Genomic DNA, 345629 nt, shown 5'->3' on the forward strand with positions numbered 1-345629 from the left:
GGTCCACTCCTTCAAGCAGCCGACCTCGACCGAGCTCGACCACGATTACCTGTGGCGCTGCTTCTGCAAGCTGCCGGAGCGCGGCCGCATCGGCATCTTCAACCGCTCCTACTACGAAGAGGTGCTGGTCGCCCGCGTCCACGAGGACGTGCTGGCGCGCCAGAAGCTGCCGCCCGCGCTGGTCACCCGGTCGATCTTCGAGGACCGTTACGAGGACATCGCGGCGCACGAGCGCTATCTCGCCCGCAACGGCACGCTGATCCTCAAGTTCTTCCTGCACGTCTCCAAGAAGGAGCAGAAGCGCCGCTTCCTGGAGCGCCTCGACGAGGCCGAGAAGAATTGGAAGTTCTCCGGCGCCGACCTGGCCGAGCGCGCGCACTGGAAGGACTACATGCGCGCCTACGAGGACATGATCCGGGCGACCGCCGCACCGCACGCCCCGTGGTTCGTCGTGCCCTCCGACAACAAGTGGTTCGCCCGCCTGGTCATCGTCGCCGCCATCGTCGACGCCATGGAGAGCCTGGATCTCGCCTTCCCGACCCTCTCCAAGGCCGAGCGGGCCGCCCTGCTCAAGGCCCGCGACGCCCTGACGAAGGAGAACCGCCGCGACTGATCTGGTCGCCGCCGGGCGGTCGCGCCCCGCCGGCCGGCTCGAACCCCGCTCCCCCGACGCGGCACAAAGCCTCGACGGGGCTTGATCAACCCGCCGATCGCGGACCACTATCGGGGCGTGGGTCCCGCGCCTCTCGCGGCTGTCTCACCGCCCCTGCACGTTCGCTCGGGAGAGTCCGATGCGTCGGCTTCTCGTGGTTCCTACCGGCTTCACCGCCCTCGTCCTCGCCGCACTCGCTCTCGCGGCGCTCGCTCTCGGCGGAAGCACGGCCTCCGCCCAGAGTCAGAAGGACTGGAACGCCTGTCGTAACGGCGAGCTCGATTCTCGCCTGGCCGGCTGCACCCGCATCATCGAGCGAAGCGGCAGCAAGATGGCGCCACGCGACCGCTCCGCCGCCTACAACAACCGCGCCTATGTCTACAACGAGAAGGGTCAGCACGAGCTGGCGATCCGCGATCTCGACGAGGCGCTGCGCCACGATCCGACCAACGCGACGGCGTTCAACAATCGCGGCTTCGCGTTCAGCGCCCAGGGCAACCCCGACCGCGCCCTGCGCGACTACGACGAGGCGCTGCGGCTCGACCCGAAATACGTGATCGCCTACGGCAATCGCGCCGCCGCCTGGCGCAAGAAGGCCGAGTACGACAAGGCCATCCGCGACTACGACGAGGCGATCCGGCTGAAGCCCGGCGCCGCCGAGTATTTCAACGCTCGCGGCAACGTCTTCTTCGACCAACGCAACTACGACCGCGCCATCCAGGACTACGACGAGGCGATCCGGCTTTCGCCCAAGACCGTCGTCTATGTCAGCAATCGCGGCAATGCCTACCGCAACAAGAACGATTACGACCGCGCTCTGCGCGACCTCGACGAGGCGCTGCGGTTGCAGCCCAACTACGTCACCGCGCTGATCAACCGCGGCCACACCTATTACAACAAGGGCGATCACGGCCGGGCCATCAGCGATTACGACGAGGCGGTGCGGCTGGAGCCGCGCGTCGCCGCCTACTACAGCTACCGGGGCAACGCCTATCGGGGCCGCGGCGACCTCGACCGGGCGCAGCGCGACTACGACGAGGCGATCCGGATCGACCCGCGCTATGCCTTCGCGTGGCAGAACCGCGCCCAGGTCGGCATCGCCCGCGGCGACTGGGAGCGCGCCCTCGCCGACCTCGACGAGGCCGTGAAGCTCAACCCGCGCGACACCAGCTCCCTCAATCTGCGCGGCTACGTCCACAATCAGCGCCGCGACTACGACCGCGCGATCCGCGATCTCGACGAGGCGATCCGGCTCAACGCCCGCTTCGCCGCAGCGCTGAGCAATCGCGGCACCTCCTGGCGCCTGAAGGGCGAACTCGACCGCGCCATCGTCGATCTCGGCGAAGCACTGCGCCTCGATTCGACGCTGGCGCCGGCCTACACCAGCCGCGGCCTCGCCTTCGAGGCGCGCGGCGATCTCTCGCGCGCCCGCGACGACTTCCGCGCCGCCCTGGCGTCCCCGACCAGCCGCAGCTATCTGGGCGGAGCCTGGGCGGTCGACACCGCCCGCGCCCATCTGGCGGCGATCGACGCCGGTGCACCGCGCCCCGACCCCGGAAGCCGTCCGGCTACGCCCCAATCCGGCGCGACACCGTCCGGCGCGGTGCCGTCCGCCACGGTGGCGCCGGCCGCGACGGTCGCCCCTGCGGCCACCCCGACCCCGTCCGTCACCCCGGCCACCAGCCCGGCGGTCCTGCCCCCGCCGCCGGCCGCCGAGCCGCCGGTGGGCCGCGGCACCCGGGTCGCCCTGGTGATCGGCAACGGCGCCTACCGTTACGCCACCACCCTCCCCAACCCGGGCAACGACGCCCGCGACATGGCGCGGTCGCTGCGCGGCCTCGGCTTCGACGTGGTCGAGGGCATCGATCTCGACAAGCACGGGATGGAGTCGCGCATTCGCGACTTCGGCCGCAAGCTCGACCGCGCCGACCTCGCCCTGTTCTTCTATGCCGGGCATGGCCTCCAGGTGGCCGACAAGAACTATCTGGTGCCGGTCGACGCTCGGCTGGAGCGGGCGGGCGACCTCACCCTCGACACCGTGACGGTGGACGACGTGCTCGCCCAGATGGAGAGCGAGCGCCGGGTCAATCTGGTCTTTCTCGACGCTTGCCGGGACAACCCGCTGGCGCGGTCGCTCGCCGCCGCGCTCGGCACCCGCTCGACCTCGGTCGGCACCGGGCTCGCCCCGATCCAGAGCGCGGTCGGCACCATGATCGTCTACGCCACCCAACCCAAGAACGTCGCGCTCGACGGCGAAGGCCGCAACAGCCCGTTCACCGCCGCTTTGCTCAAGCACATGGCCACGCCGGGCCTGGAGATCGGGGCGGTGATGAAGCGGGTGCGGGCCGACGTCTACCAGACGACGCGCCAGCGCCAGCTCCCGTGGGACCACTCCTCGCTGATCGGCGACGTGGTGCTGGCCCGGTGACACGCCCCGCGGCGGCAGCTGTTCCATAGACCGCAACCGGCGGCTGCGGCGATTCTGCCACGGCACGCTGAATTCCGAGCGGTTCCGGAGGGTTCCGGCGCCCTGTTGCTTGTTCGTCGCAGCGCCGCTCTGGTACGGTCCCCGCCTCCGGGGGAGATGGTCGGCTAGTTCGGCCCCGGACCCGCGGAGGTCGGGACGACGACGTCAGGACAGCGGCGCCGAACCACCGCGGCAGCCAGAACGATCGAAGCCGGGACGACGCCCATGACCCGAAGGCTGGCCCGCCTCGCAGTGACGGTCGCGCTCGGCGCCGCCGCCGGCGGCGTGCCGTGGGCCGCGCTGGCGCAGCCGCTGCCGACCGGCGGCACCCCGACCCACGGCGCGATCGGCATCTCGCAGCCCTCGCCTTCCAGCCTGCTGGTCACCCAGGGCGGACCGGCCGGCATCATCACCTGGTCGACCTTCTCGATCGGCACCGGCAACACCGTCCATTTCGACAACGGCAGCGGCGCCACCCTCAACCGGGTCACCGGCAACGTCCCGTCGACCATCAACGGCACCCTGACGGCGACCGGCAGCGTCTTCCTGGTCAACCAGGCCGGCATCGCGGTCGGCCAGACCGGCATCGTGCAGACTGGCGGCAGCTTCGTCGCCTCGACCCTCGACGTGAAGGACGCCGCCTTCCTGGCCGGCCGCAGCATGACGTTCGACGGCGCCAGCACGGCCGCGGTGGTCAATCTCGGGCGGATCGGCTCCGCCAAGGGCGACGTCGTGCTGATCGCCCGCACGGTGCAGAACGACGGCAGCATCACGGCCCCGGAAGGCACCGCCGCGATGGCGTCCGGCCGCGAGGTGGTGCTGAGCGACGGCGCCCTCGGCAACGGCAAGGTGCAGGTCAAGCTGCCGGGCGGCAACGGCCAGGTGGTCAACCGCGGCTCGATCCGGGCCGCCGACGTCGAGCTGCGCGCCAATGGCGGCAACGTGCTCGCGCTGGCCGGCAACACCGACGGCGTCATCAAGGCGACCGGCGTCGCCAACAAGGGCGGCCGCATCTTCCTCACCGCCGAGGGCGGCAGCGTGGTGGCGACCCAGCGCCTGGAGGCGCGGCGCCAGGCGACCGCCCCGGCGGAGCCCGACCGGCGGGGCCGCAAAGGGGGCGCGGCCAAGACCGTCACGGCCGGCGGCGACATCCTGATCGAGGCCGACGCGGTGACGATCGGCGGCGTGCTCGATGCCGCCGGGATCGACGGCACCGGCGGCCGCATCGTGGTCACGGGGCGCGACGTCACGGTGAAGTCCGGCGCTCTCCTGACGGCGAGCGGCACGACGGGCGGCCTGGTGCTGGTCGGCGGCGATCGCGGCGGCGGCCGGGCGCCCGGCGGCGCGCTGTTCGACCGGCCGATCCGCAACGCCGAGCGGGTGACGGTCGAGTCCGGCGCCGAGATCCGGGCGGATGGCAGCAGCGGCGCCGGCGGCAAGGTGGTGGTGTGGTCGGACGGCACCACGTCGTTCGCCGGCACGGTCAGCGCCAAGGGGCCGGGCGGCGGCGGCTTCGTCGAGACATCCGGCCGCGACCTCGTGATCACCGGCGGCCGCGTCGATGCCGGCCGCGGCGGCACCTGGCTGCTCGACCCCGACGACCTCGTCATCGACACGACGCTCGCCGGCATCATCTCGGCGAGCCTGAACGCCGGCACCAACGTGACCCAGGAGACGACCGCCTCCGGCACCGGCGGCCAGGGCGACATCACCATCCTGCCCGGCGTCACCATCGCCTGGAACACCGGCGCGACGCTGACGCTGAGCGCCTACCGGAACATCGTGTTCGAGACCAGCTACGCCAGCCCGTCCGGCCCGCAGATCATCAGCAGCGGGGGCGGCAGCATCGTGCTGCGCGCCGACAACACCGGCACCGGCATCGGCTCGGTCCGCTTCGACAACGAGTACGGGCCTTCGATCGTCCTCACCGGCGGCGGGGCGGTCTCGATCTACTACAATCCGTATGCCTACACGGCGCCCTCGCTCTACGGATACCTGATCCCGCAGGACTTCGGCAGCGCCGTCAGCACGCCGACCCCGGGTCAGCTCCGGCCCTACATGCTGGTGAACAGCGCCGCCGACCTCGCGCGCATCGGCGACAATCTCGGCGGCGCCTATGCGCTCGGCCGCGACATCGACGCCACCGGCTTCGCCGGCATCGACGGCCATTTCGACGGCATCCTGGACGGTCATGGCGGCCTCGTCCGGGCGGACGGCTCGAAGATCGTCCACACCATCTCGCATCTCGGCGTCGCCAGCCCCAATCCGTCGCGCGGCCTGTTCGACGTGATCGGCCCGGGCGCCGTGGTCCGCAACCTGATGCTCACCGGCCATGTCGAGGGCCAAGCGGCGGAAAGCGCGGTCGGCCTGCTGGCCGGCATCAACGAGGGGCGGATCGAGAACGTCCATGTCGCCGGCACCATGCTGATCGGCACCGGCAACGGCGTGTGGGCGGGCGGGCTGGTCGGCCGTAACGAGGGCACCATCGTCGGCTCGACCGCCGATGTCGCCATCACGAGCCTCGGCGAGCACACCGTCGGGGGGCTCGCCGGCTACAACCAGGGCCTCATCTCCGGCTCGTCGGCGCATGGCGACATCGTCGCCGGGCCGACCACCAGCTACGGAACCTATGGCGGCCTGGTCGGCCGCAACGCCGGCCTCATCGAGTTCGGCGTGGCGACCGGCTCGATCACCGCCGGCTCCCTGGCGACGGTCGGCGGCCTCGTCGGCGAGAACACCACCGGCTATTTCGGACCCGGCGGCGAGATCCGCTATTCGGTGGCGACCGGCGACGTCACCGGCGGGGCCGGCGCGGAGGTCGGCGGGTTGGTCGGCCGCAACCGCGGGACGCTGTTCGAGTCCGTCGCGGTCGGCCGCGTGACCGGCGGCGCCGGCAGCGCGGTCGGCGGCGCTGTCGGCCGCAACGACGGCCTGGTCGAGGAGGTGAGCGCGACCGGCGCGGTGACGACCGCCGGCCCGGGCGGCACCGGCGGCGGACTCGTCGGCACCAATACCGGAACGATCGCCCGCTCGTTCGCGACCGGCGCGGTTACGGGCGACGGCGGCACCCGCATCGGTGGCCTCGCCGGCCTCAACGCGACGACCGCCTACGGGCCGCCGGCCGAGATCCTCCAGTCCTACGCGACCGGCGCCGTGACCGGCACCGGCACCGCCGTGGCGGGCGGCCTGGTCGGCACCAATTCGGGCCTCGTGCGCGAGACCTATGCGATCGGCCGGGTGACCACCGGGGCGGGCGGCGCGGCCGGCGGCTTGATCGGCGTCAACGACCTGACGCCGGACCAGACCTTCCTGGGCGGCCCGGGTGTCGTCCAGTCGTCGTACTGGGACACGATGACGTCCGGCCGCACCACCAGCGCCGGCGGTGTCGGCCTGACCACCTTCCAGCTCGCCGGCGGCCTGCCGCCCGGCTTCGATCCGGGCGTCTGGAACACCTTGCCGGGACAGACCTATCCGTTCCTGTTCGGGCCGCCGATCCGGGTGCCGTCGTTCTACGATCCCGGCCCGCTGGTCACCCTGGTGTCGCTGACGCCGACCGGCCTCGGCGGCTTCGGCCCGCCCGACCCCAACCAGAGCAACATCACGCCGCCTCCCTCGGGCGACGGCACCGGCTCCGGCGGGCGTGGCGGCCAGGGCGGCCGCGGCGGCGCCGGCGGAGCCGCCGGCAATCCGGGCGCCGGCCCACCGCCGGGACCGGGCCTCGACCGCTCGCCCAGCGAGCAGCAGTTCAGCGGCGTGCCGCCGCTCGGCGAGACCCGCTTCGTGCCGGACGAGATCGTGCTCCAGATTCCGGCCCGGGTGTCGCGCGCCGAGGTGGAGGCGATCGCCCGCCGGCTCGGGGTCGAGATCCTCTCGGCCGAGCCGATCGCCCTGACCAATCGGGTCGTCTACCGCTTCCGCATGGGCGCCGGCCAGGACATCCGGGCACTGATCCTCACCCTGGAGCAGAACCGCATCGTCTCCTCGGCGCAGCCCAACTACACCTTCGGGCTCGCCCGCGGACCCGCCCGCGACATCGGCCGGCAGTTCGCCCAGCTCGCGCCGGACGCCACACCGGACCCTGCGCCGCCGCCCGCGAGCGCGGGAGCACCTGGAGCCAAAGCCACCGAGCCCGCCGCGGCCGGCGCCAGCGATCTCGCCAGCGACCTCGCCGCCCGCACCACCCTGCCGGCCGGCGACCCGGCCCAGTACGTCATCCAGAAGCTCCAGCTCGGCACCGTCCATCAGCGGGTGCGCGGCGCCAACGTCACGGTCGCGGTGATCGACTCCGAGATCGACGCCCGCCATCCCGACCTGCAAGGGGTGATCATCGATCGCTTCGACGCGACCGGCGACGCGCCGCGGCCGCACACCCACGGCACCGGCATGGCGGGCGCCATCGCGTCGCGCTTCCGCCTCCTCGGCGTCGCCCCCGGCGCCCGCCTCCTGGCGGTGCGGGCGTTCTCCGAGAAGGCGCCCAGCGCCGAGGCCACCACCACCCAGGTGCTGAAGGGGCTCGACTGGGTGATGGCGCGCCGGCCCCGCATCATCAACATGAGCTTCGCCGGCCCGCGCGACTTGATGACCGAACGCATCCTCGACGAAGCGTACCGCCAGGGCATCGTGCTGATCGCCGCGGCCGGCAATGCCGGGGCGAAGTCGCCGCCGCTGTTCCCGGCCGCCGATCCCAACGTGATCGCCGTCTCGGCCACCGACAACGACGACCGGCCGTTCGCCCAGGCCAACCGCGGCAAGCACATCGCCGTGGCGGCGCCCGGCGTCGACGTGCTGGTGCCCTCGCCCAACGGCGCCTACCAGCTCACCACCGGCACCTCGGTGGCGGCCGCCCATGTGAGCGGCGTCGTCGCCCTGCTGCTGGAGGCCCGGCCGAGCCTGACACCGGCGGATATCCGCGCCATCCTGACACGGACCGCCAAGCCCCTCGGTCCCGGCAAGGATCTCCAGACCGGCGCCGGGCTGGTGGACCCGATCCGCTCGCTCGCCGGGATCGCCTCGGCGACGGCCTCGCCGGTGGCGCCGGCGGCGGCGCCGCCGCGGCCGGGCGTGGTGCCGGCACAGCCGCTGCGCTAGCAGCGGCGACCGACGAGATGAGACGAGCACCGGCCGGAGAGCCGGGCCGAAACGAGACGACGAGGCGTAGGACGGACGGGGCGTAGGACAGGGTCGTGGACGGGCGTGGACGGAGTACGGAGCGGACCAGCGGGGCGGTGCCCGGACCAATGCCGGCGCACACGCGCCGGCTCGCGTGCGCCGTCGTCGCCACGGCTGTCGCCGCCCTGATGATGGGGGGCAGCCCCGCCGTCGCCCAGGTGGTGGAGCGCAACCTGCCGCCCGCCCCCGCCCGCAGCGGCGCGCCGCCGGTCGGCTTCATCACGCCGGACCTCCTCAAGGGCGAGGACGACACGCCGCTCGGCGCGACGCTGCGCGGGATCGTGCTGCTCGGTGCCAAGGACCAGCCGGCCGCGCAGGCGCGCTCCTCCGGCATCGACGACAGCCGCGTCGCCAGCACCGACCCGGCGGCGCTGCGCGGACGCCTCGCCCCGTTCGTCGGCCGGCCGCTCAGCCGCAAGCTCATCGCCGACATCCAGGCCGCCATCACCGGCGCCTACAAGGACGCCGGCCGGCCCTTCGTGTCGGTCACCATCCCGCCCCAGGAGATCACCGGCGGCGCCCTCCAGGTGCGCGTGATCGAGTATCGTACCGGGCGGGTGACGGTCGCCGGCGCGGCCCGCACCGGCACCGACCATGTGCGCACCCGAGTGCGGGTGACGCCCGGCGAGCCGATCGACGCGCGCCGGCTCGAGACCGATCTCGACTGGCTCAACCGCAACCCGTTCCGCCGGGTCGAGGCGGTGTTCGGCCCCGGCCGCGACCTCGCCGAAGCCGACCTGACGTTGCGCACCACCGAGCTGCGGCCCTGGCAGGTCTACACCGGCTACGCCAACACCGGCACCCTGCTCACCAGCCGCGACCGCTGGTTCGCGGGCACGTCCATGGTGCTGCCCGGCGAGGTGCTGGCCTCCTATCAGGCGACCGGCAGCTGCGACTACTGGATCGACAACGGCCACCCGATCAACAATCCGGACCTCGCGCTCTACCAGAGCCATGCGGGCCGGGTGATCGTGCCGCTGTGGCCGCGCGCCAGCCTGGAGCTGATCGGCAACGCCATCCAGACCAACGAGCACCCGAACCTCTGGCTGCGCTATCGCACCCGCACGACGGAGTTCTCGGCGCTCCATCGCAGCGCCCTCGGCGACCTGCTGCCGTGGGCGTTCGGCGACCTGCTGCTCGGCGTCGAGGCGAAGCGCCAGGAGCGCGCGCTGTTCTTCGTCGACACGGAGGTGGCGGACTTCGGCGTCGACCTGTTCCAGGTCGTCGGCGGCTTCGCCGGCCGCTTCACCGATCGTTTCGGCGTCAACGATCTCGACGTGCGGGTGAAGTACAACCCGGGCGGCATGCTGCCCGACAACGCCCCCGCGGCCTGGAGCCTCTACACCAATGGCCGCGTCGACAACGTCCACTACGCCTATGCGACGCTCGCCTATGTGCGCACGACCCCGCTGCCGAAGGGCTTCGTCCTCGGCAACGAGGTGTTCGCCCTAATCGCCGGCCAGCCGCTGCCCGACACCGAGCGCATCTCGCTCGGCGGCGCCTTCCAGGTGCGTGGCTACATGACCGAGGACCGCACCGTCGACCAGGCGGTGATCTCGCGCAACACGCTCTATCTGCCCGCCTTGGCGGTGGACAAGACGGCGCCCTGGCTGCAAGCCAAGGTCGTGCCCTATGTGTTCAGCGACGTCGGCTGGGGCCGCGACGTCTTTCTCGACCGCGACACCACGCTCGCCTCGGTGGGCGGCGGCCTCGACGCCCAGATCGGCACGCTGTGGCGCGCCAACCTGGCGGCCGGCTACGCCCTGCTCGACGGGCCGCAGACACCCGCCGGCACCTGGCGCATCCATGCCCGGGTGACCGCCACCTACTGACCCGAGGTCATCGCCTCATGTCGCGCCTGTTCCTGTCGCGCCTGTTCCTGAAACCGCTGGCCCGGCCCGGCCGCGCCCTGCCGACCGTCGCGGTCGCCGCCCTCCTCGCCGGCACGGCCGTGCCGGCCGACCCGGCGGCGGGCCAGTCGCCGACCCGCACCACCGCCACCTACGACGACTGGACGGTGCGCTGCGAGACTGCGCCGGCGACGCCGCCGGCCATGCCGCAGAGGATCTGCGAGATCTTCCAGACTCAGCAGCTCCAGGGCCAGGCCGCTCCGGCCTGGCAGGTCGCCATCGGGCGGGCCGCCAAGGCGGACCCGCTCCGCCTCGTGGTGCAGATGCCGGTGAACGTGTGGCTCGCCGTCGCCCCGCGCCTCGTCCTCGACGACAAGCAGCCGCCGCTCGCCCTCGGCTACAAGCGCTGCATGCCGGCCGGCTGCTTCGCCGACGCCGAGCTCGGCGACGACATGCTCCGCCGGCTGCGTGCCCGCACCGAGCCGGGCCGCATCGAGTACAAGGACGCGATCCAGCGCGACGTGGCGGTGCCGTTGTCCTTCAAGGGCTTCGCGGCCGCTCTCGACGCGCTGGCGAAGCAGTAGACCTCGTTTCACCTCTCCCCGCCCCGCGGGGTGAGGTGACGGCCCTTGCCCCGACGCCATTTCCCTGCCACATGGCCGACCATGACCCAGCCCGCCCGTGACCTGACGCCGGCCGACGCCGCGCCGGCCGCCGACCCGTCGGCCGCCCCGTCCGCCCTCGCCGCCTCGCCGCTGGCGACCGAGGTGGAGCGCCGGCGCACCTTCGCCATCATCTCCCACCCGGACGCCGGAAAGACCACGCTGACCGAGAAGCTGCTGCTGTTCGGCGGCGCCATCAACCTCGCCGGCGAGGTGAAGGCCAAGAAGAACCGGCGCGACACCCGCTCCGACTGGATGTCGATCGAGCGCGAGCGCGGCATCTCGGTGGTCACCTCGGTGATGACGTTCGACTACCGCGACCGGGTGTTCAACCTGCTCGACACGCCGGGCCACGAGGACTTCTCCGAGGACACCTATCGGACGCTGACGGCGGTCGATTCCGCCGTGATGGTCATCGATGCCGCCAAGGGCATCGAGGCGCGCACCCGCAAGCTGTTCGAGGTGTGCCGCCTGCGCGACATCCCGATCGTCACCTTCATCAACAAGATGGACCGGGAGAGCCGCGATCCCTTCGAGCTGCTCGACGAGATCGAGAAGACGCTGGCGCTCGACACCGCCCCGCTGACCTGGCCGCTCGGGCGCGGACGCGACTTCGTCGGCACCTTCGACATCGAGCGCGGCGGCGTGCGCCTGCTCGACAGCAAGGACGACGGGCACGATTCGGGCGGTCCGCCGATCCCCATGGAGGTGCCGGAGATCGCGGCGCTCAACCCCAATCTCGACGCCGGCGAGATCGCCCACGAGCTGGAGCTGGTCACCGAGGTGTGCCCGCGCTTCGACCTCGCGGCGTTCCGCGAGGGCCATCTGACGCCGGTGTTCTTCGGCAGCGCCCTGAAGAACTTCGGCGTGCGCGACCTGCTCGACGGCCTGCACCGTTTCGCGCCGTCGCCGCGGGCGCAGGATTCCGATGCCGGGCCGATCGACCCGGCCGATCCGCGGATGTCGGCCTTCGTCTTCAAGATCCAGGCCAACATGGACCCGAACCACCGGGATCGTATCGCGTTTGCAAGGCTTTGCTCGGGCAAGCTCACACGCGGCATGAAGGCCCGGCTGGTCCGCACCGGCAAGCCGATGACGCTCGCCACGCCGCACTTCTTCTTTGCGCAGGACCGCTCCATCGCCGACGAGGCGTTCGCGGGCGACGTGGTCGGCATCCCCAATCACGGCACGCTGCGCATCGGCGACACGCTGACCGAGGGGCGCGACATCACCTTCGTGGGGGTGCCGAGCTTCGCGCCGGAGATCCTGCGCCGCGTCCGCCTGTCGGACGCCATGAAAGCCAAGAAGCTCAAGCAGGCGCTCCAGGAGCTGGCCGAGGAAGGCGTCGTCCAGGTGTTCCGGCCGAGCGACGGCTCGCCCGCCCTGGTCGGGGTGGTCGGGCCGCTCCAGCTCGACGTGCTCAAGGCGCGGCTCGCCGCCGAGTACGGGCTGCCGGTCGAGTTCGACCTGGCCGAGTTCCAGCTCGCCCGCTGGATCGCCGCCGACGACAAGGCCAAGCTCGAGGAGTTCATCGCGGCCAACCGCTCGGGCATCGCCGAGGACCTCGACGGCGACCTCGTCTATCTCGCCCGCAACGAATTCTATCTCGGCTACACCCGCGAGCGGGCGCCCGGCATCGTCTTCACCGACGTCAAGGAGACCCAGAAGGGCAAGTGAGCGGCGCGCAACGCGCCGCCCGCTGCCCCTCTTCCTGCTCCGCCGCGGCGGCTACTCCACCGCGATGTCGGCCGCCTTGACGATGTCGGCCCACTGCTTGCGGTCCTTCTCCAGGAAGGCAGCGAACGCCTCGGCCGTCATGCCGGTGACCGGCTCGGAGCCGAGCACCGCCATCTTGGCGATCACGGCCGGGTCCTTCAGCACCTCCTGGAGCACCGCCGCGTAGGTGGCGAGCACGGCGGGCGGCAGCCCGGCGGGGCCGAACACCCCCTGCCAGGTCGGCATGTCGAAGCCGGTCAGCCCCTGCTCGTCGAGGGTCGGCACGTCGGGAAGCTGCGGCGCCCGCTTGAGCGACGCCACCGCGATCGCCCTGACGTTGCCCTGCTGGGCGAGCGGCCCGGCGGTCGAGATGTTGTCCATGGTCATGGCGATGTGGCCGCCGAGGAGATCGGTGATCACCGGGGTAGCGCCCCGGTAGGCGGCGTGCGGCACCTTGATGCCGAGCCGGTAGAACATCGTCTCGGCGATCAGGTGGTTGGAGGTGCCGACCCCGGCGGTGCCGTAGGTGGCGGCCGGCGTCTTCTCGAAATACGCCTTCAGCTCGGCGAGCGTCTTGGCCGGCACGTCCTTGTTGACGATGACCACGTTGGGCTGCGTGGCGGCGAGCGTGATCGGCGTGAAGTCGGACGGCTTGTAGGTCGTGCTCTTGGGCTTGAGCGCGAAGGTGATCGCCATCGAGCCGGCCGCCGCGATGCCGATCGTCTGGCCGTCGGCGGGCGCCTGGGCGAGCCGCGCCGCCATGATGTTTCCACCGGCGCCGGCGACGTTCTCGACCAGCACGGGCTGGCCCAGCCGCTGCGCCAGCGGCTCGGCGAGGAGCCGGCCGAGCGTGTCGGCCGAGCCACCGGGCGCGAAGCCGATCAGCAGGCGCACCGGCACGAGCGGCTTCCAGGTGTCGGCGGCCACCGCCGGCGTCAGGCTCGTCACCGCCACCGCCAGCATCGCGCCGAACGCGCGAACCATGTTGCTTCGAACCATCGGGCAAGTCTCCGAACAGGACAGAACGGGCGTCATTCCAAGAGATGTCATTCCAAGATCTGGGCGAGCAGACGCGCGACCAGGTGGGTGGAGAGCAGCACCGGCCGGCCGGCGGCCGCGGCAATCATCGTCCGCATGGCGGCGCCGTAGCCCATGCAGTGCATGAGCACGACATCGCAGTCGGCGAGGGCCGTGCCGGCGGCCGCGAAGGCGGCGGCGGCCCGCGCCGGATCGGGCTCATAGGGCGAGGCATGGACCAGCCGCACCGGGCAGGCGACGGGCACCGACAGATGCAGGGTGTCGACCTGGGCGGCGAGCGGCACCACGACGCCGACCCGGCGGCAGCGATGAGCGAGCGCCGCCAGGGTATGGTCGACCACCTGCTGGGGCTCGACCGTGAGGGTCGCGGTCGCCGGCAGCGCCGCGCCGGTGCACAGCGGCACCAGAAGGTCGTAGCCGGCGCCGTCGAGGCTCTCCACCAGGGTGGCGAGCCGCGCCTCGGTCGCCGCCTTGTCGAGCTCGACCGCGGTGCCGTCGGCGAGCCGGGTCGCGAACCGATAGGCGCCGGGGCGCGGCCCGAGCGCCGCGATCGCGGCGGCATCGAGCCCGTCCAGCACGCCGTACTCGTCGATGCGCACATGCGATCCGACCAGCGTCGCCATCTCGGGCACGACATCGCGCCGCGGCGCCTGGCCGATGGTGACGAAGGCGATGCGGCGTTGCCGGGGCTCGCTCACGACACCACCTCCCCGCCGTCCCGGCCGACCGTCTGGAGATGCGCCAGCGAGCCGTAGCGGCGTTGCAGCTCCCGCCACTCGTCCGCATCCACGAAGGCGAGCGTGCCGGCGCCGAACAGCTTGGCGATCTCGATGCAGAACCGCATCGCCACGTCGCAGTCGACCGCGCTGGTGACGCCGGTGGCGCAGCCCGGCACCGTGCTCTGCGCCGTGAGCGCGACGCCGACCACGGGGGCATCGGTGGCGATCGCCGGCTGCATCAGCGAGTTCACATGCCGAAGGCCGTTCTCGTAGGGGGTGATGTCCTGGGTGGTGAGCGGCAGCGTGACAGGCAGCTCGCCGCTGACCCAGGACAGCACATCGAGCATCGTGTCGGGGATCGGCAGCAGGAAGCCCTGCTTGGCCACCGGGGTGAGTGCGACGCCGCGGCGATTGACCAGCCGGTTGCCGCGGGTGGTGTCGACCGACAGGATCGCCGCCATGGCGGGATCGACCTCGTGGGCCATCATGGTGCGCATCGGGAACGGCGAGCGCATCATCGGCACCGGATGATGCGGGCGCGTCGCGGCACGCGGGCAAATGTGGGTGCGGATGCGCACGGTGCCGGGCAGGACGTCGCCCTGGCGCGCCATCGCCATCAGCTTCAAGGCGGTGGCGATCGCCACCACGGCGCCGTCGGCGTCCGACACCAGGCCGGTGACGGCGGGGCGCGCGCCGACGCCGCCGAGACGGCCGACGATGCCGAGCTGCGGTGCCGTGTCGTCGCGACCTCGGATGACGATCGAGAGGAAGTCGGTCGCCGCCCCGCCCTGCGCGAGCGGCGTCACCGCGACCTCGCAGTCGCCGGTGGCGCGCAGCACGGCGGCGACCGCCTCGCCGTCGATATCGGCAGCGGACAGAAGCTCGACGGCGTCGAGAACCTGCTTCATGCGATCATCTCCAGCGGCCCCGGTGCCAGCAGGCGCGGCGGCGCGGTGCCGACGAACAGCCGCGCCGGCTGCGGGCCGATCAGCGTCAGGGTGGCGCCGCGCACCGCGAGCCCGGTGCCTTCCGGAAGGCCGACAACCGGCATCGCGGGGTTGAGGGTGCAGAACTCGGCGAGGCGCTGCGCCCGCGTCTCGCCGCGATGGCCGGGCGGATGCGCATCGGTGTAGTGCGGGTTGATCTGGAAGCCGACCAGGCCGAGCCCCGAAAACCCCTCGGGATCGACGATCGGCATGTCGTTGGTGGTGGAGATCGTCGGGCACGCCAGATTGGCGCCGGCACTCCAGCCGAGATAGCGGCCGCCCGCCCGCACCCGACGGGCAATCGGATCGAGGAGGCCGCGGCGGCGCAGCTCGTGCAGCAGGCGGAAGGTGTTGCCGCCCCCCACCACGATCACGGCCGCGGCCGCGATCGTCGCGACAGGATCGTCGGCGCGGTGCAGCGGCACGAGATCGAGCCCGGTGTCGGCGAGCGCCGCAGCGACGAGCGCCGTGTAGGCGTCCCAGTCGCGCGTCACCCCGGCGAACGGCACGAAGGCGGCGGCGGACGCCGGCGGTAGGCCGGCGACGAGATCGCGGATCGCCGGCTGCGCATGCACCAGATAGCCGGCGTCGCTGGTCGAGTTGCTGAGCAGCAGGAGAGTCATGCGCCGCCCTCCCCGGCCGTGGCCGTCGTGGTCTTGGCCGTCGTGGTCTTGGCCATCGTGGTGTCGGCAGGCGCCGGCGGCGCCCCGACAGGCGGCGCCGTCCAGAACGGATCGCCGAGATCGCGCCCGAGCGCCCCCACCTGGTCCAGCACCAAGGCGCGCAGGGTGGCGACGCGCACCGCGTCGACCTGGAACGCCACGAAGGAGACGCACAGGCCGCGCAGGTCGCCGGTCTCCGGATCGCGCACCGCCGCCGCCACGGCGCCGATGCCCGGCATCGCCTCGTCGATGGCGACGCCGCAGCGATCGGCCCGCACCTCTGCGACACGGGCCGCGAGCGCGCCGACGGTCGTCGGGCAGTCCTTGCCTTCGGGCGGCAGCGGTGCCGCCGGATCGCGCCCGTAGAGCGCCGCGAACTCGGCGTCGCTCAGCCGCGACAGCAGCGCCCGCCCCATGGCGGTTCCCGACGCCTGCCGGCGCGAGCCCGGCGGCGACAGCACCTGCACCGGATGAGCGCCGTTGAGCCGCTGGAGCACCACGGTCTCACGGCGATTGAGGGTCGACAGATAGGCGGTGAGGCCGCTCGCCTCGGAGAGGCGCACCAGCACGGCCCGGCACGCCTCGTCGAGCGGTCGCGCCGCCAACCCGGTCCGCACCGCGCGCTGCACCAGGGCGCCGAGCCGGTAGCGCCGGGTGACGGCGTCCTGATCGAGCAGGCCGTAGTGCTGCATCTGGTTGAGCAGCCGCGACGCCGAGCTTTTCGGCAGGGCGAGCCGCTGCGCCACCTCGGTGAAGGACAGCTCGGTGGCGCCCTCGGCAAAGAGCGTCAGAACCCGCTGCACACCGTCCAGGATGCTCATATCAGTTCATAAATTCGGAACTACAGTTCGCTATTCACGAACACCGTAGGATTCGACGGTAGCGCTGTCAACGGTCGGCGAGTGCCGCCCCTCTCGGGCGGACGGCGACCGCGGGGCCAGGGGCTCCGGTCTCAGCGGAAATTCGGCGGCAGGGCGTTGTGGATCGCGGTCGCCGCCACGGCGCCGTGGCCGGTGGCGACGCTGATCTGGTGCAGGTCGGTGGTGACGTCACCGGCCGCGTAGAGCATGGGCACCGCGGTGCGCTGGCGGTGGTCCACCGTGAGGCAGCCGTCGCCCGCCGCCTCGGCCCCGAGGGCGAGCGCGAAGCCGGACCGCACCTCGGCCCCCATGGCGGGATAGAGCACATCGACCACGAGAGGCGCACCGTCGGCCGCGGTGGCGACGATCCCCTCGCCTTCCGGCCGGAGATCGGCCAGCGGCCCCCGCAGCACGGCGACGCCGGCCTCGGCGAGCGCCCTCGCCTCCTCGTCCGGCAGCGGTCCCGCGTCGAGCGGCAGCACCGTCACCAGTCGGGTCCAGGTGCGCAGGAAGCGCGCCTTGGCGGCGGCCCGCCGCAGCGGCCCGACCACCCCGATGTGGCGGTCCATCGCCTCGAAAGCGTCGCAGATCGGGCAGTAGCGCACCCGCGCGGCGGCGACCAGCGTCCGCAAGGCCGGCAGCTCCGGGCTCTCGTCGACGATGCCGGTGGCGATCAGGGCGGCGCGCGCCACGACCGCCCGACCCTCCGCGATCTCGGCCCGGAACAGCCCGTCGGTCCGCACCAGCGTTTCCACGCGGCCGCCGCGCAGCTCCGCCCCATAGCGGCCCGCCTGGTCACGCAGCCGCGCCAGCAGGGCCGGACCGGCGATGCCGGCAAAGCCCGGATAGTTGTGCGACTCGGGGATCAGGGCGGCGCGGCTCTCGCCGGAGTCGACCAGCACGACGCGGCGGCGGAAGCGTGCCAGATAGATGGCCGCCGTCAGCCCCGCCGGGCCACCGCCGACGATCACGCAGTCGGCCGTCTCCGCATCGTCCATCGTCGCCTCGCCGGGGTCCGGGCGCGGCCGGGCGCCGCCGGCCGGTCCTGGCCGACAACGTGCGAGGCGATGCGACGTTCGCGGCCGGCGTCACGATCCGTTCAGGGCAGCCGGCCCGACAGGCGGCGGACATTGTCCTCGACGCAGCGCCGCACCGGCACCAGCGCCTCGGAGGCCGCATCGTCGAAGCTGGCACCGCCGAGCAGCGCGCGCGCCGCGGCCATCTCGGCCTCGACGGTGGCCACCACCTTCTCGGTGACCATGCGCTGCGCCTCGCGCAGCGCCGCCGGGCCGCCTTCGGCGAGCCGGATGGTGCGTAGCGCGATGACGGCCTGAGCCCGGATGCCGAGCCCGGCGAGTTCGAGGAAGCGATCGAGGGGGGTGGTCATGACACGCCTCCGGCGCCGCGGGCCGAGGCACGGGCCGGGGTCGCGGCCAGTCACCAGACTGACGCAAAACCTGTAAGGTCTGGTAAAAAGCGCCGCCGGAAATGCAGAAATAGCCGATCATCGCGCATGGCTGTGACGTCATTTCCGCACGTCGCCGCGGTCTCGCCGCGGCGACGACAGGGTGGCCGGCGCCCGGCTTCAGTACACCACGACGCTGCGGATCGACTCGCCCGCATGCATGAGATCGAAGCCGCGGTTGATCTCGCCGAGCGGCAGCGTGTGGGTGATCATCGGATCGATCTCGATCTTGCCCTGCATGTACCAGTCGACGATGCGCGGCACGTCGGTGCGGCCGCGGGCGCCGCCGAAGGCCGAGCCTTTCCACACCCGCCCGGTGACGAGCTGGAACGGCCGCGTCTGGATCTCGGCGCCGGCCGGCGCCACCCCGATGACGACCGACTGGCCCCAGCCGCGGTGGCACGCCTCCAGCGCCTGGCGCATCACCGTGACGTTGCCGGTGCAATCGAAGGTGTAGTCGGCGCCGCCGATCTGATCGGCGCCACGCTTGGTGAGATCGACGAGATACGGCACGAGATCGCCGCCGACCTCCTTCGGGTTGACGAAATGCGTCATGCCGAAGCGCTCGCCCCACGCCTTCTTGGCCGGGTTGAGATCGACCCCGATGATCATGTCGGCACCGACGAGACGCAGCCCCTGGATGACGTTGAGGCCGATGCCGCCGAGCCCGAACACGATGGCGGTCGCGCCCGGCTCCACCTTGGCGGTGTTGACGACGGCGCCGATGCCGGTGGTCACCCCGCAGCCGATGTAGCAGACCTTGTCGAACGGGGCGTCCTCGCGGATCTTCGCCACCGCGATCTCGGGCAGCACCGTGAAATTGGCGAAGGTCGAGCAGCCCATGTAGTGGAACAGCGGCCGGCCCTCGATCGAGAAGCGCGACGAGCCGTCCGGCATCAGCCCCTGCCCCTGGGTCGAGCGGATCGCCGTGCACAGGTTGGTCTTGCGCGACAGGCAGGACGGGCATTGCCGGCATTCCGGCGTGTAGAGCGGGATGACGTGGTCGCCCGGCTTCACCGACGTGACGCCCGGTCCGACCTCCCGCACGATGCCGGCGCCCTCGTGGCCGAGGATCGCCGGGAAGATCCCCTCCGGGTCGGCGCCCGACAGCGTGAACTCGTCGGTGTGGCAGATCCCGGTGGCCTTGATCTCGACCAGCACCTCGCCGGCCCGCGGGCCTTCAAGCTGCACCGTCGTGACCGTCAGGGGCTTGCCCGCCTCGAACGCCACCGCGGCTTTCACGTCCATCCGGTCTCTCCGTCCTTGTTGGGTGAAAGATTCGTTAATCGGGACTGTACGAAGTTTAGCCGTTCGAGCACGAGAGTTTGAACGGTCTGGGCTAGAACGGCGACTACCGTCGTGCATCATCGCTGGCCGCCCTCGAACCCCGATTTCATGCCGCTCGACCTCCCCACCCTCTTTGCGGTCACCGCCTTCGCCACGGCGATCAGCGGCCTGATGCTGCTGTTCGCCTGGCTTCAGGACCGCAGCCTGGCGACCCTGGCGTGGTGGGGCACGGGGCTCTTGGTGCTCGACGTCGGCGGCGTTCTGGTCGTGCTGCGCGGCATCGCCCCCGACTGGGCCTCGGTCGGCCTCGGCAATGCCGTGTGGCTGTTCGCCTATGGGCTGATGTGGTGCGGCGCGCGCAGCTTCGAGGGGCGGCGGCCGCATCTCGCGGTGCCGCTCGGCGCCGCGCTGGCGTGGATCATGGCGTGCGGCTTCGATGCGGTCTGAACCGACGGGGCATTGCGCATCCGGGTGTTCTCGCTGGCGATGTTCGTGTTCACCCTGCTGATCGCCTCCGAGTACTGGCGCGCCCGCAACCCCGAGCTGATGTCGCGCTGGCCCACCATCGTGATCCTGGTCGCCTACGGGGTCGCCTTCCTGGCCCGCATCCCGATCGCCGAGCGGCTGGTGCTGCCGGTGCAGCCCGATCCGATCGCCGACCTGGTGGTGCCGGTCGGCGCCGCCGCGCTGGTGCTGCATGTCTTCTGCCTGGCCTTTCTGGTGATGGCGATGGCCAAGGAGCGGCTGGAGCTGGAGCATCGGCGCAACGCGCTGGTCGACCCGCTGACCGGGGTCGCCAACCGGCGCGCCTTCTTCGAGCGCGGCGAGCGCATGCTGCGCCGGCTGCTGGCCGAGGGCGGCACCGCGGCGCTGCTGATGCTCGACCTCGACCAGTTCAAGCGCATCAACGACACCTTCGGGCACCAGACCGGGGACCGCGTGCTGTGCGCCTTCTGCGAGACGGCGGTGCGGGTGCTGCGCTCGACCGACCTGCTCGGGCGCACCGGCGGCGAGGAGTTCGCCTGCCTGCTGCCCGGCGCCACCCTGACCGAGGCGTTCGCCGTGGCGGAGCGCATCCGCACCGAGTTCGAGCGCTGCCGGCTGGCGCCGCTCGGGGCGGTCGGGCCGGCCTCGACGGTCAGCGTCGGGGTCGCCGTCACGTCCGATGCAGCCATCGATCTGGCGGCGCTGGTCGCGACCGCCGACAAGGCGCTGTACCGGGCCAAGGCGAACGGCCGCAACCGGGTCGAGACCGTCGGAGCCCTGATGGCGGGGGCACTGGCCGCAGCCGGGAGCGAGAGCGCAGGCACGGGGGCCACGCCGGCGGTGCCGGCCACTGCGGGCCCGGTGGCCACCCCCGCGGGAGCCGCGACCGGGGTGGCGGCTCCCGGAGTGATCGCGACAGGAGTGGCCGGGACAGGAGTGGCCGGGACAGGAGTGGCCGGGACAGCCACGACGGCTGCCGAGACGGGCCGCCGGGAGGCACGGCGTCCGACCCCCGAGACCGCACCGACCCCCGCCCTGGTGGCCCGCGCCGCCAGCCTGGCGCCTGCCCACGATCGGCCCGAGCCGGGCTGACCAATGCGGGCCCGCATCTTGACGTTTTCCGGGCCGGGTCGAGGCCGCGGCCTGCTCGCGTCCTCCGGCTTTCGTACCGAGTTGATGCCGTCCCCGCGCCTGCGCTCCCCTTCGCCATGCCGCAGTCGCTTTTCGGCGCCGATCGGCTATAAGACGGTCTCGGCGCCGCCCACCGGCGCCCGACGCGCTCGTAGCTCAGCCGGATAGAGCATCAGACTTCGAATCTGAGGGTCGGGAGTTCGAATCTCTCCGAGCGCGCCAGCCATCTCCGTGAAAAGCTATTGAAATACTTTATCTTTTCAGGAGTGAGAGCGACGCCGAAAATTGACTATCGAGAGAACGCAACGGGATCATCGTCGACCTACGGGGACTTTACGGGACCCTGAGTCCCGGAAAAAATCCCGGAACGTTCGACCGTCAAGCACAATGACCGACACCCGCGCCGCCATGACCCTCGGCAACATGCGCAGCCTCGGCGTGCGCTCGCTCGACGTGCATTGCCATGCCTGCGATCGCCGCGTGATCGTCCCGGCCGGTCGATGGAGCGACGAGGTGGAGATTCGCCGCCTGCGCTTCACCTGCCTCGCGTGCGGCGCGCGAGGTCGGCCGATCGATGTCCGCCCAGACTGGACGGAGATGCCGGTCCCGGGGAGCCGTCAGGGGTCGCGGGCGAGGGAGTGATCGAGCAGGCGGCGCACGGCCTCGGCGCGGCCCGGGGCAATGGCGCGCTCAGGATCAGCCGTGATCGGCAATGTCGCGCTCGATGGCGATCCTGATGCGCTCGGACAGCGACACCCCGGCCCGCGCTGCGGACCTCTCCGCCGCTGTTCGGACGGGCGCCGGCAGCCGCACCCCGATCGCCGGGGTCTGCCCGGTCGCCGGACGGCCGCCGCGATTTTTCTTGGGCTCGTCGCTAGTTTTTGTTTGACACTTTCTCATGAGTTCGTGTATAACAAAAACATCGAGAGTGATCAAGCCCGCGCCTCGGGGCCACGCTGAAGGCAGGAGAACCACGATGACCGCTACCTACACCGTCACCACCACCTTTGGATCGTTCCGCTTCTCGGCCGACCTCACCCAGGCTTCGGCACCGATTTACGACGAGGATGGCACCGCCACCCCGTATAGGACGGCTGACGCACGCCACTCGGCCGACCACGCCGCCGTTCTTCTGCTCGGCTACTATGGGCGCGACTACTGGCTGTCGCCCGACGTCATCCTCTCCGAGGACGAGGACGGCAACCAGCTGTTCGACGGACTGCGTGAGCGGCCCTATCTGTTTTCGCTCATCGTCTCTGTCGAGGCCGATCCGGGCGAGCGCGACTGATCAGTATCGAGTAGGTGCCCGGGGCAATGACAGCGCCCCGGGCGTCCCGCCTCAGAGCGGGGCGCCCACCACGCAGCGTCAGGAGCGTCGAATGCCTCGCTGGACCGCCGTCATCATCTACCGATCCCAGGCCGGCATCGTCGATGTCGTGCATGACATCGACGAAATTTGCGATCTGGACAACCTGGTGGAGCGTGGTCCGGACTGGGACACGATCGAGTCGATCACGATCCGCCGCACGGGCGGAGATCGGCTGACCCTGGAGGAGGCGTCCAGCCGATGACCTCCGCCAGATACGTCGAGCACGTCACCATGACGACGGGCGATGTGCGGCGGACTCTGCGGTCGGAGGTCGCCGACCGTGATGTCGCCGTCTGCTCGGCGTTGCTGCGGCGCGTGCTGTCCCGGACGGTCTCGGCATCCACGGTGCCGATACCGCGCCGCCCGGGCTACTCGCTCGGGGGCCGAGCCGCTGGTGGCTGCATGGCAGCCACCGTTTGGGCGGACGGGCCGCCGTCGGTGGTGATCGCCACCATCGGCATCGCCACACGCTCGCTCTGTGGCGCGCGGCTCTGGCGCGATCTGCACCGCTATGGATCGGGGCCGGTCGTCACCGATCCAGCGTGGTGCCCGCCAGAGCCGTGGCTCGCGGTGGCGCTGGAGCGCGGTATCGTCGCCCATGTGGACGCGACCGACTGGCTCGGCGACTTCGAGCGCTGCTTGGCCTGGGCATTTCTGGAGCTGCGGTCATGAGCGAGGCGATCTGGTACGCCATGTACGACGAGGACGGCTCGCCGCCGAAGTGCGACCGGCTGACCAGGATGCCGCGGGTCGAGCAGCTCGGCATGGCCCTCGATCTCGCGATCGCCCTCTACACCGGAGCGGTGTCATACCGCCCAATTGGTCAGATTTCAGCGACGGGCGAGACGTACTGGTATTGGCCCGACCGCCGCCGCAAATACGATGGCTGGTGGCTCCTGCCGGCGCGGACGGTCACGCTGGCACGCCGGGCGACCAGATACGCCGAGGCCCGCGCCATGGAGCCCCCGCCGATCGGGCCGGCGCGGGCGGGAGACCTGCGGGCCTATCTGGCCAGCCTCCCGGGGGCTCCGCCCTCGGCCGCCGAGAGACCCGAGATGGACGTGCGCTCCCGGGTCATCGTCCACCTGGAGCGACTGCGTCGCGCCGCCCACCGTGCGCGGCGCCGCGTCGAGCGGCACGGCTACATCCCGGAGTATATGCCGGCGCCCCGGACGATCGAATGGCCGGCCGACCCCTGGCGCGGCCGGCCGAAATGGCGGCGCGCGACTTGGCGCTAGTTTTTGTTTGACACTTTCTCATGATTTCTGTATAACAAAAACATCGAGAGTGACCAAACCCGCGCCTCGGGGCACATCAGGGGCGCCAACCAGAGATCTAGGGGCGAGACAATGACCTATTACATCCACTACAGCACGGCCAGTCACGACTGGCACGACGAGTACTCCTCACTTGAGGAGGCCCGCCGCGCCTTCGCAGGGGCGTACGAAGCCTATAAACGTCAGCTTGCATACATATCAGACTCCGACGACAGACACGGAGAAGTAATCGAAGACGCCCGTTCCATTAAGGAATGGGCGAAAGCCAAAAACGTCGATCTTTACGACGACGGCGCTCCCGGCACGTACTGACGCCCGCCTGGTCAGCAGGCACCCGGGGCGCAACGCCCCGGGCATCTCAATGAGTCAGTGCCTCAGGGATCTCAGGAGCGGAGACCACGATGATGACCTACACGATCACCAGCGACGACACCGGGCGCAGTTTTTCGTACCCGTCTGAGGACGCCTACAATCGGGCGATCGAGTGGTACAATCGCACAGGGAAGGCCGCCATCTCCTATTGCGAGGCGCGCGGCATCGACCTGCGCGATCATGAGCAGCCTGGCAGGCTGGTCGACGATTGGGCGGACATCGCCATGGAGCTTTGGGCGCGCGAGGAGCGCTAACTACCATGCAATGGCAAGCTTACAACACCGTGTATACGATCTATCCTTCTTCGCGGCCTGACGGAAAAATCGAGTGTTGGGGCGCTCCTCCTCTGTCAGGGTATCCGTCTCAGTTGTTCGCGGTGTGCGACGATACACCGGACAACCGAGACGGCCTTTACAACATCAGCTATGTGACGACCCCCCGGCTGAGGCGAGCAGCGCTCGCCAAGCTGCCCGGCTACGAGCCGCCCGAGTGGATCACCGACACACGAGTGTCGATCTGGATCTACACGAATAAGAGAGAGAGGATCGCGGTCTTCGAGACCACTGACTTCCAGGAGGCCGTTCGATTAGCAATCGGCCGTCGAATGCTCGCACGCGGCAATCTGACACTGATCCGCGTCAAGGATATGGTCGATCTTGCCGACGACGTCGATCCGCGACCTGAATACTGGCGTATTATTCAGCCGCGCATTGAATACGCATTCAATTCCGCAACCCCAATTGAAATCATGGGGCAAATAACACAGTACTGCCCTTATAGTTTCCGAAAGGAAGTATGGGAGAAGGTTCATCAAATGGATATGAACGAACAGTTGGACGCAATCAGGACGCTGAGATCCACATTCGATGTGGATCGAACTTCTGAATTCGAGCCTATTCGGTTCCGATGATGAGTTCCGCGCCGCAGTGGCGGCCGATCACAATCAGCAACCGCGCCGCCAAGGAGATGGATCGCGTCGGCGGCGCGGAATTGATTCTCCCGTGGCCGGACGGGCTGCCGCCCGGCCCGCCTCCCCGGCCGCGCCGAGACGCCTCGGCGGCCGAGCACGCGGCCGCCAAGCAAATCGTCCGCGCTGCGTGCCGAGCCCGTGGCCTCGTGCCCGTGCGCAGCTTCGCGGCGCTGGAGCGCCGCCCTCACGACTTTGCCCGACCAGAGACTATCGAGCAGCACCTCGTGGTGCTGATCATCGGCGCCCGGTGGGTGCACGCCACGGGCGGCCCAAAGCCTGGCGTTTGCTGGGCGCGGGTCGATCAGATCGAGCGCGTGTAGCTACGGCCACCACCCGAGGCGGCTTCCGGCCGCCGCGAGCTGCGCCAGGGCATCGATGGTCCGCTTGCCCTGGCCGCGGACCGAGCGATAGCGCCGCGTCGCAGGCACGTAGCATTTCCTCGACTTGTCGTAGCGCATCGCGTCCGGATGCTGCCGGATAAACGACCTGATGTCGCCGGACGCCTGCGACATCGAGATGCCGAAGCGCTCGACGAGATCCGCGCGCACCACGCGGCCGCGCGCGAGCAACAACAGATCGATGAAATCGAGGCGCGCTTCCTCGGCCCACGTCATGGCGGCAATCCGTCTTGTTTCTGCGACCATTTTTTAGCGCCACCGCGGGGCGCCGATCAAGCCACTCCCCTCACCTCTCCCGCAGGTCATCGACCGCCCGGCGCGTCTCGCGGACCTCGTCGATGGCGCGATCAATCCGCGCCTCGATCCGGTCGGTCGCCCGACTGAGCTTGTCGCTCATGTCGCCGTGGTGGCGGCCGAGCGCCTGGAACAGCCGCTCCGTCGCGCGGCCGTGCTCGGCCAGCGCCGCCTCGATCCGGTCGAGCCGCTCCGGTGCGGCTCGCTCCGCCGCAAATCGCTCGGCCAACTCGCAACCGATGGCGTCACGCGCCTCGGCCGACAGCTTGGGCGCACGCTGCTGCCGCGCCTCGGCCTGGGCACGCCGATAGCCGATCCACGCCAGGATTATGGCGCCGAGCGACCCGCCGCCCATGATGGTGCCGATCCAGCTCAGCGCCTCGCTGGCCGTCAGCCCGCCGATCTGGTCCGCCATCGCGCGAGAGCCCCCGACCGATAGGAGTCGCCAGCACCTCGCACCACGGAGGCGGCCTCGAACGCCGCGAAGACGGGGTAGAACGCGATGGCGCTGGGCAGCGCCTCGGGATCGGCGCCGAGCCACAGCAGCCCGGCGAGGCCGAGCCACCAGCCGAGCCCCCACGCCGCGCCGCCGGCCCGCAGCAACGGCGAGCGCCGCCATCGACCGTTGATCCACAGGGCCGCGGCGCGCATGGCGCCGATCGCGATGGAGAGGCCGGCCCACGCCGCCTCAGGCGCGAGCGTCACCAACGCTCGGAAGCCGGAGAGGTGCAGCGTCTCGCCCGGCAGCGCCACCGCGATGCCCCAGGCGATCATCAGGGCGGCCAGCATCCATTCGGTGAGCCGCGCCTGCGCGGCGCCCGCGCGATCCGGCACGGCCGCCTCCCTCACTGGTCCGCCCGCGTCAGCACGCCCTGGCGGAACAGCACGACGAGCCGCAGCACGCCGGTGGCGGCGCGGAACACCAGCCACAGCCCGGCCGCGATGGCGAGCAGCCACCAGTGGGAGACGCACCACTGCACGACGCCGATCGCCGTGGTGGCGATCGAGCCGATCGCGGCCGCGGTGTCCTGCACGCCCTGGAGCGTCTCGCGGGCTTGATCGAGCACGCCGGACTCCGCGATGCCGCCGACCACGCCGCCGAGCCCCAGCGCCCGGCCGAGCCACCCGATCTGGTCGAGCGCCTGCACCTGAGTCGAGCCCTGCTGTCGCAGATCCCGGGCGGTGGCGGCGGCGCGGCTCGCCGCGATCTCGCGCGGCCCGGACTTGGCGAGCGCGGCCCGCAGCTCGTCGTCCACATGGTCGCCGGCCGGCAGCCCGCGCTCGGCCCGGAACGTCCTGATCGCCGCCGCGGTGTTGGGGCCGGCGAGACCGTCCGGCCGGCCGACCATCGTCCAGCCGCGCGCAGCCAGCATCACCTGGAGATCGTAGAGCGCCGGGTCGCCCAGCGGCGCGAGCCCGGGCCGCGCCACGGGAGCCGGCGGCGCCGCCACCGGCGGGTCCCGACCGACCAGCGCGCCGAGCAGCGTCCGCCACAGGCCCGGCCGGTCCGGCAGGGCGATCGGCGTGGGGACGGTGGTGACGGCGGGGCCGGCCGTCCGCATCGCACCAGCGGGCTTTGCCGGCCCGGCAGGGGCTATCCGGCGCCCAGCCTCAGGCGTGCGGAACAGCCAGGCGTCGGCCGACCCGGCGCGGAACATCTCGTGCGCCGCCCGCCATTGCTCGTCGGTCAACTGGCCCCCCCTGCCCGCCTCGCGCCGGGCGATCGCCTTGAGCAGTGGGATCGCCTGATCGGGATCGTCGACCATCTCGCGCGTGAGGATCGCATCCGGATCGTAGCCCGGCACACCGAAGCCGTTGGCGCCGGTCCACTTGGTGCCGGCAGCGCCGATCGTCATGCCGACATATCTGCGGGCGAGCAGGTCGAAGTTCGCCGCCGCGCCGTTCACCGGCGACGGAAAATGAGCGATCTGGTGCCCGCCGCCGATCAGGCCGTAGCCGAGCTGGCCGAAGCGCGCTGCTTCGCGACTCGGGTACTGAGCGCCGGGGTTGCAGTAGCGGATCGATGCCGGGCGTCCGTCGGCCGGCACGTCCCGATGCAGCGTCGCAGTGGACGGGTCGGTGGAGCGGCCGACGTCGGACAGCGCGCCGACAGGAGCGGCCGGAATCCCGACCGCGCTCGGCTCGTCGCTCGGCCACCGCGCCGCCAGGAACCGGCTCTTGGCGATCTTGGTGAGGTTGATCGCGTCGTCCTGATTGCCGCCGCGGACGAGATAGTGTGTCTTCGTCTCGCTCTCGTAGAGCGCGACGTGGCCCCCTTCGCCGCGCGTGAACACCATGACGCAACCGAGCCGCGGTTCTGTCTTGCGCCCCCATGCCGCCCAGTTGCGCGCCCAGAGATAGCCGTCCGGCGGGCGGTGGCCGGCTAGCGCCATGACGTAGGCGACGGTCTGGCCGCACCACGCGATGGAGTCGTGAGTGTAGGTCCTGGAGTAGCTGGACAGCTCCGGGAACCTCCGGGCGATTTCGGCCGACCAACCGACGATCACCGGGTTGTCGGCGCCGCCCGGAACCTCACGGGTGCCGTCCAGGGCTCGCATCGCGGCGAGCCAATCCGGGATCTTGTCGGCCATGCTCGTGCTCCATGTCCCGGCGCGCGGCCGGCTGTGGTCCTGATCAGATTGTGCGGGGTTGGTTGCAGCGCCCTACTCCGCTGCGCCGACCGCCGCGAAGGCGGCGTCGATCTCGGCCGCGGTCGTGATCGAGCCGGCCGCGATGCCTGCGAGCACCGCAGCCTCAGCCGCGTAGCAGGCGCGCACATGTGCGCGCGCCGCCGTCGCGAGCGCAGAGAAGTCCGCATTGCTGACCGCACGGAATGCGCCATCGGCGAACTTCCAGCCGTCGCCGTCGTCGCGGACCCCGAGTGAGATTGCCTGCAACTCGGCCAGATACTTGGTCTGGCTGGTCGCGTCGGTGTGGATCGGCCAGCCGCTCCACGTCGTCCCACCCGTCTCGCGCCGCCATCGTGCGTCGGCCGCGTAGGCGGCGAGGTCGACATGCGGCCCCCGCAGCCCGTAGACGACCAGCACGTCGCTCAGATCCTGCTCTGTCGCGATCCGCGTGGCTACGCCGCCGGCATCGCGCCAAGCCGCATAGTCAGCGTCATTCGTCGGCACGTAGGCGCCGCGGGCGCTCGACCACACGCGCGTCTCGTCACCGGCGACGATCCAGTAGTGGTCCTGCGGGGTCCAGATCATGAGTACTGTCCATATGGAGAGACGCCGAAATTGGTGCCACTGCCGGCAGCATCGCCGGGGAAGTAATTGGCGCCACCGCCAATGGTCGAAATCTGGCCACCAAATTGAGCCACGTAGCGCACGCCCGTCGCCCCACCAAAAAACGTGATCACGCCGGCATCGATGATCCCGGTTCCCTTTTGCGCAAGCGCAAAGCAACCAAGGAAGCTTGGAGTGCCGGTGAGCGTGATCGTGCGGTCGCCGAGGTATATCAACCCGCCATCTGCGACGGCGTGGTAGAGCGCGCCTCCTGAGATCGAGTATGGCTGCCCTGCCGTACCTTGCACCCGCGCACCGAACTGCGCACCGATGTGATGACCGGCGCTCGCGCCAAAGTCGAGCTTGTGGAACGACACCGTAGTCATGGCCCCGATGGCGGTGATCGATCCGGCGCCGGCCACGGGACAGAGAAGCTTCATTCCACGCAGGAACCAGGCGCCGACCACCGAGTCGGCGCGGAAGCACCACGCAGTCGATCCCGTGATCGTCACATTGGCCGGTGTCGTCTCATCCCCGATGATCGTCACCGATGAAGCGCCGAGGATGCTCTTGAGATTGACCGACTCCGTGTGCGAGCCTGTCACTTGGATGATCACTGCCTGACCCGCGCAATCGAGCATGGCTGCGGTATCAACAGCTTTCTGGATCGTCCGGAACGCGCCGCCGGTCGTGTTGGTGAGCCCCGTGTTGGTGTCGCTCCCGTCGGTCCTGACATAGTAGGTGCGAGTCGACGTTAGCAGCTCGCGCGGCGCGGCGGCGGCGGGCAGCTTGGCCGTGTTGGCAACGGGGTCGATCGTCAACCACGGGATGTCGTCGGCACCGTCGTGATAGTTGATCTGATGCGCCGTCGCAGAGACGATCTTGCGCCACAGCGCGCCCGCCGCGACACTCTGTGGCCGCGACGCGCCGGACGGCAACAGACCAGCGTCGATCCGCGACAGGATCGCGCGTTGCAGCTCCTGCGTCTCCGCCGCCTCATAACGGATCGGGCTGGTCGGCAGGATCGCGTATGCCACGCCGCTCCGGCTTTGCCCTGCCCACGGCAGATAGAGACGCAACGACGTATGCGACAACACCTCCTCGACCGCGCCGAGGAGCCCATCGAGGCTGACCATGTCGCCGACCTCGATCGTCGACGCCCACAGCGTGCCGAGGCCCGTGACGGTGTCGCTCCCCGCCGTGACCGAAATCGTGCCGGTGGTGTAGGGCTCGCCGAGCGCCATGTGTCAGGTCTCCGATTGGTCGATCGTGCGGGTGGCGCCATCCGGGCGCGCGGGCCACGCCGCGATCATCTCGCCGGCCGTCTGGTGACGACCGAGATCACGCAGCGCCGCGCGGTATGTTAGCCATGCCGAGCGTGTGTCCTCAGCCATGGGGCGATCAGGCACGACCATCACGTCGGTCGCATCCAGTTCGGCGTTGCGCGCCGTCCTGACGTACATCAGCCGTCGCAGCCCGGCCTGCGGATCGGGCGACGGCTCCAGCACAGCCACCGGGATGCGCGGCGGGCCGATCGCGACCGACTCGGCCGATAGCGCGACGACACGCATCCCGATCCACTCATCGCCGGGGCCCAATGCCGCGACGGCGGCGCCGTCCAGCGCCTGGGCGGCGCCGCCATCAATTACCTGGATGATTACCCCATCTAACGGATTGAAATGAATATACCGCATCATCGTCACCGTTTGAACGCTGCGAGCGACACTGTGTTCGGCGTTTCGGTCAGCCCACCCCAATCACCAGCCTGAAATTGCAGGGTGATCTGTATTGTGTCAGTGCCGCCGGACGCGGTGTGATGGTAGGTCGAGTCAATCGTGTAGCGCGGGCCCCAAGTTCCAGGAGCAACGGCGATCCCGCCCGACGCATTGACGAGGGTGCCAGCTATCCATAGCCTGACAGATATTGCTATTGTATTTGTATTAACATTTCCGAACCTATACGACGCGGCCCAAAAGATCGGTATAATCTCTCCAGCCGGCGCGGACACTTGAATTTGCACACTAATCGCCGTAGTCCAGTTTGGGTTAATTGCTATACCGCCACCACCAATACCTGGAGACTCAATAGCTCTGTATACTCCTACCGCGCCGCCCTTGATATTGATCGTATCAACCGTAAGCGCCTTGATGTTGGCGCTCTGCGTGATGATCTCGTTCGCCCCGACCTTCTCGGCGGTGATGGATCCGGCCGCGATGTGCCCGGCCTTGACTGATCCGGCCTTGAGCGTCCCGTTGAAAGCGAAGGTCGGGACACCGTCCTCGACCACGGCGACGAAGGCCGGCACCGCCGCCTCGGGGCCATTGCTGCCGAGCGCGATGGTGAAGGTGTCGACCGTGAACGCGACGCCGGCCGTGGTGCCGTCGTCGAACAGGTAGAGCGACTGAACGCGCCGGCCGGCGTCGACCTTGACGCCCCAGATCGCGCCGAGCTTGCCATCGACGTCGGCCACCGCGGCCTGCACCTGCTGGACCGACGCCTCCAGAGTGCCGAAGCGCGCCGTCACCGTCGTGCTCAGCGAGGCCAGCGCCGCAGTGTTGCTCGTCGCCACGGTCTGCACTGTCGAGATGCCGGCCCACGCCTGTTCCGACTGCGATTGCAGATCGCTCTTGATCTGCTGGCGATCACGCCACGTCGCCGCGTCGACCTCGGCCGCCAGCGCCGCGACACGCTGGATCAGCGTCTCGATGGCCCGTTGCGACGCGCCGACCCGCTCGGTCACGTAGCGCCGCAGCCCCTCCTCCATGTTCTCCGGCGCGACCGTCGCGGCGAATGTCGTGAACATCGTGAACACGGTCGGCCCGGGCGATCCAGCGGTGCCGATCGCGTAGGCCAGCACCTTGACCTGTGCGCCAGGCTCGTGGCGGATCTGGTAGCTCCCCGACGTGACGAGCCCGTCCGACACCTCCTCCCAGGTCGCGCCGTCGTCATAGGAGAGCATGACGACATAGCTCGCCGCGCCGCGCGCCGTGCCGCAAGCCCACTCCATTGCGAGGTTGGCCGCCTTCGCGATGCACCGCGCCCGCACCCATGGCACGGTCGGATAGGCGGGATCGGCGGCGTCGCCGATCGACGGCACCACGGGCTCCGGCGGCAGCGGCTCGGCGAGCGCGGTCCACACCTCCGGCGCGTCGTGGCGGCACTCGATCTCGATCGCGTCCAGACCGCTCGGCCGCACCGAGCGCACCAGATAGGACCGCTGGAGCACGGCGAGCGGCCCGACCCGGACCGTCGTCATGTCCTCGTTGTCGTGGGCCAGCACATCACTGAACGACTGGCCGTGGAATGCCTCGACCGCCGCGACGTCGGCGGCATCGAGCGCGATGACGTTCGGCGCCTCCGGATCGGGCTGCGTGACCTTGACCGGCCCCCAATCGCGTCCGCGCCGGTCCCGCAGATAGGCGTAGGTGTCGGCGCCGACCTCCATGGCGGTATCGAGCGCGAGATCGAGCCCGTCGCGGGCCATCACGCCGCCGGTGCGAGCGCTCTCCAGGAACCAGACGTCCGCGACGATCGGATCGCCGCGGCCGACGAGACGTCCTTGCCGATCGGTGGTGAACGTGCGGCTCTGCCGGCGGTAGAAGGCTGCGGCCGCCCGATAGGTCGCGTAGCGGGCGGCATGGCTCCACGATGCGATGCCCTCCGCCTTGATGCGCTGGGGCGTCTGGGTCGCGGCGCCGATCGTCCGTCGCACCTCGCGACGACGGCGCGGGTCGGCATCCGGATGATACTCGACGATGACATCGGCCGGTCCATCGTCCCGCGCAATCTGAAACTCGGCCATCGAGGTGCCGCGCTTGATCTGCCGTCGCGTAAAGACGTGTTTGCGCACCACCTTGGGCTCGTCACGGACCAGCGACCAGATGGACGCGATGACGACAGGCTCGGCACGCAGCGGGCCGAGCACCACGCTGGCCACTTCCTGCACGGGTACCGGACCGCGGATCACACCGTCGAACGTGTCGTCCTCGACGAGCGAAGCGGCGCGCGCCGCGATGGTGGTGACGTCGACGCGATAGTCCGGTAGACCCTCTCCATAGTCTGCCGTCATCACGTCCAGATAGGCCCACACCGCCTTGCGGGTCGGCTGCTCCGTCCACGTCTCTGTGTCGCTGTCCCAGACCCGCAGGATGCGCGTCGCCTTGACCCAGACGTCGGCGAACGCGGTGACGCCGAGCGCCTTTCCGGAGCGGATGCGCAGCGCGATCTCGGTGACGTGGGGACGGACGATCGTCTCTGGAAAGTGAGATCGCAGCCCGGACCAGACGACCGTGTTGACCAGGATATCCCTGTATGGCTGCGCATTTTGCGCGCGCACCAGATAACGGCCAGGAGCGACATCGAATGAGCGCGTGAACCTCTGGGCTCGGCTCCAGTAATGCGTGCCGCCATTGACGTGCAGCGTCGCCCACGGGCCGGTCGGGACGTCGTCCTGATCACACGGCGCGATCTGAAACACCACGCTCCAATTGCCCGGGTAGTTCGGCTCGCTGGTTCCGGTATTGGCTACCCCCATGGGCAGTTCGTAATCGAGCTGAATCTTGCTCGTCGTGCGGCCCGGCTCGCACGACGCGAACGGGCCGGACCATGACGGATTCTCTCCGGGCCGCGGGAGCTCGATGCCGACGACGCTGGGGTGGCTGTAGACCGAGCCCGGCACCAGCGTCGACGTGCCGCCCGGCGGAATGATCTCGACCGCCGTCAGCCCCACATTGGTGCCGCCCTCTCCAGAGACGAATCCGAGGCTGTCGCCACGCCCGCCACCGCCGCCACCGCCCGGCACGGTGTTGAACGGCGGCTGCACGCCGCCGGCCTTGGTCCACAGGACCGACTTTCCGACGTGGATTTCCTCCACGTCGTAACGGCCGACGCCGAGCGTCATCTTCTTGTAGAGGATCTGATCCTCGCCGTCGAACTGCGTGTAATCGGGCTGTGTGAGATCGGGCTGCGACCAGAAGCGGCCGTACCCAACCGGGATGCGGTCTCCCTGCCGCGGCAGGTTGCCACCACCCGAGACGCCGTAGACCGGCCGCGTGTCGCTGTCCTGGCTGTTGGCCTTGGCCCTGGTGGCGAGCGAGATCGCGTAGGCGCCGCCAACGACAAGTCCGGCCTGTAGCATGTAGTTGGCAGCGAGAAATGCGTTCCCGGACAGCAGGAGCCCTGTCGCCGATGATGCGCCGGCAAGGAGAGCGGGCGCGGCGTACGGAGCAATCGCGGCGAGCGCCAACATCGCGACGGCCGAGCCGATCTGCTTCGCCGTGCTCTGCCCTCCGGCTCCGCCACCGCCGAGGGGAATATAGGTGATCAAGACGATCTCGTCGGGCCGGACCAGCGTGGTCGCCCACGCCGCCCGCAACACCACGGTGTGATCCTCCGGCGCGACCGGCTCGCCGGGCCGATGCACCGACACCATGTGGGGCCGGCGGGGATCGGCGCAGCGGGCCATCACGGCCGCGAGGGTGCGCCGGCGGCGCGAGAGCCGGATCGGCTCGCCGACGGGGGTGCCCATCACGGTGCGGGCGATCACGGTCGCGCCAGGGCGCCGCGCCTTGCGGGCGCGGGTGGGCTGCTCAGGTGTGGTCATGATGTCTCAGTCGATCGGGACGAACCAGGTCGGCACCCAGCCGCGCGCCGCGAGCTGGGGCAGCGTGTCGAGGACGACGCCGTGAGGGTCGGCGCTATGGAGGCAGCCGCCGCCATCGAGGTCGAGCCACACCCCGGCATGGATCAGCATGTCGCGCGGTGCGGCGGCGCGGCGCATCAGCGCCACGGCGCCGTGCACGGGCGTCGCCGCCGGGCGCCACCGGCGCCGCTCGTCGTGCTCGGCGAACAGCCTGGCGCGCGCCTGGCGCCCCTCTGCCCCCGGTGGTGGCGCCACGTCGACGACAGCCGGCAGCACGCGGCCGAACAGATCGCGCTGCACGTCGCACACCAGTCGCCAGCAGTGGCGACCGTCGCGAGCCCAGGGTTGATTGATCAGCCCTGAGACGTAAGCTGCGATGGCTGGCTCATGCATATTGGACATCCACCAATGACCAACAAACTGGAGCAGTTGGAACAGCAGGTGCTCGTTGGAAAGGCGCTCGGGCTCATGACCGCGACAGCACTCGTCGAACTTGCCGTCGCTCACATCGCCATGATTGGCGGAGATCAGGAGACCGCCCTCCGACAGACAATCGCAATTGTGCAGAAGACTATTGACGACTTCCGGATAACCGTAAAAACCACAAAAGGTGATGCGGCGTCTGCAATCTCTGACATCAGGGAACGCGAACAGTTGATACTATCTGGATTTGAGGCTGATGTTCGTAGGCGTATAGGACTTCCACAAAACTAGCGTAGAACACGCGATCGACGACAACTTCTGTAACTTCAATATTTACACTTACTTTGGAATACGCACATTCAACCGCAAGCTCTACTTCGCACATTGGTATGTTACTCATTCTGGAGCGCCGGATAGAAGATGGAGTCGTACGTGGCGCGCGGGAACGCCCGGGTGGCCGTCTGCGGCCACGCCACCGTGACCTGCGCCTCCGTGGCGGTGAGCGAGGCGACGCGCAGCTCCAGTCCGGTGATCAGCTCGCCGGGCCGGCTGAGATCCGCCGTCGTGTAGGACCGATAGGTCACGGAGATCGGCGACGTCGCGGCCGTGGCCGCCTCCAGATACGGCAACAGGTGCTGCGACAGCAGATCGATCCCCAGCCGCATCGGGCTCGGCCCACCGTCGTCGACGCCGGGCGGCACCACCGACACGGCGATCGCCGTCCAGGTTACAGGATCGGCGCCCGCCGCGGGCGGAAGATCGACGTCATCCGACACGTTGCAGGCAATGCGTACCGGCTGATCGAACGTGACGTGATCCAGCTCGATCGTCTCGATGATCGTCTCTCCGGCCGGATTGGCGGCCCATGCCTCGCGCATCGCCTCGGTGACAGACACGATCAGCCTCCCAGCACACAGAGCGTGAACGACACGAGATAGTCCGAGCCGATCTCGTCGACCGTCCAACGCCCGCCCTTGATCCAGCAGCGCCGCCACCGATAGCCGACGCCCGGTACCGGGACCTGCATGCGGAAATGACCCGTGCTGCGCCCCAGCGTGCCGACCGCGAAGGCGCGGAAGACCCCGACCTGGGCATCCGTCATCACGATGGCGTAGTCGATGGTCGCCACCACGGTGGCGGCGCGCGCCCGCATGACGTCCGGGCCGTCCTCGACCTCGGTGACGGCCGGCGGCTGGTGACTCTCCGGCCACCGCCTCGGCCGCATGCGCGCCTTGACCGGCAGCCCGGCCGGCCAATCGGGAATTGCCATGCCGTCCCCCTAGCCGATCAGGCTCGGCCGCAGGCCCGCCGCGCGGCCGGTGGCGCTGCGCCCCGAGGAGATCCGCGATGCCAACGCGCGGTCCACCATCGCCTCGATGTCGATCGTGAGACCACCGTCGCGGCCGGGAGAGGCCGAAACCTGGGCGCCCGGCGCGCTGTTGTTGACGGTGACGTTGTACTGCGGGCGCGGGTGCGCGCCCGCCACGGCCGGGAGCTGGAACGCCGGCATGCCGCCGACCGGCCCGCCGGCCGCGAAGCGGGCGACGCCGCCGCTGTTGATCGCCTCCAGCAGCGGCCCGAAGCGCCGGGCCGACGCGGCGCGCACCACATACTCGCCGCGCGAGAGACGCGCCGGGATCGAGTCGGACGTCGACGTGCCAGGCCCGTCGACCCAGCCGCCGGACGCCTTTCCCGTCAGCCCGAATACCCCGGACGACGCAAAGAGCCCCTTGAACACATCGGCGAGCGGGCCTGTCACACTCGATCGGATGGCGATCTTCAACAAGTCGCTCAAGATCGACTGCGTCATGATCCGGAAAGCGTCGGCGGCACTGCGGGTGCCGAGCGCCATCGCGGCCAGCTCGTCCGTGACAGTGCCGAGTCCGGAGGCCGCAAAGCGGTTGAGGGCGTCCGCCACATTGGCGCTCTCGCGGGCGAACGTGGCGAGCGGCGAGCGCGCCTCCTCGATCCGCTGCGCCACGCGGCCATAGGCATCGGCCATCGCCTCGATCTTGGCGCGCTGCTCCGCCGTCACCTCGGCGCTCTCACGGCCGGCCGCCGTGTTGGCCTGCTTGGCGATTGTCTCCAGCTCGGCCACCAGCTTGGCCCGTTCGCGCGCCGCCGTGGTGAGATCGATGGCGCCCGCCTCGGCCTCCATGGCGGCGATGCGCTTCTCGGTCTGGTCGAGGGCGCGGTCGAGGGCGTCACGCGCCGGTGCCGTGGTCTGGTCTGACGCCTTGCGGGTGGGTGCAGCGCCCTCGCCGCGAGAGCCCCATGTGCCGAACCGCGCCGCGAACGAGTCACGCGGCGCATGTTCTGCCGCCTGCTTCTCCAGCGCCGCGATCTCGGCCTTGAGCTTGTCGCGCAACGCTTCGCGGCTGCGCTGCTCGAACCCGAAGAACGCCGGACCGCTGTCGAGCAACGTCTGCACGTTGGCGAGCTGTGCCTTCTTGGCATCGATTTTCGACTGCGGCGTGACGCCGAACTTGTTGGCGACGGCCACCGCCTCGCCGATCCAACGGACGATGTCGGCCCACAGGTCGCGGATGGCCAACGCCTTCTCGGCGAGGCCGTCCCATGACGGCTTCAGCTCCTTGTCGAGACGCTGATACGCCCGCTGCAAGTTCTCGTCGACCTCCTTGGCGCGACGCACCAGCGCGTCGGAGAACTCGATCTTGGACATGTCGTCGAGATTGCGCAGCATCGCCTCGGCCGATGTCTTGCCGAGGCGGATGTTGTCGACGAACTTCGTGCCGAACATGCGCTCGCCGAGATCGAGCGCCGCCGCCTGCTGGCCGAGACGGTTCAGCTCCTCCATGGCGACCAGCACGGCGCGGACCTTCTCGTCCTGCGACTGGGCATCACGGAACAGCACCAGCCCTTCGAGCCGCGTTCCGGCCGACTTGGCGATCGCCTCGTTGTAGACCCGCAGCGCCTTCTCGACATCGGTGATGCGCTCGCCCGCGGTCTCCCACTCGGCGACGTCGATCGGAGACTTCTCGCGAGTTGCGCGGAAGGCCGTATTGAGCGCGTCGTCCAGATCGTCGACGTCGACGCGCAGTCCCTGCGCCTCTGACCGCCACTGCTGGAGAAAGGTCGGAGCCACGCCGAGCGACGACGCCCGCTCCGCCACCTCGATCATGTCGGCAATCTGTCGCCGCACCGCGCCGACGACAGATCCGACCAGCTCGAACGCCACCACCATGCCGGCGACGGCACCCGCCGTCTTGAGCAGCATGCGGGCCGAAGCTCGTGACCACGACAATGCGACGCTGCTGGCCGCATCTTCCCCGGCCGCCATCAGGTGCGAGTTGGCGTCCGCGAACTTCCGCCCGATCGTCTGGAGCGTGTCGGAGACACGCTCTTGCGCCTGCTTGGTGTTGCGCTCGAACTCCTCCATGGAGAGCGAGAGCGGGATGCGCAGCGCCGGAACACCCATGGTCAGCCATCACAGGACGGAGAGAGTTGAGAGACGAGCGCGAGATGTTCCGACGCCATCTCGTCGAACTCGTCGGCGGTCGGTGGCGGCGGCGTTGCTTCGCCGCCGTGCGCTGCGTTGTAGCCGGACAGACACCACGCCAGCTCGATCAGTGTCATATCGTCGACGGCGCGGGGCGGGAAGCCGAGAGCGGCGCCGAGCCCGTAGAGTCCGGAGCGGCGGAGGCGTCCGTCATCGTGGTGAATGTCGGGTCCACGGCCTCCGCCGCCGCCGGTTTTCCCGGCTGATCATCCGGCACGCCGATCAGGACCGCCTCGATGACGGCCCGGGCGACCGCGACACTTTCGGCGAGCGGACTCCCGTCGACATGCCGCTTGACCACCTGCATCGCGCGCTCGGGGGTCATGCCGCCGCCGATCAGGCCGAGCCGGATCGGCTCTCGGACGTCGTGCAGGCACCAGGTGCCGGCGAGCAGCCGCCCGAAGACAGCCGCAATGCCGACGCCGCAGGCATCCTCCAGGGACAGGATGTGCTTGACCTGAGCGAGGCAGAATTGATCCTCGCCGTGAGACCAGACGATGGTAACGGTTCCGTGCGGCATCAGCTCAGCGCCTCCCCGACCGCCGCTCGGATCGCCGCATCGATCTCGTCCTTCTTCTCCCGATACGTCGGGAAGAAGAACGGCTGCGCGGCGACGTGCGCGTTGCCGAACTCGGTGCCCAGCGCATAATCGTACGCAACACCGGAGCCGCCACGAACCTCCCCGGTGGTCGCTTCACCGCCGGCCGTGACCACCAGCTCCAGGGTGTTGCGACCGCGGCGCACCTGCACCGAATCGCGCAATCGCCCGGTCTTCACCGGAGCGGCCTCCTTGATCTCGGATGCCAAGCCGTCGGCCTGATCCTTGATCGCCTGGGCCACCTTGCGCTTCACGGCGAACGGCAGATCGCGGAAGTAGCGCCGCAGCTCGTCGTCGGCCGGCATCACGGCGCTCCCGTCGTCCAGGAGACCGGCCCGTCGCTCTGGAGCTGGAGCGAGACCTGCACCTTGCCGTCGCCCTGGTTGCCGGTCAGCTCGAACGAGGTCAGCAGATAGGACCCGGCGAAGTATCCGGGCGCGGTGAGGCCGAGGACGATGCGCACGTTCTTCGGCGCGCCCGAGAGGAACCAGTCACGCCAGAACGCGAACGTCTCTTCGGCCATCACTCCGGAGCCCGAGACCGTCGACGACAGCGCTTGCGCGACCCGCTCCGTCCACGACGGCGCGTCGGGATTGTCACAGTCGGGGACGTTGCTGTCCGACGTGCTCGCCGAGAAGCTGATGCCCTTGCTGGTGAGGCCGCAGACCTTCGACGTGAAATCCTCCGGCGACGCGCCGTCGCCCGGCCAGATCGAGAGCTTGGTCCACCGCTGCGTGGTCGGCTTCGCCATGTGACACTCCTCCTAGACCGGCTCGGTGCGAGCCGTGAAGATGAGAACGGCATGCTGCGTGAGGCCGTCCGGCTCGGTGATGTAACGGGCCTGTTCGATCTCGATCGAGACGAGACGATGGCCGGTGATGGCGAGATCGGCGCCGTGGAGCGCCGCGCGGATCGCGGCTCCGATCCGCTTGGCTTCGACGGTCGTCGGCTTCGCCGACCAGACGTCGAGCTGCACGGTGATTTCGGCGCCGTCGTACTCGTCGGCGGTCTCCGGCAGCGCCTGCACAACGCCGAACGAGACATAGGGCTTGACCGCCTCGGGAGGCGGCCGATCGTAGATGCGGCCGGAGACGATCGCAGCCACGGCGGCATCTCCCTTGAGCGCAGCGATGATCGCGGCCTGAAGCGGCAACGTGGCGTCGGCCGTCATGCGGGGACTCCGGATTCCGCCAGCATCTCGATGTAGCGACCACGGGCACCGCCCACCGCGGCGATCGACCGGATGTTGTATGTCTCGCCACTCCGGACATCCCGCGCTCGCCAGGCGGATGTCACGGCGGCGGTCTGAACCGAGCGCCGGACCATGATGGTGACGGGGGCGGTCCCGGCGAGCCGCGCCGCCATCACGGTTTCGCCGCCGAGCCGCGGGGTGACGGAGGCGGCGACGACGAAGCCTTCGACCCATTCGGCCTCGACGCCCCCATACTCGTCGCTCGTCTCCATGCGACGATCGAAAGCGATTCGTCTGTCGAGCGAGCCGGCACCCGTGCGGCTGATCGGCATCTCATCACCTCGTCAGCCGAAGACGCGGAAGGGCAGGATCAAGGTGTCGACATCGGCCGGCAGCACCGCAGCCGGCGCGGTCACCACCGTCTCCCGGTGCTCGTACAGCGTGCCGAGCTGGAGCAGCACCCACTCCTTGATCGCGGCTGGTAGGCTGTCTTCGCCTCCGGCAATCGCATAACCGGCAGTGTACCTGATCCGCACCGACTCGTAGTCGCCGCGCGCGGAGGGCCACGATCCGCCGTAGATAGGTGTGACGAAGCTTCTATCGGCCGGCCGGAGGAACACCCGGTAGTGGACGAACTCGGCCAGCGTACGGGTGATCCCATCGAATCCGTCGTACTCGATCGAGGCAATCGCCGTGCATGGCGGATACGGTAGCTCGATCTTGCCGCACGGAAAGTGCGGAAACCGTAGCTCCCATGTGGCGGGCCGCAACGCGCGGCCGAGCACGCCGCCGAGCGCCGGATCGAGCTTGGTCGCGACAGCCGCCACTAAGCCGGTGATCAGCACGTCGTCGTCGCTGTGGTCGACGCGCAGGTGCCGCTTCGCGTCGTCGAGAGAGACGAGCGGCACCGTCGGCGCCGTGATGAGTACCGGGGTCATGATCAGTCGTCGACCAGGATGTGGAACGTGCCCGTCTTGGCATTGCCGCCCTGGGCGATCACGATCTTCACACGATCGCTGGCGAGCGCGATCTTGTCCGCCACCGCGGCGCCGCCGGCGGCATAGAGCAGCGCCGCCCCCACCTGCGAATGAGTCGGCTGCCGCGGTGCGCGGACCGCCGACGCATTCACGTTGCTCTCGCTCCACAGGCCGACGCCGGTCGCCTCGCCCGTGATGGCGAAGTCCACGCCATCGGCGAAGTCGCCCTTGACGTACTCGATCTGCTCGATCCTGCCGGCGATCCGCGGCGAGTAGGCCGTGGCGGAGCCATCGGCCGCGGTGGTGACGGTGACCTTGTATCGTCGCATGGTGATCTCCTCAGAGCATGGTCAGCACGCTCAGTGCTTATTGCCGCGCTTCCCGCGCGTGGGTTGGTCGGCCTGCTGGGTCTGGGTGTGCTCCGCGCTGGCGGCGCCAGCGGCCTCGGACTTGTTGGCAGGCGGGGGCTCGGACTTGTTGCTCGGCGCCGGCGCCGCCTTCTCGGCGACCTCGATCACCCTCGCGAGGCCGCGCGACGCGAGCTTAGCGCCCTCGCCGTCTTCGATCTCGAATTCCTCCCCGGCCGCGATGACGTCAGGCCGGACGGCACTGATGTGGAGCTGATCCACGGCTCGCATCTTCATCGTTCTCTCCCTGGTGGCGGGCCGCCCGCGTGCGGGCGGCCCTGATGCGGACGCCGTCACGCCGCCAGGGCGGTCGCGAACGTGCCCTTGATGAAGGCTTCGGGCCGATACACCGCGAGAGCGAGCCGTTGTTCAGCCAGGATCGTCACGAGGTTCTTGCGGAAGTTGTCCGAGTCCTCGGTGCTGATCTCGACCGTGGCGTCGGCACGGTCGAAGATCTGGGCGCCGAGCTGGAAGGCGCCGACCAGGAAACGATCGAGCGTCATCGCCTGCGTCTCGACCACCGGCAGCCGCCACAGCCGCGGCTCGACGCCGCCTTGCGGATTCGCGAACAGATAGGCGCCCTCGTCCGTCTTGGTCAGCTCGATGTCCGCCCAATCGGACGGGTGCATCACGATGCCGCTGGCCGGATACTCGGACAACATGGCCTGGAGCATCGCGAGACGGATCACGTCGATCTTGGTGAGATTGCCGGCCGCGGTCGGGACGATCGGGGCGGCGTAGGCGGTCGCCTGCGTGTAGATGCCGTTCAGGTCCGTCCCGGTGCCGCCACCATTGAGAAGCTGGTTCTCCTCGACATACATCAGGCCGTAGCGCAGCCGCCCGTCGATGTAGCTCTGGAGCTGGGGCACGTCGTCGAGGATCTGCCGGGTCGCCAGAACCCAATGCGCGATGGTGGTGACCGCCGTGGTGGCGATGTCGAACTTGATCTCGGACTGCGGCTTCGTCGGCGCGCTCGTCTCCGACACCGTGGCAGCGGCATTCGTGAACCCGGTCTCCTTCACGTACTGGATCGCGTTCGAGCTGGTGCGGCCGGGCGTGATCAGATCGCGGATCGTCATGCGCCGCTGCGGCAGGCCGAGAATCGCCGCCTGCCGCTGCGGGACGATGAGGTCGCCGGCGGACCCATCGGCATCGGTGGTGAGCGACGAGATGATCGCCTTGACCGCGATGTTGACCTTGCCACGCCGCGAGATGAGCGACTTGATCTCGTCCTCCCGCCCCTGCGTGGCGCGCTGGCCGAGCGTCATCGGGCGATCGTCATCGTGCGCACCGCGCCGGGCCATCTTCTGTTCGATCTCGGTGAGACGCGCGCTGATCTCGTTGTACTTGATCAGCGCATCGTCGGCCGCCTTCTTGGTCTCGTCCGTGACCTTGCCGAGGTTCTTGATCTCGGCCTGGGTGGCCTCGGCCTGCTTCTTCACGTCGTCGGCCGCGGCCTTGAGCTCGCGCGCCAGGTTCTCGATCTGCTTCAGATCGTTGTCCGGATCAGCCATGATGATGATGTCCTCAGGTGGTGGAAAACGCCTTCGCCGCGGCACGAAGCCGGGCCAAGGTCTCGCTCGCCGCGCCCTCGGACTCGCTCCGGAGCAGATGCGACAGGCCGCGATTGGCGATCGCCGCGGCCTGCGTCTTCGAGAATCCTGCCTCGCGCAGGAAACGCTCGAACTCTGGAAGCGACGGCAAGGTGCCGTCGACAAGGGCCTGCTTCACGGCATCGATCCGCGCACGGCGGTTCGCCGGGAACGACACGATCGACACTTCCAGCAGGTCCAGCTTGACGAGCTTGCGCGGCTCGCCGTTCTGCGCCGGCTCGGTGTCGATCTCGCGATAGCCGATCGACAGCCCCTGAACTGCGCCAGCCTTGAGCATGATGGCCGCCTCGTCGGCGCGGCGCACGCCCTTGAGAAGCACGCCACGACCCCACAAGCCCTTCGAGTCCTCGGCGAGATCGTCCCATACTCCGACCGGCTCGTCGGGATTGTGCTGCCACAGCATGAGCGGCTTGGTGCCTTCGCGCCTGTGGCGCGCCAGGCTTTCGACGAAAGCACCGGGCAGCACGACCTCGTTGTAGCTGTCGCGCACGCCGTAGACGCTGGCATATCCCTCGAACGTGCCAGCGATCTCGTCGACCGCCTTCACCTGGAGAGCGAAGTCCTTGGTCTTCATGCTGCTCATGGCGCGGGCTCCAGAATCGGGTCGCCCGGCGCCGGCTGCACCCGGGCTGCCGGGACCTTGCCGAGCATGTCGAGCGGGACAAGATTGGACTGGACGGTGAGGACGTCGCCGCCGGGCATCGGCGGGCGGTTATCGAGGGAGCGCCCCTCGTTGCGGGTGAGATAACCGTTCTGCGCCAGCGACGAGAGAAGCGCAGCGCGCCCCGTGCTGTCGGCCCGCAGCAGACCCTCGACGTTGAACTCGGCAAACACGGTCCGCCGTTCGCCCGCCGCGATCAGGCGCTTCTTGATCGCCTGCTCGATCCTCGTAAGGTAGGGGCGCAGGCCGAGCGTGAGCCAGCCGAGCATGATCTGCTCGATCCCGCTGCCCCACATCGTCTGGCCCTCGGCGGCGTGGCCGATCAGGATCGGCGGCACCCGGTGCCAGCGGCAGATCTCTTCCACGGAAAATTTCCAGCTCATCAGCATCTCGGCATCTCGCGGCGGCAACGACACGGCCTTGACGTCGAACCCGCCCTCCAGGATGCCAGCCGCGGCTCCTTCGGCGCCGAGATACGGATCGATGAAGGTCTTCCGGAAATCGCTGCGCTGATCGGGCTTGAGGATGACCCCGCCCGGCGAGGTGAAGAATACCGAGGACTTCATGCCTTGCCGGAACAACGTTCCGGCCGACGCCGCCACGCCCTCGGCGATGCCGAGCGACTGGCGCGCGCAGGCGACCGGCGACAGGCCGAGTGGGCCACCGGCCCCAAAGCCGCGGACGTGGAAGACCGCATCCTCGGTCAGATCGTAGCGTCGGCCCCGATAGGCGAAGCGATAGCGGATCGCACCATCCCGATCGACCCGAACGTCCATGTCGCCGGGCGCGGCCGAGAGCGGCGTCAACGCGACCAGCCTCCCGCCCGCGAACTCCTTGAGCGCGAATGCGTTACCGAACGTGCAGAGCGAAAGGACCACGCCCTCCCAAAATTCCGCCGCGGTCTGATCTGCGTTCGGACTGTCGTGGATCAGCGCGTACAGGGCGTGATCGCTGTCCGGCGCCTTGCTGCCGTCCGCGTTGCGCCGGTACACGGCGAGCGGCAGCGTCGCGACCGTCTCGGCGATCAGCCGGACGCAGGCCCACCAGGCCGCGAGCTGCATGGCGCCGTCCGGCCCCACGTCGCGGCCCGCCCAGGTGTCGGACTTACCGCGACGGCCGTTGTCCGGGTCCTGCACCTTGAGCGCAGGTCGGCGCCACCACTGCATCAACCCCCAGCTCATGCCATCACCGCGTTGCGGAGGAAGTCGTCCAGATCGACTTCCGGCACATCGTGTGCCGCGAGGCCGAGCGCCATCACGAGCGCCACGATGCCGTCGATGCGGATCGACGAGGCGTCCTTGTCCGGCTTGATGTTGTCGGCCGCGTCGGTGGCGACCGCCGCCGCCTTGGCGTGACGCCACAGCACGGGATGGCCGCCGTGATGGAAGCCGTTCTTCAGCACCAGTTGCTCCAGCACCTTCGCGGGTGCCGACATGGAGGCGAAGCCCTGGCCGAACAGCACGACGGGCAAGCCCTCTTGCGTGAGCTTGACGCTCGTCTCGACCGCGTTCCAGCGGTCGATTGCGAGTCCGCCCTGGTGCGGCTCGCGATTGGCCGCGCCGGTGAAGGCGATCTTGTACCGCTCGGCGTCCTCCAGGATCTGGCGGCGGATGAACTCGTAATCCACGACGTTGCCGGGCGTGGTGAGCAGCGCGCCGTCCTGCACCCATCGATCGTAGGGCAGGCGATCACGCCGCGCGTGCGCCTTGACGAGCTGTTGCGGCTTCCAGAAGCGCGGCAACACGACCGGCGCCTCAAGACCTGGCTGCGCCGGAAACCACCACACGAGGCCAGACAGATCGTTGACGGCGGAGAGATCGAGGCCGCCGAAGCAGCGTTTGCCGACCAGCATCTCGGGCAGATTCTGCCACGGCGTCGGTCCGACGCAGTGCGCCCAGCCGAAGCGATTTCCGTCGTCGTCCACCGCGTCGTCCGGCAGCCACTTCACGGACTGATCGGTCCACATGTTGAGGCGGTAGCGTTTGAAATCGTTCTCCAGACGCGGGAGCTGACGCGCGCGATTGAAGTCGGCCATGAACGTCTCGATCTTGACGCTCTTGCCCCAGTTCGGGTTGGCCTTGCGCCACGTCTCCTCGCGCGTCCAATCGTCGTCCTCGCCGGGCGCGTAGACCACCACCATGGTCTCCGGATCGTCGACGTCGCCGGACAAGATCGCCTGGCACTCCTGCCACACCTCTTCGCCGTGGGTGCCTTTCTGGCCGGCCGTGCTGATCAGGAATTCGAGCGGCTGACGGCGCGCCGCGGCCGAGTCGTGCACGAAGGTGTAGAGATCACCGCCCGGCCACTCGTGGATCTCGTCACCGACGAGCCCGCTCATGTTGAGGCCGTGCTTGCCCTGCGGCTTGCCGGAGAGCGGCCGGAACGAGGCGTTGAGCGGCGGGCAATAGATCGACTCCTTGAGACAGATCAGGCCGGCACCGTCAGGAGGCGCGGCCGTCAGCGCATGCGCGCGCTCGACCATGGTCGACGCCTTGCGGAACACGATCGCGGCCTGATCCTTCTCGCTCGCGATCGAGAACACCTGACCTCCCATCTCGCCGTCACCGAGCAGCATCAGCAACGCGATCCCTGCCGCGAGTTCCGTCTTGCCGTTCTTGCGCGCGATCCAGATGAACACGCGGCGAAATCGTCGCGTGCCGTCGGCGCGCTTCCAGCCGAATGCCGGGCGCACGATGTCATGTTCTTCCCACGGCTCCAGGACGAAGGGCCGGCCGGCCCATTCGCCCTCGGTGAACACGAGGTGATCAGGGAAGAACCGGGCGGCCGCATCGGCCGCCGCCTCGTCGTACCAGTACGGGCCGTCGCGCCAAACCGCGCCGTCCCACGTCGCTTTCGGCCACCGCGCCAGAGCAGCGGGGCGCGGTGGCTCCGCTCTCGTGCGCACCGCCATGTGATCAGTTCAGGTCGCGGCGCAAAAAGCCGATCGGAGCGGCCGGCTGCGCCGGAGGCGTGGGAGACGCGGCCGGATCGTCGGGCCGCCGCTCGCCCGACGGAGTGCCTAGCTTGGCCATCGCATCGAACAGATCGCCGCTGACGCCCGTCTGCGCGCGCGCCGCGAAGATGCGCTGCCGCTCGGCGGGGTTCAGGCCGAACCGATCCTCGGCGGCGAGAAGCTGCCGCTCCACGCGATCGGCGATGCCGAATGCCGGATGCGCGCGCCGCAGCTTCCCATGCTGCGACTCCGTCCAATAGACCTCGCCGTCCTTGGCGAGCATGCGCTGCATCTTGAGCCACTTCGCGAAGTTGGCGCAGTACCGCGCGAACGTCATCGCGTCGGCGGCTGTGAGCAGCTTCGCGGCGTAGAGCGCCGGCGCGAGCCGCGCCCAGATCTTCCGCCCGTCCTCCTTGAGCCATGCCGGTGCAGCCGGCATTCCCGTCGGCGCGACGATCGCAGCCGTCGACGATGGTGCACGCGGCTTGCGCGCGCTGCGCACCGCCTGCTTCTGCTGCTTCACGCCCGCCGGCTCTGGTCGTCGACCACGCATCCGATGTGCCTGTCCAAAAAAAAGATTCCCGATTTCTCAGCATTTCCGCGCGGAGTTACCCAGCCGGTCCGGGACCGAGGCGCGTGGACTTTCGACCCCCCCTACCCCCCGAGGGTCGGGTCCAGGTCTCGCGTCAGCGCGGCCGCCTCGCGGCTGTCGAGCCGGAGGGCCGATGCCGGCAGCGAGCCGGCGCGCCACCTCACCTCGAGCTGTTGCTTGACGACGTCGTGGTGCCACCGGCAAGCCGGCTGCCAGTTGTCTCGATCCCACATGAGCGACTGATCACCACCGTGCGGGACGACGTGATCAGTCACGGTCGCCGGCTCGACCCGACCCACCGCGCTGCAGCCGAGGCAGAGCGGGTGCGCTCGCCTGTACGCTCCGCTCGCTGCATCCCACCTCGCTGAGTATCCACGCTCGCGCGCGCTGCCGCGGCGGGCGTCATGGATCTTGCGCTGGTCTGACGGCGATCGCGCCGAGCGTGGGCGATAGAGTGGCGGCTTGCTGGGCATCCTGCCCTATAGACGCGACAGCCCCGGCCGCATCGCTGCGTCGGGGCTGTCTACTTCACTTTGCCATCAGCGGCTTGTGAGTCTCGTCTATTCACGCAGGCTCAGCACTCCGGGTGGCTACCGGGTGGCTGTTGGGGTGGCTGGCCGATCAGAGCTTGGCGACCTGTGCGATCGGCAGGTCGATCGGGATAGTCCTGCCAAGCAGGGCAACAGCAACAGTGATTCTCTCGTCACCGTCAATCTGCTCAATCGGCAAGTCGAGCCCCCTTTCCACCGTCACGTCATGCCCGGTCAAGCTACCGGACGTCACACGCACGGTCTCTCCGGGAGAGAAGACCATGCGCGCCGGCATGTGACCAGGCACGGCGCCGTCGACCTCACATCCCTTGAGGCGGGCGATCTCCGCATCGCTGATCATGACCGGCAGGTTGTCACGACACAGCATGCCGGTGAGCCCGCCGAGACGGAAGATGTCGTGCCAACCGTCGCTCAGCTCGACATGCACGAGGAAGTACCGCGGCCACAGCGGCGCGATCTGTGGCCGCAGAATCTCGATACCCGAGCGCCGCTGTGCCTGGCTCAGCTTCTTCCGCGGCAGCGGGCGCAGCTCGCGTATCGACGGATAGTAGTGCTCGATGCCCCGGAGTTCCAGCCACTCACGCACCTGCCGATCGCTGCGGCCGACGGAGCGCACGAAATACCACTGCCGGCCGAGCCCGCTGCCGATGCGCCGGAGCGCCGCGGCCATCACGGCATCCCACGGCCGCACCACGGGCTCCACCCGCTCGCCGATCCGCCATCCGTCACTCGCCGCCAACATCGCTCGCCTCCGCCTTCGCCGCCACGGCCTCGCCGCCGTCGTCCACCGCATCGAGCGGGCCGGTCGGCGGCGAGCGGGCCGGCGGCCACTCGCTCGGCACGCGCGCCCCGACGATCCACTTCGGCCCCTCGATCGGACCGCGCGGCGTGTTGAGCACCACGGTCTCGCCGGGCACCCGCTCACGCTGCGGCACCAGCCGCACGCCGAGCGGCGCCAGCCACTCGGACCAGCGATGGAACCGCGCCGAGCGCTCATCGACGATCGGCCACGACGAGACGAGCTCGTCGGCGAAGCGGGCGAGCGCGAGCACGCGATCGTCCGGGAGTGGCCGCATGAAGGCGCCCTCGCCCTCGCCGTCCGGCCGCCGGCCGGCGCGCGGCATTGCGCCACGACGGATCTCCGCGAGCACGGCGCGGCCCCGCCACTGCGCCGAGTCGAGCGCCACCCATTGCGGCGCCGGCTCGTCGGCAGGCGCGAACCGGGCGTGTTCGGCGAACAGCCTGGGGTCGCGCAAGAACCGCGCGGGATCGAGCACGGATCGCTTCGCGTTGCGGCGGCGCTGTTCGGCGAGGCCGCGCGCGCCACGCAGCGCCTGCGCCCGCTCGGCGGCGCTCAAGCCACTCCACAGCGCCTCGACCAGCGCCGGGCGATTGCTGCTCTCCGGATAGACCCGTCGAAACTCTTCAAGGCCGCTGGTGTCTGGCACAGCCTCGCGATCTGGTTCCTCTCGCCCACCCTGCGGCATCGCCGCGAGGGAGGGGGCTTTGGGGGTAGGAGATGGATTCTTGGACGGACTCTTATGAGAGTCGCACGAGTGAGACTCACCGAGTCTCACGGGTGAGACTCGCTCAGTCTCAATTTGAGACTCGACCACAGTCTCAAATTGAGACTCGGGCTGTGCGGCACCCTCGTCCGCCTCGGTGGACCGCTCGTCGGCGCCGCCGCGCAACACGATCTCGCGCTCGTTCTCGCCCGCTGCATCACGCAGCCTGATCACGCGCCGGCCGGTCTCCCGGTCCTGCACCAGCTCGTATTCCACCCTGGCATCGAGATTGAGCCGGATTTCGTACTCCCGCTCGCCCCGCTCGCCGTGGCGCAGGAACCGGGTGAGCAGGCCCACCCGCTCCAGCTCGTCCAGCCGGCGGAACACGGTGGCGCGCGACTGCCGCGAGATTTCGGCGATGTCGTCCGGATCGGCGTGGCGGCAAATGCCGCGCTCGTTCGCGCGGTCGGCGATCACCAGCAGCACGACTTGCGCCGACGGCCCGTCGGGCCGCTGCTGCATGGCCCAGTTCATCGCGACGATGCTCACGGCGTCACCACCTCACCCGCCGCCTGCGGGGCTTCGCCCTCGCACGGTGGCGTGCGGCCGGAGCCGTCATCGGCACGCACACCACCGCGGCCGCCGCGGCGGAACTCCACCCATGGCCGCACGCCCGGCTCGTGTCGCGTCACTCTGACGAGCCCGCAGGCCCAGCACGCCCGCTCCGTCGCGTACTCGGTGCGGTAGGGGTCGGACCAGGTGTGCCGAAGCCGTGTCATGCTTGATCGCCCGCCGACGTCCCACGAACCCACGGCGTGATCACGAGCGTGACCGGGTCAATCGTGTAGACCGGCTTGTCGGCGCGCCGGAACACGCGAATCTCGTGGGCGATGCCGCGCGAGCGGTGCCAGCCCGCCATCTCCGCCACATACAGCGTGTCGGCCGCCGCCATCATGGTCTCGTCGAACGGCAGCCAGATCTCGTGATCCACCGGGCTGATGCCGCCATGCACGGCGATCGGATGCGTGTGCGCGATCGGCGAATAGACCCGCAGCCCCTGCTGGATCAGCCGGGCCGCGAGCGCGCTCGCATCCTCGAATGCACGCTCGATGCCGTGCGGATAGTGCGTGTAGGGCGTCGCCAGATAGATCAGCCCCGGCGCGGTTCGCGCGGCCGCGGCGGGAATGGGCGAGGCGGCGCCGGGCCGATCGTCCGTGCCGAGGCCGCGCAGCTCGGCCGCGATCAGGATCGCGAGCCGCGCCCCCGCGTGCCAGAGATGCGACCGACCGGACGCCGCGTCGACGCCGTCACGCAGCCACCACGCCGCGAGGTGGCGCTGCAGCGCCGACCAGTCGTCCGACCAAGCGCGACCGCGTCGCCAGTCGTCGCCGCCCGGACCGTCGTGCTTCTGTGCGCCATGGCCGAACATGCTGACGATGGCGCGGAACGCATCGAGCGGCGCGATATGCCACGGGTCTTTCATCACCTCATCACCTCCGGCATCTCGTTGTGCTCGCGGCCGTCGAGCCGCCGGCCGGCGCGCGCCTTGCCGACACGGACCATCCATTCGAGGCCGGGGGCGTCGGCAGCGTTCCACCGCGACGGATCGGGTGATGTTCCGTCTGGTAAGAGCGGCGTGCCTGCTACAGAGGACATCCACTCGCCCCACTGCTTGAAGAAAAACGGGACACCCGCAGCCGCACACTGATCACGAAGGTCGCGCGCCCAATCGGGATGCATCGGCCGCGCTTGCGGGCCGCTTTCGCCGCCGACGATGACCCAGTCGAGACCGGACCCGCTCACGGGCGCCCCGTCGGTTGATGGACTCCGTCCGATCGCGTGGTCGAGCCGATCGTCACGATCGGCGATGGCATTGAGACCGCCGACAGACCGCAAATTGATCGGCCCGAGCAACGGTTCGCACGACACAAAACGCACGGCCGCCGGCGTCGCCAGCAGATGCGGGATACGCTCGTCGGCGCACCGCTGATCCTCGGCGGAAATGCCGAGCCAGATGCGCGTCGGCGGCGAGGCCGCATCGTAGTGGAACGCACTCCATGCCCAATCGCAGCGACGGCGGGCGACGACACGCCAGAACTCATCGCTGTTCAACAGCTCACGCATCCTGGCCGCACGCTTGGTGAGGATCTGGATCGTGTGGCCATGCTCTACCGTCGCGGACACTGCCATTGCGTACAGCGTCGCGATCTCATCGAGCGTCAGTGCTGCATGGAACCAGTCGGCGGTGCTGGACGCGAAGATCAGCGCTGGCTTGCGCCACCGCATCGGCAGGTCGAGCCGATCCCACTGCACCGCGACACGGCCGGTCCATCGAGCGCCGGCTGGCGTGCGCTCCGCGATGCCGTGGCCCCACATGCCGGGCTCGCTGAATCTCCCGGCCATCCGCTCGGCATAGCAGTTGCGGCAACCTTCCGAGACGCGCGTGCATCCGCGGATCGGATTCCAGTCGCTGCGGCCGGTCCACTCGATCTTGCTCGCCATCTCACGTCTCCGTGGTTTCGGACGGCGCCGGTCGCCGCAGGAAGGCGGGAATATCGAGCCCATCGTCCTCGGGCTCCGCATGCCGGGCCGACCGCTGCGACACGGCCGGCCCCTCCCGAGGCATGCGACTCACGTCGCTCTGGCTCACCTCATGCGAGGACTCCACGGTGGGTGATCCGGCCGACTGGTCGTCCGCCCCGGCCGGGTAGGCGGTTTCGGTGCCGGCGATCTCGCCGGTGTCGATGTCGGCATCTTGCGCCGGCGGCTCGGCCTCGTTGCCCCACGCATCCCACCCCGGGCGCGGCGGCCCGCGGCGGTTCAGCTCGATCTTGGCGAGGCTCGGGTAATAAGCCTCGACCAGCGCCAGAAACTGTTCGGGCTTGGCCGAATGCGCACCGACCGGCGCTTCGATCAGGCTGTCCCACTGCGTGCCCGGAGCCGGTGCCGGCGGGGCGCCGCGGGTGCCGACCAGCAGCAGCTCGTGCCTGTTGCGGTTCCAGTAGCCGGTGCCGACGCGATCCTTGGCCCAGACGAAATGACTCACGTAGCGGAAGCCCCATGCCGCCATCACGCGCAGCGCGTCGGGAAGCATCGGCACAGTCGCCCACAGGAACAGAGCGCAGTCGTCGGCCGCGATGGCGCCCACGTCGCGCGCCGCGATCTCGTCGGTCGAGCTGGTCGGGTAATGGTTGTCGGCGGCCCGATCGAGCCCAGTTTCGCGCGATCGCACGGCAAACCGCCACTCCGGATCGGCGAGAATCACGCCGTAACGACGCTGCGGCAGCGCGCATTGCCGTGCGCCGAGATCGGCCTCACGGGCGGCGCGCGCGGCCTTCTTCAGCTCGATCTTGGCCGAAACCTTCTCGCCCGCCGCAGCCCTATCGATCAGCTCCGCGGCGCGGGCCGCGTCCGTCTTCCGCAGCTTCGCCAAGGCGTCCAGCTCTTCCCCTTTGTCGAGCGAGGTCCGCGCCACCTTGGCGAGCGCGGCCCCGCCCAGGGCTTCCCCCCGGGTGCAGTCCCTTCGGATAGTCGACGAGGCTTGACCCGTCGCCGAGGCCGCAACTTCGTCGTAGCGAGCAGCCGGTTCGGAAGTTGGTTGCTCAACTTGAGCAACCAACTCTGCCTTGGTGCGACCGTTCCCGGCTGCGTGCCGCTTCGTCTCCGGGTGCAGCTCCTGCCAGATCGCCTTGCGGCGGGTGTTGTACGACGCCCGCTCGGCGGCCGAGAGGTCGTTACGTGCAAGGTTCTCGTCGATCAGCATCAGCTCGGCGCGCAGATCGTCGACCTCGACCACGACAGCCGGAATCGTCGTGCGCCCGAGCTTGCGAAACGCCTTCACGCGATGCATCCCGGCGATCACCTCATAGGCGTCGCAGGTCTGGCCGGCGCGCGAGCGTTTGGCGGGCCGCACGGTGATCGGCTGCATCAGGCCGTTCTCGGCGATGCTGGCCGCCAGCACATCCACCGAGGCCGAGTCTACCGGCCGCGCCGCCAGACTGGGATAGCAGAGATGAAGGTCGATCTCCGGCATCACGCCTCTCCGGTGAAAGGCGTGCCGCGCGGCGCCAGGCTGGCACCGAGCACCTTGCACATGGTGAGCTGCCGGCCGCCGAACCAGGCGTTCCAGGCATGCACGGCCGCCTCGGCGAGGTCGTATTCGCTGGTCGCCCGCTTCGCCGAGAGAAAGTGCGAGTGCAGCGCGCCCCGCGGATCGCCGACCAGGAGCCCGTTGTTGCGGATCGACGGCCCCCAGAACTCGCGGGCCTTGGCATTCTGATAGCGCAGCGTGACGAGCGCGACGGCGAACACGCCGCCAGCCCGGTACCGTCCGGTGCGCTGACCGATGCCCTGATCGAGGCAGGACTGATAGTCGATCGCCCACGGCTTCCAGCGCATCGCGAAATCGCGCTTCACGTCGAGATCGCGGGTGTCGCGCGGGCGCTGCGACGGCGCGATGCGCCGCCGCCCGATCATCAGCATCGGAACGGACCGGAGCAGAAGCGCGGCCGTCGCCGGCCGAAGGCCGCCTTCCGCGCTGTCGTGCAGCCCGAGCGACCGGCTGACCTGTGTCAACGAGCGCTGGCCGCCCGGCTGATCGAACCGGCAGTAACAGGCATCGACCTCGTCCCGCGACCGACAGTCGTACACTTCGATGCGGAACGCCTGCGCCTGCTGCGCCAGCGTGATGGCGTTGAGCCGGTGCTGGCCGTTGACCAAGAAATAGCGGCCATCGCAACGGGCGAACGCAATCTGCGTGTTCTGCATGAAGGTGCCGTGCTCCATCGCCGCGGCGAGAAGCAGGGCACGGTCGTCGTTCAGGGCGCGCTGCCCGTCGTAGGGGCATTCCGCGAGCAACCGCGCCGCCAGGTCCTGATCGATCCGAAGCGACGCGCCGGACACCAGAACCTGATCGAAAGACGGCGAGCTGATGATCTGCACCACGTTCATTGCTCTCTCCCGACTTGCCATTCCACGGGCATCAGCGTGTGCTCCCGAGCCGGACGACGTTCCCGCCGTCGTCGCGGTCGCCGGCCGGCGCGTCGTCCGGGACATCGCACGAACGCGGGAGGGGCCATGGCATCATGCCGACCGCATGGTCCTTGGCGCCGAGCGACCACAGCCGTGGCTTGCCGGCATCGGGGTGAGGTTGCACGGCGGCGATCAGCCGCTCGACGACGGCGTGCTTGGTCATGTCCCAGCCGCACCGTGGGCCGACCACGATCTGCCGTTTCAGATTCTCGCACCACGATCTGATCAGCGCGGGCGTCGCCGTCGCGAACGCCTCCGCGAGATGCCGCAGCCCCTCACGGCCGAGACCGAATGGCGCGAGGTAGCGCGCCAGGATGCGTTCGCGCTCGAACTGGCCCGGCAGCTCGATCGCGATCTGAATGTCGAACCGCCGCCACACGGATTCGTCGATCGACTGCGCGCTGTTGGTCGCCGCGATGATGAACGACGGATAGGCATCGAGCCGCGCCAGGAGCGTGTTGATCATCGCATTGTGGTCGTGCTCGGCCGCCTCGTTGACGCCGGACCGCATCCGCTTCTGCGCCACCGTGTCGAACTCGTCGAAGAACAGCAGCACGGGCGTCTCGATCGCCTCGGCCTGATCGAACACATACTTGATGTTGCTGGTGCCGGTGCCGAGATAGCGACCGTACACGTCGTCAGGCCGCACGATCGCCATCGGCAGGCCGAGCCGCGCCGCGAGATGGTGCGCCAGCGTGGTCTTGCCGGTGCCGGCGCCACCGGCGAACAGCGCACGCCGCCGGGGCTTGACGCCGACCGCCATCAGCTCCGGCTCAGTCCAAATCTCCTCCAGCCATTCGAGCAGCGCCTGGCGAACGGGGCGCGCCAGGATCGGCTCGATGGCCTCGTCCGGCTGCACGATCTCGGCGAACGCACGGGCCATGGATCAGTCCTCGCTCGGACCCATGCCGTCGCCGCCGTCCTCGACACGCCAGCCGCGATCCCAGTGAGGGCGGTTCGGGTGGCCGTAGGGGAACGGATTCTGGATGATCGGCACGTCCGCGCGGCGAGCGATCCGCCCGAGCGACTCGGCCTCGTCCGCGCTCACCACCGGGACGGACTCTTTCGGCGCCGTCGGCTTCTTTCGCCCGTCGGCGGCGACCGGCTCGACCGGCTTCTCCACGACCTCGGTGACCGCGACGTTGCCGTCCTTGTCGCGGCTCAGGCGGACCGGCGAGCCGCCGGCCTCGATCGTGATCGATCCGTTCGCCGGCACCAGCGCCTTCGCGGCCTCGATCACCGCTTCCTTGACGGCGATGTCCACGCTCATCAGACCGACCGCGCGGAACAGCGGCGGCTCGCTCGCCATGCCCATGGCGTGCATGTACAGGTCGCGCAGGGTCTCGCTCTCCTGCCGCTCAGACGGCTTGAGCTTGCGCTGCTTGACCACGTAGCGCACCGCCGACGGCACGAACCCCTGCGCCTTCGCCTCCGCGCAGATCGCCGCGATGTTGTCGCTGTGCTGCTTCTTCTGCGCCTCCTCGTTCTCGATCCGCTCCACGAAATTGCGCAGCGTCTCGCCCGCGAGCGTGTTCCGACCCACCTGATTCATGATGCTTCCTCCCGCTGGCGCGCGTGGGCGCGCGATCTCCTCACACCAAGCCCTTCTCCACCGCGAGGCGTCGCGGCATCGTCACCACCACGGCGCCGGCGCCGCGGTGCTCGTACTCGATCGCCGATTTCGGCAGCCACACCCAGCCGCGGCCGGGCGCCGCCGGGTCGGTCACCGCGATGGCGAGCGGCTTGTCCATGCGCAGCACGAGTGCGAGATCGACCAGATCGGCCCGCACCGAATCGTTGCCGCGCACAGGCTCGTCGCCGTGGCGGCCGCGCGGCGCCTCGCGCTCGCGCATGAAATCGAAGGTGTCGCGCTCGCGCATGTGATCAGACTCCGGAGACGTGCCGGACGAGAGCGTCGTCGGAGCGGGGCGCCACGACACGGCACTGGGCGCCCCGCCCCTGCGGGGCCGACCGGATCGGAATGGCCGGCCCCCTCCACCCCTGCGGCGCCGACAGCGCCGTCTCGGGGCGATCGCCACCTGGCGCCGTCACGCAGGCGCGGTCGGCCAGGCGGATGCGGATCAGCGTGTAGGCCGCGGCGAGCGCGACCATCGCGGACGTGATCAGGACGACGCGGCCGTACGGGCTCATCGGCGCGCCCTCCCGGTCGATTTCGTGCCCCGGGGCCGGAGCCCCGGGGCGGCCGGCGTCCGCCCGCCGGCGAGCCTACTCCCGCGCGGTCTCACACCTTCCGCGGCCGATGGTCCGTTGGCCGCGATGATCTCGCGCGGTTTCGCTCGGGATTGGAATCGATGATGCGCCGCGACGATGCGCTCGACCTCGCGCCAGAAGCGCGGGCCGAGCGGCCGGTCGGCGCCGTGCCGCGCGACGAGCGGCGACAGCCGCCGGGCGAGACCGATGGTCTCGGCGAGCGAGCCCACGGCGTGCGCCATCACCCAGCCGCGATTCATGACGCGCACCGACCAGGTGCGGCGGCCGCGCTCGCGCTCGATCACCACCGCGCCGAGCCCATACATGCCGTCGACGATCGATGTGACATCGGGCGGCAGGGGGATCACGACACGCCTCCCGTCCGGGCGTGCAGCGCCCGCAACAGGATGGCGACCTCCATCGCCTGATGCCGGGCATCGGCGAGCGCATCGTGGGCCGGCGTGGTGCGCGGCAGGGGCGCCACCAGATCGCCGGCGAGCGCCTTGAGGGTGCGGACGCATCGCGGCGCCCGATACGACCACGGCACCTCGATCGCGAGGCGCCGCATGGCGCTCTCCAGGATCACGAGGTCGAACTGCGGCGCGTTGGCCCACACCCAATCGGGCGCGCACCGGCGCACGAAATCGACCAGGCCCGCGAGCGCCAGCCGGAGCGGCGTCGTCCCGCCGAATGCCTCGGCACGCTGCTCCTCCGGCTGTGTCAGCCACCATCGCAACGTGTCGGAATCGATCGACCCCTCGGCGATGGCGCTGGCCGGGGCGACCGCGGCGTAGTAGGCCGAGCCGATGATCGACTCGTCCGCGACCGCGAACGGCACGAAGTAGCAGGCGCCGACCGACAGGATCGCGGCGTCCGGCGCGGTGCCCAGGGTCTCGATGTCGATCATCAGGTGCAGGGACGGCACGATCATTCCTCGCCCTCCTCCAGGCGGCGCAGCCGCTGCTTCGCCTCGATCTCCGCTTGCCGAGCGAGCGCGATGCGCTGCTCACGGCGCAGCGCCGCCCACCACTTCGGCGGCGCCGGGGCCTCGGCCATGGCGGCGCCGAGGAAGGCGTGGCCGTGCTCGCTCCACAGCAGCGCCAGATAGGAGGGCAGCGACATTTGGGTGGCGCCGGACAGCCACAGCTCGGCGCACCGCTTGCTCACGCCGCACACGGCGGCCAGATGGTCGGCGGTCTTCGCCGGCCAAATCCGCCGCGCCGTCAACAGGATCTCGTCCGCCTGCCGAATCGCCGTGGGGTGATTACCGAATCGCTCTTCGGTGCCGGTACCGAATCCCTCTTCGGTGCGCCGCTTTGACGTTTTCGGCTGCCCGCGCGATGGTTTTCGGGTGCCGCTCATGGCGCAGCCTCCGTGCTGGTGGCGGGGAGATCGGCGGGAGGGTGGGGGACGTCGGGGGGCCACGCGGTTTCGGCCGGCCAGTGAGCCGCGAACCAGCGAAGAGCCCGCTCGAAGCGCCGGACCTGGATGTCACCGCCGGCCGCGATAGCGCCGAGCTTCTTCGTGTCGCCGAAAACTCGCCAGCTCACGGTCGACAGCTCGATGCCGTGCGCTGCCCCGTAGGTCCTGGCGAGCAACAGCAGTTGATCGATACCGCTCATGATCACGTCCGAATCGGAAACGCGCACCACGATCGGTAAGTTTACTTTTCCGGTCAACAGTTATCTTACTGTTTCCCCTGTTGCTCGCGGCCGGTCACCTTACCGGGGCATGGACGACATCACGGACATAGTCGAGCGCATCAATCGTCGACTCGCCTCAGTCGGTCTGAAGGCCGCAACGGCCTCCCGACGAGCCGGGCTCAGCGACAGCGCGATCTACAATCTCCGGCGTGGCGCGGCGGGCAAGATCACCGTCAAAGGCGCCACAGCGGCAACCTTCGTGGCTCTCGCCCGCGTCCTTGAGACGACACCTCAGTGGCTGATGACCGGCGACGGCCCCGAGACGATCGGTGAGAGCGAATTGCCGGCGCCGCCCGACCGCCTCCTTGTGCCGATCAAGGGTTACGTCGGGGCGGGCGCGGAGACCCACTATTACGCTGTCGCGCAGGGCGATCTCGATGAGGTCGAGGCTCCCGACGGGAGCACGCCGGACACAGTCGCGGTCGAAATTCGCGGAGAGAGCTTGGGATCGCTGTTCGACAGGTGGCTGATCTTCTACGACGACGTCCGTCGCCCCGTCACCGACGACCTGATCGGAAAACTGTGTGTGGTCGGCCTTGCCGACGACCGAATTCTCGTGAAGCGCATTCGGCGAGGAAGGAACGGGCTTTTCGACCTTGAGTCGAACCGTGACGACGATACGATCAAGAATGTGAAAGTCGAGTGGGCCGCCAAAGTACGACTTATGACGCCAAAGTAATTCAGAGGTGTAAAATGCGAGCCTGGGTCCTCATCGTTCTCGGGGTAGGCTTGGCAGGATGCGGAACGCCATCCCAGACGGCAGTTTCCAATGCACGCCCATCCGTTTTCGTGAAAGGCGCCGCACCGGATAGAATAAAGCCTGAAGTTGTAAATTGGATGGTGACCCAGAAATACAGGATCACCAAAGACACTCCTTATGAACTGTCCTTCGACAAGCCGGTTGAAAACATGGCTGTGCAAGTGCTGCTTGGCAGCAAATACGACTCGCAGCCGAACGCACGGGTTTCCTACTCGTTCGCGCCGGTGGACGGAGGGACCAAGATCTTCGCCGATATGGCCGTGATCACCAATCCTGGCTCCGCTTTCGAACGTCGCACGGACGTAGATGGCGGCCACGATTCCGTCGCCGTGCAGAGTCTCCTTGACCGGATCAAGGAGGACCTGGAGCGCCCGGCGGGCGCCAAAAAGAAGTAATTTTACCCATTTAGATTGACGCGGTAAATTTACTGTTCTATCGTCTCCTCATCGAAACCGAGGGGACACCGATGACCACCACCCAGACCAAGCCGACCCCGAGCTACACGAGCCAGCCGCTCACCATTCAGCAGGCCCTGGCCCAGCTCATCCGCGATCTCCAGCAGCCGAAAAAATAAGGGAGGGGCGAAAGCCCCTCTTCCTGCTGGAGAGAGCAACCATGCGGCAGGGTGGTTCAGAGAGCGCCGATGATGCGCCCGCCTCACCCGCGGCGGGCGAACGTCGCTCCGGTCATCGGCAGGACGTGAGCCAGCAGCCGCTGGCGGAGCGTGAGCGCGAAGCCGGCCCGCTCGTCGCGGCCGAGGGAGCGGGCCGCCGCGTTGAACGCGAGTGCCTGAGCGCCGCACATCGGCGGCGGCGCCTCGGCGGCGGCGCGGATCAGCCGCGCCCGCAACCCCGGCAGGCCCGCGTCGGGCGTGGTGGCGATCTCGGCCGCGATGTCGTGATAGGGCCGCCGCAGATCGCGGTGCCGGCGCGCCGCGCCGGCGAAATCGAAGGCGAGATTGGCGGCGCTCACCAGCGCCACCGCGATGCTGATGCCCGTCGCGAGACCGCTGCGCGTCGCCAGTGCGGCGACCGCGCCGGTGCTCAGGAAGATGGTGAGCGCCAGCCCCGCCCGGTGCATGGCGTCGCAGGCGGCTTCGCGGCTGCGATGATAGATCGCCCCGAGGGTGGCGCCGAACAGCAGATCGTCGCGCTCCGTCACTTCGGCTTCGGCGGGGGCGGGCTCGGCGGCGGTGCCTTCGGGGGCGTCGGCGCCGGCGGCGGCCAGCCGTTCTTCCTGCCCCCGTCGTCCGCTTTCGGCGGCAGCGATCCTGTCGACCATTTGGTTTCTCCTGACGGCATCGTGGATCTCCTGCGGTTGGTGCGTGGGAGGTTCGCGGCCCGGCTCGAATCGCAGTCGAGCCGGGCACCCAATCTCGCGCCGCACGGGTGCGCGCGCCACCCCTCCCCCTCCCCGCGTCCACAGCCCGGAGATGCCGCATGACCGACCACAGCACCCCGAATTCGATCCTCCAGGCCGCCATGACGGCGGGCCGCTGCATGGCCTCGCCTGTCGCGCTGCCCGAGGCGCTGGCCGACGCCTGCCTGATCCTCGGCGATCTCGACAGCGCACTGCGCCGTCGCCACCCCGGCGGCCCCGACCGCGCCGCCACGCTCGACGCGACGACGCGCGCGCTGTGGCGCCGCGCCCGGGTGTTCCTCGGCGTCCACATGCCGGGGCTGCTGCACCGGCCCGATGTCGACGAGGCTGCCGATCTCGACCGCATCGCCACCGCCGAGGGGACGTTCTGATGAGCACGACCACACACACGCCGGGGCCGTGGACTGTCGAAGATCCGCTCGGCCCCGAATCCCTCTGGATCGTTGAGGCCGGCAAGGAGCCTCACGAGTGGCGCTGCATCGCGATGGTGTGTCGAGACGATCTCGATGACCATGACGATTTTGATGTCCCGATCGGCGCCGGCGAGCAGCAGGCCAACGCCCGCCTGATCGCCGCGGCGCCGGAGACTGCTGCCGAGCGCGACCGGCTGCGGGAGTTGAATGCCGAGCTGGTCGCAGCATTGAAGCGCGCCCGGTACGAACTCGTTGTGCTCGACGAATGCTCGTCCATCACGATCGAAGAAATCGACAGGGTCATCGCTAAGGCGGAGGGCCGGTGAGATGAGCGCCACCGCCACCACCGCCGCACCGGCTCGCAGCCGCAGGCTCCGGGCCGGCGAGTACGAGGCCGCCCTGCGCGCCGCCCCGCGCATCTATGTCCAGACCGCGTGGGGCTGGCAGACCGTGCGGGCCGATGCCGATGAGGTGCGCACCATCCTGGCCCTCACGCCCGCCGGAGACGTGACCATCGAGCAGGCGGGAGCCGACGGCGTGCTGCTGGTGCAGCACGCGCGCGGCTTCGCCCGACCCGGCGAGGCGCCGGCCGAGGCGTGCGGCGGCGCCCTTCTCGCCGCGGCGCCGGAGCTCTACGCCGCCTGCCGGCCGCATCTCGACCGCGCCGATCGCGCATTGATCGACGAGCACATCGCCATCGCGACGCGCTGCGGGGATCGGCGCCTCGCCGATGTGCTGCGCAGCCTCCTGCGCCGGCACGACATCGCCGCCGCGGCGGCCGGCCGGGCGGAGGGCCGGCCATGACCGATCCCACCACGGAAGGCCGGCGGCGGCTCGCCCGCCGCGCCGCCACCCTGCCGCCGCCCGGCAGCCCGGCCGCGCACCTCGTGCGCACCCTGTCGCCGGCGGCGCGCCATGTGCTGGTGGCGCTCCTCGGCGGCCCGCTGGTGCGCCAGCCGCGCGGCTGGTGCGGACGCGGGCGCTACGCCCCCGTCTGCCTGCCCGCCACCCTGGACGGGCTGGTGCGCCAGGCCCTGGTGATCACGGCGCTCGGCGGGGAGATGCAGGCGCGGCTGACGCCCCACGGCCGCGAGGTGGCCGCGGCCATCGCGGCCGACATGCACGAGGCGCTGACCGCGGCCGGCGAGATCGGCCGTCTCTGGCTCGCCAACCGCCAGGCGAGCGCCGCCGCCGATGCGGCCGCGGCGCGCCGCCGGCTCGTCGCCGCGGAGTAGCGCCATGCCCGTGATCGAGCCGACCGATCGCCCGCTGCCGCGTCACCTGGAGCGCACGCTGGTGCTGCTGCTGGCCGGCCCCGTCGAGTTCGGCGGCGGCTGCTGGCACCAGGAGCAGGCCGACCCGGATCGCGCGCCGATCCTGGTCATCGCGCGCAACCAGACCATGGCCTGGCTCTACGCCGCCCGCCTGATCGCGCCGCTGGAGCCGCGGCGCAGCCTGCCCCGCTGCGGGCTCACACCGCGCGGCCGGCACCTCGCCGCCGCTCTGGCCGAGCACTACGCCGCCCATAACGCCGCCTTCCTGGCCGCGCAGCTCGCCGCCGGTGTGGCGGCGGCCGGCGGCTCGGCCACCGGCCGCACGACGGAGGCGTGAGCATGCACCCGCCGGCCGACATCGATGTTGCATTTGCGGCGTTCGCCGCCGCCCAGGGCGACGCCTGGCACCAGGCGCCGCCGCACATCCAGGATCTCGTGCGCTCGTCGTGGATCGCCGGCGCGTGGGCGCTGCTGTACGCCGTCGCCGGCTCTCTCGACCCCGAGACGGTCGCGGCGATCGGCCGCGACATCGAGCACCACATCGCCCGTCATCCCCGGAGGACTCTCCAGTGACCATCGATCCCGATACACTGATGGCCGCCCTCGCCGGCTACGTCCTGGCGCTGACCATCGCCGTCGCGGCGCTGGCCGTCGCCACCGAGCGGGCTATCGGTCGCGAGGGCGCCGAGACGCTGCGGCGGATCGCCGTGGTGCGGACCCGTCTCGGCGCCCTCGTCGCGGTCGCCACCGACGCGCGGAGGGCCGCGCGATGACGACCCAAACCGAGCTGCACAACACCCTGGTCGGCCCCCTCGTCCGGGCCATCGTCCGGCCACCGCTCGAGCACGGCGGCACCATGTTGGACGTCCTCGTGATCCTGGAGAGCGTGATCGTCGGCGTGATGCTCGCCGGCGTGCGCCCCGGCGGCGACGAGATCACCATCGATGCGCTGGCGACGAACGCCAAGCGGCGGCTGGCCGCGCTGCGCCTCGGCGACACGCCGCCGGCCGGCACGAGCTGAGGGCGCCGATGTACGCCGCCCCCGAGATGCCTGCCGTCGTGCTGCCGGAGCGCGTGCGGGCCGCCTTCGCGGCGCGGTCCCACCTCACGCTGCCGCAGCTCGCGGCCGTCGCCGAGGTCGACGCCAAGACGCTCCGCATGGACTGCGCCGCCGGGCTGATCGACAGCCTCCGCAAGGGGCGCGGCGGGCAGAGGGTGCACCGGGTCTTCACGCTGGCGATGGTCGAGGACTACTATCGCCGGCGGCTCATGCGGGGCACACCATGTCTGTCTACCGGCACAGGAATTCGCCCTACTGGCAATTCGACTTCCAGCGCGGCGGTTATCGATTTTCCGGCTCGACCGCGGTCCCCGTCGGCCGCCCCAAGGCCGAGGCCCGCGCGGCCGAAGCGCAAGAGATCGAAGCCGCCGAGCGGCTGGTCCGCGAAATCCGCGATGCCGGCCGAAAGCCGCTGACCCTCGGGGCCGCCTGCGACCGCTGGTGGGACGAGGTCGGCCAGCACCTGGCCGAACACAAGACGGTCTCGACCGCGCTCGAATTCCTCAAGGCGCAGATCGGCGCCGACAGGCCACTGCACGCCCTCACCGACGACGACGTGCTGCGCGCCATCGCGGCGCGCCGCCGCCACGTCAAGCCGGCCGGCCGCGACGACAAGGGCAAGCAGCTCTACCGCGAGATCTCCGCCCGCACCGTGAACAACACGGTGCCCATTCTGCTCCGCCGCGTCGTCCGCCGAGCGCGCGACCTGTGGGACGCCGTGGTCATCCGCGAGCCGAAATGGGGGCAGCTCCTGCTGGACGAGACGAGGCGCAGGACACCCGAGATCACGATCGAGCAGGAAGAGGCGATCGACGCCGCCGAGCGCAGCGACTACCGGGACATCCGCCACTTCGCCACCATCACGGGCCTGCGGCTGCGGGAGGCGCTGCTACGGTGGGCGGACGTCGATTTCGAGGCGGGCGTCGTCCACATCGTGGCCAAGGGCGGGGAGCCCCGCACCGTTCCGCTCTCCCGCACCGCCTACGCCATCCTGTGGCGGCAGCGCGGCCGGCATGACGAGTGGGTGTTCACCTTCGTGGCGGCGCGAACCAAGATCGACCCGAGGACGCGCCGCGAGTACATCCGCGGCCAGCGCTACCCCATCACGGCGGCCGGGCTCACGTCCAATCGCAAGCGCCACTGGCCGGTCAAGGCCCGCTGGCACGATCTGCGCCACACCGCGGCGCGGCGCACGCTGCGCACCACGGGGAACCTCAAGATCGTGCAGAGGATGCTGGGCCACAGCGACATCAAGACGACCGCCGACGTCTATGCCGACGTCCTGATCGACGACGTCCGCGCCGCGATGAACGCCACCGAAACCGCGGTGGAGTCCCGGAAAAAGGCCCTGAACCGCGCCGATAAGTCGGCCAAATCGTTGTCCACACGAGGAAAACGGAAATAGGCCCGGCAGACTTCGAATCTGAGGGTCGGGAGTTCGAATCTCTCCGAGCGCGCCAATAAATTCAACGACTTACAGCATCCGCTCCGTTCGAGCTTTTGGGCCTAGCTACCAATCAGCAACCATCGAGCGTGATCTGGTTCGGCGGTCCTCCCATGCCGACAAAAGCCCCCCTGCGCGTGCGCATAGTCAACCCGCATTCTCGTCGGCCCGCATTGTCGGCTCGAATATTCTATAAATAATGAACCTAAAATACTAGCAGTGAATATTTTTCAGAAAATACCCCCCTGTTCGAGAGCTCTGCCCCTCTCGCGAACCTACAAAAGGCCTATTTCCGAGTGTGTAGCCGGTCCAGAAATTGAGATCAACTTAAATCGCCGGTAGTTTCCCCGCCATAAAAAGCCGATTTATTATTCCTGTCCACCGCACTCCCAATCGGATGTTGTCCATCATTGAGTGACAAGTTCGGATGGCTTGCCGTCGATATCCGCGACTTGCTGAAACCGCTCCTCCGACTCACGCAGCGCAAATCGGCTGAAGATACCTGTGGAACTGATCGTAATTTTACTCCTTCGGGCCTAGAGTTGAGCGGGATTCGGTTAGGTAGTCCACCCGCGGTAACCGTTCACGCCGACTCTGCCTCCGATTAGACTGGGCAAAAGAGCAAAATGGCCAGACTTGAGGACCTGAAACCCAACGCTGCCATTCGCGGACTGCTGCCGACTGGCTTGGTCACGGTTGTTAACGTACAGTGGTTCGGCTCGGAAGCCATCGAGCTGACCTACAAGGACGGCGCGGGCCGCGTCGCAAACGAGCTGCTCTACCGACACGACGAATCTCGGCTTGAGATCGCCGAGGAAGGGCGCCCCTGGAGCTTCGACGGCGACGGCCATCTGTTTCGCCTAGTCTCCGAGGCCCAACGTATCCACCTCGCGCACCTGTTCGATCCTGTGCTGGCCGTCCACACGTCGATCGTGCAGCCGCTGCCGCACCAAATCACCGCCGTATACGAGTGCATGCTGCCGCGCCAGCCGCTCCGCTTCCTGCTCGCGGACGATCCAGGCGCTGGCAAAACCATCATGGCGGGCCTGCTGATCAAGGAGCTGATCGCTCGCGGCGACCTGCAGCGATGCCTCGTCGTCTGCCCAGGCAGTCTTGCCGAACAGTGGCAGGACGAGCTGTTTCGGCGGTTCAATCTCCCGTTCGACATCCTGACGAACGACAAGCTGGAGTCTGCGCGAACCGGCAACTGGTTTCTCGAAACCAACCTCGTCATCGCGCGGCTCGACAAGCTCTCGCGCAACGAAGACGTCCAACGAAAGCTGCAGGCCCCGGACTGCCGCTGGGACCTCGTCGTGTGCGACGAGGCGCACAAGCTCTCCGCGACCTTTTTCGGTGGCGAGATCAAGTACACGAAGCGGTACAGGCTCGCCCAGCTCCTGTCGACCCTGACCCGCCATTTCCTGCTCATGACCGCCACGCCTCACAACGGTAAGGAGGAGGATTTCCAGCTCTTCATGGCGCTGCTCGACGGCGACCGGTTCGAGGGGCGGTTCCGCGACGGCGTCCACACCGCCGACGTTTCCGATTTGATGCGCCGGATGGTCAAGGAGAACCTGCTGAAGTTCGATGCGACTCCCCTGTTTCCGGAACGCATCGCCTACACGGTTCCCTACAAGCTCTCCGACGCCGAGGCGGAACTCTACAAGGCCGTCACCGAGTACGTCCGGGAGGAGTTCAACCGGGCCGAAGCCCTGGACAACGACAAGCGAGCGGGCACGGTCGGTTTCGCCCTCACGGTGCTGCAACGCCGGCTCGCGTCGTCGCCGGAAGCGATCTACCAGTCGCTTCGACGTCGCCGTGAACGACTGGAGAGCCGTCTTCGCGAACTCGAAATCCTCCAGCGCGGCGGACAGGTGAGCGGGACAATTGTCGCGCAAGGGCCGTTGCTTGACCCCGAAGACGTCGAGGATCTGGACGAGGCCCCCGACGCCGAGGTCGAAGCCGCCGAGGAGCAGGTTCTCGATCAAGCCACCGCGGCCCGAACAATCGAAGAGCTGCGTTTAGAAATCGAAACGCTGAAGCGACTCGAAGGGCTCGCTCTTGCGATCCGACGCAGTGGCGAAGACAAGAAGTGGCGCGAACTGGCGACGCTGCTCGGGGAAATTTTCACATCGGCGTCGATCGCCAATGCATTTGCCGAGGACGGCGCATCCTACGATGCCGGTGTCCAGCAGCTTCCGAAGCCGAAGCCCTCACCGCACCAGAAGCTGGTGATCTTCACCGAACATCGCGACACGTTGAATTACCTTCAAGGCCGTATCACCACCTTGCTCGGCCATCAGCGAGCGGTGGTCGCCATTCACGGCGGCATGGGGCGCGAAGAACGCATGAACGCCCAGGAGGCGTTCAAGCACGATCCGGAGGTGCAAGTGCTGCTGGCGACCGACGCCGCAGGCGAAGGCATAAACCTCCAGCGCGCCCACCTCATGGTCAACTACGACCTCCCCTGGAATCCGAATCGGCTCGAGCAGCGGTTCGGCCGGATCCACCGCATCGGCCAGACCGAGGTGTGTCATCTCTGGAATCTGGTGGCGGACGAGACGCGCGAAGGCGACGTTTACCGCAAGCTCCTCGAAAAACTAGAGCAGGCGCGCCTGGCACTCGGCGGCCAGGTGTTCGATGTGCTCGGCAAGCTGCAGTTCGAAGGGCGACCGCTGCGCGAGCTGCTGATCGATGCCATTCGTTACGGCGAACAGCCCGAGGTCCGCGCCCGGCTCACGCGGGTCCTGGAGAACGCCTTCGACAAGGGCCAGCTGCAGGACCTGCTGGAAGATCACGCGCTCGCCAAGGACACGATGGACGTCACTCGGGTCCAGCGCATTCGAGAGGACATGGAGCGCGCCGAGGCCCGCCGCCTTCAGCCTCACTACATCGAGTCGTTCTTTCTCGAAGGATTTCAGCGACTCGGAGGCACTATCAAGCTGCGTGAGGTTCGGCGCTACGAGATCAATCACGTTCCAGCCCCGGTCCGGAACCGTGACCGCCTGATCGGGTTCGGCGAACCGGTCCAACCGCGTTACGAGCGCGTGGCTTTCGAGAAAGACCTCGTAAATCCTGTCGGCTCGCCTCCGGCTGCATTCGTCTGCCCTGGGCACCCGCTGCTGAGTGCCGTCATCGATCTGACCTTGGAACGCCACCGCGATCTTTTGCGACGTGGGGCCGTCCTTGTCGATGATAGCGACCAGGGAAATCAGCCCCGTGTTCTCTTCTTCCTCGAACACGCGATTCAGGATGCGAGCCTCACGAAAACCGGCGATCGTCGAGTCGTTTCGAAGCGCCTGCTGTTTGTCGAGATCGACAGCGACGGTGGTTCTCGGCACCTGAACTATGCCCCGTACCTCGATTACCGCCCGTTGAGAGACGACGAGCCGCAGCTTCCTGCTATCCTCGCTCGGCCCGAGTGCGCATGGATCGACCGCGATCTCGAAGCCAAGGCTCAGTCGCACGCCATCGCCAAGGTCGTGCCGGAGCATCTCGCCGAAATCCGCGATTACAAGATCGGCCTTCTCAACAAGACAGAGGCTGCGGTCAAAGACAGGCTGACGAAGGAGATCAACTATTGGGATTTCCGGGCCGAGCAGCTCAAGGACCAGGAGCGTGCGGGAAAGGCGAATGCCCGCCTCAACTCCGGCGAGGCCCGTAAGCGCGCGGACGAGCTGCAGGCTCGACTGCAGAAACGGATGGAGGAGATCAAGCAGGAACGCCAGATCGCCCCGCTGCCGCCGGTCGTACTGGGCGGGGTCCTGGTCCTGCCGGCGGGCCTTCTGACTGCGATGTCAGGCCGGACGGCGCCAGTCGAGCGAGCGACGGTCGACACACAAGCGGCAGCCGCTCGGGCGCGAAGCATTGTCATGGAGATCGAACGTCAGCTCGGCTACGAGCCGATCGACCGAGAGCTGGACAAGCTCGGCTACGACATCGAGAGCCGGATTCCCGGCACCGGCAGGCTTCGTTTCATCGAAGTAAAAGGCAGGGTGTCAGGGGCCGATACGGTCACGGTCACAAAGAACGAGATACTGTACTCCTTGAACAAGCCGGATGACTTTATTCTGGCGATCGTGGAGTTCCTCGACGGCGGATCGCACCGCGCCCACTACGTGCGCCAACCGTTCAGCCGCGAGCCTGATTTCGGTGTCACCAGCGTGAACTACGCCATGAGCGACTTGATCGAGCGCGGAGAGCATCCGCGATGAGTACCGAAAGTCTGCGACGCTACATCCTCCAGTTCCGCGAGTGGCTCGATGCATGTGCCCGGACCGTTCTCCGGGGCGAGCGGAGCGTGGTGGAGTCGTGGTCCGACGACGCGGATGCGGCGGAGCGACTTCTCGACGAGAAACCAGAGCTGCCGATCGCGTTCCTCGGGCCGTCGCAACAGGGCAAGTCCAGCCTGATCAATGCCATTCTCGGCGAGAGCATTTTGCCGGTCGGAGCCGCCATCGGCGCATGCACATGCGTCATCACATCCGTGCGCTACGAGGAGGGCAATCAATACCGAGCCGAGATCGATTTCATCTCCAAGACTGACTGGGCGAACGAGCTGCGGGTTCTCCACGAGGTCGCGAGCAGTGTCGGCACGATCGATGACGATGCCGACGACGAGGAGGAGCGACAGGCGACTATCGCGGCGGCCCGCGAGAAGTTCGAGGCGGTGTACCGCAACACGGACATCGGCCGCATTCCGGAGATTTTAGACGATCCGAATCTGTGCCTGCCCGAAGATGTGGCGAACGCAATGGCTGCTGGGCGGGCGCTTGTCCTGCAGCACGACAAGGCCCTGCCGCTCCGCAATGCGATCCGCAAGTATCTCGTCGGCAGGGACCAGCAGCGCGACGATGCTCAACTCTGGCCGGTGATCAGCCGGGTCAAAGTGGACGGTCCTTTCGAGGTTCTGTCGAACGGCGCTGTGCTCGTCGACCTTCCGGGGTTGAACGATCCGAATCCGGCCCGTGAGCAGGTTACCAAGCGCTACCTCGAAGACGCTCGATACCTCTGGCTGATCTGCAACAGTCAGACGGGGATCGATCGCACTTTCACCCGTCTTCTCCGCGACGGTGGGCTTCTGTTCAGGCTCTTCCTCGAAGGCCGGCTCGATGTCTTCTCGGTGGTGACTACTCGCTTCGATGACATCAATATCGCAGCCGTTCTGGAGCAAATGCGGCTCGACCCCGACGACTTCGACGGAGATGTCACGCCTGTTCTCTCGTTCCGAAAGCAGGAGATCGTCACGCATGTCGCCGCAGCTCTGGCGGACATCGCGACCGATGTCATGGCCAGAGCCGAAACGAGAGAGAACCAGTCGGCGTTCCTCGATGCCGTGCGGAGCGTGCCGGTCTTCCCCGTCGCCACCGCGGCCTATCTGCACGACATCGGGAAGATGCCCTTGTATCAGGGAATAAAGCTCCCTTCGGCCGAGACGGGCCTGCCGCGATTGCTGGACCATCTCCACTCGATCACACTCGAAAAGAGCCGTCAGTCCAGAATACAGGGCTCTTCTCGTCGACTGCGGCATTTGCAGGGGCAAGCGAGTCGTTTTTTTTTAGGCAGAGTCCGCCAAATCGAGCTGGATGACGATGCGGCAAGAGAGCGGTGGCTCGACTTCGCGCGAGCCGCCCAGGACTCCATCAGTGCCGGTCGAGATGCGCTGGCGAAAGTGAGGACCTGGGCAGAGGTGTCGCTCGGCGAAAGGCGCACGTCGTTCGATCGGAGGCTGGCCGAACTCGAGCCGCGCGCCGACCGGAACCTGGAAGCGACCTTGTCCTCCTGGCAGGAGATCAACTGGCGCACGCTGAGGTCTATCGTCGAGCACGACGGCGTGTGGGTCCGGACGTCTCCCCGCAAGGAGTTCGACCTGAACCGGGACCTGGCGCACACCTATCTCGGCCTCATTCCGGGCCTGTGGGACGATTTCTTCGGTGCTCAGATGGGCGGCCTCGTCGACGAGGTCGTACGGCGGAGTCTCGACGAATTGCGTCTGACCGTCGGTCGTCTCGACGGCGCGATGCGGATGCTCAACAACCAGCCGGGCGGAATGCGAGAGGTCATGGAGACCAGCCTCGCGACGGCGCAGCAGAGCTTCGACCTCAGAGCAGGCGAAGCGCGAGCGGACCTTGCCGCGCACATCCAGCGCACCCGGCAAGGCCTCGTGACCGGCATGGTCACGACCGCCGGCAAGTTCATGCACGAGGCTTATGGAAATGCGGCCGATGTTCCGGGCGGAACAGGCGTCAAGCGCCGGATGCTCGATGCGCTGGTCCCCTATGCCCGGACTCGTGCCCCGACACTGTTCATCGCCATCCGACGCGACCTCGCGGATGGCGTGAATGTCCTCGAGTCCTCGATGAAGCCCCGGCTCGGCCGCATCATCGACTACGCGCTCGGCGTTCTCGATCAGATCGAGCAGAACGTCTCGACGCGCCATGCGGGTGGATCGGAACAAATCTCCGCGCTGAAGGCCGCACTCGATGCCCTTCCCAAGCTCGATTCGGCTTTCGACGGCGTCGGGCTCGACAAGCAGCCGACGTCACCTCGGCCTGCGGCGCTTCAAGTGGGCGGATAAGCCAACGGAGCGAAACGAGAGAAGGCGGCGCGCGGAGCGGGAATGGACGGGTTGCTGATTCGAGAGCCTTGGATCGGGCTCATTCTGAGCGGTCGGAAGACCTGGGAGATGCGGACGACCGGATGCCGGAAGCGGGGCCGGATCGCGCTCATCCGGGCCGGGAGCGGCCTCGTGGTCGGGGTTGCGGAGATCGTTGGCTCGCTCGATCCACTCGACGCCCTCGATGCCTACGCGGCCGGAGAGCCGTATCATGCCATCGGGCCAGCCGAGCAGCGGGCGGCGTTCGAGGGGAACTGGCGGACACCGTGGGTTCTGCGGAACGCCCTGGCGCTGAAGCGGCCGGTGCCCTACCGCCACCCGAGCGGCGCCGTGACATGGGTGACGCTCGACACGATGGTCGCCAGCGCTATCGAGGAACAGTTGACTCCCCTTTCCCAGGGCGGCGGACCCGCTTCCGCGCTGGCGCCCTCATCGGTGACACCCGCCGACTTCTCGGCCGTCGTGCCGGGGCGGAGCACCCATTCGGCGGCTTTCACCGTGGCGCCTGCACCCGCGGTAGGCCGGCCACCGGCGGCAACGCTTCCGGATCCGGCTCCATCGCCCCCTCCCGCGGCGCCAGCCGAGCTGGTAAGCCCCAAGGGCGGGCCGAGCCGGACCGTGCGGCTCACCGGTGGAAACATCCGCAACGGGCACATCTACGTGCCGCTCGACTTCTTTCCCGGTGATACGGTCGGCGGCTCCAACAAGGACGAGGCGGCGCCGCGGCGGCTGACCGTCTCGTTCGAGCCGGGGCAAACCGTGGACACCGACATCGACAGCACGAAACGCATCCTGAGGACGCGCGCGCCGGTGCGAGACTTTTTCGCCCGCGCGGGGCTCACCGAAGGCGATGCCGTCCTGATCGAGCGGACTGCCCCCTACTCCTACCGTTTCTCGAAAGCATGACCATGTCCGAGCAAGCCGTCGTCGCCAGAAAAAAGCTCATCGAGGTCGCGTTGCCGCTGGAGGCGATCAATGCGGCTTCGGCGCGGGAAAAATCGATCCGGCACGGCCACCCGTCCACCCTGCATCTGTGGTGGGCGCGCCGACCGCTGGCGGCGGCGCGGGCGGTGATCTTCGCCCAGATGGTCGACGACCCCTCGACTTATGTCGAAACGCTGCTGGGCGTTCCGGAGACCCGGCGGGCCGCCGAGCGGGAATGCAAGAAGCGCCGGGAGCTGTGGCTGACGCGCAAGGCGGAGCACGACTCCGGCAAGGCGGAAGTGCCGGAGCCGGGTCCCGAACCGACCCTGGAGGACTGCGCAGCCGACATCGAGCGCCAGCGGCTGTTCCGGATCATCGAGGACCTGGTCAAGTGGGAGAACACCACCAACGAGGCGGTGCTCGACAAGGCTCGGGCGGAAATCTGGCAGAGTTGGCGCCGCGCCTGCGCCGACAATGCCGGACACCCGCGCGCTACGGAGCTGTTCGACCGCGCCAAGCTGCCCGCCTTCCACGACCCGTTCGCCGGTGGCGGCGCGCTGCCGCTGGAGGCGCAGCGGCTCGGGCTGGAGGCCTATGCCACCGACCTCAACCCGGTGGCGGTGCTGATCAACAAGGCGATGATCGAGATCCCGCCGAAATTCGCCGGCCGGCCGCCGGTGAACCCGGAGGCACGGGCCAAGGCGGATCTCGTCGGCCGCACATGGAAGGGCGCCGAAGGGCTCGCCGAGGACGTACGCTACTACGGAAAATGGATGCGCGACGAGGCCGAGAAGCGCATCGGCCATCTCTACCCGAAGATCGCCGTCACGGCCGAGATGACGAAGGATCGGCCGGATCTGAAGCCCTATGTCGGGCAGGAGCTGACCGTCATCGCATGGCTGTGGGCGCGCACCGTGAAGAGCCCGAACCCGGCCTTTGCGAACGTAGACGTCCCGCTCGCCTCGACCTTCATGCTTTCGACAAAGGCCGGCAAAGAAACCTATGTCGAGCCAGTTATCGAGGGTGCGCCGGTGCAGGACCTAGCCGCGAGCGAGAGCGATCTGGTCGGGCGGTCACAGCTTCTGGCGCGCGCGACGGGCTACCGGTTCGCCGTCAAGGTGGGCAAGCCGAGGGACGCGGAGCCAGTGAAGAACGGCACCAAACTGGCGCGTGGGGCCAACTTTCGGTGCATCATGTCGGGTACGCCGATTGCGCCAGACTACATCAAGGCCGAAGGCCGGGCTCGGCGCATGGGCGCGCGGTTGATGGCGATCGTCGCCGAGGGCGAACGCGGACGGGTCTATCTGGCGCCGACAGCGGAGCACGAGGCGGCGGCGCACAAGGCAACGCCGGAGTGGGAACCCGAGCAGGCTTTGCCGGACGACCCACGAAATTTCTGGACCGTGCAGTACGGCCTGACCACCTATGGCAACCTGTTCACACCACGCCAACTAGTGGCATTGACGACCTTCTCCGATCTGGTCGGCGAGGCGATATCGCGCATCCACGCCGACGCGGTCGCCACCTGCGTATCCGGCGACCGTGAGCCTCTCCAAGATGGTGGCAACGGCGCAACCGCCTACGCGGAAGGCGTGGCTGCGATTCTCGGCCTTGCAATCAGTCGTTTCGCCGACCGCAACAACTCGCTCTGCACATGGGACTCAGGCCCTATCGGCACACGAGCATCAACTGGCGGGTCTGCTCGCACTGCAAGTCTTCGAAATCTTTTTGCCCGGCAGGCAATTCCGATGGCCTGGGATTTTGGTGAAGCAAATCCTTTCAGTGAATCCGGTGGCGGCTACAATAGCGCCCTCGATTGGATCGAGCCTGCTATTCGATTCTTGGTCGGTTCAGCGCAAGGGCGCGCTGCAGCCAACAATGCATCAACTCAAACGGTGACCGTCGACAAAGTGGTTTCCACCGATCCGCCGTATTACGACAACATCGGGTATGCTGACCTTTCAGACTTCTTTTACGTCTGGCTGCGTCGCTCACTGCGCCCGGTGTTTCCCGACTTGTTCGCTACGCTCGCGGTGCCCAAGACCGAGGAATTGGTCGCGACCCCGTATCGTCACGGCGGCAAGGAGCAGGCGGAGGCGTTCTTCCTCGATGGCATGACCCGAGCAATGCGACGGTTGGCCGAACAGGGACATCCAGGTTTTCCCGTCACCATCTATTACGCTTTCAAGCAATCCGAAAAGGAGAGCGCAGACGGCATGTCGAGCACGGGGTGGGAGACCTTCCTCGACGCCGTGATCCGTGCCGGCTTCGGACTCGGCGGCACGTGGCCGATGCGTACGGAGCTGAGCAATCGCATGATCGGGTCAGGCACCAACGCCCTCGCCTCCAGCATCGTGCTGGTGTGTCGCAGGCGGCCCGCCGATGCATCGATCGCCACACGTCGCGATTTCGTCGCAGCGCTCAAAGCAGAGCTGCCAGCGGCACTCGCTCAGCTCCAGCGCGGCAATATCGCGCCGGTCGATCTGGCGCAGGCGGCTATTGGGCCGGGCATGGCGGTCTACACGCGCTACGCCAAGGTGCTCGACGCCGAGGGCAAGCCGGTCTCGGTGCGCGAGGCTCTGGCGCTGATCAACGCCACCCTCGACGAGGTGCTGGCCGAGCAGGAAGGTGACTTCGACGCTGACAGCCGCTGGGCGCTGGCATGGTTCGACCAGCATGGCTTTTCGGAAGGCGAGTTCGGCGTCGCCGAGATTCTCAGTAAAGCCAAGAACACCGGCATCGACGGGCTCGCACAGGCCGGCATACTCGTTTCAAGCCGCGGCAAGGTCCGATTGCTCAAGCCTGAGGAGCTTCCAGAGGACTGGGATCCGGCCGGCGACACTCGCGTGAGCGCCTGGGAGATCGTTCACCATCTCGTCCGCACCCTCGCGAGTGGCGAGGCCGCAGCCGCGGCGCTAGTGCAAAAGCTCGGCAGCAAGGCCGAGATCGCCCGCGAGCTGGCCTATCGGCTCTACAACACCGCCAACAACAAGAAGCGCGCGGCCGAGGCGCTCGCTTACAACGGCCTCGTCCAGAGCTTTCCGGAGATCATGCGGCTCGCCCGCGAGAACGCAGCGGCGTCCGGGACCCCGGTAGACCCGGCGCAGCCCGACATGTTCGTGTGAGGTGAACCATGGCCATCACCAACCAGGAACGGGTCGCCAAGGGACTGGAACTGCTGAAAGCCGGTCTCGCGCCCTTCGTCGAGCGGGAGATCCATGCCGCCGTGAAGGCTGGCGCCGTCAACATGGAGACGGTGCGACGGTTCTCCGAAGACCCGAACCTCGCCAAGAAACCGGTGGCGCAATGGGACGTTGCCGGGCTTCTCAAGCTGATGTGGGAGACCTGGAACGAGGTGTTTCGGAAGACGCTCGGCTATTCCGACCGCAGTCTCGTCAGTGAGATTCGCGGCCATCGGAACAGCTGGGCGCACCAGAACGCCTTTTCGAGCGACGACACCGACCGCGCCCTCGATTCGATCCAACGCCTGTTAACGGCCGTCTCCGCCACACAAGCCGACGAGGTCGCGCGGATGAAGATGGAGCTGCGGCGGCTCATCTTCGAGGAGCAGTCCCGCAGCGAGCGGCGCAAGAGCGCCGGCACGGCCATCGAGAGCCAGGTGACCGGGGCACTGAAGCCGTGGCGCGAGGTGGTGAACCCGCATCGCGACGTGGCGAGCGGCCGCTATCAGCAGGCGGAGTTCGCGGCCGACCTCTGGCAGGTGCATCTCGGCGAAGGGTCGGACGAGTATCGCAATCCGGTCGAGTTCTTCCGCCGCACCTACCTGACCCAGAGCCTGAAGCACTTGCTGGTCGGCGCCATGCGGCGCATCGCGGGAACCGGTGGCGACCCGGTGGTGCAGCTGCAGACCAATTTCGGCGGCGGCAAGACCCACTCGATGCTGGCGCTCTACCACCTGTTCTCCGGCACGGCGGCCGGTGAGATGCTCGGCATCGACGCCCTGATGGCCGACAGCGGCGTCGCCACGCTGCCCGGCAAGATCACTCGCGTCGTGCTGGTCGGCAACAAGATCTCGCCCGGCAATCCGTCCGTGAAGAGCGACGGAACCGTGGTGAAGACCCTCTGGGGCGAGCTGGCATGGCAGCTCGGCGGCCGGGCCGCCCTCGACAGGATCCGCCAGGACGACGAGCGGGCGACCAGCCCCGGCGACACGCTCCGGACCCTGATGAACGAGTACGGGCCGTGCCTGATCCTGATCGACGAGTGGGTAGCCTACGCCCGCCAGCTCCACGACGAGGGCGACCTGCCGGGCGGCAGCTTCGAAACCCATTTCAGCTTCGCGCAGGCGCTGACCGAATCCGCCAAGCTCGCGAAGAGCTGCCTCCTGGTCATCAGCTTGCCCTCGTCCGACACACCGACCTCGCCGCACGCTCAGAGCGACGACGAGGAAGTCGGCGGCATCCGCGGGCGCGCCGCGCTCGCACGGCTGAAGAACGTCATCGGCCGCGTCGAATCCTCGTGGGCTCCGGCGAGCACCGAGGAAGGCTTCGAGATCGTCCGGCGGCGGCTGTTCGAACCACTGATCGACCGGGAGCAGTTCACGGGCCGCGACAACGTCGCCCGTGCCTTCGCTGATTTCTACCGGACGCATCACCAGGAGTTTCCGCCCGAGTGTCGCGACTCCGACTACGAGGGGCGGCTGAAGGCGGCGTATCCGATCCATCCCGAGGTGTTCGATCGGCTCTACACGGACTGGTCGACGCTGGTGAAGTTCCAACGGACCCGCGGCGTGCTGCGCCTGATGGCGGCCGTGATCCACAGCCTGTGGGAGAAGGGCGACCGCAATCCACTGATCATGCCGGCGAACATTCCGATCGATGATCCGCGCGTCCGTGACGAACTGACCCGCTATCTGTCCGACCAATGGAAGCCGATCATCGAGAAGGACATCGACGGCCCGAACGCATTGCCCTTGCGGATCGACGGAGACGTTCCGAACCTCGGAAAGTTCGCAGCGACCCGCCGTGTCGCCCGCACACTCTATCTCGGCTCGGCGCCGACATCATCGGCCGCCAATCGCGGCATCGAGGACCGCCGGATCAAGCTCGGCTGCGTGATGCCGGGCGAGCAGCCGGCCGTGTTCGGCGACGCGCTGAGGCGATTGAGCTCCGCGGCGACCTATCTCTATCAGGACGGGCCACGCTACTGGTACTCGACGCAGCCGACCGTCACGAAGATCGCCGAGGACCGGGCCGAGCAGTACAAGCGCAACCCGGACCCGGTGATTGCGGAAATCGAGAACCGGCTCCGCGCTGACTTGCGCGCGACCGGCGAGTTCCGCCGCATCCATACGGCGCCGCCGTCCGGGGCGGACGTGCCCGACGATATGGAGGCCCGTCTGGTGGTGCTGGCGATCGACTATCCCTACAGCAAGGACCCCAACAACAAGGCTCAGGCCGCGGCTGCGGCGATCCTCCAGAGCCGCGGGAACGCACCTCGTCTGTTCCAGAACACGCTGGTGTTCCTGGCGGTGGACCAGGCCCGACTACAGGATTTCGACGAGGCGATCCGGCGCTATCTCGCATGGACGTCGATCCTCGACGAAAAGGAGGGGTTGAACCTCGACCCGCACCAGGTTCGTCAAGCGGAGACGCAGCAGAAATCGGCCGCCGGTGCAGTGGAGGCGCGCCTCCCCGAGGCCTACCAGTGGCTGCTGGTGCCGGTGCAGACGTCACCGCAAACGCCGCTGCAGTGGCAAGCCTTTCGGCTGAACGGGCAGGATCGCCTCGCAGTCCGGGTCGGCAAGAAGCTGCGCTCCGAGGATCTGCTGGCGCCCTCGTTCGCGGGCACCCGGCTGCGCATGGAGCTGGACAAGATTCCGCTCTGGCGCGGCGACCACGTCCCGATCCGCCAGCTCGCCGACGACTTCGCCCGGTACGTCTACCTGCCTCGCCTCAGCGGCCCCGAGGTGCTGGCCGACGCGGCGCGGGACGGCGTGGCGCTGCTGTCGTGGGAGAACGACACGTTCGCCTATGCGGACGCCTACGACGACGCGACCGGGCGCTACCGCGGTCTCCGGTCCGCCCAGCGGCTCGACTTGATCCACCATACCGGGGAAGGCTTCCTGGTTAAGCCGGGAGCCGCCAGGAGGCAGCTGGAGGCCGACAGGGCAGCGTCGGCGGCCGCGGCGGCCGCAGGTGCCGGAGTCGCGTCAGAAACGACCACGGCGCCCCCTGGAGGCCTGAGCGAGGCTGCAACCGGTGTCCTCACCGCGGGCAACGGCGTACCCGCGCCGAGCACGAAGCCGAAGCGCTACTTCGGTACGGTGACGCTCGACGCGACCCGCGTCGGCCGTGATGCCGGCAAGATCGCCGACGAGGTCATCGCCCACCTGTCCGGCCTGATGGGCGCCGAGGTGAAGGTGACCCTCGAAATCGAGGCGACCGTGCCGGACGGCGTGCCGGACAACGTGGTGCGGATCGTGACCGAGAACGGCCGGACGCTGAAGTTCATCAGCCAGGGATTCGAAAGGTCCTAACGCAAGTCGGCTCGGTTCACCAGAAGACCGTCGTTGTCCCGCTGTCCCAGGCCCCAGGGTGTGGGACGCTGGGACAGCGTGGGATGGGCGATCAGTGTCGAGGGTCGTCGAAGGCTTCGGCACTTTCGAAGTTGCCGGGCAAATCGGAGGCGCTGGGCACCTCGAAGAAGCCCTGTTCTTTGGCTTTCTCCAAGACCCGGTGCACGCTTGACTTGCTCCGCCCTGTCGCGTCCGCGATGGCTCGAACGCTTTTCCCTTCCTGCCTCATTGCGATGATCGTATCGTTTTCTTCGTCCTCATCGAGGTCGGAATCCGTCCAGACCGCCCTCCCGTCGATCACCTTCAATTTGGCCTCGAACGGATTGGCGTCGTCCCCGAAGACGCCCCGCGCCTTCGTGAGGTGCACTTCGAACCGGGCGCCGTCGCGAGGATCGTAGCCTTCGGGCCGCTTCAGTTGGATCACGGTGTCGAGGACATCCTCCCGTTTCGATGTTCCTCTCGCATTCCCGCTCCGGCCCGCATGGTGCACGACCAGAACGCTCACGCCCTTCCGGCGGAGCCTGAGGAGCCACTCCTGCATCGCGATCCAAGACTCTGCGTCGTTCTCAGCCCCGCCGTTCACAAGGGTCGAGAGGTTGTCGATAACCAAGAACTTCGCATCGCCGAGGTTGTCCTCGATCGCGGCTTGGTGTTTCGGATTCGCGAGATTGAGTGACACTCCAAGCGCCTGTCGATCCATTGAAAGCAGACGAAAGAAGTCCTTCTCGGGCCAGACATCTGATGCCTGGTCCATAGCGAGGATCCGTTCTTGGAGGGCCTCTTGCGGCATCTCGCCGTCGACGTAGAGGACGGGCCGCGCTGCGTCCGCCTTCCAGCGGAGAAATTCGCCACCGCAGCTCACGGCGAAGGCGATGTTCATCGCGACGAACGTTTTTCCGATACCCCGCCCAGCGAACAGCATAGCCAGTCCGCGGACCGGGATGATCGGCTTCAGAACATATTCCCGCGGCGGCAGGTCCAGTCGCGCGAAGTCCTCGATGTCGATCGTGTCGAGTACCATGCTCGGCGTCTCTTCGGGCTCGGGATCATAAACGTGATGCTCGGCAGGGTGCGGAAAAGCGTCATCAAAGCGATTCCGGAGTTCTTCCAGCCCGCGATCGATCAGGATTGCGTTTGCGTCCGGCTTCATCACTTGCTCCAATTATCGTTCGCAGCCGCGAGCATCACCACCTCGACCCGCACTCCGCGTAGCTTCAGTTTCTCCGAGAGACGTTGGGCATTGGTCACACCTGGCTTGTCGGCGTCGGCTATGATGGTGACCACGTCGATGTACTCGGGGATCGCATCCGCAAGCGCAGGCAGCCTTCCAGCCGCACCTGCGGCCCATGCCCCCAGTCCCGTCGCGTAGTGGACGGAAAGCGCGTCCTCGATTCCCTCGGTCACCGCCAACCCGAGAAGATCGGTGGGTGGCGCGAGGACTATGGGCCGACCGGCGCTGGGGCCGAGCATCAGCTTGTCCCTTTCAGTTCCGGCCTTCGCGGTGCCTTGGGAATTCAGCAACGTCAGGTGGATCCCCGAGAGCGTGAGGCCGGTGACCTCCAGTCGGCCGGGCTCGGATTCGTTCGGAATGCCGAAAGGCGCGATCATCGCTGGATGATGCCGGGCCGATCGCGGTGCCAGAAACCTCAGGGTTTCCGGAATGCATCCTCCGTAGCCCCTTGCGGAGCGAAGATATCGCTCAGCGAGGGTCCCGCGGATGGGAGTGCTCCGAGCCCAAAGGAAACGGGCCAGATCGATTCGATCCTCCTGGGAGCGGCTTTCGTCCTTTCGTGTACTCCGGACCGGGACTTGCGCCCGCGGAGCTGCGGGCCGTCGCGGTGAGCGGCCCCGGGCGGCAGGCCGAAGGCCCAGCAACCCGCGAACGTAGTCCTTGCAGGCGATCGGATCGTCGCCTGCGAACGAGTGGACCAGGAAGCCATCCGGCGCGTCGGGATCGACCCGCACGCTCAGAGAACGGTCCTTGCGGGAATGGCCGGGGCCGGGGCGGAAACGGAGTCTCTGCCAATGATGTCCCCGCCCAGCACGTGGGCGACGACATGGATCGGCGGAAGCGATGTTCCGGGGCCAGTGTGCCTTGGAAGGCGCTCACGCATGAGCGTCCCCGGCGTCCGAGGTGGACAGCCTTCGGCTGCCGTCGAGCCACTGCTCGACATCGGCAGACCGATAGAGAACGCGGCGTCCTGCCTTGAGGTAGGCAGGACCGCTTCCTTCGACGCGCCACCTCTCCAGGGTGCGCGTCGATATGGCGAGCAGCTCCGCAAGGCGCGATTGGGGGATTAGAGATTCTGGCTTCATTCGGGTCCTCCCGCTCCGGGATGGAGCGTTGGGCCCTGCTTGCGCCTTCAGACCGGTAAGGTCGGCCGGTAAGGCCGGTAATTCAATTCCGGCCTCGGCCTCTCGACATGCGCTCGGGAACGCGACGGGGGTGGTTGTAGAGAGGCGACACCTTCTCGCGTAGCGTGCTCTCGGATGGTGAAAGACCTTGCTCCGCGAACCAATCCAACGCAAGGCGTTCACAGTCGCTCTGTTTTTCTGGCAAGCCATCGAGATCGGCTGTAATAGCTAAATAAACATACATGGCCTCCCAATCATATTTCGGATGGGGGCCAGGCTTGGCAGGCCGCTTGCTCGGCTCATCAGCCTGAAGTTCAGGGAAGGCTCTGAGCAGATCTGCGCCCGACACCGAGATCGGGTGCCAAAAATATGGAGAACGAATATCGTCTCTTGAATAGACGGTCGGTTGTCTTTCGGCAGCTTCGACCTCTTCCGGAATTTGATCGTAGTACATGGAAAGAGCAGAGTGATTCCAGACGACCTCGTCAAATCGCCACGCGTTTGCTGGCACCGGCATGTCATAGTGTTTGTCGGTCTGACTAGGGTCAAAATGTGCGGGATCCGAAGGGCGGCACGGCTTGGCATAGATGAAGTAGAAGTCTCTGTTCTTACGTCCACCCAAACTTGCTCGCGAAGCTAACCGACCGCCGTGAAGTGCTCGAACCAGGTCTCCGGCCCTGTTATTGGTTGACACCTCCTCGGGGGTTAAGTGTTTCCTTGCTGCTGCAAAATTACTCTCCGAAATCGGCGGCTCTTTTCTAAGAAGCCAGATGGCAGCTTGTAAAAGCGAGAACCTCTCCGGAATGCTGATGCCGGTCATTGTTGTTTTCCTTTGAGGGCGACCCCGAGATTTGCGCCTACTAAGCCGCCTGCAGTCCGCAGCGGATCACTTGCGAGATGGGCGTATCGCTGCGTCGTCTGAGGGTTTCGATGTCCCAGTAACTTTCCGATGATCAATAAGGATGCGCCTTCAGCAGCTGCGATGCTCGCAAAGGTGTGCCGCAGATCATGGATGCGCACGTTCTTCAAGCTCGCCCGCTTAAGAACGGACCGCCACGCCGTCTTAAGCTCGACGAGCGGCCTGTCCTGCTTTCGGCCGGGTATTACCCACGAGTTTTCGGATTCGCGCGGAAGAGATTGCAGAAGATCTAGCGCCAGATCGTTGAGCGGAATCGATTTTCGTCCTGTTTTGCTATCGGGAAGGAACAACATGCCTCGTTCGAAGTCGACGTACTCCCATTTAAGGGTAAGAATTTCACCCCGTCGCGCGCCAGTCAGCAGCAAGAGGCGGATCGCAGCCAATGTGTAAGGCGAGACCTTCGATTCACTCTCGATCGCTTCCATCGCCTCGCCGAGCCGAGAAATCTCTTCGCTCGTGAGATACCGCTCGCGGGACGATTCCGGGAACTTCTCCACGCCTCGGCAAGGATTGCTGCCCTTCGCGACGGTGTCCCGCTTCTCCGCAAAGGAGAACAGCGCCGAGAGAACCGCGAGGGCGCGATTGGCCTGATAGGGCGTGTCCTCAAGGTCGCCATGCCAATCCGCGATCTCCGCGTGCGTCACGTCGGTGATGCAACGTTCTCCGAGGACCGGCAGAACAAGACGGTTGAGGCAGTCCCGGTAGTGGGCCGCAGTGCTCGATTTCCTCTTGCGATCGACATGTTCTTCCAGGAAGGATTGCGCGACCTCTCGCACCGTGGGCGCTATCACCGCCTTTCGCTTTACGGCAGGATCGCCACCTCCAGCGACCTCGCCCATCAGCGAAAGGGCCTCCTTGCGTGCAGTATCCGGGGTCAGGGGGCGCCGTGCTTGCCGATCGTGAACCAGCGTTGCCGGCCTCGGACTCGGGTCTTCAGGACGTACACCTTGTCGCGCTTCTGGCAGCGGACACCGAAGCCGGCCAGATCCCGGTCCCAGATCGTCGAACCCGGTGACATCGTGTCGACGACGCGTTTGGTGATGCGGACAGCCTCGGGCATGCGCTCCTCCCTAGCAACCATATAGCAACCGAGCTACCGGGAGTTCAAGCGTGTCGGCGGGAGGCAGTGTCGGGATTCGTCAACGATTTCTGCAGCGATGACAGGCAGCGCGAACTGGTGTCGGTTGATACGTTGAGACTTCGAATCTGAGGGTCGGGAGTTCGAATCTCTCCGAGCGCGCCAATAGGCCCCCTTAAATTCAATGACTTGCAAGAGCGCTCGGTCCGCTGGTCCGATCGCATTTTTTCCACGTAAGCACCACGTAAGCAGCAGAGCCGCCGAAGCCGTGTCCGCCGTGAAACCGGGGGCGATTCCACGGGCGCCGGGCCCCCGAGGCTGTCGCGGTCGGCGTGAAGTGCGGGCCATGCGCATTCGCATGGGTCGGGGCATGCTCTTCCATTCTCCCCTCTTTACAGAAGAAAAAGGCCATCCAACCCGTCCAGTCCGTGAGGAATTCAATAGGCAACAACTTGCAGGCGTCCGGCGCGCCGTCCATGCCGTCCGGTGCCGTCCAAGTGCGACACAGCATGGAACGTCGCAGGCAGAGGGCACGGCGCAGCGTCGCCGGTCGGCGCTCGCCGTCGACTTTGATCACGTGACGGCGTCGAAGTCGGACAGAGGCGCGGGAGCACCAAATACTGGGCTCGGCCGTCAAGCGAACCGATACGGCGGCAGCAGGATCGTGATGGTGCGGGATCCCGAGTGCCGGCGCTCGACGATGCAGCCCTTGGCGCGCAGCAGCGGCGCCGCGCGTGCCACGCGGCTGCCGAGCTGGGCGGCGTTCTGCGGCCAGTGCCGCGACCTTCGGGCGAACTCGGGGACCATCGCGTTGACGGCGTCGAGCAGCTCGGTCGCGGTGCCTTCGAACTTGTCGTCGGGCCCGGTGGTGAGGAGCTTCCAGATGGCGACCGCCACGGCATCGGCCTCGAACGTCGCCTCCGACACGTCGTGGCGGTTCTCGGCGTAGGCGGAGAGGAAGGCGTCTCGGTCCCAGCCGAGCCCCGGCGCGGCGGCCGTGACCCACTTCACGAAGTCCGCCATGCGCGGCGGATGGTCGAGCCGGACCCGGTCGACGTCTGCGAGCGCCCGCGAGACCGCGCCAAACAGCGCGCCGAGAATGCGGGGGCGCGCCCGCTCGAACGCGGTCAGCAGCTCGTCCTCAGACCGGCGCTCGGGCATCATCCGCAGATGAATGGTCACCGAGCGATCGGCCAGGTCGGCGCGGTCGGTGAGCGACGAGATGCCATTGATGATGATCGGCCGCGCCGCCTCGAAGATCATCTCGTCGCGATCGGTATGGAGCATCCTCGTGCTGAACCCGGATCCGGTCGCGAGGCGGCAGAGCGCGTCGGCGAGCCACACCGGCACGGCGCTCAGATTGTCGAAGGCGAGCACCCAGGAGTTGCCGGCCGACACCACGAGGCCGCGGTCGTCCCTCGGCACCGCGCGGATCGGCGCCGCGCTCGGATCGACCAGCGACCGCATCATCCGCGAGAACACCGATTTGCCGGAGCCGGCCTCGCCGGCGACCGCCAGCACCGGGAACGGACCGCGGTGGCGGAGCGCCGCGACCAGCCACCCCACCACCAGCATGAAGTCCTCGTCCGACCGGACGTTCACGAACTGCCGGAGTTCCTCGATCAAGCCGCCCGCTTCCGGCTCCGGCAGCGGGCGCATCGAGGGCGAGCGCATCAACTTCACTGGCGGCTTCTCGACCACCTTGAAGCCGGTGGCCGTGATCTCGACCGCGCGCCAGCTCGGGTCGCCGAGGTCGACGTAGATCGTCGCCGCCAGCGTAGCCGATGCGCGTGTAGCATTCGTGCATCGGCCCGTCGTTGACGGCGCGCGCCTCGAGGATGCGAATGCTGTCCTCGAGCGCCTGCCCGCCGATCGCGCCGCCGGTCTCCTCGTAGAAGCGGCCGCTCAGCCACATCCTGAACTCGCGGCCCCTCACCGGCCAGTGCTCCCTGTGGCCGCCGACCGGGAAGCTCGAAGGCGGTGCGGTTCGCGTCGTGCCAGAGCGCGACGCACTCGGTCAGACCGATCAACAGATCACGCTGCGGCGTCCGCCGCCGACCGCCGGCCGCCTTGTCCTCCTCGGGGGCGTTTTCGTTCCGCGAGGCCGGCGCGGAGGCGGTTGCGTCTGCGAATTCTTCGGGCATCACGGTCCTGGCGATCAATTCGGCTGCTCGGTTCGTGGTCCAGCCCTCGGCGAGCGCGTCCGCCGCATCCCAGCCGCTCCTGACGCCCGCCGGCGGCATGGCGACTGCGACCGAGCTTGCGCCGGCTTCCCGCACCAGCCCGGCGACCGTGCGCGCATAGGCGAAGCCCGCGGCATCGGAATCCGGCCAGATCACGACATCCCGTCCGCACAGCGCCGACCAGTCATTCTTGCCGGCGGACTTGGAACCGTTCGGCGAGGTGATCACGACCGCCGACGGCAACAGCGCCCTCGCCGCGTCGCAGGCCTTCTCGCCCTCAGTGATCACGACCGGCGCCGCCGGCCTTTCGGCGAGTTGCCGAAGCCCGTACAGCGGCCGCGGCGGCAGCCACGATTCCCAGCGCCATTCCGCCTTCGCCTCGCCGGTGGTCCGCCGCATGAACACCAGCGGTCGAAAAACCTTCTCGCCGCCGGCCACATCGAACCGCAGCACGTGTCCGAGGACGCCGCCGGCCGCGTCGGTATACGTCCACGTCGCGGTCGGGCGGCCCAGCTTGAAATGTGCGGCCGACGGCCGGGGCGCGTCAGCGGGCACCGGCACCACCGGAACCCAGCCGGCCTTTTCGCCGGAGGTCGGAGGCGAGTGGCGGCTCGTCACCGACGCCCCGGAGATCGACGAGAAGGGGGCGCGACTATTCATAGGGGTCCCGCCCCAGCATCTCGGCGATCTTCAGCGCCGCCGCGCTCTGCGTCAGGCCGAACAGGTACGCGGCGAGCGCGACGAGATCGGCGCCGGCGTCGCCGGTGGCGAAGTCCGACCACCGGCCGGTCGCGAGGTTGACCTTGAACGATCCCGCGCGACCGTCGGCACGTGTCGGATTGAGCGAGACCCACTCGTCACCTGCGCGGCTCCCGTCCGGCAACCACCGCGGCACGAGCACGTCGGCGTAGAGCCGCGCCTCGGCCGCGATGCCGGCGAAGGCGATCCGGCGACCGCCGCCGGACGACGTCATGGGATATGCTCCCCCGGATCCCGCGACCCGGATCTCGATCGGCTCTGCTCTTTCGCCAGTACCGAAAGAAGCGCGCGGGCGAGACTGATCAGCAGGGCCGATCGCGCATCGATGACCCCGAGATCCGACCGTCCCAGAACGCGCCAAATATGCGTGGCGAGGGTATCGATGCCGGGGCACAAGGGCGCCGCCCCCGGGCTGTCCCACATCCCGGTCCGCGGATCGAAGTCGACGAGCCAATGACCCTGGCCGGGCTCAATCATGCTATCCGTGAAACCGGGTCCGATCGGCACTTCGAACCGAATTCGGCCGTCTTCCAGCCGCTCGTTGAACGGCCACAATGCTCTTGCCATCTCGCCGCCGATCGGCCGCGTCGCGCGCGCGAACAAGCGCGCCGTCGTCCCCGTGACCTCGAACGGCCCGCGGCGCAGCTCGCGAATCCAGGCGGCGGGCATCGGCCTCGGTCGTCGAGGACACGGTGTTGAGCTGCTGGAAGGTCACGAGGGCGCGACGCTGATAGCGGACCGCGCGGCCGATCTTGACGTAGGGCGGGCCGCCCCCGCGCACCCGCCAGGCCTGCAGGGTCCGCACCGAGACGCCGAGCAACGTCGCCGCCTGGTTCTCGTTGTACGCGGAGTCGGGATCGGCGCTCATGGGGCTCGGCGCGATGGCAGCCGGGGCCGGGCCAACAAGGGGATGTCGTGTGGTGTCGATCATCGTATGCTCGCTCTTCACTGGGTTGCGACGGCGTGGATTCCGTCACGAAGCAGAGCGAGTCGCTTGGTCCAAAAAGGACCAAACCGGGTCAAGCCAAGTCAAATTGGGGACGAAAGCCGACTTACGTTTGATGTGTCGAGCGAATATTTTTGACGGCTCTCCGGCGCCGATACTTCCAAATGTATCGCTTGATCGTGCTTTCGCTCACCGCGCCAAATCCCATATGCATCACACGCGGCTGCAACTCTCGGCACAGCTGTTTGAGGGACAGCTCGGCCGGGATTCCGTCCGGGTACACCGCCATTGCCGCGCGATGCACCTTGCACTCACTCCTCGTCAAACCGCTCAGGCCCGAGAACGACGTGGGCGGCGCGGTCTCCGGAGCGACCACGTGACCGGCTTCCGCCGTGACCGCGCTTGCGCCCGCACCCACGGCCGATCTGATCGTCAGCCCTTCCCACACATGACGAAAAGAGCCGTCCGGTTCGAGTTCGTACAAACCGTTGTCGTCGAGGTCGATCCACTTCCGCGCATCGAGCGATCGCGGCTCGATCTGCTGCAGCGTTCCGGTGGCTCGGAAAACCCCATCGAGCACAAGCCGACCGTCGCGTAACGGAGCGAAGAACTGCTGGTGGCGAGGCCGTGCTGCCGCAGCTCGTCTGGCGGCATTGCAGCCTACCAGGACCCGCCGGAGCATCATGCTTTGATCGAGATGGCGACGGCACAGTTCGAACAGGACGGCATTCCGGTCGGCGAGCTCTCGCTCGCCAACGGTATGTTCCATGCGACGGCGAACATCCTGCAGGCGGTTTTCGCGGCGCCGGCTCGCGTTGCCGTCGAGGATCCGTGCTTTCTGAAATGGCCGTACGACTGGTGCCGGTTTCATCACCGGACAAACCGTTGAAGAGATCGCGGCGAGCCTTGCAGCTGCCATCAGAAGCGCCGCCTTCGCCAGCGGCGCTTCGCTGCCGACGATACGGAGCCTCGCCGATCGTCTGGGCGTCAGCCGAAACAATTGTTGGCAGCGTGAGAGGCTTGTGATTCACGGCTCTCGGGGAGGAGCCGTTATGAGTCGAGACTTCTTCTGGCTGACCGAGGCGCAGTTTGATCGTATCCGGCCGCATCTTCCGACCGACACGCGTGGCAAGGCGCGGGTGGATGACCGCCGCGTGATCAGTGGCATCGTCCACGTGCTGAAGTCCGGTGGCCGGTGGGTCGACGCTCCGGCCGTCTACGGCCCCCGAAAGACGCTCTACAACCGCTTCGTCCGGTGGGCCGAGAAAGGCGTTTGGGAGAAACTCTTCCGCTCACTGGCCAGCGCAGGCGGCCCACCCGAGCAGGTCCTGATCGACAGTTCCGCCATCAAGGCACACCGCTCGGCCGCCGGCGGGAAAGGGGGGCGCAGACCCAGGCGATCGGCCGTTCGCGCGGCGGCCGCACGACCAAGATCCACGCACTGACGGACCGAGATTGCCGGCCCATTGCCTTCCTGCTCACCGGCGGCAATGTCGCCGATTGCACGGCCGGACACGACCTCCTGAAGCAATTGCCGGACGCTCGCATCCTGCACGCCGACAAGGGCTACGACTCGAACGCCATCCGACGGCAGGTCGAGGCCAACGGCACCATGCCCAACATCCCACCCAAGGTGAACCGACGCTGGAAGAGCACGTTCTCGCGCGTCCTCTACCGCAACCGAAACGCCATCGAGCGCATGTTCTGCCGGCTGAAGGACTTCCGCCGCATCGCCACACGATACGACCGCCTCGCCGTCAACTTCCTCGCGGCGGTCCACATCGCCGCGACCGTCTGCTACCGGTTATGAGCCCGAACCCTAGGTAGGGAACTCATACAGGGCATTGATTCAGAGGTGATCTCTGGCCTCTGATTGGGTTCTCCCGAATCAGGAGGCCGAGATGGCGCGGTTGTTCTGGCTGTCGGACGAGGCGTGGGCGCTGATCGAACCACGGTTGCCACGGGGTAGACCCGGCAAGCCTCGGGTCGACGACCGGCGGGTGATCAGCGGGATCCTCCACGTGCTGAAGGTTGGATGTCGCTGGCGTGACGTCCCGGCGGAATACGGCCCCGCCACGACCATCTACAACCGCTACAACAGATGGTCTCGGCGCGGCGTATGGCAGCAGCTGTTCGAGCAAATCGCAGCTTCCGGAGAACCGCCCACCGAACTGATGATCGACAGCTCCCACGTGAAAGCGCACCGCTCGGCGGCCGGCGGAAAAGGGGGGAGTGGAATCAGGCGATCGGGCGCTCCCGGGGCGGTCGTACGAGCAAGATCCATTGCTTGGCCGATGATCGCGGCAGACCGATCGCGTTTGCGCTGACCCCGGGCAACCTCGCCGACATCACGATGGCGGTGCCCCTCATCAGTCGCGTCGTGCCGTTCAAACGCTTGATCGCGGACAAGGCCTACGATGCCGATCGGCTGCGCTGCTGGTTGAAGGCTCGCCGCACGACATCGGTCATTCCCTCGACAGCGTCGAGGGCCGTCCCTTATCCGCTCAGCCGCGTTGCTTACAAGCGCAGGAACATGATCGAGAGGCTGTTCTGTCGTCTGAAGAACTGGCGTCGAATCGCGACCCGCTACGATCGCCTCGCCCGCAACTATCTTGCTGCTCTGGCACTGGTCGCAGTTGCAACCGAGTGGACCTGAATGAGTCCCCTACCTAGCCCGGGGCGCCGTCGATCAGATGGAAGAACGACCCGGTGACGGAGCCGCGGCGGGCGCCGCTCTCCGGCACGGCGCGGCCGCCGGCGTCGGTGCAGTCGGCGAGCGGCGCGTCCGGGCACGCCAGCGTGACGGAATAGTGGAACTCGTGGCCCCACAGCACGGCCCCTGCCGGCCCCAGCACGCAGGCGTCGCGCAGGCGGGCGCGGCGATAGCCGAGATGCAGCTTGCGCGCCGCGAACGAGGTTTCGAGCCCGAGCAGGCCCGCCATGGCGTGGCGGGTGCCGGCGGCGTCGACGAGCCCGGCCCCGAGCACCATGAAGCCACCGCACTCGCCGTGGACCGGCACGCCGCGCGCCGCCGCGGCCCGCAGCCCAGTCAGGAACCGCTCGGCCGCCGCGAGCCGGCCGGCATGCAGCTCCGGATAGCCGCCCGGCAGCCACACCACGTCGGCCGCCGCATCGGGCGCCTCGTCGGCGAGCGGCGAGAACGGCACGATGTCGGCGCCGGCGGCCCGCCAGGCGCGCACGAGATGCGGATACAGGAACGAGAAGGCGGCATCCTGCGCCACCGCGATCCGCTGCCCAGGAGCCTGCAAGCGCGGTGGCCGAAAGCGCGGCGCCGCCGTCTCGCTCTCGCCGCCGAGCACGGCGGCGGGCCGGGCGAGACGCATCAGGGCGTCGAGATCGACGTCGGCCGCGACCGCGTCGGCGATGCGGTCGAGACGGGCGTCGAGATCCGCGGTCTCGGCCGCCTGGACGAGACCGAGATGGCGTTCCGGCAGCGTCAAGCGCGCATCGCGGCCGAGGGTGCCGACCACAGGCAGCCCGATGGCCGCGAGTGCCGGCGCGATCAGGTCGCGGTGCCGCTCGCCGGCGACGCGGTTGAGGATGACGCCGGCGACCGTCACGTCGCTGCGGTAGCGGGCGCAGCCGAGCGCGACCGCCGCCGCCGTCTCGGCCTGGCCGACGACATCGAGCACCAGCACCACCGGCCAGCCGGTGAGCGCCGCCACCTCGGCGGTGGCGCCCCGCCCGCTGCGGCCGGCGTGCCCGGCGCCGTCGAACAGCCCCATCACGCCCTCGGCCACCGCGACGTCGGCGCCGGCACCCGCCGCAACGAGATCGGCCAGCAGCACGCGATCCATCGCGAAGGTATCGAGATTGAAGCTCGGCCGCCCGGCGGCGGCGGCGTGATGCGCCGGGTCGATATAGTCGGGGCCGCACTTGTAGGGCTGCACCGTGGCGCCGCGCCGGGCCAGCGCGCGCAGGAGGCCGAGCGTCACCGTGGTCTTGCCGCTGCCCGAGGCGGGCGCCGCGACGACGAAGCCCGGCGTGCTCATTCGCCGCGCCCGCGGAAGCGACGCTGATAGCCCGGGTCGTAGAGCGCGCTGTCGCGAAAATCGTCGGCCGCGAGCGCGGCGCCGACCAGGATCAGCGCGGTGCGCTCCATCGGGGCCTCGCGGGCGAGCGCCGCGATGGTGGCGAGCGTGCCGCGGACGATGCGCTGCTCCGGCCAGCTCGCCCGGTACACGATGGCGGCCGGGCAGTCGGCGCCGTAATGCGGCGTCAGCTCGGCGACGAGCTGGTCGAGCACATGGATCGACAGGTGGATGGCGAGGGTCGCCCGCGTCGCCGCGAATGCCGCGAGGCTTTCGCCCTCCGGCATCGCCGAGGCGCGCCCCGAGGTGCGGGTCAGCACCACCGACTGCGCCACCTCGGGCAGCGTCAGCTCGCGGCCGAGCGCCGCCGCCGCCGCCGCGAAGGACGGCACGCCGGGCGTGATCGTGTAGGGAATGCCGAGCCGGTCGAGCCGGCGCAGCTGCTCGCCGAGGGCGCTCCAGATCGACAGGTCACCGGAGTGGAGGCGTGCCACATCGTGACCCGCCGCGGTGGCCCGCGAAAACTCCGCCGCGATCTCGTCGAGCGACAGCGGCGCGGTGTCGACGATGCGGGCGCCCGGCGGGCAGTGGTCGAGCAGCGCGGCCGGCACCAGCGAGCCGGCGTAGAGGCACACCGGGCAGCGTGCCAACAGATCGCGGCCCCGCACCGTGATCAGATCCGGGGCGCCGGGTCCGGCGCCGATGAAATGCACCGTCATGGCTCACGCCCCCTCATGTGTTCCTTCCGACGGCGAGCGCGCAGGTGGCGTTGCCGTGGGCGACGCGCGGGCCGGCGAGCCGAGCGCCCGGCCCGGCCGCGACCAGCGCGGCCGCCTCGGCGACCGACGGCACGCCGACCGCCGCCGCGACCCGCGCCGAGCGGGTGAGTGTCTGGTCGGCGACCGCGGCGAGATCGGTGATCGCGCAAGCGATCGGCGGCACGCCGAGACGCGCTGCCGCTTCGCGAAAGCCCGCCTCCTCCGCCTTGAAGTCTGCGGTGGCCAGCGCGGCGATCGGGGCGGCCGCCGCGCCGCCGAAGACGGCGCGAGCAGCCGCGACGGCGGCGACGATGTCGGCGGCGGTGGCGCCGCGGCGGAATCCGACGCCGGCCACCATCACGGCTTCACCGCCCGCCACTGGGTGACCGGCATGGCCGACCGCCAGCCCGTCATGGTGCCCACCGGCTCGGCGCGGGCGATCTGAACGCGCACCAGCTCGCCGCCATGCTTTGCATGCAGAGCGAACAGCCGCGCCTCGGTCTCCAGCGCCACCGCGTTGACCACCAGCCGGCCGCCCGGCTTCAGCGCCGTCCACACCGCCTCGAACACGCCCTCGTCCGAGAAGCCGCCGCCGACGAACACCGCATCGGGGGCCGGCAGGTCGGCGAGCGCCGCCGGCGCCTGCCCCTCGACGATGTGCAGATCCGGGGTGCCGAGAAACGCCGCGTTGCGGGCCGCCCGGGCGGCGCGGTCGGGCCGCGCCTCGATGCCGACCGCCCGCATGGCCGGATGCCGCAACAGCCACTCGATGGCGACCGAGCCGGCGCCGAGCCCGACGTCCCACAGAAGCTCGCCCTGGCGCGGCGCCAGCGCCGCCAGCGTGACGGCGCGGATATCGCGCTTGGTGAGCTGGCCGTCGTGCTCGAACAGGGCATCGTCCAGCCCCGGCGCCAGCGGCACCACGGCGGCGTCCGGCGCCGCCACCACGTCGAGGCCGATCAGGTTGAGCGGATCGATGCCGACGAGATCGAAGCTCTCGGCGGTCGTGTGGCGCACCCGTTCGCGCGGGCCGCCGAGCGCCTCCAGCACGCTGATCCGGCTGTCGCCCATCCGCCGTGCGACCAGCAGCGCCGCGAGCTTCTCGGGCGTCGTCTGGTCCCACGACAGCGCCAGAATGCGGGCGCCCGGCTGGAGATGGCGGACGATGCTCTCCAGCGGCCGGCCATGCAGCGTCACGGCCGTCAGATCGGGCAGCGACCAGCACAGCCGCGACGCCGCCAGGCTGAACGAGGACGGCTGCGGCAGGCTCAGAATCTCGTCCGGCGGCACGACCGCGGCGAGCTGGCGGCCGACGCCGTAGTTGAAGGGATCGCCGGTCGCCAGGACGACGACGGGGCGGCCGCGATGCGCCGCGATCTCGGGGAACGCCGCCGTCAGCGGTCGCGGCCAGGCGAGCGTGCGGCCGCGCACGAGGTCGCGCGCCAGCGCCAGATGGCGCTCGCCGCCGACCACCAGCTCCGCGGTCGAGATCAGGGTGCGGGCCGCCGCCGTCAGGCTGTCGAGGCCGTCCTCGCCGATGCCCACGATGGCGAGCCAGCGCGACGTTGCCACGGGGACCTCCGGCACAGGCAGGCTCGATACGGCGGTCGGCATGGCGAGATCCTCGTCTGGCGGCGCCGGCGCGCCGCCGCGATCGCGATTCGTGGTCCGACGGAGCCGCACGACCGCGCGCGCCGAGTGATACGGGCGGCCGGCCGCGACCGTCAATCGACATGCGACCAGATTCGCCGGTGCGATGATGCCGGGACCAGAGCCGTCCAACGCGCCGTGTGCTCGCGGGCGTCGCCGCGATTGACAATCCCGTGGCCGCCTCCCTACCCTCGCCGCGACGGTTCCCTCACGGGATCAAAAGGGAACACGGTGACGGCCGTCCGGCCGAACCCCGTGGCTGCCCCCGCAACTGTGAGCGGCGAGTCCTCCGTCATCACGCCACTGGGATCTCGCACCCGGGAAGGCGACGGAGGACGACGACCCGCGAGCCAGGAGACCTGCCGTCAGCCGTGGTCACACGCGGAACCGCCGGTCGGGGTGTGCCGGGGGTGGACGAGCCGGACGTGCAGCCAGCGCGGACGGTCGCCCGTCGCGGTGACGTGCCACGCTCACCGCGAGGACCCTCCGGTGCTCATTCCCTTCATGCGTCCCGCCGCGCGCGGGATCGCCGGCGCACGTCTGCCCACGACGTCGCCCGGCACCACTCCCCCGTGTCCCGACAGCCCACCGCGGCCGCCGACGATCGATCCGCTCGTGCTCTATGCGGTCGGCATTGATGCGTCCGACTACGTGTCGCGCATCGTCCCGCTGGTGCAGCGGATGGTGCCGGAAATCGGCGATCTTCTCGACATCGGCGCCGGTGCCGGCCAGCTCGGCCGCGCGCTGCGCCGGCCCGGCGCGGCGTGGACCGCGGTCGAGCCCGCCGCCGCCATGCGGTCGCGCCTCGCGGGGCTCGGCGATGCTCGGCCGCGCGTCGTGCCGCACGGCTGGGAGAGCGCGTCCCTCGCGGCGAAGTCCCACGATACCGTGCTGGCCGCCAACACGTCGGCCCCGTTCCAGGCCCCGGCCGCGTTCCTGGACCGCTGCCGGAGCTGGGCACGACGCCATGTGGTGTGGATCGTGCCGGCTCAGCACGGGCCGCGCGGCACCTGCCTGTCGGGCTGCCTGCCGCCCGAATGGCACGGCGAGGACGAGCGCCCCGGCGTCGACGTCGTGCTGTCGCGGCTCGATCCGGCGCAGCAGCCCGACGCCGTCGTCATCACGCCGTGGACCTTCGTGCTGCCGGTCGGCGGCATCGAATCGCTCGCCGAGCATCTCGCCGAGCGGCTCGCCTGGGCGCCGCACGATCCGCGCCGACGGGCGCTGCGCGCCCATCTCGTCGCCCAGTGCCGGCACGACGCGCGCGGCAGCCGCCTCGAGGTCGCCAAGGCGGCCGCCGTGCTGGTGTGGAGGCTGGCATGACGCCCCCCCGCATCGCCACCACTCGCCTTGCCGCGGTCGCGATCGGCGCCGCCGTCCTGGCCGACGCCGCCGCCGCCCAGTCCGTCACCCTCGACGAGTTGGTGGTCACCGCGACCGGGCGGCCGGAGCCGCGCAGCCGCATTCCGGAGACCGTTCAGGTGATCGACCAGGAGCGCATCCGGCACTCGTCGGCCCGCTCGGTCACCGAGCTGCTGGCCGAGAACGCCGTCGGCTTCTTCAGCGACTGGTCGCCGGCGCAGACCTCGATCAACATCCGCGGCGCCGCCAGCGACGGCCAGGGCCGCGACTTCAAGGGCCAGGTGCTGGTGCTGATCAACGGCCGCCGCGCCGGCACCGCCAATCTCTCCAAGCTGTCGGCCGCCGACGTCGAGCGCATCGAGGTGGTGCGCGGCCCCGCCTCGGTGATCTACGGGAGCCAGAACATCGGCGGCGTGATCAACCTCATCATGAAGACGGGCCGCACCGCGCCCGGCACCGTGGTGGAAACCAGCGCCGGCTCGTTCGGCCAGCTCCGCGGCAAGGCGCAGAGCGGCGGTGTGCGCGACGCCTACGACTGGTATGTCGGCGTCTCGGGCGGCAAGAGCGACAATGTCACGGTCGGCGGCGGCACCAAGGCGCTGAACACCGCATGGACGCGCGGCGGCGCCAGCGCCGCCTTCGGGCTCCAGATCGATCCCAACCAGCGCATCGATCTCGCCGTGCGCACCGACGGCGTCTACGACGCCGGCTTTCGCGGCTCGACCGCCAACATCTACTCGCGCGACGACCGCTTCAACCGCTCGGTCGACCTCGTCTACGACGGCAAGATCCCGGACGGCTGGGCGAGCCTGATGGTGCAGACCTATGCGGTGACCGACGTCGACGTGTTCAAATGGGCCTCGCCGGTCATCGCCAGCGGCAACCGGCCGGTCGCCGGCACCCTGTCGGACCGCAACGAACGCACCCTCGACATCGTCGGCACCCGCGTGCAGCCGCGCTTCAAGCCATGGACCGGCAACGAGCTGCTGCTCGGCCTCGACGGCGAGACGAGCTGGCTGCGCTCCGATCGCACGCGGGTCTACATGCCGGGCAGCCCGATCGCCTCGCAGGGACAGGTGGCGCCCTACGACGCCAACCAGACCGAAGCCGTATATGCCTTCTATGCGGAGGATGCCCAGACGCTCATCGACGACCGCGTGACGGTGCGCGGCGGCGTGCGGCGGACCCAGGGCGAGACGAGCTTCGACCCGACCCCCAATCTGGCGCGGCAGCGCACCGGCAGCCAGTCCTACGCGGCGACCACCTGGTCGGCCGGCGCCACCTGGGCGATGCTGGACGGGTGGTCGTGGCGGCTCGGCGCCTCGACCGGGTTCCGCGCGCCGACCGCCTCGGAGCTCGCCGCCGACTTCACCGCGGTGGGGGGCGGCCGCATCTTCGGCAATGCCGGTCTGCAACCGGAGACCGCGCAACAGATCGAGGTCGGCACCACCTTCAGCGGATCGGCCTGGCGGATCGATGTCGCGCTGTTCCAGAACCTGATCAGCGACCGCATCGTCACCCGAGCCCGGACCGGCGTGCCGAACACCTCCGACTACGTCAACAATCCGGCCGACATCGTGGTGCGCGGAGTCGAGATGCAAGCCAATGCCGACATGCTGGCCGTGCTGGCACGGCCGGCGGGGCCGTGGCGATGGACCCTCTGGGCCAACGGCGCCTACAACTTCGACATGCGCGACGAGGGGGCGCCGGCCGCCGCCGGCACCGACCGCGCCACCCGCATGTACCAGTACCAGGCGGCGATCGGCACCCGCTTCGGCCAGAACGGGGGAGCCTGGCGCGACTGGTCCATCCAGGTCGCCGGCGTGCTGCACGGACCGATGTGGTACGCCTCCGAGGAGTATCTGCTGATCCCCGGCCAGGTGCGCAACACCACGGTGTACCGCAAGGACCCGTACTGGGTGTGGAACCTGCGCGGCGAGATCGCCTTGACCGAGCAGGTCAAGCTGTTCGCCACCATCAACAACCTGTTCGACGTCAACGCCCACCCGATCTTCCTGGCGCTCGATCAGGTGCCCTGCCTGGCCGATCCGCGCTTCCAGAACGGCGGCTGCGGCACCTCGATGCCGGGCCGCGAGATGCTGGTCGGGCTGCGGGCGCAGTTCTGATGAGAAGCGGACGCCGGCTCGCCCGGACGGCACTGCCGGCGCTCGTCGCCGGCATGCTCGGCCTTGCGGGAGCTGCGGCCGCGGCCGAGCCGATCGTGCTCGTCGACGCGCTCGATCGCACCGTGGTGCTGCCACGGCCAGCCATGCGCATCGTGCCGATCTTCGCCTCCAACACCGAGATCGTCGCGGCGCTCGGCCTCGCCGATCGTGTCGTCGGCATCGAGGCGTACACGCGCCATCCGCCCGAGGTGCTGGACCGGCCACTGGTCGGCGGCCGCCTCGGCGTCTCGGTGGATGCGGTCGTGGCGCAGCGGCCCGACCTCGTGGTGGTGACGCCGGCCCGCCAGGCGGCGCACCAGCTCGTCGACCCGATGGAGCGGATCGGCGTGCCGGTGCTGGTGCTCACCCATCGCACCGTCGCCGAGGTGATGGCGAACATCCGGCTGGTCGGACGCGCCGCCGGCGTGGCGGAGCGGGGCGAGGCGGTCGCGGCGCGGCTCGAAGCTCGGGTGGCGGCGGTCGCCGGACGGGTCGCGGCGCGCGTAAGGCCGCGCGTCGTGATGATCACCGGGCGGGTCGGCAACGGCCTCGTGCTGGTGGCGCGGCCGCGGACCTACACGGCGGACGCCATCGTGGCGGCCGGCGGACGGCTCGCCCTCGACGAGGGCCTGTCGCTCGCTCAGGTGTCGCCCGAGGCGGTGCTACGTGCCGACCCCGACGTGCTGCTGCTCGCCGGCCGCCCCGAGGATCTGTCGGAGCTGACACGGCAACCCGGCTGGCGCGACCTGCGGGCCGTCACGGCGGGCCGCGCCGTCGCGGTGCCGCGCGCCGAGGTCCTGATCCCGGGACCGCGTACCGTCGACGGCATCGAGCGGCTCGCCGGCCTGCTGCACCCCGGCTGCGACCGCGAGGACGCCCGATGAGCGCGCCGCGACGGCCCTGGCTGGCGCTGCTCGCCGGACTCGCGGCCGGCCTCGGGCTCGCCGTCGCGGCCGGCCACGACTGGGCCGGCCCCGCCGATCTCCTGCGCGCGGCGACCGGGCACGACGACCTGCGCAGCCGGCTGCTGATCGACTGGCGGCTGCCGCGGGTGCTGGCGGCGGCCTGCGTCGGCGCCCTGCTCGGGCTCGGCGGCGCGGTGTTCCAGGGCGTGTTCCGCAATCCGCTCGCCGAGCCCTACCTGCTCGGCTCCGCCGGCGGCGCCGCACTCGGCGCCAGCGTCGCGCTCCTGGTGCCGCTCGGCCTGCCGCAGGCACCGCTGCTCGCCATGCTGGCCTTCCTCGGCGCCTGGGGGGCGACCTTCGTGGTGATGGCGATCGCCCGCCTCGCCGGCACCGTCGATGCCGCCGGGCTGCTGCTCGCAGGCGTCGCGGTCGCGGCGGTGCTCGGGGCGCTGCGCTCGTTCCTGATGCTGGCGCTGTCGGACGATACCGTGAACCTCCAGGTGGTGCTGAGCTGGAGCCTCGGCGGCGTACAGACGCCGCGCTGGCCGTCCCTCGCGGGTCTCGCGCTCGCGACCCTCGCGGGTCTCGCCGCCACCCTGCGACTCGCCCGCGGGCTCGACCTGCTCGGCCTCGGCGACACCATGGCGGCCGGCTTCGGCCAGGATGTCCGCGGCTTCGTCGATCGCGCCGTGCTGGTCGGTGCCGCCGTGGTGGCGCTGGCGGTGGCCTTCGGCGGGCTCGTCGCCTTCGTGGGGCTCGCGGCGCCCCATGTGGCGCGCTGGCTGGTCGGGCCGCTGCACCGCGCGCTGCTGCCGGCCGCAGCCCTGGTAGGCGCCATCCTGGTGACGGCGGCGGACGCCCTCGCCCGCTCGGTCCTGCCGCCCGCCGAGATTCCGCTCGGCCTCGTCACCGCGGTCGCCGGCGGGCCGTTCTTCATCGTGCTCCTCGCCCGGCAGCTCCGCCCATGACGCACCGGAGCGCGGCGATCACGATCGGCCTCTCGGCGCAGGGCCTCGGGGTCCGGCGCGGCGGCACGACCATCCTGTCCGACATCACCCTGAGCCTGCCGGCCACCGGCAGCGTCGCGCTGATCGGCCCCAACGGCGCCGGCAAGTCGACCCTGCTGCGGGCGCTCGCCGGCCTGCTGACGCCGGACCACGGCACGGTGCGGCTCGGCGACCGGCCGGTCGCGGCGCTGCCGGCGGCCGAGCGGGCCGCGACCATCGGCTTCCTGCCCCAGCACTTCGCGCCGCATTGGGACCTGCGGGTCGCCGATCTCGTCCGCCTCGGCGTCGAGCGCGGCGGCACGGCGTCACCGGATGGGGTGGCAGCGGTGCTGGCGACGCACGGCCTCGGCCCTCTGGCGCAGCGCCGGTGGTCGGCGCTGTCGGGCGGCGAGCGCGCCCGCGTGCTGCTCGCCATGGTGCTCGCGGTCGATCCGCCGGTGCTGATCGCCGACGAGCCCGGCGCCAGTCTCGACGTCCGTCACCGGATCGGCGTGGTCGACGGACTCGCCCGCCGCGGCCGCGACCGGCTGTGCATCGTCGCCATGCACGATCTCGATCTCGCCTTCCGCGCCTTCGACCGGGTGGTGCTGCTCGCCGGCGGTCGCCTGGCCGCGGCTGGCACGGCCGCCGACCTGTTCCACGACCGCCGCCTCGACCGCGCCTTCGGGGTCGACTTCATGCGGCTCGAAACCCCGCACGGCCGCCTCCTGCAAGCCGTCGCCAGGCCGGACGCGGACGACATCGGTTCCGGGCGGAACTGATTATTTGAGCCGCAGCGGGCAGCCCGCCACCATCAGCCACGCCTCGGTGGCGGCCGCCGCGGTGCGCTGCCCCAGGAAGCCGGCGAGATCGCGGAAGCGTCGCAACGCCGCGTCGGCCGGCACCGGGCTCCAGCCGATCTCGTCGCCGATCACCACCACGGGCCACGGCGCCGCGCGGAAGCGGGCCAGCTCGTCGCTCCAGCCATCCAGGATGGCCGCGTCGCTGCCTTCGAAGCGGTCACCGAGCCACAGGCCGAGGCTGTCGAGGACGACCCCGGAGGGCGGCGGATCGAGCGCCGCCAGCGCCTCCGACACCGTCGGCGGCGCCTCCAGGGTGCGCCACGCCGGCCGCTCGGCCTGGTGGCGGCGCACCCGCTCGGCCATCTCGGCGTCGTCCGGATCGCGTCGATAGGTGGCGACGTAAACGACATCGTCCCCCCAGCGCGTCGCGATGTCGACGGCCCGGCGGCTCTTGCCACTGCGCACCGGGCCGGTGAGGAAGATCAGGTCGCTCATCGATCGCTTGTCCCTGCCGGCCGCTCTTCGATCACGATTCGCCGCGCCGTGCGAGCGCCGGCCGGACGGCGGGGCAACCGGAAGCGCCGCGTCTGGACGCCGCCATCCCACACGACCGGCCGCTCCAGCCATTTCTGGATGAAGGCCCACGCACCGCGATAGCCGTTGTGCGGCAGCGTGCAGGCCGAGCAGTCCTTGCGGCGCACCCCGTTGCGGTCGGTGAACACCACATAGGGCCCGGGACAGTGATAGGCGATCAGCGGGCAGTAGCAGAACAGGCAGTTGAAGGCGCCGCGCACGCCGGCATGGCACGGCAGGAACGGACAGGCCGTGTTGGTGAAGCCCTTGTAGGCGTCGTTGCTGGTGGTGTCCTTTGGTTCCATCGCGACTCTCGCGCAACGCGGCGCACGACGGCGATCGAGGCGCCGTCGCACCGGCACGTTCGGGCGATCGCGGCGACGAGCGTCGCACGATCGCGTCACCCATGACGGCGGTTCAGACGAGGATGGTTCGAGCGAAGCCGATCGCGACCAAAGCCGATCGCGACGACGCGGCCATTGCGCCATCGATCGGATTCGGTCAGCGTGCGATGATCATGACTCTCCCCTTTCGACCCGCCGTCGAACGGAATGGACCAGCGTCTCCGGCCGGTCTCCTGGCTCACGGACCCTGGCCGCCGATCACCTTCCCGGGCGCGCGCCCAGTGGCTTCCGATCGGCGACGGTCCGTCCACAGTTGCGGGGGCAGCCGCGGCTTGGGGGACATGCTCGCAAGGCGAGCCGTCGCTGGACCGCGTTCCCGTTTCACCTCTCGACGAGAGGCACCGAAGACGTGATCACATCAGCATGAACATGCGCATGACGCAAGCGCACCGGCGGCGATGCGGCACGCCGCGCGCCACGACGACGCGGGTACCGGCGAGGCGGCGATGCGCCCGCCGGCCCTCTGCCCCGGCTGCGGACACATGACGGCCGGCGCTCCCCTCTCCGAGATCGACGTGCTGGTGGCCGGCGGTGCCGCGGCGGGCCTGTGCGCCGCCATCGCGGCCCGGCGCGCCGGCGCCACGGTGCATCTCGTCGAGAGCGCACCGCGGGCGCTCCGCGGCGGCAACACGCGCCACGCGCGGAATTTCCGCATCGCCCACGACAGGCCGGCGCCGTGGGTGCCCGACGCCTATCCGGCGGATGCGTTCCTGGCGGATCTGCGGCGCGTGACCGAGCACGCGACCGACGACCCGGTGGCGCGGCGGCTGATCGATGGTTCCGCCGACCTGCCGGATTTCCTGATCGACAACGGCGTCGCGTTGCAGCCGACGAGCCGCGGCGTGCTGCCCTACTCGCGCCGCACCGCCTTCCTGCTCGGCGGCGGCAAGGCGATGATCAACGCGCTGTTTGCGACAGCGGTGCAGCTCGGAGTCGGGGTGTCGTACGACACGGCGCTGGCCGGTCTCCATGTGGAGCCCGGCCACTGCACTGTCGAGCTGCGACGCGACGGCAGTCTCACCCCCATCACGGCGCGCGCCGTGGTGGTGGCGACCGGCGGCGACCAGGCCGACCGCACGGCGCTGCGCCGGCAGCTCGGCGACGCGGCCGACACCGTGGTGGTGCGCGGCACCCCCCATGCGGACGGGAGCGGCCTGCGGCTCCTTCTCGCCGCCGGCGCCGCCGCAGTCGGCACGCCCGGGCTCGGCCATCTGGTGCCGGTCGATGCCCGCGGGCCGGCCGTCGACGGCGGCATCGTCACCCGCATTACCGGCATTCCGTACGGCATCGTGGTCGACCAGCACGGCCGCCGTGTCGCCGACGAGCGCGCCGATCTTCGCCGCACCCACTATGCCCAGTGGGGGCCGCGCATCGCCGGCTGCCCGGGGGGCCGTGCGGCGCTCGTCCTCGACCACGACGGCCTGAGCCGCGCCGCCCCGACGGCCCTGCCGCCCGTCACGGCGCCGACGCTAGCTGGGCTCGCAACGGCGCTGGCGATCGATCCGGCGGGTCTCGATGCGACCGTGCGGGACGTCGACGCGACCGCCGAGGCGCGCGGCGGGCGGCCGATCCGCGTGCCACCGTTCGCCGGGTATCCGCTCGTGGCCGGCGTCACCTTCCTGCATCACGGGGTCGCGGTCGATGCGGCCATGCGGGTACGGCTGCGCACCGGCGGCGTCGCCGACCGGCTGCTGGCGGCGGGCGGGATCATGGCCGCGACGGTGCTGCGGCGCGGCTATCTGGCCGGTCTCGGGGTGACGCTCGCGGCGGTGTCGGGTCGCATCGCCGGCGAGGAGGCCGCCCGTGTCGCGGCCCGCTGACACGCCCATCGACGCGGCCACCGAGGCCGAGCGTCTGCTGCGCATCTGCGCCGCCTGCATGTATTGCGACGGCTATTGCGCCGTGTTCCCGGCAATCGCCGGCAAGCACGGCTTTCCGCTCGCCGAGATCGACCACCTCGCCCATCTCTGCCACAACTGCCGCGGCTGCTGGTACGCTTGCCAGTACGCGCCGCCGCATCCGTTCGCCGTCAACCTGCCGCGGACGCTCGCCGCGGTGCGCCAGGAGAGCTTCGCGCGTCATGTCCGGCCGCGGTGGCTCGCCGGCGCCTTTGCCCGCACCGGATGGATCGTCGCCGTGGTGGTCGGAGCCGTGACCCTCGCGGCGCTGGCGCTGGTGCTCATCGCAGTGCCGCCGGAGATCCTGCTCGGCGTCCACACCAGCGGCGGCGCGTTCTACCGCGTGGTGCCGTGGGGCATCATGACGGCGGCGGCCGGCCTCTCGTTCGCCTGGGCGGTCGTGGCGGTCGCGGCCGCGACGGTCGCGTTCTGGCGCACCATCGGGCCGCGGGCACCGCTGCGGATCGTGCTGCGGGCGCTGCCGGCGGCGCTCGCCGACGTCGTCACGCTGAGGAATCTCGGCGGCGGCGGGCACGGCTGCAACGACACCGGCGAAAAGCTCTCGGGCGAGCGTCGCGCCAGCCACCATGTGCTGGTGGCCGGCTTCGCCCTGACGATTCTCTCGACGGTGTCGGCCGCGCTCCTCCATCACGTCACCGGGGCGCCGGCGCCCTACCCGGTCGTCAGCCTGCCGGTCCTCGCCGGCACCCTCGGCGGCGTGCTGATGCTCGCCGGGGTCGCCGGCCTCGCGGCGGTCGAGACACGGGCCGACCGCGAACCCGCGGCCCCCGCCGAGACCCGCATGAACATCGGGCTGCTGGCCCTGCTGGCGGCGACCGCGGCGAGCGGGCTCGCGGTGCTGGGGCTGCGGGCGACCGCCGCCATGGGGCTGGCGCTGACGCTGCATCTCGGCGTCGTGGTCGGCACCTTCCTGGTGCTGCCGGCCACCAAGATGCTGCATGCGCCGTTCCGCGCGGCGGCGCTGCTGCGCGCCGCCATCGATCGCCTCATCGCGCCGCCGCGGCGCAGCGGCGGGGAATGAGATCGATCGCGGCGGCGAGCCGCGACCATTCGGCCTCCGCGCCCGGCAGGCCGACCCGGATGCGGTCGGGCGCCCCGGCGAAGCCGCGCACCAGAATTCCGGCGCGAGCGAAGTGGTCGACGAGATCGATGCCCGCAGGCCCCTCGGCCAGCACGAACAGGTCGGTGCCGCCGCACGGCGCGATGCCGCCGGCCGCCAGCAGCGCGTCGAGCCGTCGCCGGTCGGCGGCGAGCCGCGCCCGCATGGCGGCGATCCAGCCCGCATCGGTGAGCGCCGCGGTGGCGATCACGCAAGCCGGCCCGGCCACCGGCCAGTCGCCCAGGCGCTGCCGCCACGCCGGCGCGTCCGCTGCGGCCACCGCCACGACGCCGACCCGCAGGCCGGCGAGCCCGAAGAACTTGCCGAGCGAGCGCAGCACCACGAGGCCCGGCGGCAGGGCCGGGAGGGCGAGCAGCGACACCTCCGGCGCCACATCGGCGAACGCCTCGTCGACGACGAGGCGGCGGCCGGCGGCGCCCCACCGTTCCGCGAAGGCGAGGAGATCGGCCCGCGCCACCACACGGCCGTCCGGGTTGTTGGGATTGGCGAGCACGACGACGTCGAGGTCGTCGGCATCCGGCGGCGGCAGACCTGAGAGCGGCCGCACCACGGCGCCGCTGCCCTCCCACGCCGCCGCGTGCGACGGATAGGTCGGACCGAGCAGGCCGACCCGCGACCGTGCCGGCACCAGCCACGGCATCATCCGGATGGCGATCTCGCTGCCCGGCACCGGCACCAGCACCATGCCGGCCGGGCAGCCATAGGCGCTCCGCGCCGCCGCTTCGAGGGCCGCGAGATCACGCCCGAGCGGCAGCCGCTGCCAGACCTCGGGCGGGATCGGCGGCAGCGGATAGGCGTGCGGGCTGATGCCGGTCGACAAGTCGAGCCACGGCGTCGGCGCCTGCGGATAGAGGCGCGCCGCGGCGTCGATCCGCCCGCCGTGCTGACGCAGAAGCTCGCTGCCACCCGCCTCCGTCATCGTGATCCGACTCCCTCCGCGCCTTCTCCCATCGCCCAGAACGCATCGAGCGTGGCGGAGCGCAAGGCCCAGCGGCGGCCGTCGTGACGAAGATCGACCATTGCGAGCGGGGCGGCATCGATCCGCCAGAACGCGGCGGCCGGCGCCGCCAGCACATGGACGACGGCGGCCCGCAGCACCGCCGGATGGGTGACCGCGATCAGCCGGCGATTCGGCGGCCTGCCGTCCAGCCAGGCGCCGACCCGCGCCAGCAGGGCCGCCACCGATTCGCCGCCATGCGGCGCGGCGGCCGGATCGGCCCGCCACGACGCCAGCGCGTCCGGCTCCGCCGCGACGATCTCGGCGAGCGCGCGGCCCCGCCAGCGGCCGTGGTCGAGGTCGTCGAGCGCCGCGACCGGCTCGGCCGCGAGGCCGAGCGCCGCCGCGGTCTCGCCGGCACGCCGCTCCCGCCCGGCGAGTGCGGCATCGACCCGCGGCAGGCGGGCCGCGAGCCCGGGCAGCGCTGCCACGGTCGCCGCGTCGAGGGGCTCGTCCTCCGGGAACCGGCCCGCCCGCGTGGCGGAGGTGGCAGCGCAAGCGAGCAGCAGCAGGCGCATCGTCATGCTGCCGACAGCAGGGCCGAATGCGGCATGCCTGAACGTCGGAGTGGCAGTGTCATGGTTCGTTGACTTCCCCGGGTGTCGGCGCCATCATCCGGCGACTGTCGGAGACGGGAAGCCGGTGCAAGTCCGGCACGGTCGCGCCACTGTGTGCGGTCCTCGCGCGAGGATCGCAAGTCAGACCCCGGCTCCACGTCCTGCGGATCTCGATCCGCGGGGACTCCGGCCCTCGGCGGTCCGCATCGGCGGGCCGCACGCGAGCCGGCCGCACTCGAACGGGACGCGCAATCCCAGAGGAGACCTCATGTCCGACATCGCGACTCTGCCCGGCCTCGCCGGATCGTCCGAGCTTCCGGTCGTTCCGGTTCGCGAGATTCTGCCCTGGGCCGCCTTCGCGGCGCTGGTCGGCCTCGCCGCCGTCTGGTTCGTGGGCGCCGAGCAGGGCGCCGCCGCCATCTTCGACGGCACCACGGTGCACGAGTTCGTCCACGACGCCCGGCATCTGCTCGGCTTCCCCTGCCACTGAGCCGATAGCGGCCCATCATGGCTCGGACCCTGCTGGTCCGGGGGATGCTGTCCGGCATCCTCGCGGGACTGCTCGCCTTCGTGGTCGCCTGGCTGATCGGCGAGCCGCCGCTCGAGCTCGCCATCGCGTTCGAGGAGCATGCCGGCCACGCCGCCGGTGAGGCTCCCTCACCCGAGATCGTCAGCCGTGCCGTGCAGAGCACGCTCGGTCTTCTGACCGGCCTCGTGGTGCTGGGCGGGGCGACCGGCGGCGCCTTCGGGCTCGCCTTCGCGTACGCCCAGGGACGGATCGGCCGCGTCGAGCCGCGCACCACGGCGCTCGTGCTGGCGCTCGCCGGCTTCGTGGTGCTGGTGCTGATGCCGCAGCTCAAGTATCCGGCCAATCCGCCCGGCGCCGCCAGCGCCGAGACGCTGACCACACGCTCGTGGCTGTTCGTCGCCATGATGGGCTTCTCGGTGCTGACCGCCGTCGCGGCGCTCGGCCTCGGCCGCCGCCTGCACGCGCGGCTCGGCGCCTGGAACGCCGCCCTGGCGGGCATCGTCGCCTATCTGGTCGCCATGGCGGTAGTGATGGCGGTGCTGCCCTCGGTCGACGAGGTGCCGGAGACCTTCCCGGCCGCCGTGCTGTGGCAGTTCCGCGCCGCCTCGCTCGGCACCCAGCTCGCGCTGTGGACGATGCTCGGCCTGGTGTTCGGGGCGCTTACCGAGCGCAGCTTGCGGGCACGCCCGGGAGGAGCCACCGCACGGCCGGGCGGCGCCGCGCCGTGACCCGGCCCGCCACCCGCCCAAGGCGCGGTCTCGCCGCGGCAGCGGCCGGGCTCGCGCTCCTTCTCACGGCGGCACCGGCGGCGGCCCACCGCGCCGGCGCCGGCCGCACCGACGGCATCCCGATCGACAGCCTCTCGCACGGCCAGATGCTGGTGATTGAGCAGAACCGCGCCGCCATTCTGGACCTCGCGGCCCGCACCGCCCGCACCGACGAGACCTTCCGCCGGCTGCTGAACTACACCAAGATCCAGCACGCCTTCTGCCTGTTCGGGCTGATGCCGGGCACGCTGACCGACGAGGAGAGCCCGTTCAACGGCTGCGCTCACGCGTATCTCGCCGGCACCCGCGCGCTGCTGAACCACATGCGCGACCGCCCGGGCGCCGATCCGGCGGCGCGCGCGCTCGCCGACAAGGTCGATCACGCGCTGCTGCTCGAAGGCACGCTGGCGCTGTGCGTCTACAGCGGCGAGCCCTACAACACCGCCGACGTGATTCTCCCCGAGTGGTCGGCGATCCCGACCCACCGGCCGACCGCCGCGGCCCTCGGCGGCGTCCTCGTCGTCACCGCCGGCGGCACCACGCTACTGTTCCGGCCGCGGCGGCGCCAGACGACGCCGTAGATCAGCGCGCGATCTCCAGCAGCCGCTCGATGTCCAGGTGGGCGGCGAAATGGGCCGCGAGCGCGTCGAGCGTCGCCTCCACGGTCGCCTCGTAGGCGAGCGTGCGGTCCGCGGCGCCGGCCGGAGGTGCGCCGAGGCGCGCCAGCCAGGCGGCCCGCTGGCGGTCGTCGGCGAACAGGCCGTGCACATAGGAGCCGGCGATGCGCCCATCGGCCGAGACGGCACCGTCCCGGCGGCCCTGCGGGCCGCTCCGGGCGTCGTCGAGTCGCACCAGCGGGCGCGCCGTGTCGGGTCCGTCGGTGGTCCCCATGTGCATCTCGTAGCCGGCGAGCGGCACCCCGTCGGCGACCGACTCGCCGGTGACGGCGACCAGCGCCTTGTCGCCGCGAAGCACCGTCGCGACGTCGAGGAGCCCCAGCCCCTCGACGGTGGCGGGCGGCCCCTCGATGCCGTCCGGATCGGCGACCGAGCGCCCGAGCATCTGGTAGCCGCCGCACAAGCCGAGCACGCGGCCACCGCGGCGCGCGTGGGCGACGATGTCGGCGGCCCAGCCGCAGGCGCGCAGCGCGGCCAGATCCGCGATGGTGGTCTTCGACCCCGGCAGGATCACGAGATCGACGTCGACCGGCAGCGGCGCGCCGTTCTTCAGGAGCACGAGATCGACGGCGGGATCGAGGCGCAGCGGATCGAGGTCGTCGAAATTGGCGATGTGGGGCAGCACCGGCACGGCGACGCGAATGCGGCGGCGCGCTCCATCGCCGTCACCATCGGCGGCGGTGGCCGCAGCCGCCGGGCCCGCATCGAGCCCGAAAATGTCCTCGGCGGGAAGCCGGTGCGCATCGCGGAACCACGGCACCAGGCCGAGCGGCGCCCAGCCGGTGCGGGCGGCGACGAAGTCCATGCCGGTCGCGAACAGCGTCGGGTCGCCGCGCATCTTGTTGACGACGAAGCCGCGAATCAGCCGCGCGTCGTCGGCATCGATCGCCGCCGCGGTGCCGATCAGGCTGGCGATGACGCCGCCGCGGTCGATGTCGCCGATCAGCACCACCGGCACGTCGGCGGCGCGGGCGAAGCCCATGTTGGCGATATCGTTGGCCCGCAGGTTGACCTCGGAGGCCGACCCCGCCCCTTCCACCAGCACGATGTCGGCCTCGCCGCGCATGCGCGAGAAGCTGTCGAGCACCGCCGGCATCAGCATCGCCTTGCGCGACTGATAATCCTTCGCCCGCGCATTGCCGACGACCCGCCCCTGCACCACGATCTGGGCGCCCACCTCGCTCTGCGGCTTGAGCAGCACCGGATTCATGTGGACGCTCGGCGGCACGCGGGCGGCGCGCGCCTGGAGCGCCTGAGCGCGGCCGATCTCGCCGCCGTCGGCGGTGACGGCGGCGTTGTTCGACATGTTCTGCGGCTTGAACGGCCGCACCACCAGGCCGCGCCCGGTGAGCAGACGGGCGAGGCCGGCGACGATCAGCGACTTGCCGACGTCGGAGCCGGTGCCCTGGAACATCAGCGCGCGTGGCATGTCACATGAGCCATGACACAGCAGAGCCTCTCCCACCCTCTGCCCTTGTGGGAGAGGGGAAGAGGCTACGGTGCGGCCGAGCAAGCGACGTGATCAATACTCGATCCCCGCCTGCGTCTTCACGCCGGCCGCGAAGTGGTGCTTCACCAGCGTCATCTCGGTGACGAGATCGGCCGCCTCGGTCAACGCCGGCTTGGCGTTGCGGCCGGTGACGACGACGTGGAGATCCGGACGACGCTCCGACAGCCGCGCCACCACCTCGTCGAGCGGCAGATAGTCGTAGCGCAGCGCGATGTTCAGCTCGTCGAGAATCAGGAGCCCGATCGACGCATCGTCCATCAGGCCGACGGCGATCTCCCAGGCGCGGCGGCAGGCGGCGATGTCGCGCGCCTTGTCCTGCGTCTCCCAGGTGAAGCCCTCGCCCGCCGTGTGCCAGACCACGCGATCCCCGAAGCTCTCCAGCGCGGCCTGCTCGCCGGTCGGCCGGCTCTTGATGAACTGCACCACGCCGACCCGCCGGCCATGGCCGAGCGCCCGCAGGGCGAGCCCGAACGCGGCCGTCGACTTGCCCTTGCCGGGGCCGGTGTGAACGAGCAGCAGGCCCTTCTCGATGGTCTTGGCCGCCACCTCCGCATCCTGCACGGCCTTGCGCTTCTGCATCTTGTCGCGGTGACGGGCCGCCGCGTCGGGGGGCACGTCGGGCGTTTCCTCGGGGGTCTCGTGGGTCATGGTGTCCTCGGTCTGTCGGTCCGGACAGGATCACACCGGACCCCGATGGGCAACCGCGCCGGCCGTCACCGATCGCGCCCTCCGCGTCGCGTGTCGGGACGGCACCCGATTGACAGTCCCGCCGATCCGCCCCACAGATCCGGCACCGACGGTGTCCCGGCCGAGGCCGGGACGTGTCCGTCCATGGATACCGTCCGGCGGTGCCGGGCGTTTCTGCGGGCGGAACACGAGGGAATGCCGGGCACGGCCGACCGGAAACGGGCGGTCGCGATGCCGGAGCTGCCCCCGCAACTGTGAGCGGCGAGCCTGCGCCGAAGCCACTGGGGTCCGAACCATGTGTTCGTCCTGGGAAGGCGGCGAAGGCGACGACCCGCGAGCCAGGAAACCTGCCGTCGCCTGCTGAGTCGCCGTTCCGGGCGGGGTGCCCCGGAGGGTCTGTCGGCCGATCGGAGTGCAGGTCCGCTCGCCGCTCGCATCGGAGGCCACCGCCTCCGTACGATGACGGGCATGGCATGAACGACCCCCCCTTCCCCGCCGCCACAGGTGCGACTCGGCTGGATGCGCCTCCTCCGGATGTGCCCGCGACGCTGTTCGTCTGCGTCACCTGTCGGCTCGCCCCCGACGAGACGGAGCCGCGCGCCGGCCGCCGGATGCACGACGCCATGGTCGCGGCGCGGCAGCGCCATCCCGACGCCGCTCGCCTCGCCGTCGTTCCGGTCGAGTGCCTGTCGAACTGCAATCGCGCCTGCACGGTCGCCTTCGCGAGCCCCGGCCGCTGGACCTATGTGCACGGCGATCTCGCGCCGGAAGCAGCCGACGACGTCGTGGCCGGGGCCGTCCTCTACGCCGGTACGGCCGACGGGCTGGTGCCGTGGCGCCAGCGTCCCGAGCGCCTGCGCAAGGGCGTGATCTCCCGCGTGCCGCCGCTGCCGGAGCACGGCACTTCTCCCTCTCCCCGCCCGCGGGGAGAGGGTCGGGGTGAGGGGCAGCCTGGCGCGACCGTTTCGCCCCCTCACCCTGCCCCCGTACTTTCGGCGCGTGGCCCGACCTCTCCCCGCCCGCGGGGAGAGGAAGCGACCTGAGAGGACCCGATGTCGCTGGAAAAAATCCCCGTCACCATCGTCACCGGCTTCCTGGGTGCCGGCAAGACCAGCCTGGTCCGCCACCTGATGGAGAACCCGCAGGGCCGCCGCCTCGCCGTGCTGGTCAACGAGTTCGGCGACGTCGGCATCGACGGCGAGATCCTCAAGGGCTGTGCCGATCCGACCTGCCCGGCCGACGCCATCGTCGAGCTGACCAACGGCTGCCTGTGCTGCACGGTCGCCGACGAGTTCGTGCCGACCATCACGGCGCTGCTCGCCCGCCCGACGCCGCCCGACCACATCCTGATCGAGACCTCCGGCCTGGCGCTGCCGAAGCCGCTGCTCAAGGCGTTCGACTGGCCGGACCTGCGCACCCGCATCACCGTCGACGGCGTCATCGCGGTCGCCGATGCCGAGGCGGTGGCGGACGGCCGCTTCGCGCCCGATCCGGCGGCGGTCGCCGACCAGCGCCGCGCCGACGAGAGCATCGATCACGACACCCCGCTCGGTGAGGTGTTCGAGGATCAGGTCGCCTGCGCCGACATCGTCATCCTCAACAAGACCGATCTCGTCGACGCGCCGGCGCTCGTCAAGGCGCGCGACACCGTGCAGGCCGAGCTGCCGCGGAGAATCCCGGTGGTCGAGGCGCGCGAGGGCCGCGTCGATCCGCGCGTCGTGCTCGGACTCGGCGCCGCCGCCGAGACCGATCTGGAGGCACGGAAGACTCATCACGAGGACCACGAGGCGCACGACCACGACGACTTCGAGACCGTGGTGGTGACGCTGCCCGAGCACGCCTCGGCGGACGCCGTGGTGGCCCGGGTCGAGGCGGTCGCCCGCCAGCACGGCGTGCTGCGCGCCAAGGGCTACGTGGCGATCACCGGCAAGCCGATGCGGCTCCTCGTGCAGGGCGTCGGCACTCGCGTGCGGGCGCAGTTCGACCGGCCGTGGCCGGCCGAAACGCCGCGCCTCTCCCGCCTCGTCGTCATCGGCGAGAAGGGCTTCGATCAGGCCGCGGTCACCGCCGCGTTGCAGAGCCCCGCCTGATGCACATCCTGCTCCGCGAGAAGCACGGCCTGGAAGAAGCGGCGGCCGCCGAGGATCTCGGCCAGTCGCCCGCCGATCTCGTCGTGCTGTCGTTCGCGGACAGCGATCTCGGCGCCTTCGCGGCGGGCTGGCGCGCCGGGCGCGACGCGCTGCCGAGCCTGCGGCTCGCCAATCTGGCGCGACTCCAGCATCCGCTGTCGGTCGATCTCTACATCGAGAAGACGCTGTCGGGCGCCCGCGGCATCCTGATCCGTCTGCTCGGCGGGCTCGACTACTGGCGCTACGGCGTCGAGCAGGTGCGGGCGCTCGCCGCCGCGAAGAGCATCGCGCTGGCAATCGTGCCGGGCGACGGGCGCGACGACCCGCGGCTCGACGCGGCGTCCAACGTGCCGGCCTCGACGCTGCGCCGGCTGCGCGCGCTCTGCGACATGGGCGGCCCGCGCGCCGCGCAAGGCGCGCTCGCCCAGCTCGCCCTGGCCTCCGGCCTCTCCGCCGTGCCGCTGCTCGGCGTCAAGGCGCTGCCGCGCCACGGCTTCTTTCCCGGCGATCCCGCCGCCTGCCCGGTCGCGTCGCCCGCTCCGGGCGACGCCCCGCGGGCGCTCGTCGTGTTCTACCGGGCGCTGGTGGCCGCCGACGACACCGCGCCGGTGGCGGCGCTGGCCGAGGCGCTGGCGGCACGCGGCCTGGTGCCGGTGCCGGTGTTCGTCGGCAGCCTGAAGGAGCCCGACACCCGCGCCTGGCTGCGCGATCAGCTCGGCCGCATCGCCCCCGACGTGATCGTCAACGCCACCGCCTTCTCGGCGCGCGATGCCGACGGCGGCCCGTTCGACGAGGCCGACGCGCCGGTGCTTCAGGTGGCGCTGGCCGGCTCGTCGGAAGCCGCCTGGACGGCGGCCGAGCGCGGCCTGTCGCCGTCCGATCTCGCCATCCATGTGGTGCTGCCGGAGATCGACGGCCGGCTGTTCGCCGGCGCCGTCTCGTTCAAGACGCCGGAGCCGCCCGACCCCGATCTCGGCTTCGCCCGGGTGATCCATGGTCCGCAACCGGAGCGCGTCGCCGCGGCGGCCGAGCGGGCGGCGGCATGGGCGCGGTTGCGGCGCACGCCGCGGGCGGCCCGCCGGCTCGCTCTGGTGCTGTCGGCCTATCCGGGCCGCGACGACCAGATCGCCCACGCGGTCGGGCTCGACGCGCCGGCGAGCGCCGTCGCGGTGCTGCGTCTCCTGTCCGACGCCGGCTACGCGGTCGCCGACGCGCCCGCCGACCGCGGCGCGCTGGTCGGCGGCCTGCTGGCCGAGACCGCGACGTGGCCGCTCGCCGACTACGTGGTGGCGCTCGCCGACCTTCCGGCGCCGTTGCGCGACGAGCTGTTCGCCCAATGGGGGGCGCCGGAGAGCGATCCGGCGGTGCGCGACGGCGTCGTCCGGTTCCGCGCCATCCGTTGCGGCGACGTGATCGTGGCGGCGCAGCCCGAGCGCGGCGCCCGCGCCGACCGCGCCGCCGAGTATCACGATGCCCGCCGGCCGCCACGGCACGGCTTCGTCGCCTTCCATCTGTGGCTGCGCCGGGCGGTCGGCATCGATGCCCTCGTCCATCTCGGCGCCCACGGCACGCTCGAATGGCTGCCCGGAAAGTCGGTGGCGCTGTCGGGGGCCTGCTGGCCCGACGCGCTGCTCGGTCCGATCCCGGTCGCCTACCCGTTCATCGTCAACGATCCCGGCGAGGCGGCGACCGCCAAGCGCCGGCTCGGCGCTGTCACCATCGGCCACATGACGCCGCCGCAGCGGCGCGGGCCTCTGCCGCCGGGGCTGCACACGGTGGAACGGCTGCTCGACGAGTACTCCAACGCCGACGGCCTCGACCCGCGCCGGCGCGAGCGGCTCGCCCGTGACATCGTGGCGGCCGCGCATGACAGCGGGCTCGACCGCGACTGCGGCGTCACCGACGACATGGCGCCGCGCGACGCCGTGGTGAAGCTCGACGCCTTCGTGTGCGACGTGAAGGCGACGCTGTTCTCCGACGGCCTGCACGTCTTCGGCCAGCCCCCTGCGCTCCCCGACGACCGCGAAAACCTCGATCTCGACGGGATGGATTTCGACGCCTGCGCGGCGGCGGAGCGCGACGGCCTGCTCGCCGCCCTCGACGGCCGCATGGTGGCACCCGGGCCGGCCGGCTCGCCCTGGCGCGGCCGCCGGGACGTGCTGCCGACCGGCCGCAACCTATTCGCGGTCGATCCGCGGGCGGTGCCGAGCCGCGCCGCCACCGTGCAGGGCGAGCGCCTCGCCGACGCGCTGCTGACCCGCCATCTCCAGGATCACGGCGACTATCCGAAAAGCCTGGTGGTCGACCTGTGGGGCTCGGCCACCATGCGCACCGCCGGCGAGGAGTTCGCCATGGCGCTGCGGCTTCTCGGCGTTGTGCCGGTATGGGACGACACGTCGGACCGGGTGCGCGGCTTCGAGGTGCTGACGCTCGCCCAGCTCGGCCGGCCGCGCATCGACGTGACGCTGCGCATCTCCGGCCTGTTCCGCGACGTGTTCCCGACCTTGCCGGTGCTGTTCGAGCAGGCGGTGGCGGCGCTCGCCGGACGCGACGAGCCGGCCGACGAGAACCCCTATGTCGGGCGCGACGCCGGCCCGCGGGTCTTCGGGCCGGCACCCGGCGGCTACGGGGTCGGGGTCGCCGAGGCAGTCGATGCGCTCACCCCCGAGACGGTGGCGGCCGCCGCCGAGGCGTGGCTCGCCGGCAGCGCCTATGCGTACGGGGCGGCCGACGACGGCACTCCGGCGCGCGCCGCCCTGGAGGCCCGCACCGCCACGGCCGACGCCTTCGTGCACACCCAGGATCTGCCCGAGACCGACCTCTTGATGGCGCCCGACTACGCCGCCCACGAGGCGGGCTTCGCGGCGGCGGCCCGGGCGCTCGGCGGGCGACCGGCGCTCTATCACGCCGACTCGGCGCGCGCCGACGATCCGCGCATGCGCACGCTGCCCGAGGAGATCGCCCGCGTGGTACGGGGGCGCGCCGCCAATCCGCTGTGGGTCGCCGGCCAGATGCGCCACGGCTTCCGCGGCGCCGCCGAGATCGCCTGGACGCTCGACCAGATGGCGCTGTTCGCGCACCTCGCCGGCGCCGTCGAGAGCCATCACTTCGACCTGTATTTCGATGCCACCCTGGGCGACGACACGGTGCGCGACTTTCTCGACCACGCCAATCCGCACGCCGCGGAGGCGATGCGCCGGCGCTTCCGCCAGCTCGTCGAAGCCGGCTACTGGACGACGCGCCGCAACAGCGCCATCGAGGCAATCGCGCCGACGGAAACCACCGCATGACCACGACGAGCCCGCATGTCTACGAGAAGGACGGCGCCGCCATCTACCGGCGCTCCTTCGCCATCATCCGGGCCGAGGCCGACCTCGCCCGCTTCGCGCCCGAGGAGGAGACCGTCGCGGTGCGGGTGATCCATGCCTGCGGCATGGTCGAGATCGCGCCCGACATCGTGTTCTCGCCCGGCGCTGCCGCCGCCGGCCGGGCGGCGCTCGCGGCCGGCGCGCCGATCCTGTGCGACGCCCAGATGGTCGCGCACGGGGTGACGCGCGCCCGCCTGCCGGCGCGGAACGAGGTGATCTGCACGCTGTCCGATCCGGCCGTCCCGGCGCTCGCGGAAAAACTCGGGACGACCCGCACGGCGGCCGCCATGGCCCTGTGGCGCGACACGCTCGGCGGCGCCGTGGTGGCGATCGGCAACGCGCCGACCGCGCTGTTCCGCCTGCTGGAGATGCTCGACGAGGGTGCGCCCAAGCCTGCCATGGTGATCGGCATGCCGGTCGGCTTCGTCGGCGCCGCCGAATCCAAGGAGGCACTGCTGGCCGACGGCCGCGTGCCCTGCGTGATCGTGCGCGGCCGCAAAGGCGGCAGCGCCATGACGGCCGCCGCCGTCAATGCGCTCGCGAGCGACCGGGAATGAGTGGCTTCCTTTTCCCATCCATCGTCATGCGCGGGCTCGACCCGCTCGCCGCAGTCCGGTTTCCCTCTCCCCGTGAGCGGGGAGAGGGTGGCTCGCCGCCACGCGGCGCGCCGGGTGAGAGGCCGCCGCGCCACGAATCCTGCCGACACCCCCCCTCCCCCGGCGCCGGCGGCGCCGACCTCTCCCCGCCCGCGGGGAGAGGTTCAATCCCCCGCCGACCCGCCCCGCCGGCGGGGAGAGGTCGCGGCGAGCGCCCTGCCCTCGACCGGAGCCGCCCATGACGGCGCCCGGCAGCGTCTTCGGCGTCGGGCTCGGCCCGGGCGATCCGGAGCTGATCAGCCTCAAGGCGGCGCGGCTGATCGCGGCCGCGTCCGTCGTCGCCTATTTCTGCAAGGCCGGGCGCACCAGCAACGCCCGCACCATCGCGGCCGGTCTCCTGCCGGCCGGCGTCGCCGAGATCGCCATGGCGTATCCGGTGACGACCGAGATCGACGTCGCCGATCCCGCCTACAACACGGCGCTCGCCGCCTTCTACGACGCCTGCGTCGCCCGCCTCGCGGCCGAGACCGCAGCGGGCCGCGACGTCGTCGTGCTGTGCGAGGGCGACCCCTTCCTCTACGGCTCGTTCATGCATCTCTACACCCGCCTGCGCGACCGGGTGCGGGTCGCGGTGGTGCCCGGCATCCCCGGCATGGCGGGCTGCTGGACCGCCGCCGGCACGCCGATCACCTGGGGCGACGACGTGCTCACCGTCCTGCCCGCCACCCTCGACGAGGCGACGCTGACCCGCCGCATGGGCGACACCGACGCCCTCGTGGTGATGAAGCTCGGCCGCAATCTGCCGAAGGTGCGCCGGGCGCTCGCGGCCGCCGGCCTCGTCGACCGCGCCGTCTATGTCGAGCGCGGCACCATGGCGGGCGAGCGCGTCGTCCGTCTCGCCGACAAGGACGACGACACGGCGCCCTACTTCGCCATCGTGCTGGTGCCCGGCCAGGGGCGGCGGCCATGACGGCGCCCGCCGACACCGGATGGCTGGTGATCGCCGGGCTCGGACCCGGAGCGGCGCGCCTCGTCACCCCGGAGGTGAGCGACACCCTCGCCGCCGCGACCGACTTGGTCGGCTACGGCCCCTATGTGGCGCGGGTGCCGGCGCGCGAGAACGTCGTCCGCCACGGCTCCGACAATCGCGAGGAGATCGACCGCGCCCGCCTGGCGCTGCGCCTCGCCGCGGAGGGGCGCCGCGTCGCGGTGGTCTCGTCGGGTGATCCCGGGGTGTTCGCCATGGCGGCCGCGGTGTTCGAGGCGATGGAAACCGGCGATCCCACCTGGCGCGGCCTCGACGTGCGGGTGCTGCCCGGCGTCACCGCCATGACGGCGGCGGCGGCCCGCGCCGGCGCCCCGCTCGGCCACGACTTCTGCGCCGTCAATCTCTCCGACAACCTCAAGCCCTGGGATCTGGTCGAGCGCCGGCTGACGCTCGCCGCCGAGGCCGATTTCGTCATCGCGCTGTACAATCCGGTGTCGAAGGCGCGCCCCTGGCAGCTCGGCCGCGCGCTGGAGCTGCTGCGCACCGTGCGGGCTGCCGACGCGCCGGTCGTGTTCGCCACCGCGGTGAGCGAGGCGCACGAGCGCGTCGACACCGTGCGGCTCGCCGACGCCGACCCGACCCGCGCCGACATGCGCACGCTGGTGATCGTCGGCTCGTCGCAGACCCGGCTGATCGTCCGCCCTGGCGGCCGCGCCGCCTTCGTCTACACGCCGCGCTCGGCGCCCTCGGCGGGGACCTCGTGACCGAGCCAGCGCATCACCGCCGCGACCGTCTCGACTGCGGGACGCGGCTGAATCCGGGGCCGCCGCACCATGACGACGGGCAGCCCGAGCGCGCGCGCCGCCGCGATCTTGGCCACCGCCGCGGTGCCGCCGGCGTTCTTGGCCACCACCACCTCGCTGCCGTGCCGCTCCAGCATCGCCTGGTCGCCGGCGACGTCGAACGGCCCGCGGGCGACGATCACCCGAACATGCGGCAGCGGCAGCTCCCCTCTCGGCGGATCGACCAGACGCACCAGGTAGTCGTGCTGCGGCCGTCGCGCGAACACGTCGAGGTGCAGGCGGCCGATGCCGAGAAACACCTTGCGGGGCGTCTCGCCGAGCGCGTCGGCCGCCTCGTCGAGGGTGTCGACGTCGATCCACAGGTCGCCGTCCACCGGCCGCCACGGCGCCCGCTCCAGCGCGAGCAGCGGCGTCCCGGTCGCCGCGCAGGCCGCCACCGCGTTGCGGCTCATCTGCGCCGCGAACGGATGGGTGGCGTCGACCACCCGGTCGATCCGCTCGGCGCGCAGATAGGCCACGAGGCCGTCGCGGCCGCCGAAGCCGCCGACCCGATACGGGATCGGCGGCGGCGCCGGGTTTTCGGTGCGCCCCGCATAGGACAGCACCGCATCGATGCCGGCGAACCGTGCCACCACCTCGGCGAGCCGGCGCGCCTCGCTGGTTCCTCCGAGGATCAGCACGCGCAGGCGTTTCCCGTTGCCGGCCATCATCTAGCTCCGCACCACCGGCGTCCGCGCCAACAGGCCGCCCGCCCGGTCGAACACCGCGACGTCGACCCCCACCGGCGAGCCTTGCAAGACCCGCGCCGCCGTCGCGACGGCACGGTCCGCCACCACGGCGGCAATATCGAGTCCGGCGGCCCGCGTCTGCTCCAGCGCGTCGAGCGCCGTGTTGGCGACAGCGATCCGCTCGGCGAGCGCGGGCGGCGCGCCGGCCTCGGCGGCGAGCCGCGCCAGATGCCCGAGATCGACCGCCCCGGCGCGCGAGTGCAGGTCCAGGAGCCCCTGGGACAGCTTCGTCATCTTGGCGAATCCGCCCGCCACGGTGACGCGGTCGACCGGATGCACCCGCAGATACTTCAGCAGGCCGCCGACGAAGTCGCCCATGTCGATCAGGGCGATCTCGGGCAGACGGTCGAGCGCCGCGATGGCGGCCTCCGAGGTCGACCCGGTGGCGCCCGCCACATGGTCGAGCCCGGCCGCGCGGGCGACGTCGATGCCGCGGTGGATCGAGTGAATCCACGCGGCGCACGAGAACGGCATGACGATGCCGGTGGTGCCGAGGATCGACAGGCCGCCGACGATGCCGAGCCGCGGATTGAGGGTCTTGCGCGCCAGCGCGTCGCCACCCGGGACCGCGATCTCCACCGTGACGTCACCGGCCGCGCCGGTGGCGGCGCAGACCTCGGCGACGGCGGCGCGGATCATCGCCCGCGGCACCGGGTTGATGGCCGGCTCGCCGGGCGGCAGCGGCAGGCCGGCCCGGGTGACGGTGCCGACCCCCTCGCCGGCCCGGAACATCACGCCGGCGCCCGCCGCCGCCGGGCGGACGGTGGCGACGATCAGCGCGCCGTGGGTGACGTCGGGATCGTCGCCGGCATCCTTGATCACCCCGGCCCGGGCGAAGCCGTCGCCGCGCTCGGCCGTCGCCAGCGCGAAAGCCGGACGGCCGCCGCCCGGCAGCGTCACCGCCACCGGGTCGGGGAAGCGACCCGTCACCAGCGCCTCGAACGCCGCCCGCGTCGCGGCGGTCGCGCAGGTGCCGGTGGTCCAGCCGCGCCGCAGCGGGGAATTCTCCGTCATGGCCGGCACTATAGGGGCGCGCCGCCGGCAAGTCAGGACATCCGCCATGGCTGACGCACCCGATACCGCTCCCGCCGCGACCGGACACATCACGCTCGTCGGTGCCGGGCCGGGCGACGCCGACCTCCTGACGCTGCGGGCGATCGACCGCCTGCGCGCCGCCGACGTGGTGCTCTACGACGATCTCGCCAGCGGCGCCGCCCTCGCCCATGTGCGCGACGACGCCGAGCAGATCGCGGTCGGCAAGCGCAGCGGCCAGCACGCCCCCAAGCAGGCCGAGGTGAGCCGCCTGATGGTCGCCTACGCCGCCATGGGCCAGCGGGTGGTGCGGCTGAAGTCCGGCGACCCGGCGATCTTCGCCCGCGCCGACGAGGAGATCACGGCGGCGCGCGCCGCCGGCATCCCGGTCGAGATCGTGCCCGGCGTCACCACCGCGACGGCGGCGGCCGCGCTGGTCGGCAGCGCGCTGACCAAGCGGCTGGTCGCCCGCCGGGTCCAGTTCGTCACCGCCCACGAGGTGACCGGCGGCTTACCCGACGACCTCGACCTCGCCGCCCTCGCCGACGCCGCCGCCACCACCTGCGTGTTCATGGGCAAGGCGACCTTCCCGGCGCTCGCCGAGAAGCTGTTCGCCCGCGGGCTGTCGCCGGAGACGCCGGCCGTGGTGGTGGAGAATCTGGGTGTCGCCGCCCCCGGCGTCATCGTCGGCACGGTGGCGACCGTGGCGGCCCGCCTGCGCGACGCGCCGCCCCCCGGACCGTGCATGATCCTCTATGGCGCGGCGCTCGCCGACGCCACGGCGCCGGCGCTGCCGGTCGCTCCGGCGGCGACCTGAGACGCGGTGGACGGAACGGAGCCCTCGCCCGGTCCGGCGATCCGCGGACCGCCGGCCGTCTCGATGGACCTCAGGCGGTCAGCGCCCGCGCCCGCCCCCAGATGGCGATCACCACGACACCAAGGAGCGCGATCGCGGCCGAGACCCCGAAGGTGAGCACCCACGACTTGGTCTGGTCGATGATGATGCCGACCGTCAGCGGCGCGAAGATGCCGGAGGTGTTGGCGATGAAGTGCACGAAGCCCATCACGCCACCGAGCCGTACCGCCGGGATGGTGTCGGAGATCATCAGGAAGTACTGGCTGCCGGTGAGATAGAGCAGGAACACCACCGCCGACATCAGCGCGACGGCGGCGGTGACGCTGGTGACCAGCCCGATGCACCCCATCAGCACCGCCGTGAAGAACAGGCCGACGATGATGACGCCGCGCCGCGCCGCCGCCGGCTTGCCGGTCTTGGCGGCGATCCAGTCGGTGAGGAAGCCACCGAGCATGAATCCGACCATGCCCAGCAGCCAGGGCAGCGTCCCGACCACGGCCACGTCCTTGATGTGGACGCCGCGCGCATCGACCAGGTAGACCGGGAACCACGACAGGAAGGTGTACAGCACCCAGGCGTAGCCGAAGAACGCGAAGGCGGTCGACAGCACGTGCGGGCGGCCGATGTAGTACCAGATCGAGTGCGCGGTGGCGGCCGTTTCGCTGGCGCCGGTGGCGCCGATCGCCGCCGCCTGCGCCCGCATCTCTTCCCGCTCCTCCGCGGTCGCCCACGGATGCTGGTCGGGACCGTCGCGCATCAACACCCAATAGCCGACCGTCATGATCAGGCCGAGCACGCCGAGCACGAGGAAGGGGGTGCGCCAGTCGCCGCTGAAGGCGATCAGGCCGGCGACCAGCGGCGTGCCGATGGCGCCGCCGAGCGGCGTCGACCCCTGGGAGATGCCGACCGCGGCGCCCATCTGGCGCTGCGGGAACCAGTTCCGCATGGTCTTCACCGTCACGGCGCCCTGTGGACCCTCGCCGAAGCCGAAGAAGAAGCGGATGATCAGGAAGGTGATGTAGCCGGTGCCGGCCGCCGTCAGCGCCGTGAACAGGCTCCACCAGCCGACCGCGGCCCCCATCACGACGCGCGGCCCGTACTTGTCGGAGAGCCAGCCGCCGATGAAGCAGAACGGCGCATAGCCGACGAAGAAAATGCTGGAGATCAGGCCGAACTCGGTCTTGGTCAGGCCGAACTCCTGGATGATGGTCGAGCCGGCGACGCCCAGCGCCGCCCGGTCGGCATAGTTGAGCACCAGGAGCAGCGACGTGATTCCGAGAATCATCCACCGGATCGGAATCCGTCGCCTCCCCTCACGCACACCCGACGCGACCTTCGCGTCCAGCTCCTGTGTCATCGCGTTCTCCTGATCAGCCCTTCGCGGCCGCTTGCGGTGCTTCGGACGCCGCCCGGCACACGGCCGGGTCGGCTCGGGTCGGACCCGCCGTGCTCGGTGCGATCCCGTTCTGGGGGTGACCGCGCCCCGGCAGGCTGTCCCGCAGGCAGCGGCGGGCGACGCTCAGAGCGTCCTCGCCGCCGAACGAACCCGGCTTGGTGATGAACCACAGGCCGTCCCACGGTCCGCCGTGCACGCGCATCAGCGGCACACCGGGGCCGAGCTCGCGGGGGGTGAGGCGCAGCCCGTGCGCCTCGATACGTGCCAGCAGCGCGTCGGCGGTCGACCCGCCCGACACGACGACGCCGGCCACACCGGGCAGCAGCGATTCCGCCAGCGCCGCCACCGCCTGCTCCATCGCCCGCGCGGCGTTCCCGCTGGGCGGGCTGGAGAGCCGGCGACCCGATTCGCCGAGGGTGTCGGGCCGGGTGCAGAGGACGACATCCTCGCCGCGGTCGAGCGCCGCCCGCGCCTGCGGGCCGACATCGGGCGCACCGACGGTGAGGCAGACCGCGCCCTCGCGGGCGAGCGCGAGCACCTGGGTGCGGGTCGCCTCGCTGAGCGAGCCGGCGATCACCAGCAGCGGGTCTCGCCGAGGTGCCGGCAGCAGGCGAGCGACGGCCTCCCCGAGCCCGTAGGTCCCGAAGAAGACCCGAATGCCCGCCGCATGGGCGGCGCCGACCGCGCGCACGAGATCGTCCGGGGTCTCGGCGTCGGCGACGGTGATCGCGTCGCGCCAGCCGTGGCGGAGCGGGCCGGCCGCCCGCAGGGTCGCGAGATCGAGCAGACGAACCGGCCGGCCGCACCCGGTGAAGAACGCGGCGACCTCGTCGGTCTCCAGCGTGGCGCCCGGGTCGAGGTCCGGCAGCGCCTCGGCCAGCGGCCGGCCGCCGGCCCGCTGGCGCCCGCCGACCGTGGTCCGCCCCGCCTCGGGCGAGGCCGTCGCCACCAGCGCCTCGGCGGCACCGAGCGCCGCCATCAGGGCTGCGGCCTCGGCCGCGATCGGGCCGCGCAGCAGGCTGTCGAGCTTCTTGACGACGATGTCGGGCGCTCCCGCGCGCCGGCCGGCCATCCCGTCGCACAGGCGCGTCACCGCCTCGCGCAGGATGGCTTCGGCCTCCTCCGGCGCCCGGTTGCGAGTGTCGGTCGACACGACGAGGACGTCCGCCGCGTCGCCGGCCACCGCGTCGAGCTGCGACGATCGCACCATCAGGGTGTCGAGCCCGTGGCGGGCGAACTCGGCGCCGACGCTGTTGCCGCCGGAGAGATCGTCGGCGAACATGACGACGCGCGGGGTCATGATCGGCGCGCCCCGGTGGAGGCCGCCCGCTCGGCCCGCTTGGCGGCGAGTTCGGCGGCGAGCAGCACGGCGCGCGCCATCACGTCGGCGCGGGCGCTCCCCTTCCAGGCGATGTCGTAGGCGGTGCCGTGCCCGGCGGTGGTGCGGATGATCGGCGTGCCGGCGATCACGGTCACGTAGCCGTAGCGCTTGAGCGGGATCACCCCCTGGTCGTGATACATGCCGATCAGGCCGTCATAGGCCCCCTGGTCGGCCTGGTGATAGACGCTGTCGGCGGGACCCGGGCCGTCGATGCGCAGACCTTCGCCACGCAGGCGCTCGACCACGGGGATGACGTGCTCGATCTCCTCGCGGCCGAACAGCCCACCGTCGCCGGCGTGCGGATTGAGCCCGGCGACGACCAGCCGCGGCTTCTCGATGCCCCACAGGTCGCGCAGCGCCGCCACCGCTTTGCGGATCACCAGCTCCATCCGCTCGCGGGTGACGAGCGCGATCGCCTGGGCCAGCGACACGTGCGACGACACCAGGAATACCCGCATCTTGCCGCCGGTCAGTATGGTGAACGGGTCCGACGATCCGGTCTCCTCGGCGAAGATCTCGGTCTGGCCCGGATAGAGCTGGCCGGCGGCGTGCATGGCCTCCTTGTTGGTCGGCGCCGAGGCGACCGCGGCGATCTCGCCCGCCATCGCGAGCCGGGCGGCCCGGCGGATGTACTCCACGAAGGCGCGCCCGCAGGCGGCGCTGATCTGGCCCGGCACGACGTCGGCACGCGCGATGTTGGCGAGGTCCAGCACCTCGATGGTGCCGTCACGGAAGCCCGCCTCGGCCACCGAGCCGACCGGCGCGATGGTGGACGAGGACCCGGCGACGGCAGCCGCCTCGCGCAAGATCGCGGCATCGCCCACGACGATCGGCCGGCAGGCGGCCCGCACCTCCGGCCGGTCGAGCGCCTTGACCACGATCTCGGGACCGATGCCGGCCGGGTCCCCCATGGTGATGCCGATGACCGGCTTCGTCGCTGTCGTCATGATCCGACCCTCGCGCCCGCCGGGCGCCGCCTGTGTGAATGGAACTGAGCTTTTCGACGGTCCGCCGCGGTGCGGCGCCGGAGTCGCCGCCCGGCCGGCCACGCGCCCACCCGCCGAGATCGCGATCGGATCGTGAACGACCGACAGAGACGCGCCGCGCGGAGCGGGCATGGCTCCTGCCGGCGGCTCGGCGCGAGGGCTGCCGTCTCTCCCACGAGGTGCTGTTCCGACCCCATCAAAGCACCACTTCCTGGTTGTTATTGTTCGTTTGTGTTTGTTTATGTTCTAAGATGTACATAAATGTCCGATCTGGCGTCAACTGGGTTTTTTCCGGATGCTCGAAGGGCCACCGGCGACACGATCCGCCGTCGCGGCCGGCCGACGCCCCATTCGTCCGGGTGCCGGGCGACACCGGCTCGCGCTCGGCCTGCCGGCGTGGAGCAGGTTCCGCAGCGGTCTTTCGCGGCCGCCAACGCCGTGCAACATCGTCCGCTTGGTCGACTCGGAGGACGACAGGGTGCTGCGCGACGAACGGATGAACCGGATTCTCGGGGCTCTGAAAGGCGGGCAGACGCGCAGGACCAGCGAGCTCGCAGCCGCCTTCGGGGTCTCCGAGATGACCCTGCGGCGCGACCTCGACTATCTCGATGCCGCCGGCCTGATCCGCCGGCTACGGGGCGGCGCCGTCGGCCTCGAGGGCGGCGATCCCGGATTCGGGCGGCGGGCGCAGCAGAACACCGGGGAGAAGCGCCGGATCGGCCGTGCCGCAGCCGCACTGGTCCAGCCCGGTGCGTCGATCTACCTGGACGCCGGGACGACGGCGCTGGAGGTCGGCCGCGCCCTGGTGGAGCGGGCCCGGACGGACCCCACCTTCACGGCGCGGATCACCACGCCGGCCGTCAATATCGGGGCCGAGCTGGCCGGGATCGACACCCTCAAGGTTCACCAGCTCGGCGGCCAGATCGATCCGACCACGATGGCGGTCACCGGGGCGACGCTGGTGCACGACCTCGGCCAGATGAACTTCGACCTCTTCTTCATGGGGATCACCGGCATCGACCCGGACCGGGGGCTGACCAACAGCAGCCCGTTCGGGGTCGAGGCCAAGCGCACCGCCCTCGCCCGCACCCGCGAGACCTGGGTGGTGGCGGACCACGGCAAGTGGCGGCAGATCAGCGCCTATCAGGTCGCCGCGCTGGGCGATGTCGCCGGGCTGATCGTCGATGTCGATCCGGCCGATCCGCTGCTCGGCGAGATGGCGGCCGCGCTGCCCGCGGTGCGGCCGGCCTGACGAAGCGCAACTCCGCCGTGGCGACGGCGCGGCCTGGTTTTTCGTGTTGACACCATTGGGGTCGCCACCCATAAGAACGGCCCCGGCAGTCGCGTCCGGCCACGATCGGTTTTCGATCGTCCGGTCTTCGTTCACCACGGAGCGCGACCGCGGAGCGGGGGAGTGTCCCGAGCGGCAAAGGGGGCGGACTGTAAATCCGCTGGCTATGCCTTCGTAGGTTCGAGTCCTACCTCCCCCACCATCCCTCCTCCCACCACTCGCCGTTCCCACGATCTCCGGGCCGCCCATGGCGCCACCGGCTCGACCGACGTCGCGGCGCAGCCGGCGCCGGCGCGCAGCCGTGATGCGGGAGCGGAGCGGCCGTAGGGCCGCAACGCCGCCGTGACGGCCGGATCAGCAGCGATGGCGCTCGTGATCGCGCGCGTCGTGCTGCTCGTGCGTGTGGAGCTCGTCCGGCTCGATCAGGCCGAAGGCGCACAGGGTCTCCCTGGCCTCGTCGGAGATTGCGCGCGGCGAGCGGCGGAACGTGTCCAGGATGGCCAGGACGGCAGTCGGCGGCTCGTCGCAGCGGGCGTGACAGTGGCGGTCGTTGGTGACGGGGGTCATGCGTGTCTCTCTGCTCTTTGCGTGCGATCTGGCACTCGAAAGGCGCGAGGAGTTACCACCAATCGGCAAAACGTCAAGTCAACGACTGTTACGTTCCGCCGGCCCGACTGGATCAGCCATTCTTCCGCCGCACCGCGTCTCGTCGTTACATGCGGGAGAGACAGACCTGCTCTGTCGAGATCTGTGAACTTACCTGTCATGAGGATGGACGCTCGGCGGTGTCTCGCCCTCGATACACTACTTTTGTTGGGGGAGATCGGAGATCGGCCCGCGACCCGCCGTCGGGGAGGCGCCCGGGCCGAGATCGCCGCGCGGGTGATCGATGCCGCATTTTCTGCGGCGGGCGGTGTCCTCCTCGCCCGAAAATGTCTAGGACAGGCTCGCCCCGCGCCGCCGTGCCGGGCTCTCCTGCCGATCGAGATCCTGCCATGCCCGACCACGACCGCCCGAAGAAGCCCTTCCAGCCCGGCGCCAAGCGCCCGCCCCGCGCCGGCCGCCCGGGCGGTCCCGACAAGGCGCCGTGGCGGCGCCCCGCGGCCGGCGGCAAGCCGGGTGGCGGCAAGCCGGGCGGCCGCCGGCCGTTCCGGCCCGAGCCGCGCGACCGTGACGGCCCGGCGATTCTCTACGGCTGGCACACCGTGAAGGCCGCGCTGGAAAACCCGGACCGCCGCTTCCACCGCCTGCTCGCCACCGAGAACGCGGCGCGCCGTCTCGCCGACGACGGCGTCCCGCTGCCGATCCAGCCCGACATGGTGCGCCCGGAGACGATCGCCGCCATCGTCGGCCCGGAGGCGGTGCATCAGGGCCTCTTGGCCGAGGCCGACCCGCTCGACTCCCCCGACCTCGCCACCCTGGCGCCCGAGGGCGTCGTGCTGGTGCTCGACCAGATCACCGATCCGCACAATGTCGGCGCCATCCTGCGCAGCGCCGCCGCCTTCGCGGTCGCCGCCGTGGTCACCACCGCCCGTCACAGCCCGGAGGCAACCGGGGTGCTCGCCAAGGCGGCCTCCGGCGCCGTCGATCTCGTGCCGATGGTGACGGTCGGCAACCTCGCCCGGGCCCTGACCACCCTGAAGGACAACGGCTGGATGACGGTCGGGCTGGACAGCGCCGGCGACGCCGACCTTGCGGCGACGCCACTGCGCGGCCCGCTCGCCCTGGTGGTCGGGGCCGAGGGCAAGGGCCTGCGCCAGCTCACCCGCACCACCTGCGACGCGGTCGCCCGCATCGACCTGCCGGGCCGCATCACCAGCCTCAACGTGTCGAACGCGACCGCGCTGGCCCTCTACGTGGCGACCACCCGGCTGGCCGGAGCCTGATCGGTCGCTGGGGCGACATCGCTCACGGTGAAGAAGTCGATGGGGCCGAGCCCGAACAACGCGAGCTTCGCCCGCACGCGCAGCGGCACCACCTCGGGCCGGAACGCCGGCCGACCGGCGAACAGCGCCGACCGCCGCGGATTCACGTAGATCACCCGGATGTCGCGCGGCTCCGCCCTGGCGGCCGCCTCGATCTGCTCGGCGACCCGGTCGAGCACGGCGGCCGTGAACGGGTTGTAGAAGAACAGCACGAGATCGCCGGATGGCAGCGTGTAGTCGGCCGCGTTGACGTTCACCACCGTGATGGTTCGGCAGGCCAGCCGGTCCATTGGATAGGCCGCGACGTTGTCGCAGGCCTCGGCATGCAGCGTCTGCGAGAACTCGACACCGACGCAGGCGGCGAACGGCAGCCGGGCCGCCGTCAGAACCGCCCGCCCCCGCCCGGCGCCGTAGTCCACGAAGGTGAAGCGCGTCGGATCGATCCGCAAGGCGGCGAGCGCCCACAGCAGCGGCAGGCGGGGAAACGCCTCGTAGCGGCGATCCTGGAACTGCCCGGGGGAGCCGACGACGTCGTCGGGCGTCACCGTGCGGCTCTGCCCAGTCGGCCAGCGCTCCATCGCATCGCACGCCCGATCGTAGGCGGCGTAGTGGAGCAGCACCTTGGTCTGGCGAGAATAGTAGCCCACGCCGCAGCCCCGCCGGTGTGACGACGCCGTCAGCGCGACGGGACGGTCGGGCCGGGCTGGTCGACGCTGGCGACCCGCCGAACGTCGATCACCTTGGCGCCCACCTTGGCGCCCGGCCCGAGATAGCCGTAGCGTCGCGGCGGATAAGCATAGGGCCGCCGATACGGCCCGACGGGCGCGTAGACCGGACCATAGGTGTAGGGATAGCGGTGCGCATAGGCGTCGCCGCCCTCCGAGAAGGTCGGCACCGCATAGACGCCGGCGCCGCGGTAGACCGGCCCCTGGTTGACCACGTAGATCGGCGGGCGCGCGCCCGCAGGATCGAGCACATAGCCGATCGGCGGCGCCACAGCCCCGTAGACGATCACCGGCCCGGGGCCGCAACAGCCCTGCTGCGCCATCGCGGCCGGAGCGGACAGTCCCATGGCCGCCATCACGCCGGCCCAGAGAAGACCAGCCCGAACGACGCCGGCTCGAGCGACGGCGGTCCCCATCCCGTGATGCCCCCCCTGATGCCCCGCATCCCGCATCGGTCGTTCCTCTCGCCTATCCGCTCGCCGCCGGATCGCGACTCGTCCGATCCGCCGGATGACGCCAGTTTAGGACCCGCGGCACGCCGCGGACAGTCACGGTCTCGTCGGTTGCGGACGCCGCACCCTCACCAGCGACCACGGCCGCCCGGCGCCACCACCACCCCGGGCATGTCGTACGAGTAGTCCGGAGGCATGATGGTGGCCGGCAGCGGCTGCGACTCCGCATGCCACGACTCGTGGAACGGCTCGGCCGGCCGCGGCGGCAGCCGCGCCGCAGGATCGTATTCGAGGCGCCCGAGGCGCGGCTTCTCGGCCGAGGTCGGATAGAAGTGCTCGGGCCGGTAGCCCCATCGATAGTTGCGCCGAGCACCGGGGCCGGGCCCCAGCCACAGCGGCTTGATGACGGTCGGCGCAATCCAGCCGGGCCGGTACAGCCCCCAGTCGCTCTCGACCACCGCGTAGGACGCCTCGCGGCCGTTGATGAACACCGGCACGTCGCGGCGACCCGGGATGACGATCACCGGACCGTTGTCCTGGGCCCGCGCCGGCTCGCCCGGGGCCACCGCCAGCCCCGCCGCCGTGATCGCCATCAGCCCCAAGAGTCTCGTGCGTCCGGCCATGCCGCCTCCCCGGGTCGGTCCCGGCGCGGCCGCGCCGCGCTCGTCTCGTCCCGAGCACAACCCAAGAGGATCAAGAATCCGCTGGCTGCGAGCGGCCGGACCGGCGATTTCCCCCGGTAACCCTAACGAATCCCGGATGAGCACGGCGCCGCGCCCCGTTCGACTTTCGGCCAGCGCGGAAATCCGGACGAGACTCGCGGGAACCGCCGCCTTACACCTGTCGTGGAACCCGGGGGCGCGCGTCGTCCGACCCACCGGAAGCGATCAGAACAGCGACGCCACCCCATTCCGAGGAACACCATGGTGGGCCAGACCCGGATTTCGGCGCGCGGCGCCGGCATGACCAAGGACGAGAAGTTCGTCATCTTCGCCTCGTCGCTCGGCACCGTGTTCGAGTGGTACGACTTCTATCTGTACGCCACGCTGGCGCCGTTCTTCGCGGCGCTGTTCTTCCCGCCCGGCAACGACACCGCCGCCCTGCTGTCGGCCTTCGCGACCTATGCGGCCGGCTTCCTGGTGCGGCCGTTCGGGGCGCTGGTGTTCGGCCGCATCGGCGACCTGGTCGGCCGCAAGTACACGTTCCTGGTCACCATCGTCGTGATGGGCGGCGCCACCTTCATGGTCGGCCTGCTGCCGACCTTCGAGACCATCGGCTGGGCGGCGCCGCTGCTCCTCGTGGTGCTGCGGCTGGTGCAGGGGCTGGCGCTGGGCGGCGAGTATGGCGGCGCGGCCACTTACGTGGCCGAGCACGCCCGGCCGCGCAATCGCGGCTTCGCCACCAGCTTCATCCAGACCACCGCGACGCTCGGCTTCTTCCTCGCCCTCATGGTGATCGGCGGCTGCCGCCTCGTGATGGACGCCGAGAGCTTCGCCACCTGGGGCTGGCGCATCCCCTTCATCGTTTCGCTGGTGCTGCTCGTGCTGTCGATCTGGATTCGCCTGCGGCTGGACGAGACGCCGATCTTCCAGCGCATGAAGGAGCAGGGCAAAGGCTCCAAGGCGCCGCTGACCGAGAGCTTCTTCCGCTATCCCAACAACAAGTACGTGCTGCTGGCGCTGCTCGGCGCCACCGCGGGCCAGGGCGTGGTCTGGTACACGGGCCAGTTCTACGCGCTGTTCTTCTTGCAGATCACGCTCCAGCTCGACTACGTGCTGGCCTATCTGCTGGTCGGCGTCTCGCTGATGGTGGGGACGCCGCTGTTCATCGCCTTCGGCTGGCTGTCGGACCGCATCGGCCGGCTCAAGATCATCATGCTCGGCTGCCTCTTGGCGGCGCTCACCTACATCCCGCTGTTCCAGGCCCTCACTCAGGCGGTCAATCCGGACCTCGTCGCCTTCCAGGAACGCGCCGCGGTGACCATCGCGGCCGACCAGTCGACGTGCCGGGTCCATGTGTTCGTCGGGCCATGGTCGAGCTTCTCGGACTGCGACCGCGCCCAGGACTTCGTCACCAAGCTCGGCGTCTCGTTCCGCCGCGTCGACACCCCGGGCGGGCCGGTCACCCTGACGATCGGCGACACTCGGGTGGACGGTTGGAGCCAGGCGCGCTGGCAGGCCGCCTTCGAGGGCGCCGGCTATCCCACCTACGCGGACCCCGGCAAGGTGAGCTGGCTGAAGGCCGAGCTGGTGCTGCTGGTGATGGTGCTCTACGTCACCATGGTGTACGGCCCGATGGCGGCGTTCCTGGTGGAGCTGTTCCCCACCCGCATCCGCTACACCTCGATGTCGCTGCCCTATCACATCGGCAACGGCTGGTTCGGCGGCATGCTGCCGTTGCTGACCACCGCCATCGTGGCGGCGACCGGCGACATCTATGCGGGCCTCTGGTACCCGATCGGCGTCGCCCTGACGACGCTGGTGATCGGCACCGTCTTCCTGCGCGAGACCAAGGACATCGACATCGCCACCGGCTCCGGGGTCGACAGCTCGCGGCGGGGGTGAGGCAGGCCGCCGCTCGCCCCAGCGGCGCCCTCCCCTTCATTGAATAGCCTCGGTGCGGCTGCTAGACGGGGCGGCCCTGGAGCCATTGGCCGCCGCATGCCCGACACGTTCGCCTTGAAGACCCCGCTCGCCGCCGTGGCGCCCCCCAGGCCGGAGCGCAAGCCGCTGACCCGGCTGCCGCTCCTCCTGGCGATCCTGGCGGCGCTGACGGCCCTGCGGCTGATCGGGCTGCGGCTGTCGATCGTCGATCTCTTCTACGACGAGGCGCAGTACTGGTCGTGGGCCCAGAACCTCGCCTTCGGCTACTACTCGAAGCCGCCGCTCCTCGCCTGGATCATCTTCGGGGCCGAGCGGGTCTGCGGCAGTGCCGAATGGTGCGTGCGCGCCGCCTCGCCGGTGTTCTACTTCGGCACCAGCCTCGTGGTGTACGCCATCGGCCGCGCCGCCTATGAGGAGCGAGTCGGCTTCTGGGCCGCCCTGATGACGGCGCTGACCACCGGCGCCGCCTTCTCGTCGCGCATCATCTCGACCGACGTGCCGCTGCTGTTCTGCTGGGCCGTCGCGCTCTATGGCTTCGTCAAGCTGCTGGAGGCGCCGCGCTGGCGCCACGCGATCCTGCTCGGCGTCGCCGCCGGGCTCGGGCTGCTCGCCAAATACGCCATGGTGTTCTTCGTGCCGGGCGTGGTGATCGCCGCCGTGGCGAGCCCGCGGGCGCGGGCGCTGCTGCGCGGCCCGCATCTGTGGGTGGCGCTCCTGATCGCCGCCGTGGTGGTGTCGCCCAATATCGCCTGGAACGCCTCGACCGGCTTCATCACCTTCAAGCACACCGGCAGCCTGGTGACCGGCGAGGAGACGCAGTGGAGCGCGCTGCGGGCACTGGAGTTCCTGGCGGCGCAGTTCGGCGTGTTCGGGCCGGTGATCTTCGCCGTGATGATCGTCGTCACGGTGCGGCTCCTGCGCGGGCGCCTGGGCGAGATGGACCGGGTGATGATCGGCTTCTGCCTGGTGCCGATCGCGGTGATCACGGCGTTCGCGTTCACCGCCAAGGCGCACGCCAACTGGGCCGCGGTCGCCTTCGTGTCGGGCGTGGTGGTGGCCGCTGCGACCTTGGTGCGGGAGCGCGCCCGCGGCTGGATCGCCGCCAGCCTGGTGATCGGCGTGGTGGCGCAGGCCGGGCTCCTGATCGGCGACACCATTGCGGACCGGGTGGCGGTGCCGGGCCTGCGCAACCCCAACCCCTATGCCCGCACGCTCGGTTGGCGCGACTTCGCCGAGAAGGCCGCCGCCACCGCCCGGGCCGCCGGCGCGCGCGCCATCGTCAGCGATTCGCGCGGCGAGCTCGGCGCCCTGCTCTACTATCTGCGCGACACCGGCATCCCGGTGCTGTCGTGGCGCACCGAGGAGATCCCGTCCTTCGACCTCGGCAGCCCCTACACGGCGCAGACGCTCGGCCCGGTGCTGCTGGTGACCGTCTGCCCCGACCCGCGGCGCATCGCGGCGCATGTCGAGCGGGTCGAGCCGCTCGGGCTGGTCGCCACCGGCCAGGGCACCGGCGGGCCGCGCGGCTTCCGCGCCTTCAGGCTGAACGGGCCACGCGATCCCCTCGGCCCGCTGGCGAACTGTCCGGACCTGTGAGCGGCGTCGGCTGGCCGGGCCGCATCACGACAACGTAGAGAACCCACACGGTCAGCGCGGTCAGCACGCCGGACAACAGCACGTCGGAGGCGAAGTGGCCGCCCATGGCGATGCGCACGCCGCCGACCACCACGGCCCAGGCGAGCACGACCGCGATGCCGAGCGGACGCAGCGACGCCGGCAGCAGCAGGGCGGCGGCGAGCAGCCAGGTGGCGCTCGACATCTCCCCCGACGCGAACGAGCAGTTCGAATCGCAGCCTCCGAACGGGCTCCACCACGGCACGAAATCGAGGGTGCCGCCGAACGGCGTGACCTCGATGGGGCGCGGCCGGCCGCCATGCGGCTTGAGGATGCCGTTGACGATGAGGCCGGGCGCCACCGCGAGCGTCGTCAGCACGAACAGGGCGGCGCGCAGCGACAGTGCCGCGGGCAGCCGCAGCGCAGCGATACGCGGCGCCGCGAGGCGGACGATCAGGACCACGCCGGCCGCGATCGCCACCAGGCGCACGATCATGTCGTTGACGTCACGCACCGTCTGCAAGGTCGGATCGTAGGCATAGGGCCAGACGCGACGGGCGGGGTCGTAGACCAGGGCGGTGATGGCGAGATCGAGCTGCGGGACCAGACCGAACACCAGGCCGGCCGCGGCACCGACCGCGAGGATGGCGAGAAGCGCAAGCCGGGCCGAGCGACCCGGCGGATACGGCTGACCGAGCGCCGTCACGGGCACCCGGGGTGAGAAGTCGGTCTGGCGGGCCATCGTCACTCCGGCAAGTCGTCACTCCGGCGGGTCCGTGCGGGCCGGGCCGCGGGGGCGGTCCCAGGGGCAAGCCACGCACGACATCGCCGGCGGATCGGCCGGACCGACTTAAAGCAAGTCCCGCCCGCCGGCGGAAGGGGCCGGCGGCGGCATCTCGCGCGGGCGCCTCAGAGACCGCCCGCCGGGGTGAGCACCGTGAAGCCCTGCGCCTCGAACACGGCCCGGGCGGCCGGCTGCTTCAGGTAGGCCAGGAAACGGGCCGCACCGTCACCCTTGGCGGCGGCCGTGACGGCGAACGGGTAGACGATCGGCGGATGCGAATCGGCCGGGAAGGTCGCCACCACCTTGACGCGCGGCTCCACCTTGGCGTCGGTCTCGTAGACGATGCCGAGCGCCGCCTCGCCGCGCGCCACCAGCACCAGGGCGGCCCGCACGCTCTCGGCCTGGGCGAGCCGCGGCTCGGTCTCGGCCCACAGGCCGAGCTTCTCCAGCGCCGTCTTGGCGTACTTGCCGACCGGCACCGAGGCGACCGCCCCGGTGGCGAGCCGCCCGTCGCCGAGCGCGGCTCGCAGGCCCTCCGCGGTGAGCGGCACCGTGGCGACCTTGGTGTCGGCAGGGGCGACCAGCACCAGCCGGTTGCCCAAGAGGTTCACCCGGGTCGCCGGGTCGATCAGCTTGCGGGCCTCGGCCCAGTCCATCCAGTCGAGATCGGCGGAGACGAACAGCTCGGCCGGCGCCCCCTGCTCCATCTGGCGGGCGAGCGTCGAGGACGCCGCGAACGAGAAGCGCACCGGCACGGTGGTCTGTGCCGTGAAGCTCTTGGCGATGTCGGACAGCGCGTTCTGGAGCGAGGCGGCGGCGAACACGGTGACGGGCGCGGCCTCGCCGGCCGGGGCTCCGGGCGCGCCTGACGCCGGGGCGGGCGCCGGCTGCGCCATCGCCGGGATGGCGAGCGCGGCCGCCGTGAGGGTGACCGCCAGGGCGCGAAGGGCGGAGTGGATCATGGGGCCTTCTCCATTGTCGCAGGGGCGCCGGCCGGCCACCGGGCAGGCGATGCGGCGGGCCACGGCGACGCCCGAGCGCCTGCCTTGCTGTATCGTCATCGATATAGCTTTGCGGCCAGCGGCGGGTCAAGCGCACAGGGGCGCGCCACCTCGCCCACGGCGTGGCGTCGGCGCCGGCCGTTTGATATAGAGCAGGTTGCGCCGATGGCGCCGTCGCCGGGTTAGCTCAGCCGGTAGAGCACCTGATTTGTAATCAGGGGGTCGGGGGTTCGAATCCCTCACCCGGCACCACGCCCGCGTCTGCACCACGCCCGCGTCGGTACGGTCGCCCATCACCTCGCAACCGCCCGCCCCCGCCCGTTTCGCTGGCCACGGCCCGTGGATTTCGCTACCTCTCGGCGCCCGCCGCGGCGGGTGCCCTCGGCCGCCGAGACGTCCCGCGCCGCCCTTTCCGGACCAGCCTCTCCCATGACCACCAACACCTACGTCCTGTCGCTCTCTTGCGCCGACACCACCGGGATCGTCGCCGCGGTGACCGGCTATCTCTCCGGGCTCGGCATCTTCATCACCGAATCGGCGAATTTCGGCGACCCCGAGACCGGCGGCTTCTTCCAGCGCACCGTGTTCCGCACCACCCCCGGCCAGCCCTCCATCGCCGAGATCGAGGCGGGCTTCCGCGACATCGCCCACCGGTTCGGCATGCGCTACCGCTTCCACGACACCGCCGTGAAGCCGCGCGTGCTGATCATGGTGTCGAAGTTCGACCACTGCCTGAACGATCTCTTGTACCGCTATCGCACCGGCAGCCTGCCTATCGACATCCCGGCCGTGGTGTCGAACCATCCCGACCTCGCCCGCGTGGTCGAGTGGCACGGCATCCCGTATCACTTCCTGCCGGTCACCAAGGACACCAAGGCCGAGCAGGAGGCCGCCGTGCTGGAGATGGTCGAGCGCCTGCGCATCGACCTCGTGGTGCTGGCCCGCTACATGCAGGTGCTGTCGGACCACATGTGCAAGGCGCTGTCGTGGCGCTGCATCAACATCCACCACTCGTTCCTGCCGAGCTTCAAGGGCGCCCGCCCCTATCACCAGGCGCATGCGCGCGGCGTGAAGATCATCGGCGCCACCGCCCACTACGTGACCGCCGACCTCGACGAAGGCCCGATCATCGAGCAGGGCGTCGAGCGCATCGACCACACCTTCACGCCCGAGGACTTCGTCAGCATCGGCCGCGACATCGAGAGCGTGGTGCTGGCCCGCGCGGTGCAGTTCCACGTCGAGCACCGGGTGATCCCCAACGGCAGCAAGACGGTGGTGTTCAGGCGCTGACGCGCTCGTCGCTGACGCGGCGCACCGTTCAGCCGAAGATGTCGGTGGTCATGCCGCGATACCAGCCGACCGCCTCGCGGGCCTGCTTCTCACGCAGCTCCGGCGTCTCGTCGCGCTGCGACGTGTAGGGATCGAGCATGACGATCTTGCCGTCGCGCGGCTCGTAGCGGGCACCGTTCTTGATGGCGTCGTCGGGCGCGATGGTGCTCCAGCAGTGATTGGTGAAGCGCACCGGCAGCAGCCGCCCGCCGACCAGGTCGTGGCGGACGATCATCGCGGTGTTCTTGGCCTCGTTGTTGGCCGCGAAGCCCGACTTCGGGAAGTCGCCGCCGATCGCCGCGTCGCCGATGACGTGGATGTTCGGATCGATCCGTGACGCCATGGTGCCGGCATCGACCGGGCACCACCCGGTCTCGTCGGTGAGGCCGGCGTCGCGGCCGAGGCGGCCGGCGACCTGCGGCGGGATGACGTTGACGAGCGCCGCCTTGTGGGTCTCGAGGTCGGTCGTCACCGTCATGGCCTTGGAATCGATCGCCTTGATGCCGCCGTGCATCTGCGGGTCCTGCCACTCGATCACGCCGGGGTAGTGCCGCGCCCATCCGTCCTCGAACAGCGGCTGCATGGCGAAGTGATCCTTGGCGTCGAGGATGACGATGCGGGCGCCCTGCACGCCGCGCCGCTTCAGCGCCAGCGCCATCATGGAGGCGCGCTCGTAGGGCGCCGGCGGGCAGCGATAGGGCGCCGGCGGCGCCACGACGACGATCAGGCCGCCATCCGGCACCGCGTCGAGCTGGCGCTTCAGGAGCCGGAACTGGGCGCCGCCCGTCCAGGCATGCGGCATGGTCTCGGCCGCCGCTTCCGACCAGCCGGGCAGCGCGGTCCAGCGGAAGTCGATGCCGGGCGACAGGATCAGCCGGTCGTACGGGATGCGCGATCCGTCAGCGAGCCGCACCATGCGGGCGGAGCGCTCGATCTCGGTCACCCGCTCGAACACCAGCCGGACACCGCGGCCGGCGAGATTGTCGTAGCCGTATTCGAGCTGCTCGAACGGCTTGAGGCCGCCGAGGAACAGGTTCGAGGTGAACGGAGTGACGTAGGTGCGGTTGGCCTCGATCAGCGTGACGTCGAGATCGGCGCCGCCGGCGACCAGATACTTGGCCGCGGTGGCGCCGCCCGCGCCGCCGCCGACCACCACGACGCGCGGCCGCACCTGAGCCAGCGCCGGACTGGCGAGCGCCGAGGATGCGTGCGCGGGCCCCGGCGAGGTGGACACCGTGACGGCGGTGCCGGCGAGAGCGCCGGCCAGACCGCGCAGGACGTCGCGCCGATCGATCGCGTCACGCACGGCGTCGTCCGCTTCGGAGGTGCTTCGCGTCACGACGTGTTCCCCGGTCCGGCATCGTCGCCGGGCGGGTGCCCGGCGACACATCTGAACGCACGACTGCTTCGCTTCGATGATGGATGCGCGAGCCGTGCCGCGCATCACGATCGCGCCTCGTGTCAGGCAAAGATGTCCGCCACGATGCCCTTGTACCAGCCCATGTTCTCCTCGCTGGTCTGGCGCCGCACGTCCTTGTCCTCGCCGGTCTTGGAGACGAAGCCCTCGACCTCGGCGATGGCCCCGTCCTTGGGCTCGTAGCGGCCGCCGATCTTGACGGTGTCGTCGACCGCGATGACCGACCAGCAGGTGTTGGCGTAGCGGGCCGGGAAGACGCGGGAGCCGGTGAGCTCGCCACGCACCGCCAGCGCCACCACCTTGGCCTGGCTGTTGGCCGAGAATGCCGACTTCGGCATGGCGCCCGCGATCGCCGCGTCACCGAGCACGAAGATGTTGGGGTCCTGCGCCGACTTCATGGTGGCGGGATCGATCGGGCAATAGCCGGTGCCGTTGGCGAGCCCCGCGTCGCGGGCGATCTTGCCGGCCATCTGCTTGGGGATGACGTTGACGAGATCGGCCTTGATGGTCTCGAGGTCGGTGACGACGGTGCCGGTCTTGGGATCGACGCTCTTCAGGCCGCCGTGCATCTTCGGGTCCATCCACTCGACCATGCCCGGATAGTGCGCCTGCCAGCCCTCCTGGAACAGCGCCATCTTGGAGAAGCGGTCCTTGGGATCGACCACCACGATGCGCGACTTGCTGTGGCCCTTCTTCTTGAGGACGGCCGCCATGCAGGACACCCGCTCGTAGGGACCGGGCGGGCAGCGATAGGGATTCGGCGGCGCCACCATCACGATGGTCGCGCCGTCCTGGAGCGCGTCGAGCCGCGTCTTGAGAAGCTGCGTCTGCGGCCCCGGCTTCCAGGCGTGCGGCATCACCTCGGCCGCCTCCTCGGACCACCCCGGCACCGAGTCGAATGCGAGATCGATGCCGGGCGCCACCACCAGCCGATCGTAGTCCAGGGTCGATCCGTCGGCGAGCCGCACCTGCTTCTTGTCACGATCGATGGCGCTCGCGGCCTGGCGCACATGCTTCACGCCATAGGCATCGAGCTTGTAGTCGTGGGCGATCGAGTCCCAGCTTCGGAAATCACCGAGATAAAGGTTCGAGTGGAAGCAGGTGACGAACTTGGCGAGCGGCTCCACCAGCGTCACGTCGATGGCGCCGTTGGAATCCTTCGCGACGTACTTGGCCACGGTGGCGCCGGCCGGGCCGCCGCCGATGACCACGAGGCGCGGCTTGGCCTGGCCGCGCAGCACCGCCGGAAACGCGACGGCAGCGACGCCGGCGAGCGACGCGACGGAGAAAACACGACGGGTGACGGCAATCATGAGGTCCTCCCTGGACGCGCTGCGGACCGCGCCATCGCCCGAACGGTCGGGACATCACGGGTCCGTCGTCTCTGTGATCCGCTATCGGTGATCGAACTCTGCATTGATCATCATAACCATCGCCCAAGGCCGAACCACTCGTTTCGCGCGGCCCCGGACCAAATCGGGAGGTCCCCCCTCCCCGAATGTCACGGCCTCGACCGCGACACGACGACGCCACCGAATACGAGGCACCACACCGCCACCGACCCCGATCCGGCGCGGGCGCTCGGACCGGCGGCGGCGCGACGCCTCAGTCGGTGCGCGGCTTGAGGCTGCCGAAATAGGCCGCCAGCGCCGCGATCTCCTCGTCCGAGAACTTCACCGCGATGCTGCGCATCACCTGGTTCTCACGCTTCTTGTCGCGATACTCGCTCAGGATCTCGACGAAGCTCTCCTCCGGCCAGCCGACGATTGGCGGGATGCCGTCGTAACGCCCGCTGATCTGATGGCAGGTCACGCATTCCGACGACAGATACTGGCCGAGCTCGCGATCGCCTTTCACCGCCCCGGCGGCGCGGTCCGCCGCCACCACCGCCACCGGGCTCGCCGCCGCCGCGATCACGGCGACGGCCGTGACGGCGGCGAGCACGACGGACCCGGAGGCGGCAGCCACGGGGGCGGTGACCACGCGGGCGGAGAAGGCGAGCCGCGTCATTCGACCCGGGGTCCCTTGCCGTCCTCGGGAGTGACGTCGATGGATCGGGCCCGCCCGAGCACCGTCGGGGTTCCGGCCGCGCAGTTCGTCATGCACGGGTCCTTCTTCCAGAAGCTCTTCTCGGACACCTCGCGGTCGTCATCGAAGAAGTTCGCCTCGTTGGAGAGCCTGACGGTCGGAAAGGTCTTGTCCGACAGCTCCAGATCCTGATCCGTGATCACGTCGTTCAGATAGAGCACGTAGGCGACGATCGCATAGAGGTCGTCGCCCGACAACGATTGTGCGTTGCCGAACGGCATGGCGCGCCGCACGTAGTCGATCACGGTGGAGGCATACGGCCAGTAGGAGCCGATGGTCTTGACCGGGTCGTGGCTGGCCAGCGTGCCGGCGCCGCCGGCGAGCACCGGCCAGCGGCCGGCACTCTCGCCGAATTCGCCGTGACAGGAGGCGCACTGCTCGACGAACAGCGCCTCACCCTTGCGGGCCGTGCCCTTGCCGGGCGGCAGCCCCTGCCCGTCCGGCCGCACGTCGATGTCCCAGCCGGCGATCTCCTCCGGCTTGGCCTCGCGGCCGATGCCGTACTTCACCTTGGTGGCGGCCGGTGCGGCGGCCGGGCTCGCGGTTGTCTCCTTGGCGGCCGGCTTGCCGGGCGCCTCCTTGGCCGGCGGCTTGCCGCTCTGCGCCGAGGCGATCGTCACCACGGCCAGCGATCCGCCACCGATCAGGGCGACGGCCAGCAGGACGGCCAGCTCACGAAATCTCGACATTTTCCACCTCGCCCTCGGGCGACACGCGCCAGGTCTGGATGCCGTTGTTGTGGTAGACGGAGTTGACGCCGCGCACCTTGCGCAGCTCGCTCTTGGTCGGCTGCACGTAGCCGGTCTCGTCCATGGCGCGGGACTGGAGGAACAGCTCCCGGCCGTCCCAGTCGAATTCGGCGTAGAAGCGCACCAGCGACTTGTCGAGCACCGGCCCGTCGATGCGCGCGGTGCGCCAGTTGCGCCCGCCATCGAGCGACACGTCCACGCGGGCGACCTTGCCACGGCCCGACCAGGCGAGGCCGGACAGGATCGTGAAGCCCTTCTTGTGGCGGAGCGGCGCCTGCGGGCTCGGATTGGTGATCACCGACTTGGCGTCCATCACATAGGTGAAGCGGCGCGCCTTGCCGTTCTCCAGGAGGTCGGTGTACTTCGACGTCTCCTCGCGGTGGTGCCAGGGCTGATCGCCGATCTCGATGCGGCGCAGCCACTTGACCCACATGTTGGCCTCCCAGCCGGGCACGCAGATGCGGACCGGATAGCCGTTCTCGGGACGCAGACGCTCGCCGTTCATGCGGAACGCGATCAGGCAGTCGTCGAGCGCCTTCTGGAGCGGCAGCGAGCGCGTCATCGCGGCCGAGTCGGCGCCCTCCAGCAGCAGCCACTTGGCGTTGGGCTTGAGGCCCGCCTCGTCCAGCAGCACCTTCAGCGGCACGCCCGTGTACATGACGTTGTGGATCATGCCGTGGGTGAACTGACAGGCGTTCATCTGGGCGCCGCGCCACTCCATGCCGGAGTTGGCGGCGCATTCGGCGAAATAGATGCGGTTGGTGCGCGGCAGCCGCTCCAGGTCCTGGAGCGTGAACATCAGCGGCTTGTCGACGAGCCCATGCAGCATCAGCCGATAGTCGTTGGGATCGAGCTCGGCGATGCCGGAGTGGTGACGCTCGAAACACAGGCCGTTCGGCGTGATGATGCCATCCAGCTCGTGCAGCGGCGTGAACGACACCGAGCTCTCGCGCGAGGCGGTGAGCCATTCGACGTCGCGGCGGACCACATGCGCCTCGTGCTTCGACGGCTTGCCGTAGGGCCGCACCGCGACGCCGTCGCCCAGCACCTTCGACCAGTCCGCCACGTTGGGCGGCAAGTTCGCCGGGTTCCCACCTTCGGCCGCCCGCGCCACCTCGGTCGCGCCGGTCGCCCCGGCCACCGCGGCGCCGCCGAGCGCCAGCCCGCTGCCGAGGAGCGAGCGCCGTGATAGTCCGGCGTCGCGATCTCCGTTCTTTTTCAGCATTCCCGCTCTCCGGTCTCCAGTATGCATTTGTACGAGACGCTGGTCTCACCTCTCCCCGCGTGCGGGGAGAGGTCGGGGTTCGCGCCGGAGGCGCGCAGTCCCGGTGAGGGGGCGTCCCCGCGAGTCACTGCTTTGGGGATNCCCCCCCCCCCCCCCCCCCCCCCCCCCCCCCCCCCCCCCCCCCCCCCCCCTCCCCGCGAGTCACTGCTTTGGGGATACGCCCCCTCACCCCGACCCTCTCCCCGCACGCGGAGAGAGAGCGCAGCGCCGTGCCTCGAGGTACCGGAGTCTCAGGCCCCTACGATCTTCACGGTGGAGGCGCCGGTCGGCGCCACGGTCTTCTTGCGGCCCAGATGCGCGAACACGACGTCCCAGATCGCCGGCCCTTCGGTGCCCTCGTTGACGCTCGCCCAGCCGGCCACGGTGTAGTCCTTGTCGGCCGCCAGCGGCTGGCCCGTGCGGGTGAGCGTGAGATCGCCGATACGGCTGCCGATCGGCTTGCCGACGTCGATCGTGTAGGCGAGGCCACCGACCCGCACCATGTCACCCCCTTGCTGGAGATAGGGGTCGGGATTGAAGATGTTGTCGGCGACGTCCTCCAGGATCTCCTTGAGGCGCGCGCCCGTCATGGCCATGCGGTAGGCCGCCGGATAGGTCATCGCGGTCGCGTTGTAGACGTCCTCGCGGGTGATCGCCTGCCCCGGCAGCAGCGACGGACCCCAGCGGAAGCCCGGCGACAGCGCGATCTCGGCGTCGCGCTCGGCGATCAGCGCCTCGCAGATGACATCGTCGAGGGTGCCGTTGAAGTTGCCGCGGCGATAGAGCGTCGTCTCGGTGCGACCGACCTCCTCGGCCAGCATCTTGGCGTGCGGCGCGCGGTGCCTGGCGATGGTCGCCGCCATCGCGGCGTCGGGCTTGATCACGTCGGCGAGCACCGGGATCAGCCGGTAGCGGAAGTCCCGCACGGTCCCGTCCCGCACGTCGAGGTCGAGGCGCGACACGAACTTGCCGTGGCTGCCGGACGCGACCAGCAGCGTCTTGCCGATCTTCAGCGGCTCCGGCAGCGCATCGTGGGTGTGGCCGGTGAGAATCACGTCGAGGCCGCTCACCCGTCCGGCGAGCTTACGGTCGACGTCGAAGCCGTTGTGCGACAAGAGCACGACGAGCTGGGCGCCGCCGGCCCGCAGCTTGTCGACCTCGGCTTGCAGCTCCTTCTCGCGGATGCCGAACGACCAGTTCGGAATCATCCAGCGCGGGTTGGCGATCGGCGTGTAGGGCAGCGCCTGCCCGACGATGCCGATCTTGACGCCGCCGCGCTCGACCACCGTCGAGCCCTTGAACACCTCGTCCTGGAACTCGCTCTCGCGCACGTTCTGGCACAGGAACGGGAAGCCGAGGCTGTCGACGATCTCCTTGACGCGCGCCTCGCCGAGCGTGAACTCCCAGTGGGCCGTCATGGCGTCCGGCTTCAGCAGCGCCATGCAGTCGACCATGTCCTGGCCCTTGGTGGCGAGCGACGTCCACGAGTTCTGCCAGGTGTCGCCGCCGTCGAGCAGCACGACGCGGTCGCCCCGCTCGGCGCGGATCGCCTGCACGATGGTGGCGACGCGATCGAGCCCGCCGACACGCCCGTAGGTCTTGGCCAGCGCCTCGAAGTCGACATCGGCGAGCGCATAGGCGAGTGGGCTGCCGGCGGGAATCTTGTAGGATTCGAGCAGTGCCTTGCCGGTGACGTGAGGCGGCACACCCTTCGCCTCGCCCACCCCGAGATTGACGGTCGGCTCACGGAACCACACCGGCATGAGCTGCGCATGAATGTCGGTGACATGCACCAGCGTGACATTGCCGACCGGCTGGAACGCCAGCAGGTCCGCCTCGCTCACCCGCTGCTGGGCGAAGGCCCGCGTCCAGCCGCCCGGATCGAGGCCGGCAGCGGCGAGCGCAGCAGCCGTGGCCGCTCCGAATTGCAGCAGATCTCGTCGCGTCGCGTTTCGTCCCGTCGGCATGGGCGCGCGTCCTCCTTCGCCGGAGGCAGCCCCCCGGCGTCGCGTGTTCTGATTGTCGAATAGACCCGGTGAGGCGGGCGCGCCGTCAGCTCACCGTGATCTGGTCCTCGCCGACGATCTTGCTGCCGTCGTCGTCGATCCAGGTGAGAACGACCTTGCCGCTCTCCTCGGCCCGGAACTTGAACTGCATGTAGGGATTGGCCGAGACGGCGGGCTCCAGATCGCAGGCGAAGACCACCTTACCGTTCACCTCGCAGGTGAACTTGTTGATGATCTTGCGCGGAATGAGGTTGCCGTCCTTATCCTTGCGCTGACCCGACTCCATGATGTGGGAGACGAGCGCCTTGACCTCGACGAGGTCGCCCTTCTTGGCGTCCTTCTTGTCGAGACGGATGCGCGGCCGCGGCGCGGGAGTCGACATGGGATTCTCCTGAGGATTCGTCTGTCGGGTCCGGATCAGCCGCCGCAGCCGCCGATGGTGACCTTCACCTGCCGCGTGTCCATGAACAGCGAGCCGTCGTTCATCTTGGCGACGGCGATCACGTTCTGGGTCTCGGCGAGACGGATGCGGGTGGCCGCCTCGGCGACACCGGAGCGCGGCGAGAAGTGGAAGGTGGCGACGCCCGCCCGCGGATTCCCGTCGGCGACGATCAGCACGTCGGTGACGTGCGAGGCGTCCGTCATCGGGCTCTCCACCGAGAAGGCGAGCGGCACGGTGTTGCCGTTCTCGGCGATGTCGGGCAGATCGAGCCGGACCTTGCCCTTGGTCGGCGTCTTGCCGCCGGTGAACGCCTTGATCAGATCGTCCGAGTCGTTCTTGGCGAAGGCCGGCCGGGCGCTGCCGAAGGCCAGAACCGCCACCGCTCCGGCGGAGAGCGCGAGCGCCTCGCGTCGGCTCACAGTCATCGTCATCAGAAACCTCTCCTCCTGGACGGCGGTACGAAACAACCGCCGCGCTTGGGCTGTTCGAGAATGATCCGGCAAAGAGGGGAGCGTACCCCCGCGAGCGTCCTCCACATACATTCATTATTTTGAAAATCAGTAGCGAGTCCGCGCCTTCGACGCAATAGGCGAATGGGCGAAGAACAGTGCGTTTCTTGCTGCGATGCAGCAGAACGCGACCAAAACATCCTGTTCGGCGCTCCGAAACAGAAAATTGCTTTTCATTCGCCTTCGAGAATATAAGCTGGTCGAAGGTGGTCGTCAGCGTCAAGACCGGCACGAGCCGGCAGCCGCGCGATTGCTCGGTCGGAGGAAACATGATCCCAGGATGGAAGGCGCTGGCGCTCGCCGTGACGACGGCGGCGTCGATGACGATCTCGTCGCTCGTGAGCGCAGCGTTGACGAGCGCCGTGGCACAGCCCGCCGCGGCGCCCTCCGCCGGCGCACAGCCCGCCGGCGACGAGGACGCCGACAAGCTGCTCGAGAAGTACCGGGCGATGATCTCGGACCCGATGTCGAATCCCGGCTATCTGGCGGTCGACAGCGGCGAGGCGCTGTGGACGACGGCGCGCGGGCCGAAGAACGCGACGCTGGAGACCTGCGATCTCGGCAAGGGACCCGGCAAGCTCGACGGCGCCTATGCGGAGATGCCGCGCTGGTTCGCCGACGCCGGCCGGGTGATGGACGCCGAATCGCGGCTCCTGTGGTGCATGGAAACCATCCAGGGGCTCGACACCACGGCGCTGCGCAAGAAGCCGTTCGCCTCCTCGGGCGGCAACCCGGCGACCGAGATCGAGGCGCTGGTGGCGTTCGTCGCCAACAAGTCGAACGGCTTCAAGTACGCCGCCAAGATGGAGCATCCCAAGGAGCGCGAGGCGGTGGCGCTCGGCGAGGCGCTGTTCTACCGGCGCTCCAGCCTCAACGACTTCTCGTGCCAGACCTGCCACGGCCAGGAGGGCCAGCGCATCCGCCTCCAGAACCTGCCGTTCTTCGACACCGCCAAGGCCGCCCAGGCGACCATGGGGTCGTGGCCGACATACCGGGTATCGCAGGCGTCGCTGCGCACCATGCAGCACCGGATCTGGGATTGCTACTGGCAGATGCGCATGCCGGACGTCGGCTACGCCTCCGAGGTCACCGTGGCGCTCGCCGCCTACCTGACCAAGAAGGCCGAGGGCGGCGCCATCGAAGTGCCTTCCATCAAGCGCTGAGGACCCCCGATGCTCCGGATTCTGTGCGCGGCGACTGCCGCCTCCCTGCTGCTGTCGGCGCCGCTGGGCGCCACCGAGCCGAAGACCAGCGAGCCGAAGACCGACGCACGCGCCGAGGTGGCGCCCGGCATCAGCCGCGAGCGGCTGGAGCAGGCCGTCGCGGCGGCATGGAAGAACCTGCCACCCGACATGCAGGCGCGCGTCGTCCAGGACGAGACGATGCAGCTTTGTTCTCAGTATCGCAACAGCCCGCCGCCGGCCGTCGCCGATGCCATTCTGGCTCGCGAGAAGAAGAACGTGGCCTTTCCGGCCGATGGCAAGCTGATGGGCGACTGGAAGGCGGGTGAGAAGCTGGCACTGTCAGGCTTCGGCGGCCGCATGGGCGACAATCCCAAGCTCCCCAATGGCGGCAACTGCTACGCCTGCCACCAGCTCGCCCCGGCCGAGATCAGCTACGGCACCCTCGGTCCCAGCCTCACCGGCTACGGCAAGATCAAGGGCAACACGCCGGAGGCTCAGAAGGAGGTCTACGAGCGCGTCTACAATGCCCAGGCGGTGTTCGCCTGCTCGAACATGCCGCGCTTCGGGCACAACAAGTTCCTCACGGTTGAGCAGATCAAGGACGCGGTGGCGTTCCTGCTCGACCCGGCCTCACCCGTGAACAAATAACCCGTGAACAAATAAGACGGCGCGCCACGCCAACCTGGCGTAACGCCACCTCGTAGTCCGGGGTCGAGCCCGCGAGACCCCGGGGGCCTTCGCGATAATCCGCACGAACGCCCCCGGACGTCGCTGCGCTCCGTCCGGGCTACGATCGGCGCGGAGCGCGCCGCTCACGCTCCCTGGGCGCGCAGATAGTCGCGCAGCGTGCCCTTCTCGTACGCCTTCTCGGCGACGAAACGGAACAGGGCGACGAAGTGCTTCGGCTCCAGATAGCCCTGCGCCCGCGCCACCTCGCGGTCGCGCGGCTTCTTGGCCTTCATCGCCTCGGCGTCCTCGCCGAAGAACTGGAACGTCGGGGTGAAGCGCACGCCGTACTTCTCGGCAAGCCGCCGCTCGGTCAGCTTTTCGCCATCGAAGTCGACCACCGTGCGGTCGCCGGCGACATTGAGCTGCACCACCTCGAATCGCTCGCGGATGTAAGATGCGATCGTCGGATCGCCGAGGTTCTTGACGTGGGTTTCGTGGCAATAGGGGCAACCGCGCAGCTCCCACATCACGGCCAGGCGCTTGCCGTTCTGGGCCGCCAGCGAGACGTCGTCGGCGAGTTCGAGCAGGCTCTGGAGGAACCACTCGACATGCGGCAGTCCGTCCTCGCCGAGCTTCAGCCCTTCGGCGCGTGTGACACCCGAGACGGCCATCGCGGCCGGGGGCAGCGAGGCCGCAACCGCCGCGGTGATCAGCTTGCGACGTGACAGCATGGACGTTTCCCTCATGGTGTTTTCAGGAGACCTAGAGCATTTTCCGGCGAAGTGGAATCCGGTTCGCCGTCGAAAATGCGATCAAACAAGGACTTCCAGAGCGGGGGCCGATCCTGTTGGATCGGTTTCCGCTCTGGGCCGGGCGCACGGAGCCCGCAAGGCGCGACGCAGCACGGCGATGCTGGGCGGCGTGATGCTGGTCGCCGCGGCGCTCGTGCTCGCAGCAGCGCCGCTTCCGGCGCAGACCCGCACGGATGCCACCGACGCGACGGTGCTCGCGGATCGGCGACTCGCGGCCGGCTATCTGCGCACCGGCAATGCGGAGCTCGCCGCGCTGGCGCTGGAGCGTCTGGTCAAGGCACTCCCCGACGGGCCGCTGCGAGCACGCGCCGGCGCGGCGCTCGCGGCCGTCGACGCCGGTGACCTCACGGCGGCTGCCGACGAGACCGAGCGGCTCGCCGACGACATGGCCAAGGCCCGCCGCACCGCCGGCCGCCGGGTGTTCGCCGACTGCGTGCGCGACTTGTCCGCCGTCTATGCGGTGCTCGATGCCAGCCGAACCCAGGCACCCGATCTCACTCGGCCGGAGGTGCGGGCCGACATCGTCAAGGCTGCGGCGGCGACCGACGCCGCCTTCGCGTTGTGCGACGGCGAGGCGCCGGCCGACATCAAGGCCGATCCCGACTTCCGCCGTCTGGTCGACGGCAGCCGCGCGTCGCTCGCGCGCCTGCCCGACGCGGTCGCCACCACCGACCGCGACATGCTGCATCGCTTTCTCATCGAGCTGCGCGCCTTCGAGCAGCTCCTGCGCTTCCGCTTCGGGTGACGGCAGCGGCCGCGGCGGCTCGCTCATCCGATCCGCCCCAGCGCCGGAACGGCGTCGAGCAGCCAGCCGGCGATGTCGGCCATCGAGCCGGTGAAGATCAGCACGCCGGTGACGATCAGCAATACGCCGATCACCTTCTCGATGGTGCCGAGATGACGACGGAAGCGGCTCAGGAAGCCGAGAAACGGCCGCACGAACACCGCCGCGAGCAGGAAGGGCACACCGATGCCGGCCGCATAGGCGGCGAGCAGCGCGGCCCCCTGCCCGGCGGAATCCTCGGCCCCGGCGATCAGCAGGATGGAGGCCAGCACCGGGCCGACACAGGGCGTCCATCCGAACGCGAAGGCAAGCCCCAGCACATAGGCACCGACGAGGCTCACCGAGCGGCCGCCGAGCCCGAAGCGCGCCTCGCGATAGAGCAGCGGGATGCGCACGAGCCCGACGAAGTGCAGCCCGAGCACCGCGATGATCACGCCCGCTATTCGCGACAGCAGCGTCAGATGGTCCACCAGCAGGCTGCCGATGAGCGACGCGCTGGCGCCGAGCGCCACGAACACGGTGCCGAAGCCGGCCACGAAGGCGGCGGCCCGCACCAGCGCGCGGGCCGTCGTCCCGCGCGACGGCGTGTCGGCGGTCAGCTCGTCGAGCGACGAGCCGGCCAGCCAGGTCAGGTAGGGCGGCACCAGCGGCAGCACGCAGGGGCTCAAGAACGACAGGAGCCCGGCCAGCGCGGCCGCCGCCAGCCCGACATCGAGCGTCATCCGGCATTTCCTCCCGGCAGCGGCGGTGGCACGCCGCAGCCACATGTTATATTGGCTGCCGCCATGGTGGCGCAGCCGCCGCCACGATTGCAAACATAAACGGTTGCATACATATCCAATCGTGCATTCATGTCGTCGCGTCCGGCACGACGACGAGACCCGCCCGATGAGTCGCCCCGCATGACGCACCAGCCTCACCGCCGAACCGTCCTCGCCGTCCTGTGCGGCGCCGTCGTGAGGGGTGCGGTCGCGACAGGTGCCGTCGTGACGGGCGCCAGCGCGGCGGCGGCTGCGCCGGCCTCGGGTGCAGGCGGGCGGGTGCAGCTTCTCTATGTGCGCGAGGCCGGCTGCCCCTATTGCCGCGAGTGGGACCTCAAGATCGGCACGATCTATCACAAGACACCGGAGGCGCGGCGGGCGCCCCTGCGCGAGATCGAGAAGCGCGACGTGCCGGCCGCCGGGCTGCGGCTCGCACGGCCGGTCCGTTACACGCCGACCTTCGTGCTGCTGCTGGACGGCGCCGAGCTCGGCCGGATCGAGGGCTATCCGGGCGAGGATTTCTTCTGGGGCCGCCTGGACCGGCTCCTGGAGCAGCTTCCCGCCGACGTGACGCCGTGAGCGTCAGCCGGCCCGGCCTGACCCGGGCGAGGCCCCGGCGGCAGCGGCCACTTCGGCCGGCACCGCCGGCTCGCGGTCCATCAGCCAGTCGGTGACGCCGGCCGCGACCCAGATGCAGGCGAGCGTGACCCAGGCGGTGAGCGCGAAGATAGCGCCGCCCGACACCCCGGCGCCGACCGCGCAGCCCCCCGCCAGCATGCCGCCGAACCCCATCAGCACCGCGCCGACGATGTAGCGCCGCATCGAGTGGCCGTCGCGGAAGCCGAGGAGCTGGAACTCGCGGAACATGAGCGCGGCGGCGAGCGACCCGAGGAACACGCCCGGCACCAGGCCGATGTCGAAGTTCCACACCATGCGCGACTGGTCGAGCACGAACATCAGGGTGTCGGCGGACGGCCCCGTGAAGGTGATGCTGGTGATGCGGGTGGGCGCGAAGCTCGCCTGCGAGATCACGTAGGTGAGCAGCCAGCCGACCGCCACCATGCCGCCCACCCCGGAGGCCGTGAACCAGGTGCCGGCCGGCAGCCGGCTCCGGACCGCGTAGAAATACGCCGCGGCGCACCATACCAGGCCGATCGCGAGGGCGTGACCGTGGCCGACCCCGAGCACCACCAGGAGATCGCGGGCGCCGGCTCCATCGATCGTCCACCAACCCGTGATGGTCTCGCGCAGCGGCGCCAGCGCGCCGCGATAGGCCGACTGGGCCGCCACCGCCATCACCAGCCCGGAGAGCAGCGCCCGCAGGTTTCCGGTGGCGGAGAGCACCAGCAGCCGGCTGGCGCAGCCGCGCGTCATGATCATCCCGGCGCCGAACATCAGGCCGCCGATGATCGCCCCCGACAGGCTGCCGCGCTGGGCGAGCTGACGGGCCTCGGAGACGTCGAGCAGATCGAGCAGGATGAAGGCTTGCGTCCACACCACGGCGGTCGCGAAGGCCATCAGCCAGACCGCGACCTTCTGACCGACATGGCCATGGAAGAACTCGATCGACGCGGCCCGCAGGCAGAAGCGGCTGCGCTGGGCCGCGAAGCCGAACGCCGCGCCGACCGCGATGCCGCCGAGGGTCAGCACCGGCCCTTCGCCCAGCCGGTCGATGATCACCGTGGCATCCACGCGCCCTCTCCTCTTCGATCGAAGCCGCCGACCAACACATTCTAATATGACCAATAACGACACAGCACCTTGATCGAGCGCAACGAGGAGGCGGCGGTGTCGCACCGCCCTACCGGCGATCACGCGGCGCAGCCGCCGGCCCCGCTGGCGGGCGGCTCGGGAGTGGCTTCGTTCGCCCTCGTCACCATCGCCATCCGGTTGGTTCCGATCTTGAAAACGGCTGAAAGCGTGCGATGGTACCGCCCATCGTCGACCTTTCATTTGCCTGGCGGGACCGATCCGGTCCGTGCTTTCGTGATTTGCTGGAGTACGCCCATGACCTCCGACGACAAGCCGTCCGACAAGTCCTTCGACGACAAGGGCCTGCAACTCTTCGTCACCACCCGCGACAGCCGTGCCAAGGAGGTCGCCGCCGATGCGGTCGACGCAGAGCTCAAGGCGATGCTCGAGGTCGAATGGGCCCGCGTCAACGGCCTCGACATCGACAAGGTGCGAGCCTCGGCAACCGGAACCGACTCGACCTGCTCCCAGCAGCTCGCCTCCTCGCCGACCTTCTCGTCGACCCAGACCAAGCCGCCCCAGGGCGTCGGCATCGACGTCACCACCGATCAGACCACCGATGCCGGAAAGACCATCACGGTGACCGACGACATCAAGAACGACGATCCGGGCACCGGCGGCGTGATCGACATCCCGATCTGATCGGTCACGCGCCCGTCCGCGTCCGAGTCAGTCCTGGTGCCGGTCCCCATGTCCTGTTCCGCTGCCGGCCCGTCGGCCGGGAAACGTGTGCTGATCCTGTCCAAGGACGACGACTTCCATGCCGTCGCCATTCAGGGTCTGCTCCAGAAGCGCGGCGTCGACGCCGACATCGTCGACACGGCGCTGTTCCCCGGACGGCTGCGCGCCTCGCTGGCGGTGACCGACCACGACGGCAGCGGCGCGGTCGATGTCCGGCTCGGCGACCGGCCGCTCGGCGACTATCACGCGATCTGGTGGCGCCGCCCGCTTCATCCGGCCGTCGATCCGCGGATCAGGAACGCCGAGGAGCGCCGCTTTGCGGCGCGCGAGTGTCGCGAGGCGCTGTGGGGCCTCCTGGCTGCGGCCGGACGGCCGATCTACAACGATCCGGAGGCCGAGCAGCGCGCGGCCTACAAGCCCTATCAGCTCGCCGTCGCGGCCGCGATCGGGCTCGATGTGCCGCCGACGCTGATCGGCAACGATGCCGAGGAGGTCCGCGCCTTCGCGGAGCGTCACGACGCGGTCATCTACAAGGCGTTCTCCGGCACCGATCTGATGATGACCGACACGCGGCCGCTGCGGCCCGAGGACCTGGCGGACCTGTGGCGGCTCGACTTCGCGCCGGTGATCTTCCAGCGCTATATCCCGCGCGGCCGCGAGTACCGGGTGATGCTGATCGGCGACGACGCTTTCGTCACCGAGGTGACGATCCGCAATCCCAAGGCCCATTACGACTGGCGGCTCGATCAGGACTACGGGCTCGTCCAGGCGACACTGCCGGCCGGGTTGATCGAGAAGCTGCTCGTCCTGCGCCGGCGGCTCGGGCTCGCCAGCGGCGCCGTCGATCTGCGCGAGGACCCGGACGGCCGCATCTTCTTCCTGGAGATCAACCCGTCCGGCCAGTTCCTCTTCTTGGACGTGATCGCCGGCACCCGGACGGGTGAGCGCTACTGCGATCTCCTGCTGTCGTGAGGCCCGGGCTGGCGGCTCGGCCCCAACACCGCTCAGGCGACCTCGCGCTGCGGCGCCGCCGCGGCGGTGATCGCTGCCGCGGCGCCGGCCCGCAATGCGGTGATGGCCGCCGCGTAATCCTTCCCCCCGAACACCGCGCTCCCGGCCACGAAGGTGTCGGCGCCGGCCGCCGCCGCCGCACCGATGGTGGCCGGCGTGATGCCGCCATCCACTTCGAGCCGGATGGGACGGCCGGTCATGTCGATCATCCGCCGCACGGTGCGGATCTTGTCGACCACCGAGCCGATGAAGCTCTGCCCCGCGAAGCCGGGATTGACCGTCATCAGCAGCACCAGATCGACCTCGGATAGCACGCAGTCGAGCGCCGCCGCGGGTGTCGCCGGATTGAGGACGACGCCGGTCTGCTTGCCCTTCGACCGGATCAGTTGAAGCGTGCGATCGAGATGCGGGCACGCCTCCACATGCACGGCGATCAGGTCGGCACCGGCGGCCGCGAAGCCCTCCACCAAGGCGTCGACCGGCTGCACCATCAGGTGCACGTCGATCGGCAGCCGCGTGTGCGGCCGCACCGCCTTCAGCACCATCGGGCCGAAGGTGAGGTTCGGCACGAAGTGATTGTCCATCACGTCGAAATGAATCCAGTCGGCGCCGGCCTGCTCGACCGCGGCGATCTCGGCGCCCAGCCTGGCGAAGTCGGCCGACAGGATCGAGGGCGCGATGACGATCGGGTTCATGCCGCCGCTCCCACGGTCTCGCGCACCACCTCGGCCACCGCAGCGGCCGTGAAGCCGAACAGCTTCAACAGATCCTTCTCGGGCGCCGACTCGCCGAAGCGATCGAGGCCGATTACCCGGCCGCTCGGCCCGGCGAGGCCGCGCCAGCCGCGCGTGGTGCCCGCCTCGATCACCACCACGGGCCGGTCGGCCGGCACCAGGGCGGCGCGCGCCGCCGCCGGCTGCGCCTCGAACCGCTCGACGCAGGGCATCGAGACGACCCGCACCGGCACCCCCTCGGCGGCGAGCGCGGCGGCCGCCTCGGTGGCGATCCGCACCTCCGAGCCGGTGGCGACCAGCGTCGCGACCGCATCGGCCGGCCCGACCAGCACGCGAGCGCCGGTGACGGGGAGATCCGCCAGGCCCTCGGCCGGCTGCGGCGGCAGAGCCTGCCGGGTGAGGATCAGCGCCGTCGGCCCGTCGCGGCGCGCCAGCGCCGCCTGCCAGGCGACCGCCGTCTCGGCGGCATCGGCCGGGCGCCAGACGTCGAGGCCGGGGATCAGCCGCAGGCTCTCCACATGCTCGATCGGCTGGTGGGTCGGGCCGTCCTCGCCGACCGCGATGGAGTCGTGGGTGAACACGTAGACCACCCGCAGCCCCATCAGGGCCGACATCCGCACCGCGTTGCGGGCGTAGTCGGAGAACACCAGGAAGGTGGCGACGAAGGGCACGAAGCCGCCGTGCAGCGCCAGCCCGTTGGCGATGGCGCTCATGCCGAACTCGCGCACCCCGAAGAAGATCTGGTTTCCGGCCGGATCGCGGGTCACCGGCGTCGAGCCGGGGTGGATCGTGAGGTTCGAGTGGGCGAGATCGGCGGAGCCGCCGATCAGCTCGGGCAGCGCCTTGGCGAACGCGGCGAGCGCGATCTGCCCGGCCTTGCGGGTGGCGACGCTGCCGGCCGCCGTCTCGGCGGCGAGCGCGGCGTCGGCAGCGGCCGCGAAGCCCTCCGGCAGATCACCGGCCAGCCGCCGTTCGAATTCGGCGGCGAGCTCCGGAAATGCCGCCGCATAGGCGGCGAAGCGGGTGGCCCAGTCGGCCGACAGCGCCTTGCCGCGCGGGCGGCAGTCCCACGCGGCATAGACGTCGGCGGGAACATGGAACGGCGGATGGGTCCAGCCCATGGCGGCGCGGGCGCGGGCGATCTCCTCGGCCCCGAGCGGCGCCCCATGGGTGTCCTGGTGGCCCTGCTTGGTCGGCGCGCCGCGCCCGATGGTGGTGCGGCAGCAGATCAGGGTCGGCCGATCGGTCGCCGCGAGCGCCAGCGCGACCGCGGCCGCGATGGCGGCAGGATCGTGGCCGTCGACCCCGGTCAGCACCTGCCAGCCATAGGCGCGGAAGCGCGCCGGCGTGTCGTCGGCGAACCACTCCTCGACCTTGCCGTCGATGGAGATGCCGTTGTCGTCCCAGAACGCGATCAGCTTGCCGAGGCCGAGCCGGCCGGCGAGCGACGCGGCCTCGTGGCTGATGCCCTCCATCAGGCAGCCGTCACCCATGAACACGAAGGTGCGATGGTCCACGATGGTGTGGCCGGGGCGGTTGAACTGGGCCGCCAGCGTCTTCTCGGCGAGCGCCATGCCGACCGCATTGGCGAGGCCCTGGCCGAGCGGCCCGGTGGTGGTCTCCACCCCCGGCGTCATGCCGTATTCCGGATGGCCGGGCGTCTTGGAATGGAGCTGACGGAAGCGCTTCAGCTCCGCGATCGGCAGGTCGTAGCCGGTGAGGTGCAGAAGCCCGTAGAGCAGCATCGAGGCGTGGCCGTTGGACAGCACGAAGCGGTCGCGGTCGGGCCAGCGCGGATCGGCCGGGTCGTGGCGCAGCACGCTGCGCCACAGCACCGCGGCGATCTCGGCCATGCCCATGGGGGCGCCCGGATGGCCCGACTTCGCCGCCTCGACGGCGTCCATGGCGAGCGCCCGCAGCGCCGCCGTCACCGGCCAGGCGAGCCCGCCCTGCTGATCCTGGCGCTCCATCGTCGCCGACATGGTCATGGTCGTCTCTCCCGATGTGTCTCGTGTCCGGCGGTCGTTCCGGGACGGCGCGCAGCGCCGAACCCGGACTCCAACCGCACCTTCGGAATTCGTCGCCGGATTGCGGGTCGCGCCTTCGGCCCACCCCGGAACGACCGAGCTCGATGTCACGCCATGGCGCGCCGCTTGCGCTCGACGATCTTCAGGATCATCGGCGTCAGGATGAGCTGCATGGCGAGATCCATCTTGTTGCCCGGGATGACGATGGAGTTGGCGCGGCTCATCCAGCTCCCCTGCAACATCGACAGCAGATACGAGAAGTCGATGCCACGCGGATTGCGGAAGCGGATCACCACGATCGACTCGTCGGGCGTCGGAATCCAGCGGGCCACGAACGGGTTCGAGGTGTCGACCGTCGGGGCGCGCTGGAAGTTGATGTCGGTCTCGGTGAACTGCGGGCAGATGTAGTGCACGTAGTCCGGCATCCGCCGCAGGATGGTGTCGGTGACGGTCTCGGTGGAGTAGCCGCGGGTGGCGCGGTCACGGTGCAGCTTCTGAATCCATTCGAGATTGATCACCGGCACCACGCCGATCTTGAGGTCCACATGGCGGGCAACGTTGACCTTGTCGGTGACGACGGCGCCGTGCAGGCCCTCGTAGAACAGAAGCTCGGTGTCGGGCTCGACATCCTCCCATGGAGTGAAGCAGCCGGGCTCGGCGCCGTAGAGCTTGGCCTCCTCGGCATCGTGAACGTAGTGGCGCAGGCGGCCGCGGCCGCAGCGGCCATAGCTCTCGAACAGCGCTTCCAGCTCCTCGAACAGGTTGGTCTCGGGGCTGAAGTGGCTGTAGTGGGCGTTGCCGGTCCGGGCCTCTTCCGCCATCCGCTCGCGCATCTCGACCCGGTTGTAGCGATGGAAGGCGTCGCCCTCCACATAGGCGGCGCGCACGCCCTCGCGCCGGAAGATCTGCTCGAAGGTGCGCTTCACCGAGGTGGTGCCGGCCCCCGAGGAGCCGGTGACGGCGATGATCGGATGCTTGATGGACATGGCTGACTTCCAGAAATGACTTGTCGAAAACGAACCTGTGGGATGCGGAACCGTCTTCCCTGTGCGGCCACCACTCAGGCGGTGAGCAGGCCGCGCCGGCCGAACAGCGGCGCGCGCTCGGCGATCTCGCCGGGTCCCGTCAGATAGTTGGAGACACGCTCGACCTTCTCGCGCGAGCCGAAGATCAGCGGCACCCGCTGGTGCAGCCTCTCGGGAACCAGATCCAGGATCGGGGTGCGCCCGTCGGTGGCCGCCGCGCCCGACTGCTCCATCAGCAGCGCGATCGGAAACGCCTCGTAGATGAGCCGCAGCCGCCCCTGCGTGTAGCCGGCGCGGGTGTCGGCCGGATACAGGTAGATGCCGCCGCGGATGATGATGCGATGCGCCTCCGCCACCATCGAGGCGATCCAGCGCATGTTGTAGTCGGCCTCGCGCGGCCCGTCCTTGCCCTGCAAGAGATCGTCGATGTAGAGGCGCAGCCGGTCGTCCCAGTGCCGGTGGTTCGACATGTTGATGGCGAACTCGCGAGCGACGGTCGGGATCGTCACGCGCTCCTTGACCAGCCGGTAGGTGCCGGCGGCGCGGTCGAGCACGAAATGCATGGTGCCCTCGCCGACGCTCAGCACGAACGCCGTGTGGGGGCCGTACACCGCATAGCCGGCGGCGAGCTGGGCGCGGCCGGGCTGGAAGTACGCCGCCTCGGAAACCGGGTCGACGCCCTCGGGGGCCGGCAGCACCGAGAAGATGGTGCCGATGGTGACGTCGGTGTCGATGTTGGAGGAGCCGTCGAGCGGATCGATGGCGACGATCAGCGGCGCGCCCGGCGTCACCGGCACCGGCAGCTCGGCCTCCTCGGACGCATAGGCGGCGACCGGCTTGCCGGCGAGGCTGCCGAGCAGCATTTCGTCGGCGCGGACATCGAGCTCCTTCTGATCGTCCCAGCCGTCGGCGCCGACGCCGCGGCTCGCCGCCAGCTCACCCGCCAGCGGACCGTCGGCGACTAGCGCCGCGATCGCCGCGGTGCCGCTCGCCAGGGCCGTCACGGTCGCCCGCACCGCTTGGCGCAGAGGGTCCGTTCCGGCCCACCGCCCAAGGTACTCGTCGAGTGTCTCCGACATGATCTTCCCCGTCCCTCTCCGGCCGCCGCCTCGCGGCCGCCGGCCTGGTGTCTGGTGTCGCGGGCCGCGCTCAATCGCCGAACACGCGGCTCGCCCGGATCTCCGCCGCCGTGATGGTGCGCAGCGCGTCGCGATCGACCGGCGCATCGGCCTCGAACAGCCGCATCGCCTGGCGCAGCCGGGCGCGGTCGAAGGCGTTGCGCATCGAGCGTGCGTTGGCGAAGGACGGGCGGCGCCGGCGCGCCGTCACGTAGTCGCACAGCGCCGCCCGCGCCGTCTCGTCGAAGCGATAGCCTTCGGCCGCGGCGAGCGCCTCGGTGATCGCCACCAGCTCGGCGTCGTCGTAGTCCGGGAAATCGATATGATGCGTGATGCGCGAACGGAAGCCCGGATTGGCCGAAAAGAACGTCTCCATGCGGTCGCCGTAGCCGGCCAGGATCACCACCAGGTCATCGCGCTGGTTCTCCATCACCTGGAGCAGGATCTCGATGGCCTCCTGGCCGTAGTCCTTCTCGTTCTCGGGGCGGTAGAGATAGTACGCCTCGTCGATGAACAGGACGCCGCCCATGGCGCGCTTGAGGACCTCCTTGGTCTTCGGCGCCGTATGGCCGATGTACTGGCCGACGAGGTCGTCGCGGGTGACCGAGACGAGATGCCCCTTCCGCACGTAGCCGAGCCGATGGAGGATCGACGCCATCCGCAGCGCCACCGTGGTCTTGCCGGTGCCCGGATTGCCGGTGAACGCCATGTGCAGCGTCGGCGGGCTCGACGACAGGCCGTGCAGCCGGCGTGCCTTGTCGACCAAGAGATAGGCGGCGATCTCGCGGATGCGCTGCTTCACCGGCTTCAGCCCGATCAGCGCGGCGTCCAGCTCGGCCAGCACCGCGTCGATCTGAGTGTCGCGGTACAGCGCCTTGAGGTCGACGCGCGCCTCGTCCGGCGGCGCGGTGGCATCCGCGACCGGCACCGCCTGCCCCGTCTCGATCGTGGCGATGGTCATGGCCGTACCCTGTCCTGCACTATCCTGTCGTCCGAGGCCCCAGCCCCGATTTCCGCTCATGCCCGCGCAGGCGGGCATCCAGAAGCGTCGAGCCGTGCCGCCCCTGGGTCCCCGCGGTCGCGGGGACGAGCGGGAGGTGCGTCGGCGGTCGGAGCCGCAGGCTCAGGCCCGCACCATCGAATAGCGCTGGCTGCGCCCGTTGCCCTCGCTGCGCTCCAGCCGGTAACGCGCCTCCTGCTTGGGCCGATGCACCAGGAAGGCGAGCCGCACCGTCTCCCAGCCGCGAGTCGAGTCGAAGGCCGAGAGGCGGATGTAGCTGTCCGGATGCGCTTCGCGACACGCCTTCAGCTCGCCCATCACGCCGGCGGCGTCGCGCAGATCGAACATCGGGATGCCCCACATGTCCCAGTAGGTGTTGCGCGGATGCGGGTCGTCGGTGAACTCCAGGCTCACGGCCCAGCCGTTCCCGAGAGCATACTCGATCTGGGCGGCGATCTGCTGGTCGGTGAGGTCGGGGAGGAACGAGAAGGCCCCTTGGGTGATCTTCGACATCGGGTGTCTCCTTGTCGCGTCGGCGACGCTGTCTTTCCGGCGTCATTCCGGGGCGTGCCGCAGGCGCGAACCAGGAATCCAGCCGATAATTCCGTACTCGCCTCTGGAGTCCGGGTCCGGCGCGGCACGCCGGACCGGACCAACGCCCTCACGCCACCGAGGCGGTCGGCACGAAGTCCGAGGTGTCGGTCGAGGTGTAGTCGAAGGTCACCGAGCCCCAGGTGTGCAGCGCCGCTTCCAGCGGCTTGCACCACTTGGCGGCGTCGCGGAGGATCTCCGGCCCCTCGGCCATGATGTCCCGCCCCTCGTTGCGGGCCAGCACCATCGCCTCCAGGGCGACGCGGTTGGCGACGGCGCCCGCCTCGATCCCCATCGGATGCCCGATGGTGCCGCCGCCGAACTGGAGCACCACGTCGTCGCCGAACAGGTTGAGGAGCTGGTGCATCTGCCCCGCATGGATGCCGCCCGAGGCGACCGGCATGACGCGGCGGATGTCGACCCAGTCCTGCTCGAAGAACAGCCCGCGCGGCAGGTCGACCGCGTTGAAGCGCTCGCGGCAGACATTGTAGTACCCCTGCACCGTCATCGGGTCGCCCTCCAGCTTGCCGACCGCGGTGCCGCAATGCAGGTGGTCGACGCCGGCGAGCCGCAGCCACTTGGCGATCACCCGGAACGAGATCCCGTGCGTCTTCTGCCGCGTGTAGGTGCCGTGGCCGGCGCGGTGCATGTGCAGGATCATGTCGTTCTGCCGCGCCCACTCGGAGATCGACTGAATGGCCGTCCAACCGATGATGAGGTCGACCATGACGATCACCGAGCCGAGCTCCTTGGCGAGCTCGCCGCGCCGGTACATCTCCTCCATGGTGCCGGCCGTGATGTTGAGATAGTGGCCCTTGACCTCGCCGGTGCGGGCCGACGCCTGGTTCACCGCCTCCATGCAGTAGAGGAAGCGGTCGCGCCAGTGCATGAAGGGCTGCGAGTTGATGTTCTCGTCGTCCTTGGTGAAGTCGAGGCCGCCGCGCAGCGCCTCGTAGACGACGCGGCCGTAGTTCTTGCCGGAGAGGCCGAGCTTCGGCTTCACGGTGGCGCCGAGCAGCGGCCGGCCGAAGCAGTTCAGGCGCTCGCGCTCGACCACGATGCCGGTCGGCGGACCCTTGAACGTCTTCACGTAAGCCTGCGGCAGCCGCATGTCTTCCAGGCGCGCCGCCTTGAGCGGCTTGAACGAGAACACGTTGCCGATGATCGAGGCGGTCAGGTTGGCGATCGAGCCTTCCTCGAACAGGATGATGTCGTAGGCGACCCACGCGAAATACTGCCCGGGCTGGCCCGGCACCGGCTCGACCCGGTACGCCTTGCCGCGATAGCTGTCGCAGGCGGTGAGCCGGTCGGTCCACACCACCGTCCAGGTCGCCGTCGAGCTTTCGCCCGCCACCGCGGCCGCGGCCTCGATCGGATCGACGCCCTCCTGCGGGGTGATGCGGAACACCGCCAGCACGTCGGTGTCCTTGGGCTGGTAGTCGGCATCCCAGTAGCCCATCTGCGCATATTTGAGCACGCCGGCGGCGTAGCGCTTCTTGACGTCCGTGATGGCGGTGGCGGCGGGGGGCGGCGGGGCGAGCGACGAGACGCTGGTCATCGAAAAATGCTCCTCGGTGGGTCGCGCGGACATTGCGCGCACGCCTCGCATCAGTAAATTTGAATGTCCTGAAGGCTGTTTTCACTTTTAGTGAACCCGATGCGAAATCTCACCCTGAAGCACTTGCGCCTGCTGGAGAGCGCCGCCCGGCTCGGCAGCTTCACGGCCGCCGCCGAGGCGAACCACATCACGCCGCCGGCCGTCACCATGCAGATGCGCCAGCTCGAGCAGGAGGTCGGCCTGCCGCTGTTCGATCGCGACGCCCGCGGGCTGACGCCGACGGCGGCCGGCCACGAGCTGCTGCTCGCCGCCCGCCGGATCGAGGGGGTCTTGACCGAATGCCGCGAGGCGCTGGCGGCGCTCCAGGATCTGGGCGCCGGCAAGGTCACGGTCGGGGTGGTGTCCACCGCCAAGTATTTCGCGCCGCGCATGCTCGCCGCCTATGCGCGGCGATTTCCGGCGGTCGAGCTCCAGCTGGTGGTCGGCAATCGGCGCGACATCGTGGCCCAGTTCGAGGCCGGGCAGTTCGACGTCTGCGTCATGGGCCGACCACCGGAGACCTGCGACGTCGAGAGCGAGCGCATCGGCCCGCATCCCCATGGGGTGATCGCGCCGCCCGATCACCCGCTCGCCGGCCGCGCCGGCCTGTCGCCGCAGGCGATCGCCGGCGAGACCGTCCTGGTGCGCGAGGTCGGCTCCGGCACCCGCACCCTGATGGAATCGTTCTTCGCCCGCGCCGGCATCGCACCGACCATCGGCATGGAGATCGGCTCCAACGAGACCATCAAGCAGGCCGTGATGGCGGGCCTCGGCCTCGCCTTCATCTCGGCCCACACCATCGCGGCGGAGCTGGCCGACGGCCGGCTGGTGATGCTCGACATCGAGGGGCTGCCGGTCGAGCGGGCCTGGTTCGTGGTGCGGCTGGCGTCGCGCCGGCTGATGCCGGCGGCTCGCAGCCTGCGCGACTTCCTGGTCGCCGAGGGCGGCGCCTTCCTGCCGACTTTGCCGCCCGGGACTGCTCCGGCTCGCGCGGGCACGGCTGCGCTGATCTCGGTCTAGCCGCGGCGGAACGATGACGCCGGCCGGGTGTTGCCGGTCGGCAACTTTTGCGATTCGGTGACATGTCGCTCACATCTCTCTGCGCCCCCAAGACCATCCGCACCAAGGCCGGCCAGGCAGCACCCTCCATCGGTGATCCGGGCAGCGGCACGCCCCGTGGCGCGCCCCGCTTCGGCCCGGTGATCGAGACGTCCGGCACCCGCTTCCGCCTGTGGGCACCGAAATGGACCCCCGAGCAGAACCCGATCGTCGTCGAGCTGACCGACGGTGGCCGCCGCATCGCCATGACGCCCGGCCCGGACGGCTGGCACGAGGCCGTGGTGGCGGACGTCGGCGTCGGCAGCCGCTATCGCTTCGTGCTGCCGGACGGCCTCGCGGTGCCGGACCCGGGATCGCGATTCCAGCCCGACGACGTGCATGGGCCGAGCGAGGTGATCGATCCGAGCTCCCATGTCTGGCGGCACGCCGACTGGCGCGGCCGCCCCTGGCACCAGGCGGTCATCTACGAGCTGCATGTCGGCACCTTCACGGCCGAGGGCACCTTTCGGGCCGCCATCGACAAGCTCGATCATCTCGTGGCGCTCGGCGTCACCGCCATCGAGCTGATGCCGATCGCCGACTTCCCGGGTCGCCGCAACTGGGGCTACGACGGCGTGCTGCCGTTCGCCCCCGATTCCAGCTATGGCCGGCCCGAGGACCTCAAGGCCCTCGTCGACGCCGCTCACGGCCACGGCGTGATGGTGCTGCTCGACGTCGTCTACAATCATTTCGGGCCGGACGGGAACTACCTGCCCACCTACGCGCCGGTGTTCACCGACCATCACCACACACCCTGGGGTGCCGCCGTGAACTTCGACGCCGCGGGCGCCGACATGGTGCGCACCCTGGTGGTCGAGAACGCCGTCTACTGGATCGACGAGTTCCGCTTCGACGGGCTGCGCCTCGACGCCGTCCACTCGATCCTCGACGATAGCGACGAGCACATCCTGCACGCCCTCGCCCGCGCGGTGCGCGAGGCCGCCCCCGACCGGCACATCCACCTGATCCTGGAGAACGAGGAGAACGAGGCGCACCTGCTGACGCGCGATCCGGACGGGACGGCGCGGCTCTACACGGCGCAGTGGAATGACGATGTCCATCATGTGCTGCATTGCGCCGCCACCGGCGAGAGCGGCGGCTATTACGCCGATTACGCCGCCGACACCGAAAAGCTCGGCCGGGCACTTGCCGAAGGTTTCGTGTTCCAGGGCGAGACGATGCCGTATCGCGGCTCGCCGCGCGGCGAGCCGGCGACCGACCTGCCGAGCAGCGCCTTCGTGAGCTTCATCCAGAACCACGACCAGATCGGCAACCGCGCCTTCGGCGATCGCCTCGACGCGGTGGCGCCGGAGGCCGCGGTGCGGGCGATCGCGGCCGTCTATCTGCTGCTGCCGCAGATCCCGATGCTGTTCATGGGCGAGGAATGGGCGGCGGCGCAGCCCTTCCCGTTCTTCTGCGACTTCGGCCCGGAGCTGTCGGCCGCCGTGCGCGACGGCCGCGCCGCCGAGTTCGCCCGCTTCCCGGAGTTCCAGGACCCGGCGTCGCGCGCCCGCATTCCCGATCCGACCGTGCCGGAGACGTTCCAGTGCGCCAAGCTCGACTGGAGCGCCGCCCGGCACGGCGCGCACGCGGCGCGGCTCGCCTTCTACCGCGATCTTCTGGCGGTGCGGCATCGCGAGATCGTGCCGCGCCTGCGCGACGCGGTCGCGGCCGGGCGCTACGCCGTGCTGGGCCATCAGGCCGTGCGGGTCGATTGGCGTCTCGCCGACGGTGCAGGGCTGTCGCTGCTGGCCAACCTGTCGGCGGAGCCGCTCGACGGGGTCGCCGCCGCGCCGGGCCGGCCGATCTGGACCGAAGGCGCCGTGCAGGTCACCGGGCTCGGCCCCTGGACGGTGGCCTGGAGCCTCTACGACGCCATCGTGCGGTAGCATTCGCCCGCCCTGTCGGTTTTTTCCGCGGGAGGGCGCCCGCGATGGAACGATGGGCCGCTCGGGGGGTTGTGGCCACGCTTTCCTCTTCGGTCGTGGCCGCCTGGACGTTCTTGTCGGCGGACTGCGGAGCTGATGATCCGCCCACCGGGTCCGCACCTCACGGCCTGATCCGCGTTCCACCGGCTCCGCGTTCGCGGCCGGCGGAACGGCCCGAGACCCCGAACCGACGGACCCCCGATGACGACAGCCTCGCGCACGCCGCGGCGCGCCCGCGCCCTCCCGACCCTCCACCGCAACCTGCTGGCGGCTCCGGTCTGCATCGAGGCGCCGGGCGACGCCTTCACGGTCGGCCTCGAGGAGGAGTTCTTCCTCACCGATGCACGCAGCCTGGCGCTGCCGGTCCGGGTGCCGTGCGCGCTGTTCCGGCAAGCCGACGCCGCCACCGGCGGCCGCGCCAAGCGCGAGTTCCTGCAAGGGCAGATCGAGGTGGTCAGCGGGGTGCATTCCGACCTCGCGACGGCGCGCCGCGAGCTGGCGGAGCTGCGCGAGATCATCGCCGAGACGGCGGCCGAGCACGGGCTCGCCCCGGTGGCCGCCGGCACCCATCCGACCGCCGACTGGCGCCGCGACGCCGAGCAGACCGAGGGGCCACGCTACGACCGCGTGATGGATCAGCTCCAGATGATCGGCGAGCGCGATCTGATGTGCGGGTTGCATGTGCATGTGGCCGTGCCCGACCCCTGCCGTCGCGTCGAGCTGATGGGCCGCATGATTCCTTACGTGCCGCTGCTGCTCGGCCTGTCCACCTCGTCGCCGTTCTGGAGCGGCCGCCGCACCGGGCTCAAGGGCTATCGGCTCGCCGCCTATGCGGAGCTGCCGCGCACCGGCCTGCCGGTCCGCTTCACCGACGACGCCGAATACCGCGTCTATGTCGAGGCGATGACGCGCGCCGGCGCCATTCCGGACGCGAGCTATCTGTGGTGGATGCTGCGGCCCTCGCTGGCGCATCCGACGCTCGAGCTGCGCGCCCCCGACTGCTGCACCCGGCTCGACGACGCGATCGCCATCGCGGCGCTCTATCGCGTGCTGGTCCGCCATCTCTATCGCACCGCACCGGCCGCCGACGCCGACAGCGCGACGCTCGCCACCGCCTTCGCGGCCGAGAATCTGTGGCGGGTGCAGCGCTACGGCGTGCAGGCGAGCTTCGTGACCCGCGACGGGCCGGAGCCGATGGCCGCGGTGCTGGAGCGGGTGCTGCGCGAGACCGCCGCGGACGCCGAGGCGCTCGGTTGCACGGCCGAGCTGGCGCATTGCCGAACCATCGCGAGCGAGGGCACCTCGGCCGACGCCCAGCTCGCCGTCTACGAGCGCAGCGAGGAGACCGCCGGCCATCGCGAGGCCTTGCGCGCGGTCATCCGCTGGCTGATCCGCGAGACCCGGGACTCGGGCCGAACGGCGGGAGCAGGAGTGCCCACCGGGGCGCCCTGCCCGGCGGTCACCGCGCCGGCGCTCGCCGATCCGCCGATCGCCGGGCCGGACTGGGCCTGACGGCGGCGCATCCGCGGCCGCGTTGCCGAATCTGGATAGACGGATAGAACCTGGAGCAACGCCCCTCGCCGGGGCGCTTCAGGACCGCCCATGAGCTTCGCCGCCCTGTCGAACTTCGACCCGCCGCAGTTCGTCAACACCATCGTGAGCTTGGCGACCGCCTTCGTGCTCGGCACCGCCATCGGGGCCGAGCGCCAGTGGCGGCAGCGCACCGCCGGGCTGCGCACCGCCGCGCTGGTGGCGGTCGGCGCCGCCGCCTTCGTGGACATCGGCATGCGGCTCGGCGGCAACGCCGCGGCATCCCATGTGCTCGCCTATGTGGTGTCGGGCGTCGGCTTTCTCGGCGCCGGCGTGATCATGAAGGAGGGGCTGAACATCCGCGGCCTCAATACCGCGGCGACCCTGTGGGGCGCGGCGGCGACGGGCGGCGCGGCCGGCGCCGACCTGATCGTCGAGGCGGTGGTGATCGCGGTGTTCGTGCTCGGCGCCAACACGGCCCTGCGGCCGCTGGTCGACGTGATCAACCGCCAGCCGCTGGACGAGGCGACCACCGAGGCCACCTACGACATCCGCGTGACGGTGACGCCCGACGATCTGCCGGAGGTGCGCTCCGCCCTGCTCGATCAGCTCGAGGCGAAGGCCTATGCGGTGCGCCAGACCAGCGTGCAGGAGCAAGCGGAAGACATGCTGGAGCTGGCCGTGACGCTCGCCGGCTCGTCGGCGCGCTCGGCCGATCTCGATGCGGTGATCGCCTCAGTCGAGGCACTGCCCGGCGTCGACCACGCCTCGTGGGCGATGCGCACGGCCGACTGACGGCGAACTCATCACCCGGAAACAGACAAGCGAACCTGTGCCGCTCCGAGGCTCAAGGCCCGCGCCAAGAGCCGCGCGAAGGAGCGGCCGACGAGACCGTCGACCGCTCCGCCACGGGGGGCGCGGCAAACAAGAGGAAAACACGGGGAACAAACACGGGAACGGGCGAAGGATGCGCTCCCGGTGCCGCGTCCCGGGTGTCGCTGCGCTCCCACCCGGGTTGCGGCGTCAGGACGGTGGCGCGGACCACGACCTCGGGCCGGCTTACTGCCCAGCCGCCATCACCGGCATGTCGGCGTCGATCGGGCCGCGGGCGATCACCGGGCGCGGATCGTCGTTCAGCACCTCGCTGAGATCGATCGCACCGGCGCCCTCGAAGGCGGCCTTGATGGTGGCGGCATCCGCCTGGGCACAGCTCCACGTTTCGGTGGCCACCGGCACCGTCGTCATCCAGCGCTGCTCGATGAGCTGGCGGACGTCGAGGCTCTCGGCGCTCGCCGCACCGATGCCGGCGATCGCGAACAGCAGGGTCAGGGTCGTCTTCATGTCCACCTCCCAGAGGCGAACCAGCCGCGGCTTCGGTGGGGCGACGGAGCGCCGGTCACACGGTCGTGGCGACTGATCCAGAGTGGGCTCGCGCCGGCTCGGCAGCGGTGGACGACGGCGTGCCCCCCCTCACGACCCAACCGGCTCACGATACAACCGGCGAGACCGATGCGAGTTCCACGCCCCGGGGGGCTTTTTGAGCGCGCCCGGCGAGGCTGGCATGGGGCTCAGGCGGTCGCCTGCCCGCCGGAGACGTCGAACACCGCGCCGGTGCTGTAGGAGCAGGCGTCGGAGCACAGCCACGCGACCAGCTCGGCGAATTCCGCCACGGTGCCGAGCCGCTTCATCGGGCTGCGGGCCGCCACGGCCGCGATCGCGGCCGGCGGCAGCACACGGAGGAACTCGGTGTCGATGGCGGCCGGCGTCACGCAGTTGACGCGAATGTCCGTCTCGGCCAGCTCACGGCCGAGCGACTTGGTGAAGGCGACGATGCCGGCGGTGGCGGCCGCATAGGCGGCGAGCCCGGCCTTGCCCTCCTTGGCGGCGAGCGACGCCACGGTGACGATGCGGCCGCGCCCGGCCTGCCGCATCAGCGGCACCACCTGGCGGCAGACCTGGAACACGCCCGTGAGGGTGACATCGAGCACCGTCCGCCACTCCGCCTCGGCCACCGCCTCCATGGGCTGGCGGCTGCCGGCGTAGCCGGCCGCCGTCACCAGGATGTCGATGCCGCCGCCGGCGGCGGCCTCGGCGACGGCCGCGGCGATCTGGTCGGCCCGGGTCACGTCGACCGCGTGGGACGCGATGCCGGCGAGCGGCACCGGATCGAGATCCCACACCGTGACGGCGGCGCCGGCGTCGCGCAGCCGCTCGGCGACGCCCCGCCCGAGGCCGCGTGACCCGCCGGTGATCACGGCCCGGCGGCCGGAGAAATCAAAGGCGATCATGGCCCTCCTCTCCGGCGATGGCGCGCAGGCGGGTGCGGCCCGCCGCGTCGTCCCGGCTCTCAGGCCGCGCCGGCGTCGCGCGTCGGCGCCCGCTCCGCCTCGGCCGCGTAGCGAGCCGCCGCGTCGCTCAGGATGCGGGCGACCTGACGAGGCCCGAGCGTGTCGGCGAGGCTGCGGGTGGCGACGTCGAGCAGCACCACGGCGCCGTCGCCGGCCCCATGCTCGGCCGCCTCGGCGCGCAGCCGGGCGACCCCGTCACGCCAATAGGCGTCGGCCCGGGCCCGCTCGGCCGCCAGGATGTCGGCGATCGGCGCCCCGCCCTCGCTCGTCGCCAATGCGAGCGGCGCGGCGGAAGGCGCCGGCGACGACGACGCGGCACGCGACGTGACGGCGTCACGCTTCGGGGTTCCCCGGGGCGGCGCCCACGGCTTCTCCGGACGCCCCTCGCGGGCCGCCTGCGCGGCGGCACGGCTGCGGCGAATGTCGGCGGCGAGGCCGTAGAGGCCGACCGCGAGGGCGAGCGCCGCGGCCGCCAGCACCAGGACGTTGCCGCCGTCCCCACGCACCAGCATGAGGCCCTGAATGGCCACCAACGCGCCGCCCAATGCGGTCGCACTCACTGTGAAGAAAAACGACACCAAGCGGATCATCTGGTCGTCCCATGTCGCCGCGCCGGCGGACACCGACAGGCCGGCGGGCCGCCGATCCTCGCGCTGTGGGCGGCGTCCTTGTCAAGCTGGGAAAGACCCGCAAGCCCGCGGAGCAGTAGGCCGGCGCGGCCCCGGCACCGCCCCACTGCTGCCGTCTTGCCGGTGCGTCTGGGGCCGTCGAGGGGGTCCCATGTCACGTCCCATGTCACGCCACACGCTCACGCTGCCGCTGCTCCTCCTGCTCGCCGCGACGACGCTCACCATGGCCCAGTCGGGCAGCGGCGCCCGCCCCGGCGACAGCCGCGGCGACACCGGGCTGCCCGGCGTGTTCGAGCGCTCGCCCGCCGACCCGCGGACCCAGACCCGTCCGGGCGAGGACCCAGTGCGCCAGTCGGCGCCGGCCTGGGATGCCAACCGCGACGGCGTGTTCACCTGCGAGGAGTGGAAGCAGTATGCCGGCCGGCTGTTCGCGGCGGCCGATCGCAATCGCGACGGCCAGCTCGACGCCGGCGAGTTCGAGGCGCTGCGCCGCTCCGACCCGGCGCTCGGCCGCGCCGAGCTCGGCTATTTCGACGACAACCGCGACGGCCGCGTCGCCCGTGCCGAGTTCGTCGAGCGCAAGAGCCCGCTGTTCGCCCGCTTCGACCGCAATGGCGACTGCCGGGTGACGGCCGAGGAGATGCAGGGCAAGGGCGACGGCGGCATGCGGCCGTCGTTCACGCCGGGGGGCGGCGTCGGCGGCGCCGTGCGGTTCTGAGCGGGGAGCTCTGCACCCCTGTCGGTTGCCGGCCGGCGGCACCTCTGCGATACGGGGCCGGCATCGCTCGGTCCCCGCGTCCTCTGCGGCCCACCCCTCCGACGAGACACGTCCCATGAGCGCCCTGTTCACTCCCATCGAGATCGCCGGCACGACCTTCGACAACCGCATCGCGGTGGCGCCCATGTGCCAGTACAGCGGCCACGACGGCTGCGCCTCCGACTGGCACCTGACACATCTCGGCATGCTGGCGAACTCCGGCGCCGGCCTGGTGGTGGTCGAGGCCACCCATGTGGAGCGGCGGGGTCGCATCACCCATGGCTGCCTCGGTCTCTACTCCGATGCGTGCGAGGACGCCCTCGCCCGCGTGGTCGCCCATTGCCGGCGCATCGGCACCGCCCGGCTCGGCGTGCAGCTCGCCCATGCGGGCCGCAAGGCGTCGTCGCAGCGTCCGTGGGAGGGCGGCCGCGCGCTCGCCGCGGATCAGGACCCGTGGCCCACCGAGGCGGCGTCGGCGCTGCCGTTCGGCGACGGCTGGCACACCCCGCGCGAGATGACGGAGGCCGACATGGAGCGGGTGATCGCGGCCTTCGCCCAGGCGGCGACCCGCGCGGTGCGCATCGGCTTCGACGCCATCGAGCTGCACGCCGCCCACGGCTATCTCATTCACTCCTTCCTGTCGGCCGTCTCCAATCAGCGCCGCGATGCCTATGGCGGCTCGCGCGAGAACCGCATGCGCTTTCCGCTCGCGGTCGCCCAGGCGGTGCGCGCCGCGGTACCGCGCACGGTGGCGCTCGGCGCCCGCATCACCGGCAGCGACTGGCTGGACGACGGCATCGACGCCCAGGAGGCGATCGTGTTCGCCCGCGCCCTGAAGGACACCGGCTACGACTATGTCGACGTCTCCTCGGGCGGGCTCACCGCAACGGCCCGCAACCCGACGACACCGGGCTACAACGTGCCGCTGGCCGAGGCGGTGCGCCACGCCACCGGCCTCGTCACCCGGGCGGTCGGGCTGATCGTCGATCCGAAGCAGGCCGATGCCATCGTGGCCGACGGGCAGGCCGACATGGTGGCGCTCGCCCGCGCCATGCTGGACGATCCGCACTGGGGCTGGCACGCCGCCCGCGCGCTCGGCGCCGAGGTGCGGCGACCGCCGCAATATCTGCGCGCCGGCCCGGGACTGTGGGCCCCGGCGGGACGCGGCGCCTGAGCCGCACAGGTTGCCCCATCCCGACGGGCCGGCCCGACGAGGACAGCCGTGCCGGACACCGCTATCGTGCCTGCATGGACCATGACGGCACCCCCACCGGCTCCACCCCGGACCATGCGACCGCTGCGACCCGCCGTCGCCTGCTCGCCACCGGGCTGGCGTCCCTCGCCGGCCTGACGGTCGCCGCTCCGGCGGCAACGCAGCCGCGCCGCGCCGCCGCCGACCTCGTCTCCGCCTACGGCCTCGATGCCGGCGCCCTCGGCCTGCGGCCCGGCAGCCCCGACGACCAGACCGCGGCTCTGCAACGTGCCCTCGATCGCGCCGCCGCGGCGGGCGCCCCGCTGGCGCTGCCGCCGGGCGTCTACCGGATCGGCCATGTCCGGCTGCCCGACGGTGCCCGCCTGGTGGGCGCGCCGGGCGCCTGCCGCCTCGTCTTCACCGGCGGGCCGTCGCTGCTCTCGGCCGGCAATCTGCGCCGCGTCTCGCTCGACGGGCTGGTGCTCGACGGCGGCGGCCGGTCCCTGCCGGCCGGGCGCGCCCTCCTCCACTGCGAGACGGTGGAGCAGCTCACGGTGACCGGCTGCACCATCGCCGACTCCGGCGGTCTCGGCCTCTACGCCTACGCGACGGCGGGCAGCATCGCCGACACCCGCATCACCGGCACCGCCACCGTGGCGCTGGTGACCCGCAATGCGCGTGGCATGATCATCACCCGCAACGTGATCGACCGCGCCGGCGACAACGGCATCCAGGTGCTGCGCTTCGAGCCCGGCGAGGACGGCACGCTCGTCACCGACAACCGCATCACCGGGGTGCGCAACCGCTCCGGCGGCACCGGCCAGTATGGCAACGCCATCAACATCTACCGTGCCAACGGTGTGATCGTGCGCGGCAACCGCATTGCCGACTGCACGTTCTCGGGGGTGCGCGGCAACTCCGCCTCCAACCTCCAGATCGTCGGCAACACGGTGACCGAGGTGGGCGAGACGGCGCTCTACTCCGAATTCGAGTTCGAGGCCGCGGTGGTCGCCAACAACATCGTCGACGGCGCCCAGACCGGCATCTCGATCGCCAACTTCGCCACCGGCGGGCGCGTCGCCGTGGTGCAGGGCAACATCCTGCGCAACCTGACGCCGCGCGAGTCCAATCCCGATCCCGAGTTCCTGCTCGGCGGCGGCATGTATGTGGAGGCCGACACGGCGGCGACCGGCAACGTGGTGGAGCGCGCGACCGCGGTCGGCATCCAGATCGGCTGGGGCCGCTATCTGCGCGACGTCGCGGTGACCGGCAATGTGGTGCGCGACTGCGGCATGGGCATCGGCGTCACGGTGGTGCCGGGCGCCCGCAGCACGCTGATCGGCGGCAACGTGATCACCGGCAGCCTGCGCGGCGCCATCGTGGGTCTCGATCACAAGACTCCGGTGACGGGCGACCTCGCCACCGGCGGCGCCGAGCGCTATCCGCATCTCTCGATAAGTGGAAATAAGATCTCTTGAGACACCGCGGCGGCTGTCGTCCGGCAACACACGGGCCCGCTACCGGGCCAAAATATAATTGAGAAAACTGCGCTGTAGCGTTGCGGGACAAGATTCCGCGTTCGGCGTTGAATTATCGCTGGCACAATCCCCGGTGTGTCTGTTAGACTAAAGTCCAAGCTGCGGTCGATATCGCCTCGGCCGGCAGTCTTCCGAAAAACAGGCACATCTGCGGGGGGTCTCGGCGTCGCAAATGCGGCGCGCGAGACCGAACGTGCACCGACCCGGAAGCTCGCTTCCGCGGCGGCGCCTTCACCCGCACCTGCGCCCCGACTGGCGGTGAAGGGAGGAAGGCCATGATGAACGACGGTGTGCGTGAGTCTGGTGTGCGTGAGTCTCGCAGGTTGGAGAGGGAAACCGGAGTCAGCCCGTATGGCCGCCAGCACTGTCCGCGCTGTGCGTACCTGCTGGTGGCTCCGGACGAATCTCATCACGTCGCGGATCGGGTCGTCCGCCACCTGTGGACCTGCGAGGCGTGCGGAACCGGGTTCAGCACCTGGGTGAAGTTCAAGTCCGGAATGGGCGAGCTCCACCGCGCCGCGGCGGCCTGACCACCCCCGAGCCTGGCGTGCCAGGCTGGTCGTCGGCCGGCGCGGATTGCGGCTCGCTGGATCTTGTCTTTCGGCGGAGACCGCACAGTCTTCGGCGGAAGACCGCACACGGCGGAAGACCGCACACAGCGGAAGACGTCGCTCGGCGGAAAGCTCCGCTGGGCGGATGATCGCGTGCGGCGGACGGCTCCGGTCGTGGCGGCGAGCTTTCCTCGCGGGGGAAGGCTTTGCCTGACGGAGAGTATTGCCGGCGAAGGTCTTGGTCGCGACGGAGAGCTTTGCGTCGCGGAGAGCTTCGCGTCGCGGAGAGCTTCGCGTCGCGGAGAGTTGGCTCGCGGGGAAAGCTTCGCTCCGCGGAGCCCACCTCCCGCCGGACACGAGGCGCCCGCTCTCGTCCGCGGTGTCCCGACCGCGCGATCTGGTTCCGCCCGATCTCTTGTCGCCCGATCTCGTGCCGCGCGATCTGGTCCCGCCCCATCTGGTTCCGCGCGATCTCCTGCCGTCCGACCTCGTCCCGCCCGATCTGGTCCCGCCCGATCTGGTCCCGCCCGATCTCGTCTCCCGCATTCCCGCCTCGATCGTGGCCACGCATCATCGCCGCACGGCGGCCGCACGGCGGCCGCATGCGCCGCCTGGCGCCGCAGGCGGTGGGTGCAGTGGGCACGATGGTGGGCACCCGCCATCGGGGCGCGCCCGCAAGGCGTCATCCCCCGAGCCCACGCGCCGGGCGTGCCGGCCGTGCACCATGGCACCCCGGTTACGGTGTGCGAGACAATCACCCCACGTGCCGCTCCCGCTCGTCGGCCCACTGCCCACCGCCGGACCGACCGAATCCGCCTGTCGGCAAGTCGGCCGCCATATTGCCGAACACCGAGAAACCCGGCTAACTCCTGACCGTTCCAGCCCGGCCGCCGTGTCCGATCGACCGGCGGCCGCACCCGACCCCGCATCAGACCAGGACGGCCGATGTTCTCGCACCTGATGACCTCCCGACGGTTCGCGCCCCTGTTCTGGTGCCAGTTCTTCAGCGCCTTCAACGACAACTTCCTGAAGAACTCGCTCGTCTTCCTGATCCTCTACCGGATGACTGGCTCGGGCTCCGAGGCGCTGATCACGCTGGCGGGCGCCACCCTGATCCTGCCGTTCTTCCTGCTGTCGTCGATCGGCGGCGAGATCGCCGACCGCTACGACAAGGCGATCGTGGCGCGCTGGCTCAAGCTGATCGAGATCCCGGTGGCGCTGTTCGCGGTGCTCGGCTTCTGGCTGCACTCGATTGCGCTGCTGTTCGTGGCGCTGTTCCTGATCGGGGTCATCGCGGCGCTGTTCGGCCCCATCAAGTACGGCATCCTGCCCGACCATCTCCAGCAGTCGGAGCTGCCCGCCGGCAACGCGCTGGTCGAGGGCGCGACCTTCCTGGCCATCCTGCTCGGCACCATCGTGGGCGGCCTCGCCGCCAAGGACGGCGGCGACCCGGCCTCCTTCGCGGGGCTGATGATGGTGGTGGCGCTCTTGTGCTGGCTCTCGGCCCTGCTGATCCCGCGGACCGGCCAGGGCGCCCCGAACCTGCGCCTCGATCCCAACATCGTGCGCTCGACCGCGCGCCTCCTCGGCGAGCTGAAGGCCGACCGCCGCCTGTGGTGGTCGGCCCTGGTGGTGAGCTGGTTCTGGCTCACCGGCGCCATCGCGCTGTCGCTGATGCCGCCGCTGATCAAGTCGACGCTCGGCGCCGCCGAGGAGGTGATCACCCTCTATCTCGCGGTGTTCTCGATCGGCATCGCGGCCGGCTCGGCGCTCGCCGCCTGGCTCGCCTCCGGCCGCATCGTGCTGCTGCCCACCGTGCTCGGCGCCGGCCTGCTCGGCATTCTCTGCATCGATCTCGGCTGGTGGATGTCGGGCGTCGCCAGCCCGGTAACGGGCCGCGGCATCTCCGAGGTGCTCGGCTCCGCCCGCGGCCTGCATGTCGGCTTCGACCTGTTCGGCATGGCGGTCGCCGGCGGCCTGTTCATCGTGCCGGCCTTCTCGGCCATGCAGGCCTGGGCCGGCCCCGACCACCGCGCCCGGGTGATCGCCGCCAACAACGTGCTCAACGCCGCCTTCATGGTGGCGGCCGGCCTGTTCGTCGCGGTGCTCCAGCTCGCCGGCCTGACGCCGGCCGTGCTGTTCATGCTGCTCGGGCTCGCCAACCTGGTGGTCGGCTGGGTGATCTTCAAGACGCTGCCGACCAACCCGGTGCGCGACTTCCTCTCCACCGTGGCGCGCGCCATCTTTCGCGCCGAGGTGCGCGGCCTCGAGAACGTCGAGAAGGCCGGGCCGAACGCCATCATGGCGCTCAACCATGTGAGCTTCCTGGATGCGCCGTTCGCGCTGTCGATCCTGCCCAAGGACCCGGTCTTCGCCATCGACTGCCACATCGCCGAGCGCTGGTGGGTGAAGCCGTTCCTGCGCTTCACCCGGGCGATGCCGATCGACCCGACCAACCCGTGGGGCACCCGCCAGCTCATCCGCGCCGTGCAGGACGGCGAGAGCCTGATCATCTTCCCGGAGGGCCGCATCACCGTCACCGGCAGCCTGATGAAGATCTACGACGGCGCCGGGCTGATCGCCGACAAGTCCGGCGCCATGGTGCTGCCGGTGCGCATCAAGGGGCTGGAGCAGACGCCGTTCTCGCGGCTCAAGAGCCATCAGGTGCGCCGCCGCCTGTTCCCCAAGATCTCGCTCGAGATCCTGGAGCCGGTGCGCATCACGGTCGATCCCGAGCTGCGCGGCAAGAAGCGGCGCGTCGCCGCCGGCGCCGCGCTCTACCGGGTGATGTCGGACCTGATCTACCGCACTCAGCCTTTGGACAGCACCATCCCGCAGGCCATGATCAAGGCCGGCGACACCCACGGGATGAACCGCATCGCGCTCCAGGACCCGGTGTCGGGCTCCCTCACCTATCGCAAGATGCTGATCGGCGCCGCCGTGCTCGGCCGCAAGCTGGCGCCGCTCGCCGAGGTCGGCGAGACCATCGGGGTGCTGCTGCCGAACTCGAACGGCGTGGCCGTCACGCTGATCGGCCTGATGTGGGCCGGCCGGGTGCCGGCGATGCTCAACTTCTCGGCCGGCCCGACCAATGTGCGGGCCGCCTGCAAGGCCGCCAAGCTGACCACGGTGGTGACGTCGCGGGCCTTTGTCGAGAAGGGGCGGCTGGACAACCTGATCGCGGCGCTGGCGCCCGACTATCGCATCGTCTACCTGGAGGACGTCCGCCAGACCGTGACCAAGCGCGACAAGATCCGCGGCCTGCTGGAATTCCGCAAGCCGCTGGTGCCGCGTGCCCCCACCGATCCGGCGGCCGTGCTGTTCACCTCCGGCTCGGAGGGCGTGCCGAAGGGTGTCGTGCTGGCCCACAGCAACATCCTGGCGAATGCCGCCCAGGCCAAGGCGGTGGTCGACTTCGGCTATGGCGACAAGGTCTTCAACGTGCTGCCGGTGTTCCACGCCTTCGGCCTGACGATCGGCTTCATCCTGCCGATGGTGCACGGCGTGACGATCTACATGTATCCGTCGCCGCTGCACTACCGGCTGGTGCCGGAGCTGATCTACGCCACCAACGCCACCGTGCTGTTCGGCACCGACACCTTCCTCAACGGCTATGCCCGCACCGCCAATGCCTACGACCTGCGCTCGCTGCGCTACGTGATGGCGGGCGCCGAGCCAGTGAAGGACTCCACCCGGCGCACCTACAACGAGAAGTTCGGGCTGCGCGTGCTGGAGGGCTACGGGGTCACCGAGGCGGCGCCCGCCATCGCGCTCAACACCCCGATGTTCAACAGGTTCGGCTCGGTCGGCCGTCTGTTCCCCGGCATGGAGGCGCGGCTCGATCCGGTTCCCGGCGTCAGCGAGGGCGGGCGGCTGTTCATCCGCGGCCCCAACGTCATGATCGGCTACATGCGGGTGGAAAATCCGGGCGTGATCGAGCGGCCGCCGGAAGGCTGGCACGACACCGGCGACATCGTCACCATCGATGCCGACGGCTTCATCTTCATCAAGGGCCGGGCCAAGCGGTTCGCCAAGGTGGGCGGCGAGATGATCTCGCTGGCGGCGACCGAGACGCTCGCCTTCGACCTGTGGCCGGATGCCATGCACGCGGTCGCCACCATTCCGGACGCCCGCAAGGGCGAGCGGCTGATCATGGTGACGACGCAGCGCGACGCCGGCCGTTCCGACTTCGCGGCTTTCGTGCGCTCGCGCGGCCTGTCCGAGATGCTGATCCCGGCCGAGTTCGTGGTGGTCGAGAAGCTGCCGCTGCTCGGCTCCGGCAAGGTCGACAACCTGGCGGTCGGCCAGCTCGTGCGCGAGCGCTACAAGCTCGAGGGCGCGGCATAGCTCCTCCGGCCGGGCCGGACGACGGCGGCACGATCGCCGCGATCAGCGGTTGGGCAGCGCCGCGCCGGCCTCTTCGGGCAGCCCTGCCGGTCCCGGCGCGGCGGCCTTGCGCCGCAGCCGGTCGCGCCAGGCCGCCATGGTGGCCCGCACGCTCCCGCGGCGGCGCACCAGCGTGTCGCCGGCCCAGGCGAGCCACGGTGCGGTCGCCCACTGCCATTCGCCGAGGAACTCGATCTCGCGGGCGCCGCTCTGCTTCTTGAACTCGTAGACGCCGGGATTGAGCCACGGGTCGATGCCGCCGAGATCGTAATGCGCGACGCCGGCGGCCCGGCACTGCGCCAAGAGCTCCCACAGCACCAGATAGGAGGCGCGCTGGCGCCGGCCCTCCTGGCTGGTCGCCGCCACGTAGTCGCAGGCGCGATCGCCGAGCGTCAGGGCGCCCCGCACCGCCACCAGCCGGCCGTCGCGATCGCGGCATTGCAGGAAGACGAGCCGGGCGGCGGCCGAGTCGAAGAGATGCGCGAGACGATCGCGCGAGAACAGCTCCGGCAGCCTCTTGCGCCCCTCCATCTCGGCGAACACGTCGCGGATCTCGTCGACGTCGGGATGGCTCGTCCGCTCGATGCGTAGCAGCTCGCCGCGGGCATGGCGCAGGCCGCGCCGCCAGTTGCGATGCATGGCGTCGTGCAAGGCTTCGGGGTCCTGGGTCAGGTCGAGCGCCATGCTGAGGCCGGAGCCCAGCGGGTGCGCCGGCGGCCGCCAGCCGCCATGGCGCAGCAGCAGCGCATCATGCGGGTGGCGCGGCCGCTCGCAGCGGACCCGCACATAGAGGCCGTGCAGCCCCTGCGTCTCCCGCACGGCCGCCGGCAGCGCCCGCCATGCCGCGATGTCGCCGAGGGGTCCGCCGGCGCACCAGCCGAAGCCGAGACGGCCGGGCGCGCGCCGCATCAGCACCAGGGCCAGGGCCCGCACGGCGCCGCCGTCCGCTGCCGGCGCCACGTAGTGCAGCGGCTCCCAGCCGAGACTGCGGTGATAGCGCCCCCACTCGTAGCTCTGGAACGGCGAGGCGTCGGCGAGGCGGCCGAGCTCGGTGTTCCACGACAGCCGCGCCTCCTCGTCGCTCATCAGCCGCCACGGGCTCGGCTCGTCGTCCGGCATCGGCTTCGCGGACATCGGCGTCGCAGGCATCACCCCTCCGTCCGGTCGTCGGCGCCTTGGGGCCGGTCGCGACACGTTCGCGGGCCGACGCCCGCCCCGGTCGGCGGACGATCTCCACGATGGTCCCGTCGGGCAGGCAGGTTCGAGGGTCGGCGACGACGACGTGAGATCGAAAACCAAGCGGCGCGCTCGCGTCAATGGACGCAAATGTCGCGCGTCCTCAGCTCCGCGAGCCGAGCAGCGCGGCGCGGCATACGGCGGTAATATGAAACACCACGCATCGCCGGCGCGCGATCGAACTGATCACGTCGACACGTCGACCGACACGCCGGGCCTGCCCCGACGCGCCGCGGGAGCGCGGGCTTTCGCCCGCGCCCGCCGTCACAAGACCGCTCAGAACGTCGCGCCCGCCCGCACCATGAAGGTGCGCCCCGCCAGCGGATAGGCGTTGTAGCGACCGAGTGCCGCGGTGGACGCCACCGCGTAGTCGAAATACTCCTGATCGAACAGGTTCTGCACCGCGACCGACCAGAAATAACGGTCGAAGCGGCCGCCGAGCCGGACATCCACCAGCGTCACGGCCGGAACCAGCGGCTGCCGGTTGGCCTGGTCGTTGTCCATCCGCCGCGAACCGACGAAGCGGACGTCGCCGGTGAACACCAGGCGCTCGTCGAGGATGTTCCACACCACGCCGGCACTCGCCGTGTTGCGCGCCACCAGCGGCACGTCGTTGCCGGCGAACGGCCCTTCGCGGAACACCGAGCGGGTGTAGGCGACGCCGCCCTTGAGGAGAATCGTGTCGGTGACGCGCGCCGACATCATCGCCTCGCTGCCGTAGCGCCGGGTCGGATCGAGATTGACGTTGGCGAACAGGTCGGGCCGGTAATGGATCTCGTTGTCGAGATACATGTCGTACAGGCTCCACTGCATGTCGAAGATGCCGACATGCGCCCGCACGCCCGCCTCGATGTCACGCGACGTCTGGGTCCGCAGATCGAAGTCGGCGGTGCCCGGCCGCACCGCGATGCGCTCGTCCACATTGGGCACGCGGAAGCTCTGCGCCGCGCGTCCGAACAGCGTGATCATGTCGCCGAGCCGCTGCTCCAGGCCGATGTGCCAGGCGGTGTTGTAGGAGGCGTCGTCATAGGGCCGCGCCTGGGTGATGAAGCACCCATAGGGCGAGCACGGCGCCGACGGATCGATCGCGTCGCTCGCCCGCACCGAGGTGCGCTGGACGCGCCCGCCGACCGACACCTCGGTGCCGGGCCGCACCGTCACGGTGTTCATCGCATAGCCGGCGAGCGTCGTCTGGGCGAGATCGTATTGGCGGTAGGCCGGACTGCCGTTGTACCAGCTCCGCGGCGACTCGTAGGACGAGTCGTAGAAGTCGAAGCCGCTCATCGAGCGCCACGGCATGCCGAACAGGTCGAGCTCGGCCTTCAGGCGCGGCGTGAACGAGACGGTGGTCAGCGTCGTCTCGGTGTAGCTCTGCGGCACCGGGCAGCCCTTGTCGACCTCGCCGGTGATGAAGTCGAAGCAATAGCCGAAGAAGCCGTACTGCTGGGCGCGCCGGCGCACCCCGCCGTCGACGATCAGCTCGGTGCCGGGCCGCAGCGCGTAGAGGAAGCCGCCGGTGGCGGTGACCTGCTGCTGCTTGGCGAAGTCGTAGGGCGTGCTGGCACCGCGGCGGTCGGTGATCAGCTCGTTGATGCCGCGCGCCGGATCGACACTGCGGTCCCCCGGCAGGCCGAGCTGCTGGTCGCTCACCGCGGTGTTGAAATAGATCTCGCCCCAGTCCTTCGTGTAGCGATAATCGGCGACGCCGTTGTACTGGCGGTACTTGCTGTTGTCGCGGTAGCCGTCCGCCTGGACACCGTTGCCGAACAGCGCGAGGGCGTGCGCATCCCGCGTCATCGTCGCCGAGACACGGCCCTCGCTCTGGTTGAACGAGCCGTAGGCGCCCTCGACCCGCAGGCTGGGCGGCGCCTTGGCGCCGGACTTGGTCACGATGTTGATGACGCCGCCGACCGCGCCGTCGCCATACAGCACGCCGCCCGAGCTGCCGCGCGTCACCTCGATGCGCTCGATGCTGTTGAGCGGGATCGAACCCCAGTCGACGCCCTGGAGATCCGGCACGTCGACACGGCGGCCGTTGATCAGCACCAGCGTGTTGGAAATGCCGGTGGCGCCGAAACCGCGGATGTCGACGGTCGAGCGCGCCCCGTTGGCGCCCCCGTACATGTTCGAGACCTGCACGCCGGTCTGGCGCGACAGGATGCCCGGCACGGTCTGCTCGGGCGAGCGGGCGATCTCCTCGGCGGTGATCACCGTGGTGGAGGCGCCGGTGATGCCGGCATCGAGGCGGGTGGCGGTGACGTAGAGATCGGGCAGCGCCGTGTCGGCCGTCTGGGCGTGGGCCGTGGTGGCGAGCAGGAGCGAGAGGGCGGCCGCCGATGCGGCGCGGCGGTCGAATCTAGCGAGGCAGGACATGCCGAGGTTCCTTCGCGGGATGCGGATCATGCGGATGGTCGGGCATGAGCCGGCGCGAAGGACCGATCGGGCGGCGGCGCCGTCCGTCGGTACGTCGAAGGTCACACAAGAACGTCATCGAGTCCCCGCGCCGGTCACGATGTCACCGCTGCGAAGACCGCTCCGTATGGGGCTTCCCGCCCATCGGTTGGGTGACGGTGTCGGCAGGTCTCCTGGCTCGCGGGTCTCCGCCGCATCCGGCCTTCCCGGTTTCCCAGTGGCCGTCTCGGATGCGGCTCGCCGCTCACAGTTGCGGGTCCAGCCACGGCTTCACGGCTTTGCGGCCGTGTTCCGTGTTCCCTCTCTCGTCCCCGCGGTCGCCCGCGGAGAACCGACACGCGCACACTTTCGGGCGCACACCCCCGCAGGTCAATCGTGCAGGACCCGACCCGATCGCATTAGCTCGCGAGGTGTTGCACGCCGCCCACACCCCGCGGGTAATGGTGAGCGGGTCGGTCGCGAGCGGGTCAGTCGTCTGTGGGGTCCGCCGTGGTCTCGGCGAGCAGCCAGCCCAGATAGCTCTGGTCGACGCTCTCGATCGGCAGCACCAGAATGGCCGGCGTCGTGTAGGGATGCCGCTCCTTGACGGCGGCCCGCACATCCTCGGCGAGCGAGGCGCGGGTCTTGACGATCATCACGACCTCCTCGGCCCGCTCGATCGCCCCCTCCCAGCGATAGACCGACACCATCCCGGGGAAAATGTTGACGCACGCGGCGAGGCGGCGCTCGACGAGGAGCCGCCCCGCCTCCTCCGCCTCGACAAGCCCCGGGAAGGTCGTATAGACGAAGACCGCGCGTTCCATCGCCACTCCTTGTCGTCGGCAGCGGCGCCGACACGGCACGAACCGATTCACGAGTCGCCGCACGAGGCGCCGAATGAGCCGCCTGCCCGCCGACATCGAGCGGATCGCCTTCGTGGCCAGCCCGACCCGGGAGGCCGAGGCGGCGCTGGAGACGCTCACCCGCCGCTACGGCAATGTCGAGCCCGCCGACGCCGACGTGATCGTCGCCCTCGGCGGCGACGGCCTGATGCTAAAGACCCTGCACGTCCTGATGGGCTCCGGCAAGCCGATCTACGGCATGCATCGCGGCACCATCGGGTTCCTGATGAACGACTATCGGGAGGACGGGCTGAAGGAGCGGCTGCACGCCGCCGAGGCGACCATCATCCACCCGCTGGTGATGCGCACCGTCGACGCCGACGGCCAGGGGCACGAGCACCGCGCCATCAACGAGGTGTCGCTGTTCCGCCAGGCCTGGCAGGCGGCGCGCCTGAACGTGCTGGTCGACGGCAAGCAGCGCCTGCGCGAGCTGACCGCGGACGGCATCATGGTGGCGACCCCGGCGGGCTCCACCGCCTACAACCTGTCGGTCGGCGGCCCGATCATCCCGATCGGCTCGCCCCTGCTGGCGCTGACACCGATCAGCCCGTTCCGGCCGCGGCGCTGGCGCGGCGCGCTCTTGCCCGACACCGCGGTGGTCACCATCGAGGTGCTGGAGGCCGACAAGCGGCCGGTGGCGGCGGTCGCCGATCACGACGAGGTGCGCTTCGTCCAGCACGTCGATGTCCGCATGGATCACGCCATCGACCTGCTGATGCTGTTCGACCCCGGCCACAGTCTCGACGAGCGGATTCTGCGCGAGCAGTTCACCCACTGATCTTGTTTTCGGGTGATCAGTCGGCCGTCGTTCCGGGGCGCGGCACCCGGATCGGCGCTTCGCGTCGTCCGGGCGCAGGCTCCGTCGCGAACCCGGAAACCAGCGACACACGTCATCCCACGGCAAACTCTGGACTCTCGGCTGGATTCCGGATCGCCGCTTCACGGCTTCCGCAATGACACCCGAATGGATCAGCCGGATCTCGCATGAGCCGCGGCCCCGTCCGGCCACAGGGTTAACCTCAACCCTTCCTTAAAGCTTCCCCGGCCAGTATCCGGCATGGTCCGGTCCCTGTTCGGCGTGCGTCCCCTGTCATGATCCGCATCGATTTCAACCGGCTGCGGTTTCTTCTCGTCGACGACAACGCGCACATGCGCCGCATCCTGCGCACGCTGCTGCACGGCTTCGGGTCGCGCGAGGTGTACGAAGCCGAGGACGGCGCCGCCGGGCTCGAAGCCTTCACGCACAACATTCCCGACATCGTCATCACCGACTGGGCGATGCCGATCTTCGACGGGCTCGAATTGACCCAGATGATCCGGCAGCCGGGCGCCAACGCCAATCCGTTCGTGCCGATCATCATGCTGACCGGCCACTCGGAGAAGAAGCGCGTGATGGCGGCGCGCGACTGCGGCGTCACCGAGTTCCTGGTCAAGCCGATCTCGGCCAACGCGCTCTATCAGCGCATCCTGACCGTGGTGGTGAATCCGCGGCCCTTCATCAAGACCAAGACGTTCTTCGGTCCCGACCGACGCCGTCTGGTCAACCCGAACTATGTCGGGGTCGAGCGCCGCAAGGGCACCGCCAAGGCGGAGATCATTCCGCAGCAGGCGCTGTTCGAGCGCGTCAAGATCACCGAGTGAGCGGAGGCCGACGATGACGTCCGGCCGGAAAGACGGTCCGCGCAAGCCCGGCAAGCGCGCCTTGCCCAAGGTCACGCGCTTCCGCGATCACGAAGTGATCGTGCCGCCCGACCCGCTGCGCGACGCCTGGCACAGAACCGGCGCCGACGACCACGATCCCCCTGGCAACGACCCGGTCGCCGCGGCCGAACGCGCCCTCGCGGCCCTCTCGGGCGAGTTCGCCGGCTGGATGGACAGCGAGTGCGAGCGCCTCGACGCCGCCCGCCGCGCCGTGCAGGCGCGCGGCTTCGACGCCGAGACCCGCCAGGCGCTCCATCACGCCGCCCACGACATCAAGGGACAGGCCGCGACCTTCGGGTTCCCGGACGCCGCCGCGGCGGCGGCCAGCCTGTGCCGGCTGATCGAGCGCACCGCCGACGCCCGCCGCATCCCGCTGGTGCTGGTCGACCAGCATGTCGACGCCGTGCGGGCGATCGTGCGCGAGCGCGACTCGATCGGCGCCGCCGCGCTGGCGGCCGAGCTGACCACCCGGCTGCGCGAGGCCACCGACGCGGTCCTGCGCGACGAGCCCGGCGGCCTCGGCGACGACGACAGCATCGTCAGCCCGCCGACGGTGCCGCGGTCGGACCCGCGCTGAGCCGACCGCGCTCGATCCGCTCGCCCGTCACGTCGCCGCGAGACGCGGCACCTCGGGCCAGTCCGGCTCGTCGTGCGGCAGCACCCAGGGCTCGCGCAGCGCCGCCGCGGTCCATGCCTGCCAGGCCGGCAGCGCCATCATGGCATCCATGTAGCGGCGCGCCTCCGGACCGACCTCGACCGCATAGGTGTGGAAGCGCGACACCACCGGCGCATACATCGCGTCGGCGGCGCCGAAGCGGCCGAACAGGAACGGCCCGCCGGCCGCCTCGCCGAAGCGCGCCCGGCAGGTGCGCCAGATCGCCTCGATGCGAACGATGTCACGCCGCACCTCGTCGCCGAGCGGGCGCGCCGCCGGCGGCCGCGCCATGTTCATCGGCAGCGCCCGGCGCAGCGCCGCAAAGCCCGCATGCATCTCGGTGGCGACCGCGCGGGCGTGGGCGCGCTCGGCCCGGCCGGCCGGCCACAGCTCGGCCTCCGGATGGGTCTCGGCGACGTATTCGAGAATGGCGAGCGACTCCCAGATGCGCACCTCGCCGTCGATCAGCACCGGCACCTTGCCGGTGCCGGAATGCTGGCCCACCCGCGCCTTGAAGTCCGGATCGTCGAGCGACACCACGGTCTCCTCGAACGGGATACCGGCCACCGTCATGGCGATCCACGGGCGGAACGACCACGACGAGTAGTTCTTGTTGCCGATTACGAGATGCAGTCCCATCGGGCTCCTCCGGCGCGGCGACGCAGGGCGCGTCCGCCGCCCCATTCAGCCCCGGGAAGACGGCGGACCGCAACCCGGACGACGCCGTAGCGGCACCGCCCCGGCACCGGCACGAAGACGCGCCGCGACGGCCGGCCACGGCACCACCACGACGACCAGGCCGAGCAGGATCAGGACCATACCGGCGCCGCGCAGCGGCCCGAACCGCTCGCCGAACACCAGCGCCACGGCGACGACGCCGGTGCACGGCGACAGCAGCGCGAACGGCGCCACCGCGGCGCTCGGATAGCGCTGCATCAGCCGGCCCCAGATCGCGAAGGCGACCGTGGTGGCGAGCGTGGCGAGGAACACGACGGCGACGAGGCTCGCGGCCGAGCTGCGCGCCACCGCGGCGATCAGCGACGGGTCGGGATCGAGGGCGAGCGACACCAGCCAGGCGGGGATCGGCGGCACCAGGCTGCACCAGATCATCAGCGGCACCATGGCGACACCGGCGGGCGTCTGCCGCAGCAGGATCGAGCCGATCGCCCAACTCATCGCCGCCAGCATGGCGAGGCCGAGCGCCAGCGGCGGCAGATCGGCACCGACCGTCAGCGCGATCAGCATCAGCCCCGCGAAGGCGACGAGCAGCCCCACCGCCTGCCGCGGTGTCGGCCGCTCGCGCAGCACCACGGCGGCGATCAGCACCGCGAAGAAGGCATGCATCTGGGTCGTCACCGAGGCCAGCCCGGGCGGCAGGCCGGCGGCGAGCGCCAGGAACAGCAGCAGGAACTGGCCGGTGAACAGCGTCGCCCCGATCGCCAGGATCGACCGCCACGGCAGCTTCGGGCGCGGCACGAACAGGACCGGAAGCGAGGCCAGCAGGAAGCGCAGCACCGCCATCTGGGAGGCCGTGAAGCTCTCCAGCGCGAACGGATAGGCCACGTAGGTCAGGCCCCAAATCACGTTGGCGAGCACCGCCAGCGCCATGTCGTGCGGTCGCATACGCTCCCGGCCCCCTCGCCGCCGCGACAGCCGGTCCCGGGGATCGAGGTCGGCGCGGCGTCCGGCGCTTCTACGCCGGCGGGTCCGACGGCACGACGGCCGCAACCGGAAGGGCTGCCCTGCGGTCCCGGGTGGTCGTGTGACGGCCGGCTGTCGTCCGGCCGCTCGTCCTTCAGCCGCGGGGCTCGACCGGGCCGCCCGCCTTCTTCCAGGCGCCGAAGCCGCCACCGATATGCGCCACGGGGGCGAGCCCCATGCGCTTGGCCGTGAAGGTGGCGAGCGCCGAGCGGGCGCCGGCGGCGCAGAAGAACACGAACTTCTTGTCCTGGGCGAACACCGGCTTGTGGTAGGGACTCGCCGGATCGATCCAGAACTCCAGCATGCCGCGCGGGCAGTGGAAGGCGCCGGGCACGCGGCCGTCGCGATCGAGCTCGCGGATGTCGCGGATGTCGACGAGGACGGTGTCGTCGCGGCCGACGAGCGCGATCGCCTGCGCGGGCGTCAGGGTCTCGATCTCGCGTTCGGCCTCGGCTACCAGATCGGCGGCGCGCACCGTGATGGTCTGCGGCATGACGGTCCCTCTTCCCGCAGCCGGCCCGCCCGGCGGCGGGCGGCGGATGCGGACCTGTGACGACGCCCCGATAGTCGGGTCGGCCAGGAGGATTTGGCAATGCCGTTGTTCGACCCGCTCGACCTCGCGGCCATCACGGTGTTCGGGCTCGCCTGGGCCTCCTATGCGATCGCCATGGAATGGACGCGGATCGGCCGCCTCAACCTCAACGCCCGAATGGACGATGTGCGGGCCGAATGGATGCGGCGGATGCTGAGCCGGGAGGTGCGCATCGTCGACGCCCAGATCATGGCGGCGCTCCAGAACGGCGCCGCCTTCTTCGCCTCGACGTCGCTGATCGCGGTCGGCGGCGCGCTGTCGCTCCTGCGCTCCACCGCCGAGGTGGTGTCGGTGCTGTCGTCGCTGCCCGTGGCGCTGCCCACCGCCCGCGAGCTGTGGGAGGCGAAGGCGATCGGTCTCGTCGTCATCTTCGTCTACACGTTCTACAAGTTCGCGTGGTCGTACCGGCTGTTCAACTACGTCGCCATCATGCTGGGCGCGACGCCGCCACCGGCCGAGCGCGACACCGAGGCGGCGCGGCGGCACGTCGCCCGCACCACCCGGCTGTTCCAATCCGCCGGGCGCCATTTCAACCGCGGCCAGCGGGCGCTGTTCTTTGCCCTTGCCTATCTGGGCTGGTTCGTCGGCCCGTGGGTGCTGATCGGCGCCACGGTGGCGGTCGTCCTCGTCGTCTGGCACCGGCAGTTCGCCTCCGAGTCGCTGCGCGCCGTGCGCGACGAGCCGCCCGAGGACACAGCCGCGCCTGATCAGCCTCCCTCCGGCCCCGGGAACAGCGCCGACGATCTCCCGGTGAGCCGGTAGACCAGGAGGCCGACCCATTCGCGCATCGCGGTGTCGGTGCGGCGCAGGCCGTCGCCGATGGTCGGGAACGGCCGCCAGAGGTCGACGCGGCCGCGCGTGCGGACGTCGACCGGATACGCCTCGACCGGGAAGCCGGCCCGCCGGAACACGCCGATGGCGCGCGGCATGTGATAGGCCGAGGTGACCAACAGCCAGCGTTCGCCGGGCTTCGGATCGGTGAGCGTCTTCGAATAGACGGCGTTCTCGACGGTGTTGCGCGAGCGATCCTCGGCGACGAGCTGCGCCGCCGGCACGCCGAGCTCGGCCAGGAGACGCAGCGCCACCGCCGACTCGTTGCCGTCGGGCAGGAGAAAGCCGGGATCGCCGCCCGAATGGACGAGGCGGGCGGACGGATGGCGGCGGGCGAGCGTGGCGGCGGCGGTCAGCCGCTCGGCCGCCTCGTTCAGCACCACGATGCCGCGCGCCTCGGCGACGTCGGGGGTGACGGCACCACCCAGAACGACGATCCCGGCCACCGGCCGCCCATCGTCGGGGATCGGCGGGAAACGGTCCTCCAGCGGAACGAGCAGGGCGTTGCCGAGGGGCGACCAGCCGAGCAGCGCGACCAGCACGACACTGGCGACGACGAGCCGCAGGCCCGCGCGCCGCCAGCGGGTGGCGAGCAGCACGATGCCGAGGAGCCCCAGGACGACCAGGAGATTGGACGGCAGGGCGAAGAAGCCGAGCAGCTTCGAGACCGGGAAGAACATGCCCCGGTGAAGCCCGCCGGCCGGCCGCCGTCAAGCCGGCGCCGGTTGCCGCCGGCTGGCCCGGAGTTTTCTCCCGCGCGGCATCAGCCGCGCTTCGACCGCCACCCGGCGTAGCGGGCCTTGGCCTCGTCGTTCGGCGGATAGAGGCCGGGCAGCGGCACGCCGCGCTCCACCTCGGTGAACACCCAGCTTTCGTACAGCTCGTGCTCGGCGCCCTCGTGGGCGACGTACTCGACCAGATCCTTCGGGATCACCACGGCGCCGTCCTCGTCCGCCACGATGACGTCGTCCGGGAACACGGCGACGCCGCCGCAGCCGATCGGCTCCTGCCAGTTGACGAAGGTCAAGCCGTTGACCGAGGCCGGCGCCGCGACGCCGGCGCACCACACCGACAGGCCGCTGGCGAGCACGCCGGTGCGGTCGCGCATCACCCCGTCGGTGATCAGCGCGGTGACGTTCCGCTTCTTCATGCGGGCGCACAGGATGTCGCCGAAGATGCCGGCCGAGGTGATGCCCATGGCGTCGGCAACCACCATGCAGCCCTCGGGCATCGCCTCGATGGCGCCGCGGGTGGAGATCGGCTTCGACCAGCTCTCGGGCGTCGCCAGGTCCTCGCGGGCCGGCACGAAGCGCAGCGTGAAGGCCGGGCCGACCAGCCGCTCGGCGCCGGGCACCAGCGGCTTCGGGCCGCTCATCCAGCAGCGCCGGATGCCCTTCTTGAGCAGCATGGTGGTGACGGTGGCGGTCGTCACCTTCCTGAGGAGATCGTAGAGCGCCGCGGACATGGAGCGTTCCTCGCGAGGTTGGAGTCGATCCGCGGCGCGGGCGCCGCCCGCGTCCCCGGACTGCGCCGAGACATCTACGCAGGCGCCAAGCCCAGCCGCTCGTCGCGCCGGCGCAGCCAGACCATGAAGGGGATCGAGAGCAGCACCATCCAAGCCTTGCCGACCACCTGGCCAGCCAGGAAGTCGAGCGACCCGAAGGCGAGCCAGAGGAAGAGCAGCGAATCGACCACCAGGCCGACCAGGCCGGAGGCCACCACGGCGGTCACCATGCGACGGCGAGCCAGCGGCGTGTAGACGGCGAGATCGGCCATCTCGGAGACCAGGAAGGCGGCCGCCGAGGCGATGACCAGGGCGGGCGGTGCCAGGAAGGCCGAGATCAGCGCCCCGACCAGCACGGCGGCGGCGGCGACCAGCACGCCGAGCCGGCGCTGCACCAGGTCGCGCAGCACCAGCGCCACCCCGACCATCAGCACGCCGGACGGGGCGGACAGGCCGGACCACCCGGGCAGGGCCGGCAGCACCGGGACCAAGCAGGGGCCGCGCGGCACGCAGGCGGTGCCGGCATGCTGGATCAGCCAGTTGGCGGCCGGAATGGTGAGCGCAAACAGGACCAGGAACACCAGTCCTTCGGCCAGGCGGCGGGCATCGGGGGCGTGCATCATCGAGAAGCGGACATCCAGCGCGAGTAACCATCGGCCCGCAACCGGCAGGCCGGACAGGTGCCGCAGCCATAGCCCCAGGGGTGGCGCTGCGAGCGGTCGCCCAGATAGCAGGTGTGGGTGTCTTCGAGAAGCAGCTCCACGAGCGGATCCCCCCCGATCTCCGCGGCCAGCGCGAAGGTCGCGGCCTTGTCGATCCACATCAGGGGCGTGTGCAGCACGAAGCGCCGGGCCATGCCGAGATTGAGGGCGACCTGCATGGCCTTGATGGTGTCGTCGCGGCAATCCGGATAGCCCGAATAGTCGGTCTCGCACATGCCGGCGACGAGGTGGCGGGCGCCGCGCCGGGAGGCGAGCGCCCCCGCGAAGGCGAGGAACACCAGGTTGCGACCGGGCACGAAGGTGGTCGGCAGGCCGTCGGCGGCGATCTCGATCGCCGTCTCGCGGGTCAGCGCCGTGTCGGCGATCGCCCCCAGCCCGTCGAGCGGCACCATGTGGTCGTCGCCGAGCCGTGTCGCCCAGGCCGGATCGAGCGCCGCCATCTTGGCCCGCACCACCGGCCGCACGTCGAGTTCGACGGCGTGGCGCTGGCCGTACGAGAAGCCGACCGTCTCCACACGTGGAAAGCGCGCCAGCGCCCAGGCGAGGCAGACGGTCGAGTCCTGCCCGCCCGAGAACAGCACCAGGGCGGCCCCGTCCGTCGTCTCGGTCATCCCCCCACCTCGCCCGGCCGAGGCGATCCGTCAATCCCAGCCGTCAATCCCAGGCGGGCGCGCCGCTCCAGTCGACGATGCGGCCGTTCGGCCGCGCCAGCCCCCGGATGGCGACCATCTCGGCCTCGTCGAGCACGAAGTCGAAGACCGCGAGGTTCTCGGTCAGGCGGTCGAGCCGGGCCGTGCGCGGCACCACCACCCCGCCCTCCTGGATGATGTAGCGCAGGCTGATCTGGGCAGGCGACTTGCCGTGGGCGACGGCGATTTCGCGGATCACCGGCTCCGACAGCACGGCGCCGCGCCCCATCGGGCTGTAGGCGACGACCGCCATGCCGTGCCGCCGGCAGGCGGCCACCACCTTGGTCTGGTCGAGATGCGGATGCCACTCGATCTGGTTCACGGCCAGGAGCTCGGTCGTGTGCTTCATCGCCTCGTCGAGCAGCGCCACCGTGAAGTTCGACACGCCGATATGCCGGGCGAAGCCGGCCCGCTTCATCTTGCACAGCGCCCCGATGGTCTCGGCGAGCGGGATGCGTGGGTTCGGCCAGTGGATCAGCAACAGGTCGACCTCGGACAGGCGCAGCCGGGCGAGGCTCGCCTTGGTGGCGCGCTCCAGCTCGCGCGGCGCCAGATGCTCGGTCCACACCTTGGTGGTGACGAACACCTCGGCCCGGCGCAGCCCCGAGGCACGGACGCCGTCGCCGACGTCGCGCTCGTTGTCGTAGATCTCGGCGGTGTCGATCAGCTTGTAGCCGGCCCGCAGCGCCTGCTCGACGGTGCGGGCGCAGCTTCGTCCCTTCAGCTCCCAGGTGCCGAGCCCGATCATCGGGAGGGTGGCGCCGTTGGCGGTGACGAACTCCATGCGGTCTCTCTCCCCGGCTCCGCGGCTGCCGATCTAACTCTCAGACGTCCCAGCGGGGCGCGTGCGGCGGGCTCACCACCCGGCCGCCCGGCCGGCGCAGGGCGGCGATCTCGGCCATCTCGGTCTCGCTCAGGACGAAATCGAACACCGCGAGGTTCTCGGCCAGCCTGTCGCGGTTGGCGGTGCGCGGGATCGCCACCAGGCCCTGCTGCACCAGCCAGCGCAGCGCCACCTGCGAGGCGCTGCGGCCATGCGCGGCGCCGATCCGCCGCAGCGTGTCGTCGGCCGGCACGGCGCCGCGCGCCAGCGGACAATAGGCGGTGACCGACAGGCCGTGCCGGAGGCAGGTCTCGATCAGCCGGCGCTGATCGATGAACGGATGAACCTCGATCTGATTGGTGACCAGCGGCACGGTGGCGAGCCGCACCGCCTCCTCGACCAGCGCGATGGTGAAGTTGGCGACCCCGATATGGCGGGCGCGTCCGTCGGCGGCGGTCCGGCACAGCGCCGCCACGGTGTCGGCGAGCGGCACCGCCGGATTCGGCCAGTGGATCAGCAGCAGATCCACGGAGGACAGGCCGAGCCGGGCCAGGCTCTCCTCGAAGGAGCGCTCCACGTCGGCCGGGGCGAGATGGGTGTGCCAGATCTTGGTAGTGACGAAAACCTCCTCGCGTCGCACCCCGGCGGCGCGGAGCCCCTGCCCCACCTCGGCCTCGTTGCCATACATCTGGGCGGTGTCGAGATGGCGATAGCCGAGCCGCAGGGCGGCCTCGACCAGGCCGACGCAAGCGTCGCCCTTCAGCGTCATGGTGCCGAGCCCGAGAGCCGGGATGCGCGCACCGTTGGCCTCGACCACCTGCATGTCCGTCGCCCCCGCCGGTCCGATCGTCCGCCGCGGCTAATCCCTGGACGAGGCCCGGGATGAGCGCCGGCAGCGGTGCCGGCCGCCGGTGGCCGGTCCGCCAGAGGGTGAGCGGATCGCCGCCGGGACGCAAGAACTTACACGGGACGCGAGGGGGGGGGCGGCCAAGGGGGGCGACCCGGCGAACCGCACGGAGACGACGCCCGGGCGGGCCGCGGTCAGCCGGTCGCCCCGAACAGCTCGCGCCCGATCAGGATGCGACGGATCTCCGAGGTGCCGGCCCCGATCTCGTACAGCTTGGCGTCGCGCAGCAGCCGCCCCGCCGGCATGTCGTTGACGTAGCCGGTGCCGCCCAGGCACTGCACCGCTTCGAGCGCCGCGGCGGTCGCCCGCTCGGCCGCGAACAGGATGGCGCCGGCCGCATCCTCGCGGCGCAACCGCCCCGCGTCGCAGGCGCGCGCCACCGCGTACACATAGGCGCGCGCCGCGTTGAGCCCGACATACATGTCGGCCAGCTTGGCCTGGACGAGCTGGAAGGTGCCGATCGGCTGGCCGAACTGCTCGCGCTGGTGCACGTAGGGCACCACCACGTCGAGGCATGCCTGCATGATGCCGAGCGGCCCGGCGGCCAGCACGGCGCGTTCGTAGTCGAGCCCCGACATCAGCACCCCGACGCCGCCGCCGATGGGCCCGAGCACGTTGTCCTCGGGCACCTCGCAGTCCTCGAACACCAGCTCGCCGGTGTCGGAGCCGCGCATGCCGAGCTTGTCGAGCTTGGGCGAGGCGGAGAAGCCCGGCATGCCGCGCTCGATCACGAAGGCAGTGATGCCGCGCGGCCCCGCCGTGGTGTCGGTCTTGGCGTAGACGACGAGGACATCGGCCACCGGGCCATTGGTGATCCACATCTTGCGGCCGTCGAGGACGAAGCGGTCGCCGCGCCGCGTCGCCCGGGTGCGCATCGAGACGACGTCGGAGCCCGCCCCGGCCTCCGACATGGCGAGCGCCCCGACCGCGCTGCCGTCGATCAGGCCGGGCAGGAAACGACGCTTCTGGGCCTCGGTGCCATGCCGGCGGATCTGGTTCACGCAGAGGTTCGAGTGCGCCCCGTAGGACAGGCCGACGGCCGCCGAGGCGCGCGAGATCTCCTCCATGGCGACGCAGTGGGCGAGATAGCCCAGGCCGGCGCCGCCATGCTCCTCCTCGACCGTGATGCCGAGCAGGCCGAGGCTGCCGAGTGCCGGCCACAGGTCGCGGGGAAACTGATTCTCTCGGTCGATCGCCGCGGCGCGCGGGGCGATCCGCGCGTCGGCGAAGCGTCGCACCAGGTCGCGCAACGCATCGATGTCGTCGCCGAGCGCAAAGTCGAATCCGGACCAGGCCGTCGCGGTCATTGGGGTCGCCATTCCGTGGTCGTTGCGGGAACGCACGGGTCACGGGTACCGCGATGCTCCGGCGCGCCCGAAGTGTAACGCGCAGGCGACGGGTTTGTCAGGCGGGGCGATGGGCGCGGATCGACGCGGACGGCACGGACGGCGCGTCACGGCTCCAGCGCGGAGGCGACCTCGTCGGCCGCATGGGTGACCACGTCGGTCGGGCGGGCGGCACCGCGCCGGATGCTGTCCAGGAACGACGACGCCGGCATCGGCCGGGCGAACAGGAAGCCCTGCATCTCGTCACAACCGGCGAGACGCAGCAGGAGGCGCTGCTCCTCGGTCTCGACACCCTCGGCGAGCACGCTGAGCCCGAGCGCGCGGCCGAGCGCCACGATGGCCTGCAAGATGACGCCGCCATTGGCGGAGCGCCCGAGCGGCGACACGAATTCCTTGTCGATCTTCAGCTTGTCGATCGGCAGCCGGCGCAGATAGCTCAGGCTCGAATAGCCGGAGCCGAAATCGTCGAGGGCGATCTTGACGCCGAGCGCGCGCAGCTCCTTGAGCCGCAGCTTGGCCTCCTCGGGATTGTCGATGAGGACGCCTTCGGTGATCTCGAGGACGACCCGCGACGGCTCGATGCCGCTGTCGGCGAGCGCCGAGGCGACGGCGCGGACGAGGCCGCGGTCGCGCACCTGGATCGGCGACAGATTGATGGCGATGAACAGGTCCGGCCAGTCGCGCGCGTCGGCCAGCGCCCGCCGCAGCACGAACTCGCCCAGCTCGATCATCAGCCCGGCCTGCTCCGCCACCGCCACGAACACGCCCGGCGGGATGTTGCCCCGGGCGTGATGATGCCAGCGCACCAGCGCCTCGGCGCCGACCATGCGCAGACCGTCGCCGGCGACGATCGGCTGGTAGGCGACCGTGAGGGCGCCGCGGGCCAGCGCCAGGCGAAGCTCCTGCTCGATGAAGCGCCGCTCATTGATCTCGTCCTCCAGCCCGTGGTGGAAGGCGAGGACATGGCCGCGCCCCGCCTTCTTGGCGGCCCGGGCGGCGAGGTCGGCGCGGCGGATCAGCTCGTGGGCGCTCGTCCCGTCGCGCGGTGCCAGCGCCAAGCCGATGCTGGCGGTGACGTGCACGACCTGGCCACGGACATGGAACGGCGCCGCTAGGCCGAGAGCGCAGCCATGGGCGATGTCGAGCGCGTCTCCGGACGACCGTACGGTGGTGACGGCGGCGAACTCGTCGCCGTCGATCCGGCCGATGGAGGCGCTGTCGGGCAACGCGGCGCGCAGGCGCTCCGACACCTCGGCGATCACCCGGTCGCCGATGTCGTGCCCGAGCACCTCGTTGACCTCCTTGAAGGCGTCGAGATCGATGCAGGCGAACACCAGGATCTCGTCGGGGCGTCGCTCCTTCAGCGCGAGGCCGAGCACCGCGATGATCTTGCGCCGATTCGGCATGCCGGTGAGCGGGTCCTCCTGGGCGATCCGACGCAGCTCGCACTCGATCTGCTCCAGCCCGCTGGCAGCGCGGCGGATCTGGACGAAGGACAGGGCCGCGAAGCCCAGGAAGGCGGCTCCCCCGACGGACGGGAGCAGCCACAGCCAGGGCGGAACTCCCTCGTTGGCCGGCAGCTCCCAGCCGAACCAACCGACGATGCGGCCGCGCGAATCGGTCTGGGTATGGACCGGCCCGTCGCCGCTCTCCGACTCCACGTCGAAGCGGAGATTGCGGACCCCGGCCATGTCGCCCAGGGCCTTGAGCAAGGGCGGATCGATCGGCCGCACCAGCACCAGAGTGAGCCCCGACGCCGCACCGGCGGCAGGCCGCTTCGCGGTGCCCGCCACCTGAGCGACCGCCACCACGGCGGGCTCGCGCTCCAGCGGCACCACGTCGGTCTGCACCTGGACGGCGCGGTCGAGCAGCGCCGCTTCCGAGCGCGTCGTCCCGCGGCCGGGCGCCCCATCGGCCCGCACGCTGGAGACGAAGCCCGCGACGGCCGCCGGGATCTGCCGTTCCGCCGCCGGATAGGAGGCGGCCAGCGATCCATCGGGGCGGATCAGGTAGGCGGCACGGTGGTGGAAGCGCGGCAGGCCGGTCGGCGCCAGGTAGGTGTCGACGTCGAGCGACAGCACGTCGGAGCCCTGCACGGCGATCGCCTGGGCACGGCTGAGCGCCGCGTTGCCGAGAACGGAGCGATACTCGACGAACGCCCGACCGATCGCGGCACGCATCCGCTCCACCGCCACGTCCTTGTCGGGGTGAGCGACCAGAAAGACGACGGCGGCGACGCAGACGAGCCCGCACGCGAGAGCACCGGCGAGCGCCAGGAGCGACCGCGACACGGGTCGCGTGGCGAGTCTCCAGGTCGATGTCTGTCCCGGGCTTGGGCCTGGGTGAGAGACGGTCTGGTCCGATCGGTCCGCCGACTCCCGTCCGCTGTCCACAGCGGGGTCCATGAAACCACCTTCCGGTGCACGATGGGCCGTTGTAGCAGGATCAGAGTTAAGAGTTGGTCAGCATACAAGGCCGTACGCACGCACGACGCACTCTCCGGCGGCTGTTACCGCTCTCTCGGTCAATGCAGGCCGAACCAGATCGTTGCAATCCCGAGAAACGAGAAGAACCCGACCACGTCCGTGATGGTGGTGACGAAGACACCCGACGACACGGCGGGATCGAGCCTGAAGCGATCGACCACCAGCGGAACGAGTATACCTCCGAGCGCTGCTGCCACCAGGTTGCACACCATGGCGAGCCCGATCACCAGTCCGAGATCCGGCGCGCGGAACCAGGCCGCCGCCGCCACCCCGGTGATCACCGCGAAGGCGGCGCCGTTGAGGAGGCCGACCAGCAGCTCGCGCAAGACGATGCGCGCCATGTTGCCGTCGTGTAGCTCGCGGGTGGCGAGCGCCCGCACCGCCACCGTCATGGTCTGAGTCGCCGCATTGCCGCCCTGGCTGGCGACGATCGGGGCCAGCACCGCGAGCGCCACCATCTTCTGAAGCTCGCCCTCGAACAGGCCGAGCACCGCCGAGGCCAGAAACGCGGTGGCGAGATTGACCAGCAGCCAATTGAAGCGGCCGCGGGCGATGGTCCACACCGAGTCCGACAGCTCCTCGTCGCCGGCGACGCCGCCCAGCGCCTTGATGTCCTTCTCGGCCTCCTCCTCGATCACGTCGACGACGTCGTCGACCGTGACGACGCCGGCGAGGCGGTCCTGATCGTCGACGACCGGCAGCGCGATCAGGTTGTAGCGCTCGAACAGCCGCGCCACCTCCTCCTGATCGGCGGTCGCCCGCACCCGGCGGCGTCCGGCATCCATCAGCTCGGCGACGCGGGTCGGCCGGCGGGTGCGCAGGAGCACGTCGAGCGCCACCGCGCCGAGGAAGCGGTAGTCGGCATCGACCACGTAGATCTCGAAGAAGCGCTCGGGCAGCTCCTCGTTCTCGCGCAGATAGTCGATGGTGTGGCCGACCGTCCAGGACGGCGGCACCGCCACGTACTCGGACTGCATCCGGCGCCCGGCCGAGTCCTCCGGGTACTGGAGGCTGCGGGTGAGCGCGACGCGATCCAGCGAGGGAAGCTGCTCCAGGATCTCGGCCTGCTCGTCGGCCGGCAGATCCTCCAGAATGTAGACGGCATCGTCGGAATCGAGCTCGCGAACGCCGTCCGCCACCGCCTGCGGCGGCAGCTCGTCGAGGATCTCCTCGCGCACGGTATCGTCGACCTCGACCAGCGCGGTGAAATCGAAGTCGGCCCCCATCAGGCGAATCAGGCGAGGCCGTAGCTCCGGGTCCAGCGCCTCGATGAGGTCGCCGACATCGGCCTCGTGCAAGTCTCCGACGAGCGACCGCAGCGCGTCGGCATCGGCCGATTCGATCGCGGCGCCGACCTGCTCGACGAATGTCTCGCGGATGGCGCCGTCGTCGTCGCGCAGCGGATCGGCGGTCGCGGCGTCGGCCGCGGAGTCGGCATGGTTCAGCATCATGGATCTCGCGATCGGCCGCGCGGTGGCGCCGCACCGACCGATGGTCCGGTTTTTCGGCGCGCCGTCCAGAGGTGGCGCAGCGAGGACGACGACATTATGACGGAGCAAGGACGCGACGGGACCCCACAGCGGGACCGCTCGGTGGCGGATGTGCGATCATGTCGCCGTCGAGAGAGCCGGACGCCGCGCCGTGTCGGTGAGGACGAGCATGACGACATGTGGATGATTCGCCGCTTCACGACGGTTCGCCGCCTCACGATGGTTCTCCCGTCGACGGTTCTCCTGTCGGCCCTCCTCGTCGGGACGCCGCTCGTGGCCGGGCCGGCGGCAGCGACCGGGTCGGCCTGCCCGGGCGGCCAGGCGGACGCGCTCGGCACCGCCCGCGTCATCACCATCGACCCGGCCGAGACGCCGCGGCTCGGCCGCAAGCACTTCCCGACGACGCTGCCGCTCGCCGACATGGAGGTGCTGCTCACCTTCGACGACGGCCCGCTGGCCGGCCGCACCGACCGGGTGCTCGATGCGCTGGCGCGCGAATGCGTGCGGGCCACCTTCTTCGTCGTCGGCCGCCAGGCGCAGGCGCACCCCGCCCTGCTCCGCCGTATCGTCGCCGAGGGCCACACGGTGGCGCACCATACCTACGCCCACCCGCTGCTCGACCGCATGACCCCGGCCGCTGCCGAGCGCGAGATCGATCACGGCTTTGCGGCGGTGGACACCATCCTGTACGGCACCGCCGGAGCGCGGCCCGTGGTGCCGTTCTTCCGGTTCCCCGGCTTCGCCGCCACCCCGGCGCTGCTGGCGCGGCTGGAGCAGCGCGGCATCGCGGTGTTCGGGGCGGACCTGTGGGCGAGCGACTGGAACGACATGACGCCGGGCCGCCAGCTCGACCTGGTGATGGCCCGGCTGGAGGCGTCGCGCGGCGGTATCCTGCTGTTCCACGATACCCGGCTGCAAACCGTGCAGATGCTGCCGGCCTTTCTCAGAGCTTTGAAATCACGAGGATTTCAGGTCGTCCACGGGGTGCCGCCGCGGTCCCGCACGGCGGCCGCCCGCCGCTGATGCACGAAGACCACGCGGCCACGATTTCATCACCTGTACACGATATTTTACCCTTTGGCCGGTTACCAATCCCGTGTGGCTGCGGGTAAGAAACGTCTGCATTCCGACTGATCGGGGGAAGGGCTGGACATGCGCCTCTCGCGTGCGCTGGTGGCGTCGTTGCTGGCGGGGTCGCTCGCCTGGGCGGGCTCGCTCGCCATGACGGGATCGGCCGCCGTGGCAGGAGACGCGGGGGCAGCGCGGGCCGGCGCAGCGAATGCGAGCGCCGCAACGGCCGCCTGTCCCGGCAATCCGAACGCGCTCGGCACCAGCCGCACCCTGGTGATCGATCCCTCCGAGCACGTCCGGCTCGGCATGATGCAGTATCGCGAGACGCTGCCGCTCGGCCCCAAGGAGGTGGTGATCACCTTCGACGACGGGCCACTGCCGCCCTACACCAACCGGGCGCTCGACATTCTCGCCTCCGAATGCGTGAAGGTGACCTACTTCCTGGTCGGCCGCATGGCCCGCGCCTATCCCGAGGTGGTGCGCAAGATCCAGGATGCCGGCCACACCATCGGCACCCACAGCTTCAGCCACCCGCTGAGCTTCCACAAGATGCCGATCGCCCAGGCCGAGCAGGAGATCGAGGGCGGCATCGCGGCGGTCGGGGCGGCGCTCGGCGACCGCGCCGCGGTGGCACCGTTCTTCCGCATCCCCGGGCTCCTGCGGCGCGACGAGGTGGAGCGGCTGCTGACCTCGCGCGGGCTGATGACCTGGAGCGCCGACTTCCCGGCCGACGACTGGAAGCATATCCCGGCCAGCGAGGTGATGGCCCGCGCGCTCCAGCGCATCGAGGCGCGTGGCCGCGGCATGCTGCTGCTGCACGACATCCAGCCCGCCACCGTGCTGGCGCTGCCCGGCCTGCTGCACGAGCTGAAGGCGCGCGGCTACAAGATCGTCCACGTCGTGCCGGCGAGCGCCACCCTGGCGAAGACGGCCACCTTGCCGGAGGAGTGGCTGGTCCGCCGCGGCAGCGGGGCTGGTGGGGGGGCCGGCTGGCCGACCCCGCGGGTCACCATCGAGACGCTGCTGGCCGATCCCATCCTGCCGACCTACGACCCCAAGAATCTCGGCGTCATCGATGCGCTCGGCCCCGCCCCCCTGGTGGCGCGATCGCGCCTGCGCAGCTACCGCTCGCCCGCCAACACGGTGCCGCTGCCGCCGGAGTCGCCGTGGCCGCGCCATCAGGCCGAAGAGACGGTGGGGCGTGCCGTCGACATGCCGGTGGTGCTCCCCACGCCCGCCATGGGCAGCTTCGGCCGCGACAACGATTTTGCCCCGGCGAGCCCGGTGCTCGGCACCGCCGGACGGGTCACCGAGCTGCCGCCGCTGCCGACGTTCGCGCCGCCCGAGCGCTCCGCCGGCCCGCGCGTCGCGGCGCTGAAGAACGCCGCGCCGACCGCCTCCCGCCCGGTGACAGGTGCGGCCACCACTGGTGCGGCCCCCGCCGGCGCCCCGGTGGCGCTGACCCCGCCGGCTCCGCCGCCCCCTGTCACGGCGCCGTCCGGCATCGACCACACCGGCGCCATCACCCGCCCCGGGCTGCTCGGCCGCTGGCCGTTCTCCACCTCCAGCCTGCCGCGGCTCGGCACGCCGTAGCGATGGCTCCGCGAAGCCGGTGATCCGGAGGGCGCCGCGGCGCCCTCTTTTTTGCGCGCGCGACACGGCGGCCCGCAACGCCGTTCATCTTCCACTTAGCAACACTTTTAACATTACGTGACGGCGACTGCGCATAGCTGCCGGATTCTCGCCCCTAAACGACCATCCGCCCTCGACGATATCGCTCGCGGCGATCGCATTCACTTGCGATCGTCTCGTGAACAACAATCGCTCGACGACGAAACAGCGAGAATCCTGGAGACCATGACAAGGCCAAACCTGTCTGTTCTTGCGTTCCTCACGTCTCCCCCACTTCGGCCGGCGCCCGCTGGGTGGCACCGCGCGCCCGCTCCCGCCTTCCCGACCTGAGCCTCCAGCTCCGAGGACCCCCATGATCCGATTGCTGAGCGCCGCGCTCGCCGCGGCCATCGTGCTCGTCTTGCCGCTGTCCGCCACGGCCCGTCCCCACGGCGGCAAGGCCGAGTATTCCCGCCACCACGCCGCCACGACGGCCGGCACACGCCACACGGTTCGGACCACGACCCGCCGGCATGCGGCCGCACGCCATTATCGGACCGAGCGGGCCGGACTGCGCGCCCACCGGCGGCAGGTCCACACGGCCGTCCGCGGCAGCCGCCAGGTGCGGGCCTCCCGGCCCGCACTGCGCGCCGCCCGCCACGTCAATGCCCACCGCAGCGGTCTTTCGCGCAACCATGCTCACCGCAGTTACGCCCATCGCAGCTACGCCTACGCGCCGGCCGCAATCCCGGGCAGCCCGGAGATGGCGGGCGGCTGGACGACGCCGGCCGTACAGGCTGCGCCGCTGCGCGCCGCACCGGCCGCGCCCCGGGTCGGTGGTCTCGTGGCGCCGCTCGCCCACAAGGCCGCCGAGATCTCCGCCGCCTGCGGCGCCCGGGTGATCAGCGCGGTCCGCCACACAAGGGTGGCCGGCACCGGACGGATGTCGCTGCACGCCTCCGGCCAGGCGGTCGACATGCGCGGCAACCCGGGCTGCATCTACCGGATGCTGAGCGGCTGGCCGGGCGGCTACTCGACCGACTATGGCCGCGCGCGTCATGTCCACATCAGCTGGGGCGGACGCGAGCAGGGCCTGCGCTTCGCCCATGGTGGCGGCCGCACCCGCCACGCCCACGGGCTCGGCCGCATCCACTACGGGAACCGCCATGCTGGGCGTTACGGGGCCGGCCGTTACGGGGCGGAGCGTTACCGAGCCGGACGCTTCGCGGCGGGGCGCTACGCCGGCCGGCGCGGCTGATCGCGCTCCCGCATCCCCATCGCATCGACACCGTCCGGCCGACTTGGCCGGACGGTTCTGCCCGTGCCAACCCTGTGACTTTAGAGCGACAGTGGCGCAAAATTTTCATTAAACACTACCATGAAACCATTTTGTCTATAAAGGCCCATCATGTGGCCGCAGATGGTGATGCCAGCTGCCCCGACGCGGGGGAGCCACGGTGCCGGACGCAAGAAATCATCAGCTCGACGGGCTACGCGGCTACGCGGCCACCGCCGTCGTCGTCTATCACGCCATCCTGGGCACCGATCCGGCGCTGACCGCACGGGTGCTGCCACCCCCGGTGCACCATCTCGACAGCGGCTCCGACCTGCTGATCAAGGCCGCCATCGCGATCGCCAACGGCGAGGCGGCGGTGACCCTCTTCTTCGTGCTGTCGGGCGCGGTGCTGTTCGCCAGCCTGCAACGCCAGCCGGCTCCGCTTCCCTTCGTGGTGCGGCGGCTGTTCCGCATCTACCCGGCCCTACTCGCCGCGATCGCGCTCGGCGCCGTGATCCTCGTGGCCCAGGGCCGCCCGCCCAGCCCGACCCAGATTGCTGCGGATATCGCCCTGTTCGACTTCCGCATCATCGGGGCGGCCTGGACCCTCCAGGTCGAGGTGCTGGCGATCCCGTTCATCCTGGCGAGCTTCTGGGCCGGCCGGCGCTTCGGGGCGGCGGGGATCGCTGCGGTGTTCGTCGTCGCCTTCCTGATCGTCAAGATACCGGCGCTCACGCCGATCGTCGTGATGATCAAGCCGCAGCTCCTGCCGTTCACGCTGGGCTTCCTGGTGGCGAGCCCGCTCGGGGCCTCGCTCGGCCGGCGCCTGTCGGCCCCGTGGTTCGCCGCCGCGCTCGTCGCCGTGCTGCTGGCGCGCCACGTGATCCCGAGCCCCAACGTGGCGCTCTACACCTTGCAGCTTTCCGCCGGACTCCTGGTCTGCGCGCTCTATCACGGCCGCGCCGGCTGGTTCGGCGAAGCGCTGGCGCGTCCGACGTCGCGCCTCCTCGGTCGCATCAGCTACAGCCTCTACCTGCTCAACGTGCCGCTGCTGCTCGCCTTCGAGCCATGGCTGCGCGGCAGCCCCCCGCTGCTGGTCGGGCTGCCGCTCGGCCTTCTGATCGTCGCCCTGACGATTCCGATGGCAATCGCCGCCGAGCGCTGGATCGAGCGCCCGGGCATCCGGCTCGGCGCCCGGATCGCGGCCGCCCGGCCGTTCTCGCGCGGCGCCGACGAGCCGTCGGGCGCCGCCATGGCGGACGCCCCGCTGGCGACCCGGACGAGCCGGTGACGCGGGCGCCCGGATCACGCCGAGAACAGCTTAACGACTAAATGCTTGGCGCCCGTCGTTTCGACGGCAGGTGAGCGGCCGCGACGGCGGCCCACTTTGCCGGAAATGCTCTGGCGGAAAGGTGCGGGCGTTCGGGGTGCCTCGAACCATCGCGGTGTTTTCGATGCCGCCCGCACCCGGTCCGGCTGCGACAAGGCGGTTTGACATCGGCCGAGCGCGAACCAAGATGAACCCCGACCGACGAGCCCGCCCGGCGGGCTCGTCGCAACGAAAGACGCGCCGATGCCCGAACAGGTGGACTCCGCTGTTTTCACCGTCACGGCGACGTGGGATGCCGAGGCGGGGGTGTTCTACTCGCAGTCGAACATTCCGGGGCTGCACATCGAGGCGGCGAGCTTCGACGAGTTCGTGGCCCTCGTGCGCGACCTCGCGCCGGAGATGATCGCCGACAATCTGCCGAGGGTCGCAGGCCCGATCTCGGTGCGGATCGAGGCGAGGCGCGACCTGGTGCTGCCGGCCGCCTGATGTCCAAGGATTTCTATCCGGACCTCGTCCGCATTCTGCGGGCCGCCGGCTGGCGGCAGGTGCCCGGCGGCAAGGGCTCGCATGAGAAATGGCATCACGAGGATACCGGCCGAACCTTGATCGTCCCCCGCACCAAGAGCCCCACACCGCGAACGAGATTCTGAAGGACGCCGGCCTGCCGAAGGCGTTCGGACGCCAGCTCGCATCCAGAAGCAAGGTGTTCGGCGCAGTCGCGTGACTGCGATCATGCAACGCCGGCCGAGGTCGCGGGACCATACCCGCAGCAGATCGACCTGACACTCTGAAATAAGAGAACACTTGGAAATGGTGCGGTCGAGAGGACTCGAACCTCCACGGGTCGCCCCACTAGCACCTCAAGCTAGCGCGTCTACCAGTTCCGCCACGACCGCATCAAAGATCGAGCCCGGCCGGGTCCGGCGCGGGCATCGAGGCGACGGGCGACGGTGTAACAAATCGATGATGCGGCGACAAGACCGACGGACGGGTCTCGCACGGGTTTTCCGACAGGTCGACGACGGCGCCGCGGCGGCGCTGCGTAATGGCCGCAGGCCCGCGGGCAGCAAGCCCTGCGGCGCCCCGATCCGATCGGCACCGGACTGCGCGGCGCGGCCGCAGCCGTGCCGGCACGCCGTCGAAACGCTCCGGGCCGCGCGGTCCGATTCCGGCCGATCCGGCGTGGCGATTCGATCTCAGCGGTACTCGGGCGAGCGCGGCAGCATGCGGCGCACCTCGACCCCGATGCGGCTGCCGCTCACCACCACGGCGCCTTCGGCCACCGGGTGGTTGTTGACGAGGATCTTCACCGAATCGTTCTCGCGGCTGTCCAGCTCGATGATGGCGCCGCGGCCGAGGCGCAGGACCTGATGCACGGGCATCACGGTCGATCCGAGAACGACGGCGATGTCGAGCGAAACACTGTCGAGCGTGGCCACCGAGCACTTCCCCTGGACGCCGTCCGTTTGCGGATCAGCACAGCATGGCTATGGTTACGAGGTGATTAACGAGCCAGCGTCCACGGCCCCGCCGGCCGACCTCCCGCCCCGCGCCGCGCCGCTGCCGCCGCCCGACTGGCATGTCGGCGACGCGCCGGTCGCCTATGCGGACGCCCTCGCCGTCATGGAGGCGCGGGTCGCCGCCATCGCGGCCGGCACCGCCCCCGAGCTGGTGTGGCTTCTGGAGCATCCGCCGCTCTACACGGCCGGCACCAGCGCCCGCCCCGAGGACCTGGTCGACGCCCGCTTTCCGGTGCACCAGACCGGGCGCGGCGGCCAGTTCACCTATCACGGCCCCGGCCAGAGGGTCGCCTATGTGATGCTCGACCTGCGCCGTCGGCGGCCCGACGTGCGCTGGTTCGTGGCGGCGCTGGAGGACTGGATCATCGGCACCTTCGCCCGCCTCAACGTTCGCGGCGAGCGCCGCGACGGCCGCGTCGGCGTGTGGGTGCGGCGGCCGGAGCGCGGCGACGGTCGCGAGGACAAGATCGCCGCCATCGGGGTGCGGCTGAAGCGCTGGGTCAGCCTGCACGGCATCAGCCTCAACGTCGATCCCGAGCTCGGCCACTTCTCCGGCATCGTGCCGTGCGGCATCGCCGATCCCCGCTACGGCGTCACCAGCCTGTGGGACCTCGGCCACCTGGTGCCGATGCCCGAGGTCGATTCGCTGCTGAAGGCGGAGTTCGAGGCGGTGTTCGGGCCGGTGCGGCCCCGGTCCGGCCCGCCGCCGGAGCTGGGTCGCGGCTGAGCGGCGTTCCGGGGGGCATGCCTCACGCCGTGCCGAGCACCGAGAACACCTCGCCGGGGCGGCGCTGCTCCAGCAGCCGGCTGCTCGCGGCCTCGATGGCGATGTCGTCGACCCGCGCCCGCCAGGGACCGCGACGGCAGGCGGTGACGAAGTCCTCGACCAGCGCCTCCGGCCCGGCCGCCACGATCTCGACGGCACCGCCGATGCGGTTGCGCACCCAACCGTCGAGGCCGCGCCGGCGCGCCTCCGCCTCGGCCCAGGCGCGATAGCCGACGCCCTGCACCCGGCCGCGCACCAGGAGATGCCGCACCACCATGGCGGGATCGCTCATGCGAGCTCACCGAGCTCGCGGCGTCGCGCCCCGGCGAAGCCGCCGGGCGCCAACCGCGCGAGCGCCCGCACATGCGGCTCCGGCAGGCCGACCTCGCGGGCCGCCGCGACGACGAGCGCCAGATAGCCGGGGCGCGGCCGTCCGCGCCGACGCGAGCGCGCCACATAGGCGAGCGCCCGCACCCGGACGCGGCCGGTCCGCACGGTGACGGGCGCGGCGCGGTACAGCCCGACATCGAGCCGCTCATAGGCGTTGAGGGCGGCGCGGTCGCGCGGCGTCAGCCGCCACAGCACGCCCGGCAGCCGGGCGCCGGCGGCCGGCACGATGGTGATGTAACCGTCGTCGTTGACGATCGCCCGGAAGCCGTCGAGCACGGCGGGGCCGATCTCGCGGGCGAACGGGCAGCGCCGGCGCATCAGCGGCCGGCTCATGTTCGAACCGTAGGCGAAGTAGAGCGTCATTCCAGCGGGCTCGCGCGATCTCTCGGGACCACCGGCCGGCAGGTCGCGCATGCGATGGCGCCGCCCCTGCCGCCGCCACGGCACGCCGCGCTCCAGCCGACGCGGTCGTGCCCGGGCGCCTCTTCTATCACAGCATGCGCTGGAAGTCGGCCTTGGAGATCGCCTTGCAGGACTTGACGAAGCGGATCACGCGATTGGCGGTCTCGCTGGTCAGCCCGATATAGCGCTCGAACGCTTTCTTGGTCTCCGCCTCGGAGGCGACGCCGCCGATGCCGGCGAGCACTCGCTTCGCATCCGGCCAGCCGAGCGAAATCGACTTGCAGAGAATGAGAAGCCCGTCGGTCGCGCCCTGGCGCACCACGTTCTTCACGGTGGCCACCGGGAGCTTGCTGAGCGCCGCGATCGCCTCGATGGTCTCGGTCCGCTTGCCGGCCTGCGCCAGCTCACCGATGCGCGACTTCAATCGCGCGGCATCGAATTGCATGACGGTGCCGGACGCCGAATGACCGTCCATCTGGGCGCGCTCGCGTGCCACCTCGGTGGCGATGTCGGCGAGCGTGCGGGTGATCATCACCCGCTTGTCCGGATCGGCGTTCCTGAGAAGCCGGTTCTTGACCACCTCGGTGGCCTTGCGCAGCAGGTGCTGGAACACGTCGGGCGGCACGTCGCTACGACTGATCACCTGCTCGGCGAGCGGGCCGTTCGCCTGCGCCTTCTCGGCCACCTTCATGAAGGTGGGCCTGGAGAAGCGGGCGCCGTGATTGCCGGTGACCTTGAGGGTGACCTCGTCGTCGCCGCGGTCGACCAGCACCTCGGTGATGCGCTCGCCGATGCTCTCGCGCCCCGCGATGGCGGCGAGATGCGCCTGGCTCTTGGTCCTCGCCAGCTCGACCAGAAAATCCTCGCTGAGGATCTTGGAGCGCTCGATCACCGGGCCGGAGATCGCGATGTCGTCGTCGTCGGCCAGGCGGTGGACGGTGCGCACCGGCGCGTTCTCGATCGGCGCGAGCTGCTTGCTCAGGCGAACGAGCGCACTCCGCTCGATCTTGTCGACGAGGTGCAGCATGACGTCGTCGAACACGGCGACATGCTCGTCGCCGTAATGGTCGATGTTGGTCAGGAAGAGATCGCTGACCCGGCGCAGGATATCGGCACGCTGCACGGACGATCCCGCACTCAGCGTCCGCTCCAGCTCGTCGATCAGCGAGGCCGTTCCCGTCATGACCTTTCACGTCACCCCATACCACTCCGGCCACTACATCGCCGAGAGCTGAACCACGGGTTAATTTCAGGCGACGGAAGACCGCGACTCGACCGTTTTCCGGAAATCGCAAAACAACTCTGCGCGAACTACGTAGACAGTCACACGCAGCGATTCAGCGAGGATCAACCACGATGGAAACGTCGCCCACGGCGCTCGCTCGTTCTCCTCGCAGACACTGACGATCCCACCCGATCGATTTATGGGCTTAGTCCATTCGTCTCACACGTGATCATTCCATCGAGATCATTCGACCGAGGTTCGGAGCCCCTTCGGCCACACCGGCAGTCGCCCGCCGCTCGTCGGTTGCCGCCGCTCACGACTCGACGGGCGTTCCACCGTTCGGATGCAGCACCTGCCCGGTGATGTAGGCGGACTCGCGGCTCGCCAGGAACACGTAGCAGGGTGCCACCTCGTTGGGCTGGCCGACGCGGCCGAGCGGCACCGACTCGCCGTGCTTGGCCACCTTCTCGGGCTCGAACGAGGCCGGGATCAGCGGTGTCCAGATCGGCCCCGGCGCCACCGCGTTCACCCGGATGTCCTTGTCGGCGAGGAGCTGCGCCATCGAGCGGGTGAACGACACGATGGCGCCCTTGGTGGCGGCGTAGTCGATCAGCGTGGTGTGCCCCTTGTAGGCGGTGACCGAGGTGGAGTTCACGATCGCGGCCCCGGGGCCGAGATGCTTGAGCGCTTCCTTGGTCAGGAAGAACATCCCGAACATGTTGGTGCGGAAGGTGCGCTCGATCTGATCCGGCTCGATCGCGGTGAAGTCCTTGGTCTCGTGCTGCTCGGCCGCGTTGTTGACCAGGATGTCGAGACGGCCGAGACGCTGCACCGTCTCGTCGACCGCCGAACGGCAGAAGGCCGGGTCGCCGACATCGCCCGCGATGGCGATGCAGCGCCGCCCCTCGGCCTCGACGATGCGCATCGTCTCGGCCGCGTCGGTGTGCTCGTCGAGATAGAGGATCGCGACGTCCGCGCCTTCGCGCGCCATGGCGGCCGCGACGGCGCGGCCGATGCCGCTGTCGCCGCCGGAGATCAGCGCCACCTTGCCGGCGAGCTTGCCGACGCCGGGGAACAGCGGCTCGTAGGCCGGCCGCGGCGCCATCTCGGTCTCGCGGCCGGGCTGACGGTCCTGCTTCTGGGCGGGCTGCTGCGGGCTCATGGCGATCTCCGGGGACGACGGGCTCCCGGGGCGAACGCGCGGGTCGCGGCCGCAGTTCCGAGGCGCTCACCCGGCCGGAGATACCCCGCCCCGCGTCCCGGGCGCCGGCGGGGCCGGCACCTTGCGCAGCACCGTGAAGCCGCTCGACCACGGCACATGCGAGACCACGTAGCCGCAGGCCGCATCGGCGAAATAGGTGGTCTCGTCCCAGCGGCGGCCGAACACCTCCTCGATCGCCTGGACGACGCCGCGGGTGCCGTTGCCGCCGGGCTCCGCCTTGCCGGAGAGCGTGCGCCGCCAGCCCTTCCCCATGTGGGTGTCGTGGAACAGCATGACGCCGGGGGTCGCGAGCCGCGGCATCCAGGCGGCCAGCTCGGCGCGGGTGTGCTCGTACTCGTGCGAGGTGTCGATGAAGATCACCTCCGGGCTCGGCGGGAGGCCGCGCGATGCACAAAACTGCTCGAACGGTGCGCGTGCGAAGGCGACGTCGTCGGCCTGCACGAAGGTCCAGCGCGCCCGCAGCGCCGCCGGCAGGTCGACGACGGAGCAGTCGGCGATGTCGACCGAGAGCACATGCGCGCCGGTCACCTCGGCGGCGGCGAGCAGCGCCCGGGTGGAGACGCCGCCGCGGGTGCCCAGCTCGACGATCAGCCGTGGCGAGGCCGCCACCGCCTCGAAGAAGATGGTGCCGAGATGATCGTGAATGTCGGAGTTGGCGGTGGCGAAGCGTCCCAGCGCGCCCGCCAGGCCGGGATGCGGCATGCTGGCATACCAGCGCGCCGGCGCGAGCCGCCTCATGGCGCGGGCGAGCTTCTGGCCGGTGCGACGGACACGGTGCGGGACAGGGCGATCGGACATCGGGATGGCGGCTCCGGCGGGCTCGTTCGAGTCGGGCTGCAACTCCTCCCGTCGCAGTCGGGCGGGATCATGGCGGCGGCTGGCCACCGTTCAAATCCCGCCAAATCCCGTCCAACCACATCCCCTCGCGACGCCTCGGCGACGCGATGGGAGGTGGACGTTACGTGACGTGACGCAGCCTCAGCGCCGCGGCCCGGCGACGATGTGGTGGTCGTGCAGCCAGGCGACCTCGTGGTCGACGTAACCGATCTCGTGCAGGATCTCGTCGGTGTGCTCGCCCAGCACCGAGGCGCGCCGCGGCGGCTCGCGCTCGAACGCCCCGAACGTGAACGGCGAGCCGGGCACCAGATACTCGCCGATCCCCGGCTGCTCCAGGCGCGAGAACATCGGGTTCTCGGTCGAGCAGTCGGGGTCCTCCTCGGTCACCTGGCGGAAGGAGCGGAACACCGACCAGGTGACGCCGTGCTCGTCGAGCGCCGCGGCGAAATCCTCGACAGCGCGCTCGCGGAACCACGGCGCCAACAGCTCGGTGATCTCCTTGCGGGCCTTGAATCGATCGCCCTCGCGAGACAGCCGCAGGCCGAGCCGCACGCCGAGATCGTCGAGCTCCTCGTGCAGCCCGGTGGTGGCGCGCAGGCCGTCCCACTGCCGGTTGGTCAGCGCCACGATCATCACGCGGCGGCCGTCGGCTGTCTCGAAGTCCTGGCCATACGCGCCGTAGAGGGCGTTGCCGTAGCGCGGCCGGTCGAAGCCGTTGACCTGCACCTCGCCGATGATGCCGAGATGGCCGAGGGTGGCGAGCGCGACATCCTTAAGCGCCAGCTCGACGAGCTGGCCCTGGCCGGTGTTGCGACGGTGGCGCTCCGCCGCCATCAGGGCGAGCGCCACCTTCTGGCCGGTGATCAGATCCCAGGCCGGCAGCACATGGCAGACGGGGTCTTGAGATCCCTCCGGGCCGGTCGCCGACGGAAACCCGATCGCCGGATTGACCGTGTAGTCCACCGCCGGGCCGCCATGGCGGTCGCCGAGCAGCGACACCATGATCAGGTCCTCGCGATGCTTCTTGAGCGAGTCGTAGTCCATCCAGCCGCGGACGCGGAGATTGGTCAGGAACATGCCGCGGTCCGGCCCCGGCGCGCAGATCAGTCGGGTGACGATCTCCTGGCCGCGCGGTGTCGACATGTCGACGGCGAGCGACCGCTTGCCCTTGTTGAGCCCGGCCCAGAACAGGCTGCGATTGTCCTTGGTCACCGGCCAGCGGTTATAGTCGAGCCCGCCGCGGATGCGGTCGAAGCGGATGACGTCGGCGCCGAGCTGGGCGAGCGTCATTCCGGCGAACGGCACAGCGACGAAGGCCGAGCCTTCGACCACCCGCATTCCTTGCAGCACTTTCACCATCACCGTCCTCCCTACGCGACGCTCGTCACCGGCCGATACTCACGCCCGCTGGTCATCGTCCGGCCTGCCCCGGCCACCCGCCCGCGGTCTTGCATGTGGCAAAGCCCGTCAGTCCGTCACCAGCCCGGCCAGGCGGGCGCGCTCCACGATGGTGCGCGACAGCCGGATCGAGGCGATGTCGATCATGCGGCCGTCGAGGCTGATGGCACCGTGCCCGGCGGCGCCCGCCTCGGCGCAGGCGGCGAGCACGCGCTGTGCCCAAGCCAGCTCGGCCGGCGGCGGCACGAAGGTCTCGTTGACCGGCGCGATCTGGCTCGGATGGATGCACCACTTGCCGTCGAACCCCATGGCGCGGCCGATGGCACACGCCTTGCGGAAGCCCTCCGGATTGCGGATGCCGGCGAACGGGCTGTCGATGGCGCGCTTGTCGAAGGCGCGCGCCGCGGTGACGATCGCATGCATGATGTGGTGCCAGCGATGCCCCGGATAGAGCGCGTCGTGCTCGTCGGGCTCGCCGATGGACGCCATCGGCATGCGCACCGAGGCGGCGTAGTCGCCGGCGCCGTAGATCAGCGCCTCCAGCCGCGGCGACGCGGCGGCGATCTCGCGGATGTTGACGCAGCCGGCCGCCGTCTCGATCAGCGCCTCGATGCCGATCGGCCGGGTGATCCCCATGGCGGCCTCGATCTGGCCGAGCAGCGTCGCGACGAAATGGATGTCCGAGGCGGTCCCGACCTTCGGCACCACCACGAGGTCGACGCGGTCGCCCGCCTCCTCCACCACCTCGATGAGATCCCGATAGGCGAAGGAGGTGTCGAGGCCGTTCATGCGGAAGATGCGGAGCTTGCGGCCGAAGTCGAGTTCCCTGAAGGCGCGCGCGACGTTGCCGCGCGCCGCCTCCTTCTCGGCCGGCGCGACCGCGTCCTCGAGGTCGATGCACACGGCGTCGGCGGGCGCGGCGGCGGCCTTCTGGATCATGCTCCAGTTGGAGGCCGGCACGATGAGGATGGAGCGTTCGAGGCGGTCGGTCATGAGAGTCTGATGAGATCCGATGAGCGCGAAGGGGCGCGGCGCCGGAGATCCCTCTCCCCGCGCGCGGGGAGAGGGTGGCTCGCCTCGAAGAGGCGAGTCGGGTGAGGGGGCCTCTCGTGGATACGGATACGTGCCGCCCCGCCCCCCCCCCACTCGTGGATACGGATACGTCCCCTCACCCGACAGTCTCGCTGATCGCGAGAATGTCGACCTCTCCCCGCGCGCGGGGAGAGGTGAGGAGGCGGTGCGGTGTCAGCGGGATGAGTCATTCGCCGCCCATGTCACGGTCGCCTGCATGCCGACATGGCCGTCGCCGTTCACCGTGAAGAGGTCGTGGCCGCCGTCGTCGCGGGCGACACCCATCAGCCGCACCTGGTCGAAGCCGAACAGCGGCCGCACGGCGCGGAACGAGTAGCGGGCGGGCGGACGGTCCGGCACCCGGCGGCGGGCGAATTCGAGCAGCAGCAGGGCTTGCAGCGGCCCGTGCACCACGAGGCCGGGGTACTTCTCCACGTCGGTCGCATAGGGCAGATCGTAGTGGATGCGGTGGCCGTTGAAGGTCAGCGCCGAGAAGCGGAACAGCAGCACCGGATCGACGGCGACCGGCTCGCTCCAGGCCGGATCGGCCGGCGCCGCGGTCGGTGGCGGCGGCGAGAAGGATTTCGGCATCGGCAGATAGACGATGTCCTGCTCCTCCTCGACCGCGAGGCCGCGGCCCGAGCGGATCTCGTGGCGGAGCGTCACGAACACCATCCGGCCGGTCTTGCCCTCCTTCTCGGCGATCTTCAGGATCTCCGAGCGCTTGTGGAGGACGTCGCCGATCCGCAGCCGATCATGGAAGACGTGGCGCCCGCTCGCCCACATGCGCCGCTCCAGCGCGATCGGCGGCAAGAAGCCGCCACGGCGGGGATGGCCGTCGGAGCCGATCTCCGACATCGGCACGATCGGCAGGAAGTAGAGCCAGTACCACAGCTCGGGCAGCGGATCGCCGATCGAGAAGGCGGCGTCCGCCTGATCGAGCGTCGCCGCCAGCGCGCGCGCCGGCGTCGGATAGGCCTGGTCGCTGACCTCCTGGGTGCGCCCCACCCAAGACTGCAAATCAACGTGCTGCAAGTCGACGGGCTGCTGATCGACGTCGCTCATCGTGCGTCTCCTCCGCCGTATCCGTCCCGACAGGACCGGCGCTCGGCGACGACGCGCACGCAACGCCACACGATCCGGACCATCACCTCACGGGCTCTGCCTAGCGGGCTCGACCGCGCCGGGCTGAACCGACCATGGTCCGCCGGCCACCGACGACCCGGCATTCGAAATCAGATCCTCCGGTGACGACCGGAGACAACAGGATCGAGAGTACAGTTTCCGCGAAGCCCGCCCGCCCTGGCAATACGGCATCGCACCGCGGCCGGCGTCCAGGCGGGACGCCGGCGACGACAGGTGTCAGGCGAACTCCAGGATGACGGCATCGACCGGCAGGCTGTCGCCCTTCTTGGCGTGAACCTTGGCGACCACCCCGTCGCGCTCGGCGCGCAGGACGTTCTCCATCTTCATCGCCTCGATCACCGCGAGCGTCTCGCCCGCCTTGATCTCCTGGCCCTGGCTGACCTCGACCGAGAGCACCAGGCCCGGCATCGGGCACAGCACCTTCTTGCCGGTGTCGAGCTTGGCCTTGGCGGGCATCAGGCGGATCGCGAAGGCTTCCCACGGCTTGTAGACGTAGACCTTCACCTCGATGCCGTGGTGCGACATCAGGTGCCCGTTCGGAATGTCGTGCACCTGCACGGCCACCGGATCGTCGTCGATGACGCCGAGCCACACGGGATCACCGGGCTTCCACGCCGATTCGGTGTAGCGCTTGGGGCCGCGCTTGCCGTTCTCGATGAAGTGGACGTCGATGCCGTTGCCCTCGCGCTCGACCTCCAGCTCGATCTCCTCGCTACCGACCAGCACGATGCGCCGCCGGTCGCCCGGCACGTGCGGGTGCTGCATCTGGCCGCTGATCCGGCGCTTGCGCTCGGTGGTCTGGAACTCCATCACGGCCGCCACCGCGGCGATGATCTTGCTGCGGTCGCCGCCCGCCGGCAGCGGGTGGAAGCCGTCCGGCCACTCCTCGGCGATGAAGCGGGTCGACAGCCGGCCCTCGATCCAGCGCGGATGCTGCATCAGGGTCGAGAGGAACGGAATGTTGTGGCGGATGCCCTCGACATAGAAGCAGTCGAGCGCCCGCGCCTGGGCGTCGATCGCCTTGGTGCGGGTGTCGGCGTGGGTGATCAGCTTGGCGATCAGAGGATCGTAATAGAGCGAGATCTCGCCGCCCTCGTAGACGCCGGTGTCGACCCGCACGGTGACCTGGTCGAAGCCGCGCCCGTCCCGCTCGACCGGGGCACGGAAGCGCACCAGGCGACCGATCGAGGGCAGGAAGTTGCGGGACGGGTCCTCGGCATAGACGCGCGATTCCACCGCCCAGCCCTTGATCTTCACGTCCGCCTGGGTCATCGCCAGCGGCTCGCCGGCGGCGACCCGGATCATCTGCTCGACGAGATCGATGCCGGTGATCAGCTCGGTGACCGGGTGCTCGACCTGGAGCCGCGTGTTCATCTCCAGGAAGTAGAAGCTCTTGTCCTGGCCGGCGACGAACTCGACGGTGCCGGCGGAGTCGTAGCCGACCGCCTTGGCGAGCGCGACCGCCTGGGCGCCCATCCGCTCGCGCGTCGCGGCGTCGAGCAGCGGCGACGGCGCCTCCTCGATCACCTTCTGGTTGCGGCGCTGGATCGAGCACTCGCGTTCGCCGAGGTGGATGACGTTGCCGTGCTTGTCGCCGAGCACCTGGATCTCGACATGGCGCGGGTCGACGATGAACTTCTCGATGAAGACGCGATCGTCGCCGAAGGCCGACTTGGCCTCGGAGCGGGCGCGTTGCCAGCCCTCCAGCACCTCGGCCTTGTCGTAGGCGATGCGCATGCCCTTGCCGCCGCCGCCGGCCGATGCCTTGAGCATCACCGGATAGCCGATCTCCTCGGCGATCCGCACGGCATGCTGGTCGTCCTCGATGATGCCGAGGAAGCCGGGCACGGTGGAGACGCCGGCCGACGCCGCCGCCTTCTTGCTCTCGATCTTGTCGCCCATGGCGGCGATCGCCTTGGGGTTCGGCCCGATGAAGACGATGCCGGCCTGGGCGAGCGCGGTCGGGAAGGCTTCACGCTCGGAGAGGAAGCCGTAGCCGGGATGCACCGCCTCGGCGCCGGTGCGGCGGCACGCCTCGACGATCTTCTCGATGATCAGGTAGCTCTGCGCAGCCGGGGCCGGCCCGATATGAACGGCGGTGTCGGCCATCTCGACATGGAGCGCGTCCTTGTCGGCATCCGAATAGACGGCGACGGTCTCGATCCCCATTCGTCGGGCTGTCTTGATGATCCGGCAGGCGATCTCCCCGCGATTGGCGATCAGGATCCGCTTGAACATTGCGACGCTGTCCGTATTGAAAAAACGAGTGGTAAAACGGGCGCTCACGTTCTAGCCGCACCGCAAAAAAGTCAACGCCTATCCTCCGGCCGCGACGACGGCGACGGCCCAGCCGGCGAGCCCCGCGGCCGCACAGGCGAGCCCGAGCACTGCGATCTCGATCGCGAACCGCCGGCCGCCCGCGGCGGCGCCGATCGCCACCTTGGCCACCGTGTTGCTGGCCACCGCGGCCAGGATGGCGTGGCCGGCGGCGGCCGGGCTCAGCGTCGCCGGGGCGAGTTGGGCCATCGACACCGTGATGGCGTCGACATCGGCGAGCCCGACCGCGGCGGCCCCGACCACGGCCCCCCACTCGCCGAGCCGATCGCCGAGAAACCGCCCCAGCACCACGATGCCGGCCAGGAACACGGCGAAGCCGACCACCGAGGCGAGGTCGAACGGATTGCGGAAGGCCAGCGGCGCCGCCGCCGCATCGGCCGGCCGGCCGGCGACCCGCAGGGCCGCATAGCCGAGCGCGGCCGCGACGGCGCCGGCGAGCGCCGGCGCCAGCGCCGGCAGCAGCACCGGATTGACGGCCGCCGCGATGACCAGCACCCGCACGAAGGAGATCGCAGTCGCCACCGCGACGCCCGCCGCCAGTAGCTGGGGACTGCCCTCCCCGGCCGCGGCGCGCCGGGCGTTGGTCGCAGTCACCGCGGTCGACGACACGAGGCCGCCGGCGGCCGCCGCCAGCAGCACGCCGCGGGCCGGCCCGAGCCGGCCGACCGCCAGGTAGCCGACGAACGACACGGCCGCGAGCACGATGGCGGTCAGCCAGATTTGGCGCGGATTGACACCTCCGTACGGGCCGACGGCGGTGTCGGGCGCGATCGGCAGCACGATGCAGGTCATCGCCAGCAGCACAAGGGCGGAGCGCAGCTCGGCCGCCGTGACCTTGGCGACGAAGCCGTGCAGCGCCTCGCGCATCGCCAGCAGCGCCGCCACCGCCACCGCCACGGCGGCCGCGGCCTGGCGGTCGCCGACGAGCGCGTAGGCTCCGAGCGCGAAGGTGACCAGGCCGGTCACCATGGTGGTGGCCGAGAAGGCGTTGTCGGCCCGATTCTCGGCGTGACAGAACAGCGCGAAGGCGCCGGCGAAGCCGAGGAACACGAGCCCGATCACCACGGCGGCGGCGGCCGGCTCGGCCGACAGCGCCCGGCCCAGCGCCCCGGCGACGGCGCCGAGGATCGCCACCACCGTGAAGGTGCGAATGCCGGCGGTGCGCGAGCCCGGCACGTCGTCGCGCAGGCGCCAACCGCGCTCCAGGCCGATCATCAGGCCGATGCCGAGCGCGAGGGCGAAGCGTGCCAGAAGGTCGTCGATAGCCATGGGGCTCACTACGGGAGTTCGTCTGCGTGGGCTCGTCCGGCGGTGGTGTCCGGCGGTCGCGGCCGGTGGCCACCTTTCGTCGCCCCGGCGGTCCTCCGCAAGCCCTGGCAGGCGGTGGTGCGGCGCCCGGCCGAAACGACGACGGGCGCGGCCATCGGCCGCGCCCGCGACGAGAAAGATTGAACCGCCGAAATTCAGCGCCGCGGCGGGCTGAACAGCTTCGAGAAGCCCGAGAAGGCGTCGCCGTTCCAGGCGGTGAGCCGCTGAGCCAGCATGCCGAGCTCGGTCGACTGCGCGGTCAGCGCCTCGAACTGCTTGCGGGCATGGCTGGTCGACAGCTCGACCAGATCGGACGGCGACTTCACTGCGGACAGCTGCTCGGCGTAGTCGAGGGCCGCGTTGAGGTTGGCCTTCATGAACTCGAACATGCGTTGGCGATACTCCTCGGCCGCCGTGGCGGCAGCCGACAGGTCGGCGGGCGACGCCCCGCCGCCGTCCCGCTGCACCAGGCCGGCGAACTCCGCCGGCGTCTTCAGGGTCGCGAGACTGGCGGCGTAATCGAGCGCCGCGTTCACGTTGCCCCGCATGTAATCGAAGACCTTGGCGCGATAGTCCTCGGCCACCTGGGTCGCGGCGGAAACGTCCTGGCCCATCTTGTCCATCGCATCCTCGGTCTGAATGATCGCCTGTCCAACGTTTTTCTTGAGATCCGCGATCGCCTGATCGGCGGCGGCGCTCGGGTCACTCTGGTCGTGCATGCCGACATTCCCTTCGAGCAAAGAAGACACACGAAGACGTCGTTCAGCCCGGACACTCGGCGGTCCGGTTTCGGTTCGAGGCCGGTTCCTGCGGGGCCGGTCTTGGTTTTCCGGCAGTGTACCGGCTTCCCTGACACGGGAAAGACAGAAATAGCTCGCCTGCATGTCGGTGCTCGCCGGCCACCGGCGGGGCCTGGAAAGTCTTTCCCTTCCGGCAGCCGCCCCCTATAAGACGATCGCCGGACGTGACCCGCGCCGACCCATGGCTGCGGACCGACCCGGTGGACGTTCATGAAACCCACCGTCTACGTCATCAACGGCCCGAACCTGAACCTGCTCGGCACGCGCGAGCCGGAGCAGTACGGCCGTGCCACGCTGGCCGACGTCGAGGAGCTGTGCCGGTCCGCCGCCGAGGCGCACGGATTCGGCCTGGTGTTTCGGCAGTCCAACTACGAGGGGGAGCTGGTCTCCTGGGTCCAGGAGGCCGGAGCGGCGCGAGCCGCCGGCATCGTGCTGAACGCCGCCGCCTATACCCATACCTCGATCGCCCTTCTCGACGCGGTCGCCGCCGTGGCGGTGCCGGTGATCGAGGTTCACATCACTAATGTCCATGCCCGCGAGCCCTTCCGCCACGTCTCCTACGTGGCACGAGCGGCCAAAGGCGTGATCTGCGGGCTCGGCCCGCAGGGATACGCGCTCGCCATCGCCGGCCTCGCGGGCTTGGTGACCCAGAGGGAGCTCAAGTCGTGACAGCCGATCGGGACGCGCCGTCGCCGGCGCCCGGCCTCACCGCCACCAACGAGGAGATCGTCCGCACGCTGGCGCGCCTGCTCGGCGAGACCGGCCTGACCGAGATCGAGATCGAGCACGCCGGCCTGCGGGTGCGGGTAGCGCGGCAGAGCGTCGCGGTCGCCACCGTGGCGCCGGCGGCTGCGCCCGTCCCCGCCGCGGTGCCGGGCGTCTACGCGGTCGCCGACGGGCCGATGGACCCGTCCAAGCACCCAGGCGTCGTCACCTCGCCGATGGTCGGCACCGCCTACCGATCGCCCGAGCCGGAGGCCCGGCCCTTCGTCGAGGTCGGCACCGCCGTGAAGGCCGGCGAGACCGTGCTGATCATCGAGGCGATGAAGACCATGAACCAAATCCCGGCGCCGCGCTCCGGCACCGTGACCCAGATCCTCGTCGAGGACGGCCAGCCGGTCGAGTTCGGCGAGCCCCTCATGATCATCGAATGACGCGGACCACGGGAACGCGATGTTCGAGAAAATCCTGATCGCCAATCGCGGGGAGATCGCGCTCCGCATCCTGCGGGCCTGCAAGGATCTGGGCATCCAGACGGTCGCGGTGCATTCGACCGCCGACGCCGATGCCATGCATGTCCGCCTCGCCGACGAGAGCGTCTGCATCGGCCCGCCGCCCGCCAAGGACAGCTATCTCAACATCCCGGCGCTGCTCGCCGCCTGCGAGATCACGGGTGCCGACGCGGTGCATCCGGGCTACGGCTTCCTCTCCGAGAACGCCCGCTTCGCCGAGATTCTCGAGGAGCACGGGCTGCACTTCATCGGCCCGAAGCCCGCCCATATCCGCCTGATGGGCGACAAGATCGAGGCCAAGCGCACGGCGCGGCGCCTCGGCATTCCCTGCGTGCCGGGCTCCGAAGGCGCCCTCGGATCGGACGACGAGGCGAAGGCCATCGCTCGCGACATCGGCTATCCGGTGCTGGTGAAGGCGGCGGCGGGCGGCGGCGGCCGCGGCATGAAGGTGGCGCGCAGCGAGGCGGATCTCCGCATCGCGCTGGCGACCGCCAGGGCCGAATCGAAGGCGGCCTTCGGCGACGACTCCCTCTACATGGAGAAGTACCTGGAGCAGCCGCGCCACATCGAGTTCCAGGTGCTCGGCGACGGCGAGGGCCACGCCATCCATCTCGGCGAGCGCGACTGCTCGCTCCAGCGCCGTCACCAGAAGATCTGGGAGGAGAGCCCCTCCCCGGCCCTCAACGCCGATGCCCGCGGCCGAATCGGCGACGTCGTCGCCAAGGCGATGCAGGATCTCGGCTATCTGGGCGTCGGCACGATCGAGTTCCTGTACGAGGACGGGCAGTTCTACTTCATCGAGATGAACACCCGCATCCAGGTCGAGCACCCGGTGACCGAGATGATCACCGACATCGACCTGATTCTGGAGCAGATCCGGGTGGCCAACGGGTCCGGCCTGACGATCCGGCAGGAGGACGTGACCTATCACGGCCACGCCATCGAGTGCCGCATCAATGCCGAGAATCCGGTGTCGTTCCGGCCGTCGCCCGGCAAGATCCGCCACTACCATCCGCCCGGCGGCATGGGGGTGCGCATCGATTCGGCGGCCTATCGGGGCTACGTGATTCCGCCCTATTACGACTCGCTGATCGGCAAGCTGATCGTGCACGGCAAGACCCGCGCCGAATGCCTGATGCGGCTGCGCCGCGCCATCGACGAGTTCGTGGTCGACGGCGTCGAGACCACCTTGCCGCTGTTCCGCGCCCTGGTGCGCGACAAGGACATCCTCGACGGCAGCTATCACATCCACTGGCTGGAGCAGTTCCTGGCCCGGGGCGGCGGCGTCGACGGCTGATACGAGATCCGGCTGATCCATTCCGTGGTCATTCCGGAAGCCGCGAAGCGGCTATCCGGAATCTAGCCGAGAGTTCCGAGTTTGCCGCTGGATTCCGGGCTCACCGCTGCGCGGCGCCCCGGAATGACGGCGCACCGATCACCCGAACACAGTATGACGCCGCGGAGCCGAAAGGCAGGCGTCGAGCACAGACATCGGCGGCAGGCGTCCGTCTGCCCGGTCGGCCCTTCGCCATGCGGCCGCGCAAGACGGGCCGTAGCCGATTGCGATACGATGGCGTCGGCTTCGCCCCGAGGTTGGGCGACGACCGACCAGTCCGGGGGCGACCATGAGCGACGACGGATTCCGCAACGTCTTTCTCACCGCGAGCGACGGCCTGCGGCTGCATCTGCGCGAGTACGGCGAGCGCGGCGGCGCCGGCCTGCCGGTGGTGTGCCTGCCCGGGCTGACCCGCACGGCGGCCGACTTTCATGTGCTGGCCAGCGCCCTCGCCCACGATCCAGCGCGGCCGCGCCGGGTGCTCGCCCTCGACTATCGCGGCCGCGGCCTCTCCGCCTGGGACCCCGATCCGAGCCGCTACACGGTCGCGGTCGAGCTCGCCGACGTGCTCGGCGTGATGGCGGCGTGCCAAGCGATGCCGGCCGTGCTGATCGGCACCTCGCGGGGCGGCCTGATCAGCCTGGCGATGGCCTCGGTGAAGCCCGAGGCGATCGCCGGCGTGGTGCTCAACGACATCGGCCCGGTGATCGAGGCGGACGGCATCGCCCGGATCAAGACCTATGTGGGCCGCGCCGGCCAGCCGGCCGACTTCGCCCAGGGGGCCGCGGCGCTGCGCCGGCTGTTCGCCGACCAGTTTCCCGACTGGTCCGACGAGGATTGGCGCGACATGGCGTACCGCGCGTGGCGGCTGGAGAACGGCCAGCTTCTGCCGACCTACGATCAGGCGATCGCCGAGGCGCTACGCGCCTTCGACCTGTCGAAGCCGCTGCCCGAGCTGTGGCCGCAGTTCGATGCGCTCGCCGGCGTGCCGGTGATGGTGATCCGCGGCGGCCTGTCGGACCTCCTGTCCGCCCGGACGGTGGAAGCCATGAAGGCTCGCCGCCCCGACCTCGAGGTGATCGAGGTGCCGCGCCAGGGCCATGCCCCCGATCTCGCCGGCGCCGACGTCATCCCCCGCATCGCCGCCTTCGTGGACCGCTGCGTCCGGCGGCCGGATTGATCAGCCGTAGCCCGGACCGTGGGCCGGAGCCGTAGCCCTGGTTGAGCGAAGCGAAACCCGGGACAGCCACGTCGATCGCATCGCCCAGAAACGAAAACCCCCGGCGTTTCCGCCGGGGGCTTCGACCACGAATGTGGTGTCAGACGATCAGCCGATCACGGAACGATGTCGCGGTGGACACGGAACGTGACGGACAGGGCGTCTTGGTTCTCGATCGCGTACAGGGCATTCGGACGCGGCGCGCCGGCGAGCGAGGTGTAGTTGGCCACCCCCCCGAACGCCGTCTCGAGGCGGTGATAGAGAACGTCCACGCCCATGTAGAAGTCGGGGCGGATGTTCCACTGGGTGCGCGAGCCGATGTACCAGAACGAGAAGTCCGGATCGCAGTTGGTCGCGTTCGAGATGGTGTTGGGACCACCCGAGATGCTGGCGCACTGCGCCAGAGCGGCCGCCTGGCTGTGCTCGATGTTGAACCAGCCGCCGTAGAGCGAGGTCTTCAGGGCCGGGGTCCAAACGTGCTCGTACGACGCATTCACGCCGAGCACCTTGGTCAGCTCGAGCGAGCCGTTGTTGATGTAGATGCCGTCCGTCAGCCAGCCCACGCCGAGCGAGTTGCCGCCGCCGAACATCGCCAGCGAGCCAGCGCCCGCCGGGGTGTAGATGGCGTAACGGGTCGCACCCTCGGTGTAGTTGACCTGGAACTGGAAGCTGTCGCCGCGCGAGATGAAGTCGGTCTTCACCCGAGCGCCGACGCCGACCGCGAAGCCGAGCGCGCTGTCACCCGAGCCGCACAGCATCGAGCCGGTGATGGTCCCGTTGCCGTTCGCAGGCGTGCAGGTGTTCTGCGCCGCGTTGGTGAAGTTGTAGGCTGCCGAGGCGTCATGCAGGGCGCCCATCACCTGGAAGGAGCCCCAGGCCTGGTCGACGCGGATGTTCGCCACGACGTCCGGCCACTTCACCGTGCCGTAGTCGTTGTTGACCGGCCCACCGACGGTGAACTGGTTGCTCTGGATGGTGTTGACGATCGCCATGCGGCGCGGCTCTTCGAGCGCGATGGTCGCCGACACGCCGTTGCCGAGCTGAGCCGTGTAGGCGGCCAGCAGCACGCCCGCGTCGCCGGTGTCCGACGAAGCGATGCCGTAGTACGACACGGCCGGGATCGACCACAGGTCGTAGAACGACTGCGCCTTGCCGAAGGTGAAGCCGGCGAACTGGATGAAGCCGCGGGTCGCATAGAGCGAGGCCGCATTGCCGCCGAACGACGAGCCGCCGGGCGAGTCGTGGTTGAAGCCCAGGAGCACGTAGGTGCGCAGCGTGCCCCACTCGGTCTGCGACCGGGTGTCGACCGTCCACACGGCGCGGGTGCGCATCACGGTGTCGTTGGCGAAGCCGGTCAAGTTCGACTGCTGGGCCGAGGCCGAGCCGAACATCACGCCGGTGCTGGGGCCCGAGCCGGTGTTGTAGTAGTACTGGGCGCGGACGTAGCCGCCCATCTTCATGCAGATGTCCGTGCCGGGGATGTAGTAGAACCCGGCGCCGTACAGCGAGCAGACCTTCACGTACTCGACCGGCTTGGCCTTGACGGGAAGATCGGCCGCCTGCGCACCAACAACCGCAACGAGACCTGCCGCGGAGCCGAGGAGAAGGCTTTTCACCATCTTCATCTGAAACCTCCAATCGTTTGCCTTGGGAGGGTTCCGTCTCCGGCGGGTGCTCACACCCTGGAAGGTCCCCTTAATCCCCGATCCACCCAGCGTTCCGTACCGCGCCTTGTCACCGATGCGGTCTGGAACTCCAGACGGGGCGACCCCGGGAATGCCCCCCTTCGTCGCGAGGTCAGATTAGCGAACGGCCTTTCGCAGGCAATAAAGAAGCGCCCGCGAACCGGCCCTAAGCGCTTGAATCCGGGGCTGTGTTGCCCAAACGACACGAATCCACCCGCGCTCCGGGTGTTGGAGCGGCGCCGAATACGTATTTGGACGCAAGCGCTTGGGCGATTGTGACGAGATCTGGCCGGAAGACTCGCGGCAGAGCTGCCACGGTGGCCTCGAAACCCCATGAGGTACGTGCACGACCTCGAATCGAGGTTTTCGTCGCCCCCGCGCGGCGCCGCGGGACTCGGGCCGAGACAGGCCCGGCCGCGGCGTCTGCCGGTAAGCTCTCTCCGCAATGAGAAAATTTTGACCGGAACGATGTTCGGGGACTGCGAGCCCGCGAGTCGGCGACCGCACGTCCGAGTCCGGACGGCCGAGGGTCGAGCCGCCGTCGCCCCTGCGCGAGTGCTGCCGGGGTCGACGGGAGGCGCCGAACATGGGGCCGAGGACTCGGAGAGGCTGACGGATATGGAGCGGGCGGAAACGGGGCTGGCGGAGACGGAGGGATTCGAACCCTCGATACGGCTTTAAGGCCGTATAACGGTTTAGCAAACCGCCGCCTTCAGCCACTCGGCCACGTCTCCGGTGGGGATTTCGTAGACGGTCCGGCCGCCACGGTCAATTCCGGGGGCGGCCCGTGGCGCCCGATGGTCCCGCTCAGCGGCCGAGCCAGGCGCGGGCGGCGCGCTGTGCGGCGGCGATCTCGGCCTCGGTCATCAGGGTGGCGATCTCGCGGCGCAGCCGGATCGCCTCCTTGTCGCCACTCATGGCGGCGAGGTTGAACCACTTGTGGGCCGAGACGTAATCGGGCTCCATGGCCGAGCCGGTCGAGTACATCATGCCGAGCTGGAAGAACATGGCGGCGCTGGTGCTGGCCTCGCCGAGAGCCGCCGTCTCCATCGCGGTGTCGTAGCGTCCCATCTCTGGCCTCCCTCGGCCCGGCCGCATGCGCGGCACATTGGTTTTCGCGGCATCGGACCGTCGTGTCCGAATGCCCCGATGGTCGGGGAGGCGACTGAAAACGGCCTTAAGGGGCGCGATGAATCGGCCGTAAACGCGAACGCGGCGCGATCGGGATCGGCGCGCGCCACCAATGCGGAAAGGCCCGTGGTTCGGGCATTTCCGTCAATTCTTCGGAATTCGTTTCACCACGTCGATCAACGCCGCGTTCACCACGCGCACAACGGGTGCGGCGGCACGGCGCACGACGGCGCCTTCAGCCGCGCGCCCGCTGGCCGAACAGCACCGCCTGCACGGCCGGGTCCCGCATGTCGACGCCGGCGACGTCGTCGGCCCGCACCGCGAGGCCGCGCTGCACGGCCGGCCGCGCCAGCAGCGTCTCCAGCCAGCGCCGCACATGGGGGAACTCGGCGAGGTCCTGGCCGTGCCGCTCGTGCCGGCTCGCCCAGCCGACGCAGGCGATGTCGGCGATGGAGTAGCGGCCGGCCAGGAACGGCCGATCGGCGAGGCGGCGGTTCATCACGCCGTACAGACGGTGGCACTCGTTGGTGTAACGGTCGATGCCGTAGGGCACCGGCTCGGGCGCGTAATGGCGGAAGTGGTGCGCCTGCCCGGCCATCGGGCCGAGGCCGCCCATCTGCCACATCAGCCACTGCTCGACCTCGACACGGCCGCGCTCGTCGGCCGGATAGAGCTTGCCGGTCTTGCGGCCGAGATACTGGAGAATGGCGCCCGACTCGAACACCGAGATCGGCCGGCCGCCGGGACCGTCGGGATCGACGATGGCCGGCATCCGGTTGTTGGGCGAGATGGCGAGGAACGACGGCTCGAATTGCGCCCCGCGGGTGATGTCGATCGGCCGCACCACATAGGGCAGCCGGCACTCCTCCAGCATGATGGAGATCTTCCAGCCGTTCGGGGTCGGCCAGTAGAACAGCTCGATCGGGGCGCGCCGCGCCGCCGTCGTGCGGGCCGAAGCGCGCGGCGCCTTCCCGGCCGCGGACGTCTTCTTCGCCGCGCGCGGCGCCGCCCCACCGCCCCTCGTCTTCGAGGCGGCGCGGGACGTCGTCGGGGACTCGCCGTCACGAGCCGACTTGCCGCCACGAGCCGACTTGCCGCCACGAGCCGACTTGCCGCCAGGAGCCGACTTGCCGCCAGGAGCCTTGGCCGGGCGGGTGCGGGACGACGACGGACGCTTCGGGGTGCGGGCCATGGCGTGCTCCTGATCGGGCGGAACGGCGGTGGGTCGTCCACCACATGTCGATGCGGCGCGCAATCCGCAAGACGGCGCACGGGGCGGTGTCCACCGCGCCGGAAAATGCTCTAAGCTCGTCCTTCCAGCTCACCGGAGGGGACGGCATGACCAAGCACCTGGCACTGGCGGTGACGATCGCGTGGCTGGCGGCGGGCGCAGCGCCCGCGATGGCCGAGACCAAGGCGGCGACCACCGCCGGCGAAGGCAAGAAGGTCTCGGCGCAGCAGCAACGCATGAAGGACTGCGCCGCCAAGTGGAAGGACGAGAAGAAGGCCAAGAACGTGAAGGGGCGCGACGCCTATCGCAGCTTCATGAGCGGCTGCCTGAAAGGCTGAACGCACGGCCGCCGGGTGGATCGAAAGACGGGAGGAGAGTGGATCGTCCTGCGCGTCGCGGCGTCTCGCGATCCGTGCATCACGGCGGAGCGCTGTCCACCGACGGCCACGGCGGCTGGGCGGGTCACGGACAGGAAGGGGGGCGTCGGCGAGAAGTCCGATCGGTCGCACTCCCTGGCGGCATCGCCGCCCGAGACGGAGGGCATGACCCGTGTGCTGTCCATCGGACCGCCCGCTGCGGGGCTGACGGGATGGACGCTCGACTCGGTCTCGCCGACGCCCTCTTTCGTCGGTCGTGGCCGGCAGCGCTCCGGGATCGACTGTCGATCGCGTGGCTGACGCCGGCCTCTCGACGAAGTCACGGCTGGCTCGGAGCCGGCAGCTCCGAGACGCCGCTCTCACTTCTTCTTCGCGGCGGTCGTCTTCTTGGCAGTGGTCTTCTTCGCGGTCGTCTTCTTGGCGGCCGGCTTGGTCGCCGTCTTGGCCGGCGCCTTCTTCGCCGCAGTCGTCGCTTTCTTCGGCATGCTGCCCTCCTAGCCGTGGTGGGATGGCTGTCAGATGCGTGCCCGCGCGAATCGAGGACACGACATCTCGATTACTACAGCACAACAAGGAAATCAGCGACTCCACCGCGCGTTCCAAGTCGTGCGCACGTCGTCGCGCGCACGCGAGGGGCGGTCACGACGCGCCGTCGTGGCTGATGCGGAGCGCCGCGCGGCGTCGCGACAGGGCGCCTCGATGCCGAAGCGGACATCTGAGAACACCGATGAAATGGGCACTTCTGCGATGTCGCTGGAGATTCGAGCCGGCCCCCGTGCGGCGACCACGGCGACCGCGCGGTGTCGCGGATCGGCAAGTGGACGCGGCTTTCGCGTCCGAAAAAAAATCTGCGGATTGCTCTGCGCGACGCGCTCACCGCGGCCTTCGCGACGAGGCGGCGCCGTCGACTCGCGATCCGAGGTGATTCGACGAAGGCGCAGAAACGCCCGCCCGACGGGCGTGAACGTACCGTCGGCCGAACCCCGACGGCGATGCGGCGGCCGGCGCCGGCCGCCGGACGGGATCAGTCGTCGAGACCGAGCTTGGTCTTCAGCAGCGCGTTGACGGCCTGCGGATTGGCCTTGCCGCCGGACGCCTTCATCACCTGGCCGACGAACCAGCCGATCATGGTGGGCTTCGCCTTCACCTGGGCGACCTTGTCGGGATTGCTGGCGACGATGTCGTCGACCACCGCCTCGATGGCGCCGAGATCGGTGACCTGCTTCATGCCACGCGCCGCGACGATCGCGCGCGGGTCACCGCCCTCGGCCCACACGATCTCGAACAGATCCTTGGCGATCTTGCCCGAGATGGTGCCGTCGGCGATGAGGTCGAGGATGCCGCCGAGCTGGGCCGCCGAGACCGGCGACGTGGCGATGTCCCGCCCCTCCTTGTTGAGGCGCCCGAACAGCTCGTTGATCACCCAGTTGGCGGCCGTCTTGGGGTCGCGCCGTGCGCCTCCCTCGCCCACCACCACGCTCTCGAAGAAGTCGGCGCTCTCGCGCTCGGCGACCAGCACGTCCGCGTCGTAGGCGGAGAGGCCGTACGCGGCCACGAAGCGCGCCTTCTTGGCGTCCGGCAGCTCGGGCAGCGCCGCCGCCAGCGCATCGACGTAAGCCTGGTCGAAGGTGAGCGGCAGCAGGTCGGGGTCCGGGAAGTAACGGTAGTCGTGCGCCTCCTCCTTGTTGCGCATCGACCGCGTCTCGCCGCGCGCCGGATCGAACAGCCGGGTCTCCTGCTCGATCGCGCCGCCATCCTCGATGATGCCGATCTGGCGGCGCGCCTCGACCTCGATAGCCTGGCCGATGAAGCGCAGCGAGTTGACGTTCTTGATCTCGCAGCGGGTGCCCAGCGGCTCGCCGGGGCGACGCACCGAGACGTTGACGTCGGCCCGCAGGCTGCCCTCCTCCATGTTGCCGTCGCAGGTGCCGAGATAGCGCATGATGGTGCGCAGCTTGGCGACGAACGCCTTGGCCTCCTCGGCCGAGCGGATGTCGGGCCGCGAGACGATCTCCATCAGGGCGACGCCGGAGCGGTTGAGATCGACGAACGACATGGTCGGGTGCTGGTCGTGCAGCGACTTGCCGGCGTCCTGCTCCAGGTGCAGCCGCTCGATGCCGACCCGGACGGTCTCGCCGTCCGGCATGTCGACCACGACCTCGCCCTCGCCCACGATCGGCGACTTGTACTGGCTGATCTGGTAGCCCTGCGGCAGGTCCGGATAGAAATAGTTCTTCCGATCGAAGACCGACTTCAGATTGATCTTCGCCTTCAGGCCGAGGCCGGTGCGGATCGCCTGGCGGACGCACTCCTCGTTGATCACCGGCAGCATGCCCGGCATCGCGGCATCGACCAGCGAGACGTGGCTGTTGGGCGCACCGCCGAAGGCCGCCGAGGCGCCGGAGAACAGCTTGGCCTTGGAGGTGACCTGGGCATGCACCTCCATGCCGACGATCACCTCGAAGTCCCCGGTGGCGCCCTGGATCAGCTTCGCCGTCTTCATCGGTGCGTTCATGGCATCCATCCGCCCTTGGTCGTCCGTCGGCCCGCCGCCGCATCGACGCGGCGGACGCGGGCCGCCGGCGCCCGCCCTCGCGGCCGTCTCTCGCTTCCGGGTTACAGAGTGTCGGGGCGGTCTTCAAGCAGGCGGCAGCGCCGGCCCGCCGCGCAGGCCCGGCATGCCGGTGGCGGCCGAACCGCGGCCGCCCAGCCGCGGGCGCCGCCGTCGGCAGGCAAGACGCACGACGTCTCGTCCTCAGAGGTCGAGGACGGCGCCGGACCCGGGCGCCGTGACGGCCAGCGTCGCGGCCGGCTCGGACAGCGGCACGCCGGGATCGCGGAACCGATTGGTGATGGGATAGCGGCGGTCGCGCCCGAAGTTCTTGAGCGTCACCTTGACGCCGGGCGCCGCCTGCCGGCGCTTGTACTCGGCGAGATTGAGCATGCGTTCGACCCGCATCACCATCTCGCGGTCGAAGCCGGCCGCGACGATCTCGGCGATCGGCTCCTCGCGCTCGACCAGGCGCTCCAGCACGGCGTCGAGCTGATCGTAGGGCGGCAGCGAATCCTGGTCGGTCTGGTTCTCGCGCAGCTCGGCGGTCGGGGCGCGGGTGAGGATGTTCTCCGGGATCAGCGGCCCGTCGGGGCCGAGCGCCCCCTCCGGCTTCCAGCGGTTGCGCAGCCAGGAGAGCCGATACACCTCGGTCTTGTAGAGATCCTTCACCGGGTTGAAGCCGCCGTTCATGTCGCCGTAGAGCGTGGCGTAGCCGACCGACATCTCCGACTTGTTGCCGGTGGTCACCACCATCAGGCCGAACTTGTTGGACACCGCCATCAGGATGACGCCGCGGGCGCGCGCCTGGAGGTTCTCCTCGGTGACGTCGCGCGGCCGGTTGCCGACCAGCGGGGCGATCGACTGCTCCAGCCCCTCGACCGCGGGCGCGATGGGCAGGATGTCGTAGGCGACCCCCAGCGCCTCGGCGAGACGTGCCGCATCGGTGCGCGACGCCTCCGAGGTGTAGAGGTAAGGCAGCATCACGCAGCGCACCCGCTGGGCCCCGAGCGCGTCCACCGCCATGGCGGCGCACAGGGCCGAGTCGACGCCGCCCGAGAGGCCGAGCACCACGCCCGGAAAGCGGTTCTTATCGACATAGTCGCGCAGCCCGAGCACGCACGCCTCGTAGTCGGCCTGATCCCCTTCCGGGATCGCCGCCACCGGCCCGCCGGTGCAGCGCCAGCCGTCGGCGCCACGCTCCCACACGGTCGTCACCACGCATTCGCGGAACGCGGGAAGCTGGAAGGCGAGCGAGCGGTCGGCGTTCAGCGCGAAGGAGGCGCCGTCGAACACCAGCTCGTCCTGGCCGCACACCTGGTTCACGTAGATCAGCGGCAGGCCGCTCTCGGTGATGCGGGCGACCGCCACGTTGAGGCGCTGGTCGCCCTTGCCGCGGCTGTAGGGCGAGCCGTTGGGGACGACGAGGATCTCGGCGCCGGTCTCCACCAGGCACTCGACCACGTCCTCGTAGGCGCCCCACTCGGTCCAGATGTCCTCGCAGATCGGCACGCCGAGGCGCACGCCCCGCACGCTCACCGGGCCGCCGAGCGGCCCGGGCGCGAAGACACGACGCTCGTCGAAGACGCCGTAATTGGGCAGGTTGACCTTGAGCCGCACGGCCGCGATGCGGCCGCCCTCGAGCAGGCAGTAGCCGTTGTAGAGCTTGCCGTCCTCGGCCCACGGCGTGCCGACCAGCACGGCCGGGCCGCCATCGGCGGTATCGCGGGCGAGCGCCTCGACGGTCGCCCGGCACGCCGCCTGGAAGGCCGGCTTCAGCACCAGGTCCTCGGGCGGATAGCCGGAGATGAACAGCTCCGGCAGAGCGACGAGGTCGGCTCCCTGGGCCGCCGCCTCGCGGCGGGCGCGACGCACCTTCTCGGCGTTGCCGTCGAGATCCCCGACGGTCGGGTTGAGCTGGGCGGCCGCGATGGCGAGACGATCGGCGGGACGGTCGTTCATATGATGCTGATCCAAGGCGTGGTCCGCCCCTGCTCTAGAGCATTTTCCAGCGAAGGGGGACCCGGTTCGCCGTCGAAAATGCGATGATGGAAAGACCTCTGGAGGGGAAAGCCGATCCCGTCGATCGGCTTCGGCTCCAGAGCGTTTTCCGATCAAGTGGAAATCGGTTTCACCGCGAGACGTGCGGCGGCGCGGTGGTTCGAGCCGCGAGGGAATCCCGGAGTGGGCCGGATGGTTCCACCGAACGAGACGCAGCGCCGAGGTTGCGGCCGCTCAGCCGACACGCACGAGCTGCTTGCCGAGATTCTCGCCCGTGAACAGGCGCATCAGCGCCGCCGGCATGTGCTCGATCCCGTCCATCACATCCTCGCGGTACTGCAAGCGGCCGTCGTGGTGCCAGGCGGCGAGCCGCTCCAGCGCCTCCAGGCGCCGGTGCCACCAGTCGTACACCAGAAAGCCCGTCATGGTGGCGCGGCTGGCGATCAGACGACCGAGATGGCGCTCGCCGATCTCGGGCGCCTCGTGGGCGGCCGCGAGCGCGATCCGCCCGGTGACCACGACGCGCGCCCCGACGGCGAGGCGGCGCATCACGGCGTCGTGGATCGGCCCCGCGGTGTTGTCGAAGAACACGTCGACCCCGTCCGGACAGGTCTCCTTGAGGGCGCCCCGCAGATCGGCCGTGGCGCGGTGATCGATGCCGGCGTCGTAGCCGAGGGAGCGGCACCAGGCGAGCTTCTCGGCGCTGCCCGCGATGGCGACGGCGCGGCAGCCCATCAGCTTGGCGATCTGACCGACGAGCTGGCCGACCGCTCCGGCGGCGGCCGACACCACCACGGTGTCGCCGGGCCGCGGCCGGCCGACGTCGAGCAGCCCGAAATAGGCGGTGAGCCCCGGCATGCCGAGCCAGGACAGCGCGCTCTCGATCGGCGCGACGCCCGGGTCGATGCGATGGACCGCGTCGGGTCCGACGCCGCCCGGCGTGAGCACGGCGAATTCCTGCCAGCCGAACCCCATCGTCTCGGCGATGTCGCCGGGCTTCCACGCCGGATGGTTCGACGCGACCACCTCGCCGACGCCGCCGCCGCGCATCACGTCGCCGAGGGCGGTGCCGGCCGCGTAGCCGGCGCTGCGGCTCATCCGGGCGCGCATGTAGGGATCGACCGAGAGGAAGCGCGCCCGCACCAGGATCTGGCCCGGCCCGGGCGCGGGAGCCGGCGCGGTGTCGAGCGCGAAGCAGGAGGGATCAGGCAGGCCGTCCGGACGGCGAACGAGGAGCCAGCGGCGATTTGGGGGAAACGGCATCGGGGGTCCTGGGCGGGGATTCAGGGAGGGAGGCTCCGGGGGCGGGCGTCGGCGCAGCGTAGCCCGGAGCCAGCGTAGCCCGGATGGAGCGCAGCGACATCCGGGGTCGGTGCGCCGCAGTCCCCGGGTTTCGCTGGCGCTCACCCCGGGCTACGGGCTGCGGATCGCGGCGACTGTCCGCCGTGCCCAGCAAGCGTGACCACCCGGGCCAACTCCGACAGGAACCGCGATCTCGGTGCCGGCATCCGATGGTGGGCGGTGACGGGCTCGAACCGCCGACCTACACGGTGTAAACGTGCCGCTCTACCAGCTGAGCTAACCGCCCTCGCGGACTCCTTAGCGCCTCGGGCGCGGCTGGTGCAAGCCGCGCGGGGCCGCTGCGAACCGCCCCCTCCCCCGGCCCGGACGGCGCGTCCTGATTCGCCGCTGGCCTGCGGCCGCCGGGCGCCCCCGACGCGACGTCGTGCTCATCCTACCATCGTGTCGTGGCCCTGCGGCGCGCGCCGCCGCAACCCTTCGGCGCATCCCGGTCGCGACCACGCAAGAGACTCGAAAATATGTCACCCGGCGAGCACACCCGGCCACGATCCGGCCGCGGCCGAGAGCTCGCCCGCACAGGCACGTTGAGCCGCACAGATCCGCCCTGCCACCTTGTTGCCCGAATTCGACCGAGGGAGGACCAACAGGAAATGCGGGCATCGTTGCTGGCCGGAGTGTCGTTGTTCAGTGTGGTGGTCGCCGGGACCCTCCCGGCGGGAGCGGCCGATCTGCCGGCCCGGCTGCCGGTCGCGGCGGCGCCGGCACTGTGGAGCTGGACCGGACTCTATGTCGGCACCCACGCCGGCAATGCCTGGAATCGGACCGCCTGGCTGAGCGGCACCGACGAGTTCGCCGCGCTGACGCGCTTCAGCGGCACCGGCACGGCGGGCGGCGCCTTCGGGGGCGCGCAGATCGGCTACAATCATCAGATCGGGGCCTGGGTGCTCGGCGGCGAGCTGGAGGGCAGCCTCGCCGATCTCGACGGCAACGCCCGCTGCGCCGAGGCGCGAGCGGTCTGCAACACCCGCATCGACGCGATGGGCACCCTGACGGGGCGCATCGGCCGGACCTTCGACAACGTGCTGCTCTACGCCCGCGCCGGCGGAGCCTACGCCCATGTCGAGCACATCGTGACGGCCTACGACGCCGACAATCCAGCAAAGGGCGACGCGCACCGGCTCGGCTGGACGGTCGGCGGCGGCGTCGAGTACGCGGTGTCGCCGATGTGGTCGGCCAAGCTCGAATACGACTATCTGCGGTTCGGCGCCGACCAGGTGACCGTCTCGGAGCCGGGCGGGAGCGCCGGCGTCGACACCCGCCACGAGATTCACCGCGTGAAGGTCGGCCTCAACCGGCGGCTCGGCTGGGGGCTGCCCGGCCTCCCGGCTACCGGAAGCGCCGCCGGCTTCCCGGTGAAGGCAGCGCCGCCCGCCGTGCCGGCCTGGACCATCGAGGTCGGCAGCCGCGTCTGGTACTCCGAAGGGCGCTACCAGAAGGACCTGATGGACAACGTCAATCCGAGCCGCCTCAACTCTCGCCTCAGCTACAACGACATGACCGGCATCGCCGGCGAGACCTTCGGCCGCTTCGATCACCGGAGCGGGCTGTTCGTGAAGGGCAACTTCGGCGCCGGCGCGCTCACCGGCGGCACCCTGCACGACGAGGACTTCCCGAGCGAGGTGCTCTATTCCAACACCGTCTCGCAGATGAAGGACGGCCGGATGCGCTATGCCGGCGCCGATGTCGGGTGGAACGTCTTGGCCGGCCCGTCCGGCAAGCTCGGCGCCTATGTGGGCTACCGCTACTTCCACGAGCGCGGCAACGGCTTCGGCTGTGCCCAGATCGCCGGAGACGTGACCTGCGCCCCGGCGGTCCCGACCACCTTCCTGGGCCTGAGCGAGACCGAGACCTGGCGCGGCGTGGCGGTCGGCCTCAACTCGCAGCTCCAGCTCACCGACCGGGTGCGGCTCGAGGTCGACGGCGCCGTCGTGCCCTATGCCAGCCGCAACGGCTACGACAACCACTGGTACCGCGCCGACATCAATCCGCAGATCGAGAGCGGCCACGGCTGGGGCGCCCAGGTCGAGGCGATCCTGTCCTACGCGGTGACCCCGCAGTGGAGCGTCGGCATCGGCGGCCGCTACTGGTACTACACGACGACCGACGCCCGCACTCAGTTCCCGGGCGAGGCGACCGACTCGCCGATGAAGTACACGGCCGAGCGGTGGGGCGGATTCTTGCAGGCGTCCTACACGTTCGACAGCACCGGCGGCGCGGCGGCGCTGCCGGCCGCCCCGGCGGGCGTCCTCAAGGCGCCGGCGGCCGCCACGGCGGGGTGGAGCTGGACCGGCCTTTATGTCGGTGCCCATGCGGGCGCCGCCTGGGGCCGCACCGAGTGGACGACGGCGACCGGCACCGGCCGCGAGATGTGGAACGACGTCGACGGCGTCGTGGCCGGCGGCCAGATCGGCGCCGACTATCAGATCGGCGCGTGGGTGGTGGGCGTCGAGGGGAGCTGGAGCTGGAGCGACCTCGACGGCAACGCGCCCTGCGGCCAAGGCCAGACCTACACCTGCCACGTCCGCGCCGACGGGCTGGGCCTGCTCACCGGCCGGCTCGGCTGGGCGTTCGGCAACGTGCTGCTCTACAGCAAGGCCGGCGTCGCCTGGCTGCGGACCAGCCACGAGATGCTCTACAATCAGATCCCCAACATCTACACGGCGGACACCACCCGCACCGGATGGACGATCGGCTCCGGCCTCGAATTCGGGCTGGCGCCGAACTGGACCGCCAAGGTCGAATACAACTGGTCCGACTTCGGCAGCCGGTCGGTGGCGATGACCGACCAGTTCGGCGGCGTCATCCCGGTCGACCTGAAGCAGACCGTGCAGGACGTGCGGCTCGGCGTGAACTACCGCTTCGGGCAGACCGGCACGGTCGTTCCGACCCGCGCGGCGCGGCCTTTCGCCGGACTGATCGGCGGCCCGGCGGTGAACTGGACCGGGCTCTACGCCGGCCTCCATCTCGGCGCCGGCCGGTCGAACGAGGACTGGAGCAATCCGTTCGGCCCGCAGGTGTTCGGCGACGACATCGGCAGCGGCGGCTGGCTGGCCGGCGGCCAGGTCGGCTACAACCTTCAGATCGGATCGCTGGTGCTGGGCGCCGAGGCGGATGTGAGCGCCGCCCATCTCGACGGCACCAACACCTGCTTCGTCGGCCTCTCGCCCGTGATTGGCGGGGTCGACTGCCGCAGCCAGGTCGACGCGCTCGCGACCATCACGGGCCGGGCCGGCTGGGCGTTCGACCGCAGCCTCGTCTACGCCAAGGGCGGCGCCGCCTGGGCCCGCGAGACGCGCGAGCTGAACCTCGTCGGTGTCGGTGGCACCGTGCACGAGGCGACCAGCGACCGTTGGGGCTGGACGATCGGGGGCGGCATCGAGCACGCCGTGCTGCCGAGCGTTTCGGTGAAGCTCGAATACAACTACGTGGCGCTCGGCGACGACGCCGTCGGGTTCGGCCTGCCGCCGGGCTTCGCGGTCGTCGACAACCGGACGGTGAGCCAGGACGTCCACGTCGCCAAGCTCGGCGTGAACTACCGATTCACGACGCCGGTGCTCGTGCAGGCGAAGTACTGATCCTGTTTCCGGGTGATCAGCTCGCCGTCGTTCCGGGGCGCGGGAATCCGCGAACCCGGAACCCAGCGAAACACGTCGTCCCGCGGCGAACTCTGGACTCTCGGCTGGATTCCGGACAGCCGCTTCGCGGCCTCCGGAATGACCACCGACTTGATCAGCCGGATCCCGGATGAGAGCCCGATCCTGCTGAGCAGCAGCGGCGCGCGAGAAGCGGCACGACGACAACGCGGCGCAACGACAATGCGCCGACAAAGACAAAGCGGCGCCCCAGGGGGCGCCGCTCGCGTCTTCGGTTCGGCGTCGCCGCCGCTGTCCGTCCGGACGGCGGCGTGTCAGTGCGCCGTCAGGGCGGAGGCCTCGTCGTCGGCCGCGGCATCGGAGGCGGCCGCCGCCGGCTGGGCCTTGTCGTCCCACTCGATCGGGTCGGGCACCCGGGTCAGCGCCCGCGCCAGCACCTCGTCCATCCGGGTCACCGGCACGATCTCGAGCCCGCTCTTCACGTTCTCGGGGATCTCGACGAGGTCCTTGGCGTTCTCCTCCGGGATCAGCACCGTCTTGATGCCGCCCCTGAGCGCCGCCAGCAGCTTCTCCTTGAGGCCGCCGATCGGCAGCACGCGGCCGCGCAACGTGATCTCGCCCGTCATCGCGACGTCGCGGCGAACCGGGATGCCGGTCATCACCGAGATGATGGCCGTCACCATAGCGACGCCGGCCGACGGCCCATCCTTCGGGGTCGCCCCCTCCGGCACGTGGACGTGGATGTCGCGCTTCTCGAACAGCGGCGGCTCGATGCCGAAGGCGATGGCCCGCGAGCGGACATAGGACGCCGCCGCCGAGATCGACTCCTTCATCACGTCGCGCAGGTTGCCGGTCACGGTCATCTTGCCGCGGCCGGGCATCATCAGGCCCTCGATGGTGAGGAGCTCGCCGCCGGCGTCGGTCCAGGCGAGGCCGGTGACGACGCCGACCTGATCCTCCTCCTCGATCTCGCCGTGGCGATGCTTCGGCACCCCGAGATAATCGCCGAGGGTCGCGGTGGTGACCTCGACCGACTTCTTCTTCGAGGTCATCAGCTCCTTGACGGCCTTGCGGGCCAGCGTCGACAGCTCGCGCTCCAGGTTACGCACGCCCGCCTCGCGGGTGTAGCGGCGGATCAGGAGCAGCAGCGCCTCGTCGTCGATCGACCACTCCTTGGCGTCGAGGCCGTGCTTCGACAACGCGCTCGGGATCAGATGCCGCCGCGCGATCTGCACCTTCTCGTCCTCGGTGTAGCCGGCGATGCGGATGATCTCCATGCGGTCCATCAGCGGCGCCGGGATGTTCAGCGTGTTCGCCGTGGTGATGAACATCACGTTGGAGAGATCGTAGTCCACCTCGAGATAGTGGTCGTTGAAGGTCGAGTTCTGCTCGGGATCGAGCACCTCGAGCAGCGCCGACGACGGATCGCCCCGGAAATCCGAGCCCATCTTGTCCACCTCGTCGAGGAGGAACAGCGGGTTCGACGACTTCGCCTTGCGCATCGACTGGATGACCTTGCCGGGCATCGAGCCGATATAGGTGCGGCGGTGACCGCGGATCTCGGCTTCGTCACGCACGCCGCCGAGCGACACGCGGACGAACTCGCGCCCGGTCGCCTTGGCGATCGACTTGCCGAGCGAGGTCTTGCCGACGCCGGGCGGGCCGACGAGGCACAGGATCGGGCCTGTCAACTTGTTGGCGCGGCTCTGCACCGCGAGATACTCGACGATGCGCTCCTTGACCTTGTCGAGGCCGTAGTGATCGGCGTCGAGGGTCTCCTGGGCGAGGCCGAGATCCTTGCGGACCTTGCTCTTCTTGTTCCACGGAATCGACAGGAGCCAGTCGAGATAGTTGCGCACCACCGTCGCCTCGGCGGACATCGGCGACATCTGGCGCAGCTTCTTCAGCTCGTGCTGCGCCTTCTCGCGCGCTTCCTTGGAGAGCTTGGTCTTCTTGATCTTGTCTTCGAGCTCCTGGAGCTCGTCGCGGCCGTCCTCGTCGCCCAGCTCCTTCTGGATCGCCTTCATCTGCTCGTTCAGGTAGTACTCGCGCTGGGTCTTCTCCATCTGCCGCTTGACGCGGGTCCGGATGCGCTTTTCCACCTGGAGAACGGAGATCTCGCTCTCCATCAGGCTGAGCACCTTCTCCAGGCGCTCGGTGACGACGGTGGTCTCCAGGATGTTCTGCTTGTCCGGGATCTTCACCGCGAGGTGCGAGGCGACGGTATCGGCGAGCTTGGCGTAGTCGTCGATCTGCTGGACGACGCCGACCACCTCGGGCGACACCTTCTTGTTGAGCTTCACGTAGCCCTCGAACTCGGTCACCACCGAGCGGGCCAGCGCCTCCGCCTCGACCTTCTCGCCGACCCGGTCGGCCAGCACGTCGGCCTCGGCCTCGTAGTAGTCGCTGCGATCGGTATAGCGCACCACATGGGCGCGCTCGGTGCCCTCCACCAGCACCTTGACGGTGCCGTCCGGCAGCTTGAGGAGCTGGAGCACGCTGGCGAGCGTGCCGACCTCGTAGATGGCGTCGGCGGCGGGATCGTCGTCGGAGGCGTTCTTCTGGGTGGCGAGCAGGATGTACGAATCGGACCGCATCACCTCCTCGAGGGCACGGATCGATTTCTCGCGCCCCACGAACAGCGGCACGATCATGTGCGGGAACACCACGATGTCGCGCAGCGGCAGCACCGGATAGGCCCGGACCTCTCCGGGCTGGGGCAGCACGCGCGGCTTGGCAGGTGTGGTCATGGTCCGATCCTTGTTGTTTTGGATACCCCTCCGTCGCGACCCGATGGCGGCATCGTGACGGAGTGTCGTGGACCGGGAAGGGAGCGCAGAGACAAGGAACTCGGACCTGCGCGCCGCGGCGGGGACGAGACCCCTGCCCGGACATGCTCGAACGCCTTCACTCGACTTTTCGGACGTCCGCCGATCTTAGGTGGCGACCCGTCGGTGGCGTGTCAAGGAACCCGCAATGTCGGCTCCCGCATGCCCCGCCCGAGATCGCCTCGCCCGAATTCGGCCTGTCGCCGGCCCGCGGACGACCCCTGGGCCGGCGGCAGCGGCCGGCGCCACGCCGGCGGGCGCGGCGCCCGCTGCCGTGGCACCCGCTGTCAGGCGCTCGCGCCGGCATCGCCGGCGGCACGGTCGGCGTAGATGTAGAGCGGCCGCGCCGTGCCCTCGACGACCTCGCGGGAGATCACCACCTCCTCGACGCCCTCCAGGCCCGGCAGATCGAACATGGTGTCGAGCAGGATGCTCTCCATGATCGAGCGCAGGCCACGAGCGCCGGTCTTGCGCTCGATCGCCTTGCGGGCGATGGCGCCGAGCGCCTCCTCGGCGAGCGTGAGGTCGATGTTCTCCATCTCGAACAGCCGCTGGTACTGCTTCACCAGCGCATTCTTGGGTTCGAGCAGGATGCGCTTGAGCGCGGTCTCGTCCAGATCCTCGAGGGTCGCGACCACCGGCAGGCGGCCGACGAACTCGGGGATCAGCCCGTACTTCAGCAGGTCTTCCGGCTCGACGTCGCGGAAGATCTCACCGGCCTTGCGGTCCTCCGGTGCCATCACCTTGGCGGCGAAGCCGATCGAGGTGGAGCGCCCGCGGCCCGAGATGATCTTCTCGAGACCCGAGAAGGCGCCGCCGCAGACGAACAGGATGTTGGTGGTGTCGACCTGCAAGAACTCCTGCTGCGGGTGCTTGCGGCCGCCCTGCGGCGGCACCGAGGCGACGGTGCCCTCCATGATCTTGAGCAGCGCCTGCTGCACGCCCTCGCCCGAGACATCCCGGGTGATCGACGGGTTGTCGGACTTGCGGCTGATCTTGTCGATCTCGTCGATGTAGACGATGCCGCGCTGCGCCCGCTCGACATTGTAGTCGGCCGCCTGGAGCAGCTTCAGGATGATGTTCTCGACATCCTCGCCGACATAGCCGGCCTCGGTGAGGGTCGTCGCGTCCGCCATGGTGAACGGCACGTCCAGGATGCGGGCGAGCGTCTGCGCGAGCAGCGTCTTGCCCGAGCCGGTCGGCCCGATCAGCAGGATGTTGGACTTCGACAGCTCGACGTCGTTGTGCTTGGTCTGGTGGTTCAGCCGCTTGTAGTGGTTGTGAACCGCGACCGACAGCACCTTCTTGGCGTGATCCTGGCCGATCACGTAGTCGTCGAGCACCTTGCGGATCTCGCGCGGCGTCGGAATGCCGTCACGCGACTTCACCAGCGAGGACTTGTTCTCCTCGCGGATGATGTCCATGCACAGCTCGACACACTCGTCGCAGATGAAGACGGTGGGCCCCGCGATCAGCTTGCGAACTTCGTGCTGGCTCTTGCCGCAGAACGAGCAGTACAGCGTATTCTTCGAGTCGCTCCCGCCAACCTTGCTCATTCTTCACTCTCCACAGGTCCGCGGCCGCCGCGAAGGGGGTGCGCCGGCGCGCGCGTGTAACGTTGAGGACCCGTCGTGCCTGGAACCTAGCAAAACCGTCACCTTCCGCCAGTGGATCGAGCGACCGTCGTGCCCATACACCTAACGAAGCACGCTACCGCTCGGACAATCAAGATTCCTTTAATGATACGAAGCCGACGGTCCGAGGCTTGTTCCGCCGCTCGCTCATTCGCCATGCAAGACATATTCCAGTTTCGCATGACTCTCCGACGTCGACCGTGGCCCCCAATCGTGGCGAAAACGAAGCGTTTCCGCCGGCCTATCGGGCCAGCCCGGCCGTGCTGCATCGCAGCGTGCCGCAGGATGCCGCCGCGGCCCGCCGCCGCCGGCGAACGCGGCGACGGCTGTCGCGGCGACGTCGTCAGGTCTTCTCCGGCTCCTCGGGGCGACGCTCGATCACCGTGTCGATCAGCCCGAACTCCTTGGCGGCCTCGGCGGTGAAGAACTGGTCTCGCTCCAGCGCCTCCTCGATCTTCTTGATCGGCTGGCCGGTGTGCTTGACGTAGATCTCGTTCAGCCGCTTGCGGAGGTTCAGGATCTCCTGGGCGTGGATCATGATGTCGGACGCCTGGCCCTGGAAGCCGCCGGACGGCTGATGGACCATGATGCGGGCGTTCGGCAGGGCGAAGCGCATGTCCTTGCGGCCGGCGGCGAGCAGCAGCGAGCCCATCGAGGCGGCTTGGCCGGTGCACAGCGTCGACACCGCCGGACGGATGAACTGCATGGTGTCGTAGATCGCGAGACCCGACGTCACCACGCCACCCGGCGAGTTGATGTACATCGCGATCTCTTTCTTCGGGTTCTCGGCCTCCAGGAAGAGGAGCTGGGCAACGATCAGCGTCGCCATGCCGTCCTCGACCACGCCGGTCACGAAGATGATGCGCTCCTTGAGGAGCCGCGAATAGATGTCGTAGGCGCGCTCGCCCCGGTTGGTCTGCTCGACCACCATGGGGACGAGATAGTTCATGTAGGTGTCGACGGGATCTCGCATGTGCTCAACCTTGCCAGTGATTCGGGCCGGCGCGTCGGCGTCGCCGCCGCCCGAGAGACCGCACGTCGTGTGCGACGCACGGATCACAGATATACCCTGATGCGCCGCCGGCAAGCCTCCGCACACAGCCGCAGGTGACGAGAGCGGGCCGCCCGCTCCTCGGCCCGCCACGGCGATGCCCGGAGCGCCGCCGGCCGGCACTGATCGCGGTTTCGGGTGCCCTCGCCTTCGGATGCCTCGGCTTCGGGAGCTCCGCCCCGGAGGCTCCACCTCACGGAGGGGCCACGCCTGCCGCCACCGCAACGGACACGCTGCGGCGGCACCCGGACCGGAACGGCGATGCGCCAGGATCTCCAGAGGCCCAGGACGCGCCTGCGCGGACCGGCGAGGCGGCGCCCCGCCGGTCCTCGGGCCGGCCGGCTTACGCCGCGTCGGCGGCCGTCTCGTCGTCCTTGAACAGCTCGTCCTTGGGGACGGTGCGCTCGGTCACGGTGGCGAGCTCGAGGATGTAGTCCACGACCTTCTCCTCGAACAGCGGCGCCCGCACCGAGGCGACGGCGGCCGGCGTCTTGCGGTAGAAGTCCCACACCTCCTGCTCGCGGCCCGGATACTGGCGGGCGCGCTCCACGATCGCGCGGGAGACCTCCTCGTCGGTGACCTTGATGGCGTTCTTCTCGCCGATCTCGGCGAGCACCAGGCCGAGCCGCACCCGCCGATCGGCGATGCCGCGATACTCCTCCTTGGCCTTCTCCTCGTCGGTGCCCTCGTCCGCGAAGCTGCGGTTCTGGGCCTTGAGGTCGGAGACCACAGTCTCCCACACCGACTTGAACTCCTCCTCGACGAGCGTCGGGGGCGGATCGAACTTGTGCAGGGCGTCGAGGCGGTCGAGCAGCTGGCGCTTGAGCTTCTGGCGGCTCTGCGCCGCGTAGTCGGCCTTCATGCGCTCGCGGATCGCCTCCTCCAGCTTGGCCAGCGATTCGAGGCCGAGCTTCTTGGCGAAGTCGTCGTCCAGCGCAACCTCGCCGGGCGCCTCGACCGACTTCACCGTGACCTCGAACGCGGCGGTCTTCCCGGCCAGGTTCGCGGCCATGTAGGTCTCGGGGAAGGTCACCGTCACGGTGCGGGTCTCGCCCGCCTTGGCGCCGACGAGCTGATCCTCGAAGCCCGGGATGAAGGTGCCGGAGCCGAGCTGGAGCGGCACGTCCTCGGCGGTGCCGCCCTCGAACGCCTCGCCGTCGATGCGGCCGACGAACGACACCACCAGGCGGTCGCCGGTCTCGGCGGCGGCGTCCTCGGCCTTGGGGGCGAAGGGGCGATTCTGATCGGCGAGCCGCTTGGTCGCCTCGCGCACCTCGTCGTCGGCGACCTCGGCGACCAGCCGCTCCAAGGTGATTCCCTTGAAGTCGGCCAGCTCGATCGCCGGCACCACCTCGAGCGACACCGTGTAGGAGAGGTCGGCCTTGCCCTCGACCACCCCTTCGAGCTCGGTCTTGTCCTCGGGCATCTTCACCTGCGGGTCCATGGCGAGCTTGAACCCGTTGTCGGTGACGATCTTGGCGTTGGTCTCGCGGACCAGCTCCTCGATCGCCTCGGCCATCACGGCGCGGCCGTAGAGCTTGCGCAGATGGGCGACCGGCACCTTGCCGGGGCGGAAGCCGTTGATACGAACCTGGTCCTTCAGGCGGGACAGCCGATCGCTCAGCCGGGTTTCCAGGTCGGCGGCCGGAACGACCACCCGAAATTCGCGCTTCAGCCCGTCGGCCGTGGTTTGGGTCACATCCATGTCAGTCTCGTGTGGTGGTCTCTGGGGCGGTCGCGCCACGCGCGGCGTCCGGTCGGTCGGCGGCGACGAGCCCCGGCGTGGTGCGGGCGGAGGGACTTGAACCCCCACGACTTTCGTCACTGGAACCTAAATCCAGCGCGTCTACCAGTTCCGCCACGCCCGCCAGGGGCCGCTCGGCCAGCCGATCCTCCGAGCGGGCGGGCTTATATCACGGTAGACTGCTTACGCATCACAAAAAATGGGCATGGGACGGGCACGGGCGCATCGGAGGACAGGCCGCAGGGGCCGGGCGGGCGCGACGCGAGGCGGACGGCCCGGTGGGCGACGGCGCCGACGGGGCGCCAGCCACGGCCGGATCAGTTGGCGGAGCCGTTGCCGCCCCCCTCGCCCGCCATCAGGCTGCGGATCGTCTCGGCGATGGCCGACGGGCGGTAGGGCTTCTTGAGGAACACGCTGCCGGGCACCTGGGAGGCGCGCTCGACCGTGTAGCCGGTGGCGTAGATGACGGGCAGCTCCGGCTTCTGCTCGCGCACGGTGGCGGCGAGGCGCCAGCCATCCATCTCGCCGGGCAGGCGGATGTCGGTGAACAGCACGTCGACCGGCTGGCCGCTCTGGATGATCGACAGCGCCGCCTCGGCGGTATCGGCCTCCAGCACCGCGAAGCCCTGGTCGGTCAGCTCCTGGGAGATCATGTCGAGGACGAGCGGCTCGTCCTCGACGATGAGGACCGTCACGCCGCTCTGCTGGGCTTGGGGCTCGCTCATGGACACGCCGCGGCCTTGGTGAGCAGTCCGGGCGCGAAGCTGCGCGAGAAGCTGGGAGTCGCCGCGATCTGGGCGCGGGGCAGATAGAGCTTCACGGTGGTGCCATGCCCGGCGGTGCTGTCGAGCACGGCGGTGCCGTGCGACTGCACCGCGAAGCCGTAGGCCTGGCTCAGGCCGAGCCCGGAGCCGACGCCGAGCGGCTTGGTGGTGAAGAACGGCTCGAATGCCCGGCTCGCCACCTCCTCGCTCATGCCGATGCCGGTATCGGCGACGGCGATCTCGATGAAGTCCGCCGCCGCCAGGCCGAGCTGCGCCACCAGCGGGTCGGCGGCCGCGACATTGCGCGTGGTGATCACCAGGTTCCCCCCCTCGGGCATGGCGTCGCGGGCATTCACGGCGAGATTGAGAATGGCGCTTTCGAGGGCGTCAGCGTCGACGCGGGTCGGCCACAGGTCGAAGGTGAGGTTGCTCACCACCCGGATGTTGCCGCCCAGTGTCCGCCGCAGCGTGTCGGCGAGGTGCTCCAGCACATCATTGACGTTCATGACATTGGGCGCAAGCGGCTGGCGGCACCCGAAGGCGAGCAGCCGATGGGTGAGAACGCCGGCGCGCTCGGCCCCCAGCGCAGCCCCGCGAATCGCCCGGGCGAGCTGGCGGCACCCCTCCTGGGGCAGCAGCCGGCGGGCGCGCTCCAGGTTGCCGATCACGGCGGTCATGAGGTTGTTGAAGTCGTGGGCGATGCCGGCGGTGAGCTGGCCGATCGCCTCCATCTTCTGGGCCTGGCGCAGCATCTCCTCGGCGCGGCGGCGCTCCTCGCGCTCGCGCTCCAGCGCCTTGAGGGCGAGGTCGCGCTCGCGGATCTGCTGGCGGAGCGCCTCGACGGCGCGGCGCAGCTCGCCGGCGGAGGGCAGTGCCAGCGCCTTGGGCAGCAGCAGCCAGAGCGCGATGGCGGTGGCGAGCGCCGTGACGGCGGTGACCGCCTTGACGATGCCTTCGGCCCCGAAGTCGGCGCGCCAGATGGTCCAGATGTCGAGCAGATGGGCGGCCCCGCAGGCCGCCAGGAACACCACGAAGGCCCAGGCGACCCAGCCGAAGGCGAGATCGGAGCGCCGCGATACGAACACCGCGAGGACGATCGGAATGGACAGGAACGACACCGCGATGATCACGTCGGAGGCGACGTGCAGCGAGATCAGGTCGGACCGCCACCCGAGGCAGGCGCCGAGCGGCATCGCCTCCTTCGTCTCCAGCAGAGATTGCAGGTTGGTCATCCACCGCCTCCCGAAACCAAGCTCGTCCCCGACCGCGCGTCGCCCCAGACGACGGCCGGACATGCCCCGGTCACGAGGGTCCCCACACCTCGTGGCCCGGAATCCACCGACCAATTATGGCAAGGTTGAGCCAACGGTCCGTGTCGACACTGAATTCCGCTCCGGAGCGGGACCCGATGCGATCCGGTCCCGCCGCTCGGACGGCGTCTCGCGCCGACCGACGTCGCTCATCGGATCACCCGATCGTGGGCCGACTCGGCGACCGCCGGCGGCTCGATCAAACGCGCAAGAAGACTTGGCATCACCTCGGACAGATCCTCTGCGATCAGACCCGGACCGACCAGTCGGGCCGCTTCGCCGTGAAGCCAGGCGGCCGTCGCGGCGGCCGTGAAGGCACCCAGTCCCTGCGCCAGGAGGCCGGCGACTAATCCGGTGAGGACGTCTCCGGCTCCCGCAGTCGCGAGATGGGCCGGTGCATTGGCATTGATCGCGGCGCATCCGTCAAGGTCCGCGATCGTCGTATCCGCCCCTTTCAACAGCACGACGGCGCCGGTGCGGCGGGCCGCGGCCCGCACCCGATCGAGTTTCGAGGAAGCTTCATGAATCTCTGGTAACTTATCGAAAAGACGACTGAACTCGCCGTCGTGTGGCGTCAGGACGGTGGTCCCCGGAGGGCGCGCCCGCAGAGCCGTGAAAAATGCCTCCGGATCGTCCACGAAGCTGGTCAGGGCGTCGGCATCGAGCACGACGGCGCGGCAGCCGGCGAGCGCGCTGCCCACCAGATCGCGAGTCGCGGCGCCCACACCCAGACCCGGCCCAAGCGCGACGGCGTTGAAGCGCCGGTCCTCCAGCAGTGTCGCGAGCCCTTCGGCCGCGTCGGTCTGCCGCACCATCACGGCGACGTTGGCGGCGGCGTTCACGGCGACGGCGTCGGCTGGCGACGCCAGGGTGACGAGCCCCGCCCCCACCCGCAGCGCCGCACGGGCCGCGAGTCGCGCCGCCCCGGTGGTGTGGCCACCACCCGACACCACGACGACGTGGCCGCGGTCGTACTTGTGCCCGGCGAGCGAGGGCACCGGCAGGCTCGCTCGCACCAGCTCCGGCCCGACCAGGATGCAGCGCGGCTGCACCGTGGCCAGCACCGCGTCTGGAATGCCGATGTCCGCGATCGTCAGCCGGCCGCGGCGGAGCCGCCCCGGCAGCAGCCAATGGCCGGGCTTGGCGCGGAAGAAGGTGACGCTCTCGTCGGCCTCGATCGCGGCGCCCATCACGGCCCCGGTGGTGCCGTTGACGCCGCTCGGCAGATCGACCGCGACGACGGCGGCGCCGTCGGCTCGCGCGGCGTTCACGGCACCGATCAGAGCGCGCGGCAGCCCATCGACGGGGCGATCGAGCCCGGCCCCGAACAGCGCATCGACGATCACATGGGGGCGCGCGGCGGCGAGTGCCTCCGGCGTCGCCGGCCGCGTCGGCCCGGTCCAGCGGCGCGCCGCCTCGGCGGCGTCGCCCTTCAGCCGCTCGGGCGCGCCGGCGAGCAGGAGGGTGACCCGGAAGCCGACGGCCGCGAGGCGCCGCGCCGCCACGAAGCCGTCACCGCCATTGTTGCCCGGCCCCGCCAGGACGACCACCCGCGAGCCCGGCGGATGGCGCCGCATCACGGCCTCGGCGACCGCGCGGCCGGCGTTTTCCATCAAGACGATGCCGGGCGTTCCTGAATCGATGGTCGAGCGATCCGCGCGGCCCATCTCGGCGGTGGTCAGAAGCTCCGGCGGCGCCGATCCCAGGGCAGCAGATCGCAGAAGAGCGGAGCGCATGGAGCGAGCCTCGTGACGCAGCGCTGACGTGGGCGCATGATAGCGAGGCGGCTCGGCCGCGTCACCGCGACCTACCATGGCACCGTCGCGGCGGCCCGCCGCACGCCGGCCCCACTGCGCCCCGCCGATACCCGGACGGCCACGTCGTGGCCCACTGCCGAGAAAAACGCCACCGCTTCGACCGCCATGGCGCGGCCACTACCTCCTTACCGCATTCCACGGTGCGAAACGCCCTCATCCCGACTTTGCGATCCGTCGTTGCTGTCATTATAAGCAAATCGCTCACGTATTAGGCGACGCGGCGCCGGTGCCCACGGCCACTGCCTCGACCGATGGCGTTAACGACTTGGGATGGCGCGACGTTTCGGTCGGCGCCACGGTTGGCATGGACCCTGCTAACGGGTGAGCGGGCCGGCTGGCATCGGCCTCTGCGGGCCGGGGGAGACGAGGTGAGATGAAGAAGATCGAGGCGATCATTAAGCCCTTCAAGCTCGACGAGGTGAAGGAGGGGCTGCAAGAGGTCGGTCTGCAAGGCATCACCGTGACCGAGGCCAAGGGCTTCGGCCGGCAGAAAGGTCACACCGAGCTCTATCGCGGCGCCGAATACGTCGTCGACTTCCTGCCCAAGGTGAAGATCGAGGTGGTCCTCGCCGACGACATGGTCGAGAAGGCGATCGACGCGATCCGTCGCGCCGCGCAGACCGGCCGGATCGGCGACGGCAAGATCTTCGTCTCCAATGTCGAGGAGGTCATCCGGATTCGCACCGGCGAGACCGGCCTGGACGCCATCTGACCCGCACCCTCCGCTCCGCGCCCGGGGCCGGCCGAGCCCCCCGCCCGCCGAAAACCCTGAACCGCGACGATCTCTCAACGCAAAGGACGATATTCGATGACGACGGCCAAGGACGTGCTGAAGCTGATCAAGGACAACGACGTAAAGTACTGTGATCTGCGCTTCACCGACCCGCGCGGCAAGTGGCAGCACGTCACCATGGACATTTCCCAGATCGAGGAGGAGACCTTCTCGGAGGGCGTGATGTTCGACGGCTCGTCGATCGCCGGCTGGAAGGCGATCCACGAGTCCGACATGTGCCTGATGCCGGACCCGACCACCGCCACCATCGACCCGTTCTTCGCCGAGACCACCCTGGTGCTGGTCTGCGACGTGCTCGAGCCGACCACCGGCGAGCCCTACAACCGTGACCCGCGCGGCATGGCCAAGAAGGCCGAGGCGCTGGTGAAGTCGATGGGCATCGGCGACACCATCTATTTCGGCCCCGAGGCCGAGTTCTTCGTATTCGACGACGTCAAGTTCCAGGCCGACCCCTACGCCTGCGGCTTCAAGCTCGACTCGATCGAGCTGCCGATCAACGGCGCCACCGACTACGAGGGCGGCAATCTCGGCCACCGCATCGGCTTCAAGAAGGGTTACTTCCCGGTGCCGCCGCAGGACTCGGCGCAGGACATGCGCTCCGAGATGCTGGCCGCCATGGCCAAGATGGGCGTGAAGGTCGAGAAGCATCACCACGAGGTGGCCTCGGCCCAGCACGAGCTCGGCATCAAGTTCGCGCCCATGACCTACATGGCCGACATGCTGATGACCTACAAGTACTGCATCCACATGGTCGCCAACATCTACGGCAAGACCGCCACCTTCATGCCGAAGCCGATCTATGGCGACAACGGCTCGGGGATGCACTGCCACCAGTCGATCTGGAAGGACGGCAAGCCGCTGTTCGCCGGCAACAAGTACGCCGACCTGTCGGAGACCTGCCTGTCCTACATCGCCGGCATCATCAAGCACGCCAAGGCCATCAACGCCTTCACCAACCCGACCACCAACTCCTACAAGCGGCTGGTGCCGGGCTTCGAGGCGCCGGTGCTGCTCGCCTACTCGGCGCGCAACCGCTCGGCCTCGTGCCGCATCCCCTACACCACCAACCCGAAGGCCAAGCGCGTCGAGGTCCGCTTCCCCGATCCGCTGGCCAACCCCTATCTCGCCTTCGCGGCCATGCTGATGGCCGGCCTCGACGGCGTGAAGAACAAGCTCGATCCCGGCCCGGCGATGGACAAGGACCTCTACGACCTGCCGAAGGCCGAGCTGAAGCAGATCCCGACCGTGTGCGGCTCGCTGCGCGAGGCCCTCGAGGCGCTCGACAAGGACCGCGCCTTCCTCAAGGCCGGCGGCGTCTTCGACGACGACTTCATCGACGCCTATATCGAGCTGAAGATGGGCGAGGTGATCAAGTTCGAGCACACCCCGCACCCGGTCGAGTTCGAGATGTACTATTCGGGCTGAGCCTCCTCGCCCTCCGCCGCGACCCGCCGGGTCGCGGCCCCCTCGTGGGCGCCCTCCGGGGCGCCCTTTTTCTTGGTCGCCACAGGCTTGGCGCCCTCGCCCGGATACGGCCCGGCGGCCGCTCAGGCGGGCGGCCCGGCGCCGCGGCCGGTCCGCTCGCGCCACCAGCCGTGCAGGCCGGGGATGTCGCCGGAGCACAGCAGCGGCATCGCCGCCGCGATGTCGGCCAGGTCCCAGTCCCACCACGCCAGCTCCAGCAGGAGCGCGATCTCGTCATCGGAGAAGCGCCGCCGGATCGGCCGCGCCGGGTTGCCGCCGACGATGGTGTAGGGAGCGACGTCGCGGGTGACGACGGCCCGGCTCGCCACCACGGCGCCGTCGCCGATGCGCACGCCGGGCATCACCATTGCCTCGGCCCCGATCCACACGTCGTTGCCGACCACCGTGTCGCCGGCCCGCACGAACCCGCAGGTGGCCGCCGCGAAGGCCGGCTCATCCGCCATGTAGAAGAACGGAAAGGTCGAGACCCAGTCGATGCGATGCCCCTGGTTGCCCGCCATGATGAAGCTCGCGCCGCTGCCGATGGAGCAGAAGCTGCCGATGACCAGCCGGTCGACGTCGTCGCAGTCCGGCATCAGGTAGCGGGCGCAATCGTCGAACGGGTGGCCGTGGTACCAGCCGGAATAGTAGCTGTAGCGCCCGACCGAGATGTTCGGGTTGGTGACCTGCTCGGCCAGCCGGCGCCCCTTGAACGGGCTTTCGAAAGCGTTCGTCATGCGTCCTTCGTCACGGGTCCTGGGATGATCGACGGTGCGCACCTTAAGCGAAGGCCGATCCAATCGGATCGGATTCCGCTCTGCAGGCCTCCGGGCGCAAGTCGTCTCTATCCTGCGAGATAGCGCGTCGCCGACAAGGCGTCGGCGCGCAGCAGCGCGGCCTGTTCCCGCTCGCCCAGGCGGTCGAGTTCGGCGGCGGCCCGCTCGCGCTGCTCGATCTCGCTCGCGAGAACGTCGCGCACCTGCTGGTCGCTCAGCCGACGCCGTTCGACGTCCGCCGACCGGCTACCGAAGTCATGGCGGACCAGCGACGCCTGCTCCGGGCGGGCGGGCACCGCCTCGGCATTGTCGAGGGCGGCGATTAGCGAGCGAACCAGGGCCGCCTCGCGCCTCCCGCCGCGCTTCATCGCGGCGCACAGGTCGGCGCGCAGGCGCGTCTTCATGCGAGTCCCACCGTCCATTGACACTCTCCCGCCTTCCGGTCTCGGGTCCGCAGCCCGCAGGGCAACGGCCTATTGATCTCCATAGTTCCCTATTGTATGGATTAAAAGAGACTTTTAGGGAGCATTGCGGACGATGTCGGGTACTCTGGTCACGGTCGAGCAGGCGGCCGAGCAGCTGAAGCTGCACCCCAAGACCGTGATCCGCTACATCCGGCAGGGGCGCCTGCCGGCGACACGGATCGGAAAAGCCTATCGGATCGAGCGCGCCAGGCTCGACGAGTTCGCCGGCGTGACGAGCGGCCACACCGATGCGGGCCGCGCGGTGCGCACGACCTGCATTGTCGATATCCCGCACACGACGCGCGAGGATGCGGCGAGGATCACGACTGTCCTGAACGCCGCCGCCATGACGGGCGACGCCGCGACGTCGCCGTTGCAGATCGACACCGCCTTCGACCCGCTCGCCGGGAGCCTCAAGGTCGTGCTGATCGGCAGCCCGTCGGACGCGGCCCGGCTGCTCGACATGCTGCATCTGCTCTTGGACTCGCGGCCATGACCGACGCGGTGTTCCGAAGCGAGGCGTCGTCGCGGCAGATCGCGGCGCAGTATCGGCAGGTCCTGGACCACTGGCCGGTACCGAAATCCGAGCTGCACCTCCCGACGCGCCAAGGGTCGACCTTCGTGCTGGCCTGCGGCGACGAGGCCGCTCCGCCCATCGTGCTGCTCCACGGGGCGCAGGCCAACTCGGCCGCCTGGATGCCGGACGTCGCCCTGTGGTCGTCGCGGTTCCGGCTCCTCGCGGTCGACATGATCGGCGAAGCGGGGCTGAGCGCGCCGGTGCGGCCGGCCCTCGCCGGCGACGCGCATGCGTTGTGGCTCGACGACGTGTTCGACGGGCTCGGGCTGCGCAGCGCCGGGCTGGTCGGCACCTCGCTCGGCGGCTGGCTGGCGCTCGACTATGCCGCCCGAAGACCCGAGAGAGTGCGCGCGCTCGCCCTGATCTGCCCGGCCGGCATCGGCCGACAGAAGAACCTCCTGCTCAAGGCGGCGCCGCTCCTGCTGTTCGGCGCATGGGGACGGCGTCGCATCCGCCAGATGGTGTTCGGTCCCGCGCCGATCGACATCCCGGCCGACCTCCGGCCGATGACCGATCTCATGGAAGCGATCGGGCGGGCGATCAGGCCGCGGGTGGTGACGATCCCGCGCCTGTCCGACGACGAGCTGAGCCGGCTCGCCATGCCGATCCTCGCCATCGTCGGCGGGCGCGACGTACTACTCGACTCGCGCGACACGCGGGCGAGGCTGGAACGCGCGGCGCCCCACGCGCAGGTCCGCTTCATCGCAGACGGCCACCACTTCCTGCCCAATCAGGCATCGCCCATCATGGAGTTCCTGGAACGGCACCTGCTGCCGAACTCGTCCGCGCCTTGAGAGCGGTCCGGGACGGCCCGTCCTGCGACGACGGACCGTCATCGCGTTGCGGCATTGTCTCGGTAGTCTGGACGATCCACCCTGCTCCGCCGCAAGACCGAGAGATGCCATGCCCCTCACCCGCGCCCAGGCTTTCGAAGCCTCCGACGACCTCGGCCGCAGCCCGGCCGACCGGCCGACCCTCGGCGACGTGATCGCCGCCCGCTACGATCGGCGCGACATCATGCGGGGCGCGCTCGGGGTCGCCGCCATCATGGCGCTCCCGCGCATGGCCGGCTCGGCCGCCGCACAGCCCGCAGCCTCGGTCGCCGGCACGGCGCGCTCGCGCTTCGACTTCGCCGAGGTGGCGGCCGGCGTCGACGAGACCCACCACGTCGCCGAGGGCTACGACGCCGACGTGCTGATCCGCTGGGGCGATCCGGTACTGCCCGGCGCGCCGCCCTTCGATCCGGCTCGCCAGACCGCCGCGGCGCAGCGGCTCCAGTTCGGCTACAACAACGACTATCTCGGCTACCTGCCGATGCCGGGCGCCGAGAACCCGGCCCGCCACGGCCTGCTCGTCGTCAATCACGAGTACACCAACGAGGAGCTGATGTTCCCCGGCCTCGGCCGGCAGGATCTGCGCGCCGTCGGCTTCAAGGCCATGACGCCGGAGCTGACCGCGATCGAGATGGCGGCGCATGGCGGCTCGGTGCTGGAGGTGCGCCGCGGCGACGACGGCAAATGGCGTGTCGTCGCCGGGTCCCGCTACGCCCGTCGCATCGATGCCGAGACGCCGATGGAGATCACCGGCCCGGCGGCCGGCCATCCGCGCCTGAAGACCGCCGCCGATCCGAGCGGCCGCCGCGTCCTCGGCATGCTCAACAACTGTGCCGGCGGCCTCACGCCGTGGGGCACGTGGCTCACCTGCGAGGAGAATTTTCACGGCTACTTCGGGGGTGTCCTGCCGGAAGGCCATCCAGAGGCCAAGAACCACGCCCGCGCCGGGGTGCCGGGCGGCTGGTTCGGCTGGAGCCGTTTCCACGACCGCTTCGACGTCGGCCGCGAGCCCAACGAGACCAACCGCTTCGGCTGGGTGGTGGAGATCGACCCGTTCGATCCGGCTTCGACGCCGAAGAAGCGCACCGCGCTCGGCCGCTTCAAGCACGAGGGCGCCTTCCCGCTGGTCAATCGCGACGGCCGCGTCGTGGTCTACAGCGGCGACGACGAGCGCTTCGAGTACATCTACCGCTTCGTCACGGCCCGGCCTTATGTGCCGGGCGACCCTGCCGCCAACCGGGACCTGCTCGACGACGGCGTGCTGTCGGTCGCCCGCTACGACGCCGACGGCACTGTCACATGGCTGCCGCTCGTCCACGGCCACGGGCCGCTCACCGCCGAGAACGGCTTCGCCAGCCAGGCCGACGTGGTGATCGAGGCGCGCCGCGCCGCCGATCTGCTCGGCGCCACCCGGATGGACCGGCCCGAGGACATCGAGGCCGACCCGAAATCCGGCAAGGTGTTCGTGATGCTCACCAACAATACCCGCCGCAAGGCAGACGACACCGACGCCGCCAATCCGCGCGGCCCCAATCCGTTCGGCCATATCGTCGAGATGACGGCGCCCGGCGGCGACCATGCGGCCGACCGCTTCGGCTGGGATGTCCTGGTCAAATGCGGCGACCCGGCGATCGCCGCGGTGGGCGCCAGCTTCAACCCGGCAACCTCGAAGGACGGCTGGTTCGGCATGCCGGACAACTGCGCGGTCGACCATCACGGCCGGCTGTGGATCACCACCGACGGCAACTCGGGCGCGCGCACCGGGCGGGCCGATGGGGTGTGGGGGCTGGAGACCGAGGGGCCGCTGCGGGCGACCGGCAAGCTGTTCTTCCGCTGCCCGGTCGGCGCCGAGATGTGCGGGCCGATGTTCACGCCGGACGACGAGACCCTGTTCGTCGCCGTGCAGCATCCCGGCGAGGCCGACGAGAGCGACTCCAACGCCCCGCCCGCCACCTTCGAGAACCCGGCGACGCGCTGGCCCGACTTCCGGCCCGACATGCCGCCGCGCCCTTCCGTGGTGGCGATCACCCGCCGCGGCGGCGGCCGCATCGGCAGCTAGAGCGGTGGTCGTTTCGATTTGGGTGCCGGCGCTCCCTCGCCCCGCGCAGCGGGGAGAGGTGAGGCGTCCAGCGTCCACGGATAAAGTCGCGGGATCAGCAGCGTCAGCCCGGTCGCCACCGTCACGGCGACCGCGGCGCCGATCCCGAACGCCGTCCAGCTCTCCGGCCTGAGGGTGGCGAGCGCCACGATGAGGACGAACAGCGGCAGATCGAGGAAATGCGTGAAGGCCGGCACCGCCGCCTCGCGCGCCCGCTCCAGCTCGGCGGTCGGATGGCCGCTCTCCAGCGCCGCCCGGCTGAGCCGCCGCAGCCGCATGAAGTAGAGCCGCGTCACCGTGTTGCCCTCGATGAACTCGAAGGCGAACAGGGCCACCATGCCGGCGATCCACGGCACCCGGAAGGCGTCGAGCCCGCCATACACCGTCGCGATCAGAGCGCCGCCCGAGGCCATCAGCAGCAGCGCCCCCGGCACCACCAGGCCGTCGTAGAACACCGCGATGCTGCGCACCGCCTCGGCGAACGGCTCCAGCCGGCGGAGCTGCCGCGCCCGCAGATCCGACATCCAGACGCCGACCAGGCCGGCGCCGATCAGCACGGCGCCGAGGATGTGGAAGAACCGCAACAGGCCGTAGTCCATGGCGTTCCCCGAGGTCGTCGCGCGCGCTCCGACTGCGTCCATGGGAAACATACTGTCTTTTTGACATCTTGCTGTCAATTCTCCAAGACCGCCTGCGTCCCGGCGACCGGGCGACCGCGCAAACGCACGAACGCCGGCCCCTGCGCAGGCCGGCGTTCGCGTGACGTCCGGAGGTCCGCGGCGGCGTCGGAACCGCGGTCAGGCCGGCGTCGGTTTGAGGGTCTCGTGTCCCCGGCACTCGTCCGGATACGCCCGCCACAGGATGGCGGCCTGCGCCTCCTCCCAGGCGGTGGCGTCGGGGTGCGAGGTGCCGATGCCGGCCACCACCACCGGCGTCTCGGGCGTCGTCTCGGCGGCGGCCCGCCCGGCCTGGCCCGGCAGCGCCCGCGCCACCCGGTTGCGGCCGAGCGCCTTGGCCCGGTACAGCGCCGCATCGGCCTCCATCAGCAGGGCCGAGATGTCGCTCGTGCCGTCGCCGGCCGCGGCACCGACCGACACGGTGGCGCCGAGCGCCCGGCCGCCGACCACCCGTCCGGCCTCCTCGAAGGCGGCGCGCACGCGCTCCGCCGCGATCGCGGCCTCGTCGACGCCGCCCGGCAGCAGCACGACGAACTCCTCGCCGCCGAACCGTGCGATCAGGTCGGTCGCCCGCAGATTGCCGCTGATCACCGTGGCGAACAGCTTCAGCACCTCGTCGCCGACGAAATGGCCGTGACGGTCGTTGATCGACTTGAAGTGGTCGAGGTCGAACACCAGGGCGCCGATCGACTCGCCCTTACGGCGCTGAGCGGCGGCGAGCTGCGGGGCCCCCTCGAAGAAGGCGCGGCGATTGAACAGGCCGGTCAGCGGATCGGTGGAGGCGGCGGTGCGCTGGAGCCGGAGAGCCTGATCGCGGCTCAGCGTCATCACGATGAAGGCGGTGCCGACCACATAGAGGATCGCCTCCAGCGCGAACACCGCGAACCAGCCGGTGGCGAGGCTGACGATGCCGTCCTCGTCCGGCATCAGGCCGGCGAGCGGCACCGGGGCCAGGAACACGAGCCCGTGCAGCACCGGGACGAACAGCGCCGGCCAGCGCTGGATCAGCGCCTTGCGCCGCTCGCGCCACAGCTCGAAGGCGGTGAGGAACGTGTAGACCGAGATGATGACCGAGGAGGCGATCACCCGGTGGGCGGGCGCCGCCATCACCTCAGGCACGCCCTGGGCGAGCAGCCACGCCACCGCACCGGCCGACATCGCGACCCACAGCACCCGCCGGCCATGGAACACCCGGGCGGCGTTCCAGATCAGCCCGCAGGCGAGATAGAGCAGCGCGTTGGCGAAGCCGGAGGGGATCGGCAGGCCGGTGCCTTCGAGGCTCCACAGCGCCACCGAGAAACCGCCGAGCAGATAGGCGGAGCCCCACCAAGCGAGCGCCCGGATGCGCTCCTGACGCCACACGCTGAGCAGCACGAGCCCGAGCAGCGAGCTGACGCAGGTGGCGATCACGAACAGTGTCGAGACATCGAGGGCGATGGTCCCCACCGGATGAGGCGTGATCATGGGCGGCTCCGACGATCCGAAGAACGATCGGAGTGTAGTGCGCACCCCCCGCCCCCGACGAGCGGAGGTTGCCGGAAGGCTTTGCGAGAACCTGAATCCCGGCGCGGAGTTTTCCGGACGAACTCTTCACAAGATGGGACGAATGTCGGAGAAATCTGATGGCAAACCCGTGGCGGCCACGAAAGCTCCGGTGCCTCAACGGGTCCCGACGAGGTCTCCGGGTTTCGGACAAGACTGGCGAGAATTGCGACGAAGACGATCCATCGAAAGCCGACGATTCCGCGCGCACACGCGAGAGATGCGTGGCAGCCGCACGCAGCCGCGCCGATCGGCGGACGGTCGCGGTGTCGGGGTCAGTCGGGCTCGCGCATCGCGGCGCCGGCGGACCGCTTGAGCGTGTCGAGATCGGCCAGCAGGCGACCGACGCCCTCGGCCGGCAGCGCCCCGCACATCTCGTGAATCCAACGCTCGTGGGCACTCGCCATCAGGCGGAACATGGTGGCGCCCGCACGAGTGAGACGCACCGTGGTGGCACGCCGATCGGCCGGGTCGGCCGCGCGCACCACCAGGCCCTCGTCCACCAGGCGGTCGATCAGCCCGGTGATGTTGCCGTTGGTGACCATCATGCGCCGCGACAGGTCGCCGAGCCGCAGCCCGTCGGGCTCGCGGTGGAGCTGTGCCATCACGTCGAAGCGCGGCAGGGTGACGCCGAACTCGGTGCGCAGGCGGCGGCGGATCTCGGCGCTGATCAGGTTGGCGCAGGACAGCAGGCGGAGCCACAGCCGCAGCTCCATCTTGCTGCCGGCGGGCTCGTCGCGGACGAGCGCCTCGACGTCCTCGGTCCCCGGATCGCTCATGAGCCGGCGATATCACAGCTCATCGAATTTTCATACCTAAACCTTTTTGGCCGGTCGATGCGTGAGGTCCAATCCAGCGGGATCGTCCCCTCCGTCCCTGGGGACCGGATGCGCCTGCCGTGCCCCTGTAAGCTCGTGCGCTCCCACAGATTCGCGCAGGCTCGGTGAGACCCCCCCACGCGAACGAGTCTCTATCGATTTAGATATATACCTTTCAAGCTTGAAGAAACAGAGTTGCCGTGCCACTCTCGGCCTTCGAGATCACCCCCGCGGGGGGCCGCGCCGGTGGTGCGGCCCCCGACCCCCGGGTCCCGACGCGCGTCGAGACCGCCGAAGAGGTGCAGCATGTCGGATCATCCCCCGGTCCGTCTCGGTTCCTCCCGTCTCGGTCCCTCGGCGCATGTCGACACCTTCACCCGCGACCGGCTGCCACCGCCGGATCAGTGGCCGCTGCTCGCGTTCGAGCCGCTCGGCTATCCGGAGCGCATCAACGCCGCCGTCGAGCTGACCGACCGCATGGTCGAGCGCGGCTTCGGAGATTACGTGGCGCTGATCGGCCATGGTCGCCGCCGCACCTACAAGGAGCTGGCCGACTGGACCAACCGGCTCGCCCACGCGCTGGTCGATCACTACGGCATCAAACCCGGCAACCGCATCCTGATCCGCTCGGCCAACAATCCGGCGATGATCGCCTGCTGGCTCGCCGCCACCAAGGTGGGCGCCGTGGTGGTCAACACCATGCCGATGCTACGCGCCGGCGAGCTGTCGAAGATCGTCGACAAGGCCGAGATCGGCGTTGCGCTGTGCGACACCCGTATCCTCGACGAGCTGGTCGCCTGCGCCAAGGACAGCCGCTTCCTGAAGACCGTGGTGGGCTTCGACGGCACCGCCAACCACGATGCCGAGCTCGACCGCATCGCGCTCGACAAGCCGGTGCGCTACGACGCCGTGCCGACCGGCCGCGACGACGTCGCCCTGCTCGGCGTCACCTCCGGCACCACCGGGGTGCCGAAGGTGACCATGCATTTCCATCGCGACATCCTGGCGATCGCCGACACCTATGCGAAGCATGTGCTCGGCGTGCAGCCGACCGACGTGTTCGTCGGGTCGCCGCCGATCGCCTTCACGTTCGGGCTCGGCGGCCTCGCGGTGTTCCCGCTGCGCTTCGGCGCCACCGCGGCGCTGATCGAGACGGCGACGCCGCCCGCCCTCGTGGGCCTGATCGAGACCTATCGGGCCACCATCTGCTTCACGGCGCCGACCGCCTACCGGGCCATGCTGGCCGCCGTCGACGATCCCGCCCGCCTGGCGTCGCTGCGCCTCGCAGTTTCGGCGGGCGAAACGCTGCCGGCCCCCGTGTACGAGGCGTGGACGGCGCGCACCGGCACACCGATCCTCGACGGCATCGGCTCGACCGAGATGCTGCACGTGTTCATCTCCAACACGCCCGACGACCACCGCCCCGGCTCGACCGGCCGCCCGGTGCCGGGCTACGAGGCGAAGGTGGTGGACGAGCACATGAACGAGGTGCCGCGCGGCACCATCGGCCGCCTCGCGGTGCGCGGCCCCACCGGCTGCCGCTACATGGACGACCCGCGCCAGCGCGACTATGTCCGTGACGGCTGGAACCTGACCGGCGACGCCTTCGTGCAGGACGAGGACGGCCGTTTCCGTTTCGCCGCCCGCAACGACGACATGATCGTCTCGGCCGGCTACAACATCGCCGGTCCCGAGGTGGAGGCGGCGCTGCTGAGCCATCCCGCCGTCGCCGAATGCGCCGTGATCGGCGCGCCCGACGAGGAGCGCGGCCAGATCGTCGAAGCCTATGTGGTGCTGGCCACCGGCCATGTGGCCGACCCGGCCCTGGTGCTGACGCTCCAGAACCACGTCAAGGCGGTGATCGCGCCCTACAAGTATCCGCGCTCGGTGCGCTTCGTGGACGGCCTGCCGAAGACCGCGACCGGCAAGGTGCAGCGCTTCCAGCTCCGCGCTGCCCGCCGAGGGTGATGGCCAAGGGTGATCGCCGCGGCGTCCGTCAGTCCGGCAGCACCGCGGTCGCCTGGATCTCGACCTTGGCGCCCTCCTCCACCAGCGCCGCGACCTGCATGGCCGTCATCGCCGGAAACCAGCGGCCGATCACGTCCCGATACGCGGCACCGATCTCTTTGGAGCGGGCCAGATACTCGTCCTTGTCGACGAAGTACCAGGTCATCGACACGATGTGGGCGGGCTCCGCGCCGGCCTCGCGCAGCACCGCGACGATGTTGATGAGGCACTGCCGGACCTGATCGACGAGATCGTCGGACGCGAAGGTCTGCGCCGGCGTCCAGCCGACCTGGCCGGCGACGAAGATGGTGCGGCCGCGCGCCACCACGCCGTTGGCGTATCCGAGCGGCTTCGTCCAACCCTCAGGGTGCAAGATCGTGTGCATCGGCGGTCTCCAGATGTGCCGCCAGCGCGGCGCGCAGATCGTCGGGCCAAGGAACGGCCCGCTGGGTGTCGAGCGAGATGGCGACGATCACCTGCCGGGCGGTCCACACCGGACGCCCGCGGGTGGTGACGCGATAGTGGAGCTCGAGCGAGCTGCGGCCGAGCCGCGCCACGCGCACCGCGAAATCGAGGCGGTCGCCGTGCCGACTCGGAGCCGTGAAGTCGACGTCCAGCTTGACGGTCGGCACCCCGATCCGTCGCTCGCCCATCATGGTCGGCCACGGCGAGCCGAGAGCCGCGAAGATCTCCTCCATCACCTCGACCATGATGTCGAAATAGGACGGGAAGTACGCGATGCCGGCCGGATCGCAGTGCCCGAAGCCGAGAGTTCGGCTCACCTTGAATGTCACCTGTTCGTCCTCACGTTTCACGTCGCGCGCCGACACCGCGCTCGTCGACCGCCGCCCCGTCATGCCTGGCCCGCCTGCATCACGGCGCGGCCGACGATCAGCTTCTGCACCTCGGTGGCGCCCTCGTAGATGCGCAGCGCCCGGATCTCCCGGTAGAGCCGCTCGACCGTCTCGCCGCAGCGCACGCCGCGGCCGCCGAACATCTGCACCGCGCGGTCGATCACCTGGTGGGCCGTCTCGGTCGCCGTCATCTTGGCCATGGCGGCCTCTCGGGTGGTCGGCAGGCCCTGGACGTCGCGCCGCCATGCCGCCCGATAGGTCAGGAGCGCGGCGGCATCGAGCCCGGTCGCCATGTCGCCGAGCGCCGCCTGGGTGAGCTGGAGATCGCCGAGCGTGCCGCCGAACAGGCGGCGCGTGCCGGCGTGCGCCACCGCCTCGTCGAAGGCTCGGCGACCGAAGCCGAGCGCCGCGGCCGCCACCGAGGCGCGGAAGATGTCGAGGGTCCGCATGGCGAGCTTGAAGCCCTCGCCCGGCGCACCGAGCCGGCGCGCCGCCGGAATGCGGCAGCCATCGAAACGAATGGTCGCCAAAGGATGCGGCGCCATCACGTCGATGCGCTCGGCGATCGCGAAGCCGGGATCGTCCGGGAACACCACGAAGGCCGAGAGGCCGCGGGTGCCAGGCGCCTCGCCGGTGCGGGCGAACACCACGTAGACGCCGGCGATGCCGCCGTTGGAGATCCAGGTCTTGTCGCCGTCGAGCACATAGGAATTGCCGTCGCGGCGCGCCGTGCAGGCGATCGCCGCGACATCGGAGCCGGCGTCGCGCTCCGACAGCGCGAAGGCGGCGAGCCAGTCGCCGGCGCGCACCTTGGGCAGCACCGCCGCCTTGAGGGCGTCGTCGCCGGCAAGCGCGACGGCACCGCTGCCGAGCCCCTGCATCGCGAAGGCGAAGTCGGCGAGGCCGTCGTGCCAGGCCAGCGTCTCGCGGGCGAGGCACAGGAGCCGCGACTGGATGGCGCCGCCATCCTGATGCGGCTGCGGCACCGCGGCATCGAGAAGCCCGGCGGCGCCGAGCCGCGCCGCCAGCGTTCGGCAGGTGCCGTCGACATCGGCGTGATCGAGGCCGGCGAGCCCGCCGTCCGCCACGAAGCCGTCGAGCCGCTCCGCATAGGCACGATGCTCCGGCCCGAAGAACGGCCAGTCGAGATGCGAGCGGGTCGGCCCCCTTGCGGGCGCCGGAGACGGGACGGCCGCCACGGTCAGTCCCCCTCGAAGGCCGGCTTGCGCTTGGCCGCGAACGCCTCGAAGGCGCGGCGAAAATCCTGCGTCGCCATGCACACCGCCTGGGCCTGCGCCTCCGCCTCGATCAGCTCGTCGAGCCCCATGGCCCATTCCTGGTTCAGCATGGTCTTGGTCATGCCGTGGGCGAACCACGGCCCGTCGGCGAGCGAGCGGGCGAGCGCCATCGCCTCGCGTTCGATGTCGGCGGCCGGATGCAGCGCGTTGTAGAAGCCGAAGGCGTGACCTTCGGCGGCGCTCATGCTGCGGCCGGTGTACAGCAGCTCGGCGGCGCGACCCTGGCCGATGATGCGCGGCAGGATTCCGCACGCCCCCATGTCGGCGCCGGCGAGGCCGACGCGGCTGAACAGGAAGGCGGTCTTGGCCTCCGGCGTCGCCAGCCGCAGGTCGGACGCCATCGCCAGAATGGCGCCGGCCCCGGCGCAGACGCCGTCGACCGCGGCGATGATCGGCTGCGGGCAGCGCCGCATTGCCTTCACCACGTCGCCGGTCATCCGGGTGAAGGCGAGCAGCTCCGGCATCGCCATCCGGGTCAGCGGCTCGATGATCTCGAACACGTCGCCGCCCGACGAGAAGTTGCCGCCCGCCCCGGTCAGCACCACGGCGCGGACGTCGGCGGCGTAGACGAGATCACGGAACAGGTCGCGCAGCTCGGCGTAGCTCTCGAAGGTCAGCGGGTTCTTGCGCTCCGGCCGGTTCAGCCGGAGCGTGGCGACGCGCCCGTCCGGGCTGGTCTCCATCAGAAAATGGCGCGGCCGATGATCCTTGAACGGACGCCTGGCATAGGGCTCCGCCCGGCCGGCGGGCGCGATGGGCGCGGTGGGCGCGGTGGGCGCGTCGCTCATGACAGAACCTCCCCGCCGGCTACCACGACGGCCTGACCGTTGATCGACGACGCGCCCGGCGAAGCGATCCAGAGGACCGCGTCGGCGACCTCGTCGGGGGTGACCAGGCGCCCCTGCGGATTGGCCGCCGTCAGCGTGGCGCGCGCCGCCTCCGCGCTGCGGCCGGTCCTGGCGACGAACTCGGCGATGGAGGCGTCGAGCAGCGGCGTGTCGGTGAAGCCGGGACACACCGCGTTGACGGTCACGCCGGTCGTCGCCAGCTCCAGCGCCAGCGCCCGCGTCATCCCGACGACGCCGTGCTTGGCGGCGCAGTAGGCGGCGACGTAGCGGTAGCCAGTGACGCCGGCGGTCGATGCGATGCTGATCACCCGCGCCCCGGCGCCGCGGGCGCGCAGGTCCGGCAGCACCGCGCGGGTGACCAGGAACACGGCGGTGAGATCGACGGCGATCACCCGGTCCCAGGTCTCGGTGGTCGTCTTGGCGAAGGGGGCGCTCTCGACCGCGCCCGCATTGTTGACCAGGATGTCGACCGGGCCGAGCGCGGCGCGCGCCGCCGCGAGGCCGCGCGCGATCGCGTCCTCGTCGGTGACGTCGAAGCCGGGCACGACAAACGTCGTGCTGTCGCCGAGCGCCGCGGCGACCTCGCGCAACGGCGCTTCGCGTCGGCCCGCCAGCGTCACCCGCGCACCGGCGGCGGCGAGCCGGCGCGCCACCGCGGTGCCGATGCCGCTGCCCGCCCCGGTGACGAGCGCATGGCGGCCGGCGAGCGATGTGTCGTGGCTCATGACGGCACCCTCACGTCGGCGACGCGGCCGCCACCGCGGCACGTTCGAGATTGGCTTCGTACTGGCCCTTGGCGGAGCGGTACTGCTTTGGCCACGGGACGTCACGCAGGCCGATCTTCGCCGCCTCGTGCAGCGTCCAGTGCGGATCGGCGAGATGCGGGCGGGCGATGGCGCACAGATCGGCGCGGCCGGCCGCGATGATCGAGTTGGCGTGGTCGGCCTCGGAGATCGCCCCCACCGCGATGGTCGGGATGCCGACCTCGTTGCGGATCTTGTCGGAGAACGGTGTCTGGAACAGACGGCCGTAGACCGGCCTCTCCTCCTTCCACACCTGGCCGGACGAGCAGTCGATCAGGTCGGCACCGGCCTCCTTGAACAGCGCCGCGAACACGGCGGCGTCCTCCGGCGTGTTGCCGCCCTCGGCCCAGTCGTGACAGGAGAGCCGGACCGACATCGGCCGCTCGGCCGGCCACACGGCGCGTAGCGCGCGGAACACCGCGAGCGGAAAGCGGGCGCGGTTCTGGTGGCTGCCGCCATAGGCGTCGCTACGCCGGTTGGTGAGCGGCGACAGGAAGCTTGACAAGAGATAGCCGTGGGCGGCGTGCAGCTCCAGCCAGTCGACCCCGGCGGCGGCAGCGCGCTCGGCCGCGGCGACGAAGTCGGCCGTCACCCGCGCCATGTCGGCCTCGGTCATCGCCCGCGGCGCCACGCTGTGCGGCAGGTAGGGCAGCGGCGAGGCGGAGATCAGCGGCCAGGCGCCCTCCGCCAGGGGCTCGTCGATGCCCTCCCAGGCGAGGCGGGTCGCGCCCTTGCGGCCGGCATGGCCGAGCTGGATGCCGACCTTGGCGTCGGTGTTGTGATGGACGAAGTCGACGAGGCGGCGCCAGCCCGCCGCCTGGGCGTCGTTCCACAGGCCGAGGCAGCCGGGCGTGATGCGGGCGTCCGGCGACACGCAGGTCATCTCGGCGAAGACGAGGCCGGCGCCGCCCATGGCGCGGGCGCCGAGATGAACGAGGTGGAAGTCGCCGATCTCGCCATCCTCGGCCGAGTACATCGCCATCGGCGAGACGACGATGCGGTTCGGCAGCGTCAGGCCCCGCACCCGGAACGGGGTAAGCATCGGCGGCGGCACCCGGGCGTTGGAGCCGGCCGGCACGCCGGCGCGGCGCGCGAACCAGCGCTCGTAGCCTTCCAGCCACGTCCTGTCGCGCAGCCGCAGGTTCTCGTGGCTGATGCGCTGCGAGCGTGTCAGCATCGAGTACATGAACTGCTCGGGCTCCAGGCTGTCGGCATAGCGCCGCCCCACCACCTCGAACCACTCCATGGCGTTGCGGGCGGCGTTCTGGATGCGGGCGACGTCGACCCGGCGGACCTCCTCGTAGGCGGCGAGCACGGCCGGGATCGCGGCCGCGTCATGGCCGTGCGCCTCGAACTGGCGGGCCAGCTCGATCGCATCGTCGAAGGCGAGCTTGGTGCCGGAGCCGATGGCGAAATGCGCCGTATGGGCGGCGTCGCCCATCAGCACCACATGGGAGCGGCCATTATGGTGGCTCCAGCGCTCGCAGATCAGCCGCGTGAAGTTGAGCCAGGCGGACCCGCGCAGATGGCGCGCATTGGTCATCAGCGGGGCGCCGTCGAGCACCTCGGCGAACAGTTTCTCACAGAACGCGATCGAGCCCGGCTGATCGAGGGCGCCGAGGCCGTGCGCCGCGTACGCTTCCTCGGTGGTCTCGACGATGAAGGTCGAGGTCTCGGCGTCGAACTTGTAGATGTGGGCCTGGAACCAGCCGTGCTCGGTCTTGCGGAAATCGAACGTGAAAGCGTCGTAGAGCTTGCGGGTGCCGAGCCAGATGTAGCGGTTGGGCCGCACCAGCAGGTCGGGCCGGAAAACCTCGGGATAGCGGTTGCGGATCTTCGAGTTGAGGCCGTCGGAGGCGATGATCAGATCGGCGTCGGGAAACTCCAGGTCGCTCTCCACCTCGCGCTCGAAAACGAGCTCGACCCTGAGCGCCTCGCAGCGGCGTTGCAGGATGTTGAGCAGCTTCTTGCGACCGATGCCGACGAAGCCGTGGCCGGTGGTGCGCTGGCGCGTGCCCTTGAACCAGACCTCGATGTCGTCCCAGTGATTGAAGGCGTCCTCGACCTCGGCAGCGGTCTCGGGGTCCCACTGCCGCATCGCCACCATGGTGGCGTCGGAGAACACCACGCCCCAGCCGAAGGTGTCGTAGGGGCGGTTGCGCTCGACCACCGTGATGGAATGCTGCGGATGCAGCTTCTTCATCAGCAGCGCCGCATAGAGCCCCGCCGGGCCGCCGCCGATGCAGACGATGCGCATGTCGCGTCTCCCTGGCGGAGTCCTCCCGCGCGCCCGCCCGCGGCGGGGCAGGATCGCGGGCCATTAGTTTAGATATAAAATAAAAGGACATGAAGCATTCTGTCAAGGTGACGAACCCTCGACGCCCTCGCGGCGATCTGGCGCTGGTGCTGCGATATCGCGGCGCGCGCGGCCTGTTCGACCATCGACGCGCTCGACTCTCCCATCGCGACAATCGTAGGCTGCGCAGGCGCCTGGACCCGGCTCGTCGGCCGGCGCGTCGCACGGCCGAGCCGGTGCCGGGACAACGACCGTCGGGTCGGCGTTGCGGCGCCACGCTGCGACGCCGCCAATCGTTGACAACTAAATTATTCAGAGTTCAATCTTATTCAAGGGGGCGTGGCGCACCGCTCCGTCCCCCAGGGAGCGAGGACAGCGACCGGAACCGATGTCTCGCGCACCCGCCCGCGCCGACCGCGCTCTCGCCGCACTCGATACGCCGCCATCCAAGACCCGCCGTCGCCCAGCATGCGCCGTAGCCCCAGGACCCGCCGTCGCCCCAAGGAGGGAAGCCCGATGTCGCCGACCAGGAAGTGCCTTCTCGCCACCGCTTCGGCCGTGGTGATGTCCGTCGCTGCCGCCACCGTAACTCCGGCGGCCGCCGATCCGGTGAAGATCGGCTTCGTCTCCACCCTGTCGGGCCCGTCGGCGCCGCTCGGCATCCACATGCGCGACGGCTTCATGCTGGCCGTCAAGGAGCTGGGCGGCAAGCTCGGCGGCCAGCCCACCGAGGTGATCGTCGTCGACGACGAGCTGAAGCCCGACGTCGCCGTCACCAAGGTGCGGGCGCTGCTCGACCGCGACAAGGTCGACCTCGTCGCCGGGGTGGTGTTCTCCAACGTCATGATGGCGATCGCCAAGCCGGTGCTCGACTCGCAGACCTTCCTGATCTCCGGCAATGCCGGCCCCTCGCCGCTCGCCGGCAAGGGCTGCTCGCCGTTCTACTTCTCGACCTCCTACCAGAACGACCAGAACCACGAGGTGATGGGCAAGTACGCGCAGGACCGCGGCTTCAAGCGCGTCGTGCTGATGACCCCGAACTACCAGGCCGGCAAGGACTCGATGGCCGGCTTCAAGCGCCACTTCAAGGGTGAGGTGGTGGACGAGATCTTCACCCAGCTCGGCCAGCTCGACTTCTCGGCCGAGCTCGCCAAGATCGCGGCCGCCAATCCGGACGCGCTGTTCACCTTCATGCCGGGCGGCATGGGCGTGAACCTGACCAAGCAGTTCGCCCAGGCCGGGCTCGCCGGTAAGATCCCGTTCCTCTCCGCCTTCACGGTGGACGAGACGACGCTGCCGGCCACCCAGGATGCCGCCGTCGGACTGCTGTCGGGGGCCGAGTGGGCGCCGAGCATCGACACGGCGGAGAACAAGGCGTTCGTCACCGCCTACGAGAAGGAGTACGGCGTGGTGCCGTCGCTCTATGCGGCGCAGGGCTACGACGCCGCCAAGCTGATCGATGGTGCGCTGAAGACCACCGGCGGCAAGGTGGCCGACAAGCAGGCGTTCCGGCAGGCGCTCGCCGCCGCCCCCTTCAAGTCGGTGCGCGGCGACTTCAAGATCGGTCGCAACGGCTTCCCGATCCAGGACTTCTATGTGGTCAAGGCGGTCAAGCGGCCGGACGGCAAGTTCGCCACCGAGGTGGTGGAGAAGGTGTTCGACGATGCCGCCGACGCCTACGCGGCCGAGTGCGTGATGAAGTGACACCGACCTGACCCGCGGGGGCGGCGCGCCGCCGCCTCCGCTCCTCGCCCTCCGCCCGTCCGGCTGCGCCCGGCCTCTCGCGCTCGGCCTCTCGCGGTCGCCGTCCGGCCGTCGGTGCGGCCTCCCTCGGCGCGACGCGCGTGTCCGGCGCCGGCCCCGACAAGCCCCCCCCGCCCCGTCTCCCATCCGTAGCAGTCGCGACCCAGACGGATCTTGCCAGCAGCCGCTTCCGGGCATAAATATGACTGACCAGTCAGTCATTGGATTGCCCGCATGGCACCGCCCCGACCCGCCGCATCCCGGCGCCGCGCGACCCCGCCGCCCGAGCCGCCGTCCCGCCCCGGCGGCTCGCCCCCGGACGCCGCACAGGACAGCCGCGCCGCGCCGCCGGCGAAGCGTTCACGCCGCGCCGACAAGACGGCGGCACGGCGCGACGCCATCCTCAAGGCCGCCCTCGACGAGTTCACAGAGCGCGGCTTTGCGTCGGCACGGCTCGACGATGTGGCGCGGCGGGCCGGCATCGCCAAGGGCACCATCTATCTCTACTTCCGCGACAAGGAGGCGCTGTTCCAGGAGCTGATCACGTCGATGCTCGGGCCCCTGATCGCCGACCTCAAGGCGCTGCCGAGCCACGACGTCCCGGTCCGCACGGCGCTGGAGCACCTGCTCGGCCTGTTCGCCAAGGAGATCTACGGGACGCCGCGCCGCCACGTGCTGCGGCTGGTGATGGCGGAGGGTCCGCGGTTCCCGCGGCTCGCCGAGTTTCACTTCCGCCACGTCGCCGGTCCCGCCATGGAGGCGATCCGGACGTTGCTGGCACGCGCGGTCGAGCGCGGCGAGATCCGGCACCGCGCCCTCGTCGACGTTCCCCAGCTCGTGGTCGCGCCCGGCCTGCTGGCGGTGGTATGGGCCAGCCTGTTCGAGCGCCACATGCCGCTCGATGTCGAGGCGATGATGCGCACCCATCTCGACCTCCTGTTCGACCGGGACGCGACGCCATGACGACGCATCGCCCGTGGCTCCCGCCTGTTCTCCTCGTCGTCGTGATCGCGCTCGCCGGCTGCCAGCCGACCACCCCGACCTATCAGGGCTGGGTCGAGGCCAACCTGATCTTCGTCGGCCCCGACGAGGCGGGCCGCGTCGAGACGCTGTCGGTCCGCGAGGGTGACCGGGTCGCCGCCAGCGCACCGCTGTTCACCGTCGACGACGCCCTGCAACGCGCCGAGCTGAACATGTACGAGGCGCAGCTCGAGAACGCCCAGACGGCCTACGAGCGCGCCCGCACCCTGCTGAAGACCCAGGCCGGCACCCAGAAGACCTTCGACGAGGCGGAGGCGGCGTTGCGCACCGCACGCGCCCGGCTCGTCACCGCCCAGACGCATCTCGCCCGTCGGGTGCTGGTGAGCCCGGTCGCCGGCACCGTGCAGCAGATCTACTTCCGCCCCGGCGAGATGGTGGCGGCCGGCAAGCCAGTGCTCGCCATCCTGCCGCCGGGCAATCTCAAGATCCGCTTCTTCGTGCCGCAGGAGACGTTGCCCCGCCTCGCCTTTGGCGACACCGTGCGGGTCTCCTGCGACGGCTGCGCCGCCGACCTCACCGCCCGCGTGAGCTTCATCGCCCGCACGGCCGAGTTCACGCCGCCGGTGATCTACAGCCTCCAGGAGCGCGACAAGCTGGTGTTCATGATCGAGGCGCTGCCCGACAGGCCGGAGGCGCTGCGGGTCGGCCAGCCGATCGACGTCGCCCTCGGGGCGCGTCCGGCCGCCGCCACAGCGGCCCGATGAGCACCGCCGACCCGCGCGCCGAGCCGGACGGCGCTCGCGGCGGCGCCGAGATCGCCATCGCGGTCGAGGGGCTGACCAAGTCGTTCGGCGCCAATGTGGTGGTGCGCGATCTCACCATGCAGGTGCGGCGCGGCGCCATCTACGGCTTCCTCGGTCCCAACGGCTCGGGCAAGACCACCACCATCCGCATGCTGTGCGGGCTGCTGACGCCCGATGCCGGCCGCGGCACCTGCCTGGGCTACGACATCCGCACCGAGGGCGAGAAGATCCGCCGCCACGTCGGCTACATGACGCAGCACTTCAGCCTCTACAAGGACCTGTCGGTGCGCGAGAACCTGGAGTTCGTGGCGCGCGTCTACGGCCTGCCGTCGCCGCGCCGCGCCGCCCGCGCCGCCATCGAGCGACTCGGGCTCGGCGATCGCGCCGAGCAGCTCGCCGGGGCGCTGTCGGGCGGCTGGAAGCAGCGCCTGGCGCTCGGCGCCTGCACGCTACCCAATCCCAAGCTGCTGCTCCTCGACGAGCCGACCGCCGGCGTCGACCCGAAGGCGCGGCGCGAGTTCTGGAACGAGATCCACACGCTCGCCGCCCAGGGTCTGACCGTGCTGGTCTCCACCCACTACATGGACGAGGCGGAGCGCTGTCACGAGATCGCCTACATCGCATACGGCACGCTGCTGGCACAGGGCACCGTTCCGGAGGTGATCGCCGCCTCCCATCTCACCACCTGGACGGTCTCCGGCCCCAATCTCGCGGGCCTCGCCGAGACGCTGGCACGGCGCGACGGCATCACCATGGTGGCGCCGTTCGGCACCTCGCTGCACGTCTCCGGCCCCGACCGCGAGAAGGTGGACGCCGCCATCGCGGAGCTGCGCGCCGATCCGGTGCTGACCTGGGAGCCCTCGGAGCCCTCGCTCGAAGACGTGTTCATCGACCTGATGAGCCGCGGCCAGGGAGGCCGGTCATGAGGGGCGACGGGATGGTGATGGTCCTGCGCCGGGTCGGCGCCATGCTGATCAAGGAGGTGTTGCAGCTCCGGCGCGACCGCGTCTCGCTCGCCACCATGATCACCATTCCGCTGATGCAGCTCCTGCTGTTCGGCTACGCCATCAACACCCAGCCACGCAACCTGCCGACCGCGGTACTGCTCCAGGAATCGAGCGACATAGGCCGCTCGATCCTGCGCGCCATGGAGAACACCCGTTATTTCAAGATCGTCCGCGAGGCCCGCGACGAGCAGGAGTTCGACCATCTGCTGCAATCGGGCGCCGTGCTGTTCGGGATCGAGATCCCGGCGAACTTCGAGCGGGACCTGCGCCGCGGTGATCGCCCCGCCCTGCTGGTGGCGGCCGATGCCACCGATCCGGTCGCCGCCGGCTCGGCGCTCGCGGCACTGACCACGCTGACCCGCACGGCGCTGCTATGGGACCGCTCGATTCCCGAGAGCACGCCGCCGCCCTTCGAGGTCCGCACCCACGCCCGCTACAATCCCGCCGCGGTGAGCCAGCTCAACATCGTGCCGGGCCTGCTCGGCACCATCCTGACGCTGACCATGCTGATCTACACGGCGCTCGCCGTGACCCGCGAGACCGAGCGCGGCACCATGGAGGCGCTGCTCGCCATGCCGATCACGCCGGTCGAGATCATGCTGGGCAAGATCGCACCATACGTGGTGATCGGCTTCCTTCAGGCGACCCTGATCATCGGGGCCGGCGTCTTGCTGTTCGCGGTGCCGATCTTCGGCGATCTGGTGCTGCTCGCCACGCTGACCACCCTGTTCATCGCCACCAACCTGTCGGTCGGCTACACCTTCTCGACGCTCGCCCAGAACCAGCTCCAGGCGATGCAGATGTCGATGATGTTCTTCCTGCCGAACCTGCTGCTGTCCGGCTTCCTGTTCCCGTATGCCGGCATGCCGGACTGGGCCCAGGTGGTGGGCGAGGCCCTGCCCCTCACCCACTATCTGCGCATCGTCCGCTCGATCATGCTGAAGGGCTCGACCCTTGCGGACCTGCACTACGATGCGATCGCCCTCGTGGTGCTGATGCTGCTCGCCATGACGATCGCGGTGCGCCGCTTCCGCCGCACGCTGGACTGACGGGCGCGCGAGGCGGCCGACGCCGCTCCGCGCTCGCCCATCCCGATCTCAGTAGCGCACCTTGTCGGGGCTCGCGGCCCACAGCCGAAACGCTTCGGCGGCCTCGTCGGCGGCCAGGCGGCGCAGCGGCAGGGCGCGGGCCTCGAGGGGCCGTGCCACCTCGTCGTAGATCGCCGCGTCGTCGAAGCCGATCGCCGCCGCATCGGCGCGGCCATTGCCGTACACCACCTCGCGCACCCGTGCCCACCATACTGCGGCGAGGCACATCGGGCACGGCTCGCAGCTCGTGTAGACGACGCTGCCGGAGAGATCGTGCGAGCCGATGGTGCGGCAGGCGTCGCGGATCGCCACCACCTCGGCATGGGCGGTCGGATCGCGGTCCGGCACCACGCGATTGGCACCCTCGCCGATGATGCGCCCGTCGCGCACCACCACGGCGCCGAACGGGCCGCCGCCGGTCTCCACCGACTCGCAGGACAGCGCGATGGCGCGCCGCATGAACTCGATCTCCGACACGGGGTCCTCCCTCTTGCTCCACTTCCCACGATCTCACCGTCGCCTGCCCGGCGCCCGGCCGCGCCCGGCCCGGCCCGCGGCCGCCACCGCGCCGTGCGTCGCCCGCCCCGCCACCTCGGCCGCCAGCGCCGTCACGGCGCGGATCAGCCGCCGCTCCGGGGTCGGCCGCCAGCAGGCCGCGAAACGCAGGTCGGCGAACGAGGCGCCGGTCTCGACCACCTCGAGGTCGCCGTCGGCGATCTCGCGCCACACCGCGGCCGGCGGCACGCCGGCGACCGCCAGCCCGTCGATCGCCATGCGGACGATCGGGGCGAGCGTCGAGCTGGCATGCAGCCGCAGGTCCGGCACCTCGGCGAAGGCCTGGCGCACCGCCGCATGCGCCTCGCCGCGACGCGCGAAGGTGATGACGTGGTGGGCCGCCACCTGCTCCAGCGTCACCCGCCGGCCGCCGAGGCCGAGGCGCGGGCTGGCGACGAGCCCCATCGGAAACCGGCACAGCTCGCGCACCTCGAGATCCGCATGGGCGAGCGGCAGCAGCAGGATCGCCAAGTCGATCTCGTTGGCATGCAGCTTGTCCTCGATGGGCGGCGAGGCGCCGGCGTCGATCTCCAGGACGAGGTTCGGATAGCGCTCGTCGAGCAGCCGCATGAAGTCCTGAAGCCAAGTGTGCACGATGGTCTCGACGACACCGAGCCGGAGCACGCCGTGGATCGTCTCGGGCGCCGCGACCGCGTGATGGAGCTTGTCGTGGAGGGTCAGCAGGCGCTCGACATGGGCGAGCAGCTCGCGCCCGCGCTCCGTGCAGGCGACGCTGCGGCGGGTCCGCTCGATCAGCGTGACGCCGAGCTCGGCCTCGAGCTGAACGACGCGCTGCGATACCGCCGGCTGGGTGATGTTCAGGCGGGCCGCCGCCTTGTGGAAGCCGCCGAGCGTTGCCACCCAGTAGAAGGCTTGCAGCAAGCGGACGTCGAGCACGCCTCACCTCCTGTCCATCGCCGTGGCCCCGGTCTCTGTCGCGGACATCGCGTCGTGGTAGGTGCCGTCGAGCCGGCCCTTTTGATAAGCTTCGACGTTCAATCCCGATCACGAATGATAATTTGACCGCATCAGTGCGGGGATGTCCAGTGCTTCGGCGGAAGCACGGGCGCGTCACGCGCGACCGGCTCCCGCGTGAAGGAGCTGTCCATGACCAAGACGACGACAATCGCCGCTCTGCTGGCCGCCACCCTGGTGGCCGGCCCCGGCGCCGCGCAGTCCCAGACCACCCTGCGACTGAGCGAGCCGGCCGGCCCCGGCAGCCCGGAAGCCGTGGCGCTGGCCGAATTCAAGGCCGAGGTAGAGGGGCGCTCGGCCGGCCGCCTGCGCATCGCATTGCGGCTCGGCGACGGGCTGGCCGGCCCGGCCCTGCCGGTGGAAGGGCTGAAGGCCGGCACCATCGATCTGTACACCGGACCGTTGGACGCGATCCGCCATGTGGCACCGCGCGAGTTCGGTGCGCTGTCGCTGCCCTGGCTGATGGTTTCGGCCGATCAGCTCCGCGCCTATCTGGCCGGGCCGGTGTTCCGCCGCGCCGAGGACGCGCTGCTCCAGCGGCACGGCGTGCGCTTCGTCTCGACCGCGTTCACCGGGGTTCGCACCAACGACCGGATCGTCGCGTCGACCCGCCCGCTGCGCTCCGCCGCCGATCTCGTCGGGCTGCGCATCCGGGTCCGGCCGGACGATCTCGCCGACCGCTCGTGGCGCTCGCTCGGCGCACAGCCGGTCGCGCTCGGCTGGAACGAGGCCTTCGTGGCGCTGCGCCGTGGCCTCGTGGAAGCGACGGTGCTGCCGCTCGGCGAGGTGCCGACCGCCCATTTCGCCGCCGTGGCGCCCCATGTGGCGGTGGTCGGCACGGCGCCGCGTCTGTGGCCGATGCTGATCGCTGAGCGGGCCTGGCAGATGCTCGGGCCGGACGACCGCGCCCTTCTGGCCGAAGCCGCCGACAGCGCGGGACGGACCTATGCGCGGATCACCGCCGAGGCGGCGCGCCACGACCTCGCCGAGATGACGGCGCGCCACGGCGTCGTGATGTCGTGGATCGAGGTGGCGCCGCTGCGGCACCGGCTCGCGCCGCTGTGGCGCGATCTCGTCGTCCGCGGACTGCTGGCCGACGAGGCGTTCGCGACCGTCACCGCACACACGACCGACGCGCCGGTCGCGGTTCCGGTTGCGGTTCCGGGCCGTCAGAGCATGCGGCGCAGCTCGACGATCGACGGCGACCGCTTGGCCTTCAGGTAGCGCACGGTGCGTTCGGTCGTGTCGCCCGACAGGGTGATGAAGCGCTCGAACGCCGCCTTGTAGTCCACCCGGGCGTTGCGGGTCATCAGCACCGTGAAGACGAGCTTGGCGTCCGGCCAGCCGAGGCCGGCCGCCTTGCACAGCACCAGCGCACCATCCTCGAAGCCGAGCCGCACCAGGTTGCGCACCGCCTCGGCGGGCACGCGGGCGAGCGCGGCGAGATTGTCGACCGTGGCGTCGAGCTTGCCGCCGCGGGCGGCGTCGACGAGCTGGGCGCGGGCCGCCCCGAGATCGGCGTCGCGCGGCTTCTCGGGCGGGCGGGTACGGGCCGGGCCGCGGGTCTTGGGCTCCGTGGCCGGCTCCGCCGGCGTCAGCAGGCACTGCGCCATGCGGCGGCGCACATCCGGATCGGGGTCGCGCAGGAGCTGCTGGCGCACCGGCTCGGCCACTAGGCGAACCAGGGCGGCGAACAGATCGGCCGGCACCTCCTTGCGGTGCACGATGGTCTTGGCCAGCTCCTCGTCCTTGCGGGCGCGGCCGGCGAGCCGCTGGAAGCCGCCGCGGGAGATCTGGGCGCCGTCGTTGGCGGTGACGCGATGCGCCACCGCATCGTCGCCGCGGTCGACCAGCACGTCGGTCACCTTCTCGGGCACCATGATGCGGCCGGCCAGCGCCAGGAGATGCGCCTGGCTCTTGGAGCGCGCGATCCGCACCAGGAAGTCCTCGGCGAGGATCGGCGAGCGCTCCAGCACCGGCCCCGACACCGCGATGTCGTCGTCGTCGGCCAGCCGGTGAATCACCCCGACGGGGCCGCGCGACACCGGCGCGATGCGGGCGCTGAGCTCCACCATCGCCTCGTCGGTGGTGTTGTCGAGAAGATGCTGCATCACCTGATCGAACAGGTCGAGCTGCTGCTCCGTGTAGGCATGCACGCCGCGCAGGAACAGCTCGGCCACCCGCAGCACGTCGTCGCCGCGCTCGGCGCTGCGCAGCGCCGCCGGATCGGGAAGCTGGCTCTCGTCGAGCGGCCCGTCCGTGAAGGCGACGCCGACGCGATGGCGCTCGCGCCAGGCGATCGCGCAGTCGCGGGTGTCCCCGTCGAACGACAGGCTGAAGCTCGGTGGAAGCGTCTCGATGTCGGAGACCAGCACACAGGCACCGCCGCGCGAGACATTGAGGACCGCGCAGTCGCGCAACAGCCCTTCCCCGGTGATCTGACCCATCTTGAGGGTGAGATAACGCGGATACTGCCGGTTCTGCGCCATCGAACAATACTCCCGCCGGGACCCCCACGCGATCCCCACGCGAGCACGTTGCCAGTCTCGCGATTCCATCCGGTAAAATGAAAACGAACGATTTGTCTCAATCCGACGATCCGGGGGCCTCCGGCGCCGAAGGGTTCGTTCCGCCTCCCGATGCGGGAGCGGCCCCCCGTCCCTACATTGAGGGACCTGCGCCACGCCGGCGCCCCCGAGCAGGAGACCCGAGCCGATGGAGACCAAGACCTACCCGGTGACCCGCACCGACGAGGAATGGCGCCGCCTGCTGACCCCCGAGCAGTACGCCGTGATGCGGCGGCACGGCACCGAGGCGCCGGGAAGCTGCGCGCTGCTGCACGAGAAGCGCCCCGGCGCCTTCGCCTGCGCGGGTTGCGGCCAGCGGCTGTTCGTCGGCAAGACCAAGTTCGAGAGCGGCACCGGCTGGCCGAGCTTCGGCGAGCCGGAGGCGGGTGCGGTCGAGACCTCGACCGACCGCAGCTACGGCATGGTGCGCACCGAGGTGCATTGCAGCCGCTGCGGCAGCCATCTGGGCCACGTCTTCCCGGACGGCCCGCCGCCCACCGGCCTGCGCTACTGCATCAACGGGGTCGCCCTGACATTCGAGCCGGGATGAGGCCCGGCGCGCCCCGGGAGGCATGGTGCCCCGAGGCCGCGTGGCGCGACCCCCGTGCGGGGCCTTTCCTCGCCCCCCAAAAAGAGTGCGGCCGACCGTTGGGGGACGGTCGGCCGCGCGCAAGCCCGGTCTGGGACGGGGAGGGGTGGGGACGTGACCGGGTTCGCGAAACTCCTGAAGCTTTGTCGCGGTCCGCCGCCGTAAGGTTCAACGGCAGCGATGAAGGGCCTCTCAGCGGGGGGCGGCGGTCGACACGGCCGGACGGCCGTCGCCGAGCGACACCCAGAGGTTCGGGTCGGACTGCGACTGCCGCTTGACGAAGCGATAGCCGGTCTCGGTCCAGCCCAGGATCTCGTCGACCTGGTTGTCGAGCACGAACTCGCCCCGGTCGGTCTTGACGGTGAGCACCGCGTGCCCCTCGTCCTTGCGGTCGCGCACCACCGTGATCAGCAGCGCCTCACGCGGCCACCCGGCCGAGATCAGCATGCGCCGCTTGAGCAGCACGTAGTCCTCGCAGTCGCCGTAACCGTCGTCCGGATAGGACCACTTCTCGACGGCCCCCCAGTGATCGAGATCGGTCAGCGGCTTGATGGTCTCGTTGACCCAGCGGTTGACCCGCACCAGATCGCGCCAGGCGCGCGGCGACAGCACGACGTCGCGCGGCGTCGACGGGCTGGTGGCACATTCCCGCGGCTGGTCGGCGCAGAAGCTCACCCAGCCGATCGGCGGGCGGGCGGTGTCCTGGACAGCGGCGTAGATCGGACGCTCGAGGGCGGCAGCCGAACCGGCCAGAGCGCCGAAGGCGGCGACGGTCCACAGGGCCGTCAGAGCTCGTCTCGAACGACGCTTCATGGTGTCGATCCCCTCCCGTCCTCACAGGATCGACCTTCGCATACAACCTTTGCGCCGCCGCTAAATCGCCAGGAGAAATTAAAACCAATACGCAAGCGATACTTTACGTTGCTCGATTTTGTTTTGAGATGACATTGAATAAAAACGTAGAATACTCGATTTGATTCAATTTTTATCCAACTGAAAAAAGCCCAGCGATATCAACATCTCGAAGGCCATGGCAGCGGACCGACCGGCCGCGTCGCGGCGCCGCTGCAGACGGTGCGGCCACGGCCTGAGGCCGGCGGCCGGGCGCCGCGGGCGGCATCTTTCATTTACCAGAGGATACGGTCGGTATCGCGAGCGGGCGGCGGTGCGCCGCTCGGCGGCGCCTCACGGCGCGGCGCGCGTCTCCTCCAGCCGATCGAGGGCGGCCTCGATCGGCCCGAGCAGCGGCGCGAACGCCCGCATGTCCGCCTCGCCGAAGCGGCCCACCTCGGTCGAGCAGACGATCAGCACGTTGTGCAGCACGCCGCCGACGAAGAACGGCAGCGCGAAATAGGAGCGGATGCCCTTGGGGATGAACAGCACCCAGTCGATCGGCTTGATGCTGCGCGAGGTGTCCTCGACGATCAGGTGATCGAGCCCGAAGCGGACGATGTTCTCGGCGATCGAGCCCTCGTAGGGGAACGCCTCGGCGGTCGGCATCGCCTGGGAGGAGCGCGCCACGCCGGTGACCACCACCCGGTTCTCGGCGATGAAGATACGGGAGCGCATCACCGCGTCGGCCGCCATGCCGGGCGGCTGATGGGCCAGGATGGCGCGCAGCATCGCCGGAATGTCCTCGGCCGTCGCCAGCGCCGCGACGGCCGCCGCCGGCGGCTCGCCGAGGGTGACCTTGCGGCTCGCCTCCGCGGACGAATCGCCGGCGTCCGTCGTCTCCGGCACCAGTGCCACCCACAGCAGGTTCTCGGTGCGGTCCGGCAGCGCCCGGATACGGGCCGTGCACAGCCGCACCTCGCCGTCGGCGGACGGCACCGCGAGAAGCCCGCTCCAGCGGCCGCGGAACACCAGCGCCTCGAACAGCTCGGCCGCGCCGACCCCGGAGGACGTGCGCAGGAGATCGTCGAGCGACAGCCCGCCCGGGCGGTCCAGCGCCGCACCGAGCAGGGCGCGGGCCGCCGGATTGGCGGCAACGGGCCGCCGGCTGCGCGCGCTCATCAGAATCACCGGATCGTCGATCGCGGCGATCATGTCGTCGAGGCGGCTCGCGGAAGACGCCCCGAGCACGATGTCGACGAGCCCCGAGCAGTCCGCCAGCAGGCCGACGCACCACATCGCCCGGCCCGGGTCCGGCATCGCCACGATGGCGACCCAGCGTCCGGGGCCGTCGCTCTCCCGCACCCGCACCACGGTGGCGGCCGGATGCAGGGCGCGGATTCGCTCCACGCAGGCGAAGAAGCGGCCCTGATCCTCCGGCAGCACCATGGCGCGCGCATGCGCCGGGTTCTTGAGGATCAGCGCGACCTCGTCGCCACCGCTGCCGCACGGCTCGCCGGTCAGACAGGTCAGCTCGTTCTTGCGCACGTCGAGCTGCCAGGGCAGCACCGGCGCGTCGCCCAGGCAGGTCGCCCATACGCCGAGCAGATCGGACAGCCCATGCGGGTCGGGGACAATCGCAGCAGTCACGTCGATGGGGTCCTTCCAGCGGTGGTGGGCGCAAGATGTCGCCGTGCAGCGGTGGCAGCGATCGCCAAGATAGCAGCTCCGCCGGGCCACCGCCTCGCCCATCACCCCGCCCCTCATCTCATCTCGCCTCAGGCCCGCACCGGCACGCGCTCGTCCCGTGCCGGCGCCACCGCCGGCAGCCAATGCGCCGTGAGCGCCGCCCTGTCGAGATCCTGTCCGATGAAGATCAGGAACGGCGCGCCCTCGTAGACGGACGGCAGAGGCGCCAGCTCGCGGCGGGCGCCGACGCATTGCAGCGCCTCCGGCCCCGGCCCGTCGACGAGATCGACGATGCCCTTGATGCGGAAGGCGCGCCCCGGCGACCCTGCGAGCCGCTCGAACAACGCATCGCGTGACAGCCCCGGCGGCTGCGGCAGGCGGATCGCCACGAAGCCGTCGGCCCGGTGATCGTGGCGGGCGTGGCCCGCGGCGCCCTCCCCGTCCCCGCCGTCGCGGTGCGAGCCCGGATGGTGCTCGCGCGCGGTGTGGTCGTGGTGATCGTGCTCGTGATGGTGCTCGTGATGGTGGTCCGCAGCGCCGGCGTGGTGCGCGCCGCCGCAGCAGGCCAGCGCGGGGGCCACGTGGGCGGCGACGTCGGCGGCGGGATCGGCCACCGGAGCGGCGTCGGGAAGGTCGTCGACATCGCCGAGCAGCAAGGCCGGATGGATGCGGGCGAAGCAGGTCTCCAGGATCGGGGCGCGATCGTTGAGAGCGCGCAGATGCCCGCGCACCGCCGCCAAGGCGGCGGCGTCGACCAGATCGCACTTGTTGAGGACGAGCACGTCGCCGCCGCGGATCTGCTCGCGCGCCACCGCCGAGGTGGCGAGCGCGGCGAGCACGTTGTCGGCGTCCACCACGGTGACCATCACGTCGAGCCGCACCAGGTCCGACAGCGTCGCCAGCTCGTCGACGAGGTTCATCGGATTGGCGAGCCCGGTGGTCTCCAGCACGATGCGCTCGGGATGATAGCGATCGATCAGCCGCTGTGCGCCCTTGGCGAGGGAGCCGGCCAGCGTGCAGCAGATGCAGCCTTCGTCGAGGCTCTCGACCGAGTCGCTCTCCTCGACCAGATGAGCATCGACGCTCTCGGCGCCGATCTCGTTCTGGATCACCGCGACGAACTGATCGTGGTTACGGTGATGCTCGATGACCTGGTTGACGAGCGTCGTCTTGCCCGAGCCGAGGAAGCCGCACAGCACGATCAGGCTCGGCCGGCGGTCCGCCGCCTCTGGATGGGCACCCTCCGCCAGCAGCGCGTCGAGCGCGTGGGTGCGCCACCACAGCGCCGCCGCGACGGTGGCGGGCGGCGGGGCGCCGGTCGCGGCCGTCCAGGTCTCGGTCGCGGTCGCTCCATCGAGGCGGAGATGATCCAGGTCGAGCGTCCCCACCTCACCCCAGGCGATCGTGCGCAGCAGACGGCGGTTGTCGTCGCACCGGCGCGCATGCCAACCACCGTCGGCCTCCCGCACGATCTCGTCGGCCGGGGCACTGTCGGCGTGCAGGAGCCGCGGCGGCTCGCCGACGCACGCCGTCACCGCGCAGGCGAGCACATCGAGCAGATCCTCGGCGAGCGCGCGCGCCGGCACATCCTGCTCGACGCCGCCGGGTGGCACCACGACGGCGCCGTCGGCCGCACGCAGGCCGGCGACCGAGACGACGCGATGGTGCTCGCAGGTCTCCAGCGTCAGCGACAGTACGTCCTTGTGCCGCCCGAAGCCGACCGTGAGCACGCCGATGGCGAACGGCCCGATCAGCTCGGGATGGGCCGGAAAATTGCGCACCCGGGCCCGGAACTCGGGCGCGGCGATCAGCACGGCCGCAGCGGGCGACAGGCTCTCGAACAGCGGCTCGCCGACGAGCGGGAAGTAGTGCAGCCCGAAGCGCGCGAAACCGATCTCGCCGTCGGCATCGCAGCCGTCGGGAACGATCCCGTAGATCCCGGGCCGCCCGGTCAGACGCAGCGTCGCGGCACCGATGGGCTCCGGGCAGACCGCGAAGCCGCGCCAGCCGACCAGGCGCTTGAAGCGGGTGTCCATGCAGGCCCGCACCAGCGCGTTCTGGACCAGCCGCAGAAGGTCGGCCGCCTGCGGAACGAGACGGCTGGGTGGAAAGATATGATCGGTCTGCATGGCGGGGCTCCGGCGGACATCCACGCCGGTGACCGCCGCCCTTCGGACGGCGGCCCCGGAACGTCGATCAGATTGAGGCCGCCGCGCACGGCGGCCTCAACGGCAGGTCGGCGCGATCAGAACTCGATCGTGTCGCCGTTGCCGAGATAGTCCGGCGTCTTCGAGCGGAAGCGTGCCGTTCCCTTGACGACCGGATAGCCGCGCTCGACGAACTTATGAGCCGTGATGACGCCGGTGCAGTGATTGCAGCCGATCTTCTCGAACTCGTACTGTCGCAGCGCGATCACCAGATCGTCGTATTTCGGGTCCCAGTCCTCGAACGGCGAGATGTGGAGCCCGCCATAGATGCCGTAGAACTTGTCGTTGTCGTATTTCAGGTTGTTCCGCATGTAGGCGGTGCACTGGAGAATCCCCTGGTGATTGCACCCGGAGATCGAGACCAGGCCCTTGTCCTTGATGTTGAACGCGAGCGAGGTCTCGCCGAACACGCGGTTGATGATCGGCACGTCGTACTTGATGACGACCATGCCGGGGATCACCTTCTCGATCGGCTTGTCCTGGATGACCAGCTTGCCCTTGTGGCCGGAGGCCCCGATGTATTGCAGGCCCTCCTTGTAGTAGCCGCTGTGGACGTAGATCGGGATGCGGTTGTCGTACTTCAGCGTGACCGGCAGGCCCCAGAAGTGATCCCAGTGCTCGTGCGACAGGAACAGCGCCTCGATGTCGTGCGCCGCCAGCATCTGGTCGATCTTCTCGCGCTTGAACGCCTTGTCCATCCAGTCGAAGGACCAGCCGCTGTCGAGCAGGTACTTGTGGATGGTGCCGTCGAGGGCTTCGACCTCGATCAGGCACGAGAAGCCGCCGGGATTTTCCGGGTGGACGCCGAGCTTGGTTTGCAGGGCCCAAGCCTCGTCGAGATCGCCCGGGATCATCTTGCGGATCGACTCGAGGCCGGACTCGAACGATCCCTTGGCGATGCCCTTGCCGTTGCCGAAGGGCGGCCAGCCGATGGTGTACTGGTTCACCAGCAGGCCACCGGCCGCCATGATGTCGCCCATCAGCATGCCGTTGTCGAACCAGCTCGTCTCCGAGATGTTGGTGACGCGGACGCGACGGACGGCACCGAACTCCTCGCGGTTGCCGCGTGGCGCCTTGGCGAAGCGCCGATAAGCGGCGGGCGTGTAGGAGTAGAGGCCCATGGCGCCGATCGCCCCGACCCCGACGCCGGTCGCCGCGCCCATCACGAAGTCACGACGTGACGTGGTCTTCTCTTCACTCATGATGACCTCCTCAGGTCGAGCCTTCGATGATGGTGACCATCTGGCCGAGCCAGGGCAGCACGGCGACCACCAGCACATAGATGGCGACGCCGCCGACCACGCCGACCGCGAGGCCGACGCCGAGCGCGGGCGACCACTTCACGTCGCGGGCGACGATCTCCTGATGGCTCGCGGCCAGCTCTTCGGTGGTCTTCGGCACCGCCTTCCAGCCCGGCCACCCGTCCATGAACCACATGTTGATCAGCATGATGTTGATCAGCCAGATGGTCGGGATCATCGGGAACTGCTGCGGGTGCGAGAAGCCCTTCTGGACGCCGAGGAAGAGGTGCGCCGTCTTGTAGTAGACGACGTAGAGCACGATCGCCGCCGCGATGGTGATGAAGGTGCGCAGCAGCACGTTGACGGGCCGGCTGAACCGGGTCGGCCAGTTGCCGCAGTAGAAGTTCAGGAACAGCATCGGCACCAGCCAGAAGATGGCCATTTCGCCGACATGCAGCCAACGCCAGTCGGGTGCCATCAGCCGCTTGGTGCCGCGGATGGTCTCACCCCACACGAGGTCCTGCGTGTAGTAGAGGAAGAAGCACAGCGCGACCGCGATCGCGATGATGCCGAAGAAGGCGGTGAGGCGGCGCAGCCAATCGGTCTGGATCAGGTTGAACGGGTAGCGTTCCCAGATCGTCTCGTAGAGCCACACCGTCACGGTGCAGCACATGATCCAGCCGATGTGGAAGTTGCCCGACACGGTGTTGGCGAAGGTCTCCCAATAGCCGGGCGTGATCGCCGTGTACTGCTGCCACGGGTAGAACAGGATCGCCATGTGGGAGTGCATCGTCAGGAAGTAGACGATGGTGCTGAACAGGAACGTCACCAGCATGATGGTGACGCCCCGGGTCGGCTGCGGCAGCTTCCCCCACGGGGCGTTCTCGACCGCCACCACCCAGGCCGGCGACAGCCACGAGGCGATCACCGCGAACATCATGATGGCTTCGGTCGCGTATTCGAGCGCGTAGAAGCGGGTGATGCCCATCGCCTCGAGCCGATCCGGGCTCATGTAGGAGATCCCGTAATCGCCGAGGATTCTCATGAAGAATCCCTCGATGATCAGCAGCATCACGGCGACGCTGAAGGCGGTGAGCACCAGCCCCTTGACCACCGGATGGGTGCGGCCGATCCAGCCGCGCCGGAACGGCCAGAAGTCGAAGATGTAGGCCACCCAGATCAGGATGATCAGCAGCCAGCGGCAGTACATGTAGCCGACATAGGGCGTGTACAGCCGCATGATCCCGCGCGGGTCCTGGAAGATCCACCAGGTGGCGTAGAACAGGATCGCCAGAAGCAGGGTGTTGGCGAGCGCGGGCCACGGCCCGCTCCATCGTTTGACGAGTTTACGAGACTCCAGGTAACCGGGAGCCGTGCCGTCGGTTTCCATATGGTTCCCCCATGTGGAGATGGCAGAAGGGTACCGGGGCGACCGCCAAGTCAGGCCCCGGTACCCGGTCCTTTCTGGGCCCGGCCGCAGCGCGGATCGGGCCGTTCGTCGGCCGCCACGGATCGGCGACCAGGGTCCCGCCGAGGCTGCATCGCCGTGGGGCTCCGCCGGCCGCCCTCGGGGGCGCGACCGGCCGGGCGACACGGCGCCGCCGGGCGTGGATGGATGCGGGGGTCTTCGCGAGGGTCGGCGAGCTTGCGCGAGCGCGGCGGCACGGGCCGCCGGACATCTCGGCGCGGGCGGCGCGGACGGCACGGGGGTCGGACGACGGCCTCATGTCGCCCCTCCCCGGTCGGCCGGCGTGGCGCTCGGCGTGAGGTGAACCAGGCTCGCCCAGGCGTGGATGCAGCGCTCCACCAGCCGGCCGACCCGGCGGCGATCACCGCGCCGGAGCGCCTGGAGCACATCCACATGCTGGGTGAAGAAGGCTTCGACGGCGCGCTGCTCCGGCGCCGGCTCCGGGCTCGACACCAGCGCCTCGTCGGTCGCGACCGCGACCAGCACCTGGTGCAGATAGCTGTTGCCGGCCAGGCGGGCGAGCTCGATGTAGAACTCGACCAGGCGGCGGCCCGCCGCGCCGGCATCGCGGTCGAGCAGCGCGCGGCTGAGATCCGAGGTGATCTCCTCCAGGCGCTCCACATAGGCGTCGTCGAAGCGGCCGGCGACCAGGTGGGCCACCTCTGGTCCAACCAACTGGAGCGCCAGCAGGGCCTGCTCCGGGCTTGGAGCGGCGCGAGTCGCAGCCCCCGCGCGCGTCGCCTCATAGGCGCCACGGCGGGGCCGGACATCCACCAGGCCACGGTCGCGCAATCGAGCCAGCGCTTCGCGAATCGTGTTGCGGCTGCATCCGAGCTGCGCGGCGAGCTGGCGCTCGCCGGGCAGCCGCCCAGCCTTCAGCCGGAGCTGCTCGATCAACTGCTGGGCGACGGCATCGACTCGGTGCGGGCTGTCGCTCTCTGGTCCAACCAGACTAGACATGACAGCATCATGATACGCCGGAACTGGCGCCAATCAAGCCAATCCGGACAACCAGACTCTCTATCTGGTTGGACCAGTTATGGGCTGATCGAGCGCCTGAGCGACTCGGCCGCTGCTGATTTGTCCAATGGGGATGAGGGGATGGCGGCTCGGCCGGGTGTTCCGGGCCGGCGGGCGGCCGCCATGCAAAACCCGCAGAGCAGCGCGTCAGGACCGCGTGGCAGGGCCGCGCGGCCGGGCCACAGGGGAGCCCAGTCTCGCCTCTCGCGGAGTCGAGCGCAGACGTCTGCGCCTCGGCGGGCCGGTCAGGGCCGCAGGCCGTCCTCGATGAAGTCGGGGTGTTGCAGCCGGGTGAACTCGATCGCGAAGCCTTCGTCGAGGTGGCGCACCACCCGGCCCTGGATCTTGCCCACCGTCACCAAGGCGCCGACCGCCGGACGCTGGTCGGTGGCGACCGCGACGCCCGACAGCGAGGCGTCGATGATTCGGCAGCTCACATTGAGGCCGTTCGGCATCACCACCTGGGTCACCGGGGTCTTCGGCACGAAGCGGCCGTGGCGGCGATCCTCCGGCAGATCGAGGATGTGGCGGTTGGCGAGCCAGGTGAGCTGGGCGGCGAGCTTGTCGCGCTTGCGCGCGGTCGCCGAGAACGTCATCGCGAAGCCGGTCGCGAACACGCGGGTGACCACCCCTTCGAGGCGCCCTACATGGTCCACATAGGCCACCACCCGCTCGCCCACATGGCCGCTGACCGGGGCGATCATGGCGAGGCCGCCCGGCGACATGTCGACCACCTGGCAGGGATACTCCCGCCGGTCGGTCAGCATGTAGCGCCCGAGCAGGTTGACGGTGACGCGCTGGAACCGCCGGCGCTCGTCCGCCAGGGCCAGCAGGCTCGGCCTGCGCTCCGCCAATGCCATTGTCTCACTCCACAGGTCCGATCCGACGACCTTATGGCGGGAGCGTTAACGCGCGCTTGCGACCGAACCGGGCCGGCGGTTGTGGAGGAGCGATCATCAACCCCGGCGTCCGCCTTCCAGCACCACCAAATGGGGGCGCCGGACCTCCGGCCGCACGGCGGGAATCAGGCTCGGCGCCAGCGTGGGCGCCAGGTTGCGGAACGTGTCGAAGCGCAGGCTGCGCACCGGCTCGATGCCGAGCCAGTACGGCACCTGGAGCGGCGCCAGCACCCCGAGCAGGCGGGCGTGCAGCGAGGCCCGGTGAGCGAGCGGCAGGAGAACGACCTCGAGCGGCAGCGGCGGCTCGTGCTGCGTCAGCCCATGGGCACCGATCACCAGCCCGGCCGCCTCGTCGGCGACCTCGGCGATCAGCGAGCCGATCAGCGGATGGCTCACCGGCTCCCACAGCCCGGTGAAGGCCGATCCCTTCAGCTCGCGACCGAACAGGCCGCACAGCCGGGTGCCGGCGAGTCGCACCGGGTGGCCGGCATTGCGGTCGAAGGTGAGAATGAAGCTGTCGCCCAGCACCTTGCGGAGCGCCGCCGGATCGATCTCGTCGCGCTCGGGCGCGCGCCGGACGCCGCGCAGCGTCGTCCAGTATCGAAACAGCTCGCGACTGGCCGCGTGCTTCATGGGGCTCGGTCCGCCTCCGCACCTGTGCTGGCCGGACGACTCTGTCCGGATTCGGAACGGCGGGCGCTGTTCGCCGCCATCGTAGCCGCCACCGAGCAGCCTGCGTGCCGTCATAGCCCGTCGCGGTGGCCAGACGGGTCCTTTACCGTCGATCAAGGTTAACGGCCCCTCCCCCCGATCCCTCGAAGGGCGCGATATCGGTCGCGCCGAACGGGCGGAACGTGGCCGAATTCAAGGAATTGACCGCGCTTCCTGCCAATCCACACGACCAAGTCGCCGAAACCCGATGTGCAGCGCGCTTGCGGGCCGCCCATGCACGTCCTATCAGAGCGGGCCACCCAGGGACTCCATGTCGCGACGCGCCGAGCCGATTCTCAACCTGCCGACCGTGATCGCCGGCATGATCGCGGTGTTCGGCCTCGTCCATGTGGTCCGCGAGCTGGTGCTGACACCGGCCGGGAAGCTCGACTTCCTGCTGCTGTTCGCCTTCATCCCGGCCCGCTACGGCGGCCTGCCGGCGATCGAGGCGGCATTGCCGGGTGGCCTGCCGGCCGACCTGTGGACCTTCGTGACCTACGCCTTCATCCACGGCGACCTCACCCATCTCGGAGTCAACGTGCTGTGGCTCTTGCCGTTCGGCAGCGCGGTGGCGCGTCGGTTCGGCACCGGACGATTCCTCGCCTTCTTCGCTGCCACCGCGGCGGCCGGCGCGGCCCTACATCTCGTCACCCACGGGCCCGAGCTGTTGCCGATGATCGGCGCCTCGGCGGCCATCTCGGGCTTCATGGCGGCGGCGATTCGCTTCGTATTCCAGGTCGGCGGCCCGCTCGGGGTGTTCCGCAACACCGATGCCACCGCCTACCTGGTTCCCGCGGCGCCACTCCTCGATGCCCTGCGCGATCCGCGCATCCTGGCCTTCCTGCTGGTCTGGTTCGGCCTGAACATCCTGTTCGGGATCGGCTCGGTCGGCATGCTGGGCGTCGACCAGCCGGTCGCCTGGCAGGCCCATATCGGCGGCTTCCTGGCCGGCCTGCTGCTGTTTCCGCTGTTCGACCCGGTGCGGTTCGACGGCGGCATGCGCTGATCGCCGCGCGTCGGCCCGCCTCCTCCGCCCCCCCACCGCTGTCGCCCGTGTGGACGACTTGCCGCACCCTGCGAAACGGCCGATGATCCGGCATCGGCCGCACGCGGCGCGGAACCGGACGACAGCCTCTCGACTTGTCGCTCGGTCCCCCACCGACGGCCGGTCAACAGCAAGTGCGCCGGCCCGTAGGGCGGGCGACAAGGGAGGCTGACGTGACCGTCAAGACGATTCTCGCCCGCAAGGGCAGCTCCGTCGTCACCATCGATCCGACCGCGACCGTGGCGATCGCCGCCAAGACGCTCACCGAGCGTGGCATCGGCGCGCTGGTGGTGACCGGCGCCGAGGGCCGCACCATCGGCATCGTGTCGGAGCGCGACATCGTCCGGGCTCTGGGCCAGCGCGGCGTCGCCGTTCTGGACACGTCGGTCGCCGACATCATGACCCGCAGGGTCGTCACCTGCGGCCAGCAGGACACCATCGGCGAGCTGATGCAGCAGATGACCGACGGCAAGTTCCGCCACGTCCCGGTGGTGGAGCAGGATCGCCTGATCGGCATCGTGTCGATCGGCGACGTGGTCAAGTCGCGGCTGGAGCAGATGGAGCAGGAATCCAACGCCCTGCGCGACTATATCCGCACCGCGTGATCCCACCGCGTGAGGGATGGCTTCGCCGGCGCCTCCGTGTGCCGGGACCGCCCGCAACGAAAAGGCGCCGCCCGCGGGCGGCGCCTCGACCACGATCTCCAGGGCTGCGGCCTCGGGCCGCCCGTGAGGCGGGGTCAGGCCGCCCGCACGGTGCGCAGGAACTCCTCCAGCTCCAGCCTGAGATGCTCGCTCTCGCGCGACAGCGAGTTGGCCGCGGTCAGCACCTGGGTGGACGACGAGCCGGTCTCGCTGGCGCCGCGGCTGACGTCGACGATGTTGTTGGCGACCTCGGTGGTGCCGCGCGCCGCCTGCTGGACGTTGCGGGCGATCTCCGACGTGGCGGCCCCCTGCTGCTCGACCGAGGTGGCGATGTCGGCGGCGATCTCCGAGACGCGCGTGATGGTGCGGCCGATCTCCTTGATGGCGGCGACCGAGTCGGCAGTGGCGGCCTGCATGCCGGTGATCTGGGCCGAGATCTCGTCGGTCGCCTTGGCGGTCTGGGCGGCCAGCGCCTTCACCTCCTGGGCCACCACGGCGAAGCCCTTGCCGGCCTCGCCGGCGCGCGCGGCCTCGATGGTCGCGTTGAGCGCCAGCAGGTTGGTCTGCTCGGCGATGGCGGTGATGAACTTGACGACGTCGCCGATGCGGCTGGCGAGCTTCGACAGCTCGTTGATCCGGGTGTCGGTGCGCTCGGCCTGCTCGACCGCCTGGGCCGCGATGCTGCTCGACTCCTGCACCTGGCGGGCGATCTCGGCCACCGAGGCGGCCAGCTCCTCGGCCGACGAGGCGACCGTCTGAACGTTGGACGACGCCTGGGTGGAAGCGCTGGCGACGGTGTTGGACAGACGCTGAGTGGTCTCCGCTGTCGCGGTCAGCCGACGCGCCTCGGTCTCGAGCTGCGTCGCCGCCGACGACACCATGCCGACGATGTTGCCGACCGCCGATTCGAAGCCGTCGGCCAGCCGCGCCATCTCGGTCTTGCGCTCGGCCGCGGCCTCGCGGGCGGCGGCCTCGCGCTCCTGCGCGTCGCGCTCGGCCTTCTCGACCGCCACCACCTTGAACCGCTCCACCGCCTTGGCCATCTCGCCGATCTCGTCACGGCGACCGAGTCCCGGCAGGGCGACCTCCATATGGCCGTCGGCGAGCTCGCGCATCGCCTTGGTCATCGCCTTCAGGGGGCGTGACAGGCTGGAGCCGATCAGAAAGCCGATGCCGGCGACCGCCACGAACGCCACCGCGATGGCGATCAGGATCTCGCGCCGCGTCTCCTCGCGCGCCTCGGCGGTCCTGGCGAGCGCCGCGTCGCGCAGCGTCTCGACCGCCTCCTTGATCTGCTGGACCGCGGGAGCGACGATCCCGTACTCGACCTTGGTCAGGGTCGAGGCCAGCTCGACCGCCTCGGCCGCCTTGACCCACTCGTTGAAGTCGCGCTGATAGACCGTGAGCCGGTCGATCATCTGCTTCTTGGTCGCGCCGGGCAGGCTGGCGGTCTGGAAGGCGCTGACGAACTCTCCGAGCGCCTTCTTGAAGTTGGCCTGCGACAGGCCGTCCTGACGCAGCATGTATTCGCGCTCGTAACGGCGCACCGGATGGATGCCGGCGACCAGCCTGGCGTCGTCGAACTTGTCGAGCTCGCTCTCGATCTGCCGCACGCTGGTGCGCAGGGCACCTTCCAGTCCGCTGTCGCCGCTCAGGCCCATCACCCGCTTGGCCTCGACCGTCTTGCCGAAATAGCCGGCGTAACGGTCCATGCCCTCGCGGGCCTTGCCGGCCTTCTCGGCCAGCTCGGCCTGCCCCATCTGGGCCAGTCGCGTCTGGAGATCCCTGGTGCCGGCCACCATCTTGGCGAACGCCTGGGCTTGGTCGCGCAGCCGCGCCTCGTCGCCAGTCAGCATGAACTCCTTCTCGGCGTCGCGCGCCTGGAACAGCGAGCCGGCCACCTCGCCGGCGAGGGCCGCGGCCGCATTGGCCTGGTCGGCCGCCGCCTCGTGCTCCGCCTGGGTCCGAGCCCCGAGTATGTAAAAGCCCCCGACGAAGCACAACCCGAGCAAACCTATGGCCCCGATCGCCGCAATTTTCAGTTGCAGGCTGACGCGAAAGGTACGTACCGACATGGTTGGGGTCCCGGCCATTCCAATTGCCACGCCAATAGACGCGCACGCTGCGGTTAAGAACAGATTTCCGGCTAGACAGTTGGATGCAATAAAGCAGGTATGGACGATACTGACCTTACTATGATCACTATAATACCATTATAGCTAGATTTTGCGCCGATTTTTCGCCCGAAGGAATTTCCGAGTGATTGCGGGCCGTCCGCCGTGGGCTGGCGGCGCGCCGACGGATGTCGCCAGAACGTCGGGCCTCTGCCATCATCGGGCTCGATGAACCGGGTCCCACTTCGCCGGAAAATGCTCTAGCTTCGCGCACGACTCGTTCGGGAGACCCTCGCTTGCGCCGTGCCGGATCGCCGACCGCCCTCACCCGCCGGACACTCCTGACCGCCGGCACCGCGACCCTCGTGGCCGGCTTCGCGCCGGCTCCCGCCGCGGCCCAGAGTGCCGCGACCTCGTTCGACCAATGGCGCGCGTCCTTCAAGGCACGGGCGTTGCGCCGCGGCATCTCGGAGGCGACCTACGACCGGGTGATGAACGGGCTGAAGCCCGACACCGGCGTCTACGCCCTGCAACGCGCCCAGCCCGAGTTTCAGGAGGCGCTGTGGCAGTATCTGAACCGTCGTGTCTCCGACTGGCGGATCATCACCGGACAGCAGCGCGCCGCCGAGCAGAAGGCCCTGCTCGACCGCATCGAGCGCGACTACGGGGTCGACCGCTTCATCGTGATGGCGGTGTGGGGCATCGAGTCGAGCTACGGCGAGGTCATCGACAATCCGAAATACATGCGCCCCGTGCTGCCGGCCCTCGCGGCCCTCGCCTGGGGCGAGCCGCGGCGCCGCGCCTACTGGGAGCAGGAGCTGCTCAACGCCCTCGTCATCATCGATCGCGGCTGGGGCGACCCGCGGCAAATGATCGGGTCGTGGGCCGGCGCCATGGGCCACACCCAGTGGATGCCGGAGGTGTGGCTGAACATGGGCGTCGACTTCGACCGCGATGGCCGCATCTCGCCGTTCGGGCGCCCCGACGACGCGCTGGCCGGTGCCGCGCGCTATCTGTTGCAGCGTGGCCGCTATCAGCAAGGAGAGAGCTGGGGCTGCGAGGTGCGTCTGCCGGCCGGCTTCAACGCGCGGCTCGCCGACGGCAAGACCTATCGGTCCTACGCCCAATGGTCGGAGCTCGGCGTCACCCGCGCCGACGGGGCTGCCTTCGCGTCGCCGGCCCACCAGGTGCGGCTCACCGTGCCGGTGGCGGGCGGCCCGGCCTTCGCGATCGGGCGGAACTTCCAGTCGATCTACTCGTACAATCCGGCCTTCTCGTACGCGCTCGCCATCGTCCACCTGGCCGACCGCCTGCGCGGGAACGGTCCGTTCGTGCAGCGCTTCCCCGGCAGCGAGCGCACCCCGACGCTCGGCGAGGTGCAGGAGATCCAGCGGCGGCTGACGGCGCTCGGCTTCGACACCGACGGCACCGACGGCCGGGTCGGCCGCGACACCATGCGGGCGGTCGCCGCCTTCCAGCGCAAGGCCGGCTTGGAGGTCGACGGCTATGCGGGCCTGAAGGTGCTGGCCCGCTTGCGCCAGGGCGGCTGAGGCCGCCCGGCCCCCAGACCCGGGCCGGTGCGCCGGGCGTGTCGCTTTTTGTTTCGCCACTCTTGAGCACTATCGGCCTTGGGCTAAAATAGTCGGGCTGGGGAGGTCGCCATGGACTTGGTCGCCACCACCTTGGTTTCCGACAATGCGGTGCACGCGCGCTACGCAGACCGGCTCGACATGGGCACGGCGACGCTGTGGTTCGAGTTTCACGTTCCGCTCGCCGATCTCGATCTGCCGGGACGATGGCCGTCGGCGCCGGCCGAGGCTCGTTTCATCAACCAGGCCAAGATTGCGGCGCTGCGCCATCTCTACAGGACCATCGGCTCCGAGCTGGCCCGCTTGCAGGGCCAGTTGCAAGACCCGTCGCAGGACCAGACGCAGCCCACCGCTTGACGGCGCCGCCGCACCGCCCGGCGGCCATGACGCCGTGTTCACCATGGCCCCGAACGCGCGCGCAAGCCGCCCGCCCCGTCGCTATGATGAGGGCGCCGCGGCCACGTCGCGCGCGACCCTCGTCCGCTGCCCTTGCTCCGGAGCCGATCCCGATGCCCCGACCCGTTCCGGTGATCGTCCGCTCGATCGGCTTCTTCGCCGTCATGCTCGCCGTCGTGATGGCGCCGCTTCCGGTCGCCGTCACCGCCGCGGTGCCGGCCGCCGCGGCGCCTGCGCCCGCAATGCCCGACCGGGGCGATCCCACAGCCGACGAGACCTCGGCCTATGTGGCGGCCATCGGGGCCGCCGAGACCCACAACCGCGCCGCGATCGCGGCCCTCACGGCTGGAGATCGGGACGGCGCGCGCGCCGCGATCGCCGCCTTCGACGAGGCGTTCGGTCGACTGCTGGAGCGGTTCGGAACGCGGGTCGGCCGAGTCCGCGCGGAGCCGGACGCGGGCCTCTCGGACGGCGTCACCATCATGGTGGACGTGCCGATGCGGGTCATCGCGGCCCGGATGATGATCGACTTCGGCCGTCCCGACATCGCCGCCACGTCGCTGCGGGCGGTGTGCCGCCATCTCGTCGCGCTACACCCTGCGCCGGCAGCGGGAGCCGCGACATCGTGCGACACCGCTCCGCCTTGAGGAACTCGCCTCGAAGGACCCGCCTTGAACGTCTCGCCCGACCGAACCGCCCGCGCGGCTCGTCACGGCCGGAACCGCCGGTCAGCTGCGCTCGCGCCGGCGCCGGAATGCTTTCAGCAGGATGATGTTGCGGCCGCTCGCCGGCGAGACCTGCTTGGCCTCGCTGCGCCAACCCGGCACCGTCGAGCCGTCGCCGCGCTGCCGCCGCCGATTGCCGGGAAGCGGTCCATCGGGGAATCGGCGCTTGAGCCGCCGGACGATCTCGTCCGCCACCATGTCGAGCACGCGACGGGCCATGTCGCTGGTCGCACGGGAGCGAGGGCGTCCCGACGGCGCGTCGGAATCGTCGCCCGAATGGGGCGCTACTCCCATGGAGCGCCGGCTGGGTTCAGTGTCTCCCGCCGCGCTCCGATCCTCGGAATCCGTCATTCCGAGCCTCCTGAAACTCCGGGCGGCCGTGGCCACCCGGATTGCCGCATCAATCGGCCGACAAAAATGCCGGCCACTCCGACGATCGTGAAACGATAACGAGTCGACGATCGTTCGGGACCAATATACCACTGCGGCCTCGCGTCGCTGTGCGATGCAGCGTTGCAGCGATCGCACGGCTGGATTTGCGCCGCTCAAGATGTCGGGCGAACCCGCCGCACGCGAGACTCGGGCTCGCGCTCGCCGATCGCCGTCACGTCGCCCGTCAACGCCCGGGCGATCTCGGACACGTCCACCACCGCGGCAGCCGCCAGGGTCGGGTCCAGCCCATCGATCCGGGACCATGATCCCGATCGACGATCCACCGTGATGCAGTCGAATCGGTGCGAGCCGAGCAGCACCTCGGCATCGTCCAGCGTCGCCGCCCCGATGGCGGCGAAACCGAACAGATCGGCGATCCTGCACAGGATGGCGCGGCGGGCGACGTCGTCGTCGATGACCAGAATGGTCTTGCGCGTCGCCGGCGGAAGCCCGTCGCCCCGCTGGCGCGATGGCATTCGCAAGATGAATACTCCTGATCGGTCCGAAGACCTACGTGGCGAAGTATTGCGGCCGAGTTGCAAACAAATTGTGCACGGAACGACGAGAACCCGCCGCCAAACCAGGGCTAGCCCGGCCGGGTCCCGCTTGGCGGCAAGTCCCGCGTGGCGGCAGGTCAGTCGCCCGCACAGAAGCGGGCACAGCCGTGCTTGGCGCGCCAGCGCGGCCCGGGTCCGCGCATGTAGTGCAGCTCCGGCCGATAGGGATCGATCAGGTCGACGGCCAATCGCCGCGCCACGTCGAGGCATTGCGCGACGACGCCGCGCACCCGTTCGGTCGAGGTCGGAAGCCGTGCGCTCCCCGATGTCGTCGGGCGTCGCGCCAGCAGGCCGCGGCCCCATCGGGCGCCAGCCGGGCGATCATCGCCGGCCGCCATTGTCGCGGCACCTGCTCGCCTCAGGATCGGCATGTCGTCGGTCCCCTCGCGGCCTGCGTCATCCACTTCAGCGTGCAAGTGGATCATCCCGGCCGCCGCGCGAGAATTGGGACGAGCCCGCTTCGTACTAGTGCGAATCCGGGATTGCCCGGGTGATCCTCCCCGTCACGGCCGGCCGGGCAGCGGCGGCGCCGTCGCTCCCTTGGCGGGCCCTGCGGACTGCTGGTCGGCCACCCGGTCGTAGCAGGCGAGCCGCTCGTCGCCATCGATCAGGCTGCGGCACGCCTCGAAGGCGGGCGGGGTCGCCGCCCCCACCAGCAGCAGCAGCCCGGTCGCCATCGCCAAGACGCTCGCGAGCGCCCAGCGCACCGTCACCGCGGCACCGAGATCGTGCAGCGTGCGGCCGTCGAGCATCGACCGCGGTTCGGCAAATTGTTCGAATGTCCGTCTCATCTGCGCCACCATCTGCGCCACCTGTCCGCCGCCCCGCGGCGGCTCGGTGTCGAGATGACGCTCTCTCGATAGGAATTCGAGACGGCCACCCCCTGCTCCACATAGCGGCCCCATAGGCACCCGTCGGGCGGGCGCACCGCGTGACCGCATCACTTATGGAATTCCTACGGACGCAGCCGCCGGCCCGTCTCGAAAACCTATGGGCCGGATGTCAGGTCTCGGCAGCCCCGGGTCCGCACGCCCGGACCGCGCCGGGCCGCTCGCCCGGCGTTTCGTGCTGGCCCGTCCGGTTCGTCCCGGCGGCAAGGAGACCCCATGCTGGACATCACGATGCTGACGATCGGCCTCGGCTTTCTCGTCCTGTCGATCGGCTACGCCACCTTCTGCGAGCGCCTCTGAGGACACCCATGATCATCGACTACACGCTCGGCGCGCTCGTGGCCGCCGGCCTCCTTCTCTACCTGGGCTACGCCCTGCTGAAGCCCGAGCGGTTCTGAGAGCGGCACCATGACCCTCATCGGCTGGATTCAGATTCTCACCTTCTGCGTCATCATCACGGCGTTGGTCCCGACGCTCGGCTGGTACATGACGCGCGTCTTCAACAACGAATGGACACCGCTCTCGCCGGTGCTGCGCCCGATCGAGATCGCGCTGTACCGCATGGGCGGCGTCGACGAGCGGCGCGAGCAGGATTGGCTGACCTACACGATCGCCATGCTGCTGTTCCACATCGCCGGCTTCGTGCTGCTCTACGGGCTGCTGCGGCTGCAAGGCGTCCTGCCGTTCAACCCGCAGGAGATGGGCGCGGTGGCGCCCGATCTCGCCTTCAACACCGCGGCGAGCTTCCTCACCAACACCAACTGGCAGAACTACGGCGGCGAGAGCACCCTCTCCTATCTCAGCCAGATGGCCGGCCTGACGGTGCAGAATTTCGTCTCGGCGGCGACCGGCATCGCCATCGCGGTGGCGCTGATCCGCGGCTTCGCCCGCGCCTCGGCCCGCTCGGTCGGCAACTTCTGGGTCGATCTCGTCCGCGCGACGCTCTACGTGCTGCTGCCGATCTGCATCGTCGGCACCGTGGCGCTGATCGCGCTCGGGGTGCCGCAGAATCTCGACCCCTATGTCGAGGCGACGACGCTCGAAGGCGCCAAGCAGGTGATCGCCCAGGGGCCGGTCGCCTCGCAGATGATGATCAAGCATCTCGGCACCAACGGCGGCGGCTTCTTCAACGCCAATGCGTCGCATCCGTTCGAGAGCCCGAGCACCTACACCAACCTGATCCACATGGTGTCGATCTTCGTGATCGGTGCGGCGCTCACCAACGTGTTCGGCCGCATGGTCGGCGATCAGCGCCAGGGCTGGGCCATCTACGCCGCCATGGGACTCTTGTTCCTGGCCGGCGTCACCATCGTGTACTGGGCCGAGGCGGCCGGCACCGGCATTCTCGACGGGCTCGGCGTCGCCGGCGGCAACATGGAGGGCAAGGAGGTCCGCTTCGGCCTCGCCATGACGGCGCTGTTCGCGGTGGTCACCACCGCGGCCTCGTGCGGCGCCGTCAACGCCATGCACGACTCGCTGACCCCGCTCGGCGGGCTGATCCCGCTGTTCAACATGCAGCTCGGCGAGATCATCATCGGCGGCGTCGGCGCCGGCCTCTACGGCATGCTGCTGTTCGTCGTCATCGCCATCTTCGTGGCCGGGCTGATGGTCGGCCGCACGCCCGAGTATGTCGGCAAGAAGATCGAGGCCCGCGAGGTCAAGATGGCGATGCTGGCCATCCTGTGCCTGCCACTGTCGATCCTCGGCTTCACGGCGCTCGCGGTGGCGATCCCCTCCGCGGTGGCCTCGATGGGCAATGCCGGCCCGCACGGCTTCAGCGAGGTGCTGTACGCCTACTCGTCGCAGACCGCCAACAACGGCTCGGCGTTCGGCGGGCTCACCGGCAACACGATGTTCTACAACGTCACCGGCGGCCTCGCGATGCTGATCGGCCGCTTCCTCGTCATCGTTCCGGCGATGGCGATCGCCGGCTCGCTCGCAGCCAAGAAGACGGTACCGAAATCCTCCGGCACCTTCCCCACCACCGGCGGCCTGTTCATCGGCCTCCTCGTCGGCGTCATCCTGATCGTCGGCGGCCTCACCTTCTTCCCGGCCCTGGCGCTCGGCCCGATCGTCGAGCAGCTCGCCATGCGGGCCGGCGAGCTGTTCTGATCGCCTACCCCCGGAGCAATCCCCATGGACTCCTCGACCCTCCGCAAGCGCGTCCCTGCTTCGACGCTGCTCGACTGGAAGACCGTAGCGCCGGCCATCGGCGCCTCGGTCCGCAAGCTCGATCCCCGCGCCCTGATCACCAATCCGGTGATGTTCGTGGTCTGGATCGTCGCCGTTCTGGCCTCGCTGCTGCTGGTGCGTGACCTCGTGGCCGGCGCCGCCGGCATCGGATTCACGCTTCAGATCGTGCTGTGGCTATGGTTCACGGTGCTGTTCGCCAACTTCGCCGAGGCGATCGCCGAGCGCCGCGGCAAGGCGCAGGCCGACTCGCTGCGCGAGACCCGCACCCGCACCAAGGCAAAGCGCCTCCTGGTGCCCGGCAACACCGAGCTGTTCGAGATGGTGTGGGCCGAGGAGCTGTCGCCCGGCGATCTCGTCGTGGTCGAGGCCGGCGACCTGATTCCCGGCGACGGCGAGGTGGTGGAGGGCATGGCCTCGGTCAACGAGGCGGCCATCACGGGCGAATCCGCGCCGGTGATCCGCGAGTCGGGCGGCGACCGCTCCGCCGTCACCGGCGGCACCACGGTGATCTCCGACCGCATCGTGGTGAAGATCACGGCCGCCAAGGGCTCCTCGTTCCTCGATCGGATGATCGCGCTGATCGAGGGCGCGGCGCGCCAGAAGACCCCGAACGAGATCGCCCTCAACATCCTGCTGGCCGGGCTGTCGCTGATCTTCGTGTTCGCGGTCGCCACCATCCCGAGCTTCGTCGCCTATGCGGGCGGCACCGTGCCGTTCGTGGTGCTGGCGGCGCTGTTCGTCACCCTCATTCCCACCACCATCGGGGCGCTCCTGTCGGCGATCGGCATCGCCGGCATGGACCGGCTGGTGCGCTTCAACGTGCTCGCCATGTCGGGCCACGCCGTCGAGGCGGCGGGCGACGTCGACACGCTGCTGCTCGACAAGACCGGCACCATCACGCTCGGCAACCGCCAGGCGACCGCCTTCCGGCCGCTGCGCGGGGTCTCCGAGCAGGAGCTGGCCGATGCGGCACAGCTCGCCTCGCTGGCCGACGAGACGCCCGAAGGCCGATCCATCGTGGTGCTGGCCAAGGAGAAGTACGGCATCCGCGGGCGCGATCTCGCCGAGCTGCGCGGCCGCTCCATCCCGTTCTCGGCTAACACCCGGATGAGCGGCATGGAGGTCGGCGCCTCGTGGGTCCGCAAGGGCGCCGTCGACTCGGTCATCGCGTTCCTCGACAGCCCGCCGGTCGACACCGGCGGCAACGTCGCCCAGGCGCTGCGGCCGCGGCTAGGCGCCGATGCGGTGCGCGAGATCAATGCGATCGCCGAGGAGATCGCCAAGGCGGGCGGCACCCCGCTCGCGGTCGCCAAGGACGGCCGCCTGCTCGGCGTCATCCAGCTCAAGGACATCGTCAAGGGCGGCATCCGCGAGCGCTTCGCCGAGCTGCGCCGCATGGGCATCCGCACCGTGATGATCACCGGCGACAACCCGATGACGGCGGCCGCCATCGCGGCGGAGGCCGGTGTCGACGACTTCCTGGCGCAGGCGACGCCCGAGGACAAGCTGCGGCTGATCCGCGAGGAGCAAGCCAAGGGCAAGCTCGTCGCCATGTGCGGCGACGGCACCAACGACGCCCCCGCCCTCGCCCAGGCCGATGTCGGCGTCGCCATGAACACCGGCACCCAGGCGGCCCGCGAGGCCGGCAACATGGTGGACCTCGATTCCAACCCGACCAAGCTGATCGAGGTGGTGGAGATCGGCAAGCAGCTCCTGATGACCCGCGGCGCGCTGACTACCTTCTCGATCGCCAACGACGTGGCCAAGTACTTCGCCATCCTGCCGGCGATCTTCGTGGCCGTGTATCCGCAACTCGGCGTCCTCAACATCATGGGGCTCGCCAGCCCACAGAGCGCCATCCTGTCGGCCATCGTGTTCAACGCCCTGATCATCGTGGCGCTGATCCCGCTGGCGCTGAAGGGCGTGCGCTATCGGGCGATCGGCGCCGGCCCGCTGCTGCGTCGCAACCTGCTGGTCTACGGCCTCGGCGGCGTCGTCACCCCGTTCATCGGCATCAAGGCGATCGACATGGCGATCGTCGCACTCGGTCTCGCCTGAGGAGGCACACTCATGCTGCGCGAACTCCGCCCGGCCCTGATCCTCGCCGTCTCGCTCACCGTCATCACCGGCCTCGCCTATCCGCTGGCGATGACCGGCTTCGCCGGCGCCGTGTTTCCCGACCAGGCGCACGGCAGCCTCGTCGTCCGCGACGGTGTGGTCGTTGGCGCCGCCAATGTCGGCCAGGCGTTCACCAGCGACCGCTACTTCCGCGGCCGCCCGTCGGCCACCACCGGGGCCGACCCCGCCGACGCGAGCAAGACGGTGCCGAGCCCCTACAACGCCGCCAACTCGATGGGCTCCAATCTCGGGCCGACCAGCAAGGCGCTCTCCGAGCGCATCGCCGCCGATGTCGAGGCGCTGCGCCGGGAGAACCCCGGCATGCCGGTGCCGATCGATCTCGTCACCGCCTCGGGAAGCGGGCTCGATCCGCACATCTCGCCGGCCGCGGCGCTGTTCCAGGTGCCGCGCGTGGCGACCGCCCGCGGCCTGCCCGAGCACCGTGTCCGCGCGATCGTCGAGGCGGCCGTCGAGGAGCCGCTGTTCGGGGTGTTCGGCGAGCCGCGGGTGAACGTGCTGGCCCTCAACCTGGCGCTCGACCAGGCCGTGAGCGGGGCCGCGGTGCGGTGACGGGTGCGGGTCGCGTTGCTATGATGCCGTCATGACGCTCCGCCTGTGCGACCGCTCATGACCGACCACCACCGCGACCCGCAACGGCCGTCGCCGGACGCTCTGCTGGAGGCCGCTCGCCGCGAGGACGAGCGGTCCGGCAAGTTGAAGATCTTCGTCGGCGCCGCCCCCGGCGTCGGCAAGACCTACGAGATGCTGCAAGCTGCCCGCGCCAAGCTGCGCGACGGCGTCGACGTGGTGATCGGCGTCGTCGAGACCCACGGCCGCCCAGAGACCGAGGCGCTGCTCGACGGCCTGCCGGTGATCCCGCGCAAGCTCGTCTCCTATCGGGGCCACGAGCTCGCCGAGATGGATCTCGACGCCATCCTGGCACGCCGGCCCAAGCTCGCGCTGGTCGACGAGCTGGCGCACACCAATGCGCCGGGCAGCCGCCATCCCAAGCGCCACCTCGACGTCGAGGAGCTGCTGGACGCCGGCATCGACGTCTACACCACGGTGAACATCCAGCACATCGAAAGCCTGAACGACGTGGTGGCGCAGATCACCGGGGTGCGGGTGCGCGAGACCGTGCCGGACGCCGTGTTCGACAGCGCCGACGCCGTCGAGCTGATCGACCTCACGCCCGACGATCTCATCCAGCGGCTGCGCGAGGGCAAGGTCTACGTCCCCAAGACAGCCGAGCGCGCGCTGGCGCACTTCTTCTCGCCCGCCAAGCTCACCGCACTCCGCGAGCTGGCGCTGCGCCGCACCGCCGAGCGGGTCGACGACCAGCTCCTCACCCAGATGCAGGCGCGCGCCATTCCGGGGCCATGGGCGGCCGGTGAGCGGGTGCTGGTCTGCGTCAGCGAGGACCCGCGCGCCGCCGGCCTGGTGCGCTACGCCAAGCGCCTCTCCGACCGGCTGCGCGGCCCCTTCACGGCGATCTATGTCGAGGGCCGCGAGACCCGCCGGCTCGACGAGGTGGCGCGCGACCGCATCGCCGATACCCTGCGGCTGGCGACCGCACTCGGCGGCGAGGCGCTGACCGTCCCGGAAGGCGACACCCGCACGGCCGACGACATCGTCCGCTACGCCCAGGCCAACAACATCACCCAGATCGTGGTCGGCAAGTCGAGCCGCTCGCGCTGGTTCGAGGCCCTGCACGGCTCGGTGGTGCACGATCTGGTGCGGCGCGCCGGCAACATCAGCGTCCACGTCATCGCCGGCGACGACCTGGCCGGCGATCCGGTGCCGAAGAAGACGGTGGCGTCGGCGCGCCGCCGCGCCGATCTCGATCCGCTGCACTACGTCGTCGCGCTCGCGGCGGTCGGCCTGGCATTGGCGATCGGCAAGCTGATCCATCCGTTCTTCGGGGTCGAGAACATCGACCTCGTGTTCCTCACCGCGGTGGTCGGCGTCGCGGTTCGTTACGGCCTGCTGCCGTCGCTGCTGGCCAGCCTCACCGCCTCGCTCGCCTACAATTTCTTCTTCCTGCCGCCGCTCCACACCTTCACGATCGCCGACCCGACCAACATCGCGGCGTTCTTCTTCTTCACCGGGCTCGCCATCCTGGTGTCCAACGTCGCCGCCCGCGTCCGCGTGCAGGCGATCGCCGCCAAGGACCGGGCCCGCGACACCGCCCAGCTCTACAGCTTCAGCCGCAAGCTCGCCGGCGTCGGCACCTTGGACGACGTGCTGTGGGCGACCGCCTATCAGATCGCGCTGATGCTGAAGGTGCGGGTGGTGGTGCTGCTGCCCGAGAACGGCTCCATCGCCGTCAAGGCCGGCTATCCCCCCGAGGACACGCTGGACGACAAGGATCTGGCCGCCGCCACCTGGGCCTGGCAGAACGACCGGCCGGCCGGGCGCGGTGCCGACACCCTGCCGGGCGCCACCCGCCTATTCCTGCCCATGCGCACCGGCCGCGGGCCGATCGGCGTGGTCGGCATCGACGGCGACAAGCCCGGCCCCCTGCTCACGCCCGACGAGCGCCGCCTGCTGGATGCGCTGATCGATCAGGGCGCGCTCGCTATCGAGCGGGTCAACCTGGTGGAGGACATGGACCGGGTGAAGCGCACCATCGAGGCCGATCGGCTGCGCTCGGCCCTGCTCACCTCGATCTCGCACGACCTCAAGACGCCGCTCGCCGCGGTGCTGGGTGCCGCCGGCACGCTGCGCGACCTCGGCGGCGCGCTCGCCGACGCCCAGAAGGCCGACCTGCTCGCCACCATCGTGGACGAGTCCGAACGTCTCAACCGCTTCATCGCCAACCTGCTCGACATGACCCGGCTCGAATCCGGCGCCATCGCCCCCAACGCGACACTGCACGATCTCGGCGAGATCGTCGGCAGCGCGCTGCGCCGCGCCGCCAAGATCCTCGCCGACCATCGCATCGAGGTGGCGCTCGCCCCCGACCTGCCGATGCTGGCGCTCGATCCGGTGCTGTTCGAGCAGGTGCTGTTCAACCTGCTCGACAACGCCGCCAAATACGCGCCGGACGGCACCACGGTCCACATCGTGGCCGGGCGTGAGAACGGACGGGTCCGGCTCCAGGTGATCGACGAAGGCCCCGGCATCCCGCCGGCCGACATCGAGCGCGTCTTCGACAAGTTCTACCGGGCCCGCAAGGGCGACCATGTCCGCGCCGGCACCGGCCTCGGCCTCGCCATCGCGCGCGGCTTCGTCGAGGCGATGGACGGCACCATCACGGCCGGCAACCGGAGCGATCGCTCCGGCGCCGTGCTCACGGTCTTGCTGCCGGTGCCCGCCCCGGCCCGACTGGACAGCGCCGCATGAGCACGCCCCTGAAGGTTCTGGTGATCGACGACGAGCCGCCGATCCGCAAGCTCCTGCGGATGGGCCTCGGCACCCAAGGCTACGACGTCATCGAGGCGCCGGACGGCGTCACCGCACTGGAGCGCCTCGCCGAGCGGCCCGGCCTGGTGATCCTCGATCTCGGGCTGCCCGATGTCGCCGGCCTCGACCTCCTGCGCACCATAAGGTCGCGCGCGCCGGCCGTGCCGGTGGTGGTGCTGTCGAGCCGCGACGACGAGGCCGGCAAGGTCCAGGCGCTCGATCTCGGCGCCGACGACTACGTCACCAAGCCGTTCGGCATGGAGGAGCTGCTGGCGCGACTGCGCACCGCACTGCGTCACCAGCTCCAGGTGCAGGGCGAGCGGCCGGTGTTCCGGCTCGGCGATCTCAGCGTCGATCTCGTCCGCCGGCTGGTCAAGATCGGCGACCGCGACGTCAAGCTGTCGCCCAAGGAGTACGAGCTCTTGCGCCTCCTGGTGCAGCACGCCGGCAAGGTGCTCACTCACAAGTTCCTGCTCGGCCATCTGTGGGACGACTACACCGACGCCCAGTATCTGCGCGTCTATGTGCGGCAGCTTCGTCAGAAGATCGAGGCGGACCCGGAGCGGCCGCGCTACGTGCTGACCGAGACCGGCGTCGGCTATCGGCTGCGCGCCCCCGATCCCGAGGAGACGCGGCCGGCCGAGCGCGGCTGACATCGGCGCAACCGTTCAGTCGCGCTGCGGCGCCTCCTCGCCGACCAGCCGGCGCGACCAGTCCTCGACCTGACGGCTGGCGAGCCGCTTGGCCGCGGTCTGCCGCCACGGCTCGGACAGATGCGCGATCTCGCTCATGGCGCGGAGCTGATCGATCGCCAGCGTGTCCACGTAGAGCACGCGCCACAGTCGCGTCAGGGTCCATTCGGGCGACAGCCGGTCGACCAGGACGAGCGCATCGCCGGCCGCCACCGGCCCTTCCTCGAGCACACGGTAGTACCAGCCGGTGCGGCCGCTCCGCTGCACCCGCAACGCCATGTCGGAAACGCCGAAGCGGAGATTCAGCTTCCAGCACGGCCGGCGGCCCTGACTCACTTGCACCAGCGCACCACCCAGCCGGAAGGTGTCGCCGACCGCGACGTCGGCTTCGGTGAGGCCGGCGGTGGAGAGGTTCTCGCCGAAGGCACCGGGCCGCTCCAGCACCGCCGCCGTGCCGATCTCGTCGCGCCAGCCCGCGTAGTGCTCGAACGGATAGTGATGCACCGCCTTCTCGGGGCCGCCGTGATGCTTCAGGTCGCCTTGCGCATCGCCCGTGAAGCCCTCGCGCCCGAGCCACATGCGGCCGGAGACCGGCCGCTTGTCGATGCCGCTCGGCACCGCACGCGGCCCGAGTGCCGCAAGGGAGCCGACGAGCAGATGGTCGACGACGATCATGATCGATGCCTGACGGTGCGTGCTGCATGAGGACCGGCCGGTGTCGGCGGCACGATCCGGACGACATCATGTAAACGGAAACTGCTCGGCCATCCACGCATGCCAGCGCGGCGACTCGCGGGCCTCCACGGCGGCGGACTCACGGCCGTAAAAATAGAGGCTGAGGGCGATATGGGACTTGCCGGCGTAGCTGAACGCGCCCATCAGCGCGATGCCGGGAGCCGGCGTGTCGAGGCGCAGCATCAGCGCCTGATGATCGCCGATGCGATACTCCTCCTCCACCGTGCCGGCGAGCTGCGGCGCGCCGTCGACGGCGGTGTCGCGCCGCTCGCCCGGTCGCGCGCCGTCGAGCCCGAGCCGCCGCGTCAGCTCGGCCCAGGCCGCAGCCGGGTCACCGCCGAAGCCGCCCATCGGCCGGCTCGACGCGGCCGGCTCGCCCGCGAAGTGGCGGAGATAGAGGCGCAGGATGGCGAAGAACGCCGGCCAGCCGGTCTCGAAGCTCTCCATCTCCTTGTCCCAGTCGTCGCGGTCGGTGAACAGGCTGTGCACCATCCGCACCCGACAGGTGCCGCCGGACGCCGCCTCGATGACGATCTCGGTGGCGAGCGGCGGCGCCTCCCCGCTCCATCCCAGCTCCTCGTAGCCGAAGCGGTGCGGCGGCTGCCAGACCGTCACGACGCCATGCGAGGTGGCGCCGCCCCCGAGCTGGAACTCCAGCCTGCCGCCGACCTTCTCCTCGATGATGGTGGGGACGAACCATGCGGCGTTGCCGGGGCCGGTGGCCATCGCCTGCCAAATCTGCTCCGGCGTGCCGGGCAGCTCGATCTCCATCTCGACGGCCCGACGGGTGGCGGCAGTCTTCTTCAGTGGCATGTCGCGTCCTCTCGCTCCTTCGAAGGTGTCGGATGCGCCACCAGCAGCACACGGTGCCGCCGTCCCCCTGGCGCGACCTCGTCGTGATACTTCGCCGCCAGCGCGGCGATGGCAGCAGTCAGCTCGTGCGTGAAGTCGGCGCGCTCCGCAGCCGAGCGAAACCGGATCTCGGTATCGAGCGTGAGCGTCGCCAGCCGCTTGTGCTCGCGGCAGGCCCGCCGCCACAGCGCACCCAGCTCGCGCACTACGCGGGCCGCGACCGCGATGGCGTAGCTCGCCGACATCCGATCGCGCGAACGGTCCGGATCGCAGGCGACCGGCCCCAGGGCGGCGGGCGACACCACGTAGCTGGCCGCCGTCGCCACCAGCCGCCGTTCGGTGAGGCCGCCCCAGCGGCGTTCCTCCGCCACCGCGACCAGGCCGTGCGCCTCCAGGGCGCGCAGATGGTAATTCACCTTCTGGCGCGGCATCCCGAGCCGCGCCGCCAGCGCCGCCGCGGAGGCGGGTCGCGACAGCTCGGCCAGCAGCCGCGCCTTGACGGGATCGAGCGCCGCCGCAGCGGCCTCCGGCTCGACGATGACCTCGACGTCCTGCATGACCGCAGGCTCCCATTGACAAAATTTTCTGTCAATGCAGCCTCGGATACCTCCTGCTCGAGCGCGGCAGGCGGATGGCCGTGGGTCGTAGGTCGTAGGTCGTGTGCCGAGATCAGGCGAAGCGCTTGGCGCCGCCGACGCACAGCACCACGACGACGGTCGCGGCGATCATCGTGGAGGCGATCGGCTCGCCCAGCAGCACCCCCGCCAGGATCAGGCCCAAGAAGGGCTGGAGGAGCTGCAATTGGCCGACACCGGCAATGCCCCCGAGGGCGAGCCCGCGATACCAGAAGATGAACCCGACCAGCATGCTGAAGACCGACACATAACCGAGGCCGACCCATGCCGGCACACTGATCGTGCTCCAACGGGTGGGAGCGGTGCAGAGGGCGACGACGGCCATCACGGGTAGCGACCCGAGCAGCGCCCACGAGATCACCTGCCAGCCACCCAGCCGGCGCGACAGCCGCGCCCCCTCCGCATAGCCCAAGCCGCACAGGAGGACGGCGGCCACCATCAGGCCGTCGCCGACCACGGAACTGCCTTCGCTCTGCGACAGCGCGAACCCCGCTACCGTGGCGGCCCCGACGCCGGAGAAGAGCCAGAAGGCGGGCCTCGGCCGCTCGCCCGCGCGCAGAACGCCGAAGCCGGCGGTCGCCAGCGGCAGAAGCCCGATGAAGACGATCGAATGCGCCGCCGTGATGTGCAACAGCGCGAGCCCCGTCAGCAGCGGAAAGCCGACCACGACCCCGAGCGCGACGACCGCCAGCGACGCGATGTCCGACTTCGCCGGGCTCGCCTGCCGAAGCGCGAGAAGACAGGCGCCCCCCAGCACGGCGGCGACGGCGGCGCGCGCCGAGGTGACGAACAGCGGCGACAGCTCCGCGACCGACACCCGCGTCGCCGGGAGTGACCCGCTGAAGATGACGACGCCCAGGAGGCCGCTGCCCCACCCCGCCATCGAGCGCTCCATTCGCGTCCTCCCCTCGTCGCCGGTCGAGACTAGCGAGCGGGGGCTGGAGCCGACAGCCACACTGCCATACAATTCCGACAATCTGTATGGGCTCGCTTACCCATACGATCGAGCGAAAGCCAAAAGGGAACGAAGCCGTGACGCGGACCGAGGCGCTGGTGGAGGCGGTGCGGGCCAAGATCGCCAACCGCGCCTTGGGGCCAGGCGATCGTCTTCCCTCGGTGCGCCGTTTCGCGCGGACCATGGGGGTGTCGCCATCCACTGTGGTGGAGGCCTACGACCGCCTCGCCGCCGCCGGAGTGGTCCGGGCCCGCCGTGGCTCCGGCTTCTACGTGACCGGGGCCGATAGCCCGCCCTTGGCGCTGACCGCACCGGGGCCGCTGCGTGACCGCAGCATCGATCCGTTCTGGGTCTCCCGGCAGTCCCTGGATGCCGATTCATCGACCCTGAAGCCGGGATGCGGGTGGCTGCCGGCCGACTGGATGCCCGCGGCGGCGATCCGGAAAGGACTGAGGGCGATGGGCCGGGCCGACGGCGCGGTGCTGGCCGACTATGCGGGCACCCGAGGCTCGCCGGCCCTGCGCCGCCTGCTGCTGGGCCGGTTCGCCGACGAGGGGCTTGCCGTCCGGCCGGAGCACATTATGCTGACCGGCTCGGGCACCCAGGCCATCGATCTCGTCTGCCGCCTGCTGCTGCGGCCGGGCGACACCGTGCTGGTGGACGACCCTTGCTATTTCAATTTCCGGGCCCTGCTGCGCGCCCATCAGGTGACGATCCGCGGCATTCCGTTCACCCCGACAGGGCCGGACGTGTCGGCCTTCGAGCGGGCTGTGACCGACGAGGCACCACGCCTCTACCTGACGAACTCGGCCCTCCACAATCCGACCGGCGCGACGATCTCGCCACAGAGCGCGCACCGCCTGCTCGGCGCGGCCGCCGCACGCGGCCTGACCATCGTGGAGGACGACATCTTCGCCGATTTCGAGCCCGCGCCATCGCCCCGACTGGCGACTCTCGACGGCCTGGACCGCGTCATCAAGATCGGCAGCTTCTCCAAGACGCTGTCGGCGTCGCTGCGCTGCGGCTACATCGCGGCCAGAGCGGAGTGGATCGAGGGCCTGGTCGATCTCCAGGTCGCCACCAGCTTCGGCGGCCCGAGCCCGGTCGCGACCGAGACGATCGTCGGCATCCTCGCCGGCGGCACCTACCGAAAACACATGGACGACGTGCGCCGCCGCCTGCTGCGCGCCCGCGAGGAGGTGACGGACCGGCTGGCGACGCTCGGCCTCGTCCCGTGGATCGTCCCCCGCGGCGGGTTCTATCTCTGGTGCCGCCTGCCCGACGGCCTGGACTCGGCCGCGATCGCGCAGCGCTGCCTGGAGGAGAACGTGGTCGTCGCGCCGGGAAACGTCTTCAGCGTGTCGCAGTCGGCGACCTCCTTCATGCGCTTCAACGTCGCGCAATCGTCGGACCCGCGTATCTTCACCGTGCTCGAAAGGGCGATGAACGCCATCGACTGACGGGCGGGCGGCGGCCAGCGCGCCGCGCGGGGCCGGATGGTCGACGCACACCGATCGGCATCCGGCACCAAGCAGACAGCATGAGCAGGTCTTCGACGCGGACGTCCGAGGCCCAGGAGCGCCTGTCCAGAAACACGACATCGTCCAGTTCTGCGACACACGCGCACGCGGCCCGATCGCACCGAATGCAGGCGACACGCATTCCACCTCGAAAACGAAGATGTGGCATCTCCCTTGCAGCCAACCGACGCATACGAAACGCGACGCCTGCCCGCACCGAGTGCTTCGGGGTGGCCAAAGGCGGCATTGTCATGGAAACGTCCTCATGAAGATCACCGCAGCGGTGGCCCGCGCGACGGCCGCACCTCTATCGCTGGAAAGCCTCGAGATCGAAGCCCCGCGCGACGGCGAGATCCTGGTCCGCGTCGTCGCGACCGGCATCTGCCATACCGACATTGCCATGCGGGACCAAACCTACCCGGTCCCGCAACCGATCGTGCTCGGCCACGAGGGAGCCGGCGTCGTCGAGGCGATCGGCCGCGGCGTCGGCAAGGTGGCGCCGGGCGATCATGTCGTCATGTCGTACAACTCGTGCGGCTCCTGCGACTCGTGTCACGAGCACCGGCCGAACTACTGTCACGACTTCTTCCAGCACAACTTCGCCGGCGTGCGCCACGACGGCAGCACGGCGCTGCGCCGCGGGGGCGAGGTCATCCACGCCAACTTCTTCGGCCAGTCCTCCTTCGCCACCCACGCGCTCTGCCACGAGCGCAACGTCGTGAAGGTCCGCAACGACGTGCCGCTCGAGCTTCTCGGGCCGCTGGCCTGCGGCATCCAGACCGGCGCCGGCGCGGTGATCAACTCGTTCGCGCTGCGTCCGGGCGAGACCATCGCGGTGTTCGGGGTCGGCTCGGTCGGCCTCAGCGCCGTGATGGCGGCGCGGGTTGCCGGCGCCACCACCATCGTGGCCATCGACACCAACGCGCAGCGGCTCGCGCTGGCGCAGACGCTCGGCGCCACCCATGTGGTCGACGCCAAGACCCAGGACGCCATCGCCGCCATCATGGCCGCGACCGGCACCGGGACGACCTACGCGCTGGAGACGACCGCGATCCCGCGGGTGATCCGCACCGCGATCGAGAGTCTGGCACCGCGCGGCACGTGCGGCATTCTCGGCGCCTCGACGCTGGACACCGAGATCACCCTCAACGCCATGCACCTGATGACGGCAGGCCGTTCGCTGCGCGGGATCATCGAGGGCGATTCGACCCCGGACGTGTTCGTGCCGCGGCTGATCGAGCTGTTCCGCCAGGGCCGCTTCCCGTTCGACAAGCTCGTGACGTTCTATCCGTTCGACCGCATCAACGACGCCATCCACGACGCCGAGACCGGCAAGGTGGTGAAGCCCATCGTCCGTATGTGATGCCGTTCGCGCTGATGGCCTTGGTCGTCAGTCCGGGACGGCGCGTGAGCGCCGGACCCGGACTCCAGCCGAGAGCGGAGCGTTCGGGATTGGTGGCCGGGTTCGCCTGGCGGTGCGCCCCGGAGTGACGTCGAAGCGATCCGCAGGACGGCCGACACGTCGCGAAGCGAGATCCCGGACACGACTGTTCGAAATCCGGACAGTGTCCAGTTTACCGACAATCGATTGCCTCGTTCACGATCGAAATGCCGCTCGTTCGCGCCATTTCCCGGTGTGGCACTGCCCTTGCAAATCCGCATCCGGAACGCTGCCAAAACAAAAAGCTCGACCGGGACGAAACAACCAGGAGGTTCTACGTGGAACGACATGTCGTTCACGGCCGCCGACGCATGCTCGCTGTCGGCTCCGCCATGCTGGCATTCGCCTGCGCCACGCCCGCCGCCGCCCAGTCGGCCGGGCAATGGAAGAATGGCCAGCACGTCTACGCCAAGGTCTGCGCCAACTGCCACGACTCCGGTGTCGGCCCGGTGATCAAGGGCCGCGGCCTCGATCCCGGCCACTTCCAGCACGTGGTGCGCCACGGCCAGAAGGCCATGCCGGCCTTCCGCCATACCGAGATCGACGACGGCGCGCTGCGCCAGGTCGCCGAGATGCTGTCGAAGAGCCTTCCGCCGGGGCTGCACGAATGACGATCTCCCGTCGCATTCTCCTCGGCGGTGCGCTGTACGGCAGCGCCGCACTGGCCGGCTCCGCACTGGCTGGTTCCGCATTGGCCGAAGCCGCGAGGGCGGCCGCGAGTCCATCCCCCGCGCCATCGCCCCGGCCACCGGCCGACGTGCTGGTGCTGGTCGATCCCGCAGCCGCCCCCTCCTTCGCGGCCGCCGCCGGTCGCGGCGGCCCGGTGATGCTGGCTGACGGGCTGCCGTCGCTCGTGGCCGCCGCCGCGTGGCTCGGCGCGGAGCCGCACCGCCGGCTCGTCGGCCTCGTGTCGGAGGCGCATGGCGTGCTGTTCCGTCAGATGCTTCCTGGCGCCGCCGCATGGCTGGCGCTCGGCCACCACCGCGTCGGCGGCACCGGCGACCACCACAGCCGCCACCGCCTCACCGTGCTGCCGGCGAGCCGCGGCATCGGCCGCCACCTCGCCGCCGCGCTGGCCGGCGAGGTGGCGGACTTCAGCGTCACCGAAGCCGGCATCGGCGCGCCGGACAGCACCGCCGGCATCACCGCGCTGACGCCCGCCGCGAGTGTCCGCCCGATCGGCTGGCCGGCCCGCCTCGGGGATCTGCTCGGCCGCGTCGCCGATGGCTCCTGGCAGCCCGATCCGATCGCCTCGCCCCGCACCTATGCGGGCCGGGGATCTCGCGGCCCGGGCCGCGACGTCGCCCTCGCCTCTCTCGTCGTCGCCGGCTGATCCGCCCGCGCTCGGAGCATCTCCATGTCCAAGTATGTCGCATTGCCTGCGGGCGTCTCCGAAAAGGTCTTCGATACGGCGCTTGCCGAATACCGCGCGATCCTCGGCCCCGACCACGTGATCACCGCCGCCGAACGGCTCGTGCCCTACAACAAGATCATGCTGCCGGTCGACGACGAGCGGCACGCCCCGTCGGCGGCGATCTGCCCCGGCTCGGTCGAGGAGGTGCAGCGCTGTGTCGCCGTGTGCAACAAGCACAAGGTGCCGGTGTGGCCGATCTCGACCGGCAAGAACTTCGGCTACGGATCGGCGGCGCCGGCGACCCGCGGCCAGGTGGTGATGGATCTGCGCCGGATGAACCGCATTCTCGACGTCGATGCCGACCTGTGCACCGCCCTGGTCGAGCCCGGCGTCACCTATCAGCAAATGTACGACCACCTCCAGGACAACAAGATCCCGCTGTGGCTGTCGTGCCCGGCCCCGTCCGCGATCGTCGGGCCGCTCGGCAACACGGTCGACCGCGGCGTCGGCTACACGCCCTATGGTGAGCACTTCATGTTCCAGTGCGGCATGGAGGTGGTGCTGCCCGACGCCAGCCTTCTGCGCACCGGCATGGGCTCGCTGCCCAACTCGAACACCTGGCAGGTCTTCAAGTGGGGCTACGGACCCTATCTCGACGGTATCTTCACGCAGTCGAACTACGGGATCGTCACCAAGATGGGCCTGTGGCTGATGCCGGCGCCGCCCGACTTCCGGCCCTTCGTCATCCGCTACGACGACGAGGCCGACATCGTCACCGCGGTCGAGACGCTGCGGCCGCTGCGCATGGCCAACATCATCCCGAACGCCGTGGTGATCGTGCATGCGCTGTGGGAGGCGGGCTCGGCCTATGCCCGCTCCGACCACTTCACCGGCCCCGGCGCCTTCACCGATGATGCCGTGCGCACGATGGTCAAGAAGACCGGCATGGGCGTGTGGAACCTCTATGCCGGCCTGTATGGCTCGCCCGAACAGAACGATGTCGCCTGGAAGATCGTCCAGGGCGCCGTCAAGGCCTCCGGCAAGGGCCGCATTCTCACGGCTGCCGAGGTCGGCGAGGACCCCGTGTTCAAGTATCGGGCCGATCTGATGCAGGGCCGGATGAACACCAAGGAGTTCGGCCTGTACAACTGGCGTGGCGGCGGCGGCTCGTGCTGGTTCGCGCCGGTGAGCCAGGCGCGCGGCAGCGAGACGCTCAAGCAGATGGAGATGGCCAAGCGCATCCTGAACCGGCACGGGATCGACTATGTCGCCGAGTTCATCGTCGGCTGGCGCGACATGCATCACGTGATCGATCTGCTGTTCGACCGCACCGACTTCAACCAGACGCGGGCCGCACACGCCTGCTATCGTGAGCTGTTGCAGGAGTTCGCAGCCCAGGGCTACGGGGTCTACCGGGCCAACACCGCCTTCATGGACGAGGTCGCCGATTGCTACGGCGACGCCAAGCGGAAGATCAACGCGACGCTCAAGCGGGCACTGGACCCGAACGGGATCATTGCTCCCGGAAAGTCCGGGATCTGGGCGACCGTCTGAGCCGACAGGAGACGTTCAATGCAGGAATTCAAGCTGTACATCGGCGGCAATTGGGTCGCCTCCGGGGTCGTCGCCGACGATCTCGATCCGGCCACCGGAGCGGTGTGGGCGCGCGTGCACCAGGCCGGCACCGCCGAACTGGAGGCGGCGCTTGCCGCCGCCCATGCGGCCGCCCCCAAGTGGGGCGCCACCGTCCCGGCGGAACGCGAAGCGGTGCTGCTGAAGGCGGCCGACATCCTGGCGACGCGCATCGGCGAGATCGCCGAGGTGCTGCGCCACGAGGGCGGTGCCACCTTCGGCAAGTCGATGTTCGAGGCCTCGTTCGTGGTCAACCTGCTGCGCAGCGCCGCCGGCGAATGCCGCCGGATCTTCGGCGAGACCATGCCGTCCGACAGCCCCGGCTTGTTCTCGATGACGGTGCGGCGACCGCTCGGTGTGGTCGCCGGCATCGCGCCCTTCAACTTCCCGTTCCTGCTCGCGGCCAAGAAGGTGGCGCTGGCGCTGGCGGCCGGCAACACCTTCGTGCTCAAGCCGTCCGAGCACACGCCGGTGAGCGGCCTGAAGATCGCCGAGATCTTCGCCGAGGCCGGCCTTCCGGCCGGGGTGCTCAACGTGGTGCCGGGCGGCCCCGAGATCGGCGCCGCACTGTGCACCGACCAGCGCGTCCGGCTGGTGACGTTCACCGGCTCGACCGCCGTCGGCAAGGCGATCGCCGAGATCTGCGCCCGCTCGCTCAAGCGCTACACACTTGAGCTCGGCGGCAAGAGCCCGATGATCGTGCTGCGTGATGCCGACCTCGACTATGCGGTGGATGCGGCCTGCTTCGGGATCTTCCTGCACCAGGGCCAGGTCTGCATGGCCAATTCCCGCATCATCGTCGAGGCGCCGCTGTTCGCGGACTTCTGCGAGCGGCTGGCCGCCAAGGTGGCGACCCTGAAGACCGGCAATCCGCACGACCCGACGACCGTGATCGGCCCGCTGATCACCGCCGGGCAATGCGCCCGGGTCGGTCGCCACGTCGAGGACGCGGTCGGCAAGGGTGCGCGGCTCTTGTGCGGCGGCACCGCCGAGGGCGCGTTCTACCGCCCCACCGTGCTGGCCGGCATCACACCCGACATGCTGGTGTGGCGGGAGGAGAGCTTCGGCCCGGTGGTCTCGGTGATCGAGGTCGCCGATTCCGAGGCGGCCCTGCGGGTCGCCAACGACACTGCCTACGGCCTGTCGTCGGCGCTGATCACCAACGATCTCCAGAAGGCGCTCGATCTGTCGCTCCGCCTCGAGGCCGGCATGGTGCACGTCAACCACAGCACCGTCTATGACGAGCCGCATGTTCCGTTCGGCGGCGTCAAGGACTCCGGTCACGGCCGCGAGGGCGGACGCTGGTCGATGGACGAGATGACCGAGGTCAAGTGGATCACCATCCAGGCGGGGCAGCGGCACTTCCCGTTCTGAGCCGCCTCCCTCCCTCTCCCCCGCACGCGGGGAGAGGGTCGGGGTGAGGGGTAGCAGCACCACCGGAACGCATCGCGCCCCAGCGAGCCGGAAACGCCCTTCCCCGACATCGTCGGCGGACATCGCGGCTGCGCCCCCTCACGCAGCTCGCCGACCTCTCCCCGCCTGCGGGGAAAGGTGACCGGCCCCCCCCGCCCTCTCGCCCCCGGCACAACCGACCGGCACGGAGAAGTGGCGTGCCGCCGGCCGCTCCGATATCCTCTTCCGGAACAGCAGCAGAGCGTCGACAAGAACGCCACCGAGGGACGGAGGGAGCGCCGTGCTCGCGCACGACCTGTCATTGGCAGACGTGCTCGGATTCGATCCGGACACGGGGCGGATCGACTTTTGCGGCCGGCGCGCCATGCTGGTCCATGCGGATGCGCTCGGCGCGCTCCGCAAGGAGCTGGTCGACACGCTCGGGCTCGACACCGCCAGGGTCATCCTGACCCGCTACGGCTTTTCGTGCGGTCAGAACGATGCACGCCATGTCGAGCGGGTCGGCGGCTTCGCCTCCGCCGCCGATTTCGTCATGGTCGGACCGCGTCTGCACATGTTCGGGGGTGTCGCCCGCGTCGTAATCGAGAAGCTGTCAGTCCCGACCGAGGGGAGCCGCTACGCCATGGCGGGGACGTGGCACGCCTCCTACGAGGCCGAGCAACACCTCCGGCTGTTCGGGCCGGCGGCCGAGCCGGTGTGCTGGACGCTGGCGGGTTACGCCTCGGGCTTCTCGTCGACGGCGTTCGACACGCCGATGATCTGCATCGAGGACTGCTGCGTGGCGCGCCACGACCCGCAGTGCGCGTGGCGGCTGGTGTCGGCCGCGAGCTGCGGGCCGGAACTCGACGAGCACCGCAAGGCGTTCATGCCGCTCGATCTGGCCCAGCAGATCAACCTGCTCGAACAGAAGGTGGAGCAGCGGACCGCGGACCTGCGCGTCTCGGAGTCGCGCTACCGCGATCTGGTCGACAATCTGCCCGAGATCATCTTCAGCCTCGATCCGCTCGGCCGGCTGGTCCATCTCAACCGGGCCGGCCGGCAACGGCTGCGCATCGATCCGGAAGGCGGCACCATCCCGCTCGCGCGCCTGATGCCGCTGAAACACCGCCGCCGGCTGGTGCGCCTGCTGCATCGCATCGGGGAGACGCGCGCCGAGGGCCGCATCGAGGTCACCCTACGGTCGCTGTCCGACGAGGACATTGCGGTACAGCTCCAGCTCAGCCCGATCATGGACGGCGACCGGCTCACCGGCTATCGCGGGCTGGCGATCGACATCGGGCCGGTGCAGGCGCGCGAGCGAAAACTCGCCGAATACGCCTCCACCCTGGAAAGCCAGCTCCTTCAGGCGACGCGCCTCGCCGGGCTCGGCCAGTTCGCCTCCGGCATCGCCCATGAGATCAACAATCCGATCGGGCTGATCTCCGCCTATGCCGAGGATCTGCTCGACACCCTCGGCGACCGGCCCGACGCGGCCGCGACCGCCCGCCTCCGCAACGGGCTGGCGATCATCCAGGACCAGGCCTATCGGTGCAAGGCGATCACCCGCAACGTGCTGTCGTTCGCGCGCGATCAGGCCGTCAACCTGGAAACCTCCGACATCGGCGCGCTGGTGCGCGAGAAGGTCCACTTCTTCACCGAGCGGGCGAGCGCCAGCGGCCTCGACGTCCATCTCGACGTCGCCCCAGCGCTGCCGCCGGTCCGCACCGATCCGATCCTGCTCGGCCAGGTGCTGCTGAACCTTCTGAAAAATGCCGCCGAGGCGCTGAACGGCCGCGGCACCGTGTGGGTCGGCCTCGCGCCGTCACGCAACCGCATGCGCCTGGAGGTTGCCGACAACGGCCCCGGGCTCGCCCCCGACATCATCGACAAGGTCTTCGATCCGTTCTTCACCACCAAGGCGCCCGACCAGGGCACCGGGCTCGGCCTATCGATCTGCTACGGAATCGTCCGTTCGCTCGGCGGCAATCTGAGCTGCGGCAACCGGCAGGCGGGCGGCGCGTGGTTCCGGGTGTCGCTGCCACTGACCGGCAGCGAGCGGGGGGACGCATGAGCACCGGCTCGCTGCTGGTCGTCGATGACGAGCCGCACTATCGCAAGCTGCTCAGCGAGCGGCACGGCCGCAACGGCTGGGCGGTGTTTCCGACCGCGACCGGAGCGGAGGCGCTGCGCATCGCCGAGAAGGCCAGCATCGACGTCGCCCTGATCGACATCCTGATGCCCGGGATGAACGGGCTCGACCTGCTGGAACGCCTGAAGTCGATCGATCCGGCCATCGAGGTGGTGGTGCTGACCGGGCATGCCAGCGTCGAGACCGCGATCCGCGCCATGAAGCTCGGCGCCTTCGACTACCTGTCCAAGCCCTACAAGCTGTCCGAGCTCGACGTCGTGGTCGAGCGCGCCGCCGAGCGGCGCCGTCTCGCCCACCGCTGCGTCGGGCTTGCCGCGCAGGTCAAGCACCTCGAAGGCCCGCGAGACCCGATGGTGGGCCAGTCCGCCGCCTGGCTCGCCACCGTGCGGCTCGCCCGCAAGGCGGCTGCGCAGACCCTTCCGGTGCTGATCACCGGCGAGAGCGGGACCGGCAAGGAGGTAATCGCCTCGGCGCTCCACCGCTGGAGCGGCCGGGCCGCCGAGGTTCTGGTCCCCATCGACTGCGGGGCACTGCCGGAGCAGTTGCTCGAAAGCGAGCTGTTCGGCCACCGGCGCGGCGCCTTCACGGGGGCCGTCGCCGACAAGGAGGGGCTGTTCCAGGTCGCCTCGGCAGGCACGCTGTTCCTCGACGAGATCGGCGAGCTCCCCCTCGCCCACCAGGCCAAGCTGTTGCGCGTGCTGGAGACCGGCGAGTTCCGTCCGATCGGCCAGACGGCGCTGCGACGCACCGATGCGCGGGTGATCGCCGCCACCAACCGCGATCTCGATGCCGCTATCGCGGCCGGGCAGTTTCGCGAGGACCTGCTGTATCGCCTCAACGTGGTCACCATCGCGGTGCCGCCGCTGCGCGAACGGGCCGAGGACGTGCCGCTGCTGGTCGCCCACTTCATGGCCCGCAGCAAGACCGGCGCCTGCGACCTGGAGCCGGGCGGGATGGCACGCCTGACCGACTACACATGGCCCGGCAATGTGCGGGAGCTGCGCAACGTGGTCGAGCGCCTCCTGATGCTGGCGGAGGGGCCGGTGATCACCGAGCGGCTGGTCGCCAGCCTGCTGGTCGAGCGCGGCGGCCGGCCCCGGGCGAACGGCGGCAAGCCGGCGTTCGATCGCGTGATGCCGCTCGCCGACATGGAGCGGAGCTACGTCCGCTGGGCGCTCGACGAGTGCGGCGGCAACGTCACCACGACGGCGCGAAGGCTCGGGATTTCACGATCGACGCTGTACCGCCACACGGCGCCGACGTGACCGGGCGTGTCGCAGCAGGCGAGGCGAGCCGCCCGTGTGATGAAACGGCAATGGATCGGCCTCCCGACCCGGCGGCAGAATAGCCACGCCTCCTCGTCACTTCGCGACGAGCTTGGCCACGGAGATCTCTCCGTCGGTGACATATCGATTCACCCGGCCGATCGCGAGGCGCTCACCGGGCGCATGCGAGCGAACATTCTCGATCACCTGGTGTGACTCCAGTTCCGAGATGATGAAGTCTCGCTCCGCGTTCGTATCCGCATCCGTCGCGTGCGTGATCTGGAATGTCAGACGAGTCAGCGAAAATCCGGTGTCCTTCGTCGCCGCGCCGACCCAAAGCACAGTTTCACTTTCGCTCGGACGCGGTGCTTCACCCCAGAACGCGGGAGTATCGAGCTTTTCTTCCACGCGATCGAGCTGCAATCCCCAGAACCGAACATGGTGTCTCTTTCGAGGGCTGTCACCGATCGCCTTCTGAAAGCCGACGTCCTGGCCACGCCCGAAGAGAAAGAGCGTGCTGAATGGAGCTGTGGGATAGGGCCTGTTCAAGACGAAGGCCTGCACCATCCGCCATGTGCTCACGAGGTTCAATCGATCTGCTTCCGCCCACCCGGTCGTCGCATAGGCGGCCCGAAGCTGTTCCATGGTCCCGAACAGCGCGAGATTGACAGGATCGCCCGGCAATCCATCGCCCGTGATCGTGTAGCTCGGCACGCGGTGACGCTGAAGGATTCGCAGTCCGATCCGAACCGCGCGAGGGAGAATAACGTATGCTGCCAACGCATAGGTGAACCCGACCGCGATCAGCCACGGCAACCAACGATCCGCGAAGTCGAAAAAGACGAAAACGATCAGCCACACCGTCAGTATTCCGAGGCCGAAGACCAGCAGACGCTGGCCCAATCGTATGATGCGCCTCATCTCTCCCCCACACGCTGTCGCCGACTTACGATTCCTCGCTACCCGCTGCCGCAAAACCGGCCAGCGTGCTAGCACGACCACGTTCTCGGCGACAGCACCTCGCGTTTGGTGCCTGTCGTGGAGAGGATTGATCGTGCCCTCGTTGGAGGGGCGTCGATGCGCGCAGCGGCGAGACCCACGGCGGGCTGCTCGGCTTGTTTGACCCCGCGGTGTCTGCCAGCGTAGGCGGCTATCGCCATGCGAGCCCTGTGGGCGCGCCTCGCAACGATCGCCACGCCGGGGCGACGACCGCCATCGGCCGGCAGAGATCCAATGAAGAACACGTCGCAGGCTCGCCAGTGTCGGGGAGAAGGCCAGCCGTGACCTCTATCGACGCGATCGACCAGGGGACGACGAGCCCGCGCGTCATCGTCGTCGACCCGTCAAGGCCGAGTGGTGACCATGGCCCAGAAGAAGCACGAGCAGATCGACCCCAAACCCGGCTGGGCCGAGCACGCCTCACTTAGTGATTTGCTGCCTGGTACCGTCAGACCACCTGACGGTGCCGTGGGCGGCTTCTCAGACCGCCTCTAAAGGCACCGTGACGACGAGACTCATCACTCCCACTCGATGGTGCCGGGCGGCTTCGAGGTGATGTCGTAGACGACGCGGTTGACGCCCTTCACCTCGTTGATGATGCGGGTCGCCACGTGGCCGAGGAACTTCATGTCGAAGGGATAGAAGTCGGCCGTCATGCCGTCCGTCGAGGTCACGGCGCGCAGCGCCAGCACGTGCTCGTAGGTGCGCCCGTCGCCCATCACGCCGACGGTCTTCACCGGCAAGAGCACCGCGAACGCCTGCCAGATGTCGTCGTAGAGCCCGGCGCGGCGGATCTCCTCGATGTAGATCTCGTCGGCGTAGCGCAAGATCTCCAGCTTCTCGGCGGTGATCTCGCCGGGGCAGCGGATGGCGAGGCCCGGCCCCGGGAACGGATGGCGGCCGACGAACACGTCGGGCAAGCCCAGCTCGCGGCCGAGCGCCCGCACCTCGTCCTTGAACAGCTCGCGCAGCGGCTCGACGAGCTTCATGTTCATGCGCTCGGGCAGGCCGCCGACATTGTGGTGCGACTTGATGGTGACCGACGGGCCGCCGGTCGGCGACACGCTCTCGATGACGTCGGGATAGAGCGTGCCCTGCGCCAGGAAGTCGGCCCCGCCGAGCTTCTTGGCCTCCTCCTCGAAGACGTCGACGAACGCCTTGCCGATGATCTTGCGCTTGTCCTCGGGGTCGACGACGCCGGTCAGCGCCTCGACGAAACGGTCGCGCGCCTGCACATGCACCAGCGGGATGTTGTAGCTGCCGCGGAACATGGCGATGACGCGCTTGGCCTCGCCGCGGCGCAGCAGCCCGTGGTCGACGAACACGCAGGTGAGCTGGTTGCCGATCGCCTCGTGCAGCAGCACCGCCGCCACCGCCGAGTCGACGCCGCCCGACAGGCCGCAGATCACCCGGCCGGTGCCGACCTGGGCGCGGATCTTCTCGATCGCCTCTTCCTTGAAGGTGCGCATCGTCCAGTCGCCCTGGCAGCCCGCCACCTTGCGCACGAAGTTGCGCAGCAGCAGGGCGCCGTGCGGCGTATGCATCACCTCCAGGTGGAACTGGGTGCCGTAGAAGCGGCGCGTCTCGTCGGCGATCACCGCGATCGGCGCGTTCGGCGAGGTCGCCACCACCTGGAAGCCGTCCGGCACCCGGGTGACGCGGTCGCCGTGGCTCATCCACACCGGGTATTTCTCGCCGGTGTGCCAGATGCCGTCGAACAGCTGGCAGTCGGCGCTGACCTGCACCTCGGCGCGGCCGAACTCGCGGTGATGGCCGGCCTCGACCTCGCCCCCGAGCTGGGTCGCCATCGCCTGCTCGCCGTAGCAGATGCCGAGGATCGGCACCCCGGCCTCGTAGAGGCCGGCCGGCGGCAGCGGCGCGCCGGGCTCCAGCACCGACGACGGGCCGCCCGACAGGATGACGCCCTTGGGCCGCATCGCCGCGAAGGCCGCGTCGGCTTTCTGGTAGGGCACGATCTCCGAGTAGACCCCCTCCTCCCGCACCCGGCGGGCGATGAGCTGGGTCACTTGGGAGCCGAAGTCGACGATGAGGATCTTGTCGTGTTGCATGCGCCGGGGTTAGCGGATCGCGCCGCCCCCCGCAATCCGGGGCGCCCGCAACCCACGATGAAATCGGCTGCATCCGACGCCGGCCGGCCGTCGCCCGCTGTCCCCGTAACCGTCCATAAAGGCGGGCGCGGCAGAATGGCGCGGCTGCCGATCGGGTCCCGGCGGCGATCCCGCTCCCATCGCCCCGCTCCATCGCCCGAGCCCGCCATGACCGAGACCTCGATGGCCATGTCCCCGTCTTCCGGCCCGGTCGAGGCCGACCGCCGCGACGCCCTGTTCCGCGAGAGCCTGCCGCAGCGGCTGGAGCGGCTGGCCCTCGGGACGGCCTGGAGCCTCAAGCCGCCGCGGCTCGCCGGGCTCCCGGGGCTCGCCCGGCTGTGGGTCGCCGACCTCGTGGCCCCCCGCGCGGAGCTGCCCGACCCCGACCGCACCGTCAACGATTTCGGGATCTGCGGCATCGTCCGCGATCCGTCGCCCGCCAGCGTGCTGGAGGGCTATCGGCGTGGCCTGTTCCCCTTCGCCCATGTCGGACCGCTGAAATGGGTGTCGCTGCCGGAGCGCTGCGTCTCGGCGGTCGACGACTTCCACATCGGCAAGAACCTGCGCCGCCTGCTGCGGCAGGGCCGCTATAGCGTCACCTTCGACCGCGACTTCGAGGGGGTGATCACCGCCTGCGCGGGCCGGCGCAGCGGCCGCTGGCATCTCACCTGGATCACCCCGCGGATCATGCGGCTCTATGCCGAGCTTTTCGATGCCGGCCACGTCCACTCGTTCGAGGTGTGGAACGCCGGCGGCGAGCTCGTCGGCGGCGGCTACGGGGTCGCGGTCGGCGGCGCCTTCTTCACCGAGTCGCAGTTCTCGCGCGAGACCAACACGTCCAAGATCGGCTTCGCGGTGCTCAACTGGCACCTGGCCCACTGGGGCTTCACCCTCGACGACGGCAAGTGGCCGACCTCGCCGCTCCTCGACATGGGCTTCCGCACCCTGCCGCGGGCGGCGTTCCAGGCCCGGCTCGCCACCGCGGCGGCGCTGCCCGGCAAGCCCGGCCGGTGGAGCGTCGAGACGGACCTCAAGACGGTCGCGGCCTGGCAGACGGGCGGCAGCAAGGAGCAGCGGCCCGAGACCTGAGGAGACCACGGCTCGATCGGCTCGCACGAGACCGAGAAGCGCGAGGCGGGGCTGTAACGGCCCATAAACGGGACGAATGGCATAAAAGTGCAGGATCATGTCCGGACCGGAGGCCGCGAGGCTGCCCAACCCGGACGCCCCCAGTACGGATCGACCATGACCGAACTCGTCGCCGCCTCGGTGGATTCGGCGAACACACCGCAGGTCTCCGAGCAACGCCAGGCGCTGTTTCGGGAGCCGGTCGCGCGCCGCGTTCAGCGGGTCGTCCTCGGAACCGCCTGGGCGGTCCAGCCGAGCCGCATCGGCAGCCTGCCGGGCCTCGCCCGGCTGTGGCTCGCCGACCTGGTCGGCGGGGGGCGGGAGCTGCCCGATCCGCGGCGCCCCGCCAACGCCATGGGGGCCTGCGGCATCGTCCACGATCCCACGCCGGAGCGGCTGGTCGAAGCCTATGGGCGCGGGCTGTTCCCACTCGCCCATTTCGGCCCGCTGAAATGGATGTCGCCCCCGGATCGCTGCATCCTGACCTTCGCGGACCTGCATATCGAGCGCACGCTGCGCCGCCTGATGCGGCAGGGGCGCTACACGGTGACCTTCGACCGCGCCTTCGACGAGGTGATGGTGGCCTGTGCCGGACGCCGGCGCGGCCGCTGGCCGCTCACCTGGATCACGCCGCGCGTCATGCGGCTCTACGCCGAGCTGCACGACGCCGGCCACGCCCACTCGTTCGAGGTGTGGAACCGCACCGGCGCGCTGGTCGGCGGCGGCTATGGGGTGGCGGTGGGCGGCGCCTTCTTCGGCGAGTCGCAGTTCTCGCACGAGCGCAACACGTCGAAGCTCGGCCTCACGGTGCTGCACTGGCATCTCGCCCGCTGGGGCTTCCTGCTCGACGACGGCAAGTGGCCGACGCCGACCACCTGCGCCATGGGGTTCCGCTGCGTGCCGCGCGAGGAGTTCCTGGCGCTGCTCGGCGACGCGGTCGCCCGCCCCGGCCGCACCGGCCGGTGGGTGGCCGAGACCGGCCCCGAGACGGTCGCGCACTGGCGGCCGGAGGACTGCGCGCACGCCCGCCGGTCGAGCCAGGCCGCGTAGCCGTTCCGGTCAGCCGGCCCGCCGGTCAGCCGGCCCGCCGGATCACCGCCACATAGAAGGCATCGGTGCCGGTGCGACGCGGCGTCATCAGGAGGCCCTCGGGCCCGGCCAGCACCGCGTCCAGGAAGGCCGAAGCCTGCTCGCCTAGCACCTCGGCGGTCTCGGCCGGCGGCACCGCCGCAAAACCCGGATGGCGCTTCAGGAAGCCAGCCACCTGGTCGGCGTTCTCGTCGGCGAGCAGCGAGCAGGTGACGTAGACGATGCGCCCCCCCGGCCGCACCAGCGTGGCGGCGCGGTCGAGCACCGTGGCCTGCTGGGCGATCCGCATGGCGAGCGACCCCGGGCGCACCCGCCACTTGGCGTCCGGGTTGCGGCGCCAGGTGCCGGTGCCGGTGCAGGGCGCATCGACCAGGACCAGGTCGGCCCTGTCGACGAGGTCGTCCAGCCCGTCGGCGCCGGGCGGCGGCGTGCGGACCTGGACGTTGCGGACGCCGGCCCGCTCCAGCCGGGCATGGATCGGCGCCAGCCGGCGCTTGTCGAGGTCGGTCGCGTAGATCTGCCCCTTGTTGGCCATCGCGGCGGCGAGCGCCAGCGTCTTGCCGCCGCCCCCGGCACACAGGTCGATCACCTGCTCGCCCGGCTTGGCGGCGGCGAGCAGCGCGGCCACCTGCGAGCCCTCGTCCTGGATCTCGACCTGTCCCTTGATGAACGCCGGCTCGGCATGGACGGGCGGGCTCTTCGCCTCCGGCCCGATGGTGATCCGCAGGCCGACAGGCGACCACGGTGTCGGCTTCGGCGCCAGATGGCCGAGCGCGGCCATCGCCTTGTCGCGGCCAGCCGCCAGCGTGTTGACTCGCAGGTCGATCGGCGCCCGGTGGGCGAGCGCCCGCCCCTCGGCGACCCGGTCGTCGCCGAACACCCGGGCGAGCGCCCCGTCGAGCCAGTCGGGATAGTCGCCGGCGACATGCGACGGCGCCGCGTCGTCCGGCTCGCCGCGGGCGAGCGCAGCACGCTCTGCCGGGGTCAGAGGGTCGGGCGCGAAGCGGCTGCCGTCGCAGAGCTTTTCGATCGCCGCGGGATCGAGGCCGCGGTCCAGCCGCAGCATCCCGAGCAGTACGGCGCGCGGCGTCGCCTCCCCCATCCGGTGGGCGGCCGAGAGCTTGCGGCGCAGCGCGTCGTAGACGAGGCCCGCGATGGCGGCGCGGTCGCCCGAGCCGGCGAAGCGGTGGGCGAGGCCCCAGTCCTTGAGGGCGTCGGTGGCGGGACGGCGGCGGGCCTCGATGTCGGCGAGGACCTCGATGGCGGCGGAGAGGCGGGCAGCAGGTGTCATGCGCCCCTGTCCCACACCGGCGACGGAAACGCCACCGGAACGGCGCGGCCAACAGAAGAGTCGAATTGACAACTCACTGTCAATATGAATACATGCTGTCATGTCACCGCGATTTCATCCCGACCAGACCGCCGCCGGCGACGCGCTCACCGCGCTGATGCTGGAGACCTTCCGCCTCAACGGGCGCCTGCTCGCCGCCGGTGACCGGCTGGTCGAGCCGGTCGGCCTCACCAGCGCGCGCTGGCAGGTTCTCGGCGCCATCGCCATGGCGGGCCGGCCTGAGCCGGTCGCCCACATCGCCCGCGACATGGGCCTGACGCGCCAGTCGGTGCAGCGGGTCGTCGACGTGATGGCGGCCGAGGGGCTGGTGGCGTTTGCCGACAACCCGCATCACCGGCGCGCCAAGCTGGTGGAGATGACGGCGCGCGGCCGCGCCGCCTACGACGCCGCCATCGTCCGCCACACCACCTGGTCGAACGCCCTCGCCGACGGGCTCGCCGAGGCCGACATCCTCGCCGCTCTCGCGCTGCTGCGGGCCGTGCGGGGCCGGCTCGAAGACGCCGCGGCCGCCGTCGCCGAGCCCCCGTCCGAAGCCGCTACGACCGATCCATCTCTCGCTTGATCCGCGACGGAGACCGTCATGTCCGTGACCGCCCCTCGTTCGTTGCACAGCAGCCCGATTCTGCGCCTGCACGGCGCCGCCGGCCTGCTCGGCTTCTTGACCATCCTGACCTTCTGGACCTCGACGGTCGCGTCCGAGCTGTTCGGTTCGCCGGCGACCGTCGCGGCCGTCAAGCAGGCGATCGCCTGGGCGCTGCTGCTGCTCGTCCCGGCGCTGGCGATCGCCGGGCTGAGCGGATTCCGGATGGCCGGGGCCGCGACCGCCCCGCGGCTGGCGGCCAAGCGCCGGCGCATGCCGCTGATCGCGCTGAACGGCGTGCTCGTCCTGGTGCCCTGCGCCGTCACCCTCGCGGTGCTGGCCGGGCGCGGCGACTTCGGCGCCACCTTCCAGGCCGTGCAGGCGCTGGAGCTGATGGCGGGCCTCGTCAACCTGGTGCTGATCGGCCTCAACATCCGCGACGGCCGCGCGCTGACGGCCCGCCGGGCCTCGGCGATAGGCGGCATCCGGTGAGCAGCAGCGGAGCAGAACGATCGACGGCAGCCGGCAGAAGCACGCCGCCGCCACTTACAGGCGAGCCGCCGGCGCCGTCCCGAAGCTCCGCCGCCATGTTGCGCCGAGGTCCTTGTCGAGGCCGAGCCAGCCGGCGTCGAGCTGCGCACGAAGGAAGGCATCGCGCTCCCGCGCACGGCCAACCAGAAGCCATCGGAGCTGCGGTACCAGATAGCGGAAGAACGCCAGCCACTGGACGTAGTTGACGGCAAGCGGATTGCCCGTCACGGCGACCTTGCCGGCATTGATCGCAGCCGCCACGCCATGGGCGAGAACTAGCATGGACCGCAGGCGAGGTTGCGACCCGACCGGCAATGCCTCGGCCAGCGAGCGGCCCTCATGGAGATCACGGGCCAGGCAGGAGAGCCGCACCACGACCTCGACAACGATCGCGCACACGCCACCGGCCAGGACGTGGCGGAGATCATAGCCGTTCCGGTACATCTCGCGCGTGATCTCGGCGATGCTGGCATCCCCGACGATGCGCTGCTGAAGGAGCTGGCAGGCGCCGAACAGCGGCGGCGGCAGCCCCGCCGGGGTCGCCACATCGGACAGCATATGGCCCGCGACCGTGGCGAAGGCATCGGCGATTCCCGCAAACAGCCCGCGGCCCGCATCAACCGCATCCCAGCCCGGCGCGTCCTGAATCACGATCGCCCCGTCCGCCCCGATGGCCGTGAATCCGCCCGCCAATACGTCGCGGACCCCGAACAACCAGCCGAGCAGCGGGTCATGCCCGAGCGCATGCAGGCGATGGGTGCGCGGCCCCAGCCCCTTCACCGCAATGGCGAGCCCAGCGCTGGTGGGCGCGTCGTAGGGCACCGGATAGGCCCGTTCGAGAGACCGCACCGTCTCGGGTGGCAGCAGCTCGGCGAAACCATCCTTCAGCAGATTGGACAGCCAGCCTCCCTCCGATCCCGTGCTGCCCAGAAAACCCGGATGGCGCGGCACCTGGACGAGAAGAATGTCGGCGAGCGCGGCCAGAACCCCGGCAACACCCGCAACCGCATAGTCCGCCGGTGCAAGACGATGGAGGTTCGCGAACTCGCTCTCCCACCCATCGACGCGCGCCAGCGCGCCCTGTTGCTCGTCCGGGGTCAGCAGATCGTCGAACGAGACGGGCCTGTTGGCACAGTCGGCGCGCGCCTCCGCGACGATTTCGTCCCACGATCGGACCGCCGGGGGCGCTGCGCCACCACATGCTGAACGCGGCTCAGCCGACAGCCCGGTCAACAGCGCGCTCGCCCGCCCGATCGCATCGTCAGTCGCGACGGTGAGCCGAGCCGCCCCGCGCTGCTCGACATCGAGTCGTTGCCGTTGAGCCGCCAGCACCGCCAAGCTGTCAGGGCCATCCGCGGCAGCGCCGACGACAAGCCCGCCCATCGCATCTTCAAGCCGGACGAGGAGATCGTTCAGATAGGCGAGGCGCTCGCCCGAGGCGGCGTTCCGGTCCTGTAGCTCGCGGATCAACGCATCGTGCTTGCGCAACGCCTCCTGGAGCAAGACCTCAGCTGCCGCGGCCTCCGCACTGCGCGCGCCCGGAAGCACCTCACGGCCGGCCTGAGCAATCAAGCTGGCCTGGACTCCGAGCCAAGACCATCCGCGCTGCAAACCCGCCGCCCCGGCCTGCCCGGCAGACGCCATCCCGGATCGGATCGCATCAACCGCAGCCCCGCCGCGCGTCGACCAGTCGTCCAGGTCGGGCCGGATCGAAAGCGTGGCGCCGAGGTTCGCAAGGGCGGACCGGACCGTCTCCGGAACGGCCGAGGGCGAGAGCGCTCGTGTCTGGTCGGCAACGGCCGCGCCGGCCTCCGCCAGCAACTCTTGAACAAGGATCAGCGCCGTGCGTGGCGAACCGTCGGACGACATGCGAGCCCCCGGCCGTGCAGTCGCGAGGATAGCAATCTAGATACCGCAACCCAAGGGCGGCGTCGCGGGGCCGCACCGCCCCTCAGGGCAGCGACCGGCTCTCGCATGTCGATCGGCGGCGTCTCAAATCCCGAGCAGGATGCGGACCGCGAACACGCCCCAGGCGACGGCCAGCACGAGCGCGCTCGCCCGATCGAGCAGGCCGGGCGCGGTGCCGCCCCGCGCCCCCATCACGGTCACGGCCCGCAGCACCCGCAGCGTGACGAACACGAAGGCCAGCAGCACGAAGGCGAGGTCGGCGTGCCGCGTCAGCATCGAGGCGAGGGTCAGCACGTAGAACAGGACCCCGAGGCCGTACGGGTCGCCTAGCGCCTCGGCACAGCGATCGCGCGACAGGCGCGCCCGCCCGCCGAGCGCCGTCCCGGCTCCGAGCATGAGCGCGAAGGCGAGCGCGACATGGATGAACAGCGGCGTCAGCACCAGCGGATAGGACATCGGGCACTCCACGGCGCCGCAGCGGCGCCCGCGTCATGGCATCAGCACGGCCGGTGACGCCTCACGGTAACGGAGGGCCGCGGTTCCGGTTCCCGCGAGACCCGGACTGCGACCCATCCCCGAGCGAAACGCAGGGAAGCGATGCGGCCGCCGTCGTTGACTCGACGGAGCGCCGGGACACGATCGGCCGGTCCCTCCCGGCCCTCCTCGCGGCCCAACCACGAAGTCCCCGCCATGCCGACCGCGACGTTCCGCTCCGCCTTCGTGCCGCACGATCTCGACGCGCCCGTCACCGGAGCCCCGGCCGGGCCGCTCGCCGGCCTGACAGTGGCCGTCAAGGACATGTACGACATCGCCGGGGCACCGACCGGCGGCGGCAGTCCCGACTGGCTGGCAGCGCATCCGCCGGCCGCCACCCATGCGGCCGTGGTGGCGAAGCTCCTCGCCGCCGGCGCCACCATCATGGGCAAGACGGTCTGCGACGAGTTCTTCTTCAGCGTCACCGGGGCCAATGCCCATTACGGCACGCCCGTGAACCCGCGCGCGGCCGGCCGCATGCCGGGCGGCTCGTCGGCCGGCTCGGCCTCGGCCGCCGCATCGGGCACCTGCGATGTCGCCATCGGCAGCGACACCGGCGGCTCGGTGCGCATCCCCGCCGCGTTCTGCGGCCTCTACGGCCTGCGCCCGACCCATGGCCGAATCGACATGACCGGCGCGATGGCGATGGCGCCCTCGTTCGATGTCGGCGGCTGGATGGCAGCCACTCCAGGCGTGTTCCGGGCGGTCGGCCCGGTCCTGCTCGGCGGCCGGGCGGTGCCGACGGGAATCGACAAGGCAATCGTGCTCGACGACGCCTTCGCGGAGGCCGACCCGGACATCGCGGCGCTGCTGCGGCAGGCGATCGCGGCGATGGCCGACAGGCTGCCGCCCATCGTTCCGGGCGCCATCGCGCCCGACGGGTTCGACCCCTGGCGCGAGGCGTTCCGCATCGTCCAGGGCCGCGAGGTCTGGCAGGTCTATGGCGGGTTCATCGAGAGCCGGCAGCCGCGCCTCGGCCCCGGCGTGCGCGACCGCATGGCGTTCGCCGCCACCGTCTCGGAAGAGGACGCGGCCGAGGCCTACGCGGTGAAGCGGCGCGCCGCCGAATGGATCGAGGGGGTGGCGCAGCCCGGCACCGTGCTGGTGTTGCCGACCGCCCCGTGCATCGCGCCCATGACCGACGCCTCCGGCGAAGGGCTCGAATCCTTCCGGGTGCGGGTGATGCGGCTCACCTGCATCGCCGGCATGGGCGGGCTGCCGCAGCTCACCGTGCCGGTCGGCACCATCGCGGGCTGCCCGGTCGGGTTGTCGTTTATCGGCTGGGCGGGCGGCGACGAGGCGCTGCTCGATCTCGCGGTGCGGCTGGCGCCGTTCATGGGCGCGGTCGGCTGAGCCACACGCCGAAGTCGGACACCGGGCGCGCCGTCGCGATGGTGCGTCCGTCTCCGGGCGATGCCGGCGCGCCACACCGGCAGCATTTTGCGCTCGCGTGTTCGTGATCGCGGGCGGTGGTGCAGTGCGGTCCTCATCAACCCTCCCGTAACCGCCCTCGTCGACAGTCCGCGCGTCCGCGGATGTCGAACCAATTCGGCCCCGAAGACATCCAACTGATGCCACACCGGCGCGGCACCACCGCGCTGCGCGGCACCAACACCGCGCCTCACCGCGGGCGCCCGCCCGCACGCCCCTCACTCCCGGCCCGCCCTGCGTGCCTCCACGGAGACGACGATCCATGCCCCGTCCGGACCGCCCTTCGTTCGAGACCGAGACGACCGCCCCGGTGCCTTCCACCGAGCACGGCCGTCGAACGGCCGAGCATGCCGGGTCCGGCCGGCGAACGGCCCGCACCGGCGGCACCTCCGCCGCCTCCGATCGCTCGGCCCTGCAATACTGCGTCGACAACGACCTGATCTGAGCCCGCATCGAGGCCGGCCCCATGCCGGCTGCCGCGCCGCGTTCGCGCGGCGCGCCTCCGTCGGCTCGGCCGGGCTCGGCGACCCCGATCAGTACTTCTGCGGGACGTAGAGCTCGGGCGGCAGCGTGCGCCGCTCGTAGTTCGGATCGAACACCCGCTCAGGCAGCGCGATCGGCTGATGCGGCACCTCGGTGTAGGGAATCCGCGTCAGGAAATGGTCGATGCAGTTGAGCCGCGCCCGCTTCTTGTCGTTGCCCTCGACGATGTACCACGGCGCCTCGGGGATGTTGGTGCGGAACAGCATGTCCTCCTTGGCCTTGGTGTAGTCCTCCCAGCGCACCCGCGATTGCAGGTCCATCGGGCTGAGCTTCCACTGCTTCATCGGATCGTGGATGCGCATGAGAAAGCGCATCTGCTGCTCCTCGTCGGTGATCGAGAACCAGTACTTGAGCAGGATGATGCCGGAGCGCACCAGCATGCGCTCGAACTCGGGCACGTCGCGGAAGAACTGCTCCACCTGATCGGGGGTGGCGAAGCCGATCACCCGCTCGACGCCGGCGCGATTGTACCAGGAGCGATCGAACAGCACGATCTCGCCGCCGGCCGGCAGGTGGGTGACGTAGCGCTGAAAATACCACTGCGACTTCTCGCGCTCGGTCGGCGCCGGCAGCGCGACGACGCGGCAGATGCGCGGATTGAGCCGCTGGGTGATTCGCTTGATGACGCCACCCTTGCCGGCGGCGTCGCGTCCCTCGAACACCACGACGATCTTCGCCTTGGTGTAGGCGACCCAGTCCTGGAGCTTGATCAGCTCGGCCTGAAGGCGAATCAGGTGGCGCAGGTATTCGCGGCGCTCGATCGACGGCGGATGGGTCCGCTTGTAGATCTTGCGGATCTCCTCCGACAGCGCCGGCTCGGAGAGCTCAAGCTCGTAGTCTTCATCGAGGGTGTCGGCCAGCTCGGCGTCGAGCCAGTCCAGCCCGCCGGTATCACGGCTGCCGGCGTCGCGGCCGCCGGTGTCGTGCTCGGCATCCTCCCGCGGCCGATCGCTCGGCCTCGAATCCTCCCGCTTGGAGTCGCTCATCGTCTCGCTCCGTGTCCCTGCGTGCCGTCGGCCGCCATGGGACGCGACCGTGGCATCGGGGATGTGACGGTTCGATGACGAGCCCGACGGCCGCTCGAAGGCGATGCGGCGCGAGGCCGCAATCGCACCCTGACGGGTGGCGAGCCCCCGGACCGAACACGCGGAACGTGCGGTGCGGCGAGCCGCCGGACGTGCTGCCGCCTGGGCGGCGCGATCTCACACCCGCGTCGGGTAGTTCGGGCTCTCGCGCGTGATGGTGACGTCGTGGACGTGGCTCTCGCGCAGGCCGGCCGACGAGATCTTCACGAACTGCGCCTTCTCGTGCAGCTCCTTCAGGGTGGCGGCGCCGACATAGCCCATGGCGGCGCGCAGGCCGCCGGTGAGCTGATGCAGCACCGCGCCGGCCGGGCCCTTGTAGGGCACCTGGCCCTCGACTCCCTCCGGCACCAGCTTGAGCGAGTCCTTGATGTCCTGCTGGAAGTAGCGATCGGCCGAGCCGCGCGCCATCGCCCCCACCGAGCCCATGCCGCGATAGGTCTTGTAGGAGCGGCCCTGATACAGGAACACCTCGCCCGGCGTCTCGTCGGTGCCGGCCAAGAGCGAGCCGATCATGGCGCAGTCGGCACCCGCCGCGAGCGCCTTGGCGAGATCGCCCGAATACTTGATGCCGCCGTCGGCGATCACCTTGACGCCGGCATCGCGGGCCACCGCGACGGCGTCCATGATGGCGGTGAGCTGCGGCACGCCGACACCCGCCACCACCCGGGTGGTGCAGATCGAGCCCGGGCCGATGCCGACCTTCACGGCGTCGGCGCCCGCGTCGATCAGCGCCTTGGCGGCGTCCGCGGTGGCGATGTTGCCGGCCGCGACCTGCACGGCGTTCGACAGCGTCTTGATGCGCGCCACCTGGGCGAGGACGTGGCGCGAATGGCCGTGCGCGGTGTCGACGACGATCAGGTCGACGCCCGCCGCCACCAGCTGCTCGGTGCGCTCGAAGCCGCTGTCGCCCACCGTGGTGGCCGCGGCGACCCGCAGCCGCCCCTGCGCGTCCTTGCAGGCGTTGGGGTTGGCCACCGCCTTCTCGATGTCCTTCACGGTGATCAGGCCGACGCAGCGGTACTGATCGTCGACGACGAGCAGCTTTTCGATGCGGAACTGATGCAGCAGCCGCTTCGCCTCCGACTGGCTGACGCCCTCGCGCACCGTCACCAGGCGCTCCTTGGTCATCAGCTCCGACACCTTCTGGTCGGGGTCGTGGGCGAAGCGGACGTCGCGGTTGGTGAGGATGCCGACCAGCTTACCGTCGACGCCGCCCTCCGAGGTCACCACCGGAATGCCGGAGATCCGGTTGTCCGCCATCATCCGCAGCGCCTCGACCAGCGGCGCGTCGGGCCCGATGGTGAGCGGATTGACCACCATGCCGGACTCGAACTTCTTCACCTGCCGCACCTGGGCGGCCTGCTGCTCGGGCTCCAGGTTGCGGTGGATGACGCCGAGGCCGCCGGCCTGCGCCATGGCGATCGCCATGGCCGATTCGGTCACCGTGTCCATCGCCGAGGCGATGATCGGGATGTTGAGGGTGATCTCGCGGGTGAGCTGGGTGCGGATGTCGGCCTGGGAGGGCAGCACGTCCGACAGGCCGGGCTGGAGCAGCACGTCGTCGAAGGTCAGCGCCTCGCGCGGGGAACTGTCGGAAAATGCGGCCATGCCAAGCTCCTCATCGCCGAAGGGGCCGGAAAAGGCGGGCGGCCTCCGGCCCGAATCGGCCGTGAGGTACCCGAAAACGCCCCTGTACGGAGTTGGCGAGGGTGGTTAGCACGGTCGCGCCGCGATGGAAAGTCGCGCCGCCGGAAAGCCGCCATGGACCGGCGCGCCGGCGCGCCACAGCGGAAACGTCCGGTGACCGGCGGCCCCCTCCTCGGAGACCGCCGGTGCTCGTCACGTCAGCGCCGCCAGCCGGGGGGCGGGCCGTGGCGCTCGATGGCGTCGACGATCTCGCGATGGCGGCGGTCGTCGCGCCGCATCGCGATGGCGATCACCGCATGCGCCGAGGGCAGCAGAAGCAGGAACGGGAAGGCGAACAGCGTCAGCACCGTGAGGACGACGCAGACCGCCAGCAGCACCAGGTTGAGCACCGCCGCGAACGGCTGCCCGTTCAGCAGCAGCGCCAAGGGAGGCAGGAACACCGCCAGGATGTAGATCATCGCGCATCGCTCCCGTGCACATTGCTCCCGTGCACGTCGCTCCCGTGCACATCGCTTCGGTCCGCATCGCCGGCACCGGGCCGCCGAAGGTCGCGGGTCTGCCTCTATGTGGGGGGTCGCGCGGCACGTGCAATCCGCTGCGCCGCGACGTCCCGGCGCAGGCGGAACCGGCGCCGCCCGGCCCGGCAGGCCCCGGCCATCGTGGCGGAACGCCCCCGCGCCGGCACGTTTTGCTCTATGCTGCGCCGCGCCGGGCGATGGTGCGCCCATGCTCCCTGCCCGTCCTGTTCCTCCAACCGCCCCCGCCGGATGCCGCTCACCCGCGAACGTCTCGTTCCCTTCATCGTCGCCGTCGCCCTGTTCATGGAGAACATGGACTCGACCGTGATCGCCACCGCGCTGCCGGCGATCGCGGCCGATATCGGCACCTCGCCGATCGAGCTGAAGCTCGCCGTCACCTCCTACCTGCTGGCGCTCGCCATCTTCATCCCGGTGAGCGGCTGGATGGCCGACCGATTCGGCGCCCGCACCATCTTCCGCACCGCCATCGTGGTGTTCGTCGCCGGCTCGGTGCTGTGCGCCGTGTCGGGTGCGCTGTGGCACTTCGTGCTGGCGCGCTTTCTCCAGGGCATGGGCGGCGCCATGATGAGCCCGGTCGGCCGGCTGGTGCTGATCCGCGCGGTCGACAAGAGCAAGCTGGTCGACGCCATGGCGCTCGTCACCCTGCCGGCGCTGATCGGCCCGCTGCTGGGGCCGCCGCTCGGCGGCTTCCTCACCACCTATGCGAGCTGGCACTGGATCTTCTTCATCAACGTGCCGATCGGCATCATCGGCTTCGTGCTGGTGACCAAGTTCGTCGACAACGTGAAGGCGGAGGTGCCCGACCCCTTTGATACCGTCGGCATGGCTCTGGTGGCGCTCGGCATCGGCGGCCTCGCCTTCGGCTCGACGGTGATCAGCGTGCGCGTCGTGCCGCTCGCCGCCTCGCTGACGCTGCTGGCGGTCGGGGCGGCCGCGACCTTCGCGTATGTGCTCTATGCGCGGCGCGCCCCGGCCCCGGTGATCGACCTCTCCTTGCTGGCGCTGCCGACCTTCCGGGCCGGCGTCGCCGGCGGCTTCGTGTTCCGGGTCGGCGCCGGGGCGCTGCCGTTCCTGATGCCGCTCCTGCTCCAGATCGGCTTCGGCATGACGCCGTTCGAATCCGGCATGGTGACCTTCGCGACGGCGTTCGGCGCCATGGTGATGAAGACGCTGGTGCCGCGCATCCTGCGCCGCTTCGGCTTCCGCGCCACCATGTCGGTCAACGCGCTCCTCGCCGCCGGCACCATCGCGGCCTGCGGCCTGTTCGTGCCCGGCACGCCGGTGTGGGTGATGATCGCCGTGCTGCTCACCGGCGGGCTGTTCCGCTCGCTCCAGTTCACCAGCGTCAACACCATCGCGTTCGCCGATGTGGAGCCGCGGAGGATGAGCCGGGCGACGTCGCTCGCCAGCGTGTCGCAGCAGCTCTCGGTGTCGACCGGCGTCACCGTCGGGGCGCTGGCGCTGGAGACCGCGATGGCGGTGCGCGGCGACGCCGCGTTGACCGCCGCAGCGTTCCCGCCGGCCTTCGCGACCATCGGGCTGATCGCGGCGGCGTCGCTGGTCTTCTTCCTGCGCATGCCGGCCGACGCCGGCGCCGAGCTGGCGCGCCGCAAGGGCGACCGCTCAGCGCAGGACTGACCCGGCGCCACGCCGCACGCGCAGGACCTCGACGGCGACGACCGCACCGCACAGCACCGGCACCACCAGCAGGCGGGCCATGAAGAAGCCGTGCAGCAGCGCATGGTTCCAGAACACCAGGACCCAGGCGATCTGCACCGCGACGGCGAGCCAGCAGGCGCGCAGCACCGTCACCAACCGCAGGCTGGCGGTGGGCGACGGGAAGGCGCGCAGGCTCGCCACCACCAGCACGCCGAAGCCGACCACCACCACCAGGCATCCGATGATCGGCGAGCCCCAGCCGATCAGCCCGCTCCAGTAGCCGTAGATCGCCGCCAGCACGAGCGGCCCCTGCACCGGATCGCGTGCCGCGGCCGCCAGGTCGATCCCGAACACGGCCCGCATCCGCTCGGCCACCGCGGGCGACAGCTCCGGCGCGATGTCGCCGCGTAGCCGATGCATCAGCGCCGGGGCATGCTCGACGAACAGGTTGGTGCCGGTGGCGAACGACACCGCCACGAGCTTGACGGCGAACACCCCGGCGAGCGCCACGCAGAACGCCACCACCGTGACGGCGAGCCGCCCGCCCCAGTCCTGCGGCCGCGACGGCGAGGCGAGCGCGGTCGCCATGGCGATCAGCGCGAGCGCCACCGGGATGCCGCCGGTCAGCATCTCGAACGCCCCGATGACGGCCCCATAGAGAGCCCCGGCGACAGCGAAGGCGGCGAGCCGCGGCCGCTCGCCCGCCGCCATCACGGCAAAGCCGAGAAACGCCGCGTGGGCGAGATCGAGCGGCGCGAAGTACAGCATGGCACCGAAATGCCAGGTGCCGGAGAACAGCGCGAAGGCCAGGGCCGCCGCCGCGAGGCTCCAAGTGCGGCGGACGGCGGCGACGAGCGCCACCGCCACGAACGACAGGAAGGTGGTCCAGCCCAGCACGGTCGTCACCGTGCGGATCGGCACGAAGGTCAAAAGCACCTGGGCGATCGGACGCTGGGCCATCGGATAGCGGTCGTAATAGGCCATCGCGGGCTGCGGCCCCGCCGGGTCCAGCGCCTGCCCGAGGGCCTGGCAATCGGGATTCTCGGGCACGCGCGGATCGAGCGGCGCCGCGGCCGGGCCGAGCCGGGCGGTGCGCAGCGTGGCGCTCGTCGCATCCGGATAGGCGGCCAGCACCGCGGTGAAGATCAGGCAGTCGTGGCGATGCACGGCCACGGCCCAGCGGCCGGACGAGCGGATCAGCGGAACGAAGCCGCGGGTTTCGAGGATGCTGCCATCCGCGATGGCGGCTCGCAGGGTGGCCCGGGCCCGCTGGTCGCCGAGCGACGCGGCGGCCCGGCTGCCGGCGAACACCGTGGCCATCACCAGCACGGCCGCGAGCGCCCCGACGGCGCCGGCCAGCGCGATCCACCCCCAGGTCCCCCCGCGTCGCTCGGTCATGCCGCCCTCCCCCGGTTCGTCGGTTCCGGGCGGACGTCACGCCTCGCGGCGGCGCGGGTCAAGCGCGAAAAGGCGGCGGCGAGCTGCTGTAGCGAGCTGCCGTAGCCCGGCGGGAGCGAAGCGACGGCCGGGGCGGGCGCGGAGATGCGGTCCCGGATGTCGCTACGCACCATCCGGGCTCCGGTGATTTGCCCACCCTACGCGGCCGACGGCACCTGCCGGAATCCCATCGCCAGGACGTACAGCTCGGCCGAGTCGGCGCGGCTCGCCGCCGGCTTGACGTGCTTGACCTTGGCGAAGTCGCGCTTGAGGTCGGCCAGGAGCTCGCCCTCGGTGCCGCCGCGCAGCACCTTGCACAGAAAGGCGCCGCCCGGCTCCAGGACCTCGCGGGCGAACAGCGCGGCTGCCTCGGCGAGCGCCATGATCTTGAGGTGGTCGGTCTTGCGGTGGCCGGTGGCGTTGGCGGCCATGTCGGAGAGCACCACGTCGGCGGGGCCGCCGAGCAGCGCCTTCAGCCGGTCCGGCGCCGCCGGATCGAGGAAGTCGAGATGGAGCACGTCGACCCCGACGATCGGCGGCATGTCGAGCAGGTCGATCGCCACCACGCGGCCTTTGCCGCCGTCGGCGCCGACGCGCTTGGCGGCCACCTGGCTCCAGCCGCCCGGCGCGGCGCCGAGATCGACCACGCGGGCGCCCGGCCGCAGCAGGCGGAAGCGGTCGTCCAGCTCGATCAGCTTGTAGGCGGCGCGCGAGCGGTAGCCCTCGCGCTTGGCCTGCGCCACATAGGGGTCGTTGAGCTGGCGGTCGAGCCACAGCTTCTGGGCCAGCGTGCGGCCCTTGCGGGCCTTGACGCGGACCTTGAGGGAGGTGGAGCGCGAGCGGTCGGTGGTCATCGTCGCGTTGTGGTCCAGAACCCGCCGCTTGTCGAGCCGCCGCGCCCCGCGGCCACCCCGGCCCGCTCCCGCGCCGCAATCGTTGTACACAATTACCGTGTCGCGGCCGTGTCCTCGGCGGCCGGCCGCGGCACCATGACGTCGCGTCCGGCGCGCAGATGCGCCTCCATCACGGCGCGCGCCCAGGTGCCGTCGCGGGCCCGGATCGCCTCCACCAGCTCGCCGTGATGGGCGATGCTACGGGCCATGGCGCGGTCGTCGTAGCGCACGAAGGTGCCGACCACCACCGGCAGCTCGGTCACCAGCTCGATCAGGCGCAGAAGCCGGCGGCTGCCCGACGCCTCGACGATGAGCCGATGGAAGCGCTGGTTCACCTCGGTGATCCGCCCGAGCCGCGCGCCACGCGCCAACGCCGCCTCGGCCATGGCGCGGGCGAGCCCGTCCAGCTCGGCGATCTGGTCCGCCGTCGCCCGCGTCGCGGCGCGTTCCGCCGCCATCCCTTCGAGGGCGAGACGCAGCGCGAAGATCTCGTCGAGATCGTCGGCGGTCCAGCCCGGCACGGTGGCGCCGAGATGCGGCGCGAAGCCGATTAGCGAGTCGGCCGCCAGGCGCTGGAGCGCGGCACGCACCGGCGTGCGGCTCATGCCCAGCTCGGCCGACAGCTCGGCCTCGCGCAGATGCGTGCCGGCCGGCCAGCGCCCGGCCAGCAGATGGCCGCGGATGCGATCATAGGCGATGTCGGCGGCGCGCCGCTTCATGCGGATGCCCTCGGGAGACCGCTGGACAGTCCCTTCGTTGTGTACAATACTTTTCCCAACAAGGGCTGTCGACCAAAGAACCACCGGCCCGCAGGAGGAGACGCGATGTCGCTCATGATCCGTGCAGGCGGAGCGATCCTGGCTGCCGTGATGGCGGTGGGATCGGCCCTTCCGGTGTCGCTCTCGGCATCGTCGCCGGCGGCGGCCGGCGAGAAGGTCACCGTCACCCACTGGGGCCAGCTCATGTACGGCGCCCCCTACGCGGTGGCGATCGAGAAGGGCTTCTACAAGGAGCTGGGGCTCGACATCGACGGGGTGCTCACCTCCCGCGGCGGCGGCACCACCATGCGCAACGTGATGGCCTCCGACCTGCCCTATGGCGAGGTGGCGCTGCCGGCCGCCATCGCGGCCGCCAACCAGGGCATCGACCTCGCCATCGTGCACACCGGCGTCGGCACCGCCGGCGAGATCCTGTGGGTGACGCCGAACGCCTCGCCGATCAAGTCCATCGCCGACCTCGCCGGCAAGAAGGTGGCGTTCACGTCGCCCAAGTCGGTCACCGAGATGCTGCTGATCATGGTCACCGACAAGCACCGCATCAAGGTGGACGGCGTCGCGGCCGGCGGCATCGGCCAGGGCGTCACCCTGATGCAGCAAGGCGGCGTGGTCGCGACGCCGATCATGGACCCGGTGTGGGCGCGCTTCGAGGACAAGCTCAAGCCGGTGTTCTGGACCAAGGACGAGCTGCCGGCGATCGTCCAGACGGTCGGCGTGACGACCCGCGCGTTCGCCAAGGACAACCCCGACAAGCTGCGCAAGCTGATCGCGGCGCGCCGCAAGGCGGTGGCGTTCATCTACGCCAACCCGGAGGAGGCCGCCGCCATCGTGGCGACCGCCTACGATCTCGACAAGGCGGTGGCGCGGCGCGCCGTCGAGCGGCTGGTGGCGCTGCGCTACTGGAGCGACGGCGCCTTCGACCAGGCCGCCATGGACAACATGGCCAAGGGCCTCCAGATCGTCGGCGAGATTTCCGGGCCGGTCGACTGGTCGAAGCTCGTCGACGGGAGCTTCCTGTGACGGTGCGGCCGCTCGCCCGTCCCGCCGCCGCGACGGCGCCGCACGAGATCCACGCCCGCCTCGCCGAGGTGACGCGCACCTATGGGGCGGTCGGCGGACGCGGCGGCGTCCACGCTCTCGGGCCGGTCGACATCGCGCTCCGACGCGGCGAGTTCTACTCGGTGATCGGTCCGTCCGGATGCGGCAAGTCGACCTTGCTCGACGTGCTCTCGGGCCTGTCGCGGCCGAGCGCCGGCGCCATCACGTTCGAGGGCCGGCCGGTCGATGGCGCGGTGCCGGACGGCGTCGGCGTGGTGTTCCAGGAGGACGCCTCGTTCCCGTGGATGACGGTGCGCGACAACATCGGCTTCGGGCTGCGCGAGAACGGCGTCGATGCCGCCGAGATCGGCCGCCGGGTCGATGCGGCGCTCGCCCTGATGGGGCTGCGCGACTTCGCCGCCGCGCATCCGCCGCAGCTCTCCGGCGGCATGCGGCAGCGCGTCTGCATCGCCCGCACCCTGGTGATGCAGCCGCGGCTGATCCTGCTCGACGAGCCGTTCGGCGCCCTCGACGCTCAGACCCGCCTGATCATGGGCGACGAGCTGCTGCGGGTGTGGCGCGAGACCGGCGCCACCGTGATGCTGATCACCCACGCGCTCGACGAGGCCGCCATGCTGTCGGACCGTATCGGCGTGATGTCGGCGCGGCCGGGCCGCATCCTGGCCGAGATCGAGACCGGCTGGCCGCGCGAGCGCGACAGCCGCATCGCCGCCGATCCGGGCTTCGGCGCCGTCACCAGCCGCCTGTGGGGGCTGCTGCGTGAAGAATCACTGCGCGCCATCGGGGCCCAGGCACCGGCGGGAGCGGACCACGCATGAGCCGCGCCGGCCTGGTCCGTACCGCCATCGTGGTCGCCGCCGTGGCGGCGCTCGAACTCGCGGCCCGCGGCGGCCTGCTGCGTGCCGGCGTCGCGGTGCCGCCGTCCGAGGTGGCCGCCAAGCTGTGGTCGATCCTGCGCGCCGGCGACGCCAACGCCGATCTCGTCGAGACGCTCGGCAATGTCGCGCTCGCCTGCGGGCTCGCTCTCGTGGCCGGCTTCTCGCTCGGCGCCGTGGTGCATGGCCTGCCGCGCCTGCGCCGCGCCCTCGATCCGTTCCTGGCAAGCTACTACGCCCTGCCCTTCTTCGCCTTTTACCCGGTGCTGATCGTCGTGCTCGGCATCGGCCGGCTGCCGATCGTCGCCATCGGCTTCATGTTCGCCGTGGTGGCCATGATGGTCGCCACCCTGAACGGCTTCGACCGCATCCCCCGGGCGCTGCCGCGCACCGCCCGGGTGTGGCGGATGGGGCCGGTGCGCACCGCCCTCAAAATCAAGCTGCCGAGCGCCGCCCCGCATCTGTTCACCGGCATCAAGCTCGCGGTCGCCTACGCCTTCATCGGCGTCATCGCGGCGGAGTTCATCATGGCCACCTCGGGGCTCGGCTACGCCATCGCGTACGCCTTCAACAACTACGACAACCGCACCATGTACGCCCTGATGCTGCTGCTGCTCGGCATCGTCGTGGTGGTCAACGGCGTGCTGCACGGCGCCGAGCAGCGCCTGCTGGCACGGCGGAGGGCGCGCTGATGCCGACCCGCCTCCTCGACACGCTGCTGGTCCTCGCGGTCGGGCTCCTCGCCTGGCAGGGCGTCCACTGGCTCGCCCCCGACGCGGTGACGTCGCCGGCCGGCACGGTGGCGCGCGCCGCCGAGATGCTGGCGAGCCCGCGCTTCTGGCCGCATGCCGGCGAGACGGCGTGGGCGTTCGCGCTGTCGCTGGTCTTCGCCATCGGGGGCGGTCTCGCCATCGGTCTGCCGCTCGGGCTGCATCGGTTCTCGGCCGAGGTCGGCGAGCCGATCCTGGTGTCGCTCTACAGCCTGCCGAAGATCACGCTCTATCCGGTGATCCTGCTGGTGTTCGGCCTCGGCCTGTCCGCCAAGGTGGCGTTCGGCACCATCCACGGGCTCGTGCCGGTGGCGATCTTCGCCATGAACGGCGTGCTCGCCCTGCCGCCCGTCTACGCCCGCGCGGCACGCGCCCTGCGACTGTCGCGCTGGCGGACGCTGGCGGCCGTGTTGGCGCCCGCCGCGGTGCCCGAGATCGTCACCGGCGTGCGTATCGGCTTTTCGGTGACGCTGCTCGGCGTGTTCATCGGCGAGATGTTCTCGTCGCAGCGTGGCCTCGGCTTCCTGCTGATGAACGCCATCGGGCTGCACGACGTCCCCACCATGCTGGCCATCATCCTGATGGTCGGCGCCTTCGCGGTCACCGCCAACGCCGCCCTGCTGGCGTTGGAGCACCGCCTGCATCACCGGCCCGCCTGACGGGCGGCCGCCCGCGCCGCCGCGGCGGCCGGACCGAACCACGGAGACGACACCGCATGGCCTCGCTGCGCGCCATCCTGAACGCCCGCCCGCGCGACCGGGTGATCGCCGCCCCCGGCGTCTACGACATGATCTCGCTGCGGATCGCCGACCGCATGGGCTTCGACGTGCTGTACATGACGGGCTACGGCGCGGTGGCGTCGCTGCTCGGCCTGCCGGACGCCGGGCTTGCCAGCTTCACCGACATGGTCGACCGGGTCGGCACCATGGCCGGGATCGCCGAGACGCCGCTGATCGCCGACGGCGACACCGGCTATGGCGGGCTCCTCAACGTGCGCCACACGGTGCGCGGCTACGAGCGCGCCGGCGCCGCCGGCATCCAGCTCGAGGACCAGGAGTTCCCCAAGAAGTGCGGCCACACGCCGGACCGCCGGGTCATCCCGGCCGACGACATGGTGCGCAAGATCGCGGTGGCGGCCGAGAGCCGGGAGAGCGACGAGTTCCTGATCGTCGCCCGCACCGACGCGCGCACGGCGCTCGGGCTCGACGAGGCGATCCGCCGTGCCCGCCTCTACGGCGAGGCCGGCGCCGATCTCCTGTTCGTCGAATCGCCGGAGAGCGAGGCCGAGATGGCCCGCATCGGCGCCGAGCTCGGCGACTGGCCGCTCGTCGCCAACATGGTGGAGGGCGGCCGCACCCCGATCCTGCCGGCCGACCGGCTGGCGGCGCTCGGCTTCGCGCTCGCCATCTATCCGGGCGCCGGCTTCCTGGCCGCCACCGCGGCGATCGAGAGCGTGTTCGGCCACATCCGACAGACCGGCAGCTCGCTCGGCGCCGCGCCGCCGCTCTACAGCTTCGCCGAGATGAACCGGCTGATGGGCTTCGAGGAGGTGTGGCGGTTCGACCGCGAGCACGCCGACCGTGCGCCGGTCGACCGTGCGCACGCCGACGGCCCTGCGTCGTCCCGCGCCGGCTCCGCCGCGGCGGAGTGAAACGCGACGGCCGAGGTCCCGGGCGTCGGCCGGCGCGCCGTCAGCCGCGGTCCCACACCCCGTCGGCGCGCATCATCTTGACCAGGATGCCCTCGCGCAGGCCGCGATCGGCCACCCGCAGGCGCGGGCACGGAAACGCGCGGCGGATCGCCTCCAGGATGGCGCAGCCGGCCAGCACCAGATCGGCCCGCTCGCCACCGATGCACGGATTGTCGACGCGGTCCTGGTAGCTCATCGCCATCAGCCGGTCGATCACCGCGGTGATCTCGTGGGCGCGCAGCCAGCAGCCGTCGACCCGGCGGCGGTCGTAGCGCGGCAGCGCGAGATGCACGCCCGCGATGGTCGTCACCGTGCCCGAGGTGCCGAGCATGTGCAGGCCGCCCAGGTCGCCGCCGTGGCGGCCCGAGAAGTCGGCCAGCGCCCTGCCGACCTCCGCCACCATGTCGTCGAAGGTGCCGCGATCGACGGTGACGCCGCCGAACCGCTCCGCCAGCGTGACGACGCCGACCGGCAGCGACACCCAGCCCTCGATCACCGGCTTCGGCGGGCCGCGGCCGGCCACCACGGAGCGGCCGAGGCGGACCAGCTCCGACGAACCGCCGCCGATATCGAACAGGATGGCGCCACGCGAGCCCGGGTCCATCAGTGGCGTGCAGCCGGTGGCGGCCAGCTCCGCCTCGGTGCGGCGGTCGACGATCTCCAGGTCGAGACCCACCAGGTCGCGGATGCGGGACTGGAAGTCGGCGCCGTTCTCGGCCGCCCGGCACGCCTCGGTGGCGATCAGCCGGGCGCGGGTGACGCCGCGCGCCCGCATCTTGTCGCGGCACACGGCGAGCGCCTCGACGGCCCGCCCGATCGCCGCCTCGCCAATGCGGCCGCTACGCGAGACGCCCTCCCCGAGCCGGATGATGCGCGAGAACGCATCGATGACGCGGAAGCCGTTGCCGGTGGGGCGGGCCACCAGCAGGCGGCAGTTGTTGGTGCCGAGATCGAGTGCCGCATAGGTCGGCCACCGGCCCGGGGCGGCGGTGGCCGGCGCCGCCATGGCGCCAGTGTCCGCATGCTCCGGCCGTCGCGGCGCGGGATGCTCGCACACCCCCTTGGTCCCCCCCGGGCATGTTGTGCCGAGGAGGCCGGTGGTGTCAGCCTCTTGGTCCATCAATCGTCCTCGCGCCGGCAGCCGCACAGGCGCCGAGCGTCGTCACGATGTGTTCTGTCTTCCAGACCAGTGTAGCAAGCCTGACCGAGGACGCAATTGCCATGCCGTGACGACACTTATGCTGCGCCGCAAGACTCACCCGACGATATTTGAACTATGATTCATCACATCTTGTCGGCCGGGCCACGCCGCTCCGGCACAGGTGTTGCGGCGCCCCGCCCGGGACGCGGGCGTTGCCGGCCGGGATTGACGGGGCACCGGCGGCGCGCATCCTGCGGACCGCGTTACCACACCCCGAGTCGAGCCGTGGGACCAGCCGTCATGGACGTGTTCGAGGCCGTCGAATCGCGCGCGAGCTGCCGCGCCTTTTTGGACCGGCCGGTCGATGCCGCCGTGGTGCGCGACCTGATCGGCCGCGCCGCACGCGCCGCCTCCAGCGGCAATCTCCAGCCCTGGCTGGTGCATGCCTTCACGGGCGAGCCGCTGCGGGCGCTGGTGCGCCAGGTCGGGGCCGCTCTCCCCGACGTCGATCCGCGCGAGCTCGCCGGCGGCGACCACCCGGTCTACCCGGAGCCGCTGTTCGAGCCGCTGCGCCGCCGCCGTCTGGAGAACGGCCTGGCGATATACCGGGCGCTCGGCATCGCCCGCGACGACGTGGCCGGCCGCCGCGACCAGTTCTTGCGCAACTACACCTTCTGCGGCGCGCCGGTCGGGTTGTTCCTCACCCTCGATCGCCGCTGTGGGCCGGGCCAGTGGGCCGATGTCGGCGGCTATCTGGCGACGTTCATGCTGCTCGCCCGCGGCCATGGCCTCGCCACCTGCGCGCAAGCGTCGTGGGCGCGCGTCGCGCCGATCGTGCGGCCGCTGATCGGCCTGCCAGACACCGAGCTCCTGGTGTGCGGCATCGCCCTCGGCCACCCCGATCCCGACGCCCCGGTGAATCGCTTCCACGCCGCGCGCGCGCCGCTCGCGGAATTCGCCCGCTTGCACGGATTCCGGCCGGAGTGACGGGCGCCGGCCGGCCGCGCGGGGCCGGTCTGCACAACCCGCTCCCCTGCAAGAGGGGGTAGACCGCGACCGGCTTCCCGATTATATGAGCGGCACCGCGCGACGGTTCGCCGGCGCGGTCATCTCGGTGCTGCCGCATGGCCGATCCGGCCCGGCACCGCCGTGATGGGGGATAGTTTAATGGTAGAACAGCGGACTCTGACTCCGTTAGTCTAGGTTCGAATCCTAGTCCCCCAGCCACTTGAAAACGCCGCACTTTCCCTTTCAACAGACCAGACCATGGGCGCACGGTTGGGCGCTCAGTTGGACGAATCCGTTCGTCGTTCGAGCTTCCTGATCGCGCTCTCGCCGAGGGCGGGATCGCGGGCGAGGTAGTGCGCATCGAGGATCGATCGCACGTCCCGAAGGCTGTGCCCCGTGATGGTCGCGATCTCGGCCTCGGTGCATTCGGCGAGCGCCAGCCGGGTCACGGCGGTCCCGCGGAGATCGTTGAAGGTGACGCCGGTGATGCCGGCCTTCGCGGACGCCTTGCGCCACGACGAACGGAAGCCGTCCGCGGTCCAGGCCCGGCCGTCGCTGTTGGTCAAGATCACGGTGGACTTCCGCGGCGCCGCATCGAGCGCAGCCTTCAACGGCGCGCCCGCCGGGATCGTCACCCTCGCCCCGGTCTTGGACTGCCGCAGCCGAATCACCCTGCCGTCGTAGGCCGACCACCCGAGGCGCAGCAGGTCGCCTTGCCGCTGGCCGGTCCATAGCGCGAGCATCAGCGCAAGGTGCAGGTGCGCCGGCGCCGTCCGCAGGAACGCGGCCTCGTCGTCCGCCGTCCACACCTTCTCGGCCCGCGTCTCGCCGTACAGGCGGCCGCCGCGCTCGCACGGGTTCGCGGCGACGAGGCCCCGGCCCTTGGCCCACGACAGCACCCGCGCGAGCACCTGCCAGGCGTAATCGGCCTGCCGGCGGGACGTCGCGGCGAGCCGGTCGCGCCACGCCATGAAGACGCCGCGGGTGCGGCGGTCGGCGAGCGCGCTCAACGGAAAGTCGCCGAACTCGCCTTCGACGATCCGGATCTGCTTCACGTAGTCGGCCCGGGTGCGGGGCGCGAGGTCGGTGAAATCGGTGCTGAGCTGATAGCCGTGCAGGACGGACAGCAACACGCCCGTCGGTGGCGACACCTTGCGGGCGACCGCGGCGTTGTAGCTGGCGATGAACTCGGCCGTGCCGGGCTCGCCGTCCAGGCGCGGCCCGCCCTTCCAGGCGTACCAGTAGGTGACGGACCGGCCGTCGGCGAGCCGCTTGGTGACGCGGTTGACGCCCTTAAGCCTGACGCGCACGGCCCGCCATCCATCGGTCCAGGTCGCTCGCCGGTTCGGCCGGCGCCGCGGTATCGGAATGGATCGTGATCTTGCTGCCCTCGATCTCGACCTTGGCAACCTTCACGCCAGCCGCAGTCGCGGCCTTGAGGGCCCGGGTCAAATCGGCTTGTCGGAAAGTCGGCCCGGCGCGCGGCATGGTCAGGCTTCCCACCGCCGGCAGGCCGGCGCCCGGGCCCGGATGTCCGTCCCGGGACCGTGCGTCCACAGGGCGCGCGCCAGCTCGCATTTCCGATAGCGCCGGCCCCGCAGGATGTGCCGGCACGCGCCGCAGGTCTCGCCGGCCGGCCCGGTGCCGGGCGGCGCCGCATAGCCGCGGGGCTCGGTCGGCCGCCGCTCGCCGCGCCGCCCGGTGACGCGGCCGACACGGCCCGAATGCGGCGTGTCGTTGAGCCAGCCCATCACGCCGCCTCCCCTCGCCCCAGGCCGAACCGCTCGCGCAGTTCGGCCTCGTGCCGCTGGACCCAGCGCAGCGTCCGCGCCGCCGCTTCCAGGATCGGAATGCGGCGCTCGGCCGCCTCCATCTCGTGCTCCGACCGGCGATGGCGCCCCGTGAGGGCGCGCAGCCTCTCCAGGTGTCCGCGCTCGTTCAGCGCGGCCAACTCGACCTCGTCGGCCTGGCGGTGGATCGACACGGGCGGAGTCGTCATGCCGGCTCCTCCTCTGGTGCGGCCGGCGCCGGGTGGCGCGCCGCGAACTGATCGAGCGTGATCACGCTGCGGCCTCCTCGTCCTTCGGCTGCCTCGCCACGTCGGCCGCGGCGGCCGCCGGCTTGTGGCGACGGTCGAGCGCCGTCTTGAGTTCCGCGCGGATGTCGGCCGGCAGCGCCTGCCACGCCCGCCGCAGCTCGTCCGTGCCCTGCGCGGCGGCTTCCGTCAGCGCGTCGTCGTGGTCCGACAGCGTCTTGCCGCCGGGCGCGCCGAAGTCGTCTCCGGCACCCTCGTCGGCCAGCTCTCCGGCCGGACGCCGGGCAGGATGACCGCCGCTCGCCCAGGCCGAGAGCGCGCGACCGGCCTCTTCCGACAGGACCCTCCCGATCGGGACCGCGCCGCGGTGTTGCTGTTGCAGCTTGATCGGGATCGGCTTGCCGGGCTCATCCGGGGTGAGGATGAGCGAGATCGTCATCTCGTACATGAACCGCTTTTCGCAGATCGGCACCCAACGCTCGTTCGGCGGCATGTCCTTCGGCTGCACGATGACGGTGCGCTTGAAGGTGCGGCCGTTGCGCTCCTCCTCGATCTGCTCAACCCGCATCTTCTCCTCGGCCCGGAGGCACAGGATCAGGTGTGCGCGGCATTGCAGCAGTCGGTGCACGAACCGCTTGTGCAGCCGTTTCGGCTCCTTCCACGCGCCAATGCTGGCGCGCTCGGCGGCCCGCGCCTCGTCGAACGGACCCCAGGACGGATTGTGCGCCGACTTGGCGCGATCGATCGCCGTCTCGACATTGGCACCGTGCATGTCGTGGAGTCCGCCCTCGCCCTCGTATTCGTGCGAGCACGAGTCGATCACGATGACGTCGAACCCCGCCGCGTCGGCGGTCGCGACGGCATCGGCGTACGCCTCCGGCGAGAACGGCGGGCGCAGATCGCCATGCGCGAACCCGAAGCGCTCGGCGCTCGGCGTCTCGCCGGGGGCGACCGCATAGTGCTTGGCGCGTCCCGCCTCGGTGTCGATGACGGCGATCCTGCCGTCGTCGCCATCGGCGAGGCCGCGGGCGAGACGCAGGGCCGACAGGGTCTTGCCCGAGCCGGACGCTCCCGCGAGCGCGATCAGGAGGGACACGCGGTCACGCACCGCGGGCGCGAAGGTGAACGCCATCTCAGCCTCCGGCGAGGTCGGTCAACATGGGAGCGGGACGCGCGATCGGCGCCCGCAGAGGCGCGACGACGTCGGCGAACTCGTCGATCTCACGATCGATCCAACGACTCTCCGCCCACTCCGGATATGCAGGACGGATCACCCCTCGCGGATACCCGGGCCAGATGCCCGCGCGTGAGCAGGCGGACCAGATGTCGCGAGCCATCGCGAGCTGACGCCGGCCGATCGTCATGGCCGCCTCGGGGATCTCGACGATCGACAGCGCGTAGGGCTCCGTCGCCTCCTGGCACACGAAGATGTGGCGACGCCGTCCCGCGGTCTCGGGATCGAGGATGTCGAGCCCCGCCTCGTGCTGGGCCGCCTGGATGCACCAGCCGTCGGCCGCCATCTTCGTCGGGATCGCGTGCGGCGCCGCGCTGGCGAGCGTCGTCTTGTAGTCGAGGACGAGACGGCGATCGTGCGAGAGCCAGTCGATCATGGCGCGCCGCCACAGCCCGTCGCCGTCCTGCCACGCGATCACCATCTCGCCGTCGCCCGCGTCCGGCGAGAACGCCTCGCCGAGTCCGGCGGCCGAGAGCTGGTCGCGGGCGCGATCGACCAGCAGCCTGGCCCGCTCGTACTGCTCGGCGAGGATCGGCAATCGCCCGCGGGCCAAGGCATCGTCGCGCTCCTCTTTCGCGGCCTTCGTCCGCCAGTCGGCGGCGTCGATCACGGCCACGTCCTTGCCGCGCCCGAGCAGCAGCGTGTGCGCCACATGGGCCACGTCGAACCTCGTCGGCTCCTCCGGCGCGAAGGCGGGATTGAGCCGCGGATGCACGTGCCAGGCGTGCAGCGGCGAGCGCTCCAGCAGCAGCTTGGCGATCGATTGCGTTAGCGACGGCTCCGGGCACGGGTCGGCGTGGTAATCGCCGGCGCTCATGTGCGGGTAAAAGCCGGGCGTGGTGATGCGCGACATCACGCGGCCTCCGTTGCGGGCGGGTCGGTCTCGTGCACGCCGGACCACGCCTCCAGATGGCGCAGCGTCAGGCGCAGGGTGGCAATCTCCTCGGCCTGCCGGCCGATGATCTCGGCGGCGCCGCGTTGCAGGCTGGGCAGCGCCTCGCCCGCCGCGAGCGCCGCGACGATCTGCCGGGTGGCGACGTCCATCATGGAGCCTCCTGTCAGGCCGCGCGCGGCGGCTCGGGGTCGGTGAGGCCGAGAGCGCGGCGGACGATGCCGGCCTCGGTCATCGGGGGATCGGGAATCATCGGGGGATCGGGCTGTGGCCGGCGGCGGGCCGCCCGGCGGACGATCTCGACCTGCCGCCGCTCGACGAGCGACACCACGTCGGCGCGGTGGCCGTCGGGCCGGCGCTGCGGCGGCCGGTGCATCGACGACGTGATGAGATGGATGTCAGCCATCGGAGCGGCCCTCCGCCTTGGCGAGGGCAAGGTCGATTAGCGCGACGGCATTCGCGCATTCGTCACAGCCGTCATCGAAGTGACCAATGATCACCTCTCGGGTGCACTTGATTACGTACTCAAGCTGACGGACCCTGTCGGCGAGTCGGTCGCGCTCGGCCGCAGTCTCTGGCGCTGCGGCGATCAGTCTGGCGTTGGCGGCGCTAGAGGGACCGTAGACGCAGGCAATCTTCGCTCCATCCGCTTGGTCGACGACCAAGCGGTGGTGACCAAAGGCCAATATTTCACCACAGCGCCATCGCCCGATTGCGATCAGCGTCCGTCCGGAACCTGATCCAGAGCCGGGTGATGCGTCGTCAGGATGAAGCTCGACGCAGTGCACGGCGGCCGGCTCTGTCTGGCCCGCGAGGGCGTCGCGGGCGACAGCCTGCAAATCCGCATAGAATGCCCACGGATCTCCGATTGGTGTCCCTACGAGCGGCGCTTCAATCGTTTTCAGCGCCGCCCTGAGCGCGTCGCGCTCGGCGGTCAGCCGCTCCAG

At 70.2% G+C, this 345629-nt stretch carries 330 protein-coding genes, 8 tRNA genes, 3 pseudogenes and 5 riboswitches (1 of these 346 running past the window's edge); of the genes and pseudogenes, 139 read left to right on the forward strand and 202 right to left on the reverse strand.

Annotated elements, in window-relative coordinates; all coding sequences use genetic code 11:
- The 6 genes from ACFQUV_RS22985 to ACFQUV_RS23010 all read left to right on the forward strand — a co-directional run.
- Positions 1 to 613, forward strand: the 3' portion of a protein-coding gene (locus ACFQUV_RS22985) for a polyphosphate kinase 2 family protein (RefSeq protein WP_129607944.1). The gene continues 284 nt to the left of window position 1, outside the view; the window shows 613 of its 897 coding nt (coding positions 285-897); its start codon lies off the left edge, out of view; it ends in the stop codon at positions 611 to 613.
- A gap of 178 nt (positions 614 to 791) precedes the next feature.
- Complete coding sequence (locus ACFQUV_RS22990) at positions 792 to 3080, forward strand: tetratricopeptide repeat protein (protein ID WP_378395812.1); 2289 nt, start codon at positions 792 to 794, stop codon at positions 3078 to 3080.
- A gap of 264 nt (positions 3081 to 3344) precedes the next feature.
- Entirely contained in the window at positions 3345 to 8207 is a 4863-nt protein-coding gene (locus ACFQUV_RS22995) for a S8 family serine peptidase (protein WP_129609578.1), read from the forward strand.
- Between the two features lie 149 nt (positions 8208 to 8356).
- Positions 8357 to 10120 (forward strand): ShlB/FhaC/HecB family hemolysin secretion/activation protein, encoded by a 1764-nt coding sequence (locus ACFQUV_RS23000; protein ID WP_129609577.1) that lies wholly within the window; start codon positions 8357 to 8359, stop codon positions 10118 to 10120.
- A gap of 17 nt (positions 10121 to 10137) precedes the next feature.
- Positions 10138 to 10722: an invasion associated locus B family protein gene (locus ACFQUV_RS23005; protein ID WP_129609576.1), complete on the forward strand. Its 585-nt coding sequence runs from the start codon at positions 10138 to 10140 to the stop codon at positions 10720 to 10722.
- 81 nt (positions 10723 to 10803) lie between these two features.
- Positions 10804 to 12477: a peptide chain release factor 3 gene (locus ACFQUV_RS23010; protein ID WP_129609575.1), complete on the forward strand. Its 1674-nt coding sequence runs from the start codon at positions 10804 to 10806 to the stop codon at positions 12475 to 12477.
- Between the two features lie 51 nt (positions 12478 to 12528).
- On the opposite strand, the gene ACFQUV_RS23015 is transcribed toward ACFQUV_RS23010, so the two are convergent.
- The 8 genes from ACFQUV_RS23015 to ACFQUV_RS23050 form a co-directional block, all read right to left on the reverse strand.
- Positions 12529 to 13500 (reverse strand): tripartite tricarboxylate transporter substrate binding protein, encoded by a 972-nt coding sequence (locus ACFQUV_RS23015; protein WP_129609579.1) that lies wholly within the window; start codon positions 13498 to 13500, stop codon positions 12529 to 12531.
- A 62-nt stretch (positions 13501 to 13562) separates the two neighbouring features.
- Positions 13563 to 14252 (reverse strand): AroM family protein, encoded by a 690-nt coding sequence (locus tag ACFQUV_RS23020; protein WP_129609574.1) that lies wholly within the window; start codon positions 14250 to 14252, stop codon positions 13563 to 13565.
- Complete coding sequence (locus tag ACFQUV_RS23025) at positions 14249 to 15181, reverse strand: DUF1177 domain-containing protein (protein WP_129609573.1); 933 nt, start codon at positions 15179 to 15181, stop codon at positions 14249 to 14251. The genes ACFQUV_RS23020 and ACFQUV_RS23025 overlap by 4 nt, the downstream gene beginning before the upstream one ends.
- The gene (gene pepE, locus ACFQUV_RS23030; protein ID WP_129609572.1) at positions 15178 to 15882 is read right to left on the reverse strand and encodes a dipeptidase PepE; all 705 of its coding nucleotides are present in this window, start codon (positions 15880 to 15882) and stop codon (positions 15178 to 15180) included. Before pepE ends, ACFQUV_RS23025 begins: the two co-directional genes overlap by 4 nt.
- Positions 15879 to 16742 (reverse strand): IclR family transcriptional regulator, encoded by an 864-nt coding sequence (locus ACFQUV_RS23035; protein WP_129609571.1) that lies wholly within the window; start codon positions 16740 to 16742, stop codon positions 15879 to 15881. The genes pepE and ACFQUV_RS23035 overlap by 4 nt, the downstream gene beginning before the upstream one ends.
- A 131-nt stretch (positions 16743 to 16873) precedes the next feature.
- Positions 16874 to 17779 (reverse strand): NAD(P)/FAD-dependent oxidoreductase, encoded by a 906-nt coding sequence (locus ACFQUV_RS23040; protein WP_129609570.1) that lies wholly within the window; start codon positions 17777 to 17779, stop codon positions 16874 to 16876.
- Between the two features lie 101 nt (positions 17780 to 17880).
- The gene (locus ACFQUV_RS23045) at positions 17881 to 18168 is read right to left on the reverse strand and encodes a hypothetical protein (protein WP_111386120.1); all 288 of its coding nucleotides are present in this window, start codon (positions 18166 to 18168) and stop codon (positions 17881 to 17883) included.
- A gap of 198 nt (positions 18169 to 18366) precedes the next feature.
- The gene (locus tag ACFQUV_RS23050) at positions 18367 to 19494 is read right to left on the reverse strand and encodes an S-(hydroxymethyl)glutathione dehydrogenase/class III alcohol dehydrogenase (protein WP_129609569.1); all 1128 of its coding nucleotides are present in this window, start codon (positions 19492 to 19494) and stop codon (positions 18367 to 18369) included.
- 147 nt (positions 19495 to 19641) lie between these two features.
- Between ACFQUV_RS23050 and ACFQUV_RS23055 the strand changes: the two genes are divergently transcribed.
- The 4 genes from ACFQUV_RS23055 (at position 19642) to ACFQUV_RS23070 (ending at position 21792) form a co-directional block, all read left to right on the forward strand.
- A complete protein-coding gene (locus tag ACFQUV_RS23055) occupies positions 19642 to 19980 on the forward strand; it encodes a hypothetical protein (RefSeq protein WP_129609568.1) in 339 nt (112 codons plus the stop codon).
- A gap of 12 nt (positions 19981 to 19992) precedes the next feature.
- Complete coding sequence (locus ACFQUV_RS23060) at positions 19993 to 21111, forward strand: GGDEF domain-containing protein (protein ID WP_129609567.1); 1119 nt, start codon at positions 19993 to 19995, stop codon at positions 21109 to 21111.
- A 184-nt stretch (positions 21112 to 21295) separates the two neighbouring features.
- Positions 21296 to 21372, forward strand: a tRNA-Arg gene (locus ACFQUV_RS23065).
- Between the two features lie 165 nt (positions 21373 to 21537).
- Positions 21538 to 21792, forward strand: a complete 255-nt coding sequence (locus ACFQUV_RS23070) for a hypothetical protein (protein WP_129609514.1) — start codon at positions 21538 to 21540, stop codon at positions 21790 to 21792.
- Positions 21793 to 21846: 54 nt separating this feature from the next.
- Here the strand turns inward: ACFQUV_RS23070 and ACFQUV_RS23075 are convergent, their stop codons facing one another.
- A complete protein-coding gene (locus tag ACFQUV_RS23075) occupies positions 21847 to 22086 on the reverse strand; it encodes a hypothetical protein (protein ID WP_129609513.1) in 240 nt (79 codons plus the stop codon).
- Between the two features lie 40 nt (positions 22087 to 22126).
- Between ACFQUV_RS23075 and ACFQUV_RS23080 the strand changes: the two genes are divergently transcribed.
- The 8 genes from ACFQUV_RS23080 (at position 22127) to ACFQUV_RS23115 (ending at position 25458) form a co-directional block, all read left to right on the forward strand.
- Positions 22127 to 22438: a hypothetical protein gene (locus ACFQUV_RS23080; protein WP_129609512.1), complete on the forward strand. Its 312-nt coding sequence runs from the start codon at positions 22127 to 22129 to the stop codon at positions 22436 to 22438.
- A 91-nt stretch (positions 22439 to 22529) separates the two neighbouring features.
- Positions 22530 to 22721 carry a hypothetical protein gene (locus ACFQUV_RS23085; RefSeq protein ID WP_129609511.1) on the forward strand — a complete coding sequence of 64 codons (192 nt, stop codon included), beginning with the start codon at positions 22530 to 22532 and terminating at the stop codon, positions 22719 to 22721.
- Between the two features lie 200 nt (positions 22722 to 22921).
- Positions 22922 to 23191 carry a hypothetical protein gene (locus ACFQUV_RS23090; protein ID WP_129609510.1) on the forward strand — a complete coding sequence of 90 codons (270 nt, stop codon included), beginning with the start codon at positions 22922 to 22924 and terminating at the stop codon, positions 23189 to 23191.
- Positions 23188 to 23757 (forward strand): hypothetical protein, encoded by a 570-nt coding sequence (locus ACFQUV_RS23095; RefSeq protein ID WP_129609509.1) that lies wholly within the window; start codon positions 23188 to 23190, stop codon positions 23755 to 23757. The genes ACFQUV_RS23090 and ACFQUV_RS23095 overlap by 4 nt, the downstream gene beginning before the upstream one ends.
- A 111-nt stretch (positions 23758 to 23868) precedes the next feature.
- Complete coding sequence (locus tag ACFQUV_RS23100; RefSeq protein WP_129609508.1) at positions 23869 to 24108, forward strand: hypothetical protein; 240 nt, start codon at positions 23869 to 23871, stop codon at positions 24106 to 24108.
- 89 nt (positions 24109 to 24197) lie between these two features.
- A complete protein-coding gene (locus tag ACFQUV_RS23105) occupies positions 24198 to 24422 on the forward strand; it encodes a hypothetical protein (RefSeq protein WP_129609507.1) in 225 nt (74 codons plus the stop codon).
- A 5-nt stretch (positions 24423 to 24427) separates the two neighbouring features.
- On the forward strand, positions 24428 to 25078 hold the full coding sequence (locus ACFQUV_RS23110; RefSeq protein WP_129609506.1) for a hypothetical protein: 651 nt from the start codon (positions 24428 to 24430) through the stop codon (positions 25076 to 25078).
- Positions 25075 to 25458 (forward strand): hypothetical protein, encoded by a 384-nt coding sequence (locus ACFQUV_RS23115; RefSeq protein ID WP_129609505.1) that lies wholly within the window; start codon positions 25075 to 25077, stop codon positions 25456 to 25458. The genes ACFQUV_RS23110 and ACFQUV_RS23115 overlap by 4 nt, the downstream gene beginning before the upstream one ends.
- On the opposite strand, the gene ACFQUV_RS23120 is transcribed toward ACFQUV_RS23115, so the two are convergent.
- The 9 genes from ACFQUV_RS23120 to ACFQUV_RS23160 form a co-directional block, all read right to left on the reverse strand.
- Positions 25459 to 25752, reverse strand: a complete 294-nt coding sequence (locus ACFQUV_RS23120) for a hypothetical protein (RefSeq protein WP_129609504.1) — start codon at positions 25750 to 25752, stop codon at positions 25459 to 25461.
- Positions 25753 to 25822: 70 nt separating this feature from the next.
- Entirely contained in the window at positions 25823 to 26245 is a 423-nt protein-coding gene (locus ACFQUV_RS23125) for a hypothetical protein (RefSeq protein ID WP_129609503.1), read from the reverse strand.
- Positions 26221 to 26664 carry a hypothetical protein gene (locus ACFQUV_RS23130; protein ID WP_129609502.1) on the reverse strand — a complete coding sequence of 148 codons (444 nt, stop codon included), beginning with the start codon at positions 26662 to 26664 and terminating at the stop codon, positions 26221 to 26223. Before ACFQUV_RS23130 ends, ACFQUV_RS23125 begins: the two co-directional genes overlap by 25 nt.
- Before the next feature lie 11 nt (positions 26665 to 26675).
- Positions 26676 to 28421, reverse strand: coding sequence for a TIGR02594 family protein (locus ACFQUV_RS23135; RefSeq protein ID WP_129609501.1), 1746 nt, complete (start codon positions 28419 to 28421; stop codon positions 26676 to 26678).
- A gap of 72 nt (positions 28422 to 28493) precedes the next feature.
- Positions 28494 to 29045 (reverse strand): DUF4376 domain-containing protein, encoded by a 552-nt coding sequence (locus tag ACFQUV_RS23140; RefSeq protein ID WP_129609500.1) that lies wholly within the window; start codon positions 29043 to 29045, stop codon positions 28494 to 28496.
- The gene (locus tag ACFQUV_RS23145) at positions 29042 to 30307 is read right to left on the reverse strand and encodes a hypothetical protein (RefSeq protein WP_129609499.1); all 1266 of its coding nucleotides are present in this window, start codon (positions 30305 to 30307) and stop codon (positions 29042 to 29044) included. The genes ACFQUV_RS23140 and ACFQUV_RS23145 overlap by 4 nt, the downstream gene beginning before the upstream one ends.
- Before the next feature lie 3 nt (positions 30308 to 30310).
- On the reverse strand, positions 30311 to 30757 hold the full coding sequence (locus ACFQUV_RS23150; protein WP_207211496.1) for a phage tail assembly chaperone: 447 nt from the start codon (positions 30755 to 30757) through the stop codon (positions 30311 to 30313).
- A gap of 5 nt (positions 30758 to 30762) precedes the next feature.
- Positions 30763 to 34311, reverse strand: coding sequence for a host specificity factor TipJ family phage tail protein (locus tag ACFQUV_RS23155; RefSeq protein ID WP_378395824.1), 3549 nt, complete (start codon positions 34309 to 34311; stop codon positions 30763 to 30765).
- A 360-nt stretch (positions 34312 to 34671) separates the two neighbouring features.
- A complete protein-coding gene (locus ACFQUV_RS23160; protein WP_129609496.1) occupies positions 34672 to 35097 on the reverse strand; it encodes a hypothetical protein in 426 nt (141 codons plus the stop codon).
- Between the two features lie 15 nt (positions 35098 to 35112).
- Between ACFQUV_RS23160 and ACFQUV_RS23165 the strand changes: the two genes are divergently transcribed.
- A complete protein-coding gene (locus tag ACFQUV_RS23165) occupies positions 35113 to 35418 on the forward strand; it encodes a hypothetical protein (protein ID WP_129609495.1) in 306 nt (101 codons plus the stop codon).
- 101 nt (positions 35419 to 35519) lie between these two features.
- On the opposite strand, the gene ACFQUV_RS23170 is transcribed toward ACFQUV_RS23165, so the two are convergent.
- The 32 genes from ACFQUV_RS23170 to ACFQUV_RS23325 all read right to left on the reverse strand — a co-directional run bounded on the left by ACFQUV_RS23170 (position 35520) and on the right by ACFQUV_RS23325 (position 58560).
- Positions 35520 to 36023 (reverse strand): DUF1833 family protein, encoded by a 504-nt coding sequence (locus ACFQUV_RS23170; RefSeq protein ID WP_129609494.1) that lies wholly within the window; start codon positions 36021 to 36023, stop codon positions 35520 to 35522.
- Positions 36024 to 36025: 2 nt separating this feature from the next.
- Positions 36026 to 36397: a hypothetical protein gene (locus tag ACFQUV_RS23175; RefSeq protein ID WP_129609493.1), complete on the reverse strand. Its 372-nt coding sequence runs from the start codon at positions 36395 to 36397 to the stop codon at positions 36026 to 36028.
- Between the two features lie 9 nt (positions 36398 to 36406).
- Positions 36407 to 38566 carry a phage tail tape measure C-terminal domain-containing protein gene (locus ACFQUV_RS23180; protein ID WP_129609492.1) on the reverse strand — a complete coding sequence of 720 codons (2160 nt, stop codon included), beginning with the start codon at positions 38564 to 38566 and terminating at the stop codon, positions 36407 to 36409.
- Between the two features lie 2 nt (positions 38567 to 38568).
- Positions 38569 to 38724: a hypothetical protein gene (locus ACFQUV_RS23185; RefSeq protein ID WP_165363954.1), complete on the reverse strand. Its 156-nt coding sequence runs from the start codon at positions 38722 to 38724 to the stop codon at positions 38569 to 38571.
- Positions 38721 to 39167, reverse strand: coding sequence for a gene transfer agent family protein (locus ACFQUV_RS23190; protein WP_129609491.1), 447 nt, complete (start codon positions 39165 to 39167; stop codon positions 38721 to 38723). Before ACFQUV_RS23190 ends, ACFQUV_RS23185 begins: the two co-directional genes overlap by 4 nt.
- The gene (locus tag ACFQUV_RS23195) at positions 39167 to 39550 is read right to left on the reverse strand and encodes an HK97-gp10 family putative phage morphogenesis protein (RefSeq protein WP_129609490.1); all 384 of its coding nucleotides are present in this window, start codon (positions 39548 to 39550) and stop codon (positions 39167 to 39169) included. The genes ACFQUV_RS23190 and ACFQUV_RS23195 overlap by 1 nt, the downstream gene beginning before the upstream one ends.
- Positions 39550 to 39996, reverse strand: a complete 447-nt coding sequence (locus ACFQUV_RS23200) for a phage tail tube protein (RefSeq protein WP_129609489.1) — start codon at positions 39994 to 39996, stop codon at positions 39550 to 39552. Before ACFQUV_RS23200 ends, ACFQUV_RS23195 begins: the two co-directional genes overlap by 1 nt.
- A gap of 12 nt (positions 39997 to 40008) precedes the next feature.
- Positions 40009 to 40416, reverse strand: a complete 408-nt coding sequence (locus ACFQUV_RS23205; protein ID WP_129609488.1) for a DUF3168 domain-containing protein — start codon at positions 40414 to 40416, stop codon at positions 40009 to 40011.
- Entirely contained in the window at positions 40413 to 40769 is a 357-nt protein-coding gene (locus ACFQUV_RS23210; RefSeq protein WP_129609487.1) for a head-tail adaptor protein, read from the reverse strand. The genes ACFQUV_RS23205 and ACFQUV_RS23210 overlap by 4 nt, the downstream gene beginning before the upstream one ends.
- 12 nt (positions 40770 to 40781) lie before the next feature.
- A complete protein-coding gene (locus ACFQUV_RS23215; protein ID WP_129609486.1) occupies positions 40782 to 41375 on the reverse strand; it encodes a head-tail connector protein in 594 nt (197 codons plus the stop codon).
- A 2-nt stretch (positions 41376 to 41377) separates the two neighbouring features.
- The gene (locus tag ACFQUV_RS23220; protein WP_129609485.1) at positions 41378 to 41743 is read right to left on the reverse strand and encodes a hypothetical protein; all 366 of its coding nucleotides are present in this window, start codon (positions 41741 to 41743) and stop codon (positions 41378 to 41380) included.
- 30 nt (positions 41744 to 41773) lie between these two features.
- Positions 41774 to 42058: a hypothetical protein gene (locus ACFQUV_RS23225; protein ID WP_129609484.1), complete on the reverse strand. Its 285-nt coding sequence runs from the start codon at positions 42056 to 42058 to the stop codon at positions 41774 to 41776.
- Between the two features lie 56 nt (positions 42059 to 42114).
- Positions 42115 to 43335 carry a phage major capsid protein gene (locus ACFQUV_RS23230; protein WP_129609483.1) on the reverse strand — a complete coding sequence of 407 codons (1221 nt, stop codon included), beginning with the start codon at positions 43333 to 43335 and terminating at the stop codon, positions 42115 to 42117.
- 13 nt (positions 43336 to 43348) lie between these two features.
- Positions 43349 to 43981 (reverse strand): HK97 family phage prohead protease, encoded by a 633-nt coding sequence (locus ACFQUV_RS23235; protein ID WP_244601605.1) that lies wholly within the window; start codon positions 43979 to 43981, stop codon positions 43349 to 43351.
- Positions 43982 to 44013: 32 nt separating this feature from the next.
- Positions 44014 to 45276: a phage portal protein gene (locus ACFQUV_RS23240; RefSeq protein ID WP_129609482.1), complete on the reverse strand. Its 1263-nt coding sequence runs from the start codon at positions 45274 to 45276 to the stop codon at positions 44014 to 44016.
- On the reverse strand, positions 45273 to 47006 hold the full coding sequence (locus tag ACFQUV_RS23245) for a terminase large subunit (protein WP_129609481.1): 1734 nt from the start codon (positions 47004 to 47006) through the stop codon (positions 45273 to 45275). Before ACFQUV_RS23245 ends, ACFQUV_RS23240 begins: the two co-directional genes overlap by 4 nt.
- Before the next feature lie 4 nt (positions 47007 to 47010).
- On the reverse strand, positions 47011 to 47571 hold the full coding sequence (locus ACFQUV_RS23250) for a phage terminase small subunit P27 family (RefSeq protein ID WP_165363952.1): 561 nt from the start codon (positions 47569 to 47571) through the stop codon (positions 47011 to 47013).
- A 690-nt stretch (positions 47572 to 48261) separates the two neighbouring features.
- On the reverse strand, positions 48262 to 48933 hold the full coding sequence (locus ACFQUV_RS23255; RefSeq protein WP_165363951.1) for a transcription termination/antitermination protein NusG: 672 nt from the start codon (positions 48931 to 48933) through the stop codon (positions 48262 to 48264).
- Entirely contained in the window at positions 48917 to 50245 is a 1329-nt protein-coding gene (locus ACFQUV_RS23260) for a helix-turn-helix domain-containing protein (protein WP_165363949.1), read from the reverse strand. The genes ACFQUV_RS23255 and ACFQUV_RS23260 overlap by 17 nt, the downstream gene beginning before the upstream one ends.
- Positions 50242 to 50475 (reverse strand): hypothetical protein, encoded by a 234-nt coding sequence (locus ACFQUV_RS23265; protein WP_129609477.1) that lies wholly within the window; start codon positions 50473 to 50475, stop codon positions 50242 to 50244. The genes ACFQUV_RS23260 and ACFQUV_RS23265 overlap by 4 nt, the downstream gene beginning before the upstream one ends.
- Complete coding sequence (locus ACFQUV_RS23270) at positions 50472 to 51179, reverse strand: DUF1937 family protein (RefSeq protein WP_165363947.1); 708 nt, start codon at positions 51177 to 51179, stop codon at positions 50472 to 50474. The genes ACFQUV_RS23265 and ACFQUV_RS23270 overlap by 4 nt, the downstream gene beginning before the upstream one ends.
- Positions 51179 to 52198, reverse strand: coding sequence for a phage Gp37/Gp68 family protein (locus tag ACFQUV_RS23275; protein WP_129609475.1), 1020 nt, complete (start codon positions 52196 to 52198; stop codon positions 51179 to 51181). Before ACFQUV_RS23275 ends, ACFQUV_RS23270 begins: the two co-directional genes overlap by 1 nt.
- 1 nt (position 52199) lies before the next feature.
- Positions 52200 to 53729: an MT-A70 family methyltransferase gene (locus ACFQUV_RS23280; RefSeq protein WP_165363945.1), complete on the reverse strand. Its 1530-nt coding sequence runs from the start codon at positions 53727 to 53729 to the stop codon at positions 52200 to 52202.
- Positions 53729 to 54646 (reverse strand): hypothetical protein, encoded by a 918-nt coding sequence (locus tag ACFQUV_RS23285; RefSeq protein ID WP_378395834.1) that lies wholly within the window; start codon positions 54644 to 54646, stop codon positions 53729 to 53731. The genes ACFQUV_RS23280 and ACFQUV_RS23285 overlap by 1 nt, the downstream gene beginning before the upstream one ends.
- Positions 54647 to 54677: 31 nt before the next feature.
- The gene (locus tag ACFQUV_RS23290) at positions 54678 to 55610 is read right to left on the reverse strand and encodes an ATP-binding protein (protein WP_129609473.1); all 933 of its coding nucleotides are present in this window, start codon (positions 55608 to 55610) and stop codon (positions 54678 to 54680) included.
- Between the two features lie 3 nt (positions 55611 to 55613).
- On the reverse strand, positions 55614 to 56279 hold the full coding sequence (locus ACFQUV_RS23295) for a DUF2312 domain-containing protein (protein ID WP_129609472.1): 666 nt from the start codon (positions 56277 to 56279) through the stop codon (positions 55614 to 55616).
- Between the two features lie 40 nt (positions 56280 to 56319).
- Entirely contained in the window at positions 56320 to 56607 is a 288-nt protein-coding gene (locus ACFQUV_RS23300) for a hypothetical protein (RefSeq protein WP_129609471.1), read from the reverse strand.
- 4 nt (positions 56608 to 56611) lie between these two features.
- On the reverse strand, positions 56612 to 56878 hold the full coding sequence (locus ACFQUV_RS23305) for a hypothetical protein (protein WP_129609470.1): 267 nt from the start codon (positions 56876 to 56878) through the stop codon (positions 56612 to 56614).
- A complete protein-coding gene (locus ACFQUV_RS23310) occupies positions 56875 to 57306 on the reverse strand; it encodes a hypothetical protein (protein WP_129609469.1) in 432 nt (143 codons plus the stop codon). The genes ACFQUV_RS23305 and ACFQUV_RS23310 overlap by 4 nt, the downstream gene beginning before the upstream one ends.
- On the reverse strand, positions 57303 to 57869 hold the full coding sequence (locus ACFQUV_RS23315; protein WP_129609468.1) for a 3'-5' exonuclease: 567 nt from the start codon (positions 57867 to 57869) through the stop codon (positions 57303 to 57305). The genes ACFQUV_RS23310 and ACFQUV_RS23315 overlap by 4 nt, the downstream gene beginning before the upstream one ends.
- Positions 57866 to 58300 (reverse strand): hypothetical protein, encoded by a 435-nt coding sequence (locus tag ACFQUV_RS23320; RefSeq protein WP_129609467.1) that lies wholly within the window; start codon positions 58298 to 58300, stop codon positions 57866 to 57868. Before ACFQUV_RS23320 ends, ACFQUV_RS23315 begins: the two co-directional genes overlap by 4 nt.
- Entirely contained in the window at positions 58297 to 58560 is a 264-nt protein-coding gene (locus tag ACFQUV_RS23325; RefSeq protein WP_378395838.1) for a hypothetical protein, read from the reverse strand. The genes ACFQUV_RS23320 and ACFQUV_RS23325 overlap by 4 nt, the downstream gene beginning before the upstream one ends.
- On the opposite strand from ACFQUV_RS23325, the gene ACFQUV_RS23330 reads away from it, so the two are divergent.
- Both ACFQUV_RS23330 and ACFQUV_RS23335 read left to right on the forward strand, forming a co-directional pair.
- Positions 58559 to 59320 (forward strand): phage repressor protein, encoded by a 762-nt coding sequence (locus ACFQUV_RS23330; protein WP_129609526.1) that lies wholly within the window; start codon positions 58559 to 58561, stop codon positions 59318 to 59320. The two genes, ACFQUV_RS23325 and ACFQUV_RS23330, sit on opposite strands and share 2 nt — an antisense overlap.
- 158 nt (positions 59321 to 59478) lie before the next feature.
- Positions 59479 to 59796 (forward strand): hypothetical protein, encoded by a 318-nt coding sequence (locus ACFQUV_RS23335; RefSeq protein WP_129609525.1) that lies wholly within the window; start codon positions 59479 to 59481, stop codon positions 59794 to 59796.
- Between the two features lie 262 nt (positions 59797 to 60058).
- Here ACFQUV_RS23335 and ACFQUV_RS23340 read toward each other — a convergent pair whose 3' ends face one another.
- Positions 60059 to 60682: a hypothetical protein gene (locus ACFQUV_RS23340; RefSeq protein WP_129609524.1), complete on the reverse strand. Its 624-nt coding sequence runs from the start codon at positions 60680 to 60682 to the stop codon at positions 60059 to 60061.
- A gap of 158 nt (positions 60683 to 60840) precedes the next feature.
- Here ACFQUV_RS23340 and ACFQUV_RS23345 point away from each other — a divergent pair, with 158 nt between their 5' ends.
- The 14 genes from ACFQUV_RS23345 to ACFQUV_RS23410 all read left to right on the forward strand — a co-directional run bounded on the left by ACFQUV_RS23345 (position 60841) and on the right by ACFQUV_RS23410 (position 79011).
- Positions 60841 to 61152, forward strand: a complete 312-nt coding sequence (locus ACFQUV_RS23345) for a hypothetical protein (RefSeq protein ID WP_129609523.1) — start codon at positions 60841 to 60843, stop codon at positions 61150 to 61152.
- Positions 61152 to 61520, forward strand: a complete 369-nt coding sequence (locus tag ACFQUV_RS23350) for a hypothetical protein (protein WP_129609522.1) — start codon at positions 61152 to 61154, stop codon at positions 61518 to 61520. The genes ACFQUV_RS23345 and ACFQUV_RS23350 overlap by 1 nt, the downstream gene beginning before the upstream one ends.
- 1 nt (position 61521) lies before the next feature.
- Positions 61522 to 61998 carry a hypothetical protein gene (locus ACFQUV_RS23355; protein WP_129609521.1) on the forward strand — a complete coding sequence of 159 codons (477 nt, stop codon included), beginning with the start codon at positions 61522 to 61524 and terminating at the stop codon, positions 61996 to 61998.
- Positions 61995 to 62429, forward strand: coding sequence for a hypothetical protein (locus ACFQUV_RS23360; protein ID WP_129609520.1), 435 nt, complete (start codon positions 61995 to 61997; stop codon positions 62427 to 62429). Before ACFQUV_RS23355 ends, ACFQUV_RS23360 begins: the two co-directional genes overlap by 4 nt.
- A gap of 4 nt (positions 62430 to 62433) precedes the next feature.
- Positions 62434 to 62805: a hypothetical protein gene (locus ACFQUV_RS23365; protein WP_129609519.1), complete on the forward strand. Its 372-nt coding sequence runs from the start codon at positions 62434 to 62436 to the stop codon at positions 62803 to 62805.
- Positions 62806 to 62807: 2 nt separating this feature from the next.
- Complete coding sequence (locus ACFQUV_RS23370; RefSeq protein WP_129609518.1) at positions 62808 to 63041, forward strand: hypothetical protein; 234 nt, start codon at positions 62808 to 62810, stop codon at positions 63039 to 63041.
- Positions 63038 to 63241 (forward strand): hypothetical protein, encoded by a 204-nt coding sequence (locus tag ACFQUV_RS23375; protein ID WP_129609517.1) that lies wholly within the window; start codon positions 63038 to 63040, stop codon positions 63239 to 63241. Before ACFQUV_RS23370 ends, ACFQUV_RS23375 begins: the two co-directional genes overlap by 4 nt.
- The gene (locus ACFQUV_RS23380; protein ID WP_129609516.1) at positions 63238 to 63489 is read left to right on the forward strand and encodes a hypothetical protein; all 252 of its coding nucleotides are present in this window, start codon (positions 63238 to 63240) and stop codon (positions 63487 to 63489) included. Before ACFQUV_RS23375 ends, ACFQUV_RS23380 begins: the two co-directional genes overlap by 4 nt.
- 262 nt (positions 63490 to 63751) lie before the next feature.
- Positions 63752 to 64933 (forward strand): site-specific integrase, encoded by a 1182-nt coding sequence (locus ACFQUV_RS23385; protein WP_165363956.1) that lies wholly within the window; start codon positions 63752 to 63754, stop codon positions 64931 to 64933.
- Positions 64934 to 65598: 665 nt separating this feature from the next.
- Positions 65599 to 69186 (forward strand): helicase-related protein, encoded by a 3588-nt coding sequence (locus tag ACFQUV_RS23390; RefSeq protein WP_129609566.1) that lies wholly within the window; start codon positions 65599 to 65601, stop codon positions 69184 to 69186.
- Complete coding sequence (locus ACFQUV_RS23395; protein WP_129609565.1) at positions 69183 to 71549, forward strand: dynamin family protein; 2367 nt, start codon at positions 69183 to 69185, stop codon at positions 71547 to 71549. The genes ACFQUV_RS23390 and ACFQUV_RS23395 overlap by 4 nt, the downstream gene beginning before the upstream one ends.
- A 42-nt stretch (positions 71550 to 71591) precedes the next feature.
- Positions 71592 to 72494, forward strand: a complete 903-nt coding sequence (locus ACFQUV_RS23400; protein WP_129609564.1) for a hypothetical protein — start codon at positions 71592 to 71594, stop codon at positions 72492 to 72494.
- A complete protein-coding gene (locus ACFQUV_RS23405) occupies positions 72491 to 75637 on the forward strand; it encodes a DUF1156 domain-containing protein (protein WP_378395844.1) in 3147 nt (1048 codons plus the stop codon). The genes ACFQUV_RS23400 and ACFQUV_RS23405 overlap by 4 nt, the downstream gene beginning before the upstream one ends.
- Positions 75638 to 75645: 8 nt before the next feature.
- Entirely contained in the window at positions 75646 to 79011 is a 3366-nt protein-coding gene (locus ACFQUV_RS23410) for a Swt1 family HEPN domain-containing protein (RefSeq protein ID WP_129609562.1), read from the forward strand.
- A gap of 91 nt (positions 79012 to 79102) precedes the next feature.
- Here the strand turns inward: ACFQUV_RS23410 and ACFQUV_RS23415 are convergent, their stop codons facing one another.
- From ACFQUV_RS23415 to ACFQUV_RS23470, 12 genes and pseudogenes are all read right to left on the reverse strand, one after another.
- A complete protein-coding gene (locus tag ACFQUV_RS23415; RefSeq protein WP_129609561.1) occupies positions 79103 to 80200 on the reverse strand; it encodes an AAA family ATPase in 1098 nt (365 codons plus the stop codon).
- Complete coding sequence (locus ACFQUV_RS23420; protein WP_129609560.1) at positions 80200 to 80658, reverse strand: toprim domain-containing protein; 459 nt, start codon at positions 80656 to 80658, stop codon at positions 80200 to 80202. Before ACFQUV_RS23420 ends, ACFQUV_RS23415 begins: the two co-directional genes overlap by 1 nt.
- Positions 80659 to 81156: 498 nt before the next feature.
- Positions 81157 to 81366, reverse strand: a complete 210-nt coding sequence (locus ACFQUV_RS23425; protein ID WP_129609559.1) for an AlpA family transcriptional regulator — start codon at positions 81364 to 81366, stop codon at positions 81157 to 81159.
- An 82-nt stretch (positions 81367 to 81448) separates the two neighbouring features.
- On the reverse strand, positions 81449 to 82225 hold the full coding sequence (locus tag ACFQUV_RS23430) for a hypothetical protein (RefSeq protein ID WP_129609558.1): 777 nt from the start codon (positions 82223 to 82225) through the stop codon (positions 81449 to 81451).
- On the reverse strand, positions 82222 to 83163 hold the full coding sequence (locus ACFQUV_RS23435; RefSeq protein ID WP_129609557.1) for a site-specific integrase: 942 nt from the start codon (positions 83161 to 83163) through the stop codon (positions 82222 to 82224). The genes ACFQUV_RS23430 and ACFQUV_RS23435 overlap by 4 nt, the downstream gene beginning before the upstream one ends.
- Positions 83164 to 83198: 35 nt before the next feature.
- Positions 83199 to 83384 (reverse strand): hypothetical protein, encoded by a 186-nt coding sequence (locus ACFQUV_RS23440; protein ID WP_129609556.1) that lies wholly within the window; start codon positions 83382 to 83384, stop codon positions 83199 to 83201.
- Positions 83385 to 84035: 651 nt separating this feature from the next.
- On the reverse strand, positions 84036 to 85085 hold the full coding sequence (locus tag ACFQUV_RS23445) for a hypothetical protein (RefSeq protein WP_207211499.1): 1050 nt from the start codon (positions 85083 to 85085) through the stop codon (positions 84036 to 84038).
- Positions 85082 to 86245, reverse strand: a complete 1164-nt coding sequence (locus tag ACFQUV_RS23450; protein ID WP_207211498.1) for a hypothetical protein — start codon at positions 86243 to 86245, stop codon at positions 85082 to 85084. The genes ACFQUV_RS23445 and ACFQUV_RS23450 overlap by 4 nt, the downstream gene beginning before the upstream one ends.
- A complete protein-coding gene (locus tag ACFQUV_RS23455) occupies positions 86238 to 86558 on the reverse strand; it encodes a hypothetical protein (protein ID WP_129609555.1) in 321 nt (106 codons plus the stop codon). Before ACFQUV_RS23455 ends, ACFQUV_RS23450 begins: the two co-directional genes overlap by 8 nt.
- Positions 86555 to 87013 (reverse strand): hypothetical protein, encoded by a 459-nt coding sequence (locus ACFQUV_RS23460; RefSeq protein ID WP_165363968.1) that lies wholly within the window; start codon positions 87011 to 87013, stop codon positions 86555 to 86557. Before ACFQUV_RS23460 ends, ACFQUV_RS23455 begins: the two co-directional genes overlap by 4 nt.
- Before the next feature lie 46 nt (positions 87014 to 87059).
- Positions 87060 to 87275, reverse strand: a pseudogene (locus ACFQUV_RS23465) (helix-turn-helix transcriptional regulator); the annotation flags it as partial.
- 121 nt (positions 87276 to 87396) lie between these two features.
- Positions 87397 to 88209, reverse strand: a complete 813-nt coding sequence (locus tag ACFQUV_RS23470; protein ID WP_165363972.1) for a hypothetical protein — start codon at positions 88207 to 88209, stop codon at positions 87397 to 87399.
- On the opposite strand from ACFQUV_RS23470, the pseudogene ACFQUV_RS23475 reads away from it, so the two are divergent.
- Positions 88208 to 89100, forward strand: a pseudogene (locus ACFQUV_RS23475) (IS5 family transposase). The gene ACFQUV_RS23470 and the pseudogene ACFQUV_RS23475 overlap by 2 nt on opposite strands.
- A gap of 91 nt (positions 89101 to 89191) precedes the next feature.
- Positions 89192 to 89946, forward strand: a pseudogene (locus tag ACFQUV_RS23480) (IS5 family transposase).
- Positions 89947 to 89959: 13 nt separating this feature from the next.
- Here the strand turns inward: ACFQUV_RS23480 and ACFQUV_RS23485 are convergent.
- Genes ACFQUV_RS23485 through cbiE form a run of 4 tightly spaced genes read right to left on the reverse strand, consistent with a single transcriptional unit; the run spans position 89960 to position 93714 of the window.
- Positions 89960 to 91303, reverse strand: a complete 1344-nt coding sequence (locus tag ACFQUV_RS23485; protein WP_129608764.1) for a cobyrinate a,c-diamide synthase — start codon at positions 91301 to 91303, stop codon at positions 89960 to 89962.
- On the reverse strand, positions 91300 to 92061 hold the full coding sequence (gene cobM / locus ACFQUV_RS23490) for a precorrin-4 C(11)-methyltransferase (RefSeq protein WP_129608765.1): 762 nt from the start codon (positions 92059 to 92061) through the stop codon (positions 91300 to 91302). The genes ACFQUV_RS23485 and cobM overlap by 4 nt, the downstream gene beginning before the upstream one ends.
- A 13-nt stretch (positions 92062 to 92074) precedes the next feature.
- Positions 92075 to 92458: a cobalamin biosynthesis protein gene (locus ACFQUV_RS23495; protein WP_129608766.1), complete on the reverse strand. Its 384-nt coding sequence runs from the start codon at positions 92456 to 92458 to the stop codon at positions 92075 to 92077.
- On the reverse strand, positions 92458 to 93714 hold the full coding sequence (gene cbiE, locus ACFQUV_RS23500) for a precorrin-6y C5,15-methyltransferase (decarboxylating) subunit CbiE (RefSeq protein ID WP_129608767.1): 1257 nt from the start codon (positions 93712 to 93714) through the stop codon (positions 92458 to 92460). The genes ACFQUV_RS23495 and cbiE overlap by 1 nt, the downstream gene beginning before the upstream one ends.
- 219 nt (positions 93715 to 93933) lie before the next feature.
- Positions 93934 to 94132, forward strand: a riboswitch (cobalamin riboswitch).
- 233 nt (positions 94133 to 94365) lie between these two features.
- Between cbiE and ACFQUV_RS23505 the strand changes: the two genes are divergently transcribed.
- Genes ACFQUV_RS23505 through ACFQUV_RS23525 form a run of 5 tightly spaced genes read left to right on the forward strand, consistent with a single transcriptional unit; the run spans position 94366 to position 99950 of the window.
- The gene (locus ACFQUV_RS23505) at positions 94366 to 95073 is read left to right on the forward strand and encodes a bifunctional 2-polyprenyl-6-hydroxyphenol methylase/3-demethylubiquinol 3-O-methyltransferase UbiG (protein WP_129608768.1); all 708 of its coding nucleotides are present in this window, start codon (positions 94366 to 94368) and stop codon (positions 95071 to 95073) included.
- The gene (locus ACFQUV_RS23510; RefSeq protein ID WP_129608769.1) at positions 95070 to 97238 is read left to right on the forward strand and encodes a TonB-dependent receptor; all 2169 of its coding nucleotides are present in this window, start codon (positions 95070 to 95072) and stop codon (positions 97236 to 97238) included. The genes ACFQUV_RS23505 and ACFQUV_RS23510 overlap by 4 nt, the downstream gene beginning before the upstream one ends.
- Positions 97238 to 98161: an ABC transporter substrate-binding protein gene (locus ACFQUV_RS23515; protein ID WP_129608770.1), complete on the forward strand. Its 924-nt coding sequence runs from the start codon at positions 97238 to 97240 to the stop codon at positions 98159 to 98161. Before ACFQUV_RS23510 ends, ACFQUV_RS23515 begins: the two co-directional genes overlap by 1 nt.
- Complete coding sequence (locus ACFQUV_RS23520) at positions 98158 to 99150, forward strand: iron ABC transporter permease (RefSeq protein ID WP_129608771.1); 993 nt, start codon at positions 98158 to 98160, stop codon at positions 99148 to 99150. Before ACFQUV_RS23515 ends, ACFQUV_RS23520 begins: the two co-directional genes overlap by 4 nt.
- Positions 99147 to 99950 carry an ABC transporter ATP-binding protein gene (locus tag ACFQUV_RS23525; protein ID WP_129608772.1) on the forward strand — a complete coding sequence of 268 codons (804 nt, stop codon included), beginning with the start codon at positions 99147 to 99149 and terminating at the stop codon, positions 99948 to 99950. Before ACFQUV_RS23520 ends, ACFQUV_RS23525 begins: the two co-directional genes overlap by 4 nt.
- Here the strand turns inward: ACFQUV_RS23525 and ACFQUV_RS23530 are convergent, their stop codons facing one another.
- Positions 99951 to 100466: a bifunctional adenosylcobinamide kinase/adenosylcobinamide-phosphate guanylyltransferase gene (locus ACFQUV_RS23530; RefSeq protein WP_111388225.1), complete on the reverse strand. Its 516-nt coding sequence runs from the start codon at positions 100464 to 100466 to the stop codon at positions 99951 to 99953.
- A complete protein-coding gene (locus ACFQUV_RS23535) occupies positions 100463 to 100849 on the reverse strand; it encodes a cysteine-rich small domain-containing protein (protein WP_129608773.1) in 387 nt (128 codons plus the stop codon). Before ACFQUV_RS23535 ends, ACFQUV_RS23530 begins: the two co-directional genes overlap by 4 nt.
- 244 nt (positions 100850 to 101093) lie before the next feature.
- Positions 101094 to 101309, reverse strand: a riboswitch (cobalamin riboswitch).
- An 85-nt stretch (positions 101310 to 101394) separates the two neighbouring features.
- Here ACFQUV_RS23535 and tcuA point away from each other — a divergent pair.
- The gene (gene tcuA, locus ACFQUV_RS23540; RefSeq protein WP_244601551.1) at positions 101395 to 102768 is read left to right on the forward strand and encodes an FAD-dependent tricarballylate dehydrogenase TcuA; all 1374 of its coding nucleotides are present in this window, start codon (positions 101395 to 101397) and stop codon (positions 102766 to 102768) included.
- On the forward strand, positions 102752 to 103888 hold the full coding sequence (gene tcuB / locus ACFQUV_RS23545) for a tricarballylate utilization 4Fe-4S protein TcuB (RefSeq protein WP_129608774.1): 1137 nt from the start codon (positions 102752 to 102754) through the stop codon (positions 103886 to 103888). Before tcuA ends, tcuB begins: the two co-directional genes overlap by 17 nt.
- Here the strand turns inward: tcuB and cobD are convergent.
- Together cobD and ACFQUV_RS23555 are read right to left on the reverse strand one after the other, a co-directional pair.
- The gene (gene cobD / locus ACFQUV_RS23550; protein ID WP_129608775.1) at positions 103854 to 104906 is read right to left on the reverse strand and encodes a threonine-phosphate decarboxylase CobD; all 1053 of its coding nucleotides are present in this window, start codon (positions 104904 to 104906) and stop codon (positions 103854 to 103856) included. The genes tcuB and cobD overlap by 35 nt on opposite strands.
- Positions 104903 to 105508: a histidine phosphatase family protein gene (locus tag ACFQUV_RS23555; protein ID WP_129608776.1), complete on the reverse strand. Its 606-nt coding sequence runs from the start codon at positions 105506 to 105508 to the stop codon at positions 104903 to 104905. The genes cobD and ACFQUV_RS23555 overlap by 4 nt, the downstream gene beginning before the upstream one ends.
- A gap of 58 nt (positions 105509 to 105566) precedes the next feature.
- Positions 105567 to 105713, forward strand: a riboswitch (cobalamin riboswitch).
- Positions 105714 to 105809: 96 nt separating this feature from the next.
- On the opposite strand from ACFQUV_RS23555, the gene ACFQUV_RS23560 reads away from it, so the two are divergent.
- The 3 genes from ACFQUV_RS23560 to ACFQUV_RS23570 are packed head-to-tail and all read left to right on the forward strand — an operon-like array spanning position 105810 to position 107418.
- Positions 105810 to 106031, forward strand: a complete 222-nt coding sequence (locus ACFQUV_RS23560) for a CbtB domain-containing protein (RefSeq protein ID WP_111387185.1) — start codon at positions 105810 to 105812, stop codon at positions 106029 to 106031.
- 17 nt (positions 106032 to 106048) lie between these two features.
- On the forward strand, positions 106049 to 106798 hold the full coding sequence (locus tag ACFQUV_RS23565; RefSeq protein ID WP_129608777.1) for a CbtA family protein: 750 nt from the start codon (positions 106049 to 106051) through the stop codon (positions 106796 to 106798).
- Positions 106795 to 107418, forward strand: a complete 624-nt coding sequence (locus tag ACFQUV_RS23570) for a hypothetical protein (protein WP_129608778.1) — start codon at positions 106795 to 106797, stop codon at positions 107416 to 107418. Before ACFQUV_RS23565 ends, ACFQUV_RS23570 begins: the two co-directional genes overlap by 4 nt.
- Position 107419: 1 nt before the next feature.
- Here ACFQUV_RS23570 and ACFQUV_RS23575 read toward each other — a convergent pair whose 3' ends face one another.
- Together ACFQUV_RS23575 and cobO are read right to left on the reverse strand one after the other, a co-directional pair.
- Entirely contained in the window at positions 107420 to 108943 is a 1524-nt protein-coding gene (locus ACFQUV_RS23575; RefSeq protein WP_207211441.1) for a cobyric acid synthase, read from the reverse strand.
- 93 nt (positions 108944 to 109036) lie between these two features.
- A complete protein-coding gene (gene cobO / locus ACFQUV_RS23580; protein ID WP_111387179.1) occupies positions 109037 to 109672 on the reverse strand; it encodes a cob(I)yrinic acid a,c-diamide adenosyltransferase in 636 nt (211 codons plus the stop codon).
- 181 nt (positions 109673 to 109853) lie between these two features.
- Positions 109854 to 110081: riboswitch (cobalamin riboswitch) on the forward strand.
- Positions 110082 to 110184: 103 nt separating this feature from the next.
- Here cobO and ACFQUV_RS23585 point away from each other — a divergent pair.
- From ACFQUV_RS23585 to cobJ, 6 genes are all read left to right on the forward strand, one after another.
- On the forward strand, positions 110185 to 110754 hold the full coding sequence (locus ACFQUV_RS23585) for a DUF1636 family protein (RefSeq protein WP_378395857.1): 570 nt from the start codon (positions 110185 to 110187) through the stop codon (positions 110752 to 110754).
- A gap of 9 nt (positions 110755 to 110763) precedes the next feature.
- Positions 110764 to 111801, forward strand: coding sequence for a cobalamin biosynthesis protein CobW (gene cobW, locus ACFQUV_RS23590; RefSeq protein WP_129608625.1), 1038 nt, complete (start codon positions 110764 to 110766; stop codon positions 111799 to 111801).
- On the forward strand, positions 111801 to 115130 hold the full coding sequence (gene cobN / locus ACFQUV_RS23595) for a cobaltochelatase subunit CobN (protein WP_129608626.1): 3330 nt from the start codon (positions 111801 to 111803) through the stop codon (positions 115128 to 115130). Before cobW ends, cobN begins: the two co-directional genes overlap by 1 nt.
- Entirely contained in the window at positions 115127 to 115765 is a 639-nt protein-coding gene (locus tag ACFQUV_RS23600; RefSeq protein ID WP_129608627.1) for a precorrin-8X methylmutase, read from the forward strand. Before cobN ends, ACFQUV_RS23600 begins: the two co-directional genes overlap by 4 nt.
- A 277-nt stretch (positions 115766 to 116042) precedes the next feature.
- Entirely contained in the window at positions 116043 to 116774 is a 732-nt protein-coding gene (locus ACFQUV_RS23605) for a precorrin-2 C(20)-methyltransferase (protein ID WP_129608628.1), read from the forward strand.
- On the forward strand, positions 116771 to 117556 hold the full coding sequence (gene cobJ / locus ACFQUV_RS23610; protein WP_129608629.1) for a precorrin-3B C(17)-methyltransferase: 786 nt from the start codon (positions 116771 to 116773) through the stop codon (positions 117554 to 117556). Before ACFQUV_RS23605 ends, cobJ begins: the two co-directional genes overlap by 4 nt.
- On the opposite strand, the gene ACFQUV_RS23615 is transcribed toward cobJ, so the two are convergent.
- Positions 117517 to 118302: a cobalt-precorrin-6A reductase gene (locus ACFQUV_RS23615; protein WP_129608630.1), complete on the reverse strand. Its 786-nt coding sequence runs from the start codon at positions 118300 to 118302 to the stop codon at positions 117517 to 117519. The two genes, cobJ and ACFQUV_RS23615, sit on opposite strands and share 40 nt — an antisense overlap.
- Before the next feature lie 3 nt (positions 118303 to 118305).
- Complete coding sequence (locus ACFQUV_RS23620; protein WP_129608631.1) at positions 118306 to 119397, reverse strand: cobalt-precorrin-5B (C(1))-methyltransferase; 1092 nt, start codon at positions 119395 to 119397, stop codon at positions 118306 to 118308.
- Between the two features lie 46 nt (positions 119398 to 119443).
- Here ACFQUV_RS23620 and cobA point away from each other — a divergent pair, with 46 nt between their 5' ends.
- Complete coding sequence (gene cobA, locus ACFQUV_RS23625) at positions 119444 to 120232, forward strand: uroporphyrinogen-III C-methyltransferase (RefSeq protein ID WP_129608632.1); 789 nt, start codon at positions 119444 to 119446, stop codon at positions 120230 to 120232.
- A 70-nt stretch (positions 120233 to 120302) separates the two neighbouring features.
- On the opposite strand, the gene ACFQUV_RS23630 is transcribed toward cobA, so the two are convergent.
- The 3 genes from ACFQUV_RS23630 to pdxA all read right to left on the reverse strand — a co-directional run bounded on the left by ACFQUV_RS23630 (position 120303) and on the right by pdxA (position 123995).
- Entirely contained in the window at positions 120303 to 121556 is a 1254-nt protein-coding gene (locus ACFQUV_RS23630) for an MFS transporter (RefSeq protein WP_378395861.1), read from the reverse strand.
- Positions 121557 to 121641: 85 nt separating this feature from the next.
- Positions 121642 to 122967, reverse strand: coding sequence for a four-carbon acid sugar kinase family protein (locus tag ACFQUV_RS23635; protein WP_129608633.1), 1326 nt, complete (start codon positions 122965 to 122967; stop codon positions 121642 to 121644).
- Positions 122964 to 123995: a 4-hydroxythreonine-4-phosphate dehydrogenase PdxA gene (gene pdxA, locus ACFQUV_RS23640; RefSeq protein WP_129608634.1), complete on the reverse strand. Its 1032-nt coding sequence runs from the start codon at positions 123993 to 123995 to the stop codon at positions 122964 to 122966. The genes ACFQUV_RS23635 and pdxA overlap by 4 nt, the downstream gene beginning before the upstream one ends.
- Positions 123996 to 124512: 517 nt before the next feature.
- Between pdxA and ACFQUV_RS23645 the strand changes: the two genes are divergently transcribed.
- Positions 124513 to 125286 (forward strand): DeoR/GlpR family DNA-binding transcription regulator, encoded by a 774-nt coding sequence (locus ACFQUV_RS23645; RefSeq protein ID WP_244601534.1) that lies wholly within the window; start codon positions 124513 to 124515, stop codon positions 125284 to 125286.
- Between the two features lie 156 nt (positions 125287 to 125442).
- Positions 125443 to 125527: transfer RNA gene (locus ACFQUV_RS23650), tRNA-Tyr, on the forward strand.
- Positions 125528 to 125679: 152 nt separating this feature from the next.
- On the opposite strand, the gene ACFQUV_RS23655 is transcribed toward ACFQUV_RS23650, so the two are convergent.
- A complete protein-coding gene (locus ACFQUV_RS23655) occupies positions 125680 to 125892 on the reverse strand; it encodes a hypothetical protein (protein ID WP_129608635.1) in 213 nt (70 codons plus the stop codon).
- 428 nt (positions 125893 to 126320) lie between these two features.
- On the opposite strand from ACFQUV_RS23655, the gene rlmB reads away from it, so the two are divergent.
- Positions 126321 to 127211, forward strand: coding sequence for a 23S rRNA (guanosine(2251)-2'-O)-methyltransferase RlmB (rlmB, locus tag ACFQUV_RS23660; RefSeq protein WP_129608636.1), 891 nt, complete (start codon positions 126321 to 126323; stop codon positions 127209 to 127211).
- On the opposite strand, the gene ACFQUV_RS23665 is transcribed toward rlmB, so the two are convergent.
- From ACFQUV_RS23665 to ACFQUV_RS23675, 3 genes are all read right to left on the reverse strand, one after another.
- Positions 127178 to 127897, reverse strand: a complete 720-nt coding sequence (locus ACFQUV_RS23665; protein ID WP_129608637.1) for a hypothetical protein — start codon at positions 127895 to 127897, stop codon at positions 127178 to 127180. The genes rlmB and ACFQUV_RS23665 overlap by 34 nt on opposite strands.
- A gap of 29 nt (positions 127898 to 127926) precedes the next feature.
- Complete coding sequence (locus tag ACFQUV_RS23670) at positions 127927 to 128322, reverse strand: hypothetical protein (RefSeq protein ID WP_129608638.1); 396 nt, start codon at positions 128320 to 128322, stop codon at positions 127927 to 127929.
- 233 nt (positions 128323 to 128555) lie between these two features.
- Positions 128556 to 129050 carry a hypothetical protein gene (locus ACFQUV_RS23675; protein ID WP_244601535.1) on the reverse strand — a complete coding sequence of 165 codons (495 nt, stop codon included), beginning with the start codon at positions 129048 to 129050 and terminating at the stop codon, positions 128556 to 128558.
- A 300-nt stretch (positions 129051 to 129350) separates the two neighbouring features.
- Between ACFQUV_RS23675 and ACFQUV_RS23680 the strand changes: the two genes are divergently transcribed.
- Both ACFQUV_RS23680 and ACFQUV_RS23685 read left to right on the forward strand, forming a co-directional pair.
- Positions 129351 to 130991, forward strand: a complete 1641-nt coding sequence (locus ACFQUV_RS23680) for an MFS transporter (RefSeq protein ID WP_244601536.1) — start codon at positions 129351 to 129353, stop codon at positions 130989 to 130991.
- Between the two features lie 96 nt (positions 130992 to 131087).
- Entirely contained in the window at positions 131088 to 132626 is a 1539-nt protein-coding gene (locus ACFQUV_RS23685) for a glycosyltransferase family 39 protein (protein ID WP_129608639.1), read from the forward strand.
- Here ACFQUV_RS23685 and ACFQUV_RS23690 read toward each other — a convergent pair.
- Together ACFQUV_RS23690 and modA are read right to left on the reverse strand one after the other, a co-directional pair.
- Positions 132568 to 133386, reverse strand: coding sequence for a phosphatase PAP2 family protein (locus ACFQUV_RS23690; protein WP_129608640.1), 819 nt, complete (start codon positions 133384 to 133386; stop codon positions 132568 to 132570). The genes ACFQUV_RS23685 and ACFQUV_RS23690 overlap by 59 nt on opposite strands.
- Before the next feature lie 167 nt (positions 133387 to 133553).
- A complete protein-coding gene (gene modA / locus ACFQUV_RS23695; RefSeq protein WP_129608641.1) occupies positions 133554 to 134390 on the reverse strand; it encodes a molybdate ABC transporter substrate-binding protein in 837 nt (278 codons plus the stop codon).
- A gap of 215 nt (positions 134391 to 134605) precedes the next feature.
- Here modA and ACFQUV_RS23700 point away from each other — a divergent pair.
- Together ACFQUV_RS23700 and purU are read left to right on the forward strand one after the other, a co-directional pair.
- A tRNA-Thr gene (locus ACFQUV_RS23700) sits at positions 134606 to 134681 on the forward strand.
- A 177-nt stretch (positions 134682 to 134858) separates the two neighbouring features.
- The gene (gene purU / locus ACFQUV_RS23705; RefSeq protein WP_111385384.1) at positions 134859 to 135719 is read left to right on the forward strand and encodes a formyltetrahydrofolate deformylase; all 861 of its coding nucleotides are present in this window, start codon (positions 134859 to 134861) and stop codon (positions 135717 to 135719) included.
- A gap of 28 nt (positions 135720 to 135747) precedes the next feature.
- On the opposite strand, the gene ACFQUV_RS23710 is transcribed toward purU, so the two are convergent.
- The 8 genes from ACFQUV_RS23710 to soxY form a co-directional block, all read right to left on the reverse strand.
- Positions 135748 to 136992, reverse strand: coding sequence for an NAD(P)/FAD-dependent oxidoreductase (locus ACFQUV_RS23710; protein WP_244601540.1), 1245 nt, complete (start codon positions 136990 to 136992; stop codon positions 135748 to 135750).
- A 227-nt stretch (positions 136993 to 137219) separates the two neighbouring features.
- Entirely contained in the window at positions 137220 to 138488 is a 1269-nt protein-coding gene (locus ACFQUV_RS23715) for an NAD(P)/FAD-dependent oxidoreductase (RefSeq protein ID WP_129608643.1), read from the reverse strand.
- 292 nt (positions 138489 to 138780) lie between these two features.
- Positions 138781 to 139185, reverse strand: coding sequence for a c-type cytochrome (locus ACFQUV_RS23720; RefSeq protein WP_244601537.1), 405 nt, complete (start codon positions 139183 to 139185; stop codon positions 138781 to 138783).
- The gene (locus ACFQUV_RS23725; RefSeq protein ID WP_129608644.1) at positions 139182 to 139952 is read right to left on the reverse strand and encodes a c-type cytochrome; all 771 of its coding nucleotides are present in this window, start codon (positions 139950 to 139952) and stop codon (positions 139182 to 139184) included. The genes ACFQUV_RS23720 and ACFQUV_RS23725 overlap by 4 nt, the downstream gene beginning before the upstream one ends.
- Positions 139936 to 141237, reverse strand: a complete 1302-nt coding sequence (gene soxC / locus ACFQUV_RS23730; protein ID WP_129608645.1) for a sulfite dehydrogenase — start codon at positions 141235 to 141237, stop codon at positions 139936 to 139938. Before soxC ends, ACFQUV_RS23725 begins: the two co-directional genes overlap by 17 nt.
- A 290-nt stretch (positions 141238 to 141527) precedes the next feature.
- Complete coding sequence (gene soxB / locus ACFQUV_RS23735; RefSeq protein WP_129608646.1) at positions 141528 to 143243, reverse strand: thiosulfohydrolase SoxB; 1716 nt, start codon at positions 143241 to 143243, stop codon at positions 141528 to 141530.
- 85 nt (positions 143244 to 143328) lie between these two features.
- Positions 143329 to 143664: a thiosulfate oxidation carrier complex protein SoxZ gene (gene soxZ / locus ACFQUV_RS23740; RefSeq protein ID WP_111384346.1), complete on the reverse strand. Its 336-nt coding sequence runs from the start codon at positions 143662 to 143664 to the stop codon at positions 143329 to 143331.
- A gap of 35 nt (positions 143665 to 143699) precedes the next feature.
- Positions 143700 to 144149, reverse strand: coding sequence for a thiosulfate oxidation carrier protein SoxY (gene soxY, locus ACFQUV_RS23745; protein WP_129608673.1), 450 nt, complete (start codon positions 144147 to 144149; stop codon positions 143700 to 143702).
- Positions 144150 to 144502: 353 nt separating this feature from the next.
- Here soxY and soxA point away from each other — a divergent pair, with 353 nt between their 5' ends.
- Both soxA and soxX read left to right on the forward strand, forming a co-directional pair.
- Complete coding sequence (gene soxA / locus ACFQUV_RS23750; RefSeq protein ID WP_244601538.1) at positions 144503 to 145396, forward strand: sulfur oxidation c-type cytochrome SoxA; 894 nt, start codon at positions 144503 to 144505, stop codon at positions 145394 to 145396.
- Between the two features lie 9 nt (positions 145397 to 145405).
- Positions 145406 to 146065 carry a sulfur oxidation c-type cytochrome SoxX gene (gene soxX / locus ACFQUV_RS23755; protein ID WP_129608647.1) on the forward strand — a complete coding sequence of 220 codons (660 nt, stop codon included), beginning with the start codon at positions 145406 to 145408 and terminating at the stop codon, positions 146063 to 146065.
- Positions 146066 to 146229: 164 nt separating this feature from the next.
- Here the strand turns inward: soxX and ACFQUV_RS23760 are convergent, their stop codons facing one another.
- Positions 146230 to 146817 carry a thioredoxin family protein gene (locus tag ACFQUV_RS23760; protein WP_129608648.1) on the reverse strand — a complete coding sequence of 196 codons (588 nt, stop codon included), beginning with the start codon at positions 146815 to 146817 and terminating at the stop codon, positions 146230 to 146232.
- Between the two features lie 178 nt (positions 146818 to 146995).
- On the opposite strand from ACFQUV_RS23760, the gene ACFQUV_RS23765 reads away from it, so the two are divergent.
- A complete protein-coding gene (locus ACFQUV_RS23765; protein WP_129608649.1) occupies positions 146996 to 147643 on the forward strand; it encodes a hypothetical protein in 648 nt (215 codons plus the stop codon).
- Between the two features lie 23 nt (positions 147644 to 147666).
- Here the strand turns inward: ACFQUV_RS23765 and ACFQUV_RS23770 are convergent, their stop codons facing one another.
- The gene (locus tag ACFQUV_RS23770) at positions 147667 to 148404 is read right to left on the reverse strand and encodes a cytochrome c biogenesis CcdA family protein (protein ID WP_129608650.1); all 738 of its coding nucleotides are present in this window, start codon (positions 148402 to 148404) and stop codon (positions 147667 to 147669) included.
- Between the two features lie 264 nt (positions 148405 to 148668).
- Between ACFQUV_RS23770 and ACFQUV_RS23775 the strand changes: the two genes are divergently transcribed.
- Positions 148669 to 149022, forward strand: coding sequence for a thioredoxin family protein (locus tag ACFQUV_RS23775; RefSeq protein WP_244601539.1), 354 nt, complete (start codon positions 148669 to 148671; stop codon positions 149020 to 149022).
- Between the two features lie 3 nt (positions 149023 to 149025).
- Here the strand turns inward: ACFQUV_RS23775 and ACFQUV_RS23780 are convergent, their stop codons facing one another.
- Complete coding sequence (locus tag ACFQUV_RS23780) at positions 149026 to 150135, reverse strand: YeeE/YedE family protein (protein ID WP_129608651.1); 1110 nt, start codon at positions 150133 to 150135, stop codon at positions 149026 to 149028.
- A 69-nt stretch (positions 150136 to 150204) separates the two neighbouring features.
- Between ACFQUV_RS23780 and ACFQUV_RS23785 the strand changes: the two genes are divergently transcribed.
- Entirely contained in the window at positions 150205 to 150837 is a 633-nt protein-coding gene (locus ACFQUV_RS23785; protein ID WP_129608652.1) for a hypothetical protein, read from the forward strand.
- Between the two features lie 48 nt (positions 150838 to 150885).
- On the forward strand, positions 150886 to 151848 hold the full coding sequence (locus ACFQUV_RS23790; protein WP_129608653.1) for an MvdC/MvdD family ATP grasp protein: 963 nt from the start codon (positions 150886 to 150888) through the stop codon (positions 151846 to 151848).
- A 32-nt stretch (positions 151849 to 151880) separates the two neighbouring features.
- Here ACFQUV_RS23790 and rpe read toward each other — a convergent pair whose 3' ends face one another.
- From rpe to ACFQUV_RS23825, 7 genes are all read right to left on the reverse strand, one after another.
- Complete coding sequence (gene rpe, locus ACFQUV_RS23795; RefSeq protein ID WP_129608654.1) at positions 151881 to 152582, reverse strand: ribulose-phosphate 3-epimerase; 702 nt, start codon at positions 152580 to 152582, stop codon at positions 151881 to 151883.
- Complete coding sequence (gene tkt / locus ACFQUV_RS23800) at positions 152579 to 154603, reverse strand: transketolase (protein ID WP_371851697.1); 2025 nt, start codon at positions 154601 to 154603, stop codon at positions 152579 to 152581. The genes rpe and tkt overlap by 4 nt, the downstream gene beginning before the upstream one ends.
- Positions 154604 to 154755: 152 nt before the next feature.
- Positions 154756 to 155634 carry a phosphoribulokinase gene (locus ACFQUV_RS23805; protein WP_129608655.1) on the reverse strand — a complete coding sequence of 293 codons (879 nt, stop codon included), beginning with the start codon at positions 155632 to 155634 and terminating at the stop codon, positions 154756 to 154758.
- 74 nt (positions 155635 to 155708) lie between these two features.
- Positions 155709 to 156755, reverse strand: coding sequence for a class 1 fructose-bisphosphatase (locus tag ACFQUV_RS23810; RefSeq protein ID WP_371851698.1), 1047 nt, complete (start codon positions 156753 to 156755; stop codon positions 155709 to 155711).
- 67 nt (positions 156756 to 156822) lie between these two features.
- Positions 156823 to 157752: a CbbX protein gene (gene cbbX / locus ACFQUV_RS23815; RefSeq protein ID WP_129608657.1), complete on the reverse strand. Its 930-nt coding sequence runs from the start codon at positions 157750 to 157752 to the stop codon at positions 156823 to 156825.
- 162 nt (positions 157753 to 157914) lie between these two features.
- Complete coding sequence (locus tag ACFQUV_RS23820) at positions 157915 to 158304, reverse strand: ribulose bisphosphate carboxylase small subunit (protein ID WP_129608658.1); 390 nt, start codon at positions 158302 to 158304, stop codon at positions 157915 to 157917.
- A gap of 148 nt (positions 158305 to 158452) precedes the next feature.
- Positions 158453 to 159940, reverse strand: coding sequence for a form I ribulose bisphosphate carboxylase large subunit (locus tag ACFQUV_RS23825; RefSeq protein WP_129608659.1), 1488 nt, complete (start codon positions 159938 to 159940; stop codon positions 158453 to 158455).
- Positions 159941 to 160039: 99 nt separating this feature from the next.
- On the opposite strand from ACFQUV_RS23825, the gene ACFQUV_RS23830 reads away from it, so the two are divergent.
- The 4 genes from ACFQUV_RS23830 to ACFQUV_RS23845 all read left to right on the forward strand — a co-directional run bounded on the left by ACFQUV_RS23830 (position 160040) and on the right by ACFQUV_RS23845 (position 165330).
- A complete protein-coding gene (locus tag ACFQUV_RS23830; protein WP_129608660.1) occupies positions 160040 to 160999 on the forward strand; it encodes a LysR family transcriptional regulator in 960 nt (319 codons plus the stop codon).
- A gap of 62 nt (positions 161000 to 161061) precedes the next feature.
- Positions 161062 to 162966: a malto-oligosyltrehalose trehalohydrolase gene (gene treZ / locus ACFQUV_RS23835; protein WP_129608661.1), complete on the forward strand. Its 1905-nt coding sequence runs from the start codon at positions 161062 to 161064 to the stop codon at positions 162964 to 162966.
- 240 nt (positions 162967 to 163206) lie between these two features.
- A complete protein-coding gene (locus ACFQUV_RS23840; protein ID WP_129608662.1) occupies positions 163207 to 164517 on the forward strand; it encodes a carboxylate-amine ligase in 1311 nt (436 codons plus the stop codon).
- A 90-nt stretch (positions 164518 to 164607) separates the two neighbouring features.
- A complete protein-coding gene (locus tag ACFQUV_RS23845) occupies positions 164608 to 165330 on the forward strand; it encodes an MgtC/SapB family protein (protein ID WP_129608663.1) in 723 nt (240 codons plus the stop codon).
- Positions 165331 to 165594: 264 nt separating this feature from the next.
- Here ACFQUV_RS23845 and ACFQUV_RS23850 read toward each other — a convergent pair whose 3' ends face one another.
- The 3 genes from ACFQUV_RS23850 to ACFQUV_RS23860 all read right to left on the reverse strand — a co-directional run bounded on the left by ACFQUV_RS23850 (position 165595) and on the right by ACFQUV_RS23860 (position 167473).
- On the reverse strand, positions 165595 to 165876 hold the full coding sequence (locus tag ACFQUV_RS23850; RefSeq protein ID WP_111384329.1) for a hypothetical protein: 282 nt from the start codon (positions 165874 to 165876) through the stop codon (positions 165595 to 165597).
- Positions 165877 to 166103: 227 nt separating this feature from the next.
- Entirely contained in the window at positions 166104 to 166823 is a 720-nt protein-coding gene (locus ACFQUV_RS23855; protein ID WP_129608664.1) for an SDR family NAD(P)-dependent oxidoreductase, read from the reverse strand.
- A gap of 59 nt (positions 166824 to 166882) precedes the next feature.
- Positions 166883 to 167473, reverse strand: coding sequence for a hypothetical protein (locus ACFQUV_RS23860; RefSeq protein WP_165363845.1), 591 nt, complete (start codon positions 167471 to 167473; stop codon positions 166883 to 166885).
- A gap of 190 nt (positions 167474 to 167663) precedes the next feature.
- Here ACFQUV_RS23860 and ACFQUV_RS23865 point away from each other — a divergent pair, with 190 nt between their 5' ends.
- From ACFQUV_RS23865 to ACFQUV_RS23885, 5 genes are all read left to right on the forward strand, one after another.
- A complete protein-coding gene (locus tag ACFQUV_RS23865) occupies positions 167664 to 168230 on the forward strand; it encodes an EF-hand domain-containing protein (RefSeq protein WP_165363846.1) in 567 nt (188 codons plus the stop codon).
- A 115-nt stretch (positions 168231 to 168345) separates the two neighbouring features.
- Positions 168346 to 169443, forward strand: a complete 1098-nt coding sequence (locus ACFQUV_RS23870) for an NADH:flavin oxidoreductase/NADH oxidase (protein WP_129608667.1) — start codon at positions 168346 to 168348, stop codon at positions 169441 to 169443.
- A 74-nt stretch (positions 169444 to 169517) separates the two neighbouring features.
- Positions 169518 to 170939, forward strand: coding sequence for a TIGR03808 family TAT-translocated repetitive protein (locus ACFQUV_RS23875; RefSeq protein WP_129608668.1), 1422 nt, complete (start codon positions 169518 to 169520; stop codon positions 170937 to 170939).
- Between the two features lie 335 nt (positions 170940 to 171274).
- A complete protein-coding gene (locus tag ACFQUV_RS23880; protein ID WP_165363847.1) occupies positions 171275 to 171529 on the forward strand; it encodes a hypothetical protein in 255 nt (84 codons plus the stop codon).
- Between the two features lie 966 nt (positions 171530 to 172495).
- The gene (locus tag ACFQUV_RS23885; RefSeq protein WP_129611625.1) at positions 172496 to 175897 is read left to right on the forward strand and encodes an acyl-[ACP]--phospholipid O-acyltransferase; all 3402 of its coding nucleotides are present in this window, start codon (positions 172496 to 172498) and stop codon (positions 175895 to 175897) included.
- Positions 175898 to 175939: 42 nt separating this feature from the next.
- Here the strand turns inward: ACFQUV_RS23885 and ACFQUV_RS23890 are convergent, their stop codons facing one another.
- The 3 genes from ACFQUV_RS23890 to cutA all read right to left on the reverse strand — a co-directional run bounded on the left by ACFQUV_RS23890 (position 175940) and on the right by cutA (position 180387).
- Positions 175940 to 177085, reverse strand: coding sequence for a GNAT family N-acetyltransferase (locus tag ACFQUV_RS23890; protein ID WP_129611624.1), 1146 nt, complete (start codon positions 177083 to 177085; stop codon positions 175940 to 175942).
- A gap of 363 nt (positions 177086 to 177448) precedes the next feature.
- Complete coding sequence (locus tag ACFQUV_RS23895) at positions 177449 to 179545, reverse strand: TonB-dependent receptor (protein ID WP_165364185.1); 2097 nt, start codon at positions 179543 to 179545, stop codon at positions 177449 to 177451.
- Positions 179546 to 179729: 184 nt separating this feature from the next.
- A riboswitch (cobalamin riboswitch) is annotated at positions 179730 to 179935 on the reverse strand.
- Positions 179936 to 180051: 116 nt separating this feature from the next.
- Positions 180052 to 180387 carry a divalent-cation tolerance protein CutA gene (cutA, locus tag ACFQUV_RS23900; RefSeq protein WP_129611622.1) on the reverse strand — a complete coding sequence of 112 codons (336 nt, stop codon included), beginning with the start codon at positions 180385 to 180387 and terminating at the stop codon, positions 180052 to 180054.
- 73 nt (positions 180388 to 180460) lie between these two features.
- Between cutA and ACFQUV_RS23905 the strand changes: the two genes are divergently transcribed.
- The 3 genes from ACFQUV_RS23905 to ACFQUV_RS23915 all read left to right on the forward strand — a co-directional run bounded on the left by ACFQUV_RS23905 (position 180461) and on the right by ACFQUV_RS23915 (position 182743).
- On the forward strand, positions 180461 to 181243 hold the full coding sequence (locus ACFQUV_RS23905) for an NAD kinase (RefSeq protein WP_111388276.1): 783 nt from the start codon (positions 180461 to 180463) through the stop codon (positions 181241 to 181243).
- 314 nt (positions 181244 to 181557) lie between these two features.
- Positions 181558 to 182106, forward strand: coding sequence for a response regulator (locus ACFQUV_RS23910; protein ID WP_111388277.1), 549 nt, complete (start codon positions 181558 to 181560; stop codon positions 182104 to 182106).
- Between the two features lie 13 nt (positions 182107 to 182119).
- Positions 182120 to 182743 (forward strand): Hpt domain-containing protein, encoded by a 624-nt coding sequence (locus tag ACFQUV_RS23915; protein ID WP_165364184.1) that lies wholly within the window; start codon positions 182120 to 182122, stop codon positions 182741 to 182743.
- A gap of 27 nt (positions 182744 to 182770) precedes the next feature.
- Here the strand turns inward: ACFQUV_RS23915 and ACFQUV_RS23920 are convergent, their stop codons facing one another.
- The 3 genes from ACFQUV_RS23920 to ACFQUV_RS23930 all read right to left on the reverse strand — a co-directional run bounded on the left by ACFQUV_RS23920 (position 182771) and on the right by ACFQUV_RS23930 (position 185015).
- Positions 182771 to 183460 (reverse strand): glutathione S-transferase family protein, encoded by a 690-nt coding sequence (locus tag ACFQUV_RS23920; RefSeq protein ID WP_129611620.1) that lies wholly within the window; start codon positions 183458 to 183460, stop codon positions 182771 to 182773.
- 45 nt (positions 183461 to 183505) lie between these two features.
- Positions 183506 to 184444: an EamA family transporter gene (locus tag ACFQUV_RS23925; RefSeq protein WP_129611619.1), complete on the reverse strand. Its 939-nt coding sequence runs from the start codon at positions 184442 to 184444 to the stop codon at positions 183506 to 183508.
- A 172-nt stretch (positions 184445 to 184616) separates the two neighbouring features.
- Positions 184617 to 185015 (reverse strand): rhodanese-like domain-containing protein, encoded by a 399-nt coding sequence (locus tag ACFQUV_RS23930; RefSeq protein ID WP_111384706.1) that lies wholly within the window; start codon positions 185013 to 185015, stop codon positions 184617 to 184619.
- Between the two features lie 99 nt (positions 185016 to 185114).
- On the opposite strand from ACFQUV_RS23930, the gene ACFQUV_RS23935 reads away from it, so the two are divergent.
- Positions 185115 to 185876 carry a DUF599 domain-containing protein gene (locus ACFQUV_RS23935; RefSeq protein WP_129611618.1) on the forward strand — a complete coding sequence of 254 codons (762 nt, stop codon included), beginning with the start codon at positions 185115 to 185117 and terminating at the stop codon, positions 185874 to 185876.
- Here ACFQUV_RS23935 and ACFQUV_RS23940 read toward each other — a convergent pair.
- From ACFQUV_RS23940 to mgtE, 9 genes are all read right to left on the reverse strand, one after another.
- Positions 185822 to 186625, reverse strand: a complete 804-nt coding sequence (locus ACFQUV_RS23940) for a YdcF family protein (protein ID WP_129611617.1) — start codon at positions 186623 to 186625, stop codon at positions 185822 to 185824. The genes ACFQUV_RS23935 and ACFQUV_RS23940 overlap by 55 nt on opposite strands.
- A gap of 83 nt (positions 186626 to 186708) precedes the next feature.
- Positions 186709 to 187410 (reverse strand): ribonuclease activity regulator RraA, encoded by a 702-nt coding sequence (locus ACFQUV_RS23945; RefSeq protein WP_129611616.1) that lies wholly within the window; start codon positions 187408 to 187410, stop codon positions 186709 to 186711.
- Positions 187411 to 187484: 74 nt separating this feature from the next.
- Positions 187485 to 188072 carry a VUT family protein gene (locus ACFQUV_RS23950; RefSeq protein ID WP_307719485.1) on the reverse strand — a complete coding sequence of 196 codons (588 nt, stop codon included), beginning with the start codon at positions 188070 to 188072 and terminating at the stop codon, positions 187485 to 187487.
- Positions 188069 to 188782 (reverse strand): 7-cyano-7-deazaguanine synthase QueC, encoded by a 714-nt coding sequence (gene queC / locus ACFQUV_RS23955; RefSeq protein WP_129611615.1) that lies wholly within the window; start codon positions 188780 to 188782, stop codon positions 188069 to 188071. The genes ACFQUV_RS23950 and queC overlap by 4 nt, the downstream gene beginning before the upstream one ends.
- A gap of 43 nt (positions 188783 to 188825) precedes the next feature.
- Positions 188826 to 189644, reverse strand: coding sequence for an aldo/keto reductase (locus ACFQUV_RS23960; protein ID WP_129611614.1), 819 nt, complete (start codon positions 189642 to 189644; stop codon positions 188826 to 188828).
- Between the two features lie 40 nt (positions 189645 to 189684).
- Positions 189685 to 190506 (reverse strand): aldo/keto reductase, encoded by an 822-nt coding sequence (locus tag ACFQUV_RS23965; RefSeq protein WP_129611613.1) that lies wholly within the window; start codon positions 190504 to 190506, stop codon positions 189685 to 189687.
- A gap of 218 nt (positions 190507 to 190724) precedes the next feature.
- The gene (locus tag ACFQUV_RS23970) at positions 190725 to 191909 is read right to left on the reverse strand and encodes an acyl-CoA dehydrogenase family protein (RefSeq protein WP_371851664.1); all 1185 of its coding nucleotides are present in this window, start codon (positions 191907 to 191909) and stop codon (positions 190725 to 190727) included.
- Between the two features lie 134 nt (positions 191910 to 192043).
- Positions 192044 to 194227, reverse strand: coding sequence for a bifunctional diguanylate cyclase/phosphodiesterase (locus ACFQUV_RS23975; RefSeq protein ID WP_165363771.1), 2184 nt, complete (start codon positions 194225 to 194227; stop codon positions 192044 to 192046).
- A gap of 233 nt (positions 194228 to 194460) precedes the next feature.
- A complete protein-coding gene (gene mgtE, locus ACFQUV_RS23980; protein WP_111384722.1) occupies positions 194461 to 195870 on the reverse strand; it encodes a magnesium transporter in 1410 nt (469 codons plus the stop codon).
- Between the two features lie 219 nt (positions 195871 to 196089).
- Between mgtE and ACFQUV_RS23985 the strand changes: the two genes are divergently transcribed.
- The 6 genes from ACFQUV_RS23985 (at position 196090) to ACFQUV_RS24010 (ending at position 201850) form a co-directional block, all read left to right on the forward strand.
- Positions 196090 to 196935: a polysaccharide deacetylase family protein gene (locus tag ACFQUV_RS23985; RefSeq protein WP_244601454.1), complete on the forward strand. Its 846-nt coding sequence runs from the start codon at positions 196090 to 196092 to the stop codon at positions 196933 to 196935.
- Positions 196936 to 197064: 129 nt separating this feature from the next.
- Positions 197065 to 198576: a polysaccharide deacetylase family protein gene (locus ACFQUV_RS23990; RefSeq protein WP_378395884.1), complete on the forward strand. Its 1512-nt coding sequence runs from the start codon at positions 197065 to 197067 to the stop codon at positions 198574 to 198576.
- 391 nt (positions 198577 to 198967) lie between these two features.
- A complete protein-coding gene (locus ACFQUV_RS23995; RefSeq protein WP_129610804.1) occupies positions 198968 to 199852 on the forward strand; it encodes a hypothetical protein in 885 nt (294 codons plus the stop codon).
- 199 nt (positions 199853 to 200051) lie between these two features.
- Positions 200052 to 201161, forward strand: coding sequence for an acyltransferase (locus tag ACFQUV_RS24000; RefSeq protein WP_165364116.1), 1110 nt, complete (start codon positions 200052 to 200054; stop codon positions 201159 to 201161).
- Positions 201162 to 201443: 282 nt separating this feature from the next.
- A complete protein-coding gene (locus ACFQUV_RS24005; protein WP_111384716.1) occupies positions 201444 to 201686 on the forward strand; it encodes a DUF1902 domain-containing protein in 243 nt (80 codons plus the stop codon).
- Complete coding sequence (locus ACFQUV_RS24010) at positions 201686 to 201850, forward strand: type II toxin-antitoxin system HicA family toxin (RefSeq protein ID WP_244601698.1); 165 nt, start codon at positions 201686 to 201688, stop codon at positions 201848 to 201850. The genes ACFQUV_RS24005 and ACFQUV_RS24010 overlap by 1 nt, the downstream gene beginning before the upstream one ends.
- A 161-nt stretch (positions 201851 to 202011) precedes the next feature.
- Here the strand turns inward: ACFQUV_RS24010 and ACFQUV_RS24015 are convergent.
- Positions 202012 to 202096 (reverse strand) — tRNA-Leu (locus tag ACFQUV_RS24015).
- A gap of 300 nt (positions 202097 to 202396) precedes the next feature.
- A complete protein-coding gene (locus tag ACFQUV_RS24020; RefSeq protein ID WP_111384718.1) occupies positions 202397 to 202639 on the reverse strand; it encodes a FliM/FliN family flagellar motor switch protein in 243 nt (80 codons plus the stop codon).
- A gap of 121 nt (positions 202640 to 202760) precedes the next feature.
- On the opposite strand from ACFQUV_RS24020, the gene lipB reads away from it, so the two are divergent.
- The gene (lipB, locus tag ACFQUV_RS24025; protein ID WP_244601699.1) at positions 202761 to 203447 is read left to right on the forward strand and encodes a lipoyl(octanoyl) transferase LipB; all 687 of its coding nucleotides are present in this window, start codon (positions 202761 to 202763) and stop codon (positions 203445 to 203447) included.
- 22 nt (positions 203448 to 203469) lie between these two features.
- Here lipB and ACFQUV_RS24030 read toward each other — a convergent pair whose 3' ends face one another.
- The 11 genes from ACFQUV_RS24030 to ACFQUV_RS24080 form a co-directional block, all read right to left on the reverse strand.
- Positions 203470 to 203778 (reverse strand): acylphosphatase, encoded by a 309-nt coding sequence (locus ACFQUV_RS24030; RefSeq protein ID WP_129610807.1) that lies wholly within the window; start codon positions 203776 to 203778, stop codon positions 203470 to 203472.
- Positions 203775 to 204239 (reverse strand): gamma-glutamylcyclotransferase family protein, encoded by a 465-nt coding sequence (locus ACFQUV_RS24035; protein ID WP_165364117.1) that lies wholly within the window; start codon positions 204237 to 204239, stop codon positions 203775 to 203777. Before ACFQUV_RS24035 ends, ACFQUV_RS24030 begins: the two co-directional genes overlap by 4 nt.
- A gap of 127 nt (positions 204240 to 204366) precedes the next feature.
- Complete coding sequence (locus ACFQUV_RS24040) at positions 204367 to 205461, reverse strand: DUF2336 domain-containing protein (protein WP_129610809.1); 1095 nt, start codon at positions 205459 to 205461, stop codon at positions 204367 to 204369.
- Positions 205462 to 205816: 355 nt separating this feature from the next.
- Positions 205817 to 206665, reverse strand: a complete 849-nt coding sequence (locus tag ACFQUV_RS24045; protein WP_129610810.1) for an SDR family oxidoreductase — start codon at positions 206663 to 206665, stop codon at positions 205817 to 205819.
- Between the two features lie 66 nt (positions 206666 to 206731).
- Entirely contained in the window at positions 206732 to 207523 is a 792-nt protein-coding gene (locus ACFQUV_RS24050) for a class I SAM-dependent methyltransferase (RefSeq protein WP_129610811.1), read from the reverse strand.
- Positions 207524 to 207703: 180 nt separating this feature from the next.
- Positions 207704 to 208921 (reverse strand): CoA transferase, encoded by a 1218-nt coding sequence (locus tag ACFQUV_RS24055; protein WP_129610812.1) that lies wholly within the window; start codon positions 208919 to 208921, stop codon positions 207704 to 207706.
- A gap of 108 nt (positions 208922 to 209029) precedes the next feature.
- Positions 209030 to 209953, reverse strand: a complete 924-nt coding sequence (locus tag ACFQUV_RS24060) for a CoA ester lyase (RefSeq protein WP_129610813.1) — start codon at positions 209951 to 209953, stop codon at positions 209030 to 209032.
- 252 nt (positions 209954 to 210205) lie between these two features.
- Positions 210206 to 211096: a MaoC family dehydratase N-terminal domain-containing protein gene (locus ACFQUV_RS24065; protein ID WP_129610814.1), complete on the reverse strand. Its 891-nt coding sequence runs from the start codon at positions 211094 to 211096 to the stop codon at positions 210206 to 210208.
- Positions 211097 to 211393: 297 nt separating this feature from the next.
- Positions 211394 to 213415: an acetyl/propionyl/methylcrotonyl-CoA carboxylase subunit alpha gene (locus ACFQUV_RS24070; protein WP_129610815.1), complete on the reverse strand. Its 2022-nt coding sequence runs from the start codon at positions 213413 to 213415 to the stop codon at positions 211394 to 211396.
- Between the two features lie 78 nt (positions 213416 to 213493).
- Complete coding sequence (locus tag ACFQUV_RS24075; RefSeq protein ID WP_129610816.1) at positions 213494 to 214783, reverse strand: DUF4010 domain-containing protein; 1290 nt, start codon at positions 214781 to 214783, stop codon at positions 213494 to 213496.
- Between the two features lie 194 nt (positions 214784 to 214977).
- Positions 214978 to 215706 carry a phasin family protein gene (locus ACFQUV_RS24080; RefSeq protein WP_111388567.1) on the reverse strand — a complete coding sequence of 243 codons (729 nt, stop codon included), beginning with the start codon at positions 215704 to 215706 and terminating at the stop codon, positions 214978 to 214980.
- A gap of 126 nt (positions 215707 to 215832) precedes the next feature.
- Between ACFQUV_RS24080 and aroQ the strand changes: the two genes are divergently transcribed.
- The 4 genes from aroQ (at position 215833) to ACFQUV_RS24100 (ending at position 219370) form a co-directional block, all read left to right on the forward strand.
- Positions 215833 to 216291, forward strand: coding sequence for a type II 3-dehydroquinate dehydratase (aroQ, locus tag ACFQUV_RS24085; protein ID WP_129610817.1), 459 nt, complete (start codon positions 215833 to 215835; stop codon positions 216289 to 216291).
- Entirely contained in the window at positions 216288 to 216776 is a 489-nt protein-coding gene (accB, locus tag ACFQUV_RS24090; protein ID WP_129610818.1) for an acetyl-CoA carboxylase biotin carboxyl carrier protein, read from the forward strand. The genes aroQ and accB overlap by 4 nt, the downstream gene beginning before the upstream one ends.
- 19 nt (positions 216777 to 216795) lie before the next feature.
- Positions 216796 to 218151: an acetyl-CoA carboxylase biotin carboxylase subunit gene (gene accC / locus ACFQUV_RS24095; protein ID WP_111388564.1), complete on the forward strand. Its 1356-nt coding sequence runs from the start codon at positions 216796 to 216798 to the stop codon at positions 218149 to 218151.
- A gap of 328 nt (positions 218152 to 218479) precedes the next feature.
- Positions 218480 to 219370 (forward strand): alpha/beta fold hydrolase, encoded by an 891-nt coding sequence (locus ACFQUV_RS24100; RefSeq protein WP_129610819.1) that lies wholly within the window; start codon positions 218480 to 218482, stop codon positions 219368 to 219370.
- A gap of 155 nt (positions 219371 to 219525) precedes the next feature.
- Here the strand turns inward: ACFQUV_RS24100 and ACFQUV_RS24105 are convergent, their stop codons facing one another.
- The 4 genes from ACFQUV_RS24105 to ACFQUV_RS24120 form a co-directional block, all read right to left on the reverse strand.
- Positions 219526 to 221034: a porin gene (locus ACFQUV_RS24105; protein ID WP_129610820.1), complete on the reverse strand. Its 1509-nt coding sequence runs from the start codon at positions 221032 to 221034 to the stop codon at positions 219526 to 219528.
- A gap of 700 nt (positions 221035 to 221734) precedes the next feature.
- Positions 221735 to 221828, reverse strand: a tRNA-Ser gene (locus tag ACFQUV_RS24110).
- Between the two features lie 73 nt (positions 221829 to 221901).
- A complete protein-coding gene (locus tag ACFQUV_RS24115) occupies positions 221902 to 222165 on the reverse strand; it encodes an SEL1-like repeat protein (protein WP_111388194.1) in 264 nt (87 codons plus the stop codon).
- Positions 222166 to 222460: 295 nt separating this feature from the next.
- Positions 222461 to 223147 carry a glutathione S-transferase family protein gene (locus ACFQUV_RS24120; protein WP_280176766.1) on the reverse strand — a complete coding sequence of 229 codons (687 nt, stop codon included), beginning with the start codon at positions 223145 to 223147 and terminating at the stop codon, positions 222461 to 222463.
- A 416-nt stretch (positions 223148 to 223563) separates the two neighbouring features.
- Between ACFQUV_RS24120 and ACFQUV_RS24125 the strand changes: the two genes are divergently transcribed.
- A complete protein-coding gene (locus tag ACFQUV_RS24125; RefSeq protein ID WP_165364118.1) occupies positions 223564 to 223794 on the forward strand; it encodes a PsiF family protein in 231 nt (76 codons plus the stop codon).
- A gap of 398 nt (positions 223795 to 224192) precedes the next feature.
- Here the strand turns inward: ACFQUV_RS24125 and ACFQUV_RS24130 are convergent, their stop codons facing one another.
- The 5 genes from ACFQUV_RS24130 to ACFQUV_RS24150 all read right to left on the reverse strand — a co-directional run bounded on the left by ACFQUV_RS24130 (position 224193) and on the right by ACFQUV_RS24150 (position 229973).
- A complete protein-coding gene (locus tag ACFQUV_RS24130; RefSeq protein WP_280176765.1) occupies positions 224193 to 224318 on the reverse strand; it encodes a hypothetical protein in 126 nt (41 codons plus the stop codon).
- A 539-nt stretch (positions 224319 to 224857) separates the two neighbouring features.
- Complete coding sequence (gene gatB / locus ACFQUV_RS24135; protein WP_129610823.1) at positions 224858 to 226348, reverse strand: Asp-tRNA(Asn)/Glu-tRNA(Gln) amidotransferase subunit GatB; 1491 nt, start codon at positions 226346 to 226348, stop codon at positions 224858 to 224860.
- A gap of 240 nt (positions 226349 to 226588) precedes the next feature.
- The gene (locus ACFQUV_RS24140) at positions 226589 to 228346 is read right to left on the reverse strand and encodes an NAD+ synthase (protein WP_129610824.1); all 1758 of its coding nucleotides are present in this window, start codon (positions 228344 to 228346) and stop codon (positions 226589 to 226591) included.
- 273 nt (positions 228347 to 228619) lie between these two features.
- Positions 228620 to 229648, reverse strand: coding sequence for an NADP-dependent oxidoreductase (locus ACFQUV_RS24145; protein WP_129610825.1), 1029 nt, complete (start codon positions 229646 to 229648; stop codon positions 228620 to 228622).
- A gap of 249 nt (positions 229649 to 229897) precedes the next feature.
- Positions 229898 to 229973, reverse strand: a tRNA-Val gene (locus ACFQUV_RS24150).
- Between the two features lie 364 nt (positions 229974 to 230337).
- On the opposite strand from ACFQUV_RS24150, the gene ACFQUV_RS24155 reads away from it, so the two are divergent.
- Entirely contained in the window at positions 230338 to 233322 is a 2985-nt protein-coding gene (locus tag ACFQUV_RS24155) for an outer membrane beta-barrel protein (protein ID WP_165364087.1), read from the forward strand.
- A gap of 332 nt (positions 233323 to 233654) precedes the next feature.
- Here the strand turns inward: ACFQUV_RS24155 and lon are convergent, their stop codons facing one another.
- The 8 genes from lon to ACFQUV_RS24195 form a co-directional block, all read right to left on the reverse strand.
- Complete coding sequence (gene lon / locus ACFQUV_RS24160) at positions 233655 to 236090, reverse strand: endopeptidase La (RefSeq protein ID WP_129610661.1); 2436 nt, start codon at positions 236088 to 236090, stop codon at positions 233655 to 233657.
- A gap of 365 nt (positions 236091 to 236455) precedes the next feature.
- The gene (gene clpX, locus ACFQUV_RS24165) at positions 236456 to 237724 is read right to left on the reverse strand and encodes an ATP-dependent Clp protease ATP-binding subunit ClpX (RefSeq protein ID WP_111386512.1); all 1269 of its coding nucleotides are present in this window, start codon (positions 237722 to 237724) and stop codon (positions 236456 to 236458) included.
- A gap of 421 nt (positions 237725 to 238145) precedes the next feature.
- Positions 238146 to 238775 (reverse strand): ATP-dependent Clp endopeptidase proteolytic subunit ClpP, encoded by a 630-nt coding sequence (gene clpP, locus ACFQUV_RS24170; protein ID WP_111386509.1) that lies wholly within the window; start codon positions 238773 to 238775, stop codon positions 238146 to 238148.
- A 421-nt stretch (positions 238776 to 239196) separates the two neighbouring features.
- Positions 239197 to 240558, reverse strand: coding sequence for a trigger factor (tig, locus tag ACFQUV_RS24175; RefSeq protein ID WP_378395897.1), 1362 nt, complete (start codon positions 240556 to 240558; stop codon positions 239197 to 239199).
- Between the two features lie 78 nt (positions 240559 to 240636).
- A tRNA-Leu gene (locus ACFQUV_RS24180) sits at positions 240637 to 240721 on the reverse strand.
- A gap of 193 nt (positions 240722 to 240914) precedes the next feature.
- Positions 240915 to 241322 carry a response regulator gene (locus tag ACFQUV_RS24185; RefSeq protein WP_129610659.1) on the reverse strand — a complete coding sequence of 136 codons (408 nt, stop codon included), beginning with the start codon at positions 241320 to 241322 and terminating at the stop codon, positions 240915 to 240917.
- Positions 241319 to 242593, reverse strand: a complete 1275-nt coding sequence (locus ACFQUV_RS24190; RefSeq protein WP_111386500.1) for an ATP-binding protein — start codon at positions 242591 to 242593, stop codon at positions 241319 to 241321. The genes ACFQUV_RS24185 and ACFQUV_RS24190 overlap by 4 nt, the downstream gene beginning before the upstream one ends.
- A 227-nt stretch (positions 242594 to 242820) precedes the next feature.
- Complete coding sequence (locus ACFQUV_RS24195; protein ID WP_129610658.1) at positions 242821 to 244407, reverse strand: NAD(P)H-hydrate dehydratase; 1587 nt, start codon at positions 244405 to 244407, stop codon at positions 242821 to 242823.
- 454 nt (positions 244408 to 244861) lie between these two features.
- Here ACFQUV_RS24195 and ACFQUV_RS24200 point away from each other — a divergent pair, with 454 nt between their 5' ends.
- Positions 244862 to 245200, forward strand: coding sequence for a P-II family nitrogen regulator (locus tag ACFQUV_RS24200; protein ID WP_111356758.1), 339 nt, complete (start codon positions 244862 to 244864; stop codon positions 245198 to 245200).
- 96 nt (positions 245201 to 245296) lie between these two features.
- On the forward strand, positions 245297 to 246706 hold the full coding sequence (glnA, locus tag ACFQUV_RS24205; RefSeq protein WP_111388587.1) for a type I glutamate--ammonia ligase: 1410 nt from the start codon (positions 245297 to 245299) through the stop codon (positions 246704 to 246706).
- A 122-nt stretch (positions 246707 to 246828) separates the two neighbouring features.
- Here the strand turns inward: glnA and catB are convergent, their stop codons facing one another.
- Positions 246829 to 247482, reverse strand: coding sequence for a type B chloramphenicol O-acetyltransferase (catB, locus tag ACFQUV_RS24210; RefSeq protein WP_129610657.1), 654 nt, complete (start codon positions 247480 to 247482; stop codon positions 246829 to 246831).
- A gap of 107 nt (positions 247483 to 247589) precedes the next feature.
- The gene (locus tag ACFQUV_RS24215; RefSeq protein ID WP_129610656.1) at positions 247590 to 247925 is read right to left on the reverse strand and encodes a hypothetical protein; all 336 of its coding nucleotides are present in this window, start codon (positions 247923 to 247925) and stop codon (positions 247590 to 247592) included.
- Between the two features lie 133 nt (positions 247926 to 248058).
- On the opposite strand from ACFQUV_RS24215, the gene ACFQUV_RS24220 reads away from it, so the two are divergent.
- From ACFQUV_RS24220 to ACFQUV_RS24230, 3 genes are all read left to right on the forward strand, one after another.
- On the forward strand, positions 248059 to 248481 hold the full coding sequence (locus tag ACFQUV_RS24220) for a helix-turn-helix domain-containing protein (protein WP_129610655.1): 423 nt from the start codon (positions 248059 to 248061) through the stop codon (positions 248479 to 248481).
- Positions 248478 to 249356, forward strand: coding sequence for an alpha/beta fold hydrolase (locus tag ACFQUV_RS24225; protein ID WP_129610654.1), 879 nt, complete (start codon positions 248478 to 248480; stop codon positions 249354 to 249356). The genes ACFQUV_RS24220 and ACFQUV_RS24225 overlap by 4 nt, the downstream gene beginning before the upstream one ends.
- A gap of 109 nt (positions 249357 to 249465) precedes the next feature.
- A complete protein-coding gene (locus ACFQUV_RS24230; protein WP_129610653.1) occupies positions 249466 to 251454 on the forward strand; it encodes a PhoX family phosphatase in 1989 nt (662 codons plus the stop codon).
- Here the strand turns inward: ACFQUV_RS24230 and ACFQUV_RS24235 are convergent.
- The 3 genes from ACFQUV_RS24235 to ACFQUV_RS24245 form a co-directional block, all read right to left on the reverse strand.
- Positions 251451 to 252134 carry a DUF2269 family protein gene (locus ACFQUV_RS24235; protein ID WP_207211558.1) on the reverse strand — a complete coding sequence of 228 codons (684 nt, stop codon included), beginning with the start codon at positions 252132 to 252134 and terminating at the stop codon, positions 251451 to 251453. The genes ACFQUV_RS24230 and ACFQUV_RS24235 overlap by 4 nt on opposite strands.
- 156 nt (positions 252135 to 252290) lie before the next feature.
- Entirely contained in the window at positions 252291 to 253634 is a 1344-nt protein-coding gene (locus ACFQUV_RS24240; protein ID WP_129610652.1) for a diguanylate cyclase, read from the reverse strand.
- Between the two features lie 353 nt (positions 253635 to 253987).
- Positions 253988 to 254491, reverse strand: coding sequence for a MarR family winged helix-turn-helix transcriptional regulator (locus ACFQUV_RS24245; RefSeq protein ID WP_129610651.1), 504 nt, complete (start codon positions 254489 to 254491; stop codon positions 253988 to 253990).
- Positions 254492 to 254836: 345 nt separating this feature from the next.
- On the opposite strand from ACFQUV_RS24245, the gene ACFQUV_RS24250 reads away from it, so the two are divergent.
- Complete coding sequence (locus ACFQUV_RS24250) at positions 254837 to 256498, forward strand: benzoate-CoA ligase family protein (protein WP_129610650.1); 1662 nt, start codon at positions 254837 to 254839, stop codon at positions 256496 to 256498.
- A 28-nt stretch (positions 256499 to 256526) separates the two neighbouring features.
- Here ACFQUV_RS24250 and ACFQUV_RS24255 read toward each other — a convergent pair whose 3' ends face one another.
- The 6 genes from ACFQUV_RS24255 to ACFQUV_RS24280 are packed head-to-tail and all read right to left on the reverse strand — an operon-like array spanning position 256527 to position 262597.
- Positions 256527 to 256922 carry a RidA family protein gene (locus tag ACFQUV_RS24255; protein WP_129610649.1) on the reverse strand — a complete coding sequence of 132 codons (396 nt, stop codon included), beginning with the start codon at positions 256920 to 256922 and terminating at the stop codon, positions 256527 to 256529.
- The gene (locus ACFQUV_RS24260) at positions 256900 to 257331 is read right to left on the reverse strand and encodes a thioesterase family protein (protein ID WP_129610648.1); all 432 of its coding nucleotides are present in this window, start codon (positions 257329 to 257331) and stop codon (positions 256900 to 256902) included. The genes ACFQUV_RS24255 and ACFQUV_RS24260 overlap by 23 nt, the downstream gene beginning before the upstream one ends.
- Before the next feature lie 59 nt (positions 257332 to 257390).
- Positions 257391 to 258590: an acyl-CoA dehydrogenase family protein gene (locus ACFQUV_RS24265; protein ID WP_129610647.1), complete on the reverse strand. Its 1200-nt coding sequence runs from the start codon at positions 258588 to 258590 to the stop codon at positions 257391 to 257393.
- Positions 258591 to 258592: 2 nt separating this feature from the next.
- Positions 258593 to 259477, reverse strand: a complete 885-nt coding sequence (locus ACFQUV_RS24270; RefSeq protein ID WP_129610646.1) for an enoyl-CoA hydratase family protein — start codon at positions 259475 to 259477, stop codon at positions 258593 to 258595.
- Positions 259474 to 260262, reverse strand: coding sequence for an SDR family NAD(P)-dependent oxidoreductase (locus ACFQUV_RS24275; RefSeq protein ID WP_129610645.1), 789 nt, complete (start codon positions 260260 to 260262; stop codon positions 259474 to 259476). Before ACFQUV_RS24275 ends, ACFQUV_RS24270 begins: the two co-directional genes overlap by 4 nt.
- A gap of 10 nt (positions 260263 to 260272) precedes the next feature.
- Positions 260273 to 262597 carry a bifunctional salicylyl-CoA 5-hydroxylase/oxidoreductase gene (locus tag ACFQUV_RS24280; RefSeq protein ID WP_129610644.1) on the reverse strand — a complete coding sequence of 775 codons (2325 nt, stop codon included), beginning with the start codon at positions 262595 to 262597 and terminating at the stop codon, positions 260273 to 260275.
- Positions 262598 to 263152: 555 nt separating this feature from the next.
- Here ACFQUV_RS24280 and ACFQUV_RS24285 point away from each other — a divergent pair.
- The 5 genes from ACFQUV_RS24285 (at position 263153) to ACFQUV_RS24305 (ending at position 268219) form a co-directional block, all read left to right on the forward strand.
- Positions 263153 to 264340, forward strand: coding sequence for an ABC transporter substrate-binding protein (locus ACFQUV_RS24285; RefSeq protein WP_371851728.1), 1188 nt, complete (start codon positions 263153 to 263155; stop codon positions 264338 to 264340).
- Positions 264341 to 264613: 273 nt separating this feature from the next.
- On the forward strand, positions 264614 to 265342 hold the full coding sequence (locus tag ACFQUV_RS24290; protein WP_129609464.1) for a TetR/AcrR family transcriptional regulator: 729 nt from the start codon (positions 264614 to 264616) through the stop codon (positions 265340 to 265342).
- The gene (locus ACFQUV_RS24295) at positions 265339 to 266124 is read left to right on the forward strand and encodes an HlyD family secretion protein (protein WP_129609463.1); all 786 of its coding nucleotides are present in this window, start codon (positions 265339 to 265341) and stop codon (positions 266122 to 266124) included. The genes ACFQUV_RS24290 and ACFQUV_RS24295 overlap by 4 nt, the downstream gene beginning before the upstream one ends.
- Positions 266121 to 267089 carry an ABC transporter ATP-binding protein gene (locus ACFQUV_RS24300; protein ID WP_129609462.1) on the forward strand — a complete coding sequence of 323 codons (969 nt, stop codon included), beginning with the start codon at positions 266121 to 266123 and terminating at the stop codon, positions 267087 to 267089. Before ACFQUV_RS24295 ends, ACFQUV_RS24300 begins: the two co-directional genes overlap by 4 nt.
- Positions 267086 to 268219, forward strand: coding sequence for an ABC transporter permease (locus ACFQUV_RS24305; RefSeq protein ID WP_129609461.1), 1134 nt, complete (start codon positions 267086 to 267088; stop codon positions 268217 to 268219). The genes ACFQUV_RS24300 and ACFQUV_RS24305 overlap by 4 nt, the downstream gene beginning before the upstream one ends.
- 48 nt (positions 268220 to 268267) lie before the next feature.
- Here the strand turns inward: ACFQUV_RS24305 and ACFQUV_RS24310 are convergent, their stop codons facing one another.
- Positions 268268 to 268735: a nucleoside deaminase gene (locus ACFQUV_RS24310; protein WP_207211494.1), complete on the reverse strand. Its 468-nt coding sequence runs from the start codon at positions 268733 to 268735 to the stop codon at positions 268268 to 268270.
- A 33-nt stretch (positions 268736 to 268768) separates the two neighbouring features.
- Complete coding sequence (locus ACFQUV_RS24315) at positions 268769 to 269710, reverse strand: LysR family transcriptional regulator (protein ID WP_129609460.1); 942 nt, start codon at positions 269708 to 269710, stop codon at positions 268769 to 268771.
- A 210-nt stretch (positions 269711 to 269920) separates the two neighbouring features.
- On the opposite strand from ACFQUV_RS24315, the gene ACFQUV_RS24320 reads away from it, so the two are divergent.
- Positions 269921 to 271012, forward strand: coding sequence for a TRAP transporter substrate-binding protein (locus tag ACFQUV_RS24320; protein ID WP_129609459.1), 1092 nt, complete (start codon positions 269921 to 269923; stop codon positions 271010 to 271012).
- Here the strand turns inward: ACFQUV_RS24320 and ACFQUV_RS24325 are convergent.
- A complete protein-coding gene (locus tag ACFQUV_RS24325) occupies positions 270958 to 272277 on the reverse strand; it encodes a DUF2336 domain-containing protein (RefSeq protein WP_165363941.1) in 1320 nt (439 codons plus the stop codon). The genes ACFQUV_RS24320 and ACFQUV_RS24325 overlap by 55 nt on opposite strands.
- Positions 272278 to 272503: 226 nt before the next feature.
- Here ACFQUV_RS24325 and msrB point away from each other — a divergent pair, with 226 nt between their 5' ends.
- Positions 272504 to 272905, forward strand: coding sequence for a peptide-methionine (R)-S-oxide reductase MsrB (msrB, locus tag ACFQUV_RS24330; RefSeq protein ID WP_129609457.1), 402 nt, complete (start codon positions 272504 to 272506; stop codon positions 272903 to 272905).
- Positions 272906 to 273136: 231 nt separating this feature from the next.
- Here msrB and ACFQUV_RS24335 read toward each other — a convergent pair whose 3' ends face one another.
- From ACFQUV_RS24335 to ACFQUV_RS24370, 8 genes are all read right to left on the reverse strand, one after another.
- Positions 273137 to 273757: a transglutaminase-like cysteine peptidase gene (locus ACFQUV_RS24335; protein WP_129609456.1), complete on the reverse strand. Its 621-nt coding sequence runs from the start codon at positions 273755 to 273757 to the stop codon at positions 273137 to 273139.
- A gap of 372 nt (positions 273758 to 274129) precedes the next feature.
- Positions 274130 to 275425, reverse strand: a complete 1296-nt coding sequence (locus ACFQUV_RS24340) for a GAF domain-containing protein (protein ID WP_129609455.1) — start codon at positions 275423 to 275425, stop codon at positions 274130 to 274132.
- Between the two features lie 128 nt (positions 275426 to 275553).
- On the reverse strand, positions 275554 to 277593 hold the full coding sequence (locus tag ACFQUV_RS24345) for a GTP-binding protein (RefSeq protein WP_129609454.1): 2040 nt from the start codon (positions 277591 to 277593) through the stop codon (positions 275554 to 275556).
- 116 nt (positions 277594 to 277709) lie between these two features.
- Entirely contained in the window at positions 277710 to 278873 is a 1164-nt protein-coding gene (locus ACFQUV_RS24350; protein WP_129609453.1) for an MBL fold metallo-hydrolase, read from the reverse strand.
- A 10-nt stretch (positions 278874 to 278883) separates the two neighbouring features.
- Positions 278884 to 280302, reverse strand: a complete 1419-nt coding sequence (locus ACFQUV_RS24355; protein ID WP_111387804.1) for a hypothetical protein — start codon at positions 280300 to 280302, stop codon at positions 278884 to 278886.
- A gap of 333 nt (positions 280303 to 280635) precedes the next feature.
- Entirely contained in the window at positions 280636 to 281340 is a 705-nt protein-coding gene (locus ACFQUV_RS24360) for a FadR/GntR family transcriptional regulator (RefSeq protein ID WP_129609452.1), read from the reverse strand.
- 305 nt (positions 281341 to 281645) lie between these two features.
- Complete coding sequence (locus tag ACFQUV_RS24365; RefSeq protein ID WP_129609451.1) at positions 281646 to 282260, reverse strand: PilZ domain-containing protein; 615 nt, start codon at positions 282258 to 282260, stop codon at positions 281646 to 281648.
- Between the two features lie 96 nt (positions 282261 to 282356).
- Positions 282357 to 282932, reverse strand: a complete 576-nt coding sequence (locus ACFQUV_RS24370; protein WP_165363939.1) for a PAS domain-containing protein — start codon at positions 282930 to 282932, stop codon at positions 282357 to 282359.
- Between the two features lie 349 nt (positions 282933 to 283281).
- Between ACFQUV_RS24370 and ACFQUV_RS24375 the strand changes: the two genes are divergently transcribed.
- Together ACFQUV_RS24375 and ACFQUV_RS24380 are read left to right on the forward strand one after the other, a co-directional pair.
- On the forward strand, positions 283282 to 284016 hold the full coding sequence (locus ACFQUV_RS24375) for a rhomboid family intramembrane serine protease (protein ID WP_111384551.1): 735 nt from the start codon (positions 283282 to 283284) through the stop codon (positions 284014 to 284016).
- A gap of 212 nt (positions 284017 to 284228) precedes the next feature.
- The gene (locus tag ACFQUV_RS24380) at positions 284229 to 284660 is read left to right on the forward strand and encodes a CBS domain-containing protein (protein ID WP_111384552.1); all 432 of its coding nucleotides are present in this window, start codon (positions 284229 to 284231) and stop codon (positions 284658 to 284660) included.
- Between the two features lie 134 nt (positions 284661 to 284794).
- Here the strand turns inward: ACFQUV_RS24380 and ACFQUV_RS24385 are convergent, their stop codons facing one another.
- Complete coding sequence (locus tag ACFQUV_RS24385) at positions 284795 to 286774, reverse strand: methyl-accepting chemotaxis protein (protein WP_165363937.1); 1980 nt, start codon at positions 286772 to 286774, stop codon at positions 284795 to 284797.
- Between the two features lie 335 nt (positions 286775 to 287109).
- Here ACFQUV_RS24385 and ACFQUV_RS24390 point away from each other — a divergent pair, with 335 nt between their 5' ends.
- The 3 genes from ACFQUV_RS24390 (at position 287110) to ACFQUV_RS24400 (ending at position 289445) form a co-directional block, all read left to right on the forward strand.
- Positions 287110 to 288363, forward strand: coding sequence for a lytic murein transglycosylase (locus ACFQUV_RS24390; RefSeq protein WP_371851711.1), 1254 nt, complete (start codon positions 287110 to 287112; stop codon positions 288361 to 288363).
- 111 nt (positions 288364 to 288474) lie between these two features.
- Entirely contained in the window at positions 288475 to 288759 is a 285-nt protein-coding gene (locus tag ACFQUV_RS24395) for a hypothetical protein (RefSeq protein WP_129609447.1), read from the forward strand.
- Positions 288760 to 288911: 152 nt separating this feature from the next.
- A complete protein-coding gene (locus ACFQUV_RS24400) occupies positions 288912 to 289445 on the forward strand; it encodes a hypothetical protein (protein WP_129609446.1) in 534 nt (177 codons plus the stop codon).
- Positions 289446 to 289526: 81 nt separating this feature from the next.
- Here the strand turns inward: ACFQUV_RS24400 and ACFQUV_RS24405 are convergent, their stop codons facing one another.
- From ACFQUV_RS24405 to ACFQUV_RS24420, 4 genes are all read right to left on the reverse strand, one after another.
- Positions 289527 to 289742 (reverse strand): hypothetical protein, encoded by a 216-nt coding sequence (locus tag ACFQUV_RS24405; RefSeq protein WP_111384557.1) that lies wholly within the window; start codon positions 289740 to 289742, stop codon positions 289527 to 289529.
- A gap of 326 nt (positions 289743 to 290068) precedes the next feature.
- Positions 290069 to 290437 (reverse strand): hypothetical protein, encoded by a 369-nt coding sequence (locus tag ACFQUV_RS24410; protein ID WP_129609445.1) that lies wholly within the window; start codon positions 290435 to 290437, stop codon positions 290069 to 290071.
- Positions 290438 to 290589: 152 nt separating this feature from the next.
- Complete coding sequence (locus tag ACFQUV_RS24415) at positions 290590 to 290799, reverse strand: hypothetical protein (protein ID WP_371851713.1); 210 nt, start codon at positions 290797 to 290799, stop codon at positions 290590 to 290592.
- Between the two features lie 216 nt (positions 290800 to 291015).
- Complete coding sequence (locus tag ACFQUV_RS24420; RefSeq protein WP_165363935.1) at positions 291016 to 291303, reverse strand: hypothetical protein; 288 nt, start codon at positions 291301 to 291303, stop codon at positions 291016 to 291018.
- Between the two features lie 407 nt (positions 291304 to 291710).
- Here ACFQUV_RS24420 and ACFQUV_RS24425 point away from each other — a divergent pair, with 407 nt between their 5' ends.
- From ACFQUV_RS24425 to ACFQUV_RS24450, 6 genes are read left to right on the forward strand one after another with little or no spacing between them, the layout of a single operon-like run.
- A complete protein-coding gene (locus ACFQUV_RS24425; protein ID WP_111384561.1) occupies positions 291711 to 291800 on the forward strand; it encodes a K(+)-transporting ATPase subunit F in 90 nt (29 codons plus the stop codon).
- Between the two features lie 10 nt (positions 291801 to 291810).
- A complete protein-coding gene (kdpA, locus tag ACFQUV_RS24430) occupies positions 291811 to 293514 on the forward strand; it encodes a potassium-transporting ATPase subunit KdpA (RefSeq protein ID WP_129609443.1) in 1704 nt (567 codons plus the stop codon).
- A gap of 24 nt (positions 293515 to 293538) precedes the next feature.
- A complete protein-coding gene (gene kdpB / locus ACFQUV_RS24435) occupies positions 293539 to 295653 on the forward strand; it encodes a potassium-transporting ATPase subunit KdpB (RefSeq protein ID WP_129609442.1) in 2115 nt (704 codons plus the stop codon).
- Between the two features lie 12 nt (positions 295654 to 295665).
- Positions 295666 to 296283, forward strand: a complete 618-nt coding sequence (locus ACFQUV_RS24440; RefSeq protein WP_129609441.1) for a K(+)-transporting ATPase subunit C — start codon at positions 295666 to 295668, stop codon at positions 296281 to 296283.
- A gap of 57 nt (positions 296284 to 296340) precedes the next feature.
- Entirely contained in the window at positions 296341 to 299058 is a 2718-nt protein-coding gene (locus tag ACFQUV_RS24445) for a sensor histidine kinase KdpD (RefSeq protein ID WP_129609440.1), read from the forward strand.
- The gene (locus tag ACFQUV_RS24450) at positions 299055 to 299771 is read left to right on the forward strand and encodes a response regulator (protein WP_111384566.1); all 717 of its coding nucleotides are present in this window, start codon (positions 299055 to 299057) and stop codon (positions 299769 to 299771) included. Before ACFQUV_RS24445 ends, ACFQUV_RS24450 begins: the two co-directional genes overlap by 4 nt.
- Positions 299772 to 299786: 15 nt before the next feature.
- Here ACFQUV_RS24450 and ACFQUV_RS24455 read toward each other — a convergent pair whose 3' ends face one another.
- From ACFQUV_RS24455 to ACFQUV_RS24470, 4 genes are all read right to left on the reverse strand, one after another.
- Positions 299787 to 300488, reverse strand: a complete 702-nt coding sequence (locus ACFQUV_RS24455; protein WP_371851712.1) for an MOSC domain-containing protein — start codon at positions 300486 to 300488, stop codon at positions 299787 to 299789.
- A gap of 63 nt (positions 300489 to 300551) precedes the next feature.
- Entirely contained in the window at positions 300552 to 301358 is an 807-nt protein-coding gene (locus ACFQUV_RS24460; protein ID WP_129609438.1) for an SRPBCC domain-containing protein, read from the reverse strand.
- Positions 301349 to 301954 (reverse strand): helix-turn-helix domain-containing protein, encoded by a 606-nt coding sequence (locus ACFQUV_RS24465; protein WP_129609437.1) that lies wholly within the window; start codon positions 301952 to 301954, stop codon positions 301349 to 301351. The genes ACFQUV_RS24460 and ACFQUV_RS24465 overlap by 10 nt, the downstream gene beginning before the upstream one ends.
- Positions 301955 to 302066: 112 nt before the next feature.
- Positions 302067 to 302927: a DMT family transporter gene (locus tag ACFQUV_RS24470; protein ID WP_129609436.1), complete on the reverse strand. Its 861-nt coding sequence runs from the start codon at positions 302925 to 302927 to the stop codon at positions 302067 to 302069.
- Positions 302928 to 303013: 86 nt separating this feature from the next.
- Here ACFQUV_RS24470 and ACFQUV_RS24475 point away from each other — a divergent pair, with 86 nt between their 5' ends.
- The 8 genes from ACFQUV_RS24475 (at position 303014) to ACFQUV_RS24510 (ending at position 313740) form a co-directional block, all read left to right on the forward strand.
- On the forward strand, positions 303014 to 304447 hold the full coding sequence (locus ACFQUV_RS24475) for a PLP-dependent aminotransferase family protein (protein WP_129609435.1): 1434 nt from the start codon (positions 303014 to 303016) through the stop codon (positions 304445 to 304447).
- A 325-nt stretch (positions 304448 to 304772) separates the two neighbouring features.
- Entirely contained in the window at positions 304773 to 305870 is a 1098-nt protein-coding gene (locus tag ACFQUV_RS24480; protein WP_129609434.1) for an NAD(P)-dependent alcohol dehydrogenase, read from the forward strand.
- A 356-nt stretch (positions 305871 to 306226) separates the two neighbouring features.
- The gene (locus ACFQUV_RS24485) at positions 306227 to 306559 is read left to right on the forward strand and encodes a cytochrome c (protein WP_207211493.1); all 333 of its coding nucleotides are present in this window, start codon (positions 306227 to 306229) and stop codon (positions 306557 to 306559) included.
- The gene (locus ACFQUV_RS24490; RefSeq protein ID WP_129609433.1) at positions 306556 to 307281 is read left to right on the forward strand and encodes a hypothetical protein; all 726 of its coding nucleotides are present in this window, start codon (positions 306556 to 306558) and stop codon (positions 307279 to 307281) included. The genes ACFQUV_RS24485 and ACFQUV_RS24490 overlap by 4 nt, the downstream gene beginning before the upstream one ends.
- Before the next feature lie 24 nt (positions 307282 to 307305).
- Positions 307306 to 308856: an FAD-binding oxidoreductase gene (locus tag ACFQUV_RS24495; protein ID WP_129609432.1), complete on the forward strand. Its 1551-nt coding sequence runs from the start codon at positions 307306 to 307308 to the stop codon at positions 308854 to 308856.
- A gap of 18 nt (positions 308857 to 308874) precedes the next feature.
- Positions 308875 to 310308: an aldehyde dehydrogenase family protein gene (locus ACFQUV_RS24500; RefSeq protein ID WP_129609431.1), complete on the forward strand. Its 1434-nt coding sequence runs from the start codon at positions 308875 to 308877 to the stop codon at positions 310306 to 310308.
- A gap of 319 nt (positions 310309 to 310627) precedes the next feature.
- The gene (locus ACFQUV_RS24505; protein WP_207211619.1) at positions 310628 to 312397 is read left to right on the forward strand and encodes a XylR N-terminal domain-containing protein; all 1770 of its coding nucleotides are present in this window, start codon (positions 310628 to 310630) and stop codon (positions 312395 to 312397) included.
- On the forward strand, positions 312394 to 313740 hold the full coding sequence (locus ACFQUV_RS24510; protein WP_129611575.1) for a sigma-54 dependent transcriptional regulator: 1347 nt from the start codon (positions 312394 to 312396) through the stop codon (positions 313738 to 313740). Before ACFQUV_RS24505 ends, ACFQUV_RS24510 begins: the two co-directional genes overlap by 4 nt.
- Positions 313741 to 313836: 96 nt before the next feature.
- Here ACFQUV_RS24510 and ACFQUV_RS24515 read toward each other — a convergent pair whose 3' ends face one another.
- Positions 313837 to 314661 carry an LssY C-terminal domain-containing protein gene (locus ACFQUV_RS24515; RefSeq protein ID WP_129611576.1) on the reverse strand — a complete coding sequence of 275 codons (825 nt, stop codon included), beginning with the start codon at positions 314659 to 314661 and terminating at the stop codon, positions 313837 to 313839.
- 596 nt (positions 314662 to 315257) lie between these two features.
- On the reverse strand, positions 315258 to 316808 hold the full coding sequence (gene guaA, locus ACFQUV_RS24520; protein ID WP_378395922.1) for a glutamine-hydrolyzing GMP synthase: 1551 nt from the start codon (positions 316806 to 316808) through the stop codon (positions 315258 to 315260).
- Positions 316809 to 317015: 207 nt separating this feature from the next.
- Here guaA and ACFQUV_RS24525 point away from each other — a divergent pair, with 207 nt between their 5' ends.
- Complete coding sequence (locus ACFQUV_RS24525; protein ID WP_165364180.1) at positions 317016 to 317936, forward strand: leucyl/phenylalanyl-tRNA--protein transferase; 921 nt, start codon at positions 317016 to 317018, stop codon at positions 317934 to 317936.
- 156 nt (positions 317937 to 318092) lie between these two features.
- Entirely contained in the window at positions 318093 to 319025 is a 933-nt protein-coding gene (locus tag ACFQUV_RS24530) for a leucyl/phenylalanyl-tRNA--protein transferase (RefSeq protein ID WP_129611579.1), read from the forward strand.
- A gap of 25 nt (positions 319026 to 319050) precedes the next feature.
- Here the strand turns inward: ACFQUV_RS24530 and ACFQUV_RS24535 are convergent, their stop codons facing one another.
- Positions 319051 to 320355, reverse strand: a complete 1305-nt coding sequence (locus tag ACFQUV_RS24535) for an RsmB/NOP family class I SAM-dependent RNA methyltransferase (RefSeq protein WP_129611580.1) — start codon at positions 320353 to 320355, stop codon at positions 319051 to 319053.
- 100 nt (positions 320356 to 320455) lie between these two features.
- Here ACFQUV_RS24535 and ACFQUV_RS24540 point away from each other — a divergent pair, with 100 nt between their 5' ends.
- The gene (locus tag ACFQUV_RS24540) at positions 320456 to 320977 is read left to right on the forward strand and encodes a MarR family winged helix-turn-helix transcriptional regulator (RefSeq protein ID WP_129611581.1); all 522 of its coding nucleotides are present in this window, start codon (positions 320456 to 320458) and stop codon (positions 320975 to 320977) included.
- 18 nt (positions 320978 to 320995) lie between these two features.
- Positions 320996 to 321487, forward strand: coding sequence for a hypothetical protein (locus ACFQUV_RS24545; protein WP_129611582.1), 492 nt, complete (start codon positions 320996 to 320998; stop codon positions 321485 to 321487).
- Positions 321488 to 321541: 54 nt separating this feature from the next.
- Here the strand turns inward: ACFQUV_RS24545 and ACFQUV_RS24550 are convergent, their stop codons facing one another.
- A complete protein-coding gene (locus ACFQUV_RS24550; RefSeq protein WP_129611583.1) occupies positions 321542 to 323395 on the reverse strand; it encodes a hypothetical protein in 1854 nt (617 codons plus the stop codon).
- Between the two features lie 123 nt (positions 323396 to 323518).
- Complete coding sequence (locus ACFQUV_RS24555) at positions 323519 to 323890, reverse strand: hypothetical protein (protein ID WP_111384198.1); 372 nt, start codon at positions 323888 to 323890, stop codon at positions 323519 to 323521.
- 234 nt (positions 323891 to 324124) lie between these two features.
- On the opposite strand from ACFQUV_RS24555, the gene ACFQUV_RS24560 reads away from it, so the two are divergent.
- Both ACFQUV_RS24560 and ACFQUV_RS24565 read left to right on the forward strand, forming a co-directional pair.
- The gene (locus tag ACFQUV_RS24560; RefSeq protein ID WP_165364181.1) at positions 324125 to 325321 is read left to right on the forward strand and encodes an amidase; all 1197 of its coding nucleotides are present in this window, start codon (positions 324125 to 324127) and stop codon (positions 325319 to 325321) included.
- A gap of 340 nt (positions 325322 to 325661) precedes the next feature.
- On the forward strand, positions 325662 to 325844 hold the full coding sequence (locus ACFQUV_RS24565; protein ID WP_111384200.1) for a hypothetical protein: 183 nt from the start codon (positions 325662 to 325664) through the stop codon (positions 325842 to 325844).
- 88 nt (positions 325845 to 325932) lie between these two features.
- Here ACFQUV_RS24565 and ppk2 read toward each other — a convergent pair whose 3' ends face one another.
- The 3 genes from ppk2 to ACFQUV_RS24580 all read right to left on the reverse strand — a co-directional run bounded on the left by ppk2 (position 325933) and on the right by ACFQUV_RS24580 (position 329132).
- Positions 325933 to 326928, reverse strand: a complete 996-nt coding sequence (gene ppk2 / locus ACFQUV_RS24570) for a polyphosphate kinase 2 (RefSeq protein WP_129611585.1) — start codon at positions 326926 to 326928, stop codon at positions 325933 to 325935.
- Between the two features lie 216 nt (positions 326929 to 327144).
- Positions 327145 to 328635: an IMP dehydrogenase gene (gene guaB, locus ACFQUV_RS24575; protein ID WP_129611586.1), complete on the reverse strand. Its 1491-nt coding sequence runs from the start codon at positions 328633 to 328635 to the stop codon at positions 327145 to 327147.
- Between the two features lie 236 nt (positions 328636 to 328871).
- The gene (locus ACFQUV_RS24580; RefSeq protein WP_111384203.1) at positions 328872 to 329132 is read right to left on the reverse strand and encodes a hypothetical protein; all 261 of its coding nucleotides are present in this window, start codon (positions 329130 to 329132) and stop codon (positions 328872 to 328874) included.
- Between the two features lie 309 nt (positions 329133 to 329441).
- Between ACFQUV_RS24580 and ACFQUV_RS24585 the strand changes: the two genes are divergently transcribed.
- Positions 329442 to 330851, forward strand: coding sequence for an MFS transporter (locus ACFQUV_RS24585; RefSeq protein ID WP_129611587.1), 1410 nt, complete (start codon positions 329442 to 329444; stop codon positions 330849 to 330851).
- Here ACFQUV_RS24585 and ACFQUV_RS24590 read toward each other — a convergent pair.
- The 3 genes from ACFQUV_RS24590 to ACFQUV_RS24600 all read right to left on the reverse strand — a co-directional run bounded on the left by ACFQUV_RS24590 (position 330837) and on the right by ACFQUV_RS24600 (position 333921).
- Positions 330837 to 332270 carry a hypothetical protein gene (locus ACFQUV_RS24590; RefSeq protein ID WP_378395928.1) on the reverse strand — a complete coding sequence of 478 codons (1434 nt, stop codon included), beginning with the start codon at positions 332268 to 332270 and terminating at the stop codon, positions 330837 to 330839. The genes ACFQUV_RS24585 and ACFQUV_RS24590 overlap by 15 nt on opposite strands.
- 197 nt (positions 332271 to 332467) lie before the next feature.
- Positions 332468 to 333163 carry an RlmE family RNA methyltransferase gene (locus ACFQUV_RS24595; RefSeq protein WP_129607359.1) on the reverse strand — a complete coding sequence of 232 codons (696 nt, stop codon included), beginning with the start codon at positions 333161 to 333163 and terminating at the stop codon, positions 332468 to 332470.
- A 92-nt stretch (positions 333164 to 333255) separates the two neighbouring features.
- Positions 333256 to 333921, reverse strand: coding sequence for a GntR family transcriptional regulator (locus ACFQUV_RS24600; RefSeq protein WP_129607360.1), 666 nt, complete (start codon positions 333919 to 333921; stop codon positions 333256 to 333258).
- A 105-nt stretch (positions 333922 to 334026) separates the two neighbouring features.
- Here ACFQUV_RS24600 and ACFQUV_RS24605 point away from each other — a divergent pair, with 105 nt between their 5' ends.
- From ACFQUV_RS24605 to ACFQUV_RS24625, 5 genes are read left to right on the forward strand one after another with little or no spacing between them, the layout of a single operon-like run.
- A complete protein-coding gene (locus ACFQUV_RS24605) occupies positions 334027 to 334998 on the forward strand; it encodes an ABC transporter substrate-binding protein (protein ID WP_129607361.1) in 972 nt (323 codons plus the stop codon).
- Entirely contained in the window at positions 334995 to 335855 is an 861-nt protein-coding gene (locus ACFQUV_RS24610) for an ABC transporter ATP-binding protein (RefSeq protein WP_129607362.1), read from the forward strand. Before ACFQUV_RS24605 ends, ACFQUV_RS24610 begins: the two co-directional genes overlap by 4 nt.
- Positions 335852 to 336604 carry an ABC transporter permease gene (locus ACFQUV_RS24615; protein ID WP_111384210.1) on the forward strand — a complete coding sequence of 251 codons (753 nt, stop codon included), beginning with the start codon at positions 335852 to 335854 and terminating at the stop codon, positions 336602 to 336604. The genes ACFQUV_RS24610 and ACFQUV_RS24615 overlap by 4 nt, the downstream gene beginning before the upstream one ends.
- Positions 336604 to 337341 carry an ABC transporter permease gene (locus ACFQUV_RS24620; protein ID WP_129607363.1) on the forward strand — a complete coding sequence of 246 codons (738 nt, stop codon included), beginning with the start codon at positions 336604 to 336606 and terminating at the stop codon, positions 337339 to 337341. Before ACFQUV_RS24615 ends, ACFQUV_RS24620 begins: the two co-directional genes overlap by 1 nt.
- A gap of 56 nt (positions 337342 to 337397) precedes the next feature.
- On the forward strand, positions 337398 to 338333 hold the full coding sequence (locus ACFQUV_RS24625) for an oxaloacetate decarboxylase (protein WP_129607364.1): 936 nt from the start codon (positions 337398 to 337400) through the stop codon (positions 338331 to 338333).
- Between the two features lie 40 nt (positions 338334 to 338373).
- Here the strand turns inward: ACFQUV_RS24625 and ACFQUV_RS24630 are convergent, their stop codons facing one another.
- Complete coding sequence (locus ACFQUV_RS24630) at positions 338374 to 339378, reverse strand: Ppx/GppA phosphatase family protein (RefSeq protein WP_129607365.1); 1005 nt, start codon at positions 339376 to 339378, stop codon at positions 338374 to 338376.
- A 420-nt stretch (positions 339379 to 339798) separates the two neighbouring features.
- Between ACFQUV_RS24630 and ACFQUV_RS24635 the strand changes: the two genes are divergently transcribed.
- Together ACFQUV_RS24635 and ACFQUV_RS24640 are read left to right on the forward strand one after the other, a co-directional pair.
- Complete coding sequence (locus tag ACFQUV_RS24635) at positions 339799 to 340500, forward strand: nitroreductase (RefSeq protein ID WP_207211335.1); 702 nt, start codon at positions 339799 to 339801, stop codon at positions 340498 to 340500.
- 166 nt (positions 340501 to 340666) lie between these two features.
- Positions 340667 to 340740: transfer RNA gene (locus ACFQUV_RS24640), tRNA-Gln, on the forward strand.
- A gap of 59 nt (positions 340741 to 340799) precedes the next feature.
- On the opposite strand, the gene ACFQUV_RS24645 is transcribed toward ACFQUV_RS24640, so the two are convergent.
- From ACFQUV_RS24645 to ACFQUV_RS24685, 9 genes are all read right to left on the reverse strand, one after another.
- On the reverse strand, positions 340800 to 341831 hold the full coding sequence (locus ACFQUV_RS24645) for a site-specific integrase (protein WP_129607366.1): 1032 nt from the start codon (positions 341829 to 341831) through the stop codon (positions 340800 to 340802).
- Positions 341815 to 342009: a hypothetical protein gene (locus ACFQUV_RS24650; protein WP_129607367.1), complete on the reverse strand. Its 195-nt coding sequence runs from the start codon at positions 342007 to 342009 to the stop codon at positions 341815 to 341817. Before ACFQUV_RS24650 ends, ACFQUV_RS24645 begins: the two co-directional genes overlap by 17 nt.
- A 2-nt stretch (positions 342010 to 342011) precedes the next feature.
- Entirely contained in the window at positions 342012 to 342272 is a 261-nt protein-coding gene (locus ACFQUV_RS24655; protein WP_165363741.1) for a hypothetical protein, read from the reverse strand.
- On the reverse strand, positions 342272 to 342520 hold the full coding sequence (locus ACFQUV_RS24660) for a hypothetical protein (protein WP_129607368.1): 249 nt from the start codon (positions 342518 to 342520) through the stop codon (positions 342272 to 342274). Before ACFQUV_RS24660 ends, ACFQUV_RS24655 begins: the two co-directional genes overlap by 1 nt.
- Positions 342521 to 342581: 61 nt before the next feature.
- A complete protein-coding gene (locus ACFQUV_RS24665; protein ID WP_129607369.1) occupies positions 342582 to 343688 on the reverse strand; it encodes an AAA family ATPase in 1107 nt (368 codons plus the stop codon).
- A gap of 1 nt (position 343689) precedes the next feature.
- Positions 343690 to 344643 carry a PD-(D/E)XK nuclease-like domain-containing protein gene (locus ACFQUV_RS24670; RefSeq protein WP_378395934.1) on the reverse strand — a complete coding sequence of 318 codons (954 nt, stop codon included), beginning with the start codon at positions 344641 to 344643 and terminating at the stop codon, positions 343690 to 343692.
- Positions 344643 to 344837, reverse strand: coding sequence for a hypothetical protein (locus ACFQUV_RS24675; protein WP_129607371.1), 195 nt, complete (start codon positions 344835 to 344837; stop codon positions 344643 to 344645). The genes ACFQUV_RS24670 and ACFQUV_RS24675 overlap by 1 nt, the downstream gene beginning before the upstream one ends.
- Before the next feature lie 11 nt (positions 344838 to 344848).
- Positions 344849 to 345088: a hypothetical protein gene (locus ACFQUV_RS24680; protein ID WP_129607372.1), complete on the reverse strand. Its 240-nt coding sequence runs from the start codon at positions 345086 to 345088 to the stop codon at positions 344849 to 344851.
- The coding region (locus tag ACFQUV_RS24685) for a hypothetical protein (protein WP_165363742.1) at positions 345081 to 345629 on the reverse strand (549 nt) is incomplete at its 5' end. The genes ACFQUV_RS24680 and ACFQUV_RS24685, both read right to left, overlap by 8 nt.

The sequence above is a fragment of the Rhodoplanes sp. P11 genome (genome assembly GCF_964266735.1).
GTDB classification, from domain to species: Bacteria; Pseudomonadota; Alphaproteobacteria; order Rhizobiales; family Xanthobacteraceae; genus Rhodoplanes; species Rhodoplanes serenus.

Bases quoted from the DNA above. Each gene is read 5' to 3' on its own strand.
- pepE (WP_129609572.1), bottom strand. From the start codon at position 15,882: ATGACTCTCCTGCTGCTCAGCAACTCGACCAGCGACGCCGGCTATCTG.
- ACFQUV_RS23855 (WP_129608664.1), bottom strand. From the start codon at position 166,823: ATGATCGCCTTTGATTTCTCCGGCCGCCGGGCCGTGATCACCGGCGGG.
- ACFQUV_RS24200 (WP_111356758.1), top strand. From the start codon at position 244,862: ATGAAGAAGATCGAGGCGATCATTAAGCCCTTCAAGCTCGACGAGGTG.
- cobN (WP_129608626.1), top strand. From the start codon at position 111,801: ATGCACATCCTGCTCCGCGAGAAGCACGGCCTGGAAGAAGCGGCGGCC.
- guaA (WP_378395922.1), bottom strand. From the start codon at position 316,808: ATGCAACACGACAAGATCCTCATCGTCGACTTCGGCTCCCAAGTGACC.
- ACFQUV_RS22990 (WP_378395812.1), top strand. From the start codon at position 792: ATGCGTCGGCTTCTCGTGGTTCCTACCGGCTTCACCGCCCTCGTCCTC.
- ACFQUV_RS23135 (WP_129609501.1), bottom strand. From the start codon at position 28,421: ATGGCCGACAAGATCCCGGATTGGCTCGCCGCGATGCGAGCCCTGGAC.
- ACFQUV_RS23770 (WP_129608650.1), bottom strand. From the start codon at position 148,404: ATGACGCTCGATGTCGGGCTGGCGGCGGCCGCGCTGGCCGGGCTCCTG.
- msrB (WP_129609457.1), top strand. From the start codon at position 272,504: ATGGAGACCAAGACCTACCCGGTGACCCGCACCGACGAGGAATGGCGC.
- ACFQUV_RS23205 (WP_129609488.1), bottom strand. From the start codon at position 40,416: ATGACGGCCGACGCCACGTTGCCGCTTCAGGCCGCGATCATCGCTGCG.
- ACFQUV_RS23355 (WP_129609521.1), top strand. From the start codon at position 61,522: ATGAGCGCCACCGCCACCACCGCCGCACCGGCTCGCAGCCGCAGGCTC.
- ACFQUV_RS24255 (WP_129610649.1), bottom strand. From the start codon at position 256,922: ATGCACACGATCTTGCACCCTGAGGGTTGGACGAAGCCGCTCGGATAC.
- ACFQUV_RS23215 (WP_129609486.1), bottom strand. From the start codon at position 41,375: ATGACCCCGGTACTCATCACGGCGCCGACGGTGCCGCTCGTCTCTCTC.
- ACFQUV_RS23425 (WP_129609559.1), bottom strand. From the start codon at position 81,366: ATGAAGCCAGAATCTCTAATCCCCCAATCGCGCCTTGCGGAGCTGCTC.
- ACFQUV_RS23925 (WP_129611619.1), bottom strand. From the start codon at position 184,444: ATGCGACCGCACGACATGGCGCTGGCGGTGCTCGCCAACGTGATTTGG.
- ACFQUV_RS23035 (WP_129609571.1), bottom strand. From the start codon at position 16,742: ATGAGCATCCTGGACGGTGTGCAGCGGGTTCTGACGCTCTTTGCCGAG.
- soxY (WP_129608673.1), bottom strand. From the start codon at position 144,149: ATGACTGTGAGCCGACGCGAGGCGCTCGCGCTCTCCGCCGGAGCGGTG.
- ACFQUV_RS23120 (WP_129609504.1), bottom strand. From the start codon at position 25,752: ATGACGTGGGCCGAGGAAGCGCGCCTCGATTTCATCGATCTGTTGTTG.
- ACFQUV_RS24495 (WP_129609432.1), top strand. From the start codon at position 307,306: ATGTCCAAGTATGTCGCATTGCCTGCGGGCGTCTCCGAAAAGGTCTTC.
- ACFQUV_RS24385 (WP_165363937.1), bottom strand. From the start codon at position 286,774: ATGTCGGTACGTACCTTTCGCGTCAGCCTGCAACTGAAAATTGCGGCG.
- ACFQUV_RS24545 (WP_129611582.1), top strand. From the start codon at position 320,996: ATGTCCGTGACCGCCCCTCGTTCGTTGCACAGCAGCCCGATTCTGCGC.
- ACFQUV_RS24470 (WP_129609436.1), bottom strand. From the start codon at position 302,927: ATGGAGCGCTCGATGGCGGGGTGGGGCAGCGGCCTCCTGGGCGTCGTC.
- ACFQUV_RS23390 (WP_129609566.1), top strand. From the start codon at position 65,599: ATGGCCAGACTTGAGGACCTGAAACCCAACGCTGCCATTCGCGGACTG.
- ACFQUV_RS24035 (WP_165364117.1), bottom strand. From the start codon at position 204,239: ATGACGCTCTACTTCGCCTACGGTTCGAACATGAGCCGGCCGCTGATG.
- ACFQUV_RS24540 (WP_129611581.1), top strand. From the start codon at position 320,456: ATGTCACCGCGATTTCATCCCGACCAGACCGCCGCCGGCGACGCGCTC.
- ACFQUV_RS23185 (WP_165363954.1), bottom strand. From the start codon at position 38,724: ATGACACTGATCGAGCTGGCGTGGTGTCTGTCCGGCTACAACGCAGCG.
- ACFQUV_RS23150 (WP_207211496.1), bottom strand. From the start codon at position 30,757: ATGCGGTATATTCATTTCAATCCGTTAGATGGGGTAATCATCCAGGTA.
- ACFQUV_RS23045 (WP_111386120.1), bottom strand. From the start codon at position 18,168: ATGACCACCCCCCTCGATCGCTTCCTCGAACTCGCCGGGCTCGGCATC.
- ACFQUV_RS23935 (WP_129611618.1), top strand. From the start codon at position 185,115: ATGCCGTTGTTCGACCCGCTCGACCTCGCGGCCATCACGGTGTTCGGG.
- ACFQUV_RS23335 (WP_129609525.1), top strand. From the start codon at position 59,479: ATGGTGACCCAGAAATACAGGATCACCAAAGACACTCCTTATGAACTG.
- ACFQUV_RS23025 (WP_129609573.1), bottom strand. From the start codon at position 15,181: ATGAAGCAGGTTCTCGACGCCGTCGAGCTTCTGTCCGCTGCCGATATC.
- ACFQUV_RS23655 (WP_129608635.1), bottom strand. From the start codon at position 125,892: ATGACCCCCGTCACCAACGACCGCCACTGTCACGCCCGCTGCGACGAG.
- ACFQUV_RS23470 (WP_165363972.1), bottom strand. From the start codon at position 88,209: ATGGCAGCTGCAAGGCTCGCCGCGATCTCTTCAACGGTTTGTCCGGTG.
- tkt (WP_371851697.1), bottom strand. From the start codon at position 154,603: ATGTCGGCGACGATGGAGCGCCAGGATCAGCAGGGCGGGCTCGCCTGG.
- ACFQUV_RS23430 (WP_129609558.1), bottom strand. From the start codon at position 82,225: ATGACCGGCATCAGCATTCCGGAGAGGTTCTCGCTTTTACAAGCTGCC.
- ACFQUV_RS22995 (WP_129609578.1), top strand. From the start codon at position 3,345: ATGACCCGAAGGCTGGCCCGCCTCGCAGTGACGGTCGCGCTCGGCGCC.
- ACFQUV_RS24080 (WP_111388567.1), bottom strand. From the start codon at position 215,706: ATGCAGGCGAGCTATTTCTGTCTTTCCCGTGTCAGGGAAGCCGGTACA.
- ACFQUV_RS23090 (WP_129609510.1), top strand. From the start codon at position 22,922: ATGGCAGCCACCGTTTGGGCGGACGGGCCGCCGTCGGTGGTGATCGCC.
- ACFQUV_RS24615 (WP_111384210.1), top strand. From the start codon at position 335,852: ATGAGCCGCGCCGGCCTGGTCCGTACCGCCATCGTGGTCGCCGCCGTG.
- soxX (WP_129608647.1), top strand. From the start codon at position 145,406: ATGCTCCGGATTCTGTGCGCGGCGACTGCCGCCTCCCTGCTGCTGTCG.
- ACFQUV_RS24480 (WP_129609434.1), top strand. From the start codon at position 304,773: ATGAAGATCACCGCAGCGGTGGCCCGCGCGACGGCCGCACCTCTATCG.
- ACFQUV_RS23675 (WP_244601535.1), bottom strand. From the start codon at position 129,050: ATGGCCGGACGCACGAGACTCTTGGGGCTGATGGCGATCACGGCGGCG.
- ACFQUV_RS23555 (WP_129608776.1), bottom strand. From the start codon at position 105,508: ATGACGATGCGCCTGCTGCTGCTCGCTTGCGCTGCCACCTCCGCCACG.
- aroQ (WP_129610817.1), top strand. From the start codon at position 215,833: ATGAAACCCACCGTCTACGTCATCAACGGCCCGAACCTGAACCTGCTC.
- ACFQUV_RS23280 (WP_165363945.1), bottom strand. From the start codon at position 53,729: ATGCCGGAGATCGACCTTCATCTCTGCTATCCCAGTCTGGCGGCGCGG.
- ACFQUV_RS23180 (WP_129609492.1), bottom strand. From the start codon at position 38,566: ATGGGTGTTCCGGCGCTGCGCATCCCGCTCTCGCTCTCCATGGAGGAG.
- ACFQUV_RS23175 (WP_129609493.1), bottom strand. From the start codon at position 36,397: ATGGCAATTCCCGATTGGCCGGCCGGGCTGCCGGTCAAGGCGCGCATG.
- ACFQUV_RS23435 (WP_129609557.1), bottom strand. From the start codon at position 83,163: ATGGGCGAGGTCGCTGGAGGTGGCGATCCTGCCGTAAAGCGAAAGGCG.
- ACFQUV_RS23330 (WP_129609526.1), top strand. From the start codon at position 58,559: ATGATCACGTCCGAATCGGAAACGCGCACCACGATCGGTAAGTTTACT.
- ACFQUV_RS24185 (WP_129610659.1), bottom strand. From the start codon at position 241,322: ATGAGCGAGCCCCAAGCCCAGCAGAGCGGCGTGACGGTCCTCATCGTC.
- ACFQUV_RS23410 (WP_129609562.1), top strand. From the start codon at position 75,646: ATGGCCATCACCAACCAGGAACGGGTCGCCAAGGGACTGGAACTGCTG.
- ACFQUV_RS23370 (WP_129609518.1), top strand. From the start codon at position 62,808: ATGCACCCGCCGGCCGACATCGATGTTGCATTTGCGGCGTTCGCCGCC.
- cobJ (WP_129608629.1), top strand. From the start codon at position 116,771: ATGACGGCGCCCGCCGACACCGGATGGCTGGTGATCGCCGGGCTCGGA.
- ACFQUV_RS23875 (WP_129608668.1), top strand. From the start codon at position 169,518: ATGGACCATGACGGCACCCCCACCGGCTCCACCCCGGACCATGCGACC.
- ACFQUV_RS23450 (WP_207211498.1), bottom strand. From the start codon at position 86,245: ATGAATAGTCGCGCCCCCTTCTCGTCGATCTCCGGGGCGTCGGTGACG.
- ACFQUV_RS24010 (WP_244601698.1), top strand. From the start codon at position 201,686: ATGTCCAAGGATTTCTATCCGGACCTCGTCCGCATTCTGCGGGCCGCC.
- ACFQUV_RS24335 (WP_129609456.1), bottom strand. From the start codon at position 273,757: ATGAAGCGTCGTTCGAGACGAGCTCTGACGGCCCTGTGGACCGTCGCC.
- ACFQUV_RS23380 (WP_129609516.1), top strand. From the start codon at position 63,238: ATGACGACCCAAACCGAGCTGCACAACACCCTGGTCGGCCCCCTCGTC.
- ACFQUV_RS23160 (WP_129609496.1), bottom strand. From the start codon at position 35,097: ATGCATGAGCCAGCCATCGCAGCTTACGTCTCAGGGCTGATCAATCAA.
- ACFQUV_RS23945 (WP_129611616.1), bottom strand. From the start codon at position 187,410: ATGTCCGCGGCGCTCTACGATCTCCTCAGGAAGGTGACGACCGCCACC.
- ACFQUV_RS24510 (WP_129611575.1), top strand. From the start codon at position 312,394: ATGAGCACCGGCTCGCTGCTGGTCGTCGATGACGAGCCGCACTATCGC.
- ACFQUV_RS23985 (WP_244601454.1), top strand. From the start codon at position 196,090: ATGTGGATGATTCGCCGCTTCACGACGGTTCGCCGCCTCACGATGGTT.
- ACFQUV_RS23765 (WP_129608649.1), top strand. From the start codon at position 146,996: ATGCTGGGCGGCGTGATGCTGGTCGCCGCGGCGCTCGTGCTCGCAGCA.
- ACFQUV_RS23000 (WP_129609577.1), top strand. From the start codon at position 8,357: ATGCCGGCGCACACGCGCCGGCTCGCGTGCGCCGTCGTCGCCACGGCT.
- ACFQUV_RS23295 (WP_129609472.1), bottom strand. From the start codon at position 56,279: ATGAATCAGGTGGGTCGGAACACGCTCGCGGGCGAGACGCTGCGCAAT.
- ACFQUV_RS23620 (WP_129608631.1), bottom strand. From the start codon at position 119,397: ATGACGGAGAATTCCCCGCTGCGGCGCGGCTGGACCACCGGCACCTGC.
- ACFQUV_RS24565 (WP_111384200.1), top strand. From the start codon at position 325,662: ATGCCCCGTCCGGACCGCCCTTCGTTCGAGACCGAGACGACCGCCCCG.
- kdpA (WP_129609443.1), top strand. From the start codon at position 291,811: ATGACCCTCATCGGCTGGATTCAGATTCTCACCTTCTGCGTCATCATC.
- ACFQUV_RS23400 (WP_129609564.1), top strand. From the start codon at position 71,592: ATGGACGGGTTGCTGATTCGAGAGCCTTGGATCGGGCTCATTCTGAGC.
- ACFQUV_RS23225 (WP_129609484.1), bottom strand. From the start codon at position 42,058: ATGAAGATGCGAGCCGTGGATCAGCTCCACATCAGTGCCGTCCGGCCT.
- ACFQUV_RS24450 (WP_111384566.1), top strand. From the start codon at position 299,055: ATGAGCACGCCCCTGAAGGTTCTGGTGATCGACGACGAGCCGCCGATC.
- ACFQUV_RS23970 (WP_371851664.1), bottom strand. From the start codon at position 191,909: ATGGCGACCCCAATGACCGCGACGGCCTGGTCCGGATTCGACTTTGCG.
- ACFQUV_RS23670 (WP_129608638.1), bottom strand. From the start codon at position 128,322: ATGGGACTGTCCGCTCCGGCCGCGATGGCGCAGCAGGGCTGTTGCGGC.
- soxB (WP_129608646.1), bottom strand. From the start codon at position 143,243: ATGCCGACGGGACGAAACGCGACGCGACGAGATCTGCTGCAATTCGGA.
- ACFQUV_RS24395 (WP_129609447.1), top strand. From the start codon at position 288,475: ATGGACTTGGTCGCCACCACCTTGGTTTCCGACAATGCGGTGCACGCG.
- ACFQUV_RS24660 (WP_129607368.1), bottom strand. From the start codon at position 342,520: ATGACGACTCCGCCCGTGTCGATCCACCGCCAGGCCGACGAGGTCGAG.
- ACFQUV_RS24275 (WP_129610645.1), bottom strand. From the start codon at position 260,262: ATGAGCCACGACACATCGCTCGCCGGCCGCCATGCGCTCGTCACCGGG.
- queC (WP_129611615.1), bottom strand. From the start codon at position 188,782: ATGACCGAGACGACGGACGGGGCCGCCCTGGTGCTGTTCTCGGGCGGG.
- ACFQUV_RS23415 (WP_129609561.1), bottom strand. From the start codon at position 80,200: ATGAAGCCGGACGCAAACGCAATCCTGATCGATCGCGGGCTGGAAGAA.
- ACFQUV_RS23830 (WP_129608660.1), top strand. From the start codon at position 160,040: ATGCGAAATCTCACCCTGAAGCACTTGCGCCTGCTGGAGAGCGCCGCC.
- ACFQUV_RS24600 (WP_129607360.1), bottom strand. From the start codon at position 333,921: ATGAAGCGGCGCGCCGCCGACATCGCCTATGATCGCATCCGCGGCCAT.
- ACFQUV_RS24125 (WP_165364118.1), top strand. From the start codon at position 223,564: ATGACCAAGCACCTGGCACTGGCGGTGACGATCGCGTGGCTGGCGGCG.
- ACFQUV_RS23820 (WP_129608658.1), bottom strand. From the start codon at position 158,304: ATGTCGAAGATCACCCAAGGGGCCTTCTCGTTCCTCCCCGACCTCACC.
- ACFQUV_RS24130 (WP_280176765.1), bottom strand. From the start codon at position 224,318: ATGCCGAAGAAAGCGACGACTGCGGCGAAGAAGGCGCCGGCCAAGACG.
- ACFQUV_RS23055 (WP_129609568.1), top strand. From the start codon at position 19,642: ATGCCGCTCGACCTCCCCACCCTCTTTGCGGTCACCGCCTTCGCCACG.
- ACFQUV_RS23140 (WP_129609500.1), bottom strand. From the start codon at position 29,045: ATGATCTGGACCCCGCAGGACCACTACTGGATCGTCGCCGGTGACGAG.
- ACFQUV_RS23715 (WP_129608643.1), bottom strand. From the start codon at position 138,488: ATGATTGCCGTCACCCGTCGTGTTTTCTCCGTCGCGTCGCTCGCCGGC.
- ACFQUV_RS24155 (WP_165364087.1), top strand. From the start codon at position 230,338: ATGCGGGCATCGTTGCTGGCCGGAGTGTCGTTGTTCAGTGTGGTGGTC.
- ACFQUV_RS24290 (WP_129609464.1), top strand. From the start codon at position 264,614: ATGGCACCGCCCCGACCCGCCGCATCCCGGCGCCGCGCGACCCCGCCG.
- ACFQUV_RS24030 (WP_129610807.1), bottom strand. From the start codon at position 203,778: ATGAGCGATCCCGCCATGGTGGTGCGGCATCTCCTGGTGCGCGGCCGG.
- ACFQUV_RS24515 (WP_129611576.1), bottom strand. From the start codon at position 314,661: ATGAGGCGCATCATACGATTGGGCCAGCGTCTGCTGGTCTTCGGCCTC.
- ACFQUV_RS24530 (WP_129611579.1), top strand. From the start codon at position 318,093: ATGACCGAACTCGTCGCCGCCTCGGTGGATTCGGCGAACACACCGCAG.
- accC (WP_111388564.1), top strand. From the start codon at position 216,796: ATGTTCGAGAAAATCCTGATCGCCAATCGCGGGGAGATCGCGCTCCGC.
- ACFQUV_RS24345 (WP_129609454.1), bottom strand. From the start codon at position 277,593: ATGCAGACCGATCATATCTTTCCACCCAGCCGTCTCGTTCCGCAGGCG.
- ACFQUV_RS23050 (WP_129609569.1), bottom strand. From the start codon at position 19,494: ATGGACGTGAAAGCCGCGGTGGCGTTCGAGGCGGGCAAGCCCCTGACG.
- clpX (WP_111386512.1), bottom strand. From the start codon at position 237,724: ATGAGCAAGGTTGGCGGGAGCGACTCGAAGAATACGCTGTACTGCTCG.
- ACFQUV_RS24555 (WP_111384198.1), bottom strand. From the start codon at position 323,890: ATGTCCTATCCGCTGGTGCTGACGCCGCTGTTCATCCATGTCGCGCTC.
- ACFQUV_RS24680 (WP_129607372.1), bottom strand. From the start codon at position 345,088: ATGGCTGACATCCATCTCATCACGTCGTCGATGCACCGGCCGCCGCAG.
- ACFQUV_RS23145 (WP_129609499.1), bottom strand. From the start codon at position 30,307: ATGGCGCTCGGCGAGCCCTACACCACCGGCACGATTTCGGTCACGGCG.
- ACFQUV_RS24355 (WP_111387804.1), bottom strand. From the start codon at position 280,302: ATGGAAACCGACGGCACGGCTCCCGGTTACCTGGAGTCTCGTAAACTC.
- ACFQUV_RS23240 (WP_129609482.1), bottom strand. From the start codon at position 45,276: ATGAGCTGGGGGTTGATGCAGTGGTGGCGCCGACCTGCGCTCAAGGTG.
- ACFQUV_RS23440 (WP_129609556.1), bottom strand. From the start codon at position 83,384: ATGCCCGAGGCTGTCCGCATCACCAAACGCGTCGTCGACACGATGTCA.
- tcuA (WP_244601551.1), top strand. From the start codon at position 101,395: ATGCGCCCGCCGGCCCTCTGCCCCGGCTGCGGACACATGACGGCCGGC.
- ACFQUV_RS23960 (WP_129611614.1), bottom strand. From the start codon at position 189,644: ATGGAGTTCGTCACCGCCAACGGCGCCACCCTCCCGATGATCGGGCTC.
- cbbX (WP_129608657.1), bottom strand. From the start codon at position 157,752: ATGACCATCGCCACGATCGAGACGGGGCAGGCGGTGCCGGTCGCGGAT.
- ACFQUV_RS24220 (WP_129610655.1), top strand. From the start codon at position 248,059: ATGTCGGGTACTCTGGTCACGGTCGAGCAGGCGGCCGAGCAGCTGAAG.
- ACFQUV_RS23165 (WP_129609495.1), top strand. From the start codon at position 35,113: ATGACCAACAAACTGGAGCAGTTGGAACAGCAGGTGCTCGTTGGAAAG.
- ACFQUV_RS23910 (WP_111388277.1), top strand. From the start codon at position 181,558: ATGATCCGCATCGATTTCAACCGGCTGCGGTTTCTTCTCGTCGACGAC.
- ACFQUV_RS24305 (WP_129609461.1), top strand. From the start codon at position 267,086: ATGAGGGGCGACGGGATGGTGATGGTCCTGCGCCGGGTCGGCGCCATG.
- ACFQUV_RS23320 (WP_129609467.1), bottom strand. From the start codon at position 58,300: ATGAGCGGCACCCGAAAACCATCGCGCGGGCAGCCGAAAACGTCAAAG.
- ACFQUV_RS23615 (WP_129608630.1), bottom strand. From the start codon at position 118,302: ATGGCCGGCAACGGGAAACGCCTGCGCGTGCTGATCCTCGGAGGAACC.
- ACFQUV_RS23420 (WP_129609560.1), bottom strand. From the start codon at position 80,658: ATGATCGCGCCTTTCGGCATTCCGAACGAATCCGAGCCCGGCCGACTG.
- ACFQUV_RS24580 (WP_111384203.1), bottom strand. From the start codon at position 329,132: ATGATCTACATCCTGGCGGTGTTCCTGCCTCCCTTGGCGCTGCTGCTG.
- ACFQUV_RS24300 (WP_129609462.1), top strand. From the start codon at position 266,121: ATGAGCACCGCCGACCCGCGCGCCGAGCCGGACGGCGCTCGCGGCGGC.
- treZ (WP_129608661.1), top strand. From the start codon at position 161,062: ATGTCGCTCACATCTCTCTGCGCCCCCAAGACCATCCGCACCAAGGCC.
- ACFQUV_RS24500 (WP_129609431.1), top strand. From the start codon at position 308,875: ATGCAGGAATTCAAGCTGTACATCGGCGGCAATTGGGTCGCCTCCGGG.
- kdpB (WP_129609442.1), top strand. From the start codon at position 293,539: ATGGACTCCTCGACCCTCCGCAAGCGCGTCCCTGCTTCGACGCTGCTC.
- ACFQUV_RS23085 (WP_129609511.1), top strand. From the start codon at position 22,530: ATGCCTCGCTGGACCGCCGTCATCATCTACCGATCCCAGGCCGGCATC.
- lon (WP_129610661.1), bottom strand. From the start codon at position 236,090: ATGACCACACCTGCCAAGCCGCGCGTGCTGCCCCAGCCCGGAGAGGTC.
- ACFQUV_RS23275 (WP_129609475.1), bottom strand. From the start codon at position 52,198: ATGGCGAGCAAGATCGAGTGGACCGGCCGCAGCGACTGGAATCCGATC.
- ACFQUV_RS23300 (WP_129609471.1), bottom strand. From the start codon at position 56,607: ATGCGCGAGCGCGACACCTTCGATTTCATGCGCGAGCGCGAGGCGCCG.
- ppk2 (WP_129611585.1), bottom strand. From the start codon at position 326,928: ATGAGCGACTCCAAGCGGGAGGATTCGAGGCCGAGCGATCGGCCGCGG.
- ACFQUV_RS24445 (WP_129609440.1), top strand. From the start codon at position 296,341: ATGACCGACCACCACCGCGACCCGCAACGGCCGTCGCCGGACGCTCTG.
- ACFQUV_RS24625 (WP_129607364.1), top strand. From the start codon at position 337,398: ATGGCCTCGCTGCGCGCCATCCTGAACGCCCGCCCGCGCGACCGGGTG.
- ACFQUV_RS23920 (WP_129611620.1), bottom strand. From the start codon at position 183,460: ATGGGACTGCATCTCGTAATCGGCAACAAGAACTACTCGTCGTGGTCG.
- ACFQUV_RS24375 (WP_111384551.1), top strand. From the start codon at position 283,282: ATGTCGCGACGCGCCGAGCCGATTCTCAACCTGCCGACCGTGATCGCC.
- ACFQUV_RS23195 (WP_129609490.1), bottom strand. From the start codon at position 39,550: ATGCCGGCCGACGACGAGCTGCGGCGCTACTTCCGCGATCTGCCGTTC.
- ACFQUV_RS23885 (WP_129611625.1), top strand. From the start codon at position 172,496: ATGTTCTCGCACCTGATGACCTCCCGACGGTTCGCGCCCCTGTTCTGG.
- ACFQUV_RS23870 (WP_129608667.1), top strand. From the start codon at position 168,346: ATGAGCGCCCTGTTCACTCCCATCGAGATCGCCGGCACGACCTTCGAC.
- ACFQUV_RS23600 (WP_129608627.1), top strand. From the start codon at position 115,127: ATGACCACGACGAGCCCGCATGTCTACGAGAAGGACGGCGCCGCCATC.
- ACFQUV_RS24370 (WP_165363939.1), bottom strand. From the start codon at position 282,932: ATGAAGCACGCGGCCAGTCGCGAGCTGTTTCGATACTGGACGACGCTG.
- ACFQUV_RS24040 (WP_129610809.1), bottom strand. From the start codon at position 205,461: ATGACGGGAACGGCCTCGCTGATCGACGAGCTGGAGCGGACGCTGAGT.
- ACFQUV_RS24350 (WP_129609453.1), bottom strand. From the start codon at position 278,873: ATGAGTGAAGAGAAGACCACGTCACGTCGTGACTTCGTGATGGGCGCG.
- ACFQUV_RS24065 (WP_129610814.1), bottom strand. From the start codon at position 211,096: ATGAGCGACGTCGATCAGCAGCCCGTCGACTTGCAGCACGTTGATTTG.
- ACFQUV_RS24525 (WP_165364180.1), top strand. From the start codon at position 317,016: ATGACCGAGACCTCGATGGCCATGTCCCCGTCTTCCGGCCCGGTCGAG.
- rlmB (WP_129608636.1), top strand. From the start codon at position 126,321: ATGCCCGACCACGACCGCCCGAAGAAGCCCTTCCAGCCCGGCGCCAAG.
- ACFQUV_RS24250 (WP_129610650.1), top strand. From the start codon at position 254,837: ATGTCGGATCATCCCCCGGTCCGTCTCGGTTCCTCCCGTCTCGGTCCC.
- soxA (WP_244601538.1), top strand. From the start codon at position 144,503: ATGATCCCAGGATGGAAGGCGCTGGCGCTCGCCGTGACGACGGCGGCG.
- ACFQUV_RS23100 (WP_129609508.1), top strand. From the start codon at position 23,869: ATGACCTATTACATCCACTACAGCACGGCCAGTCACGACTGGCACGAC.
- ACFQUV_RS24060 (WP_129610813.1), bottom strand. From the start codon at position 209,953: ATGACCGACCGCCTCGAACGCTCCATCCTCATCGTGCCGGCCTCCAAC.
- ACFQUV_RS24475 (WP_129609435.1), top strand. From the start codon at position 303,014: ATGGGCTCGCTTACCCATACGATCGAGCGAAAGCCAAAAGGGAACGAA.
- ACFQUV_RS24280 (WP_129610644.1), bottom strand. From the start codon at position 262,597: ATGCGCATCGTCTGCATCGGCGGCGGCCCGGCGGGGCTCTATGCGGCG.
- ACFQUV_RS24075 (WP_129610816.1), bottom strand. From the start codon at position 214,783: ATGGCTATCGACGACCTTCTGGCACGCTTCGCCCTCGCGCTCGGCATC.
- purU (WP_111385384.1), top strand. From the start codon at position 134,859: ATGACCACCAACACCTACGTCCTGTCGCTCTCTTGCGCCGACACCACC.
- guaB (WP_129611586.1), bottom strand. From the start codon at position 328,635: ATGGCCGCATTTTCCGACAGTTCCCCGCGCGAGGCGCTGACCTTCGAC.
- ACFQUV_RS23455 (WP_129609555.1), bottom strand. From the start codon at position 86,558: ATGACGTCGTCCGGCGGCGGTCGCCGGATCGCCTTCGCCGGCATCGCG.
- ACFQUV_RS23880 (WP_165363847.1), top strand. From the start codon at position 171,275: ATGATGAACGACGGTGTGCGTGAGTCTGGTGTGCGTGAGTCTCGCAGG.
- ACFQUV_RS23270 (WP_165363947.1), bottom strand. From the start codon at position 51,179: ATGAAAGACCCGTGGCATATCGCGCCGCTCGATGCGTTCCGCGCCATC.
- ACFQUV_RS23720 (WP_244601537.1), bottom strand. From the start codon at position 139,185: ATGACGCGGCTCGCCTTCTCCGCCCGCGTGGTCACCGCCCCCGTGGCT.
- ACFQUV_RS23405 (WP_378395844.1), top strand. From the start codon at position 72,491: ATGACCATGTCCGAGCAAGCCGTCGTCGCCAGAAAAAAGCTCATCGAG.
- ACFQUV_RS24055 (WP_129610812.1), bottom strand. From the start codon at position 208,921: ATGGTGAAAGTGCTGCAAGGAATGCGGGTGGTCGAAGGCTCGGCCTTC.
- ACFQUV_RS23200 (WP_129609489.1), bottom strand. From the start codon at position 39,996: ATGGCGAAGCCGACCACGCAGCGGTGGACCAAGCTCTCGATCTGGCCG.
- ACFQUV_RS23530 (WP_111388225.1), bottom strand. From the start codon at position 100,466: ATGAGCGACCTGATCTTCCTCACCGGCCCGGTGCGCAGTGGCAAGAGC.
- ACFQUV_RS23095 (WP_129609509.1), top strand. From the start codon at position 23,188: ATGAGCGAGGCGATCTGGTACGCCATGTACGACGAGGACGGCTCGCCG.
- ACFQUV_RS24115 (WP_111388194.1), bottom strand. From the start codon at position 222,165: ATGGGACGCTACGACACCGCGATGGAGACGGCGGCTCTCGGCGAGGCC.
- ACFQUV_RS24215 (WP_129610656.1), bottom strand. From the start codon at position 247,925: ATGAAGACGCGCCTGCGCGCCGACCTGTGCGCCGCGATGAAGCGCGGC.
- ACFQUV_RS23155 (WP_378395824.1), bottom strand. From the start codon at position 34,311: ATGTTGGCGCTCGCCGCGATTGCTCCGTACGCCGCGCCCGCTCTCCTT.
- ACFQUV_RS23995 (WP_129610804.1), top strand. From the start codon at position 198,968: ATGATCCGATTGCTGAGCGCCGCGCTCGCCGCGGCCATCGTGCTCGTC.
- ACFQUV_RS23630 (WP_378395861.1), bottom strand. From the start codon at position 121,556: ATGATTCTCGGAATCACGTCGCTGCTCCTGGTGCTCAACTATGCCGAC.
- ACFQUV_RS23005 (WP_129609576.1), top strand. From the start codon at position 10,138: ATGTCGCGCCTGTTCCTGTCGCGCCTGTTCCTGAAACCGCTGGCCCGG.
- ACFQUV_RS23220 (WP_129609485.1), bottom strand. From the start codon at position 41,743: ATGCGACGATACAAGGTCACCGTCACCACCGCGGCCGATGGCTCCGCC.
- ACFQUV_RS24100 (WP_129610819.1), top strand. From the start codon at position 218,480: ATGAGCGACGACGGATTCCGCAACGTCTTTCTCACCGCGAGCGACGGC.
- ACFQUV_RS23895 (WP_165364185.1), bottom strand. From the start codon at position 179,545: ATGTCCTGCCTCGCTAGATTCGACCGCCGCGCCGCATCGGCGGCCGCC.
- ACFQUV_RS23315 (WP_129609468.1), bottom strand. From the start codon at position 57,869: ATGATCGTGCCGTCCCTGCACCTGATGATCGACATCGAGACCCTGGGC.
- cobO (WP_111387179.1), bottom strand. From the start codon at position 109,672: ATGACCCACGAGACCCCCGAGGAAACGCCCGACGTGCCCCCCGACGCG.
- ACFQUV_RS23010 (WP_129609575.1), top strand. From the start codon at position 10,804: ATGACCCAGCCCGCCCGTGACCTGACGCCGGCCGACGCCGCGCCGGCC.
- ACFQUV_RS24490 (WP_129609433.1), top strand. From the start codon at position 306,556: ATGACGATCTCCCGTCGCATTCTCCTCGGCGGTGCGCTGTACGGCAGC.
- ACFQUV_RS24655 (WP_165363741.1), bottom strand. From the start codon at position 342,272: ATGGGCTGGCTCAACGACACGCCGCATTCGGGCCGTGTCGGCCGCGTC.
- ACFQUV_RS24105 (WP_129610820.1), bottom strand. From the start codon at position 221,034: ATGAAGATGGTGAAAAGCCTTCTCCTCGGCTCCGCGGCAGGTCTCGTT.
- ACFQUV_RS23115 (WP_129609505.1), top strand. From the start codon at position 25,075: ATGATGAGTTCCGCGCCGCAGTGGCGGCCGATCACAATCAGCAACCGC.
- clpP (WP_111386509.1), bottom strand. From the start codon at position 238,775: ATGCGAGATCCCGTCGACACCTACATGAACTATCTCGTCCCCATGGTG.
- ACFQUV_RS24605 (WP_129607361.1), top strand. From the start codon at position 334,027: ATGTCGCTCATGATCCGTGCAGGCGGAGCGATCCTGGCTGCCGTGATG.
- ACFQUV_RS24070 (WP_129610815.1), bottom strand. From the start codon at position 213,415: ATGTTCAAGCGGATCCTGATCGCCAATCGCGGGGAGATCGCCTGCCGG.
- ACFQUV_RS24420 (WP_165363935.1), bottom strand. From the start codon at position 291,303: ATGAGACGGACATTCGAACAATTTGCCGAACCGCGGTCGATGCTCGAC.
- soxZ (WP_111384346.1), bottom strand. From the start codon at position 143,664: ATGTCGACTCCCGCGCCGCGGCCGCGCATCCGTCTCGACAAGAAGGAC.
- ACFQUV_RS23360 (WP_129609520.1), top strand. From the start codon at position 61,995: ATGACCGATCCCACCACGGAAGGCCGGCGGCGGCTCGCCCGCCGCGCC.
- cobA (WP_129608632.1), top strand. From the start codon at position 119,444: ATGGCTGACGCACCCGATACCGCTCCCGCCGCGACCGGACACATCACG.
- ACFQUV_RS23110 (WP_129609506.1), top strand. From the start codon at position 24,428: ATGCAATGGCAAGCTTACAACACCGTGTATACGATCTATCCTTCTTCG.
- ACFQUV_RS24365 (WP_129609451.1), bottom strand. From the start codon at position 282,260: ATGGCATTGGCGGAGCGCAGGCCGAGCCTGCTGGCCCTGGCGGACGAG.
- ACFQUV_RS24620 (WP_129607363.1), top strand. From the start codon at position 336,604: ATGCCGACCCGCCTCCTCGACACGCTGCTGGTCCTCGCGGTCGGGCTC.
- cbiE (WP_129608767.1), bottom strand. From the start codon at position 93,714: ATGCCGACCGCCGTATCGAGCCTGCCTGTGCCGGAGGTCCCCGTGGCA.
- ACFQUV_RS24630 (WP_129607365.1), bottom strand. From the start codon at position 339,378: ATGGCGGCGCCGGCCACCGCCGCCCCGGGCCGGTGGCCGACCTATGCG.
- ACFQUV_RS23255 (WP_165363951.1), bottom strand. From the start codon at position 48,933: ATGTTGGCGGCGAGTGACGGATGGCGGATCGGCGAGCGGGTGGAGCCC.
- ACFQUV_RS23210 (WP_129609487.1), bottom strand. From the start codon at position 40,769: ATGCCGATCAGCCGCACGGGTGCCGGCTCGCTCGACAGACGAATCGCT.
- ACFQUV_RS24460 (WP_129609438.1), bottom strand. From the start codon at position 301,358: ATGCCACTGAAGAAGACTGCCGCCACCCGTCGGGCCGTCGAGATGGAG.
- ACFQUV_RS23230 (WP_129609483.1), bottom strand. From the start codon at position 43,335: ATGGCTGATCCGGACAACGATCTGAAGCAGATCGAGAACCTGGCGCGC.
- soxC (WP_129608645.1), bottom strand. From the start codon at position 141,237: ATGCTGAAAAAGAACGGAGATCGCGACGCCGGACTATCACGGCGCTCG.
- ACFQUV_RS24295 (WP_129609463.1), top strand. From the start codon at position 265,339: ATGACGACGCATCGCCCGTGGCTCCCGCCTGTTCTCCTCGTCGTCGTG.
- ACFQUV_RS24235 (WP_207211558.1), bottom strand. From the start codon at position 252,134: ATGGACGCAGTCGGAGCGCGCGCGACGACCTCGGGGAACGCCATGGAC.
- ACFQUV_RS23940 (WP_129611617.1), bottom strand. From the start codon at position 186,625: ATGTTCTTCCCGGTCTCGAAGCTGCTCGGCTTCTTCGCCCTGCCGTCC.
- cobW (WP_129608625.1), top strand. From the start codon at position 110,764: ATGTCGCTGGAAAAAATCCCCGTCACCATCGTCACCGGCTTCCTGGGT.
- ACFQUV_RS23345 (WP_129609523.1), top strand. From the start codon at position 60,841: ATGACCGACCACAGCACCCCGAATTCGATCCTCCAGGCCGCCATGACG.
- ACFQUV_RS23725 (WP_129608644.1), bottom strand. From the start codon at position 139,952: ATGTCGAGATTTCGTGAGCTGGCCGTCCTGCTGGCCGTCGCCCTGATC.
- ACFQUV_RS23760 (WP_129608648.1), bottom strand. From the start codon at position 146,817: ATGCTGTCACGTCGCAAGCTGATCACCGCGGCGGTTGCGGCCTCGCTG.
- ACFQUV_RS24535 (WP_129611580.1), bottom strand. From the start codon at position 320,355: ATGACACCTGCTGCCCGCCTCTCCGCCGCCATCGAGGTCCTCGCCGAC.
- ACFQUV_RS23080 (WP_129609512.1), top strand. From the start codon at position 22,127: ATGACCGCTACCTACACCGTCACCACCACCTTTGGATCGTTCCGCTTC.
- ACFQUV_RS24465 (WP_129609437.1), bottom strand. From the start codon at position 301,954: ATGCAGGACGTCGAGGTCATCGTCGAGCCGGAGGCCGCTGCGGCGGCG.
- ACFQUV_RS24360 (WP_129609452.1), bottom strand. From the start codon at position 281,340: ATGTCTAGTCTGGTTGGACCAGAGAGCGACAGCCCGCACCGAGTCGAT.
- ACFQUV_RS23460 (WP_165363968.1), bottom strand. From the start codon at position 87,013: ATGCCCGCCGCCTGGATTCGCGAGCTGCGCCGCGGGCCGTTCGAGGTC.
- ACFQUV_RS23575 (WP_207211441.1), bottom strand. From the start codon at position 108,943: ATGCCACGCGCGCTGATGTTCCAGGGCACCGGCTCCGACGTCGGCAAG.
- ACFQUV_RS24195 (WP_129610658.1), bottom strand. From the start codon at position 244,407: ATGCGCTCCGCTCTTCTGCGATCTGCTGCCCTGGGATCGGCGCCGCCG.
- ACFQUV_RS23265 (WP_129609477.1), bottom strand. From the start codon at position 50,475: ATGACACGGCTTCGGCACACCTGGTCCGACCCCTACCGCACCGAGTAC.
- ACFQUV_RS24285 (WP_371851728.1), top strand. From the start codon at position 263,153: ATGTCGCCGACCAGGAAGTGCCTTCTCGCCACCGCTTCGGCCGTGGTG.
- ACFQUV_RS23790 (WP_129608653.1), top strand. From the start codon at position 150,886: ATGTCCTGTTCCGCTGCCGGCCCGTCGGCCGGGAAACGTGTGCTGATC.
- ACFQUV_RS23680 (WP_244601536.1), top strand. From the start codon at position 129,351: ATGGTGGGCCAGACCCGGATTTCGGCGCGCGGCGCCGGCATGACCAAG.
- ACFQUV_RS23865 (WP_165363846.1), top strand. From the start codon at position 167,664: ATGTCACGTCCCATGTCACGCCACACGCTCACGCTGCCGCTGCTCCTC.
- glnA (WP_111388587.1), top strand. From the start codon at position 245,297: ATGACGACGGCCAAGGACGTGCTGAAGCTGATCAAGGACAACGACGTA.
- ACFQUV_RS24585 (WP_129611587.1), top strand. From the start codon at position 329,442: ATGCCGCTCACCCGCGAACGTCTCGTTCCCTTCATCGTCGCCGTCGCC.
- ACFQUV_RS23285 (WP_378395834.1), bottom strand. From the start codon at position 54,646: ATGAACGTGGTGCAGATCATCAGCTCGCCGTCTTTCGATCAGGTTCTG.
- ACFQUV_RS24225 (WP_129610654.1), top strand. From the start codon at position 248,478: ATGACCGACGCGGTGTTCCGAAGCGAGGCGTCGTCGCGGCAGATCGCG.
- ACFQUV_RS24005 (WP_111384716.1), top strand. From the start codon at position 201,444: ATGCCCGAACAGGTGGACTCCGCTGTTTTCACCGTCACGGCGACGTGG.
- ACFQUV_RS23305 (WP_129609470.1), bottom strand. From the start codon at position 56,878: ATGAGCCCGTACGGCCGCGTCGTCCTGATCACGTCCGCGATGGTCGCG.
- ACFQUV_RS24675 (WP_129607371.1), bottom strand. From the start codon at position 344,837: ATGATGGACGTCGCCACCCGGCAGATCGTCGCGGCGCTCGCGGCGGGC.
- ACFQUV_RS24440 (WP_129609441.1), top strand. From the start codon at position 295,666: ATGCTGCGCGAACTCCGCCCGGCCCTGATCCTCGCCGTCTCGCTCACC.
- ACFQUV_RS23290 (WP_129609473.1), bottom strand. From the start codon at position 55,610: ATGGCCCGTGCGTTCGCCGAGATCGTGCAGCCGGACGAGGCCATCGAG.
- ACFQUV_RS24560 (WP_165364181.1), top strand. From the start codon at position 324,125: ATGCCGACCGCGACGTTCCGCTCCGCCTTCGTGCCGCACGATCTCGAC.
- ACFQUV_RS23125 (WP_129609503.1), bottom strand. From the start codon at position 26,245: ATGGCGGACCAGATCGGCGGGCTGACGGCCAGCGAGGCGCTGAGCTGG.
- ACFQUV_RS23245 (WP_129609481.1), bottom strand. From the start codon at position 47,006: ATGGCGGTGCGCACGAGAGCGGAGCCACCGCGCCCCGCTGCTCTGGCG.
- ACFQUV_RS23905 (WP_111388276.1), top strand. From the start codon at position 180,461: ATGAGCCGCCTGCCCGCCGACATCGAGCGGATCGCCTTCGTGGCCAGC.
- ACFQUV_RS24405 (WP_111384557.1), bottom strand. From the start codon at position 289,742: ATGGCCCGTCGCGTGCTCGACATGGTGGCGGACGAGATCGTCCGGCGG.
- ACFQUV_RS24140 (WP_129610824.1), bottom strand. From the start codon at position 228,346: ATGAACGACCGTCCCGCCGATCGTCTCGCCATCGCGGCCGCCCAGCTC.
- ACFQUV_RS24320 (WP_129609459.1), top strand. From the start codon at position 269,921: ATGACCAAGACGACGACAATCGCCGCTCTGCTGGCCGCCACCCTGGTG.
- ACFQUV_RS24595 (WP_129607359.1), bottom strand. From the start codon at position 333,163: ATGACCACCGACCGCTCGCGCTCCACCTCCCTCAAGGTCCGCGTCAAG.
- ACFQUV_RS23385 (WP_165363956.1), top strand. From the start codon at position 63,752: ATGTCTGTCTACCGGCACAGGAATTCGCCCTACTGGCAATTCGACTTC.
- ACFQUV_RS23365 (WP_129609519.1), top strand. From the start codon at position 62,434: ATGCCCGTGATCGAGCCGACCGATCGCCCGCTGCCGCGTCACCTGGAG.
- modA (WP_129608641.1), bottom strand. From the start codon at position 134,390: ATGATCCACTCCGCCCTTCGCGCCCTGGCGGTCACCCTCACGGCGGCC.
- catB (WP_129610657.1), bottom strand. From the start codon at position 247,482: ATGACGAACGCTTTCGAAAGCCCGTTCAAGGGGCGCCGGCTGGCCGAG.
- ACFQUV_RS23860 (WP_165363845.1), bottom strand. From the start codon at position 167,473: ATGATCCGCTTGGTGTCGTTTTTCTTCACAGTGAGTGCGACCGCATTG.
- ACFQUV_RS24325 (WP_165363941.1), bottom strand. From the start codon at position 272,277: ATGGCGCAGAACCGGCAGTATCCGCGTTATCTCACCCTCAAGATGGGT.
- ACFQUV_RS24145 (WP_129610825.1), bottom strand. From the start codon at position 229,648: ATGCCGTTTCCCCCAAATCGCCGCTGGCTCCTCGTTCGCCGTCCGGAC.
- ACFQUV_RS23685 (WP_129608639.1), top strand. From the start codon at position 131,088: ATGCCCGACACGTTCGCCTTGAAGACCCCGCTCGCCGCCGTGGCGCCC.
- ACFQUV_RS23560 (WP_111387185.1), top strand. From the start codon at position 105,810: ATGTCCGACATCGCGACTCTGCCCGGCCTCGCCGGATCGTCCGAGCTT.
- ACFQUV_RS24270 (WP_129610646.1), bottom strand. From the start codon at position 259,477: ATGAGCGACGCGCCCACCGCGCCCACCGCGCCCATCGCGCCCGCCGGC.
- ACFQUV_RS23340 (WP_129609524.1), bottom strand. From the start codon at position 60,682: ATGGTCGACAGGATCGCTGCCGCCGAAAGCGGACGACGGGGGCAGGAA.
- ACFQUV_RS23845 (WP_129608663.1), top strand. From the start codon at position 164,608: ATGAGCTTCGCCGCCCTGTCGAACTTCGACCCGCCGCAGTTCGTCAAC.
- ACFQUV_RS23520 (WP_129608771.1), top strand. From the start codon at position 98,158: ATGAGCGCGCCGCGACGGCCCTGGCTGGCGCTGCTCGCCGGACTCGCG.
- ACFQUV_RS23930 (WP_111384706.1), bottom strand. From the start codon at position 185,015: ATGCCGCAGACCATCACGGTGCGCGCCGCCGATCTGGTAGCCGAGGCC.
- ACFQUV_RS24650 (WP_129607367.1), bottom strand. From the start codon at position 342,009: ATGCCGCGCGCCGGGCCGACTTTCCGACAAGCCGATTTGACCCGGGCC.
- ACFQUV_RS24425 (WP_111384561.1), top strand. From the start codon at position 291,711: ATGATCATCGACTACACGCTCGGCGCGCTCGTGGCCGCCGGCCTCCTT.
- ACFQUV_RS24050 (WP_129610811.1), bottom strand. From the start codon at position 207,523: ATGTCCGATCGCCCTGTCCCGCACCGTGTCCGTCGCACCGGCCAGAAG.
- ACFQUV_RS23535 (WP_129608773.1), bottom strand. From the start codon at position 100,849: ATGGAACCAAAGGACACCACCAGCAACGACGCCTACAAGGGCTTCACC.
- ACFQUV_RS23565 (WP_129608777.1), top strand. From the start codon at position 106,049: ATGGCTCGGACCCTGCTGGTCCGGGGGATGCTGTCCGGCATCCTCGCG.
- ACFQUV_RS23015 (WP_129609579.1), bottom strand. From the start codon at position 13,500: ATGGTTCGCGCGTTCGGCGCGATGCTGGCGGTGGCGGTGACGAGCCTG.
- ACFQUV_RS23965 (WP_129611613.1), bottom strand. From the start codon at position 190,506: ATGCAGGTGGTCGAGGCCAACGGTGCGCGCATCCCGGCTCTCGGGCTC.
- ACFQUV_RS23070 (WP_129609514.1), top strand. From the start codon at position 21,538: ATGACCGACACCCGCGCCGCCATGACCCTCGGCAACATGCGCAGCCTC.
- ACFQUV_RS23690 (WP_129608640.1), bottom strand. From the start codon at position 133,386: ATGGCCCGCCAGACCGACTTCTCACCCCGGGTGCCCGTGACGGCGCTC.
- ACFQUV_RS24190 (WP_111386500.1), bottom strand. From the start codon at position 242,593: ATGACCAACCTGCAATCTCTGCTGGAGACGAAGGAGGCGATGCCGCTC.
- gatB (WP_129610823.1), bottom strand. From the start codon at position 226,348: ATGAACGCACCGATGAAGACGGCGAAGCTGATCCAGGGCGCCACCGGG.
- ACFQUV_RS24665 (WP_129607369.1), bottom strand. From the start codon at position 343,688: ATGGCGTTCACCTTCGCGCCCGCGGTGCGTGACCGCGTGTCCCTCCTG.
- ACFQUV_RS23890 (WP_129611624.1), bottom strand. From the start codon at position 177,085: ATGCCTGCGACGCCGATGTCCGCGAAGCCGATGCCGGACGACGAGCCG.
- ACFQUV_RS23585 (WP_378395857.1), top strand. From the start codon at position 110,185: ATGAACGACCCCCCCTTCCCCGCCGCCACAGGTGCGACTCGGCTGGAT.
- ACFQUV_RS24045 (WP_129610810.1), bottom strand. From the start codon at position 206,665: ATGAGCCCGCAGCAGCCCGCCCAGAAGCAGGACCGTCAGCCCGGCCGC.
- ACFQUV_RS23515 (WP_129608770.1), top strand. From the start codon at position 97,238: ATGAGAAGCGGACGCCGGCTCGCCCGGACGGCACTGCCGGCGCTCGTC.
- ACFQUV_RS23825 (WP_129608659.1), bottom strand. From the start codon at position 159,940: ATGACCAGCGTCTCGTCGCTCGCCCCGCCGCCCCCCGCCGCCACCGCC.
- ACFQUV_RS23325 (WP_378395838.1), bottom strand. From the start codon at position 58,560: ATGAGCGGTATCGATCAACTGCTGTTGCTCGCCAGGACCTACGGGGCA.
- cutA (WP_129611622.1), bottom strand. From the start codon at position 180,387: ATGGAACGCGCGGTCTTCGTCTATACGACCTTCCCGGGGCTTGTCGAG.
- ACFQUV_RS23990 (WP_378395884.1), top strand. From the start codon at position 197,065: ATGCGCCTCTCGCGTGCGCTGGTGGCGTCGTTGCTGGCGGGGTCGCTC.
- ACFQUV_RS24590 (WP_378395928.1), bottom strand. From the start codon at position 332,270: ATGACCGAGCGACGCGGGGGGACCTGGGGGTGGATCGCGCTGGCCGGC.
- ACFQUV_RS24230 (WP_129610653.1), top strand. From the start codon at position 249,466: ATGCCCCTCACCCGCGCCCAGGCTTTCGAAGCCTCCGACGACCTCGGC.
- ACFQUV_RS24400 (WP_129609446.1), top strand. From the start codon at position 288,912: ATGCCCCGACCCGTTCCGGTGATCGTCCGCTCGATCGGCTTCTTCGCC.
- ACFQUV_RS24670 (WP_378395934.1), bottom strand. From the start codon at position 344,643: ATGTCGCGCATCACCACGCCCGGCTTTTACCCGCACATGAGCGCCGGC.
- mgtE (WP_111384722.1), bottom strand. From the start codon at position 195,870: ATGCTGAACCATGCCGACTCCGCGGCCGACGCCGCGACCGCCGATCCG.
- ACFQUV_RS23190 (WP_129609491.1), bottom strand. From the start codon at position 39,167: ATGCCGCACGGAACCGTTACCATCGTCTGGTCTCACGGCGAGGATCAA.
- ACFQUV_RS23950 (WP_307719485.1), bottom strand. From the start codon at position 188,072: ATGATGCACGCCCCCGATGCCCGCCGCCTGGCCGAAGGACTGGTGTTC.
- ACFQUV_RS23915 (WP_165364184.1), top strand. From the start codon at position 182,120: ATGACGTCCGGCCGGAAAGACGGTCCGCGCAAGCCCGGCAAGCGCGCC.
- ACFQUV_RS23105 (WP_129609507.1), top strand. From the start codon at position 24,198: ATGATGACCTACACGATCACCAGCGACGACACCGGGCGCAGTTTTTCG.
- ACFQUV_RS23495 (WP_129608766.1), bottom strand. From the start codon at position 92,458: ATGGTGGCCGGCGTCGGATTCCGCCGCGGCGCCACCGCCGCCGACATC.
- ACFQUV_RS24240 (WP_129610652.1), bottom strand. From the start codon at position 253,634: ATGATCACGCCTCATCCGGTGGGGACCATCGCCCTCGATGTCTCGACA.
- ACFQUV_RS23485 (WP_129608764.1), bottom strand. From the start codon at position 91,303: ATGAGCACGCCGGGCTTCGTCGTCGCGGCGCCCGCCTCGGGCAGCGGC.
- pdxA (WP_129608634.1), bottom strand. From the start codon at position 123,995: ATGACGACAGCGACGAAGCCGGTCATCGGCATCACCATGGGGGACCCG.
- ACFQUV_RS24245 (WP_129610651.1), bottom strand. From the start codon at position 254,491: ATGAGCGATCCGGGGACCGAGGACGTCGAGGCGCTCGTCCGCGACGAG.
- ACFQUV_RS23840 (WP_129608662.1), top strand. From the start codon at position 163,207: ATGACGACAGCCTCGCGCACGCCGCGGCGCGCCCGCGCCCTCCCGACC.
- ACFQUV_RS23525 (WP_129608772.1), top strand. From the start codon at position 99,147: ATGACGCACCGGAGCGCGGCGATCACGATCGGCCTCTCGGCGCAGGGC.
- ACFQUV_RS23805 (WP_129608655.1), bottom strand. From the start codon at position 155,634: ATGTCCATCAAGCATCCGATCATCGCCGTCACCGGCTCCTCGGGGGCC.
- tig (WP_378395897.1), bottom strand. From the start codon at position 240,558: ATGGATGTGACCCAAACCACGGCCGACGGGCTGAAGCGCGAATTTCGG.
- rpe (WP_129608654.1), bottom strand. From the start codon at position 152,582: ATGAACCCGATCGTCATCGCGCCCTCGATCCTGTCGGCCGACTTCGCC.
- cobD (WP_129608775.1), bottom strand. From the start codon at position 104,906: ATGACGGAGGCGGGTGGCAGCGAGCTTCTGCGTCAGCACGGCGGGCGG.
- ACFQUV_RS23510 (WP_129608769.1), top strand. From the start codon at position 95,070: ATGACGCCCCCCCGCATCGCCACCACTCGCCTTGCCGCGGTCGCGATC.
- ACFQUV_RS23635 (WP_129608633.1), bottom strand. From the start codon at position 122,967: ATGACCCCGCGCGTCGTCATGTTCGCCGACGATCTCTCCGGCGGCAAC.
- ACFQUV_RS23040 (WP_129609570.1), bottom strand. From the start codon at position 17,779: ATGGACGATGCGGAGACGGCCGACTGCGTGATCGTCGGCGGTGGCCCG.
- ACFQUV_RS23350 (WP_129609522.1), top strand. From the start codon at position 61,152: ATGAGCACGACCACACACACGCCGGGGCCGTGGACTGTCGAAGATCCG.
- ACFQUV_RS23395 (WP_129609565.1), top strand. From the start codon at position 69,183: ATGAGTACCGAAAGTCTGCGACGCTACATCCTCCAGTTCCGCGAGTGG.
- ACFQUV_RS23850 (WP_111384329.1), bottom strand. From the start codon at position 165,876: ATGAAGACGACCCTGACCCTGCTGTTCGCGATCGCCGGCATCGGTGCG.
- ACFQUV_RS23605 (WP_129608628.1), top strand. From the start codon at position 116,043: ATGACGGCGCCCGGCAGCGTCTTCGGCGTCGGGCTCGGCCCGGGCGAT.
- ACFQUV_RS24550 (WP_129611583.1), bottom strand. From the start codon at position 323,395: ATGTCGTCCGACGGTTCGCCACGCACGGCGCTGATCCTTGTTCAAGAG.
- cobM (WP_129608765.1), bottom strand. From the start codon at position 92,061: ATGACGGTGCATTTCATCGGCGCCGGACCCGGCGCCCCGGATCTGATC.